The organism is Haematomicrobium sanguinis DSM 21259 (genome assembly GCF_000688395.1).
Taxonomy (GTDB): domain Bacteria; phylum Actinomycetota; class Actinomycetes; order Actinomycetales; family Micrococcaceae; genus Haematomicrobium; species Haematomicrobium sanguinis.
Genome location: NZ_JIAG01000001.1, coordinates 1 through 358125 on the forward strand (window position 1 = coordinate 1; position 358125 = coordinate 358125).

Annotated in this window: 327 protein-coding genes, 7 tRNA genes, 1 pseudogene and 1 riboswitch; of the genes and pseudogenes, 142 read left to right on the top strand and 193 right to left on the bottom strand. The window is 62.3% G+C overall.

All coding sequences use genetic code 11. The features are described from left to right. The 3 genes from O148_RS17875 to O148_RS0100015 form a co-directional block, all read left to right on the top strand. Positions 1-538 (top strand): hypothetical protein (locus O148_RS17875; RefSeq protein ID WP_035744134.1); only part of this gene is annotated, 538 nt, incomplete at its 5' end. 31 nt (positions 539-569) lie between these two features. Beyond that, positions 570-1613: an asparaginase gene (locus O148_RS13770; RefSeq protein ID WP_051619621.1), complete on the top strand. Its 1044-nt coding sequence runs from the start codon at positions 570-572 to the stop codon at positions 1611-1613. Between the two features lie 10 nt (positions 1614-1623). Then, positions 1624-1983 (top strand): sterol carrier family protein, encoded by a 360-nt coding sequence (locus O148_RS0100015; RefSeq protein WP_026529296.1) that lies wholly within the window; start codon positions 1624-1626, stop codon positions 1981-1983. 50 nt (positions 1984-2033) lie between these two features. Here the strand turns inward: O148_RS0100015 and O148_RS0100020 are convergent, their stop codons facing one another. Further along, positions 2034-2801, bottom strand: coding sequence for a hypothetical protein (locus O148_RS0100020; protein WP_026529297.1), 768 nt, complete (start codon positions 2799-2801; stop codon positions 2034-2036). Between the two features lie 88 nt (positions 2802-2889). Between O148_RS0100020 and O148_RS13775 the strand changes: the two genes are divergently transcribed. Next, positions 2890-3282 (top strand): hypothetical protein, encoded by a 393-nt coding sequence (locus O148_RS13775; protein ID WP_051619622.1) that lies wholly within the window; start codon positions 2890-2892, stop codon positions 3280-3282. 85 nt (positions 3283-3367) lie between these two features. Then, the gene (purF, locus tag O148_RS0100030) at positions 3368-4912 is read left to right on the top strand and encodes an amidophosphoribosyltransferase (protein ID WP_026529298.1); all 1545 of its coding nucleotides are present in this window, start codon (positions 3368-3370) and stop codon (positions 4910-4912) included. Positions 4913-5038: 126 nt separating this feature from the next. Here the strand turns inward: purF and O148_RS0100035 are convergent, their stop codons facing one another. After that, a complete protein-coding gene (locus tag O148_RS0100035) occupies positions 5039-6313 on the bottom strand; it encodes an MFS transporter (RefSeq protein ID WP_075204219.1) in 1275 nt (424 codons plus the stop codon). A 272-nt stretch (positions 6314-6585) separates the two neighbouring features. Between O148_RS0100035 and purM the strand changes: the two genes are divergently transcribed. After that, the gene (purM, locus tag O148_RS0100040) at positions 6586-7698 is read left to right on the top strand and encodes a phosphoribosylformylglycinamidine cyclo-ligase (RefSeq protein ID WP_026529300.1); all 1113 of its coding nucleotides are present in this window, start codon (positions 6586-6588) and stop codon (positions 7696-7698) included. Here purM and O148_RS0100045 read toward each other — a convergent pair. After that, a complete protein-coding gene (locus tag O148_RS0100045; protein WP_157374425.1) occupies positions 7695-12431 on the bottom strand; it encodes a hypothetical protein in 4737 nt (1578 codons plus the stop codon). The two genes, purM and O148_RS0100045, sit on opposite strands and share 4 nt — an antisense overlap. A gap of 122 nt (positions 12432-12553) precedes the next feature. On the opposite strand from O148_RS0100045, the gene O148_RS0100050 reads away from it, so the two are divergent. Both O148_RS0100050 and O148_RS13780 read left to right on the top strand, forming a co-directional pair. Then, positions 12554-12757, top strand: a complete 204-nt coding sequence (locus O148_RS0100050; protein WP_026529302.1) for a CopG family transcriptional regulator — start codon at positions 12554-12556, stop codon at positions 12755-12757. Next, complete coding sequence (locus O148_RS13780) at positions 12754-13146, top strand: type II toxin-antitoxin system death-on-curing family toxin (protein ID WP_035744144.1); 393 nt, start codon at positions 12754-12756, stop codon at positions 13144-13146. Before O148_RS0100050 ends, O148_RS13780 begins: the two co-directional genes overlap by 4 nt. On the opposite strand, the gene O148_RS0100060 is transcribed toward O148_RS13780, so the two are convergent. From O148_RS0100060 to O148_RS0100070, 3 genes are all read right to left on the bottom strand, one after another. Then, on the bottom strand, positions 13127-13933 hold the full coding sequence (locus tag O148_RS0100060; RefSeq protein ID WP_026529303.1) for a VOC family protein: 807 nt from the start codon (positions 13931-13933) through the stop codon (positions 13127-13129). The genes O148_RS13780 and O148_RS0100060 overlap by 20 nt on opposite strands. Beyond that, on the bottom strand, positions 13933-14754 hold the full coding sequence (locus O148_RS13785) for a VOC family protein (RefSeq protein WP_051619623.1): 822 nt from the start codon (positions 14752-14754) through the stop codon (positions 13933-13935). The genes O148_RS0100060 and O148_RS13785 overlap by 1 nt, the downstream gene beginning before the upstream one ends. A gap of 240 nt (positions 14755-14994) precedes the next feature. Further along, entirely contained in the window at positions 14995-15213 is a 219-nt protein-coding gene (locus tag O148_RS0100070) for a DUF3073 domain-containing protein (protein ID WP_026529304.1), read from the bottom strand. A gap of 222 nt (positions 15214-15435) precedes the next feature. On the opposite strand from O148_RS0100070, the gene O148_RS0100075 reads away from it, so the two are divergent. Further along, positions 15436-16167, top strand: coding sequence for a septum formation family protein (locus tag O148_RS0100075; RefSeq protein WP_026529305.1), 732 nt, complete (start codon positions 15436-15438; stop codon positions 16165-16167). A gap of 112 nt (positions 16168-16279) precedes the next feature. Here the strand turns inward: O148_RS0100075 and clpB are convergent, their stop codons facing one another. Next, positions 16280-18940: an ATP-dependent chaperone ClpB gene (gene clpB / locus O148_RS13790; protein WP_051619624.1), complete on the bottom strand. Its 2661-nt coding sequence runs from the start codon at positions 18938-18940 to the stop codon at positions 16280-16282. A gap of 261 nt (positions 18941-19201) precedes the next feature. Then, positions 19202-20158 carry a metallophosphoesterase gene (locus O148_RS13795; protein ID WP_051619625.1) on the bottom strand — a complete coding sequence of 319 codons (957 nt, stop codon included), beginning with the start codon at positions 20156-20158 and terminating at the stop codon, positions 19202-19204. A gap of 92 nt (positions 20159-20250) precedes the next feature. Here O148_RS13795 and O148_RS13800 point away from each other — a divergent pair, with 92 nt between their 5' ends. Next, the gene (locus tag O148_RS13800) at positions 20251-21591 is read left to right on the top strand and encodes a carboxylesterase family protein (RefSeq protein WP_035744147.1); all 1341 of its coding nucleotides are present in this window, start codon (positions 20251-20253) and stop codon (positions 21589-21591) included. Between the two features lie 53 nt (positions 21592-21644). Then, a complete protein-coding gene (locus O148_RS0100095; RefSeq protein ID WP_026529306.1) occupies positions 21645-23669 on the top strand; it encodes a penicillin-binding transpeptidase domain-containing protein in 2025 nt (674 codons plus the stop codon). On the opposite strand, the gene O148_RS13805 is transcribed toward O148_RS0100095, so the two are convergent. The 8 genes from O148_RS13805 to O148_RS0100135 form a co-directional block, all read right to left on the bottom strand. Further along, complete coding sequence (locus O148_RS13805; protein ID WP_051619626.1) at positions 23666-26020, bottom strand: PDZ domain-containing protein; 2355 nt, start codon at positions 26018-26020, stop codon at positions 23666-23668. The two genes, O148_RS0100095 and O148_RS13805, sit on opposite strands and share 4 nt — an antisense overlap. Further along, positions 26020-27777: a type 2 periplasmic-binding domain-containing protein gene (locus O148_RS0100105; RefSeq protein ID WP_157374427.1), complete on the bottom strand. Its 1758-nt coding sequence runs from the start codon at positions 27775-27777 to the stop codon at positions 26020-26022. The genes O148_RS13805 and O148_RS0100105 overlap by 1 nt, the downstream gene beginning before the upstream one ends. Positions 27778-27901: 124 nt before the next feature. Next, on the bottom strand, positions 27902-28699 hold the full coding sequence (locus O148_RS13810) for a DsbA family protein (protein WP_051619627.1): 798 nt from the start codon (positions 28697-28699) through the stop codon (positions 27902-27904). Continuing rightward, positions 28699-29586 carry a cation diffusion facilitator family transporter gene (locus O148_RS0100115; RefSeq protein WP_240470747.1) on the bottom strand — a complete coding sequence of 296 codons (888 nt, stop codon included), beginning with the start codon at positions 29584-29586 and terminating at the stop codon, positions 28699-28701. The genes O148_RS13810 and O148_RS0100115 overlap by 1 nt, the downstream gene beginning before the upstream one ends. Positions 29587-29912: 326 nt before the next feature. Next, positions 29913-30308 carry a YccF domain-containing protein gene (locus O148_RS0100120; RefSeq protein ID WP_026529309.1) on the bottom strand — a complete coding sequence of 132 codons (396 nt, stop codon included), beginning with the start codon at positions 30306-30308 and terminating at the stop codon, positions 29913-29915. Further along, positions 30305-33220 (bottom strand): glycoside hydrolase family 2 TIM barrel-domain containing protein, encoded by a 2916-nt coding sequence (locus O148_RS0100125; RefSeq protein ID WP_051619628.1) that lies wholly within the window; start codon positions 33218-33220, stop codon positions 30305-30307. Before O148_RS0100125 ends, O148_RS0100120 begins: the two co-directional genes overlap by 4 nt. 105 nt (positions 33221-33325) lie before the next feature. Next, on the bottom strand, positions 33326-33682 hold the full coding sequence (locus O148_RS17275) for a CsbD family protein (RefSeq protein WP_157374428.1): 357 nt from the start codon (positions 33680-33682) through the stop codon (positions 33326-33328). Between the two features lie 117 nt (positions 33683-33799). Then, positions 33800-34903, bottom strand: a complete 1104-nt coding sequence (locus tag O148_RS0100135; protein WP_035744150.1) for an App1 family protein — start codon at positions 34901-34903, stop codon at positions 33800-33802. 166 nt (positions 34904-35069) lie between these two features. On the opposite strand from O148_RS0100135, the gene trmB reads away from it, so the two are divergent. Both trmB and O148_RS0100145 read left to right on the top strand, forming a co-directional pair. Next, positions 35070-35909, top strand: coding sequence for a tRNA (guanosine(46)-N7)-methyltransferase TrmB (gene trmB / locus O148_RS13820; protein ID WP_084156837.1), 840 nt, complete (start codon positions 35070-35072; stop codon positions 35907-35909). Beyond that, positions 35906-39328: a DEAD/DEAH box helicase gene (locus O148_RS0100145; protein ID WP_026529312.1), complete on the top strand. Its 3423-nt coding sequence runs from the start codon at positions 35906-35908 to the stop codon at positions 39326-39328. The genes trmB and O148_RS0100145 overlap by 4 nt, the downstream gene beginning before the upstream one ends. A gap of 57 nt (positions 39329-39385) precedes the next feature. Here the strand turns inward: O148_RS0100145 and O148_RS0100150 are convergent, their stop codons facing one another. Then, on the bottom strand, positions 39386-39757 hold the full coding sequence (locus tag O148_RS0100150; RefSeq protein ID WP_026529313.1) for a MarR family winged helix-turn-helix transcriptional regulator: 372 nt from the start codon (positions 39755-39757) through the stop codon (positions 39386-39388). Positions 39758-39842: 85 nt separating this feature from the next. Between O148_RS0100150 and O148_RS13825 the strand changes: the two genes are divergently transcribed. Further along, positions 39843-41405 (top strand): MFS transporter, encoded by a 1563-nt coding sequence (locus O148_RS13825; RefSeq protein ID WP_084156839.1) that lies wholly within the window; start codon positions 39843-39845, stop codon positions 41403-41405. A gap of 125 nt (positions 41406-41530) precedes the next feature. On the opposite strand, the gene O148_RS0100160 is transcribed toward O148_RS13825, so the two are convergent. From O148_RS0100160 to dnaK, 5 genes are all read right to left on the bottom strand, one after another. Further along, positions 41531-42505, bottom strand: a complete 975-nt coding sequence (locus tag O148_RS0100160) for a DMP19 family protein (RefSeq protein WP_026529314.1) — start codon at positions 42503-42505, stop codon at positions 41531-41533. 134 nt (positions 42506-42639) lie between these two features. Beyond that, positions 42640-43068, bottom strand: coding sequence for a heat shock protein transcriptional repressor HspR (locus tag O148_RS0100165; RefSeq protein ID WP_026529315.1), 429 nt, complete (start codon positions 43066-43068; stop codon positions 42640-42642). A gap of 46 nt (positions 43069-43114) precedes the next feature. After that, a complete protein-coding gene (locus O148_RS0100170; protein ID WP_026529316.1) occupies positions 43115-44128 on the bottom strand; it encodes a DnaJ C-terminal domain-containing protein in 1014 nt (337 codons plus the stop codon). A gap of 94 nt (positions 44129-44222) precedes the next feature. Then, positions 44223-44972, bottom strand: a complete 750-nt coding sequence (locus O148_RS0100175; RefSeq protein ID WP_026529317.1) for a nucleotide exchange factor GrpE — start codon at positions 44970-44972, stop codon at positions 44223-44225. 3 nt (positions 44973-44975) lie between these two features. After that, the gene (gene dnaK, locus O148_RS0100180; RefSeq protein WP_026529318.1) at positions 44976-46856 is read right to left on the bottom strand and encodes a molecular chaperone DnaK; all 1881 of its coding nucleotides are present in this window, start codon (positions 46854-46856) and stop codon (positions 44976-44978) included. 361 nt (positions 46857-47217) lie between these two features. Between dnaK and O148_RS0100185 the strand changes: the two genes are divergently transcribed. The 3 genes from O148_RS0100185 to O148_RS0100195 all read left to right on the top strand — a co-directional run bounded on the left by O148_RS0100185 (position 47218) and on the right by O148_RS0100195 (position 50166). Beyond that, positions 47218-48234 (top strand): SDR family oxidoreductase, encoded by a 1017-nt coding sequence (locus O148_RS0100185; RefSeq protein ID WP_026529319.1) that lies wholly within the window; start codon positions 47218-47220, stop codon positions 48232-48234. Between the two features lie 127 nt (positions 48235-48361). Further along, positions 48362-49612 carry an MFS transporter gene (locus O148_RS0100190; protein WP_240470748.1) on the top strand — a complete coding sequence of 417 codons (1251 nt, stop codon included), beginning with the start codon at positions 48362-48364 and terminating at the stop codon, positions 49610-49612. A gap of 83 nt (positions 49613-49695) precedes the next feature. Next, on the top strand, positions 49696-50166 hold the full coding sequence (locus O148_RS0100195; RefSeq protein WP_276203060.1) for a low molecular weight protein-tyrosine-phosphatase: 471 nt from the start codon (positions 49696-49698) through the stop codon (positions 50164-50166). A gap of 18 nt (positions 50167-50184) precedes the next feature. On the opposite strand, the gene O148_RS0100200 is transcribed toward O148_RS0100195, so the two are convergent. Beyond that, positions 50185-51780 (bottom strand): HNH endonuclease signature motif containing protein, encoded by a 1596-nt coding sequence (locus O148_RS0100200; RefSeq protein ID WP_169737482.1) that lies wholly within the window; start codon positions 51778-51780, stop codon positions 50185-50187. A 182-nt stretch (positions 51781-51962) separates the two neighbouring features. Between O148_RS0100200 and O148_RS0100205 the strand changes: the two genes are divergently transcribed. The 6 genes from O148_RS0100205 to O148_RS0100230 all read left to right on the top strand — a co-directional run bounded on the left by O148_RS0100205 (position 51963) and on the right by O148_RS0100230 (position 59341). Continuing rightward, entirely contained in the window at positions 51963-53033 is a 1071-nt protein-coding gene (locus tag O148_RS0100205) for a hydroxyacid dehydrogenase (protein ID WP_205618151.1), read from the top strand. Between the two features lie 121 nt (positions 53034-53154). Then, entirely contained in the window at positions 53155-54177 is a 1023-nt protein-coding gene (locus O148_RS0100210) for an ABC transporter substrate-binding protein (RefSeq protein ID WP_026529324.1), read from the top strand. A gap of 40 nt (positions 54178-54217) precedes the next feature. Further along, positions 54218-56524 carry an aminodeoxychorismate synthase component I gene (gene pabB, locus O148_RS0100215; protein WP_026529325.1) on the top strand — a complete coding sequence of 769 codons (2307 nt, stop codon included), beginning with the start codon at positions 54218-54220 and terminating at the stop codon, positions 56522-56524. 40 nt (positions 56525-56564) lie between these two features. Further along, positions 56565-57443 carry an aminodeoxychorismate lyase gene (locus O148_RS0100220; RefSeq protein ID WP_026529326.1) on the top strand — a complete coding sequence of 293 codons (879 nt, stop codon included), beginning with the start codon at positions 56565-56567 and terminating at the stop codon, positions 57441-57443. A gap of 58 nt (positions 57444-57501) precedes the next feature. Then, positions 57502-57610: riboswitch (SAM riboswitch) on the top strand. 34 nt (positions 57611-57644) lie between these two features. Beyond that, entirely contained in the window at positions 57645-58145 is a 501-nt protein-coding gene (locus O148_RS18020; RefSeq protein ID WP_075204223.1) for a rhodanese-like domain-containing protein, read from the top strand. Then, entirely contained in the window at positions 58142-59341 is a 1200-nt protein-coding gene (locus tag O148_RS0100230) for an O-succinylhomoserine sulfhydrylase (RefSeq protein ID WP_026529327.1), read from the top strand. Before O148_RS18020 ends, O148_RS0100230 begins: the two co-directional genes overlap by 4 nt. Positions 59342-59638: 297 nt before the next feature. Here O148_RS0100230 and O148_RS0100235 read toward each other — a convergent pair whose 3' ends face one another. Then, the gene (locus O148_RS0100235; protein WP_035744154.1) at positions 59639-60319 is read right to left on the bottom strand and encodes a fasciclin domain-containing protein; all 681 of its coding nucleotides are present in this window, start codon (positions 60317-60319) and stop codon (positions 59639-59641) included. A 162-nt stretch (positions 60320-60481) separates the two neighbouring features. Between O148_RS0100235 and sigK the strand changes: the two genes are divergently transcribed. Then, positions 60482-61081, top strand: coding sequence for an ECF RNA polymerase sigma factor SigK (sigK, locus tag O148_RS0100240; RefSeq protein ID WP_240470750.1), 600 nt, complete (start codon positions 60482-60484; stop codon positions 61079-61081). Beyond that, positions 61078-61887 (top strand): anti-sigma factor, encoded by an 810-nt coding sequence (locus O148_RS16795; RefSeq protein WP_051619630.1) that lies wholly within the window; start codon positions 61078-61080, stop codon positions 61885-61887. Before sigK ends, O148_RS16795 begins: the two co-directional genes overlap by 4 nt. 28 nt (positions 61888-61915) lie before the next feature. Here O148_RS16795 and O148_RS13840 read toward each other — a convergent pair whose 3' ends face one another. Both O148_RS13840 and O148_RS0100255 read right to left on the bottom strand, forming a co-directional pair. Beyond that, positions 61916-64279 carry an ATP-binding cassette domain-containing protein gene (locus tag O148_RS13840; RefSeq protein ID WP_075204240.1) on the bottom strand — a complete coding sequence of 788 codons (2364 nt, stop codon included), beginning with the start codon at positions 64277-64279 and terminating at the stop codon, positions 61916-61918. A gap of 50 nt (positions 64280-64329) precedes the next feature. Beyond that, complete coding sequence (locus O148_RS0100255) at positions 64330-64941, bottom strand: ECF transporter S component (RefSeq protein ID WP_026529330.1); 612 nt, start codon at positions 64939-64941, stop codon at positions 64330-64332. A gap of 246 nt (positions 64942-65187) precedes the next feature. On the opposite strand from O148_RS0100255, the gene O148_RS0100260 reads away from it, so the two are divergent. Then, positions 65188-65448: a DUF4235 domain-containing protein gene (locus O148_RS0100260; RefSeq protein ID WP_026529331.1), complete on the top strand. Its 261-nt coding sequence runs from the start codon at positions 65188-65190 to the stop codon at positions 65446-65448. On the opposite strand, the gene mnhG is transcribed toward O148_RS0100260, so the two are convergent. From mnhG to O148_RS13865, 6 genes are read right to left on the bottom strand one after another with little or no spacing between them, the layout of a single operon-like run. Next, positions 65445-65828: a monovalent cation/H(+) antiporter subunit G gene (gene mnhG / locus O148_RS13845; RefSeq protein WP_051619632.1), complete on the bottom strand. Its 384-nt coding sequence runs from the start codon at positions 65826-65828 to the stop codon at positions 65445-65447. The genes O148_RS0100260 and mnhG overlap by 4 nt on opposite strands. Beyond that, positions 65829-66146, bottom strand: coding sequence for an MrpF/PhaF family protein (locus tag O148_RS13850; protein WP_051619633.1), 318 nt, complete (start codon positions 66144-66146; stop codon positions 65829-65831). It abuts the gene before it with no gap. Next, positions 66143-66871 (bottom strand): Na+/H+ antiporter subunit E, encoded by a 729-nt coding sequence (locus O148_RS13855; protein WP_075204224.1) that lies wholly within the window; start codon positions 66869-66871, stop codon positions 66143-66145. The genes O148_RS13850 and O148_RS13855 overlap by 4 nt, the downstream gene beginning before the upstream one ends. Next, the gene (locus O148_RS0100280; RefSeq protein ID WP_026529332.1) at positions 66868-68523 is read right to left on the bottom strand and encodes a Na+/H+ antiporter subunit D; all 1656 of its coding nucleotides are present in this window, start codon (positions 68521-68523) and stop codon (positions 66868-66870) included. The genes O148_RS13855 and O148_RS0100280 overlap by 4 nt, the downstream gene beginning before the upstream one ends. Then, positions 68523-68978, bottom strand: a complete 456-nt coding sequence (locus O148_RS13860; RefSeq protein WP_051619634.1) for a Na(+)/H(+) antiporter subunit C — start codon at positions 68976-68978, stop codon at positions 68523-68525. Before O148_RS13860 ends, O148_RS0100280 begins: the two co-directional genes overlap by 1 nt. Continuing rightward, positions 68975-72022 (bottom strand): Na+/H+ antiporter subunit A, encoded by a 3048-nt coding sequence (locus tag O148_RS13865; RefSeq protein WP_051619635.1) that lies wholly within the window; start codon positions 72020-72022, stop codon positions 68975-68977. The genes O148_RS13860 and O148_RS13865 overlap by 4 nt, the downstream gene beginning before the upstream one ends. A 43-nt stretch (positions 72023-72065) precedes the next feature. On the opposite strand from O148_RS13865, the gene O148_RS0100295 reads away from it, so the two are divergent. After that, positions 72066-73436 carry an MFS transporter gene (locus tag O148_RS0100295; protein ID WP_026529333.1) on the top strand — a complete coding sequence of 457 codons (1371 nt, stop codon included), beginning with the start codon at positions 72066-72068 and terminating at the stop codon, positions 73434-73436. Positions 73437-73698: 262 nt separating this feature from the next. Here O148_RS0100295 and dcd read toward each other — a convergent pair whose 3' ends face one another. Beyond that, the gene (gene dcd / locus O148_RS0100300) at positions 73699-74295 is read right to left on the bottom strand and encodes a dCTP deaminase (RefSeq protein WP_026529334.1); all 597 of its coding nucleotides are present in this window, start codon (positions 74293-74295) and stop codon (positions 73699-73701) included. 185 nt (positions 74296-74480) lie between these two features. Between dcd and O148_RS17945 the strand changes: the two genes are divergently transcribed. Next, positions 74481-75425, top strand: coding sequence for a M15 family metallopeptidase (locus O148_RS17945; RefSeq protein ID WP_051619636.1), 945 nt, complete (start codon positions 74481-74483; stop codon positions 75423-75425). On the opposite strand, the gene O148_RS0100310 is transcribed toward O148_RS17945, so the two are convergent. Then, the gene (locus tag O148_RS0100310; protein ID WP_026529335.1) at positions 75397-76350 is read right to left on the bottom strand and encodes a DMT family transporter; all 954 of its coding nucleotides are present in this window, start codon (positions 76348-76350) and stop codon (positions 75397-75399) included. The genes O148_RS17945 and O148_RS0100310 overlap by 29 nt on opposite strands. A 67-nt stretch (positions 76351-76417) precedes the next feature. On the opposite strand from O148_RS0100310, the gene O148_RS0100315 reads away from it, so the two are divergent. The 12 genes from O148_RS0100315 to O148_RS17630 all read left to right on the top strand — a co-directional run bounded on the left by O148_RS0100315 (position 76418) and on the right by O148_RS17630 (position 86265). Beyond that, complete coding sequence (locus O148_RS0100315; protein WP_026529336.1) at positions 76418-76804, top strand: SseB family protein; 387 nt, start codon at positions 76418-76420, stop codon at positions 76802-76804. Between the two features lie 138 nt (positions 76805-76942). Beyond that, positions 76943-77013: transfer RNA gene (locus O148_RS0100320), tRNA-Gly, on the top strand. A gap of 70 nt (positions 77014-77083) precedes the next feature. Next, positions 77084-77157 (top strand) — tRNA-Gly (locus tag O148_RS0100325). A 95-nt stretch (positions 77158-77252) separates the two neighbouring features. After that, the gene (panD, locus tag O148_RS0100330) at positions 77253-77678 is read left to right on the top strand and encodes an aspartate 1-decarboxylase (protein WP_026529337.1); all 426 of its coding nucleotides are present in this window, start codon (positions 77253-77255) and stop codon (positions 77676-77678) included. Between the two features lie 97 nt (positions 77679-77775). Further along, positions 77776-79479, top strand: a complete 1704-nt coding sequence (locus O148_RS0100335) for a helicase HerA-like domain-containing protein (protein ID WP_026529338.1) — start codon at positions 77776-77778, stop codon at positions 79477-79479. A 196-nt stretch (positions 79480-79675) separates the two neighbouring features. Then, positions 79676-80668: a zinc ribbon domain-containing protein gene (locus O148_RS0100340; protein ID WP_026529339.1), complete on the top strand. Its 993-nt coding sequence runs from the start codon at positions 79676-79678 to the stop codon at positions 80666-80668. A 74-nt stretch (positions 80669-80742) separates the two neighbouring features. Beyond that, the gene (locus O148_RS13875) at positions 80743-81357 is read left to right on the top strand and encodes a hypothetical protein (protein WP_035744159.1); all 615 of its coding nucleotides are present in this window, start codon (positions 80743-80745) and stop codon (positions 81355-81357) included. Between the two features lie 95 nt (positions 81358-81452). Beyond that, positions 81453-82088 (top strand): copper resistance CopC family protein, encoded by a 636-nt coding sequence (locus O148_RS13880; protein WP_051619637.1) that lies wholly within the window; start codon positions 81453-81455, stop codon positions 82086-82088. A gap of 49 nt (positions 82089-82137) precedes the next feature. Then, positions 82138-82767: a copper chaperone PCu(A)C gene (locus O148_RS17880; protein WP_169737483.1), complete on the top strand. Its 630-nt coding sequence runs from the start codon at positions 82138-82140 to the stop codon at positions 82765-82767. 2 nt (positions 82768-82769) lie between these two features. After that, positions 82770-84011, top strand: a complete 1242-nt coding sequence (locus tag O148_RS0100365; RefSeq protein WP_026529342.1) for a Dyp-type peroxidase — start codon at positions 82770-82772, stop codon at positions 84009-84011. Positions 84012-84040: 29 nt separating this feature from the next. Continuing rightward, positions 84041-85567, top strand: a complete 1527-nt coding sequence (locus tag O148_RS0100370; protein WP_026529343.1) for a PepSY-associated TM helix domain-containing protein — start codon at positions 84041-84043, stop codon at positions 85565-85567. A 500-nt stretch (positions 85568-86067) separates the two neighbouring features. After that, on the top strand, positions 86068-86265 hold the full coding sequence (locus O148_RS17630; RefSeq protein WP_157374430.1) for a hypothetical protein: 198 nt from the start codon (positions 86068-86070) through the stop codon (positions 86263-86265). Between the two features lie 59 nt (positions 86266-86324). Here O148_RS17630 and O148_RS0100375 read toward each other — a convergent pair whose 3' ends face one another. The 6 genes from O148_RS0100375 to O148_RS0100400 form a co-directional block, all read right to left on the bottom strand. Next, positions 86325-87404, bottom strand: coding sequence for a GNAT family N-acetyltransferase (locus O148_RS0100375; protein ID WP_051619638.1), 1080 nt, complete (start codon positions 87402-87404; stop codon positions 86325-86327). 297 nt (positions 87405-87701) lie between these two features. After that, complete coding sequence (gene rplA, locus O148_RS0100380) at positions 87702-88412, bottom strand: 50S ribosomal protein L1 (protein WP_026529345.1); 711 nt, start codon at positions 88410-88412, stop codon at positions 87702-87704. A gap of 102 nt (positions 88413-88514) precedes the next feature. Next, the gene (rplK, locus tag O148_RS0100385; RefSeq protein ID WP_026529346.1) at positions 88515-88946 is read right to left on the bottom strand and encodes a 50S ribosomal protein L11; all 432 of its coding nucleotides are present in this window, start codon (positions 88944-88946) and stop codon (positions 88515-88517) included. A 124-nt stretch (positions 88947-89070) separates the two neighbouring features. Continuing rightward, positions 89071-89886, bottom strand: a complete 816-nt coding sequence (nusG, locus tag O148_RS0100390) for a transcription termination/antitermination protein NusG (protein ID WP_026529347.1) — start codon at positions 89884-89886, stop codon at positions 89071-89073. 64 nt (positions 89887-89950) lie between these two features. Continuing rightward, on the bottom strand, positions 89951-90214 hold the full coding sequence (gene secE, locus O148_RS0100395) for a preprotein translocase subunit SecE (RefSeq protein WP_026529348.1): 264 nt from the start codon (positions 90212-90214) through the stop codon (positions 89951-89953). A 110-nt stretch (positions 90215-90324) separates the two neighbouring features. Continuing rightward, positions 90325-90397, bottom strand: a tRNA-Trp gene (locus tag O148_RS0100400). 341 nt (positions 90398-90738) lie between these two features. Between O148_RS0100400 and O148_RS16800 the strand changes: the two genes are divergently transcribed. The 4 genes from O148_RS16800 to O148_RS0100420 are packed head-to-tail and all read left to right on the top strand — an operon-like array spanning position 90739 to position 96371. Then, positions 90739-92220 carry a sugar transferase gene (locus O148_RS16800; RefSeq protein WP_051619639.1) on the top strand — a complete coding sequence of 494 codons (1482 nt, stop codon included), beginning with the start codon at positions 90739-90741 and terminating at the stop codon, positions 92218-92220. Positions 92221-92223: 3 nt separating this feature from the next. Then, positions 92224-93483, top strand: coding sequence for a glycosyltransferase (locus tag O148_RS17475; protein ID WP_051619640.1), 1260 nt, complete (start codon positions 92224-92226; stop codon positions 93481-93483). Positions 93484-93530: 47 nt separating this feature from the next. Continuing rightward, positions 93531-94649, top strand: a complete 1119-nt coding sequence (locus O148_RS16805) for an alpha/beta hydrolase (protein ID WP_084156868.1) — start codon at positions 93531-93533, stop codon at positions 94647-94649. Positions 94650-94658: 9 nt separating this feature from the next. Beyond that, positions 94659-96371 carry an alpha/beta hydrolase family protein gene (locus tag O148_RS0100420; protein ID WP_026529349.1) on the top strand — a complete coding sequence of 571 codons (1713 nt, stop codon included), beginning with the start codon at positions 94659-94661 and terminating at the stop codon, positions 96369-96371. On the opposite strand, the gene O148_RS0100425 is transcribed toward O148_RS0100420, so the two are convergent. From O148_RS0100425 to O148_RS13900, 6 genes are read right to left on the bottom strand one after another with little or no spacing between them, the layout of a single operon-like run. Continuing rightward, positions 96361-97542 carry a glycosyltransferase gene (locus O148_RS0100425; protein WP_026529350.1) on the bottom strand — a complete coding sequence of 394 codons (1182 nt, stop codon included), beginning with the start codon at positions 97540-97542 and terminating at the stop codon, positions 96361-96363. The two genes, O148_RS0100420 and O148_RS0100425, sit on opposite strands and share 11 nt — an antisense overlap. Continuing rightward, positions 97539-98912, bottom strand: coding sequence for an O-antigen ligase family protein (locus tag O148_RS0100430; RefSeq protein WP_026529351.1), 1374 nt, complete (start codon positions 98910-98912; stop codon positions 97539-97541). Before O148_RS0100430 ends, O148_RS0100425 begins: the two co-directional genes overlap by 4 nt. After that, a complete protein-coding gene (locus tag O148_RS0100435; protein ID WP_026529352.1) occupies positions 98909-99910 on the bottom strand; it encodes a glycosyltransferase family 2 protein in 1002 nt (333 codons plus the stop codon). The genes O148_RS0100430 and O148_RS0100435 overlap by 4 nt, the downstream gene beginning before the upstream one ends. Then, a complete protein-coding gene (locus tag O148_RS0100440; protein WP_026529353.1) occupies positions 99907-101010 on the bottom strand; it encodes a glycosyltransferase in 1104 nt (367 codons plus the stop codon). The genes O148_RS0100435 and O148_RS0100440 overlap by 4 nt, the downstream gene beginning before the upstream one ends. Beyond that, positions 101007-101687 carry a hypothetical protein gene (locus O148_RS0100445; protein WP_026529354.1) on the bottom strand — a complete coding sequence of 227 codons (681 nt, stop codon included), beginning with the start codon at positions 101685-101687 and terminating at the stop codon, positions 101007-101009. The genes O148_RS0100440 and O148_RS0100445 overlap by 4 nt, the downstream gene beginning before the upstream one ends. Beyond that, positions 101684-103255 carry a lipopolysaccharide biosynthesis protein gene (locus tag O148_RS13900; protein WP_035744167.1) on the bottom strand — a complete coding sequence of 524 codons (1572 nt, stop codon included), beginning with the start codon at positions 103253-103255 and terminating at the stop codon, positions 101684-101686. The genes O148_RS0100445 and O148_RS13900 overlap by 4 nt, the downstream gene beginning before the upstream one ends. A gap of 194 nt (positions 103256-103449) precedes the next feature. Between O148_RS13900 and O148_RS0100455 the strand changes: the two genes are divergently transcribed. The 7 genes from O148_RS0100455 (at position 103450) to O148_RS0100485 (ending at position 109857) form a co-directional block, all read left to right on the top strand. Then, on the top strand, positions 103450-104652 hold the full coding sequence (locus tag O148_RS0100455; protein ID WP_026529355.1) for a pyridoxal phosphate-dependent aminotransferase: 1203 nt from the start codon (positions 103450-103452) through the stop codon (positions 104650-104652). A gap of 21 nt (positions 104653-104673) precedes the next feature. Continuing rightward, complete coding sequence (locus tag O148_RS0100460; RefSeq protein WP_026529356.1) at positions 104674-104931, top strand: PspC domain-containing protein; 258 nt, start codon at positions 104674-104676, stop codon at positions 104929-104931. A gap of 88 nt (positions 104932-105019) precedes the next feature. Further along, positions 105020-105904 carry an ABC transporter ATP-binding protein gene (locus O148_RS0100465; protein ID WP_026529357.1) on the top strand — a complete coding sequence of 295 codons (885 nt, stop codon included), beginning with the start codon at positions 105020-105022 and terminating at the stop codon, positions 105902-105904. Further along, positions 105901-106746, top strand: a complete 846-nt coding sequence (locus tag O148_RS0100470; protein WP_051619642.1) for an ABC transporter permease — start codon at positions 105901-105903, stop codon at positions 106744-106746. The genes O148_RS0100465 and O148_RS0100470 overlap by 4 nt, the downstream gene beginning before the upstream one ends. 14 nt (positions 106747-106760) lie before the next feature. Next, on the top strand, positions 106761-107993 hold the full coding sequence (locus O148_RS0100475; RefSeq protein ID WP_026529359.1) for a sensor histidine kinase: 1233 nt from the start codon (positions 106761-106763) through the stop codon (positions 107991-107993). Continuing rightward, positions 107990-108622, top strand: coding sequence for a response regulator (locus O148_RS0100480; RefSeq protein ID WP_026529360.1), 633 nt, complete (start codon positions 107990-107992; stop codon positions 108620-108622). Before O148_RS0100475 ends, O148_RS0100480 begins: the two co-directional genes overlap by 4 nt. 209 nt (positions 108623-108831) lie before the next feature. Further along, positions 108832-109857: a 6-phosphofructokinase gene (locus O148_RS0100485; RefSeq protein WP_026529361.1), complete on the top strand. Its 1026-nt coding sequence runs from the start codon at positions 108832-108834 to the stop codon at positions 109855-109857. 17 nt (positions 109858-109874) lie between these two features. Here O148_RS0100485 and O148_RS13905 read toward each other — a convergent pair whose 3' ends face one another. The 5 genes from O148_RS13905 to O148_RS16810 form a co-directional block, all read right to left on the bottom strand. Then, positions 109875-112130, bottom strand: a complete 2256-nt coding sequence (locus O148_RS13905) for an acyltransferase family protein (protein WP_157374432.1) — start codon at positions 112128-112130, stop codon at positions 109875-109877. Between the two features lie 126 nt (positions 112131-112256). Continuing rightward, entirely contained in the window at positions 112257-113753 is a 1497-nt protein-coding gene (locus O148_RS0100495; RefSeq protein WP_026529362.1) for a DHA2 family efflux MFS transporter permease subunit, read from the bottom strand. Positions 113754-113865: 112 nt separating this feature from the next. Continuing rightward, positions 113866-114936, bottom strand: a complete 1071-nt coding sequence (gene ygfZ / locus O148_RS0100500) for a CAF17-like 4Fe-4S cluster assembly/insertion protein YgfZ (protein ID WP_026529363.1) — start codon at positions 114934-114936, stop codon at positions 113866-113868. A 29-nt stretch (positions 114937-114965) separates the two neighbouring features. Then, entirely contained in the window at positions 114966-115595 is a 630-nt protein-coding gene (locus O148_RS13910; RefSeq protein ID WP_051619644.1) for a nitrobindin family protein, read from the bottom strand. Positions 115596-115756: 161 nt separating this feature from the next. After that, positions 115757-116617, bottom strand: a complete 861-nt coding sequence (locus tag O148_RS16810; protein WP_157374433.1) for a hypothetical protein — start codon at positions 116615-116617, stop codon at positions 115757-115759. Positions 116618-116808: 191 nt separating this feature from the next. Between O148_RS16810 and O148_RS13920 the strand changes: the two genes are divergently transcribed. From O148_RS13920 to asd, 12 genes are all read left to right on the top strand, one after another. Then, positions 116809-117522, top strand: coding sequence for a winged helix-turn-helix transcriptional regulator (locus tag O148_RS13920; protein WP_035744308.1), 714 nt, complete (start codon positions 116809-116811; stop codon positions 117520-117522). A 4-nt stretch (positions 117523-117526) separates the two neighbouring features. Beyond that, a complete protein-coding gene (gene mshD, locus O148_RS0100525) occupies positions 117527-118615 on the top strand; it encodes a mycothiol synthase (protein WP_051619646.1) in 1089 nt (362 codons plus the stop codon). A gap of 59 nt (positions 118616-118674) precedes the next feature. Then, complete coding sequence (locus O148_RS0100530) at positions 118675-120888, top strand: RNA degradosome polyphosphate kinase (RefSeq protein ID WP_026529365.1); 2214 nt, start codon at positions 118675-118677, stop codon at positions 120886-120888. Beyond that, positions 120885-121916: an NUDIX hydrolase gene (locus O148_RS0100535; RefSeq protein ID WP_084156876.1), complete on the top strand. Its 1032-nt coding sequence runs from the start codon at positions 120885-120887 to the stop codon at positions 121914-121916. Before O148_RS0100530 ends, O148_RS0100535 begins: the two co-directional genes overlap by 4 nt. A gap of 6 nt (positions 121917-121922) precedes the next feature. After that, the gene (gene hutG, locus O148_RS13925; protein ID WP_035744168.1) at positions 121923-122852 is read left to right on the top strand and encodes a formimidoylglutamase; all 930 of its coding nucleotides are present in this window, start codon (positions 121923-121925) and stop codon (positions 122850-122852) included. A gap of 169 nt (positions 122853-123021) precedes the next feature. Further along, positions 123022-124749, top strand: a complete 1728-nt coding sequence (locus O148_RS0100545) for an HNH endonuclease signature motif containing protein (RefSeq protein WP_026529367.1) — start codon at positions 123022-123024, stop codon at positions 124747-124749. A 97-nt stretch (positions 124750-124846) separates the two neighbouring features. Next, on the top strand, positions 124847-126598 hold the full coding sequence (locus O148_RS0100550; RefSeq protein ID WP_026529368.1) for a hypothetical protein: 1752 nt from the start codon (positions 124847-124849) through the stop codon (positions 126596-126598). Between the two features lie 2 nt (positions 126599-126600). Further along, complete coding sequence (locus O148_RS13930) at positions 126601-126987, top strand: GntR family transcriptional regulator (RefSeq protein ID WP_051619647.1); 387 nt, start codon at positions 126601-126603, stop codon at positions 126985-126987. Between the two features lie 82 nt (positions 126988-127069). Further along, entirely contained in the window at positions 127070-127600 is a 531-nt protein-coding gene (locus O148_RS0100560; RefSeq protein ID WP_026529369.1) for a ferritin, read from the top strand. 89 nt (positions 127601-127689) lie between these two features. Next, on the top strand, positions 127690-128493 hold the full coding sequence (locus tag O148_RS0100565) for a thymidylate synthase (protein ID WP_026529370.1): 804 nt from the start codon (positions 127690-127692) through the stop codon (positions 128491-128493). 3 nt (positions 128494-128496) lie between these two features. Then, positions 128497-129021, top strand: a complete 525-nt coding sequence (locus O148_RS0100570) for a dihydrofolate reductase (protein ID WP_026529371.1) — start codon at positions 128497-128499, stop codon at positions 129019-129021. An 87-nt stretch (positions 129022-129108) separates the two neighbouring features. Beyond that, on the top strand, positions 129109-130242 hold the full coding sequence (gene asd / locus O148_RS0100575) for an aspartate-semialdehyde dehydrogenase (RefSeq protein WP_026529372.1): 1134 nt from the start codon (positions 129109-129111) through the stop codon (positions 130240-130242). 483 nt (positions 130243-130725) lie between these two features. Here the strand turns inward: asd and O148_RS0100585 are convergent, their stop codons facing one another. The 6 genes from O148_RS0100585 to O148_RS13940 form a co-directional block, all read right to left on the bottom strand. After that, complete coding sequence (locus O148_RS0100585; RefSeq protein ID WP_026529373.1) at positions 130726-131811, bottom strand: UDP-N-acetylmuramate dehydrogenase; 1086 nt, start codon at positions 131809-131811, stop codon at positions 130726-130728. Beyond that, positions 131808-132233 carry a MaoC family dehydratase gene (locus O148_RS0100590; RefSeq protein WP_026529374.1) on the bottom strand — a complete coding sequence of 142 codons (426 nt, stop codon included), beginning with the start codon at positions 132231-132233 and terminating at the stop codon, positions 131808-131810. Before O148_RS0100590 ends, O148_RS0100585 begins: the two co-directional genes overlap by 4 nt. Beyond that, positions 132230-132679: an FAS1-like dehydratase domain-containing protein gene (locus tag O148_RS0100595; RefSeq protein WP_026529375.1), complete on the bottom strand. Its 450-nt coding sequence runs from the start codon at positions 132677-132679 to the stop codon at positions 132230-132232. Before O148_RS0100595 ends, O148_RS0100590 begins: the two co-directional genes overlap by 4 nt. A gap of 96 nt (positions 132680-132775) precedes the next feature. After that, on the bottom strand, positions 132776-133027 hold the full coding sequence (locus O148_RS0100600; RefSeq protein ID WP_026529376.1) for a hypothetical protein: 252 nt from the start codon (positions 133025-133027) through the stop codon (positions 132776-132778). Then, positions 133028-134338, bottom strand: coding sequence for an AAA family ATPase (locus O148_RS17635; RefSeq protein ID WP_051619648.1), 1311 nt, complete (start codon positions 134336-134338; stop codon positions 133028-133030). It abuts the gene before it with no gap. Positions 134339-134440: 102 nt separating this feature from the next. Continuing rightward, a complete protein-coding gene (locus tag O148_RS13940) occupies positions 134441-135685 on the bottom strand; it encodes an MFS transporter (protein ID WP_051619649.1) in 1245 nt (414 codons plus the stop codon). Between the two features lie 65 nt (positions 135686-135750). Here O148_RS13940 and O148_RS0100615 point away from each other — a divergent pair, with 65 nt between their 5' ends. From O148_RS0100615 to O148_RS16815, 5 genes are all read left to right on the top strand, one after another. Then, the gene (locus O148_RS0100615; protein WP_035744316.1) at positions 135751-136671 is read left to right on the top strand and encodes a LysR substrate-binding domain-containing protein; all 921 of its coding nucleotides are present in this window, start codon (positions 135751-135753) and stop codon (positions 136669-136671) included. Positions 136672-137164: 493 nt separating this feature from the next. Then, positions 137165-137236 (top strand) — tRNA-Thr (locus tag O148_RS0100620). A 52-nt stretch (positions 137237-137288) separates the two neighbouring features. After that, positions 137289-137365: transfer RNA gene (locus tag O148_RS0100625), tRNA-Met, on the top strand. A gap of 462 nt (positions 137366-137827) precedes the next feature. After that, the gene (locus O148_RS13945) at positions 137828-138796 is read left to right on the top strand and encodes a LacI family DNA-binding transcriptional regulator (protein ID WP_276203061.1); all 969 of its coding nucleotides are present in this window, start codon (positions 137828-137830) and stop codon (positions 138794-138796) included. 14 nt (positions 138797-138810) lie between these two features. Next, a complete protein-coding gene (locus O148_RS16815) occupies positions 138811-139620 on the top strand; it encodes a substrate-binding domain-containing protein (RefSeq protein ID WP_051619652.1) in 810 nt (269 codons plus the stop codon). Here O148_RS16815 and O148_RS13955 read toward each other — a convergent pair. From O148_RS13955 to O148_RS13960, 4 genes are all read right to left on the bottom strand, one after another. After that, positions 139617-141596, bottom strand: a complete 1980-nt coding sequence (locus O148_RS13955) for a DEAD/DEAH box helicase (RefSeq protein ID WP_051619653.1) — start codon at positions 141594-141596, stop codon at positions 139617-139619. The genes O148_RS16815 and O148_RS13955 overlap by 4 nt on opposite strands. Before the next feature lie 170 nt (positions 141597-141766). Further along, positions 141767-142435, bottom strand: a complete 669-nt coding sequence (locus O148_RS0100645; protein ID WP_035744173.1) for an MOSC domain-containing protein — start codon at positions 142433-142435, stop codon at positions 141767-141769. A gap of 68 nt (positions 142436-142503) precedes the next feature. Then, positions 142504-143178, bottom strand: coding sequence for a response regulator (locus O148_RS0100650; protein ID WP_026529379.1), 675 nt, complete (start codon positions 143176-143178; stop codon positions 142504-142506). Beyond that, positions 143175-145193 (bottom strand): ATP-binding protein, encoded by a 2019-nt coding sequence (locus O148_RS13960; protein ID WP_157374437.1) that lies wholly within the window; start codon positions 145191-145193, stop codon positions 143175-143177. The genes O148_RS0100650 and O148_RS13960 overlap by 4 nt, the downstream gene beginning before the upstream one ends. Before the next feature lie 104 nt (positions 145194-145297). Here O148_RS13960 and O148_RS13965 point away from each other — a divergent pair, with 104 nt between their 5' ends. Further along, a complete protein-coding gene (locus O148_RS13965) occupies positions 145298-146770 on the top strand; it encodes an alanine/glycine:cation symporter family protein (protein ID WP_035744175.1) in 1473 nt (490 codons plus the stop codon). A 6-nt stretch (positions 146771-146776) separates the two neighbouring features. On the opposite strand, the gene O148_RS0100665 is transcribed toward O148_RS13965, so the two are convergent. The 5 genes from O148_RS0100665 to O148_RS0100685 are packed head-to-tail and all read right to left on the bottom strand — an operon-like array spanning position 146777 to position 151823. Further along, positions 146777-147742 (bottom strand): siderophore-interacting protein, encoded by a 966-nt coding sequence (locus tag O148_RS0100665; protein ID WP_026529380.1) that lies wholly within the window; start codon positions 147740-147742, stop codon positions 146777-146779. A gap of 21 nt (positions 147743-147763) precedes the next feature. Further along, a complete protein-coding gene (locus O148_RS0100670) occupies positions 147764-148600 on the bottom strand; it encodes an ABC transporter ATP-binding protein (RefSeq protein ID WP_035744177.1) in 837 nt (278 codons plus the stop codon). Continuing rightward, complete coding sequence (locus tag O148_RS0100675) at positions 148597-149658, bottom strand: iron chelate uptake ABC transporter family permease subunit (protein WP_026529382.1); 1062 nt, start codon at positions 149656-149658, stop codon at positions 148597-148599. The genes O148_RS0100670 and O148_RS0100675 overlap by 4 nt, the downstream gene beginning before the upstream one ends. After that, the gene (locus O148_RS0100680; protein WP_084156882.1) at positions 149655-150773 is read right to left on the bottom strand and encodes a FecCD family ABC transporter permease; all 1119 of its coding nucleotides are present in this window, start codon (positions 150771-150773) and stop codon (positions 149655-149657) included. Before O148_RS0100680 ends, O148_RS0100675 begins: the two co-directional genes overlap by 4 nt. A gap of 3 nt (positions 150774-150776) precedes the next feature. Beyond that, entirely contained in the window at positions 150777-151823 is a 1047-nt protein-coding gene (locus tag O148_RS0100685) for an ABC transporter substrate-binding protein (protein ID WP_026529384.1), read from the bottom strand. 177 nt (positions 151824-152000) lie between these two features. Between O148_RS0100685 and O148_RS0100690 the strand changes: the two genes are divergently transcribed. Together O148_RS0100690 and O148_RS0100695 are read left to right on the top strand one after the other, a co-directional pair. After that, positions 152001-153170 (top strand): amidohydrolase, encoded by a 1170-nt coding sequence (locus O148_RS0100690; RefSeq protein WP_026529385.1) that lies wholly within the window; start codon positions 152001-152003, stop codon positions 153168-153170. Further along, on the top strand, positions 153133-153600 hold the full coding sequence (locus O148_RS0100695; RefSeq protein WP_026529386.1) for a hypothetical protein: 468 nt from the start codon (positions 153133-153135) through the stop codon (positions 153598-153600). Before O148_RS0100690 ends, O148_RS0100695 begins: the two co-directional genes overlap by 38 nt. Positions 153601-153671: 71 nt before the next feature. On the opposite strand, the gene O148_RS0100700 is transcribed toward O148_RS0100695, so the two are convergent. The 6 genes from O148_RS0100700 to O148_RS0100725 form a co-directional block, all read right to left on the bottom strand. Continuing rightward, complete coding sequence (locus O148_RS0100700; protein ID WP_157374438.1) at positions 153672-154847, bottom strand: cystathionine gamma-synthase; 1176 nt, start codon at positions 154845-154847, stop codon at positions 153672-153674. Between the two features lie 10 nt (positions 154848-154857). Beyond that, the gene (locus tag O148_RS0100705; protein WP_026529388.1) at positions 154858-156234 is read right to left on the bottom strand and encodes a cystathionine beta-synthase; all 1377 of its coding nucleotides are present in this window, start codon (positions 156232-156234) and stop codon (positions 154858-154860) included. 126 nt (positions 156235-156360) lie between these two features. After that, positions 156361-157293: an EamA/DMT transporter family protein gene (locus tag O148_RS0100710; RefSeq protein WP_026529389.1), complete on the bottom strand. Its 933-nt coding sequence runs from the start codon at positions 157291-157293 to the stop codon at positions 156361-156363. 223 nt (positions 157294-157516) lie between these two features. Further along, on the bottom strand, positions 157517-158356 hold the full coding sequence (locus O148_RS13970) for a carbohydrate ABC transporter permease (protein ID WP_051619655.1): 840 nt from the start codon (positions 158354-158356) through the stop codon (positions 157517-157519). A gap of 10 nt (positions 158357-158366) precedes the next feature. Continuing rightward, positions 158367-159245 carry a carbohydrate ABC transporter permease gene (locus O148_RS0100720; RefSeq protein WP_420805733.1) on the bottom strand — a complete coding sequence of 293 codons (879 nt, stop codon included), beginning with the start codon at positions 159243-159245 and terminating at the stop codon, positions 158367-158369. Positions 159246-159322: 77 nt separating this feature from the next. After that, positions 159323-160720 carry an ABC transporter substrate-binding protein gene (locus O148_RS0100725; protein ID WP_084156886.1) on the bottom strand — a complete coding sequence of 466 codons (1398 nt, stop codon included), beginning with the start codon at positions 160718-160720 and terminating at the stop codon, positions 159323-159325. A gap of 185 nt (positions 160721-160905) precedes the next feature. On the opposite strand from O148_RS0100725, the gene O148_RS0100730 reads away from it, so the two are divergent. Together O148_RS0100730 and xylB are read left to right on the top strand one after the other, a co-directional pair. Further along, the gene (locus tag O148_RS0100730) at positions 160906-161850 is read left to right on the top strand and encodes a sugar-binding transcriptional regulator (RefSeq protein ID WP_026529392.1); all 945 of its coding nucleotides are present in this window, start codon (positions 160906-160908) and stop codon (positions 161848-161850) included. Continuing rightward, entirely contained in the window at positions 161847-163253 is a 1407-nt protein-coding gene (gene xylB / locus O148_RS0100735; RefSeq protein ID WP_026529393.1) for a xylulokinase, read from the top strand. Before O148_RS0100730 ends, xylB begins: the two co-directional genes overlap by 4 nt. Before the next feature lie 117 nt (positions 163254-163370). Here xylB and O148_RS0100740 read toward each other — a convergent pair whose 3' ends face one another. Next, the gene (locus O148_RS0100740; RefSeq protein WP_084156888.1) at positions 163371-164891 is read right to left on the bottom strand and encodes a mannitol dehydrogenase family protein; all 1521 of its coding nucleotides are present in this window, start codon (positions 164889-164891) and stop codon (positions 163371-163373) included. Between the two features lie 168 nt (positions 164892-165059). Here O148_RS0100740 and O148_RS13975 point away from each other — a divergent pair, with 168 nt between their 5' ends. After that, on the top strand, positions 165060-165893 hold the full coding sequence (locus O148_RS13975; RefSeq protein ID WP_051619656.1) for an alpha/beta fold hydrolase: 834 nt from the start codon (positions 165060-165062) through the stop codon (positions 165891-165893). 75 nt (positions 165894-165968) lie between these two features. Here O148_RS13975 and O148_RS0100750 read toward each other — a convergent pair whose 3' ends face one another. The 3 genes from O148_RS0100750 to O148_RS0100760 form a co-directional block, all read right to left on the bottom strand. Continuing rightward, positions 165969-167183 carry a M20 metallopeptidase family protein gene (locus O148_RS0100750; protein ID WP_026529395.1) on the bottom strand — a complete coding sequence of 405 codons (1215 nt, stop codon included), beginning with the start codon at positions 167181-167183 and terminating at the stop codon, positions 165969-165971. An 83-nt stretch (positions 167184-167266) separates the two neighbouring features. Beyond that, positions 167267-169693 (bottom strand): glycoside hydrolase family 95 protein, encoded by a 2427-nt coding sequence (locus O148_RS0100755; protein WP_026529396.1) that lies wholly within the window; start codon positions 169691-169693, stop codon positions 167267-167269. A 163-nt stretch (positions 169694-169856) separates the two neighbouring features. Then, positions 169857-171563: an AMP-binding protein gene (locus O148_RS0100760; protein ID WP_051619657.1), complete on the bottom strand. Its 1707-nt coding sequence runs from the start codon at positions 171561-171563 to the stop codon at positions 169857-169859. Positions 171564-171620: 57 nt separating this feature from the next. Here O148_RS0100760 and O148_RS18145 point away from each other — a divergent pair, with 57 nt between their 5' ends. The 3 genes from O148_RS18145 to O148_RS0100775 are packed head-to-tail and all read left to right on the top strand — an operon-like array spanning position 171621 to position 174045. Further along, positions 171621-172298 (top strand): TetR/AcrR family transcriptional regulator, encoded by a 678-nt coding sequence (locus tag O148_RS18145; protein WP_051619658.1) that lies wholly within the window; start codon positions 171621-171623, stop codon positions 172296-172298. Then, positions 172291-173244: an ABC transporter ATP-binding protein gene (locus O148_RS0100770; protein ID WP_035744179.1), complete on the top strand. Its 954-nt coding sequence runs from the start codon at positions 172291-172293 to the stop codon at positions 173242-173244. The genes O148_RS18145 and O148_RS0100770 overlap by 8 nt, the downstream gene beginning before the upstream one ends. Further along, entirely contained in the window at positions 173245-174045 is an 801-nt protein-coding gene (locus O148_RS0100775) for an ABC transporter permease subunit (protein WP_026529399.1), read from the top strand. A gap of 56 nt (positions 174046-174101) precedes the next feature. On the opposite strand, the gene O148_RS13985 is transcribed toward O148_RS0100775, so the two are convergent. From O148_RS13985 to O148_RS0100795, 4 genes are all read right to left on the bottom strand, one after another. Further along, positions 174102-175367: an MFS transporter gene (locus O148_RS13985; RefSeq protein WP_051619659.1), complete on the bottom strand. Its 1266-nt coding sequence runs from the start codon at positions 175365-175367 to the stop codon at positions 174102-174104. A gap of 59 nt (positions 175368-175426) precedes the next feature. Continuing rightward, entirely contained in the window at positions 175427-175867 is a 441-nt protein-coding gene (locus O148_RS0100785) for a MarR family winged helix-turn-helix transcriptional regulator (RefSeq protein WP_026529400.1), read from the bottom strand. 118 nt (positions 175868-175985) lie between these two features. Further along, complete coding sequence (locus O148_RS0100790; protein ID WP_026529401.1) at positions 175986-177446, bottom strand: amino acid permease; 1461 nt, start codon at positions 177444-177446, stop codon at positions 175986-175988. A gap of 239 nt (positions 177447-177685) precedes the next feature. Then, on the bottom strand, positions 177686-178057 hold the full coding sequence (locus tag O148_RS0100795) for a thioredoxin family protein (protein ID WP_026529402.1): 372 nt from the start codon (positions 178055-178057) through the stop codon (positions 177686-177688). 202 nt (positions 178058-178259) lie between these two features. Between O148_RS0100795 and O148_RS13990 the strand changes: the two genes are divergently transcribed. Next, on the top strand, positions 178260-178940 hold the full coding sequence (locus O148_RS13990) for a DJ-1/PfpI family protein (protein ID WP_035744181.1): 681 nt from the start codon (positions 178260-178262) through the stop codon (positions 178938-178940). Between the two features lie 117 nt (positions 178941-179057). Here O148_RS13990 and O148_RS0100805 read toward each other — a convergent pair whose 3' ends face one another. From O148_RS0100805 to O148_RS0100815, 3 genes are all read right to left on the bottom strand, one after another. After that, complete coding sequence (locus tag O148_RS0100805; RefSeq protein ID WP_026529403.1) at positions 179058-179417, bottom strand: DUF2200 domain-containing protein; 360 nt, start codon at positions 179415-179417, stop codon at positions 179058-179060. A gap of 179 nt (positions 179418-179596) precedes the next feature. After that, a tRNA-Tyr gene (locus O148_RS0100810) sits at positions 179597-179681 on the bottom strand. Between the two features lie 67 nt (positions 179682-179748). Beyond that, positions 179749-180012 carry a hypothetical protein gene (locus O148_RS0100815; RefSeq protein ID WP_157374439.1) on the bottom strand — a complete coding sequence of 88 codons (264 nt, stop codon included), beginning with the start codon at positions 180010-180012 and terminating at the stop codon, positions 179749-179751. Between the two features lie 164 nt (positions 180013-180176). On the opposite strand from O148_RS0100815, the gene O148_RS0100820 reads away from it, so the two are divergent. After that, positions 180177-180665 carry a YajQ family cyclic di-GMP-binding protein gene (locus O148_RS0100820; protein WP_026529405.1) on the top strand — a complete coding sequence of 163 codons (489 nt, stop codon included), beginning with the start codon at positions 180177-180179 and terminating at the stop codon, positions 180663-180665. Here the strand turns inward: O148_RS0100820 and htpX are convergent. After that, entirely contained in the window at positions 180662-181528 is an 867-nt protein-coding gene (htpX, locus tag O148_RS0100825) for a zinc metalloprotease HtpX (protein ID WP_026529406.1), read from the bottom strand. The genes O148_RS0100820 and htpX overlap by 4 nt on opposite strands. A gap of 210 nt (positions 181529-181738) precedes the next feature. Between htpX and O148_RS13995 the strand changes: the two genes are divergently transcribed. Together O148_RS13995 and O148_RS0100835 are read left to right on the top strand one after the other, a co-directional pair. Beyond that, positions 181739-182203 (top strand): Fur family transcriptional regulator, encoded by a 465-nt coding sequence (locus O148_RS13995; RefSeq protein WP_035744183.1) that lies wholly within the window; start codon positions 181739-181741, stop codon positions 182201-182203. A gap of 44 nt (positions 182204-182247) precedes the next feature. Beyond that, positions 182248-183768: a catalase gene (locus O148_RS0100835; protein ID WP_026529407.1), complete on the top strand. Its 1521-nt coding sequence runs from the start codon at positions 182248-182250 to the stop codon at positions 183766-183768. Between the two features lie 256 nt (positions 183769-184024). Here the strand turns inward: O148_RS0100835 and O148_RS0100840 are convergent, their stop codons facing one another. The 6 genes from O148_RS0100840 to pdhA form a co-directional block, all read right to left on the bottom strand. Continuing rightward, positions 184025-185197: a serine hydrolase domain-containing protein gene (locus O148_RS0100840; RefSeq protein ID WP_026529408.1), complete on the bottom strand. Its 1173-nt coding sequence runs from the start codon at positions 185195-185197 to the stop codon at positions 184025-184027. Between the two features lie 89 nt (positions 185198-185286). Then, positions 185287-186693: an FAD-dependent oxidoreductase gene (locus O148_RS0100845; RefSeq protein WP_051619693.1), complete on the bottom strand. Its 1407-nt coding sequence runs from the start codon at positions 186691-186693 to the stop codon at positions 185287-185289. Between the two features lie 290 nt (positions 186694-186983). Then, positions 186984-187829 carry a universal stress protein gene (locus O148_RS0100850; RefSeq protein WP_026529410.1) on the bottom strand — a complete coding sequence of 282 codons (846 nt, stop codon included), beginning with the start codon at positions 187827-187829 and terminating at the stop codon, positions 186984-186986. Positions 187830-187909: 80 nt separating this feature from the next. Continuing rightward, positions 187910-189346: a dihydrolipoamide acetyltransferase family protein gene (locus O148_RS0100855; RefSeq protein WP_026529411.1), complete on the bottom strand. Its 1437-nt coding sequence runs from the start codon at positions 189344-189346 to the stop codon at positions 187910-187912. Beyond that, positions 189343-190302 (bottom strand): alpha-ketoacid dehydrogenase subunit beta, encoded by a 960-nt coding sequence (locus tag O148_RS0100860; RefSeq protein ID WP_157374455.1) that lies wholly within the window; start codon positions 190300-190302, stop codon positions 189343-189345. The genes O148_RS0100855 and O148_RS0100860 overlap by 4 nt, the downstream gene beginning before the upstream one ends. An 86-nt stretch (positions 190303-190388) precedes the next feature. Then, positions 190389-191558 (bottom strand): pyruvate dehydrogenase (acetyl-transferring) E1 component subunit alpha, encoded by a 1170-nt coding sequence (pdhA, locus tag O148_RS0100865; RefSeq protein WP_026529413.1) that lies wholly within the window; start codon positions 191556-191558, stop codon positions 190389-190391. 213 nt (positions 191559-191771) lie between these two features. Between pdhA and O148_RS0100870 the strand changes: the two genes are divergently transcribed. After that, a complete protein-coding gene (locus tag O148_RS0100870) occupies positions 191772-192215 on the top strand; it encodes an Lrp/AsnC family transcriptional regulator (protein ID WP_026529414.1) in 444 nt (147 codons plus the stop codon). Between the two features lie 98 nt (positions 192216-192313). Here O148_RS0100870 and O148_RS0100875 read toward each other — a convergent pair whose 3' ends face one another. Genes O148_RS0100875 through paaA form a run of 6 tightly spaced genes read right to left on the bottom strand, consistent with a single transcriptional unit; the run spans position 192314 to position 197120 of the window. Further along, positions 192314-193090: an enoyl-CoA hydratase/isomerase family protein gene (locus O148_RS0100875; protein ID WP_026529415.1), complete on the bottom strand. Its 777-nt coding sequence runs from the start codon at positions 193088-193090 to the stop codon at positions 192314-192316. A 40-nt stretch (positions 193091-193130) separates the two neighbouring features. Further along, positions 193131-194321, bottom strand: a complete 1191-nt coding sequence (gene paaE / locus O148_RS0100880) for a 1,2-phenylacetyl-CoA epoxidase subunit PaaE (protein ID WP_026529416.1) — start codon at positions 194319-194321, stop codon at positions 193131-193133. A gap of 3 nt (positions 194322-194324) precedes the next feature. After that, the gene (paaD, locus tag O148_RS0100885; protein WP_026529417.1) at positions 194325-194858 is read right to left on the bottom strand and encodes a 1,2-phenylacetyl-CoA epoxidase subunit PaaD; all 534 of its coding nucleotides are present in this window, start codon (positions 194856-194858) and stop codon (positions 194325-194327) included. Between the two features lie 5 nt (positions 194859-194863). Next, complete coding sequence (gene paaC, locus O148_RS0100890; protein ID WP_026529418.1) at positions 194864-195715, bottom strand: 1,2-phenylacetyl-CoA epoxidase subunit PaaC; 852 nt, start codon at positions 195713-195715, stop codon at positions 194864-194866. Continuing rightward, a complete protein-coding gene (paaB, locus tag O148_RS0100895; protein ID WP_026529419.1) occupies positions 195715-196053 on the bottom strand; it encodes a 1,2-phenylacetyl-CoA epoxidase subunit PaaB in 339 nt (112 codons plus the stop codon). The genes paaC and paaB overlap by 1 nt, the downstream gene beginning before the upstream one ends. Positions 196054-196055: 2 nt before the next feature. Continuing rightward, entirely contained in the window at positions 196056-197120 is a 1065-nt protein-coding gene (gene paaA / locus O148_RS14000; protein ID WP_051619661.1) for a 1,2-phenylacetyl-CoA epoxidase subunit PaaA, read from the bottom strand. A 227-nt stretch (positions 197121-197347) separates the two neighbouring features. On the opposite strand from paaA, the gene O148_RS14005 reads away from it, so the two are divergent. The 4 genes from O148_RS14005 to O148_RS0100920 all read left to right on the top strand — a co-directional run bounded on the left by O148_RS14005 (position 197348) and on the right by O148_RS0100920 (position 200666). Next, a complete protein-coding gene (locus O148_RS14005; RefSeq protein ID WP_035744187.1) occupies positions 197348-198088 on the top strand; it encodes a DUF998 domain-containing protein in 741 nt (246 codons plus the stop codon). Between the two features lie 219 nt (positions 198089-198307). Continuing rightward, positions 198308-198790 carry a hotdog fold thioesterase gene (locus O148_RS0100910; RefSeq protein ID WP_035744189.1) on the top strand — a complete coding sequence of 161 codons (483 nt, stop codon included), beginning with the start codon at positions 198308-198310 and terminating at the stop codon, positions 198788-198790. After that, positions 198787-200088 (top strand): AMP-binding protein, encoded by a 1302-nt coding sequence (locus O148_RS0100915; RefSeq protein ID WP_026529421.1) that lies wholly within the window; start codon positions 198787-198789, stop codon positions 200086-200088. Before O148_RS0100910 ends, O148_RS0100915 begins: the two co-directional genes overlap by 4 nt. A gap of 2 nt (positions 200089-200090) precedes the next feature. Continuing rightward, a complete protein-coding gene (locus O148_RS0100920) occupies positions 200091-200666 on the top strand; it encodes a TetR/AcrR family transcriptional regulator (RefSeq protein WP_026529422.1) in 576 nt (191 codons plus the stop codon). A 73-nt stretch (positions 200667-200739) separates the two neighbouring features. On the opposite strand, the gene O148_RS0100925 is transcribed toward O148_RS0100920, so the two are convergent. The 3 genes from O148_RS0100925 to paaZ all read right to left on the bottom strand — a co-directional run bounded on the left by O148_RS0100925 (position 200740) and on the right by paaZ (position 204492). Beyond that, the gene (locus O148_RS0100925) at positions 200740-201549 is read right to left on the bottom strand and encodes a type IV toxin-antitoxin system AbiEi family antitoxin domain-containing protein (protein WP_026529423.1); all 810 of its coding nucleotides are present in this window, start codon (positions 201547-201549) and stop codon (positions 200740-200742) included. 182 nt (positions 201550-201731) lie between these two features. Beyond that, the gene (locus O148_RS0100930) at positions 201732-202163 is read right to left on the bottom strand and encodes a hypothetical protein (RefSeq protein ID WP_026529424.1); all 432 of its coding nucleotides are present in this window, start codon (positions 202161-202163) and stop codon (positions 201732-201734) included. A gap of 163 nt (positions 202164-202326) precedes the next feature. Further along, positions 202327-204492, bottom strand: coding sequence for a phenylacetic acid degradation bifunctional protein PaaZ (gene paaZ / locus O148_RS14010; RefSeq protein ID WP_051619662.1), 2166 nt, complete (start codon positions 204490-204492; stop codon positions 202327-202329). A gap of 119 nt (positions 204493-204611) precedes the next feature. Here paaZ and O148_RS0100940 point away from each other — a divergent pair, with 119 nt between their 5' ends. Beyond that, positions 204612-205019 carry a hotdog fold thioesterase gene (locus O148_RS0100940; RefSeq protein ID WP_026529425.1) on the top strand — a complete coding sequence of 136 codons (408 nt, stop codon included), beginning with the start codon at positions 204612-204614 and terminating at the stop codon, positions 205017-205019. Between the two features lie 111 nt (positions 205020-205130). Here the strand turns inward: O148_RS0100940 and O148_RS0100945 are convergent, their stop codons facing one another. The 10 genes from O148_RS0100945 to O148_RS14015 form a co-directional block, all read right to left on the bottom strand. Further along, positions 205131-205991 carry a 3-hydroxyacyl-CoA dehydrogenase family protein gene (locus tag O148_RS0100945; RefSeq protein ID WP_026529426.1) on the bottom strand — a complete coding sequence of 287 codons (861 nt, stop codon included), beginning with the start codon at positions 205989-205991 and terminating at the stop codon, positions 205131-205133. Then, positions 205988-206764, bottom strand: coding sequence for an enoyl-CoA hydratase/isomerase family protein (locus tag O148_RS0100950; protein WP_026529427.1), 777 nt, complete (start codon positions 206762-206764; stop codon positions 205988-205990). The genes O148_RS0100945 and O148_RS0100950 overlap by 4 nt, the downstream gene beginning before the upstream one ends. Further along, on the bottom strand, positions 206761-207993 hold the full coding sequence (locus O148_RS0100955) for a thiolase family protein (RefSeq protein ID WP_276203057.1): 1233 nt from the start codon (positions 207991-207993) through the stop codon (positions 206761-206763). Before O148_RS0100955 ends, O148_RS0100950 begins: the two co-directional genes overlap by 4 nt. Positions 207994-208116: 123 nt before the next feature. Next, positions 208117-209895, bottom strand: a complete 1779-nt coding sequence (locus O148_RS0100960; protein WP_026529429.1) for a type 2 periplasmic-binding domain-containing protein — start codon at positions 209893-209895, stop codon at positions 208117-208119. A 91-nt stretch (positions 209896-209986) separates the two neighbouring features. After that, positions 209987-210937 (bottom strand): ABC transporter permease, encoded by a 951-nt coding sequence (locus tag O148_RS0100965; RefSeq protein WP_026529430.1) that lies wholly within the window; start codon positions 210935-210937, stop codon positions 209987-209989. Positions 210938-210944: 7 nt separating this feature from the next. Beyond that, positions 210945-211889, bottom strand: a complete 945-nt coding sequence (locus tag O148_RS0100970) for a carbohydrate ABC transporter permease (protein WP_075204226.1) — start codon at positions 211887-211889, stop codon at positions 210945-210947. A 249-nt stretch (positions 211890-212138) separates the two neighbouring features. Further along, positions 212139-213503, bottom strand: coding sequence for a 4-aminobutyrate--2-oxoglutarate transaminase (gabT, locus tag O148_RS0100975; protein WP_026529432.1), 1365 nt, complete (start codon positions 213501-213503; stop codon positions 212139-212141). A gap of 20 nt (positions 213504-213523) precedes the next feature. Further along, on the bottom strand, positions 213524-214963 hold the full coding sequence (locus tag O148_RS0100980) for an aminobutyraldehyde dehydrogenase (RefSeq protein WP_026529433.1): 1440 nt from the start codon (positions 214961-214963) through the stop codon (positions 213524-213526). A 400-nt stretch (positions 214964-215363) separates the two neighbouring features. Then, the gene (locus tag O148_RS17290; RefSeq protein WP_075204227.1) at positions 215364-215501 is read right to left on the bottom strand and encodes a methionine/alanine import family NSS transporter small subunit; all 138 of its coding nucleotides are present in this window, start codon (positions 215499-215501) and stop codon (positions 215364-215366) included. Beyond that, complete coding sequence (locus tag O148_RS14015; RefSeq protein WP_035744193.1) at positions 215498-217090, bottom strand: sodium-dependent transporter; 1593 nt, start codon at positions 217088-217090, stop codon at positions 215498-215500. Before O148_RS14015 ends, O148_RS17290 begins: the two co-directional genes overlap by 4 nt. A 146-nt stretch (positions 217091-217236) precedes the next feature. Here O148_RS14015 and O148_RS0100995 point away from each other — a divergent pair, with 146 nt between their 5' ends. Beyond that, positions 217237-218658, top strand: coding sequence for a PucR family transcriptional regulator (locus tag O148_RS0100995; RefSeq protein ID WP_026529434.1), 1422 nt, complete (start codon positions 217237-217239; stop codon positions 218656-218658). 88 nt (positions 218659-218746) lie between these two features. Here O148_RS0100995 and O148_RS0101000 read toward each other — a convergent pair whose 3' ends face one another. Both O148_RS0101000 and O148_RS0101005 read right to left on the bottom strand, forming a co-directional pair. Continuing rightward, positions 218747-220042, bottom strand: a complete 1296-nt coding sequence (locus O148_RS0101000) for a M18 family aminopeptidase (RefSeq protein ID WP_026529435.1) — start codon at positions 220040-220042, stop codon at positions 218747-218749. 23 nt (positions 220043-220065) lie between these two features. Beyond that, positions 220066-220929, bottom strand: a complete 864-nt coding sequence (locus tag O148_RS0101005; protein WP_026529436.1) for a LysR family transcriptional regulator ArgP — start codon at positions 220927-220929, stop codon at positions 220066-220068. A 110-nt stretch (positions 220930-221039) separates the two neighbouring features. Between O148_RS0101005 and O148_RS0101010 the strand changes: the two genes are divergently transcribed. Beyond that, entirely contained in the window at positions 221040-221675 is a 636-nt protein-coding gene (locus tag O148_RS0101010; protein WP_026529437.1) for a LysE/ArgO family amino acid transporter, read from the top strand. A gap of 41 nt (positions 221676-221716) precedes the next feature. On the opposite strand, the gene O148_RS16820 is transcribed toward O148_RS0101010, so the two are convergent. After that, positions 221717-224008: a hypothetical protein gene (locus O148_RS16820; RefSeq protein WP_026529438.1), complete on the bottom strand. Its 2292-nt coding sequence runs from the start codon at positions 224006-224008 to the stop codon at positions 221717-221719. A gap of 320 nt (positions 224009-224328) precedes the next feature. Here O148_RS16820 and O148_RS0101020 point away from each other — a divergent pair, with 320 nt between their 5' ends. Continuing rightward, entirely contained in the window at positions 224329-225303 is a 975-nt protein-coding gene (locus O148_RS0101020) for an alpha/beta hydrolase (protein WP_026529439.1), read from the top strand. Here O148_RS0101020 and cobA read toward each other — a convergent pair. From cobA to O148_RS0101035, 3 genes are read right to left on the bottom strand one after another with little or no spacing between them, the layout of a single operon-like run. After that, the gene (gene cobA, locus O148_RS14035; RefSeq protein WP_051619663.1) at positions 225300-226499 is read right to left on the bottom strand and encodes a uroporphyrinogen-III C-methyltransferase; all 1200 of its coding nucleotides are present in this window, start codon (positions 226497-226499) and stop codon (positions 225300-225302) included. The genes O148_RS0101020 and cobA overlap by 4 nt on opposite strands. Continuing rightward, the gene (locus O148_RS14040; RefSeq protein WP_075204228.1) at positions 226496-227446 is read right to left on the bottom strand and encodes an ABC transporter permease; all 951 of its coding nucleotides are present in this window, start codon (positions 227444-227446) and stop codon (positions 226496-226498) included. Before O148_RS14040 ends, cobA begins: the two co-directional genes overlap by 4 nt. Then, positions 227436-228167 carry an ABC transporter ATP-binding protein gene (locus O148_RS0101035; protein ID WP_026529440.1) on the bottom strand — a complete coding sequence of 244 codons (732 nt, stop codon included), beginning with the start codon at positions 228165-228167 and terminating at the stop codon, positions 227436-227438. The genes O148_RS14040 and O148_RS0101035 overlap by 11 nt, the downstream gene beginning before the upstream one ends. 159 nt (positions 228168-228326) lie before the next feature. On the opposite strand from O148_RS0101035, the gene O148_RS18035 reads away from it, so the two are divergent. Then, positions 228327-228473, top strand: coding sequence for a class I SAM-dependent methyltransferase (locus O148_RS18035; RefSeq protein ID WP_240470751.1), 147 nt, complete (start codon positions 228327-228329; stop codon positions 228471-228473). 309 nt (positions 228474-228782) lie between these two features. On the opposite strand, the gene O148_RS0101050 is transcribed toward O148_RS18035, so the two are convergent. The 12 genes from O148_RS0101050 to O148_RS0101110 form a co-directional block, all read right to left on the bottom strand. Further along, complete coding sequence (locus O148_RS0101050) at positions 228783-228986, bottom strand: helix-turn-helix domain-containing protein (RefSeq protein WP_026529441.1); 204 nt, start codon at positions 228984-228986, stop codon at positions 228783-228785. Continuing rightward, positions 228986-229468 carry a DUF2975 domain-containing protein gene (locus O148_RS0101055; RefSeq protein ID WP_169737484.1) on the bottom strand — a complete coding sequence of 161 codons (483 nt, stop codon included), beginning with the start codon at positions 229466-229468 and terminating at the stop codon, positions 228986-228988. The genes O148_RS0101050 and O148_RS0101055 overlap by 1 nt, the downstream gene beginning before the upstream one ends. Before the next feature lie 182 nt (positions 229469-229650). Beyond that, on the bottom strand, positions 229651-229899 hold the full coding sequence (locus O148_RS0101060; RefSeq protein ID WP_420805730.1) for a hypothetical protein: 249 nt from the start codon (positions 229897-229899) through the stop codon (positions 229651-229653). Between the two features lie 60 nt (positions 229900-229959). Next, entirely contained in the window at positions 229960-230412 is a 453-nt protein-coding gene (locus O148_RS14045; protein WP_075204246.1) for a helix-turn-helix domain-containing protein, read from the bottom strand. A gap of 174 nt (positions 230413-230586) precedes the next feature. Further along, the gene (locus O148_RS17885) at positions 230587-230757 is read right to left on the bottom strand and encodes a hypothetical protein (protein WP_169737485.1); all 171 of its coding nucleotides are present in this window, start codon (positions 230755-230757) and stop codon (positions 230587-230589) included. A gap of 34 nt (positions 230758-230791) precedes the next feature. Further along, positions 230792-232015 carry an ABC transporter substrate-binding protein gene (locus O148_RS0101080; RefSeq protein WP_026529444.1) on the bottom strand — a complete coding sequence of 408 codons (1224 nt, stop codon included), beginning with the start codon at positions 232013-232015 and terminating at the stop codon, positions 230792-230794. Further along, positions 232016-233368: a sulfate adenylyltransferase subunit 1 gene (locus tag O148_RS0101085; RefSeq protein WP_026529445.1), complete on the bottom strand. Its 1353-nt coding sequence runs from the start codon at positions 233366-233368 to the stop codon at positions 232016-232018. Continuing rightward, positions 233368-234342 carry a sulfate adenylyltransferase subunit CysD gene (gene cysD / locus O148_RS0101090; protein ID WP_084156902.1) on the bottom strand — a complete coding sequence of 325 codons (975 nt, stop codon included), beginning with the start codon at positions 234340-234342 and terminating at the stop codon, positions 233368-233370. Before cysD ends, O148_RS0101085 begins: the two co-directional genes overlap by 1 nt. Continuing rightward, complete coding sequence (locus tag O148_RS0101095; RefSeq protein WP_026529447.1) at positions 234339-235058, bottom strand: phosphoadenylyl-sulfate reductase; 720 nt, start codon at positions 235056-235058, stop codon at positions 234339-234341. Before O148_RS0101095 ends, cysD begins: the two co-directional genes overlap by 4 nt. After that, a complete protein-coding gene (locus O148_RS0101100; protein WP_026529448.1) occupies positions 235055-236788 on the bottom strand; it encodes a nitrite/sulfite reductase in 1734 nt (577 codons plus the stop codon). The genes O148_RS0101095 and O148_RS0101100 overlap by 4 nt, the downstream gene beginning before the upstream one ends. A gap of 150 nt (positions 236789-236938) precedes the next feature. Beyond that, a complete protein-coding gene (locus tag O148_RS17295; protein ID WP_075204229.1) occupies positions 236939-237952 on the bottom strand; it encodes an FRG domain-containing protein in 1014 nt (337 codons plus the stop codon). A gap of 29 nt (positions 237953-237981) precedes the next feature. Continuing rightward, positions 237982-238644 (bottom strand): sirohydrochlorin chelatase, encoded by a 663-nt coding sequence (locus O148_RS0101110; RefSeq protein ID WP_026529449.1) that lies wholly within the window; start codon positions 238642-238644, stop codon positions 237982-237984. 93 nt (positions 238645-238737) lie between these two features. Here O148_RS0101110 and O148_RS0101115 point away from each other — a divergent pair, with 93 nt between their 5' ends. Together O148_RS0101115 and O148_RS0101120 are read left to right on the top strand one after the other, a co-directional pair. After that, entirely contained in the window at positions 238738-239370 is a 633-nt protein-coding gene (locus tag O148_RS0101115; RefSeq protein ID WP_026529450.1) for a trimeric intracellular cation channel family protein, read from the top strand. Between the two features lie 14 nt (positions 239371-239384). Further along, entirely contained in the window at positions 239385-239780 is a 396-nt protein-coding gene (locus O148_RS0101120) for a hypothetical protein (RefSeq protein WP_026529451.1), read from the top strand. 96 nt (positions 239781-239876) lie between these two features. On the opposite strand, the gene O148_RS17645 is transcribed toward O148_RS0101120, so the two are convergent. Beyond that, positions 239877-240173 carry a hypothetical protein gene (locus O148_RS17645; RefSeq protein WP_157374442.1) on the bottom strand — a complete coding sequence of 99 codons (297 nt, stop codon included), beginning with the start codon at positions 240171-240173 and terminating at the stop codon, positions 239877-239879. Positions 240174-240179: 6 nt separating this feature from the next. Between O148_RS17645 and O148_RS17650 the strand changes: the two genes are divergently transcribed. Then, positions 240180-240332, top strand: a complete 153-nt coding sequence (locus O148_RS17650) for a hypothetical protein (RefSeq protein WP_157374443.1) — start codon at positions 240180-240182, stop codon at positions 240330-240332. Positions 240333-240875: 543 nt separating this feature from the next. On the opposite strand, the gene O148_RS0101130 is transcribed toward O148_RS17650, so the two are convergent. From O148_RS0101130 to O148_RS0101140, 3 genes are read right to left on the bottom strand one after another with little or no spacing between them, the layout of a single operon-like run. After that, positions 240876-241967: a polyprenyl synthetase family protein gene (locus O148_RS0101130; RefSeq protein WP_026529453.1), complete on the bottom strand. Its 1092-nt coding sequence runs from the start codon at positions 241965-241967 to the stop codon at positions 240876-240878. Between the two features lie 6 nt (positions 241968-241973). Beyond that, positions 241974-243275, bottom strand: coding sequence for a geranylgeranyl reductase family protein (locus O148_RS0101135; RefSeq protein WP_026529454.1), 1302 nt, complete (start codon positions 243273-243275; stop codon positions 241974-241976). Position 243276: 1 nt separating this feature from the next. Then, positions 243277-244053, bottom strand: a complete 777-nt coding sequence (locus tag O148_RS0101140; RefSeq protein WP_035744202.1) for a demethylmenaquinone methyltransferase — start codon at positions 244051-244053, stop codon at positions 243277-243279. Between the two features lie 73 nt (positions 244054-244126). On the opposite strand from O148_RS0101140, the gene O148_RS0101145 reads away from it, so the two are divergent. Beyond that, positions 244127-245425, top strand: a complete 1299-nt coding sequence (locus tag O148_RS0101145; protein ID WP_026529456.1) for an isochorismate synthase — start codon at positions 244127-244129, stop codon at positions 245423-245425. Here the strand turns inward: O148_RS0101145 and O148_RS0101150 are convergent. After that, positions 245415-246164, bottom strand: coding sequence for an ABC transporter permease (locus O148_RS0101150; protein ID WP_035744354.1), 750 nt, complete (start codon positions 246162-246164; stop codon positions 245415-245417). The two genes, O148_RS0101145 and O148_RS0101150, sit on opposite strands and share 11 nt — an antisense overlap. Before the next feature lie 151 nt (positions 246165-246315). On the opposite strand from O148_RS0101150, the gene O148_RS0101155 reads away from it, so the two are divergent. The 3 genes from O148_RS0101155 to O148_RS0101165 are packed head-to-tail and all read left to right on the top strand — an operon-like array spanning position 246316 to position 248966. After that, positions 246316-247242 (top strand): ABC transporter substrate-binding protein, encoded by a 927-nt coding sequence (locus tag O148_RS0101155; RefSeq protein ID WP_026529458.1) that lies wholly within the window; start codon positions 246316-246318, stop codon positions 247240-247242. Positions 247243-247245: 3 nt separating this feature from the next. Beyond that, positions 247246-248172, top strand: coding sequence for an amino acid ABC transporter permease (locus tag O148_RS14055; protein ID WP_035744205.1), 927 nt, complete (start codon positions 247246-247248; stop codon positions 248170-248172). Then, the gene (locus O148_RS0101165; RefSeq protein ID WP_084156906.1) at positions 248172-248966 is read left to right on the top strand and encodes an amino acid ABC transporter ATP-binding protein; all 795 of its coding nucleotides are present in this window, start codon (positions 248172-248174) and stop codon (positions 248964-248966) included. Before O148_RS14055 ends, O148_RS0101165 begins: the two co-directional genes overlap by 1 nt. Here O148_RS0101165 and bioB read toward each other — a convergent pair. Continuing rightward, positions 248963-250051, bottom strand: coding sequence for a biotin synthase BioB (gene bioB / locus O148_RS0101170; protein WP_084156908.1), 1089 nt, complete (start codon positions 250049-250051; stop codon positions 248963-248965). The two genes, O148_RS0101165 and bioB, sit on opposite strands and share 4 nt — an antisense overlap. A 91-nt stretch (positions 250052-250142) precedes the next feature. Between bioB and O148_RS0101175 the strand changes: the two genes are divergently transcribed. Together O148_RS0101175 and O148_RS18150 are read left to right on the top strand one after the other, a co-directional pair. Further along, positions 250143-250553 (top strand): hypothetical protein, encoded by a 411-nt coding sequence (locus tag O148_RS0101175; RefSeq protein ID WP_026529461.1) that lies wholly within the window; start codon positions 250143-250145, stop codon positions 250551-250553. Further along, positions 250554-251114 (top strand): TetR/AcrR family transcriptional regulator, encoded by a 561-nt coding sequence (locus O148_RS18150; protein WP_051619668.1) that lies wholly within the window; start codon positions 250554-250556, stop codon positions 251112-251114. Here the strand turns inward: O148_RS18150 and menD are convergent. Genes menD through O148_RS0101200 form a run of 4 tightly spaced genes read right to left on the bottom strand, consistent with a single transcriptional unit; the run spans position 251100 to position 254449 of the window. Continuing rightward, the gene (gene menD / locus O148_RS0101185; RefSeq protein WP_026529462.1) at positions 251100-252998 is read right to left on the bottom strand and encodes a 2-succinyl-5-enolpyruvyl-6-hydroxy-3-cyclohexene-1-carboxylic-acid synthase; all 1899 of its coding nucleotides are present in this window, start codon (positions 252996-252998) and stop codon (positions 251100-251102) included. The genes O148_RS18150 and menD overlap by 15 nt on opposite strands. Before the next feature lie 9 nt (positions 252999-253007). Continuing rightward, positions 253008-253178, bottom strand: a complete 171-nt coding sequence (locus O148_RS17655) for a hypothetical protein (RefSeq protein WP_157374444.1) — start codon at positions 253176-253178, stop codon at positions 253008-253010. Beyond that, entirely contained in the window at positions 253162-253401 is a 240-nt protein-coding gene (locus O148_RS0101195) for a helix-turn-helix domain-containing protein (RefSeq protein ID WP_035744358.1), read from the bottom strand. The genes O148_RS17655 and O148_RS0101195 overlap by 17 nt, the downstream gene beginning before the upstream one ends. A gap of 25 nt (positions 253402-253426) precedes the next feature. After that, positions 253427-254449 carry an o-succinylbenzoate synthase gene (locus O148_RS0101200; RefSeq protein WP_026529464.1) on the bottom strand — a complete coding sequence of 341 codons (1023 nt, stop codon included), beginning with the start codon at positions 254447-254449 and terminating at the stop codon, positions 253427-253429. A gap of 82 nt (positions 254450-254531) precedes the next feature. On the opposite strand from O148_RS0101200, the gene O148_RS14065 reads away from it, so the two are divergent. Next, positions 254532-255458 (top strand): phosphatase PAP2 family protein, encoded by a 927-nt coding sequence (locus O148_RS14065; RefSeq protein WP_051619670.1) that lies wholly within the window; start codon positions 254532-254534, stop codon positions 255456-255458. An 85-nt stretch (positions 255459-255543) separates the two neighbouring features. Here the strand turns inward: O148_RS14065 and O148_RS0101210 are convergent, their stop codons facing one another. Beyond that, positions 255544-256773 (bottom strand): MFS transporter, encoded by a 1230-nt coding sequence (locus tag O148_RS0101210; protein WP_026529465.1) that lies wholly within the window; start codon positions 256771-256773, stop codon positions 255544-255546. Next, complete coding sequence (locus O148_RS14070) at positions 256770-257609, bottom strand: MBL fold metallo-hydrolase (protein WP_051619671.1); 840 nt, start codon at positions 257607-257609, stop codon at positions 256770-256772. The genes O148_RS0101210 and O148_RS14070 overlap by 4 nt, the downstream gene beginning before the upstream one ends. Before the next feature lie 158 nt (positions 257610-257767). Here O148_RS14070 and O148_RS0101220 point away from each other — a divergent pair, with 158 nt between their 5' ends. Then, a complete protein-coding gene (locus O148_RS0101220) occupies positions 257768-259921 on the top strand; it encodes a S9 family peptidase (RefSeq protein WP_026529466.1) in 2154 nt (717 codons plus the stop codon). 156 nt (positions 259922-260077) lie between these two features. Here O148_RS0101220 and O148_RS18155 read toward each other — a convergent pair whose 3' ends face one another. Continuing rightward, positions 260078-262738: a S1 family peptidase gene (locus O148_RS18155; protein ID WP_026529467.1), complete on the bottom strand. Its 2661-nt coding sequence runs from the start codon at positions 262736-262738 to the stop codon at positions 260078-260080. Positions 262739-263178: 440 nt separating this feature from the next. On the opposite strand from O148_RS18155, the gene O148_RS0101230 reads away from it, so the two are divergent. From O148_RS0101230 to O148_RS0101240, 3 genes are read left to right on the top strand one after another with little or no spacing between them, the layout of a single operon-like run. Then, on the top strand, positions 263179-264165 hold the full coding sequence (locus O148_RS0101230) for a 1,4-dihydroxy-2-naphthoyl-CoA synthase (protein WP_026529468.1): 987 nt from the start codon (positions 263179-263181) through the stop codon (positions 264163-264165). Positions 264166-264197: 32 nt separating this feature from the next. Then, positions 264198-265385 (top strand): AMP-binding protein, encoded by a 1188-nt coding sequence (locus tag O148_RS0101235; protein ID WP_051619672.1) that lies wholly within the window; start codon positions 264198-264200, stop codon positions 265383-265385. A 16-nt stretch (positions 265386-265401) separates the two neighbouring features. Next, positions 265402-266286: a 1,4-dihydroxy-2-naphthoate polyprenyltransferase gene (locus tag O148_RS0101240; RefSeq protein WP_026529470.1), complete on the top strand. Its 885-nt coding sequence runs from the start codon at positions 265402-265404 to the stop codon at positions 266284-266286. 59 nt (positions 266287-266345) lie between these two features. Here the strand turns inward: O148_RS0101240 and O148_RS0101245 are convergent, their stop codons facing one another. Then, positions 266346-266627 carry a DUF4229 domain-containing protein gene (locus O148_RS0101245; protein WP_026529471.1) on the bottom strand — a complete coding sequence of 94 codons (282 nt, stop codon included), beginning with the start codon at positions 266625-266627 and terminating at the stop codon, positions 266346-266348. A 123-nt stretch (positions 266628-266750) separates the two neighbouring features. Here O148_RS0101245 and O148_RS0101250 point away from each other — a divergent pair, with 123 nt between their 5' ends. Then, on the top strand, positions 266751-267128 hold the full coding sequence (locus O148_RS0101250) for a PLD nuclease N-terminal domain-containing protein (RefSeq protein ID WP_026529472.1): 378 nt from the start codon (positions 266751-266753) through the stop codon (positions 267126-267128). A 158-nt stretch (positions 267129-267286) separates the two neighbouring features. On the opposite strand, the gene O148_RS16830 is transcribed toward O148_RS0101250, so the two are convergent. The 6 genes from O148_RS16830 to O148_RS0101280 form a co-directional block, all read right to left on the bottom strand. Continuing rightward, positions 267287-268084 carry a hypothetical protein gene (locus O148_RS16830; protein WP_051619673.1) on the bottom strand — a complete coding sequence of 266 codons (798 nt, stop codon included), beginning with the start codon at positions 268082-268084 and terminating at the stop codon, positions 267287-267289. A gap of 383 nt (positions 268085-268467) precedes the next feature. Beyond that, positions 268468-269559 carry a c-type cytochrome biogenesis protein CcsB gene (gene ccsB, locus O148_RS0101260; RefSeq protein ID WP_026529473.1) on the bottom strand — a complete coding sequence of 364 codons (1092 nt, stop codon included), beginning with the start codon at positions 269557-269559 and terminating at the stop codon, positions 268468-268470. Beyond that, the gene (resB, locus tag O148_RS0101265; protein ID WP_026529474.1) at positions 269556-271205 is read right to left on the bottom strand and encodes a cytochrome c biogenesis protein ResB; all 1650 of its coding nucleotides are present in this window, start codon (positions 271203-271205) and stop codon (positions 269556-269558) included. Before resB ends, ccsB begins: the two co-directional genes overlap by 4 nt. Before the next feature lie 7 nt (positions 271206-271212). Beyond that, positions 271213-271971: a cytochrome c biogenesis CcdA family protein gene (locus O148_RS0101270; RefSeq protein WP_026529475.1), complete on the bottom strand. Its 759-nt coding sequence runs from the start codon at positions 271969-271971 to the stop codon at positions 271213-271215. A 41-nt stretch (positions 271972-272012) separates the two neighbouring features. Next, positions 272013-272648, bottom strand: a complete 636-nt coding sequence (locus tag O148_RS0101275) for a TlpA family protein disulfide reductase (protein ID WP_084156912.1) — start codon at positions 272646-272648, stop codon at positions 272013-272015. A gap of 93 nt (positions 272649-272741) precedes the next feature. Beyond that, on the bottom strand, positions 272742-273485 hold the full coding sequence (locus O148_RS0101280; protein WP_026529477.1) for a histidine phosphatase family protein: 744 nt from the start codon (positions 273483-273485) through the stop codon (positions 272742-272744). A gap of 148 nt (positions 273486-273633) precedes the next feature. Here O148_RS0101280 and O148_RS0101285 point away from each other — a divergent pair, with 148 nt between their 5' ends. After that, positions 273634-274185: a YceI family protein gene (locus tag O148_RS0101285; protein ID WP_026529478.1), complete on the top strand. Its 552-nt coding sequence runs from the start codon at positions 273634-273636 to the stop codon at positions 274183-274185. Positions 274186-274351: 166 nt separating this feature from the next. Beyond that, positions 274352-275038 carry a hypothetical protein gene (locus O148_RS0101290; protein WP_026529479.1) on the top strand — a complete coding sequence of 229 codons (687 nt, stop codon included), beginning with the start codon at positions 274352-274354 and terminating at the stop codon, positions 275036-275038. Between the two features lie 18 nt (positions 275039-275056). Here the strand turns inward: O148_RS0101290 and O148_RS0101295 are convergent, their stop codons facing one another. Together O148_RS0101295 and O148_RS0101300 are read right to left on the bottom strand one after the other, a co-directional pair. Further along, the gene (locus tag O148_RS0101295) at positions 275057-275746 is read right to left on the bottom strand and encodes a redox-sensing transcriptional repressor Rex (protein ID WP_051619674.1); all 690 of its coding nucleotides are present in this window, start codon (positions 275744-275746) and stop codon (positions 275057-275059) included. Next, complete coding sequence (locus tag O148_RS0101300) at positions 275743-276018, bottom strand: glutaredoxin family protein (RefSeq protein WP_240470752.1); 276 nt, start codon at positions 276016-276018, stop codon at positions 275743-275745. The genes O148_RS0101295 and O148_RS0101300 overlap by 4 nt, the downstream gene beginning before the upstream one ends. A 59-nt stretch (positions 276019-276077) precedes the next feature. Between O148_RS0101300 and O148_RS0101305 the strand changes: the two genes are divergently transcribed. Next, positions 276078-276893: an HAD family hydrolase gene (locus O148_RS0101305; RefSeq protein ID WP_051619675.1), complete on the top strand. Its 816-nt coding sequence runs from the start codon at positions 276078-276080 to the stop codon at positions 276891-276893. 125 nt (positions 276894-277018) lie between these two features. On the opposite strand, the gene O148_RS17300 is transcribed toward O148_RS0101305, so the two are convergent. The 3 genes from O148_RS17300 to O148_RS0101315 all read right to left on the bottom strand — a co-directional run bounded on the left by O148_RS17300 (position 277019) and on the right by O148_RS0101315 (position 278297). Further along, the gene (locus O148_RS17300; protein ID WP_012085056.1) at positions 277019-277117 is read right to left on the bottom strand and encodes a 30S ribosomal protein bS22; all 99 of its coding nucleotides are present in this window, start codon (positions 277115-277117) and stop codon (positions 277019-277021) included. Between the two features lie 78 nt (positions 277118-277195). Further along, positions 277196-277402, bottom strand: coding sequence for an excisionase family DNA-binding protein (locus O148_RS0101310; RefSeq protein ID WP_026529483.1), 207 nt, complete (start codon positions 277400-277402; stop codon positions 277196-277198). A gap of 118 nt (positions 277403-277520) precedes the next feature. Beyond that, on the bottom strand, positions 277521-278297 hold the full coding sequence (locus O148_RS0101315; protein WP_026529484.1) for a FadR/GntR family transcriptional regulator: 777 nt from the start codon (positions 278295-278297) through the stop codon (positions 277521-277523). A gap of 248 nt (positions 278298-278545) precedes the next feature. On the opposite strand from O148_RS0101315, the gene O148_RS14080 reads away from it, so the two are divergent. Further along, the gene (locus O148_RS14080) at positions 278546-279796 is read left to right on the top strand and encodes an alpha-hydroxy acid oxidase (RefSeq protein ID WP_035744213.1); all 1251 of its coding nucleotides are present in this window, start codon (positions 278546-278548) and stop codon (positions 279794-279796) included. A 71-nt stretch (positions 279797-279867) separates the two neighbouring features. On the opposite strand, the gene O148_RS0101325 is transcribed toward O148_RS14080, so the two are convergent. Both O148_RS0101325 and O148_RS0101330 read right to left on the bottom strand, forming a co-directional pair. Beyond that, on the bottom strand, positions 279868-280338 hold the full coding sequence (locus tag O148_RS0101325) for an ArsR/SmtB family transcription factor (RefSeq protein ID WP_026529485.1): 471 nt from the start codon (positions 280336-280338) through the stop codon (positions 279868-279870). 49 nt (positions 280339-280387) lie between these two features. Beyond that, the gene (locus O148_RS0101330; protein ID WP_051619676.1) at positions 280388-281599 is read right to left on the bottom strand and encodes an acetoin utilization protein AcuC; all 1212 of its coding nucleotides are present in this window, start codon (positions 281597-281599) and stop codon (positions 280388-280390) included. Positions 281600-281683: 84 nt separating this feature from the next. On the opposite strand from O148_RS0101330, the gene O148_RS0101335 reads away from it, so the two are divergent. Together O148_RS0101335 and O148_RS0101340 are read left to right on the top strand one after the other, a co-directional pair. After that, a complete protein-coding gene (locus O148_RS0101335; protein WP_084156918.1) occupies positions 281684-283129 on the top strand; it encodes a TrkH family potassium uptake protein in 1446 nt (481 codons plus the stop codon). Beyond that, positions 283122-283808 (top strand): potassium channel family protein, encoded by a 687-nt coding sequence (locus tag O148_RS0101340; RefSeq protein WP_051619677.1) that lies wholly within the window; start codon positions 283122-283124, stop codon positions 283806-283808. The genes O148_RS0101335 and O148_RS0101340 overlap by 8 nt, the downstream gene beginning before the upstream one ends. A gap of 111 nt (positions 283809-283919) precedes the next feature. Here O148_RS0101340 and proC read toward each other — a convergent pair whose 3' ends face one another. From proC to O148_RS16835, 5 genes are all read right to left on the bottom strand, one after another. Continuing rightward, positions 283920-284774 carry a pyrroline-5-carboxylate reductase gene (gene proC, locus O148_RS0101345; RefSeq protein WP_026529489.1) on the bottom strand — a complete coding sequence of 285 codons (855 nt, stop codon included), beginning with the start codon at positions 284772-284774 and terminating at the stop codon, positions 283920-283922. A gap of 265 nt (positions 284775-285039) precedes the next feature. Further along, entirely contained in the window at positions 285040-285825 is a 786-nt protein-coding gene (locus O148_RS0101350; protein ID WP_026529490.1) for a sugar phosphate isomerase/epimerase family protein, read from the bottom strand. Between the two features lie 15 nt (positions 285826-285840). After that, entirely contained in the window at positions 285841-286842 is a 1002-nt protein-coding gene (locus O148_RS0101355; protein ID WP_026529491.1) for a Ppx/GppA family phosphatase, read from the bottom strand. Positions 286843-286850: 8 nt separating this feature from the next. Beyond that, positions 286851-289571 carry a type I DNA topoisomerase gene (gene topA, locus O148_RS0101360; RefSeq protein ID WP_026529492.1) on the bottom strand — a complete coding sequence of 907 codons (2721 nt, stop codon included), beginning with the start codon at positions 289569-289571 and terminating at the stop codon, positions 286851-286853. A gap of 147 nt (positions 289572-289718) precedes the next feature. After that, on the bottom strand, positions 289719-290342 hold the full coding sequence (locus O148_RS16835; RefSeq protein ID WP_051619678.1) for a winged helix-turn-helix domain-containing protein: 624 nt from the start codon (positions 290340-290342) through the stop codon (positions 289719-289721). A 128-nt stretch (positions 290343-290470) separates the two neighbouring features. Here O148_RS16835 and O148_RS0101370 point away from each other — a divergent pair, with 128 nt between their 5' ends. After that, positions 290471-291754, top strand: a complete 1284-nt coding sequence (locus O148_RS0101370) for an MFS transporter (protein WP_084156922.1) — start codon at positions 290471-290473, stop codon at positions 291752-291754. On the opposite strand, the gene O148_RS0101375 is transcribed toward O148_RS0101370, so the two are convergent. Both O148_RS0101375 and trhO read right to left on the bottom strand, forming a co-directional pair. After that, positions 291719-293344 carry a methyltransferase gene (locus O148_RS0101375; RefSeq protein WP_026529494.1) on the bottom strand — a complete coding sequence of 542 codons (1626 nt, stop codon included), beginning with the start codon at positions 293342-293344 and terminating at the stop codon, positions 291719-291721. The two genes, O148_RS0101370 and O148_RS0101375, sit on opposite strands and share 36 nt — an antisense overlap. Before the next feature lie 15 nt (positions 293345-293359). Further along, entirely contained in the window at positions 293360-294256 is an 897-nt protein-coding gene (gene trhO / locus O148_RS0101380; RefSeq protein ID WP_026529495.1) for an oxygen-dependent tRNA uridine(34) hydroxylase TrhO, read from the bottom strand. A 231-nt stretch (positions 294257-294487) separates the two neighbouring features. Between trhO and O148_RS14090 the strand changes: the two genes are divergently transcribed. Then, the gene (locus tag O148_RS14090) at positions 294488-295150 is read left to right on the top strand and encodes a GNAT family N-acetyltransferase (protein ID WP_051619679.1); all 663 of its coding nucleotides are present in this window, start codon (positions 294488-294490) and stop codon (positions 295148-295150) included. Here O148_RS14090 and O148_RS0101390 read toward each other — a convergent pair. Then, positions 295147-295821, bottom strand: a complete 675-nt coding sequence (locus O148_RS0101390) for a hypothetical protein (protein WP_157374445.1) — start codon at positions 295819-295821, stop codon at positions 295147-295149. The two genes, O148_RS14090 and O148_RS0101390, sit on opposite strands and share 4 nt — an antisense overlap. A gap of 67 nt (positions 295822-295888) precedes the next feature. Here O148_RS0101390 and O148_RS14095 point away from each other — a divergent pair, with 67 nt between their 5' ends. Continuing rightward, positions 295889-298294: a DEAD/DEAH box helicase gene (locus tag O148_RS14095; RefSeq protein WP_084156924.1), complete on the top strand. Its 2406-nt coding sequence runs from the start codon at positions 295889-295891 to the stop codon at positions 298292-298294. Positions 298295-298391: 97 nt separating this feature from the next. Here O148_RS14095 and O148_RS0101400 read toward each other — a convergent pair whose 3' ends face one another. The 8 genes from O148_RS0101400 to ssd all read right to left on the bottom strand — a co-directional run bounded on the left by O148_RS0101400 (position 298392) and on the right by ssd (position 303741). Then, entirely contained in the window at positions 298392-298841 is a 450-nt protein-coding gene (locus O148_RS0101400) for an Rv3654c family TadE-like protein (RefSeq protein WP_084156926.1), read from the bottom strand. Then, a complete protein-coding gene (locus O148_RS0101405; RefSeq protein ID WP_051619680.1) occupies positions 298838-299161 on the bottom strand; it encodes a TadE family type IV pilus minor pilin in 324 nt (107 codons plus the stop codon). Before O148_RS0101405 ends, O148_RS0101400 begins: the two co-directional genes overlap by 4 nt. A 23-nt stretch (positions 299162-299184) precedes the next feature. Next, positions 299185-299559 carry a DUF4244 domain-containing protein gene (locus O148_RS17490; protein WP_035744217.1) on the bottom strand — a complete coding sequence of 125 codons (375 nt, stop codon included), beginning with the start codon at positions 299557-299559 and terminating at the stop codon, positions 299185-299187. Between the two features lie 188 nt (positions 299560-299747). Next, entirely contained in the window at positions 299748-300341 is a 594-nt protein-coding gene (locus O148_RS14105) for a type II secretion system F family protein (protein WP_051619681.1), read from the bottom strand. Continuing rightward, on the bottom strand, positions 300338-300988 hold the full coding sequence (locus tag O148_RS0101420) for a type II secretion system F family protein (protein ID WP_026529499.1): 651 nt from the start codon (positions 300986-300988) through the stop codon (positions 300338-300340). The genes O148_RS14105 and O148_RS0101420 overlap by 4 nt, the downstream gene beginning before the upstream one ends. 2 nt (positions 300989-300990) lie before the next feature. Further along, positions 300991-301161, bottom strand: a complete 171-nt coding sequence (locus O148_RS17660; protein ID WP_157374446.1) for a hypothetical protein — start codon at positions 301159-301161, stop codon at positions 300991-300993. Between the two features lie 94 nt (positions 301162-301255). Then, positions 301256-302512 carry a TadA family conjugal transfer-associated ATPase gene (locus O148_RS14110; RefSeq protein WP_075204234.1) on the bottom strand — a complete coding sequence of 419 codons (1257 nt, stop codon included), beginning with the start codon at positions 302510-302512 and terminating at the stop codon, positions 301256-301258. Then, positions 302509-303741, bottom strand: a complete 1233-nt coding sequence (gene ssd / locus O148_RS0101435; protein WP_026529500.1) for a septum site-determining protein Ssd — start codon at positions 303739-303741, stop codon at positions 302509-302511. Before ssd ends, O148_RS14110 begins: the two co-directional genes overlap by 4 nt. A 110-nt stretch (positions 303742-303851) precedes the next feature. Between ssd and O148_RS0101440 the strand changes: the two genes are divergently transcribed. Continuing rightward, on the top strand, positions 303852-305597 hold the full coding sequence (locus O148_RS0101440) for a bifunctional 3'-5' exonuclease/DNA polymerase (RefSeq protein WP_026529501.1): 1746 nt from the start codon (positions 303852-303854) through the stop codon (positions 305595-305597). Between the two features lie 207 nt (positions 305598-305804). Here O148_RS0101440 and O148_RS0101445 read toward each other — a convergent pair whose 3' ends face one another. The 3 genes from O148_RS0101445 to O148_RS16840 form a co-directional block, all read right to left on the bottom strand. Further along, positions 305805-306488, bottom strand: coding sequence for an NUDIX hydrolase (locus O148_RS0101445; protein WP_075204235.1), 684 nt, complete (start codon positions 306486-306488; stop codon positions 305805-305807). Positions 306489-306655: 167 nt separating this feature from the next. Then, on the bottom strand, positions 306656-307393 hold the full coding sequence (gene nth / locus O148_RS0101450; protein WP_084156950.1) for an endonuclease III: 738 nt from the start codon (positions 307391-307393) through the stop codon (positions 306656-306658). Positions 307394-307433: 40 nt separating this feature from the next. Beyond that, positions 307434-308579 (bottom strand): G protein-coupled receptor family protein, encoded by a 1146-nt coding sequence (locus O148_RS16840; protein ID WP_157374447.1) that lies wholly within the window; start codon positions 308577-308579, stop codon positions 307434-307436. Positions 308580-308920: 341 nt separating this feature from the next. On the opposite strand from O148_RS16840, the gene acs reads away from it, so the two are divergent. Both acs and aroQ read left to right on the top strand, forming a co-directional pair. Further along, entirely contained in the window at positions 308921-310897 is a 1977-nt protein-coding gene (acs, locus tag O148_RS0101460) for an acetate--CoA ligase (RefSeq protein WP_026529505.1), read from the top strand. A gap of 70 nt (positions 310898-310967) precedes the next feature. After that, positions 310968-311432, top strand: a complete 465-nt coding sequence (aroQ, locus tag O148_RS0101465; protein WP_026529506.1) for a type II 3-dehydroquinate dehydratase — start codon at positions 310968-310970, stop codon at positions 311430-311432. A gap of 64 nt (positions 311433-311496) precedes the next feature. Here the strand turns inward: aroQ and O148_RS0101470 are convergent, their stop codons facing one another. Then, positions 311497-312684, bottom strand: coding sequence for a MarP family serine protease (locus O148_RS0101470; RefSeq protein ID WP_035744220.1), 1188 nt, complete (start codon positions 312682-312684; stop codon positions 311497-311499). Positions 312685-312844: 160 nt separating this feature from the next. On the opposite strand from O148_RS0101470, the gene O148_RS0101475 reads away from it, so the two are divergent. Then, a complete protein-coding gene (locus O148_RS0101475; protein WP_026529508.1) occupies positions 312845-313522 on the top strand; it encodes a Crp/Fnr family transcriptional regulator in 678 nt (225 codons plus the stop codon). 105 nt (positions 313523-313627) lie between these two features. On the opposite strand, the gene O148_RS0101480 is transcribed toward O148_RS0101475, so the two are convergent. The 3 genes from O148_RS0101480 to O148_RS17890 are packed head-to-tail and all read right to left on the bottom strand — an operon-like array spanning position 313628 to position 315184. Continuing rightward, positions 313628-314560: an NUDIX hydrolase gene (locus O148_RS0101480; protein WP_240470754.1), complete on the bottom strand. Its 933-nt coding sequence runs from the start codon at positions 314558-314560 to the stop codon at positions 313628-313630. Beyond that, positions 314544-315026, bottom strand: coding sequence for a RidA family protein (locus O148_RS0101485; protein WP_157374448.1), 483 nt, complete (start codon positions 315024-315026; stop codon positions 314544-314546). Before O148_RS0101485 ends, O148_RS0101480 begins: the two co-directional genes overlap by 17 nt. After that, positions 315023-315184, bottom strand: coding sequence for a Sp36 family protein (locus tag O148_RS17890; RefSeq protein ID WP_169737486.1), 162 nt, complete (start codon positions 315182-315184; stop codon positions 315023-315025). Before O148_RS17890 ends, O148_RS0101485 begins: the two co-directional genes overlap by 4 nt. 37 nt (positions 315185-315221) lie before the next feature. On the opposite strand from O148_RS17890, the gene O148_RS14120 reads away from it, so the two are divergent. Together O148_RS14120 and O148_RS0101500 are read left to right on the top strand one after the other, a co-directional pair. Then, the gene (locus O148_RS14120; RefSeq protein ID WP_035744224.1) at positions 315222-317564 is read left to right on the top strand and encodes a transglycosylase domain-containing protein; all 2343 of its coding nucleotides are present in this window, start codon (positions 315222-315224) and stop codon (positions 317562-317564) included. Between the two features lie 9 nt (positions 317565-317573). Then, complete coding sequence (locus O148_RS0101500; RefSeq protein ID WP_026529511.1) at positions 317574-318518, top strand: metallophosphoesterase; 945 nt, start codon at positions 317574-317576, stop codon at positions 318516-318518. Between the two features lie 148 nt (positions 318519-318666). Here the strand turns inward: O148_RS0101500 and O148_RS0101505 are convergent, their stop codons facing one another. The 3 genes from O148_RS0101505 to O148_RS0101515 all read right to left on the bottom strand — a co-directional run bounded on the left by O148_RS0101505 (position 318667) and on the right by O148_RS0101515 (position 320643). Then, on the bottom strand, positions 318667-319152 hold the full coding sequence (locus O148_RS0101505) for a hypothetical protein (RefSeq protein WP_026529512.1): 486 nt from the start codon (positions 319150-319152) through the stop codon (positions 318667-318669). A gap of 2 nt (positions 319153-319154) precedes the next feature. Then, the gene (locus tag O148_RS17665; protein ID WP_157374449.1) at positions 319155-319523 is read right to left on the bottom strand and encodes a hypothetical protein; all 369 of its coding nucleotides are present in this window, start codon (positions 319521-319523) and stop codon (positions 319155-319157) included. Positions 319524-319668: 145 nt separating this feature from the next. After that, positions 319669-320643 carry a trypsin-like serine peptidase gene (locus tag O148_RS0101515; RefSeq protein ID WP_026529514.1) on the bottom strand — a complete coding sequence of 325 codons (975 nt, stop codon included), beginning with the start codon at positions 320641-320643 and terminating at the stop codon, positions 319669-319671. A 318-nt stretch (positions 320644-320961) separates the two neighbouring features. Between O148_RS0101515 and O148_RS0101520 the strand changes: the two genes are divergently transcribed. From O148_RS0101520 to O148_RS0101530, 3 genes are all read left to right on the top strand, one after another. Continuing rightward, positions 320962-322857, top strand: coding sequence for an ABC transporter ATP-binding protein (locus O148_RS0101520; protein ID WP_075204237.1), 1896 nt, complete (start codon positions 320962-320964; stop codon positions 322855-322857). After that, positions 322854-324662 (top strand): ABC transporter ATP-binding protein, encoded by a 1809-nt coding sequence (locus O148_RS0101525; RefSeq protein ID WP_026529516.1) that lies wholly within the window; start codon positions 322854-322856, stop codon positions 324660-324662. The genes O148_RS0101520 and O148_RS0101525 overlap by 4 nt, the downstream gene beginning before the upstream one ends. A gap of 272 nt (positions 324663-324934) precedes the next feature. Next, positions 324935-325008: transfer RNA gene (locus O148_RS0101530), tRNA-Pro, on the top strand. 77 nt (positions 325009-325085) lie between these two features. Here the strand turns inward: O148_RS0101530 and O148_RS0101535 are convergent. From O148_RS0101535 to O148_RS14125, 4 genes are all read right to left on the bottom strand, one after another. After that, positions 325086-325757: a maleylpyruvate isomerase family mycothiol-dependent enzyme gene (locus O148_RS0101535; RefSeq protein ID WP_026529517.1), complete on the bottom strand. Its 672-nt coding sequence runs from the start codon at positions 325755-325757 to the stop codon at positions 325086-325088. A 3-nt stretch (positions 325758-325760) separates the two neighbouring features. Next, on the bottom strand, positions 325761-326591 hold the full coding sequence (locus O148_RS0101540) for a fumarylacetoacetate hydrolase family protein (protein ID WP_026529518.1): 831 nt from the start codon (positions 326589-326591) through the stop codon (positions 325761-325763). Continuing rightward, positions 326588-327667, bottom strand: coding sequence for a cupin domain-containing protein (locus O148_RS0101545; RefSeq protein WP_026529519.1), 1080 nt, complete (start codon positions 327665-327667; stop codon positions 326588-326590). Before O148_RS0101545 ends, O148_RS0101540 begins: the two co-directional genes overlap by 4 nt. A gap of 354 nt (positions 327668-328021) precedes the next feature. Continuing rightward, entirely contained in the window at positions 328022-328813 is a 792-nt protein-coding gene (locus O148_RS14125; protein WP_035744229.1) for an IclR family transcriptional regulator, read from the bottom strand. A gap of 96 nt (positions 328814-328909) precedes the next feature. Between O148_RS14125 and O148_RS0101555 the strand changes: the two genes are divergently transcribed. From O148_RS0101555 to O148_RS0101570, 4 genes are all read left to right on the top strand, one after another. After that, positions 328910-330220: an MFS transporter gene (locus tag O148_RS0101555; protein ID WP_026529520.1), complete on the top strand. Its 1311-nt coding sequence runs from the start codon at positions 328910-328912 to the stop codon at positions 330218-330220. Positions 330221-330377: 157 nt separating this feature from the next. After that, positions 330378-331817, top strand: coding sequence for a sugar porter family MFS transporter (locus tag O148_RS0101560; protein ID WP_035744402.1), 1440 nt, complete (start codon positions 330378-330380; stop codon positions 331815-331817). Between the two features lie 66 nt (positions 331818-331883). Further along, entirely contained in the window at positions 331884-332825 is a 942-nt protein-coding gene (locus O148_RS0101565) for a lipid II:glycine glycyltransferase FemX (protein ID WP_026529522.1), read from the top strand. Continuing rightward, positions 332826-333914 (top strand): lipid II:glycine glycyltransferase FemX, encoded by a 1089-nt coding sequence (locus O148_RS0101570; protein WP_026529523.1) that lies wholly within the window; start codon positions 332826-332828, stop codon positions 333912-333914. A 78-nt stretch (positions 333915-333992) separates the two neighbouring features. Here O148_RS0101570 and O148_RS0101575 read toward each other — a convergent pair whose 3' ends face one another. Further along, positions 333993-334424 carry a DoxX family protein gene (locus tag O148_RS0101575; RefSeq protein ID WP_026529524.1) on the bottom strand — a complete coding sequence of 144 codons (432 nt, stop codon included), beginning with the start codon at positions 334422-334424 and terminating at the stop codon, positions 333993-333995. A 156-nt stretch (positions 334425-334580) separates the two neighbouring features. On the opposite strand from O148_RS0101575, the gene O148_RS0101580 reads away from it, so the two are divergent. Together O148_RS0101580 and O148_RS0101585 are read left to right on the top strand one after the other, a co-directional pair. Next, the gene (locus O148_RS0101580; protein ID WP_026529525.1) at positions 334581-334847 is read left to right on the top strand and encodes a type II toxin-antitoxin system prevent-host-death family antitoxin; all 267 of its coding nucleotides are present in this window, start codon (positions 334581-334583) and stop codon (positions 334845-334847) included. Next, entirely contained in the window at positions 334847-335101 is a 255-nt protein-coding gene (locus O148_RS0101585) for a type II toxin-antitoxin system RelE family toxin (protein ID WP_026529526.1), read from the top strand. The genes O148_RS0101580 and O148_RS0101585 overlap by 1 nt, the downstream gene beginning before the upstream one ends. A 33-nt stretch (positions 335102-335134) precedes the next feature. Here O148_RS0101585 and O148_RS0101590 read toward each other — a convergent pair whose 3' ends face one another. From O148_RS0101590 to O148_RS0101610, 5 genes are all read right to left on the bottom strand, one after another. Next, positions 335135-336025, bottom strand: coding sequence for a phosphoribosylaminoimidazolesuccinocarboxamide synthase (locus O148_RS0101590; protein ID WP_026529527.1), 891 nt, complete (start codon positions 336023-336025; stop codon positions 335135-335137). Continuing rightward, positions 336025-337335: a phosphoribosylamine--glycine ligase gene (gene purD / locus O148_RS0101595; protein WP_026529528.1), complete on the bottom strand. Its 1311-nt coding sequence runs from the start codon at positions 337333-337335 to the stop codon at positions 336025-336027. The genes O148_RS0101590 and purD overlap by 1 nt, the downstream gene beginning before the upstream one ends. Positions 337336-337400: 65 nt before the next feature. Beyond that, positions 337401-337955 (bottom strand): hypothetical protein, encoded by a 555-nt coding sequence (locus tag O148_RS0101600; protein WP_026529529.1) that lies wholly within the window; start codon positions 337953-337955, stop codon positions 337401-337403. A 112-nt stretch (positions 337956-338067) separates the two neighbouring features. Further along, positions 338068-339540 carry a glucuronate isomerase gene (gene uxaC, locus O148_RS0101605; RefSeq protein ID WP_026529530.1) on the bottom strand — a complete coding sequence of 491 codons (1473 nt, stop codon included), beginning with the start codon at positions 339538-339540 and terminating at the stop codon, positions 338068-338070. Next, entirely contained in the window at positions 339537-340568 is a 1032-nt protein-coding gene (locus O148_RS0101610) for a LacI family DNA-binding transcriptional regulator (RefSeq protein WP_026529531.1), read from the bottom strand. Before O148_RS0101610 ends, uxaC begins: the two co-directional genes overlap by 4 nt. Positions 340569-340731: 163 nt before the next feature. On the opposite strand from O148_RS0101610, the pseudogene O148_RS17670 reads away from it, so the two are divergent. The 6 genes and pseudogenes from O148_RS17670 to manD form a co-directional block, all read left to right on the top strand. Continuing rightward, a pseudogene (locus O148_RS17670) lies at positions 340732-340827 on the top strand (carbohydrate ABC transporter permease); the annotation flags it as partial. Continuing rightward, positions 340827-341657: a sugar phosphate isomerase/epimerase family protein gene (locus tag O148_RS0101620; RefSeq protein WP_026529532.1), complete on the top strand. Its 831-nt coding sequence runs from the start codon at positions 340827-340829 to the stop codon at positions 341655-341657. The pseudogene O148_RS17670 and the gene O148_RS0101620, both read left to right, overlap by 1 nt. Continuing rightward, complete coding sequence (locus O148_RS14130) at positions 341654-342820, top strand: Gfo/Idh/MocA family protein (protein ID WP_240470755.1); 1167 nt, start codon at positions 341654-341656, stop codon at positions 342818-342820. Before O148_RS0101620 ends, O148_RS14130 begins: the two co-directional genes overlap by 4 nt. Next, the gene (locus tag O148_RS0101630) at positions 342817-343722 is read left to right on the top strand and encodes a sugar phosphate isomerase/epimerase family protein (RefSeq protein WP_240470756.1); all 906 of its coding nucleotides are present in this window, start codon (positions 342817-342819) and stop codon (positions 343720-343722) included. Before O148_RS14130 ends, O148_RS0101630 begins: the two co-directional genes overlap by 4 nt. Continuing rightward, the gene (locus O148_RS14135; RefSeq protein WP_051619683.1) at positions 343715-345085 is read left to right on the top strand and encodes a mannitol dehydrogenase family protein; all 1371 of its coding nucleotides are present in this window, start codon (positions 343715-343717) and stop codon (positions 345083-345085) included. The genes O148_RS0101630 and O148_RS14135 overlap by 8 nt, the downstream gene beginning before the upstream one ends. Next, positions 345072-346298 carry a D-mannonate dehydratase ManD gene (manD, locus tag O148_RS0101640; protein WP_026529534.1) on the top strand — a complete coding sequence of 409 codons (1227 nt, stop codon included), beginning with the start codon at positions 345072-345074 and terminating at the stop codon, positions 346296-346298. The genes O148_RS14135 and manD overlap by 14 nt, the downstream gene beginning before the upstream one ends. A 23-nt stretch (positions 346299-346321) precedes the next feature. On the opposite strand, the gene O148_RS16845 is transcribed toward manD, so the two are convergent. Next, positions 346322-348343: an HNH endonuclease signature motif containing protein gene (locus O148_RS16845; RefSeq protein WP_026529535.1), complete on the bottom strand. Its 2022-nt coding sequence runs from the start codon at positions 348341-348343 to the stop codon at positions 346322-346324. 379 nt (positions 348344-348722) lie between these two features. On the opposite strand from O148_RS16845, the gene O148_RS0101650 reads away from it, so the two are divergent. Further along, positions 348723-349772, top strand: a complete 1050-nt coding sequence (locus tag O148_RS0101650; RefSeq protein ID WP_035744233.1) for a Rossmann-fold NAD(P)-binding domain-containing protein — start codon at positions 348723-348725, stop codon at positions 349770-349772. Between the two features lie 35 nt (positions 349773-349807). On the opposite strand, the gene lysX is transcribed toward O148_RS0101650, so the two are convergent. Together lysX and O148_RS0101660 are read right to left on the bottom strand one after the other, a co-directional pair. Continuing rightward, entirely contained in the window at positions 349808-353212 is a 3405-nt protein-coding gene (gene lysX, locus O148_RS14145) for a bifunctional lysylphosphatidylglycerol synthetase/lysine--tRNA ligase LysX (protein WP_051619684.1), read from the bottom strand. 45 nt (positions 353213-353257) lie between these two features. Continuing rightward, entirely contained in the window at positions 353258-354553 is a 1296-nt protein-coding gene (locus O148_RS0101660) for an alpha/beta hydrolase (protein WP_026529537.1), read from the bottom strand. A 576-nt stretch (positions 354554-355129) separates the two neighbouring features. On the opposite strand from O148_RS0101660, the gene O148_RS0101665 reads away from it, so the two are divergent. The 5 genes from O148_RS0101665 to O148_RS0101685 form a co-directional block, all read left to right on the top strand. After that, positions 355130-355903, top strand: coding sequence for a zinc-binding metallopeptidase family protein (locus O148_RS0101665; protein ID WP_026529538.1), 774 nt, complete (start codon positions 355130-355132; stop codon positions 355901-355903). After that, positions 355900-356298, top strand: a complete 399-nt coding sequence (locus tag O148_RS0101670; RefSeq protein WP_026529539.1) for a hypothetical protein — start codon at positions 355900-355902, stop codon at positions 356296-356298. Before O148_RS0101665 ends, O148_RS0101670 begins: the two co-directional genes overlap by 4 nt. 8 nt (positions 356299-356306) lie before the next feature. Continuing rightward, positions 356307-356978, top strand: coding sequence for a hypothetical protein (locus O148_RS16850; RefSeq protein WP_026529540.1), 672 nt, complete (start codon positions 356307-356309; stop codon positions 356976-356978). A gap of 238 nt (positions 356979-357216) precedes the next feature. Then, entirely contained in the window at positions 357217-357543 is a 327-nt protein-coding gene (locus O148_RS0101680) for a hypothetical protein (RefSeq protein ID WP_157374451.1), read from the top strand. Positions 357544-357555: 12 nt separating this feature from the next. After that, positions 357556-358125 (top strand): hypothetical protein (locus O148_RS0101685; protein ID WP_026529542.1); only part of this gene is annotated, 570 nt, incomplete at its 3' end.

Genomic DNA, 358125 nt, shown 5'->3' on the forward strand with positions numbered 1-358125 from the left:
GATTGAGCAGTGGTCACAACAGGTAGGACAAGCCGCGATCGATGAGTACTGGGAAGATGACGGGGCTACCGTCACTCGGGAACAGTTCCTCGCTCAAGTCAACGCCTGGGCGTATGTGGCACGCGATTTCGGTCCCGGGGCGTTTTACATCATGGCTGGGGTTCCTGAAGTTGGCGTGAATTCTGTGATGACGGTGCGGTACCTGAACGAGGACGTTTATAAACCAGAGGATTATCACGAGTACTTGAAATCTGCGCGTGATATTCAATCAAACCTGGTGACCCCGATCGAGTTCGAAACCCTCGAAGTCCCCGCCGGTCCGGCCGCGCATTCAAGCTACCGGATGACAGACTTCTTCAACGGGGTTGACACCCTGGTCTTCCGGGACAATTACCTGATCTTCCCACCCAACGTGAACGCCGCCGTGGAAATATCCGCCTCCTGGGTCGACGACGAATACAGCTGGGTCATCAAAGAAGAAACCCTCAAAGTCGCCAAGACCCTGAGGATCGTCCCGAAAGACTACAAAGGCACCTAACGTACCCCCAAACGCCTAATAGACTAGCCTCATGCAGGAAACTTTCACCTCTGCCAGCGCGCCCGAACTTGCCGTCATTGAGCGCAACGGATTTATCGAGTCGCGCCACAGTGGCGCAGCGGTCGTCATGGCGCCCAACGGTGACATCCTGCACGCGCTCGGCGACATCGACACCCCGATTTTCGCCCGCTCCACCCTCAAACCCTTTCAGGCCATCGCCTCCATGCGCGTCGGCGCCCAGTTGAGCGGCGTGACGGTCGCCCTCGCCTGCGCGAGCCACGTCGCCCAAATCGAGCACATGGACGTGGTCGAGGACATGCTCTCCGCCTCCGGGCTCACCACCGCGGACCTGCAGTGCCCGCTCGACTGGCCGCAAGACGAAGACGCCCGCAACTACCTGGTCCGCAAGGACATGGGCAAACAGCGCATCGCCTACAACTGCTCCGGCAAGCACGCCGCGTTCCTAGCCGCCTGCGTCAAAAACAACTGGCCCACCATCGACTACCTAGCCATGGACCACCCGCTCAAACGCAAGGTCGCCGAGGTCATCGAGGAATTCACCGAGGAAAACATCACCCACTGGGGCATCGACGGTTGCGGTGCTCCCCTCGCCGCGGTCAGCCTCCGCGGCCTCGCCAACGCCACCCGCAAACTCGCGCTCGCCCCGCGCGCCTTGAGCGCCGACGCTCGAGCCGCCACAGTCGCCCGCGCCATGCTCGACTACCCCTGGGCGGTCCACGGCCGCGGCCGCGAAAACACCGTGGTGATGGAACAGCTTGGCGTCATCGCCAAGGGCGGGGCGGAAGGCGTCCTCATTCTTGGCGCCCCCGATGGCACCTCGGTTGCTTTAAAGATGCTCGACGGCGCTCACCGGGCTACCAGCCTCGTCGGCCTTGCGCTTCTGGTCGCCGTGGGCGCCATTGACTCGGCGAAGGCATCCGCCGTCCTAGAACAGGTCGTGCCGAAAATCCTTGGCGGCGGAGTCCCGGTGGGCCGTATACTCCTTGCCCCGGCGGTCACCGACCTGCTAGACGCCGCATCCAAGCGCACCCCAGTACCTCACGCCCAAGGCTAGGGAGCAGGTAGTGGCAACCGCGCGCCGTCGTACATCCCTCGAGGAAGGCAAGCACGCGCTTGCCAGCTGGACCGCGGAATCCCCGCGCGCTGTGACGGCGACGGCGGTGCGCTACGCGCTCGAAGAATTGACCGCCCGCGCGCCGGGTAACAGCGTCGAGGTGCGGGTGCCGCCTTTCGGGGTCACTCAATGCATTGAGGGCCCGCGGCATACCCGCGGCACCCCGCCCAACGTGGTGGAAATGGCAGCGCCGGTGTGGATTGCTTTGGCGCGCGGCGAGCGCACCTGGGACGAGGCGCTGGCCGCGAGCGAGATCGCCGCATCCGGATTGCGCGCCGATCTGAGCGCATATTTGCCGCTGAACTCTTAAAAACAGCAGCCCGGCCGAGTCTCGACCGGGCTACCGCTTCACACGCTCGACTATTGCTTCTCGAGCTCCGCGAAGGTCTTGTCGATGAGTTGCTGCAACTCTTCGGCGCTCATCGGGGTTTCGGTGGCGCCAAGCCCCGTGCTCGTCGCGGCGATCTGAGTGTCGCCGCGCACCACGTTGACGTTCAGCGTGGCGGTGGGGACGCCCGCGAAATCAGTGGTCGACTTGACGGCGAAAGCCTTGTCATTCGGGATCGTGACCTCGATTTCCTCCATCGTCCCGGTCCCCGACTGACCGGCTACGTCCACGGTGTAGCTGGCGCACTTCGACGCCAGTTCCTTGTTCTGGGTCATCATGTCGGCAATGTCCGAGACCACGTCCCCGCTCAACCCGGCGAGCGTGACCTTGCCGGTGGATTCGGCCAGGATCCGGATATCGGTGGTATTGGCATTGGCGAAACCGGCCTGCATTTGCTCGGATCCGGCGCACTCGGCGGGGTCGGTGGTGATCTGCCCGGCCACCTGCTTGGCCGCGTCAAGCGACTTAGACAACTCATCCGCGGTCAGGATTTTTGTGGTGCCCTCCAGCTCCGGCTTGACGGCGGTCAGCGCGGCCTCAATCTGATCCGGAGTGTAGCTTGTCGCCTCGGCTTGAGTCTGCTCCGGCGCGGCGGAGGTGGTTTCGGCCTGCGGAGCGTCGCTGCTCCCGGCGTTGTTAGCGGCGTTGTTATCGGAGTTGGCACATGCGGCCAGCGAAAGTGCCAGCGCGGCCCCGGCCCCGAGCGCCACCAATTTCGTTTTTGCGGTTTTCTTGATCACGGTTCTTACCCCCAGAATGACTGCGATACCCCGAGCGGACGCCGAGGACACTTACAGACTACACAGCCAGGGCACGTAAACTAGCCCGGTGACTTCAGAGCAACCCGCACCCCAGCCCCGCCAGGTTCCTCCCGCACAAGAGGCCGACGACCAACCGGACTACCGCATCATCCCCGACGGCCAGGCCGTCACCGTGCGGCGCGCACCCAAGATCGCGGTCTTTTTGGTGCTCGGGGTAGTGCTTGGCGTGCTCGCGGCTTTCTTGTTCGTGTTCCTCGGCCCCAGCCAGGAGGAACTGTACAAGGACGCCCCAGTGGGACAAGCGCAAGTCAGCCGAGAGTCCGCGTTCGGCTACTTTGCCATGCTTTTCGGGTTCATCGGGCTTATGCTCGGCGGTGTTGTCGCCGTGGTGTTGGACTGGGTTTCGCACCGTCGCCGCAAGCGCGGAGCGCTTGCGCAACTCAAGAACGACGACGAATAGGCTCACCTGCGCGCGTGGTCGGGGACACGCCGTCGTCATTAATCCCCTGTTTTTCGGTGCCTGGCGCGCGTGAGAGAATTAAGGTATGGCGCGCGGAGATGGACAGCTCAACCATGATTTGATGCCCTTTGAAAAGGGCCCACAGGACGAGTGCGGCGTGTTCGGCGTGTGGGCGCCGGGCGAAGAGGTCGCGAAACTCAGTTACTACGGGCTCTATGCCCTGCAACACCGTGGGCAGGAGTCGGCCGGCATCGCCACGAGCGATGGCGAACGCATCTCGGTGTACAAGGACATGGGTCTGGTCTCCCAGGTTTTCGACGAGTCCGTGTTGGAGACCCTGAAGGGCCACATTGCGGTGGGGCACTGCCGATACTCGACTACCGGATCCTCGTCTTGGGCGAATGCGCAGCCGACCCTCGGCGCGACTGCCAATGGCACCGTGGCCTTGGCGCACAACGGCAACCTGATAAATTCGGCCGAGCTGTATCAACTCATTTTGGATCGTTACGGCAAGCCGAAGACCGGCGAAATTGCGCAGGGGAACACCTCGGATACGGCGCTGGTGACTACCCTGTTGCAGGGCGAAGAGGGCGCTTCGCTAGAGGAGACTGCGCTTGCTCTGCTGCCGCGGATTCAGGGCGGATTCTGTTTTGTGTTCATGGATGAGAACACCCTGTACGCTGCGCGCGACACCTACGGGGTACGGCCCTTGGTGCTCGGCCGTTTGGAGCGCGGCTGGGTGGTCGCCTCGGAGCAGGCCGCACTTGCGACCGTGGGCGCGAGCTTCATCCGCGAGATTGAGCCGGGCGAGTTTATCGCGATCGACGCGGACGGCATCCGCTCAACCAAGTTTGCCGAACCGACGCCCGCCGGCTGTGTTTTTGAGTATGTGTACCTGGCCCGCCCCGATGCGACGATTGCCGGCCGCTCGGTGTATGAGTCCCGCGTGGAGATGGGCCGTCAACTCGCCCGCGAAAACGCGCACGAAGCAGACATCGTCATTCCGGTGCCCGAGTCGGGGACTCCCGCCGCGGTGGGTTACGCCGAGGAGTCTGGGATCCCGTTTGCGCACGGTTTCGTCAAGAACGCGTACGTGGGGCGAACCTTCATCCAGCCCTCGCAAACCTTGCGGCAGCTGGGCATCCGTCTGAAACTCAATGCGCTCGAATCGGTGATTCGCGGAAAGCGCGTGGTGGTAGTGGATGATTCGATTGTGCGCGGTAACACGCAACGGGCGATTGTCGGCATGCTGCGCGAAGCCGGTGCGGCCGAAGTGCACGTCAAGATTTCCTCGCCGCCGGTGCGCTGGCCCTGCTTCTATGGCATCGACTTTGCCACTCGCGCCGAGCTCATTGCCAACGGCGCGACGATTGACGAGATTGCGGCTTCGATTGGTGCCGACTCGCTCGCGTACATCTCCGAGGACGGCATGATCGACGCGACCCGCCAACCGCGCAACCGCCTGTGCACGGCGTGCTTCACCGGCGAGTACCCGATCGAGTTGCCGGAGGCGAACGCGCTGGGCAAGAATTTGCTCGAAGTTTCTGCTGCCGGGGCTGGTGCCGGGTGCGAACCGGGGCCCGATGCCGAATTGGAGCGCCTGGTCCGGGAGCAAAAGCAAGGGATTTAGTCCTTGCGGAGCTGGGCGGCAAAACTAGCCCACTTTGGCCCGCTTTTTCGCGTCGTTCGCTGCCATGTACTCTTGCGCGGCGCCTCTGGCTAGGGCCGATGCTGTCGCGTGGTGCTCGCGGCGCCGCTAATGTGGGCTAGATTTCGCGATTCGCCGCAAAGAAACTCCAATAACTGCGCTCACCATCAACAAAATTGCCGCTGCCGCGAAGAGTCCCGCCATGTACAACGCTCGCGCGTCGACGTATGGCAGCAACCACGAGTAAGCGAGTCCCGTGATGCCGGTGAATATGATCGTCAGGAGCCCCAGCCCTGGGCTCATAATGGTCACGACCGCACCCATCTTGCGCTCGCCAACAACGCGTTGCAAGACGGGCCCCTGAGAAGACATGTAAACCGCGAAGAGCACGCCGAGCACACCCATCACAATCGCTGCCGACAAGGAATTTCCAACTAGGGCATACGCCGCGTAACCAATGCCCAACGACCCGAGCGCGATCACCATCGCCTGAACGTCGCCGGCTCTACGAACAAAGAAGCTCGAGAGCAAACTTCCTACCAAACCACCGACCGCAAAGCTCGCGGTCACGAATCCGTATTCGACCGGGGTCAGGCTCAAGGATTGGAACGCGAAGAGCGGGAGGGTCTGATTAGTGATACCGAGTGCACTCCCGTAGATGCAGGAGCTAATAAGTACCGCACGAAGCACGGGATCACGCCAGACATACGCGACATTTCCTGCGTACTCGCGAAGGACCCCGGTTTCCCAGCCCCGATTGGTTGGGGCATCCAGGCCCGAGGCGAACAAGGGAATTGTGGCAAGCACCAATGCAATAGCGCAGAAGAGAATTGTCCAAGACATTCCTAACCAGGTGAACGCCATGGGGCCAAGCATGGTGGCGAGAATACCGACTCCAGTGACGCCAAATTGCGAAATACTGGCAGCTTCGGGCCGAGCCTGCACTGGAATTGCGTGCTGGGCAGCAGCTGCGCGTGCGGGAACGTAAAATTGCCCTGCCGCACTGATACCAAAAATCAATGCCGCGGCAAGGAGCACATCGGTGGTGCTGGTCGCCATTTGAGGCAGAGTGATGGCCAAGACGGCCAAACAAAGAACACGCGCGGCAAGAGATACCTGCATGATTCGTGTCCATGGAAACCGATCGGCAAGATGGCCCGCAAGAGGGGCAAAAATTATTCGAGGGGCGAAGGTCGCGATCAACATTGCGGAAACCGCAAAACTTGAAAGAGACGGATCTCCACCTGTCCGCAACACTGCCCACACCACGATCGCTGCTTCTAAGACATATTCGCCAAAGGAAGAGAGAACTTGAGAAGCGAACAGACGCCAAAAGGAGGCGCTAATGCGGAATCTGCTGTGTTTCGGTCTGGACGCTTCCACACCGCTAACGCTATCCGCTCAACATCCCTCCGTCCCAAAGCTGCAAGACTCGTCGGGCGGCAAAACTAGCCCACTTTGGTCCGCTTTTTCGCGTCATTCGCTGCCATGTACTCTTACGCGGTGCCTCTGGCTAGGGAAAATGCTCTCGAGCGGTGCTCGTGGCGCCGCTAATGTGGGCTAGATTTCGCGATTCGCCGCAAGTATCCACTCATTCGGTGCGCGTGAGAGAATGGAGGCGCACCCCACCAGCCCCCTTGCAAGGAGCCAGCACCATGACCGAGCCCGGAATCACCTACGCGAGCGCAGGCGTTGACGTCGAGGCGGGTGACCGTGCCGTGGAGCTGATGAAGGGGCATATTAAAGCGACGCACAATGACGCGGTGCTCGGCGGGGTCGGCGGATTTGCAGGACTGTATGACGCGAGCGCGTTGCTGAACTATACGAAGCCTTTGCTAGCGACTAGCACCGACGGGGTCGGCACCAAGGTCGCTATTGCGCAGGCTCTCGACAAGCATGACACCATCGGCTTTGACCTGGTCGGCATGGTGGTTGATGACATTGTGGTTGTCGGTGCGCAACCGCTGTTCATGACCGATTACATTGCGTGCGGCAAGGTCATTCCCGAGCGGATTGCAGGAATCGTGTCCGGCGTTGCCGCAGCGTGTAAAGAGGCAGGCACCGCGCTGGTTGGCGGGGAGACCGCAGAGCATCCCGGGCTTCTTGGCGAGGACGAGTATGACGTCGCGGGTGCGGCCACCGGGGTTGTCGAGGCGTCCCGAGTGCTCGGGCCGGACAACGTGCGTGCCGGAGATGTGCTGATCGCGATGGCTTCTTCCGGTTTGCACTCGAACGGGTACTCGTTGGTGCGTCGAGTCATCAATCAGGCCGGATGGTCGCTGGACCGCCAGGTGAGTGAGCTTGGGCGCACCCTCGGCGAGGAGCTTTTGGAACCAACCCGCTTGTACACCAAAGACTGTTTGGCTCTGGCCGCGAACCCGTCTGCGCAAGTGCACGCGTTTACCCATGTGACCGGCGGCGGTTTGGCCGCGAACTTGGCGCGCGTACTCCCCGCAGGGCTCATGGCCACCGTGGACCGCGGGACATGGGAACTGCCGGCAGTGTTCTCCCTCGTGTCCTCGCTTGGGAAGGTCCCGCAAGCCGACCTGGAACGGACCCTCAATCTTGGCGTCGGCATGATCGCTGTAGTCGGGGCCGAGGGTGCCGACGCTGCGCTGGCACAGTTGAACGGCGCGGGCATGAATGCCTGGGTCCTTGGTACCGTGGGCGACACCCCTTCTGACGTGGACACCGCGAGCGCCGACTATGTGCAGGGAGCCAAGGGCGTCGATGGCGGAGCGGTGCTCATGACGGGCGCGTACGCTTAGGGTTCCGCGTCCTGATTTTTCGCGGCGATTTTTCGCAAACGGAGCACTGCGAAGGCGAGTAGCGCGACGGCCAGGAGGCCAAGCAAGACGAAGGTGTAGCCGCGCAGGAACCAAATGATCGCCCCGGCGACGCCGACCGCGCCCATCCAGGTGAAGAGCCGCGATTTGGTAATGACACCAAGAACCAATACTGCGGCCATTGCAAGCAAGGTGTAGACCTGCCGCTCGGTGGACGGGAACACGATGGTAGACACTTCGGACAGAAGCAAAGCACCGGAAGCCACCGCGAACCCGATGGTGCCCCACTGCTTATTGCCTCGGAAGAACTCCCACAAGGACAGCAACGCGAGTGCAATGATCCACCACTGAGCGAGCCAAAACGGCTCGATCACGTCCCCGATGATTGACTGATATAGCGCTTGTGCGGCGGTGACGGTTGCTGCAAGACCGGTGGCAAGCGCGAGCATCCCGATCGGATCGCGTCGGCGAAGAACCGCACCCAAGGCAAGCAGCGCCAGTGCGAAAACGGTTCCCCACAATGCTTGGGCAATCGAGGGGATGAACAGCGTAATCATGGTCTGGATGAGACCCGCGCTCACGAGCGCGAGCATGATGATTCCGACCAAGAACCTGGACTTGAGCGCCTCCCACGCCCCCACGGCTGCGAGCACCACGAGCCACGCTTGCGTCAGCCAGAAAGTAGTCAACACACCGGGCGCTAGGGCTTGAATAATGACGGCCAGGGGCCAGACCGCAATGATCGCGGCGACTTCAACGATCGTGACTAGCCAGCGCTTAGGCGCCAGAACTATCGTCAGCACGAGGGCGGCCAGCATGCCGAGCGCGGCCAGCCATGCAAGACTCACCACCGTGTCGATTCCGGGGTTCTGGGCACCGTAACGCATGAGAGTGCCACCCTGTTCGCGAACCATGGTCACGGTAGAAACAACCAAGAGGACCAGTGTCGGTAACGCGAGGAAAGCCGTGCGGGCCTGGACGCTCTCAATCCATTGTTCGTTTCGGCCGCGCTCACGCTGCAAAAGTTGCGGTTGCGCGCGCGTGCTGTCCCACCAGTACCAGAGGGCGAAGAGGGCCACCACTGCAGCGAAGCCGAGTATGGTCAGAACCGCCCACGGCCACGGTTCTCCAAGATTCTCCCTGACTTGAATGATCATGAACAGTGCACTGAGCAGGATCGCCGTCTGTGCAGACACCAAGAACGCAAACCCGCGGCCCAATGCGTAGCCCAGGCGCATGGCCGCAACGGCGACGAGCACGAGCCAGATTGCGATAAAGAACTGCGGAGTATCGTCTCTAGTCGCGAAGTTGGCGGAAATCGATGCGAGCGCAGCCGCGCCCACTAGTGCCAGGGAAAGCGGAATGGCGGACTCTTGTCGCCGCAATCGCGCCGAGAGGACGAAGATTGCCGCAAGCGCGATGCCGCCGAGAATGAGACTGGTCCAGCCCGGATTGAGCACGCCGAGATGGATCGGCGTTGCTGACAACAGGTCGCCGCGCGTGAGAGCGAACCCCGCCAAACCCAAGGCATAAGGTAGTCCGAGCAGGGACCAGTGCGTCGACCAGCGTGGTTTGCTGACCGGCGCTGTGGCCGCCGCGCTCCTCACGGCACCGCCCGCCGCGCTCTTCACGAAACTACCTACGTTTCTGTCCGGGGCGTTCCCCGGAAGCCCATCAAGTTGCCCGCGCATTGCCCGCACCATAACAAAGGAGCAAATAGCCGCGGCCAGTCCGCACGCCAAGAAAACCAACGCCGACGGGGCGTCTGTCGTTTCGCCGGTGAAGCCGCGCCGCGGCACCCCGGAAAGCGCAAGGTAGAACAGTGGAAACGCGAAAATGACCGTGCACAGCACAAGGCGATTTACTTGGATGATCGCCCCGTAGCCGAACCACCGATCGAGTATCACCGAGGCCACCAGGAACAGCGTGAGCACGGCGAGAATCACCAGGCCCATCGCGTAGAGCGGCACACCCGAATCCACGAATAGGACGGCCATCGCGGCCAGAATGGAGAGTTCGCACTGAAGGAGATAGGAATCGCGAATGGTGCGGACACGTTCGGCCTCCGCTCGCCCCGCATCCCCCCGCTCGGTTCCCGGTAGCCGGGACAGCCACACGACAATCCCCGCCGCGACGAGTGCAGATGCCACCGCCGCGACCCGTAGCGCCGGCAATGGCGAGTCGAAGCTGGCAATACCGACGGCGCTCACCAGCGCTACCGCCGGACCGAGCGCACTGGCAAACCCGATCCGGGGCAGCAGCCTGACCACGGACACTCCCCCCGCAATGGCACCCAAGAGGTACCACGCCACCAGGAGCCACGGGAGGCTCAGCCCAAACGCGCCCACCACGTCTAGCCCGCGATGCAACACAAACATGAGCGCGCCAAAGCCAAGCAACCATTGCAGGAGGAGCCCCATGGCGGGAACGTGCGCGAAATCCGACAAGAGCTCGACGCGATCCCGCTCACCACGGCCGGATCCGCCGAGCCACGTATCCCGGCGGGCCAGGAGCGCCACAAGGTCGACCACGATGAACACCGCAACAAGACCCGCAATCCCCCACGCCGCATAATCACCGTTGGCGGCGCGCGTTGCAACACCCTCATTCACGGCGCGCGTCAGCCCGCCACCCACGGTCAGCGGCAATGCCACAAGGGACACCTTGAGCGCCGCTACCAAAACCCAGGTGCTCACCCCCGCGCGAGCCGCAGCACCCGCCCGATCCGCAGCCCCCGCACGATCCGCAGCCCCCGCACCGCGACCGTCCGAGCGCCGCGACGCCCACAACGCCCACCCCAGCCTGGACACAGCAAAACCATTGAGCGCAAGCGCCACAAACGGCGCGAGATCCCGCATCTCCGCCGGCACTTCAAGATCCCGCCCCGGATTCCACGCGAAATTCGCCAATATCCCGGCAACAATGGGAATCAGCGGGATCCACAGCAGTGCCTGCTGCCTGGGCTTCCCGTCCTCCCACGCCGAACCGGCCGAACCGGCCGAACCGGCCGAACCGGCCGAACCGGCCGAACCGGCCGACACCACCGCACCGGCAGACACCGCCGAACCCACAGTTACCGCTGACACGGTCGCAAAACTCAATCCCAACCAAGCCGCCAATACCGCGATCCACACGCCCAGGCTTCCCGGCCCCACGCCATAAATCGGCGCAAACACCTGCGCGACCAGCACCGCGACCACAACTACCCCGAAGGTCACAAAGACATCCGCCACATAGACCCCGCGCGCTACTACCCCAGAACGGTATATCGGCAGCCGCTCGCCCGATGCCCGCAGCCCCACAAACTGCGCCAGCACAAACGCAGCGAACACCACCGCGATCCAGAACGAGTTCGGCCACCCCGCGTTCTCCCGCAACAAGTTAATCGACAACAGCACCGCAACGGTCCCGGCCGCTCGCCCGCCAAAGTAGGCGATCACCAGGTCAGTGCCGCGCGCCACCAGCAGCTGCAACGCATACGCCAGAGTGACCAGGGCCGCCAAAAGCGCATACCCGCGCGTATCCAGGATCGAAAAGCTCAGCACCGCCGCCGCTATCACGGCTGGCAACAAATATCGATACGTCGCCGCCGCGCTCTTTGCCACCATGGCGGGCACCCATCCGGGCCGCAGCAGCGACACCGCCGACACCAACACCGCAAACACCACGGCGCTCACGTAATACCACAGCACCGGCATGTCGGCGACGGCATTCACCGACCACATCGTAGAGAGCACCAGCCCCATCCCGGCATACACCAGCGCCTGCGCGCGCGTCACCCACACCGCAACGGTGCTCCCCGCAAGCCCAAGCACCGAAGCGATAAACCAGCACCAAGCAGGCGAAAGATTACCGACCAAATTCAGCGCAAGCCCAAAGAACGGCACCAACCCCAAGCCAATACCGGCGAGCGCAAACCCCGCCGGCCGCAGTTTCCGATACTTCGCATACACAAAAAGCCCGCCCGCGTAAAACGCCGCCATGACCACGCCGACGGCCCCGACCTTCAGCGCACCAGCAAACCCCGTAGCCAAAAATGCGGCGCACGCGGCCAACAGCACAAGCCCCGCGGTCGCCAAGGTCAGATTAATATTGCGCAGATTGCGCTTTTCGGCAGCCTCCTCGGGCGTCGGCGGGCTTTCCTGAGGTACGACGACGCCTGCCGCCCCCCAGCCCCCAACCGCCTGGGTTTGGGGTACTGGTATCGAAGTTCGTTCCGGCGTTTCGCGAAGTGGAACACTCGCCGGTGACATTGGGCTTTCGGGTTCGGATGGTTCCGATCGTAAGGGCACCGCCGGAGCATCACGCGGCTCGAGCGGCGCTGTTGATTCTGGCAGAACCGGCGGCACTGCCTCTGGAGGCTGGGCTGCCTGCTGTGGCGGCGCTGTTGTTTGCGTGAGAGGAGGCGTTTGCGCGGCAGGCGACTGGACGCCAGGCGACGGAGTGTTCTGAACCGGAGGCTCGGCCGAAGGTTCCGCGTGAGCGAGTTCGGCATTCCGGCGCGCGGCGGTTCCGGCGTCAAAACCCTCTTGCCAGGCGGCCGCCTGAGCGCGGCGTTGCCGATCGTTGAACTCGAACTCGCGCGCATCCAGAATTCGCCGATACGCGGCACGCACCGCGAGCCAGGTAATCAGCCACGCCCCCACGCCGCCCAAGATCAACCCAAAGAGGAAGCTTCCCACAGCTGCCGTCCCGTCCGAGGTTCGAGTCCCCAAGTCAGATGCGATGAGTGAATCGCCTTGAGCTTGAGTCTACGTATTGGAGGGTCCTTTGGACATGAGCCCCACGTAACCTGTGGATAACTTTCGCCTGATACCGCAGTGGTATCATTTTTTGCATGGCCATGACCTTGAGACTCTCCGAGGAAGCACAGCGCGCCCTAGACTTGCTGGCCCGCGAAGACGGCGTGAGCAAACAGGAAGCCGCCTCGCGAGCAATCCTCGAGGCCGCCGCTCGGGCAACCGGCGATAAGAAGGTGCGCGAACTCGCGCGAGAGAGTTCGGAACGCTATCGACAACTGCTTGACCGGCTCGCCCAGTGAAGCCCGCGTTCCTCGATGTCGAGGACCTCGTGTCTATCGTGGATGAAATTGGCGTGGGGCCGATTCGCGACCTTGGCATCTTGGATTCGGCCGCACAGCGACCGCAGACTTTTCTCGGCGGCCAGTACGTCTACCGCGATGAATGCGAAATGGCGGCGGCGCTCTTGGAGTCAATTGGGCGCAATCATCCCCTTGTCGACGGCAACAATAGACTCGGATGGGTCGCCACGTACACGTTCTTGGCGCTGAATTCACTGGATCTAGATGCACCCGAAGACGACGCCTACAACCTTGTCATAGGCGTCGTCACGGGAAACATTCCCCTAGCCGTCTCGGCCGAAAGCCTGCGCGGGTGGACTCGCCCTCGCGCTACGCTTCATCGGGAGTGATCGGCTCGTCCGGTTGCTCCTTCATGCCCGGACTGGGTTGCATCAACATTAAGAAGGCACCGCCGGAGTCTTCGATTCCGGCCATTTGACCCAAATCGGGTACGTCCATTGTCGGCACCACGACTTTACCGCCCACCAAGTCGACGCTCGCAAGCGCGTCATCCAGGCTGGATACGGCAAAATAGGTCACCCAACTGGGTTGCGGCGTTTTCTTGTCCTGCGCTCCGGCAACCATCTTGCCGTCCACCAGAATGGAGTAGTAGGCGTCCGCTCCCTCGCCGTCCTTTTTCCACTGCACGCCCAACACGTCCTTGTAGAAGCGCAGATCCTCCGGAAGCGAATTGGCGTTGTACTCGTTCCAGATCACCGTTCCGGGCTGATTGACCAGTTCGGCGCCAAATTGGTCGCGTGCTTGCCAGAACCAGACATTGGCGCCGGCAGGATCCAGGCCGCCGAAGATGACTCCGTCATCGTCTCCCACCGTCATCGGTTGCATATGGAGTTTGCCTCCGGCGCCCGCGAACCTTTGCGCCGATTCCTGGGCGTCATCCACCGCAATGAAGGTGAGCCACTCGTCGCGTTTCCACCCGTCCCGGGCGCTTTCGCCCGGCGGCATGATGCCGGCGACGATCTTCCCGTCGAGCCGTGCGGTGAAGAACCCGTCTCCCGCTAGTTCCAGGGTCCACCCGAGAACCTTTTCATAGAAAATGACGGCGTCTTCGGGCTTGCCGCTGATCAGTTGCGGCCAGCACGGCGTACCTTGCGTGTATCCGGTTCTGACACTCATTAGGCCTCCAGTGCTTCCTCTTTGCCGCCAAGTCCTTCTTCGCCCTCTTCATTCATGTCCATGACCATGAAGAAACCCTGAACGGGATCGACAATGCCGGCCATCCGCCCGACCGTGGGAACATCAAAGGCCGGAATGGTGATCGTGGCACCCAGCGACTCCGCCTTGGACACCGCGCCGTTGACGTCATCAACACAGAAGTAGGTAACCCATGCGTTGGGCTGGTCAGACTGTTCGCGTCGCGTCATGCCGCCCACCGGATCGGAGCCGCTCTGGAACGTCCAGTACTCCATCAGGTCACCGGCCGGTTCCTTCTTCACACCGAGCCCCACAACGACGGTGTAAAAGACTCCAGACTTTTCCGGGTCGTCGCTGGAGAGTTCATTCCATACCAGCGTTCCGGGCTCGTTGACGAGTTGCGCCCCGATACGCGTGCCGGCCTCCCAGAATCCGACCATCGCGCCGGTGGAGTCGGTGGCGAAGAACATGCGACCGGAGCCGCTGCCGGTTCCCACCGGCAACATGATGTTATTGCCCCCAGCCTCGGTGACTTTAGCTGCAGTATCATCGACGTTGTTGGACGCCAGATAGGTGTTCCAGACGCTCGGTCGCCCTTCGCCGCCCGGCGGTACGCTGCCAATTCCGGCTACGTCTTTGCCGTTGATACGCGCGAGGTTGTATTTCATCCCGTCGCCGCCGTCGAGTTCTTCAAAATCCCAGCCAAACAAGCCCGAATAGAACTCTTTGGCTTTGTCCACGTCGGTGGCTTGCAGGTCAACCCAGCACGGGACACCCTCTTGATATGAGCTACGTTCAGGCATTGCGCATTCCCCTCCATTGAGCGTCGGTGCGCAGAGGATTCGGCAACGGCACCGACTGTCCTTCGCCCCGGCAAGACGCCGTGGGCCTCATGGAACCTACGCTACCCGTGCCAACGCGAAAAGTCTGCACTGTTTTTTGGCGCGAAAGTTTGGCACACTGCCCGAGGGTCTTAGACAGCCGTCATCACGGCGCGTTGATTCATCACCAGAGGGGGTGCCGAGAATTTCGTGCGGGAACGGTTAGCCGATGCGGCGGTCGTCCTCGTCTTCATACTCAGAGGAGTACTTATCTTTGTAGTCATCGTAATCGTCAGCTTCGATGGGCGCCGGAGTGCGCCCGCTGCGATTCGATCCGCCGGTTAGCTCCCGTTGCAGGGCAGCATAATCCGTCTCGGGGGAGAAGTACTTCATGTCCCGAGCTTGCTTAGTAGCCTTAGCCTTTTGACGGCCGCGCCCCATGGCGTGACCCCCTCTGTCCGTCGTTCCGGAGGCTGGGCAACTCGGCCAGAGTCGCGGCTCCAGATAATCTACAAATGTTTCGTAGTATCTAGATTACATGTTTTCGAACGTCTCTACGCACACGTAGGGCGATCTCGCTCGCCCACAGCGAAAAATTTCACGAATAATAGAAGACGTGCGTTCAGTCTTCTTTCACGTCGCTACGCAGGAGTAGAGCAGAGCATGACAAAAAACCCACACTATTCGTCCGAGTCGGCCGTGAAGCCCGGCGCAGCGGCGAACAACAAACCGGGCTCTACGCCCGCGGATTCCCCGCGCCCGCCCAAAAAGAAGAGCTCGAAATTTGGCTGGTGGATTGCCCTGGGATTGATTCTCGTAGCCGGTGCCGCCGTGGCAACCTACTTTGTCCTGAACCCCATCCAGCGCGAGGTGCCCAACGGTGTGAGTGCAAAGGACGTCAGCATCAGCGAGGTCCAGAGCGGGCAGTGTATGCGCAACTTCACCAACGTGAATGAAAACGTGGACATCGTGGACTGCTCCAGCCCGCACAATGCCCAGCTCATCGGCACCGAATCTGCACCGAAATCCGAGCCTTTCCCCGGGTCCGATATTCTGCAGCAGCGCTCCCAGCGAGTGTGCGACAGTTCGCCCCTGGACCCGCTGGTCGTCCAAGCACACCCAGACCTCAAGCAAACTCAGGGCCTGCCCACCGAAGAGAGCTGGGCGGCCGGAGACCGGCGCGTCGACTGCATCGCCTTCACCGAGAAGGACGACGCGCTCAAGGAATCTGTGCTTCTTGGTCCAGATAGTCCGGCAACCACCGCGCCGAGCGACCCAGGAGAGGTGATCGCACCCTCTGAGTCCGGCAAGACCACCCCGAGCGAACCCGCCACCAGCCAGCCCATCGAAACCGGTGAGGGCACCCCGACAGGCGAACCCACCAACGCCGAATAGGCGAGAGTCCCCCGCGCCCAGCCAGGAATTCTGGCACCCGCGCAACCGGCTTTCAGGCCGGCGCGGGGCTGGGAGAGGGGGACTCGCCGTCGTACTTCTCTTTGCCGCGCGCCTAGCGCTTGACGCTGATCACCAGACCGTCCTTGAGCGGCGCGGCGACCGGCATTTCGCCCTCGCGGACCTCGGTTTGCTCGTCGATGACATCCTCGAGCGGGTCCGGCGTGTCCACGGTGACGGTGTCGCCGTCCTGGATTTCGCCGGAGAGCAACCCCTTGGCGAGGCGGTCCCCGACTTCGCGCTGCACGAGGCGCCGGAGTGGGCGGGCGCCGAATGCCGGATCATAGCCGGTGAGCGCGAGCCACTCCTTCGCGGCATCGGTGACATCCAGGGTGAGGCGGCGATCCTTGAGGCGGTTCTGCAGCGAGGCGATCTGCAGGTCCACAATCTTGGAGAGCTGGTCCAGGCTAAGCGCGTCAAAGATGACGATCTCATCCAGACGGTTTAAGAACTCCGGTTTGAATGAGGCGTGCACAACCTTCATGACCGCTTCCTTCTTCTCTTCCTCGTCCATATTCGGATCGACCAGGAATTGCGAGCCGAGGTTGGAGGTGAGCACCAGGATCACGTTGCGGAAATCCACGGTGCGGCCCTGCCCATCGGTGAGGCGGCCATCGTCGAGAACCTGGAGCAGGATGTCGAAGATTTCCGGGTTCGCCTTTTCTACCTCGTCCAAGAGCACGACCGAGTAGGGGCGGCGGCGCACGGCCTCGGTGAGTTGGCCGCCTTCCTCGTAGCCGACGTAGCCGGGAGGGGCACCGACCAGGCGCGCCACCGAGTGCTTCTCCGAGTACTCGCTCATGTCGATGCGGATCACGGCGTGCGGGTCATCGAAGAGGAAGTCCGCAAGGGACTTGGCCAGCTCGGTTTTGCCGACGCCGGTGGGGCCCAAGAACAGGAAGGAACCGGTGGGGCGGTCCGGGTCGGAGACGCCGGCGCGGGCGCGGCGCACCGCATCGGAGACGACCTTGACCGCCATTTGCTGGCCGATCAGGCGTTCGCCGAGCTTGTCCTCCATGTGCAGCAGCTTCTCGGATTCGCCCTGAAGCATGCGGCCGGCAGGAATGCCGGTCCAGCTGGAAATGACCTCGGCAATGTCATCCGCGGTGACCTCATCGGCAACCATCGGGGTGGAGGCTTCTTTCTCTTCCTCTTCCTCGGCTTCCTGGGCGGCCTTCAGCTCGGTTTCCAGGGCGGGGATTTCGCCGTAGAGCAGCCGGGAGGCGCCGGCGAGGTCGCCCTCGCGCTGCATCTTTTCGGCTTGGCTCCGCAGCTCATCTACCTTGGCTTTGAGATCGCCGACCCGGTTAAGCCCGGCCTTCTCCGCTTCCCAACGCGCGTTGAGTCCGGCGAGTTCTTCCTTCTTGTCCGCCATTTCCTTGCGCAGGTTTTCCAGGCGTTCTTGGCTGGCCGGGTCGTTTTCGTGGCTGAGTGCGAGCTCTTCCATGGTCATGCGATCCACTTGGCGGCGCAACTGGTCGATTTCCTCCGGGGCGGAGTCGATTTCCATGCGGAGGCGGCTGGCGGCCTCATCGACCAGGTCGATTGCCTTGTCCGGCAGTTGGCGCCCGGTGATGTAGCGGTTGGACAGCGTTGCGGCGGCCACGAGCGCGGAATCCGAGATCGCGACCTTGTGGTGCGCCTCGTAGCGTTCTTTCAGGCCGCGGAGGATGGCGATCGTGTCATCGACCGTGGGTTCACCGACGTAGACCTGCTGGAAGCGGCGCTCCAGAGCCGGGTCCTTCTCAATGTTTTCGCGGTACTCGTCCAGGGTGGTAGCGCCGATCATGCGCAATTCACCGCGGGCGAGCATGGGCTTGAGCATATTGCCCGCGTCCATCGCTCCCTCGCTGGCGCCGGCACCGACCACGGTGTGGATCTCGTCGATGAAGGTGATGATTTGGCCATCGGAGTTCTTAATCTCCTCCAGCACCGCCTTCAACCGCTCCTCAAACTCGCCGCGGTACTTCGCACCGGCGACCATGGCGCCCAAATCCAGGGCAATGAGCGTCTTGCCGCGCAAGGATTCGGGGACATCCCCAGCAACCATGCGCTGTGCGAGTCCTTCCACCACGGCAGTTTTACCGACGCCGGGTTCACCGATCAGGACCGGGTTGTTCTTGGTACGGCGCGAGAGCACCTGGACCACGCGGCGGATTTCCGAGTCGCGGCCAATGACCGGGTCCAGTTTGCCCGAGGCGGCAATCGCGGTCAGATCGGTGCCGTACTTTTCCAGGGCCTGGAAGGTATTTTCCGGGTCCGGGCCGTTGACGGTGCCTTCGCCGCGGACGCTCGGGATCGCGGCCATGAGCGCCTGCGCGGAGGCGCCCGCGTCGCGGAGCACCTGGGCGCTCTGATCCGTACCCTCGGCGATTCCGATGAGCAGCGCCTCGGTGGAGACGTAGGTGTCCCCGAGCTTCTCTGCGGCCTGCTGTGCCGCCTGAATCACCTGCAACCCGGCGCGGGAAAGCTGCGCCTGGCCTACGTTGGAGCCGGACACCTTTGGCAGGCTCTTAATGATGGAACTAGCTTGAGTGCTCACCGCATCCGGGTCGGCACCGACGGCCTTGAGCAACGCCACGGCAACGCTTTCACGCTGATCCATGAGCGCCTTGAGAATGTGTGCCGGTTCAATTTGCGGATTTCCGGCGGTTGAGGCGTTCATCGACGCGGCCGATAACGCCTCTTGACTCTTTGTAGTGAATTTCGGGTCCAACTTTGAATGTCCTCCCTCTGGCTAAAACCACTGCGTAAAAAAGCGCGTGGTTACACGCTATGCCTAACCCGGCAAGTTCTAAAGTTGAGTCTAGTTGACTCAACTTTAGAACTCAAGATTTCCACAGGTTTTTCCACAAGTTCGCGGGGCGCCCTAACGGGAGCGCAAACGGGCGCGCGGGGCACGCTCGGCGCCCAAACGGGAGCGCAAACGGGCGCGCGGGGCGCCCAAACAAGCGCTCGACGCGCCCCGACCGGCACGCTAATCGCTCCCCACGAGCGGCACCGGATACGCCGCGATCCACTCTTCGCGCACAAAATCCCGCGCCCAGAGTTCCACCCGGTCCGCATATATCCGCACCTGCACCCCGGTGGCCGCCCTGCCCGGTTTGGGCCGCTCGCCGCCCGCGCCATCATCCTCATATTCGGTCTCGATCACACCGGTATTGACCGCCACAAACCCGTAGGGATTGCCTGTTCCAGGTACCACGCGCCGCACCGCCCAATCCGCCAAATGCAGCGACCAGTGCGTGTGCCCGGAGAAGAAGAACACGTTCGGGTACTGGCCAAGCACGGCGAGCAACCGCTCCGCCTCTAGGTAGTCGCGCTCAAAGATCCGGTTCCGAGTCCCCGACACCGTGTCCGGCAACGGATGGTGGCTAAACACCAACACCGGACCGCCACCGGCAGCCAGCGCGTCCAACCGCGCCTCCAACCACGCGAATTGCTCCTCGGAGAACCACACCTCATCCCGCAAGTTCGCATCGTGAAACCGCGAGTACCGCTCGGAACCGAGAATCAGCCCCGGCACGCCCGCACCCGGCACGTCCGCGTCCGGCGCCGCCCCAAACGACACCTCGGTATACACCCGATCCCGCCCCGCGAACCGATAAAACGATTGGAAGAGCTCCTCCTCACGCACCCCGTTGGGCCAGGATTCCTGGGCCGGGGTCCCCTCGTCCGCCCAGTGCGTCCGGTAAAACTCGTGGTTCCCGATCGCCCACTCGATCCGGCCGGCGTACCCGCTTTCGGCCAGCGCCTCGCGCACCGCGGCATATTCGGAGTCAAAGCCGCGCGGGGTCACATCCCCGACAACCACTACTCCATCGTCAAGCTCGTGCATGTGCGGCAACTGCGCGAGCGCCGCCTGAAAATCCGCGTGGTCGCCCTGCACATCGCTGAGCACATTAATGACCGCGAGCGCCCGATCAAATTCCATACCCTCACCTTCTCATCTAATCTGTGTAGCGGTAAGTGCCCATGTTGCACCCCAACATGGGCGTTTGGCGCTACATAGATGAGGCGGGCAGGATGGCGCGGCAGTTCCGGGGAATCAAGTACGCGAGCGCGGCCCGCTTTGGCATGCCGCACCTAGAGAAGTACGACGGCGATGCCGCCTCCCCGGAATCGACGCACCGAGGTGCCGCGCGAGTTTATAGCGCCTGGCAGAATCCGTTACTTTTTGACCGGGTCGTCGGGGATATGAGCCAAGGGCTTGTCTTTGGCGAAGATTGCCTGAACCTGAATGTCACTGTTCCGGATTCACGCGTCGAGGGCGATGCGAGGGCCGTTGTGGTCTACATCCACGGCGGCGCCTATGTTGCCGGGTCCGCACAAATTCACGGCTACGATCCAAGCGCCTGGGTGGACCAGGAAGACATTGTGGTGGTGAACATCAGCTACCGGCTCGGCGCCTTTGGTTTCATGGAGCTCCCAGGGATCACTCAAGAGGGACTCGGGGCGCAAAACCTGGGGCTGTGGGACATGGTCACGGCGTTGAAGTGGGTCCGCGACAACATTGCCCGCTTTGGCGGGGATCCGGACAAGGTCACCATCATGGGCCATTCCGCCGGAGCGGACGCCATCACGCATCTGCTCACCCTCCCGGAGGCGGCCCCGCTCTTCCGGCGCGCGATTGTGCAAAGCGCCCCGCTGGGGTTGCGTCGCGGCCGCGCCCAGATTGCCGAGGCGATGACGGCGGCATTTGTTGCCGATCTTGGGTCCACCGACGCCCGCACGGCCTCCCCGCAACGGCTGATCCAGGCCCAAGAGGTCGCCGGAAATGCCGCCGGAAAGTTCGGACTCGCCGCCGGAATGCCGTTCTCTGTTGTCCCCGGAAAGAACGGCGTCTCAGACGAAGCGACCGCAGCCCGGGCCATGACCGCCCTCGGCAACACCAAAGACGTGCTGATCGGCTACACGCATGACGATATTCTGCCCTTTATCCTGGGCACCCCGACCATTGAACTCTGGCACCAGAACCCGCTCGCGAAACACATGGTCTACCCCCTGGCCCGCGCCATAAACCCGGGCATGAACCGCATCGTTTTCGCGGGACCGGCCATGCAACTGGCCGATCAGCTCACCCGCGGCGGCTCGCGCGTGTACAGCTACCGTTTCGATTGGCGCTCGCCGGAGAGCGAATACCGAGCCTGCCACACCATCGAGCTGCCCTTTCTCTTGGGCGACCGCGACGCCTGGCAGAGGGCCCCGATGCTTCAGGGCGCCTCCTGGGCGGACATCGCGGCAAAGGGCGCGGTCCTCAAGAATGCGTGGGCGGAGTTTGCGCGCACCGGCAACCCCACACCTGACGGTTCCTGGCCCGCACACCGGGCGGGCCGGGGACCGAGCCGTATCTGGCCAAACAGTTAAGGCTAGTCTGTGTTGTGACGCACCACACGGTTCCCACTCTCGCAAAGGTACCCATGCTCCGCACGCACCGCCTCCCCCTGCGCGCCCTGCTCTGTGCACTCCTGATAGCGCTCGTCGTCCCGGTTTTGAGCGCCTGCATCCCGAGCGGCCAGAAACCCGATGACGCCGCCGCGAAACTGGTGGACGCCATCAACTCCGGGAAAATCGCCGATGCGCCGCTCACCGGCGGCACCGGTAGCGCGAGTACGCAGTTCGCCGAGATCCTGGATGCCATGAAACCGTGCGTTCCGGTGGCGAGCGCAGGGCCAGTGAAGGAGAACGACGGCGATGCCTCCGCCACGCTCAGCCTCGCCTGGCGCGATGGCCAGGGCGAGGATTTGGGGTGGAGTTATTCCACGGAGGTTCCCCTGACCAAGGGGGATGAGCAGTGGAGCGCAGACTGGTCGCCATCAATCCTTATTTCCGGTCTCCAAGACGACCAGATGTTGCGGCTGGAGCGCGAATTCCCCGAGCGTGCCGACATCTTGGGCGCCGATGGCACCGCCATTGTCACCGACCGCCCCGTCGTCACGATCGGGATCGACAAGGTCAAGCTCGCCGACGGCGACTTTGCGGCATCGGCCACCGCCCTGGGACAGCTGTTGGACATCGATCCAGCCGATATGATCGCCCAAGGCAAGGCCAGCGGGGATCAGGCCTTTGTCCCGGCGATCACTCTGCGCGAGGGCCCCGAACGCACCCCCACGAACGCGCAATTGGGCGAGATTCGCGGTGCCGTCACCGTTCCGGGAGAACGCGCGCTGGCACCCACCCGAGACTTTGCACGCATGCTCTTGGGCTCCACCGGGGAAGCGACCGCAGAAATTATCGAAAAGTCGGACGGGGAGATTAGCGCCGGTCAGATTGTCGGGCTGAGCGGTCTGCAACAGCGTTATGACCAGCAGTTGCACGGAACTCCCGGTGTCACGGTGCGGGTCACCGAGAAAGAGGTGTACGAGCAAGCCAAGAACGCGGGCGAACTCTACGACTGGTCGGCGGCGCGGGTGCTGTTCAACCGAGACCCCGTACCCGGCACACCCTTGCAAACCACGCTGGATGCGAAAGCACAGAACGCCGCAGATCAGGCCATCAAGGACGAGCCTTCCGCCTCAGCTATTGTGGCAATTAAAGTGTCGACCGGGGAGGTTCTCACGGCGGCGAACGGACCGAATAACGGCGCCACTGACGCCGCGTTGACCGGCCGTTTCGCCCCGGGCTCGACGTTCAAAATGGCCGGCGCGCTTGCCCTGATCCGCAAGGGACTTACTCCGGATTCGACCGTCCAGTGCCCGGCCACCACCACCATCGATGGGCGCACCTTCCAAAATTCGCCGGGAAACGGGGCCAGTGGCAATCTCTCGATTCCGTTCAAAGAGGCATTTGGCTACTCCTGTAATACCTTCTTCCTCAATGAGGCAGCGAACGTGTCCCAGGACGAGTTAGCAGACGCCGCAGCAAGTCTCGGCATCGGTGTTGAGGTGCCGGAGTTTGGTGCCGACGCGTTTTGGGGCTCGGTGCCACGAGAAGATTCCGGTCTTGAGCACGTCGCGTCGATGATCGGCCAGGGCCGAGTGCAAACCTCGACGCTAGCCCTGGCAACCGCGGGCGCATCCGTGGGCGCCGGGAAGCGGGTCACTCCGGTGCTTGTGAAACCGTCCGAGCAGGCGACGCCGAGCGACTCCGGCGAGCCCACGACTACCGGCTCTGGTGACCCCACGGCAACGGGAGATGCGAGCAGTGAGGTGGCATCGCCGTCGAACATCACCTCCTTGACCGCGGATGAGGCGGCCGCCCTGCAAACCCTCATGCGGCAAACGGTGATCAACGGGACCACGACGATTTTGCAGGAGCTGCCGGCGCCGCCCGCCATGGCCAAGAGCGGCACCGCTGAGTTCGGGACCGATAACCCGCCGCGCACGCACTCGTGGTTGGTCGCGATTCACGGCGATGTTGCCGCGGCCACTTTCATCGAGGAGGGCGAGTTCGGGGTGACCTCGGGTGCGCCGAATCTGCTGGCGTTTTTAAAGGCGGTCAGCTAGGCGGTCAACACGACGGGCGCCTGGTTGCGCCACACCTCGATGGTGCGGGGCGTGCCGGTGCTGGCTGCGTCCAGGAGTTCCGCGGTGCTGCGAATCTCGCGGCCGTCCACCGTGCGGATCACGTCGCCGGGTTGGACGCGGGCGGATTTGAAGGGGCCGAGCGTCAAGGTGTGGACAAACGCGCCGCTGTTGGTGTCCAGCCCGACCGCGGAGGCAAATTCGGCGGTGGCGATGTCGGTGACCCAGGCGCCCCACACCTCGGTCTGCGCACTCGTGGCGTCCCATTGTTCGGTGTCTTCCCAATCGATGGGAGGCGGGGTGTCGGTTTGTGTGTTGGTGGGCGGCGCGCCGAATCGGGTGGGGAGTTGCTCAAAGCCGAGCGCGCTGATCAGTTCCTTATTCATCACGGTGTAATCCCGCATTCCGGGGTTATCCCAGGGGTTGCCGCCGCGGAAATCCGGGTTGGCAATGAGGGAGTGGGCGTCGAAGGCGGCGGTGTCGCCTGCTGTGGCCGCATCTAACGTGGGGATGTCGATGCTCATGGGCTCGCCGTTGTTCCAAAAGGCGTTGTAGTCGGTGAGGCGACCGGCGTCCGCGGGGTCCGGGGTTCCGGCGAATTGGTAGGGGTATCGGCCCAGGATGATGTTGCGTGTCACCACGTCATAGTTGAGTGATTCCGACTGGTGGATGTGGATGCTGCCGTTGACCAGAATGTTGTTTTCGGCTGTGCGGTGGAAGCCGTCGCGGAGTTTGATGCCGGAGTTGGCGAGCAGGTTGTGGCACAAACGGTAATTGGAGGAGCCGTCGTCAAGGTCGATCGCCCAGGCTTTGGAGTGCCAGATGTAATTGCCGCAAATGTGGGTGGTGTCCCGCGCATCGAGCCCCGCGGCGAGGGCGCGTTCGGTGGTGCTGGTGTTGTCATGGGGGACGGGCCAGAATCGGTCGCGGCCCCAAGCGTTGATGGGACCGTGGTCGCCCGTTTCTTGGACCATGTTCCACAGGCTGTTGCCCTGGATGAGGTGGCCACCCCAGGTGCCGTCGTTGATATTGATGCCGGCACGCGGTCCGTCGTGGATGGTGTTGTGGCTCACGGTGATGCGGTGTGCCATGGAAATGTTGACCGCGGCGGTTTGTTTTTCGTGGCGGCCCATGCGGGACATCGTATTGCCGTAGACAGTGATGTCCCGAGGGTAATCCTCGGTTTGCGGGCCCGGAATGCGGTCGGTGACGGTGCGGAGGGTGTTGTCCCACGTGGACGCGCTGCGCACGGCGGACTGGTGGCCGAGGATCAGGATGTCGCTCGCGCCATTGTTGCGGAATGTGGAGTGGGTGATGCTGCAGTCTTGGGCGAAGCCGTCGATGAGGACGGCGTTGCCGCCGAGGGAGTCAAAGCCGCAATTTTCGAGGTGGATATTGCGGGTGTTTTGTAGGTGGATGGCCGCCTTGCGGACAACGGACCAGTCCCCCATGAGCAGCGGTTCGTAGGTTGAGTTGAAAAGAGTGCGGTGCGTACGGCCCAGTGTGATGCCCTCGATGCGGATGCCCTGGATGGGCTCTTCGGGGCGCTCGCCGCGGATCACGATGAGTTCGTCAAGTTCCCCGGTTTCGATGATCGCGTTTGTGAGGTCGGTGCCGGGCAGCGGGTAAATGGTCAGCGTGCCGGTGTCGGGGTCATAGTGCCACTCGCCGGGGGCGTCGAGTTCCTCGCGGATGCCTTCGACGAGCACGTGTTGCGGGTCGTATTCAGAGCCGCGCTGGTTATCGCCCACCCAGTCCAATGTGGGTTCGCCGTTGGGCTCGGTTCCGGTGATCCGGAAGGAATTTCCGCCCCACTCGTATTTGTGAAGGGCGCGCACCCGTCCCTCGCCGGGGTTGCTCCAGGTGCCAACGCGTTCGGCGCTGAGGGCGTCTGCGGCCGTTCCTTGAAGAATCTCGCCCTCGGTGTAATTGGGGTAGCGGGCCAGGGTTTGGCGTTGTCCGTCAATGAAGAGTTCGTCAAAGTCGAGGCCGGCGGCGATGGTGGCTTGGTGGGTGCCGTCTTGACGCTGCTCCCAAGTGCTTGTGATCCGTCGGCCGCCGAAGATGCGGGTGTGACCGGGAACGGCGGCTCGCCACGTGACGCTACCGGCTCCTTGTGGGGAGTCCTCGCTGGTGAACACCACGGGTTCTTCGAGGTAGATGGTCCCTGTGGGAACCGTGACCACGAGGGAGTGATACCCCGCCAGGATCAGGTCGCGGACCGCGCGCTGGGCTTCATGGATGGTGGCGGCGCGGGCCACAAGCTCGCCCGCGTCCGCGTGCGTAATGAGGAATTCGTGTGAATCAGTAGCGGTATCAGGATTAGTGCTCATTACTTTCCGTACTGGTCGTAGGCGCTCTGGTAGGTGTCGATAATGACGTTCATGCCGCGATCGGTGACGCCCTTTTGGTATGCCGACCAGTCCGAGTCGCTATTGGGGTCGCGTTTTCCGGACATGAATTCGGTCAGCGACTGCTGCACATAGCTCAAGACGTCCACCTCTTGGGTGGCGACGGCCGCGGACTGCTGATCGTCCAGGAATACCGGCGGGAATGTTTGATCCTGCGGGACGGCGTAGGGGAAGTAGAGTTCTTCCGACACTTCGCGCAGGGTCTTTTCTAGGTTCACCTTGTTGGGTTGCACCTCTTGGCCGTCGCGGAAATCCAGGGAGCGGAAGGTGGGTGCATTTTGCGCCCAGGATTTATCCTGCTGGTTTGCCTCGCTGAAGTTACCCCAGTAGATTGCCTGTTCTCCGGTCAAGCCCTTGGCGCCTTCCTTGGACCAATCCCAGGAGTCGCCCTTGATGCCGAAGACCGAGGCAAGAGTTGCTTCCAACTCAAACATTTGGTCAACCCAGGCGGCCGCCAGTTCTGGGGTTTTGCAGGACTTGGTGATGAGCACATTGAGGGACATGCCCACGTAGTAATTCCATGCCACGGTTGCTTTGCCCTGCGGCCCGTCGAAGGGGCGCAAGGCAACCCATTCTTCCACCTTGGGGTCGGAGGGGTCGGTGAAGTCGCCCGGCCACACCGCGGCGATCATGAGTGCGTTGCCGTCGGCGACCTGCTTCTTGAGCTGATCGATCGACTGCGCGAAATGCGCGGGGTCAATTGCGCCGCTCTTTCGCAATTCGGCAAGGTACTTCAGTCCGTTGCGAGTAGTGTCCTCCGTTTGCGGTGAATACAGTTTGCCGTCCCGGACCGCAAGGAGCTTAGTGGCGGCCTCGCTGCCGGGGTAGTAACCGAAGGCGCCCTGGACCATCATGTCGTAACGCAGCGCACCGCCGGGTGTGGGGTCTGTGTAAGTGGTGTACGCCTGGATGCCGGGGCGCTGCTGGCGGGCAGATTCCAAGACCTGCTTAAATTCTGCGGTGTTCGTGGGCATCTTGAGCCCAAGGGCGTCCATGGTGGGCTTGTGCACCCAGACTCGACCCCACCCGACTCGGCAGTGGTAGCAGTCGGTTTGTTGCGGCATCGCGTACAGGCCGCCGTCGGGAGCGTAAAGAGGTTTGGCCTGTTCCGGGAAGGTGTCCAGCATGTAGGTCGTGTTGGGGCAGTACTTGGCAACAATGTCTTTCAGCTCCAAGAAGATGCCTTGTTTCGCATAGGCATACATGGCGGACTTTGAGAGCGGATTCAGCAAGAACATGTCCGGCAATTCGTTGGAGGAGATCATGGTGTTGACCTTGGTGGTGCCGTCGGTGCCGGCGGGCAACACGATCCACTCGATCTTGACCCCGGTGCGCTTTTCAAACCATTTGGTCATGGCGTTGGTGTTCCAGTCGCCCACGAGTGTCGCCTGTGGCACGGCAACCCGCAACGTTACCGGCTCGCTGACCAGCGGCTCCGGTGTGTAGGCCTTGGGCCCCTTGTAGTTCGGTGGGAACTGAATTCCTTCGGTCGGGGTGGTCTTGGGGCCGCCTTCCGGCGGCATGACGCGATTCGCGTCGAGGTTAGAGCTTCCTTGTGGGCTCGAGGACGAGCACCCGGCCAGTCCCCAGGCGCCCGCCAGCGAGATCGCGACTCCACCCAGGATGGTCCGGCGACCGTATTCTTTAGCAACAACGCCGCTATTTGTTTGATGATTCATGGCAAAAGCCCCCGATCTACGAGCACCCCTCCGCGAATCCATCCCGTCATCGCAATAGGTTAGAGAAAGGCGCCCCGTGGAAACATCATACGTTTCCACGGGGCGCCAAACAAGGGGCTTCGCGCTATTTCACGAACCCGTTGAAGTAGTCCAGAACATCCTGGGCCGTCTTCATGCCCTTGAAGTCCGCAACCTGCCCATTGATAAAGAACGTCGGCGTGGAGTTCACTCCGAGTGCTTTACCGTCGTCAATATCGGACTGTACCCGGGCCTGCGTGGCGGGATCTGCAACGGCCTTGTCATAAGCGGCCATATCCAAACCGATCTGCTCGGCATAGCTGCGGAACAACTCAGCCTGAGAATCCTGCTTCTCGCCCCACTCCTTCTGGGTGGTGAAGAGCTTGTTGTACATATCCTCGAACTTGCCCTGCTGATTGGCGGCTTCCGCGGCCACGGCAGCATTCATACTGTTGTTGTGACCGGGTAGCGGGAAGTAGCGGACCACATAGTCAATCTTGTCCCCGTTAGCCTTTCGGAACTCCTCCATCACCGGATAGAACGCGCCGCACGCCTCGCATTCAAAGTCGAGGAATTCAACAATCTGCGCCTTCGCATCCGGATTGCTGTTGAGCATGATGCTGTTCTCGCGCACCAAGGTGGCGGGATCGGCAGTAGCGGACGGGTCCTGAGCGGGCAGCGCACCGCCGCTGGGGGCGCTCGATGAACTCTGAGCACCCGGAGAGGCCGAACTCGAGGCGCCCTGCGCACCGGTGTTGTCGGCCGATCCAGCATCGGCTTGCCCACGCAGGACGTTTGCGTAAATCAAGCCGACCACGACTCCCAGCACGATGACGGCGATAACCACCCAGATCACCGTGCGGACACGCTTTTGTCTTTCCGAATCGGATTTAGGGGTACTCATTAGTGGTGGATCGTCTCCTCTTTTTGATACGCGGGCGGTTCAAGCTGGAACGTGGAGTGTTCCACCGACACATCAAAATGTTTAGCAACACATTCTTGGAGGTTCTTGAGAATTTCCAGCATCTTGCCGTTGGCAAACGCCTCCGGCTCAATCGTCACGTGGGCGGACAGCTCGGGAGTCGTCGAGGAAATGAGAGTCGCGTGCAGGTCATGCACCTCGAGAACCCCGTCAATGCCCAGCATGTGCTCGCGCACCTGGTCCATGTCCAAGCCCTTGGGCGCGTTGCCCATCAGGACGCCCACCGTTTCAAAGAGGAGCTTCAAGGTACGTGGGATGATCAGACCGCCGATAATGAAGGACACGATCGAGTCCGCCTGATCGAAGCCGGTTGTGGCAATCACGATCGCCGCGACGATCACGGCCACCGAACCGAGCGTATCGTTGAGCACCTCGAGGAACGCGGCCCGGATATTGAAGTTCTTCTCGGTCTTGGAGATGATCCACAGGCCCACGAGGTTCACAATCAGGCCGAGAACGCCGACCCACAGCATGAGTTCGGAACCGACCTCCGGCGGCTCGAACAGCCGTCGAATCGCCTCGATGATGACAAAGATGCCGACCGCCAAGAGGATCAGCGCCTGGAATGCGGCGGCCACAACTTCGGCGCGCTTAAAGCCCCAGGTCTTTCGCGACGTTGCCGGACGCAGCGCGAGGGTTGCGGCCAAGAGCGCAATGAACAAGCCGGTCGCGTCGGTCAGCATGTGCGTGGCGTCCACCAGCAACGCGAGCGAGTTGGTAATGATCGCGGTGATGTACTCCACCACCATGAATCCGGCGATCAAGATAAAAACAATTAGCAGGTTGCGCCGCTGTGATTTCGACTTCACGTCAACGGCGTGATCGTGCCCAGCCCCCAATTTACCCTCCTAGGTACAAAGCGATGATGACATATTTCAATATATAAATATATTGCCCATCGTGCGCCGCGGTCAACTCCACCCTTTCGGCGCGAACCGGGGCGCCTGAAGCACCCCCACACCCCGGAAACGCACGACGGCGGGCCACCACCCGCCGTCGTACCTCACCTTGGCAACCACCTCACCAACGCAACCCGCGCCTCACCGCCCTCGCGCGACTTGCCATCTACAACGCAAAAGTGCGACCGAAAAGCGTTGCACATGGCAACTCGCGGTGGGGGCTGGGCGGTGCTGGTTTAGGCGGTGCGAATGTCCGTGCTGGTCGGGACGATCTCTTTGCCAAGCGGCATGAGCGAGACCGGGATCATTTTCAGATTCGCGATGGCCAGCGGGATGCCGATGATCGTGATGGCTTGCGCAAGGGCCGAAACCACGTGGCCGATCGCGATCCAGAGGCCCGCGACGACGAACCAGATCACGTTGCCGACGAAGGAGATCGGGCCGGTGCTGCCGCCCTTGTCCACAATCGTGCGGCCGAAGGGCCAGAGCGCGTAGGAGGCGATGCGGAAGGACGCGATGCCAAACGGGATCGTGATGATTAATAGGCAGCAGATGACTCCGGCCAGGAAGTAACCGATCGCGAGAAACAGTCCGCCAAAGACGAGCCAAATAATGTTCAACAGGGCTTTCATGCCTTGAACGTTACCTGCCAATGCGCGTCGCGGGCGAAGAGCTTGTGTTGCGGGAGCACGCCCGGGCCGCAGGAAGCGGTGCCGATCCCGTTCGCACCGTCATCCAGGATGAGGTACGTCTTGCCGTCCGGGGTCAGCTCGTTGGTGTGGTCGGCTTGTGCGAGCGCGGACTCCGACCACGGGCGAACCGTCAGGCCGAAGGCGTGGTCAGAGGCGGCGGCTTCCAGAGTGTCATCCAGCGCGAACCATTGGACCGCGTCGCGTCGGCCGTTTTCTTGGGGGCGGACATAGTTCTCTTGGAAGTCGACGAGACTCGTGGTGAACCAGCCAAGGTGGTTGGACTGGCCGGTGTCCGAGTACTTTTGCCCAGGCCCGAACCCGGCCCAACTGACGCTATTTGTGGGCGAGTCCAGCACAAACTCCAGGCCAATCCGGGCCAGCGGTGCCGCGAACGTGCCGAATGGCGTGGCGGTGGCCCTCAAGGTTAGGCCGCCGTTGCTCACACTGTAGCGCTCCTCAAGGGTGAAACCGTGCGAGAGTGCGGGCGGCGCCCAGCGGGTGGTGATGATGAGACCGGTCGCCTCTGTTGCAATGTTCTGCAGCGTGCGCTCAAAACGTGCGAGCCCCATGCGCTCCCATTCAACAGCCATGGAGTTCGGCTCCGGCGTCATCCAGTCGGTGAGCCGGTCATTGTCCGTGACCGGGCGATCCACCACGAGGCGAGGACCGCCGATGCTGAGCTTGCCGATCGCGGTGAGTTGGCCGGTCGCCTGATCAAAGGTGGCGCTCTGATTATTACCGAGGTCGAGGGTGATCTCCCCATCTCCCCCTTGTTGCACTGGCTCGGCTTGGGGGGCAGTCTGGATGGCAGTTTGCTCTGAGGCGGGGGCTTCCTGGAGCGGAACTGCTACGTCGGCTTGGCCGAAAGCGAGTTCATGATCCGCGTCGGCCCAGGGCGCGGCGTCTCGCAATGCCGCCCTGACCGTCAGCACGGCGCTCGCGTCCTGCGCGCGTTCGGGGAGCGGGATGGTGACAGTCTCGCGCGGGCCGATTGTCGGCACATCGAGGTCGAGGCGTTCGATATCTCCGGCACCGCGCTCGAGCCGAGCATGGAAATCAACGTGATCGCTGTCAATGAAGTCATAGCGGCTGGTGATGGTGACGCTGGACTTATCCGGCGCTACGGTGATCGCAAACGGGGCGATGACGCGTTTGTAGTCTTTGAGGCCGGGGCGCGGATTTCGATCGGGGTCGACCAGGCCGTCGGTGATGAAATTGCCATCGTGGATGACTTCGCCGAAGTCGCCGCCGTAGGCAAAATAGTCGGTGCCATTCTCATCGCGCTGGCGCACACCGTGTTCTAGCCATTCCCAAACAAACCCCCCGGCGAGACGGTCATAGCGCTCGAAGAGCTCTTGGTACTCGCTGAGTCCGCCCGGGCCGTTGCCCATGGCGTGCGCGTATTCGCACAGAATGAATGGCTTGTCTGGATTGGGGACGCGGCCGTGTTTCTTCATATTGGCCACCGTCTCGTACATCATCGAATGGATATCGGTGTAATCCACTGTGCGATCACCCTCGTAGTGGACGAGCCGGGTGTCATCAATGCTGCGGGCGGTGCGGGCCATCGCGGCCAAATTCTCTCCCGTGCCGGACTCGTTTCCGAGCGACCACATGAGGATGCTTGGGTGATTCTTGTCCCGGTGGACCGTGCGGGTCATGCGGTCAATCAAGTTCTTTTTCCACTCCGGCTCCACGCTGGGGTTACCTTCCCAACCGGGCCGGGTGCCAAAGCCGTGCGTCTCCAGGTCCGCTTCCAAAATGACGTACAGTCCCAGCTCATCCGCGAGATCCAGCATCGCGGCGTTCGGCGGGTAATGGGAGGTGCGGATGGCGTTGATGTTGTGTTGCTTCATGAGGCGAAGCTCGCGCTCCAGTGTTTCCGCCGGTACGGCTCGGCCGTAATCCGGGTGGAACTCGTGGCGGTTGACGCCGCGGAATTTAATCGGGGAGCCGTTGAGCAGCAGAATCCCGTTTTCCACGCTGACCGTGCGGAAACCGACACGCACCGTGAGGGTTTCTGCCTCGGTAGCGATGCGGGCTTCATAGAGTTTCGGCGATTCCGCACTCCAGGGTTCCACCTGGTCAATGACAATTTCGGTATTGACGGGTGCGCCGGTGATGCCCAATTCTTCGATCGAGACCGTCGCGTCGTCGGCATCGGAAGTAATCAGCAACAGGCCGCCACCGGTTTCTGCGTCATAGGACGCCTTGACGAACACGTCCTCGATTCCGCCGACGGGCCGGGCAATCAGATCTACATCGCGGAAAATACCCGGAAGCCACCACTGGTCCTGGTCTTCTACGTAGGACTGGGCCGAGTATTTTGCGACCTGCACGGCAAGGGTGTTCTCTCCCTCCACCAGCACACCCGAAACGTCAAACTCATTGGTGAGCCGTGAACCGGTGGCGACACCGAGTTCTACACCGTTCAGCCAGACGATCGCATGGGATTCAATCCCCTGGAAACGCAACACGGCATGCGGCTGATATTCAGGGCCGGCGCTGAAGGTCAGTACGTAATGTCCCACCGGGTTTTCCTGCGGGGTATGCGGCGGATTCAGCGGGAACGGATAGTTGGTGTTGGTGTAGTTCGGCTTGCCGTATCCGACAAACGGCCAGCTGGAGGGGACCACAATATCGTCCCAATCGCCGCTGTTCTCCCCCGCCTGCCAGCCGTCATCGAGGACTTGATCCACCGTGGGAACATAGTGAAACTTCCACGATCCGTTCAGACTCAGTGTCGGCGCATCTGTGCTGGCATGCGCGCGTGGCGCCACCGTCATGACGGAGGGCTCGTAGGATTCGATGCGGTCAATGTACTCGGTGACGGCTGGACGGCGTAGTTCCACGGTCGCTTCCTCCTGGAAGGTTGGAATGGTGAAAAGAAAACTTCCGGCACTCTCACTGTGAGACTACCGGAAGTTTGCTAAAACGTCAGATGTTTTGCCACGAAGTTACTCGCTGGGTGAATCCTTCTTTCCGAAAAGCTTCCCCAGACCCTCTTTAATGTTCGCCGTAGCGTCCTCGGCAAAGTTCTTCACGTTTTCGGTAGCGTCCTCGGCGAAATTCTTCACGTTCTCCGAGGCATCGCCGGCGAATTCCTTAATGTTCTCGCCGGCGTTCTCGGCGAATTCACGCGCGTTTTCCAAACCGTCCTTGACGTTGGCGCTGATCTGATCGCCCAGACCCTCTGCCTTCAGCTTGTCGTCTCCGGTGACGTCTCCCGCGGTTTCCTTGACCTTGCCGGTCAAATCCTGTGCCGCATTGTTCACGTTATCGCTCACACCCATGGCCGATCCTCCAGATCTCATGATGGACATTCCTGGTCGCATTAGCCAGGTCAGTGAAGACTATTCCACCACCGGCGAAGACGTGCAAGAGGTTCAGCCCTTAATACCCCTCAGCACCCTCAAGGACGTGAAGAAGGGTCAGAGCCGCTCCTCCGATTGCGGCACTTTCGCCGACTCCGGCAGCAATCCCAGCTGCTCCAGCTGCGCCACGAGTCCAGCACCATCCGGCGCATACGCCCATGGGACGCCGGGGGTGGTGCGGGACAGACGGTGCGGCGAGCGGCCACCGGCCAACACGGCCTCACCGACGGAGAGTTCGCGAATACAAATGGCAGCCACCTTATCGGGGAATTCGCGAGCAAATTCGGCGTAAATGGTTTCATCGGCCTGACCATCATCACCAATAAGAATCCAGGTGAAGTGCGGAAAATCTTCCGCGATTCTGCGCAAGTTGGAGCGCTTGTGCTCCTTGCCGGAACGGAACCATCGCTCGCGGGTGGGCCCCCAGTCGGTCAGTAGCAACGGTCCTGCCGGGTACAGGTTGCGGGTCAAAAAGCGCCGTAGCGTCGGGGCCACGTTCCAGGCCCCGGTGGACAAATAAATCACCGGGGCATCTTGATGTGCCGCGGTCAACCGCTCCATCAACACCGACATCCCCGGGGTAGGCATACGGGCGTGCTCATCCAGCACAAAAGTGTTCCACGCGGCAAGCATTGGACGCGGCAGCGCCGTAACCATGACCGTATCGTCAATATCGGAAATGATGCCAAGCTGCTTCTCGGGGTTCACAATCCGCACTTGCGCTTCGGCGCTTTCAGACATCCCGAACTCGCCCATCTGCACCTGCATCGACACGGTGTGCCAGCCGGGTTCAAGGTTCGCGTCCAGGACCGCGTCGACAACTCCGCCGTCATCCGCTTGCACATCGAAAGACTTGCCCTCAATCGTGACTCGGACGGTAGCGTCGGCAATGGGGAGGCTCGTGAACGAGCGCCAACCGCGCACATTCGTCGACTTCCCCCACCACGACGGTCGCGGATTCACCAGCAGCACCCGCCCCAGCACGCGCACCCGGTCCACCGTCCCGTAGCCCGTATACGGCAGCACTGCGGGCACGTATCCGCGCGAGATCGCGGATTTGATGCGCAGATTGAGGATCTCTTCGGATCCGCGCGAGACCAGTCCCAGCGCGGCTTGCGCAGGTTCCCGGATGAGTTTTTTGAGGTTCGACGGCGTTAGCATCGTTGCCCAGTCTCTCACCTTTGCGCGGGCTACTCACACGCACCCCCCTCGTTTCGCATCCCCGTACCGCACATCACGAGCCGCATACGGCTCTGAAAATGCGGTACGGGGATGCGAAACGAGGGAGGGTTAGGCCGGGGCCGAGCGCGGCGATAAACTGGAAATAATGTCTACTTTGCCCCCGCGCACCCCCGCCGACACGAACGCGCACCACGCCCCGAGCACCGCGATGCGCCCAGAGGCCGGCACCGGAAATTACCGCCCCGAACCCGTCTCCTTTGTGCGCCGCGGCTCCAGACTTCAGGGCCGCCGTCAGCAAGCGTGGGATGAGTACGCGCCACAATTCGTCATCGATGTGCCACGCCTCGAAGCCGACACCAGCGTTGACCCCGCTTACCTGTTCGATGCCAAGGCGACCTTTGGCAGGGAAGCCAAACTCGTCGTCGAAATCGGCTCGGGGCTCGGTGAAGCCATTGTGCACGCCGCCCGCACCAACCCGGACACCGACTTCCTGGCCGTCGAGGTGTACCGTCCGGGCCTGGCGCAAACCCTGCAAAAGGCCGGGCCGCTCGGTCTCACCAACCTCCGCCTGATCGAAGCCAATGCCCCGGAAGTGCTGGCGACCACGCTTAGCGAAGGCACGGTCGACGAGTTGTGGGTCTTCTTCCCCGACCCCTGGCACAAAACCCGCCACCACAAGCGCCGCCTGGTCAAGGATTCGCTGGTGCCCCTCGCCGCGCGTGTACTGAAGGACGGCGGCACCTGGCGCCTGGCCACCGATTGGGTCGAGTACGCCGCGCACATTGCCGAAGTCCTGCGTACCGCCGAGCAGTTCGAAAACCAACACCCGGATACCCTCGGCCTGCCTTACACCGAGGACGGCGAACGCATTGCGGGCGTCGCCCCGCGTTTTGCGGGCCGCATTCTGACCAGTTTTGAAAACAAGGCACGTGAGGCCGGCCGGGAAGCCACCGACTTTGAACTTGTCCGGACGCCGCGCCCATGACTGCCATGCAGTCCTGGCTTCCGCGCTTTGAGGACGGCAACTTCGCCATCGATGAGGCCACCTTGGACCGCGGCTTCGACTATGCCGACTCGGGCCGGGTCACCACCATCTTGTGGGAACCGGCCATGAAAATGCTGCGCGGCACGGTGCAAGGCTCGGGCTCGCACCGGTACAACACGATGGCGAAGATCGTCCCCGCCAAGGACGAGCACGGTACGGTCGAGGAAAACCTGTGGACCATGGCAGTCGGCATCTGCTCCTGCCCGGTGTCCACGGATTGCAAACACTCGGTGGCACTGGTGACGGCGGCACTGCGCGAAGAAAAGATCGTTAACGCGCTGCGCCGCGACTTCCACCTGGAAGACATTCCCGCCGAGGAACCCGAAGCGCGCGTGGATGAAATGTGGGAAAGCTCGCTGCGCAATCTCATCACGCCGCCGCAATCCGAATCCGGTATGACCCCGCTCGCGCTCGCCTTCGACGCCGAGCCCGCCGCCACCCGCCGCAAATTTAGCCGCGGCCAAGCACACACCTCGGTACGAGTCCGCCCGGTTTCCCTCGGTGCACGCGGCAGCTGGATCCGTTCCAACATCGGCTGGGATAACCTCAACTACCTCAATTACTCGCGCAAATTCAACGAGAAACAGCTCGACTGGCTGATCGACTTCCTTCAGGGCTTCCGCCGCACCCCGCAACCCTTCAATCGCGCCCACGACGGCTGGCTCAACCTGAATCTCTACGAAACTCGCGCCATCTGGGATTTGCTCCGCGACGCCCAAGACATCGGGCTGCCCCTGGTGTCCCTCGACAAGAATCTCACCGTCGCGATCGAGGAACCCGCCACCGTGACGCTCGGCCTGACCAAAACGGACGCGCTCACCGCGCAGATGGCCGCCACCGTGGACGGCACTGCGCACCCCGCATCCGAGCTCCTCACGGTGGGTCAGCCAGCCCACGGCATCATGTGGCTTGACGGCGAGCCCGGCGACGCCAAGACCCTGCACCTCTCCCCGCTCGCGCGCCCCCTCACCGCGCCAGTGCACCGCTTCCTCACCGAAACCGGGAGCCTGCGCATCCCCCTGCAAGATGCCGACAAATTCATGACGCAGTATCTGCCGCGGCTGCAGCAGAGCGTGGCCGTCACGGCGGAGGACGCGAGCGTCGAACTGCCCGAGTACACCCCGCCGCGCCTTTCCGTGCTCGCCCGCTACCAGGAAAATCACCTGGTCCGGGTGCACTTCGAGTGGCATTACCCGGTCCAAGACCGGTTCACCATCCAACCTTTATACGCGTACGACGGCGATGCTTACCGTGACAGCCAAGCGGAAAGCGACATTGTGCGAGCCATCGGACGGCCCTGGGAACGCGTGCGCCCGCTCGGGACTCCGGCCGCCAATGGCACGACGCAACTGGCCCCCGACGCGACGTTGCAAGGTTTCGACACCGTCACGTTCACGCAAGAGTTGTTACCGGCCTGGAGAGACATCGAGGGTGTCGAGATCACGATCGAGGGCGAGCCGCTGGACTATAGAGAGGCCGAAAACGCGCCGGTCATCCAGGTCGGCACCGCCGAAAGCGATAACCCGAAGGTTGAACGGGACTGGTTTGACTTAGAGATCACCATCCGCCTGGATGATGAGCTCGTCGCCTTTGGGCAGGTTTTCACCGAGCTGGCCGCCGGGCACCGGAAGATGCTTTTGCGCTCGGGCAAGTACTTCTCGCTGGATGCACCCGAGTTTGACGAGTTGCGCAAGCTCATCGATGAGGCCCGCGAAATGCAGGAAATCAACGACGGGAAACTGCGCGTCTCCAAGTTCCAGCTGGGATTCTGGGATGAGCTGACCGGTTTGGCCGTCGTGACCGAACAAGCCGAACGCTGGAAACGCCAGGTCGCCGCGCTCAAGCAAGGGCAGAGCGAACCGGCCGCGGTCCCCAATTCGATCAACGCGACGCTGCGCGGCTACCAGGTCGAAGGGTTCCAGTGGCTCGCCTACTTACACGACCACGGACTCGGCGCAATCCTGGCCGATGACATGGGTCTGGGCAAGACGCTGCAAACCTTGGCGCTCATGCAGTACGCGAAGGACAGCGCTCGGGAATCGGCGGGGCGCGTGGCCACGGAGGCGCCCACTGAACCGGACGCCGAGGCGAGCGGCGCAACCGAGGCGAGGGGCGTCGTCGTACCTCAGCCGTTTTTGGTGGTTGCCCCCACCTCCGTGGTGGGCAACTGGGCGAGCGAAGCGGCGCGGTTTGCGCCTGGGCTGCGCGTCAAGACCATCACCGAGACGTTTAAGAAGTCGCGGCTGGACGCGGCCGAGGTGTTTGACGAGGTGGATGTGGTGGTGACCTCGTACGCGCTGTTTCGGATCGACGAGGCGATTTACGGTGCGCGCCCGTGGGCCGGGCTGGTGCTGGATGAGGCGCAGTTTGTGAAGAACCGGAAGTCGAAGGCGTATGTTGCCGCGCGGATGCTGGATGCGCGGTTCAAGGTCGCGATTTCGGGGACGCCGCTGGAGAACAATTTGATGGAGCTGTGGTCGCTGCTCTCGATCGTGGCGCCGGGGCTGTTTCCCAATGCGCAACGGTTTGCGGACTTTTATGGACGGCCGATCGAGAAGGCGCGGAACCCGGAGCGGCTGGCGCTGCTGCGGCGCCGGGCCGCCCCGCTCATGCTGCGGCGCACCAAGGAAGCCGTGGTCAAGGAGCTGCCGCCGAAGCAGGAGCAGGTGTTGGAGATTGAGCTCAATCCACAGCATTTGAAGGTGTATCAGACGCATTTGCAGCGCGAGCGGCAGAAGGTTCTGGGGTTGCTGGCGGATGTCGAGAAGAATCGATTCACGATTTTCCAGTCGCTCACGCGGTTGCGGCAATTGAGTTTGGATGTCTCGCTCGTGGATGCGTCGCTGACCGCGGTGTCTTCCTCGAAGCTGGACGCGCTCATGGACCAGTTGAAGGACGTCCTGGCCGAGGGGCATAAGGCGCTGATTTTCAGCCAGTTCACCGGGTTTTTGGGGAAGCTGCGGGATCGGCTGGATGCCGCTGGGGTGGAGTACTCCTATTTGGATGGTGGCACGCGGCGCCGGTCCGAGGTCATTGCTCAGTTCAAGGAGGGGCCGAACCAGCTGTTCCTGATTTCACTCAAGGCCGGTGGGTTCGGGCTGAACCTGACCGAGGCGGATTACGTGTTCATTTTGGATCCGTGGTGGAATCCGGCCTCTGAGGCGCAGGCCGTGGACCGTACACACCGCATTGGGCAAGACCGGCAGGTCATGGTGTATCGGCTGGTGGCGCGCGGGACGATCGAGGACAAGGTCATGGCGCTCAAGGCCGCGAAGAGCCAACTGTTTTCCGATGTGATGACCGGGGATTTGGATCAGGTGCGCTTGGGCGGGGATGATCTCGCCGCGCTCTTCGAGTAACCCCCTCGACTATGTAGCACTTAATGCCCATGTTTGCCTCAGGATGGGCATTTAGTGCTACATAGATGAGGAGAGGGCGTCGCGGTAGGACTCGGCGGCCCGAGCGTGCACCTCGCGGCCGGCGTCGGTGATCTTCAGGAAAATGGCGCGCCGGTCCGCGTCACAGGACACGCGCTGCATGTAACCAGCCTTGACCAGGCGATCCACAATTCGCGAGAGCGCGCTCTGAGTGAGCGGGCACAATTCGGTGAGGTCCTTCATGAGGCACTCATTTTTGGGGACCTCGGCCACGCGGTCCAACACCTCAAATTCATTGAGCCCAAGACCGTGGGCTTCTAAAGCCTTCTCCAAGCGCGCCGCCGTTGCGGTGTACGCCCGCTGCGTTTCGCGCCATTGGTCTACGAGCCGGTCTTGGGTCTTGCTAGGCATGCGCCCATCTTAGCATGTTACGTAATAATATTCCACGGTATTGATTTCCTTGTCATTCTATTCCGTGTCATATACATTGGTGCTCATGGCACAGAAAACTGCATTGCCCTCACTCACACCGACCACCGATTCCGCGGCCCACGCGGCCAACGCGGCACAGACGGCTCCCTCGGCGCCCGCAGCACCCAAGCCCGTTGCCCCCGAACCCGCCCCCGAACCCGCCAACCCCAAGAAGCTCGGTTGGAACGCGGCCCGGTGGATCCTGCTTCTCACTGTCTCCTCCGTCCTCGCCCTCGACGCTCTCGACGTGTCCATGGTGGGCGTCGCGCTCCCCTCAATCGGGCAAACCTTTGGCCTGGACCCGGCGAGCCTGCAATGGATTGTCTCCGCTTACGTCCTCGGCTACGGCGGACTGCTCCTCTTGGGCGGCCGCATGGCGGACCTGCTTGGGCGGCGGCGCATTTTCCTGATCGCGCTCACCGTCTTCGCGGCGGCCTCTCTGCTCGGCGGCCTCGTCAACGACCCGGCCGTCATTATCGCGACCCGCTTCATCAAAGGCGTCGCCGCGGCCTTCACCGCACCCACCGCGTTCTCCATCATCACCACCAACTTCCCCGAAGGCCCACACCGCAACAAAGCCATCTCCATCTTCACGATGTTCGGTGCCTCCGGCTTCTCGCTCGGCCTGGTGGTCGGCGGGCTCATGACTTCGCTTTCCTGGCGCTGGACCTTCCTGTTCTCGGTTCCCTTCGCGATCGCCGCGGTGCTCATCGGACTCAAGTTCATCCCCCGCGACAAGCCCGACGCCGAGGGCGGCCACGACATCGGCGGCGCCGCCACGCTCGCGCTCGGCATGCTGACCCTGGTCTACACCGTGGTCTCGGCCGGCAACGTCGGCTGGGGCGCCCCGGCAACCGTGATCGGGTTTATCGCGGCCGCCATCCTGCTCGCCGCCTTCACGCTCATCGAGCTCAAGGTCAAGCATCCGCTGGTGCGCTTCGGCATCTTCCGCCAAGGCCTGGTCGCCCGCGCGAACATCTCCATCGTGGCGCTGTTCGGCTCCTACCTGAGTTTCCAATTCCTGCTGACGCTCTTCCTCCAGGACGTGCTGGGCTGGACGCCGCTATCCATGGCCCTCGCGCTGCTGCCCGCCGGACTCGTGGTGTTGGTCAGCGCAACGTTCATGGACAAGGTAATCGACCGCATCGGCACCCGCATTCCGATCGGCATCGCCATGATCTCGCTCGTGGTCGGTTACGTGCTGTTCCTGCGCATCGGCGCGACCCCGAACTACGCGCTGGACATCCTGCCCTCGGTCATCCTGCTCGGCCTCGGGTTCGCGCTCGGCTTCCCGGCGATCAACGTCCAAGCCACCAGCGGCATCAAAGACGCCGAACAAGGCCTCGCCGCGGGACTCATTCAGTCCAGCGCGCAGGTGGGCGCGGCAATCGTCTTGGCAATTACGACGGCGTTAGTCACCTCGGGTGCCGCAGCCTCCGTGGGGAGCGGGTCATCCGAGGCGGCCTCGGCTGCTGTGGTCTTGGATAGCTTCCGCCCCGGGCTATACCTCTCGGCGGCGGTCGCGATCCTGGGCCTGGTGATTGCGCTCCTCCCGGTGCGCAAGCGGGGAGCGACCTCCGCCGCCTAACCCCCGCCGCGCAACCCACCCCTTCGCCGCCGCGCAACCCACCCCTTCGCCGAGTCGGCACATCTTCCGCTAAAAACAGTGTCTATAGCGGAAAACGTGCCGACTCGGCGAAGGGGTGGGTTGGGTCAGGCGTCTTCGTATTCGATCTCGGCTTCGACGACGGTCTCGCGCGATTCGCCATCGATCATGTACGCCTTGTTGTCGCGGCTGACCATGACGTATTCGCCCACATCCGTGTTGAAGTGCCATGCCATCGCGGATTCGCCCTGCCACTCGAAGTTGGGGTCGCCGATCGTGATCGACTCGACTTCCTGGCCGATCGAGTCGGCGAGCGCCCGAATAATGTGCTCAAACTCTGGGGTGGCCTCGTCTTCTCGCGCCCGCGCGACCTCTTGGCGCTCCTTCAAGTTGGGAATGGCCGCGACGAGGATATCGATCGCGGTCGGGATATCCTTCTCCGCCACAATGTTCACGTTGGACAGCCCGCGCAACCATTGTGCGTTGAGCGCGGTGAGGTCCTCTTGCTGCTCGATTTCTTCGAATTCCTCGTCGAAGTCGTCGAAGATGTCGGTGAGTGGGTCTTCAGGTGAGCCAAGAGTGTCGGAGGCATCGCCGTCGTTCTTCTCTTCGGTGAGCGAATCGCTGGTGATCACAATATTGATGAACTCGCTTTCGGCGAGCTCTTCCTTGTCCTCCTCGCTCAGGTGCTCAAAAGCCGCGAGACCCGCCCGGAAATGCTCGAGGTGGGTGTTCGCGCCCATGAGCTTCAGGCCCTGGAGGATGTAGTCGTTGACCGTGGGGTCCCAGCCGGAGTCGGAGATGAAGTCGGTGAAGCCGCCGGCGGTCATCTGCGTGAAGTAGTAGTCGACGTAGTAGCTGCGCAGCGCGTCGGTGGAGATTTCCTGGTCCTCCAGGAGCGCGTCGAGGAGCGCATTGACGGTCTCAACGTTGCATTCCAGGAGGTCTTCGTCAGTACCCGCGAGCGCCTCTTGGCTCAAGATGATGGGGTTCGAGGTGTCCTCGGTGCAGTCCAGAACGTCATTGATGCGCTGATCGGTGTACTCGATCTCTGTGTACTCGATATCCGTGAAATCGCTCATGTTTTGACGGTAGCGCCGCGATTGTTGGGCTGTCAGGGGTGGCGTGTGAATGTCGAGCGAATTGTTGTTGAACGGGGTGCCCGGTGCGCTGGGAGGGCGACCGGCCGGGCGCGCTAGCCGGTGGGTCGGGCGGGCTACCGGCCGAGCGCGCGGGTGCCGAAGGTGATGGTGCGCTCGCTACCAGGGCGCTCACCGAGGTTGAGGCTGATGACGTCGCCCGCGCGAGCGCTCGCGGCGAAGACTCGCGAGTTGCTGCCCACGGCGCTGCGAAGGGTCATGATTTCACTGTGCAGGCCCTGCACCATGGAGCGCATTGCCGAGATTTGGCGTTCCAAATCCAGGATGCGGCGGATGCCCTCCAGGGAAACGCCTTCTTGGCTGAGGTTTTGAATTTGGCGCAGGGTTTCGATGTCGTGGTGAGAGTAGCGCCGGGATCGGCCCGGTGCTCGCGAAGGCGAGACCAGGCCCATCCGGTCGTATTGGCGCAGGGTCTGGGCATGCATTCCTGCGAGCTCGGCCGCCACCGAAATGACGTAAACCGGCTCGTCCTGGTCGATGTCCATGACAGGTGTCCTTTTCTAGCGTGTCGCCGTTGTCTTGACGGTCTGCTTAGAGTTTTGCTTGAGCCATCAGGCCCGAGCGGGGGTCCTCGCCCTTGGTCGCATCGGCGAAGTCCGCAACCGCTTTCTTGGCGGCCTCATTGAGGTTTTGCGGAACGACGACGTCCAAGGTGACGAGCATGTCGCCGGTGGTCTTGGCGGTTTTCACGCCGCGACCCTTGAGGCGCAAAGTGCGTCCGGACTTGGATCCAGCGGGCACTTTGACCTTGACGGTCTCCCCGGTGATGGTCGGGACTTCGATGGTTCCGCCGAGGGCGGCCTCATTGAAGCTGACCGGCACATGGATGCGGATGTTGTCCCCGTCGCGCACAAAAAACTTGTGCGGGGCGACATGCACCGTGACCATGAGATCGCCGGAACCGGCTGCCCCGGGCGAGCCCTTACCTTTGACCCGAACCTTCTGGCCGTCTTTGATGCCCGCAGGTATGCGCACATCGATGACGTGACCGTCCGGTTCCCGCAGTCCGATAGTGGTGCCGCGCATGGCTCCGCCAAAGGAGATCGTTGTTTCGGCGACCCGGTCTGCGCCTTTTTGCGGGGTTGGTTCGTACTGTTGGTAACCGCCGAAGCCGCCCCCGCCGAATCCGCCGCCGCCAAAGAGGTCAGCGAACTCGGGAGGAATGCCGCCGGACGAATAGCCGCCGGCGCCGCCGGTGGAAAAGCCACCGCTGCGCCTTCCGCCTTGCCCGAACAGTCCACCGAAGACGTCCTCGAACCCCGCCGAACCACCGGCGCCGCCGGGTGCGCCTGCCGTAAAACGCGCGCCGGACCCCATGGCACGGATCGCGTCATACTCTTGCCGGTCCTCCGGGTTGGAAAGCACCGAAAAGGCTTCGGAGATTTCCTTAAATTTCTTTTCTGCCGCTTCATCTCCCGGGTTTTGGTCCGGGTGATACTTGCGGGCAAGTTTCCTGTATGACTTCTTAATGTCCGCTTCCGAAGCGTCCTTGGCGACGCCGAGCATCTTGTAGAAGTCCTTGTCTATCCAGTCCTGGCTCGCCAAGACAACTCCTCTCTCTCCCCGTCTATGTAGCGCGACACGCCGTGTGCCGGGCACTTTTCTCGGCGTGTCGCGCTACATAGATGCAAGGGGTGGGTCACTCGGGGACGGCCACGATCACTTGGGCGGCGCGAAGCACGCGATCCTTGTTCCGGTAACCGGAACGCAAGATCTGTTGCACGGTGTCCACTGCGACCTCGGAGCTGGGCTGCTGCATGAGGGCTTCATGGATGTTCGGGTCGAACTCGACGCCGGTCTCGTTGATGCGTTGCAATCCGTACTTTTCCAGTGTGGATTCCAACTTGGTGGCGATAGCCGCAAACGGGCCGCCCTCCAAGTCACCGGCGGCACGGCCAGCGTCAATGTCATCCAACACCGGCAGCAGCGAGTTCAACACACCGACCACGGCCATTTCACCGGCCACGGCGCGGTCGCGTTCAACGCGCTTGCGGTAGTTCACATACTCGGCTTGCAGGCGCAGAAGATCGTTCCGCAATTCGGCGGACTCGCCGCCCGCGCCAGCGCCCGCGGCACCGTTTGCGCCGGCCGCACCAACACCCGCCGCCTCGGCGTCCTTCAACACCTGCTCGGCCTGGGCCAATGGATCTTGGGCCAATGGGTCCTGCGTGTTCTGCGCATCTGATGCGTCATCTACCACTTCTGCGTCCACTATCTCTTCTTCGCCAAGGTCCTCAAATGGCTCGGCTGACTCTGGGCCCGAGCCCTGAGACCGGACTTGCCCGGTCTCAGGGTCAACACGGCGTTTGTCAACAAAGCTCACGGGCTCCTCGGGGTTTTCCGAGCCTTGTGCGTCTCGGTCCTGGTTGTATCCGTGATCTTGAGACATGAATTACTTCTTGTCTTCGTCTTCGTCGACAACCTCGGCGTCCACGATGTCCTCATCGGAATCGCCCGAGCCTGAACCATCGCCCGAAGCACCGGCACCCGCATCATTCGCATCACCGGCAGCGCCGTCAGCCTGAGCCGAAGCGTAGATCGCCTCGCCCAACTTGGCCTGGGATGCCTGCAACTTCTCGAACGCGGCCTTGACCTCGTCATTGTTGTCGGTGCCTTCCAGCGCCTTCTTCAGATCGTCAACGTCGGTTTGCACCTCGGTCTTGACCTCTTCGGGCAGCTTGTCGGCATTATCGGCAAGCAACTTGTCGGTCTGGTAGGCCAACTGCTCGGCCGAGTTACGAGTCTCGGCCTCTTCGCGGCGCTTCTTGTCCTCCGAAGCGTGCTCTTCGGCATCCTTGACCATGCGGTCGATGTCCTCCTGCGAGAGCGAGGAGCCACCGGTAATGGTCATCGACTGCTCGGCGCCGGTGCCCTTGTCCTTCGCGGACACGTGCACAATGCCGTTGGCGTCAATGTCAAAGGTGACCTCGATCTGCGGCACGCCACGCGGAGCCGGAGCAATACCGGTCAGCTCGAAGTTGCCCAGCGACTTGTTGTCCCGAGTGAACTCGCGCTCGCCCTGGAACACCTGAATGCCCACGGACGGCTGGTTGTCATCGGCGGTCGTGAAGGTCTCCGAACGCTTGGTCGGAATCGCGGTGTTGCGCTCAATGAGCTTGGTCATCACGCCACCCTTGGTTTCAATACCGAGGGAGAGCGGAGTCACGTCAATGAGCAGCACGTCCTTGCGCTCACCCTTCAGCACGCCGGCCTGCAGGGCAGCGCCCACAGCCACAACCTCATCCGGGTTCACGCCCTTGTTCGGCTCCTTGCCGGTGAGCTTCTCGACCAGTTCGGTCACCGCCGGCATACGGGTCGAGCCGCCGACCAGAATCACGTGGTCAATGTCCTTGACGGTGATGCCGGCTTCCTTAATGACGTCCTCGAATGGCTTCTTAGTGCGCTCGAGCAGATCCTTGGTCAGATCCTCGAACTTCGCGCGAGACAAGTGCTCATCCAAGTGCACCGGGCCATCGGGAGTCACGGAAAGGTACTGCAAGGAGATGTTGGTGGAGGTTGCCGAAGACAGTTCCTTCTTGGCCTGCTCCGCCGCTTCCTTCAGACGCTGCAATGCGATTTTGTCCTTGGACAGGTCAATGCCCTTGGACTTCAGCTGCTGCAAGAGCCAATCCACAATGCGCTGATCCCAGTCGTCACCGCCGAGGCGGTTGTCACCGGCAGTGGCGCGCACCTGAATGGTGGAGAAGTCATCCTCGTCCTTGCCCACTTCCAGGAGCGAGACGTCAAAAGTACCGCCACCGAGGTCAAAGACCAGAATGTTTTCGTCTTCCTTACCCTTATCCAGACCGTATGCCAGCGCGGCCGCAGTTGGCTCGTTGATGATGCGCAGCACGTTCAGACCGGCGATTTCACCGGCCTCCTTGGTGGCCTGGCGCTCGGCGTCGTTGAAGTATGCCGGTACGGTGATGACCGCGTCGGTGATCTTCTCACCGAGGTAGGATTCGGCGTCCGTCTTCAGCTTCTGCAGAATACGGGCGGAAATTTCTTGCGCGGTGTACTTCTTGCCATCGATATCAATGGTCCAGTCGGTACCCATGTGGCGCTTGACCGACGCGATCGTGCGGTCAACGTTGTTGACGGCCTGGCGCTTGGCGATTTCGCCGACCAGCACTTCATTGGACTTGGAGAACGCCACGATGGATGGCGTAGTGCGGCTTCCCTCGGCGTTAGCGATAACGGTGGGCTCGCCGCCTTCGAGTACTGCGACCACGGAGTTAGTGGTTCCGAGGTCAATACCTACTGCACGAGACATGCGTCTTCCTTTCGGTTGCGGATTTCAGCACGCGTCGGGATGGCGCGCGCTCAACTTGAGTGTTCTAGACTCAACTTTACTCACGGGTCCCGATTTGTCAAGCAAAAGTTGAGTGAACTTCGCTCAACTTTAAATGGATGGTTGAAGCACGACGGCGTTGCCCGCCTTTGCCCGCGCCCGGTCGCCCGCACGGCAACTCAACAGGGCGGCTTTGCAGGCACTCGCCTTGGTGCGCACAGCGGGCGGCGAGGGGCTCGCCCAAGGCGAGCATCGCCGTCGTACGTCATTTTTGGACCTTTCTGCCCGCGCTGGTCCCCCGCTCCCTATGCTGGGAGAAAACGGCCCAACTCAAGGAGGATGCATGTCCGAGGAACGCGTTCTGGTCACCGGCGGTAGCGGATTCATTGGTGCGCACGTGATTGCGCGCCTGCTCGAGCAGGGGTGGGCGGTGCGCACCAGTGTCCGGGACCTCGCGAAGGCGGACGCGGTGCGCGCGAATGTGCGGGCGCTGGGGCAGGACCCCTCGCCGCTGGAGTTTGCCCGGGCGGATCTCACCCGGGATGAGGGGTGGGATGAGGCGCTCGACGGCGTTGCTTACCTTTTGCACACGGCCTCGCCCTTTCCTTCGGTGCAACCAAAGGACGAGTCCGAGCTCATTGTGCCTGCGCGCGAGGGCACGTTGCGGGTGCTACGGGCGGCCGCGCGGGCCGGGGTGGAGAGGGCGGTGGTGACCTCGTCTTTTGCGGCGATGGGGTACGGGCTGCCGGAGAAGGTGTTTGACGAGTCCGACTGGACGAATGTGGACGGTGCGGATGTGAGCGCGTATGCGAAGTCGAAGACGCTAGCGGAGCGGGCTGCGTGGGATTTTGTCGCGGGTTCGGATTCGGGACTGGAGTTGGCGACGGTCAATCCGGTGGCGGTGTTTGGGCCGGTGGTGGATCCGGCACATTTGTCCTCGTCGATTCTGATTGTGCAGCAGCTGCTGGACGGGAAGCTGCCGTTTTTGCCGGATCTGAACTTTGGCGTGGTTGATGTGCGTGACGTCGCCGAGTTGCATCTGTTGGCGATGGTGGCCCCCGAGGCTGCGGGTCAGCGCTTTTTGGCGACGGCGGGGCCGTCGCTGAGTCTGGCGGAAATTGCCGCGGTGGTGCAGCCATTCCGTGGGGCCGGGGCGCGCTCGCCGCGGCGGGCGCCGGACTGGTTGGTGCGGGTGCTCGGCGTGATCAATCCGCAGGTGCGGCAGTTTGTGAGTCAACTGGGTTTGAAGAAGGACGTCAGTAGCGCCAAAGCACAATCGGTGCTCGGGTGGTCCCCGCGCTCAGCCGAGGACGCGGTGCGAGCGAGTGCCGAGAGTTTGGTGGCGCTGAAACGCTCTTGAATGATGCCCTCCGGCTAAATTCGTCAGACCAATTGCTAGCTTTCGGGGCGTGCCGGTGTGACAATCAACTATGACTTCGACTCCGGCAACTGACCAGAGGGCATCAGGCGCTCCTCGGCAATCGACCATGAAGACCTTGCTCGGCACTGGCATTGGCAACGCTGTGGAGTGGTACGACTGGGCGGTCTATTCCACGTTTGTGTCCTACTTTTCGGTGCAACTATTCAATCCGGATGACCCCACCTCTGCATTTTTGGCTGCGCTTGCGGTGTTCGCGGTCGGGTTCATTGCCAGGCCGTTTGGCGGGTTCGTGTTCGGCTGGATCGGAGACCGCATCGGGCGGAAAGCGGCTCTCACGCTAGCCATTGCCGTGGCATCGGTGGGCAGCCTGGTCATTGGCCTGGTGCCGACGTACGAGTCGATTGGTGCATGGGCGTCGCTGATTCTGCTGTTGGCGCGGCTAGCTCAAGGGCTCGCGCACGGTGGCGAACTGCCGAGCGCGCAGACCTATCTGGCGGAAATGGCGCCGCGGGAACGGCGCGGATTGTGGTCTTCGTTTATTTACTTCTCCGGAACCATTGGCATTGTTTTTGGGATGCTTCTCGGCGCCATTATGTCCTCGATTCTCCCCAAGGACGCCATGATGGCCTACGGGTGGCGAATACCGTTCATTCTGGGGGCGGTTTTTGGGCTCTACGGTTTGGTCATGCGGGCGCGATTGCACGAGACAGAGACCTTTAGCACTGCGAAAGAGGACGTCGCCAAGGAGCGGCTCTGGGCACAGATTTTTGCGCACCGAAAGCAAGCTTTTCAAGTGATCGGATTGGTCGTGGGGCTGACCGTGATCTACTACGTGTGGTCGATTTCGGCGGCCGCGTACGCGACATCGGTATTGAAGTTTGAAGCATCGGTGGCGCTGTGGGCAGGGGTCGTCTCCAACCTGGTATTCATGGCGATGCTGCCGTTCTGGGGGAGACTCTCGGACCGGATTGGACGCAAACCCGTCCTGCTGATTGGCGCGTTGGTTCCAGCGGTGTTGACGGCTCCCATGACGCTGCTCATCAAGGATTCGCCGTGGCAGTTGTTTGTGGCAATGAGCGCGATGCTGATGTTCATCTCGGCATTTTCCGCGGTAGCGCCCGCGGTTTTTGCCGAGATCTTCCCGACCGGGATTCGCACCGTTGGCCTCGGGGTGCCCTATTCGATCGCCGTTGCGCTGTTTGGTGGAACCGCACCGTACCTGCAGGGCTGGTTTGCATCGATCAACATGACGTGGATGTTTACGGTCTACTCGATTGTGCTGCTGCTCGTGAGCGCATCGGTAATTTTCACTCTGCCCGAAACCAAAGCGAAGGACCTCAGCACCGTCGGGAAGTAGGCTGGAATCTTTCGCGTTGACGCAAGAAGGGCCATTGACTGCGCTTCATTACGGAGGTTTGGGTGAGCTACCGAATTCTGACGGTGTGTACTGGAAATATTTGCCGGTCCCCCATGGCAGAGGTGATGATCCGCGAGGCCGCCGATGCTCTCGGTGCGGACGTTGCGGTGGATTCTGCGGCCATCACCGGATGGGAAAGCGGTAGCGGAATGGACGAGCGGGCGCTGGCAACCTTGCGGGAGCACGGATCTTCCGGAGGTACAGATATCCGCGCTCGAAAAGTGACCGACTCCGACTTTGCGGACAATGACCTGATTCTGGCTATGGATCACTACCGGTTTCTGCGAGCAACCGCGCCCGACGCGGCTTCCAAAGAGAAGGAGCGGATGTTCCGGTCTTTTGACCCGCGCGTCGCCGATGCCGGGGTCGACGAGCAGGGCATCGCCGATCCCTGGTACGGCGGCGACGAAGACTTTGAAACCACCTGGCAAGAGATCGACACCGCAATTCCGGGTATCCTCCGGTACGCGCAAGCCAACGGGAACCCCAGTTAGAACATAAGGCGAATCGCGCTAAGCAGATCGGCCGGGAGGTTGGGTCATCCCGATGGTGTGGAAGGTGTTTCTTCGCGGTTTTCGGGTGCCATCGATCCATGGCGGCGGGATCACCCAGGGCAGATTGTCGATAATGGCGAGTTTCCACACACCCTTGTGGATCACGTGGTGGTGATAGGAACATAAGAGCGCGCCATTGTTGACGTTGGTTTCGCCGTCGTGGGCATTCCAGTGGTCCACATGATGCGCTTCGCAGCGCCCGATGGGCGCATCACACCCCGGGAAAATGCAACCCTTGTCGCGGCTGGCCAGTGCCATGCGCTGTGCCCGAGTGAACAATCGGCGCGATCGTCCGAGGTCCAGCGGCTGCGCATCGCCCCCAAGAACAACCGGGATAATTTCCGCCTCACAAGCCAGCTTCCGCAGGACCGACGAGCTCACCGGCCCGGAATACTGAAGTTGAGCGGAGCTCTGGTAAAAGGACTCTCCACCCGCCCGTGTCACGGCGTCCCGGAGGGTTTCGTCGTTGGACGCGGTCTTGTCCACGTCCTTAGTTCCTGAGGCACCCTTGAGTTTCCCAAAGAGCTCGTCATAATCGATCGTGGCCAGGATGGTTGTGTGCGAATCCGTTTCCGGCGAAACCAGCTCCGGATGTTGCATAAGAGAAATAAGCGCATCCAGCCGTTTCTGGGCCGGCGTGGGCTCGATCCCCGCCGTGGAGAGCAAAACCGGGTCCGCGCCGGCAATGTCATAGCCATTGTCGCTAGAGACGCCCCGCCGCTTCTCCACTGCCATCAGCAGGTCGGTTGAGCCCATGAGCGCTTCATACTGCGCAGACGTCATCCGGGCAAGGATGACGTGTAAATCGTTTTCAACGCCGAGATCAAAGATGCCCTGCTTTAGCGCAAGGTACTTCTCGGTGGGTTCGGCACCATCGGGATTTGCAAAAAGTTTCCACCGGTTCGCCAGACGCCCGAGTTCTGCGGGCCCGCATTCCGGTGCCTGCTCACAGAGGAACTCTTCCGCCGCCTCGCCCATCTGCTCCGGCGACAAGTGTTGCATCGCCTCATGACCCTCCTCGGTTCGCGGAGAGAGCGTCTTGATTTCTTTCACGGTGCGGCTGATGATTCCGGCCGTCTCGGCGCTGACCTCACCGCTGAGCACTAGGCGACTCAGTTCCGGTTGCGCGGCAGGGAGAAGGTCGCCGAGCACCGTACGAGTTGGTGTCACCGCCTTGGCAAGACGCACGCGACGGTTCGCTTCCGCAGTCGAAATCCGCAAGGTGTCGGTGAGAAAATCTTTGATGTTTCGATATTGCGGGTGCTCTGGTTCCTTTTCCCAACCGAAGCTGTTGCCCAAGGGACTACTAGCAACCCGCACCTGATCCATGACTCCGGTCAGCATTGTTTGCAGCGCTTCAACCGCTCGGGCTTGGGCCTCAACCTGCTGACTCAGCTCCGTCAGTTCACAACGTGACATGTCATGACCCTGCGTCGCAATGCGGTTCGCTGCGGTCAATAGCCGCGAGGTCGCCTCGGCGAAACCGAACTCAATGTCAGAGCCGGACGAGACGATGTAATTGTGCTCTTCGGAACCCTGGTGGTCCTCGCTCATTGCCTTCACCCCCCAGGTCCGGCACTCGCGTCTTGATTCCTTAAGGATATCACACATGTGTTCTATATCACAACCATGTGACGCTCAGTGTTAGTTCACCAGTTCTACTTGCGAACAAACGCAACCATCGCCCAGTAGGTTGGTATGAAACGGCAGACACAATGAGTCACCCAGGAGCGCCGATGCCCTCGCACGACCTTGCAGACTTCACCATCCCCCCGGCGCACGCTACGTCGACCGAGCACCACCCAAACGCCCTATTCGCCTTGAGCGGCATCGATCTCAGCGAGATCTTTGCTCCCGCCGACTTCGCACGGCTTGAGCGCACCTGCACCGTTGCGGACGCGCCGCCGATCGAAAGCTTCGAGAGCCAAGCCGCACAAGACCTGCTGGCACAGACCGAAGTGCTCATCACAGGGTGGGGCGCACCGCCGCTCACCGACGAACTCCTCGATCACGCCGCGAAATTGCGCGCCATCATTCACACCGCCGGCACCGTCAAAGGCATTGTCCCGACGTCCACCTTCGACCGCGGAATTGTCGTGTCCAGTGCCGCCGCAACCAACGCCATACCAGTGGCCGAATACACTTTCGCCTGCATCATTATGGGGCTCAAGCGCGCCGAAGCCTTCCGGAAACAATATGCGGCGAACCCTGCCGGAAATCGAGCGCTCCCGGCAGACCGCGCCCACCCGGTCGGCGCATTTGGCGCCCGGGTCGGCATTATCGGCGCCTCACATGTTGGCAGGCTCGTAGCTACGCTGCTTCGCGGCACCGGAATGCACGTCTCCATCTACGATCCCTATCTCTCCGAAGCCGAGGCACTCAACCTTGGTGCCACGCTCTCCGACCTGGACACGATTTGTGCGCAGTCCGACGTTCTCACCATTCACGCGCCGGATATCCCCGAAACTCACCACATGATCGGGAAGAAACAACTCGACCTGCTCCCGGACGGCGCGCTTCTGATTAATACCGCCCGTGGCAGACTGCTCGATCACACTGCGCTACTTCCTCATGTTGAAAGCGGACGCCTCGACGCATACCTGGACGTCACAGATCCCGAACCACTGCCCGAGGGCCACCCGCTCTTCAGCCTCCCCAATGTCGTTCTCACACCACACATTGCCGGTTCGCTTGGACGCGAGGTTCACCGCCTGGGCGCCGCCGCGGTCGACGAGATAGAACGCTACGTCGCCGGCAAACCGCTGGCCTTCGGCATAGACAAAGCGCAACTTCACCGCATGGCCTGATGGCGTCTGTTTGCTTGAGCCGACCCTGGTGGCCTGCAGCGGCATTGGTCGACTCGGGTCACCGTGGGTCGGCCGACAGCAACCCGCATTGCCACGCAATGACATAGGTTAGGCTACCCTTATGAACTCCTCCTTGACGAAACGCGGCATCTCCCTGGCCGCGATCGCCGCGCTTTTGACCATCAGCGCGTGCAGCCCTTCCGCCAATAACCCCAACAACGCCGCCAGCCAGAGCCCCGGTCAGACGAACCAGACAGCTAGCGGCGGAAGCACCGCCCAATTCCCCCGCACCGTCAAACACTTCATGGGCTCCACCGAAATCCCGAGTGCGCCGCAACGCATTGTTGCCTTAGACAGCTCATACCTTGACGCCGTCCTCCTGTTGGGCGGCAACCTGGTCGGCTACACCAATTACCGCGCACTCGATGACACCTTCCCCGACTACCTCGGCGACGTCAGCGCACAGACCGCGGACGCCCAGGACGTGGGTTCGCTCGCGGAGCCGTCGCTGGAAAAGATCCTCGCCCAAAAGCCGGATCTCATCGTCTCGGCCAAGGTCCGCCAGGGCGATATGTACCCTGAACTGGCCAAAATTGCCCCGACGGTTTTCTCCGAAACCACCGGCCCCACCTGGAAAGAGAACATCGAACTCGTGGGTGAGGCCATGGGTAAGGAAAAGGAAGCGAAACAATTCCTTCAGGACTATAAAGACAAGGCGGCCCGCGTCGGCGCCGCAATCATGAAGAAGCAACCGGATCTCACCTATTCGCTGGTGCGTTTTGGCAGCCAGGACGTGCGCCTCTACACCAGCAACTCCTTCATTGGCGAGATCATGAGCGACATGGGCATCCCCCGCCCCAAGGACGCTCCGGATGACCCCAATTCAATCCTCGTTCCGATGAGCCCGGAAACAATTCTGGACATGGACGCCAAGCTCATTATGGTCTCCATCTATGGCGGCGACGAGGCGCAGAACCCAGAAATCAAGGCTCGCGCCGAGGAATACCAAAACAACCCGCTGTGGAAGCGCCTCACCGGGGACATCGTCTTTGTCGATGACCGCACCTACGTCTCGTCGGTGAGTTTGCAGGGCGCCAACGCCGTCATTGACCAGCTCGCCGAACGCTTCGGCGTCGAGAGCTAGACGGGCAAATCAAAAAGGGCCGCGACAGTAGACTTGTCTCATGTCGCGGCCCCTTGTCATCCTCCTCGAAGGACGCTCCGGCAGCGGCAAAACCAGCCTTGCACGCGAACTCGCCGACCGCCTCGCAACCGCACTGCCAAGCACCATCTCGCTTGGCACCTTTGCGCTCGAAGACACCTATCAAGGGTGGACCGGCCTGCAAGCAGGAATTGACGTCTTCACCACGGCCATATCCAACCTTGCCAATCGCCGCAGCGCGCACTGGCCCACATGGGATTGGGAGCGCAACATACCGGGCCCGGAACGCGTCACCGCGCCAGCCGACATCATCATTGCCGAAGGCGTCGGCGCGAGCGCGGCACTCGACATTCTCCCCGCACCGGACGCACTCCTCATCACCCTCAACGCCTCACCGGACTTCCGCAAACGTCGAGCCCTGGAGCGCGACGGCGACACGTTCCGCCCCTTCTGGGACACCTGGGCAGCGGAGGAGGACGCCTTCTTCTCCCGCGGACCTCGTCAAAGTACGACGGCGATGCTCACCCTCAGCGCAGACCATCCGGTTTGGCGCGGGGCTGGCACGGAGATGAAAAACATCGCCGATTCGGCATATACGGTTGTCGCGATGTGGCTCGTCTCGCGAGGAATCGACCTGAAAATTCCAATTGAAGAATATAAGGAGCCGAGCCGCAAGACTATCGGCTCAGCTCTCGACCCGGTCGCCCTTGCGTGTAAGGCGGATCGTCCCAACGACACTGTTCCCGCAGCCGCGCACACCGCCGACCAGCCCGCCAACCAGCCCACCGTGCCGCACCTGGACGGTGATGATGGTGGCCCACACGTGTCCGCTCATCGCTTCCTCTGGCTCGACAGTTCCAACGCCGACCAACCGGAAACGCGCAATCGCTACAGCCACTTGTTCCTTGATTCCCCCGGCGTGAGCGCGGTGACCTTCGTCCGCAAGAACCGCACCGAGTGGACGGAACTAACCGGCCCCGGGATCACCTACACTCTCCCTGTGCGTGCCTTCGACTGGCTCGCCGCACAGTGGCCGCCTTTCCCCCGGGCCGGCCACAAAGCCAGCGCCTCAGATCCGGGGAGCCTCGGCTGGGTCGGCCAGCTTAACCATGAGGTGCATTCCGCCGCCGCGGAACAACCGCACGCCTTGGAGCACCTGGCCCCGGAGCACCGCTCCGATCATGACAAACCCACCATCGTTGGCCGGCTCTTCCACGCCGACCGCGCCATCATTATTGACCACGTCAATGACAGCACCACCTTCCTGACGCAAATCGATCAACCCACCGACTGGATCCAGTCCTTTCTTGACAACCCGACCCAGCGCGGCGCGGCCCCCGCGGGAGGCGCAATTACCAAAGCCAAAACGCACTCAAGTGCGCCCGCCCACCCAACGCACCCTGCACCCAGCCCCGCCCACTCAACCCCGATCCAACCGGACCCACGCGAGGAGGCGGGCAACGCCGTCGTGCATCATGAGGAGCAGGAGGCACCTACCTTCACCGCGCGCGACACCCGCGAAACTTACCTCGCGAAGATCGCGGCGGCGCAGGCCGAAATTGCCGAGGGCAACAGTTATGAGGTGTGCCTGACGACCGAGCTCACCGCCCCGCGGCTCGCGGAGGACCCGCTGGAGACCTATTTGCGGCTGCGCGGCGCGAACGGTTCGGCGTTTGGCGCGTTTTTCCGCGTGGGTGAGTGGGCGATGCTCTCCACGTCGCCGGAACGATTTGTGCAGGTGTCGCCCGCCGGGCTGATCCGTGCGGAGCCGATTAAGGGCACGCGTCCGCGCGCCGTCGATCCGGAAGAGGACGCGCGGATTGCCGCCGAACTGCGCGATTCGCAAAAGGACCGCGCCGAGAACGTCATGATCGTGGACCTGTTGCGCAACGATCTTTCGCGGCACGCGAGGCCCGGATCGGTGCGGGTGGAACGGCTGTTTGCGATCGAAAGCTACCCGAGCGTGCACCAAATGGTGTCCACCATTGTGGCGGAATTGGGCGCGGAGGCGAGCCCGGCGCGCGCGATTGAGGCGGCGTTCCCGCCGGGGTCGATGACGGGTGCGCCCAAGGCCGCGACAATGCGGCTCCTAGCCGGACTGGAGACACGCGAGCGCGGCCCGTATTCGGGGTGCATCGGGTATTTTGCCGATAATGGAGCCGCGGATTTATCCGTGGTGATCCGGACGCTGGTGGTGGACGGGGGCACCATGACGCTCGCGGTGGGCGGGGCGATCACCTCGGATTCGGATCCGGGCGCGGAGTGGGACGAGGTGCGCACGAAGGCGTCGGGGATTTTGCGCGTGCTGGGCGCCGCATTCCCCGGCTGAGGCGTTCCCGGCGGCCGGTGGGGCGGACTAGGCTGTGCTTATGCGATCGCTCGTTTTTCTTGATGCCAACTACCCTGGCGGCCGGGTGGCAGACGCGTCCGCGCCGCAACTGAAGGTCACCGATTTTGGTGCCACCCGCGGCGACGGCATCTTTGAAACGATGCTGGTGCGCGGCGGCGAGGTCCGCAAGCTCGATGCGCACTTGGCGCGGCTGGCCGCAAGCGCCGACATGCTGGACCTTGCAATCCCGGAAAGCGCTACCTGGCGCCGGGCCATTGACACGGCATTGACACTGGAAGCGACCGGAGAGGATCACCTGCCCGAGGAACTCACGGTCAAGCTCATCGCGACCCGCGGGGTGGAGGGCGAGGGCGCGGCCCCGACCTGCTGGGTGCTGGTTTCCCCGCTTCCCGACGCGACGATCGCCGCCCGCGGCCGGCCCATTTCGGTGCTGCTGCTGGACCGCGGCTATGACTACGAACTCGCCGAGCGGGCTCCGTGGCTGTTGCTCGGGGCCAAGACCCTCTCCTACGCGATCAACATGGCGGCGCTGCGCTATGCGAAAAAGTTCGGCGCGGATGACGTCATTTTCACCTCCGCCGACGGCAAGATTCTCGAGGGGCCAACCTCCACCGTGCTGGTGGCGCGGGTGGTTGACGGGGTCAAGACCTTGACGACGCCGCTACTGGAGTCCGGGGTTCTCCCGGGGACCACGCAGTCCGCGATTTTCGAGGGCGCGCGAGCGGCCGGCTGGGAATTGGGTTACGGGCCGCTCACCCCCTCCGACCTCCTTGGCGCCGATGGGGTGTGGCTTGCCTCGAGCGTCCGGCTGCTCGCCCCGATCAACCGCATCGATGAGCAGGACATCCCTGTCGACGATGACCTGACCGCCGAGCTCGCCGGGTTCCTGGAGCGCTAGCGCAAACTTCCGTCATCTAACTCCCGCGCGCGCTCTGCGCTTGCTACATTCTTTGCAGAGTAACGAGCGTCGATCGCAGTACGGCCCTGACCGGATCGACCGGCAACCCTCCACCGCGGCGGGGTGCCTCAGGTGAAGACTCGGCAACCCGGTTGCAAGCGTGGCTCGCGCCTGCATCGGCATTCAGGCAAGGTGACTTTCATGAATTACGACGGCGATGCCCCCTATGCGGGCGATCTCACCGCGAGCGCGGCGTGGGACAAGGTAGCGGACGGTTCGGCCCAGTTGGTTGACGTGCGCACCGAAGGCGAATGGCAGCACATCGGGGTGCCTAAGGTGTCCGGGGCGCCAGTGGTGTTTACCTCATGGAGTTTTGCCGACGGGAGTTTGAACCCCTCATTTTTAGGCGATGTTCGGCCGTTGCGCGCGGTGCCGTTGGTGCTGATTTGTCGCTCCGGCCGGCGCTCGGTGGACGCCGCGGTGGCGCTCACGCGTGCGGGTTTCACTGTTTTTAATGTGCTTGACGGCTTTGAGGCGCCGGGCGGTTGGCGTGCCTCGGGGCTGCCGTGGCGAACCGGATGGACGCGCGAAGACGCAGCCGAGAACCTGGCGGACGCGATTGCACGGGTGGACGCTGGTGGTGCGTTGGCCGCGGACTCCGCCACCCCAGCTCGCGACGCACGCGAAACCTCGGCCCAGTGACCCGCTCCTACCCTCGCGAACTCGCCGAATCCTGGGACGCGGCAACCCAAGCGGTGCGCGGCGGGCTGGGCCGCACCGAGTTTGAAGAAACGTCTGAAGCGCTGTTCCTGAACTCCGGTTTTGTCTACGATTCTGCCGAAGCGGCCGAGCGTGCCTTCACCGGCGAAGACGAGCGCTTCGTCTACTCGCGCTACGGAAATCCCACCGTCGCCGCGTTCCAGGAGCGGCTTCGATTGCTGGAGGGGGCGGAGGCGTGTTTCGCGACGGCCAGTGGGATGTCCGCCGTGTTCACTGCTTTGGGTGCACTTCTTGGCGCGGGCGATCGCGTGGTCGCCTCGCGCTCGCTTTTTGGCTCTTGCTTCGTGATCCTGAACGAGATCCTGCCGCGCTGGGGCGTCGAGACGGTATTTGTCGACGGATTCGACAACGAACAATGGACGGCGGCGCTGTCGGTGCCCACCACCGCGGTGTTCTTTGAATCACCGTCCAACCCGATGCAAGAACTTGTCGACATTGACTTTGTTGTGAAGGCGGCGCACCGGGCGGGGGCGCAAGTGGTTCTGGATAACGTGTTCGCCACTCCGCTATTGCAGCGGGCGAGCGAACTCGGTGCGGACGTCGTTGTCTACTCCGGGACGAAGCACATTGACGGGCAAGGGCGGGTTCTTGGCGGCGCGATTCTGGGGCGCAAGGATTTTATTGACGGGCCGGTCAAGAACTTGATGCGCCATACCGGGCCGGCGCTGTCCTCGTTTAATGCGTGGACACTGCTCAAGGGCTTAGAGACCCTGCCGATTCGACTGGAGCGTTCGGTATCGACGGCTCTGGAATTAGCGCGCTGGCTCGAGGAGCAGCCTGCGGTTGATCGAGTTTCTTACCCGTTTTTGGAGTCACATCCGCAATATGAGCTGGCGCGGCGGCAAATGAGCGGTGGCGGGACCATCATCACTTTCGAACTCGCCGGCGGGAAGGCAGCGGCGTTCGAGCTGCTCAACGCGCTCCGGGTCATTGACATCTCCAATAATCTCGGCGATGTCAAATCTCTCATTACGCACCCGGCGACCACGACGCACCGCGCCATGGGCCCTGACGGGCGCGCGAAAATTGGTCTAGGCGATAATTTAGTGCGGCTCTCGGTGGGTCTCGAATCGGCGCAGGACCTCAAGGCCGACTTGGCTCAGGGACTGAAACCCTGACCCTGCCAGCGACGCTGGCACTGAAACTTGCAGTGGCACTGGCACTGAAACTGCACCGTGCCGCGCGAGCCCGTGCCCTGAACATTCCCCCGACACGCACCCGCGAGACCGCCCCCGCAATGCGCACAGTCAAAATCCACTGTGCAGATAATGCACACTTTAGCGGCGTGTCGCGTGCGTGTTCTGCACAGTCGATTGGGGGGGTGGTGGGGGTAAGTGCGACGGCGGGTGGTCACCCTTAGTGACCACCCGCCGCGCTCGCGCCATCTGCTTAACGCGCGATTATGGGGTTTGGCGCTAGTTCTGCTTCGCCGGGGGCATCAGCACCGAGTCGATCAAGTACACGGTGGCGTTTGCGGTCTTGACGCCGCCGCAAATGACCTTTGCGTCGTTGACCATGAGGTTGTCGCCGCTACCGGTGACCTTGACGGTGCTTCCTTCAACGGTGGTTTGCTCGCCCACCACTTCGCTCGGGCTCAGCTGGCCGGGAACCACGTGGTAGGTCAGGATGTTGGTAAGGGTCTCGGCGCCCTCGGGGGTCTTGAGCGTGTCGATGGTGGCCGGGTCGATCTTGCCGAACGCCTCATCCACCGGCGCGAAGACGGTGAACTCACTGCCGTTCAGGGTGTCGACCAGATTCACATCCGGGTTGAGCTTGCCCGAAACCGCTGCGGTCAGGGTCTTGAGCAACGGGTTGTTCGAGGCGGCGACGGCCACCGGATCCTGAGCCATGCCCTCAACCGAGCCGGCTCCGTCCGGAACCTCTTTGGCGTAGGCCGCGCAACCGGCACCCACCAGGTCCGCTGACGGGTCCATGGATTCGGTGCTCTGCATGCTCGGGGTGGACATCGGGGTGGATGCTTCAGAGCTCGGCGCACTGCTGGATGCGGGCGAGGAGGTGCTGCAGCCGGCAAGCGCAAGAGAAGCCATTGCCAAGAATCCAACGGTTGCCATCACGGGGCGATTGATGCGTTTCATGATATTTCTCATTCCCTTTCATTGATCACTTGACCTATTTGGTCTTTTCCGGTGATCTTCATCAAGCCATTCGACGCAATTGTCCGACCGGTTTGGTCTGAGTTTGGTTTTTCTTTGAGCAGGGTTATGGACACCGGACGCACTGGTTGAAAGAATGTTGGGGTGCCTATAGAAGAGACGAGCGACGCGCCCCACCGCGACGCCGACAATTCCGCAGCACTCGGGCAAACCCTGCTGGTCGAGATATCTCGCGGCGACCAAGAGGCGTTCTCGAGGCTGTATGACCTGTACGCTCCCCGCGTTTTCGGGCTTGCCCGCCGGTTGATCCTCGACATTCAGATCGCCGAAGAGGTGACTCAAGAAGTTTTTGTGCAGGTTTGGCAAACCGCTTCGCGCTTCGATCCGAATAAGGGTAAAGCGCTCTCCTGGGTACTGACAATTACTCACCGACGCGCGGTGGATCGAATCCGCAGCGAGCAGGCGAGCCAGGACCGCGATAAGAAGGTAGGAGCTCGCGCACTGGATCGCGACCTTGACGACGTTTCCGAAAACGTCGTTACCATAATTGAATCTGAACGCGTTAAAAGTGCATTAGAGAAATTGAGTGAACTGCAACGCCACGCCCTCGAATTGTTCTATTTCAGCGGCCTGACGCACAGTGAAATCGCTGCACAATTAGAGGTGCCGCTCGGCACCGTAAAAACCCGTCTTCGCGACGGAGTACTGAAACTGAGAGAGGCCATGGGGGTGAACGGAGTATGACCGATCGTCACGATGACCAACACCCTCGCCAGCACGAGGAGAGCCTCGGGGAAGATGTGGGCGCTCTCACACCTGAAGAAGCCCGCGAATTCGAGGACACGCTGGCCGAGCTCGGCGGAGCGGTGCCGCCGATGGCCCCACCGCCCGAACTCAAGCGCCGCATCATGGACATTGTTGCCAGCACACCGCAAGAGTCCGCTCCCGCCGAAATCGACGCGGAACGCCCGCAGCTAGACGAGCCGCAAAGCGAAAGGCCGGCATCCGGCGTGACATCCCTGGACGCTGCACGTGAGCGTCGCGCAGAAAGCGACGCACAGGCCCGGCCCGGCTTGAAGCGAGGCGCCACCTGGCTAATCGGCGCTGCCGCCGCGGCCGCATTCTTCGTGGGCGGGGTCTATTTAGGCAACAGCATGGATAAGCCCACCGCTGGCGGGGATAACCAACCCACCGCCACCCAGTTGCCCCAGGGCCTCGCCGAAATGCTGACCCAGCCAGACGCCAAGACTGTGAGCGCAGAAGTCACCGGCGGCGGGTCAGCGCTACTGGTTGCCTCAGCCGACATGGGCAAGTCCGCGGTACTGCTCTCCGACGTGCCCAAACCCAAATCCGGTGAAATCTACCAGCTCTGGTACATCCAAAATGGCAAGGCCACCTCGGCCGGAATTGCCACCATGGACAACCGGGACGCGCAATGGTTCGAACTGGACGGCACCTATAAGCCCGGCATGACCGTGGGAGTCACCGTGGAGCCAGAAGGCGGTTCCGAACAACCCACAACCACCCCGATTGTGGGGCTCGTCGCCTAAACGGCAGGGCGCTACTCGCTAGAGCCTGCTACCAAACCGGGCGCCACGCACCGGTGGTGACCGCGGCAGCCACGGAAGCGGCCGCAACAAACAGTACGGCCAGGCCAAAAAACAGATCGGCGCGGCCAAAGCGTGAGGTGCGCGCCCAGCTGCGCTTCCCGCCGCCAAAGCCTTTGGCCTCCATCGTCACCGCCAGTCTGCTCGCGCGGCGAATCGAAAGCACCAAGAGCACGAGGGCCTGCCCCAACGCCGCCTTCACGCGCGAGACTACCCCGCCTTGTGCCCCAACGCCGCGGGCCCGCCGAGCCATTGTCATGGTTTCCCACTCCTCGACGAGCAAGCCCAACAGCCGCATGGCCGCCAGCGTCCCCAACACGAAGCGCGCCGAGAGCCGCGCCTTTTGCGAGAGCGCGGTTGCCAGATCCGTGGGATCGGTCGTGATTGCCAGAACAATCGCGGGCAGGGCAATCGCCAGGGTGCGCAGCCCCATGGCGATGCCGAGCCCCAAACTCCCGGTGCTGACCGAAAGGAACCCCCAATCGAAGAGCATGGCACCGCTGTTGGGCGAGGCCACCGCAGTCGTCCACGCGACCAAAAGCGCAATGGGCACCATAAACCAGGACCGGGCAAACAGCGTCTTCCAGCTCACACCGCCGAGCGGGTACAGCGCTAACTGCAACACGAGCGCCACCCCCGCAGACACCGGGTCCACGGTGAACGCCAGGGCAAAGGCAAGCACCAGCGTCGCCACGAGTTTCGTCAGCGGGTTCGCGCGCCAGAGCACCCCTCGCTTGAGGCCCGGATCGCCCGCGGGCGCTGAGCTACCCGACGTACCGGGCCCACCCGGCGGCTCAGTTCCGTCCGCCACCGCGCCACCGGCCACGACCAGTTCGCGCGCTCCCACCGCGTGAATGAGTGCGCGATCGTGCGTCACCATCACCACGGCACTGCCCGCCTTGAGAGCCGCGCGCAACAAGACCACGAGCCCTCGCCACGTTCGCGAATCCTGCCCAAAGGTCGGCTCATCCAGAATCAACACCGGCGGCGAGGCGATGAGGACGCTCGCCACAGAAAGCCGCCGCTTTTGCCCGCCGGAGAGCGTGAACGGATTCACCTCGGCCACCTCGGCGAGCCCGAGCGCATCCAGCATCTCCTCGACTCGCGCATCCACCTCGGGCTCAGATATCGACACGTCCTGATGCCGCAAACTGTACGCGAGCTCGTCCCGCACGCTTCCGGTCACAAATTGGTGCTCGGGCTCTTGAAACACGTTGCCGATCCGGCGCACAAGTTGCTTCGCCTTCCACTTGATGGGCTCAGCCGCCGCGCCGTCGGCGAGCGCCTCCGACGCCTCAACCCGCCCGGAAATGGGCGCGAGCAAGCCGCCCAGGGTGAGCGCCAACGTCGACTTCCCGGCGCCGTTCTGCCCACTCAGCGCGAGCGCGTTCCCGGCCTCCACGCGCATATTGACGCCGGTCAGTACCGGCTTGCTCCCGGCTTCCTCGCGCGCGCGGAACTTCGACGCTGCGCGCCCCACCGAGAGTTCCCGAGTGCTCAGCGCCGCCTCCGAGCCCTTGGCTTCGGCTGACCATGCCCCGAACCCCGCATCCTCCAGCAATTTTTCGGCGCCGGGCACCCAGATCCCGGCGTCAAAAAGCTCGCGCCGATGCTCGGCAAACACCGCCCCCGGCGCCCCGTCGGCGACCACGCGCCCGCCGTGCCCGAGCACAATCACCCGATCCATGTGCTCTTGCCACTGCGCCACCCGGTGTTCAACCACCACGAGAGTCGCGCTCCGGTCCGCCAGCGCGGTCAACACCGCATCGCGAACCTGAACCACCCCATCCGGGTCCAGGTTCGCGGTCGGCTCATCCAGCAGCACGAGCCCGGGCGCCATCGCCAAAATCCCGGCAAGCGCAAGCCGTTGCTTTTGCCCGCCCGAAAGCGCGCTGGTGGAGGAATCCAGGGGTTTATGAAGTCCGACGGCGTTGAGCGCCTTCTCCACGCGGGTCCAGATTTCTGCCGGGTCAACACCCAGGTTTTCCGCACCAAAGGCGACATCGTCACCCAGCCGCGGCAACACCACTTGGGTTTCCGGGTCTTGTTGCATCAATCCGGCACGGCCGCGCGCCTGGCGCACCGGGACACCGCCAATGAGCAGTTGCCCAGATTCCGCGGCGTGCTCATCCTCCAAGACGCCGGCGAGCGCGGCCAACAGCGTGGATTTGCCGGAACCGGAGGCGCCCAACAGCAGCACCCGCTCTCCGGGCTCGATCCTCAGATTGAGCCCGGAGAACACCGGCTGTTCGCGGTCGGCGTGGGTGAACCCCCAGTCACAAGCTTCGATGAGAACGGGCCCGGAACTATCCTTTCCTGGTGAGCCATCGCTCAAGGAGGTTTCGCGCTCGGGGCGAGCATCGCCGTCGTGCTTCAATGCGGTACTCAGAACGCCCGCTCCTTTGCCGCGTTGCGGGAGGCGAGATTGCCGAGCGCGCCGGTCTTGGCGAGCGCGCGGGTCGCGAGCCAGGACAGCAGGCCCGCGATGACGGCGCCGGAGATCGCGCAGAAGAGGATGTACCAGGCCTTTTGGTCCAGCGCCCAGGTCACGTAGTAACCGTAGGGGCCGAAAGTATCGTTCAGGCCGCAGAAGATGCCGGCGCCGAGCCCGGCGAGGAGCGCAACGGGCAAGTTCCAGGTGCGGTAGCGGAAGGCGGCGAAGACAATTTCGGCGCCGATGCCCTGCAGCAGGCCGGAAAGAAGCACGGTGCCGCCGTATTGGGAGCCGGCGAGCAGTTCACCGGACGCGGCGACGACCTCGCAGAAAATGGCGGCGCCGGGTTTGCGAATGATCAGCGGGCCGAGCACCGCAGGGATAAACCAGCCGCCCGCGTAGAGGCCGCCGGCTGGCGGGAAGGCGGCCCACAAGACGCCGAGCGCGTTGGCGCCCTGGGACCAAGCCCAGAAAATGAAGCCGCCGAGGATCGCGATGACTGCCGCGACGACGATGTCCACAACACGCCACTGATACGGGCGGCGAAGGGTGGTTGTACTCATGAATCCTCCTGGATATGCAGGAGGGGGAGGCGCGGCCGCGCCCCGAGAACTCGACTTCTTGCACCGGTACTAACCGGATCAAGTTCGAGGGTCTGCCTATCGGCACTCTCAGCTCTCGCCGTGCGGCTTGTGCGGCCGCGGTGGGAGGGCTCCCCTGTCGTTGGTCTTTTAGCGTTTCAAGTCTACAACTGGTTAGGCTTGGGTCAGCATTTGTTTTGTGCTCATCGGGTGCCCAGGAGGCTTAAAGTGAACGCAGTTTTCAAGATCATTGGCGCGGCCATCAGTATTGGTTCGGGTTTCGTGGCGAGCAAGGTCGTGGATGCGATTTGGGAAAAGAGCACGGGGAAGCAGCCGCCCAAAGATGACAAGGATTTGGAGCGCTCACTGTCCTCGGTGTTGACGTTCGCCTTGGTGTCCTCCGCGGTGAGCGCCGTCATTTCGGTGCTTGCCAGCCGTGGCACCGCGAAGGCTATCAAGCGCTTCGACCACTCGCGCGGCGACGTTTAAGCTTGCGGCGGGTTGGCGCGTTGGCGTTGCACTTCGTCGCTGACCACCACGTCGAGGTCATCCACCGCGAGTTCCTCGGTGTGCACGTGTTTGGTGCGGTACCCGGCGCGGCCTAGCATGTGCGCGGATACCGGGACGGTCATCAGCTGGAATATCCAAATCAGCGCCAATAGCGGCACCGAAATCCACGCCTGACTTTGCAACGCCATGGCGAGCAGGAAGCACAGTAGCCCCAGCACCTGCGGTTTCGTGGCAGCGTGCATGCGGGAGAGCAGGTCGGGGAAACGCACCAGGCCCACCGCCGCGGCGAAACTCATGAGGGCGCCCAGGATCATCAAGATATTGATGGCCCATTCGCGCGCTATATCCCAGAATTCCATTTAGGTATCCGCCTTGGAATCGTGGACAATTTTGCGTTCCGCTTCCAGCCGTTCCAGGGCGCGCCGGTCATAGACGAACCGGGACACCGTGACGGACCCGATGAACCCGGTCAGTGAGAGCAGGATCAGAAGTATCAGGTGGTCGCGGTTATTGTTCGCCACCATGTACACCACCAGCACTGCGCTCACCACGGAAAGCAACACGTCCGAGGCCAGAACGCGATCCAGGATGGAACGGCCCTTGATCATCCGGTACATGATGCCGGCAATCGCCAGCGCCAAGAGCACAATGACGATCCACAAGACGATGGGGTTCATTCCTTGTCCTCCTTATGGCTCTTTCGAGGGACCAACCACCCGTCATGGCTGTGCGGTGCGGCGGTGAATTGGGTGACCTGCACCGATTCGGGAGCTTCCGGAACCGCGGACTCCCCCGGTGCCAGGTCCGCGGGCTTCTGCGTGATCTCATAGGCGGACTTGGTTTGGGTGAGCGGCACGTAGCCCGAACGCAAGGTTTCCAGATCCGCCTTGGAACCCATAATGCGGATCACCCAGGCCTCCACATTGAGCACTTCGCGGCGAATATCGGCCACTTGTTCCGCGGTGGTGACGCCCAGGCAGTGCAGGTAGATGGTGGAGCTGGAGCGATCGACTTCCAGCACCAGGGAACCGGGGATTAGCGAGATGACATGTCCGGTCGCCGCGACAATGAGGTCATCCTGGGTGCGTAAGGTGACCGCAACGACCGAACTGCGCACCGCCGGGCCTCGCGTGAGCGCCGCCCAAAAGGTTTGGAAGCTCGCCACAACCACTTCATAAATGAAATAGAAGATGAACGCGATCGCATAGAGGATGTTGAACCGCCCGGAGAGTTCCACCGGCGGCAGGTAGAACAGCTTGGTGGTGATGACCGCGATGATCAGCCCAAAGGCGAGATTGCCCAGCGAGAAGTCCTGCCACAGGATGCCCCACAGCAGCACCAGCCAAATCAGCAGCGGCAGCCCTTGAATGAGGGAGATGGTTTTGCGCAGTCGTGTCTTCACTTGCCGTCACCGCCCTCGGAGACGTTGTCGCGTTCCGCCGGCGGAATGTCGATTAGCGGCGGTGCGTTGGTTCCGGTCACATCCGGGGTGAGCTCCCCGCCCTTGAGTTCATCGAGATTGCTGGGGTTCAACACGGCCTCAATATAGGGGGTGCGCTCCAGCATGTCCGCCGCCGCGTGTTCGGATGCTTGAAAAATGGGGCCGGCGAGGACGGTGAACGCCAGGCCCGCACCGACAAGGGCGATCGTGGGGCCGACCATGCTGGCGGGCATGGCCTTGGTCTCCCCGGTGTCCTTAGAGAACAGCAGCTTGTCCGGGTACTCCGCGTCTTCGGGCTTGCGCCAGAACGCGCGGTTCCAAATGCGGGCCATCACCAAGAGGGTGAGCAGGCTGGTGACGACGCTTGCACCAATGAGCACATAGGCGAGCCAGGTGCCCACCGCGGCGCCGCCTTCCATGATGCCGACCTTGCCTAAGAACCCGGAGAATGGCGGGATCCCTGCCAGGTTCATGGCCGGAATGAAGTAGAGGACGCCGAGGAGCGGGGAGAGTTTTGCAAGGCCGCCAAGCCGGTCCATGTTGGCGGTGCCGCCACGGCGTTCAATGAGCCCGGTGACCAGGAACAGGCTGGTTTGCACCGTGATGTGGTGGATCGTGTAGAAGATTGTGGACGCCAGCCCAATCACGTTGGCCAGCGCCATACCGAACACCATGTAACCGATGTGGCTGACCAGGGTGAAGGAGAGCGCACGTTTAATGTCCGATTGCGCGATCGCACCCAGAATACCGACCACCATCGTCAAGAGCGCGAGCACCATCAGCAACGTGTTGACGCCGTCGCTGGGGAAGAGCAGGGTTTCGGTGCGGATCATGGCGTACACACCGACCTTGGTCAGCAGGCCGGCAAACACTGCGGTGACCGGCGCCGGCGCGGTCGGGTAGGAGTCCGGCAGCCAGAAGGAGAGCGGGAAGACGGCGGCCTTAATGCCGAACGCGAGCAGCAACATGTAATGCAGGACTTGGGCTGTTGCCGGGTCGAGTTCCTGGATTTTGAGCGCGAGGTCGGCCAGATTAATGGTGCCGGTTGCCGCATAAAGCCAGGCGATGGCCACCAGAAAGAGCAGCGATGAGATGACGGAGACCACCACGTAGGTCACACCCGCACGGATTCGCGGCGAGGTCCCGCCGAGGGTCATCAGCACGTAACTGGCGGCCAGCAGAATCTCAAAACCGACGTACAGGTTGAAGAGGTCGCCGGCCAGGAAGGCGTTGGAGACGCCGGCTACCAGGATCAGGTAGGTCGGGTGAAAGATGGAGATCGGTTCATCCGGGTCGGCGTCGGCCAGACCTTGCCCCACCGCGTAATAGAGCACCGAGAGCGAGACGACGGTGGAGACAACGAGTAGGAGGGCCGAGAATTGGTCCACCACCATCGTGATGCCAAAGGGCGCAGCCCAGCCGCCCAAGAACACCGCTTGGGGCCCGGAGTTCCAGGTGTCCACGAGGAGCGCCACTTCCAAGAAGAACGTCAAGGTCAGCACAATGATGCTGGTCCAGCGTTGCGCCTTGGGCACCTTGATCAGCAAGAATGCGAGGGCGGCACCGACGAACGGCAGCACCACCGCAAGTGGTGCGAATTGCACAATATTCACTACTCGTCACCCCGCTTGAAATCCGGTGACGGGGCCGGGAGCGGATCGAATTCTGTGGCGTCGTCCACGTTCTGGTCCGGCTCTTCCTCGCTATAGGTGGAGTGGCTGGCAACGCGGCGGTCTTCGATATCGTCTTGCAGCTCGTCCTGACGGGCTAACACCCAGGAACGGTAGATGATGGCGAGCATGAAGGAGGTGACGCCGAAGCCGATCACAATGGCCGTGAGCATGAGCGCTTGCGGGAGCGGATCGTTATATTCGTATGGCGGAATATCTTCGCCGAAGAGCGGAGCCAACCCGGCATAGCCCCCGGTCATCAGCAACAGGATATTGGCGGCGTTGGTCAGGAGCACCAAGCCGAGCAATACGCGGGTCAGGCCGCGTTCAAGCACCAGGTAGATTCCAAAGCCGAACATCGCGCCCATGATGACCAGCAGCGTTAAGTTGACGCTCATGAGGCACCCCCCGGATTTTCCTTCGCGTCACCCACGGTGACACTCGCGCCGGAGGAGGCATCGCCGTCGTTCTTCTGTTGAGATCCGTGAAGGACGTTGCCGCTATCCTGCTCCGCGCGGTAGTCCAGGTGGGAGCCGAAGGAGCGGACCACGTCCAGAATCAAGCCAACCACAATGAGGTAGACGCCGATGTCGAAGATCGTGGAGGTCGCGAATTTGATGTCGCCGAAGACGGGCACGTCGTAGAAGGTGATAATCGCTTGCTGAAGCGCGTTCCCGCCGAGCAGCACGGGAACCAGCGCCGAGAGCGAGACTGTTCCCAGGCCAATGCCAAGCATCGTGCCGGCGGTTGCCGGGCTCGCCTCGGCCAGCTCGATCCGGCCTCCGGCCAAGTAGCGGATGGTCATGGCGAGCCCCGCGGTGAGCCCGCCCGAGAAACCGCCGCCGGGCGTATTGTGGCCGGTCAGGAGCAAGAAAATGGACACCACCATAATCGAGTGGAAGAGCAGCCGAGTCACAATTTCGAGCACGATGGAGCGCCGCTCGGGGGCGAGGGTGCGCCCGGCGACCAACCAGGGGTTGCGCTTGGCGACGTAGAACTGCTCGGCGAGCCGACGCGCCGCGTATTCGCGGCCGGGCTCCACAATTTGTTCCAGATTGCGCCCCACGGTCCCGGATTGCACGTGCGATGCCCGAATGCGCATGTCCGAGCGGCCGCGGATGAAGATCAGGCTCGCGACGCCCGTTGCCGCAATGGCCAGCACCGACACCTCGCCGAAGGTATCCCAGGCGCGGATGTCCACGAGGGTCACATTGACCGTGTTGTGGCCGCCGCCCACCTCATATGCCAATTTCGGCATATTAAGCGAGATGGGTTCGAAGATGCGCGAACCCATGGCCAACATCGTGACCACCATGACGGTCAGACCGCTCAGCGCGGCGGTCACGGCGCGCAGCCGCCGGAACTGCTTGGTGCGCCGGCCCCACATGCTGGCCGGCAAAACGCGCAGCGCCAGCACAAATGCCACCAGCACAATCGTCTCCACGAGCAACTGGGTCAGGGCCAGATCCGGTGCTCCCTGGAGCGCGAATAGCACCGCCGTGCCGTAACCGGTCACCGACACCAGAATTACCGCCATGAAACGCTTGCCGGCGCGAATCGCGGCGATCGCCCCCACAATCATGGTTGCCCCGACAATTACTTGCACGGGCGTATCCCAGGCGTAGACAGACCCTTGAAAATTGACGCCGTTGACCGCCATGACGCCCCACGGGGTCACAATGGCCGCCGCCAGGATCACAAAAAGATAGAACGTGAGCGAGCCGCGCTGAGTTTTGCCGGTGACCCACCGGGCGAGCTCATCGACGCCGAAAATGGACTCGTTGTAGAGCTTGCGTGATTCGACGGGGCCCGGAAGCGCATTTTGCACGCGCCACACCTGTTTGCGCCCAAAGAACGCCGCCACGCCGAGCGCAAGCGTCAGCACGGACAGCCAGAGCGCCGGTGTGAAACCGTGCCAGAGCGCAATGTAGGGCGCCTTTTCGCCCTCGGGCAACGGGAAGAGCTGGGCGTAGGGTTCAAAGAGCGGCGCCCACGCTTGCGGGTAGACGCCGAACACGATGGTGCCCAGCGCCAAAATCCCCGGCGCCGCGACGAAGCTCCAAGACACGGGGCGCACCACGCGGACACAGTCGGATTGCTTGCCGGAGAAACCGCCCCACATAAAGCGCGCCGAGTACGCAAAGGTCAGCACCGAACCGAGCACAATGCCGACCATCAGCACCCACGCCACGCCGCCGTGCTCCACCGCGTTGTTCCAGAACGACTGGTACACCGCTTCCTTGGACACAAACCCCAATAGCGGCGGCACCGCGGCCATGGACGCCGCGGCGATTCCGGCTATCCAGGTGACCTTGGGAATCGATTGATAGAGCCCGGCGAGGTCGCGAATATCTCGGGTTCCAGCCTGGTGGTCAATGATGCCGACCACTAAGAACAGCGTCGCCTTGAAGAAGGCGTGCGCCACCAACAGCAGCAACCCGGCAAGCGCGCCCTCTTGCCCGCCGAGCCCCACGATCATCATCATGAAACCGAGTTGGCTGACCGTGCCATAGGCGAGGATCAGTTTCATATCGAATTGGCGCATGGCCCGCCAGCCGCCGATCAGCATCGTGGCGAGGCCGAGCGTCATGACGGTCCACTGCCACGCCGGAAGCTCCGCAAACCCCGGTGCGAGCCGCGCCACCAAATAGATACCGGCCTTCACCATCGCGGCCGCGTGCAAGTACGCGCTCACCGGGGTGGGAGCGGCCATTGCGCCGGGCAACCAAAAATGGAATGGCACCAGCGCGGATTTGGACACCGCGCCAATGAGCATGAGTACGACGGCGATGCTCACCAAAGGCTCATTGGTCACCAGGTCGGGGGCTTGCGCGAGGATATCGGAGATGCGGAAAGTTCCGGCGAGCGTCCCGATCAGAACCATGCCCACGAGCATCGCCAGGCCGCCAAAAGTGGTGACAATGAGCGCCTCGAGGGCTGCGGTGCGCGCAGATAGTTTGGTGCGCGAGTAGCCGATCAGCAGGTAGGACAGGATGGTCGTCAGTTCCCAGAAGACAAAGAGCAACAGCAAATTGTCCGAAATCACCAGACCGAACATGGAGGCGGCAAAGGCGAGAAGTTGTGCGCCAAAGGGACCCAGGTTGGGGTCATCCTTTTTGAAGTATTTGGCACAGTAGGCGAGCACCAATGCGCCAATTCCAAGAATCAAGATGCTCAGCGTCGCCGCCAGCGCATCCATCCGCAGGTCAATATTGAGGCCGATTTGCGGGACCCAGGACAGGGTTCGGGACTCGGGCGAATCCGGTGCGCCCGGCAGCCCGGCCTGATTTGGCGCCAGGTAATTTCCGAGGGTGGCCAGCAGCCACACGAAGCCCGCTGCCGGGGCAAGAGCCAGAATATAAAAGGCGTTGCGCCCCATTTTCCGAAAGAAAAGTGGCGCCACGAGTGCCATCGCGTACAGGGCGACGAGCACAATAATCATGCTGTCAATCCTATCGTCACTAATACCGGTTACCATTCACGATATGGACACCGCTCCCGAAGTCACTCGGCCCAATCGCAAGCTTTCCATTTTCTCTCCCCGTGTGTTGGCATGGGCCGCGTGGGACTGGGGATCGGCGGCGTTCAATGCCGTGATGACCACCTTCGTTTTTACGGTTTATCTCACCTCGAACGCCTTTGGCGGGGAGGATCGCGCCTCCGAAATTCTGGGTTACGGCCTCGCGATTGCGGGCGTGTTGATCGCGCTCACCGCACCGGTGACCGGGCTGCGCTCGGACGCGAACGGGCGGCGTAAGTTCTGGCTCGGCGTGAATTCGGTGCTCGTCGCGATCCTGATGGCACTGTGTTTCTTTGTGTATCCGAGCCCCGAGTTTTTGCTCCTGGGTGTGGGGCTGATCGCGCTTGGAAACATCTTCTTCGAGTTCGCCGGGGTCAATTACAACGCCATGCTGCATCAGGTCTCAACGCCGCAGACCATTGGCAAAATCAGTGGTTTTGGCTGGGCGATGGGCTATGTGGGCGGTATCGCGGCCCTCATTGTGGTCTTGTACGGGTTCATTCAACCGGACGTGGGTCTCTTCGGCGTCACGAGTGAAAATGGGCTCAATGTGCGCGCCGTCGCGGTGTTCTCGGCCCTGTGGTTCGCGGTCTTCGCGCTTCCGGTTTTCCTGGTTGTTCCCGAACTCAAGGCCGGAACCCCCGGCAAGAAAATCGGTTTCATCGAGTCCTACCGGGTGCTGATTCGGCGGGTGGTTCAACTCTTTCGGGAGCAACCCAACACCATCCGGTTCCTGGTGGCGAGCGCGATTTTCCGCGACGGGCTCGCCGCGGTCTTCACCTTCGGCGGCATCATCGCGGCCGGGACCTTCGGCTTCCAACTCGCCCAGGTCATCCAGTTCGCGATCTTCGGGAACATTATTGCCGCGCTCGGAGCCGTGATCGGCGGCTTCTTGGATGACCGGATCGGTCCCAAGCGCGTGATCGTCGGCGCACTGATCGGACTCATTCTTTCCGGCGCGGCGGTCCTCATTCTCGGTAACGGCACCTACGAGCTTGGCGGTTTCACCCTCACCGGCACCATGACGTTCTGGATCTTCGGCCTCTTGCTGTGCTTGTTTGTCGGTCCGGCGCAGGCCTCGGCGCGCGCCTTCCTCTCCCGCCTGGCGCCCGAACACCAGCAAGGCGAACTCTTCGGCCTTTACGCCACAACCGGCAAGGCCGTCAGTTTCTTGGCCCCGCTGCTCTTCGGTGTCTTCATTTCGCTCTTTGGTGAGCAGCGGTTCGGGATCATCGGCATTTTGCTGGTGCTCATTGCCGGACTGATCCTGCTCCTCCCGGTCCGCTCCCCCCGCCAAAAATCGACTGTGCAAGACACGCACGCGACACGCCGTTAAAGTGTGCATTTTCTGCACAGTGGATTTCGAGTGTGCAGTTTTTGCCCGCGACATTTTTTGACAGGGCTACTCAGGAGACGCGGCCACTGCGCGGAAAATGCGCGGCAGTCACCGCGCCCGGCGCGGCCTGCGCCGCACCGCATGAAGCACGACGGCGTGACCCCGCCATCCGCACGCATCGGCACCGTGGCGTTGCCTTACCCGAGTGACGGGCTGCCGCGAGAACGGGGCCGGCGCCCAATAGGGGAGCGCCAGAAAGAACTTAGCGTTCTTGCGGTGTTCCACCCGTGTCAATGCGGTGAAAGTTTTGGAAGCTGCGCGAGGCGGTCGGTCCGCGTTGCCCCTGATACCGGTTCCCGTACGCCCCGGAACCGTAAGGGTGCTCTGCCGGAGACGAGAGTTGGAAGAAGCAGAGCTGCCCGATTTTTGACCCCGGCCACAGCTTGATCGGAAGCGTCGCCATATTTGACAGCTCCAAGGTCACGTGCCCCGAGAACCCTGGATCAATGAACCCGGCGGTCGAGTGTGTCAGCAACCCCAAACGCCCCAACGAGGACTTTCCCTCGAGCCGCGCCGCAATATTGTCGGGCAGGCTCACCTGCTCAAAGGTGGAACCCAATACAAACTCGCCCGGGTGCAAAATGAACGGCTCGTCCGGCTGCACCTCGACAAGACGCGTCAGTTCCGGCTGATCTTCGGCAGGATCAATGTGCGCATATTTGTGGTTGTCAAAGAGTCTGAAAAACCGATCGATACGCACGTCAATACTGGACGGCTGGATCATGGACTCGTCCAGCGGGTTCAGAACAATGCGTTCGGATTCAATTTCGGAGCGAATATCGCGGTCGGAAAGAAGCACGCTACCAAGGTTACCTATGGCACCCACGGCGCGCGACCGCCGTCGTGCCTAACCTCACTCAACCACCTCACCGAGGCGCGGGGCGGAAACCGCGCGGATACTGCGCAAATCCGGGTTTTGTGTCACGATATGAAAGGGCCGCCGGGAGGCGACCGCGACAAGCGGACACCGGCGAGAAACAATCAATGACACAAATCCACGCCACATCGGCTCACGCGACGCGGGCTTTTGCCTTGGGCGCGGCGGTGCTCGCACTTGTCGCGGCGTTCCTTGTTGCTCCGGCGCCGAGCGCGCGGGCGGACATGAACAATCCCGCCGACTACGGGCTGATCGTGAATAAAAAACGGCCGCTCAACCCGCAGAATTATTACCCGGGCGACCTGGTCAACTTTGGCGGCGCTGCGATGCGCGCGGAGGTCGCCGGGCAGTTGCAGGCGATGTTTAATCAGGCCGCCGCGGAGGGCATCAACCTCGTCGCGGTGAGCGGGTTCCGTTCCTATGAGGCGCAGGTTGGGCTCTACAACAATTATGTGAACATGTACGGCCAGGCCTACGCGGACACGATCAGCGCGCGGCCCGGCTACAGCGAACACCAAACCGGCATGACCGTGGACGTGGGTGCCGCAAGTGGCGCGTGCGGGCTGGGCGCCTGTTTCGGGGACACCCCAGAGGGCCAGTGGGTCGCCCGCAATTCGCAGAATTTCGGCTTCATCATTCGCTACCCCGCCGGATACACCGACGTCACCGGCTACGCCTACGAGCCGTGGCACCTGCGCTACCTCGGCTCCTACATCGGCGCGTTCCAGGCGAGCGGCGCACCCACTTTGGAGCAGTTTTACGGGGTGGAGGGCGGAGGCTATGGCCCACCCGCGGACGGCGGAGGAACCGGCGACGCTGGCGGGTCCACCGGGTCCGGTGGCTCCGGTGGCACGGGCGGCGATCAGAACTCCCCGGCGCCCGGCGATGGCACACCGAAACCGGAAACTGGCCCGGCCGAGGACGTTGAAGCGCCCGCAATCATTGAGGTGACACCGATTTTCTGGGTGCTCGGCCCGGATTCGGGGTTGACCTGCCAGGCCCAAGTGGCCCCGGACGGCGCGGTCAGTTGCCCCGCGCCGGCAGCTCCTTAACCCGATTCGCTTCGGCTAAGCGCGCTGCGCGGCGCACCAGCACGCCGTTGGTCACCAGGGAAAGAATAACGACGGCGGCACCCGCCAATGCGACAGCGCTCGGCTGGTACCCCAAAAACAATTCAACGACGATTGCCACCACCGGCACCAGGTTCATGAACAGCATCGAGTTCACCGGTCCGATAGCCTTGGTGCCCGCGTTCCACGCGACAACACCGATCACCGAAATGACCGCACCAATATGGACCAGCAGTAACCAGTTGCGGCCAATCCCGTCCCATGTTGGCACGTGTGCGGCACCGGCGGAGGTAGCGATTAGCGTGATGGCAAGACTCACCGGCAGCGAGAGAACCATCGTCAACGTTGAGTAGCGCATGGAGGAAAACCCGGCGAAGGTGGTTCCGGCCCGCGAGTACAGCACCCAAAACAGCGCACCCAAGAGCGCGAGCGCCTCGCCAAGCCCAATCTTCCCGGTCACGAGACCCACGTAGTCCCCCTCGGTGACCACCAACGAGACGCCAATGAATGCGGTGATGATGGTGACGATGGTGTAGACCGGCGGGAGCCGTTTGGTCAGTGCCGAGTTCAGGATCGCCGCCAGCGTGGGTTGCATCGCCATAATCAGCGCCACCTTGACCGGGTTGGAAAACTGGACCGCGAGGAGCGTCAAGATACCGAAGAGCGAAAATCCCAGCGTGCCAAGCAGCGAGAGCCGCCAACCCTGCCCGTCCAGGTGAAACGCCCCGCGCCCCTCGGTGAAAAACAGAATAAGTACAAATATTGCGCCGCCAATGACAAAGCGAAACAGCGTCAACCAGAACGCGTCAATGTCTCCGAGCATCCGGTTGGCCGCCGGAAAGTTGGTTCCCCACAGCACCGGGGACACAATGCACAGCGCAATGCCCGCCCACGATGCCTTTTTCATGCGTTCCCTCACACCTGGTCACACGTCTCGCCTCAACCGACGCTCGCCGTTATGCCACACTGAGCTTATGAGCATTGACGAGCTAATCCAACGCGCCAAGGACGGCGACGCCAGCAACCTCGAGATGATCCGCGGGCTCTGGCCGGCCACGCTGTACCTGGTGGGCCGCGGCGAAACGGATGATCCCGCGAGCTTTGAGCCCGTCGTGTTGAAGTCCCCGTCCACCGGGGAGCAACTTTTCGTCGCCTACACCTCGGTGGATAAGATCGCACCCAGCTTCGCCCAGGCCGCACCCACAACCCTCGCCCTCACCGGTGCGGCCGTCTTCACCTCGATCCGCGGCGATTACGGGCTGGTCATCAACCCGGACGCCGAACCCACGGTCGAGTTCAACGGCCCGGGCGTGCCCCGCATCGTCGCCGCCATGGCCGAAGATGCCGAAACCACGGAGTGAGATCCGCCGTTAGACTCTTCTGCACCATATTCCGCGCGAATGACGTGCAGAAGAGTCTAACGGCGAGAGCGCCGGCCAAAGTGGTTTACACTGGATGACTGGACTACCTCGGCGCGCCACACCGCGCGGGGCAGTTTCGCGGGCATAGCTCAATGGCAGAGCGTCTGCATTCCATGTGGAAGACGCAGGTTCGATCCCTGTAGCCCGCTCGATTCGCACGCACGCGATGCCAGGATGACTCCACACTCATTCGGCGGCAGTAGCAAGCGTGCGAACATTGCGGGCGTAGCTCAATGGTAGAGCGCTAGCTTCCCAAGCTCGATACGCGGGTTCGATTCCCGTCGCCCGCTCCACTCTCCGACGCACCAGCCAGGAATTTCCGCCCGCCGCGGCCAGTTAAACCAATGGCATTACCCATGCCCGCATCCGCCAACTAGACTGGTTACTGATGAAACGCACTATGTTCAAGTCCAAAATTCACCGCGCCACGGTGACCCAGGCCGATCTGCACTACGTCGGCTCGGTCACGGTTGACTTGGATCTGCTCGAGGCCGCGGACATCCTCCCCGGCGAACTTGTGTCCATTGTCGATGTCACCAACGGCGCCCGCCTGGAAACCTACACGATCGCCGGTGAGCGCGGCTCCCGCGTCATGGGCATCAACGGCCCGGCCGCCCACCTGATCCACGAGGGCGACACCATCATCCTGATCACCTACGCGGAAATGACCACCGAAGAGGCACGCAGCTACGTGCCGCAAATCGTGCACGTCAACGAACGCAACGAAATCGTGGAGATCGGCAACGACCCCGCCGAGGCCGTCACCGAAGGAATTAGCCGCCCCCCGCATGCCTTGAGGCTCGTGAATAACTAGGGAACACGCCGTCGTACATTTCTGTGCTGAAGCACGACGGCGATAGTCACCTTCGGCACGCACCTCGCCTTAATCCGGGTGTACTAAAGTGTGAGCCATGGCTCAAGACGCGCAGAAAATGATCGAGAAGATCACCGCTGGCTACACCTTTGAATCCCCCACCATTCACCTCGGCGCTGCGATTGTCGACGGGGTGACCTACAAAGATGCGGCCGTGAAATTGCCGGTCGGCATGATGAACCGGCACGGGCTGATCGCCGGCGCGACCGGCACCGGGAAGACCGTGACGCTGCAGGTCATGGCTGAACAACTTTCCTTGCAAGGCGTCCCGGTTTTTGTCTCCGATATCAAGGGGGACGTGACGGGACTCTCCACCCCTGGAACCGCGAGCGATAAGCTCGCGAAGCGGACCGCCGAGATTGGTCAGGACTGGCAGGCGCGGTCCTTCCCGGTGGAGTATTACGCGCTCGGCGGGGACGGCAAGGGCATCCCGGTGCGAGCCACAATCTCGGACTTCGGGCCGATTCTGCTCTCCCGCGTGATGGATCTGAACGAGACCCAGGAGTCCTCGCTGCAGTTGGTCTTTCACTATGCAGATCAGAAGGGTTTGGAGCTTTTTGACCTGAAGGATTTGCGGGCGGTCATCCAGTTCTTGACCTCGGATGCCGGTAAGCCAGAGCTCGAGGCGTTGGGCGGTCTCTCCAAGGCGACGGCGGGCGTGATTTTGCGCGAGCTGGTTGCGCTCGAGGCGCAAGGCATGGACAAGTTCTTTGGCGAGCCGGAGTTTGACACCGCGGATCTGCTCAGGGTGACCCCGGACGGGCTCGGCGTCATTTCCTGTCTGGAACTGCCGACGATGCAGCAGAAGCCGGCCTTGTTTTCCACCTTTATGATGTGGCTGGTTGCCGATCTGTTTGCCGATTTGCCCGAGGTCGGGGACCCGGAGAAGCCCAAGCTGGTGTTCTTCTTGGACGAGGCGCACCTGTTGTTCCGGGGCGCGTCGAAGGCGTTTTTGGAGTCCATCATGACTACGGTGCGGCTGATCCGTTCTAAGGGTGTCGGGATTTTCTTTGTTACGCAGACGCCGAAGGACGTGCCCTCCGATGTGCTCAGCCAACTGGCGAACCGGGTGCAGCATGCGTTGCGCGCGTTCACCCCGGATGACGCGAAGGCGCTAAAAGCGACCGTGTCCACGTTCCCGAAGAGCGACTATGACCTGGAGGAAACCCTGACGAGCGCCGGGATCGGCGAGGCCGTGATTACGGTCATGAATGAGAAGGGCGCCCCAACCCCGGTCGTGTGGACGAAGATGTTCGCACCGCTAGCGCGCATGGGTGCCTCCGATGCCGCGGTGGTGGATGGGATTGTCGCCGCGTCCCCGCTCTTGCCGAAGTACAAGGACCGTGTGGACAACCCGTCGGCGTTTGAAAAGTTGGCAAGCGCCCCGACTGTCGCGCCCAGTGCGGGGAGCGGTGCGGCCGGTGCTGGTGCGGCCGGAACTGGGGGTGCGGTGCCGACCTCTGGCGGCGCCCCGGTTGGCGGGGGAACCTCGCTGAGCGACACCGATGCCGAGGCGCGGCGCATCGAAGAAGACATTTTGGGGCGGCCGAGCACGCGTCCCGCCCCGGCACCGACGCGTTCGGCACCGACGCGTTCGGCACCGCCGGTCAATAGCGCGCCGCGCTCGCAAAGCTCCAACTCCGACTTTGGCGCCCAACTGGCCAACATGGCCGGTCAGGTCGGCAAGGAACTCTTGCGCGGGTTGTTCTCGACCCGCAAACGCCGCCGCAAGTTCTGGTAGGACTGCCCGTTGCGGCGGTGCGTCACTCGGTGACCGAGGGCTTAGGTGCCGATGGGCGCAGGAGGCAACCTCCCGCCGTCGTCCCTCATCTGTGTAGCACGACACGCCGTGTCCCGCGCTAAAACCTCGGCGTGTCGCGCTACATAGATGAGGAGGGATTGGGCCATCCGCGCGGGCGTTAGGTAGCCTTAAGCGCGTGCAATCATCCGCCCTCATCAAAGTCGTCGCCGCATGGCTGCTGGCGCTCATGGTGCTCATCGCGGGGTTTGTGCTCACGGTCGTGGTTCTGAACTCCAACGTGTTCGCGCCCGAGCAGCAGGTCAAGGACTACATCAAGGCGCTCCAAGAGGGCGACGGCGCCCGCGCGCTCGGGTTGCTCAACGCGAACGTTCCGCAAGGAGACGCCGCGATGCTGAGCGGTGCCGGGCTGATCGAGGCCACCAAGGGGATTAGCAATATCACGGTGTCGGACGCGCAACCGGCGGGGCCGGATCGGTCCAAGGTGGAGGTCAGCTACGAGGTTGACGGCAAACAGAAGACCACCGAATTCGCCCTGGAAAAGTCCGGGACGCAGTGGGGGTTTTTCAACACGTGGCGTTTTGTCGAGACCACCTTGCCGACCGTCGATGTGCGCGTGGTCAATGAGAATGACGTGGTTGTCAATGGGGTCCGCATGAATGCGCCGGAGGGTGTCACCCACTTTCCGGTGTTTTACCCGGCCGTGTACACCGCAGAGTTTTCTAGCAAGTTTTTTGAGGGCGAACCGCGCAACGTGGCGGTGACCTCGCGGCAAGATAGCAAGCTCAGTATCAATATCACCCCGGCGCCGACACAGGCGTTGACGGACGCGGTGTCGCAGAAGATCAATGCGTACCTGGATGAGTGCGCCACGCAACAGGTGCTTGCGCCCAGCAATTGCCCGTTTCAGGCCTCGGTGGAGCGGATCAAAAATGGCGCTCCGATTAAGTGGACCATCGACACCTATCCGACGGTGACCATTGAACCGGCCAACGGGGGCTGGGCGATTAAACCGTTGTCTGGCACGGCGCGCCTGACCACCATGTCGATCGATTTGTTCACCGGCGCAGAGGTGCCGGTCGATCAGGAAGTGCCGTTCGGTTTTGACGCGACCATGAATATCACCGACACCGAAGTGAGTGTTACCCCGGTCATCAATTTCGCGCGGTAGCCTGAAATTCGACATGCTGTAGAAGTGCGCGTTTAATGGCACTTGTACCCTCCCCCTTTTTCCAAGGAATCACCATGACTCGCAGAACCATCCGCCTCGCGCGCGGTTGGGCTGCCGCAGGCGCCGCCACGCTGTTGGCCGCTGCCTCCCACGTCATTGGTGGCGGAGAGGTGCCCAATCTTCTCGTGTCCCTCTTTGCTCTTGCGATTTCCGGCGCCGTCTGTGTTGCGCTGGCCGGCAAAGTGCTCTCCTGGTGGCGGCTCGGGGTTGCGGTGGCGCTCTCACAAGGGCTGTACCACGGTCTCTTTGCCTTGGCCGGATGTGCGCCCTCTGGCGCGTCAAGTGTGACGATGGTCGGCGGACATGCCGGGCACGGCGGACAACTCGTGGTGGATTCCACCGCGGCTGCCTTGAGCCACGGCGGGAATTCCATGCTCTTTGCGCACGCGGTGGCCGCGGTTCTGACCATCCTCATTCTGCGCCGCGGCGAGGTCGCCGGCGTGGTGTTGCTAGACTCCATCGCCCTCAAGGTGCGGGCCCTGTTCGCGCCGATTTCGCCGGTGCTGGGCGCCCCGCTGCGGCGAGTCCGCAGCACCGCCTTCGGTGTCCCCAAAATTTCCCAGGCCCTCGATTACCTTGCTAGCGCTCATCCGCACCGGGGCCCACCGCTGTCCCTCGCCGCGATCTAAAAGCACCCGCACTCTCTTGGGCAATCTCGCCCCTGGAAGTGATGGGTCGATGCGCGGCTGAGCACGCACACCACCATTACTTCTAAGGATGAGTCATGACTTTTGCTGCCCCGAAAATGTGGCGGTCAACGGCGATTGCCGCCGCAGTTGCATTGCTAATTGCCGTTCTGGGCGCGTTTATCGCTGCACCGCGCGCCTCCGCGCACGACCAGTTGATCAAGCAAACGCCCGGTGCCGCCGAACAGTTGAAGGCCGCCCCGACTGAAATCACCTTGACCTTCAGCGCTAGTTTGCTAGACCTTGGCAACGAAATTCGGGTGCTGGATCCGCAGGGCAATAATGTTGCCGAGGGCGCGCCGGTGCAAAACGGCCCGAACCTCACGCAACCGTTGGCACAGGATCTGCCCGATGGCCTCTACGAGGTCCGTTGGCGTGTGGTTTCCAGTGATGGGCACCCCATCAGTGACAGCTACACCTTCTCGATTGGTGATGCGGCCCCAACCCCGAGCGGTCAGGCAAGTCTGGCCGCGCCGACCGTGGCCGCGCAGTCCGCTGCCCCGGACGCGCCGAGCGCACAAGGCGCACAGGGTGAGTCCGCCTCCGATCAGAACGCACAAGACGGTGCGGGCGACCTCACGTGGTTGTGGATCATCCTTGGCGCACTGGGCGGAGCCGTCATTTACGGTCTGGTCCTGGTGGCGAACCGTGCTCGCAAAGCAAGCAAGAACTAAAACCGACTTTTATGTTCCGGTGCCTCGCGCCCGGAAAATCAGGAGAATCATGAAGAAGCGTTCCGCTTTCACCTTTATTACTGCTATTGCCCTGACCGCGGGCCTCACCGCATGCGGCAACTCGGGGGGATCCGGCGATAACGCCAGCCCCTCGGCGAGCGCGCCCGCAAGCACCCAGGCAGAGACCTCTACCCCCGATCCCAGCATGTCCATGAGCGGCATGGACGGCATGAACATGGGCACCCAGGACCCCTCCATTGCAGCCCTTGACGGCAGCGCCGGCACCATTGACGGGCTGGAAATCCAGGATCCCTGGACCAAGGCCGCCGATTCCGGCATGAGCGCCACCTTCGGCGTGGTCAAAAACACCAGCGGAAAGGACATCACGATCGTCAAGGCCGAGTCCGCTGTGTCCCCGATGCTGGAATTGCATGAAACCGTGATGGGTTCCAACGGCCAAATGCAGATGCGTCCCAAGGAAGGCGGCTTCACGATCAAGGCCGGCGAGTCCCTCGAGCTCAAGCCCGGCGGCAACCACTTGATGATCATGGACATCCCGAAGCCGTTGAAGGCCGGTGCGGAAAACACCTTCACCTTCATCAGCAACGACAACAAGAAGTTCGAGTTCACCGCCGTCGTCAAGGACTTCGCCGGCGCGAACGAGAACTACGTCCCGTAACCATGAGCACCCCCACAGAACCCGAAAACACGGAACAAGAGTCCACGGGTACTGCGCGGCGCCACCTCCTCATCGGTGGCGCCGCGGCCGGGGTCGGTGCGGCCGCGGTGGCTGGCTATCAATTCCTTGGCCGCCGCGACGAATCCACCCCGGAGGCACACACCGTGCCCGCCGGACTCAGCACGGTCCCCTATTACGGTGCTCGCCAGGCGGGAATTACGACGGCGGCCCAAGCCGAGGGCGTCTTTCTCGCCTTGAATTTCAACAAGGGTGTCGACAAGAAATCGCTGGGCAGGTTCATGAGTTTGCTCACCGATGATGCCGCGAAGTTGACTCAGGGCGAGGGCGCACTGGCCGATACCGAACCGGAGTTGGCGTACACCCCGGCGAACCTGACCATCACCTTTGGTTTTGGGCCACGGTTCTTTGAGATTGCCGGGGCCAAAAAGCCCTCGTGGCTCAAGCCGCTTCCGGCCTACGGCATCGACCGGCTGGACCCGAAATTCTGCGATGGCGACCTGTTGGTGCAGATTTGCGGCGACGATCCGCTGAGTGTTTCGCACGCCTTGCGGATGATCCAGAAGGACTCCCGCACGTTCGCGTCGGTGGCCTGGACGCAGCGCGGTTTCCGCCGCGCCGCCGGGTCCGCGCGCCCCAAGACCACGATGCGCAATCTCTTTGGCCAGCTCGATGGCACTGCCAACCCCGAGCTCGGCACCGAGGAGAACGAGCAAGTCGTGTGGGGCCGCGAGGAAATCCCGGCGTGGATCGAGAACGGTACCTCGCTGGTGATCCGGCGTATCGAAATGAACCTGGACAAGTGGGATGAGCTCGATAAGGAGGGCCGCGGCGAGTCCATCGGCCGCCGACTCGACAATGGCGCCCCGCTGACCGGCACACAGGAAACCGATGAACCGGATTTCGAAGCGAAAAACCCGGTCGGGTTCCCGGTAATCGCGGACTTCGCTCATATTCGGCGTGCCCGCCCGGAGGACCCCAAGGTCCGTATTTTCCGGCGCGGATACAACTATGACGAGCGCTCCAGTGGACCGAGTGTGTCCAATTCCGGGCTCATTTTTGCCTCCTATCAAGCGGATGTGGATAAGCAGTTCACTCCCATTCAGGACAGCTTGGACAAACTCGACCTGCTGAACCAGTGGACCACGCCGATCGGTTCGGCCGTCTTCGCGATCCCGCCGGGATGCCAAGAGGGCGAATTCATCGGCCAGAGCCTGCTCGCTTAACCACGGCCCTTCCCCACAAGGACTTTTTCATGACCACTACCCAAATGCCCCCTGCCCAAAAACCGGCGCCGCCCGCACCAAAACAAGCCCACCGAAAGTGGCTTGTGGCGATGGCTCGTCGGCTCCACTTCTATGCCGCGATTCTGGTTGGCCCGTTCATCCTGGTCTCGGCGATCACCGGGACCCTGTATGCGATAGGCCCAAACCTGGACCGGTTAGCCTACGCCGATCAGGTCTACGCGGACTCCACGGCAACTAACTACACGCTCGCCGAGCAGATCGACGCGGCCGTCGCCTACCGCGGCTACGACGAAAACCCCACCGGCGTCCGTCCAGCCCCCGCGCCCGGGGAGAACACCCGCGTGCTCTTCAACGACGATTCTGTCCCGGACGGTTATCAGCTCGCGGTGTTTGTCGACCCGTCGACCGGCGAGGTCGCGGGCACGCTGCCGTCCTATTCGACCAACAACAACCTGCCCATTTCCGCCTTCCTCTCCAAATTCCACACGAACCTGGGGCTCGGGCCCATCGGCAACCTTTATAGCGAGGTTGCCGCATCCTGGATGTGGGTCATAGTGCTCGCCGGGCTTGTGTTGTGGTGGTTTTCCCCGCGCAGGAAGCGCCGGAAGAACGACGGCGTTGCCTCCTCCCCGAGCGCGGCCCGGGTTGGGAGCGGGGCTGGTAAAGTTCCCACCCCCGAAGCTGGTGCTGGTATGCAGCGCAAGGGCAGGTGGACGCGAAAGTGGTTTGCCCGTAAACACATGATGGTGGGACTCGCGGTTTCTGTAGTCGCACTCGGTTTGTCTGCGACGGGTCTCACTTGGTCGACTTTCGCTGGCGACAATATTTCTCAGTTGCGCCAGGGCGCCTCCTGGGTCGCGCCAAAGCTGAATTCAGTCCAGCCCGGGAGCGACGCGCAGGAGGTAGCACCGAATCCTCATGCCGAGCACGGTGCGAGCATGGGCACCGGGAAGACCGCCGCTCCCTTCCCTGGCGCGGTATATCAGTCGGTCCTCGATGTGGCCCGCGCCAACGGCATTAAAGCGGACAAACTGGAAATCAAACCGGGCGCGCCGGGTGAAACGTTCACGGTCGTTGAGCAGGGACGCACTTGGCCCGCGCAAGCGGATTCGATCGCGATTGACGCGTTCAGCGGCCAAGTTGTCGATTACGTCAGTTTCGATCGCGACTATCCCTTCGGCGCGAAGCTCTCCCGCTGGGGCATCGACGCGCACATGGGGAACCTTTTCGGCTGGGTCAATCAGTGGGTCTTGATTCTGACGGGGATTGGCCTGACCGGGATGGTCATCATGGGTTACATCATGTGGATCAAGCGACGCCCCACGCGCGGCACCGCCTGGGTTGGAGCGCCCTTCCCGCGTGGCGCGCTTCGCCAGGCGCCTAAGCCTCTGGTGGTGATTGGGGGACTCTTGCTCGTGGGGCTCGGGATCTTCCTGCCAGTATTCGGTGTCACGCTCGCGGCGTTTCTGCTGGTCGACGTGATCGTCGCAGCCGTCAAGCGGAATCGCATGAAAGGCACGTTCGTAAACTCATAATAATTGCGAATATGGCACTTAGATACTTGCCTTAAGTGCACTGTGGCGGAGGAATGGCGACGAGCCGTTTCCTCCGCCACTTTCGTACTCAATAAATTACACAAATATATGGTGTGCAGCGCCGGTTCGGGAAGTTATTTGCCATTTTCGCGCGGGGGGCGCCCGTGATGTTCACGAGGGCGACAGCTTGTTTGCAACCGTTCTTGGCTCCGGTCTGCCGAACGACCGCCTTGAGCCCCACGACCCCGCGCATCGAACCGTCGTTCCTACCGACTTCGCCACCAGCACCAGCACCCCTGCGCTCTTGCGCTCTTGCGCTCTTGCGCTCTTGCGCCACCGTACGCCCGCACCTGGATTGTGCGTGCCTGCATAAACGGAAATTGGGCGTGGTGTGTCGGGCGGGCGGGGTGTTATTTGTACTGCACAGTCGATTTGGAAAAATAGGCCTGTAATGTTGATTTTCGCTAGGTCATGTCCTTGCCCGAGAGTAAAATTATGGTATGGACAACGAATTCACCGGATCCCCGGATCCACTGGACAGGAAGAACGCACCCGCTGCGCCCTCGCCTGGTTCGTTGCCCGCCACACCCGTGGATGAGGACAGCATGGGTGCACGGGTTCACGTGCTCACCGATCAGCTGCTGGCCCTGACCCGGGAACTGACGAACCAAGGGGCCACTCCTTGCCCGTCTATGTAGCGCGACACGCCGAGGAAACACGTGTTTCCTCGGCGTGTCGCGCTACATAGACGGGGAGGCTAGAGCTTTTTCTGCCAGGCGCCTTCGTAACCGTCCGGAACAAAACCCATCGCGATATTGATGCCGAGCATGTGATCGTTCTCTTGCGCGTTCCACGTGTAAATGCGTTTGACGTCGCTCCACCGATTGAGCGCGGCGGTGAGGTTCGCGGTCTTCATCCACATGCCAAGGGCGTGACCACGATGCGCCTTGAGCACAATCGTGGTGTCTTGGAAGAGCACGTTGGTGTCCTTCTCATTGCGCGAAAGCTTGGTGAACCCCGCCATGTCACCGGTTTCCCGGTCCACGGCGGCGGTCACCACCGAACGCCATCCGCCCTTGGATTCGAGTTCTTCACCCTTGCGCATGCGTTCGGCGTCGTAAACGGTTTCGGACATTTCGAAGTCGCCTTGCGGGGCGTCGGTGCTCATTTTTTGCTCGCAAAGCGCGTAATCGTCGATGAGTTCGTCCGGGCAGCGGTCCTCCCACGTGACAATGCGGTATTTAGCGCTGCCCTTGGCCGCGGCGCTCTCCTCTAACTCGGCCAGCTTGGCTTTGTCCACGGGTGTTGCCAGCAGGCTCATGCGCTCGACCTGCGTGAGCTCGAACCCCTGAGCAACACAGAACTGGACACCGGAGAACACAAGCGGAAGCTCGCCCACGCCATTGCTGGCGGGTAGCGTCTCGGGAGCGTCCTCGACCGGAGGACCGCCCACCCAGCCAGAGAGAAGTCGACGCGAATTCTCTTTTGCATAGCCCTCGATGGCGGCGTAGAGCTGAGAGCCGTAACCCTTTCGCTGGTGGTCCGGGTGCACCGTGAGATAGAGGTTCGCGCTGTCCAGGTTGTCGGTCAATGGCAGTCGCGCGGTGCCGAAGGCGACAATCTCGCCGTCCAGCTTGCCGACGAACAGACCCACCTCACGATACTCATTGCTGGTACGCATCTCCAACGCCGACGCATCGGAGGAGTTGAAGTCGGGACGGCCCCACTCCTGCTCGGTGACCAGGTTCTCCAAGGCGTTCGCCGCAAGGAAGTCTTGGGTGCCTGCGCCCTCCAGAGTGGCGGGTGCATGAATCCGCTCGATCGTGAAATTGCTCATGATTCCGAGCGTACAGCATGCGATTGGCACCTGCCAATCACATGCGGCCTGAACTTATGCCCAACGAGCCAGCGCGTTGCTGAGCATAAGACCTTATGCTCACCAAGAGTGCCACGAAATGAGCATAAGTTGAGGGTCGCGCCGTGGGTCTCGGGGTGGTGGCAGTGGATGGTTGCGGGTCTCAGGGGTGGTGGCAGTGGATGGTTACGGCACCGGAGGCTAGCGGCAGTGGAGGGTTGCGGCACAAGGAAGGGCGCGCCACCGAAACGATGGCGCGCCCTTCCTGTCGAGGGAAGACTAGGCTTCGTCGTCCAGAACGCGAGTCACGTTCGGGTCAACCTTGATGCCCGGACCGAAGGTCGTGGACACGACGGCCTTCTGAATGTAGCGGCCCTTCGAGGAAGCCGGCTTCAGACGGAGGATTTCCTCCAGAGCAGCCTCGTAGTTCTGGGCGAGCTTGAGAGCGTCGAAGGAGGACTTGCCAATGATGAAGTGCAGGTTGGCGTGCTTGTCGACGCGGAAGTCGATCTTGCCACCCTTGATGTCATTGACGGCCTTTGCGACGTCCGGGGTCACGGTACCGGTCTTCGGGTTCGGCATCAGGTTACGAGGACCCAAGACCTTACCCAAACGGCCAACCTTGCCCATGAGTTCCGGGGTTGCCACGGCGGCGTCGAAGTCGGTCCAGCCGTCGGCGATCTTGGCGATCAGGTCATCGGATCCGACGAAGTCGGCGCCAGCAGCCTCGGCCGCTGCAGCCTTGTCACCGGTCGCGAAAACGACCACGCGGGCGGTCTTGCCGGTGCCGTTCGGCAGGTTCACGGTACCGCGGACCATCTGATCGGCCTTGCGGGGATCGACCGAGAGCTTCATGGCTACCTCGAGGGTCGCATCGCTCTTGGACGGGTTGGTTTCCTTAGCCAGGGCGATCGCCTCGGCCGGGGCATACAGCTTCTCTTCGTCAATCTTGGCGAGAGCTGCTTCATACGCTTTGCTGCGCTTTGCCATCTGCTATTTCTCCTTGTGCAGTTGTGGTGCGGGCCGCGCTGGACCCTCCCACACGCCGTCGTAAATCATTACCCGGCGCAAATGAATTGGTGAGGCGAAGGACTAGCCTTCGACCGTGATGCCCATCGAGCGGGCGGTGCCGGCGATGATCTTGGCGGCGGCCTTGACATCGTTGGCGTTGAGGTCAGCCATCTTAGTGGTGGCGATCTCTTCAACCTGAGCCTGGGTCAACTTGCCCACCTTGGCGGTGTGCGGAGTCGAGGAGCCCTTGCCCACGCCAGCAGCCTTCTTAATGAGCTCGGCAGCCGGAGGGGTCTTGGTGATGAAGGTGAAGGAACGGTCTTCATACACGGTGATTTCCACAGGAATGACGTTGCCGCGCTGGGACTCAGTCGCCGCGTTGTACGCCTTGCAGAATTCCATGATGTTGACGCCGTGCTGACCGAGCGCAGGACCGATCGGAGGAGCCGGGTTAGCAGCACCTGCCTGGATCTGAAGCTTGATCAGACCGGCGACCTTTTTCTTAGGAGCCAATGTCTTGGTCTTTCTCTTGAACTGTCCTCACGGCACAGGAGCGTGAACGCGAGGGGTTGATCATCGTGGCGCGATGATCGGCCGTCTGTAGCAGCGGCAAGCGTGGCCACTGCACGGACGAAACTTATTGAATTTTGGTGACTTCGCCGAAACCGAGCGTGACCGGAGTCTCCCGTTCGAAGATCGACACCAGCACTACCAACTGCTGGGAATCGGTCTTTATTTCCGAGATGGTGGCGGGCAGGCCCTCGAACGGTCCATCGTTCACCGTGACGGACTCGCCGACCTCGAAGTTGACGTTCACGTTGGACTGAGTCTTCTTGGCGGTGTCCTTCGGCGCGCCCTTTTCCTCCGGGCGGACCACGGTGTGCTCCAGCATGGAGAACACTTCGTTCAGGCTCAGCGGAGTCGGGTTGTGAGCGTTGCCCACGAACCCGGTGACACCCGGCGTGTGGCGGACAGTACCCCAAGACTCATCGGTCAGATCCATACGCACCAGGACGTAGCCGGGGATGCGCACACGGTTCACGATCTTCTTGACCGTGTTCTTGATCTCGGTGACCTCTTCCATCGGCACCTGGATTTCGAAGATGTAATCCTCCATGTCCAGGGTCTGGATACGGGTCTGCAAGTTGGCCTTGACGCGGTTTTCGTAACCGGCGTAGGAGTGGATGACGTACCAGTCGCCCTCTTGGCGGCGCAATTGGGCGCGGAAGGCTTCCAGAGCTTCTTCTTCGGTTTGCGGCTCGTCTACCTCAGCGGATTCATCTGCCGATTCTTGGGCTTCGGCCGCGTCATCGGTGTCAACCTCGACCGTCTCTTCCGTGGATTCCACGGCGTCTGCGGTCTCGAGGGAAGTGGCCTCTTCGGTGACGTCCTGATTCTCCTGCACGCCCTCAGCATTCTCGGCGAGCTGGGATTCAACCTCTTGCTCTGACACGACAGTTACCGCTTTCCTTAAAATCTGTTCTTCACTGGCACAACTTGGCTAGCCGCGCTTAGTACTAAATGGAGCCGCCGATACCGAATAGGTAGGTCGACATCAGCCCGAACAACGTATCCAAGCCCCACACAATGAGCATCATGATCATCACAAAAGCAATGACCACCAACGTGTAACGCACCAATTCCTGGCGGGTTGGCGTTACAACCTTGCGCAACTCGGCAACGACTTGACGCAAAAACAGCGCGATACGCGCAAAGAGCCCGCTCTTTTTCTCGGACTTCTTGCCGCGCTCTTGGGTACTACCCGCTGCTGTATCGCTCACTTAAGCCACTTTTCCTTGCACCAACCGGTCGCGTCGCGCTCCCCGGGAGTGCTCTCACACCCTCGCGGCGCATACGCTTTGCTGTTCTTTTCGCACTCAGGCGAAAAGCGCAGGGCAGACAGGACTCGAACCTGCAACCTGCGGTTTTGGAGACCGCTGCGCTACCAATTGCGCCACTGCCCTACATGAACTTCACACCGCTTCACAGGGCATAGTTCAGTATGGTGATTTCAACACCGACATCCCATGTTACTTGGTACAACGCCCCGAGTCGAACCGAGGCAACACTGTTGAAGATTCGGCCACGGTCACAGTATGATAACTACCGTTGCCGCGTCGGTTTTTCGCCCTCTTGCGATCTGCTCACCGGCACATGTTCTACGCGTCCGGGGGGACACGCAACGTAGGCCTGTCTGGCTTTTCGGCTCTCCCCTTATGCGCATTCTGCCTTGGTCACCCTTGGCAAAATATCCACGCTTACACGGTTTTTCGGGGGGAGAATCGCGAATGTCAGGTCATCAGTCATGAGCCTGGGCACCGACACACACGGGCCCTCACGGCTTTCCAGTGAATTTTCTCACGAGGCATCGGCCTCAAAATCGTCAACGCGCGCCGGCGTTGCGTCCAATCCGACTGCCGTTCCGGCACCGGGCGCAGAAGCGTCCGCGCAAGGGCACGCACAGCAAAACCAGCCGCGCCAGCGCCGCTCCTTTGTCGCGCTCACGCTCTCCATCCTCGATCTTGCGGTAGCAGCCGCCGGTCTGATGATCCTCGCTCTCACCAGCCAGGGCGAGGTAATCCTGTTGGAGAGTCTGGCCATCGGAGTGTGGTGGGGCTACATCCTCTTGCGCACCGCCAGCGAGTACAGCTTGCATCACCGTATCCGCCCACGCATCCCGGTCGAAGCCAGCGTACTGGTGATCGTGGGCTTCGCCGCGGCCTCATACATTGACGCCGGCGAATCCTTAGAACTGCACCCCTTGGTGCTGATCATGATCGCCATGACTGCGGCAAGCGTGTTGGCCCGTGTTTTCGCCCAGCGAGTCTATAAGCCGCGCACCCTCGTTGTCCTCAGCGGCCAGAACGCCGAGTCAGCCCCCGCCCCGCACCCCCGCGCCCGTGTGGAGCGGCTTTACATCTCCGATGCCGCGCTAGCCAATCCTCCCGCTGTTGTACACACGGTGGTGACCCGAGCGCGCGAGGCGAGTGCCGCCGTCGTACATCTTTCCCCGCAGCTCCCGCTGGACACTCTGGCAATTTCCACCCTGAGCTGGGAGTTGCGCAAGCAACGCGTCGACATTCACATGAACGTTTTTGAGGCGCCGATTCACGCTTCGCGCATACGCACGGTGCTGACTCCCGCGGGGGCCCAACTCAAGATTGCACCGCCCTACCCGTCCACTCTGATTCGCGTGCTCAAGCGCAGTTTCGACCTTGTCGGATCCTCGCTGCTGATCATTGCGGCCGCGCCGATCATGCTGGTCGCCGCAATTGGGGTCAAGGTCACGAGCCCGGGGCCGATCATTTACCGGCAAGAGCGCATTGGCCTGGATGGCGCGAGCTTTAATATCCTCAAATTCCGCAGCATGCGCGATGGCGCGGACGCCCACTTGCTACGCCTGATGGCCGAGCAAGGCAACGGCGACAAGCCGCTCTTCAAGGTGGACAATGACCCGCGCGTGACCTCGATCGGCGCGTTTATTCGCCGCTATTCGATCGACGAGCTGCCGCAATTGTTCAACGTCTTCTCCGGGAGCATGAGCCTGGTCGGGCCGCGGCCGCAACGGCCCAACGAGGTGGCACTCTACACCCCGCAGGCGATGCAACGCCTCGGCGTGCGTCCGGGCATGACCGGTGCGTGGCAAGTGAGCGGACGGTCGCAACTGAGCTGGGAGCAGGCCATCGAGCTGGATCTGGATTATGCCCACAATTGGAGCCTGCTGACCGACGTGCGGATCATGTGGCGCACGGTCAAGGTTGTGGTTTGCGGGGATGGTGCCCAGTAGTTCATGAAGATTCTGCATGTCACCGAGTGTTTAGCATCCGGCACCGCAGCGGCGATTTTCGCCTACGTGCGTGCGATGCCCGGCGCGGAACACCACATCGTATACGCCCGGCGCCCCGAGTCCACCAGCCTGGAGACCGGTTGGGAGGAGCGTTTTGCCAGTCACCAGGAATTCCCGGCGGGCACGCTCAACCGCATCCGGCACACGCGCGCCCGGATCCGCGAAATCGCACCGGATTGGGTGTATTCGCACTCCTCCTGGGGCGGGTTGTACGCACGCGCGGCGGCCCTTGGCACCTCCGCTGCTGGTGGCCCCGTGCGCCACGCCTACACCCCGCATTGCTTCGCCTTTGAGCGCCGCGATGTGCCCGCTGGGGTGCGGATAGCTATTCGCGCCTTGGAGGCCGTCCTCGCCCTCAACACTCACGCATTCGCGGCGTGCTCGCCCGGTGAGGCGCGCCTGGCCCGCGCCTTGCCCGGGCGGGCGCAGGTGATTCACGTTCCCAACGTCGGCGGGCAGGAGGCTCGCGCGGCGATCCCGGCAAAGATGCACGACGGCGATGCCTCCAAACACGGCGCAATCCTGCGTTTAGTGGGGGCTGGCAGGGTGAACGCGCAGAAGGATCCGGAATACTTTGCGCGCGCGGCCGCAGTTTTGCGCGGGGCGGGGGTGCCGCTGGAGGCGACCTGGATTGGCGATGGCGACGCGGATCGCGTCGCCGAGCTTGAGTCACACGGCGTTCGGGTGACCGGGTGGCTCAATGGCGAAGAATACCGGCAGATCCTGTCCGAGAGTGACGTGTACCTCCATTCGGCCAGGTGGGAGGGGTTCCCGATTACGGTGCTGGAGGCCGCGGATGCGGGACTGCCGGTGATTGTTCGGCAGATTAGCGCTTTTGAGTCTTCCGGCCTCGCCTCGATCGACGAGCCCGAAGACATTGCGGCCCACCGCGAGGACATTGTGAGTGCCGAAGGGCGCGCCCGATTGCGCACTCTCACCGCGCGCGCCCTGGAAAGCCACACCCCGGAGGCGCAGCGGCGGGCTTTGGCCGAGATTTTTGGGGTCGAGTCGACTGACGTGGCCGGCGAAGGTTCTGTGGATGCTGCGGGGGCGCTGGGCGCTGTAGGCGCGTTGGGCGCGCTGGGCGCTGTAGGCGCGTTGGGCGCGTTGGGCGCTGGGGGTGCGCTGGGCGCCGGGGGTGCCGCGGGTGCGCTGGGCGCCATGCGGGACAGCGCGCCGGACCGGGGCGAGGTTTTGCGATAGTGCGGTCTCAATGGGGCACGCGAGCAGGCTCTGGTTGGGCGGCCGGGATGCTTTCGATCGCGCTAGTGCTGACCGGGTGCGCTGGTCCAGCCGGCGCACCCGGTCCTGGAGGCACAAGCACTGGAGGCACGGGCCTTGGAAGTGCCGGCTCTGCGACCTCTGGCCCAGACGCCGGCTCCGGGCAGCCCCCATTTTCGTTGGACGCCAAGAGTGCCGATGCCGGCGACGAATCGGCAGGAATGAAGGTCACCGACGCAAGGTCGGTCGGGAAGCGCAGTTGGTCGCTCGCCGTGGACACGAAGAACGTTGACCCGAAGGCGGCGCGGGTCGAATCCATCAACCTCTTGGTCACTCTGCCCGAAGGCTTCTCTTCTGACCGCGACTACCCGGTGATCTATCTTTTGCAAGGATCCGAATCAACCTTTATGCAATGGTTTGATAGCGGCTACGTAGAAGAGCTCTTTGCCGGGCAAGACGTCATTTTGGTGATGCCGGAGGCAGGGGAAGCGGGCTGGTACAGCAACTGGGCGGACTCGCCCATCGCTCAGCAGTGGCGGGACTTTCATCTGAACCAAATGATCCCGTGGGTAGACCGAAACTTACCCACGCGCACCGACCGCGAGCAACGCGCGGTGATGGGAGTGTCGATGGGCGGCTACGGGGCCATTACCTACGCCGAAGAGCGTCCCGACCTCTTTGGCAGCGCCGTCAGCCTCTCCGGGCTCTTGTCTACCGAGAACCCGGATACCACCGCATTTGTGCGCAACCAGGTCAAGGCCGTCACCGGCAGCCCGAATGACCTCGGCGGCGCTGCCGAAAGCTCCGACGTCGAGGCCGAAGCGGAACAACAGGACGGCGTCGGGATGGCAAATCCCCTCGATAAGGTCCAAGCGCTTCAAGACACCCGGGTCTGGGTGATCAGCGGAACGGGATCACCGGGACAACCGGTGGCCACCGGCGGCGGCATGGAAGCGGCGCTCACCGATTCGGCCCGAAGTTTTGTCAAGCGCGCCAAGGAGTCCGGCGTGAGTGTGTCCGAAACCTATTTCGGCGCCTCCGAAAACTGCAATGCCGACCACAGTTGGGGTTGCTGGCGCACCCAAATAACCGACCTGCTGCCTGCCCTGATGAAAACCTTGACAACCACCCCCAGAAACTCCGAATAGGGAAATCACATGACACTAGAAGCGCAATTGCCGGATACCTCCGTCGAAGAATCGCCAACGATCGGTCGCGCCACGTGGATTTCCACGCCAGAACGTTCGTTGCTCGCCTGGTATCACCGGCCCGAATCCGGGGAGGCCAAAGGTGTTGTCGTCATCGCGCCGCCGATTGGACGCGAACAAGTCATCAGTTACCGCACCATGCGCATCCTTGCCATTATGTTGGCCGAACAGGGCTGGGCGGCCGTGCGGTTCTCTTGGTCTCACACCGGCGAGTCCGAAGATCTGCCCGCCGGTGCCACCTGGACTACAGAATGGTTGAAAGACCTGGAAACGGTGCGCACTTGGGCCGCGAACACCACCGGTTTTAGCGACGTGAATGCGATTGGTTTGCGCATAGGCGCCTCGCTCCTGGGCGATCCACGCGTCACAGGCTTCGCCCAACGCATCGCTTGGGAGCCCATCGCCGGAAAGAAGTTTTTGCGTCAGCACGCGGCCCTTCGCCGTTTGAGCGTACCGGAAATTCCGCGCTGGGATGCCACCAGCGAAGAGGTGATCGGTGCGCTCCTCACTCCTGAGAACGTGGCCGATCTTGAGAGAATCGTCTCCCCAGAACCCTCCGAGAGCGGCACTGACGGAAAGCTCATAGTAGACAAAGAGCCCGACCCGAAGGTCGCTAAGGGTGTCTATGCCGTCGTTTCGCTCTACGCTCGAGTACCGCCCGAGTCATTGCAACGCCTCATCGACTTGCTGCCGGACGCGCCGCAACAGTCCTTGCCCCAATGGAAGCCGGCGGACCGTGCCCGCATCTGGGTCCCCGGGTTCGACACCGACGTCATCGAAGAGATTGTCAGCGTGGGTCCGGATCACTTGCCGGCTATCTTCACCTATCCGCTCTCCGGGGCGCGCACCACTGAGGCCACGCTCATGTTTGCTGCGTCCTCCGAACCGCGGGACGGCATCACCGGCTTGTGGGTGCGCGCGGCACGGCGACTGGCGGCCAACGGCATTGCGGTGGTGCGCTCGGAACGGCGCGGTTCCGGAGACCTGGGTCGCAGACACGATCTGGTAGACCCCAACCCGTTCTCGGCGAGCGCCATTGCCGATGCTCAGAACACCGCGCGTTGGCTCAAGGAGGCCACCGGCGCCCGCATCACCGGAACCGGGCTGTGCGCGGGAGCGTGGCTGTGCGGCGCGGCCGCCGCCGAGGCCCCGATCGAGCGCGTGCTCATGCTCAATAATGTTGCCTGGCGTACCGGTCTGGGGTATTTCGAAGACCTTTACCGTGACCTGAACCCGGAGAACGTTCTCAAGGACATTCGAGAGGGCGAAAAGGGCGAGGCACCCAGAACCTTCAAGTCCAAGGTCAAGGAACTGGTACGCAACCGCGGCGGATACCGGTTGTGGCTTGCCCTGGGAAGCCTGGACAAGGTAAACGCACCCGAACGCGTGCTGGAACTCGCCTCACGCCACGCCACCTTGGATGTGTACTTGGGCGAGGATGATTTCAAACTCTTCACCTTTGAAAAAGGGCTCCCCGGCCTCAAACGGCTTCAGCGCGCGGGACGTCCGGTCACCGTCCACCGCAGCGACCCAATGGACCATGCTCTCCTTGCGCCGGCGTCGAGGTTGCGGGCGTTGCGGGTCATCGAGGAATACTTCGGAATTGATACCCCGGATATTGACTCTGCGGTGGTCCAGGAGACAACAAAGGTCACCGTGTAGAACGTCTCCGGAACGCGAGCACCCGTTGATACACGCCGCGATAACGCTGCACGGTGTCATCGATGTCGAAACGGTCGCTGGCTAGTTTTTTAGCGGCCCGCGAGTATTCTTTGCCGCCGCGGAGCACCTCGCCGAGCGCCGCAGCGATCCGGTGCGGAGAACGCGCCGGGACAAGCAGCGAGTCTTCGATGGCCAAGAGGTGGCAGTCCCCGACGTCCGTCGTCACCACGGGAACCCCAGCGCTCAGCGCCTCAATACCCGCCATGGGCAGCGCTTCCCCGTGCGAACTGGAAATCACCATGGCGTCGGCCCGCGCCAAAAGTACCGACACGTCCTTGACCGGGCCGTGCAACCGCACCCGTGCTGACACGCCGGCCCGCTCTACCAGCGCCACCAGGTCGGCATTGCTCGCGGTGACCTCGCCGCCCGCGCACTCCAGGATGGCCTGCGGATACTCCTCGCAAAATTCGGCAAAGGACCGAATGAGCGTTTCGTGGTCCTTCATCGGGTGCCAGCGCGACAGACTGACAATGACCGGACCCTCCTGATTCTGCTCAACCGCTTCGGCCAGGTCCGGAGACCGGGTCGATGCCGGCGAAGTGCCCTGGACGGCATGGTCGATCGCGGTCCCGTTGAGAATGACTGGAATGCGACTGTGCCGGTGGTAGCCCATGGTGGCGGCATAGTTGCGAGCGGACGGTGAACACGCCACCACCGCATCAAACCGCCTGCTCAGCAACGCGACAACGCGCCCCACCACACGGGCGGCCCGCGAGGACTCGTGACCGCCACTCGTGTGCAGCGTACTGACCCGAGCCACCGCCTTACGCTCCCCCGCACGCCGCCCAGGAAAGGGCACAGTAAAGTGCAACGGGGTGAGGGCGGACACCAGATCGGATTGCATCAGGTGGGAGTGCACTACGTCGATGTCCAGGTTACGCACCAAACGGTGCAATGTGGCCAATACCGGCAATGGGTTCTTAGCGCTCTTGGCCAGGTTCCCGTAGTGCACGCTGGCCGCGGCCGAATCCAACCTGCTGCTCAGCGCGTCCGGGCCCATAAGAACAAAAACGTGGTGTTCATCGCGGGGATCGGCACGCGCACCAATGGCCTCGATCAGAGTTTGCGCACCACCGGTCTCCGCACTGTTGACCACATGGAGTACCTTCATGTCTTCACACCCCCAAATACACTCCGCCGCTGGATGAGGTCTGCCGTGCAAGCAAACGCGGCCAACACCCAAAACGGCGCATAAAGAATTTCGGTCACGGTAAAGGACGAGACGAAAATGGCCACCACAGCCGGAAGTATGGGCACGGCCGAATCGGGCAACCCCAAAGAGCTACGCACACAGAACACGAGGAGAATCCCAAAAAGCGCAGTCCCCACTAACCCGGTACCGTAGATCACCTCCACGTACGTATTGTGCGTAAATTCCACCACAAACGCTCCGGGCGGCGTCTGGTACACCGAACGCAGGTGTTCGCCAATGGTGCCGACCCCGAACCCGGTCACCGGACGCTCCGCGAATAAACTCATGGCCAGGTTCCAGGCCTCCAACCGGGAATCCACATTCTCACCGGCAATGTTGCTCTTTTGTTCTAACGCCTGGGAGAACCGATCGCTCATGAACGTGACGGCCAGCCCCAACGCCACCGCCCCCAAAGCCACCACCCAGGCAAAGGCGCGGCGCCCCGAGCGCCCCACCACCAGCAGCGAGACCAAACCGAGTCCCACCGCCAAATAGGTGCCGCGAGAGAGCGTGCCGGCGGTGGCCACAAGGATCGGTAGCATCAAGAGCGCGGTCACAAGTTTTACCGGCAACGGCACCCGGGAAGCCACGAAAACTCCCATACCAAGCATCAGCGCCGCCGCAAGCAGGACCCCGTAATCGTTGACGTCCCCGTTAATGGGGCGCATCACATCCACTTCGCCGCGCACATAGTGCAGGATCACTCCCAAGCTGCCCACACACATGCCGGCCACGAAGGCGAGGGCGAGCAGCAGAAGGTTCTGGCGTCCGTCGCCAAACTGCATGAGCGCCAGGATCGCGAAGGCCCAGCCAAACACCGTCGCCGCGTAGCTGGTAGTGGAGATGACCTCGCCGCTCAGCGCACCCGTGACAAACATCCAGGCTCCCAGGGCCGCCACCAGCGCCGGGATCCAGTGCATCCTTGGCCACAGTTTCCGAGCGGCAAGCGCCAGCACGGTGGAAAGCACCAGGAAAACCACCGCAGGGCGCAACGGCATCATGGGCCATTCGTCGAAGGTCCACATGGTGCCGAGCACCGTAAAGAAGAGGAAAAGAATCAACGGCGGATAGTTAATGCAGAGCAGGAGCAGCGCTACCCCGGCTACGGCGACACCCGCCAGCGGGGCGAAAATGAAGACGCACGCGGCCAGCATGAGGCTCATTAGGCCAATCGTCACGGCAACTTGCCACCGCACTAACGGCGTGAGCATCGATCGGCCGCGCTCAGCGACCTGCCCGCGCTCGGAGGCAACGGAGGATTCCGGCAACGTCACATCGACCGCGTTCATCGCTCCATGCCAGCCCTGAAACCTGTTTTTGCGTCCCGCTTGGCTAGATGCCAGCGCAGCGCAAGCGTACCGCCGGGGACACGCGAGACGAGGGCTTTCGCTTGGACGGCGCGCTGCCCGCGCAACAACTTTGCCGCCCCGCGGATTTCACGACCGGCATCGCGCAGACGCCCCGCGCGCAAAAGTTGCTCAAACCGGCCAAGCCGCTGGGAGGGCGGCCCCATCTCGATCCGCGCTCGTGCGATCGCGGCTTCGCGTTCGCTCATCTCGTCGCCAAAACGTTCCAGCGCCCGATTCATCACCTCGGTCTCCGCGGCGTAGACCCGCTCACCATTGCTTGACACCGACTCGCCCGTCCACCGATACAGCGCCTGCGGCTCCTCCTGACGCAAAATCTCCCAACCGCCGAACGCGGCGCGCAACCACAAATCCCAGTCCTCGCAGGCGCGCAGACCTTCATCAAAAACACCGATATCACGGACCAGCGCCCGCGGAAAAACACTGAAAATACTGCACACGTTGGCGCGTAGCATCGCCTCGCGCACCCGCTCGGGTCCGGGATGCGGGTCGCGGAAAAAAGTTCGCCCCCCTGCCACACCGGCAGGGTTAAGCACGACGGCGTTGCAGGTCACCAATGCTCGGGGGCGCCCGTGTTCCACGAGCATCTCGATCGCACGGCTCAGGTATGCAGGTAGCAGAATGTCATCGGCGTCCACAATGGCCAGGTATTCTCCGGAAGCCGCCTCGATAGCTCGATTGCGGGCGGCTGCTTGGCCGCGATTGTCCTGGGCCAGTACGCGAATGCCGATTCGCGAACCGGGCGCCCAGAGCGTCGCGAAGTGTTCGGCAATTGCGCGGGTTCGATCCTGCGAGCCGTCGTCGACAATGACGAGTTCAATGGGCCCGGGATAATCCTGTGTCAGGACACTTCCGATCATTCCTGGAAGGGTGTCCTCCGCGTTATAGGCGGCGGTGATAATACTGACCGACGGTTTCACGTGGTGTCCCCTTGGCGCAACAACCGGCGATAAAGATCTTCCCAGCGCTCCAGGGAGCGCTCGAGGGTGAGTTTCTCCACAAGCTCTCGGCCCTGATCGGCCCTGCGTTGCGCTTCGCCCTTGCTTGTCAACGCCTCCACGAGTGTCTGGGCGAGCATGCTTGGATCTCCCGGTTGCACGCACCAGCCACCTTGGGTTCCATGTACGAGTTCCGAAATGCCGCCGACGTCGCTGGCCACCACCGGGACGCGGTGCGCGAAGGCTTCCAAAATCACGTTGGGCAGGCCCTCACTCAGTGACGGCACCACGAGAAGTTCCGCCTCGGCGAGGAATTGTTCGGGCTGTGCAAAGTCCCGCAGTTCAACGCTTGCGGCAAGCACGGGGTCGGCGGCGATCCGTTCGCGTAGGGCGCGTTGCAGTTCGATTTCCTCGGCAGCCTTGGCGGGCCCGGCCATGACCAGCCGCGCAGACGGTACGCGTTCAATGACCTGCGGCCAGGCATCGAGGAGGTTCTGGTGTCCCTTGCGCCAGTCCACCCGGGCGAGCATGTGGACCCGATCAGCTACCGGATTCCGCTCCGGTTGCGGCGGAACGTCGACACCTAAATAGACGGTGTCGGTCTTGAGGGGGTCCGCTCCCCGGCGCACCGCATTATCGGTGACCGCGACGGCGCAACCGACAATAGCGTCAGCCTCTCGGTAACTGAGTTTGTCCAGGGCCCGTAGCAGCCCGCCCTTCCACTCGTCCAGACCCACTTCGGCAACGATGGAGAGTGGGCGGTGCCCCTTGGGCAAGGTCGCGGCGACCAACGGCCCCCACAGGTTGGGGGTGGGAGCCCAAGCGTGGAACACCTCGGGTCTCTCCTCGCGCAGGATTGCACGTACCTGACGCAAAAAGGCGAGGTCAACCTTGGCGGTTTTATTCAGTACCGCGGTGGGAACCACCTCGGCGAGGGCGTCCACCAGGGGTCCGGGCCGCACCACAATGACACTGTGTTCGAACTCGGGGTTGTTCCGGCGCGCGTGCACCTTTAAAAGAGAGAGGAGCTGCCGCTCCGCTCCGCCCATCTCCGCCCCAGTGAGGTGAAATACCTTTTTCATCCGCTATTGACATCCAGTTTTCGACGATTGCGGAGCAACCAATAACCGCCGGCGGCGATAAATGCTCCGGTGACACCGGTGGCCGCAATGACCAATATCGAGGAGGGGGTGGAGCTCTTGGTCGGCGGAATAGCCGAGGTCACCACGCGTAGCGCGGCGCCCGAGCCGGTGAGCGATTGCTTCACCTTGTCTGAGGAGGTCATCACATCTTGGTAGGTCCGCGCGACGTTGACGGCGCTCTCCGGGGTGTCGGCGGTCACCCGTACGCTAAAGAGAAGCGGCGAGTTCGGGATGAGTTGTTCCACGGCCGTGTACTCGACATCCTCACCGACGCGTTGAGCCACGACGTCTGAAGTGGAGACGTCGCTCGTGAGTGCCGCGACCACGGGGGTGAGCAGTGTCAACTGCCCCGGGTCGGTTGGTGGGAGCTCACTGTTAGAGCCCTGGGTCGTCGGCAGGCTGGCCCCCGGGATGAGCGCAAAGGTGCTCGTGGCAACATATTTGTCCGCGCGACTCGCGTTCACGACCAGCCCGGCGCCGAGTCCCACCAGCGCGCCGATGGCGATGACGGCCAGATAACGCACCCAAAGGGGTGGGCGCTTTGCGGTGTCGGTGCTCGCAGGTGGATTCTGCTGCGCCACGGACGCCGAGGCGTCCGTCTGCGTATCTTTGCTCATACCGTTGTATTTTCCCGTCTGATTATTGCCGCAATCCAGGAACGTGCAGCGTGGGGTAGCGACGATAGTTTTCCGCGCACCGAATCTAGGTCATTGTCGCGAAGCGGTTTTATGGCGGGGACGCCCAGCAGGATTCCGGCCAATGCGAGAATCGCGCCAAGTGCCAATGCCACCAGCGTGGGCAGCCCCGCGATCCAGGACACGAGTCCGCCTGCGCCCACTACCAGCACAATTGCCAGGTAGCGCAATAGGTCTGTCAGGCGGGTCATGGGCAGGTTAGCTGTGCGTTTGGCCGTCCAGGCCAGCGCGAGGGCGAGGCACAACTGCCCCACAGAATTTGCGATGGCGGCACCGTATATTCCCCACGCCGGGATGAGCGCGAGGTCGAGTCCAATCGTAAAGACGGCGGCGACCGATTGGGCTAGTACCACGTGTCTCACCTTGTTGAAGGCCATTAAGGTTGCGGTGATGACAGCGATGGAGGACGCGGTCAGCACCGGAATTACCCCGGCTATCAGCACGACATCCGCGGCCGCCCGGTACTGTTCGCCCCACAGCAGCTTCACCAGCGGCGCCCCGATCGCCAGCAGCAGCCCCGAGGCGACGGCGCTCACCACCATCAAGACCCGGAGCCCGACGTCAAAACCAATACGTACCGCAGCTTCGCGCCCGGCCGCTAGTAGCGTGGTCACGGTCGGCAAAATGACCGGGACCAACGCCATGGGAACCTGAATCGCCGCGGTTACCGCCGCAAACGCCACCGCGTAGTAAGCGATTTGCGCGGGCTCATCGGTATGGAAGATGGCTAAGAATGCCAATTCGCTGCGCTGAACCACCACAGTGTGCAGTAACACCGCAAATCCGGCCAGGACCGCGAATCTCAGCATGGACCCGACGCGCCCGTCCCCTGTGCTCGCGGGGTCGATAGCGGACACGGGCGGCTCAAGATCTTGTGTCTCCGCTGGCGCATCGGCGCTTGCCAGGGCGCGCACCGAGCGCACCAAGAGGGTTGCAGTGATCGCAGCAGAAGCCGCCGTCGCAAGCGCGGAAATCCACAACACCTCGTTCACACCGGCTCCCATCAGCAACGCGATGATCGAAGCGGGAAGCGACAGCAACTGGGTTACCAGGCTCACCAGCATCGCGCGGCGGAAGCGGTGCAGCCCTTGCAGACCCTGCGCCGCGACCCCGTGGAAGGTGGCGGCGAAGGCATAGAGGGCGGCCGCCGTCCACGCGGACACTCTGTCGCTTTCATAAAACTGGGCGACCACCACGCAGGTGGCGGCAGCGGCTAAGGCGGGAAGAATGGTGATCCGCAACGCCGCGAAGGTCAATCGGCGCATGTCTTCTCCGCGGTGGGCTCCCAATGCTTGCGCGAGCCAACGTTGCAACGCCAGCGGCAATCCCAGCACAAAAACCAAGGACGCCATGGTGGCGGTGAAGATCAAAAAGGAGAGAACGCCCTGCTCTGCGGGCCCAAGAGTGCGAGCAAGAATGACGGAAAGGACGAGAGTCAGGATTTGCGGAAGTGCGGTCGCTGCGACATTCCATGCCGCTCCCTGCGACACGGACTTTACCGAAATGTGTGCGTCATTGTTACGCACAGTTGATTCGCCCAACGACTAGTCCCCCCGGATACTTCGTGCCACCGCGAACACTGTTCGAGGTAACGGGCCACGGACAGTTTAGCGTTAATCACCGGCCAGCCCATAAGCTGGAGTCAGCCCATGACCCAGACCACTTTTGACCCGGTGAGGACCCTATGAACACCCCGCGCCTTTCCCAGCGAGTCGCCGCCATTGCCGAATCCGCCACCCTTGCCGTGGATGCCAAAGCGAAGGCGTTGAAGGCAGAGGGGCGCCCCGTGATTGGTTTCGCCGCCGGCGAGCCGGATTTCCCCACTCCCGCCTCTATTGTGGACGCGGCCGTCGAGGCGGCGCGGGACCCTCGCTACCACCGCTACTCCCCTACCGCTGGCTTGCCGGCGCTGCGCGAGGCGATTGCAAAGAAAACACGCCGTGATTCCGGGATCGACATTGAGCCGAGCCAAGTTCTGGTGACCAACGGCGGCAAGCAGGCCGTCTTCCAGGCGTTCGCGACCATCCTTGACCCGGGCGACGAGGTCCTCGTGCCCACCCCGTACTGGACCTCTTACCCCGAGATGATCCGCCTGGCTGGGGGCGTGCCCGTCGAGGTGTTTGCCGGTGCGGATCAGGAGTACAAGGTCACGGTGGAACAGCTTGCCGCCGCGCGCACGCCCAAAACCAAGGCATTGCTCTTCGTTTCCCCGTCCAACCCGACCGGCGCCGTGTATTCTCCGGAGGCCACGGCAGAGATCGGAGCCTGGGCCGCGGCCGAGGGCCTTTTTGTGCTCACCGATGAGATTTATGAGCATTTGACCTACGACGGCGTTCCCTTCACTTCGATCGCGAAGGTCACCCCGGAGTTGGGAGACAGAGCGATTATTCTCAACGGGGTTGCCAAAACGTATGCGATGACCGGGTGGCGGGTTGGCTGGATGATCGCGGCACCGGACCTTATCAAGGGCGCAACCAACCTGCAGTCCCACTCCACCTCCAATGTGTCCAACGTGTCGCAAATGGCGGCGCTCGCTGCGGTCTCCGGGCCACTGGATGAAGTCGAGGAAATGAAAAAGGCATTCCTGCGTCGCCGCAACATGATGGTGGACGCTTTTGCCGAGATCGAAGGAATCACCTGCCCCACCCCCGAGGGCGCTTTTTACGTCTACCCGGACGTGCGCGGAGTGTTGGGCCGGGATCACTACGGCGAACGCACCAACACCTCGGCCGAACTCGCAGAATTGATCTTGGAGAGGGCCGAGGTTGCGCTCGTCCCCGGGGAGGCATTCGGTCCTAGCGGTTACTTGCGCCTCTCCTACGCGTGCAGCGATGACGATGTTCGCGAAGGCATGTCACGCATCCAAAAATTTTTCACCCACTCCTAGCCGAATCCACCAAGGAGAATCATGAACAGCTTTTTTGACGCGCTCCGCAAGTCCCCCATCAAGCGGGGGCCCAAAGGGCTCATCGGCGGGGTCTGCGCCGGTATTGCCGCTAAGTTCGGGTGGGACGTACTAGTGGTGCGGATTGTCATGCTGGCACTCATCCTGTTGCCGGTCTTGTCCATTCCGGTGTACGTGGCTCTGTGGGTGCTGCTGCCAAATCAGGACGGAAAGATCCTGGCACAATCCGCGGTCAAAGCCATCGAGAACCGCAAGCGCTAACCGCTTTTCCGGTCAACCGATCGGTTGACAAGACCCATCCCCCGAGTGGGTGTTCCCGTGCCGCTCGGGTGGGCGCAACGATGGGTAAATGGGAAACGCAATCAGTGTTGAAAACCTCGTCAAGACCTACACCACAGGAAAAAACGGTGCCCTCAACGCGGTTGATGGGCTAGACCTCAACATTCGCGAAGGCGAATGCTTCTGCCTACTCGGGCCCAACGGCGCCGGGAAGTCCACCACGGTAGAAATGCTGGAGGGCCAGCGGAAACCCAGTTCGGGCACCATCAGCGTCCTGGGTTACCACCCCTGGGAGGCGGGCCCCGAGTTTAAGGCGCGCATCGGCGTCGTGCTTCAGGAAGCCTCGGATGGCTCACTCTTCACGGTGGCGCAGGTAATGCGCCAACTGGCCGCTCTCTACCCCAATCCTGCCAACATTGAGGAGCTCGTGGCGGCGGTGGGTCTTTCCGAAAAATGGGGTGCGAAGGTGAAGTCGCTTTCCGGCGGGCAGCGGCGGCGTCTGGATGTGGCGCTAGGGATTGTGGGGCGCCCCGAGGTGCTGTTTTTGGATGAGCCGACCACCGGGTTCGATCCGATTTCGCGGCGGCAGTTCTGGGATCTAATCCGCACACTGCACGCGGAAGGCACCACGATTGTGCTGACCACCCACTACCTGGACGAGGCCGAGGCGCTTGCCGATCGCATCGGCATCATTAACCACGGAGTCAAGATCGCCGAAGGGAACCCGCAGGAAATTGGCGGACCGGATGCGCGGACTCCGCGCGTGCGCTGGCTCGGCCCGGACGGACACGTTCACGAGCGCATCACCAGTGAACCGACCGAACTGTTACGCCAGCTCATGCCGGACAGTGGCGAAATTCGGGACTTGCAGATTGTCCGGCCGAGTTTGGAGGACGTCTATGTAGAACTCGTCGGCGAGCAGAACGAAGCAGAGAAAGTGGAGGTCAGCGCATGAGCACCCTCGAAGCACCCACCGCAGTCCCACAGAATTGGCGGCCGAGTACCGTTGCCATGAGCTGGCAGCGCACCAAGGTGGAACTGGGCACGCTCTTTCAAGACCCGATTGCGCTCGTTCTGGTCCTGCTCTTCCCGACCTTGATGATGCTGCTCTTTGGCACCGTCTTTTCCGGGATGGGGGAAATGGCCGGTCCGGGCGGAGAGTCCGTATCAATCCCGCAACTGTATGTGCCCAGCCTGCTCGCCTCCGGCGCATTTCTCAGCAGCTTCCAGAACTTGACCTCCTACGTCTCGGTGGATCGATTCAACGGGGCGATCAAGCGTCTCTCCAGCACCCCGCTGACCCCACTCGCCTACTTTCTGGGAAAAATCGGGCTGACCTTGGTGCTGGTTGTGGTTCAAAGCGTGTTGCTCATTGCGGTGGCGGCGCTGTTGTTCCAGGTTCCCCTGCCTGCCGATCCGATGCGCTGGCTGGTTCTCGCCGGAATCATGCTGTTCGCTACCGCCGTGGGGGCGACGCTGGGCATCGCCCTGGCCTCGGTCGCAAAAACCGAGCAGGCCGGCTCCACGCTTGCCGTGGTACCCAATCTGCTTCTCTCCTTTATTTCCGGTGTGTACCTTCTGCCCAATCTTTTGCCGGAGTGGCTGCTCAACATTGCGGCGATCTTCCCGCTGCGCTGGACCGTGATCGGCCTGCAGTACGCGTTCCTTCCGGACTGGGCGTTCGAGCTTCCGGATTTGAAAACCGCGAATCCCTGGATCGGTATGGGTGTCCTTGCCATTTGGCTGGTGCTAGGGCTGGTGCTCTCGGTCCGCACCTTCAAATGGCGGCAGAAGTAAGTAAAGTTCAGTTCATGAAGGAACCCCGTGGGACAGACTCCGGCGCCGGTGCGGCGGCGGAGTCCGTCCCCGGTGACAACCCGGAGATCACCCACGCCGACTCGGTCATTATTCGCTCGAGCAAGTGGTGGAATGCCGCGTTCTATGTCCTTGCTGCAGCGCTTGTCGCCGCCTTCGCGACGCTCATCGAATGGCCGCAGAGCCTGGGTGCGCTAATACCGCTATTGGTGACCGTGGCCGCGTACTCGGCCCTCATCTTGCCGCGCTGGCCAACCCCGGTTCACGGGCAGGTTTACATTGCCATCATGCTCGCGTGCCTGTGGACGGCCACGGCGTTAGCACCCTATTCGGCGTTCTGGTATTTTTTCGTGTTTGCCCACGTCTGGATGTTCGCCAAGAATGCCAAGTGGGCCTTTGCGAACGTTGCCGTGATGGCGGCGGGCCTCATTGTTGCCCTCTACATCCGCCTCCCTCAGGTCTCCCTGGATCAACTCACCATCCAAATCATCCTGCCAAGCCTGGTCTGCATGGGTGCTGGATATTGGATTCATCTCATCATTGCCCAGAGCGAGGAACGCGCAGAACTGCTCGCCGCCCTGCGCCGAACCCAGGAGGCGCTAGCGAGCGCGAATCGAGACGCCGGTGCCACCGCCGAGCGCGAGCGGCTTGCCCGGGACATTCATGACACGCTGGCTCAAGGGTTTACCTCGGTTGTGGTGCTCGCGGACGCGGCACTGGCCCAGGCGGCAAAGGGTCAGGACGTGAGCGCGACGTTGTCCTCGCTGCGCCAGATTGGGCAGGACAACCTCAATGAGGCGCGCGCACTGGTCTCGGGCGGAAGCAGCCATTGGGATGACGAGAATTTCACCGCCGCGCTCCAGCGCACGTGCGACGCCCAGGACTGGTTGCACGTCGAGGCCACCATCGGCGCCTACTCCGGCGGCTTGGATCAAAATCAGAAGGTCATGCTTCTGCGCGCCCTCCAGGAGTCGCTCACTAATGCCCGCAAGCATTCCGGCGCCGGACGGGTGCGGGTGACCTTAAGCGAGGAGGGACCTCAGGTGATCTTAGTGATTGACGACGACGGCACGGGCTTTAATAGCCGCAGCGCACCGGGATACACCGAGGGTTTGGCAAAGTTTGGGCTGTTCTCCATGCGCCAGCGTGCCGAGGAAGTGGGGGCGCGGCTCACGATCGATTCGCGCATAGGAAAGGGCACCCGGGTGCGGGTGGAGGTCGAGCGGTGAACGCGGTAAGGGTGATCATCGCGGACGACCATCCCATTGTCCGTTCCGGTCTGGCGGCGCTGCTCGGGGTAGAGGACTCCATCGAGGTGGTTGGCGTTGCCTCCAATGGACAAGAATGCCTCGACCTGGTTCAGAGCCTGGGGGCAGATGTCGTGCTCATGGACTTGCGTATGCCGGTTATGGACGGCGTCGCGGCGACGGCAACGCTGGCAACGCGCCACCGGCAAGCCAAGGTGGTCATCTTGACGACCTATAACGATGACGCCGACATTGTGCGTGCCGTTGAGGCAGGAGCGGTGGGCTACCTCTTGAAGGACAGCGGGGCAACGGAAATTGTGCGCGCGGTCCAGGCGGCGCATCGCGGGGAGACGGTACTTTCCCCGCGCGCCACCAGCGCTTTGCTGAACCGTGTGCGTGAACCTATTGCGCCCGCACTGAGCCCGCGCGAGGTAGAAGTGATCTCCGCGGTGAGCGAGGGGCTTTCCAACGCCGAGATTGGCAAGAAACTCTTCATTACCGAGGCAACGGTCAAGACCCACCTGATCCGCATCTTCGGCAAGCTCGGCACCCAGGACCGCACCCGGGCAGTGGTGGAGGCTATGCGGGCAGGCTACCTTCCGGCGCCCTAGAGCGCCGCCGCCGCCGCGAGTTGCCACGTGCACAGCGATTGAGCGTCGAATAAGCGTGACAAACGGCAACTCGCGGGCAGGGAAGTGCCGATTGTTGCCTGAATCACAAGTTCTCATAGAATCGAATGTGGGCTCGATGAGGCGTCCGGAAGATACACGAGGGCTGCACAACACCGACGGCCCGTGAGAGCTAAAGGACGTTGCGCCCCATGAAAATTGGCATCTTGACCTCCGGCGGGGACTGCCCCGGACTGAACGCGGTCATTCGCGGAGCGGTGCTCAAGGGCATCAAAAGCTACGATCACGAATTTGTCGGCTACCGCGACGGCTGGCGCGGCGTGGTCGAGGGCGACGTCATGGAACTGCCCCGCTCCACCGTCCGTGGCATTTCCAAACAGGGCGGAACCATCCTGGGAACCTCTCGCACCAACCCCTTTGAAGGCGATGGCGGACCGGAAAACATTCAAGCCCACATGGACCGTCTGGGCGTTGACGCCATCATTGCCATTGGCGGCGAGGGGACTCTTGCCGCCGCGCAGCGCCTGACCGAGGCGGGGCTCAAGATTGTCGGTGTGCCCAAGACCGTCGACAATGATTTGGATGCCACCGACTACACGTTCGGCTTTGATACCGCGGTACAGATTGCCACCGAGGCCATCGATCGGCTTCGCACCACCGGCGAATCTCATCACCGCACCATGATCGCCGAAGTCATGGGCAGGCACGTCGGCTGGATTGCCTTGCATTCGGGCATGGCCTCCGGCGCTCACGCGATCCTCATCCCGGAGCAGCCCGAGTCCATGGAAACCGTTGCCGGGTGGATCAGCGAAGCGCGCGACCGCGGCCGCGCGCCGTTGGTTGTGGTTGCCGAGGGGTTTGCCCCCGAACACTTTGAGGGCCCGCATTCCGAACGCGGCCTGGACGCGTTTGGCCGTCCCCGGCTGGGCGGTATTGCGGACAAACTGGCACCGGAACTCGAGGCCATGACAGGGATCGAGACTCGGGCAACGGTCCTCGGCCACATCCAGCGCGGCGGGGTTCCCTCGGCGTACGATCGAGTGCTTGCCACCCGTTTGGGTATGGCCGCAGTGGACTCGGTGGTTGAGGGTAACTGGGGGACCATGGTCTCCTTGCGCGGCACCGACATTGTCAATGCGCCGTTCTCCTACGCCCTGGAAAACCTCAAAACGGTACCGCAATCGCGCTACGACGAAGCGAAAATTTTGTTTGGCTAGCGGATACGCGCAGTGGGCTACCAGCCCAGGGCCCGCTTCAGCGGGTTAGCCAGCGACTTGGCAAACGTCGAAGTCAGGTGGTTGTCGCGATAGACCACCACTCCCCCCACCACGGGCGGGCACACCCCGTTTTGGCACATGTACTTTGTCAGGTCGATCGTTTTGACCTTCGGCAACTGTTGCGCGACCAAACTCAGCGGGTCTTTTTGCGCGTACAGCGGGTCATACGGGATATCGCACTTGGGTGAGTCGATACCGTTCTTGAGCAGACAGTCCGGGACGGGCGAGGGCGGGAACGGCGAATCGAGGACAACGGACACCGGGATTCCGGCGTCCACGATCGGTTGCAGTGCGTCTTTGTAGCCTTGCACGAGGTCTTTCTGACTGGACCACCGCCAGTTGAGCGCGTCTTGGTAACCGCCAGGGGTCATACCCGAGACGATGACCAGGTTCGGTTTGAGTTCCAGAATCTTCGCGAGACGTTGTTGGTTGCGTTCCGGGCACACGTTCAGCGGGCCATCCACGTTGATGGGCGGCGACATGGTAAAGGGGCAACCGTCAAAGATCATCGAAGTGACCTTCCAGCCCGAATCTTTGGCTGCGATATCGAGGCCGTCAAGAATCTGCCCGGCGTGCGAGTCCCCCACCAAGACAGCGTTTTTTGTCGCGCCGGCGTCCCCGAAGACGCACTTGGTCCCCAGTCCTTGACCAATGTTGAGATTGCATCCGTCGGTGGAGGTGAGGTTGAAATCGGATTTGGCCGCCGTGGCCGAAGGTTTCAAATCCGCCAGGGTAAGGTCTCGAGGGTTGAGTTTGCCGGTCACATCCAATGCCTCGGCCCCGAGATTCTTATTCGTGTTTTCCGAACGAGTCTGTTCTAGTTGGGCGCTCACCGCGTTCTGCACGCCGAACCAGGGAATGGCGGAGGCCGTGACGAGGATCGCGGTGAGTGCGCCAGCCATCACAAAGGCCGAACGGTTATTGGCGCTCTTCTTGAGATGCCAACCTCGGGTGAGGTATCGCCGTCGTGCTTTTCTAAAAGGCAACTCGACATAAAGGTAAGTGAACCACGCCAGCCCCACGCTCGCAGCGATCAAGAACAGGGCCGAGAACCAGGTGATTTGTTGCTCAGAAATCACCAGGAAATAGACGATCAGCGGCCAATGCCAGAGATAGAGCGAGTAGGAAATATCGCCCACAAATACAAATGGCCTGAGGCATAGCCACCATGTCGCGTGCTTGGGGCCGGAGGAGCGCAACGCCTGGGTGAAGAGACCGCAAAAGAGCAGAAGGACCGCGCCGAGCGTGGGGATCGCGGCCAGGTAACCGGGGATGGGCATCGCCGTGGAGAGGGTGAACGTGGATGCGACCACCAACGCCAAACCGACCCAACCGCCCAGCACGGCGGTGCGGCGTTGCAGGCGCACCCGGGAGATGAGCATGGCCGCGAGCCCGCCGATCCCCAACTCCCACGCGCGGGTGAAGGTGGAAAGGTAGGCGGCCTCATGGTTAAACGGCGTGAAAGCGAGCGAAAAAAAGAAGGACGCGGCGGTCAGCGTTGCGAGCACCAGGAAGCTGATTCTTGCGGTGGATTTGCCGAGCTTCACCGCGAGAAACGCGGCGCCCATGATGAGCCAGGGAATCACCGCGTAGAACTGTTCCTCCACGCTCAAGGTCCAAAAGTGCTGGACCACCGAGACTTGCTCGTTTGCGGATTGATAGCCCGTTGTGGTGAAAATCTGGTTCCAGTTTTGGATTTGCAACGCGGACGCGGCGACATCGCGGGCGAGTTCCTGCCAGCGAGTTTGCGGGAAGATGATGAGCCCTGCAACCAGGGTGGTGAAGAGCACCAAGGCCGCCGCAGGCATGAGGCGTCTGAACCGTCTGGCGTAGAACGCGCGCCATTTCACGGTGTGCGTGACCGTCGCTTCTTTGACGAGGGAGCCCACAATGAGGAAACCGGAGATGACGAAAAACACGTCCACGCCCAGGAACCCGCCGGGAAAAATGCTGGGAAAGAGGTGGTAGAGCACCACCATGGACACCGCGATGGCGCGCAGTCCCTGGATGTCCGGGCGGTTCAAAATGAGCCGTCGATAATGTTCGCGGCGGCGGTGAGATTTCTCGACCGCGGCCGCGGCGGTGGACGTTCCAATGCGTTGGGCCGGGGCCGGTTTCGCATCAGCAGGTTTCGTATCAGCCGGTTTCGCCTTGGCCACTTTGATGCGGGCGGCGAGTTTGCGAGCTTTATCCCAGGGGATCTGAGGGGTCATCGGGCGCGCACCACCGACCACACCTGGCGCAAACCCCGCAACACGTACTCCTTTTAACCGACGTTGACTCCTGGTTCGGCGCGCTTGCGGCTGGCGCAAGTTTTGCCGCCAGGGTCATGGCACACGTCAGTCAATCTTAGCCTCTTGAGGCGCGTCGACGGTCCTTAGAGCCGCAAACTTTTCTTGGAGCATGATGAGAATCGCGCCGAGGAGGATGACGGCTGCAGGGAGCAGGAGCGCCTGGCCCATGGCGGTGGCGAATCCCTCGTGCAGCACCGGCGGGAGCACACCCATCGGGGTTTCACCCTGTCTGCCCTGCGGTGCCGCCGGAAGCTCTGCGGAGAGCCTGGCTTGCATCAGCGCAGCTATGGCGGCGCTGCCGATCACCGCACCCACCTGCCGGGTGGTGTTGTACACGCCGGATCCTGCGCCAGCTTGGCGTAGCGGCAGGTTGCGCACCGCCGAGCTCGAGAGCGGTGCCCACAAGAACCCGTTGGCGATCCCGAGCAACGCGCTGGGAAGCAGCAGCATCCACACCGGCGTATCGGGGTGCAGCATCGAGGAATACCAGAGCAAGGACAGCGCGAACATGGCCATGCCGAACCCGGCAAGATACTTTGGCGTGACGCGATTCGTGAGGCGACCCACAAACGGCGCCAAGGCACCGGAGATGACCGCCATGGGCGTCATCATGAGCGCCGACTGGGTTGGTGTGAGTCCCTGAACTTGCTGAAGGAAGAAGATCAACGGCAACCCCATGGAAATCACGGCGAATCCGACGGTGGAGATCGAGAGGTTGGCGATGCTGAAGTTCCGGTCCCTAAAGAGTCCGAGCGGCAAGAGCGGTTCGACCTTGGCAAAACGTTCCCACAGGAGAAAGACCACCAGGACAGCGAGTCCGGCAATGATCAGTCCCCAGACGGTGATGGGCCCGGTAATGGTTCCCCAGTCATAGGTTTCGCCCTCTTGAATCCCAAAGACGATCAAGAACATTGCGGCGGCGCTCAAAATCACGCCCACCCAGTCAAAGCGGTGCGGGTGCGTGGGAAGTTTGGGCACCAAGCGCCACGCGAGAATGAAACCGATGATTCCCACCGGAATGTTGACGAAGAAGATCCATTCCCAGCCCAGCCCATCGACCAGTAGCCCACCGGCGATGGGCCCGATGAGCGTCGCGGCACCGGCAACGGAGCCCCAAGCGCCCAGTGCCGCACCGCGCGACTCTGGAGGGAAAATCCTGGTAATGATCGCCATGGTCTGCGGCGACAGCAAGGCGGCGCCAAAGCCCTGAAGGACACGGGCCAGGATCAGCGAATCGATGTCGGCTGAGAGCCCACACCACAGCGACGCGACGGTGAAGATCACCAGACCAATAAGGTACAGGTTTTTGGGTCCGAATCGGTCGCCCAAGCGTCCGGCGATCAGGAGCGGAACCACGTAGGCCAGGAGAAAAGCGCTGGTCGCCCAAATCACCATGTTCATATCGGTGTTCAGCGAACGCATGATGGCCGGGTTCGCCACCGACACAATCGTGGTGTCGACCAGGATCATGAAGAATCCAAAAAGCAGTGCGACGAGTGCGCGCCAGGGGCGAACCTCCGCAGACGGCGAAGCGTGGGTCATGAGGGTCCTCTGTTCTTCCCTGTGCATCCGACGTGTCGGTCGTGTGCGGGCCGCGCCTCCGGGCCGTCACCACAGGTCCAACGGTAGTCCGGGAGCGGCCAAAAGGAGTAAATTAGCGGCGCAAAAACCCGGTGGGGCGCGGCGCGGTTCGACCGGCGTCCGGGGAGACAATGACTTCTTGAGCGGCGGCGTAGCTGTCATCGCCGCTTGTAACTTGAAGGTCGGCCGCTGGATCGACGGCACGCTTAATGACCGCGAGCGCGATCGGCCCCATCTCGTGGTGCTGCCCCACACTGGTCACCGTGCCGACCGTGCGTCCGGAAAAGTTCACCGGTGAACCCACAGCCGGGGTGCCATGAATCGAACCGTCCAGGCTGAGAAACACCAAGCGTCGCGGCGGGTGGCCCAAATTGTGGACCCGCGCGATGGTTTCCTGCCCCTTGTAACAGCCCTTTTCCAGATGGACTGCGTTACGCAGCAGATCGAGTTCGTGTGGAATGCTCTTGTCATCGACGTCAAAGGAAAAGCGTGGACGCCAGGCCGCGATCCTGAGGGCTTCGCTTGCCATGGTTCCCGCCAGGGTGAGGTTCGCGGTGGCGAGTGCCTCCGGCAAGTCTGCGAGCCGCGCCCGGGAAATGAAGTGCAGATAGCGGGCCGCGTCCTCGGGGTGATCGGCACCGGCCGCGTAACTCACACCGCCTGGAGCAACCTCGGGCCATGGGTCGGTGAAGACCACGGATTCCAGCGGCACGGTGTCGCGGGCGGCCTGCACCACGGCAAACTCCTCGCCAGCATCACGCACTTCAACTTGGTACATGAATTTCATCGAGTTGAGGAATTCCACCAACGCCGGCGCCCGCCCGGCGTCCAACGCCACAAGCATGCGGTCCCCGGTATCCACCACACGCAGGAAGTGCTCAATGCGCCCCTGAATGGTCAGGAGCAAAACGTTCTGGCTCTCGCCAGGCACCAACACCTGCGAGGACAGGGTGGTCAGCCACTTGTGCCGATCGGGGCCGGAAATTTCCACCACATCCCAGTGCGACTGGTCTACCACGGCAGTGCCGCGCACCAAAGCGCGCTGTTCCATCAGCGGGTTGCCATAGTGTGCGGCGACACCCGCGTCGGCACCACTGCCGGCGACGGCCCCGGGCACCTCAAGCAAAGGGGATGTGTACTCCATGTTTAGGCCAACCAGCGTGAGCGCGCGAACTATTCCGCGTTCTCGGCGGCGTCCTCGGTGACCTCGCCGTCAACTCGATGCAAAATGGCCGAGGCATGCGGCTCGAGCTCCGAACCCTCCTGAGTGACGTCCCAGCGCCAGTAGAGATCGCCATTGACCAAACCGAAAATGCGGGTGGCACCGGCATACGGCTTGGAATTCGCGCCGCGCATCACCATATCCGTGCTCATCTCGATTTGCGGTCCCTTGATAGTGCCGTAGTACAGCTCGGCAATATTGCCCGGGTGCAAGATGGTCACGGCAATGTCGAAGCCGCCGTTGTCATTGCGCAGTTTTTCAACGTCGTCAGCGTTGCGAAGCGCCGGTACCACGTCCCCGGGAATGAGCCCGGGACCGCCGTCAGCCTCGGTGGTTGCCCGGTCCAGCGCCCAGTAACCCATTTCGGTAGAAAGGGGTCGGAGGATGTTTCCTTCATCATCGGTGAGGAAGGATTCCGACTGGTAATTCACAAAGGGCAGGCCGTTTTGACTGAAGCTGACGCGTTGCAGGAAGTGTTCGGAGTCGGCTTCGCCGGCGCCGAGGCGTCCGCGGCCCTCCCACTTTCCGAGCAACCATGACAACGGCACGAGCTCGGGGGTGAGATCGGTGGGGATATCCACTTACTTTTGACCCTTGAAAAGCTTGGCGACCACGAGAGCGGCCATGCCCGCCATGCCGAGACCGGCCACCACCAAAAGCGAGATGAAGAAAATTTCCAGAGCAAGGTAGTTTTCCATGCCCCAATCCTAACAACGTTTCCGCGCGGCCACGGACGGCACAGTTATCCTGGCGCCCCAATAACCGCGGCGGAAATGACCCCCACAATGAACACCACGGGCCCGCACACCAACACCGGCGCTAGCCCCAGCGAAACGCTCGCGAGGAAACCGGCCGGCTGCTTCTTGGACGCCCGCGCCAGCCGGCGGCACGCAGCCACAATCAAGGAGGTGACCAGTGCCGTGATGGCAGCGACCTGCCAATACAAATTGGCGACCCACACCGAAAGCGCGGTAGATACCACGGTTCCCAGGATGACGCTCACGGGTGCAGAGATTCGGTTGCGCAGCGAGTTAGTCCCGGCGATGAGCGTCACAATAATGGACACGGCGGCCGCGAAAATCAGACCGCTCGGCAGCAATACGGGCGGCGTATACACAAAGTCGCCCGGCATTCCCCCGGCCACCAGCTCCGCTTCGGACAGCGGCGCGTAAGCAACCCAGCCAAAGGAGAAGGTCTCGGAGACAACCCGCTCCAACCCGGCCCAGGCGGAGCCCAAACACACCATGAGCACCGCCGCGGCACCGCCCATAGTGGATTCCAGCCGGTAAGCCTGACCGGTACCGCGGACCAGTTGCACCACAAAAATTGCGCAGACACCCATTGCTATCACGAGCAAGGTGATGCCAAAACGCGCATCGAAAAGCAGCGCCGAGGACGCAATCGCCGAGGCCACCGCGCACACCCCCACCACCGCGAACAGGGTTTTACGCGCCGGGAGCCCCAAGAGCCCCGGCCAGCCAAGCGCAAAGACCACCCCGAGCACCGCGCACACTATCCACAGTTGCGCCGGGAAGAAGAGCCCGCCCAGCGCCAATAGCCCAGTGGCCAGGCAGGCAATCACGGCGGAGGTGGTTGGTTTCACATCCTTCATCTTGCCCTACCGCGCCGGTGCCGAGCCAACGCGCGGAAGGAGGCATCGCCGTCGTGCTTCATAAAAATCCGAGCTACCGGCGCCGAACCGCTATACTTTTCAAAATCGCACCTGTGAGTCGCGTCACGGCTCGGCTATCGCAGAAGACGCCCAACGATGTGCTGGCTACCATGGGAGATTTCATGCCGCACCTCTTGCTTTTGACGAATAGCACCGGTCCCTCCACCGACGTGCTTCCGGCCCTCGAACTGCTCGGGCACAAAATTCATGTCCTCCCCGCCGAACCGACCGCGCTCCTTGAGGTGCCGCCGAGCGATGCGGTGCTGGTGGACGCCCGTAAGGATTTAGTGGGCGCCCGCTCGCTCACCCAGCTGTTGCGCGCCACCGGGTTGTCGGTGCCGCTGTTTGTCATTTTGACCGAGGGCGGCATGGCGGCGGTCGGCAGCAATTGGCTCATCGATGACATGATTTTGGACGGCGCGGGCCCGGCCGAGGTCGAGGCGCGCTTGCGGGTGGTGCTGGGCCGGGCGAATTCGGCGCAGGACGAGCTGGACACCGAGATTCGGGCATCCGGGGTGGTCATCGATGAGAGCAGCTACACCGCGCGTATCAATGGTGAGCCGATGAACCTCACCTATAAGGAATTCGAGTTGCTGAAGTATTTGGCGCAACACCAGGGCCGCGTGTTCACGCGCGAGCAGTTGCTGCACGAGGTGTGGGGCTACGACTATTACGGCGGCACCCGCACGGTGGACGTCCATGTGCGGCGCTTGCGCGCAAAGCTTGGCAGCGACCATGAGGGGCTGATTGGCACGGTCCGCAACGTCGGTTACCGCTTTGCCGCTGGGCGCCCGGCAGAAAACGCTAGCGCGCGCCAAGACCGCACCGTAGGCTAGCCCCATGAGTAGCGCCAGCCTCGGCGGTCACATTGACGCCCACGAGGGCCCCCTGCCCACCGACGTTTATGCCCAGCTGAACGCGCTGGCGGCCCTTGCCGAGAACGCCGACGGGCACCCGCCGTTTTCCGACCAGACGCTCGTGTCACTGCGCGCCGCGGACGCGCCGAGCGCGTTGCTCACCGTGAGCTACGTGCTCGATAGCGAGCATCGCTCGCCTGAGTTTGCCGGTGGCGTGAAGAACGACGGCGATGCTCACCCGGGTGCCGTGCCGGAAGCGGGCAACGTGGCTGGCATGGCGGTCGTGGACCTGGATCAGGGTGTGATGGAACTGGTTGTCAGCCCGTGTTTCCGCAATGAAGGGGTGGCCGGCGAACTGCTGTCAGCGCTGAAGGACCGGGGTGTGGAACGGGTGCAGGCGTGGTCGCATGGCGATCATCCGGCGGCCGCGACCCTCGCGGCGCAACAAGGCTATGCGCCGGTGCGCGAATTGTGGCGGATGCGGTTAACCAGGGAAGCTCGCGAGGATCACGGCGCCGATTCGGGCGCTGCCGATCTCGGTATAGCTGCGACTCAAGCGGTGGAAACTCCGGTTTCGGCTGCTGAGCGCTCCCCGGTACCCGCTGGCGTGGTATTGCGAACCTTTGTCCCGGGCTCCGATGATGCGGCGTGGGTGGAGGCGAATGCGATGGCGTTTGCCGAGCATCCCGAACAGGGCGCGCTCACGGTGGAGGATTTGCGCTCGCGCATGAGCGAGTCCTGGTTCGATCCATCCGGCTTTTTTGTGGCCGAGCGGGATGGCGAAATCCTGGGCTACCACTGGACCAAGGTGCATCCCGGGACCGATGGGCATCCCGATATCGGCGAAGTGTATGTGCTCGGGGTTGTTCCGAGCGCTCAAGGTTCCGGGGTGGGCAAGGCATTGCTCGCCGCCGGCCTCGAGTACCTGCATCAACGCGGGCTGGAAGCCATTATGTTGTACGTGGATTCGACCAATGCGGGTGCAATTAACCTCTACCGGAATCTCGGCTTTGTGCGCTGGCACGTCGATGTGATGTACGCACCAGCGGGTAAGGAAAAAACGGTAGATTAGTTGTGCACCGTCAATTGGGTGCGCGTCGCGGTCGGGAACTGAGCAAGGAGCAACGAGAGATGGACACCGAGCAAAAAGAACTCATTCCAGTCCGTACCTCTTCCTCGGAGGCGGCTCCCTCTCAAGCCACACAAGACCGCATCGACATTCCAGATTTTGAACCGCCCGCGCTACCCGAGGGCGATATCGGCGCCGAACGCTTTTTGGACCGTGAAATCAGTTGGTTGGACTTCAATGCGCGCGTATTGGAGCTAGCCGAAGACCCCGACCTGTATCTGCTGGAGCGGGTGAACTTTCTCTCCATTTTTGCCTCCAACCTGGATGAGTTTTTCATGGTCCGGGTGGCCGGGTTGAAGCGTCGCATTGCGGCGGGACTGGCCGTGCCGACGCCCGCCGGGTTGAGCCCCACGGAGCAATTGGAGCAGATCAGCGAGTACGCGCATGAATTGCAGGAGCGGCACGCCCGCACCTTCGCCGAACACGTGCGGCCCGCGCTAGAAAAGGAAAACATTTCCCTGGTGGGCTGGGACGAACTCGACGACCGCGCCCGCGGTGAGCTCGACACGCTTTTTGCCGAGAAGGTCTTCCCCATTCTGACGCCGCTGGCCGTTGACCCGGCGCACCCCTTCCCCTATATCTCCGGACTGTCGCTGAACTTGGCGGTTGTGGTGCGCAACCCGACAACGGGGAAGCAGCTTTTCGCGCGGGTGAAGGTGCCGGACCAGTTGCCGCGTCTGATCGCTTTGGACGGGCCGCGCGCCGGAGTTGGTGGGCGCCCCGCCCGGTTTATTCCGCTCGAGCAGGTCATTGCGCAGCACTTGGATCAGTTGTTCCCCGGTATGGAAGTGCTAGAGCATCACACTTTCCGGGTCACTCGCAATGAGGACCTCGAGGTGGAAGAAGATGACGCCGAGAACCTGTTGCAGGCGCTTGAGAAGGAACTGTTGCGGCGCCGGTTTGGCCCTCCGGTGCGCCTGGAGGTCACGACCGACATCGACCCCGGCATTCGAGAACTCTTGGTGCGCGAACTCGGCGTGGACGAGTCTGAGGTGTATGAAGTTCCCACCCCGCTGGATTTGCGTGGTTTGAGTGTGCTCGGTTCTATCGACCGGCCGGACTTGAAGTACCCGAAGCAGTTGGCGCACACCTCGCGATATTTGAACGAGTCCGAAACGTCGAAGCCGGCAAATGTGTTTGCGGCGATGCGCCGCCGGGACATCCTGTTGCACCATCCCTATGACTCGTTTTCGACCTCGGTGCAGGCGTTCTTGGAGCAGGCCGCCGCCGATCCCAAGGTGCAAGCGATTAAGCAGACTCTCTACCGCACCTCCGGCGACTCCCCCATCGTGGATGCGCTGATCGATGCCGCCGAGGCGGGCAAGCAGGTGTTGGCATTGGTGGAAATTAAGGCTCGTTTCGATGAGCAGGCGAATATTTCATGGGCACGGAAACTGGAGCAGGCCGGGGTGCACGTGGTGTACGGCATCGTGGGTCTCAAAACGCACTGCAAACTCTCGCTGGTGGTGCGCCAGGAAAACGACGGGCTGCGCCGTTACTGCCATATCGGCACCGGCAACTACCACCCGAGGACGGCGCGTTACTACGAGGACCTCGGCCTGTTGACGGCGGATCCGGTGGTAGGCGAAGACTTGTCCCGACTCTTTAACCAATTATCGGGCTATGCGCCCAAGTCGACGTTCAAGCGGCTCTTGGTGGCACCGCGCTCGGTGCGCTCTGGCCTGATCGATCGCATTGAAACCGAGATCGCCAATAAGAAGGCCGGGTTGCCCGCGAAGGTGCAGATCAAGGTGAACTCGATGGTGGATGAGGCCATCATCGATTCGCTGTACCGCGCCTCCCAAGCCGGTGTACAAGTGGATGTCATTGTGCGCGGCATTTGCGCGTTGCGCCCCGGCGTTCCCGGGTTGAGCGAGAATATCCGGGTGCGCTCCATTTTGGGGCGGTTCTTGGAGCACTCGCGGGTGTTCACTTTTGCCAACGGTGGGAACCCGGTTGTGTATATTGGCTCGGCCGACATGATGCACCGCAACTTGGATCGGCGCGTGGAAGCGTTGGTGCGGCTGGCAAACACTGAGGATATTGAGCACTTGATCTCGCTGATGGATCGATACGTCTCGGATGGGACGTCCAGTTGGGCGCTGGACCAAGAGGGTGAATGGACCCGGCACGCGGTTGACGCCGAGGGCAATCCATTGAGCGATGTACAGTCCTGGCTACTCGCTTCCCGCCAACGCAGCACTGGGCGGCGATGAAGACTCACGACACCGCTCCATTCTTGGGGACCAACCTCGTTGATTCCCCGGCAACGGGCGCGACCCCGGCGGTGCCCGATGAACTCCCCGCAAAAGCGGGTCCGTCCATCGCGGTATGGGCTGCCGGTGCCGTGTGCTGGAAGTCAGACAAGTCTTCGCTGAAGGTGTTACTCATTCACCGCCCGCGCTATAACGACTGGTCCTTCCCCAAGGGAAAGCTTGATGTCGGCGAGACCTTGCCGGAGTGCGCCGTGCGCGAAGTGCGCGAAGAGGCGGGCATTAAGGTCAGGCTCGGGGTGCCGCTGCCATCGGTCACGTACAAGGTGAGTGCCGGCAAAAAGCATGTGAGCTACTGGGCGGCCGAAGTGACGGGCGGTCAGCAACCGCACGCAGATCTTCGGGAGACGGATCAAGTGCGGTGGTGTAGTCCCGAGCAGGCTCGCGAATTGCTGACAAAACGCGCCGACCGAGAACCCTTGGAGGCGCTCATAAAACTCTATGAGCAGCGTCGCCTGGGCACGTGGCCCCTGTTGATTTTGCGGCATGCCAAGGCCAAACCGCGCTCCTCCTGGACGCGGGAGGAGGGCGCGCGCCCCCTGGCCGCCACCGGGAAGCGGCAGGCCGTGGTCGACTCGAAACTGCTACAAGCCTGGATGCCGGAGAAACTGTATTCGAGTCCGTGGCGCCGCTGTGTGGACACCTTGCGCCCGTACGCCAAGCTCTCCGATACCAAGATTCGCACCATCGATGCCATTACCGAGTCCGCCGCCGAGCGGAAACCGAAAAAGGCGCGAGCCGCCTTTGAAGCGATGTTGGATAAGCGCAAGCCCACGGTTATTTGCACACACAGACCCGTCCTGCCGCTCGCGCTGGATGTGCTGTCTCGAAGGCGGTCAAAGTTTACCTCGGGCGAACTTCCGTCGAAGGATCCGTATTTGCGCCCAGGCGCAGTGATTGTGGTGCACGTCAGCAAGCATTCGCCCGGCCAAATCATTGCACTTGAAACGTTTGAACCCTACGACGACTAAGGCATTATGACTTCCACGGCTTTCGAATGGACGGGACGCCACGACGGCGACGGATACGAGCACGCGCGTTGGCATTCCGTGGTGAGAGCAGATCTGGATACCGACCACGATGTGGAACTCATCGGCTTTGCCTCTGATGAGGGCGTGCGCCGCAACGAAGGACGCATCGGTGCGGCGGAGGGTCCTGTTGCTATTCGCTCCGCGCTGGCCAACTTGAGTGCGCCGGGAGTGCGGGTAGCCGACCGCGGAGACGTCACCGTGAAGGGTGAAGACCTTGAGAGCGGGCAAAGCGAATTGGCATCGTGGATAGCCGCATCGATTGACCGTAAAGCCATGCCCATAGTGCTGGGCGGCGGACACGAAACCGCCTGGGGTTCTTACCAAGGAATTCGTCAGTCCAAGGCTTTTGGCCGCGGCAAACTCGGAATTATTAATCTGGACGCCCATTTCGATTTGCGCCAAGCCGATCGGCCAACCTCCGGCTCCCCTTTTTCACAAATTGCCGAAGCAGAGGCAGCTCGCAATCAACCATTTAGCTACACCGTTCTTGGAATCAGCGAACCCAACAATTCTTTCGCGCTGTTTGCCAGAACACAGGAGCTCGGGGTTTCCTATGTGCTCGACGAGGATTGCACCCCGGAGACCCTTCCTGATTTGCTTCGTTATCTTGACTCATTCATGAGCCAGGTTGATCACGTCTATCTCACGGTGGACTTGGATGTGTTACCGGCATCGGATGCTCCCGGGGTCAGCGCTCCTGCCGCTTTGGGCGTCGCGCCGCGAGTGATATTGGAAATTGTCAAGCACCTCGCCGACGCTGGAAAGCTCTGCCTGGTTGATGTGGTGGAGCTCAATCCACGCTTCGATATCGATAGCCGTACGGCGAAGTTCGCGGCCCGGCTGGTTCATGAGGTTGCTCGCCGCGAAGCGGACTAGACCCCATTCTGGCTCTCGCATCTACTTATGCTGCGAAATTTTCCTGAAATTGGGCGTGGTGTGTCGGGTGGGCGGGGTGTTATTTGTACTGCACAGTCGATTTGGAAAAATAGGCCTGTAATGTTGATTTTCGCTAGGTCATGTCCTTGCCCGAGAGTAAAATTATGGTATGGACAACGAATTCACCGGATCCCCGGATCCACTGGACAGGAAGAACGCACCCGCTGCGCCCTCGCCTGGTTCGTTGCCCGCCACACCCGTGGATGAGGACAGCATGGGTGCACGGGTTCACGTGCTCACCGATCAGCTCCTCGCCCTGACCCGGGAACTGACGAACCAAGGGGTGGGCACCCCGCGCAAAGAATTAACCGTCCTCGCCCAACACGTCGAGAACCTGGCCAGGGCGCTCGCGTCCACCCAGGTCACGCTCACCGGTGTCCTCGAGCGTGAGCACGTGGCCGCGTCCCCGATGGGCGGCACCTACGGGTGGGAAAACGAACCCGAACGCCCCCACTACAAAGACCTCACCGACTACCTCGTACAAACCCTGCGCATCACACCCAGGGACGCGAAACAACGCATCAGCCTCGCCGCCGCGATGCGACCCGCCCCCAACGCCCCGCTCAACGATGCAGCACCAGCCCACCCCCGGCTCACCGAATCCCTTCGCGCCGGGGAACTCTCCCTCGAATCCGCGACCATCATCCTGGACACCACCGAAAACATTGCCGCCCACCCACCAACGAGCTTCCAGATCGGGGCCCAGGCCACCGACCCGGTCGCCTGGGCCACCGAAACCGAGAACACCCTCTGTGAACAAGCCCGCACCTTCGGGCCCACCCAACTACGCCGGATCGGCAAACACTGCGAAATCCTCGCCAACCCCGACGGCACCGAACCCACCCCCCGACAACTCGCACGCCACCAAGGCATCACCTACAAAGGCCGACACCACAAACTCCACCACTTCCACCTCGCCCTCACCGACACCCAAACCGAACAATTCACCACCAGCATCACCGCACACCTTTCCCCCACCCGCGGCGGCACCACCCTCACCCACCCCACCCGCGCACCCCAAGCCAACAACACCGAGAACACCAGCACCGAAGCTACAGGCACCACGGACGCCGGCGGCACGGGTGCCGGTTCCCAGACGGGCGGGCCCGGGTTCCTGACCCAGTACGCGGTAGCACCGACGCCCACCCAAATCCACGCCTCGGAAACCGGGATAGCACCCACCCACGCCCAAAAACTCTTAGACATCATGCTCACCGCGATCCGCGAAGGCTCCCTGCACCTGGCCACCGCCACCCGAGAAAACACCGGCGAACACTACGTCCCCCAAGCACGCCAAACCGTCATCGCCATCATCAACCACCACGACCTCACCCCAGAACCACCACCAGACACCACCCCACCAGGTGCCGCGCCATCAAGCGAGCCGCCCGGCGCCAGATCCCGGCCACCAGACACCCCGTTCTACCAACGCACCGGACCCACACCCCCCAGCGCAATCCAAGAACTCGCCTGCAACGCCACCATCCACACCGTCACCCTCAACCAGGACAACCAACCCCTCAACGTCGGCCGCGCCCAACGATTCTTCACCCCTGTCCAACGCATCGCCCTCAACGCCCGCGACAAAGGCTGCGTCTTCCCCGGCTGCACCACACCCCTAGCCTTCTGCGAAGCACACCACATCACCCCCTGGTCCCACGGCGGCCACACCAACCTGAACAACGGCGCACTCCTATGCCCCTACCACCACCACTACATCCACACCGGCACCTGGACACTCACCATCACCAACAACACCCCCACCCTCACCCCACCACCCTGGATCGACCCCCACCAACAACCCCAAACCAACACCATCCACACCCTCCATACGTAGTTCCACTGCGGCAGTACCGAGTAGACCTTTCTGGCAACTAGCCATTGACACCCGGCATTTTTGTATCAAATACTTGATACATAAATCGGAGGTTGCCATGTCGATATATTTGTCGTTCGTCGTAATCAGTGCCGTTGCTGCGTTGGCGGTGACGCTCATTTATCTCGTGCTGCGAATTGCGCGGAGCGTCAAACTACGCCGACAGATTCAAAGCCCGACCAAGTATGCAGGGACTGCTCGTGACAACGATGCGGTAGGCAACGCGCTCAATCACTGCTGGTGGGTCGCCGCAATCGCGCTCTTCTTTAGCGGTGCATTCTCACCACGGCCCACGGTGTATGAAATGAGTCCACAGTTGCCACTCGGCGAGGAGCCCACGGTACCTCAGTTCAATACCGACTCCTGGATGGCTAACAACTTCGTCTGGGCGGCACTCGTGCTGAGCCTGCCCATGCTCGCACTAGGGGTGGTGTATGTGATTGCACAATTCTCCTGGCCGCGACCGGTCGGCGCAGTACGCACGGCGACACTTGAACGCCGGAGCTTCGGCTCGCTCCTCCCGCTCAAAATGTCCACACTTTTTGCCGTCAACGTACTGATCTTCCTGGGTTTGGCAATCAGCTGTTTGTGGATTCCGGCATCGACTCCGAAAATCACCTACGAGGGCGACTCTATTGTCTCGACCCAAGATGGCATCGCCCCTGGCTGGTTCATGGCGGCAACGTTCGGAATTTCAATTCTTGTGCTGGTGCTCGCGGTATCGGCCGCGATCGCCGTGATCATTAATCGACGCATCATCCCGGGCCTGAAATTCCGCGACGATTCGACCATTCGCAGGATCGATATCAACCGCATGCTTCGTTGGGCCGTCCTTTTGGTGGCAAGTACCTCGGGCACTCTTTGGGTAGCGGCCTGGGGCACAACAACATCCGGTTTCGACCTTGTCGCAATCGCCCTCTGGCTCATCAACGCCGCACTAGCCATCGGATTCTTCCGATCCCCTCGAATCGTGCCCGCCACACCCGAGAAGCCACACCTCGAGGAAGCATCGCTGGAAGAGCTGCGCCCGGGAAGCATGGGTTATGTGCTCCGCTGGCAACAGCTCGCCTCCTCCGGCACCACCGCGGTAGCGTTCATCGCGCTTGTGGCCGCACTGATCACGATGCCGTCGGTTTTCGCCGAGTTCGACTACTGGAAAGATGTCACCCCCGCTTACGCTCTCATTGCCCTACTGCTAGGCATCAGCGTCCTGCCCCTACTCTTCCTCGTGGCCGTGGAGGCGCGCTTTGCAGTGATTTCACGCGGCGAGCGCACGCCGAGCCGTCACCGGCCACGAATCGGCGTCTCGGGCTGGATCACCATCGGTGCTGTCTTGGTGATAGCCGCCAGCGCACTCGCAATCACCGCCGGCGGATTTCCGAAAATTGCCCTATACACGAGTTGGGCGCTGATCGCAGCCAACTTCCTCCTCACCGCACTCTCGCTGGCACTCATCCTGACCAGGCGCTCCTACTTCACGCCCACCGACGGCCCCGGTCAGCGCGCCGACCAGTGGTTGCGATCCGCCTCGATCGTCCGGGTGCTCAGGATTTCGGTCATGACCTTGATTTTTGACCTCTTACCGCTCACAGCCGTCAGACTCGAGGATCCGACCGACCCCACAGTCGGCCCAAATCCCATTGTGCCGTCGACTTTTGACGGCCTCATCGCTGTGGTCCCGTTCGTGATCATCACCGCCGTCCTCGTCGTCATCTTTGTTCGCGTACCCGCCTTGGACATTTCTCAAGCCGCATTGCGAAATAGTTGGCATCCCAACCCCACGCCCGAGCATCAAGCAGGGCAACGCTAACCGTGGAACTTCGTATTGACCTCGATTCCCCGGTGCCGCCCTTTGAGCAAATCCGCGCTCAGATTACGGCATATATTTCCTCCGGCCAGCTTGCTGCTGGAACCAAGCTCCCCACCGTCCGGGCCCTTGCCGGGGACTTAGGCGTCGCCTCGGGCACCGTTCAACGCGCGTACCGCGAACTCGAAAGCGCCGGCCTCGTCGAAGCTTCCGGGAAACGCGGCACCCAGGTTCGCGCCGACCTCGCCCCCAGCCAAAGGGCCTCGGACACACACAAACTCCAGCAAGCCGTCGACGACGCGCGCCGGGCCGGTCTTAGCCCGCAGGAAATACTGACACTCGTGGCGCACCGGGTGAGCTTGCCCGTTCAAGGCGACCACTCGCCGTCGTAATTAAGAAGTAGGGAAGCCTACGCTTGGCAAGGCTAGGCTTGGCACGCTATACAGGCTCGGGCATGCGGAATACGCTGGTCCCATGAGCAAATTTCATGACCTTTTGACGGCCCAAATTGGTAACGAGTTTTCCGCGTCGCAACAGTACATTGCGATCGCCACGTGGTTTGACGCCGAGGATTTGCCACAGTTGGCAAAGCACTTCTACCGGCAGTCGCTTGAGGAGCGCAACCACGCCATGATGTTGGTGCAGTATCAGCTGGATCGCGATGTGAAGGTCGTGATTCCGGGTGTCGAGTCGCCAAAGAATGATTTCAACAGCGTGCAGGAACCGATCGCCTTGGCGCTGGCGCAGGAGAAGACCGTCACGAGCCAAATCGAGGCGCTTTTCCAGGCCGCGCGCGAAGAGAACGACGCGCTCGGCGAGCAATTCATGTTGTGGTTCTTGAAGGAGCAGGTTGAAGAAGTGGCGTCCATGTCCACGCTGCTGACCATTGCTGAGCGCGCCGGCGATGACTACTTCGACATCGAAAACTTCCTCGCCCGCGAGTCGGTGGGTGATGGCGGCGGCGAAGATGCAAGCGCACCAGAAGCCGCGGGCGGCGCCATCTAGCCCCAGCCTTAGACCACTGCCTCAAGGCTCGCACGGGGTTCGGCGCAATATGCCGAACCCCGTTTGCGTGCCCGGCTAGACTATTTCCCATGAGCATCCCCACGCCTTACGAAGATTTGCTACGCGACGTCTTGGCCAGCGGCACCCCGAAAAGCGACCGCACCGGCACCGGCACACGCTCCGTCTTCGGCCGGCAAATGCGCTTCGACTTGGGAGAATCCTTCCCGCTCATCACCACCAAGCGCGTGCACTTCAAGTCTGTGGCGGTGGAGCTGTTGTGGTTCTTGCGGGGGGATTCAAACATCGCCTACTTGCAGGAAAACAACGTCAAGATTTGGAACGAGTGGGCGGACGCGAACGGCGAACTCGGCCCGGTCTATGGTGTGCAGTGGCGAACCTGGCCCACCCCTGATGGGGAGCACATCGACCAAATTTCTGCGGTCATGGAGTCATTGCGGACTAACCCTGACTCGCGTCGCCACATTGTCTCCGCGTGGAACGTGGCCGAATTGCACAATATGGCCCTGCCCCCGTGCCACGCGTTCTTCCAGTTCTACGTCGCAGATGGCAAACTCTCCTGCCAGCTCTACCAACGCAGTGCAGACCTGTTCCTCGGCGTTCCGTTCAATATCGCCTCTTACTCCCTGCTGACCCTCATGATGGCGCAACAACTGGGGCTTGAGCCCGGGGAATTCGTGTGGACCGGCGGTGACGTGCACATCTATGACGACCACGTCGATCAAGTCACGGAGCAACTGAGCCGCGCCCCCTACCCGTACCCGCGATTGGTCATTTCGCGGAAACCGGAAAGCATCTTCGACTACACGTTTGGGGATTTCGAGGTGCTCGATTACCAGCACCACCCCACCATCAAAGCGCCCATCGCGGTCTAGCACGTGACCATCTCCATGATCTGGGCCCAAGCCCAGGATCGCGTCATCGGCGACGGCGGCACCATGCCCTGGAACCTTCCCGAGGATATGCGCTATTTCACCGCGACCACGAAGGGCCATCCCGTGGTGATGGGGCGGCGCACCTGGGAGTCCTTTCCGGCCAAATACCGCCCGCTCCCCGAGCGCACCAACATTGTGATCACCCGAGATTCAAGTTGGAGTGCGGCCGGCGCCCAGGTGGCGCATTCGCTGGATGCAGCGCTGGAGTTGGCACGCCCTGCGCCCGGCGGCGAGGACATCTTTGTGATCGGCGGCGGTCACGTGTACCGCGAGGCCATGCCGCGCGCCGACGTGTTGTACGTCACCGAGATCGATATTTCGGTCGCCGGGGACACCCGTGCGCCGGAGATCCCGTCCGACTTCCGTCTGGCGGCTGCCGAGCCGGAGGCCGGCTGGCTCACGAGTACGGGCGGGGTGCGGTACCGGTTTTTGCGGTACGCGCGTGAGGTTTTGCGCGCGGCGCGTTGAATTGCCCGGGTTGCGCCCCGTGCCGCGGGTGCGTTGGGTGCGTCACAAAAGACGTACGACGGCGCGTGCCCACCTAGACTGGTAGGCATGGGAAATATGGCAACAGTTGGGTATATCGGTTGGCGTGGCATGGTGGGTTCCGTCCTGCAGTCTCGCATGATCGAGGAGGGCGACTACTCCCATATTCAGCCGGTTTTCTTTTCCACGTCCAACGCCGGCGGCGCCTCGCCTTCGGTGCCGGGGCAGGGCGATGCGGGTCCCCTTCAGGACGCCTACGATTTGAGCGCCCTCGCCAAACTTCCCATCATCGTCACGACTCAGGGCGGGGACTACACCTCCGAGGTTCTCGGCGAACTGCGCGCGCGAGGCTGGGATGGCTTGTGGATTGATGCGGCTTCGACCAAGCGCATGGATGATGACACCGTCATCGTCCTAGACCCGGTAAACCGGGCCGTCATCGATCAAGCACTGGCCTCTGGCGTCAAGACGTTTGCCGGGGGAAACTGCACCGTCTCCTGCATGCTGATGGGTTTGGACGGGCTCTTTTCTGCAGGCGTTGTCGAGTGGGCGACGTCCATGACCTACCAGGCGGCCTCCGGCGGTGGCGCACGGCATATGCGCGAACTGCTCACCCAATTTGGCGACCTGCACGGGTCGGTGTCCGATTTGCTGGCAGATCCGGCGGCCGCAATCTTGGATATCGATCGCGGTGTATTGGAGGCACAGCGTGGCGAGCGCCTAGTGGCCGACGCGTTTGGCGTTCCTCTTGCCGGTTCGCTGATCCCGTGGATCGATAAGGATCTGGGAAACGGTCAATCCAAGGAAGAGTGGAAGGCCGATGCCGAAACCAACAAGATTTTGGGGCTGTCCGGCACGGATCGCGTCACGATGGATGGCCTATGCGTCCGTATTGGCGCCATGCGCTCTCACTCCCAGGCACTTACCCTGAAGCTCACCCGCGACATCCCCTTGGATGAAATCGAGGGGATGATTGATGAGGCGAATCAGTGGGCGCAGGTGGTTCCCAATACTCAAGTCGATACCGTGGAAAAGCTCACCCCGACGGCCGTCACCGGCTCCCTGGATATCCCGGTCGGTCGGATGCGCAAACTCGGCATGGGACCCGAGTATTTGTCTGCTTTTACCGTGGGAGATCAGTTGCTGTGGGGGGCGGCCGAGCCGCTTCGCCGCATGGTGTTGGTCGCCACAGGCAACCTTTAAGAAACTCAATGTCAGAGCCGGGTGCAACCCTGGTTCCATGAGCGAAACGACAATACATCAGATCCTCGGAAACTATTATCTGCTGCAGGTCAATCGCGGCGGGTCTGCTTCGGCGGCCGCGCAAGCGAACCTGATTGACGAGTTGCGGTTTTACCTCGAAACCGATGTCAACGTTCCCCTCACCGATGAGCGCTCGGCAATGCTCTACTTTGAGCGTCAGTTCAACAGTTCACACGCCTTTGCCTCCACCATGAGGGCACGCGAGTTGTTATTGAGCCTCCCCGGTTTTATGGATCATATGCAGGGGCAATCAGAGCAACGTCGCCAAGCGGCGCTCGTGCTCGCCTGCGGCCTGAAGCAATATCTCACCGCGCGCCGGCTGGTCGATGAACATGACCACTTGGTTCGCTTCACCATGGAGAACTTTTATGCACCTGGTGACCAAGGCAACGGACGCCGCACCCAGCGGTGCCGGTGTTCAGGCTACCAATCGGCTGAAGAGCTGACGACCAGTGGCTCGGGGTGCAACCGGATCCCAAAGGCACGCTCTACGCCGTCACGCACGTGCAGAGCGAGCGCCGTAATGTCGGCGGCGCTGGCGTCACCTCGGTTCGTTAGTGCCAGGGTGTGTTTAGTGGAGAGGCTCGCACGGCCACCGGTGATATTCGCGCCGGGAGTCCCTGGCAATCCGTAGCCCTTCGCGAAACCCGCATTCTCAATGAGCCAAGCGGCGCTGAGTTTGACACCGCGCGGATCCGGGTAGCAGGGTGCGCTCTCGGGGAGGCGTGCCGCAGTGGCCGCGTCGACAATGGGGTTCGTAAAAAAGGAGCCGGTGGAGTGCGTATCAGGGTCCCCGGGCCGGTACACCATCCCCTTGCTGTCGCGGAGGGCGAGAACGGCCTCACGTACCTCGGCGGCCGGTGCTTTGGCGCCAACCGTGACTCCCAGCGCATCGGCGAGCTGCGTGTAGCGGATGGGCGCGCTGAGGTCGCCGGGCAAGAGCTGGAAGTCCACGCTTAACACCACAAAACGGGGCGCATAAGCGATGCCAGGAACATAGTTGGTCGTCTTGAGGAGGGAGGTTCTATAGCCAAAGTCAAGATCGCCGTTAAAGAGGGTGCGGATACGGTTTTCCACTCGATCCCAGACCCGCACCGACGCCAACGTATGCGAAACGTCCGTGCCGTACGCTCCCACGTTCTGGAACGGTGTGGCACCGGCGCTGCCGGGAATACCGGAGAGTGGCTCCAGGCCGACGCTCCCGTGCTCGAGGCTCGCCGCAACCACCTCATCCCACACATGCCCCGCCTGTACGGTCAGGAAAGTGCCGCCGCAGCTTCCGGCCTCGTCGTTGAAATCGATGCCGGAGCTGCGCACAACAATGGCGGTGCCATCGAAACCCTCGTCACCGATGAGCAGGTTGGAGCCACCCGCGATGAGGAGCACTGGGGTGTGGTTCGCGTCGGCGTCGCGGACGGCTGCAATAAGCTCGTCTTCGGTGCTGACCTCGACGGTGCCTGCGGCCGGACCGCCCACACCGGTGGTTGTGAGTGCGGCAAGAGTGCTCACGCGAACGATTTCACCACTGCCTGCGCCTTCATGAGCACCTTGGTGCCCTCCGACGTGACGGCGAGGTCTACGCGCACGGTGGAGTTGTCCTCGTCAATGGCGCCCACGGTCGCCACCACGTCGATGCTTCCACCCTCCAGGTCGGCAACGGGTACCGGCTTAGTGAAGCGCGTCTGGTAATCCAGGATTGCCCCCGGGTCGCCAGCCCAGTCGGTGACTAGCTGCACCGCGGCGCCCATCGTCAGCATGCCGTGAGCGATCACGCCGGGCAGACCCACCTCCCGCGCAAAACGCTCATTCCAGTGAATGGGGTTGAAGTCCCCGGACGCTCCCGCATACTTCACCAGGTCGGCGCGGCTCAGGTCAATGTGCTTGCTGGCGAGCTCTTGGCCCACCTCCAGTTGACTCAAATCTACGCTCACTGGTCTTCTCCTCGAACCAGAATGGTGGACACGACGCTGGACACTTTTTCCCCATCCACGCGCGAGATTTCCGAACGGGTGGTGATCATGTATCCGCCGCCCATCGGACGAATGGTGTCGACGTGCAGTTCGGCCACGAGTTCGTCCCCGGCCACAATTGGTTGCTCGTGGGTGAAGCGCTGGTCGGCGTGCACCACGCGGGAGAAGTCGATGCCGGCTTCCTCGTCCTCCACCAATTGCGCTTCCGCCTTTTGCGACACAATAATCGCGAAGGTCGGAGGTGCCACCACGTCTCGGTAGCCGAGCTCTTCGGCGGCATCCAACTCGAAGTGCGAGGGATGCTGGGCCTTCACGGCACGCGCAAACTCACGAATCTTTTCCCGGCCCACCACATAGGGTTCGCCCGCGGGATACGTTTTTCCCAGGTAATCCGTATTAACGGCCATCCGCGTTCCTTTCACGCAACATCGTTCTTCGCTCAGGTGAGCAGAGTACACGGTGAGACGAGAGATCGAGGTGATCTCATCGCCGTCGTGCTTAAATTATTGCCCCTGTTTTCGGGCCGCTTTTGCCGCTCGATTGCGGCGATGCGTGTCGCGAAGGCGGACCAACAGTCCCACAATGTGCAGCGCAACCCCGAGACCTAATAATCCTACGGTGAGCCAGGTCAACGCGGGAGTTTTCATCGGGATGGTGATGATCGCGCTCAGGATGCCCGCGCCCAGCACCGCCATGGCGGCGATGACGATCTTCCGGTACAGGTCGCTTCCGGTGTCCCACGGTGTGATCGGCATTTAGAGACCCTCGGCGACGGCGGCCGCGGCGCGCAACCAGGCGCGTTGGGTGTCCTCGTTCAGCGCGCTGTAGCGAATTTGGCCCTTGACCAGAGCCTGATCGAAGGGGATGGTGACCGCGCGGCGGGCGAGCGTGGAAAAGCCCTTGGCGATCTGCTCGGCGTGAGCTTTGCTGCCCTTCTTATCCGATTGGGACACAATGACCACCGAGTTGCGCGCCAATTCCTTGAACCGTCCGCCGCGGGCCGAAAGCGCCTCCAACAACAGCGCCCCCGCCTCCGCGTGCTCTTCCCGGGTGGTGGTCGCGATGACGAGCTGATTCGTGTGGTGAATCATGCGCAGCCAACGCTCCGCGGTTTCATCGTTGCCCGAGTCGATCACGCACAGGCGGTAATACTTGGCGACGACTTCGTGCAGCTTGTCGAAGTCGCTCAGGTGAATTTTCTGTTCGGAGGCGAGCACGTCGGGTTTGGAGCGCAGCACGTCGAACTTGGACTCGGACTGGTGGTGCACAAACGCCGCGAGCGCAACGGATTGCGCAGATGGGGAAAGCAACCCGTCCACGTGGGGAAGTAGATCCATTACCGTGTTTTCGTGGCGTCCCTGCGCGGTACGCCAACCGAGCGTGCCACGGGTTTCGTTATTGTCCCAGGCGAGGATTTGCCCGCCGCCGTAGCGAGCAAAGACGCTGGCGAGCATGACCGTGGTCGGGGTCTTGTTGGCACCGCCCTTGCCGTTGACCACCGCAATGGTGCGCGGACCCGTCCAGTATTGGCTGACTTCAGCGACATCGTGACGTTCGGCGGCTTCGGTTGAGCCCGGGCGCAGATTGAAACCCATTTTGTTCAGGACACCGCGGAAGCCCTGCTCTGCCTTGTCCTGCTCGGGCCCGGACTCCAAGAACGAGCGACGAATCGGGGCATCTTCGGTCAGCGTGTCAAAACTTTGCGGGGCACGGCTCGCGGCCGCGGAGGACACCGGTGCCGGGGTGGCTGGCGCCGGCGAACCTGCCGTCACCGGAGCTGCCGGGACCGCCTGGGGTTCCTGGGCAACCGGGGCTGGTGAGATCGTTTCGCCCGAAGCGGGCACCGGCTCCCCCGGCATCTGCGAATCCCCGTGCGACTGTGCTGCTGGCTGTGCAGCCGGCTGCGCACCGATGCGGTCGGCGAACGTTGCTGACGCCGATTGCTGCTCGGGCGCCTGGGCGCGGCGCAAATTCTCGCGGCGGGTCAGTGGCGCATCCTCCATGGAGGTCAACCCCTCGCCGGATTCGGGGGTGGAATTGGCGCCGGAGCCGGGGTTCTCAGACATGGACCTACCTTATTGGGTGCACAAACACCGGAAATCTTACCGGTTGCCTCCCGAATATATAACCCGAGCCGACCTCCGCGCCGGACCCGAGAGAGGCGCGGGCTACTTTCGCGGCGCGCGCACCTGAGCTGCCGTGAGGGTGAGAAGAACGACGGCGATCATCGCCACCGCGCTTAACGCACCTACTCCGGGCCACGCCCAGGCTTGATACATTTGCGCGGCCGCCCATGCGCCGAGGCTCGCCCCAATGTAATAGCACGTGAGATAGAGAGCGGCGGCAATGGCGGGTTTGGGGCTCGGCGTGCTGCTCACCGAATGGGAGGCGCCAAGGTGTCCGGTGAAGAATCCTGCAGTGATCAACACAAAGCCCACGATAATGAGCGGAATGTTATTGGGCAGCGTCAACACGGCGCCGAGGATGGCAAGAGTCGCGCCGATAACTGTGGACGCTCGGGTGCCGAGATGCTTGTGGATGCGGCCGTATTGGCTAGAAACAAGTGTCCCAGCGAGGTAAATCAGGAAGAATGCTCCGACAAGAGTTTGGCTGAGAAAGAACGGTGCAACTTCTAGCCGAGTTCCGAGCATCGTGTATGAGCCGCCAAAGACCACCATGCAGAGCGCGCCGATCAGGTAGTACCGCCACAACTGGTTGTCGAAGTATGCGGTGACGCGGTGAACTCCGCGCCGCGAGGGTATGCCGGCCAAGGATGAATCGGCTGCGGGCACGTGGCTGAGGCGGCGCGGCTCGTGGCGAAGGAGCAGGTAAATGGTGATCATTCCGAGGACTACGAGCAGTCCCATGATGGTTGCGGCCCACTGCCATCCCCATTGATCCGCAAGGACGCCTGCACACACCCGCGAGCTGAGTCCGCCGAGGGAGTTCCCCGCTAAATAGGCACCGACGCCTTTTGCGACATCGGTTCCGTTCAGCCGCTCTGCCAGCATCCCGAGAATCGACGCCGGCATCGCGGCGAGCGCTATGCCTTCTATTCCTCGAAGTATCAGCATTGCCTCGAAGCTGGGCGCCCAGGGAAAACTCAATGCCATCACACCGGCAATTGCGCCACCGGTGAGGAGCACCGGGATGGCCCCCACGCGGGAGGCGAGTATCCCCATCGGAATGAGCGCTACCGCGATGCCGAAGGTTGTCACCGACAGGCTGAGCGAGGCGGCGGCTTCGCTGATCTCAAATGTCCGCCCCAACGCTGGCAACAGGCCCTGCGTCACGTATGGGCCAAGAAGTACCGTGAATCCGATGACGAAGGCAGCGAGAATAATGCGCTGCGGCCGGGAAACGGCCGGAGCGGGCGGTTCCTGGAGCGGTGTTTGGGTGGAAGCCGGACTCATGAATTCAGCCTAATTTTCTCCAATCAATACTTCCAATGCTCAATTTTTCTTGTTTCAATTCACATATGAATATGTCGGTGATCGACTCTGCGCACCCTGTGGATCCGAGCCTTGCCCCTGCCCTCCACATCTTTGCCCGGGTAGCGCGCCAGGAGCATGTAAGCGAGGCCGCTGCGGAATTAGGCATCCCGCAGCCAACGGTGAGCCGATCAGTGGCGAGGCTACAACGCGAGATCGGGGTGCAGTTGCTGGTGAGGGCAGGACGCAACGTGCGTCTAACTCCACAGGGCCGAGCGCTGTTGGCCACATTAGAGCCCGCATTGCGGGCCATTCAGGAAGGCGTTCAGAGCATTCGCAGCGAAACCCTCGCGCGTGAAGGACTGGTGCGTTTTGGTTTCCCACTCAGCATGGGTGCGCGCACCGTTCCGGCGCTGCTCAAACAGTTCAGCGCGAGCTTTCCGCACTATCGCTTTGAACTGTGGCAGGGTCACGGCGGGCACCTTATTGAGCGAGTACTGGATGGGCGGCTCGATCTTGCCCTGGTTGGGCCGCGGCCGCGCAACAGCCAGTTGAGAGTTATCCCCTGCGGTCGGCAACGTCTTTACCTTTTTGTCGCCGAGACGCATCCGCTCGCAGCCCGCTCCCGAGTGAGCTTCGAGGAGATCAAGGCCGAGCGTTTCGTGGCACTACCGGCCGACTTTCATTTGCGGCAATTGACCGATTCGTTCTTTGATTCGCCGCCGCAAGTGGTCTTCGAGTCCGGGGAAATAGAGACCTTGCACGGCCTGGTGGCCACTGGATTCGGCGTCGGGATTCTGCCGGCTGCGCAGTTGGAGCGATCCGATACGGTGCGCATTGAACTCCGAGCTCCGGTGCCGTGGCGAGATATGGCCATCATCCACCAGGCAGAACGTCAGCTTCCGGCACCGCTGGAGGATTTTAGGGACTTCCTGGAAGTACACGCGGCCGGGCATTGGGGCCGTTAAAGAGCCGTTAAAGAAGAGTGGGCGCCCTGTACTTGGCCAAGCAACACCGAACTAATGGGGGACGATTCGGTGCTGCGGCGACAGGGCGCCCACGATGTTGCCGCACAAACAGAATCTTCACAAACCGCTGACCTCGGCAACATGGGTTCGAGCCACTAAACCGTTGCAGGCCAGTGGCTCGACATCCATAGTAGAACCAAAATCGACGAAAATCAATTCGAGAGGGTGACTCCTTGGTGAAAATCCTTTTCATCGCGCGATCCCCCAATCGACGCAGCTCGAACCAGAACCCCCACTCCCCTCCCCTCCCCTCCGCGGTTCATCCGCCAATTGCGTTTTCATGACGCAATTGCCGGATGAAAAGGCAATTGGCGGATGAGCGCGCGCTACGAGCGGACAGACTGGCTCGCGGAAGATGGTTTCGGGGGTGACAGAGACCGCACGCCGCCGATTTCTCAAACCGGAATCTTCACTGGTAAAGTATTTCCTCGTTGCCCCGATAGCTCAGTGGTAGAGCGCCATCTTGGTAAGATGGAGGTCCCGGGATCGATTCCCGGTCGGGGCTCTGCATGAAAAGCCCGCGCAGGCACTGTTTTGTGTGGGCGTTTTTCATGCGTGGCGGTGTAGCTCAGCTGGTTAGAGCGCACGACTCATAATCGTGAGGTCCCCGGATCGAGTCCGGGCACCGCTACCACCAAGAAAACCCCGCCAAATCAAGGAAATGACTTGATTTGGCGGGGTTATTTTTATCCGAATTTCTGGCTTCGGGGCAGTTCCGGGGCAGCCCTGATTTCCGTCCTGGTAACCGCACCGGTCACGAATTACGCCCACACTGTTGCGTAGCTCACACATCGGGCATAGCATGTGATTAAACGTTTAATCGAGGGGACTGACCGCCAGGTTTCCGCAGGATGCGGCTGTAGCAATCGGCCATCATATTCATCACAAACCTGGTCACTATGAAGGCACCGCGTAACTCGGCAGCCAATCCCCACCACATAGTCTCCTGGATGCGGTTGGAGGTGGTTATCTTGCTTGCAGGATTCCCACCTGGCGTCCGACCCCTGTTCGGACCGAGAATTCAATAGCCGTGTCCAGGAAACGTGTGGGCATCCCGGCACAAAGTATGGATGGCAGTTCCCCCCCGACCATCCATATGGTGGCAAGGAGTGCCGGGGTGTCCACCGCAACCGTTTCCTATGTGCTCTCCGGAAAAGCCGATCAACCTGGCGGCGCCCGCGTGGGCGAAGCAACGCGAGAGCGAGTGAGATTGGCAGCACAACAACTGGGTTACCGGGTCAACGGCACCGCCCGTGCGCTACGCACCGGTAAATCCGGGATTGTGCTCATGCGGCATGCACGCATTTCCGATCCCGCCGCCCATATCCTGACCGAAATGGCGTACCGCGCCTTTGAACCGTTCGGACTGACCTTGCTTGTCCTCCCAGAGGCAGACTGGAGCAGCTTTTTGGACAATAACTTTGTTGACGTCGCCTACCTCGACTCCGTGGACGCCAGCGGTGACGAGGTGGGCAAACTTGCAACGCTGGCCGAACGCGGCATGAAGATTATCGTGAATGACCCGGCCGTAGAACCCAACGGTTTCGACGTCATCCGCATTAACCACACCCAAGCGTTACAGCTGATGATGGACCATCTCGCGAAGTATCGGCGCATCGGATTCATCGGCATTGCCAACCAGTGCGGCGATGCCAGCTTGGAACAAATCGTGGCCTACCAGGACTCCCATGACCTGCCGACGCGCCCAGGATGGAACGTCCTCATCCATTCGGAAGGCTACAACTCCGGTTTCGACGCCGCACTCCAAGTCCTCTCCGGATTAGAGCCGCCGCGGGCGTTGCTCTTTCACAACGACCAACTCGCCGCCGAGGCCATCCACGCCGCCCGATTTCTCGGTCTGAGAGTCCCGGAAGACGTCGCGATCGCAGGTCTTGGAAACACACCGATGGCTCGACGTTTCCACCCCAGGATCACCACCGCCGGGCCCACCGGTTCGCATTTGGCCATCGTCGATCGCATGGTCCAGTTCGCCACCGGATTCGGGCTACCCCCCGGTTTGCTGCATACGCAGTCCGCCGTACTCAACATTGGAGAATCCGCATAGGAGGTTTCGAGAGCATGGACTCAAACATCGTCTTGATCAAGATGCGCATGATTGCGGGGCTTGAGCTGGAAGCGCTCATTGATGAATCGCGCGCGCGTCTAGAGCCATTGGAGCGTTCGGTTGTGGTCATGTCGGATCGCAGTTGGGCCCCCATGATGCAGAAAGAGAACGTCAGCGCTGCATTCATCGGCTCCGTTGACCACAGCGTGGGTGACCCGGAACTTCTCTCCCAATTCGCCAGCGAGGGACAGCGTATCTTGGTCGATGACGAGACCTTGGAACCGGACGGCTTCGACGTATTGCGGAGCCTGCCGCTCCCGGGGGTAGAACTGGCAATGGAATACCTTGCCCGATCGCACCGCGACATCGCCTACATCGGCGTTCGCCCCGATGTCGTCAAGCCGTACCCGGCAGCCGAAACCGGCTACGTGGCCTTCATGCGGGCACTCGGCTGGCCCGTCAAAGCGAACCGTATTGTGTCCATTCCCGAACCCGATCCACAACTCGCCTTTGACGCGGCCATCGCCATGTTCCGCCAGCGCCCCCTCCCCGAGGCAATACTCGTGGGCGGGGACATCTTTGCGCTTGCCATCATCAGTGCCGCGCACTCGCTCGGGCTCTCGGTGCCTGAGGACGTCGCCATTATGGGCATGGGGAATTCACCTCAGGGACGGCACTCTCGGCCCGCGCTCAGTAGCGTCGGCCCAATAGATTTGCCGGGTGTGGTCGCAGACCGATTGCGGGATCTCGCCACCGAAAACGGGGCAGCCCCAGGGGAGCTCATCACGTTGCCGTGGAAGCTCCACCTGCGGGACACCGCCTAGCGCTTACCTTTGGTGCGGGGCTTGCGCGGCTTCAGCTTCTTAGCGTTCGCCCCGGCCTTGGCCTTTTTGGCGCCCACACGCTTGTCTGCACCGCGCCCGCCATGGCGAGCATCGCCGTCGTTCTTCTCAAAATTGCGCCCCTCGCGGTGAGCCGACCGACCCCCACGCCCCGGACGCTCGCCGCGCTCGGGCCGCTCAAAGCGGTCAAACCTCTCCCCGGAGTCACCCTCACGGCGCGGCTTGCGGCCCGTGTCCAACTCGAGCTTGATCAAGTTTCCGCCGATACGGGTCTTCGCAAGCGCGCGCTGCTGATCCTTGGTGAGGTTCGCCGGCAACTCGACGAGAGTGTGATTCGAGCGGATGTCGATGCCGCCGATTTGCGCGGCGGTCAGCCCCGCCTCATTGGCGATAGCGCCGACAATCGAACCGGGCAACACGTTATCGCGGCGCCCGACGGCAATGCGGTAGGTCGCGTTTCCCTCGGAAACCGGACGGGACGGGCCGCGCGAATTGAAGCCGTCGCGCTTGCCGCGGTCGCGATCGCGCTGCATCTTCGGCGTCTCGGGAAGCTCCTCCATCAACAGGGGCCGGCCGCCCTGCACCATTTCGGCCAGAGCCGCGGCAACGTCAACGGGGTCGGCGCCGTGCTCCGAAACGTACTCGGCAACCATGTCGCGGAAGACCCCGAAATCGCTCTTCTTGCCCTCGGCCGCGCGCTCGGCCGAACGCTCCAGCGTGCGAGTGATCCGATCGCCAAAGCGACCCAAACGCCGAGAATTGACCTCTGCCACGCTTGGCAGGTCAACCTGCTCCACGGTCTGCTTGGTCGCCCGCTCGATGGCACGCAACAGGTATTTCTCGCGCGGAGTCATAAACAGGATTGCCTCACCGGTGCGGCCGGCACGCCCGGTGCGGCCAATGCGGTGCACGTAGGACTCGGTCTCGCGCGGAATGTCGAAGTTGATCACGTGGGAAATGCGCTCCACATCCAGTCCGCGCGCGGCCACATCGGTGGCAACCAGCACGTCAATCTTCCCGGCACGCAACGCCTCCACGGTCTTTTCGCGCAACGCCTGCGGGATATCGCCGTTGATCGCGGCGGCCTCAAAACCGCGCGACTTGAGCTTATCCGCGACCTCTTCGGTCGCCATCTTGGTGCGCACAAACACGATGACACCATCGTGATCCTCGGTCTCGAGAATCCGGGTCATCGCATCCAACTTGTGAGCGCCCATGACCTGCACGTAGCGCTGGCGGATATTGGAGGCGGTCTGCGTCTTGGACTTGACCGAAATTTCGGCCGGATCATTCAAGTACTTTTGCGCGATATTGCGGATGGCACGCGGCATCGTGGCCGAGAACAGCGCCACCTGCTTGTCCTCCGGCGTCTCCGAGAGGATGCGCTCCACGTCTTCGGCGAAGCCCATCCGGAGCATTTCGTCCGCCTCATCCAGCACCAAGTACTGCAGACTGGAGAGATCCAGCGAGCCCTTTTCCAGGTGATCAATCACACGCCCGGGCGTGCCGACCACCACTTGCGCACCGGCCCGCAAACCGGCCAACTGCGGCCCATAGGCCGAGCCGCCATAAACCGGCAGCACCGTGACGCCGGGCATGTGCTCGGCGTACTTGGCGAAATTGTCGGAAACCTGCAATGCGAGTTCACGCGTCGGGGCGAGTACCAGCACCTGGGTTTCCCGGTCCACGCCGTGAATGTCGGAGAGTTCGGCCATCTTGGAGAGCGCCGGGAGCGCAAAGGCCGCGGTCTTACCGGTCCCGGTTTGCGCCATGCCGACCACATCGCGGCCATCCAGCAACGCCGGAATGGTGGCCGCCTGAATCGGCGAAGGCTTCACATAACCGGCGTCGGTCACGGCCGCGAGCACCCGGGCGTCGAGGCCGAGGTCGGAGAAAAATGGGGTGTTGTCCTGGGGTGCGTCCTCGTTTTTGGACGCAGAAATATCGGTATCAGTCATGGCTTGTGCCTTTACTTTGGGAGTCCGGCGCCTCATCTGCGAGCGCCTAAACCGGGTGAATTTCCGGCGATCCCATCCCATACAAGCGGCTGCCGCCGCACACCAAAAGGACCCAGAGTTGGGTCATATCAAGGGGATTACCGAAAGGTGAACCCCTCTAGTCTACGCCCTCATGCCGGATTGCCGGAAATGCGCGCGAACTGGCGGGCGATTTCTCGGTGCACAAATTCCAACTCGCCGCTCGTGTAGGAGGCGAGCAACGCCGTCGTTCTTTGGTCGGTGCGGTCGGTGAACCAGTCATAAAGGCTGACGCCGTGGCTGGGTGCCGGGCCCACCTCGATCGAGTCTCCGGCTCGGATGCTGCCGGTACTGATCACGCGCGCATATGCGCCGGTGAGTCCCACCTCGGTGAAGCGTTTGACCCATTTTTCCTCGCCGAGCCAGCGTTGGAAGGTCGCGCAGGGGGTGCGCGGGGCCGTCACCTCCAATTCCACCTCGCCTATGCGCAGGCGCTGGCCAAAATACAGGTACGACGCCGTTAATCCCCTGGTGCGCAGATTCTCGCCAAATACTCCGGCTGGCAGGTCGCGGCCGAGTTCCTCGGCCCACCGATCGGCGTCTTCTTGCGCGTAAATATAGACCGCTTGGGCTTCGCCGCCGTGGTGCGCGCGGTCCGCTTGGACGTCCGCGCGCAGTCCCAACTTGTGTACGCGGACCGGGCCGTCGACGGGTTGCTTGTCGATGGCGGTGACGCCGACCGATCCGGCGTCGGGGCGCAATTCCTTGACAACGCAGACGTGGGTGAGCGTTGGCGAGGGGCGAGCTTCGGTGGTGTTCATTACTGGTGAGACTAGCGCACGGGTGTGACATTGAAGTTTTTTCGGCGAGTGTATGACGTCCCGCACCGCTAGGGCATCAGCCGGTAACCCATCCCGGCTTCGGTGATGATGTGCCGCGGATTGGCGGGATCTGGTTCGAGTTTGCGGCGCAATTGGTTCATGTACACCCGCAAATACTGGGTTTCCTTGGCGTAGGCCGGGCCCCACACGTTATGTAAAAGTTCCTGCTGGGTGACCAGCCGGCCAGGGAATTTGGCGAGATTTTCCATGAGCTTCCACTCGGTCGGGGTGAGCTTGACCTGCTCGCCCTTGCGGGTGACCTGCTGGTTGAGGAGGTCGACGGTGAAGTCGCTGGTTTCGACTTCCGGGTCCTCGCGGACTTGGGTGCGGCGGCGCGAATGGGCGCGCAGCCGGGCCAGGAGTTCGTCGAGACCAAAGGGTTTCGTGACGTAGTCATCTGCGCCGGCGTCCAGAGCCTCCACTTTGTCCTCGCTCCCCTGGCGTGCCGACAGCACGACGATCGGGACGTCGCTGAAAGCGCGTAAACGGGGGATGACATCCATGCCGGAGAGTCCCGGGAGCCCCAAGTCGAGGAGCACAATGTCGGGGGCCTTCTGTGCGGCCATTTCCAGCGCGCTCTCCCCGTCGGCCGCGAGCACGGTGGCGTAGCCGTGGACCTTGAGGTTGATGTGGAGCGCTTGGCGGATCGCGGTGTCATCATCCACGATGAGCACGGTCGTCACGGCCTGTCCTCCTGTCCGGTGCGGTGTCCGGTGGGGCGTTCGGCGCGGTGTCCGGCGCGGTCGCCTCTGGATGCGGGCGAACCGTGGCCGGTGGAGAGCGGCATTGAAATAATCATGGTGAGCCCCCCGCCCGGTGTGTTTTCGGCGCGCACGCTACCGCGCATCGCAAGCGCAAATCCGCGCGCCACGGCAAGGCCGAGGCCAATGCCCTGGGTGCTCGAGTCATCGTTGAAGCGTTGGAACGCGTCAAAGAGCCGCTGACGTTGGACCTCGGTGATGCCCGGGCCGCGATCAATAATCCGAATCGAACCCATGGGGTGAGAGTCGGTTCCTGGCTGGCCCTGGTCGCTCGCGAGCGCAGTGACTCTGACATTGTCGCCGCCATACTTGATCGCGTTTTCGAGGACGTTGGCGATGACGCGCTCCAGCATCCCGGGGTCCGCATCGATCAGCGGAAGATTGTCAGGCAATTCCGGGCGTAGGTGGGTCACGTCGATGCCTCGCAGCGCGCGGGCCATGACGTCATTCCAGGAGACGCTTTGGGTGAGCGGCGCGACGGTATCTCCGGCAATGCGGGACATGTCTAAAAGGTTTTCCACCAGGGCATTGAGCCGGTCGCTGGACTCTTCGATGGTGCCCAAGAGTTGGCGTTCATCCTCTTTGTCAAAGGTGACGCCGGGCTGTTGCAACGCGCTGGCCGAGAGCTTGATGGCGGTGAGCGGGGTGCGCAAATCGTGTGAGACGGCCTGAAGGATAGCGGTGCGCATCGAGTTGCCCTCCTGCAACCGCACGTTTTCCTGGCTTGCCTGTTGTAGTTTTTCGCGTTGATACAGCGCGACCAGGTAGGCGCCAAAGGCGCGAAGCATGCCCAGATCCTCGGGAGCGAGCCTGCGCCCACGGACCGCAACGATCATCCCGTCATCCAGTGGCTCCACGGAGACGGCGTCACCCGTCTCCTCGCCGTGGCCATCGGCGCGGCTCTCGACGTGGCCCTCGGCGTCGTCTTCCACCTCGCCGAGGCCCAGCGCCGCCAGCGTCCCGGTGTCCGGCTGCGCGCCATTGCTGTCCGCCAAACGCTGCCACACCCCATCCCCGTCCGCCTTGATCAAGAGCGCCGCGTATGACGCCCGAAAATACTCCCGCACTCGTTCCAAATACGTGCTGGCCGAATGATCCAGGGTGATCAGCCCTCGCGCGACCTCGCTGAGCGCAGCCGCCTGAGCGCCTTTGAGCGACGCCATCTTGTTGCGCTTGGAGGACAGGCCCACCACCAGGGACACCGCGAGCGCGACCACTAAGTACAGCACCAACGCCAGCAAGCTGGGCGGATAATTGACGTGGAAGGAGCCGATCGGCTGTGTCGAGTACAGGTTCACCATCAACGCGCTAACCACAGCCGCCACGAGCGCAGGCCACAGGCCGCCAATAATGGCAACCAGTACCACCGCTGTCAGGTACACCATGAGATCGATCGATTGCGGTTCCAGTTTGGGCCCAAAGACCACGAACTGCAGGAAGAGCGGCAACGCGAGCGCCAGGACAAACCCGATCAGCATGCGCGCCCGCGGCATGCTCCCCCACCGCAATGGCGCTGGCGCCACCACGGGAGAGGCTTGCGGCGCGACGAGCACCGACATGCCGGGAATAGCGGCGGCCTGGCGCACCACGGTGGGGGTGAACCCGGTGGAGCGCAACCGCTCCCACCATCTCGTCTGTAAATCCGGGACAACAAGAACATTGGCACCAAGGTCGTTTGCGGCCTCGACCACCGTCCGCGCGGCGTCATCGCCCTCGCTGATTCGATGCACCGGCAAGCCAGTTTCTGCGATCGCTGTGTCCACGGCGCGCTTTGCCATCTCCGGCCCGCGGTCTCGGCGCGGCTGCACTCGAATAATGTGCATTGTGACGGGCTCATCGGCCCGCAATCCGGTGCGCGCCAGTTGCCGCGCCCGCTCAAGCAAGGAGGCAGGATCGGTGCCCTCGAGGACGGCGACAGCCATGACAACCGTAGCCACAAACCACCCCTTTCAACTCGCAGTTTAACTCTGTACGTGTAAGGATTCTCTCAATACATCTTGCACCCGAGCATGCCCTTCACTTGCATGTGGAATGAGGAATCATGGACGCTGTCGTCGATTTTATTAGCACTGTAGGCGGCTGGGGGTGGACGTGGATCATTCTTCCCGTCCTAGCCATCGTGGGCATTTACTTCACAATAAGATCCGGAGTCGTCCAAGCCCGTCTGCTCCCCCAAATGGTCAAGACCCTGGGCGATAAGGCCCTCGTCAATGATCAGGGCGAAAAGAAGTCCATCTCCTCCTTTCAAGCCTTCACCGTCTCGGCCGCTTCGCGCGTCGGTGCCGGTAACGTGGCCGGCGTCGCGGTAGCCATTGCCACCGGCGGGCCCGGCGCCATTTTCTGGATGTGGCTCATGGCCTTCATTGGCGGCGCGTCCAGCTTCGTCGAGTCCACCCTCGGCCAGCTCTACAAGGTACGCGGCAAAGACGGCTACCACGGCGGACCGGCGTACTACATGCAACGCGGGCTCGGCCAGCGCTGGCTCGGCATTATTTTCGCGATTGTGCTGATCTTCTGCTTCCCGTTCGCATTTTCCGCGTTGCAAGGCAACACCATTAACGCCTCCATCATGGGCGCCATGCCCGGCGCAGACCCGGTCGCCGTCTCCTGGACCGTGGCAATCGTGTTGGCGGTGCTCTCCGGCCTGGTCATCTTCGGCGGCATCCGCCGTATTGCCAACGTGACCGACAAGCTGGTCCCGATCATGGCGCTCGCCTACGTTCTCATCGGCATCATCGTCGTCATCACCAACATTGGCGAGCTTCCCCGGGTCATCGGCAGCATCTTCTCCGAAGCGTTCAACTTCCAGTCCGCGGTTGGCGGCTCGCTCGGCGCGGTCATCTTGATCGGCGCGCAGCGTGGCATGTTCTCCAATGAGGCTGGCCTCGGCTCGGCCCCGAACGCCGGCGCCACCGCATCGGTGACGCACCCCGTCAAACAGGGTCTTGTGCAGACCCTCGGCGTCTACTTCGACACCTTCATCATTTGCTCGGTCACCGCGTTCATCATTCTCTCGGCGACCCCGGAAGCAGCCGGCACGGGCGACCGCGACTCCGGCATCCAAATCACCCAAAACGCTCTGGTTCAGAATTTGGGCGCCGCCACCGGAATCATTCTCGCCATCATCATTTTCATGCTGGCGTTCTCCTCCATCCTCGGAAACTATTACTACGGCGAATCCAATATCCGCTTCATTACCGAGAACAAAACCGTCATGCTCGTCTTCCGCATCGTGGCGATCGCCGCGGTGGTCTTCGGCACCGTCGCGACCACGAGTGCGGTCTGGGACCTGGCCGACAACTTCATGGGCGTGATGGCTTTGATCAACCTGGTTTCGATCGCGCTCTTGGGCGGCATTGCCATGAAACTGCTCAAGAACTACACCGCACAGGTGAAAAATGGGAAGGACCCGGTTTTCCTCAGCTCGCAAATGCCAGAGCTCAAGGGCGTGGAAAGCTGGGAAGAGGAGGACGTCACCACGAGCGAGATCCCCGTGGTGCGTCGCCGCCGGTAGCCGAGCCTAGTCGCGTTCGGCTTTTCCGTACCGCCAGTACCCCATGAACGCGACCTGCTTGCGGTCCACGCCCAGCTCCCGCACCAGGTAGCGGCGCAGTTCGCGGACCATCGCGGCCTCCCCGGCAATCCAGGCGTACAACCCCTCGGTGGGCTGCCCGCCAAAATACTCGGGGGTTTCCCACAGGATTTCTTCATCCACGTTCACCTCGCGGATTTCCTGAGGTTCGACGGCGTTGCCCCCTTCCCCGGCATTCTCACCAAAAGCGTGGCGCACCGCCGGGATCAGCTGGGTGCCGTGGGTTTCGCCGTGGCGTGCGAGCCAGGTGATGGCCATGTTTTCCGGGGCGGCGAGGTCAAGGAAGTCCTCCGGGGTCGGCACTTCCAAGAGCACGCTGCCGGTGGTGGCCGGATCGAGTTCTTCGAGGATCGCGGCAATGGCGGGGAGCGCCGTCTCGTCTCCGACGAGGAGCATGTTAGTGGAGGCGCCGGGTTTGAATTCGATGCCCTGGCACTCTCCGGCCGCGAGGCTCGGTCCTAGAATGGTGAGCGCATCGCCCAGTTGGGCATTTTGCGCCCAGTATCCGGCCGGACCGGATTCGAGGCTTTCACCGGAGTGCAGCACAAAATCGATGTCGAGTTCGCCGACGTCGCGACGAACGGTGCGCGCGGTGTAGGTGCGCATGTAGCCGCGTTCGCTGGCGTCCATTTGGAGCCAGAGCTGATACCAGGAGTGTCCCTCTCCTCCCTGGTCAAAGAGGGCGTTGAAGTCGGGGAGCTTTTTACCGGCGTTCGGGATCATGGCCTTGATGCGCAAATCCAGGGTGCGGCCATCGAGGTCGCCGCCGAAGTCGGAAAATTCCGGACTCTCCAGTGTGATGCGCCGCATCGACGGGCTCAGATCCTCGATGCGGGACACTCGTGATTCGAAGGCCCGGATGGTGCGCACCTTTGCGGGGGCTGACGTGCTCATGATTCTCCTTTTTCTTCTGCGTTAGGCTCTCGTGTGGCCCGGGGTGCGGGCGGTGTGTTTGCTGTGCGGAATGATGAGGGGCGCCCCGGTCAGCGGGTCGCGGGTGATCGCCGAGTCCAGTCCGAAGACATTGCGGACGGTGGCTTCGGTGATGACCTCGTGGGGGCTTCCGGCCGCCGCAATGCTTCCCTCTTTCATGGCGATCATGTGATCCGCGTAGCGCGAGGCGAGATTGAGTTCGTGGAGGACCATGACCACCGTGGTTCCGCGTTCCTGATTGAGATCCGTAATGAGGTCGAGCACCTCGATCTGGTGGGCCAGGTCGAGGTAGGTTGTGGGCTCGTCCAGTAGCAGGAGGGGAGTTTCCTGGGCCAGCACCATCGCAATCCAGACGCGCTGGCGTTGGCCGCCGGAGAGTTCATCGATGCTTCGCTCTGCCAGCCCCGCGGTACCGGTGAGGTGCAAGGCTCGGGCGAGGGCGTCGTCGTCGTACTCGGTCCACTTGCGGAAGAAGCCTTGGTGAGGGTAGCGCCCGCGCCCAACCAATTCGGCGACGCTCACGCCTTCGGGCGCGAGCGGAGTTTGCGGGAGAAGGCCAAGGCGTTGGGCCACGTAGCTGGAGCGTTGTTGGTGGATGTCTTTGCCGTCCAGAATGACGGTGCCGCCCGCCGGCGCAAGAAGCCGGGACAGGCCGCGCAGCAGCGTCGACTTGCCGCAGGCGTTAGCGCCGACAATGGCGGTGATTTTGCCCTGCGGGATGACCAGGTCGAGATCCTTGACGACGCTCCGGTCACCGTAGCCGAGGCTCAGTTGGCTGGTTTCGAGGGTGGGGTTCAAATTCACGGGATGCTCTTTCATGATTTCTTGGCTCCGCGGGCGAGGAAGGCGAGTAGGAACGGAGCCCCCGCCGCGCCGGTGATGACGCCGACCGGAAGGACCAGCGCGCCAAGCATGTTGGCGCCGATATAGTCGGCCGCGAGCACGATCGAGACGCCAACAAGGGCGGAGGCGATGAAGCTGGTACGTCCGCCCATAATGCGGCTGGCGATCGGGCCGGCGAGGAACGCGACAAAGGCGATCGGCCCGGTGGCGGCGGTGGCGATGGCCGCAAGGGCAACGGCGGTGACAATGAGTGCGAGCCGGGTGCGCGCAACGTTGACGCCTAGCCCGGCGGCGAGATCAGGTCCCAGTTCTAGGGCACGAAGTTTGTGGGAGAGATAGCCGGTTGCCGGTAGAAGGATGAGCGCGCCGAGGGCAACCCAGCTCAGGCGCTCCCAGGTTGCGGCACTGAGGGACCCGGCGAGCCAAACAATCGCCTGCTGGGCGAATTGATAGTCGGCGCGCTGCATCACGAAGACAATGAGGGCTTGCATCATGGCGGCGACGCCGATTCCCATCAGGATGAGTCGGTTGCCGTTGTCGCGCCCGGCAAGCCACGTGATGGTGAGCGCCAGGATGAGCGCACCGGCGATGGCGGCTGTGGACAGGAGTGCACCGGTGGCGCCGAAGAAGACAATCGCGATGACCGCGCTGGCGCTGGCGCCGCTGGAAATGCCGATGATGTCCGGGCTTGCCAGCGGGTTGCGGAGCATGGTTTGGAAGATGGTGCCCGCAAGCGCGAACATGATCCCCACGAGGGCGCCCAGCAGGGCCCGCGGGAGTTTCACCTCCATCACAATGAAGGTCGCGCCGGGAATGTCAGAGCCAAACAGTAGCCTAAAAAAGTCAGGCACGGTGACGGTGAAATTGCCGAGGAGAATGCTGCAGGCGAGAAGCGCGAGGGCCAAGACAGCCAGCGACGCGAGTCGCCACATCCGCGAGCGGCGTTCCTTGAGGCGAAGTGCCCGCAAATGAGGGGAAGGGAGTGATGCGGCTGCGGGACCGGGTAGGGGGCGCGCGCTCGTCTTCAGGCTCATAGCGAGGCCGCCTTGCGTCGGCGCACCAAATAAATGAATACGGGGGCACCCATAAGCACGGCAATGATTCCGGCGGGAACTTCGCCTGGGGGCAGGACAATCCGTCCAATGATGTCGGCGGAGAGCAGGACTATGGGCGCGCTCACGATGGAGAACGGCAACAGCCACCGGTAGTCGGCACCAATTAACGCTCTAAGGGCGTGCGGCACCACGAGCCCCACAAAGGCGACCGGACCGGCTATGGCAGTCGCCGCGCCGCACAGGATGACCACGCCGAGCGCACAAAGGGCGCGACCCCACCCGACATTTTGGCCAAGACCGCGGGCCATGTCATCGCCCAGAGCCAAGGCGTTGAGAAGCTTGCCGGTGCCCAGCAGAATCAACGCGCCCACGGCCATGAAGGGCGCAAGCTGGGCAATGTCATCCCAGCTCACTCCGGCCACAGAACCGGTCTGCCAGTTGCGGTAGCTGTCTAACGCTTCGCGATTGGAGATGAGTAGCGCGTTCAGCAGCGAGATGAGCCCGGCGGACAGTGCGGCACCGGCGAGCGCCAGCTTGATTGGGGTGGCGCCCTCGCGTCCCACGCTCGCAACCGCGTAAACGATCACTGCGGCGAGTGCTGCACCCGCAAAGGCGAACCAGACCGAACTGGCGGTTGAGCTCGCGCCGAAGAGCACGACACCGGCGATGACCGCGACGGCGGCACCGGCGTTCACGCCCAAGATGCCCGGATCGGCGAGCGGGTTTCGCGCTATTCCTTGCATGGCCGTGCCGGCGAGTCCCAAACAGACACCGACGAGGATGGCCGCCACGGTACGCGGGATACGCAATTGGATGACGGCAAAGTCGGGGTTGGTTTGATTGGCAGGGGAGGTGAGTTCATTGAATTTGCCGAGAGCCGCCCAGACCGTATCCACGGGTACCGCGCGTGCGCCGACGGCAAATGAGATGCCGCTCAGTGCCACAACCAGACCCAGCAGCACTGCAAGGACAAGCAGTCTTTTCTGTGCGGAACGGCGGGGCGGGGCCGGCTGGCTATGCAAAGCCTCGGTCCCAGCGTCAGCGCGTTTCGCCCTGGTGTCTGTGGATGCGACGTGGGTGGTCTGGGCACTCATGGTTTAGGCGTTCTTGAGGGCCTCGGCGAATTGCGGAACAAATTTTTCCAGTCCCCAGCGGATGCCAAGCGGGGTGGAAACGGTAAGCGAGTTATTGGTTGCAAGGTCTGGTTCGGCGACGTAGGAGCCACGCTTGAGTGCCGGGATCTGGCCGATGAGCGGATCATTGATCGCCGCTTCCTTGGGTTGCCCGTCCGGCACCCAGTTGATGACCAGGTCCGCTTCGAGTTCCTTTGCCCGCTCGGGTGCCCAGGGCTCGGTGACGTTGAACCCGTTGGCAATCGCTTTCTCTATCACGGGTGAGACGCTCAGACCAAGGTCTTTCATGATGAGGCTGCGGGCGTCATTGGGGCCGTAGATCCATAGCGGCGAGGCGCTCCCGGGCGAAATTGCCGTCGAGATGAAGGTCTTGCCCTTGATTTCCGGGTACGCACCGGCTTGGTCCTTAATGAATTGCGTTGTCTCATCGACAAGCTGTTTCGCTTTGGCGCTTTGCCCCAGAGCCTGACCAACCATGGTGGTGGCGTCTTGCCAGCTGGTTGACCAGGGCTTTCCCGGATATGCCAGGGTTGGGGCGATCTTGGAGAACTGTTCGTAATCCTCCTTGGTCAGACCGGAGTGGACACAAATAATGAGGTCGGGTTGCGCTTTGGCGACCTCGACGTAGTTGTTGCCGTCGGCGGTGGAGTACTGCACGGGCGCTTTTTCGCTCCCCCACTCGACGCCGAGCGCTTTCATCGCCTCGTCCGTCCAGGGCATGGAGCCGTTTTCATTGGCGCCCCATGTCTCTAGCGGGGCCGCGACCGGGATCACCCCGTAGCCGAGCGCAAGGTCTAGGCCGCCCCACCCCGCGGCCACAACCCGGGTCGGAGCCTTTTCAATAATCGTTTCTCCGAAAGCATGCTGGATGGTGACGGGGAAGGAATCGGTGCTCATCGCCGTCGTGCTTTGCTGCGCGCCATTGGCGCTTCCGGTGCTGCACGCGGCTATGGTGGGTGCGGCAAGCAAAAGTGCGCCAAAGCTCAGGGCGCGACGGCGGGTAATTTCCATGGTTTCCTTCGATCGAACTGTCGGTTAGGTCTACCTAACCTAAGCCAGCCTAACGCACGCCCCGCGAATTAGAAAACAAAACCGTGACCTAATTCACCGAGGATGCGGCAGGCGAAAAGGTCGGATTATTCGGGTACGTTGGTGTTACACCCCATTCGCGCGAAAGAAGGAAGTGCTGTGGCTGCTCTTGCCATTACTAACGCCCATGTTGTCCCGGTGGAAGGCGAGCCGTTTGACGGTGCCGTCGTGGTGGAGGACGGGCGGATTGTCGCGCTCGGCGCGGATGTGAGCGCACCCGAGGGAGCCGAGGTCATTGACGCGGCGGACAAATGGGTGGTCCCCGGCTTTATTGACGCGCACACGCACCTTGGCACGCATGAGGAGGCCGAGGGGTGGGCCGGCAATGACACGAATGAAATGACCGATCCGAACACTGCCGGTGTCCGGGCGCTGGATGCCATTAACCCGTTTGAGATGGGTTTTGATGATGCGTTGGCCGGCGGCGTCACAACCGTCAACGTCAATCCGGGTTCGGGCAACCCCATTGGCGGGCTGACCGTGGCGCTGCACACGCACGGGCGGCGCGTCGACGAGATGGTTTTGCGCTCGCCCAGCGGTTTGAAGAGCGCGTTGGGTGAGAACCCGAAGCGCGTGTACGGCGATCAGAAGAAGACCCCATCCACACGGCTGGGTACCGCGTGGGTGTTGCGAAAGGCGTTTACCGACGCCAAAAACTACCTGGAAAAGGACGATGCCGAGGCCGATCCGCGGCTCGAGGCGCTCGCGGCCGTATTGCGCCGGGAGATCCCGTGGCGTCAGCACGCGCACCGCGCCGATGACATTGCCACCGCCCTGCGCATCGCGGAAGAGTTCGGCTATGAGCTGGTGCTCGATCACGGGACCGAGGCGCACGTGTTAGCCGATGTGCTGGCCGAGGCTGGCGTGCCGGTGTTGATCGGTCCGCTTTTTACTTCCCGGTCCAAGGTCGAGTTGCGCCAGCGTTCGCTCGCGAATCCGGGCAAATTGGCCGCGGCCGGGGTCGAGATTTCCATCATCACCGACCACCCCGTGGTGCCGATTCACTTCCTGGTGCACCAGGCGACGTTGGCGATCAAAGAGGGCCTGGATCGGGATGTGGCTATGCGGGCGATTACCATCAACCCGGCCCGGGTCATGGGCGTTGCCGACCGGGTGGGATCTCTTGAAGTGGGCAAAGACGCGGACCTGGTGGTCTGGAGTGGGGATCCTCTGGACGTCATGCAACGGGCCGAAAAGGTGTTCATTGGCGGGAAGCCCGTATACGAGTGGGATGCCGAGTCTGGGCGTGGTGTCGTTGCCGAGCGGTAAGGGTTCTGGTAGCGCGGCGCGCCCCGCGCCGAAGTTGCTTGACGCCCCGGGCACGATCCATTTCTCCCGGTTCATCTGGAGTGCCGTGGTCATTGCGCTGCTCGCGTTCGGCATCGCTTTCATTGTTGGCGGGATTCAGCGCACGTCCCCGGAACAGAGCGTGGGGCTGATCCCGCTCGGCTCTCTGGTTGGCGGGCTCGGGCTGGTGGTCGGATTCTTCTTGCTGCTGATGCTGCGCGGGCGCCGCGCCGGACGCGAAATGCTGACCACCTTGGCGATTGTCGCCGGTATCCCGATGCTGATTCGCGGCATCCCGGGACTGTCGGTGGTGGCCGTGTGCATGCTGCTCGCCGCCGCGGCGCTGTGGGCACCGGCAAGCCGAGCCTACTTTAAGAAGTGGGACCCCAAGCCGCCGCGCAAGCGCCGCTAGCTCCTCCCTCGGATCGGCGGTTCAGGAGGCTCCGGCGTGGGCGGCCCGGCGGCTCAGCCGGCTCAGCCGCTTTAGGCCCGCTCGATCGCCTGCTCTAAATCGGCCAGCAAATCGTCCACGTCTTCGAGTCCCACCGAGAGCCGCAACAGGTCATCGGGCACAGCCAACTCGGTCCCTTTCACCGAGGCGTGCGTCATTTCGCTGGGGTAGTTCATGAGCGATTCCACCCCGCCAAGCGATTCCGCCAGCGTGAACAACCGCGTCGACTCCGCTACGGCTCGCGCCACCTGCGCTCCCCCGGCAAATTGCACCGACACCATGCCGCCAAACCCGCGCATTTGCCGCGCCGCCACCTCGTGCCCGGGGTGTGAATCCAGCCCTGGGTAATACACCGCACTCACCTCGGGACGCTCGCGCAAATACTCGGCGACCCGTTGCCCAGAGGCAGAGTGCCGGTCCATCCGCACGCCCAGCGTCTTGATGCCACGCGTGGTCAGCCACGCATCCATCGGCCCGGACACCGCGCCCACCGCAAACTGCACAAACTTTACCCGCTCGGCGAGGTCCGCGTCCGAGGTCACCACCGCGCCGCCCACCACATCGGAGTGCCCACCGAGATACTTCGTGGTGGAATGCACGACGGCGTTGGCCCCCAAAGCGAGCGGGTTCTGCAGATAGGGGGTTGCGAAGGTATTGTCTACGACCAACGTGGCACCGGCACGAGCAGCGATCTCCGCCACGGCGGCGATGTCGGTGATCTTCATGAGCGGATTGGATGGCGTCTCGACCCAGAGCATGGTCGGCTTGTCTGCCGCCACGCGCGCGGCAAGCGCATCGATATCACTCATGTCCATGACATCCGCCTTGATCCCCCACGGCTCAAGCACGCGAGCGAAGAGACGATACGTTCCTCCGTACACATCATTGCCCATCAGGACCGTATCTCCGGGTTTGAGCGCGGCCCGAATCAGCGCATCTTCTGCCGCGAGCCCGGAACCAAACGAGTATGCGAACTGCGCGCCTTCCAGAGCCGCGAGTTGCTCCTGAAGCGAGTCTCGGCTCGGGTTGCCGCCGCGCGCATATTCATACCCGGAGCGCAATTGTCCGATGCCATCTTGGGCGAAGGTCGAGGTTTGATAAATCGGTGGGATAACGGCGCCGGTGACCGGATCCGGGGTTTGCCCGGCGTGAATAGCGCGGGTGTTGAAGCCGTCGGCGCTCACATTGGGGGCCTGTGATTCGCTCATGGTTTTCCTCCTACTCGTTCACAAAGCTCAGCAAGTCGTGTCGGGTCAAAATTCCAATCGGCGCACCCACAAACGTGACCATCAACGCGTCGGTGTCCTGCAACCGCTCCCAGGCGCTGGAGATTGCGTCCAGGGAGCCGATGACCGGCATCCGCTCGCCCATGTGATCGGCAATCTTGTCGCTCAGGCGCGCTTCGCCGCGGAAGACCTTCTCCGTCAGCTCCCGCTCATCGACCGAGCCCACAACTTCTCCCATCACCACCGGCGGCTCTTGGGAGAGCACCGGCAAGTTCGAGACCCCGTATTCCTCCATGATGGCAATGACATCGCGCACGCTTTCCCCGGGGTGAGTGTGCACCAGATCGGGCAGTTTCCCGGTCTTCGCGCGCAGCACGTCGCCAACGTTGACGTCGTCTTTGGCGTCTAGAAACCCGTAGGAGCGCATCCAGGAGTCATTGAAGATCTTGCCGAGATATCCGCGGCCAGAGTCCGGGAGCAAAATCACCATGACATCCTCTGGCCCGAGCTCGGCCGCCGCCCGGAGCCCCGCGACCACCGCCATCCCCGAGGACCCGCCGACAAGCAGTCCTTCTTCCCGCGCGAGTCGGCGGGTCATGTCAAAGGACTCCGCGTCGCTGACGGCGATGACCTCGTCCGGCACTGTGGGATCATACGCGTCGGGCCACATGTCCTCGCCAACGCCCTCGACAAAATAGGGGCGTCCGCTCCCGCCGGAGTAAACCGAACCTTCCGGATCGGCACCGATAATGCGCACCGGCCCCGAGTCCCTATCTGCCGAGACCTCCTTCAAATACCGCCCGGTGCCGGTGATGGTGCCGCCGGTACCAATACCGGCCACAAAATGCGTCACGCGCCCGTCGGTGTCCGCCCAGATTTCCGGTCCCGTCGAGGCGTAGTGCGCCGCCGGACCTCCAGGGTTGGAGAACTGGTCCGGCTTATATGCCCCCGGCGTCTCCGCGGTGATACGGTCCGCCACCGAGTAATAGGACTGCGGGCTGTCCGGCGCAACCGAGGTCGGCGTCACCACAACCCGCGCCCCGTACGCCTCCAGCACGTCTCGCTTGTCTTGCCCCACCTTGTCCGGCACCACAAACACGCACTCGTAGCCGCGTTGTTGCGCGATCAGCGCCAGCCCCACGCCCGTGTTCCCGCTGGTCGGCTCGACAATTGTCCCGCCCGGCGCCAGTTCGCCGGACGCCTCCGCTCGCTCGATGAGCGAGGCCGCAATGCGGTCCTTCACCGAGCCGCCGGGGTTCATGTATTCGACCTTGACGAGCACCGTCGCGGCAATGCCTTCGGTGACCTTATTGAGCTTTACGAGTGGCGTGTGACCGATCAGGTCCACCACGGATTCGGCATACTTCACAATCCCCAAGCCTATCGCCGCAACCGCGCACCTCCCGCACCGCTCTTCACCGCCGTTCATCCGCCAGTTACTTTTTCATCCGGCAATTGCGGCATGAAAACGCAATTAGCGGATGAGCGCGGAGAATTACGACGGCGTTGCTCGCCCCGAGCGCGCAGCGATCACTCCCAGCATGCCCAGCAGAGTGACGCAGAGCGCGATCCACTGAAGCAAATTAGGCAACGCGCCCAGCCCGAACAGTGCCGACAGCAACACCACGGCCGCCGGAACCACCAGAGCGACAACGGCGGCAACGATCGCGCCGTCTCTGACAATGATTGAGTGCTGAAGCAGGTAGGCAGGAACATAGATCAGCACTCCCAGAGTCACAAGCACCACGAGCGCTCCCATGGACAAGGTGTCGCCCGCTGAGATGGAGGCAATGGCCCACACCAATAGCGGCACCGCGCCGAGGGCAAAAATTGGCAGAATGCGTCGCACCATTGGCGAGCGGGAGCCTCTATTCCATCGACCAAAAAGGACCCCATACCAGGCCATCGAGATCATGGCCGCCGCGGCACACACGATTCCCCAGGCAAACGAACTCGCCGCGGGTGCACCTGCAACACGTGAATTCTGAGCGATGAATACGAGTGCCCCGAGGATGGCCGTCATCGTTCCACCGAAAACGACTCGACTGGGCCAGCGACGCTCCCACACCTGCTCGATCAGCAGAACGGCAGCGGGAGTAAGCGCCATGATGAGCGCAGGGACGGTAGTGCCGGCGAGGGCAATGGCGGCGGTAGAGAATACCGTGTACAGGCTCACCCCCAACAGCGACAAGACCGCGACGCGCCACCACTTGATCGGCTCCGCTGGCCGCTCGGCTGACCGCCGTGGTGACCGCAACCGTGCACGGCCGCCGGTCCACCCCGCCAACAGACCCAGACCGGCAACGGCAAAAACCACTCGCCCGGCAGAAGCTAGGGCGACAGACGTACCCTGTAGCGCCACCGCGACCAGCACCCAGGTCATCGCGAGCAGCAGCACAAGTGATACGGACTGCACCAGAATGCGCACCGACCCGCCCTTCCCTTTGTCCGGTGTGAGCTCATCCCCACGTTCCCATCCCGCTTCCGGGCCGGTGACCGAACGGTGCCGGTGAGCGTGCGTCGGGAAGTCGGGGACGCGCCGTCGTGCTTCACGCCTTAAAGCTACCCGCGTTTCGCATCCCTGTACCGCAAATTACGAGCCGTATATGGCTCTCAAAACGCGGTATGGGGATGCGAAACGAGGGAAGGGGTTACTTGACCGCGCCCATCGACAAACCACGCACCAGCTGGCGCTGCGCGATCCATCCGGCGATGACCACCGGCAGCGAGGCGAGCACGGATGCGGCCGAGAGCTTGGCAAGGAACAATCCCTCGGAGGTCATTTGAGAGACCAGGAACACCGGCACGGTTTGCGCCCGGGCGGCGGTAAGGTTTAGCGCGAAGAAGAACTCGTTCCAGGCGAAGATCACGCAGATGAGCGCGGTCGCGGCGAGCCCCGGGGCCACCATCGGCATCAGTACCGTGCGCAGCGTTTTGAGCAGCCCGGCGCCGTCGAGCTGGGCGGCCTCCAAGACTTCCTCCGGCACCTCCTCGAAAAACGAGCGCATCATCCACACCGCAATCGGCAGGTTCATCGCGGTGTAGAGGATGATGAGCGTGAACACGTTGTCAAGCATTTTGAGTTGCCCGGAGATCACGTAGATCGGGATGATCACCGCCACCACCGGCAACATCTTGGTCGAGATGAAGAAGAACAGCACGTCCTGGGTCTTTTTGACCGGCCGGATCGAGAGCGCGTAGGACGCCGGCACCGCGAGCAAGATCACCAGGATCGTGGAGACGCCGGTCGCGATCAGTGAGTTCAAGAAGTACTGGCCCGCGCCGCTGTTCAGCAGCGCGGCATACTGGTCAAAGGTCGGCTCGAAAAAGAACTTCGGCGGGTTGGATGCCGCGTCCGCTTCCTGCTTGAAGGACGTCACCACCATCCACACCACCGGGACAAACACCAGCAGCCCGATCAGCCAAGTGAGCGTGGTCAGCGCCGACGCGCCAACCTTGTTTCCGCGTTGCACGGTCTCAATTTGTGCCATAGGAAAGTCCTTAGTTGTTCTTCTGGTCGAAGCTGCGGAAAATCAGGCGCAGGGCAAAGGTGGCGACAATGATCGTCGCGATCACCACAATCACGCCCATCGCCGAGGCCTGGCCAATGTCGAATCCGAGGAACGCGCGCTGATAAATGTAGAACGGCAGGTTCGCACTGGCGGTGCCGGGCCCGCCGGCGGTCATCAAGTAAATCTGGTCGAAGGTGTTCACCACGTAGATCGCGCCGAGCAGAATGCCAAGCTCAATGTAGCGGCGCAATTGCGGCAACGTCACCGACACGAACGTGCGCCACGCCCCGGCGCCGTCCATCGACGCCGCCTCCAGCACGTCGCGCGGCTGCGCCTGCAACCCGGCGAGCACCAGCAGCATCATGAACGGCGTCCACTGCCACACGAGCGAAAACAGGATCGAGATGATCGGGAACTGGGTGGTCCATGCGACCGGCGCAATCCCGAACAGCCCCAGGAACCAGTTGACCAGTCCAAAGTCCGGGTTCAGCATCGACACCGACCACAACAGCGATCCGGCAACCGGCATGATCAGATATGGCGTGATCATCATGGTGCGCACAATGCCCTGACCGCGGAATTTGCGGTCCAGCAGCAGCGCAAACACAATACCGAGCAGCATCGACACAATCACGCACGCGAGCGTGATCAGCACCGAATTGAACGCCGCCTGCCGGAACACCGCATCCTGAAAAATGTCGATGTAGTTCTGGAACCAGACAAATTGCTCGCCGCCGGGGCGCAGCAGGTTCCAGGACTGCAGCGAGTACCAGATGGTCAGCAGGAAGGGGACTTGGGTGACGATGATGGTGAAGATGAGTGCGGGCAACAATGGAGCACGACGACGCCACGCCTCAGCTCGGCTCATCCCACCTTTATTTTTACTCACCTTGAGCGCGGCCTTCTGCTGCTCGCGCCGGTGATGGCGGTCAACCAGGGTGGTGCTCATCGGTTCTGCCCTTCTCTCTGATAGCTCGCCCCGACGGTTTGGGCGTAGCGCTGCGACTGAGCAAGCGCATCATCGATGCTGGTTTGACCGGCGATGCTGGCCGAAATTTGTTGGGCGACCCGGGTACCGAGATCTTGGAACTCCGGGATGGCCACGAACTGGATACCCTCGTACGGAACCGGTTCGGTCATGGTGTTTTCCTGTGTCGCATTCTGCATAGCGTTCAGGGTGGGTTCCGCGTAAGCCTGGGACACCTCGCGGTATTCGGGAATTTCGTAAGTGGACTGGCGGCTGCCGGGCGGGACCCGCTCCCAGGCGATCTCTTCGCCGACCAAACGCATGTATTCCTTGTTGGTCATCCACTGGATGAAGCTCCACGCCTCGTCCTTGACTTGGGAGGTCGCCGGGATAGCGAGCGACCAGGAATAGAGCCACCCGGCGGCGTCCGTCTTATTGGTCGGCGCCGGCGCGTACCCGACTTTGCCCGCAACCAGGGACCCGTTCGGGTCTTCGACGGAGGAGACCATGGCGGTCGCGTCATACCACATGGCGGTTTGGCCCTGGGTAAATCGGGTGATGCAATCGCCGTAACCGGAGGTCGCAGCGCCGGGTTGGCCAAAGTCCTGCAGCAGTTTGACGTAGGCGTTGACGGCCTCTTTGACGTCGGCGCTTTCCAATTGCGCGTTCCAGTCCATGTCAAACCAGCGGCCGCCATAGGTATTGATGACCGTATCGAGCGGAGCCATGACCTCGCCCCACCCGGCCAGTCCGCGCAGCACAATGCCGGTGAAGTTCTCTTGCGAACCGTCCAAGGTTTGGGCAAAGGAGCGGATGTCCTCCCAGCTCGGCGCCGTGGGCATCACCAAGCCGGCTTGCTCAAAGAGGTCTTTGCGGTACGCGACGAAGCTGGATTCACCGTAGAAAGGCACCGAGTAGAGGTTGTCCTCATAGGACAGCGCGGCCCGGACCGAGGGGATGAAGTCAGCCGGATCGTAGCCTGCGGTGCCCTCCGCGTAGGGTTGCAGGTTGGTGATCCACCCGTTCTTGGCCCACTGTGCGGTCTCGTAGTTGGAAATCATGACGACATCGAATTCGCCGCCCTGGGTCGCCACCGAGGTGGTGATCTTGGCGCGCGCCTCGTTCTCCGGAAGCGACACAAATCGCGGGTTGATATTGGGGAACTTGTCCCGGAAATCCTGTTGCAAGGAGATGGCGTCGGTCATTTGCGGGTTGGACACGATCGCCACCACAATGTCCTTTTGCGAACCGGAGCCGCTCGGCGCACATCCGGCGAGCGAGAGCCCGGCCGCGGCGCCAAGGCCCAAGGCGCCGGCCAGAGCGCGCCGCCGGCTGATCGGCGTGGAACTCCATGATGGTGGGGGTGAAAGCCTCATTGATTCCGTCCTCGTTTGCGCGAGTGGTGCATCCGCACCGCGCCACGCCCTGTCCATGCTACTGCTCAATTGAGCAAACCGTAACGCTCATTTGATACCTGACTCTACTCAGTTATACTCATTTGAGCAATAGCTACCGCTCAAAAGTTTCACCCTTGAGCGCCGATCGAAGATCTGGAGTCTCCATGACCGAGGCCTCACACTTGCAACTCCTGGTCGATATCGGCCGCGATCACTATCTCTTGGGCAAATCCAAGGTGGAGCTCTCCAACGCCTACAACATCTCGCGTTTCCACGTGGCCCGCCTCCTCGATGAAGCGCGCGCACTCGGCATTGTGCGCATCGAGGTCGGACTCCCGGCCACATTGCAAACCCCGAGCGAGAACGGTCTCGCCGCGCGCCTGGGCATAGACCGCCTCATCATCGCCGGCAGCAGCGACGACTTCGATGCCAACCGCCCGGCCCTCGCCAAGGCGACCGCCCGCGAAATCGAGACCGCGTGCACGGCGGGCCAGACGCTCGGCATCTCCTGGTCCCGCACCCTGGACGCAGCCGTCCAAGAGGTCACCAGCATGCCCAAGGTCAACCTCGTCCAACTCGCCGGCGCCCTCCCCACCAATTCCTCGGCGAGCCCGTTCGAACTCGTGCAACGCCTCCGCAATCTCTCCGGCGGCCGCGCCTGGCCGCTCTGGGCCCCGCTCATCGTCGATTCGGCGGCCACCGCCCGCGGGCTCCGCTCACAACCGGAAATCAAGGCCGCACTCACCCAGGCCAACCACCTGGACGCCGCCGTCGTCGCGATCGGCGCCTGGGCGCCCGAGCGCTCCACGGTCTGGGATTACGTGGGAACCAAGGAGCACCGCGCCGCCACCCGCGCGGGCGCCATCGCCGAGTGCTCCGCGCGCCTCTACAACCAGGACGGCACACCGGTCGCCACGGAACTGGGCGACCGCGTCATCGCCGTCACCTTGGAACAACTCGCCAAAACCCCCAAGGTCATCGCGGTGGCGCGCGGCACGGCAGCGGCCGAAGGCATCCTCGCGGCCGCCAAGGGCGGATTTATTACGACGGCGATAGTCGACTCGCCGCTCGCATCTCGCCTTTCCGAGCTCTTGGGAGATGCGGCATGAGGGCTGTCGTCGGTGTGGATTCGTCGACACAGTCCTGCAAGGTGGTCGTGGTTAATGCCGAATCCGGTGAGGTGGTGCGTCAGGCGAGCGTCGCGCACCCGGAGGGCACCGCCGTCGATCCTCACGCCTGGACCGCGGCACTGAGGCAAGCATGGGATGACGCCGGAGTCGAGAACGTGGATGAGCTACTGGGCGTGAGCGTTGGCGGGCAGCAGCACGGCATGGTGGCGCTTGACCACGATGGCGAGCCGGTGTTTGACGCGCTCTTGTGGAATGACACGCGGAGCGCGGCGCAGGCGGAGCGGATGGTTGCCGAGCGCGGGGTGCCGTTTTGGGTGGCGACGGTCGGATCGGCACCGGTGGCATCGCTGACGTTGACCAAGCTGGCGTGGCTGCGCGAGGCGGAGCCCGCGGTGGCCGCGCGGGTGGCAAGCGTGGGGCTGCCGCACGATTTTCTCAACCTGCAATTGACCGGCGAGTTGTTTACCGATCGCTCGGACGCGTCGGGGACCGGGTACTTTGATCCGGCGTCGGGGACGTATCTGCCGGAGTTGCTGGAAGAATACTTCGGCGCGGTGCCTCAGCTGTCGCGAGTAGTCGCGCCGGGCTACGCAGGTGGGACATTGTCCGCGTCCTGGAGCACGCGGCACGCGGGTACGCCGGTTGCCGCCGGCGCCGGTGACAATGCGGCGGCCGCCCTGGGGCTTGGGCTCGAGCGGGGCGATGTGGCCGTGTCGATTGGCACAAGCGGCACCGTTTTTGCCTCGACGGATAGGCCTGTTGCCGACGCGACCGGCGCCATCAACGGTTTCGCCGACGCGACCGGGCGATTCCTTCCACTGCTGGCGACATTGAACGCGGCGCGAGTATTTACGGCGACGGCTGAGATGTTGGGCGTCGATTTGGCGGAGTTCGATCGGCTCGCGAGCGAGGGTGCTCCCGACGCGGACGGCCTGACCATGATCCCGTATTTGGACGGTGAACGCAGCCCCAATCTGCCGGACGCGACCGGTGCGCTTCTCGGTCTGACACGCGCGGGAATGTCTCCGGAAAACTTGGCGCGCGCTGCGGTGCTCGGGGTCCTCGCCTCGCTGGCCGAAGGGTTGGAGAAGCTCAAGGCGCAGGGCGTCCCTGTGGAACGGGTTCTGCTCATTGGCGGCGGCTCGAAGTCCCGCTCGGTTCGCGAGGCGAGCGCTTCCATGTTTGGCGTTCCTGTGGCGGTTCCCCAACCTCACGAATATGTGGCCCTTGGTGCGGCGCGGCAAGCGATGTGGGCGGCAACCGGCGAGCTGCCGAATTGGCGTCCGGCGCTTACCGAAGAAATGACGCCGTGCGGAGACTGGGCCGCAGAGACCCTCGGCCGTTATCGCGACGCCCGCGAGCGCCTCCACCCAGGTTCCTAGCGCGAGTCCTCATCTCGTGTTCTCGCGAGTTGCCATGTACAACGCTTTCGCCTGCGCCATACGCGTTGCATATGGCAACTCGCGAACCGCGGAGCCAGCACCTGACCTCCACAAACTCTAGGTCAGCAACTCGATCGTCGCCTTGGCACCCCTTTGATGCAGCACCGCGAGTGCCGCCTGATACGCCTCCACAAACCGCGGCTCACCCGCCAATGGCCCAAACAACTCCTGATTGCGCACAAACGCCAACGCGTCCTCGCCCTGCGAAGCTGCCGCGGCCATGCGCTCCTCGCGAAGCCGATCCACCACCTCAATCGCGGCACCAACCTCATCCGTCCCTTCGGCGTACCGCGCCCAGGAGGCGACGATTCCCGCCGAACGCAACACCTCGCCGTCGTTCTTTAAATTCTCTATGATCACCGGCACAAGCCACTTGGGGATCCGGTCCGAACTCTCCGCCGCCAGCCGCGCGACGGTGTCCTTGATGTGCGCGTTGGAGAAGCGCTCGATCAGCTGGGTTTTGTACTCGTCCAGGTCGATGCCGGGCACGGGCCGGAGCGTCGGCGTCGCCTCGCGGTCCATGTACGCGCGCAGGAACGCGGCAAATGCGGGGTCTTGGGCGACCTCATGCGCGTAGGTGTACCCGGCGAGCCGCCCGAAATAGGCCATCCCCTGGTGCGAGGCGTTGAGCAGCCGCAGCTTCATGAGCTCATACGGCTCCACGTCCGCGACGACCTGCACCCCCGCGTCCTCATACGGCGGCCGCCCGTCCGTGAACGAGTCCTCCAGCACCCACTGCGTGAAGTCCTCGGAAACCACCGGCCACTCATCGGCAATCCCGTAATCGGCGGCGACCATCTCAATGTCCGCGGGCGTGGTGACCGGCGTGATCCGGTCCACCATCGAATTCGGGAACCGCATGTTGGCGCGCATCCACTCGCCGAGTCCCGGCTCGCTCAGCTCGGCAAACGCGGTAAACATGGCCTCGGCAGTGTGCCCATTGCCTTGGATATTGTCGCAAGACATGATGGTGAGCGGCTTGGTACCAGATGCACGACGGCGTTTAATCGCCTCGGTCACGAGCCCAAAGACAGTGCGTGGCTGAGTGGGATTGTCCAGGTCGGCACGTATTGCCGGATTGCTCGCGTCGAATTCGCCGGTCGACTGGTTGAAGTTGTAGCCGCCTTCGGTCACGGTGAGCGAGACGATTTTGGTGTCCGGATGTGCGATGCGCTCGATCACTGCGTTCGGGTCATCGGGGGCGAAGAGGTACTCGACGATGGAGCCGATGACGCGGGGATCCTGTGTGCCGTCGGGGGCTTTCGTCACGAGGGTGTAGAGGCAGTCTTGGTCCGCCATGACGTTTTTCATGCGCTCGTCGCCGTGCAGGACGCCGACCCCGCACAACCCCCAGTCCAGCGCTTTGCCCTGGTTCATGAGGCGGTCCAGGTACATGGCCTGGTGTGCCCGGTGGAAGCCGCCAACGCCAAAATGCACAATCCCGACCGCGACCTTTGTCCGGTCATACGCGGGTAGACCGACCTCGGGTGAGCGATCCGCAATGGCCGCAAGGTTCGCCTGGTTTAGGGGTATTGCGGGGGCGGCTTGTTCGTGGGCGGCGTCGGATTCCGGATTCATAACCCCAGCCTACTCGCGTCTACTCATATGAGCAATGCCTTACGCTCACATGAGCACCCCGCTCCCCCTTCCGCCACTCATCCGCTAATTGCGTTTTCATCCGGCAATTGCGTCATGAAAATGCAATCAGGGGATGAACCGCGGTCGGGGAGCGGGGAGAATGGTGGCATGGACGCGACCCGAACGCTCAGCGAACGCAACATCGGCACCAGCGGCGGCGCTCTGCACCTTTACGAGTGGATGCCAAGCGAGCGTTCCGGCACTGAGGCCGTCGCCTTGTTGCTACACGGCGGCCCCGGTCTCTGGTTCAACCTCGACGACCTTGTGCCGCTTTTGCCGCCCACGCACACCGTGATCGGTTACGACCAGCGCGGATGCGGCCACTCCACAGGGACCGGCCCCTATTCATTGGACCAGCAAGTCGCCGACGTCGACACCGTCCGTGCCGCTTCTGGCGCCGAAACCGTGTGCATTCTCGGTCATTCCGCCGGGGCGAATCTGGCTCTTGCCTATGCCATGACCTTCCCACACCGGGTACGGTCGTTGACCTATCTCAGCGGCACGGGGATCGGCGACTGGCGCCCCGATTACCGCTCCGAAAGAGAGCGGCGCCTCGGCCCCGAGCGGCTAGCAAGACTCCGCGAACTGGGCCAGCTCGCCACAAGGAACCCGGCGCAAGAGCGTGAGTTCCGCCTGCTTTCCTGGTGCACCGATTACAGTGACGTCGAGACCGGGCTCGCCCTCGCCGAGCATGACGCCGATGCGACGTTTGCCATCAACGTGGATGCCAACAAGAGCATTGGCGACCCCGATTTCTCGCAACTGTCCGCGATCGAGGTGCCTATCGCCGTCGTACATGGGGAAGCCGACCCGCGCCCATACTGGAGCGCGAAAATGCTTGCCGATGCCCTCCCGAGCGCCACTTTCACCCTCATCCCGAACGCGGGACACAACCCGTGGCGGGAAAACCCGGACGCGACCCGCGCCGCCCTCCTCATTTGACATCCCCGTACCGCACAAATTGAGCCGTGTGCGGCTCTTAAAATGCGGTACGGGGATGCGAAACGAGGGGGGGAGCTAGCGGTTGATGCGGCGCACCGCGAGTTCGGCCAACAGGGCAGCGCCGTCGGGGAGCACGGCGTCGTCAAAGGTGGCCACCGGCGAATGATTGCTCGCTGCGCCCAGGAAATCCTCCCCCGGCGCCGCACCCAGAAAGACAAAAGCCCCCGGCACCTCCTCGAGCACAAATGAGAAGTCCTCGCCTCCGGCCACCGGATTCGCCATCTCCACGTAGCGCCCCTCGCCAAACATCTCCCGCACGGTCGCTTCCAGGAACGCCGCCTCGGCATCATCGTTGACCGTCACCGGGTACACCTTCTCCCAGCGCACCTCCGGCGTCAGACCGTATCCGCGCGCAATATTCTCCAGCAACGGCACAATCAATTCCTCCGCCCGGGCCCGCGCCTCGGGGCTGAAGGAGCGGATGGTCGCATCAAACTCGGCGGAATCCGGGATGATGTTCTCCTTGGTGCCGCCGGAAATCCGGCCCACCGTCACCACCACCGGATCCCAAATGCTGAACCGTCGAGTCACGAGCGTCTGCAGCGCGCCGACGGCCTCGCATAGCGCCGGAATCGGATCGAGCGTCGTGTCCGGCATCGACCCGTGCCCTCCGGCACCCACGTACTTCACGTACACACTGTCCGGCGCGGCCATCATCGTCCCCGGCTTCCCCGCGAACACCCCGCGCGGCGCGTAGTTCGAGAGCACATGCAGCCCGTAGGCGGCGTCCGCGCGCTTGCCTGCGGCATCCAGCACACCCTCGGCAATCATCGGCTCCGCGCCTCCGGGCAGCTCCTCGGCCGGCTGGAACATGAACACGACGTCGCCATCGAGCTGGTCGCGCATCGCGTGCAGAATCTTCGCCGCCCCGACCAGTCCGGCGGTGTGCAGGTCGTGCCCGCAGGCGTGCATGTTCCCATTCGTCGACGCATATTCCAGCCCGGTCTCCTCCTTGACCGGCAGCCCGTCCATATCCCCGCGCAACAGCACCACCGGACGATCGGCACCGTGGCGAGCATCGCCGTCGTTCTTTGTCCCGCGCAACACCGCGGTAATCGAGCTGAGGCCCTGGCCCTGCGTAATCTCCAGGTCCAGCCCGTCCAGCGCCTCGAGCACGCGCTGCTGGGTCCACGGCAGCTGGAGCCCGAGCTCGGGATTCTGATGCAGCTCGCGGCGCAGCGCAATGATGTCAGGGGCAAATTGCTGGGCAAGGTCTTGAGTTTGAGTCATAGGTATAACGTACGACGGCGCGTGCGAACCTTCCAGAGGTTTGCCCACCTTTGACCGGGGTGCTTCGAGCGGGCGTGCCGGGTTCAGGCCCCGATGGTGATGTTTTGGACGTTTCCGGCCGAATGGACTTCGGCGTCGATGGGGTTGGCGGCGGTGAAGGTGCTCTTGGTGAGCGCACCGCCCGCCCATTCCAGGTCCAGGGTGATGCCGCCGCGCAGGCGGATACCGGTCATCGAGCCGTTCGGAAATTGTGCCGGGAGTGCGGGGAGCAGCCGGATCAGGACCGAGTGGGTGCCGTCGGCGTCGGTGCGAAGGTAGGACTGGGCGAGCATCGAGATGATGGCGCGTGCGCCGCCCATGTTGCCGTCGAGTTGGAAGGGCGGGTGCGCGTCGAACAGGTTGGGGTACACGCCGCCGCCCGCGTTCATCCCGATGTCAAGGACTGTGGGTTCGACAGGATTGGTGAGATTGGAGAGGCCGCGCCAGACCTTTTCGCCGTCGCCCAGGATGGCCCAGCAGTTCGCGCCCCAGGCGGCAGACCAGCCGGTGGGGCCGACGCCGCGCGAAATGAGCGCGGTTTTCGCGGCGTCAATGAGCGCCTGGTCGGTGGAGGCGCCGATGCGCTCGCCCGGAAACAGGCCAACCAGGTGGGAAAGGTGGCGGTGGTTATCGCCCTGGACGTCCTTATCGTTGTACCACTCTTGGAGTTGGCCCCAGCTTCCGGTGGCGGGCAAGTGGAGTTTGGCGAGCTGCTCTTGCGCGGTTGCGAGGGTTTCGTGGTCAACGGTGCTGGCGTAGGCGGGGTTGGCGGCAAGAACGGCCGAAGCGTTAATGAAATGCGTCATCAGATCCCAGGTGAACTCTTGGTCCATACTGACGCCGTCCTCGTGGGCGAACTGCACCGGGGTCATCCCGACCGGGGTGTTCCGCCACGGCGTTCCCTGTTGATTTTCCGAGGACCAGGAATCTGGGACAACGAGCTTGCCCTTGCCGTCATCGACCAGGATGTCTTGCAGGAAGTGGAGCGCGTCCCGCATGAGGGGATAAGCGCGGTTGGCGAGAAAATCGGCGTCCAGGGTGTGCGCATAGTGGTCCCAGAGATGCCAGGCGTACCAGGCGCCACCCGTGGCCAGCCATTCCCAGCCCATGCCGCCGTTCAGGTTGTGCGAGACGCGGGTGGTAAAACCGCGGGCCGGTGCGCCTGTTATCGGGTTCGTGACGTTCGCGGCGGTGAGCTGCTTCCAGGCTCCGGATTGTGACTCGATAAGTTCCACGAGCGGTTCGACCGTTTCCGGGAGGGCCGCCGGATCACCGAGCCAGTAGCACATTTGGACGTTGATGTTGGTGTGATAGTCGCTGTTCCAGGGCGGGGTGTCGCTGACGTTCCAAATGCCTTGAAGGTTCATCGCGCGCCCGCCTGTGCGGGAGGATGCGATCGCCGCGTAACGGGCAAATTGGAAATAGAGGGCGTAGAGCTCGGGGTCGAGTTGGCTTTGGTTGTCCTTGACCCGTTTGAAAGTGGTTCCCGCGCGTTGGGCGTCGGTGGACTCCCCAAGCCAAATGCGCTGGCGGTCAAAGAGCGGCTGATAATCGGCAAGGTGCGCCTGTTCTAGCGCGGTTGCTCTCTTGGCGATGGCTGCTATTGCCTGCGTATGGGCAGCGGACGCGGCGTCGACAGAACTGCGGAAGTTGCTGCTCGGGTCGCCGCTGTAATTGGTGGCTGCGCTGACTGCAATGGTGGCGCTATTGGCACCGGTCACCTCGATGGTATTCCCCACCACGCTGATGGCGCCTCCGTCCGCGACGATGGCGGCTGTGAACGCGTAGTCTTGCGCTGGTTCGCCAAATTCTTGGAGCTGCCCGTTCACCGTGATGCTGTTGGTGTCTGCGGAAGCTCTGGTGGTGACGTTCTTGCGGCCGGCCGTGGTGGAGCCGTCGCCGTCTTTGAGGGAGAGGACGAACGTGAGGGCCCCATCGATCGATGAGGTGACGGTCGTGATGACGGCCCTGTCGGGGTAGGTTGCGAAGCTTTTTCGGGAATAGGTGGTCGGCCCGGAGGTGTAGCTCGTGGTGACCGTGGCGGTCTCAAGATCGAGCGCGCGCGAATAATTGCTTGCGTCCTCGTGCCCGAAAGTGAGCCGCAGCGAACCCAGCATTTTGTAAAAGCCCATGGTGCCGTAATTCCCGCTCGCGTTGGTGCCACCGGAAAATAACGAGTCATAGTTGAGCGCGAGGTACTCCTCCTTGGGGTCGCCGGACACGAGTGCACCCAGAGAACCGTTGCCAATGGGAAGCCCTTCGGTCAGAGTACGTCGGCCGGAGGGTGCTGCGGTGTCGAAGGAGATCACCGGCTGGCCGCTCTCGACCTGGGCGGCGGCCGAGCCTGCTTCTCGGTACGCGTACTCGCCGGCGCGGGACGCCTTCGCGGCGCTGCCTGACGCCACGACGAGCAAGGGGGCGGCGACGGTCGCTGTCCCATATCGAATGAATGTCCGACGATTGGCTGTCATGGCACCAAGCTCCTTTGCTTGCTTTCGAGCTGCATGACTAGCGCATCACATTAGACGTCGGATGTATAGGCGTGACTCGGATTAATTTCCTGAGAAACCGCCGCGATCGTGCCGGTAGGTGCTCGATGCCCGCGCTTCTGAGCCAAACGGCAGTGTTTTGCCGCTACAGCCCGAGCTTCTCCACCGCCTCTTCCCGCATCTCCACCTTGCGCACCTTCCCCGACACGGTCATCGGGAAGCTCTCGCGCACTTCGACGTACTTCGGAATCTTGTAATGGGCGAGCTTGCCTCGGGCGAAATCGGCGAGAGATTGAGCATCCAACGGCGGACGCCCTTCTTTCATGATGATCGCCGCCAATAACTCCTCGCCGTACTTTTCGTCCGGCACGCCAATGACCTGAACGTCCTGGATGTCCGGGTGTTGGTAAAAGAACTCCTCAATCTCCCGCGGGTAAATATTCTCGCCGCCGCGAATCACCATGTCCTTAATGCGCCCCTCAATGGCGATGTACCCGTCCTCGTCCATCCGCGCCAGGTCCCCGGTGTGCATCCAGCCCTCGGCGTCAATCGCCTCCGCCGTCTTTTCCGGCTGATTCCAGTACCCCAACATGACCGAGTACCCCCGCGTGCACAATTCGCCGATCTCCCCGCGCGCCACCACAGCGCCGGAGGCATCAACAATCTTGGACTCGACGTGAGGCATGCTTCGCCCCACCGTTTCGGTACGCTTGGCCAGCGAATCATCCACCCGCGTCATCGTGGATACCGGCGATGTCTCGGTCATGCCGTAGCAAATCGCGACCTCGCCCATATGCATATCGGAGATGACTTTCCGCATCACCTCCACCGGGCACGGCGACCCGGCCATCACCCCGGTTCGCAAGGTGGAGAGGTCATAGTCGGCGAATCCGGACAAATTCAGCTCGGCAATAAACATTGTCGGCACCCCGTACAGCGAGGTTCCGCCGTAGCGCTGCACCGCTTCCAGCGCGTCGGCGGGCACAAAGGACCGGCCCGGAAGCACAATTGACGCCCCCTGCGAGAAGGCATTCAGGTTGCCGATGACCATCCCGAAACAGTGATAGAACGGTACCGGAATGACTACCCGATCCTCCGGGGAATACCCCAGCAGTTCGCCAATGAAGTAGCCATTGTTCAAGATGTTGCGGTGGCTCAAGGTCGCACCCTTGGGGAATCCCGTGGTCCCGGAGGTGTACTGCAGGTTGATCGCGTCCTCGGGCGCCAGAGACGCGCCGATCTCATCGACCCGCGACTGCCCCACCTCAGGGGCTCGTCCAACCACGTCCGCATAGGACAATTCGCCGTTGCCTTCCGGCACGCCAGGCACCAAGGGGTCCGCGCCGTCAAGAAAAACCAGGGTCTGCAATTCCGGCACCTCGGCGGCAACCTCCCGCGCCATGGCCGGAAAATCGCTGTTCTTATCCTGCGGTGCCACCACGAGTGCGCTCATCCCGCTCTGACGCACCACAAATTCCAGTTCTGAGGTCCGGTACGCGGGATTGACGTTGACCAGAATTACCCCGATCTTCGCCGTCGCATACTGCAGAATTACCCATTCGGCGCAGTTCGGCGACCAAACCCCCAACCGATCCCCCGGCGACACGCCCACGGCCAGAAGCCCCCGCGCCAACTCATTCACCGCATCGTTGAGCGTCGCGTACGTCCAAGATCGCCCCGTGGCCATCTCAAACATCGCCGGTCGATCCGCATACGCGGCCACGCTCGCCGCAAAGTTTGACCCAATGGTTTCTTCCAAAAGCGCAGGCTCAGTGGCGGCACGGGTGTAGGACTCAGACACGGTTTTGTTCTCCTTCGAACTCGGCACCTTCGGTGGAACCGGGTACTCCATAAATATCCCGCAATCACCCACTTGACCAGTGCTGAACACCTGTTTAGTCTATTAAACATGCGTTCAACACCGCCACCGAATGACCTCTCGACCCCCGCCCGCATCCGCAAGGAAGCCATCACGCTTTTTGCCGAACGCGGCTTCGCCAAGACCAGCGTCCGCGCCATCGCCGAGGCCGCGCAGGTGTCCCCGGGCTTGGTAATTCACCATTTCGGTAGCAAGGAGGAGCTACGTAAATCCTGTGATGACTACATCACCGAGGAGATCATTACGCTCGCCAAAAACAAGGGCAACGCCAATAACGTCGGCGCACTGTTCGCCGAGCTCATGCAAAACCCGGACCTGCTCGAGCGCGAAATGGCCTACCTCATCCACTCGGTCAACGATGACTCCCCCGCCGGCCGCCACATGATCGACAATATGGTTGCCCACAGCGCCTTGATGATCAAAGACAGCGGCGAAAAAGGCACCATGCGCAAGGTGGAGGACCCCGAAGCGCTCGCCGTCGCTCTCGTCATGCAGTCCATCGCCATGCTGGCCTACCGCAAGCACGTTCAGCGCCTGCTCGGCTCCCCCTCCGATTCACTCGTCGACCCGACGCTGCTCGCCCGCTATGGCCTGCCGCTTCTCGACGTCTACACTCACGGCCTCTACACCGACGAGAGCTACCTCAACGCCACCCGCCAAGCACTGGCCGACCAGTCCGCACAAAAGACAAAGGAGAATCATGAGTAATGCCATTGCCGTCGCGAAATTGACGAAAAACTACGGCAAAACTCGCGCCCTCGACGGCATCAGCTTCGAGGTCCCAAACGGCGCCGTGTTCGGCGTGATCGGCCCCAACGGCGCCGGCAAAACCACCACCATGCGCGTATTGCTGGACATTATTCGCCCCACCGGCGGCACGGCAGAGGTGCTTGGCTCGCCGGCTCACGGGGCACCGAGTGAATTACGACGGCGGATTGGTTTCCTTCCCGGGGAATTGCGCCTTGACGGCCGGTTGAGTGGGAAAACCCTGCTGAAGCAATTTGCGGAAATCTCCGGCCCCGTGAAACCCGACCGCGTGAACGAACTCGCGGAGAGGCTCAACCTGGATCTCTCCCGACCCGTTCGGAAGCTTTCCAAGGGCAATAAGCAAAAGCTCGGCATCATTCAAGCATTCATGCATGAGCCGGACCTGTTGATCTTGGATGAACCAACGAGCGGTCTCGACCCGCTCATGCAGCAGGAGTTCTTAAATCTGGTTCATCAGGCGCGGGAGAACGGCCAGTCGGTGTTTTTGAGCTCTCACGTGCTCAGCGAAATCCAGAGCGCCGCCGACCAGGTCGCCATCCTCCGCAACGGCCAGATTGTGGACATCGCCACCGTCGACGCCCTGCGCGAAGCCGCAGACCGCACCTTCCGCGTCCGCATCGAAGGGTTGGATCAAGCGGCGCTCGAGCAGCAACTCGGCTCCATCGACGGCGTTACGCTCACCCAGGCCACGACCGGAAACGGGGGCGGCAAGCACGCTGCCGACGGGTTCGCGAGCGCGACCGGCACGCTCACCGGCTCGGTCAAACCGCTCATCGATTATTTGGCGACCCAGAACGTGGACGAAGCGAGTATCCAGGAACCGGACCTCGAACAGTCCGTACTCAAGCTCTACAACACCCGCGTCAGCGCAGGAGGCGATGAATAAATGCGCACTTTCCTTCCCCTCACCCGCAAGAACCTTTCCGACACCTGGCGCGGCCTCGCTGGATGGAGTCTGGCTCTGGCCGCGGCGTGTTTGCTGTACTTGCCGCTCTACCCATCCATGGGTGGCGGATCTCAAATGCAAGCGTTGCTGAACCAGATGCCCAAGGAACTTATCAGCGCGATCGGCTATGACAGCATCGGAACCGGCGCAGGATGGACCCAGTCCACGGTCTTCGGGCTGCTCGGATTCGTCCTGCTGATCATTGCCTCGGTGTCCTGGGGTGCGGCAGCCATTGGCGGCAACGAGGAATCCGGGGCACTCGAACTGACCCTTGCGCACGCTGTGACGCGCACCCAGGTGGTACTCGAACAAGCCCTCGCGATCCTCATCAAGCTTGTGGTTCTCGGGCTCGTGGTGACATTGATTGTGCTTTCGCTCAATTCTCCGGCCGAACTCGATCTCAACGTCGGGTACCTGGTGGGAACCGTGGCGCTCTGGCTAGAGCTCGGTTTGCTTGGGGCTTCCGTTGCTCTGCTCTGCGGAGCGGCCACCGGACGGCGTTCGGTCGGCATTGCGGGTGGCGCCATCGTGATGATCGGCGCTTACATTCTCAACGCCTTGGGGAACCAGAAATCGGACTGGGATTGGATGCACAATCTCTCCCCGTATTCCTGGGTCTTTACCGAAAAGCCGCTCCAAGATGGGCCAAATATGCTCATTGGCTTGGCCCTCTTAGGGATCGCCGCGCTGTCAACTGCGGGAGCCGCCGTCGTTCTTAACAAACGCGACGTCGGCACCTAGGCGAGCACAAAGCAAGGAGCGGACCGGTCCCCACCGGCCGGTCCGCTCCTTGCCGTCTAGAGGGCTTCGGGCTCGTGCGTGTGGAGGTATTTCCAGCCGAGACCGATCACCAGCGCCGAGATGAGAACGGCGAGCGCGGCGGCGAAGAACGGCACGGCAGCGCCGAAGTTCTCGCCGAGTTTCGCGGCCAGGAACGGCGCGACCGCACCGCCCATCCAGCGCACAAAGTTGTAGCCCGCGCTCGCGACCGGGCGCGGGGCGTCTGAGACGTTCATCGCGAGTTCGGTGTAGAGCGTGTTGTTGATGCCGAGCAGGCCGCCGGAGATGATGACCAGAATGATGACGGCCGTGATGTTGGTGGTGGCGAAGAGACCCAAGAGCGTCAGGATGATCGCAATGGCGACCAGGGTGCCGACCAGTACCCACGTGGTGCCGAATTTTTGTTGCAGGATCGGCGCCACCACGACCGACGTGAAGGCAAGCGCGAGGCCCCAGCCGAAGAAGATCGCGCCAATCGCGTACGGGCCGGCATTCAGGATGAACGGGGTGAACGCGAGGATCGTGAAGAAGCCGAAATTGTAGAAGAAGGCGCTGAAAGCGGCCGAGCGCAGGCCCTTGTGTCCGAGTGCGATCAAGGGGTCGCGCAGCCGGGTTTTCTTGGCCGGGATGGTGGATTTGGGCAGGAGAGTCAGGCAGGCGATGAATGCGAGCGCCATCAGCACCGCGGTGCCAAAGAACGGGGCGCGCCACTGCCAGCCGCCAAGCAGTGCACCGAGAATTGGCCCGAGCGAGATGCCAAGACCAAGCGCCGCCTCATACAAGATGATGGCGGTGGTGGTGCCGCCGGATGCCGCGCCGACAATTACGGCGAGCGCTGTGGCAACGAAGAGCGCGTTGCCCAGGCCCCAGCCGGCGCGGAAACCGACCAGTTGCGCAACCGTGCCGGAGAGCCCGGACAGGGTCGCGAAAGCAACGATGAGCGCCAGGCCGATCAGTAGCGTTTTCTTGCCGCCAATGCGGGAGGACACCCAGCCGGTGAGCAGCATTGCAAACGCGATGACGAGGAAGTAGCTGGTGAAAAGTAGCGATACCTCGGAGGGTCCGGCCTGCAGATTCTCAGCGATGGCCGGCAGAATCGGGTCGACCAGTCCGATGCCCATAAAAGCGAAGGTCGCGGCGATGGCGGTGGCCCAGACCGCCATCGGCTGCTTGAGCAGGGACTGTTTCTCGTGTTCGAGGACTTCGTGGGGGGTTTCGGTGTGTGCGGCGTGTGCTGTGTGTTCTGTGTATTCGTGCTCGTTTTCGGTCGCGGTGGCGGACACGGGCGGCTCCCTGTTCTGTATCTAGTGGCGGCGCGCTCAGTGGCGCCGGCGGGTGCGAGTTAGTTTTCGGAAATGGTGTCTTGGAACTTGTCAGACAGGCGCGCGATAGCGCCGCTGGCCCGTTCGAGGGCGGCGAGGTCGTCGTGGCTCATGGAGCTCAAAACTTCGGCGATGCGTTCGTCGCGCTCGCGGTTGCCTCGGGTGCGCGCCTCTTCACCTTTCGGGGTGATGTGAATGAGCACCACTCGGGAATCATCGGGGTCAGCGGCTCGCGTCGCCAGTCCGGCGCCGCCGAGGCGTTTGAGCGCTTCGGTGGCGCTTGGCATTTTGATTCCCATGTGCTTGGCGATCTCGGAGACGCGGACGCCGTCCTCGTGGAGCATGTTCAGAATGCCTAAGTGCGTGGTGGAGAGTTCCATCTCATCGCTCCAGCGGCGCGACATGTGTACGCCGTGCCGTAAGAAGGCCCTGAGCGTGCTGGCGAGTTCCACATTTTCCACACCCCCACCATATAGTTAGTTCGCCTAAATAACCAAATCCCACGCAAATTTAAGCGCCTTTCCCGGTTTTCAGCGGCATGTAGAGCGCTGAAAACCGGGAAAGGCGCTTAAATTTGCTTTAGCGGGAGGGGGTGAGGTGCTTGTGCTTGCCCTTGCGCACGAACGCGAAGTACGCGATCGTCAGGATCGCATACCAGGTCGGCGCCAAGTAGATCGCGATCCGGGTGGACTCGTCCAGGCCCAGCACCACGAACATTGCCACGAAGAACGCGAGCACCACCCAGCTCATCGCCACACCGGCGGGCATTTTGAACTTGGACTCAGCGTGCAGTTCGGGCCGTTTCTTGCGGTAGCACAGGTATGCCACCACGATGAAGCCCCACACGGTCAAAAACAGGATCGCGGACACCGAGGTCACCAAAACGAACGCCTCTCCCACCGAGCCCTGCACGTACAGCAGGACGATCCCGGGGATCAGGCAAATACAGGAGAACAGCAGCGCACGCGCGGGAACCTTACTCGAGGAGAGCTTCCCGAACAGTTTCGGAGCCTCCTTCTCGGTGGACATCGAATACATGATGCGGGAGGTCGAGAATATGCCGGAGTTCGCACTAGATGCGGCAGAGGCCAAAACCACAAAATTTACCAGTCCCGCGGCACCGGCAAACCCAGCCAGCGCGAACATTTCGGTGAACGGGCTCACGTCCCCGGACGCGCGGCTCCACGGCATCACCGCCATGATGACAATCAGAGACGCCACATAGAACAACAGCACGCGAATGGGAATCCAGTTGATTGCCCGCGGAAGGTTCTTTTCCGGGTTTTTGGTCTCAGCGGCAGCGGTACCGGCAAGCTCAATGCCCTGGAACGCGAAGATCGCGATCTGGAAACCGCCCAAGAAACCGAGGAAACCATGCGGGAACATGCCGCCGTCATTCCACAGGTTTTCCAACGTGGCGCGGTCGCCCGTGTCCGGGGAAACGAAGTTCGTGGCGATCAGCACAATGCCCACGATGACCAGGGCAATGATGGCAACGATCTTGATCATCGCGAACCAGAACTCGATCTCGCCGAACAGGCGCACCGCCACCAGATTCAGTACCAAGAACAGCAAGATCGCCAAGACCGCCGGCACCGCAAGCATCATCGGGTTGTCGCGCAAACCGGGGAACCAATATTCCACATAACCGGTGATCGCCACCAGATCCGCAATGCCGATAATGATCCAACAGAACCAGTACGTCCACCCGACCATGAACCCCGCCCACGGCCCGATCAGGTCACCGGCGAAGTCGGCAAAAGTGCGGTAGCCGGAGTTGGAGAGCAGAATCTCCCCCATCGCGCGCATGACAAAGAAGAGCATGAATCCGATGATCATGTACACGAAAATGACACTCGGTCCGGCAATGGAGATCGTCTTGCCGGAGCCCAAGAACAGGCCGGTACCGATGGCACCGCCAATGGCAATGAGCTGAATGTGGCGGTTGCTTAAGCCCCGCGAAAGGTGTCCCCCGTTCCCGGAATGTTCGCCGTGATGCTCAGTTGGCGCGGTGGAGGTCGTCTCGGGGGTCTTGGACATGGTGCCTTCTCATCGGTGTTGCCTCGACAATGAGGTCCCGCCGGGTTTCAGCGGGCAACAGCGAACCAATTTACCACCGGGATCGCGCGCCCCACCAATTGCGACAGGGCCGCCCACCACACCCCAACATCACGGTGAGGCACGAGAGAAAGCCGGGGACACGCCGTCGTACCTCTACGACCGGGACAAAAAAGGAAGGGCCCCGGAGCACCCGGGACCCTTCACGAAAGCGGGGAAATCTACTCGGCGGCGGATTCCTGCTCGGCGATGGACTTGCGGACCTCGTCCATGTCCAGGCCCTTGACGGCCTCGACGAGCTCGGTGAACTGCTGCTTGTTCATCGCGCCAGCGTTGGAGTAGACGAGGATATTGTCGCGGAAAGCCATGAGGGTCGGGATCGCGGTGATGCCGACCTGACCAGCGAGCGATTGCTCGGCTTCGGTGTCGACCTTGCCGAAGCGGATGTCGGGGTATTCCTTGGACACTTCGTCGTAAATCGGCGCGAAACGCATGCACGGCTGGCACCATCCGGCCCAAAAATCGACGAACGTGATGCCGTCTTCCTGGATGGTTTCGCTGAACGTCTTTTCAGTCAATTCTGTTGTGGACATGATGTGAGCGTACTCCTTCGGGTCGCGAAAACTCTAGGGGTAACGTCGCGGCGCGGTCCGGGTATTCCCGTGGCTGGGGGCTGTGCGCCGGGTCGGACGGGGCGCTTGCCGGGCGGGCGGGTGCGCTTGCCGGTCGGGGCGCCGGGCGGGGCGCCGGACGGGGCGCCGGACGGGGCGCCGGACACCCGCTAGGCTGGTGCCCGTGGAGAAGCCGCTGAATATTGTCGCCCTGATCTTCCCGGGAATGACGCAACTCGACCTGACCGGGCCGCTCGAGTTTATTTCGAAGATCCCTGGCGCCCACGTGACGCTCGCTTGGCGCGAGCCGACGCCCATCACCAACGATTCCGGATTCGCGATCCTCCCCTCGACGACCTTTGCGGACGCACCGCAGGCGGACGTACTGCTGGTCCCGGGCGGAGCCGGTGTGTTTGACTTCATCGAGGACGCCGACGTCATCGATTTTGTGCGCCGTCAAGGCACCGGCGCGCGGTTCGTGACGAGCGTGTGCACGGGCGCGTTTTTCCTGGGCGCCGCGGGTTTGCTGCAGGGCCGGCGCGCCACGACGCATTGGGCCTCGCACGCGCTCTTGGCGCACCTGGGCGCGACCCCGGTTGCCGAGCGCGTGGTGGTGGACGGGAACGTGATCACCGGCGGCGGGGTCACCAGCGGCATCGACTTTGGCCTGCGCGTGGTCGCCGAGGTTGGCGGCGAAGCGCTCGCGCGGAAGGTCCAGCTCGCCCTCGAGTATGACCCGCAGCCGCCCTTCGACTCGGGCGCCGCCCGTGCCGATGACCCGGCGGTTCAGCAGTTGCGCGCGCATTACGTTGAAACGCGTGGGCCGCGGTTGGCCCGGATCGGTGCCGCGCTTGCGGGGTCCTAGGCGCTGAAGCACGACGGCGTGTCCCCGACTTTCCGGGGATGCGCTGGCTTGGCGAGCCGGTTGCGTGGGCGATTCGGGTGCGCAGGTTACGCGGTTGCGCAGGCGATTTGTTGCGGCTTAGGCCGGCTTAGGTGTGCGCAGAATTTTGTCCATCGACTTGCCCTTGGCCAATTCGTCAATGAGCTTGTCCAGGTAACGAACTTCCTGCATGAGCGGGTCCTCGATATCTTCGACGCGCACCCCGCAGATGACTCCGGTGATGAGTTTGCGGTCGGGATTCTTGGTGGGCGCCTCGGCGAAAAAGTGATCAAAGTCCGTTTCGGATTCAAGGGCTTTGTCTAGCTGCTCTTGGCTGTAGCCGGTGAGCCAGCGGATGATCTCATCCACTTCCGCCCGCGTGCGGCCCTTCTTTTCGGCCTTGGTGAGGTAGTGCGGGTACACGCTGGAGACGGGCATGGTGTAAATGCGGTGGGCCATGTGCTCAGCCTACCGACTCTGGGCGGTATCCGCCGTAGTGGGGTGGGCCGTCGCCGAAGTGGGTCCCTGGGTGCTTCTCCCGCCGCGCCGGTCGGCCTTGGTGTGGACGCGCAGTGCAGCCGCCCACGGGTTAAATTGCGAACGCCCCAGCCAGAACATGCTTCTGACTAGGGCGTTTGTGGTGGCAGATGAGGGATTCGAACCCCCGTAGGCAATGCCAGCTGATTTACAGTCAGCCCCCTTTGGCCGCTCGGGTAATCTGCCATAGAGAAACCCGCCTGAGCGGGCATCTCAACTTTACAGAAGTTCGGGGAGCTTTGCGAATCCGCGGCTAGGACTGGCTAATCTGCTTCTCGAGTTGGGCTACAAACTTGTCCGCCTGCTCCCGGCTCACTTCCCCGCGTGCAACCGCCGCCGCCATCTCGACCTGAACAGCGTTGATGCGCGCCTGCGGACTCACATGCGGTGCCGGAGTGCTCGCCGCCGCACTTGCTATCGGTGTCATCATGACCCCCGTCATTGACATGGCCGCAAACAAGGTTCCGGTGGCAACTTTCGCAATCCGCACCACGTAGGGACTTCGATTCTTAGCCAATTTCTTCGCCTCCGCTGTAACTGTTTCCGCATCTAGTCTCTCGGTTACACATAGGAGGCAACCCGACGCTACCTTGATGCTTGCTGAACAACTTGCCGGGCACCGCTAAGCGACTAGGCTAGGGTGCAGGTTTCCCGGACACACAACCCATGCAAGGAGCAACAATGGCGAGCGATTCCACCTTCGACGTGGTGAGCAAGGTCGACAAGCAAGAAGTCTCAAACGCCCTCAATCAGGCGCAAAAAGAGATCGCCCAGCGCTACGACTTTAAGGGTGTCGGCGCGGAGATCGATTTCAGCGGCGACAGCATCCTGATGAAGGCAAACTCCGAAGAACGCGTCAAGGCCGTCCTCGACGTCTTCCAATCCAAACTCATTAAGCGGGGCATCTCGCTCAAGTCCTTGGATGAGGGCGAGCCGTACGCCTCCGGTAAAGAGTTCCGCCTCGAAGCCTCCATCAAGGAAGGCATTGCCCAGGATGTGGCCAAGAAAATCACCAAGCTCATCCGTGACGAGGGCCCCAAGTCCGTCAAGGCCACCATCCAGGGCGACGAGCTACGGGTGTCCTCAAAGTCCCGCGACGACCTGCAAGCGACCATGGCGCTCCTGAAGAATTTCGAGGACGCTGACCTGCAGTTCGTTAACCTGCGCTAGTACTGCGGGCCGCCGGCCATGCCTTCGAGCCGACGAATGCGATCCTCCATTGCCGGGTGCGTGGAAAACATGCGCTTGAGTTTGCTGCCGAATGGATTCGCAATCATCATCTGCGAAATGTTCACCAGACGCTGATCGGCCGGCAGCGGTGCCGCGTTGACGCCAGCCTCCAGTTTGCGCAGGGCGGACGCGAGCGCGAGCGGATCTCCGGTGAGCTTCGCACCGTCTTCGTCGGCGTCGAACTCGCGAGTTCTACTAATGGCCATCTGGATCAAACCGGCCGCCAATGGCGCGAGCAGTCCGATCAAGATCATGCCGAGCGGGTTGGAGTTGCGCCGGTCCCCCATGCCGGAAAACATCAGCATTTGCCCCACCGAGGTGATCACACTTGCCACCGCCGCCGCCACGGACCCGGTCAGGATGTCGCGGTTGTAGACGTGCATCAGCTCGTGTCCCAGCACGCCGCGAAGCTCGCGACGATCCAATATTTGCAAGATTCCCTGCGTGACGCACACGGCCGCATTCTCCGGGTTTCGTCCGGTCGCAAAAGCGTTGGGTGACATGGTCGGTGAGATGTAAAGCCTCGGCATCGGCTTACCAGCTTGCTGCGCGAGCTCGCGCACGACCGCATAGTATTCGGGTGCTTGCGCCTCGGTGACCTCGACCGCTTGCATGGAGCGAATCGCGATCTTGTCACTGTTCCAGTAGCTGTAAAAGATCGTCCCCACGCTGATCGCGCCGAATATCCAGATAAAGGCGGAGTTACGCGTTCCGGCCGCAATCAGCCCGCCGATAATGAGTAACAGTCCGGCAAGACTGCCGAACAAGAGCGCTGTCTTCAGACCGTTATTGTGATTGCGCATGGCTACTCCTTGAAATCGGACCAGGGGTCGATCGGCGCTTCGGTAGTGCCTCTCGCTCGTCCCTGCGATCAGCAACGTTCCCTTTAGTGTACGTATCGCCGCGCCCGCAGGTTGAGCAATTCGCCCACCGCGCAAGAGAGCCCCGCCACTCCCAGCAAGTTAGCCACACCTAATTATGAATTACTCAGAATACGCGTTTAGGCTGGTGCCATGAGTCACACCCTGCCCGAGCCGACGGTCGCACGCGACTGGCCCGAATCGCTCAAAGTAGCCGGGTTTAAGGTGACCAAACAGCGCCTAGCCGTGCTACACGCCGTCGAACATCATCCGCACGCCGATGCGGAACTCATCGCCGCCAACTGCCGCGAAACCCTCCCCGCGCTCACCATTCAGTCGGTGTATACCGTCCTCGCGGATCTGACCCGCGCCGGGCTGGTGCGCAAGATTCAGCCGCACGGCGGCGCGGCGCGATATGAGACGCGCACCAATGACAACCACCACCATGCGGTATGCATTCGGTGCGATCGCATTGTCGACGTCGATTGCGCCGTTGGCCACACGCCCTGCCTCGTCCCGCAACAGGACACCGGAATGAACATCCTGTTCGCCGATGTCGTTTATCGGGGTGTGTGCGAGGAATGTCAGCGCGAACCATTAGACCTCCCGGTGAACTAGCCGGGTCACGTACCAGTCACAGGAAACCCCACAAAAGGAGAATCATGACAGTGCCACGCAGTACTACTCAGTCCGGAGCGCCGGTTGCCTCGGATGCGCATTCGCAGACCGTTGGCCCGGACGGCGTTGCCGCGCTGACCGACCACTACTTGGTGGAAAAGCTCGCCCAGTTCAACCGCGAGCGGGTTCCCGAGCGCGTTGTGCACGCCAAGGGCGGCGGCGCCTTCGGCACCTTTGAAACCACCAACCCGGAAATCGCGAAGTACACCAAGGCTGCACTGTTCCAGCCCGGTGTCACCACCGATATGCTCATCCGCTTCTCCTCGGTCGCCGGCGAATCCGGCTCGCCCGACACCTGGCGCGACCCGCGCGGCTTCGCCGTCAAGTTCTACACCTCCGAGGGCAATTACGACCTGGTGGGCAACAACACCCCGGTGTTCTTCATCCGCGACGGCATTAAGTTCCCGGACTTCATCCACTCCCAGAAGCGCCTGCCCGGCTCCAACCTGCGCGACGCCGACATGCAGTGGGACTTCTGGACCCTCTCCCCCGAGTCCGCACACCAGGTCACCTGGCTCATGGGCGACCGCGGCCTGCCCCGCTCCTGGCGCACCATGCAGGGTTACGGCTCCCACACCTACCTGTGGACCAACGCCGAGGGCGAGAAGTTCTGGGTCAAGTACCACTTCCGTTCCCAGCAGGGCGTCGAGGGCCTGTCCAATGACGAGGCCGCCGAGCTCGCCGGATCCGACGGCGACCACCACATCCGCGATCTCTACGAGGCCATCGAAGAGGGCAACTTCCCCAAGTGGGAACTCAACGTGCAGGTCATGCCGTACGAGGACGCGAAGACGTACCGTTTCAACCCGTTTGACCTGACCAAGATCTGGCCGCACTCGGACTACCCGCTGATCCCGGTTGGCATGATGACGCTGAACAAGAACCCGGAGAACTACTTCGCGGAGATTGAGCAGGCGGCGTTCGCCCCGTCCAACTTTGTGCCCGGCATTGGCGCCAGCCCGGACAAGATGCTGCAGGCCCGCATCTTCTCCTATGCGGACGCACACCGCTACCGCGTGGGCACCAACCACGCGCAGATCCCGGTGAACCAGGCAAAGGGCACCGAGGTGCACAACTACTCGCAGAACGGTGCCGCGCGCTACCACTTCAACGCGCCGTCGGTGCCGAATTACGCACCGAATTCGCTGGGCGGCCCGGCTGCCGACGAGTCGCTGTTCGCCCCAGGCGGCTGGGAGAATGACGGCGAGCTCACCCTCGCTGCCGCCTCTCACCACCCCGAAGATTCCGACTTCGGCCAGGCCGGAACGCTCTACCGCGATGTCTTTGACGGTGCCGCACGCGCCCGTTTCCTGGAGACCATCACCGGTGCCGTCGGCGGCGTGCAGAATGCGGACATCAAGGAGCGCGCGATCCAGTACTGGACCAACGTCGACTCCGATTTGGGTGCCAAGCTGCGCGCGAACCTCGGCGCGGGCGATGCTGGTTCCGCCGATGGCGCGGTGCGCCAGGCTGGCGAGACCGAGTTCGATCAAGCGCACGCCTAAAACGCTTACCGCCGCCCGCTTCTGTCGAGTCGGCACGTTTTCCGCGATAGGCACGGTTTATAGCGGAAGAGGTGCCGACTCGGCGCCCGGTAGCGGGTGCGGCGGGTGAGTAAGAAGCACGACGACGCCCCTCGGCTTAATTGCCGAGGGGCGCCTTCGCGTCGGGTAACCACCCCACCCCCGCAAATTTCATGGCCTCCCGCACGTTTCATGGCCTCCAATAGCCATGAAACGTGCGGGAGGCCATGAAATTTGCTTAGGAGGGGAGGGTGGACTGGAGGCGGACTAGGCGCTGATCCAGTTGCTGTCCCGTTGGGTCTAGGAACATGCGTTGACTGATGTAGGCGAACGCGATTCCCGATTCGGGGTGCGCAAACCCGGCGCGTCCACCCATTCCGTAATGGCCGTAGGATCCTTCCCCCATCATGGTCGAGGTCCCCACCCCGTCCAATTCAAAACCGACACCCCAGCGCGGCTTTTCCTGCGGCGTGCCATCTGGAAGAGGCGGGCGCTCCATGTCCGCGGTCCCCAATGAACGGGCGTTCTCCCGCGTCGTATCGGAAATCAGTTGCACTCCATCAACCTCGCCGAGGGTGGCCGCATACATCTTGGCAAGCGAGTAGGCATTGGTGCTGCCGTTGGCCCCGGCGAGAGACGCCGCCCGAAATTCGCGAGTATTCACGAAAGCGCGCCGCGAGTTGGCCTCGAAAAGATCCATGAGCTGTTCAAAGGAGCGCACGCTCGCCACCATTTCGGGCGGCAGTTGCGCCAATGTCTCCTCGGGAACGTGCGGCGGCAGTTGCAGTGCGGGATAGGTATTGGGCAAGTACCGCGAGTCTTCTGATTCCGGCAGACCGACCCAAAGATCGAGGCCGAGGGGAGACGAGATATGTTCTTGGATGTACTCGCTAATCCCCTGCCCGCTCACCCGCTCCACGACGTGCCCGACAAGGGTCCCGAAAGTCACTGGGTGGTAATTGAAGATGGTGCCCACCGGGTATTGCGGCGCGCTCTCAGCGAGAATCTTTTCGGCGGAGCCCGGCGTGAAAAACGAGTCAACCGGGCCATCGAGATACGGTAGAGCCGCACGGTGCTGGGCGATATCGCGAACGGTCACCGCTTCCTTGCCCGAAGCTGCGAACTCGGGCCAGTACCGTGCCACCGGCGCATCGAGATCCACCTGGCCGGCATCGACCAGTTGCAACAGCGCCACCGTCGTCACACCTTTACTGGTCGAGAATCCGGTTGTGACGCTGTGTTCTTCCCAGGCACGCCCGGATTCGGGGTCGGTGCCCGCCCAAAGATCTAACACCGGTTTTCCGTGCTGAAAAATAGCGAGCGAGGCGCCATCATCCAAGCCCTCCTGTTGGAAGGCAAAAAACTCATCGGCAGTAGCCTGAAACTGAGGTTCAACGAATCCTGGAGTCATAGAACTAATCTATGCCCATAAACCACGCCGTGTTACTGCCAGGTAACACGTTTCGGCAATGTTTTACTGAGCGGTTTTACTCAGCGGTTTTACTGAGCGGCGGGCGCAGACAGCGATGCCCGGGAAATCTCTGTCATCTCCTCGCGCGGCACCACCTTGACGCGCTCGCGGGTCACGCCCTGAGTGGCCGAGAATTCCTCGCCGAGGCGCTTCTCATGCGCGTCCAGCGTCAACCAGCCGTCCCACGTCGTGTACGGAATCCCGCGCTCTTCGAGGACATCCACAATCGCGGACTCCTCTGGAGCTTCGGCCAGGGCAAGCGTGGTGCGATCCTCCAGAATGCAACCAATGGTTTCCAGCGCATCGCCCTTGGTATGACCAATCAAGCCGACAGGGCCGCGCTTGATCCACCCCGTCGTATACAAGCCCGCGATATGCTCTCCGCTCTCGGTGACCACACGGCCGGCGACATTCGTGATCACGCCGCGTGCGCCGTCGTACGGTAAATCGGCGAGCGGGGAACCAAAGTAACCGATCGCGCGGTAGACCGCTTGCACCGGGTAATCAATCATTTCTCCGGTGCCGCGCACACCGCCGGCGCCATCGAGTTCGGTGCGCTCAAAACGCATCGAGGACACCTTGCCATCCTCGCCGTGGATTTCCACCGGGCTGTGCAGGAAGTGCAAGTGGAGCCGGCGCTTGACCGGGTCCGGTGCGCGCTCGGCGAGGTCCTCGTCTTGTTCGGCAACCCAGTTGGTGAGGGTGCCGACCATGGTCTTGACCTGGTTGTTGGTCTTGATTAGTTCATCGGAGGCTTCGTCAAAATCGAAGTCTTCCGGGTAGAGCACAATGTCCACATTGGGCGAATGGGAGAGTTCGCGTAGTTCCAGCGGCGTGAATTTCACCTGAGCGGGGCCGCGGCGGCCGAAGATGTGCACGTCGGTGACCGGGGACTCCTTGAGCACCCGGTACACGTCGTCCGGAATCTCGGTCACAAGCAGGTCATCGGCGTGCTTGGAGAGAACGCGCGCCACATCCAGAGCCACATTCCCGTTGCCGATCACCGCAATCTCGCGGGCTGTGAGGGGCCACTCGCGGGACACGTCGGGATGACCGTCATACCAGGAGACGAAGTCCGCACCGCCGTAGGAGCCCTCAAGCTCGATTCCGGGGATGTTGAGGTCGGCGTCCTTGATGGCGCCGGTCGCGAAAATGATCGCGTCGTAATGCTTTTGCAGATCTTCCAGGCTGAGGTCGGTGCCGTAATCGACGTTGCCGAAGAAGCGGATATCGCCACGGCCCAGTACCTTTTCCAGCGCGGTAATGATGCCCTTGATACGCGGGTGATCCGGCGCGACGCCGTAGCGAATCAGGCCAAACGGTGCCGGGTAACGGTCAAAAAGGTCGATGGAGACCTCGAAGTCTCGATCCGCCTTGGTCAGCAGGTCTGCCGCGTACACGCCGGCAGGTCCGGCACCAATGACAGCGACGCGCATGGGACGATCGGTCGAAAATTCAGACACGCGTGGGGGTTCCTCTCAGCACATTCTGGTGGGCGCTCGCACCACCCTGAACACAGTGCGGTGCCTAATTAGCGCACAACTTAATATCCTAATCCAACGCCGCGCGGGCCTCGAAAAAATGAGGCGTAATTCACGCTCGGCGTCACCGGGGTTCACGCGCGGTCACTGGCCGTCACGCGACTTCACACGCTTCGACCACCGCGCGGGGGCTCGCCTACGCTAACGCCACCCGAGCCTGGCCCCGCGCCCACAAGCTACAGAACCTACACCCGGTCCTTGGGCTCCACAGCTTCATAATCGCGCGGCACCACGACCATCGGGACCGGCAACGCCCGCAGAATCTTGTTCGCGGTGCCGCCCATGAAGATGCGCCGCCCTTGCGCGAGCCGCGAAGACCCCAGAACCAAGAACTCTCCGGATTCCCAGTCGAGCTGGTCGATCGCGTCCTCGACGCTGTCGCCGCGGACCACCTCGGTTTCCACCACGTGGTTCTCCGGCAAATTCTTGACCGCCCAGTCGCGCACCATTTCAATGTGCCGCGCGGCCTGCTTGTACGCTCCGGCGTCATAGGAATCCGCATCCAGCCCCACCAGCGAGATAAACCGCAACGGCAGTCCGCGGCGCGCCGCGGTCTCCACGGCCACATCGATGAGCGCATCGGATCCGGCGCGCGTTCCCACACCCACACTGATCCGGGTCATTTCCGAACGGTGCAAATAGCCTCGGGTCGCGAGCCCCACCGGCACGGGGGACGCGTGCAAGAGCGCATTGGCCACCGACCCTACCGTGAAGCGCCGCAGCATTTCATTCTTGGTCGCCCCCACGACGATCAGCCCGGCCTTGCGCTCCTCGGCCACCTCGATGAGCCCCTCGGCAAAGGAGTCCGCGAGCTTCACCAGGGTAGTGACTCCGACCCCGCTGCCGCGCGCATCATTGGCCGCCTGATCGAGTGCACGTTCCAGCACATTCTCGCGCTGCGCACCCGAACCCAGCCGGTCCACAACGGTCACCAAATCCACCTCGGCCCCCTGCGTGAGCGCCAAGCTCGTCGCCAAATTCAGCGCATCCTGGCCGCGTCCATCCTGGGTGTAACCGACTACGTACCGCAACTTCTACTCCGCCCCGGACCGCCATTGGCCCCTCGAGATTCACTTAATGCAATCTTAGCCGGGCGCGGCACCGGCCTCGACTACAGGTCGATCAGAGCGCTGCCCGGGCTCTCGATCGCGTCGGCAACGTAGCGCAGGAAGCCGCCCGCAACCCCGCCATCGCACACGCGGTGATCAAAAGTGAGCGTCAGCTCGCACACCTTGCGTACCGCGAGTTCGCCGTCCACCACCCACGGCTTGTCCACGATCCGCCCGACCCCCAGAATCGCGGCCTCGGGATAATTGATAATCGCCGCCGAGCCATCCACACCGAACACCCCATAGTTATTGAGCGTGAAGGTTCCGCGCGTGAGGAGCGCGGGCGTGGCATTGCCCTGACGTACGACGGCGGAAAGCGCCTTAATCTCAGTGTCCAGTTCCCGGGCGCTCATCAGGTGCGCGGCCGGGATGCTGGGCACCATGAGCCCGCGGTCCGAGTTGACCGCAATACCTAGGTTCACACCCTCGACGGCGAGGATCGCATCGGAATCGATGCGGGTGTTCATTTCCGGGAACTTCGCGAGGCCCGCGAGAGTAAACCGGGCGATGAGAGCGAGGAGGCTGGGGGTGTCATCGCCGAGTTTTTTCTTCAGGTCGGCACGCATCGTGACGAGGGCGGTTGCATCGACATCGACCCACACGGTGGCTTCCGGGATCTCGGTGCGGCTGCGGGACATGGCATTCGCGATGGTTTTGCGCACGCCGGTCAGCGGGGTTCGCGAAACAATGGGCAAACCCGATCGGGTGTCGGTTTCGCCGGGCACTCCTGCCGTTTGCGGTGCGCTGGTGTCCCTCGCTTCGGTGTTGCTGTCGACGCGCTGGTCGGCCTTGTTTCCCGCGCTTGCACCGGAGAGGGCGGCTTCGACGTCCCGGCGCAGAATGAGACCGTCCGGGCCGCTGCCGATGACTTCGCTCAGGTGCAGACCCGCGTCCCGGGCGATCTTGCGCACGATTGGCGAAATCACGAGCGGCGCCAATCCGGTAGCCCGCGTCTGCTCGCTGTGCATGGCATGGTCTTCGCCAGCCTGCGAGATTGCCGCATTGGGCTGTGCTGGAACGGGCTTTTCTGGGGTGGGCTTTTCCGGGGTGGGCACGGCGGCGCGCTTGGGCTGGCGCTTCCGCCCGCTGGAAACCTCGCCGCTCGTGCCATAGCCGATCAGGACGTTCCCGCTGCCTGCTTTCTCTTCCTCGCGGTAGGCGAGGTGCGCGGCCTGGGTGGGTGTCGCCGTCGTACTTGTGTCCGAGGTGACCGTCAAAAGCGGCTTGCCGACCTCCAAGGTTTGGCCGCTTTGCCCGTGCAAGACGGCGACCGTGCCGGCGAAGGGGGACGGGACTTCGACGACCGATTTGGCGGTTTCGACTTCGGCGACCGGTTGGTCGATCGCGACCGTGTCTCCGGTGTCAACGAGCCAGCGGACGAGCTCGGCTTCGGTGAGGCCCTCGCCGAGGTCCGGGAGCAGGAAAATGTGCTCGCTCATGCGTCCTCCCACTGCAGATCGTCGATGGCGTCCAAAATGCGGACGGCGTTGGGGAGGTAGAAATGCTCCAGTTTCGGCGCCGGGTAGGGCACATCGAAACCGGTGACGCGCAGGACCGGGGCGGCGAGCGAGTGGAAGCAGCGTTCTTGGATGCGGGCGACGATCTCGCTGGCCACGGAGGCGAAACCGGCGGCCTCGGAAATGACGACGGCGCGCCCGGTTTTGCGCACCGATTCTTCTAGGGTTTTGTCGTCAAAGGGGGTGAGTGAGCGGGCATCAATGACCTCGACGCTGCGGCCCTCTTCCTCGGCGATGCGGGCGGCTTGAAGTGCGGGGGCGACGCTCGGGCCGTAGGCGACAAGGGTCACGTCGGTGCCCTCTTTCGCGATGCGGGCGGTGCCGATGGTGGACTTGGCGTCCTCGCGCAGGTCCCAGCTTTGGGCGAGCTGATCGAGGTCAACCTGTTCCTTGGAAAAGTAGAGTTTTTTCGGCTCCATGAAGATGACCGGGTCATCGCTGGCGATCGCGTCGCGGAGCATCGTATAGGAATCCTCCACGGTGCTCGGGGTGATGACGGTCAGGCCGGGCGTGTGCGCATAGTAGGCCTCGGAGGAGTCGCAGTGGTGCTCGACGCCGCCGATGCCGCCGGCGTACGGGACGCGGATGACCATGGGGAGGCGGACCGCGCCCTTGGTGCGGTTCGACATTTTCGCGACGTGGGACATGATCTGTTGGAAGGCGGGGTACGCGAAGGCGTCGAATTGCATTTCCACGACCGGGCGCATGCCGTTCATGGCCATGCCGATCGCCATGCCGACGATCCCGGATTCGGCGAGCGGGGTGTCAAAGCAGCGCGATTCGCCGAATCTGGCGGTCAGGCCGTCGGTGATGCGGAAGACGCCGCCCAGGGTTCCGACGTCCTCGCCGAACATGATGACGCTCTCGTCCGAGGCCATCGCGTCCGCGAGTGCGCGGTTCAGAGCGTTGGCGAAGGTGACGCTCTGCGCTTGCGTCCGTGGGGTGGCCGTTTGCTCGGTGGTGCTCACTGGGCGTCTCCTTCGCGAGCCAGTTCCTGCTTCAGGAATTCTGCTTGTTCTTGAAGTTGCGCGTTGGGTTGCGCGTAAACGTGGTGGAAGAGTTCCTGCGGGTCAGGGGTGAGGTCCTGGTTCATGCCCTCCCGCAGGTAGGCGGCGGTGTCTTCTGCGGCCTGGGCGATCTCGGCTTGCGCGTCATCGGTGAGGATGCCTTGAGCGGTGAGGTACTTTTGCATGCGGTCGATGGGATCTTTGGCGAGCCATTCCTGCACTTCGGCGTCTTGACGGTAGCGGGTCGCGTCATCGGCGTTGGTGTGGGATTGGATGCGGTAGGTGTTCGCTTCCACCAGGAGCGGGCCGGAACCTTCGCGGGCCAGTTTGACGGCGCGCTTCAGGACGGCAAGCAGAGCAACCAGATCGTTGCCGTCTACGTGTTCGCCGGCCATGCCGTAACCGACAGCCTTGTGGGCGAGCGTGGGGGCGACACTCTGGTGGGCCAGCGGGACGGAGATCGCGTACTTGTTGTTCTGCACAAAGAACACGACGGGCAGCTGGAAGACGGCAGCAAAGTTGAGCGCTTCGTGGAAGTCGCCTTCGCTGGTGGCGCCGTCGCCGCACATTGCGAGGACTACGGTGTCTTCACCGCGGAGCTTCGCGGCGTGGGCGACGCCGACGGCGTGCAGGAGTTGGGTGGTGAGCGGCGTGCACTGGATGCCGACCCTGGTCGCTTGCGGATCGTAGCCGCCGTGCCAATCGCCGCGGAAAAGCGTCATGGTTTCTACCGGGTCCACGCCGCGAGCCATGACTGTAACGGCGTCGCGGTAGGTGGGGAAGAGCCAATCGCCGTCTTCCAGACACAGCGCGGCGGCAACTTGACTCGCTTCTTGGCCGTGCGAGGAGGGGTACACCGCCATGCGCCCTTGGCGGACTAGCGCGGAGTTTTGGTCATTGACGCGGCGCCCAATGACGAGTTGCTGGTAGGCGTTCAGGAGTTCTTCGGGGCTCGGGGCCTCGTATTCGTGGCCGGCCTGACGCGCGCTTGGCGTGGCTTGTGTACCGTCCGGGGTGACCATTTGGATTTGCTCGTGCGCGGGGAGCATGTACTCCTCGATGCTGATGCCAAATTGAGCCGAGGCCTTGGCTTGGCTCTGCGCGTTCTCTTGCGCTGAGATCGACATTGATCTGCTCCTTGGTCCCTGATCGCCTGGTGACGCCCCTGGTTTAGGGCTGAGACTTCTTGCTTTCAATTGTCGACTTTGCTGGATGATTCATTCAAGCTGAGCGCGGTTTTGTTGACATTCTGTCTCCTGCTTGGTCTGCTGATAGACTTTTTGTCATTGTGATGCCCATTACATTGAGTGCGGTGGACAAATTGCGAAGGGCAGGTCGCTGTGGCCGAGTATGTGATTGATGACGTTGATCGGAAGATCATTGCCGCGCTGAGCGAGGACGCGCGGCTCTCGGTCAGCGCCGTCGCCGACGCCGTACACATTTCCCGCGCGCACGCGTATACCCGTATTGCGCGGCTTCGCGATGAGGGCGTCATTACGAAGTTCAGCATTGCGGTGGACCCGATCAAGATTGGGCTGAAGTCCTCGGCATACGTGACCCTGAAGGTGGAACAGCAGTCCTGGCGGGCGCTACGCCAAAAGTTGCAGGCGATCCCCGAGGTGCATCACATTGCGCTGGTGGGCGGGGACTTTGACGTGATGCTCCTAGTGCGTGCCGCCGACAATGAACACCTGCGGCAACTGGTCTTCGACACGCTGCAGTCGATGCCGGAGATTCTGGACTCGCAGACATTCCTGATTTTTGACGACGTCGCGGCCCGCTAGCTGCACCCCCGCCCTCCCCGCGTTTCGCATCCCCGTACCGCCTAAATTGACCCGCATACGGCTCGCGAAATGCGGTACGGGGATGCGAAACGAGTGGGTTAGGAGAACTTCGGCGAGCGCCGCTCTTGGAACGCGGCAATGCCTTCAAAGTAATTGGGCTCCTGGCACAATTCGCCTTGGATTTTGTTTTCCAGGTTGAGCGCATCCCAGAACCCGAGCCGCTCATCCCGGATTCGGTGTACCAGAGCCCGGTCGGCTAAATACGCGTTGGTCGGCCCGGCGGCCACTCGCGCGGCGATCTCGCGGGTCCGCTCCAACAGCTCTTCTGCCGCAAACGCACGCGAAAACAGCCCGGCGCGCACGGCCTCCTCACCGGACACAAAATCCGACGTATATATAAGGTCCAGCGTGCGGTGCACCCCGAGACGCTCCACAAACTCCCAGTGGCCGCCAGAATCCAGTGCGCACCCGAGCTTGCCGAACGGCGAGCCAAATTTCGCGTCGGATGCCACGTACACAACGTCGGTTGCCAACAGCAACCCGAGCCCCACACCCAGCGCCGCCCCGTGCGCGGCGGCAAAGGTCGGTGCCGGAAAATCGGCAATGGCCCGCATGGCAGGGGTGACAGACTCGGCCAAATAGCCGAGCGCGTCATCAGTTGCGACGTCCACTCCAGCCAAGTCCCGCCCGGCGCAAAACGCCTTGCCCTCGCCGCGGAACACCAGCGCCCGCACCTCCCCGGCCCGCGCACGCGGCGCCAACTCACCCAAGGCGGCCACAAGATCGGCCAAATCCCCCGCAGCCACAGCATTACGTTTGACCGGCGCATCCAGCACCACCTCGGCTACGCTTCCGGTCACCGAGTACCGCACCATCGACTCGCGCTCGGCCGTCGACTCCGAACCAGGAACAGTCTCAGACGTCATAATTCACCGACACCTCGTCACTCGTGGGGTGCGCTTGGCACGTCAACACGTACCCGCGCTCCACCTCGTCGGGTTCAAGCGCGTAGTTCTCTTCCATGCGCACGCTCCCCGATTCGACTTTCGCCCGGCAGGTCCCGCACACCCCGCCCGCACACGCGAACGGCACATCCGGCCGCACCCGCAGCGCCGCATTCAGGATGGATTCGTTCGCGTGCGTCGGGCTCTTGACCGAGCCTTTCAGCCCGTCCAGCGTGAAGTTGATCGAATAGGTTTCATCCGCATCATCAACCACCACGTCCCGCCCAAATTGGGCCGCGGGACGAGTCGGCGCGCCCGTCGTAAACAGTTCAAAACGCACATGCTCGGGCGAAACCCCAAGCTCAGCCAGCGTGTCCCGGCACATTTGCACCAGCTCGAACGGCCCGCACAGGAACCACTCGTCGACCTGCCCACTCGGCAGCACCGAGCGCAACAGTACCGAAAGTTTCTCCGCATCGATCCGCCCCGAGAGAAGCGGCGCGATCCGCTGCTCTCGCGAGAGCACGTGGTGCAACGCAAACCGCGACGGGTACTGGTCCTTCAAATCCGCCAGTTCCTCCAAGAACATCACGTCCATGGCGGCCTTGTTCGCATAAATCAGGTCAAACCGCGTCGACGGATCCACAGCCAAGAGGCTCCGCGCAATCGCGATCACCGGCGTGATCCCAGACCCTGCCGCCACAGCCACAAAGGACCCGCCACCCAGCGCCTCCGCCATTTCTTCCGGATGATTCAAGTCGTTCAAGATGCTGTGGTGCCGCGAGGTGAACGCGCCGGTCGGGTTCATGACCTCGATGGTTTCCCCCGCCGCCAACTCGGTGTTCGCCCAGGTCGAGAACTGACCGCCCAAATCCTTCTTGATGGCCACCCGAATCCGCGCGCTCCCGTCCTCTTCCCGCGAGGGCACCGCACAAATCGAATAACTGCGGCGCACCTCGTGCAACTCGCCGTCAGCACCCGGAAGCTCCTTGCGCAACGCAACATATTGGCCGGGCACATAGTCATATTCGTCCGCCAGTTCGGCCGGCACCCGGAAGGACACCTCAACCGAATCCTTGGTCAACGGCCGCACCTCGGCGACGCTCAGCGGATGAAACTTCGCGCGCCGCGACGGCGCAACCTCGGTCGTGGAAGCAGTCATGAATTAGTGCACCTTGAAATAGTCGAAGGGTTCCTGACATTCGCGGCACTGGTACAGCGCCTTACAGGAGGTCGAGCCGAACCGCGTCAGCTCGCGAGTGTTGAGCGATTGGCACCGCGGACACTTCACACCCAGCGCGAGCCGCACCGGCCCGGCGTCGCTGCGATGCGTCGGCGGCGCAATCCCGTATTCCTCAAGCTTCGCCTTGCCGGCCTCGCTCATCCAGTCGGTGGTCCAGGCCGGGGAAAGATTAAGTACGACGGCGGCCCCCAACCCCGCGCGCGCAAACTCGCCTTTGACGTCGGCTGCTATGGCATCCATCGCCGGGCAGCCGGAGTAGGTGGGCGTGATGGTCACCTTCACCTGAGCGCCGGGCTCGCCGGCCGTCACTTGCTCGCCTTCCGGGATGATCTCCACCGAACGCAATATCCCCAGATCGGCAATGGAAAGCACCGGGATTTCAGGGTCGTTGACGCGCGCGGCGATATCCCACAGTTCCTGTGGGCTGAAGCTGCGGGCGTCCGCGCTCACCGTCATGACGCTCACCAACTGGCACCGGGGTGCTGGCGTGCGAGCACCTGCATTTCGGCCAAGAGATAGCCCAAGTGCTCGGAGTGCTGCCCGTTGCGGCCACCGCCCCGGGAGTGTGGCACGTCCGGGCTGTCCAGTTCCGCTTCGGCCAGGATCGAGGCGATCTCCGCCAACACCGGCTCTCGCAAACTGGAGGGTCGGACGGCGACCTGGGCCGTGTCCTCCTCGGCTGCCAGGCTTTCAATGACGTCAGTGTCGGTGAACAGTTCCTCCACATAGGGCCACATGTTCGTCAAGCCCGCAATCATGCGGCGGCGCGATTCCTCGGTGCCCAAACCGAGGCGAAGAATCCATTGCGTCGCGTGATCGAGGTGATAGTCCACTTCTTTGACGGCCTTGGCCGCAATGGCGGCAAGAGTCGCATCGGAGGAATTCGCGAGCGCTGCGTACAGGTGCTTTTGGTAGCTCGCCAGAATGAGCTGGCGAGCGATCGTGTGCGCGAAGTCCCCATTCGGCTGCTCGACCAGATGCACGCTGGTGAACTCGTCCTCGCCGCGCCAATAGGCGAGATCGTCTTCGGTCTTACCCCAGGCCGAGCCAGCGTAGGTCAAGAAGGAGCGGGCATGACCTAATTGATCCAGCCCGATGTTGCCGAGTGCGACGTCCTCCTCCAGTTCAGGTGCCCGGGAAATCCAGTTCCCCAAGCGCTGCGCCAAGATGAGGCCGTCATCGCCAAGGCCGAGGGCATATCGGGCGACATCCTCGGATGGGGCGGGAGTCGAGCCATCATGGGTCGCCTGTGCGATGTCTTCGGGGCGGAGCGCAAATCCGGGGGTAATTCGTGTCGCCGATTCACCAGCCATCAGAGGTGTTTCACCCCTTCGCTTTCGGTGTAGTACGTTGCGTGCCGGTAATCCTTGCCCTTTGCGGACTCAAAAAACGCGTCCTTCTCTCCCGGGTCGCTCGCGGTAATTGCACTGGCCGGAACCACCCAAATGGACACGCCTTCATTGCGACGGGTGTACAGGTCGCGGGCGTTCCGCACCGCAAGTTCGGCGTCGGGGGCATGCAAGGAACCGGCGTGCACATGCGAGAGACCGCGCGAGGAACGCACAAACACTTCCCACAAGGGCCACTGCGTTCCACTCGTCGGGTTTCCCGTGGCGCTCGGAGCTGGTGCATTGCTATTTGGTGAGCTCATTGTTAGGCAACTTCCGCGGATTGGTGAGGGGCGTCGTCGTACTTCTGAGCCTGCTTGGCCGCATAGGCGGCCGCCGCTTCACGCACCCACGCACCGTCCTCATGCGCGGCGCGGCGGCGCTCGATGCGTTGCGAGTTGCAGGCGCCCTGGCCGGCGAGGACGGCCTTGAATTCGGACCAGTCCAGCGGGCCGTGCTCCCACTTTTGGGTGTCCTCGTTGAAGCGGATCTGGTCGTCTGGGAGGGTGACGCCGAGCACCTTGGCTTGCTCGACCATCATGCCGACGAAGCGCTGGCGCAGTTCGTCATTGGAGAAGCGCTTGATGTTCCAGGCCATGGATTGTTGGGAGTTGGGCGAGTCATCGTCCGGCGGCCCGAACATCATCAGGCTCGGCGCGTACCAGCGGTTGACGGCGTCCTGGGCCATTTTTTGTTGCGCCTCGCTACCGCGCATCAGGGTGAGCAGGATTTCGAAACCCTGGCGCTGGTGGAAGGATTCCTCCTTGCAAATGCGCACCATCGCGCGGCCGTAGGGTCCGTAGCTGGCGCGGCACAGCGGCACTTGATTGCAAATGGCGGCGCCGTCCACAAGCCAGCCGATCGCTCCGACGTCCGCCCAGGAGAGCGTCGGATAGTTGAAAATGCTGGAGTAGCGGGCTTTGCCGGCGATGAGGTCCTCGGTCATTTTGTCGCGCGGGGTGCCGAGGGTTTCGGCGGCTGAGTAGAGGTAAAGGCCGTGTCCGGCCTCGTCCTGGACCTTGGCCATCAGAATGGATTTGCGTTTCAGGCTCGGCGCGCGGGAGATCCAATTCGCTTCGGGCTGCATGCCGATGATTTCGGAGTGCGCGTGCTGGGAGATCTGGCGGACGAGGGTCTTGCGGTAAGCCTCCGGCATCCAGTCGCGCGGTTCAATGCGCGAATCCTCGGCGATGATGGCGTCAAAGCGGGCTTGGCCGGCGGGATGCGCGGGCTGTGCGGGCTGTTCCGCTGCTTGCGCGGACCGCCCGGGTTGCCCAGGTTGCGCAGGTTGCGCGGGGGCTGCGGCGTCCGTGGTGGCGTGCTGCGTCATTGCTGCTCCTCTGCTCCGCCGCACTCGCCTGGGCGAGCCGGGGAATTACTGACCGTTCGTTCAGTATATCGGGAGGCGTGTGGTGCGGGCAACACCCCTGCGGCCGACGGTCAATGTTGCAGGTTAGCGGGAGATGTCGCAGCGGCGCGGTTCCGTCTGTCGGCGTTGTTGGGAGTTCGGGGACTCGCACTCCGCTCAATGTCAGAGGCGGCCGGTAGGTTAGACGCATGAAGGTTGAACGTCGCGAAATCGCCGCCGAAATGGCCCAGAACCGTTCCCTGATTGGCGCGTGGGCAATCGTATCGCCCCTGCAACTTTTTTTGGTCGAGGCGTTGGCGATCATGGCGTGGACCGGGCGTCCCGGCTATAGCCGCATCGAGAATGTCATTAGCGATCTGGGAGCCGCGAACTGCGCCTTTTACCAGGACCGCATCCTGTGCTCGCCGCTGAATTGGCTCATGAATCTCTCGCTGATCTTGCAAGGCGTCGGGTTGTTGCTCGGTGCGGCCATGTTGACCACGGCGCTTTTGGGTGTGGGCGGCCGGCTACATCCCGAGATGCGCGTCAAGGGCAGGACCGCGATTGCCACCCGCATTCTCTTGGCTGCCGCCGGGATCGGTGCCGCCATTGTGGGCCTGGCGCCGCTGGACACCGTGGCGTGGCTGCATTTCGCCGGCGCCACACTGTTTTTCGGGGCCGGATCAGCGGTACTCCTGTTGTTGTGGCGCCTATGGCGGGGCGTCAATCCGGTGAGCACCGCACTCCTGGTCTGCGGTGTGATCGCGATTGCGGCGACGCTCGCATTTCTGATCCTGGTGGTGTGGTTGGACATTCCGTGGATGCCGGCCGGACTGCTTGAACGGCTCATCGTGTACCCGATCATGATCGGGGTGAGCCTGGCCGGAATCAGCGTGGCACGCGGGGTGCGCCAAGCTCGAAAGGTGGTGGTCGCAGCCGAACACGAGTAAACCCACGTCCCGACTGCCTGGGCCCGAGCGGCTGACACCCGGGCGGCGTGCACTCGAGCGGCTTGCACTCGAGCGGCTTGCACCCGAGCGCCTGACACCTGAGCGCCCTGGGCGGTTCCGCCGCCATTCCTTGACACCTGAGCGCGGGTGCGATTACCTAATGAACATTCGGTAAGTAATTCGCGCGGGCGCCTGACCCGCGCGCTGAAGGGATCGGCAATGACGCACCCCCTGTTGGCGGAGGACCTCGCCTCCCAATGGCTTGGACTCAAAGTTCTGCACACGGGCGACGGCACCGCGACCGTCACCACTACCCTGCGCCCGGAAATGATGAACGGGTTCGGTCTCACCCACGGCGGCATCATCTTCGCCATCGCCGACTCCGCTTTTGCCTTCGCCTGCAACCCGACCGACTCCGACGGCTCCACCCACACCGTCGCGTCCGGTGCCGACATCAACTTCCTTCGGCCCACCTTCGCGGGCCAGCAAGTGACCGCGATCGCCACCCGCCGCGCCGCTAGCGGGCGGAGCGGCATCTTTGACGTACAAGTTTTTGCGCGAGCTGCGCGGGATTCCGGTGACACCGCCGAATCTTCCGCAGAGCACGACGGCGATGCTCACCTTGGCGAGCTGGTGGCAGAATTCCGCGGGCGGAGCAGGACCATTCCCGCCCGCACGACGACGAGCGAGGCGAACGCATGAGCACCGAAAGCAGCTCCCTATTTCCCGAACTCGAATGGGAGCGCGAGCAGGTCGAGGCCGTACAACTCGAACGGTTGCAGAACACCCTGCGCTACGCCTATGACCGCGTACCGCTCTACACCCGAAAGTTTGATGAGGCCGGGGTTCGGCCCGAAGACTGCCGCACACTCGAAGACCTCGCTCTGTTCCCGTACACCACCAAGGATGACCTCCGCGCCGAATACCCCTTTGGCATGTTCGCCGTCCCGCAAAGCGAGGTGGTGCGGGTTCACGCGAGCTCTGGCACCACAGGCAAACCCACGGTTGTCGGATACACCCGCGGTGACATAGACCGGTGGAGCGATCTGGTTGCACGGAGCATGTTTGTTTCGGGCGCCCGTCCCGGCCACAAGGTGCACGTAGCCTACGGTTACGGTCTCTTTACTGGCGGGCTCGGCGCACATTACGGCGCGGAAAAACTCGGCACCACGGTCATTCCCATGTCCGGAGGACAGACCGAAAAGCAAATTCAACTCATCCGTGACTTTGAACCAGACGTCATCATGTGTACCCCGACCTACCTGCTCACCATCATGGACGCGATGGCGCACCAAGGGCTCGACCCACGCGAAACAACCCTCAAATATGCGGTGTGCGGGGCCGAGCCCTGGACCGAAAACATGCGCCGCGAGCTCGAAGAAGGCATGGACCTCAAAGCAAGCGACATTTACGGGCTCTCCGAAGTCATGGGGCCGGGCGTTGCCGGCGAGTTCGCGACCCGGCAAGACGGCAGCCATATTTGGGAAGACCATTTCCGCCCCGAAATTGTTGACCCCTTTGATCTGGACCGGGTGCTCGGCGATGGCGAGGAAGGCGAGCTCGTGTTCACGACGCTCACCAAAGAAGCCCTCCCGATCATCCGTTACCGCACCAAAGACCTCACCAAACTTTCGGCCGGGACCGAAGCGCCCGGCATGCGCCGCATGGGTCGGATCACCGGCCGCAGCGACGACATGATCATCCTGCGCGGAGTGAACCTCTTCCCCACGCAAATCGAGGAAATCACACTCTCAATCCCAGCCCTTAGCCCACACTTCCAACTCGAAATCACCCGGGTGGACCGCATGGACCGGCTGACAGTCAAGGTGGAGCCGCGCGAAAGCGCCAGCACCGATGACGTGGCCGCCGCCCTCGCGGAACTGCAACACCGCATTAAGACCCACATTGGCTCCACCTGCACCGTCATCAGCGCCGAACCGGGTACGCTAGCCAGGTCCAGCGGCAAACTGCGCCGCGTCTATGATCTGCGGGAGATGTAAGTATGAAGCGTGGCCGGCCCGGCTATGACCAAGACGCCGTGCTGGAAGTCGCCGTCGCGGCCTTCAACGAGCACGGTTTCGAGGCGACCTCGATGGGCGTCCTTGCTGACCGCTTGGGCATCTCCAAGTCCGCGATTTACCACCACGTCTCGTCCAAGGAAGAGCTCTTGCGCATGGCTCTCGAGCGCGCGCTCGGCGGCCTCGAATCCGTCTTAGACCAGGCGCCCGCGGATGTGCCGGCGATTGCGGCGCTCGAGAATGTCCTGCGCGGAACCGTCAACGTTCTGGTCGAGCACCTGCCCGAAGTCACTTTGCTCCTACGCTTGCGCGGAAATAGTGAGATGGAACGAGAAGCCCTCACACGCCGTCGTACTATTGACCGGCGATTTGCCGTTTTGGTGCGCCAAGCGCAAGAGGAGGGAGCGTTGCGCTCCGATATTGAGGCGCGGACGGCCGAGCGGCTCATGCTCGGCACCGTGAATTCGCTGGTGGAATGGTATCGGCCAGGTGGCTCACTGAGTGCAAGCGCCCTGGCCGATCAGGTGATCACGATGGTTTTTGGCGGCCTCCGCGCCTAGCACCGGCGCGAACTTATGCTCACGGGGCGCCTCGGTTGGTGAGCATAAGGCCTTATGCCCACCAACCGCCCGCTCAACGGGGCATAAGTTCGGCGAGCGCCAAACCAACCAGGTCCAAAAACTCCTGCGGATTGCTGAAAACCATCTGAAACGTGATGCGTAGCGTCGGGACACCCTTGATGACGTAGAGGTTGTTGCGGCGACGGTCTTCCAAGAACCCGATCTCCGTGTGGTGAAACGCCCTGCCGTCAAGCTCGATCCCCAGCACCCCATTGACGAGCAGGTCGATTCGCCCCAGCCCCTCGACGTATCGCTGGACCTGGACGTGATACCCCGCGTCCTCCAAAATATAGCGGGCCGCGGATTCGAGGTAAGAACCGCACGCTGGCTGCACCCGAGCAACGAGCCCCCTGACCACGGGCGAGCGCGCCCGCCCGGCTTCCTCTTTGAGCTCGGTGAGAGAAATCTGCTTGGTCGAGACCGCCGCGTCGGCGATCATGATGCTCTGCATGGGCGGGACGCACAAAAAGGCGTCGAGGACCGCATTGAGAAGTTGGCCGCCGGGGCGATGCCGATGCGTCACGTAGGGCCCAAGAGTGCGCGAATGCCGTTGCACAATATGCGGAATTCGAGGGGCATCCATGACCCACAGCTTGTGCACGCTTGCCAGCGAGATACACCCTAAGTCAGCGCCGCGAGCCCTCGCTGTTACCCACTGCGGGTGCGCGCCCGGCCTGGCAACGACACCGCGAGGATGGCGCTTCAGCTTCCCCAATTCGACTAGCCCGTCCACAACACGCCGCGGAATTCCGGCGCGCTCGAGTTCCACGGCCCGCAGGACCCCTTCGTGCAGGCGCAACAGTTCCTTGAGTTCCGGTGTCATTCACCTAGCGTGCCCCGCTGCGGCCGAACTTTCGAGTGCCTTTTGGCAACCTGTGGATAACTTATGCGCACGGAAAGGGCCGGTTGGTGAGCATAAGGCCTTATGCTCACCAACCGGCCCGCCAAACCGGCGTAAGTTCGGGGCTAGCGTGTGGTGCTGGTGTCCCGGACTAACCTTCGCGGCTAGCGGCCGGGGATAGGCGTGGACACGACGTTCCATTCGCCGCCAGGGGTCTTTGCCTGGATGTAGAAGTCGGTCGCGTCGTTGTAAATGCCCGAGGGTGTGTAGCTCACCGTGCCGGAGGTCGCAGCTCCGTCAAAGTACTCCAAGTCCAAGGGGATCGTGAAGACCTGGTCGGTGTACGCCACGAACTCGAGCGTGTAGACCCGGTACTCGGTGGCGCCCGGGACCGCCGTCCAGGTCAGGTTGTAACTGTCGCCGCCAGCGCTGGTCGCGCTCAGAGAGAACGCTTCCTGGGCCGCTACGGCCTCGACGGTCTTGGGCGCGTTGCCGTGGCCGGGCGCGGCGGTTGCCGCCGGTGCCGCGAGCGCTCCTCCAGCAAGGATCATGCCACCGGTTGCGGCCAGGCTAACTGCCTTACGTACCTTGTTCATGGATCTTCCCTTTCATGTGGTGCCGACGCACGTGCCGCGTCAGCGATCGGGTTCGCCTCAACCTGTATAACGGAATGGCAACAGAAAGGGTTCAGTGAGGCACGACGGCGTTACTCGCCCCCCGCACGCGCCTCGCCCCACGCGGGGGTACTTGGGCACAACGCTAAGCGTCCAGACGTGCGGTGCCCTCCGAACCAGTGTCCGCAGCCGGTGCCATCGGCCACTGTTTTGCCACCAGAGTCAGCACATCGTAGGTCGCGACGATCTCCTCATTCTGGTTGTACAGCACCGCATCCCAACGCACTTCGCCGTATTCTTGGTCCTCGCGCGGGGTGATCTGCTTCGCGGTCAAGACCACGCGGATCGAGTCGCCAGCGGCGACCGGGGTGATGAACCGCAAGTTCTCCAGCCCGTAGTTCGCGAGCACCGGGCCCGGCGCGGGCTCCACGAACAGTCCAGCCGCCCAAGAAATCAGCAGGTACCCGTGTGCCACAATCCCCGGGAAGAACGGGTTCGCCGCGGCGGCCTCCTTATTCGTGTGCGCGTAGAACGTGTCCCCGGTCGAGTTCGCAAAGGCCGTGATGTCCTCCAGCGTCACCTCCCGCAATTCGGAGACTAAACCGTCGCCAATGCGCAGTTCGGCAAGGGACTTGCGGAACGGGTGCACCTCGGTGGCCGCGCCCCCGTACGCTTCGGCGCCAGCCAAACGCTGATCGGCACCGGCATGCCACACACCGGTCACCGCCGTCAGCATGTTCGGCGAACCCTGCACGGCAGTGCGCTGCATGTGATGTTTCACCGCGCGCATTCCGCCGAGTTCCTCGCCGCCGCCAGCACGCCCTGGCCCGCCGTGCACCAGGTGCGGCACCGGCGAACCGTGGCCGGTCGACGTGCGCGCATCCTCGCGGTTGAGCACCAACACACGCCCGTGATGCGCGGCAATCCCTCGCGACACTTCCTGCACAAAGAGCGGATCGTTTGAGCACACCGAGGCCACCAAGGATCCGGCCCCACGCGCCGCAAGCTCCACCGCTTCCACTGCATCCGAGTACGTCAGCACCGAGGACACCGGCCCAAACGCCTCCACCGAGTGCACCTCGGGAGCAACCCCGTCGGCCCATTCCAAGAGAACCGGCCCCATGAACGCGCCGTCCGCAACAACGCCGACCGATCCGTCCCGGCGCAGCACCTCGGGCGCGTCCAGCGACCCGTACGCCAATTCGCCACCGGCGGCGATCATCGCGTTCACCGCGGCGCGCACATCGGCGAGTTGATCCAGCGATGCGAGCGCCCCCATCGAGACGCCCTCCGCGCGAGGATCACCCAGCCGCACCTTGTCGGTGAGGCGCGCGCTTAAGGAGGCAACGACGTCGTTCTTCAGCGCCTCAGGAACGATCACCCGGCGGATGGCGGTGCACTTTTGCCCCGCCTTCGCGGTCATCTCGGTGACCACCGAGCGGATGAACGCCTCAAACTCGGGAGTGTCCGGCCCCGCGTCCGGCCCCAGGATCGCGGCGTTGAGCGAGTCGGTCTCGGCGGTGAAACGCACGCCGCCGTGCGCAATGGAACCCAGCTGCTTGAGCTTGTTCGCGGTGGACGCGGAGCCGGTGAAGGCGACAATGTCGCGGTAGTCGAGGTAATCGAGCAGATCGCCCGCCGACCCGGAAATGAGCTGCAGCGACCCGGCCGGCAGGATCCCGGATTCGATCATGGCGCGCACCACGGCCTCGGTCAAATAGCCAGTCGGCGTCGCGGGCTTGACGATCGTTGGCACACCGGCAATGAACGCGGGCGCAAACTTCTCCAGCATGCCCCACACCGGAAAATTAAACGCATTGATCTGCACCGCGACCCCCGGCACGCGCGTGTACATGTGCGTGCCGAGGAACGAGCCATCCCTGGAGAGCACCTCCGCCGGCCCGTCCACCACCACGTTCGCATTCGGCAGTTCGCGCCGCGCCTTGGACGCCATCGTGAACAGCACGCCAATGCCGCCGTCCACGTCAATCATCGAGTCGATCTTGGTGGCGCCGGTCTGCGCGGACATCGCATAAAACTCCTCGCGCCGCGCGTTCAAATACTGCGCCAGCTCCTTCAGCTTGAGTGCGCGCTGGTGAATGGTGAGTTCGCCAAGGTTGCCTTGGCCGGTGGTCCGGGCATGATGGACGACGGCGTTCATCGCCAAGCCATCGGTGCTCACCTTGGCAATGGGGTCGCCGGTGTTCGCGTCGCGTGCGGTGGGCGCATCGGCCGGGGTGGACTCGGGGGTCCACCATTCGTCCAGGACGTAGCTGGGGACGGTGCTGAGCCGGGTGGCGGTCTCGGTCATCGTTGACTCTCCTTTAGCGCGGCCGGGCGCCCGCTGGTTGCGGCAGGCGCGGCGCGAATTACTGAACGCTCGGTCGGTAATCCAACTGTAGCGCATGGGGTGCGTCTAGAGTAAGGATCATGGCTGAGATGGAACCCGATTTATGGCGTATTACTCTGGGCGAGCTGGACGAGAAAATGGGTGTCGAAATCCTGGAGCAGTCGGTTCAACGCGTCGTGGCGCGGATGCCGGTGGCCGGGAATCGGCAGTCCTTTGGACTGTTGCACGGGGGTGCGTCGCTGGCCGTGGGTGAGGCGGTCGGGTCCTGGGCGGCGGTGATTCACGCGTCGACGCTGGGCAAGACGGCCGTGGGGATTGACGTGACCGCGACTCATCACAAGAGCGCGCGGGACGGGTTCGTGACGATCACGGCGACGCCGATCAGTTTGGGGCGCACCGTGACGAGCCACCAGGTTCTGATCGAGAACGAGGCTGGCGAACGCCTCTGTACGCTGCGGATTACGAACCTCTTGCGCGAGCTTCCCTAGCCCCACCCTCGTTGCCACGCGTTTCGCATCCCCGTACCGCAAAAGTTGCACCGTATGGGGCTCTTTAAATGCGGTACGGGGATGCGAAACGAGGGAGGGTGGGGCGGGGCGTTACCAGGTGTAAAAACCCTGACCAGATTTTTGGCCCAGCTCGCCGCGCTCCACTTTCTCGCGCAGAATCTGCGGCGGTGTGAAGTGCGGGCCTAAGGTCTCGGCGAGGTATTCGGCAATCCCGAGCCGCACGTCGAGGCCAACAATATCGGTGGTTTTCAGCGGACCGACGGGATGTTTGTACCCGAGTTCCATGGCGAGGTCGATGTCCTCGGCGCTCGCGACTCCCTCTTCGACCATGCGCATGGCCTCGATCGCGAGGGCGACCCCGAGCCGCGAGGACGCGAAACCCGGCGAGTCCTTGACCACAATCGGCTGTTTGCCGAGCGCCGCGACCCACCCACGCGCATCCTCGACGAGTTCCGGCGGTGTGCGTTCCCCCACCACGATCTCGACGAGCTTCGATGCAGGAACGGGATTGAAAAAGTGCAAGCCGAGAAGCCGCCCCGGGTGTGCCAGCGCGTCAGACAGGTCCGTCACCGACAAGCTTGACGTGTTGGTGGCGAGCACCGCGTCCTGGCCCGCGGCCGCCTCGGCCGCCCGAAGCGCGCTCACCTTGAGTTCAAAATCTTCGGGAACCGCCTCAATGACCAGGGAAACTCCGGCAAGCGCGCGTTCGGCGTCGCTCACGAGTTCCACGCTGAGCCGCGCGAGCACGGCATCTATGTCCTCGGATAGTTTCCCGCGCTCTGCCGAGGCGAGCACCGCTTCGGTGACGCGCGTGCGGGCGGCGGTAAGGGCGTCGTCGTTCGCTTCAAGCACCACTACGCGGGAGCCACCTGTCAGAAAGGCGTGGGCGATGCCGGATCCCATCCGGCCGCCGCCGATCACGGCCACGTTTTCGGGGAGTGTGTGCGTCATTTTTTCGCCTTCCGCCGCGCCAGGAACGCGTCCATACGGGCAAATTTTTCCTCGGATTCAAAGAGCTCGGCCTGTTCGCGGCCGTCAATGGCTGGGTGCTCTTCGCGGGGCGCGGCAAACGCGCGCTTGGTTGCGGCCAGAGCGAGGGGCGCCTGCGCTGTAATGCGGTCGGCAAGTTCCTGGGCGGCTGCTTCGAGATCTTCGGGCGCGTGCACGGAGGTGACCAAGTGACAGGCTAAGGATTCTTCGGCATTCAGGACGCGTCCGGCCAGGAGAATGTCCTTGGCGAGCGGCTCCCCCACGAGCTCCTTGAGCCGCCACGACGCACCGGCGGCTGCCAGAATCCCGAGCGACGTCTCCGGGTTGCCAATCTTGATGCGATCGGTGCCGATGCGGAAATCCGCCGCGTAGGCGAGCTCGGCGCCGCCGCCTAACACCCAGCCGTCCATGGCTGCGATGACGGGCAACGGCAGCGCGGCGATGCGCACAAAGAGGTTGGCGTTGATGCCTTTGAGTGCGTCCTCGCGCCGGCGTTCGCGCAGTTCGGCGATGTCGGCGCCGGACGCGAAGACCGCACCCTTTTCGGTGCTGGTTCCCATGAGAATTAGTACCTTGGGGGTGTTTTCCAGGTACTCGCAGACCGCGTGAAGCTCGTCGACCATGGTTTGGTTGATGGCGTTGCGCACGTCGGGACGGTTCAGGCGCACCACCAGGCGGTCTGGCGCTTCGGTGACCTCGAGCGTTGTCAGCGCGGAGAGTGCCGGTGTGCTCACAGCGCCTCCACCGCTAAGGACGTCCCCTGCCCTACGCCGACGCACATGGTCGCGAGACCGCGCGCAGCGCCTTCGCGCTCCATGCGCCCCAGCAGGGTGATCAAAATGCGGGAGCCTGAGGAACCGAGCGGATGCCCCAGGGCAATCGCGCCACCGTCGGCGTTGACCACGTCTTCGTCCAGCCCCAGTCGCCGCATGCACGCGAGTGCTTGGCTGGCAAAAGCCTCGTTGAGTTCCATGGCACCGAAGTCATCGGTGCCGAGCCCCAGGCGCCCCAAAAGTTTTTGCGTGGAAAACACCGGGCCGAGCCCCATCACGGCAGGATTCAAGCCTGCGTGCGCGGCGCCCAAAACCCGTGCGCGTGGCGTCAAGCCTAAATCCGCGGCCGCCCGCTCGGAAACCACCAGGACGGCACTGGCCCCGTCATTAAGGGAGGACGAGTTTCCGGCGGTCACCACGCCGTCGGGCTTCACCACGGGTTTGAGGCGAGCAAGCACCTCAAGGGAGGTGTCCGCGCGCGGGCCTTCATCGGCGGTGACCTCGACCGTGGACTTCCCGGCGCGCGCCGTGACGGGAATGATCTCCGCGTCAAAACGCCCGGCGGCCTGCGCGGCGAGCGCCCGTTGGTGCGAGCGCAGGGCAAACGCGTCAGCATCCTCGCGGCTAATGCCGTCCAGCTCGGCGACGCGCTCGGCGGTTTCCGGCATGGAGAGGGTGTCTTCGGGGCTGAACTGCGGGTTTGTGAAGCGCCAACCGATCGAGGTATCAAACACGTCGCCGGGCTTCGCAAACGCGCGCTCGGGCTTGGCCATCACCCAGGGCGCGCGGCTCATCGATTCGACGCCCCCGGCGATCACCACATCGGCGGATCCCGCCTTGATCATGTCCGCGGCCATCGCGACGGCAGACAGCCCGGAGGCGCACAGCCGGTTCACGGTAATGCCGGGAATGGTGTTGGGCAGGCCCGCCAGCAGCAACGCCATACGCGCCACATTGCGATTGTCCTCACCGGCCTGGTTCGCGTTCCCGAGAATGACCTCGTCAACGCGCCCGGGGTCGATCCCAGTACGCTCAATCAGCGACTTCATGGTCAGCGCCGCAAGATCGTCCGGCCGCACACTCGAAAGCGCACCGCCATAGCGACCCACCGGGGTCCGAACACCATCCACCAACAGCGCCTGCGCCACGCGAGCTCCTTTGCCCTCAAGAATTACTGACCGCTCGTTCACTAATTAGAGTGTCATGGCGGGTTGCGTAGGTCAACACGCTTGGCGCGTGCTTACCGGTGCATTAAGCACGACGGCGCGTCCCGGCCCAGGTGCCGGAACGCGCCGTCACATTGAGGTGCTTATTTAATTGTTCTTGCTGGCGTCGAATGCTGCCTGATTGATCTGCAAATACGTGTCTAAGCCGCGCGAGGTCAGGTCGTTTTGGAACTTCTGCCAGGCGGAATCATCGGTAAAGTCGATCTTCCCCTCGACCACTTGTTGCATGGTCTGCTTGACGAAGTTGGTCAGCGTCACCTGTACGTCCGGCAACTGCGCGGCCTGTTCACGAGTCTGGAACACCAGCGGGAACTGCTGGTCCTCCGGCTCCTTGTAGGGCTCGAAGCGCTGCTTGCGCGCCTCATAGGCGGCCTTGACTTGCTCTTGGGTTTGGCCGGTGTTGTTCTGCGCCTGGCCGTCGCGGACGTCCACGGAACGGTAGGAGAGAATCTTCTGATCGACCCATGCACCTACTCGTGCCTTGCCTTCGGGCACTGGCGTGACCGAGTACAGCGCGCTGCGTCCGTTGGCGCCGAATTCGCCGGGTTTGCCCCAATTCCATTCTTCACCGAGCGCACCGAAGTTGCTGCGCAACGTGGTCTCTAGCTCCATGAGGTTGTCCAACCAAGCAATGGCAACTTCAGGGGTTTGGCAGGCGCTGGTGATCGCGGCTTGGCCAAAGTTGATGCCGATGTTGTAGTCCCACGTCGCGACCTGGGCGCCATCTGGTCCTTTGAGCGGTCCGAGTTCCTGCCACTTGACCTGTTCCTTCAGGTCCGGAGACACAGCGCCCTCATTTGTAACACCGAGTACGGCCACCTTGTTCGCCGCCGTGAGCCGCTGCATTTGCTCAGATGTTTGGTTGAAGTGGCGTGGGTCGAGAAGTTTTTTGTCGACCAGGGATGCCATATAGGCCAGCGACTTTCGCCAGCCCTCTTGCTTGAAGGAGACGTCAACCTTGCCGTCCTTGACGATCAACCACGGATCGGTTGTCGAGTAGCCCCATGATTGCGGGAAATAGGAGTCAATGGGGATCTCAACATAGGAAGAGAACCCGAATTCGGCGTCGGTCTTCTCCACGATTGCGGTCATTGCGTCTTCGAGTTCTTGCAGCGTGGTCGGCACCTCCATGCCAATCTGCTCGAGGAACGGCTTGTAAATGAACGCCTTGTTCCAGAAAAACCGGCAGTGGTAGCAGTCATTGATGTCCGGGAAGGAGTACAGGTTCCCATCCGGCGCGAATTGGGAGTTGTAGTTGAATTCGTAGCTCTTGACCGCTTCCAGTGTGTTGGGTGCGTAGTCCTGCATGAGCCCTTGAAGCGGAATCAGTTGCTTCTGTTGCGCCCAGGAAAATGTTTGTGTCGGTGTCAAGTGGCCGCCGGAAATCATGTCCGGAAGATCGTTGGAGGAGAACATCGCGTTCAAGCGGGTCGCCGCGTCTTGGGCTTCGCCCGGGAGGGTGATCCACTCCACGTCCACCCCGGTGCGCTCGGCGTACCATTTGGTGAACTTGTTGTTTTCCCAGTTGCCGGCAATGGCGCTTTGCGGAATTGCGATCTTGAGTTTGACCGGACGGTCCACAATCTTTTCAATCGAAAAAGCCTTGGGCCCCTCGTAGCCTTCCGGATAGGGAACGTTAGGGGTTTCCGTCTTTGCCGGTCCGCCCTTCTTCGGCATGACCCGATCCGAGGGCAAAGCATCTAGGAAGTCGGTGGGCGCGGTGGTGTTAGCGCCTTGATTGCTTCCGCCGGAGCAGGCGGTGATCGCGCCAGCAACGCTGAGCGCAAGGAATCCGCCGAGCACGGTGCGCCGGGTCGGTGAGGGTTGAGCGGCCGATGCTTGCCTCTTTGCAAACCAGTTGTTCATGATTTTCCTTGTGTGATGTGTTGAGAATGAGATGGTGTTGGACGCTGGGTGGCGAGGCGAGTGCGCGCCGCTGCGCATCTACCCGCGTGGTCTAGAAGAATTCATTTCCCTTCGAGGTCCGGCGCACAATCCAGTTTGCGGTGATCAAGAGAATCAACCCGACCACGGATTGGAAGACGCCGACGGCGGCCGCATAGGAGTACTGGGGAACCTGCGAGGTGAAACCGATCTTATAGACGTAGGTATCGATCACTTCGGAGACGCTGTAGTTGGAAGGGCGCTGGAATAGCAGTACCTTCTCATAGCCCACCGAAAGGATGCTCGCGAGGTTGAGCAACAGCGTAATGCTGATGACGGGCATGATTCCGGGGATATCGATGTGCCAAATACGCCGTAGCATAGAGGCGCCGTCTACGCGCGCTGCTTCATGCAGGTTCGGATCGATCCCGGAGAGCGCAGCAAGGTAGATGACCGCGGCGAAACCGGTGCTCTGCCATACTCCGGAGAGGATGTACATGGGGCGGAACCAGGCGGGATCCGAGATAAAGTCCGGCGGCTGTTGACCGAAGAACTCCCAAATTTTCGAGACATAGCCGAAGCTCGGGTCCACTGCCAGGAAGATAATGCCCACCAGTGCCACAACCGAAATGAAGTACGGCGCGTAAGTGATCATCTGCACGCCATTGGCAAACCAGCGGCGGGCGATATGTGAGAGCATGACCGCCAGAATGATCGGGAGCGGAAAGCCCACAATGAGCCCGGCAATGTGCAGGATCAGGGTATTCGAGATGACATTCCAGAACTGATAGGACTGGAAGAAGGCGATGAAGTGCTGGAAGCCCACCCACGGACTCCCCCAAATACCATCCACCGGGTTGAACTGCCGGAACGCGATCTGCACGCCGGCCATCGGCATGTACACGAAGATGGCCAGGAAAATGATCGGTACCAGCAGCATCAAATACAGCTGCCAGGATTGACGTGCCCTGCGCCAGGTATTCTTCCGGGCCCGCGCCTTATCGCTGAGAAGTTGAGTACTCATATTTTCTTTAACCTTTCAGCGCGCCGAGTTGGATGCCCTGCTTGAAGTGCTTAGCAGCGAACGGATAAATGGCAAGCGGCGGCACAATCGTGATGACGATCAGCGCAAACTTCAATTGGTTTCGTAACGCCTCGCGTTGAGCGAGCAAGCTGGTATCGGCAATCTGACCGGGGTCCACTTGGTTCAGAATCAAAATTTGCCGCATGACCAGTTGCAAGGGGTACAGGTTCTCATCGTTGAGGTAGATCAACGCGGAGAAGTAGTTGTTCCACGCGCCCACCGCGAACAACAGCGCCGTCACCGCAATGATCGGCTTGGACATGGGCAGAACCACGCGCCAAAAGAATTTGAAATCGCTGGCACCATCGATCTTTGCGGCCTCATGCAGCGTGTCAGGGATGGTGACGCGGAAAAAGGTGCGCGCAATGATCACGTTAAAGACGGAGACGGCGCCGGGGAGGATCATCACCCAGATCGTGTTGATGATGCCCAATTGGTTGAACACCAGGTAGCTGGCAATGATGCCGCCAGAGAAGAACATCGGGATCAGGAAGATCACCAAGAAGACACCCTTAAAGGGCAGGTCCGGCCGCGAAAGCGGATAGGCCGCGAGCACCGTACACACCACCCCGACAAACGTGGAACCGACCACGTAGAGCAGGGTATTCAGGATGCTGCGCGGGATGGACTGGTAATCGAAAAGGGCCTTATAGCCGTCGAGACTGAAGTCGACCGGCCAGAGCCAGACCCGACCGTCCGAGACGGCCTGCGGGTCCGAGATCGACGCGCTCAGGATGTACACGATCGGGTAGAGGATGGCGAGCGAACCCAGTGTGAGCAGGACCGTGAAGATCGCGATGGTGATCTTGTCCGACATCGGCAACGCCATTTTGCGCCGAGGTTCCCGCGTCTTGTTTGCCTTCGTTTTAGGCTGTGGCGGTGCAATCGTCATATGTACCCAACCCTTTCCGTGCATATGCCAATTCATACGCCAGTGATTCGATTTAAACTGCGGCGCAAAACCGCCTCAAACCTGACGGTGACACCGCTCACATCGCTTAGTGGATATGGTTGCAGACATTTGACCTTTGAGCAACTGGCGCGGTTTAGCAACCGAGCGTCGCCACCCACAAAAATGACCTAGAACGCGCAAGAGTCCCGCTCCCTCACTAGGAAGCGGGACTCTTGGGAAAATCAGCTGCTATGCCGAAGTTGCCGCCACTTGACGGATCGCAGTGGTGAAAACATCAATCCCATCACGCAGAAGTTCCTCGCCGATCACGAGCGGCGGCAGAAGCCGAATCACGTTTCCGAAGGTCCCGCAGGTCAGGATGATGACGCCCTCTTTCAGGCACGCTGCGGCAATCGCCTTGGCCGCTTCCGGGTTCGGTTCCTTAGTGGATTCTCCGGTGCCCGGCTGCACCAATTCGATGGCAAGCATTGCTCCGCGTCCGCGCACATCGCCAATGATGTCGACCTCTCCGGCGACCTCCTTGAGCGCCGTCATGACGGTGTCTTCAATACTTTGAGCGCGGGCATTGAGATCGTAATCGACCATCGACTCGATCGCGGCGAGCGCTCCTGCACACGCCACCGGGTTGCCGCCATAGGTGCCACCCAAGCCACCGGGGTGAACCGCATCCATGAGATCCGCGCGTCCGGTCACGGCAGAGAGCGGCATGCCGCCGGCAATGCCCTTGGCCATCGTGATGAGGTCGGGGACAACGCCCTCATGATCCACCGCGAACCACTGCCCGGTACGGCAGAATCCGGACTGAACCTCATCGGCAATGAAGACCACACCGTTCTCTTGTGCCCACGCGGCGAGGGTCGGCAAGAAGCCCTCGGCCGGGACAATGAATCCGCCCTCGCCTTGAATGGGCTCAATGATGATGGCGGCGGTCTGATCGGCACCGATCTGCTTTTCGATCATGGTGATCGCCCGCTTCGCCGCCGCAACCCCGTCAACAGCGCCCTCTTCGCGGTACGGGTAGCTCATGGGCATGCGGTAAATGTCGGACGCAAACGGCCCGAAACCGTGCTTATAGGGCATCGACTTCGCGGTCAAAGCCATGGTCAGGTTCGTCCGGCCGTGATAGGCATGATCGAAAGCAACCACGGCCGTCCGCCCGGTTGCCACGCGGGCTATTTTGATCGCGTTCTCGACGGCTTCGGCACCGGAATTAAACAGCACGGAGCGCTTCTCGTGCTCACCGGGGGTCAGCTCAGTCAGCTTCTCGGCAAGTTCCACATACCCCTCGTAGGGGGTGACCATGAAACAGGTGTGGGTGAAGCGCGCGACCTGATCCTGCACCGCGGAGACGACCTTGGGATCGGAGGCGCCCACCGAGGTCACCGCAATTCCAGAACCAAAGTCGATGAAACGGTTCCCATCGATATCGGTGAGAATTCCGCCGTCGTTCTCTGCTGCATAAAACGGGACGGTGGACGCGACGCCCTTGGCGACCACCTTCTCCCGCCGCGCGGCGAGCTCGCGCGAGCGGGGGCCGGGGAACTCTGAAATGTGGCGGGTTTGTTCCACACGGAACGTAGGTTGGGTAGGCATGGTGTTCCTTCGGGGGTGCGTTAGAGCGCGTGCATGACGTGCTTGATGCGGGTGTAATCTTCGAGGCCGTAGAGCGAGAGGTCCTTGCCGTAGCCCGAGTTTTTGAAGCCGCCGTGTGGCATTTCGGCAGTGAGCATGACGTGCGTGTTGACCCAGACGGCGCCGAAGTCGAGGTCCCGGGAGACGCGCATCGCGGTGCCGTGGTCGCTCGTCCAGACGCTGGAGGCGAGCCCGTATCCAACGCCGTTGGCCAGCTCGATCGCTTCCTCTTCGGTGCTGAAGGCTTGGATGGTCAAGACCGGGCCGAAGACCTCGTTTTGGACAATGTCATCATCCTGATTGACATCCGCGACCACCGTGGGCGCGAAGAAGTAGCCCTTATCGCCCACGCGCTCACCGCCGGTCAAGATGTTCGCGTGCTCCGGGAGCGCGTCGAGCGCGGCGCTCACGGTGTTGAAGTGGTTGATGTTGTTCAGCGGACCGTAATAGTTTTCACTGTCATCCGCGTTGCCGGTGGGGGTGGCCTTTGCGGCAGCGGTCATGAGCTTTTTCATCTCCTCCACCGCGGTGTCTTGAACCAGCACGCGGGTGATCGCGGTGCAGTCCTGGCCAGCGTTGAAGAACCCGAATTCCGCCATGGCCTTGGCGGTGGCTTCCAGGTCGGCGTCCGCGAAGACGACGGCCGGGGCCTTGCCGCCGAGTTCCAGGTGAGATTTCTTGATCGGGTTGGACGTGGCCGCGGCCTGTGCGACGGCCTTGCCCGCCCGCACGGATCCGGTGATCGAGGCCATGGCCGGGGTCGGGTGGGTGGTCATCGTTTCACCGGTTTTCGCGTCGCCGAGCACAATGTTGAGCACGCCGGCCGGGATAATGTCCTGGGTGATGCGCATGAATTCGAGGGTGGATTCCGGGGTGGTGTCGCTCGGCTTGAGCACAATCGTGTTCCCGGCGGCGATGGCCGGGGCGATCTTCCAGATGAACATGAGCAGCGGGTAGTTCCACGGGGTCACCTGGGCGACAACGCCCACCGGTTCGCGGCGCACATAGGACGTGAAGCCTTCCATGTACTCACCGGCGGACTTGCCTTCGAGGGTGCGCGCGGCACCGGCGAAGAAGCGGACCTGGTCGGCGCCGACGGCGACCTCTTCATCGGCGATGATGCTCTTGACCTGGCCGGTATTGCGGTGTTGCGCCTCGACGAGCGCCTCGCTGTTGGCTTCCATCGCGTCCGCAACTTTGAGCAGGATGGCTTGACGTTCGCTGGGGGTGGTGCGTTTGAAAGTTTTGAAGGCGTCGGCGGCGGCTTTCATGGCCTCGTCAACGTCGTCCGCGTTGGAGATGGGGGCCTTGGCGACCGTTTCCCCGTTGGTGGGGTTAATGACGTCAAAGGTCGCGGTGCCGCGCGCGGGGACGAATTGCCCGTTGATGAAATTCTGCAGGAGGGGTGCATCGGTACTCATGTTCCCGACCTTACGCGCAGCGTGTGAGCTGGGTAACGGCAACCTGCACGGCGATCGGCGCAAGCGGCAGTGCACCTGCACTACCCCCTCCTCATCTGTGTAGCAGTTAATGCCCATGTTCGTGCCCCGGATGGGCATTAACTGCTACACAGATGAGGAGGGGGGCGGGTTGCCTTGGTAAGGAACGACGGCGGTGACCCACCTTCTTAAGGCGAGTCACCGCCGTCGAACATCAGTGAGTTGCGCGAGAAAGGCGCGGGGCGGCCAAAAGCCGCGCGTCACCCGACTCCCCTTCGCACCGGTGCGCACTCGAAATCGACTGTGCAGATAATGCACGCTTTAACGGCGTGTCGCGTGCGTGTTCTGCACAGTCGATTTAGGGGAGGCGATTTGGGGAGGGTTAGAGCTCGCGGATGGGCTCCTCTGGCATGTCCTCCTCCGCCTCCGGGTGACGGGCCAGGTTGATCAACGCGAGCGCGAGACCACCCCACACCGTCACGATGGCAATGATGAGCATGATGATTGCGTCGGCACTCATGCTTTGACCTCCTCGGTGGATTCTGCGGCGTCCTGCGCCTCTTCGGCCTCAATGACTTCTTCAATATCCGCGCTCTCGGCGTCGGCGGACTTCGAGCTCCACGGAATCATGGAGAGGATGAGCGAGACCACGATCAACGCGCCGGCCATTCCCCAGCCGAACACCCCGATAAACCAGGCCGGGTAATCCCCGTACCCGTCCTTGAGCGTGGAGGTCACGGTGCCGATCAGAATGTAGCCGAGCGCCACCGCGGAGACGCCGCCGACCACCACTTGCCACCACACGCCGAGCTTGACGCTCGCGTGCCGATTCAAGTGGCGGCGCAGCTTCGGCAGGGCGTTGAACGCCGTGGTGAGCGCGATAATCGTCACGAACGCGACAAGCAAAATGCCGAATTGGTTGACAAAGTTATCCGCGACATCCAGCAAACTGAGCCCAGACGTGGTGGAGAAAAGCAGCACCGAGAGCACGGCCATCGGGACGCCGACGCCCAAGGTGGCCTTCACGCGTGAGACGCCGAGTTTGTCCTGAATCGCGGCGATGATGACCTCGATGATGGAGATTAGCGAGGTGATTCCGGCGAATACCAGGGACCCGAAGAACAGCACGCCGAGCAGCGCGCCTAACGGTGCCTGAGAAATGATGGTGGGGAAGCCGACAAAGGCCAAGCCGATTCCGGAGGAGGCGACTTCGCCGACCGGGGTGCCCGCTTGCGCGGCCATGAACCCGAGCGCCGCGAACACGCCGATACCGGCAAGAATTTCAAAGCCGGAGTTGGAGAAACCGACCACAAATCCGGAGCCGGGCAAATCCGTCTTGCGCTTCAGGTAGCTCGAGTAGGTCACCATGATGCCAAAGCCCACCGAAAGCGAGAAGAAGATCTGGCCGTAGGCGGCCGCCCAAATGGCCGGGTCGCCGAGCTTGGACCAGTCCGGCGTGAAGAGCGCATTCAGCCCCTCGGCCGCGCCGTTCAGGAATAGTGACTGGATGACCAGCACCAGGAACATCACCATCAATAGCGGCAGGAAAATGACGTTGGCGCGGCCCACGCCCTTTTGCACGCCGAGCGCGAGAATGACCAAAACCACGAGCCACACCAACACCAGCGGAATTAACACTTGCGGAACGAATTCAAAAGTGAGCCCCTCGGAGTCGCTCACTTTGAGGAATTCGCCAAAGAGGAATGTTTCCGGATCGTCTCCCCACGCCTTCGTGATGGAGAAGAACGTGTACATTGCCGCCCACGCGATAATGACCGCGTAATACAGGCCGATGACAAAGCAAATCCCAACCTGCCACCAGCCCAATCCTTCGGCCTTGCGGTTGAGCCGCCGAAACGCCAGCGGTGCGGAGCCGCGGTACTTGTGACCTACTGCGTAATCCAGAAACAACAGGGGAATACCGGCGGTCAGCAGCGCGACCAAATACGGGAAAATAAAGGCGCCGCCGCCATTCTCATAGGCGACATATGGGAAACGCCAAATGTTTCCCAGGCCCACCGCGGATCCAATTGCGGCGAGAATAAACACTTTTCTGCCGGACCACGTTTCCCGCGTTGTGCGGGGCGCCCGGCGCGTTTGAGTACTCATTGAGTAAACCCTCCATCGATGCGATACAGGTAACATCGTAGGCCGATTGCTGTGGTGCGCGGCACACCGCAGGGAGCGAGTCCACATTTTGGGCGCCTCGCTGTACGCCCGATCGCTCGTGCAGATGCACAATCTATAGTGGTGTCATGGCCCTGACTCTGGCATCGTTGCTGGCGCAACGCGACCTTCGCTTGAGCGCGCGCACCCCGCTCGGCGCCCCCTCGCCGACCATCACCTGGGCGGCGGTCACCGAGCTCGAAAACCCGCACCCCTTTCTCGGCAGCGGCGAGTTAGTTTTGACCACCGGATTGAAATTGCGTACGACGGCGGCGCAAAGAGACTTCATCACGCATGTTCACTCTGCAGGGGTAGTTGCGGTGGGCTTCGGTGTGGGTCTGGCACACCAGAAGATCCCCGGCGCATTGCTCGCTCAAGCCGAGGAACTCTCGCTGCCGCTCATTGAGGTTCCCTATGAGACACCGTTCATAGCCATTGGCAAGGCTGTCGCGGATGCGCTGACTGCCGAGCACGTCGACGGGATGCAGAAACTCGTTCGTGAACATCACCTGTTGGCGGGAGCCCTGCTCGCGGGAAAGGGACTGTCAGGGTTTCTGGACGAGCTTGCCGGAGTGCTCGGCGCTACCGTGAGTTTGAGCCAATACGGTACGGAGATCGGCCGCGGCGTAGTCGGGGCGCGTGCAGCCGCCGGGGCCCGGTGGGAGAGGTTTCCGGTGGCAACCGGGATGAAGGATCGCTGCACGCTCGCGGTCCAGGAACCGTTTGAGCGCAATCCCATTGTGGAGTATGCGCAAAGCCTGATCGGTTTGGAGCTGAGTAACCGCGCGCGGAACTTGCGCGGCGCCCGGGTGTCGACCGGGCACCTGGTCCGCGATGTGTTCCGCGGTTATCTCAGCGATGCCGACTCGTCCACCAGGCTCGCCGCTGCCGGTGTCGATGCCTCGGTAAGGTACTCCGTGATTATTGCCCAGGTGGCGAGCGGGCAGAGAAGTGGGCTTGCGCGCATGAGCCTGCCGGACGCCGTCGGACATCATGTGAGCGCCATGGTGGATGAGCGCCTGGCGCTCGTGGTTCCGGAAACCGATGATCCGGCCGCCCGAGCCCGGGCGCTCTCCGAGTATTTGTATGGAGCGGGGCTGACCGCGACGATCGGGGTCGGCGGCGCGTATGCGGGCGGGCGCGGGTTGCACCGCAGCTATGTGGAGGCGCTGGATTCGCTGCGGCAGGGTGAGCGGGTGAATAGTCCGCGGACGTTGACGCTTTCCTCGCTGCTCTTGGTCAATGATGACGGACCGATGCGGCAAATGGCTGCCGAGACGATCACGCCGCTCGCCGATTTTGATCGGGAGCATCACGGGCAGTTGGTGGAGACGTTGCGAACGTATTTGGCGTTGAACGGTTCGGTGGGGGCGGTCTCGGAGGAGTTGGGGCTGCATCGCAATTCGGTGCGGTACCGGCTGGCGCAAATTCATGAGCTCACCGGGTTCAATCCGGCCGTGACGGCGGACCGGGTGCACCTGTACCTCGCGCTGGAGGCGCACCACCCCTAACCCCTCCCCCCCCGGCAAATTTAAGCGCCTTTCTCGGTTTTCAGCGGCATATACGGCGCTGAAAACCGAGAAAGGCGCTTAAATTTGCTTAGAAGAAGGCGGCGATCGCCTGGCGGAGGGCCAGCGCGTCCTCGATGTGGCACATCTCGCGTGCGGAGTGCATCGAGAGGAGTCCGAGCCCCACATCCACCGTGCGAATGCCCAATCGCGTGGCCGTGATTGGGCCAATGGTGGAGCCGCACGGGACCTGGTTGTTCGACACAAACTCCTGGGTGGAAACCCCGGCATCGGCGCACGCCTGCATCCACATGGCGGTGCCCGGCGCATCGGTGGTATATCGCTGATTCGCGTTGATTTTCAGTAGCGGACCGCGCCCTGGGGCTGGACGGTTGATCGGGTCGTGATGGCCCTGGTAGTTCGGGTGAACCAGGTGCCCGGCATCGGAGGAGACGCACCAGGACTCGGCAATCGCGCGGCGGTAGATCACCGCATCGCCGCCAAGCCCCGCGTTGATGCGGACCAAAACGTCCTCCAGGAACGGACCGGCAGCGCCAGAGCGGGATCCGGAGCCGATTTCCTCGTGATCGAACGCCGCGAGCATCGGAATGGCACCATCCGCGCGGGTGTCCAGGAGCGCCATCAGCCCGGCGTGAACGCTGGAGAGATTGTCCAAGCGCCCGGAGGCCAGGAACTGTTCAGCGTCTCCGAATAGCCGCGGCGCCTGGGTGTCTGCCACGACCACATCCGCGCCGGCAATGTCCTCGACGGCGATTCCCGCCTGCTTTGCCAGCACGCTCAAGATCCCGGTGCCCGCCGCATCCCCAGCCGCGGCCGCGGTCCCCACAATGGGCTGCACCTGCACCTGCTTGTCCAGCTTCAGCCCCTCATTGACGCCGCGGTCCAGGTGAATCGCGAGCTGCGGGATCCGCGCGATCGGGCCCGTCGACACCAAATATTCGCGCCCGGCGCGGTCGCTAATCCGCCCGGCAAACCGCAATTCACGGTCCAACCACGAGTTCAACAGCGGCCCACCATAAATCTCGACGTTCGCTTGCTTCCACCCGGCGGTGCTGAAATCCGGATGCGGCTTCAGCTTGAAACTCGGCGAATCCGTGTGCGCCCCCAAGATCCGAAACCCCGTCGCCGCGCTCACATCGCCCGGCAACGCAAACGCGATCAACGCCCCGTCACGCTGCACAAAATATTTGCCGTCGGGCTCCAAGGACCAGTCGTCACTCTCGTCCAAAGGCGAATATCCGGCCGCGCTCAAACGATCGGTGGCAGTTGCCACAGCATGAAACGACGACGGCGACGCCGCCACAAATTCGCCCAGATCTAGGGCGTGTTCGCGCGCGTCAGTACTCGGAGCAGAGGTGGAAGTCATGGTTTGATCCTACGCGGGCGCCCCTACCCGCGGGCAAGCGCGGCGGCGAACGCGCGCCCGAGCCCGTCCAAGAGTTCCGCGGCCACCTTCCAACGCGTCCAATACAGTTTGACCTTGACCCTCGCGCTACTCGCGATGGGTGCGAGTTCGCCCGCCGGAATAGCGGCGAGCTGCGGCCCCGGAATCAGTCCCCACCCCATCCCGTGCCGCACCGCCTCGAGGTACGCGCTCGAGCCCGGAATGTAGTGTCGCGGCGGGGCGAGATCGCGGCCAAACCGGGCCAGAAACAGACTTTGCAGGCGGTCCTTCTTGTCGAAATACACCACCGGGGCGCTCGCCAACGTGCCTTTGCTCGCCTGGGTGCCGAAATGGTTTTTGATGAACGACGGCGTTGCAACAGCCGTGTAGGTCAGCTCGCCTAGTGCTGTGGTTACGCAGCCGGGCACGTTGTCGCTACTTGCGGTGACCGCGCCGAGAACGGCTCCGGTGCGCAGGAGGTCAAGGGAGTGGCCTTCGTCTTCGCGGGTGATGTCGAAGGTGGCGTTCAACGCGGCCGCTTGTTCCGCTAGAACCGGTAGCGCCCAGGTGCTCAGCGAGTCGGCGTTGATGGCGAGCGGGATGGAGCGGGGCGTGGAGGTTTCGGCGAGCTCGCGGCGGGTCTCTTGGTTGATCCAGTCGATTTGGCGCTGTGCGCGAAGCAGTACCTCGCCGTCATGGGTGGCACGCACCGGTTTAGTGCGTTCAACGAGCACCCTTCCGAGACTGGTTTCCAAGGTTTTGATGCGCTGGCTGATAGCAGAGGGAGTCACGTTGAGAGCCCGCGCGGCGGCGTCAAAGGTCCCTGCGGAAACTACGGCGGCGAGAGCTTCTAGCTGGTCTGATTGCATGCTCTGACGGCCTCTCCTTTTACTGCCTGCCCACATGTTATTAAGTCATTCTAACGAATCGTAAGAATCTTTAGCTGGCCTAACTCTGGTCGGTGTCCTACGTTGTGTGAGTGGAAGTTTTCTCAGCGGTTTTCTCCGGACTAGCGAGCGGTCTCGCCCTCATTATCGCCATCGGCGCTCAAAATGCTTTTGTGCTGCGCACCGGTATTGCTCGTAAGCACGTTTTAGCCGTCGTTGCCGTCTGTGCGCTCTCCGACGTCGTACTCATTTTTGCCGGAGTTGCTGGTCTTGGGGCGCTGATCACGACGGCACCGTGGATCATCGAAGTTGCCCGTTACGGGGGTGCCGCGTTCTTGGTTGGATACGCATGCCTGGCCTTTCGCCGCATGTGGAAACCACAAATGCTGAACGTAGCCGCTGGGTCGGCTGGGCCGCCCCAGCCCCGAGCCAGTGTGTGGGGCGCCGTTGCCACAGCGCTCGCCCTCACTTGGCTAAATCCGCACGTGTACCTTGACACCGTCCTTCTACTTGGCTCTCTGGCCGCTCAACATGGTGACCCCGGGCGCTGGCTCTTTATGGTCGGCGCACAAGCGGCAAGCGTGATGTGGTTTGTTGCGCTGGGATTCGGCGCACGTTTTCTTGCCCCAGTTTTCGCGAAGAAGCGCGCGTGGCAAGTATTGGATGCGCTCATCGGAATGTTGATGGTGTACATCGCCCTCAGTTTGCTCACCGCGAAGATCGGCTAACCATTAGGTCGGCTCAACGATCCACTGCTCGTTACCCGCAGTTAGCGACTGAGGAGCCTTGCGGCACGGATCGACAAAATCGTCAGTCCGATGACGATCAATAGCGGCACCAGCCAAACCAGCATGCCCGGGAAGGAAAGCATCCCACCCGAAAGCGCGCTGGTGCTGGAGGTGAGTTGAGCGGTGCCATCCGCCAACTGACCGGATCCGTCTTCAAGCTTAGCGCTGCCCTCGGAAAGCTGTGAATTGCCGTCGGCGAGTTTCTGTGCGCCGGCACTGGCATCTTCCGCCCCCTTCTTCAGCGTCGTGGACCCGTCGCGAAGCTTCTCCACGCCATCATCCAGGGTCTTCGCGCCACCGGCCAGCTGCGTCGTGCCGTCGGCGAGCAAGATCGACCCATCGGCAAGCCGCGTGGTGCCATCGGAGAGTTTGACTGCGCCCGCGCTCACCTGGTCGGCACCGTCGGCGAGCCGGAATGCGCCGTCAACCAGTGCCGGTGCCTTCTCGTTGAGGGTGTTCAACCCGATAGACAAACGTTCGGTACCGGCATTCAAATCGGCGCCGTCCTTGACCAGCTTGGCCGTGCCTTCGGACAGCTTGACAGTTCCCGCCTTGAGCTTTCCAGCGCCATCGTTGAGTTGACCCGCACCTGCCCGGAGCTGGCCATTACCCTCGGCGAGAGCAGAAGCACCGGCCTTGGCTTGAAGCATTCCCACTAGTAAGCCTGGGCTGGACTCGTTCCCTTGGTATCCGGCGTTGAGTTGGCCGAGTCCGCCGCGCAACAGTTCCAGCCCCGCACCAAGTTTCATGCCACCGGCCTGCAGTTTCGGCGCATTCTCGGCAAGAGACGCCGCTCCTGCGTTCAACGACTGAGCACCCTCGGCCAGCTTTTGCGCGCCCGCCGCCAAAGGTCGGGTGCCGTCGGATTGCAGTTGGCCCACCCCGGCAACCACAGCCTCCGTACCGTCCTTCTTGAGCGCGGCCGCGCCGTCGGCGAGTTGCTGAGTCCCCGCGGCGAGAGCATCCGCTCCCGCTTGCAGATCTCCGTTCACACCGTCACGCAATTGCGCCGCACCCGCGGAGAGTTTTTCCGAGCCCGACTTGAGCTCGCCACCACCGGCGACAAGACTCTTGGTGCCTTCGTTGAGTTTGGCGGCGCCCGTGGCCGCTTCGTCAATCTTTTCGGCGACGGTCGCGAGTGGCAGCGCACCAAGTGGACCCCGCGCCGCGTCCCGCAGTTTTGCCAATCCATCGGCGAGTTTCTGCATCCCGGCGCTGAGCTCGGGTGCCTTGGCCGTAAGTTGACCAAGGCCCGCATCGAGCGCCGCCGCACCATCGGCTACGCCGCTGGCGCCAACTCCCACAGTGGCAACCCCGTCTTTGAGTGCAATGGCGCCGGAGTTGACTTTGCCGGAGCCGTCAACAATCAGAAAGGTTTTGCCATCAAGCTCCTTCACTCCGGCAAGTAGTTCGCCAACTTTGGCGTTCAAGGTCTCGGCACCAGTGGAAAGTTCTCCGGCTCCCGTCGCGAGTGCCTGGGAACCGCCCTGCAATTTGGCGCTGCCGTCCACCAACGCGCCTAGGCCGTCGTTGAGCGAGCCCACTCCGTCAAACAGCTTGCCCGCGCCCTCGTATGCGCCTCGAGTTCCGTCGGCAAGCTTTTGCGTCCCATCCGCAAGCGCAACGGTCCCGTCAGCCAATTTTTGAGCACCGGACTCGGCGGCGGAAGCACCCTCGAACAATTGCGCAATGCCACCCTGAGCCTTGGTAATTCCAGCGCCCAATGCACCCGCACCCGCGTCGAGGTCCTGGAAGTCTGGTTGCGCCTCGGTGAGTTTCGTGTTGATCTTTTCGCCGCCGTCGGCCAGTTTCCCAATCCCGGAACCAGCCTGCGCCGCACCATTTGCCAGGGTGCGCGCCCCAGGGCCGAGCTTGCCCGCACCCTCCGCCAGTTTCCCGGCGCCATTGTTCAGCTCTTGTGCACCCGCACTGAGAGTCTGCACCTTTTCGGCCACTAGTGAGGCCCGGTCCTCGAGACTGCTCGACCCCTTTTCTGCTGCCACGAGCCCGCTCTGCAAGGTTCCCGTGCCGTCATCGAGTTTGCCCAACCCCGCAGATAGTTCCTCGGCGCCTTCCGCTGCTTGGTTTGCGCCCTCGCGCAGTTCCCCAGTGCCGGTGGCCAATTGGTTCGCCCCGTCATCAAGACGCCCGGCTCCGTTGGCCAATTGGCTGGATATGAGAGAGAACGCGGCCAGTCCAGCCAGCAGAATGAAGATGAGAAAAACGGTAAGCGTGAGGTGGAAACGATTGGAGTTCGCGGTGCTCTGCGGCACGGTTTTGCCCTTCCATCAACGCGTCCCGCGCACAGCACAGGGCAACGAGGGGCCACTACGCTGTAGGCAGATCGCACGAGTAAGTGTGAGACAGATCACTTTTGTCTATCGTACTGACGAGTAACTTACTAGCCAGTAACAAATACCGTTATCATTTTGTTACATTCGATGCGCCTAGACGCCGCACTCAGACAACGCCCCCAGACAGCACGCCCAGGCACCGCATTAGGCAAGCTGCGCCAAGGGGTATTGACACCCCCTCCCGCCCAGCATTACGTTGAAGTTGACAGTGCTCACATCCACGTCATAGGAGATTAATCATGGGCGCCAACCCCCATAACATTGCGCTACAACCCGAGGCTCAGGCGTTTGCCGAGGCCACCTCCGAGCCACCGTTCCTCTACCAAATGCCACCCGAAGAGGGCCGCAAAGCGGTGGATGAAGTCCAAGACGAGGAAATTTTCAAGCCGGAAATCGACGAAGAGTGGATCACCGTCCAAGGCGGCCCCCACGGCGAAGTGAAGACCCGCATTGTGCGCCCTAAGGGAGCAGAAGGCACTCTTCCGGTCATCCTCTATACCCACGGTGCCGGCTGGGTCTTCGGCGACGCCCACACCCATGACCGGCTCGTCCGCGACCTCGCGGTCGGCACCGGCGCGGCCGTCGTTTTCCCCGAGTACGTCCGTGCACCTGACGCAAAGTACCCCTCGCAAAACGAAGAGTCCTACGCCGTCGCCCAGTGGATCTTCTCCAACGGCGCCGAAAAGAATCTGGACACCTCGCGCGTTGCCATTTCCGGCGACTCGGTCGGCGGCAATATGGCGATCGCCCTCAACCTGATGGGTCAAGAACGCGGCGACGTCGCATTCAAGGGCGCGGCCCTGTTCTACCCGGTCACCAATGCCGCTTTCGACACCGAATCCTATGAAAAATTCGCCGAGGGCTACTTCTTGGCCCGCGACGGCATGAAGTGGTTCTGGGATCAGTACACCACCGATGAGGACGAGCGCAACGAGATCACCGCATCGCCGCTGCGCGCCACCGAAGAGCAGGTCGCGTTCTTCCCGCCGACCCTGATCATCACGGCCGAAGCGGACGTCTTGCGCGATGAGGGCGAAGCCTTCGCCGCCAAACTACGCCGGGCGGGCGTGGACGTGACGCAAGTGCGCTACGGCGGCATCATCCACGACTTCGTCATGGTGAACTCCATGCATGACACTCCGCAATCCAAGGCCGCGGTCGCCCAAGCTGTCGCGTTCCTCCGCGACGTCCTGGACATCGAAAACGACAGCTAGCTTCGCGCGAGCGTCGCCACATCGCCAATGACGACGACGGCCGGGGACTCCACCCCGCGGGCGTCGGCGATGGCGCCAATCGCCTCGAGCGGCCCGGTGGTGAGCCGTTGGCGGGGACCGAACCCGTCTTCGATAATCGCCACCGGGCACTCGGGATCTCGCCCAGCATCTATCAGCATCGCAGCGTGTAAAGCCAACTTGCTCACGGCCATGAGCAACACCAGCGTGTGGTCTCGCCCGGTAGGCACCGAGCCGAGTTCCTCGTGACCGGTCACCACGGTGAATCCGCGAGACAGGCCGCGATGTGTCACCGGAATACCCACGGCCGCCGGAACCGCAACCGCGCTGGTCACCCCCGGCACCACTTCTACCGGCACCCAGAATTCTCTGCAATACTCCATCTCTTCGCCGCCGCGCCCCAGCACAAACGGGTCCCCGCCCTTGAGCCTTGCAACGTTTCGTCCCATGAGCGCATGCTCCACCAACAGCCGGTTAATCTCGGACTGCGGCGTCGCATGATGCCCCGGCGCCTTGCCCACGTCAATGATCTGGGCTCGCGTCAGCTCCGGCAGAATCCCGCGCGGCGCGAGCCGATCCACCACCACCACATCGGCAGTAGCAAGGAGATACCGGCCGCGCGTGGTAATCAGCCCCGAATCCCCGGGGCCGCCGCCGATCAGCGCAACAGCTCCCACACCAACCCGACCGCTCCAGAGCCCAGCCCCCTCCGGTGCCAGCCACGGTGAGAACGCCCCGGTATCCAGCGCAGAAGCCAAGGAATCCCGCGCGAAGGCCGCCTCGCGCGGCCTGCCTCCCGCGCTCACCGCGAAACTCACGCCGCCGCGCGAAACTGTCGCCGGCACCCACGCACTTCCCTGTTCCTTGTCCCCGCCCTTAACGCAAAAGACGTTGGAGGCATCGGCGTCGTGCTTCACCCGATCCTGAACTGCGCGGTCCCCGGAATGTGCGAGGACCAGCCATTTACCCGCCACGTCCGAGCTGCGATACTCGCGGGGGTGCCAGTCAAGCCGCCCGGCGCGGATGAGGTCGGCGAGGTCCTCGCACACGTAGGGCGCCACGAGCGTGACGCACGCGCCCGCATCCAGCAGCCCGGGCACGCGGCGCGCGGCAACCGGCCCGCCGCCGACCACCAGCACATCCTTGTCCCGCAATTGCAGGGTGAGGGGATAGCTCATCGGGCGCCCGCTCCGGCGAGCAGGCCGCGACCGCGGAGCACACGGCGTTCCAGCGGCGCGAAAATCAGCAATTCAACCAGAATTCCCACGAACAGAATCACCAGGATGGAACTCATGACCATGGCGAGATCGGCGAGGTCGCGGCCGCGTTGCAGCAGCGAGCCGAGCCCGAAGCCGAGCGAGCCGCCGACCGCGATGATTTCCGCGGCCATCAGCGAGCGCCAGGAAAACGCCCAACCTTGCTTGAGGCCGCCGAGGAATCCGGGTAGCGCGGCGGGCAGGATGATGCGGGTTGCCAGCTGGGTGCGGCTAGCGCCGAGGACGGTGCCCATTGTGCGGAAGCTGGGTGGGATCTGGTCGACGCCGGCGAGCAACCCGTTGATGATGGAGGGGATCGCGCCGAGCAGGATGACAAAGTAGACGGTCGCGTCGCTCAGGCCAAACCAGATGATCGCGGCCGGCACCCACGCGACGCTCGGGAGCACCTGCATGCCGGAAATCAGGGGGCCGAAGGCTTGGCGCAGCGGTTTGATTTGCGCGAGGGCGAGGCCGATCGGGGCGGCGATCAGCAGGCTGATGAGGAAGCCGAGGACGCCGCGCTGCAGGCTGGTCGCGACCGATTCTTGCAGCAGCCCCTCGCGCCACAGTTCCCCGAGGCTCGCGGCGACGTCCAGCGGGCCGGGGACAAGGTCCCGGCGTTGGCCGGAGAGTGTCACGTAGATTTGCCAGGCGGCAATGAGAAGCACGACGGCGATCACCGGCAAAGCGACGCGGCGCACCTGGGTGCCGCTTGAGTGGGCGGTTGCGGGTGCTGTTGCCTGGAGATGGTCGAGGCCGTTTTCCAGGTTGGCGAGGGTGGGGGTGCTTGGTGGTGGTTGTTCGCCGTGCTGGCTTTGGCGCGGTGCGGTGGGTTTGGGGCTGAGGGTGGGGGTGCGGCTAGGCGACATGGCGGCTGATCTCCTGCCTGAGTGCGGCGGTGATGTCGGTGGCGAGGCGCGCCGCGTTTTCGGGTTGCTTGTCCTCTTGGGTAAGGCGCCATTCCTGGATGATGTGGCCGGGCCGGGAGGAGAGCATCAGGACCCGCTGGCCGAGGTGGATTGCTTCGCGGACATTGTGGGTCACGAAAATGATGGTGCGGCCGGTGTGGCGCCAGATGCGGGTGAGCTCCTCGTGGAGGATGTCCCGGGTGATGGCGTCGAGGGCGGCGAACGGTTCGTCCATGAGAAGGACCTGTTTGTCTTGGGCAAGGGCGCGGGCGAGGGCGACGCGTTGGCGCATGCCGCCGGAGAGTTCGTGGGGACGCTTGTCCTGCGCGTGGTCAAGGTTGACCAACTGTAGGAGGTCGCGCGTTCTGTCGTGGCGGTCTTGCTTGGTGGAAGTGCCTTGGAGCGTAAGTGAGAGGTCGATGTTTTCGGCGGCGGTGAGCCAGGGGTAAAGCGTCGCGTCTTGGAACATGTAGGCCACGCCCTCGGCGGGGATTTCCATGGCGCCGGCGGTTGGCGTTTCGAGGCCCCCGATGAGGTTGAGCAAGGTGGACTTGCCGCAACCGGAGGCGCCGAGCAGTGCGACGAACTCGCCCCGGTGGATGGTGGTGTTCACGTCTTCGAGGACCGGGGCGCCACCAAAATGCTTGCCCAGGTGTTCTAGCGTCACGACTGCGGATTCCATGAAACTACGCTAGGGAGAGCGGCCGGGCGCGACCAAGGTGGCAGACACCCGCGGTCACGCCGCGTCACAGTAGGTAATTGAAGTGGTGGAGCTTATATGGATGCGGTGGCTGGTGCGTACTCTGCACGATCAGGTGAGTATAGGGATGCTCTGGGGTCCGTGGAACAGATGGATCCGGTGGATGCGGCGCTGATTCGTCGGTGGGGATCCGGCGTTTCCGGGCCAATCCTGGACGCCGGTTGCGGGCCGGGGCATTGGACCGACTTTTTGGCGCGGGGGGTGCGAGGGCCGGTGGCGGGCTACTAAAGGGAGGCTTCCGCGGGGATCACGGGCAAGCGTTCGATCACGCCATTGCTCGGGCTTTCTTTGTGAGTGAGCTCGAGATGGTGCAGTGTCTCGAAAGCGTGGGCTTCCTGGTGGAGGAGATCCACACGCGCACTTCGCCGCGACATCGAGATCATCTGGCGATCGTGGCGCGGAGGCCGTAATGATCTGAGATGGGTGCGGAACGTTTCAACTTTGGGGCTTACCGTGAAGGGCGGCCCCGCAAATTCAGGTGCCTCCGCCGCGCTCGGGCCCCAATGTTGCACGGAACCGCCCACTTTCCGCGGCGAATCACGGCCGGTACTTGAGAACATCTCCTGGCTGACATTCCAAGACACGGCAAATTGCTTCTAGAGTACTGAACCTAATGGCCTTGGCCCGGCCGTTTTTGAGGACGAATATATTGGCTGGCGTGATACCCACGGCGTCTGCAAGCTCCGCCACGGTGAGTTGACGTTGGGCGAGTAGTTCATCCAGCGCGACTTCGATTCGCATTAGATAACCCGAGACATTTCTTCTTCCGCCGAAGTCGCGCGCCGCAACAGTGAATACATGGCCACGAGTGTGCAATTCAGGGTCACTCCCACTAGTGCTAGAACGAGCAAACTATACATGGGGCCCGGCGGAGCCAGCTTACTGATAAAAAGGCCGACAAATGCGGCAAGAGTCAAAACGGTAGCAGCCAGTGTTGTCCAAATGAGCGCCTTGACCCAAGGAAACGCGCGCTTGGAGAAGATGTCTGTATCAAGGCTCAACGAAAGGAGTTTCCACAGAACTACTGCAAACAATTGTCCACACCCAATGAGCGCGATACCCCAAGCAACGGCCGGGACAGCGGCCCACCGTAGGTCCGGTTCCATCTGGACTTCACTCGATACAAGACTTGGCAAAAGCACCTGGAACAGCAAACCCACTAGCACTAAGAGAGCGATGGCAACCTTAGCCGCAAGTGCCGCCACCTTGACGAGGGATCCCATGATCGTCCTATCGTTTATCGATATATCGATAAACGATAGCATAGATGCTTTCGATTCCATGCAGGTGATCAGGCCCGCGGGGTGCGGAACGGTACAACCTTGGGGGCTCATCGTAAGGGGCTACCCCGCAAATTCAGGGGCCTCCGCCGCGCTCGGGCCTCAATGTTGCACGGAACCGCCCGCTAGTCTCGGGCGTTGGTGTCGGTAAAAACCACGGGCTTCCCGAGTGAACGCGCATACTCGATTTCACGTGTCGCTGATTCGCCCAGATAGCCGCCAGGGTTCACGACGAGCACACGATCGGCCAGGTCGATCTTGCGTAGGTGTAGGTCCCCCAAGATCGCTTTTTGCTCCTCATTGACAGGACCGGATTCGACCGGGCTCAGAACAATGACACCGCTCAAGCTCAAGTCACGATTGGCAGCGCGCATCTCATCAAGAAACCGCATTGACCCGCAAATGCACACAATCTCAACTCGTTCTGGCACGCCTCAGTAAATCACGAGTTTTGCCGCAAGGGACGGCGCCCGCATTTCTCGGGCGATTTCTTCGACTGCCACGAGCACATCCATGGACGGGGTGACTTTGCCAGTGAGATAGGAATTGAGCCTGGTACGTGAGGTCCCGATTCGTCCCGCCAACTCGGCCTCTGTCATTTGTGTGCCGTAAAACGCTTCTCGCAATCGCTCCAACGCGATTTGGGCAGGAGTGCGTTCCGCCCTTGCTAACAGTAGTTTCACCAGAGCGACAGTGGACGCCGATTCCGCCGCGTCCAAGGCTTCCTCCAGAGTCGGACGCAAGTCCGAGTTCGCGCGCACGGCGTCAACGAGCTTGCGCCAATCCTTGGCAAAGCCGCGATCTATGGCCGCGAGCATCCCCTCAAAGCCCCACTCCTCAACAGGGTCAGTAGGATTCGAGTCAATATTCCTGAACTTTAGCGCCATCATCTTGCCTCTTTCTACACCAGGCGTTCGGCCAGTTTCCGAGATTCGGCAACCACCTCATCCCAGTCCTGCCAACGACGGATCAACACCTTATATCGAGGAAGTTCCGCAATGCTCATCCCATCCTTTGGTGCGGGAGCGACGAGTTGCCGCGCCAGTTGCGAGCGTACCGAGTCATCCTCGGGCGATCTCATCCACGGTGGGCACCGTGATGACCGACCGGGAAGGGAGCTCCACTTGTTGCACTTCTAGCGGTCGCGCCCTGATCAGCTGCCGAACGCCCGCTTCTATTCCGCCAAGTTCCCCAAAGATAATCTTGCCCGCGTCGTAGTCAGGCTGTATCACTTTTGATACATCACTTGTCTCGTGTCGGAAAGGCCTATTCGGCCCCGAGACCCGCCGCGCTCACCGGGTTCTTGCCGCGCTCGGCCAGCAGCTCGTTCAAGATGCGCAAATCGAATAACCCGGTGACATCGGCATCCTTCGTCACTCCGGCGGCCACGCCGTTCCGTAGCAGAATCGGGTAAAGCGACGCGTTCGGGTCGGCGGTGAACGCTAAATTCTGCACCGACGTCTCCAGCACCGAGGGCGGAAGTCCAGCACCGGCAGTTGCCTTGAGCCCGTCGTTGACCACCGAAAGCGTCGCTCCCGGATCGGAACGCAGCCCAGAAACCAACCAATCCTTCGTCTCCAACTCCGCCGCAAGCAACTTCTTTACCGTCGCCGGATACTTCTTCAGAAACTCGGTATTGACCGCAAGCGCAGTAGTCGGAAAGGCGCCGTTCTCCCACAGCGACGACTCATCCACCAAGACCCGCGCCCCCGCTTCCTGCACCAACCGCGTACTCCACGGCTCCGGCAGCCACGCCCCATCGATCGCGCCGTCGCGAAACAGTTGCAACGTCCGGGCGTTGGCCGTTGGATTGATCGTCACATCCGAGCCGCCGGTGGTATCCACCAAGAGCCCGTTTTGCTTGAGCCACACCCGCAGCGCCACGTCCTGCGTGCCACCCAAATTTGGCGTCGCCAGGGTCGCGCCGCGTAAATCCGACGCCGACTTCACCCCCTCACGCACCACCAGTTGCGCCCCACCGGAGGCCGCGCCAGACACAATTCGCACCGATTCCCCGCCGGATTGCACAAAAGAATTGATGGCCGGATTCGGCCCCAAGTACGCCGCATCAATCGCACCGGCGTTCAGCGCTTCCACCGCCGCCGGGCCCGCATTAAAAATCTGCGTTTCCAACCGTGTCGCCCCCAGCGCTGACTGATACTCACCCTTCTGCACCCCGGCCACCGGGAGAGCGTGCGTCACATTGCCGAAGTAACCAAGCCGCAACACCTCCGCATCCCCAGAAGCGGTATCCACCGGAAACTCCGCGAGCGCACCAGCGCCAGCCCCAGCAGCATCAACACCGTCACCCGCCGAAGCAGCATTAGCCGCCAACCGCGCGCCCAAGAACCCCGAACCCACGGCGAGCAAAACCGCTAAGGCAAGGATCGCCGTCGTAATTTCCACCCGGCGCGAGCGCAATATCAGCCCGCGGCGGCGCGGCTCGCGCGGCACCACCTCGATGCGCACGGTTTTGATCGGTTCGCTCATTCAGACCACCATCCCGGCGGCGAGCGTGTTGCCATCGGTCGCGTCAATGACGAGGAACGCGCCGGTCGCGCGGTGGCGGGCGTACGGCTCGACTGGGAGCGCGCTCGCGAGGGTCAGCGTCACGTCGCCGATGTCGTTGAGTTCCAGCGCCTCCGCCGGCGCGAGCTCAAACGAGCCAAGGTCAATCCGCCCGCCGAGACCGCCGATGCGCGCCTGCACCGTCCGCGTGCCGTGTTTGACGAGCACCCGCTGCCCGGTGCGCGCGGGCTTCGGCGACAGCCACGCGAGCCGCGCGCCGATCTCGCGCCGCGGCTCGGGAACCTCACCGACCGCAAGCACGTCACCGCGCGCAATATCCAGGTTGGCATCCAAACGCACGACGACGGACTGGCCCACTCCCGCACGCCCCGCACCGTGGCGCTGGGGTGCTTGGGCGGGCGGGAAGTCGATTGCGGTGACCGTGGCCTGCCCGGCGCGCGTGGGGTCTGCGGGACCTGCGGAAATACTGCCGAGGACGGTGATCTTGTCGCCGGTCGTCAGTGTTCCGGAAACGATTTGCCCGGCGTACCCGCGATAGTCGCGGAACTCGTCCGGGCTGAGCCCGGGAGCGAGGCCACCCTGGGGCCGAATTACGAGTTGGACAGGCATGCGGAAGGGCTCTTGCTCGTCGGTGTGCTCGCGGGCCGGGAGAATTTCTAAGGTGTCCAGCAGTGTGGCGCCGGTGTACCAGGGCGTGCGGTTGGAGGATTCCACCACGTTGTCTCCCTCCAGCGCTGAGATAGGGATGACCGCGATGTCCCCGACCGAGCGGGATGCGGTGTGGTGGCGCGCATAGGCGCTCGCGAGTTCGCGAATATCCGTCTCGATGTGCGCGAAGGTCTCCGCCGAAAAACCGACGAGGTCCATCTTGTTAATCGCAAACACCACGTGCGGCACCCGCAACAATTGGGTGACCGCGAAGTGCCGCCGGGTTTGCTCCTGCACGCCGTTACGGGCGTCCACCAGAATCACCACCGCGTCCGCGGTGGACGCGCCGGTCACGGTGTTCTTGGTGTACTGCACGTGCCCGGGGCAGTCGGCCAGAATAAAGGTTCGCCGCGCAGTGGCGAAGTAGCGGTATGCGACGTCGATGGTGATGCCTTGTTCCCGTTCGGCGCGCAGCCCATCGGTCAAGAGCGCCAAGTCCACGGCCTCCGAGTCCGTACCGCCGAAACCGCGCTCCCGGCTGGTGCGGGAGATCGCGTCGAGTTGGTCGGCCAGGATGGATTTGGAGTCGTGCAGGAGCCGGCCCACGAAGGTGGATTTGCCGTCATCCACCGAACCGGCGGTGGCAAAGCGAAAGAGTGTGCTCATTAGAAGTACCCGTCCCTTTTTCGGTCCTCCATGGCTGCTTCGGAGATCCGGTCATCCGCGCGAGTTGCCCCGCGCTCGGTCAGTGTTGACGCGGCGACCTCGAGGACCACGTCCTGCACAGTGGCCGCTTCGGAAAGTACGGCGCCGGTGCAGGACATGTCCCCCACCGTGCGGTAGCGCACCCGCTGAACGTCCACCCGCTCCGACTCGCGCGGCCGCGAGTACTCCCCCACGGCCATCCACATACCATCACGGCGAAACACCTCCCGCTCATGCGCGTAATAAATGCTCGGCAACTCGATTCCCTCGCGGGCGATGTACCGCCAGATATCGAGCTCGGTCCAATTGCTGATCGGGAACGCGCGCACGTGCTGGCCCGGCGTGTGCCGCCCGTTATACAAGTTCCACAGTTCCGGTCGCTGATTGCGCGGGTCCCACTGGCCGAATTCATCGCGCAGGGACAGGATGCGCTCCTTGGCTCGCGCTTTATCCTCGTCACGGCGCGCGCCACCAAAGACGGCATCGAACCGGTTTGCGGCGATCGCGTCCAGCAGTGGCTGGGTTTGCAACGGATTGCGAGTGCCGTCCGCGCGCTCCACGAGCTCGCCGCGGTCCAGGTAGTCCTGCACACTCGCCACCACGAGGTTGATGCCCAAACGCTCTACCGTGGCATCCCGGAACGCCAGCACCTCCGGGAAGTTGTGGCCGGTATCCACATGCAACACCGGGAACGGGATGTGCGCGGGCCAGAGCGCCTTCGCCGCCAGGTGCAACATCACGACCGAATCCTTGCCGCCAGAAAACAGCATGGCCGGCCGCTCGAACTCGGCCACCACCTCGCGAATAATGTGGATCGACTCCGACTCCAAGGCATCTAAAGTGGCATGGGCGGCGAGGTCGGCACCCGGGTGAGGCACCGCCGTCGTACGTTTTTCCCCGGCGCGCTGGCGCGCCGCGTCTACTACTGTGCTCATACGTGAAGCCCGCATTCTGTTTTGGAGGTACCCGCCCAGCGACCGGAGCGGGGGTCTTCGCCGGGGGCGACCGGGCGTGTGCACGGTTCGCAGCCGATCGAGGGGTAGCCGAAGTCCAGCAGCAAGTTGAGCGGGGCGTCGTGTTTGTGTGCGTAATCCATGAGTTCGTCGAAGGTCCAGGCTGCCAGCGGGTTGACCTTGATCAGGCCGTTCTTCTCATCCCAAGTCACCAGCGGCGTGTTGGCGCGGGTGGGGGCTTCGTCGCGGCGCACCCCGGTGATCCACACCCGGTAGTTTTGTAGCGATGTGTGTAGCGGGGCGACCTTGCGCAGTTGGCAGCAGAGCGCAGGGTTGGTGGCATAGAGGTCCTTGCCGTGCTGCGCGTCCTGCTCCGCGACGGTGAGTTCGGGGAGCACGTCCACAACGTTGACGTCCAGCCGCTCGGCAACCACGTCCCGGGTTATGCGCGTCTCGGTGAAGTGGTAGCCGGTGTCTAGAAAAAGCACGTCAACGCCGGGCAGGTGCTCGGCTACCAGGTGGGGCAGGACCGCGTCCGCCATCGAGCATGCGACGGCCACCTCGCTGGGCTTGAAATGCTCGGCGAGCCATTGCAGAAGTTCGACGGCGCGTGGCTCGCTTTCGCCGTTCTCTTGCCTTTCGCCGAGGTGCTTTGCGTAATTGTCCGCGAGTGCGCGGTCTGTGGTGGTCGTGCTCATGTGAGTGACTCCTCGTCAGCGCGGTGGGCCCAGTGGGCGAATGTTTCGTGTGGGTCTTTGGTCGCGAGGTAGCGGCGCACGATTTTTTCGACGTAGTCGGGAAGGTTCTCGGCGGTGACCTTGAGGCCGCGTACCGTGCGGCCGAGCCCCGCCTCTTCCCGGGTGTTTGAGGCCAGCCCGCCGCCCAAGTGGACTTGGAAGCCGGGGGTTTGGCCACCGTCCGCATCGGGGAGCAGTTGGCCCTTGAGCCCGATGTCTGCGGTTTGGATGCGTGCGCAAGAGTTGGGGCAGCCGTTGACGTGCAGGGTGATCGGGGTGTCGAGCTCGATCCCGGCGAGGCGGCGCTCAAGTTCTGCGATCGCTTCGGTCGCGGTGATTTTGGATTCGACGATGGCGAGTTTGCAGTATTCGATGCCGGTGCAGGCGATGGTGGAGCGCCGGAAGGGCGAGGGCTTGGCGGTGAGGCCGAGTTCTTCGGTGCGCTTGAGGACGGTGTCAACGCTGTCGGCGGGAATGTCCAAGAGCACAAGCTTTTGGTGCGGGGTGGTGCGCAGTCGCGTGGAGCCGTGGGCTCCGAGAATGTCGGCGAGCGCGATGAGTTTTTCGCCGCTCACGCGACCGACGGTGGGGGTCACGCCGATGAAGGTGCGGCCGTCTTTTTGTGGGTGGACGCCGACGTGGTCCCCCGGCGTGGTGGGTTGCGCAGGCGGCGGGCCGTCGGGAAGCGAATAGCCCAGGTATTCGTCTTCGAGGACCTGGCGGAACTTTTCCGGGCCCCAGTCGGCGAGGAGGAACTTCAGGCGGGCTTTGTTCCGCAGGCGGCGGTAGCCGTAGTCGCGGAAGATGGAGGTGACGCCGACCCAAACATCGGCCGCTTGTTCTTGGGAGACGAAGACGCCGAGGCGTTCGGCGAGCCGTGGCGCTACCGAGAGGCCGCCGCCGACCCAGAGGTCGTACCCGGGGCCGTGCTCGGGGTGGTCAATGCCGACGAGGGATATGTCGTTAATCTCGTGGACGACGTCCTGGCTCGGGTGCCCGGTGATGGCGGTCTTGAATTTGCGGGGCAGGTTAGCCAGTTCCTTGTCGCCGATGAATCGGGCGGCAAGTTCCTCGATGACCGGGGTTGGGTCGATGATTTCGTCTTGGGCGATGCCGGCGACCGGGGAGCCGAGGATCACGCGCGGGACGTCGCCGCATGCCTCGGTGGTGGACAGGCCGACCGCTTCCAAGCGGCGCCAAATTTCGGGAACGTCTTCGACTTGTACCCAGTGGAGCTGGATGTTCTGCCGATCGGTGAGATCGGCGGAATTGCGGGCGAAGTCCACGGAAATCTGCCCGATGGTGCGCAATTGCTGTGTGGTCAGTGCGCCTCCGTCGATGCGGACGCGAAGCATAAAGTATTTGTCTTCAAGCTCTTCCGGGCTCAGCGTGGCCGTCTTCCCGCCGTCAATGCCGGGCTTCCGCTGCGTGTAAAGACCCCACCATCGGAAGCGGCCGTGCAGGTCATCCGGGTCAATCGAGTCGAAACCCTTTTTGGAGTAGACCTGTTCGATGCGCTCGCGGACGTTGAGACCGTTGTCCTCTTGCTTGAACGCTTCGTTCGCGTTCAGCGGGGTGGTGCCGTCGATTTTCCACTGCCCGTTGGGGCGCGCTTTGCGTTCCGGACGCGCGGAGCTTGCGCTGCCCTCGCGGCGTTTGGAGGTGGAGGTGTCGCTGGCGGTCAGGCTCATGCAAAGAGCGTATGGGCAGTGCCTGGCGGTGATGAAGCTCGGCTACACGCCCCGTCACGGTGTGACACATTTTGTAACGTAGAAGATTTCATTGATCGAAATCAAAGAATGACCTGCACCTACGTGCGGATTGAAAGCGCGGATACACGGTCAGTTCATCTGACTCAGACGCAATTTAAGCTGATCTCTAACAAATTCCGACAAACCATCGAAGTCAGGGAACAACGTGGCAACACTAATGCCAAAAAGTCGATTCAGATTGTCCTTGATACGCTCCTTGGCATCTCTTTGGATTCGAAGCGTGTAAGTAGGCGCCCAGGTTCGCATTCGTCCGGAGTTGAAGGAAATACCTGCATCAACATTCATAAACTTCATGTACACGGACCCCGTAGAATAATGATCCGCCATCTTCCAGTTGTCGTTTGGCTTCGACGAATTCACTTTTCGAAACGAAGATTGGTACCGTTGGTCCGACATGGGAACGCCATCTAACACAAATGCGGCCTGTTGGGCCGAGAAACGCGGATCATCTCCCGTTGGAATCCAAATTCTTCGGAATTGTCCGTTCCCCCAACGATTATCGTCTCTAATGTGATTGTTCTGCCACTCAAACCAAAATGGACGCCCGTTCCAATCCGACATCTCGTTCGGTTGCTCGGCTTTGTCAGACTGACCAAAGGCAAATATTCTCCCGTCACCTCTTGGATCCTCTACAGCGAAGTAACTCGCCACTAAAACACTTTTAGATACATCGATTAGTCGCGTTGGTGCGCCATGGTGTTGCAAGTAAGCGAGTCGATCTAGAGCGTTCAAACGATTCATCATTGGGATCCCAGCCAGCAATTCAAGCGTCTCTTTTTCTGCAGCTTGTATGGAATCTTCTCTGGGGTATGATTGTATAGCTACGTCATAACTGTCGTGATTTGGATCAAGTACGCACCCAGAGGATTCAGCGACCAGTCGATAAAGGTTCGAGTGCACTCCCCAACGACTGTCGCTTTGTCCGCGCCAGAAAATGGGCTGATTCGGGTCTATTTCGCATACTTTATTCGCAAAATCTATAATTTCACTTAGGCTATTCGCTGTTGCCTCATGCTCATAGTAAATCGACTGAGGGCTCTGAAAATCATCAGAGCGCCTCAACGGGTTAGAATGCAACGCCATAATTGAGATTCTATGCTTTGGGGAATTGTTTAGTCTAGAGACTCCTCGTAGCGTTCGAGAACGAGGTCGGCCAGATTCTCGTTGGGCAAGAGCGGCGGGGTCACACCGACCGCTCCGGCGGCGTTCGCTTCCTCGACAATGCGGTCGTAGAACACGCCGTGCGCCAACAAATACGCTGCGACCGCGACATTCTCCACCTCCCGATGCGCCTTCTGGATGGCCTCGGTCACCGTGGGAGAGTCAGAGGCCGCAAATCCCAAGATGATCGGAACGGACACCAACAAGGAAAGCTCCGCGGCAATTTCCTCCATGGCTTCCCGAGCGGCTGGGTCGGAACTGCCTGCGGAAGCCAGCACCACGCCGTCGTAATTCATGTCCGCAAGGTGATCTGCCAAGGCTTGGATGAGGCAGGGATCCGGGCCCAAGGGCTCGGCGGCAACCGAACCGCTCGCGGCGGCGGCCTCGGCGATGTCGGTTTTGACGTGGTATCCGGTGGTGAGCAAGAGCGGGACGATGACCGATCCGGGATTGGCGGCCGCGACGTCGGCGACCCGCGGTTCTTGAACATCGACGTACGCCTCCAGGACCGTGAGATCGGGGCGGCGAGTCGCGATCTGGGCGCGGAGATCGGCGATGGCCTGCTGGCCGGTGGGGCTGTCGGTGCCGTGAGAAGCGGCGATGAGAGTGCTCATGATGTGAGCCTATACCCGGGTGCGCGGCCGTGGATGCCGAGTGTGACGCAGGTCGCGCGGGCGGGCGAACTACACTTGCTCTGGAGGTAATTCATGGGTGTTGGGGTGCAGTTGGTCTTTGACCTGCTGGGCGTGTTTTTCTTCGCGATGTCCGGGTCTTTGCTGGCGGGGCGCAAGGGGTTTGACCTGATTGGGTCGTTGCTGTTGGGGTCGCTCGCGGGGCTGGGCGGCGGGGTGGCGCGGGATGTGATTATTGGTGCGCCAATCGCGGCGTTCACGAATCCGCTGTACCTGATTCCGCCGGTGGTTGCCGCGCTGGTGGTCTATTTTCTGTGGGACGGGATTCGGCGGTTTCAGCGCTGGCTGGTCATTTTTGATGCCGGCGGGCTCGCACTGTTTTGCGTGACCGGGACCGTGAAATCGCTCGAATTTGGGATGCATCCGGTGGCGTCGGTGCTGCTGGGGGTGACGACGGCGGTCGGCGGCGGTGTGCTGCGTGATATCACCGCCCGCGAGGTGCCAACGCTCTTTGACGCGCGGGACCTTTACGCGGTGCCGGCGTTTTTCGGTGCGGCGCTGACGGCGGTGCTCGTGGGGCTTGGCTGGTTCAACACCTGGACGATGCTGGTGGTCGTGGTGTTGGTCTTTAGTTTTCGGGTGGCCGCGTGGCGTTTCCAATGGAGTGCGCCGCGGGCGGTGTGGAAGCATTCAGAAGAGCAGGTCTAGGAAAGGCGAAGGCAATGGCCGAGGTGTTTTTGGAAAAGTTCAAGTCCCTGGTGCCCACCTACTTGGGGGAACCGTGGAATGAGGCCGACGGTGTGCGCCCGGATGAACTCGACGAACTGCTCGCCGTCCCGGTGCCGCTGGCGTTGCGGGAGTTTTATCTCGCCGTGGGCGCCAGTGAACTGATGGAGGCCGGCTACTTCGTGTGGGATCCAGAAGAGTTGGAACTCGACGACGGGTATCTGCTGTTCATGGAGGACGAGGGCGAAACCTTTACCTGGGGGTTTGCGCCGGGAGCGGCGGATGTGGTGGATCCGATCGTGTGGCGGCGCAAAAGCGGCGGCGAATGGGTGTCTGAAGAGGGGACGTTCAGCGAGTTCATGACCGATATGTTTGAGGGCGCGCTGACGTAACAGCGTGGTTCACAATTTCTGCACAACTTTCGTTGGACCCAAGCGCATAATGCCTAGTCACACGCTTGCAACGTCGTCTAGCAGGCGAAAATTGGCTCAAAGTTGTGCAGATCTTGCGGCTTTGAGTGCCGCCAACACCGTCGGTACCACAAGCCCCTGCATAAGGTCTTCGAAAGTGAATCTCACGTAACGAAGCCCCGCGATCAGCGCCGCATTATTGCGACGGCGGTCTTCACGGAAGGTTTGCCTCGTGGAGTGGAACTCGAAGCCGTCGAGCTCAACAATGAGGATGCCTTCCACAAAGAGGTCGACTTGACCGATTCCCGGTATTTTGCGTTGAGTCTCGACCCTGAGCCCAGCCTGTTCCAGCTCATAACGCGCGATAGTCTCCATGATCGATTGACTAGCCCTGACGATGCGATGTACCAATGTTCGGAGCCGACCGTTGCGGTTTCCCGGCAACGCGGCCAACAGTTCATCGATGTGGACACGGCCAAGGATCACTGCGGATTCGGCGATCGCCAAAGCCTCGGGTTCTGGCAGACAGCGTAGGGCATGAACCACGCAATCCAACACCGAAACCGCATCACTTCTCGGGGGAAGCTGTTGCAAGAGCTTCCGTGAATGGGGTGGATTCGATGACTCTCGCGGTGTCCAAAGGTGGAGTTCGGAACGTGGTAGCGTCCACAAACCGTAGAATTTTGCCGCCGTATGGCACGTAATTCGAGCGCCGAGCTTGGCAACCAGGAGCTGGTGATCAGGTGCCCCCGCGGCGAGGTACCGACCATTTTTTGGCCGGTTTATGGCGCCACTCAATACCCGTTTACGTATTTCCCACGCAGTGAATCCGCTATCCAGCAGTTCTTGAAGCGTGGCAGATTCGGCACGAAACTCATTGTTCATGGGGCAATCTTGGCGAAGTCGAGACCGCGCTGCGGCACGATTCGCCCGCCCTGTGGATAAGTCCCCTCACCATTTCGGCACAACTTTGACGCTACCCAAGCGCAAAACGCCTAGTCAGAAGCGTTCAAAGGCACAAAATGACGCCAAAGTTGCGCAAAGATTGCGGGGGCCTGTGGAGGAGCAGCCGCAACCCTACTTTTCCCGGTCCACCACCGCACGCGCAAAGTCGGTCAACGCCGCTTTCACGGTCCCCTCGGGCAGCCCGTCCAGCGCGTCCACAGCCCGCTGCGACCAGGACCGTGCCACATCCCACGCCTCATCGATAACCGGGTGATCCCCCACCGCGGCGACGGCTGCACGCAGCGCTTCGTCCCCGCTCAGGTCTTCATCGACTAATTCCAGCACCAACTGCGCCGACCGGTCGCCAGCGGCGGCGGCCCGGCGCAACAACAACACCGGCAACGTCGGAACGCCTTCGCGCAGATCCGTGCCCTGGGTTTTGCCGGATTCCACGCTCACAAAATCAATCACGTCATCGGCCAGCTGGAACGCCACACCCACGGCCTCACCGTATGCGACCATCACATCCACATATTCGCGGGGCGCTCCCGCCAAGAGCGCACCCAACTGACCGGACGCGGCCACCAAAGAGCCGGTCTTGTCGGCAAGAACAGAGATGTAGTGCTCCAGCGGGTCCTCGTCTTGCGGCCCCACGGTCTCGTGCAGTTGCCCTAGGCACAGCCGTTCAAATGTTCTGGCCTGAATCCGCAGCGCCTCTGCGCCCAGCTCCGACACCAGAATCGAGGCCCGCGCAAATATCAGGTCTCCGGTCAAGATCGCCACGGAATTACCCCACACCGAATGCGCGGTCGGCGCACCGCGGCGCAACGGCGCCGAGTCCATCACGTCATCGTGATAGAGCGTCGCCAAGTGCGTCAGCTCCACCACCACAGCGGCCTGCACCACTTGCGGCGCGGACGCATCACCCAAGTGGGAAGCCAAAATCGTCAAAAGTGGACGAATCCGTTTGCCCCCGGCCTCCACCAAGTGACGCGAGGTCGCATCGGCGAACGGATCCGAGTTAGAGATCGCCTCCAACAACCGCTTTTCCACCCGCGCCAAAGACGTCGAAACCGCGGGTCCAATCGAAGGGTCCTCGGCAATCAGCACAAACCCCGCAGGCAGGCGCAAAGCCGCCGCCAACTCTCCAGTCACGGGAGCGGGCTCTTCGTTTTCCGGCCGATGTCCGGCGTGGATCCATGGTTCGCTAGCGGAAGTCACCATCTAAGCCTAACCGTCCCTCGATTGCCCGGCGCCACTCAATACGGTGCCACCGGTGTTGCTCGTCGGCGGCACCACAGCCTCCAAAACTCGAATCACCCGATCCGCCAAAGTCCCGGGCCGCTCGGTCAAATTCGCGAGCATCCGCACCACAAAGCGCATCAGCACCGGAATGCTCATTCCCGCCCGCAACGCTAAGGACAGCACCCGCGGATGCCCAATTACTTCGGCAAACGCACGCCCCAGCGTAAAGTGCCGGCCCCACTCGCCGCGCACAATGTCGGCGTATCCCTCAAACACCCGTTCCCGGGCGAGACCGCTCCCGGCCGCAAAACCGCGCAGCACCACATCGGCGGCGAACCGCGCCGACTCCATGGCGTAGGAAATACCCTCCCCATTAAAGGGAGAAACCATCCCGCCCGAGTCCCCCACCAAGAAGAGCCCGGGCACATAGTGCGGCGTCCGGTTGAACCCCATCGGCAACGCGGCCCCGCGCACCTCGCCGACTTGGGTGGACGGCGAAATCTCCCACGAGGACGGCATCGAGGCGGTCCAGTCCCGCAACACCGCCTTGTAATCCAATTTCCCAAAGTGCGCAGAGGAATTCAGAATCCCGAGACCCACATTGACGGTCCCATCGCCCACACCAAAAACCCAGCCGTATCCGGGCAACGGACGCCCGGACGCATCCGGGAGCTCAAGCCACCCTTCCATCCAGTCGTCCTCGTGCCGCGGCGACTCAAAATACCCGCGCACCGCAACACCCATCGGCCGGTCGTCACGCTTTGGCAGACCCCGCGATACCGCTGCCCGCGTCGAGTTCCCGTCGCATGCCAGCACCACATCGGCACGCATTTCAAACGTTTCGCCGCGCCGACCATCCCGGTCCAACACACGTCCGGTCGCACCAACGACTCGGCCATCCGCATCCCGCACAACGGCGCTCACCGAGTGCCCTTCCAGAATTTTGGCCCCCGCCGAACGCGCGTGCAAAGCCAACGCCTCATCGAAATCAAGGCGGGTCCGAATCAACCCATAGGAGGGAAAAGAGGACAAGGAGGGCCATGCCAACTCCATCGATCGACCACCGGCAATCAACCGCAACCCGCGCGTCTTTCGCCAGCCATCGCCGTCGTGATTCACACCCAGGTGCACCAACTCCCGCACCGCACGCGGGGTCAGCCCATCGCCGCACACCTTTTCGCGCGGGTAGAAAGTCTTCTCCAGGACGGTGACCTCGGCGCCGGACGCGGCGAGGTAATGCGCGGCCGTCGCTCCGGCCGGGCCGCCGCCAATGATCAACACTCGCACGCTAGACGGACCTGCTCGCGGATCGGCGCAGGCGGGACTTCACGGCCCGCTCCGTAGCCACCGAAGACCCCGGCGCCACGGCACGGTGCACCGCCACAATGCCGCCGGACAGGTTCCGGTACCGCACGTCGCCCCACCCGGCACCGGCAATCCGCGCGGCCAGCGCGTCCTGGTCCGGCCACGCGCGAATCGACTCCGCCAGATACACGTACGCGTCCGGGTTGGAGGAAAACTTCCGCGCGAGTGGCGGGAACGCGCGCATAAGGTACTCCGTGTATACGGTGTGGAACGGGGCGAAGGTTGGGTGTGAGAATTCGCACACCACCAGGCGGCCGCCGGGCTTGACCACGCGCAGCATTTCGGCCAGCGCGACATCCGGCTCGTGCACGTTGCGCAACCCAAAGGAAATTGTCGCGGCGTCAAAAGTGTCATCGGCAAACGGCAGCGCGGTCGCGTCCCCGGCCACGAAATGAATGTCGGGGCGGCGGCGCTTGCCCACCTTGAGCATCCCGAGCGAGAAATCACAGGCCACCACGTCGATGCCCGCATCCGCGTACGGTTCCGCGCTGGTTCCGGTGCCCGCGGCAAGATCCAGCACCCGCTCGCCGGGACGCGCGCCGACCGCGTCAAACACAATTTTGCGCCAGCGCCGCGTCTGCCCCATGGAGAGGATGTCGTTGAGCAGGTCGTACTTCGGCGCGACCTCGTCAAACATGCTCGCAACCTCGTCCGGCCGCTTGTCCAGTCCCGCGCGCGTTCCCGACTCCGAATTCTTCACCCCCTCATTCTCGCAAACCTTGCCGCAGTGACCGAATCGCCCAGGCCGCACGCGGGCATAAGCTTGAGTCATCATGCCCAGACTTTTCGCCCGCACCGTGCGCTGGCCGCACGCCCGCCAACTCGCCACCTTCCTGCCACTCGCCGACCTCGTCTGGTTGCGCGAAGGCGAGGGCCTCATCGGCTTCGGCGAGGTGACGCGATTCACCACCACCGGTCCCGGCCGATTTGCCGCGGCGGAATCCTGGTGGCAGGAAATGATGCACGACGGCGTTGCCTCCATCCCGGATCGGCTCGCCTCGGTGCCGGGTACGGGATTGGTGGCTTTCTCCAGCTTTACTTTTTCCAAGCGTTCCGCGGTGGACTCGCTCCTGGTAGTGCCCGAGGTGGTCTTGGGCTCGCACGAAGGCGATAACTGGGTGACGCTCATCAGTGACTCCTCCATGCCGAGCGAGGAGGACGTCTTGGCGCGGTTGAAAGAGATTGTTGCCGGCGCGGGGGCGGGCTCATCTACGGGCACTGGGACCGAGGGGCCTCGAGCCGCCACCGTTTCCGAAGGTGCTCTGACCGAGGCGCGGTGGATGGACGCGGTGGCGCGCGGCGTGGAGCGCATCCGCGAGGGCGAGGTCAGCAAATTGGTGCTGGCGCGGGACGTGCTGGTCACGAGCGAGACTCCGGTTTCGGCCGGGGAAATCGTCTCGAACCTTGCCCGCGATTATGAGGCATGTTGGACATACAAAGTTGGGGCGCTGGTGGGCGCGACCCCGGAATTGCTCATTCGCAGCGTGGACTCGATCGCCTCGGCCCGCGTCCTGGCGGGCACCCTGGATCGGCGCAACGCCCCCGCGGACCCGGATTACGCGTTGAACCAGTTAGCTGGGTCTCAGAAGCAGTTGCATGAACACCAGATCGCGATCGACTCGCTCCTGGCGCATTTGCGTCCGTTCACCGAGAATCTGACGGTCTCGGATCCGTTCATTCTTGAGCTGCCCAACGTGTGGCATTTGGCGAGCGATGTCCAAGCGAGCCTGCGCAGGGATGGCGAGCACGCGCCGTCGTGCTTAAGTCTTTTGGGTGCCGTGCACCCGACTGCCGCGGTGTGCGGGACCCCGACCGAGGTGGCGGGCGCGCTGATCGCCGAGATCGAGGGCATGGAGCGCGGCCCATTTGCCGGTCCGGTCGGGTGGATCGACGCGCGCGGCAATGGCGAATTCGGGATTGCGCTGCGCGGCGGGGTCGTGGAGTCGGAGAATTCTGTGCGGTTGTATGCGGGGTGCGGGATCGTCGCGGCAAGCGATCCGGAGCAGGAGTTGCAGGAGACCTGGGCCAAGTTCCGGCCTATGCTGCAGGCGCTTAAGGTGGCTACTCGGTAATCGGGAGCGTCTTGGGCGCACCGGAAACCCAGGTCCAGCAGGCGACGCTGATCGCGCCAGCGCAGAGGATTCCGGTCAGCACCACGAGCTGAAATTGTGCCGCGTCCAGCACGCTTGCTCCGGCGAACACGGCGCCGACGAACGCACCGGGCAGAGTGACAAGTCCCGTGACGCGGGCTTGATCTGTGGCCGGCATGATTGCCAGCGAACCGGCTTTCCGCAGGCTCGGCGCGGCCGCAATGCGCGGTGTCGCGCCGAGGGCCAGCCAGCCCTCAATAATGTATTTGTCGGCGTCGATCTGCTCTGCGGTGGCGCGGCCCATCAGCGTGGACGCGGTCATTGCGTTTCCGATGATGATGCCGCCAAAGGCGAGAATGAGCCGGGGCTCGGGGGCAAGCGCACCCGTGAGGAACACGATTCCGGCCGGGACGATGGCACTGAGCGCAATAATCGCCATGATGAGAGGCATACGGCTTAAGGGCATTGCGAGACGACTGCGCACAATCCACGCACCGGCGCTCACCATGACCACCAGGAACGCGGCGACGAGCCACACCGAATGAATAATGTTGGCAAGAATCAGCGTCAGGATGCCCAGCTGGATGATCGCGCGGACGATAGACCAGGGTTGTAACCAGGGCTTTTCCAGGCGGAGGGCGGCAACGATCGCGAACGTCACCGCGAGCAAAATGGCAAGCACGAGTCCGGTGCGAATCAAGTCCTCCCAGGGAATTTGCATGATCCAACCATAATTCACCCGGTGTCGATTAGTTGTCCTTACTTTTCCTGGGGTGACAGGGCAACATGTCCTTCATTAAGGTGACGCACGCTACACTAAACCGTCAGTTAATACATCGCGGGAGTCCCCGCACGAACAACTGAGGCACAGCATGAAAGTTATGAAGCCCTGGGGCGTTATTGCCGCCCTGACCATCGCGGCCACGACATTGGCCGGGTGCACGAACGCTTCGGAACAAGGAAGTTCCGAGAATCCCACACCCGGTTCCAGCGCCGCCGCCAGCTTTGACCCATCCACCGTCACTGCCGACAGTGCCCTCGCCGACAAGGTTCCGGCTGCTATCAAGGACCGTGGCACGTTGATCATTGGCACCGACGTCACTTATGAGCCCGCCGAATTCCTCGACGAAAACCAGAAGCCCGCGGGCTATGACCTAGATATGGCCCGCTCCATCGCCATGAAGCTCGGCCTCAAGCCCGATGTACAGGCCGCGGATTTCACCGGTATTCTGCCGGCGCTGGGCGCGAAGTATGACATCGGCATCTCCTCCTTCACCATCACCCCGGAACGCTTGGACTCGGTCAACATGGTCGGGTTCTTTATGGCGGGGACGTCATGGGCAACCCAAAGCGGAAACCCGAAGAACTTTGACCCGAAAGATCCTTGCGGCAAGAGCGTCGGAGTGCAGACCGGCACCACCCAGGAAGATGAGTTGGAAGCCACCAGCAAGACCTGCACGAGCGAGGGCAAAGACCCGATCGACATTGTGACCCTTTCCAAGCAAACCGATGTGACCACGCGTCTGGCGAATGGCCAGTTGGACGCGATGATCGGCGACTCCCCGCTCATCGCTAACGCCATCACCAAGACGAACGGCGCTTTGGAACAAGTTGGCGACGTCACCGGTGAAGCGGTGCAAGGTATCGCCACGGCCAAGAGCGATACCGCTCTGGCAGATCTGGTGCAGCAGGCTCTCCAGTCACTCAAGGAGGACGGCAGCTATGCCAAGGTCCTGGAAACCTGGGGCGTCAGCGACTCTGCAGTCGACACCTTTGAAGTGAACCCCAAGGTCTCCTAGATCATGACTCGTAATCGAGAAACCCGCCGGGACGGCGTGGAACTGATCCGCGCCGTCCCGGTGCGACACCCCGGTCGCTGGGTCGCGGCGGTCGCCATTGTGCTGATTGTCGCGTGGCTTGCAATCATCATCATTGGCAATCCCAATTTCTATTGGGACACCTTTTGGAAGTACTTCCGCGACGTCAAAGTCGTCAACGCCGTGGGGCAAACCCTACTCTTGACGGTTCTGTCGATGGTTCTTGCCATAGTGCTTGCGATCGTCTTGTCCTTCATGCGCCTTTCGGACAACCCCGTTTTGCGCTGGTCGAGTTGGGTATGGATCTGGTTCTTCCGCGGCACGCCCGTCTACACCCAGTTGATTTTCTGGGGACTCATTTCGCTGGTACTTCCAAAGATTGTGATCGGTGTGCCGTTTGGACCCGAGTTCTTTTCCTGGAACACCCAAGACATCATTACGGCGTTCTGGGCGGCGGTGCTCGGCCTGGGCCTCAATGAGTCTGCGTACCTTGCCGAAATCTTCCGCGCCGGTTTGCGCTCGGTGGACAAGGGCCAAGTGGAAGCCGCAGAAGCGCTCGGCATGCGCAAAAGCAAGATCAACATGCGCATCGTGCTACCCCAGGCAATGCGCGTGATCATTCCGCCTACCGGCAACGAAACCATTTCCATGTTGAAGACCACGTCCCTCGTTGTGGCCATTCCGTACACCTTGGAGCTCACCTTCGTGACCAATGCCTTTGGCAACACGTTCTTCCAACCGTTGCCGTTCTTGATGATTGCCGCTGTCTGGTACCTGATCATCACGAGCATTTTGATGGTTGGACAGTACTACCTGGAGCGGTACTTTGGCCGAGGCATTGACAACCTTTCACCAACCCCGGTGAACAATCCTCCGCTCAGCGCACAACGAAGCACACAGACGGCGGCGTGATGATGACAGAAAACACTGCAAAGACAGACGGCTTCAAGCCCCTCGTCAGCATTGACGGCGTGCACAAGTTCTTCGGCGACCACCATGTGCTCAAGGGCATCGACATGGAGGTTAAGCAAGGCGAGGTCTCGGTACTGATCGGCCCTTCGGGATCCGGAAAGTCGACGCTGCTCCGTTGCGTCAACCTGCTAGAAACCATCGACGCCGGACGGATCACCGTTGACGGAGAGCTGATTGGCTACAAGGAACGCAACGGCAAACTCTACGACCTGACTAGCAGGCAGATTGCCGATCAGCGCTCGGAAATCGGCATGGTCTTCCAGAAGTTCAACCTCTTTGGCCACAAGACCGCGCTCGAAAACATTATCGAGGCGCCGGTACAGGTCAAGAAAAAGTCCAAGGCGGAAGCCAAACAGCGCGCCATGGAATTACTGGAAACCGTGGGATTGGCCAGTCACGCGAACCATTACCCGGCCCAACTTTCCGGCGGCCAGCAGCAGCGCGTCGCGATTGCCCGGGCGCTCGCGATGGACCCGGAAATCATGCTGTTCGACGAGCCAACCTCGGCCCTGGACCCAGAGCTGGTGGGAGACGTTCTTCAGGTCATGAAGGATCTTGCGGCCTCGGGCATGACCATGATGGTCGTGACGCATGAGATCGGTTTCGCCCGCGAAGTCGGCGACACGCTGACCTTCATGGCGGACGGCGTCGTCGTCGAGTCCGGCGATCCGCGCGAAATCATTGCCGACCCGAAGCACCAACGCACCCAGGAATTCCTCTCCAAGGTGCTCTAAGCGTTCGGGGCCACTGCGGTACCGGCCCCACGTAACCGAACTTCAGGCGAGTTCCCGGTGAAAGCCGGGGACTCGCCGTCGTTCTTCTGCGCCTCGCCCGAGCCTGCCCCGACCACCACAAACCCGCCATCGGCAATCATTTCAAGGTCCGCTGCGGCTGCCGCGCCCTCACTCGTCAGGTAATCCCCGAGGAACAGCGAATTCGCGACATGCAGAGCCAGCGGCTGTAGCGAGCGCAAATGCATTTCGCGCCCGCCGGCCATGCGCAACTCCGCCTCGGGTGCCACGAGCCGTGCCACGCTGAGGATCCGCAACGCACGCGTCGGCGAGAGATTCCACGTCCCTTCCAGCGGCGTCCCATCAAAGGGCATCAGAAAATTGATTGGAATGGATTCGGCACCGAGTTCCCGCAAGGCGAAGAGCGCCTCGACGAGTTGTTCCTCGCTCTCGCCCATGCCGACGATCAACCCCGAGCACGCTTGCAATCGGGCAGCCTGCGCCATCGCCACCGTCTCGACGCGCTCTGCGTAGGTGTGCGTCGAGCAAATCTCCGGATAGGCGGACTCCGCGGTGTTGAGGTTGTGATTGTAGGCGTCAACCCCGGCGTCGCGGAGCGTTTCGGCCTGGCCCGCGTGCAAGAGTCCAAGGCACGCGCACACCTCGACCTCGGGGTTCGCACCCTTGATTGCCGCCGTCATTTCCGCGACCCTGGCAACGTCCCGGTTGCTGGGACCGCGCCCCGATGCGACGAGGCACACTCGCGACGCGCCCGCGGCAATCCCTTGGCGCGCTTGTTCGGCGGCCTCGTCGGTGCTCAGCCAGGAATATTTCAGAATCTGCGCTGCCGACCCGAGACGCTGCGAACAATAGGTGCAGTCCTCCGGGCATTTCCCGGACTTCAGGTTTACGAGGTAATTGACCTTGACGGTGTTCCCGAAGTGCCGGCGGCGCAATTCGCTTGCGGCGGCGACCAGGGGCATCAGCGCTTCGTCTGGGGCGGTGAGCAGGTCCAGAGCCTCTGACGGGGTGAGTGCCGCGCCGCTTGCGATCCGGTCTGGGAGTCCGTAAATATCCTTATTGAACACCGTTCAATTCTGGCATGATCGGGCGGGTTCGCCAAGCGAGGTGTGCGCGCACCTGTAGATTTAGAGGCACAGCGCCCATTCAAGGAGCACCATGACATTCAAGCGAACGAGCCTCACGCTCACCATCGTTGCACTCGCCGCCTCGCTGCTGTTCTTTGTGGTGTTCCTGGCGGAGGGGCTCAAGGATCGCGCCGGTTGCGGGTCCGCGTTTTTCCCCTCGGATTCCACCCAAGCCGACGCCGGGCCGAACGCGTATGTGCCTTGCGATTCCATATTGATATACAACGCGAATCCGCTGTACTTTTACTCGATTGCCACAGTGGCCTTTGCGCTCCTTGCTGGCGTGATCTGGATGTGGCGGCAGCAGGTCCTTGAGCGCACCACCGCGCAGGCGACCGCACAGCCCACCCCGGCCGCGCCCGAGGCCGAGCCAGCCACACCCGTCGCCGAGCCCATCGATGCGCCGGCTACCCACGAACAATTCCAGCGCCCCACCACCTAAATGGCCATCACCCACCGCGACATCGTCACCACCGGCCTCACCCTGCTGCGCCAGTACGGCCTCGCCGACCTCTCCATGCGCCGCATCGCCAAGGAGCTCGGCGTCCAGCCCGGCGCGCTCTACTGGCATGTGAAAAACAAGCAGGAACTTCTGGTCGCCTTGGCTCGCGAACTCACCGCGCACCCGGTGACGCACGACGGCGAGACCTCACCCGCTCGCCCCACCTCACCGGATGGTTCGGCTACTACGAGCGAGCTCGTGGTGTCTGCCGCTCAAACGATGATCGATCAGCTTGCCGAGGTGCCCGACGGCGCCGAAGTGGTGCAGCTTGCTTACGCTCTGGAACCGGAGTCGGTGACGCCGTTGGCCCGGCTACGCGAGGCACTCACGGATCGGGTGGCAGATGCCGACATCATTACCAACGCCACAGCACACCTGGTCTTGGGCGAACTGATTGCGATGCGCACCCGCGCCCTGGCAGGGTCTCGCTCGGGCACCGGAATGGCCGCGGATGCCTTTGACGCCGTGAAGGTCGCGCTTCTGATGCTAACCCGCCCGTGACGCGGCCTCTCGAATCCGATCGTGCAGCTCCCGCAGCCCGCCGCGATCCACCGCCACCTCCACGATGGTGACCCCGCGAATCGGTGCGGCGAGCGCGGTGGCGAGCTCCGCCGTCGTACTCACTGCCGTGTGCGGCACCCCGTAAGCCGCCCCGAGGTGGGCAAAATCGACGTTGTGCGGCGTCGCGAAAAGCCGCTCGACCGCGTCCGCCATGCCTTCGCGCGCGCCGACCTCGCCGTGTTCGAGCACCCCGAAGATTGCGCCGCCGAGGTCGTTGAGCACTACGATTTGCAACGGGACATCGCCCTCAAAGGCGCCGCGGAGCAGGCCGCCGACATCGTGCAAGGCGGTCACGTCACCCACGTAGAGCCGCGTAGGTATTCCGTCTGCCGCGGCAACCCCGAGCCCCGTCGAGACGGTACCGTCAATCCCCGCGAGGCCGCGGTTCGCAAAAACGTCGAGCGGGCGGTGCGCGGCGCTGGCCATAAGGTCAAGGTCCCGCACCACATTTGAGGATCCCACCACCAAATTCGCCCCGCTCGCATTCCACACCATCTCCGCCGCGCTCAAGCTCGGCAGGCTCGGCTCGTCGGCCAAAATGCGGCGGATCGACTCGGCCACAACGCTTCCCGCGCGTTGCCATGCCGCCAACCAGCCCTCGGGACCAGCCCCGGCAAACTCGGCAAGCTCGGCCAGAGAATCGGTGACCGGCCCGGGCGCGCGCTGCCCCTCAAACCAGGCCACGGGGGTTCCGGCGTACAGCGCCAGGGGGCGAGTGCCGTCCATCAGCGAAGCGACCGGCCGGGACAGTGTCGGGTGCCCGAAGACCACCACGCGCTCAATGCGCTCGGCAAACGAAGGGATCAGCAGCCGGTACGGCTCGATCGCATTGGGCCCGAACCGCGCGTTGGAGGACGGTTCGGCCAAGAGCGGCAGGCCCTGCGTGCGCGCAAAGTCCTCGGCGACCCCGCCCGCGCCGTCCCCCGCAATTACCACGGTGCGGCTTTTGTCCACCGCGGCGTATCCGGCGTCGGCAAGATGCGGAACTTTCGCCGCTTCGGCAGCTTCGGCCTTCGCGGCCTGCACCTGCTCCCACCGCGCACGCTCTGGCGTTCCCGGGAGCCCCTTCACGAGCATCGGCGAAAACTGCACGAGCTCCAGCATGAGGTTCTGCGCAATCGGAATGCCGCCGGGAGTGGTGCGCGGAACCGTATTGGGATCCACCTCGCTCGGCTCAACCGGCGGTTGATACGTCCACTCGGCGTCCGGCACGAGCGGCGGCGCAAACTGCACATTCACATGCACCGGCCCGGGCGCCGCAACAATCGGCATCGCGTCCAGCATCTCGGGCGGCCGCACCCACATTTCGGGGGGCACGCGCGCGTTGTCGGTTGGCGCCTTGATCCCGCGCGCCACCCAGGCGGCATCTTGGGAATATACGACGGCGATGCGCGGCTGAGTGCCGACCGGCACGTCATAATTCTGGCGGACAAAGCGACCAAAAATCCGCTGCTGAAACGTTGTCTGATTGGCACCGGTTCCGTGCATATCCTCGGGCCGATCCGCGGTGAGGATAACCAACGGCACACTCGAGTGACTGGCTTCCATAACGGCGGGAAGGAGGTTGCCCACGGCCGTCCCGGAGGTCGTGATCACGGCGGCAAGCGCACCGGCTTTACTCAAGCCAAGGGCGAGGTAAGCGGCATCTCGCTCATCGATCCGGACGTGAATGCGGGCGTGACCGGCGCGCTCGGCGGCAGCCACCACGTAGGCGAGCGGCGCGCTCCGAGACCCGGGTGCGATCACAAAATCTCGCACGCCATTGTCGATCAGCCCATTAATGAGCGCGTTCGCGGTTTGCAGGCTCGTGGCGGGGGTCCTCACTCTGCGAGTCTAGTTGACTGGCAACGCGCGCGGGAGGCTAATTGGTGCGAGCGCGAGGGGCGGATCGGTGCAACATTGACCAGCGGGCGCCCCGGAGCTCACCGCAAAGTCGGCATCTCGATCGTTGTTGCCCTCAAAGGTGCCGATAATCTGCCCATACAGCTCAACGTTGAGGCGCATCCCCGCTCCATTCCGCCTTGATCGTCACATTGAGAGCGTCGAGCAGGGTAAAGATGCGTTCGGCGTAAATGGTGTGCTTTCCGGATTCAACATCGCTGATGGCACTTTGCGCAATTCCGGTGGCCTTCGCGAGTTGACGCTGGTTGAGGCCCGCGGAAATTCGGGCCTGTTGCACGGTGAATCCAAGATCTTCCGGGCTGCGAATGTTTGACCAGTAATCCATTGTGCCTCCGATCTGGTTTTTCAGATCAGGCTTCGGCATTCACGAGGTTCGCGTACGTACGCGCCACGCGATCGAGCCACCACTGCTTCCGTTGGCCCTCAACGCTCGCTCTCTCGATCAAGTCCTGCCGAACCGCATCGCCGCTATGTACGCGCTTCGCGTCCTCAACCCTGATCATTCCGCCTTGCGGGACGAGCGACGGGTCGGCAACGTCCTCGGCAAACAGCGCAACCGTTGCGAGCCCGCACGCATAGGGCAATTCGGGCAAGGCGGCGGCCAGCGCAACCCCGGCCGCAATCCCGACCGAGGAGTCCAGCGCGGAACTGACCACACAGGGCAACCCGCTTTCCTTGACGATGCTCAACGCTCGAGCCACCCCGCCGAGCGGCATCGCCTTGACCACCAGGAGGTCCGCGGCACCCAACCGGGCAACACGCAACGGGTCCTCGGCCTTGCGAACGCTTTCGTCGGCGGCAATCAGCAACGGCACCCCCCGGGCGTCCAACGTCTCACGCACGCGCGCTAGAGCTTCAACACTGGGAACGGGCTGCTCGGCGTACTCGAGACCAAGATCGGCGAGGGCGCTCAACGCATCCACGGCCTCAGACTCGGACCAGCCCCCGTTCGCATCCACACGAATGTTCGCGGTGGGCAACAGATCCCGGACTTGGCGCACCCGGGCAAGGTCATCCACAAGCGCTTGCCCGCGCTCGGCGACCTTGACTTTGACGGTTGGCCGCTCACCCATATCGCCAAAACGCTCCAACACGGACTCCACCCGGCCGGCGGGAACCGCGGGCATGGTCGCATTCACGGGAACGTGCGTGCGCACGGGAGGCACGTCGCATCCCCAACCCCACTCCAAGGCGCCGCGAAGCCAGGAAGCCGACTCATCGTCGTCGTATTCCACAAATGGCGCAAATTCTGCCCAGCCCTGCGGGCCCTCGAACAGCACGATTTCGCGCTCGGTGACACCGCGGAACTTCACGTTCATGCCGAGGCGGATGACGTGGGCGCGGGCGAGGACGTCGGGTAGTGGCGGGAGCATGGTTCGACTCTACTGGTTTTGCGGGCGGCGTCGGCGCGCCCACCAGCGAATGCCCAGCGAACGGTGCGAGTCTTTAAGGGCTATGTTGATTGATCGTGCCCCGCTTGTGACGCGCCCGCAGAGCGCGCCGCGCCCGAAGATCGGACTGTTTCTGGTTGCCGCGCTTGCGTGTGCGGCGGCCGTGTTTGCGGTGTATTGGGCGTTTGTGCGGACCGCGACCGGCCAGTTTATTGATGAGAATGCGCTACAGCAGGCCGAATTGGGCGGCGCCTCAACACGTGGGCAGCTGTTTGAGTTTCTGGATCAGTTGCCGGTGATTTCGCTCGTGGTGGCCGCGACGCTGGTGCTGATTTTAGCGGCGGTGCGGCGCGCGTGGGTGAGTGCGCTCGTTGCTGTCGGCGCAATGGGTGCCGCAAATTTGAGTACCCAGGTGTTGAAGAATCTTGTCTTTGACCGCCCTGATTTGGGACTGGAGACGCTGAGTTTCAACTCGCTTCCCTCCGGGCACACGACGATCGCCGCTTCCGCCGTGGGTGCGGTTTTCCTGATGTCCGCGCCGCGGTGGCGGCCGTTTGCCGCGTTTGCCGGAGCACTGTTTGCCGTGGTTGCAGGGGCGGCAACGTTCGTGAATATGTGGCACCGACCGGCCGATATTGTGGCGGCGCTGTTTGTGGTGGCCGCGTGGGTTTTTGTCGGCGGCGCCGTTGTGCAGTTTGTGGAACGTGGGCGGATTCGCGCGGGCGTTCGCGCCGGACACGTCTGGACCTGGCTTGCAGCGGGAGTGGGTGGCGTGGCGCTCCTCGCCACGATTCTGCTGTTTTCGCTGGATGCCAAGGCGAGCCAATCGAGCAACGAGGTGCAGCCCTGGTTGTCCTCGACCTTCCTTGGCGGGATTGCCTTCATTATCGCGGCGGGATTCCTGATCGCCGCTGTAGCCTCCTGGATTTTCTCCCGGGCTGATTCTCGACCTGGTATTCGCGCTAGCTCCCGCGCAGCCTCGTCCCGCTAGCCCCCCGCCCGCGTTTCGAATCCCCGTACCGCAAATTCAGAGCCGCACACGCCTCTCAAAACGCGGTACGGGGATGCGAAACGAGTTACGTTTTGGCGTGGAACCGCGCTGGCGGAGTACGCGGCACAAAGTACCAGAGCGCCGCCGCCCCGATCAGCCCAAAAACCCCGGCGCTGGCAATACCGGCCCCGAGCGACACCGCCGCCGTCACCGCGGAAATCACCGCCGGCCCGGCGAGCGCACCCACGTCGGTCTGCAAGCGCCATAGCGCCAAGAACTGCGGGCGCCCAAACGTCGGCGAGTAATCCGCCCCAAACGTCATCACGATCCCAGAACCGAGCCCGTTGCCGAAGCCAATGATCATGGACACCAGAGCGTACGCCACGAGCCCGGTGGTCAGCGGCAACGCCAAGGTTGCCAGGCCCATAATGAGCAGGCACGGCACCGCGACAAATAACCGCCCTCGCTTATCCATCGCTCGCCCGGCCGGATAGAACACTGCCATGTCGATGAATCCCACCGCCGCATAAACCAGCGAGATCGTCGCGTCATCCAACCCCAAGTGGCTCCCCCACAGCGGGATGACCACTTGGCGGCTAGCCCGCACTGCGCCAATCGTCATGATCCCAATGCCAACGGTAAAGAACACTCTGCGATACCGCCGCGCAATGTCCATCACCGTCACGCGCGCCCGCGGCTCCTGAACGGGCGCCCCGGCTCGCGAGGGATCAACCGAGTTCCGAATCCTGGTATCCCGATCCAGTTCCGGCAGCGTCAGGGCAAGAAGCGTCGCCGCCCCAATTGCCACCAGTGCCACCACGTACGCGCCGTTGGTTCCCATGAGCGTGATGACCCCGGCGCCGATCACCGGCCCAATGAACACTCCAATCCTGAGTACGCCGCCCAGGGTCGATAGCGCCCGCGCCCGGAAGTGAAAAGGCACCGCCTCGGTCAGGTAACTTTGCCGCGCCAGATTGAACACCGAATTGCTCATGCCCACCATCACCATGGCAGCAATGAATGTCCAGAGCCCCCCGGTAAAGAGCGCCAGCGCCATTGCCAACGTGGACCAGCCGGCCGCCGCCACAATCGCCCACTTTTCGCCAAACTTGCTCGTCACCGCGGACGCCGGAATGTTGGTCACGAGCGAGGCCACCGCAATAAACGTACTCATCAGCGCCGCCAACGCGACGGACGCACCGTGTTGTTGCGCCGAAATCACAATGACCGGCAGAATCGCCCCGTAACCAATCCCAAAGAGCAGGGACGGCCCGTACGCGGGAATCAGGATCTTGCGGAAGGAAAACTCGCTCATGAAGCGGGTGTCTTGGGCAGCCACGCCCACTTCGCCAAGGTGCGCAACCGCCGCAACAGCACCCGTGACGCCAGCGGCCCATACGGCAGAATCGGGATCGCCTTGGTGACATCCACCGACGCATCATCCATCGCCGTCTTCGTCACCCGCACCGCGGTCCTCATCTTGTTCATCTGCGTGCTGACAAAATCCACCGTCACCGCAGCCCCATGCCCGGGCACAAACGTCTCATGCAAATCCTCCAGCGCCACAATCTTGCCGAGCACCCGAATCCACTCCGAGGGGAAGGAATCCTCAAAGGACGGGTCGGCACCCTCCTCCACCAGATCGCCGGTAAACAGCACCCGCCCCACCGATACCAGGAGATCGCCCTCGGTGTGTCCACGCCCCAAAAACAGCAGATTCGCGGTCACCCCGCCAAGATCAATCTCCGCCGGCGCGCCCTCCACGAGCCGATCCGGCACCACAATTTCGGTGTTCTCGCCAACACCCGCGCCCATGCCTGGCTCCGAGGGGGCAACCATGGACCGTTGCGATTCGCCCGCCTTCGCCAACGCCTGCGCCGTTACGGCATGCGCCCAAAACTCGCTCACGCCCAGCGCCCGAAAATACGCATTCCCAAAAACATGATCGAAATGCGCATGCGTATTGACGACCACAAGCGGCAGCTCGCTCACCTCGCGGACAGCCGCGTAAATCTCCGCCGCCTGCACCGGCCCGCCGCCGGTATCAATCACCAACGCCCGCTCATCGCCGACCACGAGCCCCACGTTCACCCCAAACGGCTCAAACTTCCGGTACCAGACCCGTTCTTCGACCGCGTTCCACTCGCTCATATCAGCCTCCATCGCGCACCCGAGTCTAATTTACCCAGGTTCGCTCGCCTCCCGCGCGTTCGCACCCAAAGAATTACGACGGCGATGCTCGCCCTCCTGCTTCGCCTCACCTTCCTCCAGTGGCGGGCATGCGAGCTGACTGGCGATAGATTGAGTGCATGAGCGAAAACGTGCCGGCGCCCCCACGCGCCAAAAAGGTCCCCACCACCCGCACCCATCACGGTGACACCTTCACCGATAATTACGAGTGGATGCGGGACAAAGACAACCCCGAAGTGATCGAGCACCTCGAAGCCGAGAACGCCTACACCGATGCCCTCACCGCCAGTTGGGCTCCGCTTCGCGAGGACATCTTCAACGAAATCAAGTCCCGCACCAAGGAGACCGATCTCTCGGTCCCCTGGCGCAAGGGCGACTGGTGGTACTTCACCCGCAGCACCGAGGGCAAGCAGTACCTCACTCACGCGCGCGTGCCGGCCAGCAACACCGGCGACGCGCACACCGATTGGACCCCGCCCACCATTGACCCCGAGGTGATGCTCGACGGCGAAGAGCAGCTTCTCGACGAAAACGCTGAGGCAGAGGGCCACAAGTTTTTCTCCTTGGGCGGGGCAACAGTAAGCGAGGACGGCACCTTATTCGCCTACGCGGCAGACTATGCGGGCGACGAGCGCTACACGATCCGCTTCAAAAACCTGGAGACCGGAGAGTACCTTGCGGACGTGATTGAGAACGCATTCTGGGCGCCGATCCTGGACCCGAATGGCTCTCGCGTTTTCTACACCACGATGGATGAGAGCTGGCGTCCGTGGCGGGTGTACTCCCACGTATTCGGGACTCTGCCGGAAGAGGACGAGTTGCTTTATCAAGAGGATGACGTCGCGATGTGGACGGGCCCCGCTCTCAGCGACGACGACTCACTGCTCATGATCGGCATCGGGAACTCGGAAGTCTCCGAGACCCGCGTCCTTGACCTGACCGACCCCGATGCAACGCTCACCACGCTCATTTCCCGCGACGAGGGTCTGCTCTATGAGGCGCAACCGATCAGTGTCGACGGTGTGGACTGCTACCTCATGGTGCACAATCGCGACGCGATCAACAATATGGTCTCGCTCGTGGTGACCACCGAATTAAGCAAGCCTCTCGACGAGCAGGTGTGGAACGCCGTCGTACCTCATCGCGAGGATGTGAAGGTGGATGGCCTCACGCTCACCGAATCCCATGCGGCCATTTCGCTACGCCGGGGCACCATCCCGACCGTGGAGTTCATCCCGGTTGAGGGGATCGGAACCGCGGAGCAACAGCCCGGCGTGGAGCCGGAGTTTGCTGAGTCGCTGTTTACGTTGGCGGTTGCGCGCGCGGATTTCAGCGCGCCGGTGGTGCGGCTGAGTTTCCAGAGTTACTTCACACCGCCGCAAGTGCTGGACTATTTTCTGGGCAACTCTCAGCTGGTGCTGCGCAAGGAGACCGAGGTGCTCGGCGGCTACCACCCCGATCAGTATGTCGCCGAGCAGATGTGGGCGAGAGCGCGAGACGGTGCGAAGATTCCGGTGACGCTCATGCGCTCTACGCGGGTGCGGCCGGGGGCGAACCCTGGGATTATCTACGGTTATGGCAGCTATGAAATGAGCATGGACCCGTTCTTTTCGGCCGGGCGGCTGAGCCTGCTGGACCGCGGGATCGTGTTTGTGGTTGCGCATGTGCGCGGCGGCGGCGAAATGGGGCGCGGTTGGTATGAGGATGGGAAGAAGTTGCGCAAGCGCAACTCGTTCACGGACTTTGTCGATGTGACGGATTTTGTGGCCGAGTCCGGCTGGGTGGATCCTGCTCGCCTCGGTGCTGCCGGCGCGTCGGCGGGCGGTCTGCTGATGGGTGCGGTGGCGAACCTCGCGCCGGAGAAATATGCGGCCGTGGTGGCGCGGGTGCCGTTTGTGGACGCGCTGACGACGATCCTGGACCCGGACTTGCCGCTTTCGGCGCTGGAGTGGGAGGAGTGGGGCAACCCGATCGAGGACGCCGAGGCTTATGCGTACATGAAGTCCTACACGCCGTACGAGAATATTCAGGCTGTCGAGTATCCGCGGATTCTTGCGCTGACCAGTTTGAACGACACGCGCGTGCTGTATGTGGAGCCCGCGAAGTGGGTGGCGCAGTTGCGCGAGGTCACGGTCGGCGATGAGCCGGTGTTGCTGCGGACCGTCATGGACGGCGGGCACGGCGGGGCGAGCGGCCGCTATGAGAAGTGGCGCGAGTTCGCCTGGGAGTTCGGGTTCCTGGCCGACGCGATTGGGGCGCGCGAGTTGCGGTGACCGTAATCCGCGGATTGTGGTCACCCACGCGTGTGGGTGACCATAATCGAGGGATTGCAGTCACCCCCACCGCGACTCACGAAGAAGGGCCCCGCTCATGGAGCGGGGCCCTTCGACTAGGTGCGAGTGGAGAATCGGTGACTCTCCCCTAGGTTTTTAGTGCTGTGCCTTGCGGCGACGGATTGCGGTGTATGCCACGGCACCTGCACCGGCAAGCAACAGGGCGGAGCCTGCGAATACCAGCGGCATGGTCATTCCGTTAGCACCGGTGTCGGGGAGGCCGTCACCGTTGTTATCGCAATTCGGGTCAACCGGGATGGCCTTAGCGGTCGGCTTGCCGTCCGGGCCGATTTCCACAACAACCTCGGTCTCGCAGGTAGGCTGCGGGCTCGGGCTGGTGGTCGGCTGATCGGTCGGCTTCGGCGACTCGGTCGGAGGAGCGGTCGGCTCTTCGGTCGGCTTCGGGGTCTCGGTCGGAGCCGGAGCAACGATCTCGATGCCTACGCGGGCCTCAGGAGCGGCAACGCCGTCCACGGTCTGCGATGCCACGATGTCGTAGGTTCCGGCTGCAAGATCCTTGGCAGGAAGGCTAGCAGTCCACTTGCCGTCCTTGACCTCGAACATTGCGGCAACGCCGCCGTCGAATCCGACGCGTACTTCGCCGTCCACGGACGCGGTGCCTTCGATCTTGATCGAGGCGGTGCCCTGGTCGTACTTAGCGCCGCCACCGGGGTTGGTGATGGTCACTGGACCCGGCTTGACGAAGAAGGAGCTGGAAACCCACTCGGATGCGGCACGGTCGCCCTTGGCGGCCTGGCGTGCCTCGATCTTCTGAGCGTCGTTGGAGAACGGAACGCCGCCCTCAACCTGGTAGCTCCACTTGCCGTCTGCATCCACGGTCACCGTCACGGTTCCGTCAATACCTGCGCCCTTGAGCTCAACAGTGGCATCCGGGGTTCCGGTGCCGTAGTAAGCGAGAACGCGGCCGAAGGTTTCGCCATCCTTAGGCGAGGTGATGGTCGGCTTGTCCATCGGTGCAGCCTTCACGTCAACGGTGAAGTCGGCAACTGCGGACTTGTTGAAGCCGTTGATGGCCTGAGCGGTGAAGTTGTACTTGCCCGAGGAGTTCGGAGCCTTGATGGTCCACTGACCGTCAGTCACGGCAACGTACTGATCCTCAGCACCCGCGGACTTGATGACGACCTTGGTGCCATCTGCCGCATCTGCAACGGCGCCAGTGATGGTGCCGCCCTGAACAACAGTTCCGTTGTTTTCAGGGGAAACAAGGGTCGGAGCGTTGACGTACAAAGCAACGGTGTATCCGTCGGTGACTGCCAGACCCTCTTCGATCTGGTTGCCAACGGAAATGTCGTACATTGCGCCCGTTTCTGGGTCTTGGGCTTGCCTGCCGCCAGTCAAAGTACCCACAGCAACCGATCCAGCAATAATGGATCCGCCCGAGTCGCCAGAATCCGAAATTGTTTCGCGATTGGCGCCTTCGAACTCAAAGCCGTAGGTGGCACGAATGTCATTCTGATCCGCGGGGTAGTTGTCGCCACCGGTCAGTGCAACACCAACACGGTTGACGGTTCCACAGGTCCAGAATGTAGTGCGGCCAGACTTGCAAACTGCATCGCCAACGACCGCGTTACGCACAGAGGTCACCTTGACTGCGTCGGCAGAAAGGTTTGTTCCGTCGCCCCATTGGGTAACGGCAGCAGGAAGGTCGTAGCTTTCGGGGATGCCGTCGATCACTGCGATATCGGTACCAACATTGCCGGTGTTATCCCAGTTTTGGAAGTCGACGTTCTCAGCGACAGAATTGCCTGGGCCACCAAACTGGCTGAAGCTGACAGCACCGAAAAGGTAATCGCTACTCAGATCGCTGCCGAGATTGACACCTGAGTCTCCCTGAAGATCCGCGCGGGGATCACTCAGCGATACATTGTTGTAGGTCCCATCGCTAGTGCAGTGACCTGCGGTGATTCCCGCCGGCTGTCCATCCTTATTCCAGCCGTTGAACCCCAACGAGCAGAGCCCAATCGAACCAGTGGGCTCTTTGGTCTCGTCCATTATGATTCCGTGACCGCCAGGCACATCGTAGCGTGTCTGGGTCAACTCCGGCGCGGTCTCGGTAGATACGTTAGAGAATTTAGAGGTGAATCCGGCTTCCGGTGCTTCAGCTGAACGAGCCGCCTCATTCGAGTTGGCCTTCTTCGTGATGAAGAAGTTGCCTTGTTGGTCAGTGGTCACCGAGACTAGGCCGTCAATGCCGTTCTTTGCGGCATATTCGTTGTAGAGCGCGACGACATCGCCTTTATAAGTCTCTTTGACTTCGGCTTTCGCAGGCGCTGGCTTAGTGGTGCCAACATCGCTAGCCTCGGCCTTCTTCGCCGCGGTGTCCTTGAACTCGAAACCGAGCTTCTTCACGGCAGCCTTCAGCGCTTCACCGGTACCGGAGACGACGACCTTCTTGCTGTCCACAAGAGCGATGCCCTCGTAGCCCTCGATGGCGGAAAGCTCCTTGACCGCGTCTGCGGCCTTGGTGCCTAGCTCGCCAGCGGCGACGAATTCCTCGACGGTCATGCCGAGGTCGCGCTTGATGGCCTCGACCAGAGCCGGGTCATCGATGACGGCACCCTCAGTTGCCGGAGCCTGAGTCGCAGGCGCCTCAGTGGCAGGTGCAGTTGTTGCGGTGGTTTCCTTATCCGGTGAAGCGTTTGCCGGGACGGCAATGAACGCGCCAGAAAGGGCCAGCGCCGCAGCAGCGCACACAGCGCTGGAACGCCGGATAAAGGCGTGCGGCTTCTTATTCATTAGGTGTACCCCCAAATAAGTACAGGTTGTTGCGCCTTGTCGGGTCCAGGCCCCGTCGCCTCGCAGTTGGCCAGCGAGTGCCACATGTCACACAGCACTCAGACTTTCCAAAGCTTACAGACTTTTCTCAGGTTCGCCAATGGAAAATTTGAGAGTTCAAGCGCCGTTAACCTGAAATCGCGTACGACGGCGTTGCTCGCCAAAGCGCGCAAACGCGCCAATCCGCGGGTCAAGAAATCTCAAAACACCTAGTCAGACGCCGTTACCAGCCAGTTACCTTTCTTTCAGGAAACGTCCAGCTACCACCTGAGTACTTCCTGAGAAAATTTATGCAAGATTTTTTCCCTTCCCGGCTTTTTTGCCGCTCTCCCACCCTGGTCCCGACCTGGCTCGAGCGAAGCGCCCCTATATATAGGAGTCGCGCAGATAGACTCGACCCTGTGAGCAACAATCCGCACAGCACCCCGAACCCCGTCCCCGCCACCGTTTCCGACACATTCGACCCGGAGCGCTGGCGCACTGTCGAGGGCTTTGCGGATCTCACCGACATCACCTACCACCGGCAGGTGGACCGAAAGAAGCACGACGGCGTTAACTCACCTTCCGAGCGCGACTTGCCTACCGTACGGATCGCCTTCAATCGCCCCGAGGTGCGTAACGCGTTCCGTCCCCACACCGTGGATGAGCTGTACCGGGTGCTTGACCACGCCCGCATGACACCGGATGTCGCCACCGTGCTATTGACCGGCAACGGCCCAAGCCCCAAGGACGGCGGTTACGCGTTCTGCTCCGGCGGCGATCAGCGCATCCGCGGTCGTGACGGCTACAAATACGCCGACGGGGAAACCAAGGATTCGATCGACCCGGCCCGCGCCGGACGGCTGCACATCTTGGAGGTGCAGCGCCTCATCCGCACCATGCCCAAGGTCGTCATTGCGGTCGTGAACGGCTGGGCGGCCGGAGGCGGTCACAGCCTGCACGTAGTTTGCGATCTCACCATCGCCTCGAAGGAGCACGGCAAGTTCAAGCAGACCGACGCCACCGTCGGTAGCTTCGACGCGGGCTACGGCTCAGCACTTTTGGCCCGCCAAACCGGGCAAAAGTTTGCGCGGGAAATCTTCTTCTTGGCCCGCGAATACTCCGCCGAGGACATGGTGCGCATGGGCGCCGTCAATGAGGCCGTCCCCCATGGCGACCTGGAAAACACCGCACTGGACTACGCGGCCGACATTGCCCGCCAGTCCCCGCAAGCGATTCGGATGCTCAAGTTTGCCTTCAATCTCCCCGATGACGGCATTGCAGGCCAACAGGTCTTCGCCGGGGAAGCCACCCGCCTGGCATACATGACCGATGAAGCCGTCGAGGGCAAGGAAGCATTCTTGCAAAAGCGCGATCCGGACTGGTCCCGCTTCCCCTATTACTTCTAACCTGTCGACCATCTAAGGAAGCAGGATCCAAGATGCCCCCACAAGACATCCGCATCACCGCAATCCAAGCAGACCCGAGTGAGCCGCAAACGCTCTTACGACCGCTCATGCGCGCCCTGGAAACAGAAGGCGAAACGCTCGGCATCTATCACGGGGACACGAACCCGTTCCCCACGCACGCCACAATAGACGTTCCCGAGGACGATGACGCTGCCCTCATCATCGCCACCTCCGGTTCGACCGGCACCCCCAAACAAACGGTCCTGACCGTGGACGCGCTCTCCGGCTCCTCGATGGGCACCGCGATCACCTTGGGGATGGAGGGTCAGTGGCTGCTCGCGCTCCCGACCTCCTACATCGCCGGAATCCAGGTGCTCGTCCGCTCGCTCTACGCTGGAACCGCGCCGATCGTCATGCCGCTGGACGCGAAGTTCACCCCCGAACTCTTCACCGCATTCGCCCGCGAAATGACCGACCGCACCCGCATGACCTCGCTCGTCCCCGCGCAACTCGACACGCTCCTGCAGGACCCCAGCCCGGAGACCCTCGCCGTCCTGCAACGCTTCAACGCGATCCTAATTGGCGGCGCCCCCATTCCAATGGCACTCCAAAACCGTGCCGCAGAACTGGGCCTCAACCTCATCCGCACCTACGGGAGCGCTGAAACCGCGGGCGGATGTATCTATGACGGCACCCCCATTGACGGTGCCGAAGTCCGCATCGAGGACGGCGCAATCCTCCTCGGCGGCGCCACTATCGCAGCCGGATACCTGGACAACCCTGCCCTCACCGCAGACCGCTTCTTCACCGACGAGAATGGCACCCGCTGGTACCGCACCGATGATCTTGGCCACATCACTGACGGCGTGCTCACCGTCACCGGCCGCCGCGACGACGTCATCAATACCGGCGGCATTAAGGTCTCCGCAGCCCTCATTCAAGAGCGGCTCAATCAGCACGAGGCAGTAGCCGAATCCTTTGTGACGGGCACCGAACACCCGCACTGGGGCACCCAGGTGAGTGCCGCCGTCGTGCTTCACACCCCGGTACCCGAAGACCAACTGGCCGCGTGGGTGGAAGCCGAGCTCGGCAAACCCGCGCGCCCGCGCCGCTGGCTGCGCGTGCCGGCGCTTCCGGTGCTGAATAATGGCAAGGTGGATAGGCAGGCGCTGATTGCGCGGCTGCGGGAGATGAACGACGGCGAGCGGCCGGCTAAGTAGCGAAGGGAACCAGAGCGTGGCAACAGTGGGGCAATGGATTGCGGGAGCTCGTTTGCGGACGTTGACGATGGCGATCTCGCCGGTCATTGTCGGTAGCGCCGCAGCGTTTGACCTCGGCTCGTTCCGGTGGGAATACGCGCTCATTGCGCTCGGGATTGCGCTGCTGCTGCAGATCGGCGTGAACTACGCGAACGACTACTCGGACGGAGTGCGCGGCACCGATGACAAGCGCGTCGGACCGTTGCGGTTGACCGCCTCCGGTGCGGCCTCACCGGGTGCGGTGAAGACCGCCGCGTTCGTGTGCTTTGGGCTGGCGATGTTGCTGGGGCTGTTGCTCGTGGTGCTGACTCAGACCTGGCCGCTGCTTTTGGTCGGCGTCGCGTGCGTGGTGGCCGCGTGGGGGTATACCGGCGGCAAGAACCCGTACGGGTATCTCGGGCTCGGCGACGTGTTTGTGTTTATTTTCTTTGGGCTGGTGGCGACCCTGGGGACAACGTACACGCAGGCCGGGCGACTGGGGACCGTCGCGTGCATCGGAGCGATTTGTTGCGGGTTGTTCGCGATGGCGTTGCTGATGGCGAACAACGTGCGGGACATTCCGACCGACCGTGCCGTCGGCAAGAAGACGCTCGCCGTGCGGCTCGGGGATTCCGCGGCGCGGCTCGCGTTTGTGATGATGCTTGGCGCCGCGATCTTGCTACCGCTGATTCTGGTGGGGACGCACCCGTGGGTGTTGCTTGTGCTGCTGTTGATTCCGGTGTGTTTGATTCCGGCGTGGGTGATGTTGCGGGCGAGCTCGCCCGAGGCGCTCATTCCGGTCCTGAAGCAGACCGGGGTGGCCTCGCTGCTGTTTGCTGTGCTGTACTCCGGCGGCGTGGTGCTGACGCGGGTGCTGTCTTAGGGGCTGTGCGGTTTTGGGGGCTGCGCGGCTTTGGGAGCGTGTGGCCTTGGGGGTTGGCGCTAACGGTTTTGCGGGCGGACGTTCGGGTCCGCGTCATCCTCAGCGGCGGCGTCGTCAAGCTCTAGCTTGTTCCGTTTCGGCGTGCCCGTGCGCTTGACCTTGTCGCGAAGGTAGATGCCGGCCGCGTCGCGCCACTTGCTGAAGAAAAGGAAGCACACGCACCACGCGACGATAGCGCCGAAGATAACGCCAAAAATCGGTCCCGTCCCTAGGTACCAGAACAGCAAAAAGAAGGCGACGGTCAGCCCAAAACGTAAAGCGGTGTATCTCCAAAATGGCACGTGGTTATTGTACGGGCCGAACCTGGGTGCCCGCTCCGGCTTCTCCGCGCTGCTGTACGCCACACTCCGCGACTACGGGTTTCGGTGCTCACGGGTTGCAGGAATCCCACTAGAATTAACGCCATGCCTCGACTCGTGTTGTTCCTTGCCATCGCACTCATTGCGCTCCTGGTGTATGCGCTGATCGATTGCGCGATGTCAGATCGCAGCCGTGTCCGGAGCATTGCAAAGCCTTGGTGGATTCTCATCATCATTGTGTTGCCCGTCGTGGGCCCCGTGCTGTGGTTTGTGCTGGGCCGGCCCCGCCGCGACTACACTCCGCCGCCGCGCACGCGTCCTGTTGGCCCGGTAGCACCGGATGATGATCCTGAATTCTTGCGGATTCTCGAGCAACGCCGCCGCAATCAGGCCAAGGAGGCTGAGCTGAACGCCCGCGAGGAACAATTGCGCAAACGCGAGCAGGGTCTGGGCAAAGAAAACCGCGACGAAGACCCCTCTTAAGCGGACCGTCTCCAGGCTGTTCACCCACACGTCACGCCCAGGTCACGTCGGCGCCACGCCCCCGATGCCGCACCCCACCCCAAAAAGTTGACGCAGATTAACAAAAGTGTGCGGGATCCCGTACAACTTTGGTGATCTGGTACAACTGCGTGACGTGCTTACTCAGCCTCAGCCCACTGCACTCCTGCGCCGCGCAAGAGCTGGACGAGCCGCCCGGGTTCACGGATTTCGTCCCACCCCCAGCGCACTACGGTGTAACCGAGTCGTCGCAACCGGTCTTCACGCTTCTTCTCAGCCAAGAGAACTTCCTCAAGAGACTTCCCGTTGCGAAACTTGGCATCTCGGTACTTGACCATTCCGTCGAACTCACCGATAACCCGCGATTTTCTGAAGAACGCATCGACGTAAGCGACGAAACCGAGTTCGTCCTCGAACCTGACCTGCAACTCGGGCACTTCAAGCCCCGCGTCAATCGCGATTATTCGGCTAAGTGTTTCGCCTGGCGACATGGAAAGCGGAGTCGCTAGGTCGAGTATCGCAGTGGCCAACTGACGTTTGGTCTTCGCATTGAGCCGACGGATGGTTTCTGTGATTTGTGTCCGTGCTTCTTCCTCGCTTATCCGATCTTCGAACACCATTTGCCGGAGGAGCCAGTCCATGGCGGCGACTGCCCACGACCGTGACAATTGCACGGACAAGCTGACCACGGTGTCAGTACGGGCCAGAACTTTGATCCCGTCGGGACGTCGCACCAGCCGTGGGTCGGCAAGGAAGGTGACAAGTCGCTTATAACCTTTCCCACTGCGTTGGCCAGTTCGGGTGCGCAACACCTCTACAATGGTTGGCGTAAATTCGAGCCAGATTTCCCAATAAGTTGCAGCGCTTCTGCCGATGAGCGCGAAGTTCGTGAGACCTCGCCTGCTGAGCGCTTGGACTTTGAGTTCATGGCGTTGCAAATGCGAGAGTTCCTCGCTGGAGGAAACATAAGAGCCATAGTGGACACATGTGAGTTCACCAGCACCGACTTTTCGGTAAAAGCGCTGTGAACTTCCGAGGCGGGGTGCGTCGTCTCGGTGTGCTTGAAGTGGTGGAAGTGTCTTACTCATGGGGAAAGCATTCCGAGACATGAGGTTTAGCGACAGTGCGGATCAAGCATTTGTGGATAACCGCTCGCAAAAACAGAACTGTGTAGGAGCATCCGCTCTCGCATCAAGAGTTGCAGATTCGCTCGCGCCGCCCCAAAGCGCTGAAAAAGTTGACGCAGATCGCCGAAGTTGTGCGGGATCCCGCACACTTTTGTTAATCTGCGTCAACTTATTTGGGGGGAGGGGGAGGTGGGCTAGGTCGGGTTCACTCCCGAGTATGAGTGCAACCCGGAGAAGTAAATGTTCACGATCGAGAAGTTGAACACCACGCACAAGTAGCCGACCATGTTCAGCCAGGACGCGCGCACCCCGGTCCAGCCGCGCGTCGCACGAGCGTGCAGATACCCGGCGTACACCACCCAGATGATGAACGTCCACACTTCCTTGGTGTCCCAACCCCAGTAGCGCCCCCACGCCTTTTCCGCCCAGAGCGCTCCGGCCATCAGCGTGAACGTCCACAGCACAAACCCCAGCGCGGTAAGCCGGTACGCCAGCGTCTCCAGCGTCAGCGCACTCGGCACGTTCGCAAAGAACCCGGTAATCGCCGACTTCGCTGCCTTCGCCTTACCCTCCACACGCGTCTGAATCAGTTGCAACACCGAGAGCGCAAACGCAATCGTGAACAAGCCCGACGCCATCACCGCCACCGACACGTGGATCACCAACCACGGGCTTTGCAACGGCGGAGACGTCGGCGCCACCGGCGTCGGGAACACCACCACGGCCGCGGTCATCATGATCACCACGAGCCCCAGCACAAACGTGCCAATGAAGCGCAGGTCCCGCTTGATCAGCACAATCAAGAACACCGCCACCACCACAAGCGCGCCGGTGGTGCAGAACTCGTACATGTTGCCCCACGGCACGCGATTGGCCGCAATGGCTCGAGTGACCACGCCAATCGCGTGGATGACCAGACCGAGAATCGTCAGTGCCACCGCCACGCGCGCCGAGGGCCGCGGCTTGGACGTGTACGCGAGCGAATCGAGTTTCATGCCGCCCTTGCTCGAGGCGACCCGAGAATTGTCCAGGTCCGGCACTTGAGGCGAGTAACCGCCGTCGTTCTTCACCCCCGCACTACCCGCGCCGCCCGCGGAGGCCATGGCCAGCTTCTTGGCGCGCCGCTCTTCCTTGGTCCCGCTCGCGGACACGGTCTTGAGCGATTCGCCGCCGGAAACCATTTCCCAGGCGAAGAAGATGAACGCGACCGTATACGTTATCCCGGCCAGGAGCATGAAAATTTCGCTGAAGGTGCCAAGCTCTGCATTGACTATCGGATTGTTCATGAGTTGTCCTTGCTGGCGGTGACCAGGGTGTCGTCGGTGTCGGGTCTATTTTCGTCGTGATCGTCTGGGGCGGGCAAGTCCCAGGCGGTAGAGAGCATCTCGGAGACGGAATCGCGTTCGCGCGCGAGCCCGTGATCCTCGCCGCGCGCCAGCAAGCCGAACTCCACCATGGTGCGCCCATCGGGGTGTTGCCCGGCGCGCACCCAGACGCGGCGGCGCGCAATGAACAGCGAGCCGATCAGCCCGAGCAGCGCGAGCGAGGAGAAAATCAGCGCGGGGATCTTCCCCGGGTCATACGTGATATCCACGCCGATATAGCGTTGCAACCCGCTGAAAGTGATCGAGCCCTTGCCTTCGGGCAGGTCATAGGTCTGTCCGGGCTCGAGCACAATGCCGCCGGAGGACAAATCCCGCGAATTGAGCGGCGTCAACGTCGAGGTGTCTAACACGTACACGTTGGAGGGCACGCCGTTATCCAGCCCCAAATCCCCGTAGTAGGAGTTGATATTCAGCGTCGGGTTAAAGGGATCCGGGTCTGCCGAGTACGCCACCCCGTTAGCCGAGGTCACCGCGGTCGGCAGGAAGAATCCCACAAAACTCAGCTGATCCGGGCGCGCGTCCGGGACCTTCAACACAAAGGTCGAGTTGTAGTTGGAGTCGTTCGGCAGCGTCACTACCGGCCCCTCGGAGGCGATATTCCCGTTGCCATCGCGCACCGTGATCGAGGGCGCATAGCCGTTGCCGACCAAATAAATCTCGGTCCCGCCAAGGCTGAGCGGCTCATTGACCTTGAGCACCTGTTTTTGCTCCGGGGAGTCCGGCGAATCCTTCGTTGTCACAAACGCTTCAAAGTTGGTGGGTTGCCCGTACTGCACCTTCTCGCGGTTGAACGTCGGCTTGAACTCGTCGAGGCGCACCGAATACGGCACGAGCGAATCCTGGTTGAAGTACCCGCCCTTGCGGAAGTTGTCATAGGCGACGAGGTTATTCACAAACGTATCGCCCTCGATAATGACCTTCTGCCCGCGATAACCAAACAGCCCGGTCACCGCGAACGCGATCATCACGCCGATCAGCGAGACGTGAAACACCAGGTTGCCGAGTTCCTTCAAAAATCCGCGCTCGGCGGCCACGGACGGCCGGTCGGTGTCCAGGTCCTGCACCACCACGCGGTATCCGCGCTTTTTCAGCGCTTTTGAGGCTTGTACGACGGCGTCTTCCGCACTTAATCCCGCGGCTGCCGGTACCTGGAGGGTTCCGTATTCGGAAAGTCGGGACAGCCGTTTTGGAGTCTTGGGCGGCTTGGCGCGCCACTGTTTGTAGTGCTGGCGTGTCCGCGGGATGACGCAGCCGGCCAGGGAGATGAAAAGCAACAGGTAGATGGCGGAGAACCAGAACGAGGAGTACACGTCGAAGAGTTGGAACGTGTCCATCCACTCGCCGATGCCCGGATTGTCTTGGATGTATTTGGTGACCGCGGCCGGGTTCTGAATGCGTTGCGGGAAAAGGGAACCGGGGACTGCCGCAACAGCCAGAAGCAGCAGCAGGAAGAGGGCGGTGCGCATGCTGGTGAGCTGGGTCCACGCCCAGCGCAACATTTCCACAAACCCGAGGGCGGGTGCTTTTACACTGTTGTCTTTACTCATCTACGCATCACACCGGCAACGTTACTGTGGTCAAAAGTCCCTGAAGGTTGGCAATCCATGCTTGCCACACACCAAACACCATGAGCAGGCCAAGCACAATGAGCATTCCGCCGCCGATCCGCTGAATCAGCACGCGGTGCTTCTTGAAGAATTTCATGGCGCCCATGCCGCGGCGCACGCCCAGCGCAATGAGGAGGAACGGCAGCCCCAAGCCTAGGCAGTAGAACAGGGTTAAGAAGGCGCCCTTGAGCGCGCTTCCTTCCGAGTCGGAGAGGACAAGCAACTGGATTGCGGCGAAGGTCGGCCCAATGCACGGCGCCCAACTCAGCCCAAAGATCACGCCCAACAGCGGCGCCCCCCACAGCCCGGCGGGCGGACGCGCTTCGATACGCCGATCACGCTGGAAAAAGGAGAACCCGCCGAGGAAGACGATTCCCATGACAATGACCACCACGCCGAGTGCACGCATGATCCACTGCTGGTTTCCGGCCTGCAGCCACACAGCGACCTGGCCGAAGAAGGCGCCCAGCAACACCATGACGACGGTGAACCCCAGCACAAAGAGCCCAATCCCGAGCAGCATCCTCCCGCGCCGCTGCTTCTCCAGGTCGACACCGCTCAAACCGGTGACGTAGCCCAAATACCCCGGGACAAGCGGAAGCACACACGGCGAAACGAAGGACACCAGGCCGGCCAACACCGCGACCGGGATGGCAAGGAGCATCGAGCCGTTGAGGATGGCTTCGCCAAAGGGGTTCGCCTGCATGACGGGCGTGAGCGGAGCGAGCGCCGGAGCGAGGGCGAAAGTCACCCTTCGTCCACCACGGTCTGCAATAGGGTACGCAGCACGGACTCTTGAGCGAGCCCAATCACGCGTGCACTCACCCGGCCTTCCTTATCCAAAATAATGGTGCTGGGCACGGCCTGCGGCGGAACAAACTTGCTGAGCGCGAGGAGCACCGAGCCGTCCGAGTCTGGAACCGAGGGGTAGGGAATCTTGAAGTTGCGTTCAAACGCCTGGGCGGTCGCCTTCTCATCGCGCACATTAATGCCCAAGAAGTTGACCTTGTCGCCAAACTCGTCGGCCATTTTCACCAGCGTGGGCGCCTCCGCGCGACACGGTGCGCACGCGGCGTACCACACATTGAGTAGCCCAGGTTTGCCGCGCCAATCCGAAGCGGCGACTGCCACGCCGTCGTACGTGGTTGCTTTAAACTCCACCGGCTCGCTCCGGTTGCCCTTGGCATATTCGGTGACCGAGCCATCCCCGGCAATGTAGTTCTTGTTGTCCCCGGCGCTGGCCTGCTGGGCGAGCGAATCCTGCGGCGCGCACGCGGCGAGCGCCGGAAGAGCCAGGGCGCCAAGCGCCAACGCGGAAAGCACGGTGCGGCGGGGGGCGACGCCGGGCAGACGTCCAGGGCTATCGGCGGGGGGAAAGTTCACGTTTTCTCCAGGCGGATGCGCGTGGGTCGATGGGGGATCGAGTGCGGCGCGCCCGTTTTCTACGACTTGTAGTAGACAATACTATTACGACAACTACGCGCCCGGTAAATTCGCCGCTTTGGCGAGCAATGGCGCGTTGGGCTCATGGTACCGAACCGATCTGAGCGCGCCATCCAGGAATTCAAAACTCGTGATGGACGTGAGTGTGCACTCGCGCTTGCGGGGATCGTGTGGCAGCGGGCGGCCCTCGGCGGCCAACCGGGTCACCCAAATGGGTAGCTGGTGCGAGACCATGACAATATGGGCGCCACCCGGCTCGCGTTGCGCGACGCCAGTGCCGCGCGGAGTTTCAGTGCCGTGCGGGTCCTCAGTGCCGTGCGGGGCACCCGCGCTCTCCGCCGCTACTCTCGCGCGCTCCATCGCCCCGCGCATCCGCGCCACCTGCGCCCGATACGCCTCCCCCCACGATGGCCGAAACGGATTGACCAAATACGGCCAGTGCCGCGGATTGCGCAGCTCAGAGGTGATCCCAGAAAGCCCTTCGAAATGATTCTCGGCCTCGATAATGTCCGGCTCCTCGCGCACCGGAAGCCCAAATGCTTGCGCCAGCGGGGCCGCCGTCTCCTGGGCCCGCTCCAGCGGCGAGGCGTACACCGCAACGAGTCCGGTGCCCCACGGCCGCCCGGCCTCCGCCGCCTCGACGAAATACCGAGCCACGCCTTGGGCCATCCGCCGCCCCAATTCGGAGAGATGAAAATCCGGCAATCGCCCGTAGAGCACTTTGTCAGGATTGTGGACCTCGCCGTGGCGGATGAGGTGGATCGTTGTCAGTGGCACGCTCCAAGTTTGTCAAAAAATGTCGAACCCTCTGGAATAAACATGCGTTTGCATGGATTATGGTTCCTGAGGGCGGGACATAAACGCCCCTGTTGGACCTGGTCCAACAGATATACGATTGACCAAAATCACACTTATAGGAGACTTCATGTCACTCCCCACCGGCATCACTCAAGGCACCTGGAACCTGGACCCCGCCCACAGCGACATCAGCTTCTCGGTTCGCCACGCAGGCATTTCCAAGGTCCGCGGCAGCTTCAAAGACATCAACGCGCAGCTCAACGTCGGCGAGACCCTCGAGGACTCCTCGGTCACCGCCGAACTTAAGACCGCGAGCATCGACACCCGTGACGAAAACCGCGACGGCCACCTCAAGTCCGGCGACTTCTTCGACTCCGAAAACTTCCCGGCCATCACTTTCAAGAGCACTGAGATCTCCGGCAGCGGCGGAAGCTACGACATGACCGGCGAACTCACCATTCGCGACACCACCTCCACCGTGCAGGTCGAGGTGGAATTCAACGGCGTCGCCATCGACCCGTTCGGCAACACCCGCGCGGGCTTCAGCGGCGAAACCACCATCAACCGCAAGGACTTCGGCCTGACCTGGAACGCCGCACTGGAAACCGGCGGCTTCCTGGTCGGCGATAAGATCACCATTTCCATCGACGCATCTTTCATCGCGCCCAAGGCTGACTAGTCGCCTAGCGTGAATTACGACGGCGCGTGCTCACCGCGAGCACGCGCCGTCGCCATATGCTGGGGTACTTTGTGCGAATTTTGTGGCGCTGGTTCGCCATAAGTACGGGCTAAACGGGTAGTGTTTTCAGTATCCGAATGTCCCAGAAGCACAGAAAGTGTGAGACATGAGCACTCCACCACAAGAACCCACGAACCCGCAGGACCCCGCCGCTGGGGCGAACGGCACTCCTGCCAACCAGCCGCAGTACGGCCAGACGTCACAACCTTCGCAACCGCAGTACGGCCAGCCCGCCGCAGGCCAGGATGCCGGTGCGTCCTACAACTACCCGGGCGCAAACGAAGCCGCCGCACCCTACACCCCGGGCGCGTATGGTAACGGAGCTCCCGCTGGCCCCGTTGCCACACCCAAGTACGTGAACATTGCGTTTTGGCTGTACCTGGCCGCGGCGGCGCTCTTTATTATCGGCGGCATCGTCAACATTCTTGCCATTAACTCACCGACTGGACGCGATCTCATCCGCCAGAGCATTGAGACCTCGAACCAGACCGTTCCGGCCGGCACCTCGATGGAAGAAGTCATCAACATTGCCGTCGGAGCTGGCACCGGCTTCGTGATCTTCATGATGATCATTGTGGCGATTTGCTACCCGTTGTGGGCAGTCTTCTTCCGTAAGGGCAAGGGCTGGGCTCGCATTATGGCGACCATCTTCGCCGCAATTGCGATCTTCATCGGCTGGGTTTTGGCCGGTGCGATCTTCGGGACCATCGCGATCATCCTGGGCATCGTCGCGGTGATCTTGCTCTACATCGGCGATTCCGCGCCGTACTTCCGCAAGGCGCCTAAGTACTAAGCCGCACGGGCCTCAACACTAGAGGGCGTGGGACTCCGGAACATCCGGGTCCTGCGCCCTTTGTGCGTGATAGGCCAAGATCTGCAATTCCGTTGCGACATCGACCTTGCGCACTTGGACGTGCTCGGGCACCTGCAACACCACCGGCGCAAAAGACAGAATGCTGGTGATCCCGGCGGCCACAATCCGATCGGCCACCTCTTGGGCCACCGCGCCAGGCACCGCCAACACCGCCATATTGACCCGGGTCATACTGAGTACCTGCTCCAATTGACTCATCGGTGCGACGCGCAAGTATCCGATCTCGGTTCCGACTACCAGCTGATCGGCGTCAAAAATGGCGGCCACATCAAATCCGCGGGTCCCGAAACCGCTGTATCCCGCGAGTGCGCGGCCCAAGTTACCGGCACCGATAATGGCAACCCGCCACTGCTGGCTCAGTCCCAGCACGTGCGAGATTTCCGTCATGAGCACCTTGACGTCATATCCCACGCCGCGCGTTCCATAGGTCCCCAGGTGTGAGAGGTCACGTCGCAGTTGCGGCGAATTGACCCCGGCCGCCTCTGCGAGCTCTTCCGAGGACACCCGCTCAACCTCGTCAGCGAGAAGGTTCGTCAAGACGCGCAAGTAAATGGGCAAGCGCGCAAGCGAGGCGGGAGGTATGCCGCGGGCGCGATCCTGCGCGTCAGACTCGATGCGTTCGCTCATGCGCTGCCCAGTTCCGCGCGCACCAACCGCTCCAGCCGATCGGGGTCAATGGTCCAAAAATCGCGCTGTATGCCGTTAATAAACACCACGGGAATCTCCTCGGCGTGCCGTTCCATCAACTCGGCTTGATCCTCCGGACCCCACTCTTCCCACGGCACCCCCAGCGAGAGCGAAACGGCGGCGACCACGCGACGCGCGTCCTCGCACAAATGGCATCCCGGCTTGGTCAATAAGCTCACTCGGGGAGGTGCCGCCGCGTCCATCTCACTCATACTCTCAACAATACTCACGAGTTCCGGGTCCACGAATCGGGCGCGATACCATTGGCTATGTGCCTGAGCCCACCGGACAAACTTTGCCACTCGTGGGCGGCACCCTACCTCGAAACGCCGAAGCGGCGTTCTTCGACGTCGACAACACCCTGATGCGCGGGGCGAGCCTCTTCCATGCGGCACGCAAAATGTATGAGCACCGCGCCTTCACGCTTGGTGATGCGGCCGGCTTTGCCTGGAAACAATTCCTCTTCTCCTTGCGCGGCGAGAACCTCGACCACGTCAATTCCATCCGCGACAGCGCACTGGGCATCATCAAAGGAGTCAAGCGCAGCGAAGTGGCGCACGTCGGCGAAGAGGTGTTTGACGAGATGATCTCCTCGCGTATTTGGCCCGGCGCCCGCGCCCTGGCCAATCAACACATCCAGTCCGGTCGGCGGGTGTGGCTTGTCTCGGGCACCCCGATCGAAATCGCCGGCGTCATTGCCGACAAATTGGGACTCACCGGCGCGCTCGGCACCGTGGGCGAAGTCCTCGACGGGGTCTATACCGGCAGACTGGTCGGTGACTTTTTACACGGCCCGGCCAAAGCAGCAGCCGTCCAAGATCTCGCCGAACGCGAGGGGCTGAACCTAGAGAACTGCTGGGCCTACTCGGACTCGCACCACGACCTACCTCTCTTGACAATGGTCGGGCATCCCGTCGCCATCAACCCGGACGCCAAGCTGCGCAAATACGCAAAAGAGCATCGCTGGCCGGTTTACGATTTTCGCTCCGGCACCCGCGCGGCGACCTGGGGACTCAAGGCCGCAACCCTTGGCGGGATCGTTTACGGCGTTGGCAAGGGCGTACGGCTGGCTCTTCGGCGCCGTTAACGGCCCACCCCGCAGGCGCTCGAAGCACCCCCGCCATCCCCAGCAATGCTCGGCCAAGGCGGGGCCGCGCCGTCGTTCTTAAAACAACAAACCCCGCCGTTTTCGGGCGGGGCTTGGTCAGCGCGCTACTTTTTATTGCGGCGCTGGTGGCGTGTGCGGCGCAACAGCTTGCGGTGCTTTTTCTTAGCCATCCGCTTGCGACGCTTCTTAATAACTGAGCCCACTCAAGTCCTCACAGGTGTATTCGACGGTAAAACAGTCCTTAACAGCCTACATTCTTCGCGGCAAAAGCCCGAATGCGCTTATCCGGTCCGTCCCTCGCGCACGGTCGAACGGCGCAAATACTCCTGGACCGCGGTGTCCGGCACCCGGAAGGAACGGCCCACTTGGATCGCCGGAAGCGAGCCCGAATGGATCAGCCGGTACACGGTCATCTTGGATACGCGCATCATTGCGGCAACTTCCTGAGCCGTCAAAAACGTCGACTCGGCATAAGGTCTTTCAGCCATAATCTTCCCCAGAGCGTGCCTTGGCAGGCGGTGATGATGCGCGTTGAGCGCCATGAATCTGTTTGTCACTCTAGTGGCAAATGGGACAAAAGTTAATGCGCGAACAAAATTTGTCCGTTCATGACCGCCCGTGCGTGACCCGATAGAAGCCCTCGATATGGGCTTGCAGGAGGTGTGCGGCATCCTCGCGGCGGCCGTCAATGAGGGCGTCGAGAATCGCGCGATGCTCGCGGTCGAGTCGGTCGGCGAGCTCGGGCCAGTCGGTGATTCCCGCGATCGATTCCAAGGTGTAGTGGCGCACCGATTCGCGCAGCCCGCTCATCAGCGCATGTACGACGGCGTTGCCCGCCGCCGCGGACAAGGTTACGTGAAATTCGGCGTCCAGGGCGAGGAAATCGGTGGGGGTCGAAGGGGCCGGGTCGCCTTCCTGGGGGCGCTGGGGGCCTGCGGGGTTTGGCGTGGCTGGCGGGTTGGGCGCGGCTGCGGGGTTGGGCGAGGTTGCGCTGGGGTCCATGCGGTGCAGTATCTCGGCGGCTTCCTGCAGCGCGGGGTGGGCCGAGTCAGCGTGCTCGGCCGCCCAGGTTTCCAAAAGCACTCGCGTTTGGACGATGTCGGTGAAGGGAAGCGTCGCGGAGGCGAGGTGTAGCTTAAGGGCGGAAGCGAGCGGAATGTGCGGGTCGGCGGTGATAATGGTGCCGGCGTTAGCGCCGCTCCCGGTCGCGGCCCGCACCAAGCCCATGGCCTCCAGGATGCGCACGCCTTCGCGCACCGAGGGGCGGGACATGCCCAGCCGCTCCGCCAGGTCGCGCTCGGAGGGGAGGCGCTGGCCGGTGGAGAGGGTGCCGTTTCTCAGGTTGTCCTCGACCCACTGCAGCAATTGTTCGTGCGACTTCACCCTCCCGATTCTACGAGCCGCCGTCCCGCGTGCCCGGCGCCGCGCCCGCGCGCAGTCCCCCGCGCCGTCCCCCGCGCGCCTTGGCTCTACTCCCTCGCGCCGAAACGGCACATATTCCGCTAAAGAGGGCGTCTTTAGCGGAATATGTGTCGTTTCGGCGAAGGGGGTCGGTGCGATATTCTGTGGTCAGACCACAGGCGGCCTTAGCCGCCCCCCACACGCTTCGTGACTCTGCAAGGTGAGACCCGATGACCAATCCACACACCCCTAAACCCACACCCGAGGCGCTGCGACGCCGGATTCCCGATATCAAAACATTGGCCGAAGTGATGAAGTTCAAGGCTCCGACCCTGGATTTCAAGAAGCGACGGCTTCAAGAGGCGCACACCGTGTGGGACTTGCGATCTATCGCCAAGCGACGCACGCCCAAAGCCCCGTTCGATTACACCGACGGCGCGGCCGACGGCGAAATCAGCATCACCGGTGCCCGCGACTTGTTCAGCAAGGTGCAGTTTGTGCCGTCAGTGCTCAACGACGTAACCGAAGTGGACCTCTCGGTGGAGATTCTGGGCAAGCGCTCCGCCATGCCGGTGGGTATCGCGCCGACCGGGTTTACCCGGCTGATGCAATCCGAGGGCGAGTACGCGGGAAGTTCCGCCGCCGAAGCGGAGGGCATTCCATTTTCGCTCTCCACCTTGGGGACGGCGTCGCCCGAAGATGTGGCCGCCCACGCGCCGCACGCTCGCCGCTGGTTCCAGCTCTATGCGACTCGAGATAAGGACCGCAACGCGAGCCTTATCCAACGCGCCGCGGACTCGGGTTTCGACACGCTCATGCTTACTGTCGATACCGCAGTCGGCGGCAACCGCATCCGCGATCTGCGCAATGGCATGAAGATGCCGCCGCAGCTCACGCTCAAGACCGTTTTGGACGCGTCTTACCGCCCGGCATGGTGGTACAACTTCCTAACTCATGCGCCACTGGAGTTCGCCTCGCTCTCCCACTTCGATGGAACCGTGTCTGAGTTGCTGACCTCAACATTCGACCCGGGCCTCAGCTTTGACGACGTTGCTTGGTTGCGCGAGAACTGGAAGGGCAATCTTTTGGTCAAGGGCATCCAGAATGTAGATGATGCTCGCCGCAGCATGGACGCCGGGGCCGATGGCGTCATCCTGTCCAACCACGGGGGGCGGCAGCTTGATCGTGCACCGATACCATTGCAACTTGTCGCACCCACCCGAAAGGCGCTGGGCGAGAAGGCGACCATCATTATGGACACTGGAATCATGCACGGCGCCGACGTGTTGGCGGCGATAGCGGCGGGTGCCGACTTCACGCTAGTGGGGCGCGCGTACCTCTTTGCTCTGATGGCTGGCGGCGAGGCGGGAGTCTTGCGCATGTTGGAGATCTTGCGCGGCGAAATGACCCGGACCTTGAAACTCATGGGCGTGACGCGCGTGGAGGATTTAACCCCGGATCACGTACGCATCCCCGACTAATTCCCGTCTATGTAGCGCGACACGCCGAAGGAAACGCGGTTTCCTCGGCGTGTCGCGCTACATAGATGGGGTTAGGGGTCCTCGCGGCGGCGTCGCAGCTTCGGTAAGTGTGAAAACAGATCGGCGGCACGTTCGGCGGCACGCTCGACGGTGCGTTGAAACTGTTGCTGGACGCTCGGGTCATTTGCGTCCAGTCCAGAAAGATCCGGCTCCGCCTCCGCAATCGTTGCGGCCGGAGTCGCAGCCGGGACATCACGGAGCGGTTTCGCGACCGACGCTGGGCGCACACCAAAGTTCGCGAGCCACGCGGAAACCTCGCCAAGCGGCGCCTTGTTGAGCGAATAGAACCGCCGTTGGCCGTCGGCTCGCATCGTGACAAGCCCGGTTTCGCGGAGCAATTTCAGGTGCTTGGAAACGGTTGGCTGACTGGCGCCGAGCTCATCAACGAGCTCTCCTACGGCAAGGTCACCCTCGCGCAACAAGCTAAGAATCTGTCGGCGCGTGGGATCAGAAATTACCGCGAAGACGTCGCTGCTGCTCATTTCATAACCATATCTGCATATTTTTGGCCGGGCTAGACAGTGACGGCTTTTAGTCGAACCAGGGGTCGAGACCGTGCAGCGGGAACACTTCCTTGCGGGTCGCCATGATCGCTCGGTCTATTGCCGAATTCGGGTCATAACCAATGTCCCAGGACTTCCACCACAGATCGGCCCCATCCCCCATCCGCTCCGGAGCTTCCACACCGTAACGTTCCTTCACCATCTCCCTCCACGGTGCTGGTACCGCGGTCTCGAGAGGGATGGCGCGCCCGGACGCGAGCGCCATGAGATGAGTCCAGGTGCGGGGCACTACCGACGTAATGTTGTATCCGCCTCCACCAAGTGCCAGCCAGCGCGACTCGGTGTGTTTGCGCGCTAAGGAATCCACCGAGAGCACCGCTTGCCGTTGGGCGTCCACCGATAGTCTTAAGTTGGTAAGCGGGTCGGATCGGTGTGAATCGCAGCCGTGCTGGGACACGATCACTTCCGGCTCAAAGGCGGCGGCCAGTTGCGGAACCACCGAGTGGAAAGCGCGCAGCCAGTCCCCGTCTCCGGTCCGGGCGCCAAGTGCCACGTTCACCGCGGTGCCCTCGGCGTTTGCGCCCCCAATATCATTCGCGAAGCCCGTTCCGGGAAAGAGCGTCATCCCGGACTCGTGCAGCGAAATGGTCATCACCCGCGGCTCGTCCCAAAACACTTTCTCCACGCCGTCACCGTGGTGCGCGTCGACGTCAATGTAGATGACTCGGCCCACACCCAAATCCAAAAGTTCCTGTATGGCCAAAGCGGCATCGTTATAGACGCAGAATCCGCTGGCCGCTCCCGGCATGGCGTGGTGCAGACCGCCGGAAAAGTTCACCGCATGAGTGATTCTTCCCGACGCGACATCTCGCGCCGCCAAGAGCGATCCGCCCACGATTCGCGCCGACGCATCATGCATTCCAGCAAAGGCGGGATCGTCCGCGGTTCCGAGCCCGCGCTCTGGGATCGAGAGCGTAGGGTCCTCGCTGACCGCACGCACCGCCTCGATATATTCCGCGGTATGCACATGTTCGAGCTCCGCATCGGACGCGATCTCAGGTTCACCCAGCGAAACATTCTCTAAGTCGAATATTTCGAATTGCTCCGCCAATTCTGCCGTCAGCCGCAACCGTTCCGGGTTCATCGGATGCTGGTCGCCAAAGTTATACGCAGTGAGCGCTGGGTCCCAGTAGATACGGGTGGGGACCGGGCTATGGGCCAATGGTGAGCGTGCAGTCACCTAACACAGGCTACGCGAACTTGTGGCTTGACCCACATTTGAGCCCGCTTCGCGCCCGGGTGAGTGGTTGAATAAGCAAGGTACATGTTCAAGCTGCGACAAGGGACGGTGAGCACCGGGTTGAGTTTTCCACGAGCCGCACGTGCGCACCACCAAGGACCGCGCCGATCAATTTTCGCACTGGTCCGCGACTTCATTAACTCGGTCGCCAACTCCTCCCCGGCCCGCCTAGCGCTCATCGTCTTTGCCATGGTCGTGTTCTTCTTCACGGCTCTGCTGATGTTGCCCATCTCTTCGGCAAGCGGCGAAGTCACCCCGCTCCCGGACGCCCTTTTCACCGCCGCGTCCGCGGTCTGCGTGACCGGACTGACTGTCGTTTCCACCGCAACGTACTGGTCCTTCTTTGGCCAGTTGGTCATCCTGATCGGCGTCTTCATCGGTGGTCTTGGAACCCTCACGCTGGCATCAGTTCTCGCGCTCATTGTGAGCAAGCGACTGGGCGTGCGCGGCAAACTCATCGCCGCCGAGGCCACCAACACCGCCGGAAAGCTCGGCGAAGTGGGCACACTACTGCGAATCGTGATCACCACCTCGGTCATCGCCGAGTTCTCCATTGCTCTTATGCTGTTTCCGCGCTTCCTGATCCTGGGCGAGTCCGTCGGCCAAGCGCTCTGGCATGCCATCTTCTACGGCATCTCCGCGTTTAACAACGCCGGATTCACCCCCCACTCCGACGGGCTCATCCCCTATGAGGAAGACCCGTGGATCCTGGTCCCGCTCATGCTCGGTGTGTTCCTGGGCAGCCTCGGTTTCCCGGTCATGATGGTGCTCATCGCCTCCCGATTGCGCGTCAAACGCTGGAACCTGCACACCAAGCTCACCATCCTGGTCTCGCTCATTCTGCTCGTCGCCGGCACCATCGGCTGGGCGCTCCTGGAGTGGAACAACCCGAAAACCATTGGCGACATGACGTTCGGGGACAAGACCCTCCACTCGGTGTTCGCTTCGGTCATGATGCGCTCGGGCGGATTCAACCTGGTCGAAATGATTGACCTGAACTCATCGTCGCGCCTGCTCACCGACGCCCTCATGTTTGCCGGCGGCGGCTCCGCCTCGACCGCGGGCGGCATTAAGGTGACCACCATCGCCGTCGTATTTCTTGCCATCGTGGCCGAAGCGCGCGGTGACGCGGACATGAAAGCCTATGGACGCACGGTGAGCCTCGGCACGCTGCGCGTGGCCGTCTCCGTGATTGCCATGGGCGCGACCGTGGTGCTCATCGGCACCGGCGCGATCCTCATCACGAGCGACACCAATTTGGACCGCGCGCTCTTTGAGGTCATTTCCGCGTTTGCGACCTGCGGGCTGAGCACCGGGCTGTCGGCTGAGCTCGATCCGGTCGGAAAGTATATTCTGTCAGCACTGATGTTTACCGGGCGCGTGGGCACCGTGACGCTCGCGGCGGCCCTTGCACTGCGGCAACGCAGCCAGCTGTATCACTACCCGGAAGAGAGGCCGATCATTGGCTGAGAGACAATCAGGCGCATCCAGGCCAGACCACTTGGCACCGGTACTCGTGATCGGGCTGGGCCGTTTCGGCGCCGCGACCGCCGCCCAATTGGTGGAACTGGGCCGCGAAGTCCTCGCGATCGAGCGCGACCCCGCCCTGGTTCAAAAGTTTGCCGGCCAGCTCACGCACGTGGTCGAGGCGGACGCGACTAACATTGACGCGCTACGCCAATTGGGCGCCGAGGAATTCACCTCCGCGGTGGTCGGCGTCGGCACCTCCATCGAGTCCAGCGTGTTGATCACGGTGAACCTGGTCGACCTGGGTATCGAGCACATTTGGGTCAAGGCCATCACCGCCGCGCACGGCAAAATTCTGGCGCGCATCGGCGCGAACCACATCATCTACCCGGAAGCCGATGCCGGCCGCCGCGCCGCGCACTTGGTCGGTGGGCGCATGCTGGACTACATCGAGTTCGATGACGACTTCGCGATCGTCAAAATGTACCCGCCCAAGGAGACCGTCGGCTTCACGCTCGGCGAGGCGCAAATCCGCAGCAAGTACGGGGTCACCGTGGTCGGCGTGAAGTCGCCCGGCGAGGATTTCACCTACGCGCGCCCCGACACTCGCGTGTCCAGCCGCGACACGCTCATCGTGTCCGGTCACGTGGAACTTTTGGAGCGGTTCGCGGCCAGGCCGTGAGGGCCCGCGCACCGGCACGCACCCGATAGCCGCACCTAGATCTCCCCGGTCAGAGACCCATAACAGTTATGGGTCTAAACCTCCCGTTATACAGACCCGCAGGTGCCACGCCTACGCCCCGCCGAGCTCCCGCGTGATCTCTTCGGCACGCTCGCTCGCCGCCTGTGCCGCACGCGCCATGATCCCGCGCATATCCGCGTCATCGAACACGCGAATCGCCGCCTCCGTGGTGCCATTAGGGCTTGTCACAGCCTTGCGCAGCACACCCGGGTCAACCTCGGGCGCGTCCAGCATCCTCCCTGCGCCGGCCACCGTCTTCGCGGCCAGAACGCGGGCTAGATCCGCGTCTAGCCCGAGCTGCTGCCCCGCCGCCGCCATGATCTCCGCGAGATAAAACGCGTACGCCGGCCCCGAACCGCTCACGGCCGCAACGGCATTGACCTGATCCTCGGGCACCTGGGTCACAAAGCCGGTGGACTTGAGCAGGTCGGCCACGCGCTTCATGTCCGCTGGCCCCGTCCCGCGCCCCGCACTGATCGAGGTGACCCCCATCCCGACCTGGCTCGGCGTGTTCGGCATCGCCCGCACCACCGGCTGCCCGGCGCGCAGTTGCGCCTCAATCATGCCGGTCGTGACCGCGGCGGCCACCGACACCACAATCGCGCCCTTCTCCAGCGCTTGGCTTATTTCCGCGGCAAGCGCTTGGATGCCCTTGGGTTTCACCCCGAGTACGACGACGCCGGCCCTCTTCACTGCCTTGGCGTTGGCTTGGCCATCGGTCTCCGAGGCGACGACGGTCACCGGTACCTGATTGCGCAAGGCGTTAGCGCTTTCTTCGCTCCGGCAGGTCGCAATCACGCGATCGGGGTCGAAGCCCGAGGCGAGAAGGCCGCGCAAGATCGCGCCGTTCATGGAACCCGTGCCCAAAAAAGCAACCTTGAGATCGGTGGTGGATGAGCTGTTCACAGTGGTTTTCTCCTTCTCAAACCGGACCAAAAAATATTCACAGATTACACACAGTCAATCTTCGGTGTTATCCCAACCAGGGACCCTAATGTTTTAACTACCTCATAAAGGTGCGAGTGATGATGAATCAGATTTCCTGATCTGATCCTGGCGCCGGTGCTGGTCTAGGGAACCCCCAATCCCTCACCAATAGCACCGGCGCCTTTCTCATGTCCGCGACCCCTTTGCGCAAAGCACCCCGCCACATCCGCTCACCGAGCGATTGCTACACCGACGCGGGGAACGATTCCCTTGCAAACTCCAGTGAGCGGCGCAGAAGCTCTTCCCGCTCCCCCGGCTCCTTGAACTTTCGGGTGCTCACTTCCACCGCCACGACCCCGTCCCACTCGCTGTCTTTGAGGTACTGCAGTGTTTCGCGCACCGGCTGTTGGCCATCCCCGGGCACCAAGTGGGCGTCCTTGTTGTTGGCGTTGCCGTCGGTCAAGTGCAGGTGTGCGAGCCGGGAGCCCAGCGCCTTAATTGCCGTGAGGGAATCCTGGTCGGCAATGGAGGCATGTGAAAAGTCCCAGGTCACGTTTTGATAGTCCAGTTCCACGGGATCCCAGTGCGGCAAATATGCTTTCATATCTGAGCCGCGCACCCGCCATGGGTACATGTTCTCGACCGCGATCCGCACCCCGTATTCGTTCTCAATGTCTCGGATACCCTCAGCGAAGGATTCCGCGTATCCGGTCTGCCACCGAAACGGCGGGTGCGCCACCACAACTTCGGCGCCAACATCGTGAGCCATTTGCGCCGAGCGGTGGATCTTGTTCCACGCTTTGCCCCACACCTGCTGGGTCAAGAGCAGTGTCGGAGCATGGACTGCCAGAATCGGTTGCGCATATTTTTGCGAGAGCGACTTGAGGACCTGGGTGTTTTGTGAGTCCTGGTTGTTTGTCACCATGACTTCGACGCCGTCATAGCCAAGATCGTGAGCGACGGCAAACGCATCGTGAACGTTGAGCGGATAGACCGAGGCCGAGGACAGTGCGATGGGCACGTGCGGCATATGCTCTTCCTCGTGTCAGGTCTGGGTGAATGGCGGCGGCGCGAGTTCCACGTGCCCCACTCCCACCGTAGGCATTTTCTCTTCGGATTCAAACATAAGCGTATCGAACCTGCGCAGGATAAGCCCTTCGCGTAGCGCCCAAGGACATATTTCCAAGCTGGCGACGTTGAACTTTTCCATGGCCGCCTCGGCAACCATGGCGCCCGCGAGCACTTGCCGTGCGCGCAAGGCGGAGACCCCGTCCAGGTTGACGCGGTCTGCCACGCTCATCGCCGTCAACCGCTTGGTCCAGATCCGCAAGTCATGCAGGCGCAACTCTCGGCGCACCAACGGCCCCTCACCGCTTGGCGCGGCGCCGGTCATCCGGGCCAGCGAGCGGAAGGTCTTCGAGGTTCCCACCACCATGTGGGCAGTGCCCAGCTTCGTGAAGGGCTTTATGTGCGGCGCGAGCGTTTCACGAATGTATTTGCCAAGCTCCTTGACGCTCTTGGCGCTCGGCGGGTCCTCAGGCAACCAGTCGCGGGTGAGGCGTGCGGCTCCGAGCGGAACGGAGGCTGCGTGCGTGGGTAGTTCATCTTCACCCATGGCCATTTCGAGCGAGCCGCCGCCAATATCGAGATTGAGAATGTTTCCGGCGCCCCAGCCAAACCAGCGGCGCACCGCCTGAAACGTTGCGGCGGCTTCTTGCGGACCGGAGAGTTCGGTCAAGACCACGCCGGTCGTCTTCCGGATTCGATCAATGACGTCTTCGCCGTTGCCTGCTTCGCGGATAGCCGAGGTGCAAAAGGCGAGCAGGTCATCTGCTTGATGCTCGGAGGCGAATTGCCGTGCTCCGGTGACAAAATCCATCAGCGAGCGCTGCCCCGACTCGGTAATATTGCCGGCCGCATCCAACATGGTGACCAGTTGGAGCGGCTCCTTGTGCGAGGCAAACGGGATGGGCCTGGCGCCCGGGTAGGCGTCGACGAGTTGCAGATGCCCGGTGTTGGAGCCAATGTCCAACACGCCTAAACGCACCGGGTCCCCTATTTCTTCTTGGCGGTACGCCGGCCGCGAGCGGGCTTCTTTGCTGGACCCTTGGCGCGCTTCTCGGCCAACATTTCGAAGGCGCGTTCCTTGGTCAGCTCTTCCACGGCCATGGCCCGCGGCACCGTGACGTTAGTTTCCCCATCCGTCACATAGGGGCCGAAGCGCCCGTCCTTGACGACGACCTTCTTGCCATTGGTCGGGTCCTCGCCGAACTCGGCTAGCGGTGCCGATGCGGCGGAGCGCCCGCGCTGCTTGGGCTGTGCATAGATCTCCAGAGCCTCGGGGAGCGTGATCGTGAAGATCTGCTCCTCGCTGGCAATGGAGCGAGAATCCGCACCCTTCTTGAGATACGGCCCGAACCGGCCGTTCTGCACCGTAATATCGACACCCTCGGCGTCTTGTCCCACCACGCGAGGTAGGGACATCAGCGCGAGCGCGTCCTCCAACGTCACGGTGTCCATGCCCATGCTCTTGAACAGGCTGGCCGTCCTGGGGCGCACCTTGGCCGGTTTCTTTGGCGGCTTGGGTTTGCCGTTTTTGTAGTACTCCACCGGCTGGTTTGCCAACTCCTCGGCACTCGGCTCGGGGATGACCTCGGAAACATAGGGACCGTACTGCCCATCCCGGACCACAATGTCGCGGCCGGTTTCCGGGTCTTGGCCAAGTACACGGTCCCCAAAGGATGCCTGTTCCATCAGTTCACGCGCCTTCTCGGCGGTCAACTCATCCGGGGCAAGGTCCGCGGGAATGTTGGCGCGTTGCGGATCGGTCACGACCCCGTCCGCATCTACCGTCTCGGCGGATTCCAGGTAGGGGCCGAATTTGCCGACGCGCAGGGTAATGCCATCGGCAATCTCGATGGAGTTAATAGCGCGGGCGTCGATTTCGCCGAGCCCGTTCACCACACCCTGCAGTCCGCGCTCATCTCCGGAACCAAAGTAGAACTGGGAGAGCCAATCATTGCGCATGGTTTCTCCGCGCGCAATGGAGTCCAGGTCTTCTTCCATTTCGGCCGTGAAGTCGTAGTCCACGTAATTGGAAAAGTGCTCCTCCAAGAGCCGCACCACGGAGAACGCAATCCAGCTGGGCACCAACGCCGAGCCGCGTTGATTCACGTAACCGCGGTCCATGATCGTGGAAATCGTCGCGGCGTAGGTTGATGGGCGGCCGATCCCGCGCTCTTCCAGCGTCTTGACCAGGCTGGCTTCGGTGTAGCGGGGTGGCGGGGACGTGTCGTGGCCCGTCGGGGAGAGTTGCTCGGCCGCGACCTTTTGCTTCTCCGCCAATTCGGGAAGGTGAGCTTCGCCGGTGGTGGAGGCATCGCCGTCGTCATTCCGGCTTTCATCCTTGCCTTCCTCATAGGCGGCCATGAAGCCGCGGAAGGTGATGACGGTGCCGCTCGCGCTGAACTCGGCGACGCGGGCATCGCTGGCCGTGCCGGTGATCTTGACCGAGGAGGTGGAGCCCTTCGCGTCCTCCATTTGGGAGGCGACCGTGCGCTTCCAGATCAACTCGTACAGCTTGAACTCACGCGCCGAGAGGAGGCTCTGCACTTGACGCGGGGTGCGGAAGGAATCGCCGGCGGGTCGGATGGCCTCGTGCGCCTCCTGCGCGTTCTTGGTCTTGCCCTTGTAGATGCGCGGGGAAGAGGGCACGTATTGCTGGCCGTAGAGTTCGGCGGCTTGGCGGCGGGCGGCGTTGGTGGCCTGGTCGCTCAGCGCCGTCGAGTCGGTGCGCATATAGGTGATGTAGCCGTTTTCATAGAGTCGTTGGGCGACCTGCATGGTCTCGCGGGCGGAAAAGCGGAGCTTACGCCCGGCTTCCTGTTGCAGGGTGGACGTGGTGAACGGCGCGGCCGGACGGCGAGTGTACGGCTTATTCTCAACGCTCGTGACGGTGAACGGCACGCCGGTCAGCCCCTCGGCGAGGCTGGTGGCCGCCGCCTCATCCAGAGCGGCGGCACCGCGAGCCTTGAGCTGACCCTTATCGTCAAAGTCCTTGCCGGTGGCAACGCGGGAACCATCAACCGCACTCAAACGCGCCGCGAAGGACTGCCCCTCGGCGGTAAAGGTGCCCAGAATGTCCCAGTAGTTCGCCGATCGGAAGGCCATCCGCTCGCGCTCCCGGTCCACCACCAGGCGGGTCGCCACAGACTGCACACGACCGGCGGACAAACCGCGCGCCACCTTGCGCCACAGCACCGGAGATATCTCGTAACCGTAGAGCCGATCCAGGATGCGCCGGGTTTCCTGGGCGTCGACAAGGGCATCGTCGACGTCTCGCATTTCCTTCAGCGAGCGGTGAATGGCTTCCTTGGTGATTTCTGGAAACACCAGCCGGTGCACGGGCACCTTGGGCTTGAGGACTTGGAGCAGGTGCCAGGCTATCGCCTCGCCTTCCCTGTCACCGTCGGTGGCGAGGAAGAGTTCGTCGGCATCTTTGAGCGCGGCCTTGAGTTCGGTGACGGTCTTTTTCTTGTCATTGGAGACCACGTAGTAGGGCTCAAAGTCATTGTCGATGTCCACCGCGAATTTGCCCACCGAGGTCTTTTTCAGCTCGGCTGGCAGGTCGGAGGGCTGGGGCAAGTCACGGATGTGCCCCATCGAGGCGGTGACTTCATAGCCTTCGCCCAAGTAGCTTGCGATGGTCTTGCCCTTGGCGGGGGACTCCACGATCACAAGTTTTTTGGACGGTTTGGTGGTGGCCTTGGCTGGCACGGTACTCCTACGCGATGGACACACCGCCCGTGGTGTGAGGCGGTTTGTGGTTGTCAGTGCTCAATCATAACTGTGCACGCAAATCTCAAGCCTATCTGACCAGTGCGGAGCGGGCGCGGTCAAGGCGCGGGTCCCAGGGCACCCGCGCTAGGTCGGCCCCTCGAAGCCCGGCGGCTCCCCATCAATGAGCCGCTGGCTTTCCGGCACTGGCATCCCGAGCATTACCACGGTTGCGAGCACCGACTGCGGGGAGGTCTCTTGGCCGTCCTCGGCGTCCTGCTCCCACTTTTGCGCCTGTAAAAAGATGTCCCGGATTTTCAGCTGCACTTCGGACACTTGGTCCGGGGTGAGATAGAGCCTATTAAAGAGGAGATAGGAGGCGCTATCGAAGATGTCCTCATTGATGGCGCCCATCCGCAAGTTTGATCCGTATATATTGAATCCGCGTTCGGCGAGTTCGGCGAGGTGGGACTTGCCGGTTAGGCTCACCATGATTTCGGTGCCGCGTGCACGCCAGTGCCGCTCGCGGCTATCCCCGTTGTTTTCGCCAGGACGCACCAGTCCGCGTCTCTCCAGGAGTCGAAGGTGGTAGCTCGTCGAGCTAGGCGAGATTCCGGTGATTTCGGCAAGTTGGCTGGCCGTGTAGGTGTTTTGGGTTCGGTACAGTTCGGTGATGGCAATGCTGCGCGCCGGGTGCCGAAATGCTTCGGCTGCGGCGTTGTCGCTGAGGTGCACCAAAGCGCCGTCCTCACCGGCAACGGGAGTGGGCATACCCGAGGCAGGCTCCCGTGGATTTTCTGTAATCAAAGTCCCCCCTCTGATCCGTATCGAGAATATCAACAAAATAGTTATGCCCAACCGTGTTGACATCGCCCGGCGCTAACCATACGTTCAAGTGCATGGTATTGAAGAGAAGTGGCGTTAAATCCACTGACGCCCCTTCCGTTTGGCGTGTGCCGGACTTCCGGATCGTGGTCGCCTCCAGATTCCTTTCGCAAATGGGAGTTGCCGCTCTCATTGTGACGGTCATGCTGAGCCTGCAAGCCAATGGCCAAGGCACGCTCACGGTCGCGCTGTACCTGTTGTCTTCCACCGTGCCGATCATGATTCTTGCCCCGTGGGCCGGGCGCATCGCCGATACTCATGATTCACGCCGCATCATGGTGGTGGGCGGTCTGATTTGCGCCGCGTCCGCGCTGGGGATGACCGTAGGCGCATGGCTGGCACCGTTTCCGGTGCCCTACTTCATTGTGTTTACTATCACCCTGAATATCGGCAATGCGTTGCTGAACCCGGTGTGGCAGGCTTTGTTGCCGCGCATTGTCGGGGAGGACCGCAACCCCGAGGCGATTGGCGCGCTTCAGGCCTCACTCACAATTTCACAATTGGTCGGCACGGTTTTGGGCGCCTGGATCCTGCAGATCTCCTCGGCACCGGTGGTTTTCGCGCTGGCGACGTTGGGATACCTCGCACTCACTTTTGGCGCCTCCCGCATTCAGACCCGTCGGCATCTTCGCAAAGAGGCCCCCGACGCGCAGCCCTCCAAAATTTTGGATGGTTTCCGCGCCGCGAAGGCAGATCCGATCATTTTGCAACTCATCATCGGGGTGAGCGTGCTTTTGCTCTTCGCCCAGGGGCTGGACGTTATCGAGCTGTTCTTGGCCACCGAAACCCTGGGCGCTAGCGAATTCGAGTACGGCGTTCTCGCCGCGTGCGGCGCCTTGGGCATGGTCGCCGGTGCGATCCCGGCCGGCAAAATCAAGGACAACGTGGTGCGCCGCAACGTCTACTTGGCTGCGCTCATATGGATTCCGTTGGGCGCGGTGGTGGCAAGTTTCGCGCCGAACATGTGGTTCCTCTACGTGGTGTTCTTCGCTTTCGGGGTGGGTCTCGGCGCGCTCAACTCCACCTACGCGGCGCTGCTCATCGCCCGTTCGCCGGAGAACCGCCGCGGCCAGGTCGCCTCGCTCAGCACCGCGATCATGCGCACCGTCGGGGTTGTCTCGGTCAGTCTCGGCGGCATTCTCGGTACCATCCTTGACCCGCGCAGCGCCTACCTGTACGCCGGAATTGTCGGTATCGCCTTCGGGCTCGTGGCGCTCGCCTTCTTCCTGCGCACCGAACGGCGCAACGACGCCGCCCCGGTGTCAGCGGCCGAGAGTAGCAGCGTCCAAGAAGCCTAAGAGCACGAGCTGCCTCGCCTCATCGAGCAACGCCTGCGCAAAATTCTCGTCCTCGGGTTCCAGTAGCGCTTCCAATGCCCCAATAATCGCGCGGACACTGAGCGTGCCATCACAGGCCGACACGAAACCGGCGCTCGCGGTGTCCAATTGGCGGGTGCGCCGCCACCCCGAGCCTTGGCGCAGCATAATGATCTGCGGATGCTCGGCGCCCGGGGTGTGATGCCGCTCCTCGGTCACATCCTCGCGGACCGCAAGTTTCAGCTCGCCAAAGGCGGCATCGCCAAGCGCTTGCAGCGCATCCTGAAGCACGACGGCGCGTGCCCACCAATTCCCCATCGGTGCGCTGAGTGCCTGGCTGACAGCTTCGAAACGGTGCCACGCGGGGACTGCAATCTGCCGATGTACAAGCACATAGCCAAACCCAATCCCGGCGACGTTCCGTGAGTCGAAATCATCCAGGTAACGCTTGAGCTGCTGCTCGTAGCGGGCAGAGTCCATGTCTTCGCCGGCGTCCCGCAACCAGGTCAGGGCGTACTCGGCGGGAGATTCGACCTCGCGTTGCACAAACCATGCACTGGCGTCGGGGTGCGCCCAGGTGCGCGGACCGGCGAACGGGTCATGGAGATCGGTCATTTCCCAGTTCGCCAGCATGAATGCGCTTGCGCCGGTGGCCAGATGCTCGCTCACCCCGGAGACGAGTTCGGCGACGAGCCGGTCTCCGGGCTGGCCGCCGTCGCGGTAGGTGTACTGGTCTTCCGCACGTTCCGAGAGTGAGCGCGGGGTGATGACAAAGGGCGGATTGGTGGCGATGAGGTCAAAGCGTTGCTCTGCTACCGGTTCGAGGAGACTGCCCTGCACAAGCGTCACTCTCTGCTCCAGGTTATCGGGATCGATATCGAGGGCTTGCGCGTTGAGCAGCAGATTGGCTCGGGTGATGTCCAGGGCGCGCTGGGAGATGTCGGTCGCCGTGACGTGATCGGCATGGCGCAGCAGGTGAAAGGTTTGGATTCCGCAACCGCAGCCGAGGTCGAGTGCGCGTTCCACGGGAGTGCGCGGGATGAGTCCGGCCAGGGTCAGCGACGCTTGGCCGATGCCGAGGACGTAGTCGCGGGGAAGCGGCTGGCCGGTTTGGTCGGTGCCGAGATCTGAGAGGACGACGAGATTGACGCCCTCGCTCGTTGAACGCTCGTCCGTGAAGCTATAAGGGCGCACGTCAAAATTCGTGCGAACCGCGCTAGCGGTGCTCTCACCCTCTGCCGCAAGCACACCAATGCGCAGAAGGCCCTCCACGCTGGCTGCGGGCAGAACTTCTTCCACGTTTTTGACCGTGACGGATGTAGCGCACACAAAAAGCAGGGTCAAAATGGCGAGGGCACGGTCCGTAGTGGTTGCCGTATCGCGGGACAGCACGTCTTTGGCCACCACGGTGCACAGCGGAATCGAGGAAAGCGCTTCTGCGCCGAGAAGATCGCTGATCGCATCCACCGTGTAGTCGGCGGTACGGAGCCGGTTAGCGAAATCGGTGAGTACCGCCTCGTCGAGGAGCGAGGATGTATCGGGGCTGGCGGATGCTCCGGATGCTTTCGGCATGTCGACGGCGGTTGTTTAAGCTGCCGTGCACCCTGCGGGGCATGACAGCTCGGCGCCGGAAGCGACACAGTCCTCGCAGTAGAGCGTCAGTTTGCGGCAGGAGAGGTTGGCACAGTTTTCAAAGTTGCTGGTGGGTTTGGAGCACCGCTCGCAACGCCCGATGATGGTGGCGTCCTCGGTGAACTCGGTGTGCATGCGCTTATCAAAGACGTACAGCGAGCCTTCCCATAGGCCGGAATCGCCGTAGGTCTCCCCGTAGCGGACGATCCCGCCCTTCATTTGGTAGACCTCGCTGAACCCGCGGTTCACCATGAGGGAGGAGAGCACCTCGCACCGGATGCCGCCGGTGCAATAGGTGATGATCGGTTTGTCTTTGAGCTCGTCGTACTTGCCCGATTCGAGTTCGGCGATGAAGTCATGGGTGGTTTCAACGTCCGGCACGATCGCGCCCTTGAACTTCCCGATTTGCGCCTCAAACGCGTTGCGCCCGTCGAAGAAGACGACCTCCTGGCCCTCGGCCCGTTTCGCGTCGATGAGTTCGTGCACTTCTTCTGGGCGCAAGTGGATCCCGCCGCCTTTGACGCCGTTTTCGTCAACGCGCAGTTCGCCGGGCGCACCGAAACTGACGATCTCCTCCCGCACTTTGACACTCAGGCGCGGGAAATCTTCGGCGGAACCGTCCGACCACTTGACGTCCATCTTTTTCAAGGGCGCGTACTCGCGGGTGGCCTTCACGTATTTTTTGACCGCGTCGATCCCACCGCCGACCGTCCCGTTGATCCCGTGCTCGGAGATGAGGATGCGACCGCGAAGTCCGAGCGACTCGCACAGGGTGCGTTGCCAGAGGCGAATCGCTTCAGGGTCGCTTAGGGGCGCGAAGGCGTAGTAGAGAATGATCTTATTTTGGGCCACTGTCCCATTTTACCGGCCCCTCCCCTCCCCCCAAGTTGACGCAGATTACCGAAGTTGTACGGGATCCCGTACAACTTCGGTAATCTGCGTCAACTAAAAAAGGGGGGAGCGGGTGGGTGAGGGGCGCGTGAAAGTCGGGGACACGCCGTCGTATGTCACAATTGCTCATCCTTCGGGCTGAAATCCCGCCAGAAGTTACCGCTAATCCCGAAAGCAAACTATCGTCGAGGTATGGCTACTTCTCTGACTCAAGAATTGGTGAACACCTGGGTGAACGGGTGGGCGGCGGCCCGCAATTATGCGACGAGTCAGGACGGCGATCTGCCGGTGGTGCACCTGGGCGAGGATCGCGGAAATGGGCAGGAGTATTTCCTGCTTGATCCCACCGAGGAGCATGTCCGGCATGCTGTGCAGAAACTCGGCGGCGATCCTGCCGGGCGCATTACGATTGTCACGAATGAGCTAGCGAACGTGTACCCGTTGGCAGAGCAGTTCGGTTTGGATGTGGTGCGGACCGAGGAATCGCTCATGGTTGCGAACATGGCGTTCCAGGATGTTGAAGAGCCGCCGATGCCGTGGGAGGAGTTCTCCAGAGAGGTTGAGCGCTCGGACTCCAGGGCGATCTTGCGGGTGCTACACGAAGATAACGACATTGCGCACGGATCGTTGGCGCTGGTGGACGGCACTGCCGTGTATGACCGGGTGGAAACCTCGCCGGAATATCGGCGGCGCGGACTGGGGTCCTATGTGATGCGGGCGCTCTCGGCCATTGCCCTGGAGCATGACGCGGATGCGGGCATCATCATTGCCAGTGCCGACGGTCGGATGCTGTACCAGTTCTTGGGCTGGGAAAGTGTCGCGGCGGTGGCAACGCTTAAGCCGCGGAAGGCTTAAATTTCCCAGTTTCCCGGGTCGCCGTAGGGGCTTTTGGGTGCGCCCTTGCTGTGCGTTTCGCGTTTTTTGCGTTGGCTGTCCTGACGCGGCCCTTCACCGTTGGAGGTGGTGGCGGCGCGGTGCGGAATGTCCAGGGTTGGGGTGGCGGAATTGCTGGATAGCGGGATGGTTCCGGTGATGGGCGGCGGGTCTTTTTTTGTGGTGGGTGCAACGCGCGCGGCACGGTAATTGCAGTATTCTTCCACGAGCCGGTAGCTGAAGATCAGGTAACCGCACAGTCCGATCACGTAAAGCCACCAGGTGAGCCATGCGCTCGGGAGCTGGTCCTGGAAGGCTCGGCCCACAAAGCCTTGGACCAGGAACGGGACAATGTAGTAGAGCACCACCGCCACGAAAATGCCCCAGCCTTCGCGCTGCTGCCACGGCATTGCGGAGGCCGTCACCCAGGAGCGCCCCGGGGATGCGAGCCGGCGCATATAGACAATGAATGCCGCGAAGGCGGCGAAGAGCGGTAGCAAGAGCCAAGCGAACGTCGGATTGCTGTTGAAGACCAGCACCAACATTCCGGCAAAAAGGGCCGCCAGCGCGGCAAGAACGATCAGAGCGACGCGGTTGATGGCGAAGGGTTTGCGGTCACCGGACGTGGGTGTGCCGGGCCGTATTGCGTTCATAGTGAAAATCTTAGCGAGTTCCGCTGGTTGCCCCGAACCCTCGGGCACAAAATGGGACAATGTTCATATGCGCTCATCAACCTCACTTGTGCCCTTGCTGGGTTCGAGCGCTCAGCCGGAACAGATTCGTCATATCCGCGAACTGCCTTCACGTGCCGCGCGTCATGTCGCCTGGCCGGACTGGTTGCACCCGGACCTGGTGTCTCTGTTCCAGGACCGCGGCATTGATCAACCGTGGGCTCACCAGGTTGCGGCGGCGGAGTTAGCGCACGGTGGTCAGAACACGGTCATTGGCACCGGTACCGCGTCAGGTAAGTCCTTGGCGTATCTCATGCCGACCGTGGATGCCATTTATCGCGGCGAACTCGAGACCGAGGCGTCCTTGCAACCGCTGGACAGTGTTGTGCTGTATCTGTCTCCGACGAAAGCGCTGGCCGCGGATCAACAGAATTCGATTGAGTCCCTGGGTGTGCGTGGCTTGCGGGTGGCGACCTATGACGGGGACACCGAGGTTGCCGAGAGGCGCTGGATCAGGGATAACGCAAACTTCTTGCTGACGAATCCTGACATGCTGCATTTCGGCATTTTGCCCAATCATGCGCAGTGGTCCCGATTCCTGCGGCGGCTGAAGTACGTTGTGGTGGATGAAGCGCACTCTTATCGCGGGGTTTTTGGTTCGCATGTCTCGATGGTGCTGCGGCGGTTGCGGAGAGTCTGTGCCCTGTACGGGACGTCACCGGTATTTATCGGAGCATCGGCGACCTCCGCGACGCCCGATGCGACGTTTTCCAAGCTCTTGGGGGTTCCGGCCGTCGCTGTGACCGAGGATGCCTCACCGCACGGCGCGACCGAGGTGGTGTTGTGGGAGCCGGAATTGACCGATTTTGTGGGCGAGAACGGGGCACCGCAACGGCGTAGTTCCATTGTGGAGACCGGGGATTTGATGGCGAACCTGGTGTCCTCGCATGTGCGCACCATCTCCTTTATCCGCTCCCGCCGCGGCGCTGAGGCCATATCGCTGTATGCCAAGCGGGAACTGGAAGAGGTCGATGCGTCCTTGGAGCCGCGCGTGGCGGCGTACCGGTCCGGCTATTTGGCCGAGGAGCGCCGCGACGTCGAAGCGCGATTGCGGGATGGGCGGCTCCTGGGTGTGGCGAGTACCCCGGCGTTGGAGCTCGGGATCGATATTGCGGGCCTCGATGCGGTGCTGATTGCGGGCTGGCCGGGGACGCGCGCCTCGTTCTTCCAGGAAATCGGCCGTGCCGGGCGTGCCGGACAGTCGGCGCTGGCGGTGCTGATCGCTAGCGACGACCCGCTCGATACCTATTTGGTCAATCACCCAGAAGTAATTTTTGATTCGCCGTTGGAAGCCACGGTGTTTGATCCGCACAACCCCTATGTTGCCGGTCCGCATTTGTGTGCGGCGGCTGCCGAATCACCGCTGACCATGGCAGACGCCGAATATTTTGGCGAAACCAATATGGAACTTTTGCCAACTTTGGTGGAGCGCGGATTGCTGCGGAAGCGTCCGGCGGCGTGGTACTGGACGCATCCGCAAAGCGCGGCCGGAATGGTGTCGATTCGCAACGAGGGTCCGGGGCCGGTGAGCCTGGTGGATGGGGAGAACGGCACACTCTTGGGCACGATGGATGGCAGCTTGACCCATTTCCAGGCCCACGACGGCGCCGTGTATACCCACCAGGGCGAAACGTTCATCGTTGACGAATTGCGCGAAGAGGATCGCATGGTCTTATTGCACCGCGCCGCGCCCGACTATTTCACCCAGGCTCGAGACATCACCGAGGTTGAAGTGTTGGAGGTGCTCCGTCAGCGGCAGTTCCCCGATCTGGGCATCTTCTTTGGCGATGTGAAAGTGCAGACCCAGGTCATTTCCTACCAGCGCAAGTCCGTGCTTTCCAACGAGGTGTTAAGCGAGGAACCGCTGGATCTCGAGGCGCGCGACCTATTTACCAAGGCAGTGTGGTTCACGCTGACGAAGGAATCGCTCAAGGCCGCCGGTGTGGATCCGGTGATTCTGCCCGGGTCCTTGCATGCGGCCGAACACGCGAGTATCGGGTTATTGCCACTGGTGGCCACGAGCGACCGGTGGGACATTGGCGGTGTTTCCACCGCAATTCACCCGGACACCGGGTTGCCCACGATCTTTGTCTATGACGGCCAATCCGGCGGTTCCGGATTTGCCGAACGCGCCTACGACGTTTTCGAAGAATGGCTGGGCGCCACCCGCGAAGCGATTATGGATTGCGAATGCGCCGAGGGTTGCCCGTCCTGTATCCAGTCGCCCAAGTGCGGCAACCGTAACAACCCTCTCGATAAGGAAGGCTCGATCAAGCTTCTCGGGTTGGTGCTGGATCGGCTGAAAGACGCCCGGGAGCGCGGCGATGACGGTGTTCCGGTTGGTTCTGGCAGCGAATCCACCGCCACCGCGCACGTTGCTCCTTCCGAGACGTAGAACTTAAGGCGAGCTGGCCTCCTTTCCAGGTTGGTAGCGTCTGCATCTCGGGCGCGGGGGGGATTCTAGGGCGGCCGGTGTCGAGGCTGGTGATCGCCTAGGGCGGAGGACCCGCACGTGCTCTCCCTTTTGCCTCGGGAATCACCCAGGAGAGGATGGCGGGTGTTTTGACCGCAGTTTCCACCCGCACGGTCTGGTTGCTTTCTAGAGTGCAACTGCGCAATTCTGCGTTATTGCTCGCGACCAGGCGTGCCGCTTTCTCGCACGGATCGCCTGGGGTGAGTCCGCGGTACGCGTCTGCGGCCGCAAGCGCAGCCAGATCGGCGGCCGTGCTCGCTCGCGAGGCGGCAAGTGCGGCGCTGATGAGGATGGCGGCCGTGACAAAGAACAGCATGATCACGGCGACCAGAGCGATCCCCGTCACGGTACTTGCACCGCACTCGTCGTCCCTGCACCGGGCTGGGGAGCGCCCTGCGCCGACGCTTCTGGAAGCCTCAGTCTCTGGGACCGGTCCGCCCACTGCGCGTCGGCGCAGGTATCCCCTCATTTTTGAGCCTCCGACAGAGCCGTGGCGTCCGCGCTGAAGTTCAAATTCAACACGTTCGCCACTAACCCCGTTGGGGTGCCGGTGACGCGAACCGAAACGTACTCGCCTTCTCGAGAGAGTTCGGTGGTCACGCCGTCACCGGCAATCCTGGACACCGTGGAAGCTACTTGCCCTTGATCATCGCCTCGCGCCAGGCTGCGTGCGGCCGCCGCGGCTGCCTCGCTCACCCGCACTTGGGAGATGCCGACGCTCAGAAACCCGACGAGCAGAACCACAATGGTGGTAATGCCCGTGAGCACCATGGCAAATTCCGCGGTCACACTGCCACGTTCCATGCGGACCGCTAGAATGAGAGGGCGTTCTGAATGATCGCCATCAAGAATCCGCGGACCTCGTTGCTCTTCAAAATGGCTATTAGAAGGGCGGCGAAACCTACGGCGGCGAGGGTTGCAATCGCGTACTCTGCGGTCGCCATTCCGGCCTGTCCCAGAGTCGCCACGCGGAACCGTTGCCGAGCGTTGCAAGCAAACTCTGCGAACCGTCCTCTGCTTGTCACCCGATCGCGTTCGGCGAGGTCCTCTTCGGCCCAATGCGCCTGGTACGCCTGCGGCAGGTACACCACATTGCTGCGAGGGTCGGGGCCCTCTACGGTCATGTCGTGAGCGTCCTCGTGTTCCTGATCCGCGCTCGCGAGAAGCAATTTCAGTGATTTTTTCACGGTCTTTCCCCATGTTCATGTTGTGCTTACGCCGCCGCCTGGACGGCAACGGCGCCGGAAACGATAGCCTCCGTATCTCGAGAATGGTCCTGGTTGCCACCGCCGTCACCCACCTGTTTCCCGATTCTGGATAACTTTCGAAAAAAAGTGGCCTGTGTAGGAGCATCCTCATGTCCGCGAAAGCGCACTCACCACAGTTGCGGGATGACAGAAATGATGACCGGGACCACCCCGAGGACAAGGAACGCCGGAAGCACACACACGCCTAGCGGCACCACTAGCTTCACACCGAGCTGGCTTGCACGCTTCTGCGCGTCGCGCTGACTTCGTCGCCGCAACTGTCCGGCTTGGGCACGCAGCGCCACAGCCGCTCCGGCTCCCGTCAGCGCGGTCAGCGACAAGGCTTGCTTCAATGCGCGCAAGCGCTGTTCCCGGGACGGTTCGAGGACCCAGGCCGACTCCCAGTCGACGCCCAGACGCAGCGCGGCAGACACGCGTTTCAGGTCCTCAGCCTGTTGCTCGGGCGCCACACGCGCAAGGCACTCAAGCGATCGATCTAAACTGGTGCCGTTCGCCAACATTGCGGCCATGAGATCCAATGTCAAGGGCACCGGCAACGCGCCCGAGGGAGAATCGCCGGCGAACACCTCGCCTGGAGCGCCCAGATGCCGCGACTCGGCCGCAGTTCCGCCGCTCATCACCCGCGCCAGCCGACCCGTATCCTCTCGGCACATGAGCCAACAGACCGCCGCCAGGCAGGCAAAAATCATCAATCCGGTCACAGCGGCGGCACCTCAGCTTGACTCACCAAGCGCGCGCTCCACACTTTTCCACAGATCATGAGCACCGCGCCCGCCACCAATAATGCGAGCCCCCATGGCGACCCAAGAAATATGCTGGCCACATCCGCACCCGCTACCGCACCGAGCAGCAGGCCACACACGGGTAGCCAGGCTAACAGCTTCGCGGTCGCGCGAGGTCCAGCAAGAACCGCTTCACGCCCATGATTGGCGTCAATTTCATCCTCGGATTGCTCGGCAAAGCGCCGAAGAATACAACTGAGCGGCGCGCCCGATTCCTCAGACACGGCCACACATATCGCGAGTTTCTCCAGCCCTTGCCTGGCAACAACGGGCAGGGTTTCCCGCTTGGACTCGCGGAACAGGGCAAGACTCGCCGAGTATCCCAACGTTGCAAACCGCGCGCACGCCTCAAAGATCTCGGCGAACTCGTGCCACAGCTTCCCATCGTCTTCGCGAGATCGAGATCGGCACACCATCGCAGCATCGCTCCACAACTGTTGCGGGCTCCGCCCCGCTTCCAGGAGAGTGGCCAGTTCATGGACAACCAGCGGCACGCTGTCGGCATCCAGCACGGTGCGCTTACGCCCCGAGACAGTCCTTTCGCTACCCGCGGTTTTGCGCGACATTCTCAGTCGAGAGCTCGCCTGCATTCTGCGCTCAGGGTCCACCTCGCCGCGAGCGCCACGAGCGCCACTAACACCGCGAGCGCCACGAGCGCCAGTAACACCACTAACGCCACGAGCGCCACTAACACCGCGAGCGCCACTAACACCACTAACACCACGGGCGCCGCCACCATCTCCGAGAATCCGCCGCACCCGGCTCCCGGTTTCGCCGACCAGGAGCCAGAGCGCCAAAACTAACACCACAAAGAGTGCGAGCGCCACCACGTGCTACTCCCCTGCTATTCCGCACCGCCGCGCCAGAATGCCCCATGCCGGCCCGACCTCTTCACGAGTTCCGTCCCAGCGCAGCGCGGTCTCCACCCGCAAGGCACCGTCAACCAAACCAATGGCCGCGATCGTCCCGACACGCCTAGTCCCCGAACCCCGCTCGATATGCACGAGCACATCAATGGCACTAGCAACCTGCAACGTCAACGCTTCATGGCTGAGCCGAGCCAGAGCCCCCAAAGCGGCCAACCGCGCCGGAACAGCTTCGGCACTATTGGCGTGCACGCTGGCTCCTGCACCCTGATGACCCGTGTTCATTGCGGTAAGCAGATCCAAGATTTCGGCACCGCGCACCTCCCCGACAACCAGTCGATCCGGTCGCATGCGCAAAGCCTGGCGCACTAAATCATCGAGCCGTATCTCTCCACTTCCTTCCACGTTGGCCCGCCGTGTTTGCAAGCTCACACAGTGCGGGTGGCGAGGACGCAATTCAGTGGCGTCCTCCACTACGACAATCCGCTCGCGTTCCTCACATAACTCAAGAAGCGCACCTAACAAGGTGGTCTTTCCAGTGCCGGTGGCTCCACTGATTAAGAAATTCAGTTTGGCCGCCACCATGGCCTGCAGCATCCGGGATGACCGGGGTGAAAACATCCCCAGCGCTTCCAGCTCCGCAAAGCGCATTCCGGCGGGCCGGTTCACCCTGATGGACAACAGCGTGGCTGACCCGGAAACCGGTGGGATCACTGCGTGCACACGGTACTTGCTCAATGTCACGTCCACGCACGGGCTTCCGTCATCCAAGCGCCGTCCTCCGGCGGCGATCAGCCGTGATGCGAGCGAGCGCACGTTCTCTTCCGAGCCCAAGTGCACACCCACCCGTTGCAGACCACGTGCCCCATCTGTCCACACCTGCCCGGGGGCATTCACTAAAATGTCCGTGACGCCCGGATCCGCAAGGAGCGCTTGCAACGGCCCGAGTCCATGCAGTTCCGCGTGCACTTGGTCTGCAACGTGCATCGCGCCGGTCGTCCCGCGTAGCGAACTATGCTGCCCCACTACCCGCGAGAGTTCATCGGCATCCAGGCCACCAGCACGCAACCCACTCTCTAAAACCTCGCGGCGCAGGCGTTGCACTTCGTCCGCGCTCAAACTCAGCGAACGCGGCCGCACCCGCCCACCAGTGCCCGCCCGCGCCACCGCAACCCCGCGCTCCCTGTCCGTCGACCGCCCACCAGAAACCCCGCGCCCGCTCACCGCTCCACCCCTAACCCCTCGACAATGCGTCCCAACCCTCGCCGGAGAAGCCGCGAACGCATCTCCGCGACCAACCGTCCAGACCCTGCGGCCCGCCCCACGCGACGCGAACGCACAAACAACCCCGCCACCTCACACCCAAACTCGTGCTCCAGGTCGCGTTCCGAAAAACCGTCCGGCATGCGTCCGGTCAGCACTAGTCGCACCGGCAGCGGCGACAAATAAGCGATCGTATTGCGCGCGGCCACGAGTCCTGCCACATCGGGTCGCACCGCCAGCAACACCTCGTCACACCACGGCAAGAGCGACCACTCCGCCACCGCCCACCGCCCAATATCGATCACGCAGATCTCCGCACTCTGCCGCGCGGCGTCCATCACCGCCGGCATGGACCCGCGCGACGCGCTAATCCGATCCCCCGACGCGCTCTCGGGCAAAGCTCCCCACCCGAGATATCCCATTCCGCCCACCCGCGGCAGCGCCTCGCGAAGCGCCCCGGGCGCGAGTTCACCCTCGACCTGTTGCAGATCGGCCCAGCCCGCCCCACGCCGATCCTCGGTTCCCAAAATCGCCTCGATGCTCCCGCCAATGGGGTCGCCATCGATCACCACCGCATCGGAGCCGCGAGCCGCAAGCTCCAAACCCAGCGCACACGCCAGCACGCTAGCCCCGACCCCGCCGCTCGCCCCCATCACCCCCACGCCGCGCCCCTCACGTTGCGTCTGCGCGCCGGTCAACAGCTCCAGCAACCAGCGCGCACCATCCGGCATGAGCACCACATGGTCCGCCTGAAGCGCCTCGCCCACTGGCCAGAGCTCCGACATGTGCTCGGCGACTCCCACCGCGATCACCACCACACCGTCCCGCCATTGGCGCCGCGCCCCGGACCAACCCGCCCCCGGCCAATCTGCCCCGGACCACCCCGACGCCGACCGACCTGTCGCGGCCCCCTCCGCCACCCCCACATCGGCACCGACCAACACCACCGGGCCCCCGGAACCTCCGCCAACTTCCGCACTCACGTCCTGAAGCTCAGCCACCGTATGCAATTGCAATCCAGCCGCAACCACCACCCTGGCCACCTGCTCCTGCACCCCGACATGAGCACTCACCAGCGTCACCGTCCGCGCGCCGACTCCCGCCTCCGGCCCCGCCGAAAACTCGTTTTCACGTGCCGCACCGAACCCCGCGTCCCCGGAACCCCATGACCTCGCCGCATCCCCACTCATGCGCCAATCCTGCGCGCCAACCCCAGCATCCCGCGACCCCCAATGCCGCAATTGTGGATAACTTTCGGGAGAATGGAAGAATTCAATGCCCTGTGTAGGAGTAACCACGGATGTTCCTTGTTGTTCAGCCCGCGCCGGAGGCGGACGGCACGTGGAACGTCCTTGAGCTCAGCGCCACCCAGACAAAGCACGACGGCGTTACCCACCGCATTCCCGATTCCCGCCTTGCCGAATGGGTCGCCGCGCAGGAAGCTTCGCATCCGCGCTGGGCATTCTTGAGCACGCGCGAAACCTACAAGGGGTGGTTTGAACGCGGGATCAGGGTCATGCGCGCGCACGACATCACCCTCGTGCGGCGCATCCTCATCGACTCCGCCTTCACCCATCCGGAGTACCGTCCGGCCGAACTCCCCGCGACCACCCGCGAACCCCGCACCCACGTGGTCAGCCACCTCGGGCGCCCTGGCGACCCATTTTCACCGCAACAAGCCCTGCCAACCCAGGCATCGCCGTCGGACTTCATGGAACCGCTCTTCGACGCGCTCCCGGCGCGCCCCGTCCCAGTCACACCGGAGCCACGCGAGCTCGCCCGCTGGCTAGCGCAGAACCTCGAGGCCATCGAGACCAGCGCTCACCCGGCCAAACTGCGTTTGCTTGCGAGCGCCGAGTCCGCGGGCGCGCTGGTTGCCACCGAGATGGAAGTGCACGGGGTGCCCTGGGATGTGGCCGAGCACCGGCGCATCTTGGAGGACGCGCTCGGTCCGCGCCCGGCGCCCGGCGAGCTCCCCCGGGATTTGGCGCGACTGGCCGCCGAGGTCGCCGCGAAACTGGGCGTCGCACCGTTCAACCTTGATTCGCCGGTGGACCTGATCCGCGCACTGCACCGCGCCGGGATTGAGGTCAAGAGCACGCGATCGTGGGAGCTGCGCGGGCACAAGCACCCGGGGATCGAGCCGCTTCTGGAGTACAAGAAGCGCGCGCGGCTGATGAGCGCGAATGGTTGGGCGTGGCTGGACGAGTGGGTGCGCGGCGGGCGATTTCGGCCCGAATATGTGGTCGGCGGTGTGGTGACCGGGCGGTGGGCCTCGCGTGGCGGGGGCGCGCTGCAGATTCCGCATCTGGTGCGTAGCGCCGTGGTGCCGGGACCCTCGCGCGTGCTGATCGTGGCCGACGCCGCCCAACTGGAACCTCGAATTCTGGCGGCGCTGTCCCGCGATGCGGCGTTGGCGGCCGCGGGTTGGCAACAAGATTTGTACCAGGGCACCGCGGATAGGACGTTCGAGTCGAACCGCGCGAAGGCGAAGGTCGCGATTCTGGGGGCCATGTACGGCGCGTCTAGCGGCGCTTCCGGGGCGCTCAAACCACAGTTGGCGCGCGATTATCCGCGGGCGATCGCTCTCGTTGAAGCGGCGGCGCGGGCCGGTGAGCGTGGGGAGGCCGTTCACACGTATCTTGGCCGTACGACTCCCCCACTGGATGAGGCGTGGGCTGTGGGGCAGCGCTCGGAGACGGCCGGCGAGGAACGGCGCGCCCGGTCTTTGGCGCGCTCTCGGGGGCGTTTCACCCGGAATTTTGTGGTGCAGGGGACGGCGGCGGAGTGGGCATTGTGCTGGCTCGCTGAAATACGACGGCGCGTGGTCGCCTTAAGCGCGGAGCATCCCGACCTGCCGGCGTGCGAGCTCGTCTTCTTCCTGCACGACGAGGTGATGCTGCACGTTCCCTCGGTGCTGGCGGAGGAGGTTGAAGGCGCGGTGCGGGATGCGGCTACCGCGGCAACCCGGCTCGTGTTTGGCGACATACCGGTGGATTTTCCGCTCAGCGTGGCGAGGGTGCTGAGGTATTCGGACGCGAAATGAGCCGGGGTGTTTTGCCGCACGGCCCGCCGCTCATCCCCATGGCCCGCCGCTCATCCGTAGGGCCCGCCGCTCATCCGTACGGCCCGCCGCTCATCCGCTAATTGCATTTTCATGACGCAATTTCGGGATGAAAACGCAATTAGCGGATGAGAAGCGGGCGGTGTTGGGACGGGGACGGGTTGGTCGTGGGTTGGCGGAGGGTAGGGGTCAGATCGGCGCCGGGATGGTGCGATCCCGATCCCAGGGCTCGGTCCAGCCAAGCTGGTTGAAAAGGTGATCCAGCAGCATTCCGGTGAACCCCCAGACGGTGACGCCGTCCACTAGGAAGCCGGAGCTGGAGATGACGGCACCCTTGTGATTGATCACGCAGGTGACCCGGTTGTCCGGGTTGAGCAGGTCCGCGACCGGAACGCGGAAGACCCGGCGTGTTTCCCGCTGGTCCACTGCTTGCACTGGCGAGGGCGCATCCCACCAGGCAAGAACCGGGGTGACCAGGTAATTACTGACGGGCAGTCCCACCGCCGGAAGCGGGCCGAGAATACGCACCCCGTCTGAGTTGAGGCCGGTTTCTTCGACGGCCTCGCGTAGCGCGGTCGCCTCAATGCTTGCGTCACCCGGCTCAACGCCGCCACCGGGTAGGGACACTTGTCCGGGGTGATTGTTCAGATCGGCGGCACGCTCCATTAAGAGGATGTCGATATCTTTGGCGACGGCGCGGGCGTCGTGGTCGGCGGGAACGGAATCGAGGCGGCCAAAGAGCACCAGGACGCCCGCTCGTCGTGCCGTTGCCGGGTCGACCGGGCGGATGTTTCTGACTTCATCGGTGTGTGGGGAAACGTCGCCACGAGCGGCGCGCCGCGCTATGTCCTCGAGATCCGCCAATGCGCCCACTGCAGACACCTTTCTTTCCGCGCCCCGCTTGATGGTGGGCGAGCCTTGCCGGTTATACCGCGCCGTTGTTTCACCCCTGTTGCCAGGCCCCTTGCCGTGGCCCTGTTGCCGCGCCCCTTGCCGTGGCCCTGTTGCCACGGCTCTGGCAGGAGCGCCCATGTCCCACCCTACGGTGTCAGGCTGTACCCCTCTTGGCGGAGCTCGCGGCGGGTTCTGCCGGAAAGCATCTTCTGGTGTAGGTCTTCGCGTCCGGGCGCCAACTCGTAGGCGAGCAGCTTCCGTGCCACTTCCGGGTCGGTGGGACCCAAACCGAAGCTCGGGCAGTCTTTGGCAATGGGGCACACCCCGCAGGCGGGTTTTTTAGCATGGCAAATCCGCCGCCCGTGATACACCACCACGTGCGAAAGAGTGGTGTAATCCCGGCGCGGAAACATGGCCCCCACCGCTGCTTCGACCTTGACCGGGTCGGTTTCCTCGGTCCACCCAAAGCGGCGCACCAGCCGTCCGAAATGCGTGTCTACGGTGATCCCCGGAACCCCGAACGCATTGCCGAGCACCACGTTAGCGGTCTTGCGACCCACCCCGGCGAGCGTAACCAACTCGTCTAGGCGTCCGGGAACGTCGCCGCCAAATTTCTCCACCAAGGATGCAGCGAGCTTGCGAATGCTCTCGGTCTTTGCTCGGTAAAAGCCCAGCGGCCGGATGATCTCTTCCACCGCGGCCGGGTCCGATGCGGCGAGCGCGGGCGCGTCCGGATAGGCCGCGAAGAGCGTCGGGGTGACCGAGTTGACCCGCACGTCCGTGGTTTGTGCCGACAATACGGTCGCGATCAGCAATTCGAAGGGGTCGCGGAAGTCGAGTTCCGCCACGGCGTAAGGGTAGGTACTCGCCAACACCCGAAACATTCTGCGAGCGCGGCGAGTCTTGGCAAGCTCGGTTTCGGTTTTAGGCTCGTTCAACGTTGGAAATATCCTCCAAGATGCCGGTCTCACCGTTTTCAGTAGACACGAGGAAACTGGTTCCGCGGTCTTCCAGCGCCAGAATCCACATTCCGGGCTCCAGGGCGGCCACCCGCGTCCCGCTTCCGGGCTCAACGATGTGGCGTGTCTCCGGTACCGCAAACCAGAACGCGGTCTGTCCATCTTGTGGGGCTTCTTGCGCCGTCTCTTCGGTCTCCGGACGGGCCGGTTCCCCCTCCCGCGGCGCCGAGCCCGCACTCTCACGGGCCGAATCCTGCGGAGCCGATCCGGCAAAAGACCGTTGTTCCGTGGGCGTTTGCTCCGCCCCGCCCGGGGCACCCAAACGGTCTCCTTGAGCCGCCGAGTCACTCGAGTTCACAGCGCTACCGCTCCCAGCGTTACCGCCCCCGGAACTGGCAGCCCCAGCGGCCGCAACCCCCGTGTTACCGACCCCACCCGGGCCGGTCTTCCCCGACGCAGTATGCGGCTCTCCTGCACCACGGCCCCAGGACAGCGTGGTAGACGCTTTGGACGCTCCTGAATCCGCCGCTCGCGGAGCAACCCCGGGTCGAGCCAGGAAACTCGGCTCCTCGCTAACCCCCGCGGCTCCAGTCCCGGCACTGCGCTCGGTATTCGGCTCGGCACCCAGCCCGGCACCCGCCTCCGCCCCGCGCGCAAACTCGTCCTTGAACGGCGCGAGGAACGGCGCAACGGCCGCAAAAAACAGGTACCCGAGCGCCCCGATCAGCGCGAAAACAAACCCGCCCACAACGCCGCTCGGCAAAAACTGCGCGTACGGCAGCACTTCAAAAAGCGTCACCGGGATGACGAAGACCCCTGCCACAATCGACGACACCATCGCCACCTGATTGAGGCTCAGCCCCAGAAGCCGCCATTCCTTGCGTGTGAACGCACGCACGCCGAGCATCACGAGCACATACAGCGGTATCAACAGCAAAAACAGCCACCCAAACGGCGTCCACACAAATGCCGGCGACGCGGCCGTCACCAAAATGCCGATCAGCATGACAAAAACCGACAACGCGGTAAACAGTTCCCGCTGATGAAATTTGGCAATAACCCCGTTCGCCGTGTTGGCCACGCCAGCACTCGAATTTCCCTGACTGCTCATACTTCCTCCCACGCCGCTACTCTTTCCTCACACCCTAGCCGCTCGCGCTGACATTGGGCACCGGCCGCCCTCGCTCCCGTTCCTAAGCAAGGACCTGGCACGGTACTTTCCGCTCGCAACATGAAGTACGACGACGCCCCTCACCTTCACCCCGCAGCGCACCCAAGCGCGGGGTGCTTGGTCAACCCACGGGCGGCACGAGCACCGCCCGCTAGTCGCACAAACACGCACACTAGTCCCGCACGCTGTGACACAGCGCACAAACTGAACCCCGAAAGTACTAGGCTGAATTGCGGAAAGAGTGACCGCGTGCCACAGCAAAAACGTGACAAAGGAATCTGATGACTGAGCAGAACACCCAAACCGGATCCCAAGCCTCCGGCGATGCCTTTGAAAACCTGTTGAAAGAGAACCGCCAGTTCCCGCCCAGCGAGGAATTCGCCGCCAACGCGGTCGCCCAGCCGGAGATTTATGAGCGTGCCAGCGCCGACCCGCTCGCCTTTTGGGCCGACCAAGCCCGAAACCTCCTGACCTGGGACAAGGACTTCACCGACACTCTTGACTGGAGCGACGCCCCCTTCGCGAAGTGGTTTGTCGGCGGTGAGCTGAACGCCAGCTATAACGCTCTGGACGGTCACGTTGAGGAGGGCAATGGCGACCGTGTGGCCATTTATTTTGAAGGCGAACCCGGGGACAGCCGCGCCATTACCTATGCCGAGCTCACCGAAGCGGTGAAGAAGGCGGCCAACGCCTTTGAAAGTTTGGGCGTCCAAAAGGGCGACCGCGTCGCGGTGTACTTGCCGATGATCCCGGAAGCGGCCATCACCATGTTGGCTTGCGCCCGCATTGGCGCCGTGCACTCCGTGGTCTTTGGCGGCTTTTCCGCAGACGCGCTCCGCAGCCGCATCGATGACGCCGAAGCGAAACTCGTGGTCACTGCGGATGGCACCTATCGCCGCGGCAAGCCGAGCGCACTCAAACCCGCGGTGGACCAGGCCCTCGAGAAGCCGGGCCACACGGTGGAAAACGTTGTTGTGGTCAAGCGCAACGGTGAAGACGTTCAGTGGAATGAGATTGACACGTGGTGGGATGACCTCATGGCCGAGGCGAGCCCGGAGCACACCGCCCAAGCCCATGACGCCGAGCATCCGCTGTACATTCTCTATACCTCGGGCACCACCGGCAAACCCAAGGGCATACTGCACACCACCGGCGGCTACCTCACTCAGTGCGCTTTCACGCATCTGAACACCTTTGACCTCAAACCGGAAACCGATGTGTTCTGGTGCACCGCGGACGTCGGGTGGGTCACCGGACACAGCTATGTTGTCTACGGCCCGCTCGTCAACGGCGCCACCCAGGTCATGTATGAGGGCACCCCCGATACTCCGCACCAGGGCCGCTGGTGGGAGATCGTGGAGAAGTACAAGGTCTCGCTCCTGTACACCGCTCCCACCGCGATCCGCACTTTCATGAAGTGGGGCCGTGACATCCCGCAAAAGTACGATCTCTCCTCCTTGCGCCTGCTCGGTTCGGTCGGCGAGCCCATTAACCCTGAGGCGTGGATGTGGTACCGCGAGATCATTGGCGCGGGTATCACACCGATCGTCGACACCTGGTGGCAAACCGAGACCGGCGCCCAAATGATCACTCCGCTGCCTGGCATCACCGCAGCCAAACCCGGATCGGCGCAGGTGCCGTTGCCCGGAATCGCGGTGGATGTCGTGGATGAGATGGGCACGCCCGTTCCCAACGGTCACGGCGGTTTCCTGGTGGTCAAGGAGCCATGGCCGTCCATGTTGCGCGGCATCTGGGGCGACCCCGAACGCTTTAAAGAGACGTACTGGTCGCGCTTTGACGGCATGTACTTTGCCGGCGACGGCGCAAAAAAGGACGAGGACGGCGACATCTGGCTCCTGGGCCGGGTCGATGACGTCATGAATGTCTCCGGTCACCGCTTGTCCACCACCGAAATCGAATCGGCGCTGGTCAGCCATGACTCGGTGGCAGAAGCCGCCGTCGTCGGTGCGAGCGATGACACGACCGGCGAAGCCGTCGTCGCGTTCGTGATCCTGCGCGGCTCGGCCAAGGATGACGATGACATCGTCACCACCTTGCGTAACCACGTGGCGAAGGAGATCGGCCCGATCGCTAAACCCAAGCACGTCCTGGTAGTTCCCGAGCTTCCTAAGACCCGCTCCGGCAAGATCATGCGGCGCCTGCTCAAGGACGTCGCCGAGGGCCGCGAGGTTGGCGATGCGACGACCCTCGCCGACCCGAGCATCATGCAGGAGATCGCCGAATCCATGCGCAAGTAACTCACCGAAAGCAACACCCATCACGTCATCAAGGCTGGGGTTGGGCGCCGTTGTGAGTGAGAATAGGAATATGAACGCACCCGCAGAGGGATCACGCACCCTGCTCATTCTCAACGGCCCCAACCTCAATCTGTTAGGTACTCGGGAACCGGAAGTCTATGGCGAGGCGACGCTAGAGGACGCGATCGAGTTGGCCTCGGCCGCCGCCGAGCGGGCGGGGTGGACTATCGAGAGCTTCCAGTCCAACTCCGAAGGCGCGCTGATCGATCGCATTCACGCTGCGCGGGGCAACGCCGCCGGTATCGTCGCGAACCTCGGCGCGTACTCGCACACCTCGCTCGCCATTGCCGATGCCCTCGCCGCGGTGAACATCCCGGTGGTGGAGGTGCACGTCTCCAACGTCTTCGCTCGCGAAGGCTTCCGCCACCACTCCTACATTTCGGCGCTTGCCCGGACCGTCATCGTCGGCGCGGGCATCGACGGCTACCGCCTCGCGACCGAACACCTCACCCGCTCCCTCCCCTCGACTGTGTAGCAGTTAATGCCCATCCCAGCGCGTAACATGGGCATTAACTGCTACACAGTCGAGGGAGGCGGGGCTACTTGACGGTGCAGACCCCGGTTTGCACCTGCTCGTTCATCCCGGGCGCACCGGCCGCCACCGGTTCGAGGATGCTCTGCGACAAGGCATAGCCCACCGGCTCGCTCTGCACGGCCTTCGCAAATATCACCCCGGCCACTCGACCTTGCGCGTCCAACAACGGCCCCCCGGAATTCCCCTGCTGCACATTCGCCGCCAGGGTATAGACATTGCGCAGGCTCGGTTCGGCCCCGTAAATGTTCGCGACCGCTACATCGGAGCGCGAAATGACCTTGCTCGGCTGAATCTGATACGGCCCGCCCGCCGGGTACCCGCCAAACGCTCCGGTGCTCCCGGGATCCTGCCCCGGCGCCAACGGAATCGGCGCGAGCCCGAGCCCCTCCACCGCTATGACCGCGATATCGTTCGCCGGATCAAAATAGACCACGCGCCCGGCCCGCGAAGACTGTCCCGGAATATCCACCACCGGCTCGCTCACACCGGCAATCACGTGCGCATTGGTCACAATTCGATCCGGCGCTACAACAAACCCTGACCCGGTCTGGTTTTGCCCGCACTGAAACGCCAACCCCGTCACACGCACTATGGATGCGGATGCCCGCCGGTAATCGGGTGTGTCAACGCTGGCGTCCGGTACCACCGCCTGATCCGGCGGCACCTGCCCCAAAATTGTCGGGATGCCTTGTGCCACAATCGCCCCGCGTGCCCCGGCCATCCATTCGCGCACCGGCGCCGGCGTCGACATATCGATCGCCGAAATCACCCGGGAATCGGTGAGCGCCCGGGTCAGCCAGGGCACACCCAACCCAGAAATACTGGCAGCCACCATTGAAATCACAAGCGCGGAGGTCACCAACCCGAGCACACCGCCGACCAGACGCTCCAAAAACTTTAGCGGCGTCTTATCGGTCGACTTACGCAACGCGCGCCCGATCGCGGACCCAATCGCCACACCGGAGCCGAGCAACACGACCACGGTCAAGATCGTGACCGGCGTCCGCCAGGCCGAATCCTCAACCCACCCGATCACCAGCGGCACGGCAAAATACGCGCCCACGGCCCCGCCGACAACACCCAACAGCCCGCCGAGCGTCACCCAAAAACCGCGCACAAAACCCATCACGGTATACACCAGCAACAGCAAGCCCACCACAAAATCCAAGGCGGTAAATCCGGAAGTCTGCACGCATGCAAGTGTAAATGCGCTCCCTGAAAGGCTCATACGAATGCACACTTGGGAACTGTTTTAGAGCATTAGCACGTTGAAAAGGGTGTGTAACCCTATGGTGACGTGCAAAGATACGGCAAGATAGGTAATAGCTCACATTTGTTAACAGGAGTTTTGGATGGATATTGAAGTTCTTCGCCGCGCGCCCCTCTTTGCGAGCTTGGGCGATGACGTCTTCGCTGCGCTCACCGATGAGCTCACCGAAGTAGATTTGGCCCGCGGCGCCTCGGTGTTCCGCGAAGGAGACCAGGGCAACGAGCTCTACTTCATCATTTCCGGCAAGATCAAGCTGGTGCGCACTTCCAGCGACGGCCGCGAAAACCTGCTCGCGATCTTGGGCCCGGGCGAACTCTTCGGCGAGATGGCGCTCTTTGACCCGCACCCGCGCACCGCCACCGCGACCGCCGTGTCTGAAACGCGCCTCGCCGCCCTGCGCAACGAGAACCTCCGCGCCGTCATCGAGAAGCGCCCCGAGGTTTCCGCGCAGCTCCTGCAGGCCCTCGCCCGCCGCCTGCGCAAAACCAACGAATCGCTCGCCGACCTCGTCTTCTCCGACGTTCCCGGCCGCGTCGCCAAGGCGCTACTGGACCTCGCCGACCGTTTCGGCAAGCAGGCCGCCGACGGCGTGCTCGTCGCACACGAGCTCACCCAGGAAGAACTCGCCCAGCTCGTTGGCGCCTCCCGCGAAACCGTCAACAAGGCGCTCGCCGAATTTGTGCAACGCGGTTGGCTGCGCCTTGAGGCCCGCGCCGTGGTCATCCTCGACGTGGGACGTTTGCGCCAGCGCAGCCGCTAAAGGACACAGCGCAGCCGCTAGATCGCACAAGCATTAAGTACGACGGCGCGCCCCACACTTTTGTGCGGGGCGCGCCTTTCGTTGTGGTGACTTCGAGCGAAAATGCTAGCGGCTTCTGCCGACGGTCCCGTCAAATCCCTTTTGCGGGAGCACTTCGAGGAAGAGTTCGCCGTCGTTTTCGATGAGTTCGGGCTGGAAGGTGCATACCTGTCGTTTGTTGGCGAGGTAGGCGACACAGCCTCGGGCCACGGCCAGCTTCTCCAGCACAATCTGGGTTGCCGGCGTCATCAGGTCCGCCATACTACGGCCCCGGGTATTTTCTTCATCGACCATGTCGCCCAGCGCACTCGTATTGCGTTGGTCGATCAGCTCTGCCGCCGGAACGAATCCGAGCCAGGTGCCCTTGCCCTCCAGGGGGCTGATCTTCTGTCCTAGCGGGGCTACCGCAGAGAAGTACATGGTGTCGAAACGCTTGTGCGCAAAATCGGGTGAGAGCCAACGGGCAAGGGGTTTGAGCATGTCTGTGCGCATCGTCAAGCCGCGGTTGCCAAGGACCTCGCCGAAGCTGAGTTCATCGGCGGCGAGGGACATTCGCAGCTTCATCCATTCGGGGCCGCTATTGGACTCGACCACAATGCCGTTGGCGTCCTCGGCCAACAGGATGCCGGTCTCTTCGAAAAGCTCACGGATCGCACAGGTGACAATCTTTCGCGCCTGGGTGGAGTCCGTTATTCCTAACTGCTGAGCCCACTGGGTAGGTGAGGGTCCCGCCCAAGGTGCGGCATCGCCGTCGTTCTCCAGCACGGAACCACCCGGGAAGGACACCTTGCCGAGTGGGGATTCGCCGCGCCGGTAACCCAAAAGTGCCTCGGGGCCGTTTTCGGTGTCGCGCAGGAGCACGACCGAGGAGGCGAGACGGGCGGTGCGGGGTGCGCGTTGGCCGAGCTCGATCCAGCTTTGCGCCGCGCCGGTGTCATCGGAGGGCAAGGGAAACGTTCGCGTCAGTGCGAGTGTCTTGGTGTCAGACAAATTCAGCAATCACTTCAATCTCTACCGGCGAATTCATGGGTAGCACGGTGACTCCCACCGCACTGCGGGCGTGGATACCGGCGTCGCCGAAGACGCTTCCCAAGAGTTCGCTTGCACCATTAATAACGCCCGGTTGACCGTAAAATTCCGGGTCGCTGGCCACAAATCCCACGACTTTCACGATCCGCGTAATGCGATCCAAGTCAGCGATTTGACCCTTAATTGCGCCGAGCGCATTGAGGATGGAAACCTCTGCGAGTTCTTTGGCGCGCTCGGGAGTTACCTCGGCTCCGACCTTCCCCGTGTCTGTGAGTTCACCATTAATAAAGGGGAGCTGGCCGGCCGTATAAACATAAGGCCCGCTGATGACTGCCGGGACGTACGCTGCGAGCGGTTTCGGGGCTTCTGGGACGCTCAGTCCGAGATTGGCGAGCGCCGTTTCCACGGCCGAAATGGCGTCATTGCCCGCGCTCATGCGGAAGTCTTCTCCCGTTTGAAGTAGGCGACCAGACCCGAGCCCTCGTTTCCGGGGACGAGTTGGACGAGCTCCCAGCCGTCCGAACCCCATTGGTCGAGGATGGCTTTTTCGCGGTGCAAAAGCAGCGGTGTGACAAAGTACTCCCAGGTCTTCATGTGACCCAGCCTAGCGCCTCCTTGTAAACTGGAGAACATGGCCGGATCCAAGAACCCCCTCTTTAACACTGCCACCACACTGGGCAAGGTGGTGGCTTTCGTTGTGGTTGCCGCCGTCTGCGGCGTGCTGACTGCGGGCTTGATGGTGCCTCTCACCTCGGCGATCGGAGCGGGTACGGCGGCTTCGATTCAGACCTTCGAGGATCTGCCGAGCGAGCTCGTCGGTGATGCGCCGTTCCAGCAGACTCAGGTGCTTGACCGCGAGGGCGGCCTGATTGCGACGCTCGGGACAAACCGCAAGGTGGTTCCGCTGGATCAGATCAGCAAGACGATGCAGGATGCGCTCTTGGCCATCGAGGACGCTCGGTTCTATGAGCATGGCGGCGTGGATATTCGCGGTGTCGGCGCCGCAATCTATGGCGCCTTGCAGGGCGATAGCCTGCGCGGAGCCTCCACTATCACTCAGCAGTATGTGAACAACGTCATTATTAATGACCGCATCCAGGCGGGCGAGGACGCCGGTTACGCCGTGCGCAAGACCATTGGCGACAAGATCAAGGAAGCGCGCCTGGCCATTGCGGTGGAAAAGAAGATGTCCAAGGAAGAGATCCTGGCCGGCTACCTGAACATTGTGCCGTTTGCCGGAGATGCTTACGGCATCGAAGCCGGAGCGAACTACTACTTTGGGGTTTCGGCCAAGGATTTGAACGTGCCGCAGTCGGCAATGCTGGCCGGCATTGTGAACGGTATTGGCGCCTATGACCCGATCCAGTACCCAGAAGCCGCAAAGGAGCGCCGCAACTTGGTGCTCAAGGCCATGCTCGATCAGGGCAAGATCGATCAGAAAACCTATGACGAGTCGGTCGCATCCGATCTGGGACTGAATGTACAGCCGCCCAAGAAAGAATGTTTTGCGGCCGTGCAGGCTGGTTATTTCTGCCAGTATGTCAGGGCGCTCATCGAGGGCAATCCCCAGTATGGAGAAACGCTGGAGGACCGCAAGAAGTTCTTGAGCCAGGGCCTCACCATTAAGACGACCTTGGACCCTGTAGCTCAAGCTGCCGCTCAAAACCGGTTAAATGAGGCCGCCAACCCGGATCCGGCCCTAACCGATCCGTCCATGGCGGCAGGTATGGTTTCGGTTCAGCCGGGAACCGGTGATGTGCTGGTCATGGCGCAGAGCACGCGTTACGACGGTCAAGATCAACCTGGCAGTAGCCAAATCAACCTGATGATTCCTCAGTACAAGGACGGTGACCCGAACTGGCCGCTATCGCCGACATCTAACGGTTTGGCGCCTGGTTCATCCTTCAAACCGTACGTGTTGCAGACCTGGCTCGAGGCCGGGCGCGGGTTGAATGAACGGCTTGATGCGCGGGATAAGGATTACCCGGTAGGTACCCCTTTCCCCGCCAGCTGCCTGCCGGACGGTAATTACTACATCGGCGGCGAGACGTACAAACCACGCAACTACAATTTGCGGCCGTACACGGTGGAGAGCGCTTTAAACGGACTCAAGGCTTCCCTCAACACCGTGACCATCGCCGAAGCCAAGCAGCTCGATCTGTGCGCGATCTTCCAGAACGCTGCAGAGGCCGGTGCAACACAGGCCACATGGAACAAGGACACTGCTCCAGAGTATGGCACTGCGCCCGCTGGAACTCCGGAGTCATTGCTGACAAAGCCAATGCCAGTGGCGCTCCCCAACGTCCTTGGCTCTGCGAACACCTCTCCCCTGGGACAAGCAACCGGCTTCGCCACGTACGCAGCCGAGGGCTTAAAGTGTGAACCACGCGCGATTCTGGAAATCAAGGACAAAACTGGGAAGTCTTACCCGGTCGCCGAACCAAAATGCGAACAGGTCATCGACAAGAACGTCGCCATTGGTGTGAAGTATGCACTCTCGCAAACCATGACTCCCGGCGGCTCGGCCGCAGCCTATTACATTCCCAACGCTGGCGGAAAAACCGGCACCACCGAGTCACGTGAAAACACCTGGTTTGTCGGTATTACCAGCGGCATCGCCACGGCGACCTGGATGGGAAGCATCGACAACACGAAATGGTCAGCCGACATGGGAACTCCGAAGCAGATTGGCGGGCGGGTTTACCAAGAGGCAGACGGTGGCAGTACCGCACTGCCCATCTGGAACGCCTACATGAACGATATTGCCGGTCGTTACCCCGCCGACCCGTTCCCCTATCCGTCGCCGGAAATCATGAACGGACGCAATCCGAATAACTTCCAGTTGCCTCAACCGCCTCAGCCTGCACCCTCCAACCCTCCGGGTGACGGCGGCGGAAACGGCGGAGACAACAACGGCAACAACGGGAATAATGGGGGCGGCAACGGTAATGGAAACGGCAATAATGATGACTAGTTCTGCCCGGTGAGTACCTCTGACTTTACGGCCACCCAGCGCCGAGGACCACGCGTCCTCGGCGCTCTTGGCGTGGCATCACTGGTTCCTGCCGCCGCGCTAGCCTATGCCTACGGCTATGAGCGCAATGCATTCCAGGTGCGCGAAGAGCAGCTAAGTATTCTGCCGCCCGGTCAAAAACCGTTGAGAATCCTGCACCTGAGCGATATCCACTTTGTGCGCGGCCAAAAGAAGAAGGCCGCTTGGCTACGTTCGCTTGCCGATCTCCAGCCGGACCTCGTGGTCAATACCGGCGACAATCTCTCCGACACCGGTGCCGTCCCGGAACTGCTTGACGCCCTGGAACCGCTCATGAAGTTCCCCGGTGTCTTTGTCCCTGGATCGAATGACTACTACGGACCGATGCTCAAGAACCCGCTGACGTACCTGGTGCGCAACAGCAATGAGGGCAAAAAGAAGAAGCTCCCGCCGAATAACCCCTGGCCCGAGATGTTCAACGCCTTTGGTCGCGCCGGCTGGATCGATCTCACGAACCGCAACCAGTCCTTAGCGATGGATAGATTGCGATTGGACTTCACCGGAGTTGATGATCCCCACTTGGGCCGCGAACGCTACGCGGGTTGGCCTTTGGGCTCCTCGACGTCCCACGAGGCACCGCACCTCAAGATCGCCGTGACACACGCCCCCTATCAACGGGTGCTAGATCATTTCACCGCCGAGGGCGCTGACCTGATCTTGGCCGGGCACACTCATGGGGGGCAAGTCTGCATCCCCGGATACGGTGCCATCACCAGCAACTGCGACTTGCCGACCTGGCGCGCCAGCGGGCTAACCGAATGGGAACTGGACGGTGTTCAGGTGCCGCTCAACGTGTCCGCGGGTATCGGAACCAGCAAGTACGCCCCGGTCCGGTTTGCCTGCAAACCCGAAGCCGTACTCCTCACCCTCACCTAGCCGCCACCACGCCCCCTCGTTTCGCATCCCCGTACCGCATTTTACGAGCGGTATACGGCTCTCGAAACGCGGTACAGGGATGCGAAACGCGTGAGAGAGTTCACTAGAAACGCCGAGCGATCCAACCCGAAGGACGTTAGCCTCTGACTTAAAAGTTCCCGTATATGAGGAACGTCCATACGGTTGCGCTTAGTGGAGAAACTGTCGCCAAAAATACAGTTATGAAAGGTGCCGCTAGGCCGGTCGCGCCGAGGCCAATCACCAAGATACCCAAGCTGATTACGAGCGTGGTGCAGAAAACCATGAGGAGCCTTGCTTGGGGCTTCTTGAAGATGCGAACTATTAGTAGAACGATTAATCCCAGAATTGTGGAAACCGGAAGCCAGAGAAAGAATCCGAAGACAAAGTAAAAGATGTCGAGCTCCACTGGACCGAAATCGTCACTTCCCGGGCCCGGAGATAGATCTACAACTAGGGTAGTTACTGCCCCAAAGATTACAGAACTAAGCGCTACGCCCAGGCAAAACGAGGCGAACCTTCTCTTCAACGTCGTCTCCCTCTTGGCTGACTCGATTTGGGGTCCGCCGAGCTGGCCGTGTGAGCTGACATCGGAACCAGCAAGTACGCGCCACACCGTTACAGCACTCCTCGGGTAAAGAGCCGGATGACCTCCGGGGCAATGATGACAAAGTTGACCCCAAATAGCCACGCGAACGCGGGCCAATAGCGCACCGGGACCTGGTAATACTCGTTGTAGAAAAAGCTCACCAACGCCAAGATGAGATAGGCCAGGAACAGTGCGATGAGCAACGAGGTGAACACACCGAGGTCTCCATTGGAGTCGCCGCAAAACGGCCCGGAATCTACCTCGCAACCCCTACTTGTGTGTGGTGCTGCCGCCAACATCCTGTTAATGCCAATGGCCGGTCCGATAGTCAACAGAATGAATATTGGCGTGTAGAAGCTCAACGACCACGGCACCCGTTTACGCTCGTCCAAGCTCACGGTAAAAGCGTATCCGAGACGCAAAACGAGCAGGGCAAGTTGGAGCAACGCGCATGAGAAAGCGCCATGGTCCGAGTCGGCTCTGGACCATGGCGCTTTCGCCTAAGGGTGCGAGTGATGTGCTCGCTCTTGAGCTAGCTCGCGGTTAGCTCGCCTGAACGGTGTTGTAAAGGCTTTGAATGACCGAACCCCAATAAGGTCCAAACATCTTGTTCGGAACGTTGGAGTAACCATAGCTGTTCACCGAGTTCTGCTGACCCTGCGGGTTGGTGCCGATGAACCACGGTCCACCCGATGAGCCACCGGTCATGTCACAGCTGATGCCCTGCGTGCTGGAGCCGTAGGGATCGGGAGTAGCAGCACCGGTGCAGCTCTTGAGCGATTGTCCATCAAACGGTGAAGCCTGCGGATAGCCGAAGGACTTATAGGTCAAACCAGTCGCCTGGTTGAACGCCACACCGGAAGACCCAACGCGATCCTGCACGGTCTGGCCGTTAAGCGTATTCAGTTTCACGAACGCAGTGTCATATTCGAAGTCACCGCTTTGCACCCACTGGGTCGGGGCGTTCAGGCTTTGCGCGGTCCACTTGCCGTACGGGGCGTTGCCGTTCAAGTAGGCGGGCACAAACACAAAGTTCGTGTAGTAGGCGCCGGGCCCGGCGTTCACGCAGTGACCGGCGGTCGAAACCGTGCTCTTGTTCGAGGCGGTCACCACGTTGCCCGAGCAGACGTAGTCAGAGGTGCCAATCTTGAAGAACACCTTGCCGATGTTCGGTACCGGGCTCTCGCTACCGGCTTCCGGCGTCTTGCCGCCCTTCTTGGCCGTGGGCGCCTTGCCCGCAACCGACTGCGGGTTTCCTTTGGCGACACCCTGCGGAGCCTTCTTGGTGGTATCCACCTTCGGCGCGAGGACGTCGGCAGGGATCGCGTTCTTCATGCGCTCTGGCGTCCAGTATTCTGCGGCAGCCTGAGCTTCCTGTGAGGTGATGGACTTGGAGCTGAAACGCTGTTCCTCGCCTTTTCCATTGTTGCCACCCGGGGCAGCGAACGCAGTACTGGATGCAAGTGCTGCAATGGCCAACGCGGAAAGCGTGGCCGAGGTCAACCGACCTAGTTTCATGGGGGATCTCCCTTTCTGATCACTGACTGGGCACCATCGTTGACGCCCGGTCCTCCATCAGGAGTACTAGTGATGCTCTACCCGAAAAATGCGCTGCGGAACAGGTTTCGGTGAAAAAACTTTGAAAATCCCCAAACGTCTTGCCCGTACGGCACCCGGGCGGTATTGTTCGCCTGCCAATCTACCGGGGACTTCCGATTGACACTCCTCAATACCGCGAAAGTGAAAGAGTTACAAGACTGTAAGTTGAATAATTTTCGGCGTAAAGTAGTTGTCTCGGGAAACAATATTGCTCGCACGAAACTTTTGAGGTCATCCATGTCCCGCTCCGCCTCCTCGCGTCAAGGGGAGCAACCATCCGACGCACCGCAAAAATCACTCACTACCGAGACCACTCTTTGGCACACTCTGGGACGTCTCCTCGACTATGTGCGCCCCATGATTGGCCGTCTCATCGTCGGTCTGTTCATTGCGCTTAGCGCCTCCGTCGTCGCCCTGCTCATCCCCCAAGTCCTCCAGTCGATGATCAACAACACGCTGCATGAAGACGGCCAGACCAAGGACGTGTGGATCTCGGTCGGGATCATTGCCGCGCTCGGCATTCTGGAAGCGACCCTCGTGTGGCTTCGCCGCGTCATGGTCATCACCCCGGCAATGTCGGTCGAAACCCAAATGCGCGTCGGCCTCTTTCGGCACCTAGGCACCCTTCCCGTCTCTTTCCACGACAGGTGGGCCGGCGGCCAGCTACTGCAGCGCTCCATGGGCGATCTCTCCTTGGTGCGCCGCTGGCTCGCGTTTGGCGCCATCTTCTTGGTCACCTCCATTTTGACCGTGATCATCGGAACCATCCTGATGTTCACGATCAACTGGATCCTGGCCATCTTCTTCTTGCTTGCCGCGATCCCGGTCACCATTACGGCCTTCCGGTTCCGCACCGTCTTCGGCGCGGCCTCTCGGCAAAGCCAAGAGCAAGCCGGCGACCTTGCGACCTCGGTGGAAGAGTCGGTTCACGGCATTCGGGTTCTCAAGGCGTTCGGTCGCGGCGGCTTCGCCCTTGATTCCTTCAGCGATCAAGCGCGCGAGCTCCAAGTCACCGAGCTTTTCAAAGCAAAAACATTGGGGCGATTCCTCGTCGTCGTGATTTCCCTGCCGGAAACCGCGCTGGGAGTCTCCCTAATTACCGGAATTATCCTCATCGCTCGAGGTGAGTTGAGTGTCGGTGCGCTGGTCGCATTCTTTGCTACCGCCGTCGTGATGGCCGGCCCGGTGGAAAATATTGGCATGCTACTTGGCATGACCCTTACGGCGAAGACCGCGCTGGACCGCCACTTTGAGGTCATCGATGAGCGCGACCCGCTGACCGAACCGGAAAACCCGGCCGATGCCAGCAACCCGCGCGGCGAACTGGCGTTCCGCAACGTGCAGTTCCGCTACCCGGACGCCAAGCGCAACCTGCCGCCGGTACTGCGCGACATTGATTTCACCGTGCGGCCCGGCGAGACCATGGCGCTCGTGGGCGTGACCGGGTCCGGCAAGAGCACGCTGCTCAACCTGGTGCCGCGCCTCTATGAGGTGAGCGAGGGCGGCGTGGAAATCGATGGCGTCGACATTCGCGATTACTCCATTGAAGATTTGCGCACGCTGGTCTCGGTGGCATTTGAGGACTCGATCCTCTTCTCCACCACGGTGCGGGAAAACGCGCTGATGGGCCTGCCCGACGGCGCCGCGGAGGACCCCGCATTTGACGCAGACCTGACACAAGCGCTGGATGTTGCGCAGGCGGACTTCGCCTATCGGTTGCCCGAGGGTTTGGACACCAAGATCGGCGAGGAGGGGCTCAGCCTCTCCGGCGGCCAGCGGCAGCGTCTCGCCTTGGCGCGAGCGATTGCGGCCAAGCCCCGGATCCTGGTCCTCGACGATCCGCTTTCCGCGCTGGACGTGCGCACCGAGGAACGCGTCACCGAGAAACTTCGGGAAATCCTGGCCGACACGACCACGCTTATTGTGGCCCACCGCCCCTCAACGGTGATGCTCGCGGACCGGGTCGCACTGCTCCAGGACGGCAAGATCACCGCGGTCGGCACGCACTCGGAGCTGTTGGCAAACAACGCGCACTACCGCTTTGTCATCGCGTCCCTGGAGCGGGAAACCACCGTGGATGACGTGCTGGACGAGGACATCCGCGATGAGGAAGAAGTGGGGGAAATGGCATGAGCGAGACCATCGGCACCAGCAACGAAGACGCCTTTGACCTTGAGCGCGGCGTCCGCAAACAAGTGCGTCAGCGCTCCCTGCGCCTGCTCGGAAGCCTGATCAAACCGCAACTGCGGCTGGTCCTGGGCACGCTGACGCTCATCATTCTCTCCACGCTGGCACGCGTGCTCCGGCCCGCCCTCATCGGCCTGGCGATCAACAATGCCATCGTGGCCCTGCAATCGGGGAATTGGGTGCCGCTCGGCCTCACCGGCGGCGGGTACATTGTGGCCGCAATTGCCGGCGGGGTGCTCTTCGGGCTGTACACCTTTTACACCGCGAAACTCTCCCAAGCGATGCTCTTGGAATTACGACGGCGTGTCTTCCGTCATACGCAGAGGCTCAGCTTGGAATTCCACGAGAAATACACCTCGGGCAGGATTATCGCGCGGCAAACCTCGGACTTGGAGGCGCTTCGCGAACTTCTTGACCAGGGCGTCGGTTCGCTGTTTTCCGGTTTCCTTTTCATGATCTTTACGCTCGTGTCCATCTTTACGCTGGATTGGCGCAGCGGCCTGGTGGTCGTGGTGGCGTTTATCCCGGCCGTCGCCTTAGCGCGCTGGTATCAGATTAGGTCCGAGCGCATTTTCCGTGCGTCTCGCGTGATTTCGGCGCAATTGATTGTGCACTTTGTTGAAACCATGACGGGCATACGCGCCATCAAAGCGTTCCGCAAGGAAAAGGCGGCCGATAAAAAGTACACCGGACTTGCCAACGAGTATCGCGACATTACGGTGGATTCCATCCGTCTGTTCGGCGTGCTGCAACCCGGCCTGATCCTGATCGGCAACCTGACCGTGGCTTCGGTGCTGCTCTTTGGCGGTTTCCGCGTGCTCGACGGGACCCTCGCAGTGGGCACCTTGGTCTCCTTGGTGCTTTATGCCAAGCAGATCTTCCAACCTGTGGAGCAAATCGCGACGTTCTATTCCTCCTTCCAATCTGCGGCGGCGGCGCTGGAAAAGGTTTCGGGGCTCTTGGAGGAAGCACCGACGGTGGTCTCCCCGAAGAACCCGGTGCCGCTCAAGGACGCGCGCGGTGCGATTAAGTTCACCGACGCCGAGTTCGGTTACGGCGACGGGCCCACGATCCTACCGAAATTCAACCTGGACATTCCGGCCGGTCAAACCGTGGCCGTGGTAGGGCAGACCGGTGCGGGCAAGTCAACGCTGGCGAAACTCATTGCCCGGTTCTATGACGTGACCGGCGGGTCCTTGACGTTGGACGGCGTGGAATTGCGCGATCTGTCCAACCAGGATTTGCGCCGCGCCGTGGTGATGGTGACGCAGGAGGCGTTCCTGTTCTCTGGGACGGTTGCTGAAAACATTGCCCTTGGCAACCCGGACGCGACGCAGGAGCAAATCGAGGCGGCGGCGAAGGCGGTGGGCGCGCACGACTTCATTATGAGCCTGCCCGAGGGATACAACACCGACGTCAACAAACGTGGCGGCAGGGTCTCTGCGGGGCAGCGGCAGTTGTTGAGCTTTGCCCGGGCGTTCTTGGCCGATCCTGCGGTGCTGATCTTGGATGAAGCGACGAGTTCGCTGGACATCCCCAGCGAACGGTTGGTTCAAGAAGGGTTGGCGAAATTGCTCGGCAACCGAACCGCGATCATCATTGCGCACCGGCTCTCGACGGTGGAGATTGCCGACCGCGTCCTGGTGATTCACGATGGCGCGATCGCCGAAGACGGCACGCCGGAAGAACTCTCCGAGGGCGACGGCCGGTTCGCGCAACTCAACCGCGCCTGGAAAGACTCCCTCGTCTAAAACCCCTCCCCCTCCAAATCGACTGTGCAGAACACGCACGCGACACGCCGTTAAAGCGTGCATTATCTGCACAGTCGATTTCGAGTGTGCACCGCGGCGGGATGCTCGCTCATTAAAATCGCGGCTTCACGAGAACTGCTCGGGTGACCCAAGCACCCGGCGCGAACGCGTGATGAAGGCGAGCATCGCCGTCGTTCATCTGGCGTTTTGGGGACATGGCGCAATCCGTACTATTCTTTAACGGTTGCTTCCGCGCAGGCGCGGCGGCGAATCGGGGTGTGGCGCAGCTTGGTAGCGCGCGTCGTTCGGGACGACGAGGTCGCAGGTTCAAATCCTGTCACCCCGACTTTCACTTTTAAGCGCCAAACTCGGTTTTCAGCGCCCTACATGCCGCTGAAAACCGATTTTGGCGCTTAAATTTGCCTAGAGCCAGCGGGGCGGGGCCGGCAGATCCGGCTGTTCGGCCACGAGGCGACCACCGCGGCCAGCCATCCACTGGACGACATCGGGCATCGCGCCGTCCGGAATCGAAACAGTTTCCCCGCGCGCCGCCCAGGCCCCGGAAATATCTCGAAACAACCTCTCCAGCACCGTCTGCGGAAAGTCCGCGAATCGCGCGCCATTACCCAGGTCCACCGCGTGTATCCATACCTCGCGGATCCGCATCCACACCGTTTCCGCGACCGGCACCTCTCGGCCTTGCGCGGTGCGCACGGGGAAATCCCAACGCTCATCGGGCAGATCTCGCCACTCCACATTTAAGTGGATTGCAGAGTGATCAAAGAGGTTGCGCAACGCGATCGGGCTCAGGGTCGCGCCCATCTCGATCTCCGCGTTGCGCGCGTCAGGCGAGGAATACATTGGCGTCTCCTCCCCGGTTTCGGCCCAATTCACCAATCGCGACAACCCACGCGCGTTGTACCCGACGTGCGCCACAACATGCGCGCGGGTCCACCCATCAAGCCCGGATGGCTCGTATAGGTCAGCATCGGGCAGCTCGCGCAACTTCCGCGCGAAATACGCCGTCCCGCGCCGCGCCTGGAGCAACCACTCCCGCGTTTCGGGGGAGCGCACCTGATCGAAACGGGCAACCATCTGCTACCCCTTCACCGCACGATTCTCGAGCCGACCCAATCCGTCGATCTCGGTCACCAGAATATCGCCATCTGCCAAGTACTCCGCCGGCTTACGCGCGTGCCCCACGCCTCCCGGTGTGCCGGTCGCGATGACGTCCCCGGGACGCAAGGTAAAGATTGTCGAAATGTAGGACACCAGTTTCTCCGGCGTGAAAACCAGGTCACCAGTCGACACCTGCTGCACCACCCGCCCATTCACAGAACCGGTCATCGTGGCACCCAGCTCAAACTCATCCGGCGTGACCAAGTACGGCCCCAGCGGCGTGGTGGCCTCCCACGTCTTCCCTTGGAACCATTGCGGGCTACGGTATTGCCAGTCCCGCATGGTCACATCATTGAGCACGGCATAGCCGGCAATATAGTTTCCTGCCTCGGCTTCACTGATGCGCCGGGCCGGTTTGGAAATTACGACGGCGAGCTCCGCCTCCCAATCAATCTGATCGGATTCTGGCGCCAGTTCAATGTCGTCGCGCGGGCCAATCAGGGCATCCGGATACTTGGCAAAGAGTGTCGGATACTCGGGAAGCTCGCGCCCCATTTCCTTAATGTGGTTGCGGTAATTGAGCCCGACGCACACGATCTTCTCAGGCCAGGTCACGACGGGGGCAAGGTCCGCCGTGGCTGCCTCGTGTTCGGGCCCAATCGCCGCCTCTGCAATGCCTTTCCAGCCCGCAACCTGCAACAGCTCCCCTACATCTGCGTAGCCGGGAATCTCTACCAGCGTGTCGCCGCGAAGAATCGCGGCCGTTGTTGCCGGTGCGGCACCGGAGAGTCGGAGAGTTGCAAGCTTCACGGAGTTACCCCTTCGATAAATGTGCGGTTAAAGCTCAGACGTTCCACGATCGGCGCGTCAGAAAATTCAAATAGGTCGATGCCCTCGGCTCCCGCCTGTATGGAGTAGGGGACCCAGGAGGGGACCACAAACAGATCCCCCTTGCCAAGTTCTGTCTGTTCATCACCCAACGTGACCGTGCCGGCCCCTTCAAATACTTGCCATACCGAAGACCCGACATCGCGGCGCGTGCGCGACGACGCGTCCGCGCGGAAACGGTGGAACTGCGCGCGGAGCGTGGGCATGACGTCGCCGCCAGTCGTGGGATTGGAATACCGCACCGCAGCGTGTCCGGGCTCGATCGTGGCGGGTTGGCCTTCATCCTCCAAGAGGAGCTGCTCGGCGAGCGCCTTATCCGTGTACTCCCACCGATACGCGTGTATCGGAGAATTGGTGTGCGCGTCGAGGCCGGAGAGCGGTCGGAGACCTGGATATGCCCACAATCGTTCGGCTCGGGAAATGTCCGGAGTCGCCTCGTCGGTGACGCGTTCGGACCCAAATTCGAAGAAGCTGGTGTCCATGTAGTGCACAAAGGGGATGTCCAGCCCGTCTATCCAGGCCATGGGTGCCTCGGACTCGTTGTAGTGTCCGTGGAAATTCCACCCCGGCGTCAGCAGAAAGTCCCCTCGTCGCATCGCCACCGGATCGCCATTGACCACAGTCCAGACGCCCTCGCCCTCAATCACAAAACGGAACGCGTTCTGCGAGTGCCGGTGTTCGGGAGCTGTCTCTTTGGGGCCCAAGTATTGGATTGCCGCCCACAGAGTGGAACTGACGTAGGGCGCACCGCCGAGGCCGGGATTCGCCAGGGCAATGGCCCGGCGCTCTCCGCCGCGACCCACCGGAACGAGGTCGCCCGCGCGTTCAGCCAGCGGGTACAGCGTGGACCAACGCCAGACGTGCGCGACGGCCTTCGGCTCCGGTGTCATAGGCATCAAGTCCGAGAGCTGGGTCCACAACGGGTTGAGGTTTTCCGCGGCAAAATCCGCGTACAACTGATCAAGTGCCTCCCGGTCGATGTCGGGGCCGGAGTCCATCGCCGCGGCTGGGCTGGCGGCGGCCGCTTCGGTGGCGGCCGAGTCGGTCGAGGCAGGTTCCGAGTGCAGAGCGTCAACTGGCGCGCTGCCGTCAAGGTTGGGTGTGCTCACAGGTGCTCCTTCGCACGTTGAGGTGGTGCACGGTTCACGCTATGAATCCCCCATACCCCGAAGCAACCTTATTCCGCTGTGCAGAATTACGATTCTTTCCACTCCCTGCCCGGCGCCCGCGAAAGCCGCCAGCGGAGCGCACACTCGACATCCCCAACGGAGCGCACACTCGTTATCCACTGTGCAGATAATGCACGCTTTAACGGCGTGTCGCGTGCGTGTTTTGCACAGTCGATTGTGGGGTTAGGGGGTTGCTAGGGCGGTGTTGATGGACTCGGCGCACATACGCATGAGCTCCAGACTGCCCTTTTCCAAGAGCCGATCCAGACGGGTCGTCGGGCAGGCCACCGCGAACGCCGCGATCGGCTCTCCCGAAGCGCTACTTAGACTCATCCCCACGGCCGCAACCCCGATTTCGGTATGGTCCTTATTCACCGCGAATCCGGTCCTCCGAATGACCGCCAGCTCAGCCACCAAGGACTCGAACTCCGCGTCGTCCAAGTAATCCCCCGCCAACTCGGCACCCTTGGATCGGTACAACTGCCGCACATCCGCTGCCGGCAATTGCGCCAGAATCGCTTTCCCGCCGCTGGTCGCATGCGCCCCGAAAACCGCGCCCTGCCGGTCTCCGACCCGCAGATACAGGGTCGACTCGACGCTCGAAACAAACCGCATGTTCGCCCCGACCCGCACCATGAGATTCACCGTCTCCCCCAACCGACTCGACAGCAGCTCCAGGTGCGGGGTTGCAACTCGGCGCAACTCGCGCGTCCAGTCCAGCCCGGCCGGAGACACGCCGATCGCCGGCCCCGGCAAATACTCCTTGTTCTCCCCCTGAACGGCGAAGCCGCGATATACGAGCATCGCCATCAACCGGTGCGCCGTCGAGCCCGCGATCCCGAGCTCCTCGGCGGCATCCTTGATGCGCAGATGTCCAATGTCGCGCAGGATCTGCACGAGTCGCAACGCGTTGTCCACCGACTCCAAAAAGTAGCTCGGCTTCCGTCGAATTGGCGCCTTTGTTTTGTTCTGCATAGCAGAATAATATTGCACACTGTGTGGCGTGACACACACTCTGGGGGAGCGAAAGCAAGCACAACCGTCCGCTCACTACCATGTCAACGAGGACTCATGAGCTCTTTACAGACCACCCCCGAACCCCGGCCCGTCCCCCAGGTGAGCCGGCAACCACGGCAACCGTTACAACGCTCGGCGCTCATCGCCGTCGTGCTGTGCTGGCTGCTCATCGTCTTTGACGGATATGACCTCATTGTCTATGGAACCGTCCAAGGTTCGCTCATTAATGACACCGGTTGGGGGCTGGATCGCGCGGGTGCCGGGACGCTCGGATCGGTCGCGTTCTTGGGGATGCTGATTGGCGCGCTGTTCGCCGGCCGCCTCTCGGACTGGATGGGCCGCAAAAACACCGTCCTCGCGTGCACCGCCCTGTTTTCCATCTTCACGATCGCCTGCGCGCTCGCCCCCAACGCGGTCTTTTTCGGCGTGTGCCGGTTCGTTGCCGGGCTCGGTCTCGGCGGGCTCATGCCGGCCGCTAACGCGCTGACCGCGGACCTCGTCCCGCAACGCCTGCGCGCCATGACCGCAACCATCATGATGTCCGGCGTCCCGATCGGCGGCACCATCGCGGCGCTACTCGGCATCGGCTTCATCCCGAATTTCGGTTGGCAATCCATGTTCTGGGGTGCCGCGCTCGGACTCGTCGTGGTCCTGCCGCTGGCCTGGAAATTCCTGCCGGAAACCATTGCCGCCCCGGACGCGACAGTCGGCGCCACCCCAGCAAACACCGCCGCCGCGCCTGACGCAACCGCGCGCCCCCGCAAATCCGGCTTCGGCGTGATTTTGCGCGCGCCCTACCTCGTTCCGAGTGCGCTGTTCGCACTCGTGACCCTCGCGACCCTCTTCGCCTGGTATGGCCTCGGCACCTGGCTGCCGAACCTCATGCAGACCGCCGGCCACGACCTCGGCTCCGCGCTCACCTTCGCGCTGGCCCTGAATCTCGGGGCCGTGGCCGGTTCCTTCATCTCGGCGTGGGCGGGCGACCGCTTCGGCCCCACCCGCGTCGCCAGCATCACAGCAATCATCGCGGCCGCGAGTCTGCTCCTGCTCTTGACGAATCCGCCAACCGCGCTGGTGTACCTGCTGCTCGTCCTCGCGGGCATCGGCACGCACGGCACCCAGTGCCTGATTCTCGCCGCGATCGCCAACAACTACCCGGAGCACCTGCGCGGCACCGCGCTCGGCTGGGCGCTCGGGGTCGGCCGGATCGGCGCGGTCGCCGCCCCGCAGGTTGGCGGCTGGCTGCTGGCCGCGAACCTCGGCGTCGGATCCAACTTCATCGCATTCGGTTTGGCGGCGGCGCTCGCCTCGGCCGGTCTCGCCACGATCGTCGCGGTGGTGAAGAACCGGCAGAGCACCGAGTAGCGCCTCGCGCCGCCCGCGCCGAGTTGCCACTTGCGTAGCGAAAGATCGCGTCAAAACCTACGCAGATGGCAACTCGGCAATGCAAGTTGCTTTCCGAGGCGTATAGTGAGCAGTTGCCTAGCCTAAACGCGAGTGAAAGATGTGAAGAATGACGGCGATGCCCCCTACCGCACGAGCGCTGAAGTTAAAGGTCATTGGGCTGGCGGTATCGGCCGCCGTCGGCGGCTTCCTTTTCGGCTTTGACTCCTCGGTGGTCAATGGCGCCGTCGATTCCATCCAGGGCCGCTTTGAACTTTCCGACGCGCTCACCGGTTTCGCCGTCGCCTCCGCGCTGTTAGGTTGCGCACTGGGCGCGTACCTGGCCGGACGCGTTGCCGACCGCTACGGACGCCGCGCCACCATGCTGCTCGGCGCGGGCCTGTTCCTGATCTCCGCGATTGGCACCGGCTTCGCCTTCTCGGTGTGGGACCTCATCTTCTGGCGCGTGGTCGGCGGCCTCGGCATCGGTATTGCGAGCGTGATTGCCCCGATGTACATTGCCGAAATTTCGCCGAAACTCATCCGCGGGCGCCTCGCCTCGCTGCAACAGCTTGCGATCACGGTCGGTATTTTCGCGGCGCTCCTCTCCGACGCGCTCTTTGCTAACTGGGCCGGCGGCGCATCCGAACCGTTCTGGTTTGGCATCGAGGCGTGGCGCTGGATGTTCCTTGCCGGTGCTGTCCCAGCGATCGCATACGGCATTCTTGCCTGGCGGGTCCCCGAATCCCCGCGCTACCTCATGCAAACGGGCAAGGAAGAGGAAGCACACCGCGTCTTCCAGATGGTCTGGCCCGCCGAAGACATCGCCAAGGCGGAACGGGAAATCCGCTCCAACATTGCCGAGGACAAGAAACTCGCCCGTATTTCGTTGTGGGGCGGCAAGTTCGGGCTTCTGCCCATTGTCTGGATCGGCATCATCCTCTCGGTGTTCCAGCAGTTCGTGGGCATTAACGTCATCTTCTATTACTCGACCACGCTGTGGCGCTCGGTCGGGTTCCAAGAGTCGGATTCGCTATTCATCTCGGTGATCACCTCGGTGACCAACGTCCTGGTGACGATCGTCGCGATTGCCCTTGTCGACCGCATCGGCCGCCGCCCCATCCTGCTCGCCGGCTCCATCGGCATGGCGATCTCGCTGGGAACCATGGCCATTGCGTTTTCCACTGCGAGCGGCACCGGAACCGAAGTTAGCCTGCATGGCGCCTGGGGCCCCATTGCGCTGATCGCCGCGAACGTGTTCGTCATCGCGTTCGGCGCCTCTTGGGGCCCGCTCGTGTGGGTGCTCCTGGGCGAAATCTTCCCGAACCGCATCCGGGCGAAGGCGCTCGGTGTCGCCGCCATGGCGCAGTGGATCGCAAACTTTCTGATCACCGTGAGCTTCCCGGTCATGGCGGGGCTCAGCCTGCCGCTCACCTACGGCATGTACGCTCTCTTCGCGCTCCTCTCCTTCGTGTTTGTGCTCACGAAGATCCCCGAAACAAACGGCATGTCCCTGGAAGAAGCGGAAACACTGTTCACCGCTAAGCCGAGCCGCAAGGAACGCAAGCTGCGGGCGTAAGGTGAGCATCGCCGTCGTGCTTCACTGCCCGGATACGCAAATGCGCGCTGATAAAGTGGAGCCGATATGAACTCTCACTTTCTGCAGTCCGAGGCATGGTCCGTGTTTCACGAGGCGATGGGGCACACCACTCATCGGCGCTCCGGCGACGGGTGGGAGTTTTTGGCCGTCGAGGAGGATGGCGGCGGCGGGCTCAAGCGGCTTTATACCCCCTACGGCCCGACCGTCGATTCCGAGGCGGCGCTCGAGGACGCTTTGACGGCGCTCGTGGCGCTCGCCAAGCAGGTGAAGGCCGCGTATGTGCGCGTGCAGCCGAGCGGGCCGGGGCTGACTCCTGGGGCGATCGCCGCGCTCGGGCTTAAGCCGATCAAGCACTCGCAGCCCGAGCACACCTGGCGGCTGGATCTCACTCAGGACGCCGAGGCGATCCTGAATGGCATGGCCGGGAAAAAGCGGAACCTGTATCGCAATTACACGAAAAAGGGTATGAGTTATCGGGTTTCGACCGATCCCGCGGATGTTGAGGATTTAATTCGGCTCATGCACGGCGTCGAAGACGCGAATGACGTGAATTTTCATGAGGACGAATACTTCCGCACCCAAGCGCGCGCCCTCATGCCGCGCGGCTTCGCGCGCTTGCATTTCATTGATTTAGCTAAAGAGGACGGCACCACAGAGCCGATTGGGGCGGCATTATCGTACGACGGCGATGAGGTCACCTATTACGCGTATGCTGCGGCTAGCCACGAATTCCGTAAATTGCCTGCCAGTACGGTGCTTTTGGCGGAAATGATTATGCGCGCCAAGGACGATGGGCAGAAGACTTTCGACTTTTACGGGATCACCGATTCGGAGGACCCGGATCACCCGTGGGCGGGTTTCACGAAATTCAAGAAGACCTATGGCGGTTACCAACACGATTTTTCGGCCACATACGAGTTGGGTGTGAATAAGCCCGCGTACTGGTTGTATTCGCTGGCCCGCAAAATTCAGCAACGGGGGAAGTAGATGCCCACTCGTTTCGCGAGCGAGTCGGAAATTGCCGACTGGGACAATTTTGTGGCCGGGAACCCGCAGGGTGCGGATGTTTTGCAGTCGGTGGAGTTTGGCCGGGCGAAGGAGCGGCGGGGCTGGCGGCCGCGCTACATTGTCGATGACTTCGGCGGGCATCTGGCCCTAGAGAAGTCCTTTCCCGGTCTAGGGAAGTTCTGGTACTTCCCCAAGGGCCCGAACGTGACGACCGTTTCGGGGTTGCGTGAGTTTGCCGAGTCCTTTGAGTCCTTCGCCCGTGGCGCCGGAGTGTTTGGGTACAAGGTGGAGCCGAACATACTGCGCGGCGAGGCTGTTGGTGAGGGCGGCTCGGGCGCTTCGGGCGGTGTGGACAAGTGGAGCGCGATCGCCGAGATTGAGCGGCTGGGATTTGTGCCGGTCGGCGCCGTTCAGGTGAATCAATCCACCGTGATTGTCGATCTGTCCGAAGGCGCCGAGGCGGCCAAGGCGAAATTCCGGCCGCGGCACCGCACCGACATCAACCGGGCCGTGCGCGAGGGCGCTCGGGTGGAAGCGGTCGCCGCGACAGATGAGAACTGCCGGATCATGTATGACATTTACGCCCAGACCGCGGCCGGGCAGTTTGATGTGCGCAGTTTCGAGTATTACCGGGCGCTGTGGCAGGACTATGACGCGACCGGCAAGGGGCAATTGTTCTTTGTCTATTCCGGCGACGCCGTGATTGCCGGTGCCTTCGTCATGTTGCTCGGCACCGTCGGCAGTTATAAGGACGGCGCGTCCGTGCGGGAAAAGGTGGTGTACGGGGCGAGCCATTTGTTGCAGTACGCGATCATGGAATGGCTCGCCGAGCGCGGGTACACCAGTTATGACCTCGTCGGTGCACCGCCCTCGGACCGCGTTGATGACAAGACGCACCCCTTCCACGGGCTCGCCCGGTTTAAGACCGGTTTTGAGAAGCACATCACCGACTATGTGGGCGCTTTCGACAAGGCTGTTGTGCCCTGGAAGTACCGGCTGTGGATGTCCTTCGGCGAGCGGGCGCTCGCGAAACTGCACCGCCGCAAATTCCACGACGCAATGTACTAGACGGCGCGAGCGAGCCGCGGGGTCTAGAATTGAGGGCTTCTAGACCCATAACTGTTATGGGTCGAGCAGCCCTCTGGTTTAGACGTCTTCAGTGCGGCTGCGATTGCGGCCAAACAAAAGACCGTCGATGGATGCGCGGCCCGGACCGGTGAACGCGAGCGCGAGGCCGGCCGCTCCAATCAACATGACAAGCTCGTAACCGCCATCCACGGCAAAGAATCCCGCGCTCAAGTGCACTGCGAACGCCGCGTAGGCCATGCTGATCGCGACCAGCACGCCGACGATGCGGGTTGCTAAGCCGACAATGAGCGCGATGCCACCAACCAACTCCAAGGTCGATTGATAAACGGCTGAGACCTCCGGGAGCGGCACGTTCATGCCCGCAAAGCTTTTTTGTACCCCGACAAGCCCAAACTCAAAGTACTTCTGCCAACCGTGTACCAGCAGCGTGATGCCCGCGGCCAGGCGAAGAATGAGAAGTCCGAGCGAAACAGATCCAGATGGTTGCATGAGTAGTCCCTCCGTTGTGAGCGTGAATTCGGGCAATACCCAGTAAGACGCGCCAGCGGTGCTGGAGGTTCACCGACACCCCCGAGGTTCTTCACGACAGAAATTTCTTGAAATGCTTCCCTTTGGCCAAATAGGCCAAAACGGTACAATATCTGTATGGCACATACGACGACCAATCTCACGGTGGGGCAGTTGAAGGACTCGCTGTCCAACGCCATCAACTCAGCAAGCTACGGGCAAGAGCGTGTGGGGATCACTAAGCACGGGAAGCTTACGGCGGCGTTGATCAGCGTCGAAGATCTGGAGTTGCTTGAGGCACTCGAGGACGCTTCTGACCTGCATGCTTATCAAACTGCTAAAGCCGAGGATGATGGAACTCGCGTCAGTCTCGAAGAATTGCAGGCCGAGACTCGAAACTCCTGATGAAATATCGGGTCGAATTCACCGCGGCGGCAGCGAAGCAGTTACGCAAGCTAGACGCTGGCATTCGGCGCCGGATCGAATCCTCGTTGGGCAAGCTTCGCGACAATCCTCGCCCAGCGGGGGTTAAGAAGCTCAGTGGCGCTGACAATTCCTGGAGAATTCGCATTGGCGACTACCGCGTAATCTACGAGATTCATGACGAGGTGATTACTGTCCTTGTCCTCCGCGTTGCACATCGCCGGGAGGTCTACTGAATCGGACTTCTCAGGTAGGAAGTAGCCAGTTACCTAAACTTGATCGAAGGTGTTGCCGGTGAGCCGCTCGTACGCTTCGATGTAGCGGGCGCGGGTTTTCTCCACGATATCGGTTGGGAGCGCCGGGGGCTCGGTGCTTCGATCTGTCCAGCCAGCTTCGGGCGAGGTCAACCAGTCGCGGACAAACTGCTTGTCGAAGGACGGTTGGGGCCCTCCCGGCTGATATGTTTTTTCGTCCCAGAACCGGGACGAGTCCGGGGTCAACACTTCGTCCCCCAAGGTCAGCACGCCGTTGGCATCCGTGCCGAACTCGAACTTGGTGTCCGCCAAAATGATTCCGTGCTCTCGAGCGATCTTTTCGGCTTGGCCATAGATGCCGAGGGTTGCTTCCCGCAGAGCATCCGCCATCGGTTCGCCGACGCGCTCGACCGTCCCGGCGAAGTCAATGTTTTCGTCGTGCTCGCCGAATTCTGCTTTGGCACTCGGGGTAAAAATCGGCGGATCGATACGGGATCCATCCACCAGACCATCGGTGAGCCGTTGCCCGGAAACCGTGCCGGTACGTTGGTAGTCGCCAAGGACCGAGCCGGTCAGATAACCGCGGGCGATGCATTCAATCGGTGCCATATCCAGTTTCTCGCAGATCATCGCGCGTCCGGCAACCTCATCCGGCACCTCGGTAGAAATGACGTGGTTGGGAAAGTCGAGTTGGTCAAACCACCACAAGCTGAGTTTGGTCAGCACCTTGCCCTTGTCCGGGATTTCGGTGGAAAGCACATAGTCGAATGCGCTGATGCGATCGCTCGCAACCACCAGAACGCGATCGGTAATGCTCTGGTCTTCGGGAACGTACAGGTCCCGCACTTTGCCCGAATAGAGGTGCTTCCAGCCAGGTACGTCGACAATTTCGGCTTCAAAACCCACTAGCGCACGCCTCCGGTTGAAGCAGAATCCGAAGCACCGGGAACCTGAATCTTTCCAGCGGCTGCCTTCGCCGCAATATCGGTCCGGAACTGCCCGCCCTCAAGTTCGATCAAATCCATGCCGGCATATGCTTCTTCGCGCGCTTGAACAAGGTCCTCGCCCAAAGCAACCACCGCAAGAACGCGACCTCCGGCACTGAGGAGCTTATCGCCGTCGTCCCTCTTGGTCCCCGCGTGCAGCACATGCACATCCGGGAGGCGGTTCGCCTTCTTGACCCCGCGAATACGGTCCCCGGTGCGCGGGGTATCGGGGTAATTCGCCGAGGCTAGGACCACGGCGACGGCCGGGCGCGGGTCCCAATTGAGCTGCTCGTCTTCATCCAGCTGGCCCGTCGCCGCGGCCAGAAGGAGCTGACCGAGCGGGGTCTTGAGGCGAGCCAAAACGGCTTGAGTTTCCGGGTCGCCGAACCGGGCATTGAACTCGACCACGCGGGTGCCGCGCGAAGTCAGCGCGAGACCGACATACAGGACGCCCACGAACGGTGTTCCCCGGCGGGCCATTTCCTCGATAGTCGGGAGGGCAATGCGATTCATGACCTCGTCAACGAGCCCGGCGGGCGCCCAGTCGAGTGGAGTGTAGGCGCCCATACCGCCGGTGTTGGGACCTTCGTCATTGTTGAAAATGCGCTTGAAGTCTTGCGCCGGTTGGAGCGGGAGTGCGGTGCGCCCGTCGCTGATGACAAAGAGGCTTACTTCCGGACCGTCGAGATATTCCTCAATGACCACCGTCCCGCCGGCCGCGAAGCATTCCTCGGCATGGGCGAGTGCGACGTCGCGATCCTCGGTAACCACCACTCCCTTACCTGCTGCGAGCCCGTCATCTTTGACGACGTAGGGGGCGCCGAAGGTGTCAAGAGCTTCTTCGGCCTCGTCACGGTTGTTCGCGACCTTGGCCATGGCGGTGGGGACATTAGCGGCGGCCATGATCTGCTTAGCGAACGCCTTGGAAGCCTCGAGCTGCGCGGCCTCTTGGCTCGGCCCAAACACGTTGAACCCCGCGTCTCGCAGTATGTCGGAAACACCCGCGGCGAGGGGAGCTTCCGGCCCGATGATCACGAGGTCTGGGGTGAGTTTCGTGGCGAGAGCGAGGACTTCAGCCGGGTCGTTCGCGTTGATCTGGTGGGTTGGAACGAGGTCGGCGATCCCGGCGTTTCCGGGCGCGGCGTGCACCTCGGAAACTTGAGGGTCTTTCAGAAGCGCTCGGATGATGGCATGCTCGCGGCCGCCCGGGCCCAGAACCAGTACTTTCACAGTTCCCAAGCCTATCTGAAGTGCCGGGCCGCCAGCCTGCCAGAAGGGAGTTAGCCGCTACGTCGCTACATTTTTTCAGGACGGCGGAATTGGAACTCGCCCGAAACCTGATCCGCAAACATCTCAGCGAGGTCAAGGGGGAAGTCGTCTGAGGGAGAGACATCCCAATTGAGCGTAAATTCGTGGCTGATAATGCCGTTCGACAGTTGGACCGCAACGCCATTGTCAATCCACTTGACGCGCCTGCACTGCAATCCGACCTCGCGACTAGAGACGAAATCGGGATAGTAGCCCAGAATTCTCAGTGCTTCGATCCAATTTTGTTGAAAGCTGTCGTCGGGCGGTGGAATTCTGACCTGATCTGCGTAGACCTCGAGTTCAGCCTCGGTAGGAGAATCTACCCCTATCTTCTTGCAGATATCGTTTACCTCAGAGTCGAGAGAGAGCAGAAATGAATTGCCGCTGTTCACCGTGATCATGAATGATGCGTTCCCCAGAAGCACCTCACAAATCCGTACCGCCGAGGAGCCGCGAAAGCGATGCAACCATTCCACGAACGAGATTCGCTGAAGGGCCCTTCCGATCACGCGCTCTCTGTCGGCACACAATTTTTCAATCATATGGACGCTTCGTGGTGACTCATCATGTAGCCGGCTTCCTTCGGTCTATCTCTTGCCCGAAGCGTAGCAATTCTTCACTCGAAGGGGAATGAAGCGGAAACGCCGTTGTTGCTTAGAGCCGGAAAACACTCCGCGGGATCGCGTCGACCAAGTCGCGCGCGATCACCCCGGCCTCCTCCCGTCCCAATTGCCCGGTCACCACCAGATTGGCCAGGAACCCGGCGTCCAGCCGACGCGACATGTCGTGCCGTGCCGGGATCGAACAGAACGCTCGGGTGTCATCGATGAACCCGCTCGTCTTATAGAAGCCGGCCGAATCGGTCGCCGCCTCGCGGAAACGCCGAATTGCAGAGGGCGTATCCAAAAACCACCACGGCGCGCCCACGAACACGCTCGGATAAAACCCGGCCAGCGGCCCCAATTCGCGGGAAAACACCGACTCATCCACGGTGAACAGCACCATCCGGAACGCCGGATCCGTGCCGATGTCCTCCAGCACGGCGCGCAGCGGCTCCGTATAGAAGGAGAGCAACGGGAGGTCGTGACCGGTGTCCGGCCCAAACCGCTCCAAGGTCGGGCGGTGGTGATTGCGCAATACCCCCGGATGCAGCTGCATGACCAGACCGTCATCCCGGCTCATCAACGCAAACTGATACAGCATGTTGCGCCGGTACGCGGCGGCATCCTCCGGAGAGACAGCACCGCCGGCACTACCAGAACCGCCAGCACCGCCAGCCATCCCGGCTCGATGAATCCGCTCCGCCTCAGAATCTGACAGCGGCACCGCCCACGCATCGACCACACCGGTGTCAGTCGCGGTTGCGCCGTGCGCGGCAAAGTACGCACGCCGCAACCGCAACGCCTCCAACAACCCCGCATAACTGGCGGTAGAAACCCCGGCGATCTCGCCAAGAGCTGCCACATCCCGCGCCCACCCCGCCAACGAAGGGTCCATGTACTTATCCGCCCGGAACGTCGGCAGCACCCGCCCGCTAAACGACTCGTCCGCGGCCAGCGCAGCATGTGCCGCGAGCGAATCCTCGGGCGCATCGGTGGTCGCCAACACCGCAATGTTGAACCGTTCAAACAGCGCGCGCGGCAAAAACTCCGGCTCGCGCAGCAGCGCCGCAATCTCGTCATAGAGTGCATCCGCGGTTTCCGCACTCGGCACCGAGGTCAGCCCAAACACGTCGGCAAACACCGACTCAAACCAGTACCGCACCGGCGTTCCGGCGAAAACATGCCACTTTTCGCAGAACAACCGCCACACCGCACGCGGATCCGCAGCCGCGCCAGCCGAACCCGCCGAACTCGCCGGACCAGCCGCGCCATCCGACCCGCGACCCAATTCATCCAACGGCACCCCATGCGCGTGCAAGAGCCGCAACACATAGTGGTCGGGCACCAACAGCAGCGAGGCCGGATCCTCAAACGGCTCATTGGCGGCCAGCAACGCCGCATCCACATGCCCGTGCGGGGAAATAATCGGCGCCCCGGCCACCTGCTCATACAGCTCGCGCGCAACCTCCCGCTCCCGCGCGTCCACCGGGAACAATCGATCCGGGTCCAATGTCAAGGAACTCATGGCTTCCCCTTCCGCGCGCTCGGCGCACTCCCGCTCGACGCGCGAATCGTCAGATGCGTGGGCAAAACAAAATGCCGTTTCCCGCCCTCGGCGTTTCCCTCGCCTTGCAATTGCCGCAGCAGAAGTCCGACGGCGGTGCGCCCCACTTGCTCGATCGGCGCCGAAATTGTGGTCAAGGCGGGCGAACAGAATTTGGAGAGTTGAATATCGTCGCACCCCACGACGCTGAAGTCCTTGGGGACGTGCAACCCCCGTTCCTGCAATCTCAACTGGGCACCCACGGCGAGCAAATCGTTGTAGGCGAGCAACGCCGTCGTACTTAAATTCAGGACCGAGTCCACGGCGGCCGCCCCGGATTCCACGTTGGGCGCCAGTTCCATTGTTTTGAAAGCCTGCATGCCGAGCGCTTTGGCCGAGGTGCGCACCGCATTCCAGCGTTGCGCGTTGCTCCAGGACGAGGCGGGACCGGAGAGGTAGGCGACGCGGCGGTGCCCGAGCGAGGAGAGGTGTTCCATTGCCTGGCGCATGCCCATGCTGGTGTCGGCGCTGACGGTGTGCACCCCGGGGATTTGCCGGTTGATGACCACGAGTTCGGACTGCGCGGCGACAGCGTCGATTTGGTCCTGGGTGAGGCGGGAGGCGGTCAGGACAAAGCCGTCGACCGAGGAGCGGAGTTTTCGCAGGCTCGCGATTTCGGATTCGGCGGATTCTTCGGTGTCCACCAGTAGCTGGGTGTACCCGGCGGCCTTGAGCCCGAGCTGCGTCCCGCGGATGATGCCAAAGTAGTACGGGTTGCTGATGTCTGGGACTAGCACCGCGATCGCAAGCTTTTGTCCGGAGCGGAGCGCGCGCGCTTGGGAACTGGGGATGTAGTGGAGGGAACCGGCCGCCTCTAGGATGCGCTCGCGGGTGGCCGCGTTGACGCGGTCGGGGTTGCTCAGCGCGCGGGAAACCGTGGATGCGGCCACGCCGGCGACGCGCGCGACGTCGGTAATGGTGGGCGCTTTGGTTCCGGGCTTCGATGCCATGCCTCCAAGACAACCATCTCTGGCAAATTTTGGCAAACGGTTGCCAGATTGTTGCAAGGGTGCCTAGGCTTCGAGATAACCGCGGAAATCCCGCCGCTTCCAACCACAGCCATTCATCGACAAAACAAAGGAGTTTTCTGTGCGTATGAAAAAAATTGGTGCCGCGGCCGCACTCATTTGCGCCGCTCCGGTCGTGCTGCTGTACCTGATTTTCCAGCGTTATCTAATTGGCGGGCTGACCGCCGGAGGAGTGAAGTAATGCCCACGTGGAAACTGTCCGGGTTTGCCGACGAGATCGACACCAACCCGGATGTGCAGTTGGCGGTGCTGAAGGGACTCGGCGCGAATCATGTCGAGGTGCGCAGCGCCTGGGAGACTAACGTCATCGACTTGAGTGCGGATCAGCTCGCCGAGTTCAAGGACTACCTCGCCAAATATGAGATGGGTGTCTCCGCGATCGGCTCCCCCATTGGCAAGGTGGACATCGACCTGCCGCCGGAGCATGAACTAGAGCGCCTCGACCGCGCCATTAACGCCGCCAAAACCTTGGGAACCGGCAACATTCGCATGTTCTCCTTCTACTACCCGGGCAAGTCGCGCGATCAGGTGCGCAACGCCGTCGTACTTCGGCTCAAAGCGCTCACCGAGCGCGCGAGCGAAAACGGAATCACCCTGCTGCACGAAAACGAGAAAGACATTTATGGCGATACCGGCGCGGCCTGCGCCGAGATCCTGCAGGCGGTGGATCACCCGAATTTTCGCGCCGCGTTTGACCCGGCGAACTTTGTGCAAGTCGGGGACAAGCCGTATACCGAGGCGTGGCCGTTGGTGCAGCCGTGGGTGGACTATCTGCAGGTCAAGGACGCCCGGTTTGCCGATCAGGAAGTGACGGCATCCGGGGACGGCGACGGCGAGGTGGCCGAGATCGTGCAGGCGCTGGTGGATCGCCGATATGCAGGTTTCGCGTCGATGGAGCCGCATTTGGCGCAGTACACGAGCTCCGGCGGGTTCTCCGGGGCGGCAGAGTTTGGGCGCGCAACCCGCGCGTTCAGGAAGATCGCAGAAGATCAAGGAGTGACATTCGAGTGAATGCTCAAGAACGCGGCGTCGCGATTGTGGGCGCCGGGAATATCTCGCGCACGCACGCAGAGAGCGTGAATTATGTGGACGGTCTGCGCGCCGTCGCGGTGGTGGATCCCATCACCGAAGCCGCCGAACGGCTCGCGGACACGGTTGCCGAACAGGGCAACCCGCGCCCGGCGGTGTACGCGACGCTGAATGACGCGCTGAGCGATCCCGCCGTCGATGTGGTGGCAATCGGCACCCCCTCCGGGCTGCACGTGGCGCAGGCGGTCGCTGCGATGAAGGCGGGCAAGGCAGTCGTCATTGAGAAACCGCTGGACACGAATGTGGCGCGGGCGCGCGAGGCGCTGAAGGTCGCCGAGGAAACCGGTGCCGTACATACCGTCATTTCGCAGCATCGCTTTGACCCGGCAAGCCAATTCGTCAAGAAAAAGATCGAGGAGGGCAAGCTGGGGCGCATCACCTCCGCGATCGCCACGCTCTCCTGGTACCGCAGCCAGGCGTATTACGATTCTGGCGACTGGCGCGGCACGTGGGCAATGGACGGCGGCGGCGCGCTCATGAACCAGGGCGTGCACCAGCTTGACCTGCTCATTTGGATGCTCGGGGTGCCTAAAACCATTACCGCGTTTACCGCGCTGGCCGCGCATGAGGGCATCGAGGTGGAGGACACCGCGGTCGCGGTCATCTCCTTCGAGTCCGGGGCGCTCGCGCTTTTGCACGCGACCACCGCGGCCTACCCGGGGCTCTTCGCGCGGCTGCAAATCATGGGCTCGCAGGGGTCTGCAATTATTGAGAATGACCGGCTGCAGTACTATCGCGAGGCCGTCGAGGGCGAGGACATCGGCCAGTTCGGCGTGTTGGGCGCGTCCCCGCAGACCGAGGCGGCGGTCGCCGAGCTTGGCAACATCCCCACCGGGGCCAAAGACCCCACCGAGGATCCCGGCAGCCACATCCGCCAGTATCAGGATTTCGCGGCCGGTCTCGATGGCGGTCCGGCACCGCTGGTGTCGATCGCGGAGGCGGCGCGCTCGCTCGCTACGATCCGCGCGGTGTACATTTCGGCCACCTTGGGTGAGCCGGTGCAGTTCCAGGATGTGTGGGATGGAAAGTACGACGGCGTTGCCCCCTTGGTGGGCGGCGCGGCAGCTAAGGAGGCTGGCAAGTGAGTGACGGTTTGAAGTATTCGGTTTTTACCGCGTCCACACCGGACTGGACACCGGAGGAAGCGCTCGCGGAAATTTCCGGTGCCGGTTATCAGGGGATTGAGTGGCGTGTGGTGGACCAGGCGCCCTCCGATGGCACCGGGTTCTGGATGGGCAATCGGGCGACGATCCCGTTCACCGGGATCCTCGAGGCGGCACCGCGTATCGCCGAGCAGACGCGGGAGGCGGGTTTGTCGATTTCCGGGGTGGGCGGGTACCAGTTGGCGTCCAATCGCGAGGGTGCCGCGACGATGCTGGAGGCAACCGCCGCAATGGGCGCCCCGCAAGTGCGGCTCACCATGCAGTGGCTCGGATCCTCGCGAGAACTCGATGAGCGAACCGACGGGCGAGAAATGGTGTCTGCTGCACGTGCGGACTTGGCGTGGGCCGTGGAGCGGGCGAAGGACCTCGGCGTGAAGGTGCTCGTGGAAATGCACCACCGCACGATTGCGGCGAGCGCGTCAGGCGCGTTGCGACTGGTGGAAGGGCTCGATCCGGAACACATTGGAGTCATCCACGACTCGGGAAACATGGTGGTTGAGGGCCAAGAGGACTATCTCTTTGGATTCCAGATCTTGGGCGAGTACCTGGCACACGTGCACTTGAAGAACAGCCGCTGGGTTGCTGGCGAGGAAGAGCCGGCGGCCGGACTGGAGGGAGTCGCGGCGCAACGCTGGCGTCCGGAGCAGACGCCGATGTGGCGTGGCATTGCCGACCTTGATGCGTATCTCGCGGGTCTGGCGCGCGTCGGGTACACGGGCTGGATCACCATGGAGGATTTCTCCGAGACCGAACCGCTTGCCGATCGGATCAAACACAACCTCGCGTACATCCGCGGACTCGCGGCCAAGCACTACGGTGACTGACAAGTCAGCGATCCAGGCCGTGGCCGGCGCACCGGATTCGTTGGTGCGCCCCTCGCACGTGCGCATTGTGCACATTGGGCTGGGGGCTTTCGCCAGGGCGCACCTTTTTGACTACACGCAGCGCGTCAACGAGACGCTCCCGGTGGAAGCGCAGTGGGGCATTGCCGGGTTTACCGGGCGGAGTGCGCGCATGGCCGAGGTGCTTGGAGCGCAGGACAACCTGTACACGCTCACGGTGCGAGATACCGACGGCGTGTCCACGAAGGTCATGACCCCGCTCATTGCCTCTCACGGCGGGGATGATCTGGACGCTTTGGTGGAGTATTTGCGCGACCCCGAGGTGAGCATCGTGACCGTGACGGTGACCGAAGGCGGATACAACCTGGGCGGCTTCAGAGTGGACCCGGAGATCCATGTGTTGCCGGGGGGTGAGAGCACCGCGAGCGCGCGTGGCGAACTTGCGGGCTCGGCGCTGGGTCGCTTGGCGGTCGCCATTTTCGAGCGCTTTCTGGCCGGGGCGGGGCCGCTTTCGGTGCTGAGCCTCGACAATATCGCCCATAACGGCGACACCTTGGGGCACCTCGTCCGGCAGACTGCCTCGGCGCTCGCTGGCGATCGTTATGAGGATTATGCGCTGTGGTTGAACGATTACGTAGGGTTTGTGTCCACCGTGGTGGATCGCATTACGCCACGAACCGCAGACTCCGACGTTACGCAGACACTACCGGGCGGCGACCTCGACCGGGCGCCGGTGGTCACCGAGGGGTTCCGCGAGTGGGACATCGCCGATGGGTTCACGAGTGCGCGGCCGGAGTGGGAACTCGCGGGAGCGCAGGTGGTGTCCGAGCTCGAGCCGTTCACCCAACGAAAACTGCTCCTGCTCAATGCCGCCCATTCCCTGCTGGCGTACGCGGGTCTAGCGCGGGGGTTCGCCACGGTCCGCGAGGCTATTGCCGACCCAGAGTTGCGCGAGATGGTATCGCAGCTGTGGCGGGATGCTTCGCGCAACATACCCTTCTCGGACACGGACATTGAGAACTATACGGCGCGGTTACTGTCGCGATTCGCGAACCCGCACCTGGACCATGAGCTCGCGCAAATCGCCGAAGGCGGCATCGAGAAAATGCGTATTCGGATCGGGCCGGTCTTGTGGGCCGCCTGGGAACAGGGACGGAAAGCGCCCGCGCATGAGCAGGCCGTCGCGTCGTGGGCCGATTTTGCGGGGCTTTCCACCCGCGAAGCGTTGCAGTGGACGTTGCCGGTATCCGGCGCTGACCCGATCGAGCCGCCCCAAGAACTGGTCGATGTCATCGACAACCTGCGTATACCCGCCTCTACTAAGGAGAACCATGAAGATCGTTGACGCCAAAGTCATTGTCACCAGTCCAGACCGCAACTTTGTGACGCTCAAGCTCACCACCGAGGATGGGCTGACCGGTCTTGGTGACGCAACGTTGAACGGCCGCGAGTTGAGCGTTGCCGCGTACCTGACGGAGCACGTGGTTCCCTTGCTACTTGACCGTGATGCTTCCCGCATTGAGGACACCTGGCAGTTTCTGTATCGGAGCGCCTATTGGCGGCGCGGGCCGGTGACGATGGCCGCCATTGCCGCAGTGGATGTGGCGCTGTGGGATATCAAGGCGAAAGCGGCGAATATGCCGCTGTACCAGTTACTTGGCGGCGCTTCGCGGAACGGGTGCATGGCCTATGGTCACGCCTCCGGTAGGGACATTCCCGAGTTGTTTGACTCCATCCGCTCGCACTTGGATCAGGGCTACAAGTCGATTCGCATTCAGACCGCCGTCCCCGGAATTGACGCGGTGTACGGGGTCGCTGCCCAATCGAGCGATGGCGTGCGCTACGATTACGAGCCCGCGCGGCGGCAGGCGCTTCCGGCGGAAGAGGACTGGGACACGCGTGCCTACCTGCGCCATATCCCCACGGTGTTCGAGGCGGTGCGCAACGAGTTCGGCCCGGAACTGCCGCTCTTGCACGACGGCCACCACCGCATGACCCCGATTCAAGCGGCGCGGCTCGGAAAGGACTTGGAGCCGTATGACCTGTTCTGGTTAGAGGACTGCACTCCCGCCGAGAACCAGGACGCGCTCCGCTTGGTTCGCCAGCACACAGTAACGCCGCTCGCGATTGGCGAGGTGTTCAACACCGTGTGGGATTACCAAACCCTCATTCAGGATCAATTGATTGACTATGTGCGCTCGGCGGTGACACATACCGGCGGCATCTCTCCAATGAAGAAGATCATGGACTTTGCCGCGCAGTATCAGATCAAGTCCGGCATCCATGGACCGACCGATATTTCTCCGGTAGGGATGGCTGCGGCGCTTCATCTCGATTTGGCGATCCACAACTTTGGTATCCAGGAGTACATGAAGCACGGCAAGAAAACTAACGAGGTTTTTGAGCAGTCATTTTCCTTTAGTGAAGGATTGCTGCACCCGGGCGATAAGCCGGGCATCGGCGTCGAACTTCATGAAGATGCCGCCGAGAAATACCCGTACGAGCGCGCCTACTTGCCATTCAATAGGCTCAAGGACGGCACTGTTCACGACTGGTAACCGCGCCGGGGGACGGTCGATCGTTAGGAGGCTTGTGGAACCCGGTCGGGGTCGGGGCGATTCCACGCGCTCGATGCGGAGCCCTCTTCTGGCGCCGTCGCCGAGTTGGTTTTAGTGCTCTCGTGCTCGGTGGTGTAGGTGTTTCCGAGGGGCGAGGTCCAGGTGAGTGTACCGTCGGGGTTGGCGGTGACCGTCCAGCCGTGGTGGGTTTTGAGATTGTGGTGCTTGCGGCACAGTAATTGCAGGTTCTCGGGCGAGGTGGCACCGCCGGAGCGCCAATCTTGAATGTGGTCGACATCGGTGTGCCGCGCCGACTTGCTGCAACCGGGGAACTGGCACGTGGGCGAGCGATGGTGCAGGTATTCGCGCAACTCCTTTGTCACGGCATACTTTTTGCGCTCAAGATCGAGGACGACTCCGGTTACCGGGTCCGTCAAAAGCCGATACAGCACAGGCGCTTGGGCCGCGATCTGTCTGGCAGTTTCGGCGGGAATGGGCCCGTAGTCATGCAAGGTGGCGTGTTCGTCATTGAGCCCAGCAAGCGTTTCGGCGGAAACGGTGACAAAGACTTTGGGTTTCAGGTGTTCGGCTACCGGCGGGCTCTCCGGGATGCCAAACGGCTCGCGGTAGGAGGTCGGCGGGTCGCCGCTTCGGTCCATCGGCTCGCCGGGGACGCCGCGCACCCACGCTCCGGGATTGGGCGCGCCGCCAGGAGGGTAAGCGCCGCTGGGGTGGAAAGCGCCCCCGGGAGGGTAAGCGCCGCTGTTTGGCTGTTCGGAGTCTGGGGTTTCGCTCGGGGCGTCGCCGGTAAAGCTCGCTGTTGTACTTGCGGAGGCGCGGGGGCCGAAACCACTATCCGCATTTGTGGGCGGGCTCAATATCAAGTCAACCAAGGCGTCTGCGCGCAGTTGTGCCAAGGTCCGCCGGGGCGTCTTGAGTGCTTTCCAGCGGGCCGGCCCCGACAGTCCGCTCGGATCCGGGGTGGGCTCTGCCCGTTTAGCGGCGCGCGCATAATCGTCGATGGTGTTCATGAGCGCGTGCGCGGACTCGGCGGGCAGGTATGCGTTAAGCCAGGCCATGCCGTCCTGCTCATCACTGACGTAAACCTTGCGGTCCTGGATGTTTCTGGCCCGGCGTACCTCGAGCGGCTCCACATGCAATTGTTCGCGAACCCGGACCGCACGGCGTTTCACGTCTGAACGAGAGCGCTTAACGCGAGTTCCGCGCGGAGGGGCAATAAATTCGGCAAGCTGACGACCATATTCGAGCAGTTTGGCACCGGGCAGGTCCGCACTGTGTTCCAGGATCACCTGCATATGGCCCCAAGCGAGATGTCCGGCTTGATGCTCTCGCGCAAGGTGCGGCGAGTGCATCAGCAGAGCGGATTGGCGAATGATCTGGTGCGCACGAGGCTCGCTGCACTCGAAAAGGCAGGCGAGTTCGGAGGACAGCGTATAAGTCGCGTTGAAATACGCCCGAGCAAGAATCGGGTCGCGGAAGAATTCAAGGGGAAGACCCTCCATCTTGCCGAAATTGGTGCCCAGCGACTTCGCCTTGAGGTCCTGCAGCGGAGTCGGGACCTGGTGGGGATCGGTACCCGGGTCCGAGAAGTCGGTAGCGAAGTCCTCGGAGAAGTTCCCGTCAAAGGCCGCGAGTTCCACGGCGACTTGGTCCTCCACGAAGAGGCTAAAAAGCGCACCGGTTGCGACATGGCGGCTGGCTTCAACCGTACGAAAAACAGTTTCGAATTGTGCAAGAACGGCGCTCAGCCGTTTCTCACTGGAGCCAACGGTCCCAACTTCCTCGCCAGTGCCAGTGCCAGTGCCAGTGCCAGTGCCAGTGCCAGTGCCAGCAGAATTATCCTCGCTCGTCGCTGAAAAACCATTCGCCGCGCTTGGCTCGCATCCTGCCGCGCCGGTCTGGTGCGAGACTTTTGACTCAACGCTTGCGGTGAACTTTTCCACTGCGGCTTCCAGCTCGCGCACGAGTGTCTCGAACGCCGTTACCCGGATTTCGATTTCACGCTGTTCGAGTGGAAAGTTCATATCTTCATTTTACTCCCCACCTCTGACATTTTCCATTATTTTGAGTGACCATAGAATATCTGTGGATAACTTCTAAAAATAGGACGCTTTTCTCGACCTGTGTAGGAGCATCATGGCGGTCCTACATCGAGCACACGGCGCAGACGCTGACCACTTAGGCGCTCGGCGCACGACGAATCCACAATCGAGAACCCTTACAACCACCATGAATGACAAGAATTTCACATCCTGGGCACATAGCATAGTTTTCACTTATTATCGTGCCCCATTTTTTGCTCTCATCACACCAAATAGTGCCGCCACGAACTTGGCGCTACGAGGGACTCGGAAAGGGACCCGCTCTAAAACCGACCGACAAATCCGCGCTACAGTCAGGCATATGGCCAAGCGCGCGATCATTCTCGGAGGAACCGGCGCGATTGGCGGCGCCACGGCAGAGCGCTTAGCGAGAGCCGGCTGGACTGTGGATGTCACGGGTCGCAACCCGGGGGCAATGCCAGCTGAGCTCAGCAACCTTGGCGTCACCTTTCGCCGACTGGACTGGCCCGAACGGATTCACAGCGCTGACCCCAGTTTCAGTAGAGGCTCCGGTCACGGCACACCCACCGGCCAGAGCACAGGCGCCGAATTGCGCAACCTCGTCGGTAGCGGAGCGGACTTGATCGTCGATACGCTCGCGTTTTCCGTCTCCCATCTGCGCACTCTCTTGCCCGTCTTAAGCGATGTCGACGCGGCCGCCGTCATTTCCGCCCGCGCGGTGTACGCCGACAAACATGGCCATCACCTCAATAGCGAGATTCCTGGGCACTTCCCGCACCCGGTTCGCGAAGACCACGATCGAGTCGCCGCAGACCGCACCGCCAACCCCTTCACCCGCGAAGGGTATGCGCGCGCCCGGGCCGCTGTCGAAGACGAAATCCTCGGCACAGACCTGCCCATCACCCTCATTCGCCCATCCAAGGTCTATGGGAAGTGGGCCCGCAATCCGCGCACCCGTTACTTCGTCGACCGCATGAGCCACAACATCGACCACATCAGAATTCCGGGCCTGGATCTGCACGCCGACCAGCTCACCGCCGCCGCGAACATTGCCCAACTGATCGACGCCTTGGTCAACTCGAGCGGCAGCCATCAAGGGCACCCGCACCGGCCTCACAAACCCCGCGTCCTCAACTGCGCCGATCCCAGCATCCCCACCATGCGCGAACTTGCTCACGCCATCGCCGCCGTCCTCGACTGGAACGGCCAGATCCTCGCCGCTGAAGACGAATCCCCCGAAAACGCGCCCGAGCCAAACCCGTTCCTCGCCCGGACTCCCCTGCACCTCGACCTCACCCGCGCCACCGCGGCCGGCTACGAACCCGTGGGCACCACCCTTGACCTCATTGGCCTCGAGGCCCGCTGGCTCCGCGACCAACAACGCGCCTAAGTCTCGGCACAGCCCCGCCCCAGCCTACCGCAGCGCTAGCCCATCTTCGCCAGCGGGAACGGCAACGTCTCGCGAATGGTCCGCCCAGTCAAGAGCATGATCACCCGGTCCACGCCCACGCCCAGGCCCCCGGTCGGCGGCATCGCGTATTCAAGCGCTGTCAAGAAGTCCTCATCCAACTCCATCGCCTCCGGGTCTCCGGCCGCGGCCATCATCGACTGCTCGGTCAACCGCCGCCGTTGCTCGATCGGGTCGGTCAATTCGGAGTACGCCGTGCCAAGTTCCATCCCGAACGCCACCAAATCCCAGCGCTCGGTAACCCCGGAAACGGATCGATGCGAGCGCGTCAGCGGCGACACCGACAGTGGAAAATCCTTATAAAACGTCGGCGCCACGGTTTGCCCCTCGACCAGCCGCTCGTACATTTCCAGTACCACTTCGCCCGCGTTCCAGTCCCGCTGGTACGGCACGCCCGCACGATCGCACAGCGTAAACAATTCCGCCAGCTCGGTCGACGCGCTCACCTCGGTCCCGAGCGCCTCCGAAACCGCTTCATGCAGGGTCTTGACCGGCCATTCACCGGAAATATCGACACGCTCTTGGACCCCGTCCGCGCCAATCCGCACCGCAACGGCTTCGCCATGCACCGCGATCGCAGCTTGCTGAATGAGCTCCCGGCACAGCCGCAGCATCGTGTCATAGTCGCCGTGCGCCTCATACGCCTCCAGCATCGTGAACTCGGGATTGTGCTTGTAGCTCACGCCCTCGTTGCGGAACGTCCGCCCCAACTCAAACACCCGATCCATCCCGCCGACCGCGAGCCGCTTCAAATACAACTCGGGCGCGATCCGCAAATACATGTCGAGGTTGTACGCGTTCATGTGCGTGGTGAACGGGCGCGCATTCGCCCCGCCGTGCACCTGTTGCAGGATCGGCGTCTCCACCTCGAGGAATCCGCGCTCGGCCAGCGTGGTCCGGAACGAGTGCACAATTTTCGAGCGCGCAACCAGATCCGCGCGGCTCGCCTCGTTGGTCGCGAGGTCGAGGTAACGCTGGCGCACCTTCGCCTCCGGGTTCACCAGGCCGAGCCACTTGTTCGGCATCGGGTGCAGCGCTTTGCCGAGCATCCGCCACCGATGTACGACGACGCCCCTCACCCCCGCGCGCGAGTCACCTATCACCCCGCTCACCTCGAGCAAATCCCCGAGGTCCAGGTATTTTTGCAGCCGCGCCAAATCCTCGGCGCTCTCCCGTTCGGCGACGATTTGCACATCGCCGGTGAAGTCCCGCAGGTTCGCGAAGAGCACGCCGCCGTGATCGCGCTTGAGCAAGACGCGTCCCGCAATCGACACCTCGCTCCCCGTCGCCAGGCCGGCAAGCTGTGCGATCGTGTGCGAGGGCGGCGTGGCAATCGGGTACGGATCGATGCCTTCGGCGCGCATCGCCTCGACCTTATCTATGCGTTGCTGAGTACTCCAGGGCACCCTGCGCACCGAGGTTTCTTCCCGCTCCGTCGCCACCGCCTCACGCACCGGTACCATTGCCGCTTCCACCTCGGCACCGACGCGCTGCTGGTCAACCGTCTCCACCGCACCGCGCCGGCGCCCAATGAACCCTTCGGCGAGACCGGCCGCGAAGCTCGTGCGCGGCAGCGTCGAGGAATCGGAGTAACACAGGAACCGCGGCCGCCATTCGGGATGGTACTTCGCGTTGGAGCGGTAGAGCGACTCCAGCTGGAACCAGCGTGAGAAGAACAGCAAGAGTTTGCGCCACAACCGCAACACCGGACCCGCACCGATGCGCGCGCCCTCTTCAAAGGCGGCCCGGAACATGGCGAAGTTCAGCGACACCTGGCGCACACCGAAGTCCCCGGCGTTCTCCATCAGCCCCGCAACCACGAACTCGTTACCCCCATTCGGCGCGTTCGGATCCCGGCGCATCAGGTCCAGCGAGACCCCGTTGGTGCCCCATGGCGCAAAGGACATCATGCACACCGGTTGCCCGTCCTCGCCCACCGCCTCAACGAGCAGGCAGTCGCCGTCGGCCGGGTCGCCCAGCCGCCCGGAGGCCATCGAGAAGCCGCGTTCCTCACCGCCGACGCGCCAGCCCTCCATGAGCGTGCGGTACCCATCCCACTCGGTCGCATCAATGTCCCGGTGCCGCCGAATCCGCAGGGAAACCCCTGATTTCTCCGCACGTTTCACGGCGGCACGCACCGGTTTCAACTCCGGGGAGGTGAGCCGGAAAGAATCGGGGCGCAAAATGGCCTCGTCCCCGAGCGCGAGAGCGCTCATCCCCCGAGCCACGTACGCGGCTGCACCTTCTTCGCTCGCGCCGAGCACCGCCGTCGTCCATCCGTATTCGCGCGCATGCGCCTGCCACGCGGCAATGGCCGCATCCCAATTTCGCCGCGGGCCAATCGGGTCGCCGCTGGCCAGGCAGGTGCCGACTTCCACCCGATAGGTGATCGCGGCCCCGCCATCCGGTGCGAAGACCGCGGACTTGTCCCGCCGGGTGGCAAAGTAGTCGAGCGAATCGCTGTGCCGTTGGCGCAGCAACAGCTCGCGGATGCGGATTTCCTCCTCCGGCGTCAGGGAGGATTTTAGGCTTTGCGAGCGGAAGAGAATGTAGGCAACGAATGCGATTAAGAGGGCGGTCAGGATGTTCATGACCGAGGGTTCGAGGAGGCCGGTATCCGGGCCCATGTAGTTTTCCGCGGTCACGTCGGTCGTGTCGAAAACGCCGCCGGTGGATTGGTGGAAGGCGATGAGCCAGCGGTCGTTTTCCGGGACGCCATTGTTAGTGATCTGCAGCAGACCCCACCCGATCAGCATGTTGAGGCCGATGCCCAGCACCAATGTCAGCACCGCCAGGCCAAACGCCCCACGCCGCACCTTCGCGCGGAAGACCGGGTACGCCAAGATCAACGCAATGATCGCAAGCACCGGCACCACAAACGGCCACACTCCGCCGAGCGACCACCCCTGCTCGGTTTCGGGGAGAGCGTTGATATCTTCCATGAAAAGCCAGAGGAATAGCATCGCGGCTATGTTGGCGAGGACCACCAGAATCCAGTACGCCAGGGAAAGCCACCACACCAGCCGTTTGCGCGAGGCCAGCGCGCGGGAAGCCACAATCAGGATTAGCCCCCAACCCAGGCTGTAATTGTTAAGCCCAATGGTATTGAGCGTGAGGAGCATCCAGTCCGGCACGTTCTCAATAGGAATCAGACCGAGCACCACATCGATCAGGCCAAAAACGAGGACCGCGGAGGCGAGGAAGGAGGCGATCTTCTCTCGCCAGCGGGCAGGCGGATTCGCGATCTGGTGTTCGGAGTCATGCAGGCTCGGCTCCCGGCGCCCAGCAGAATCCTGCCGCCCCGCATCCAACGCCTCGACACCGCGCTCCCCGCCGCTAGACTTTCGCAACTCCGCGCTCACGATTCCCCGTCCTCTTGTTTCTTGTTGTGCCAGTGTACGTTCCGGCTATGACACCGAGAAGCGTTGCATGAGCCAACCTAAGTTTTGTTCCAGTCCGGGCTTCCACACATCCCAACTGTGCGCGCCGGGGAGCACCTGGTAGCTCACGTTCAGCCCGGCCGCTTGCGCCGCCCGCGTGATTTGCAGTCCTTGGGTGGTGTAGGGCTCGTCCCGATTCCCGACCACTACTATCCCGGCAAACCCCGGCGGGTACTGCGTCGTCGCGAAGAGGGTCAGCGGATCCTGCGCGCGATAGGCCCCGGCATCCCCTCCGAAATACGTATTAATAAGGGAGTCCTGCCCCTCGGGCACCGATTGCATGGGCTCACCCGAGAGTTCAATGAAGGATTGGTACGCGTCCGGCCGTTTGGCCGCCGCCTGCAAGGCACACGTCCCGCCAAAAGACAGCCCGGCGATGGCACGTTGCGCGGACGAGCGCCCCACCCCGAACGTTTGCGTCACCCACGCGGGCACATCCTGGGTCAGGTAGGTGAGCGCGTTGCCCTTGGAACTGTCCATGCACAGCGGATTCGGGTTCAGCCCGGGCGCGGTGAGATCCGGCATCACCACGAGCGGCGCAATGCCCTTGTTCGCCGCAGCAAACCTGTCCATCATCGCGGCCACCTGCCCGGAACGCAGCCAATCCGAGGCGCCTCCCGGCAGGCCGTGCACCAATACCAGCACCGGCACGTTTGCGGGCGCGGTGTCTAAAAATGCGGGCGGCAGATACACATAGGCGTTGCCGCTTGGCAGCTTAGAGACAGTCCCCGGAATCTTCACCTGCACCACGCGCCCCTTCGCGGGCATTGCCGGGCTAGGCGTCCACGCGGCGAGCGTCACCGGCGGGGTGCCCGGCGGCACCATTCGTTGCGGCATCGCGTCCAGGTTTTCGACTTGCACGCCGTTATCGCCCCACAGCGTGCCCACCGTGGGGAAGAGCGCGAACGTCACGTTTACTTGTGTCAGAGCAAGAAGCACGACGGCGATGAGCGCACCTACCGTGGTGGCCCGGGGAATGCGCCGCCTGCGGCGGCGCCACTGCACGATGGAGGCACCGATTGCGAAGAATGCGGCGATAACGGCAAGCCACACCGGGATCGGCACCATTGGCGGAACGATGTTCAGCAACGGGCCGAGGATGAGGTACAGCGCCCCAACTACAAGGGCCGACGCAATAAGAAGGATGGCGTACGCGCGGGAAAGCGTCCGCTTGTCTGCCACCGCCAGCCAACCGAGTCCCAGGACCGCAAGCGCGGCGGTCACCCACGGGAAGGGCCCGTCGATGAGGGAGAGTTGGGACATCGCTCGGGGTCGCTTTCACAGGTCAGGTGGTTAGGCGCGGTCCTGCCTCGAAGCGGTGTGCCCAGGCAGGAACCCGAGTCTTTTGTAGCATGCGCACTGGCCCGGTTCCTGAGAATCCCGGGAGAGATTTCTACGCGCACAATTCATGCCGTCTTCCGTATTGGAAAGCACGGGATCGTGAACAGCAGGAAAAATCGAGGTACCTCCGGGCGCGGCGTGCGCTCTTATTTCAAATCTGGGACCGAGGAGATGTACAAAAGTTCGGGGTATTCGATGTGACAAATGCGCTCCGCGCTTTCCTGACCTTATTCGATCGATTCCTCGTATCTATCCTGCCCGCTCCCGAAACTTTGGTGAGGACATTTCAGGCAAGTGAGCTGTGAAACGTAAGGTTTCGCCGTCGTAAATCACTTAAATACCCGGCGCGTGCCGCGTTACGCTCCTTGCGCTGCATGGTGCTGTGAGGATCGCTCTAGTCGCTGGAGCGTATGCCCGGTCGTCAGGGCAGGATGCGGAGCTGGTTCGGTAGACTCTGGGCTGTATTGCCTCTATCCGCCTATCGAGAGACATGACTTCATGACCATTGTTATTTTTGCGATCATCGCTGCACTCGCCTGCGTGGCTGCCCTCGTGAGTTACGGGGTGTGGAAAACCTCCGACAACGTTGTCGGGGCGGGGACGCGTATCGCGATCATGTTGCTGGTTTCGCAAGTATTCCTGGCCCTCCAAGCCCCGCTCTTGGCCGCGGCTGACGGGGTGGCGACCAACCGGTTTGTCGGCGTCGGTATGGTGTTGCCGCCGATTCTGGTTTTTGCCGGATTCTTCACCCTCGTGATGCACCTTTCGTTCAAAACCAACGAGTCCGCGCCGGTGCGTGCCATGATGTCAAAGCCATTCCTCGGCGCAGTTGTGCTGTATATCTTGGCGCTCGTAGTGGTCATCTCGATGGCTGTAGTGCCTTCGGCCAGCCGCGATCCCCAAATGGTCAACGGGCTGGGCATTGCCATCAATATTCTGATGTTCTTGCCCGCGGTGCTGGTGACTTTCCTGCTGGGCCCGACCGCGCTCAAGAGCTTCAAGATTGCTCGCGATGGCCGCCGGTTGCCGCTTGCGTTGGTGATTGTCGCGTTGGGACTAGGTGTCCTCGCGTTTATTGTTGCGGTGCTTGAAGTATTTGTGGGGCTTCCGCCATCGATCAAGTATGTGGTGCAGGCGCTGTCCATCGTCGCGCTGTGCGGTTACCTGATTACCGAGCGCAAGCAGGATGCCACCGAATATCCTCCCGGCAGTGATGTCCCGGGCACCGAAGCCATTGGCGTGGGCGAAGAACCCGACGAGGCTGCGCAATGACAACCGGGGAAGCCGCAACCGAGGCAGAATATCAGGGCGAATGGGCGCTCATTTTGCCGCAGAGCTGGTGGCAATTCCCGGTACACCCCTTGGCAGCGCGGGAGAAGGCGAAGGTTCGCCAACAGATCGTGTCCATTCTGCGCTCACAGATCACCGACATTGAAAAGCACGCGCAAATGTTCGCCGTGGTTAAGGGCGAGACGGTCGGCGCGCTGATGCCTGCAAGCCTGGTAGTCAGCAGTTACCCGGTCGGCTCGTTCTTGCAAAGCGTGCTCTCGCCACTGCTCTCGGTGACTGAGACCATTGCGGACTTCGTCAAGTCCGGTGTCATCGACCCGATGGCACAGTTCTTCGGCCCGAAAGCACCACCCCAACCTCAACCGGCAGGAAACTAATCACCCCCATGTTCGGACTCGGCAAAAAACAACCCACACGACCAGAACCTGTGAAACCCGACGACTGGGACCAACGCCTCCCCGCAGAAAAAACTCGAAAAACATACCAAATTAGCGGCGCGTTTTATAACGCTGCTGATTCGAAAAACTATCCGTCGTTAGAAGCCTGGTCTAAGGACGTGGGGCAACAAGCTATCAACGAGTTCTGGCAGGATGAGGGACCAGTTTCCCAGCAAGAGTTCCTCGCACAGATCAACGGATGGGCATACGCATGGAAAGAGTCTACGTTTCCCAATTTTTACGTCCATTTGGAGGCTCCGGATTGGGGTGTCACCGCCATCCTGACGCTCATGTCACTGGATGCCCCTATCTATGCACCCGCTGACTACCTTGCGGATTTGAACGCCGATGCCGCCTTGCAACGCCGATTGCTATCACCGATCGATTTCGAGACGTTCACTGTACCCGCAGGGCCCGCAGCACGTGCGAGCTACCAGGTCCATGACTTCTTCAACGGCGCAAACACCACCGTCTACCGGGAAAACATTCTCGTATTCACCCCCATCACCCGTGAACCCTACGAAATCTCCGCCGCCGCAGCGGACCCGACCATGGTCCCCTTCATCAAAGACCAAACCCGCCTAATCGCCGACACGATTGAGGTGTATGTCCCGGAGTAAACCATGTGGGCGAGCACTACCAGGTGGGCCGGTTTGCCCAACTAATTGCTTTGCGGCGAGTCGATCACCAGCACTCACCTCAACGAGGTGCCAGGCTGATTAAGGTTGGGCACCGAAAAGTGTCATCGCCGGAGCACCCCAACACCATGCCGCCGCACCCCACACCAGGTGTGGGGAGCGCCGTCGAACTTCGTTACTTGGCAGGGGTACGGTACGTCTTTCGCGGGGTTTCGAGAAGATGTGGCGGGAAGCAGCGCGTTCTGCTCGTGAGTCGGTGGCCGCGGTCAAGGACGCTGCTGGGTTGTGGAAGCCGGAAGGGTTTATGGCAGTGTGGAAGAACCTATTCACCGGCCAACCCGGGTTCTTCAAAGGCCTGGTCGCAATGACGCAAGGGTTATCGAACATGTCGATGCGCCTCACCGGTGGCGGGCAGATCCTGGTGGTGCTCGTGGGCGGGAAAGCCATATCTATTGGTGTGGTGGACTTTATTAAGTCCTCGATTGTTGACCCGGCCCGGCAACTCATCCCCACCCCACAACCCGCAACACCCGGTGACGAATCCTAACGAGAGTGATTGATGTTCGGCCTTTTCAAGAAAAACACCCCAGAACGCCCCGAAAACTGGAACCAACGCAAAAAGCCATTAGATACTCGTTTGCTCTTCGACATCCGGGTCGCATGGCGGGATGCGTCTGAAGCAGCGAACTTCCCGTCGATTGAGCAGTGGTCACAACAGGTAGGACAAGCCGCGATCGACGAGTACTGGGAAGATGACGGGGCTACCGTCACACAGGAACAGTTCCTCGCTCAAGTCAACGCCTGGGCGTATGTGGCACGCGATTTCGGAGACGGGGCGTTTTACATCATGGCTGGGGTTCCTGAAGTTGGCGTGAATTCTGTGATGACGGTGCGGTACCTGAACGAGGATGTCTTTAAACCAGAGGATTATCACGAGTACTTGAAATCTGCGCGTGATATTCAATCAAACCTGGTGACCCCGATCGAGTTCGAAACCCTCGAAGTCCCCGCCGGTCCGGCCGCGCATTCAAGCTACCAGTTGACAGACTTCTTCAACGGGGTTGACACCCTGGTTTACCGGGACAATTACCTGATCTTCCCACCCAACGTGAACGCTGCCGTGGAAATA

Excerpts from the sequence above, each read along its gene's own strand:
- O148_RS0100930 (WP_026529424.1), bottom strand. The coding sequence starts at position 202,163 with ATGAACAAGGTACGTAAGGCAGTTAGCCTGGCCGCAACCGGTGGCATG.
- cobA (WP_051619663.1), bottom strand. The coding sequence starts at position 226,499 with ATGAGCTATCCCCTCACCCTGCAATTGCGGGACAAGGATGTGCTGGTG.
- O148_RS0101050 (WP_026529441.1), bottom strand. The coding sequence starts at position 228,986 with ATGCGAATCGAAGTCGCGCTGGATGAACTACTCGCCCAACGTCAACTC.
- O148_RS13940 (WP_051619649.1), bottom strand. The coding sequence starts at position 135,685 with ATGAGTCCGGCTTCCACCCAAACACCGCTCCAGGAACCGCCCGCTCCG.
- O148_RS0101235 (WP_051619672.1), top strand. The coding sequence starts at position 264,198 with ATGCCCCCACAAGACATCCGCATCACCGCAATCCAAGCAGACCCGAGT.
- O148_RS0101475 (WP_026529508.1), top strand. The coding sequence starts at position 312,845 with ATGGATATTGAAGTTCTTCGCCGCGCGCCCCTCTTTGCGAGCTTGGGC.
- O148_RS0101375 (WP_026529494.1), bottom strand. The coding sequence starts at position 293,344 with ATGCCGAAAGCATCCGGAGCATCCGCCAGCCCCGATACATCCTCGCTC.
- mshD (WP_051619646.1), top strand. The coding sequence starts at position 117,527 with ATGAGTAGCGCCAGCCTCGGCGGTCACATTGACGCCCACGAGGGCCCC.
- O148_RS0100370 (WP_026529343.1), top strand. The coding sequence starts at position 84,041 with ATGACCACTACCCAAATGCCCCCTGCCCAAAAACCGGCGCCGCCCGCA.
- O148_RS0101670 (WP_026529539.1), top strand. The coding sequence starts at position 355,900 with ATGACAACCGGGGAAGCCGCAACCGAGGCAGAATATCAGGGCGAATGG.
- O148_RS0100760 (WP_051619657.1), bottom strand. The coding sequence starts at position 171,563 with ATGGAGTACCCGGTTCCACCGAAGGTGCCGAGTTCGAAGGAGAACAAA.
- O148_RS0101210 (WP_026529465.1), bottom strand. The coding sequence starts at position 256,773 with ATGAGCGAGTTTTCCTTCCGCAAGATCCTGATTCCCGCGTACGGGCCG.
- O148_RS0100095 (WP_026529306.1), top strand. The coding sequence starts at position 21,645 with ATGCTCCGCACGCACCGCCTCCCCCTGCGCGCCCTGCTCTGTGCACTC.
- O148_RS0100755 (WP_026529396.1), bottom strand. The coding sequence starts at position 169,693 with ATGACAGCCAATCGTCGGACATTCATTCGATATGGGACAGCGACCGTC.
- O148_RS14120 (WP_035744224.1), top strand. The coding sequence starts at position 315,222 with ATGGCCGGATCCAAGAACCCCCTCTTTAACACTGCCACCACACTGGGC.
- O148_RS0101220 (WP_026529466.1), top strand. The coding sequence starts at position 257,768 with ATGAGCGAAAACGTGCCGGCGCCCCCACGCGCCAAAAAGGTCCCCACC.
- O148_RS13860 (WP_051619634.1), bottom strand. The coding sequence starts at position 68,978 with ATGAGCGTCAACTTAACGCTGCTGGTCATCATGGGCGCGATGTTCGGC.
- O148_RS0100670 (WP_035744177.1), bottom strand. The coding sequence starts at position 148,600 with ATGAAAGAGCATCCCGTGAATTTGAACCCCACCCTCGAAACCAGCCAA.
- O148_RS14040 (WP_075204228.1), bottom strand. The coding sequence starts at position 227,446 with ATGTCGCCTAGCCGCACCCCCACCCTCAGCCCCAAACCCACCGCACCG.
- purF (WP_026529298.1), top strand. The coding sequence starts at position 3,368 with ATGGCGCGCGGAGATGGACAGCTCAACCATGATTTGATGCCCTTTGAA.
- O148_RS0100875 (WP_026529415.1), bottom strand. The coding sequence starts at position 193,090 with ATGGTGCGGTACTCGGTGACCGGAAGCGTAGCCGAGGTGGTGCTGGAT.
- O148_RS0101565 (WP_026529522.1), top strand. The coding sequence starts at position 331,884 with ATGAACTCTCACTTTCTGCAGTCCGAGGCATGGTCCGTGTTTCACGAG.
- O148_RS0101485 (WP_157374448.1), bottom strand. The coding sequence starts at position 315,026 with ATGAGCGCGGGCAATGACGCCATTTCGGCCGTGGAAACGGCGCTCGCC.
- O148_RS13800 (WP_035744147.1), top strand. The coding sequence starts at position 20,251 with ATGGCGCGGCAGTTCCGGGGAATCAAGTACGCGAGCGCGGCCCGCTTT.
- O148_RS18150 (WP_051619668.1), top strand. The coding sequence starts at position 250,554 with ATGGCCATCACCCACCGCGACATCGTCACCACCGGCCTCACCCTGCTG.
- ygfZ (WP_026529363.1), bottom strand. The coding sequence starts at position 114,936 with ATGGAGTACACATCCCCTTTGCTTGAGGTGCCCGGGGCCGTCGCCGGC.
- O148_RS0101680 (WP_157374451.1), top strand. The coding sequence starts at position 357,217 with ATGTGGCGGGAAGCAGCGCGTTCTGCTCGTGAGTCGGTGGCCGCGGTC.
- O148_RS0101440 (WP_026529501.1), top strand. The coding sequence starts at position 303,852 with ATGTTCCTTGTTGTTCAGCCCGCGCCGGAGGCGGACGGCACGTGGAAC.
- O148_RS0100335 (WP_026529338.1), top strand. The coding sequence starts at position 77,776 with ATGGCTCAAGACGCGCAGAAAATGATCGAGAAGATCACCGCTGGCTAC.
- O148_RS0100235 (WP_035744154.1), bottom strand. The coding sequence starts at position 60,319 with ATGAAACGCATCAATCGCCCCGTGATGGCAACCGTTGGATTCTTGGCA.
- O148_RS0100220 (WP_026529326.1), top strand. The coding sequence starts at position 56,565 with ATGCGATCGCTCGTTTTTCTTGATGCCAACTACCCTGGCGGCCGGGTG.
- O148_RS0101195 (WP_035744358.1), bottom strand. The coding sequence starts at position 253,401 with ATGGATTACTGGTCAAACATTCGCAGCCCGGAAGATCTTGGATTCACC.
- acs (WP_026529505.1), top strand. The coding sequence starts at position 308,921 with ATGACTGAGCAGAACACCCAAACCGGATCCCAAGCCTCCGGCGATGCC.
- ccsB (WP_026529473.1), bottom strand. The coding sequence starts at position 269,559 with ATGAACAATCCGATAGTCAATGCAGAGCTTGGCACCTTCAGCGAAATT.
- manD (WP_026529534.1), top strand. The coding sequence starts at position 345,072 with ATGAAGATCGTTGACGCCAAAGTCATTGTCACCAGTCCAGACCGCAAC.
- O148_RS0100820 (WP_026529405.1), top strand. The coding sequence starts at position 180,177 with ATGGCGAGCGATTCCACCTTCGACGTGGTGAGCAAGGTCGACAAGCAA.
- O148_RS0101325 (WP_026529485.1), bottom strand. The coding sequence starts at position 280,338 with ATGAGCAGCAGCGACGTCTTCGCGGTAATTTCTGATCCCACGCGCCGA.
- O148_RS0101600 (WP_026529529.1), bottom strand. The coding sequence starts at position 337,955 with ATGATTGAAAAATTGTGTGCCGACAGAGAGCGCGTGATCGGAAGGGCC.
- O148_RS0101560 (WP_035744402.1), top strand. The coding sequence starts at position 330,378 with ATGCCCCCTACCGCACGAGCGCTGAAGTTAAAGGTCATTGGGCTGGCG.
- O148_RS0101525 (WP_026529516.1), top strand. The coding sequence starts at position 322,854 with ATGAGCGAGACCATCGGCACCAGCAACGAAGACGCCTTTGACCTTGAG.
- O148_RS0100455 (WP_026529355.1), top strand. The coding sequence starts at position 103,450 with ATGAACACCCCGCGCCTTTCCCAGCGAGTCGCCGCCATTGCCGAATCC.
- O148_RS0101150 (WP_035744354.1), bottom strand. The coding sequence starts at position 246,164 with ATGCAAATTCCCTGGGAGGACTTGATTCGCACCGGACTCGTGCTTGCC.
- mnhG (WP_051619632.1), bottom strand. The coding sequence starts at position 65,828 with ATGGAATTCTGGGATATAGCGCGCGAATGGGCCATCAATATCTTGATG.
- O148_RS0100725 (WP_084156886.1), bottom strand. The coding sequence starts at position 160,720 with ATGAGGCTTTCACCCCCACCATCATGGAGTTCCACGCCGATCAGCCGG.
- O148_RS0100050 (WP_026529302.1), top strand. The coding sequence starts at position 12,554 with ATGGCCATGACCTTGAGACTCTCCGAGGAAGCACAGCGCGCCCTAGAC.
- O148_RS0100310 (WP_026529335.1), bottom strand. The coding sequence starts at position 76,350 with ATGAAAAAGGCATCGTGGGCGGGCATTGCGCTGTGCATTGTGTCCCCG.
- O148_RS14070 (WP_051619671.1), bottom strand. The coding sequence starts at position 257,609 with ATGAGCGAGTGGAACGCGGTCGAAGAACGGGTCTGGTACCGGAAGTTT.
- O148_RS0101295 (WP_051619674.1), bottom strand. The coding sequence starts at position 275,746 with ATGAGCGAACGCATCGAGTCTGACGCGCAGGATCGCGCCCGCGGCATA.
- paaA (WP_051619661.1), bottom strand. The coding sequence starts at position 197,120 with ATGACGCAGCACGCCACCACGGACGCCGCAGCCCCCGCGCAACCTGCG.
- O148_RS0100535 (WP_084156876.1), top strand. The coding sequence starts at position 120,885 with ATGAAGACTCACGACACCGCTCCATTCTTGGGGACCAACCTCGTTGAT.
- O148_RS0100685 (WP_026529384.1), bottom strand. The coding sequence starts at position 151,823 with ATGGAAATTACCCGCCGTCGCGCCCTGAGCTTTGGCGCACTTTTGCTT.
- O148_RS17880 (WP_169737483.1), top strand. The coding sequence starts at position 82,138 with ATGAAGAAGCGTTCCGCTTTCACCTTTATTACTGCTATTGCCCTGACC.
- O148_RS0100495 (WP_026529362.1), bottom strand. The coding sequence starts at position 113,753 with ATGACCCACGCTTCGCCGTCTGCGGAGGTTCGCCCCTGGCGCGCACTC.
- O148_RS13905 (WP_157374432.1), bottom strand. The coding sequence starts at position 112,130 with ATGACCCCTCAGATCCCCTGGGATAAAGCTCGCAAACTCGCCGCCCGC.
- O148_RS0100255 (WP_026529330.1), bottom strand. The coding sequence starts at position 64,941 with ATGAGTACAACCACCCTTCGCCGCCCGTATCAGTGGCGTGTTGTGGAC.
- O148_RS0100205 (WP_205618151.1), top strand. The coding sequence starts at position 51,963 with ATGCCCTCGCACGACCTTGCAGACTTCACCATCCCCCCGGCGCACGCT.
- O148_RS0100165 (WP_026529315.1), bottom strand. The coding sequence starts at position 43,068 with ATGGACATCGACCAGGACGAGCCGGTTTACGTCATTTCGGTGGCGGCC.
- O148_RS0101120 (WP_026529451.1), top strand. The coding sequence starts at position 239,385 with ATGGCCGAGGTGTTTTTGGAAAAGTTCAAGTCCCTGGTGCCCACCTAC.
- O148_RS0100995 (WP_026529434.1), top strand. The coding sequence starts at position 217,237 with ATGGCCCTGACTCTGGCATCGTTGCTGGCGCAACGCGACCTTCGCTTG.
- O148_RS0100070 (WP_026529304.1), bottom strand. The coding sequence starts at position 15,213 with ATGGGGCGCGGCCGTCAAAAGGCTAAGGCTACTAAGCAAGCTCGGGAC.
- O148_RS0100790 (WP_026529401.1), bottom strand. The coding sequence starts at position 177,446 with ATGTCCAAGACCCCCGAGACGACCTCCACCGCGCCAACTGAGCATCAC.
- O148_RS0100120 (WP_026529309.1), bottom strand. The coding sequence starts at position 30,308 with ATGAAAGCCCTGTTGAACATTATTTGGCTCGTCTTTGGCGGACTGTTT.
- ssd (WP_026529500.1), bottom strand. The coding sequence starts at position 303,741 with ATGAGTGGGGATGCGGCGAGGTCATGGGGTTCCGGGGACGCGGGGTTC.
- O148_RS0101575 (WP_026529524.1), bottom strand. The coding sequence starts at position 334,424 with ATGCAACCATCTGGATCTGTTTCGCTCGGACTTCTCATTCTTCGCCTG.
- O148_RS13805 (WP_051619626.1), bottom strand. The coding sequence starts at position 26,020 with ATGAGCACTAATCCTGATACCGCTACTGATTCACACGAATTCCTCATT.
- O148_RS0100915 (WP_026529421.1), top strand. The coding sequence starts at position 198,787 with ATGAGCACCGAAAGCAGCTCCCTATTTCCCGAACTCGAATGGGAGCGC.
- cysD (WP_084156902.1), bottom strand. The coding sequence starts at position 234,342 with ATGAGCACAGTAGTAGACGCGGCGCGCCAGCGCGCCGGGGAAAAACGT.
- O148_RS0100075 (WP_026529305.1), top strand. The coding sequence starts at position 15,436 with ATGACAAAAAACCCACACTATTCGTCCGAGTCGGCCGTGAAGCCCGGC.
- O148_RS17655 (WP_157374444.1), bottom strand. The coding sequence starts at position 253,178 with ATGCGCCTCAACGTTGAGCTGTATGGGCAGATTATCGGCACCTTTGAG.
- O148_RS0100060 (WP_026529303.1), bottom strand. The coding sequence starts at position 13,933 with ATGAGTGTCAGAACCGGATACACGCAAGGTACGCCGTGCTGGCCGCAA.
- O148_RS14080 (WP_035744213.1), top strand. The coding sequence starts at position 278,546 with ATGACCAATCCACACACCCCTAAACCCACACCCGAGGCGCTGCGACGC.
- O148_RS13825 (WP_084156839.1), top strand. The coding sequence starts at position 39,843 with ATGGCACAGAAAACTGCATTGCCCTCACTCACACCGACCACCGATTCC.
- O148_RS18155 (WP_026529467.1), bottom strand. The coding sequence starts at position 262,738 with ATGAATAAGAAGCCGCACGCCTTTATCCGGCGTTCCAGCGCTGTGTGC.
- O148_RS13880 (WP_051619637.1), top strand. The coding sequence starts at position 81,453 with ATGACTTTTGCTGCCCCGAAAATGTGGCGGTCAACGGCGATTGCCGCC.
- O148_RS0100615 (WP_035744316.1), top strand. The coding sequence starts at position 135,751 with ATGAATATGTCGGTGATCGACTCTGCGCACCCTGTGGATCCGAGCCTT.
- O148_RS0100135 (WP_035744150.1), bottom strand. The coding sequence starts at position 34,903 with ATGCTAACGCCGTCGAACCTCAAAAAACTCATCCGGGAACCTGCGCAA.
- O148_RS0100840 (WP_026529408.1), bottom strand. The coding sequence starts at position 185,197 with ATGACTCCAGGATTCGTTGAACCTCAGTTTCAGGCTACTGCCGATGAG.
- O148_RS0100560 (WP_026529369.1), top strand. The coding sequence starts at position 127,070 with ATGAGCAAATTTCATGACCTTTTGACGGCCCAAATTGGTAACGAGTTT.
- O148_RS0100965 (WP_026529430.1), bottom strand. The coding sequence starts at position 210,937 with ATGAGTACTCAACTTCTCAGCGATAAGGCGCGGGCCCGGAAGAATACC.
- O148_RS16805 (WP_084156868.1), top strand. The coding sequence starts at position 93,531 with ATGCTTTCGATCGCGCTAGTGCTGACCGGGTGCGCTGGTCCAGCCGGC.
- O148_RS0101300 (WP_240470752.1), bottom strand. The coding sequence starts at position 276,018 with ATGAGTGAGATGGACGCGGCGGCACCTCCCCGAGTGAGCTTATTGACC.
- O148_RS0100695 (WP_026529386.1), top strand. The coding sequence starts at position 153,133 with ATGCCGAGTCTGGGCGTGGTGTCGTTGCCGAGCGGTAAGGGTTCTGGT.
- asd (WP_026529372.1), top strand. The coding sequence starts at position 129,109 with ATGGGAAATATGGCAACAGTTGGGTATATCGGTTGGCGTGGCATGGTG.
- purM (WP_026529300.1), top strand. The coding sequence starts at position 6,586 with ATGACCGAGCCCGGAATCACCTACGCGAGCGCAGGCGTTGACGTCGAG.
- O148_RS0101080 (WP_026529444.1), bottom strand. The coding sequence starts at position 232,015 with ATGAGCGAACCGATCAAAACCGTGCGCATCGAGGTGGTGCCGCGCGAG.
- O148_RS0100675 (WP_026529382.1), bottom strand. The coding sequence starts at position 149,658 with ATGAGCCTGAAGACGAGCGCGCGCCCCCTACCCGGTCCCGCAGCCGCA.
- O148_RS0101020 (WP_026529439.1), top strand. The coding sequence starts at position 224,329 with ATGGGCGCCAACCCCCATAACATTGCGCTACAACCCGAGGCTCAGGCG.
- O148_RS0100315 (WP_026529336.1), top strand. The coding sequence starts at position 76,418 with ATGAGCATTGACGAGCTAATCCAACGCGCCAAGGACGGCGACGCCAGC.
- O148_RS0101520 (WP_075204237.1), top strand. The coding sequence starts at position 320,962 with ATGTCCCGCTCCGCCTCCTCGCGTCAAGGGGAGCAACCATCCGACGCA.
- O148_RS0101055 (WP_169737484.1), bottom strand. The coding sequence starts at position 229,468 with ATGGGATCCCTCGTCAAGGTGGCGGCACTTGCGGCTAAGGTTGCCATC.
- O148_RS13975 (WP_051619656.1), top strand. The coding sequence starts at position 165,060 with ATGGACGCGACCCGAACGCTCAGCGAACGCAACATCGGCACCAGCGGC.
- resB (WP_026529474.1), bottom strand. The coding sequence starts at position 271,205 with ATGAGTAAAGACAACAGTGTAAAAGCACCCGCCCTCGGGTTTGTGGAA.
- O148_RS0100550 (WP_026529368.1), top strand. The coding sequence starts at position 124,847 with ATGTCGATATATTTGTCGTTCGTCGTAATCAGTGCCGTTGCTGCGTTG.
- O148_RS0101545 (WP_026529519.1), bottom strand. The coding sequence starts at position 327,667 with ATGGACTCCGGCCCCGACATCGACCGGGAGGCACTTGATCAGTTGTAC.
- O148_RS0101110 (WP_026529449.1), bottom strand. The coding sequence starts at position 238,644 with ATGAGCACTCTCATCGCCGCTTCTCACGGCACCGACAGCCCCACCGGC.
- O148_RS0100700 (WP_157374438.1), bottom strand. The coding sequence starts at position 154,847 with ATGAGCGAATCACAGGCCCCCAATGTGAGCGCCGACGGCTTCAACACC.
- O148_RS0100190 (WP_240470748.1), top strand. The coding sequence starts at position 48,362 with ATGAAGACCTTGCTCGGCACTGGCATTGGCAACGCTGTGGAGTGGTAC.
- O148_RS13810 (WP_051619627.1), bottom strand. The coding sequence starts at position 28,699 with ATGAGTACCCCTAAATCCGATTCGGAAAGACAAAAGCGTGTCCGCACG.
- paaD (WP_026529417.1), bottom strand. The coding sequence starts at position 194,858 with ATGACGGTGAGCGCGGACGCCCGCAGCTTCAGCCCACAGGAACTGTGG.
- O148_RS0100855 (WP_026529411.1), bottom strand. The coding sequence starts at position 189,346 with ATGAGCGAGCACATTTTCCTGCTCCCGGACCTCGGCGAGGGCCTCACC.
- O148_RS0101130 (WP_026529453.1), bottom strand. The coding sequence starts at position 241,967 with ATGGTGACTTCCGCTAGCGAACCATGGATCCACGCCGGACATCGGCCG.
- O148_RS16835 (WP_051619678.1), bottom strand. The coding sequence starts at position 290,342 with ATGCCCACTCCCGTTGCCGGTGAGGACGGCGCTTTGGTGCACCTCAGC.
- O148_RS0101100 (WP_026529448.1), bottom strand. The coding sequence starts at position 236,788 with ATGAGCCTGACCGCCAGCGACACCTCCACCTCCAAACGCCGCGAGGGC.
- O148_RS13865 (WP_051619635.1), bottom strand. The coding sequence starts at position 72,022 with ATGATTATTGTGCTCGTCGCCCTGTACGCGATGGCACTCGTGGCGCCA.
- O148_RS0101390 (WP_157374445.1), bottom strand. The coding sequence starts at position 295,821 with ATGAACGCAATACGGCCCGGCACACCCACGTCCGGTGACCGCAAACCC.
- paaZ (WP_051619662.1), bottom strand. The coding sequence starts at position 204,492 with ATGACCGAGACCGCCACCCGGCTCAGCACCGTCCCCAGCTACGTCCTG.
- O148_RS17295 (WP_075204229.1), bottom strand. The coding sequence starts at position 237,952 with ATGGCGTTGCATTCTAACCCGTTGAGGCGCTCTGATGATTTTCAGAGC.
- O148_RS13920 (WP_035744308.1), top strand. The coding sequence starts at position 116,809 with ATGCCGCACCTCTTGCTTTTGACGAATAGCACCGGTCCCTCCACCGAC.
- O148_RS0101420 (WP_026529499.1), bottom strand. The coding sequence starts at position 300,988 with ATGTCGCGCAAAACCGCGGGTAGCGAAAGGACTGTCTCGGGGCGTAAG.
- O148_RS0101580 (WP_026529525.1), top strand. The coding sequence starts at position 334,581 with ATGGCACATACGACGACCAATCTCACGGTGGGGCAGTTGAAGGACTCG.
- O148_RS0100920 (WP_026529422.1), top strand. The coding sequence starts at position 200,091 with ATGAAGCGTGGCCGGCCCGGCTATGACCAAGACGCCGTGCTGGAAGTC.
- O148_RS14065 (WP_051619670.1), top strand. The coding sequence starts at position 254,532 with ATGTTGATTGATCGTGCCCCGCTTGTGACGCGCCCGCAGAGCGCGCCG.
- O148_RS0101620 (WP_026529532.1), top strand. The coding sequence starts at position 340,827 with ATGCCCACGTGGAAACTGTCCGGGTTTGCCGACGAGATCGACACCAAC.
- O148_RS0100925 (WP_026529423.1), bottom strand. The coding sequence starts at position 201,549 with ATGACACCGGAACTCAAGGAACTGTTGCGCCTGCACGAAGGGGTCCTG.
- rplA (WP_026529345.1), bottom strand. The coding sequence starts at position 88,412 with ATGGCAAAGCGCAGCAAAGCGTATGAAGCAGCTCTCGCCAAGATTGAC.
- O148_RS16840 (WP_157374447.1), bottom strand. The coding sequence starts at position 308,579 with ATGAGCAGTCAGGGAAATTCGAGTGCTGGCGTGGCCAACACGGCGAAC.
- O148_RS0101175 (WP_026529461.1), top strand. The coding sequence starts at position 250,143 with ATGACATTCAAGCGAACGAGCCTCACGCTCACCATCGTTGCACTCGCC.
- O148_RS0101035 (WP_026529440.1), bottom strand. The coding sequence starts at position 228,167 with ATGGAATCCGCAGTCGTGACGCTAGAACACCTGGGCAAGCATTTTGGT.
- O148_RS13850 (WP_051619633.1), bottom strand. The coding sequence starts at position 66,146 with ATGAACCCCATCGTCTTGTGGATCGTCATTGTGCTCTTGGCGCTGGCG.
- O148_RS0101585 (WP_026529526.1), top strand. The coding sequence starts at position 334,847 with ATGAAATATCGGGTCGAATTCACCGCGGCGGCAGCGAAGCAGTTACGC.
- paaB (WP_026529419.1), bottom strand. The coding sequence starts at position 196,053 with ATGAGCTCACCAAATAGCAATGCACCAGCTCCGAGCGCCACGGGAAAC.
- O148_RS0101200 (WP_026529464.1), bottom strand. The coding sequence starts at position 254,449 with ATGCTCCCGCCACTACCCGACGTCCTCGCCCGCGCCCACGTCATCCGC.
- O148_RS14015 (WP_035744193.1), bottom strand. The coding sequence starts at position 217,090 with ATGAGTACTCAAACGCGCCGGGCGCCCCGCACAACGCGGGAAACGTGG.
- O148_RS0100750 (WP_026529395.1), bottom strand. The coding sequence starts at position 167,183 with ATGACTCAAACTCAAGACCTTGCCCAGCAATTTGCCCCTGACATCATT.
- O148_RS0100425 (WP_026529350.1), bottom strand. The coding sequence starts at position 97,542 with ATGAAGGTACTCCATGTGGTCAACAGTGCGGAGACCGGTGGTGCGCAA.
- xylB (WP_026529393.1), top strand. The coding sequence starts at position 161,847 with ATGAGGGCTGTCGTCGGTGTGGATTCGTCGACACAGTCCTGCAAGGTG.
- O148_RS0100835 (WP_026529407.1), top strand. The coding sequence starts at position 182,248 with ATGACAGTGCCACGCAGTACTACTCAGTCCGGAGCGCCGGTTGCCTCG.
- O148_RS13955 (WP_051619653.1), bottom strand. The coding sequence starts at position 141,596 with ATGACTGATACCGATATTTCTGCGTCCAAAAACGAGGACGCACCCCAG.
- O148_RS0100740 (WP_084156888.1), bottom strand. The coding sequence starts at position 164,891 with ATGAATCCGGAATCCGACGCCGCCCACGAACAAGCCGCCCCCGCAATA.
- uxaC (WP_026529530.1), bottom strand. The coding sequence starts at position 339,540 with ATGAGTTCCTTGACATTGGACCCGGATCGATTGTTCCCGGTGGACGCG.
- O148_RS0100960 (WP_026529429.1), bottom strand. The coding sequence starts at position 209,895 with ATGAACAACTGGTTTGCAAAGAGGCAAGCATCGGCCGCTCAACCCTCA.
- O148_RS0100970 (WP_075204226.1), bottom strand. The coding sequence starts at position 211,889 with ATGACGATTGCACCGCCACAGCCTAAAACGAAGGCAAACAAGACGCGG.
- pdhA (WP_026529413.1), bottom strand. The coding sequence starts at position 191,558 with ATGTCGATCTCAGCGCAAGAGAACGCGCAGAGCCAAGCCAAGGCCTCG.
- O148_RS0101000 (WP_026529435.1), bottom strand. The coding sequence starts at position 220,042 with ATGACTTCCACCTCTGCTCCGAGTACTGACGCGCGCGAACACGCCCTA.
- O148_RS0100465 (WP_026529357.1), top strand. The coding sequence starts at position 105,020 with ATGGGAAACGCAATCAGTGTTGAAAACCTCGTCAAGACCTACACCACA.
- O148_RS17275 (WP_157374428.1), bottom strand. The coding sequence starts at position 33,682 with ATGAGATCTGGAGGATCGGCCATGGGTGTGAGCGATAACGTGAACAAT.
- O148_RS0101535 (WP_026529517.1), bottom strand. The coding sequence starts at position 325,757 with ATGGTTGCCCGTTTCGATCAGGTGCGCTCCCCCGAAACGCGGGAGTGG.
- O148_RS0100940 (WP_026529425.1), top strand. The coding sequence starts at position 204,612 with ATGGCTGAGATGGAACCCGATTTATGGCGTATTACTCTGGGCGAGCTG.
- O148_RS0101085 (WP_026529445.1), bottom strand. The coding sequence starts at position 233,368 with ATGAGCACACTCTTTCGCTTTGCCACCGCCGGTTCGGTGGATGACGGC.
- dnaK (WP_026529318.1), bottom strand. The coding sequence starts at position 46,856 with ATGTCTCGTGCAGTAGGTATTGACCTCGGAACCACTAACTCCGTGGTC.
- O148_RS0100720 (WP_420805733.1), bottom strand. The coding sequence starts at position 159,245 with ATGAGCCGAGCTGAGGCGTGGCGTCGTCGTGCTCCATTGTTGCCCGCA.
- O148_RS0101290 (WP_026529479.1), top strand. The coding sequence starts at position 274,352 with ATGAGCACTCCACCACAAGAACCCACGAACCCGCAGGACCCCGCCGCT.
- O148_RS0101400 (WP_084156926.1), bottom strand. The coding sequence starts at position 298,841 with ATGAGGGGATACCTGCGCCGACGCGCAGTGGGCGGACCGGTCCCAGAG.
- O148_RS18020 (WP_075204223.1), top strand. The coding sequence starts at position 57,645 with ATGAATTACGACGGCGATGCCCCCTATGCGGGCGATCTCACCGCGAGC.
- O148_RS14125 (WP_035744229.1), bottom strand. The coding sequence starts at position 328,813 with ATGCAGAACAAAACAAAGGCGCCAATTCGACGGAAGCCGAGCTACTTT.
- O148_RS0101095 (WP_026529447.1), bottom strand. The coding sequence starts at position 235,058 with ATGAGCACGACCACCACAGACCGCGCACTCGCGGACAATTACGCAAAG.
- O148_RS0100160 (WP_026529314.1), bottom strand. The coding sequence starts at position 42,505 with ATGAGCGATTTCACGGATATCGAGTACACAGAGATCGAGTACACCGAT.
- paaC (WP_026529418.1), bottom strand. The coding sequence starts at position 195,715 with ATGGCTGGTGAATCGGCGACACGAATTACCCCCGGATTTGCGCTCCGC.
- O148_RS0101650 (WP_035744233.1), top strand. The coding sequence starts at position 348,723 with ATGGCCAAGCGCGCGATCATTCTCGGAGGAACCGGCGCGATTGGCGGC.
- O148_RS16850 (WP_026529540.1), top strand. The coding sequence starts at position 356,307 with ATGTTCGGACTCGGCAAAAAACAACCCACACGACCAGAACCTGTGAAA.
- O148_RS0100680 (WP_084156882.1), bottom strand. The coding sequence starts at position 150,773 with ATGAGTGCCCAGACCACCCACGTCGCATCCACAGACACCAGGGCGAAA.
- O148_RS0101335 (WP_084156918.1), top strand. The coding sequence starts at position 281,684 with ATGTTCAAGCTGCGACAAGGGACGGTGAGCACCGGGTTGAGTTTTCCA.
- O148_RS0100185 (WP_026529319.1), top strand. The coding sequence starts at position 47,218 with ATGTCCGAGGAACGCGTTCTGGTCACCGGCGGTAGCGGATTCATTGGT.
- O148_RS0100460 (WP_026529356.1), top strand. The coding sequence starts at position 104,674 with ATGAACAGCTTTTTTGACGCGCTCCGCAAGTCCCCCATCAAGCGGGGG.
- O148_RS0100600 (WP_026529376.1), bottom strand. The coding sequence starts at position 133,027 with ATGCCGATCACACCGTGGGACACCGGAAGCGACCTGTACCGGAAGATC.
- O148_RS0101250 (WP_026529472.1), top strand. The coding sequence starts at position 266,751 with ATGCCTCGACTCGTGTTGTTCCTTGCCATCGCACTCATTGCGCTCCTG.
- O148_RS0101155 (WP_026529458.1), top strand. The coding sequence starts at position 246,316 with ATGAAAGTTATGAAGCCCTGGGGCGTTATTGCCGCCCTGACCATCGCG.
- O148_RS13995 (WP_035744183.1), top strand. The coding sequence starts at position 181,739 with ATGAGTCACACCCTGCCCGAGCCGACGGTCGCACGCGACTGGCCCGAA.
- O148_RS14045 (WP_075204246.1), bottom strand. The coding sequence starts at position 230,412 with ATGGCGCTAAAGTTCAGGAATATTGACTCGAATCCTACTGACCCTGTT.
- O148_RS0100475 (WP_026529359.1), top strand. The coding sequence starts at position 106,761 with ATGAAGGAACCCCGTGGGACAGACTCCGGCGCCGGTGCGGCGGCGGAG.
- O148_RS0101115 (WP_026529450.1), top strand. The coding sequence starts at position 238,738 with ATGGGTGTTGGGGTGCAGTTGGTCTTTGACCTGCTGGGCGTGTTTTTC.
- O148_RS0101370 (WP_084156922.1), top strand. The coding sequence starts at position 290,471 with ATGGTATTGAAGAGAAGTGGCGTTAAATCCACTGACGCCCCTTCCGTT.
- O148_RS0100805 (WP_026529403.1), bottom strand. The coding sequence starts at position 179,417 with ATGGCCCACCGCATTTACACCATGCCCGTCTCCAGCGTGTACCCGCAC.
- O148_RS0100485 (WP_026529361.1), top strand. The coding sequence starts at position 108,832 with ATGAAAATTGGCATCTTGACCTCCGGCGGGGACTGCCCCGGACTGAAC.
- O148_RS0100730 (WP_026529392.1), top strand. The coding sequence starts at position 160,906 with ATGACCGAGGCCTCACACTTGCAACTCCTGGTCGATATCGGCCGCGAT.
- O148_RS0100645 (WP_035744173.1), bottom strand. The coding sequence starts at position 142,435 with ATGAACACCACCGAAGCTCGCCCCTCGCCAACGCTCACCCACGTCTGC.
- O148_RS0100795 (WP_026529402.1), bottom strand. The coding sequence starts at position 178,057 with ATGTCCACAACAGAATTGACTGAAAAGACGTTCAGCGAAACCATCCAG.
- aroQ (WP_026529506.1), top strand. The coding sequence starts at position 310,968 with ATGAACGCACCCGCAGAGGGATCACGCACCCTGCTCATTCTCAACGGC.
- O148_RS14095 (WP_084156924.1), top strand. The coding sequence starts at position 295,889 with ATGCGCTCATCAACCTCACTTGTGCCCTTGCTGGGTTCGAGCGCTCAG.
- O148_RS16815 (WP_051619652.1), top strand. The coding sequence starts at position 138,811 with ATGGACTCAAACATCGTCTTGATCAAGATGCGCATGATTGCGGGGCTT.
- O148_RS14055 (WP_035744205.1), top strand. The coding sequence starts at position 247,246 with ATGACTCGTAATCGAGAAACCCGCCGGGACGGCGTGGAACTGATCCGC.
- O148_RS0100545 (WP_026529367.1), top strand. The coding sequence starts at position 123,022 with ATGGACAACGAATTCACCGGATCCCCGGATCCACTGGACAGGAAGAAC.
- O148_RS14090 (WP_051619679.1), top strand. The coding sequence starts at position 294,488 with ATGGCTACTTCTCTGACTCAAGAATTGGTGAACACCTGGGTGAACGGG.
- O148_RS16795 (WP_051619630.1), top strand. The coding sequence starts at position 61,078 with ATGACCGATCGTCACGATGACCAACACCCTCGCCAGCACGAGGAGAGC.
- O148_RS18145 (WP_051619658.1), top strand. The coding sequence starts at position 171,621 with ATGCGTTCAACACCGCCACCGAATGACCTCTCGACCCCCGCCCGCATC.
- O148_RS0101660 (WP_026529537.1), bottom strand. The coding sequence starts at position 354,553 with ATGTCCCAACTCTCCCTCATCGACGGGCCCTTCCCGTGGGTGACCGCC.
- O148_RS0100105 (WP_157374427.1), bottom strand. The coding sequence starts at position 27,777 with ATGAATCATCAAACAAATAGCGGCGTTGTTGCTAAAGAATACGGTCGC.
- O148_RS0100530 (WP_026529365.1), top strand. The coding sequence starts at position 118,675 with ATGGACACCGAGCAAAAAGAACTCATTCCAGTCCGTACCTCTTCCTCG.
- O148_RS0100945 (WP_026529426.1), bottom strand. The coding sequence starts at position 205,991 with ATGACGCACACACTCCCCGAAAACGTGGCCGTGATCGGCGGCGGCCGG.
- O148_RS13945 (WP_276203061.1), top strand. The coding sequence starts at position 137,828 with ATGGTGGCAAGGAGTGCCGGGGTGTCCACCGCAACCGTTTCCTATGTG.
- O148_RS17475 (WP_051619640.1), top strand. The coding sequence starts at position 92,224 with ATGAAGATTCTGCATGTCACCGAGTGTTTAGCATCCGGCACCGCAGCG.
- O148_RS0100860 (WP_157374455.1), bottom strand. The coding sequence starts at position 190,302 with ATGGCCTCGGACGAGAGCGTCATCATGTTCGGCGAGGACGTCGGAACC.
- pabB (WP_026529325.1), top strand. The coding sequence starts at position 54,218 with ATGTCGCGGCCCCTTGTCATCCTCCTCGAAGGACGCTCCGGCAGCGGC.
- O148_RS0101270 (WP_026529475.1), bottom strand. The coding sequence starts at position 271,971 with ATGCAGGCGAACCCCTTTGGCGAAGCCATCCTCAACGGCTCGATGCTC.
- O148_RS0101060 (WP_420805730.1), bottom strand. The coding sequence starts at position 229,899 with ATGCGCGCTGCCAATCGTGACTTGAGCTTGAGCGGTGTCATTGTTCTG.
- O148_RS0100980 (WP_026529433.1), bottom strand. The coding sequence starts at position 214,963 with ATGAGTACCGATGCACCCCTCCTGCAGAATTTCATCAACGGGCAATTC.
- O148_RS17635 (WP_051619648.1), bottom strand. The coding sequence starts at position 134,338 with ATGTCTGAGAACCCCGGCTCCGGCGCCAATTCCACCCCCGAATCCGGC.
- O148_RS0100420 (WP_026529349.1), top strand. The coding sequence starts at position 94,659 with ATGACACTAGAAGCGCAATTGCCGGATACCTCCGTCGAAGAATCGCCA.
- panD (WP_026529337.1), top strand. The coding sequence starts at position 77,253 with ATGAAACGCACTATGTTCAAGTCCAAAATTCACCGCGCCACGGTGACC.
- O148_RS16845 (WP_026529535.1), bottom strand. The coding sequence starts at position 348,343 with ATGAACTTTCCACTCGAACAGCGTGAAATCGAAATCCGGGTAACGGCG.
- nth (WP_084156950.1), bottom strand. The coding sequence starts at position 307,393 with ATGTTTCGGGTGTTGGCGAGTACCTACCCTTACGCCGTGGCGGAACTC.
- O148_RS17890 (WP_169737486.1), bottom strand. The coding sequence starts at position 315,184 with ATGAAGACCTGGGAGTACTTTGTCACACCGCTGCTTTTGCACCGCGAA.
- O148_RS0101165 (WP_084156906.1), top strand. The coding sequence starts at position 248,172 with ATGATGACAGAAAACACTGCAAAGACAGACGGCTTCAAGCCCCTCGTC.
- O148_RS0100150 (WP_026529313.1), bottom strand. The coding sequence starts at position 39,757 with ATGCCTAGCAAGACCCAAGACCGGCTCGTAGACCAATGGCGCGAAACG.
- paaE (WP_026529416.1), bottom strand. The coding sequence starts at position 194,321 with ATGACTGCTTCCACGACCGAGGTTGCGCCGTCGCGGCGCGCGAAGTTT.
- gabT (WP_026529432.1), bottom strand. The coding sequence starts at position 213,503 with ATGCCTACCCAACCTACGTTCCGTGTGGAACAAACCCGCCACATTTCA.
- O148_RS0101610 (WP_026529531.1), bottom strand. The coding sequence starts at position 340,568 with ATGGCATCGAAGCCCGGAACCAAAGCGCCCACCATTACCGACGTCGCG.
- O148_RS14005 (WP_035744187.1), top strand. The coding sequence starts at position 197,348 with ATGAAGGTTGAACGTCGCGAAATCGCCGCCGAAATGGCCCAGAACCGT.
- O148_RS0100595 (WP_026529375.1), bottom strand. The coding sequence starts at position 132,679 with ATGGCCGTTAATACGGATTACCTGGGAAAAACGTATCCCGCGGGCGAA.
- O148_RS0101665 (WP_026529538.1), top strand. The coding sequence starts at position 355,130 with ATGACCATTGTTATTTTTGCGATCATCGCTGCACTCGCCTGCGTGGCT.
- O148_RS17290 (WP_075204227.1), bottom strand. The coding sequence starts at position 215,501 with ATGAGTGCCGACGCAATCATCATGCTCATCATTGCCATCGTGACGGTG.
- O148_RS0101145 (WP_026529456.1), top strand. The coding sequence starts at position 244,127 with ATGCCCAGACTTTTCGCCCGCACCGTGCGCTGGCCGCACGCCCGCCAA.
- O148_RS17645 (WP_157374442.1), bottom strand. The coding sequence starts at position 240,173 with ATGGAGACTATCGCGCGTTATGAGCTGGAACAGGCTGGGCTCAGGGTC.
- O148_RS13970 (WP_051619655.1), bottom strand. The coding sequence starts at position 158,356 with ATGGCACAAATTGAGACCGTGCAACGCGGAAACAAGGTTGGCGCGTCG.
- O148_RS0100145 (WP_026529312.1), top strand. The coding sequence starts at position 35,906 with ATGACTGCCATGCAGTCCTGGCTTCCGCGCTTTGAGGACGGCAACTTC.
- hutG (WP_035744168.1), top strand. The coding sequence starts at position 121,923 with ATGACTTCCACGGCTTTCGAATGGACGGGACGCCACGACGGCGACGGA.
- O148_RS0101570 (WP_026529523.1), top strand. The coding sequence starts at position 332,826 with ATGCCCACTCGTTTCGCGAGCGAGTCGGAAATTGCCGACTGGGACAAT.
- O148_RS13965 (WP_035744175.1), top strand. The coding sequence starts at position 145,298 with ATGGACGCTGTCGTCGATTTTATTAGCACTGTAGGCGGCTGGGGGTGG.
- O148_RS0100295 (WP_026529333.1), top strand. The coding sequence starts at position 72,066 with ATGGACACCGCTCCCGAAGTCACTCGGCCCAATCGCAAGCTTTCCATT.
- O148_RS17660 (WP_157374446.1), bottom strand. The coding sequence starts at position 301,161 with ATGGTGGCGGCGCCCGTGGTGTTAGTGGTGTTAGTGGCGCTCGCGGTG.
- O148_RS0100365 (WP_026529342.1), top strand. The coding sequence starts at position 82,770 with ATGAGCACCCCCACAGAACCCGAAAACACGGAACAAGAGTCCACGGGT.
- trmB (WP_084156837.1), top strand. The coding sequence starts at position 35,070 with ATGTCTACTTTGCCCCCGCGCACCCCCGCCGACACGAACGCGCACCAC.
- O148_RS0101005 (WP_026529436.1), bottom strand. The coding sequence starts at position 220,929 with ATGCAATCAGACCAGCTAGAAGCTCTCGCCGCCGTAGTTTCCGCAGGG.
- O148_RS0100845 (WP_051619693.1), bottom strand. The coding sequence starts at position 186,693 with ATGCGCGTCGCTGTCATTGGTGCCGGACCTGCCGGCGTGTACGCGGCA.
- O148_RS0101350 (WP_026529490.1), bottom strand. The coding sequence starts at position 285,825 with ATGCCGCACGTGCCCATCGCACTGTCCTCGGCCTCGGTCTATCCGCTC.
- O148_RS0101310 (WP_026529483.1), bottom strand. The coding sequence starts at position 277,402 with ATGGCTGAAAGACCTTATGCCGAGTCGACGTTTTTGACGGCTCAGGAA.
- O148_RS16800 (WP_051619639.1), top strand. The coding sequence starts at position 90,739 with ATGAGCCTGGGCACCGACACACACGGGCCCTCACGGCTTTCCAGTGAA.
- O148_RS0100770 (WP_035744179.1), top strand. The coding sequence starts at position 172,291 with ATGAGTAATGCCATTGCCGTCGCGAAATTGACGAAAAACTACGGCAAA.
- htpX (WP_026529406.1), bottom strand. The coding sequence starts at position 181,528 with ATGCGCAATCACAATAACGGTCTGAAGACAGCGCTCTTGTTCGGCAGT.
- O148_RS0101285 (WP_026529478.1), top strand. The coding sequence starts at position 273,634 with ATGTCACTCCCCACCGGCATCACTCAAGGCACCTGGAACCTGGACCCC.
- O148_RS13770 (WP_051619621.1), top strand. The coding sequence starts at position 570 with ATGCAGGAAACTTTCACCTCTGCCAGCGCGCCCGAACTTGCCGTCATT.
- O148_RS0100565 (WP_026529370.1), top strand. The coding sequence starts at position 127,690 with ATGAGCATCCCCACGCCTTACGAAGATTTGCTACGCGACGTCTTGGCC.
- O148_RS0100665 (WP_026529380.1), bottom strand. The coding sequence starts at position 147,742 with ATGAGCACGTCAGCCCCCGCAAAGGTGCGCACCATCCGGGCCTTCGAA.
- O148_RS13875 (WP_035744159.1), top strand. The coding sequence starts at position 80,743 with ATGACTCGCAGAACCATCCGCCTCGCGCGCGGTTGGGCTGCCGCAGGC.
- O148_RS0100775 (WP_026529399.1), top strand. The coding sequence starts at position 173,245 with ATGCGCACTTTCCTTCCCCTCACCCGCAAGAACCTTTCCGACACCTGG.
- O148_RS13785 (WP_051619623.1), bottom strand. The coding sequence starts at position 14,754 with ATGCCTGAACGTAGCTCATATCAAGAGGGTGTCCCGTGCTGGGTTGAC.
- O148_RS0100470 (WP_051619642.1), top strand. The coding sequence starts at position 105,901 with ATGAGCACCCTCGAAGCACCCACCGCAGTCCCACAGAATTGGCGGCCG.
- O148_RS17945 (WP_051619636.1), top strand. The coding sequence starts at position 74,481 with ATGACACAAATCCACGCCACATCGGCTCACGCGACGCGGGCTTTTGCC.
- O148_RS0101515 (WP_026529514.1), bottom strand. The coding sequence starts at position 320,643 with ATGAAACTAGGTCGGTTGACCTCGGCCACGCTTTCCGCGTTGGCCATT.
- O148_RS17630 (WP_157374430.1), top strand. The coding sequence starts at position 86,068 with ATGGACAACGAATTCACCGGATCCCCGGATCCACTGGACAGGAAGAAC.
- O148_RS0101555 (WP_026529520.1), top strand. The coding sequence starts at position 328,910 with ATGAGCTCTTTACAGACCACCCCCGAACCCCGGCCCGTCCCCCAGGTG.
- O148_RS0100200 (WP_169737482.1), bottom strand. The coding sequence starts at position 51,780 with ATGAGCGAGGACCACCAGGGTTCCGAAGAGCACAATTACATCGTCTCG.
- O148_RS0100440 (WP_026529353.1), bottom strand. The coding sequence starts at position 101,010 with ATGAAAAAGGTATTTCACCTCACTGGGGCGGAGATGGGCGGAGCGGAG.
- O148_RS13795 (WP_051619625.1), bottom strand. The coding sequence starts at position 20,158 with ATGGAATTTGATCGGGCGCTCGCGGTCATTAATGTGCTCAGCGATGTG.
- O148_RS0100430 (WP_026529351.1), bottom strand. The coding sequence starts at position 98,912 with ATGAACGCGGTCGATGTGACGTTGCCGGAATCCTCCGTTGCCTCCGAG.
- O148_RS0100210 (WP_026529324.1), top strand. The coding sequence starts at position 53,155 with ATGAACTCCTCCTTGACGAAACGCGGCATCTCCCTGGCCGCGATCGCC.
- O148_RS0100445 (WP_026529354.1), bottom strand. The coding sequence starts at position 101,687 with ATGAGCAAAGATACGCAGACGGACGCCTCGGCGTCCGTGGCGCAGCAG.
- O148_RS0100175 (WP_026529317.1), bottom strand. The coding sequence starts at position 44,972 with ATGTCTCAAGATCACGGATACAACCAGGACCGAGACGCACAAGGCTCG.
- O148_RS0100910 (WP_035744189.1), top strand. The coding sequence starts at position 198,308 with ATGACGCACCCCCTGTTGGCGGAGGACCTCGCCTCCCAATGGCTTGGA.
- O148_RS0100375 (WP_051619638.1), bottom strand. The coding sequence starts at position 87,404 with ATGAGCAATTTCACGATCGAGCGGATTCATGCACCCGCCACTCTGGAG.